Origin of the sequence: Vreelandella andesensis (assembly GCF_003989795.1) — a bacterium.
Lineage (GTDB): Bacteria > Pseudomonadota > Gammaproteobacteria > Pseudomonadales > Halomonadaceae > Vreelandella > Vreelandella andesensis.
Genome location: NZ_RZHG01000019.1, coordinates 56,736 through 448,995, shown reverse-complemented (window position 1 = coordinate 448,995; position 392,260 = coordinate 56,736). Strand labels below are relative to the sequence as shown.

The following is a 392,260-nucleotide window of genomic DNA, read 5'->3' as shown; positions in this document are numbered from 1 at the left end:
CCGGCGATAGGGCTATTGGGGTCTTCCTCGGCAGAAGGGTTCACAATGTCGTTGGAACCAATCACGATCACCACGTCAGTCTTGGGGAAATCGTCATTGATCTCGTCCATTTCCAGTACGATATCGTAGGGGACTTTCGCTTCCGCCAGCAGCACGTTCATGTGCCCGGGCAGACGCCCCGCCACTGGGTGAATACCAAAGCGAACATTTTTACCGGAGGCTCGCAGTTTGCGCACCAGATCACTTACTGCACTTTGCGCTTGCGCCACCGCCATGCCGTAACCCGGCACAATAATCACGCTATCCGCATCGTTTAAGGCACTGGCCACACCGCCGGCATCGATTGCGATTTGCTCGCCTTCAATCTCAGCCGCCGGCCCTTGGGTGCCGCCGAAGCCACCCAAAATCACGTTGATAAAGTTGCGGTTCATTGCCTTACACATAATGTAAGAAAGGATGGCCCCTGAAGAACCCACCAGCGCGCCGGTCACAATCAACAGGTCGTTGGAAAGCGTGAAGCCAATCGCCGCGGCGGCCCAGCCGGAGTAGCTATTGAGCATCGATACCACGACCGGCATATCCGCACCGCCGATGCCCATAATCAGGTGATAGCCGATAAATAACGACAGTGCCGCTAGCACGATCAATGTCCAGAAGCCTGCGCCATTGAGGTACATAATCGCGAGCAGCAGCGAAAGCACCGCCGCACCGGCGTTGAGCATATGCCCACCCGGCAGCTGGCGAGGTTTGCCATCCACTTTGCCTGCCAGCTTACCGAATGCTACCACCGAGCCGGTAAAGGTCACCGCACCAATGAAAATGGCGAACACGACTTCTATTTGTAAAAAAGTCAGCTCATCTGGGGCTTTTGTAGCGACCAACGCGGCAAACGCTGAAAACTCTTGCATCGCGCCGTCGGCGGCTTGTGCTGCCAGTACCCGGCGGCGCTCTAAATCGGCGCTCCAGGCAACCAATACCGCTGCTAAGCCCACAAAACTATGAAGCGCCGCTACCAACTGAGGCATTTCGGTCATTTCGACCTTGCCGGCGACATAGACGCCAATCCCAGCACCGATCAGCATCGCTGGAATCAGCCACCAGTAGCCACCGATACCAGGCCCGAGGGAGGTAAAGAACACCGCCACGGCCATACCGATAATGCCGTACCACACGGCTCGTTTGGCTTTTTCCTGATTACTCAGCCCGCCTAGCGATAAAATAAATAACACACTTGCCGCAATTGCCGCGGCAGATACGAATCCTTGTCCTAACATATCGTTTCTCCGCCGCTTAGGATTTTTGGAACATGGCGAGCATCCGGCGTGTCACCAGGAAGCCACCCACGATGTTAATCGACGCAATCAGTACCGAAATAGCAGCCAGCACGATAACGACGCTACTGCCTGAGCCGATTTGCAAAATGGCGCCTAAGATAATGATGCCCGAAATGGCATTGGTAACCGCCATTAGGGGCGTATGCAGCGAATGACTCACCTTCCAAATTACCTGGAAGCCAATGAAGCACGCCAACACAAATACGATGAAGTGCTGCATAAATGAGGCGGGCGCTATTTGGCCTAACAGCAGCATTAGCACGCCACCCACCGCGAGCAAGCCAGCTTGCCGTTTGGTTTGAGCTTTAAACGTGGCCAGTTCAGCGGCTTTTTTCTCTTCAGGCGTTGGTGCTTTCTCTTTTTTCTTCGGCTTCGCCGCGGCGATCGCTTTCACTTTCGGGGGCGGCGGTGGGAAGGTAATTTCGCCCTGGTGCGTGACCGTGGCACCGCGAATCACGTCGTCTTCCATATTGTGATGGATGACACCGTCTTTCTCTGGGGTGAGATCGGTCAGCATGTGGCGGATGTTGGTGGCGTACAGCAGCGACGCTTGGGTAGCCATGCGTGAGGGGAAGTCGGTGTAGCCAACCACCACCACGCCGTTATCACTGACAACACGTTCATCAGGCTTGGTTAAATCGCAGTTACCGCCTTTTTCAGCGGCTAAGTCGATAATCACTGAGCCCGGCTTCATGGCCGCGACCATATCTTCTAGCCACAGCTTCGGCGCGGGCCTGCCTGGAATGAGTGCCGTGGTGATGACGATGTCGACATCCGGCGCTTGTTCGCGGAAACATGCTAGCTGCTTCTCGCGAAACTCTGGGCTGGAAGGTGACGCATAGCCACCGCTTTCCGAACCGTCCTGACTGTCTTCAAAATCGAGGAACAGGAATTCAGCGCCCATGGATTCAATCTGCTCGGACACTTCGGGGCGCACATCAAACGCACGTACCACAGCGCCCAGGCTCGTCGCGGTACCAATCGCCGCCAAGCCCGCTACACCTGCGCCAATCACCAGCACCTTGGCTGGGGGGACTTTACCCGCGGCCGTGACCTGACCAGTAAAGAAGCGGCCAAAGTTATTGCCAGCCTCAATCACCGCACGGTAGCCCGCAATGTTAGCCATTGAGGAGAGCGCGTCCATTTTTTGCGCTCTGGAAATACGCGGCACCATGTCCATCGCAATAACCGACGCGCCCTGCGCTTTACAGGTTTCCAACAGCGCGTCGTTTTGTGCCGGCCAGAAGAATGCAATCAGCGTCTGGCCTTCCCGCAGGTAGTGAGCCTCTTTTTCCGAAGGTTCACGGACTTTAATCACCACGTCCGCATCACGCCACAACGCTTCCGCGCTTTCCACAACGCTGACACCCGCGTCGCGATACGTGTCGTCATTAAAGCCCGCGGCAACCCCCGCGCCGGCTTCCACCAGGCATTCATGGCCCAGCTTTTGGAGCTGTGTTGCGCTCTCAGGTGTCAGCGCTACACGCGCTTCTCCTTGAGCTGTCTCTTTCGGTGCGCCTATTTTCACACGCTTTCTCCCTTAATTAGCCCATTTCCAGCGCCAGTACCAAAACGCTTACGTTTTCACCCCTGGCTATTGAGCGCTGAACCTTACTGCTAGCGCAAATAGTTACGCCAAATAGCAGTCTAGGATCTAACGCAGCGACTGCCAGTTACTATTCAACCTTGGATTCAACTTCGTTGTTTAACTACAACATGAGCGGGCATGGGCCTCGCCCCTCACCAAAATGGCGAAAAAACTACTCTCAAAGTACCGCAGGCAGTTCGCCCTATCAGTGATTAACGACTATCAGTGATTAACGACTATCAGTGATTAACTGAAGAAGTGGGAAAAACAAACACGATCACAGGGGGTTCGGCTACCGCTAAGCGTCTTTCTGCTTAAAAGTACCCGCGAATTCGATCAGCGATTGCGTCAACCAAATAATGGCAGGATCGTTGGCATAAAGCCCGTGTTGAATCAGTGTCATATTAAGTGCAGGCAGTTCTTTAGGGGGTGCGACGATACGCACCGGCAGCATCGTGACAAATCGTTCAGCCATTTGGCGCGGCAACGTCATGATCGCATCCGTAAGCGCCACAACCCGCGCTGCCGCAATATAATTTAAGTTCTTTGAAATCACTCGGCGGGTTAGGCCGTGCTGCACTAAACAACTGTCGATGTTGCTTGGCTTTAAACCACTGATATCCGTCAGTGACACATGGAGCTCACGGGCAAACTGCTGAATATTCAGGGCATCGCCAACACCGTGATTATTAGTTGCCGCCAAACAGACCAACTCCTCATCCATCCATGGGTGCTGTATGACACCGCTGGGCAGCGCGGTTTGGCTATCCAACCCGACCACCATATCGACTTGCCGCTGTTCCAGCCCTTCACTCAACACATCAGGCGTGATGAGTTCAATGGAAAAACTGATATCCGGCGCATACGTCAGCAGTTGACTAAGAAATGCCGGATACATCACCTCTTCAAAATAATCCGTGGTGGCCAGAGTGAAATGCCGGGCGCTCGTGGATGGAAAGAAGCTGGCTGGCGGGGCGAGGCCTTCTTGCAGCATGGCCAGCGCCTGCTGCACGACTGGCAACAACGCCAACGCACGAGGCGTTGGCTGAAGGCCATTATTAGTACGCAGTAATAATGGATCGTCCAGCGCCTCTCGCAGCCGTTTTAAAGCATGGCTTAGTGCTGGCTGGCTTAGATGCAGCTTTTCCGCTGCTCGTGTGACGTGGCGCTCACGCATTAGCGCTTCAAATACCAGCAGCAGATTCAAATCAAAATGACGAAGCGAACGCATAGCGCCTCACTATTTATTTAGCGAATGATTTCATTCTAAACATTCATTTCATTGATCGCGAAAATTTCCTTATTGTCGCGTTTCTTAACGCCCAATACCCTCCGTTTTTTCTAATACACACCTTAGGAGTACACGCTAGGTGACCCCATCTCAGATCATGCCAAGCCTGTTTGGTGATGTTATCTCTACCTTTATGGGCGTGCCTAAGGCCACTGAACCCAAAGCGACCGATGCGGAGGTAGTGGTAAGCGGCGTGCCCTTTGATTTAGCGTGTTCAGGCCGGTCGGGTGCCCGTATGGGCCCAAATGCTATTCGCCAAAGCACCGCCAATTTGATCTGGGAAGGCAAGCGCTGGCCTTGGGACTTCGCATTGCAAGATCGCCTCAAGGTTTGCGATGCAGGCAACGTTGATTACGCTTATGGCGAGCCGGAGAGCTTGGTCGACAACCTGGAAACCCACGCCAACCGTTGGCTAAAAGCCGGTAAAAAAATGCTGACGCTGGGTGGCGACCATTACATCAGTCTGCCCCTGTTGCGCGCTCATGCTCGCGAGCATGGCCCACTGGCGCTAATCCATTTTGATGCGCATACCGACACCTACGAGCAGGGCACGCGCTTTGACCACGGCACTATTTTCTATCATGCCCTAAAAGAGGGCTTAGTAGTGCCGGAGCACTCGCTGCAAATTGGCATTCGCACCAGCTACGACCGCCATAACCATCCTTATGAAGTGCTGGATGCCAATTGGGTAAACGACCACGGCTCTGCCGCCGTGTTAGAGCGCATTCGTGCCCGAGTTGGTCATCATCCAGCCTACATCAGCCTAGACATTGACGGATTAGACCCAGCCTACGCGCCAGGTACCGGTACGCCGGTATGTGGCGGCATGTCTACCGACCTGATGCTGAAAGTGATACGCGGCATGGTCGGAATGGCGTTAGTAGGTATGGATGTTGTTGAGGTAAACCCTGCTTACGATCATGGCGATATCACGTCACTTGCTGCGGCCACCCTGGGGTTGGAGTTTCTATATACACTGGCAGCATCTAAAAATACGTAATGACCGAATATCCAAGCTGTTAGTGCTAACCCCCACCTATCAGATCGCAACACTGAGACGGCGGGGGAAGTCGGCGGTTATCGCCAATCAATACGCTTCACGCACCAGCGTCACATCAAACGACACGTCAACCTCCATGGTGTTGCTGCTGTCATAGTCTTCTGTCATGGACGCCAAATAGGCAAGTGACGTTGAAATGCGCCCTTTTGCTCGGCCAGTGTCACCGTCGATATCGAGCAGTTCTATCTCAATAGGCACCTCTGTTTCTGTGCCGTAGTGAGGCATCATTGCGCTTTCTGGAAAGTAGCTCACTGAAGCATCACCAGTGGTACCATTCATTACCATAAAGTTAATGCTAAGCGTGCCCTGGGTTTCAAATCGCTGTTCTCGGTGCCCTTGAATAGTGACATCCATCATGCCCGGCATCAGCTCGCCAAAACTAGCCGTTGAGCCTTCTGAGTGAGTAACAACATGCCATTCTTTAGGTTCTCCATCCAGCGTACCGCTGATCTCGTTAGCAACCGCGTGCCCGGCCCCCCACATAAGACCGCCCAGTAGCAGCGCACCGCTCATTAATTGTTGTTGATTTATCATTTATTTTCTCCTGTTTAACCACCACCGAGTTAGACGCAGACCCGGGACCAGGTTCGCTGCCATAGGCACAACCACCAAACGCAGCGCAGAAAACTAAGCAATGCCGCTTGGCATTTTTTGCTCTATCGCTCAGAACGGCGACGCTAGCGAGCGCTTTGCTCACGCACGGCAGCAAGATCCCAGTCACGCATTAGGTCGACGGCGACATCTTGTGACTCAAGGTTTTCACCTTTCACTTGCATCATGATCCGACCGTCAAGCAACAGCGTCACTTCTGCGCGGGAGCGCTCGGGTTCCCACTTCAACACTGCCGCTTCACGGCCTAAACGAATGCGTTCCATATTAGGTTGCATGGCAATCATCGCCGGATTGTTGAACATTGCCCCCATGCTTTGTATCAAGGGACTATCCAACATCATGCTCGCGGTTAGTTGACCATTACCGTTATCTTGTTGATAGGCGCGTTCGAGCGACGTACCGCCAGCGCCAAACATCGCAGCAGCTCCACCGCCTGCACTGCCGGAGGTGGCTTCATGTGCCGTCCAACCCTCCGGTGCATCAGGAAAGGTTTGGGCAATCAGGTTCGACATCATCTTGCGCATGTCTTCAATGGCAAATTCTAGTTCGGTAATCGCCGCACCATACTCTTGCTCCTGATAAAGCTCTAGGCCTAGCTCGATCTGTTCGACGACCTCATCTGCCAAAACACTTTGTGCCGCCGGAAAAAATAACACGCTAGCCAATACCGCAGCCTTGAAACGATGAGCGGGCAAGATAGTGGTCAATGTCATGACAATTCCCTCTTTATTAGTGTTGTTCGTTATTTTGATCCCAACCTGGGGTTAGCGCCTGTAGCGTTGCTATCTCTTATAGATCAGCTCTTATAGATCAGCTCTTATAGAATTCGCTTTTGGGGTTAACTCTAGTGTTGATAGCATTAGCCACATCGTCAAATTTAAAGTGATACTTGACGTTAAAGCATGCCTGGCCTCAACGCCTACTTCGTTTAAACAAGATCGAAGCGACTATCGCCATGCACTTGAGCGAAGGAAAGCGTAAAGAGGATAGCGATTGAAAGCTGAGCTACACAACGTAATAACGCTAGGCAACCAAGTAATTAATTACCTAGCACCTAGCGTTAGAGAAAACACGAACGGCATCTAAATCAGAGACGCGTTACCCTTGAGAAGCGGCCAGTGCTTGATCGATATCCGCCAGCAGGTCGTCAATATGCTCAATGCCTATCGATAAGCGCACCATATCCGGCGTGACACCAGCCGCCTTTAACTCTTGCTCATTTAGCTGGCGGTGCGTGGTGGATGCGGGAATAGAAGAGCAGCTCTTGGCATCGCCAATGTTCACTAAACGCAGAATGAGCGATAGCGCATCGTAGAAACGTTCTCCTGCGGCTTGCCCACCTTCAATACCAAAACTAAGAATCCCTGATGCATGGCCATTCATATAACGCTTGGCCAGGGCATGATCAGGATGGTTTTCCAAGCCCGCGTAGTGCACCCACTTCACCAATGGATGACTCTCCAGATGCTTGGCAACGGCTAGCGCATTGGCACAAATGCGCTCAATGCGCAGTGACAGCGTCTCCAGCCCCTGCAATAGGTTCCAGGCCGCCTGGGCAGAAAGCGCTGCGCCCATATTACGCAGCGGCACTACCCGGGCACGGGCGATAAACGCCGCTTCGCCTACATCACGGGTATAGCTCACCCCGTGATAGGAGATATCAGGCTCGTTAAGCAGCGCAAAACGTTTAGCATTTTCCGCCCAGGGGAATTTTCCTGAATCGATAATGACACCGCCAACAGTAGTGCCATGACCGCCGATATACTTAGTCGCTGAGTGAACGACAATGTCCGCCCCATGCTCAATGGGTCGACACAAAAACGGCGTGGCAGTCGTGTTATCAACAATCATTGGTACGCCATGGCGATGCGCCGCGTCAGCCAATTTTTGCAGATCGACCACGCCACCGGAGGGGTTGCCGATACTCTCGCAAAAAACCGCTTTAGTGCGCTCATCAATCAGCGCTTCAATGCCATCGATATCGTCTTTATCGGCAAACCGTACCTGGATGCCTTGGCGTGGCAAGGTGTGAGCAAACAAGTTGTAGGTGCCACCATACAACTCGCTGATCGAGACAATATTATCGCCCGTTTCAGCGATGGTCTGGATCGCGTAGGTAATGGCTGCCATGCCAGAGGCCACCGCCAACCCTGCAATGCCGCCTTCCAGCGCGGCCACACGCTGCTCTAACACAGCGCAGGTTGGGTTCATAATGCGCGAATAAATATTCCCTTCCACTTTCAGATCGAACAGATCCGCTGCGTGCTGGGCGCTATCAAAGGAAAACGACGTAGTCTGATGAATTGGTACAGCCACAGCGTTTTGTGAATCAGGCGCATAGCCATGGTGGAGGGCAATGGTTTCAGGCTTCATAAGAACAGCTCGCTTGTTATGGAAAGATCATCATTGATCCTAAACAAGCATCACTGTGAAGGCCAACGTTGTTTAGTCAGGGGAACAAAATCAGAGTCGTTAAATGTTGCTTTTTTTCACTGAGCGCCACCTTTCATAAACCTTGGGTAACGCACTAAAACAGCGGGTGGCCCTGTCGGCCTGCCCGCTGTTATTAAAGTTAAAGTCCCAATATTTCACGCGCCTGCTGCCAGGTGGCTACCGGGCGCTGATACTTTTCACACAGCGCAACCGCGCGTTCGACTAACGCCGCATTAGATGGCGCTAACGTGTCGCGATCCAAGCGCACATTATCTTCAAGGCCTGTGCGCGTGTGCCCACCGGCAGCAATGGCCCATTCATTAAGCACGTATTGGTTGGCTCCAATACCCGCGCCACACCACTGTGCGTCCGGCGCGATGCGTTTGAGAGTTTCAATATAAAAATCAAACGTCGGCTTATCGGCGGGCATAGAGTTCTTTACCCCCATCACAAACTGAACATAAAGCGGAGTCTTGAGTTTTCCTTGCTTTGAAAGTGCCACCGCCTGGTGAATATGCGACAAGTCGAACGCTTCAATTTCAGGCTTGATAGCGTATTTGAGCATCTCATCGGCTAGCCATTCCACCAGCTGCGGCTGGTTTTCATAAACGCGAGTGGGAAAGTTATTTGACCCTACCGAAAGACTCGCCATATCCGGTGCCAGCGGCAGCATCCCACCGCGCTCTTCGCCTGCACCGGAGCGCCCACCAGTAGAGAGTTGAATAATCATGCCGGGGCAATACGTCTTGAGGCCCTCCATCAAACGGCTGAATTTCTCCGGGTCTGATGAAGGCGTTTGATCGTCATTGCGCACATGGCAGTGGGCAATGCTCGCTCCAGCCTCGAAGGCCGCCTGAGTGCTTTCAATCTGCTCTGCGATGGTGATCGGAACGGCAGGGTTATCCTCTTTACGAGGCAGGCTGCCAGTGATAGCTACGCAAATAATACAAGGGTTAGACATGCTCCCCTCCTTGATTAATCGGTACCTGAGCGCTGACGCCACTCTATGACCGAACAGGTTAGTTAGAAACAGCGTGAGCGTGCTTGTGGCTCTTCGCTGATGATTGCCTTACCGAAGGCATTTTATTCGCATAACGAACATTGATTCTCTTTACGAACAAATTAGCCCTCAAACATCCACAAGTCAACTCCGTTTTACCACTCGGCTTTATTAACAGACGGTGTCAGATATTGTTCGCCATTCGAACAAAGTGTTATTTTCACGCCCTGTATCTGTATCCATATCAATATCGCCGAGATCATCATGAGCAATGCCCTACAGGAAGATCCTTTAAAACCGACAGATCGTGATTTTGTTGCAGCGTTAGCCAGCGGACTGGAAGTCGTGATGGCGTTTGATGAAGCGCATACGCGGATGACACTCAGCGAGGTCGCCGAGCGGACAGGAATGAATCGAGCGAAGGCACGGCGTTTTTTACTGACGCTGCATGCCCTTGGGTATGTGCGTAAACAGCAGCGCTACTTCGAGCTAACCCCCAAAGTACTGCAGCTGGGGTACTCTTATTTAGCATCTAATAATTACCGTGGCGTCATTCAGCAGTACCTAGAAGACATTACCCGCCAGTGTGGCGAATCCTCGTCGCTTGGGGTGCTTGATGGTGACGAGGTTATCTATCTGGCCCGCTCAGCGGCCCCGCACCGCTTGATGGCGATCACGCTCTCTGTGGGTACTCGTCTACCGGCGGCCTACACATCAATGGGCAGAGTACTGCTTGCTCAGCTGCCGGAGAGTGAGCTGGACAGCTACCTGAACCAGCTCTCCTTGACGCGCTATACCGACAAGACGATTACCGATCACGAATCACTAAGAGCGGCGATATATCAAGCGCGGGAGGAAGGTTACGCGATTACCGATCAAGAGCTTGATTCAGGCCTGCGCTCCATTGCGGTGCCAGTGTTTGATACCCATGAAAAGCTGATCGGCGCGATTAACATCAGCACCAATGCTGCCCGTGTGAATATGGCAACACTGCTTGAACATTATCGACCGTTATTGATGGAAAAAGCCCAGCTCATTCGCCAGTCGGTGAGCGTGTAACCACCCTTAACTCTTAAGATTTTTCGACGTTACGTGCTAACGGCAAGTGCCCTCCTCCTGGGTGTCGGAGGTTGGCTTACCTATTACCTATTAGCGACCTACCCGCCGCCGAAACGTCCAATCTGGTCATATTAGCAGCCGCCCAACCTGTCATTGCCCGTATGACCTGCCGAGAATATGCCAACACAAGGAAACAAAATCTGTCATTCGCAGCGCCGAGTAAACGACAGATGCCCTTGTTAACACAGACTCCCTACGCCTCTAACAACAAAGACTATTTATCGTGGTGGCGTGGAGCAGCCCACAACAAAACTTACAAGGTGACCTCATGGATAACACTCGACTCAAAGGTAAAAACTGCCTCATCACTGGCGCAGCACGCGGCATGGGTGCCGCCGTTGCCGAACATTATGCTGCTCAAGGTGCGAAGGTTTGCGTAGCAGATATCAATATTGAAGGGTGCGAAGAAGTCGTAGCGCGTATCAAAGCAAACGGCGGCGAGGCCATTGCGGTCAAACTTAACGTCACCGATCGTGCAGAAGTACAAGCTGCAGTGAAAGCCACTGCCGACGCATTTGGCAGCCTGAACGTCATGGTCAACAACGCAGGTATTAACAAGCCATTGATGTTCCTCGATATCACTGAGGAAAATTGGCACCAGATAATGGATGTTAACGCACTGGGTTGCTTGCTCGGCATGCAAGAAGCTGCTAAGCAAATGATCGCTCAGGGCAAAGAGAATGGGCCTTACAAAATCCTTAACGTTGGCTCGATTCTTTCGCGTCAGGCGTTTGATGACGTCGTCCCCTACTCATGCAGCAAGCACGCCGTGCTAGCCATGATTAACGGCGGTGCTAAAGCGCTGGTGGATCACAACATTACCGTCAACGGCTATGGCCCGGGTGTGGTGCGCACCGAACTTTGGGAACAGCTCGACAAAGACTTGGTCAGCATCGGTAAATTCGAGAAGCAAGGTCAGTCCATGGACGAGCTTGCTGCGAAGATGATTCTGATGAAGCGTTATTCCTACCCAGAAGATGTGGTCGGCACTGCGTCCTTCCTCGCCAGCGCAGAATCCGATTATATGACCGGTCAGTTGCTGATGATCGATGGCGGCATGATCATGCAGTAAGTCAGCCACCCGCCCCCATGCCTGCTAATCAGGCATGGGGCTACGCTGCGCTTACCAACAACACGTTTAGCAGCAGTGATGTTCTGGTTATTTACGCTAACTGCTTCCGTCCATGTTTTTTCCGTCCGTGTTTTTCGTGAGTGCCCGTGAGTGTCCATGGCAGATGCTCTCACTCCTCACTAATAATGCCCTTTTTCGCGCATCACTTTATCCGCCCGCTCTTGAGCAATAGAAAGCGCTTTTTTGATCGAGCGCCGTCCGTCCAACACGTCGAATATCTCGTTCCCCGCGATACTGATGAGCTCTGTGATTCCAGGCACAGGCGGACGCGGCCAGGCCTGTAAAACATCCTTTTTTGCCATATCATCGACAATCTTAATTAGCGGCGATAGTGCCGATACTTCAGGATCCTGGCTAACACTGAAACGAGGCGTCACCAGACTGCCGTTCAGAATGTAAAGTTTAGACATGTTAGCGGACGTCAAATGCCGAAGCGCCGTCCATACGGCCTCAACACGTTCGGGTGCTAGGTTAGCGGGAATGGCGAGCGCATAGCCACCGATGGGGGTGATGGCACGTCCATGGTTGCCCACCGGGTGGGAAAGGTAGCTTGTATTGCCATACGCGGGCGAATGTCGGTCCAGTTCGAACAACGGGGCCAGCAGCGTATAACAATAGGCCATACTGGTTTCACCCGACGCATACGACTGGGCACGTTCGTACCAGGACATACTGAGAATATTGGGCGGTGAATATTTGAGTATATCCAGCATATATTCGCAGGCTCTGTAAGCAGCATCGGACTGAAACATCGGGCGCAACTGCTCACCCGTGGCTTGCTGAAAGTCATAACCGCCCGGGCCGCTCGGTAGATTAAGCAGTGGCTGCCCGAACTTTGCCATCAGAAAACTGAAAGTATGCCCAAGCGGCGTGCCTCTTGCCGCATTCCAGGCGATACCGTAATGCCCTTTGGCCGGGTCATGTAACTGTCTGGCCACTTTCACCAGGGATTCCGTGGTGGTGGGCGGCGTTAACTGTGCCGCGTCGAAAACATCCTGACGATAGCAGAGTAATTCCGGTGTGGTTTGCACCGGGATACCGTACTGACTGCCCGCATAGCCTGAGCTTTGGATCGCCATCGGATGGAAATCAGAAAGGTCATAATTATCGCGCTGGATTAGCGCGTCGAGTGGCATAAGCACACCATCGGTGGCTAACTCACCAAACCAGGGCAGGTCACAGGCGACAATGTCATAGCGTGACTTTGCCAAACGGGCATTATCGAGAATGTCATCCAACAGGTTGTCAATGGACCGTGCCTTGTTGCGAATCTCTAGCCCAAAAATCGATTCCAACTGACGCTTCAGGTTGTGCATGGCCATAAACGTTGGATCAGCGTGGGCTAATACACGCAGCCCGCCCTTCAGTTCAAGCCGTGCAGACAGTACTGCCGGGGTCGATATACCCCGCGCCGACGAAGACGACCCCAAGAAGATCTTGCTGGCCGTTTCCGATGCCAGATCTATCCCGAACAGCGGCCCCAGGATCCCTTTTATTCGCTCGGCGTAGCATTCCCACTCCTCGATCATTTGCGGGGAAGGATGCAGCGAAACCGTTTTACCCGACTTGGTGCGCGGGCGCGATATAAGCAGTCCGCGTTGAATGATACTTTCAATACCGCGCTTTGCCGTCCCATAGGTGAGGCCAGACGCATCGGCCAGCGAGGTTGGGGTGGTTAATCGACCCGTGAGATGGTTACGCATCACGTGCAGCAGCATCCGCAGCTCACGATAGCCCAGCGACATGGAAAGCGTACCCTCGGTTTCATCTTCAAACTTTTCAATGAAATCGAGAAAGCGAGCAAGCTCTGAATTCGAGATTTTCGAGGCTGGCATGGACGATAACGTATCGTAAGGTCCTTCTGGGTTTACCTCATTGACCTCAGCATGACCGTCTCTCATAACGACTCCTAAGCATTATAAAACCACCAGACTAGCAAAGTAGTGATGAGCACTTTTAACCATCGGCCACGGCTTAAAGCGTGTAAGCGTCAGCCTATACCGTCCATGATCAGCCGAATACCCAGCAAGATCAGCAAGCAAAGAATAACCCGAAAAAACAGCTCACCATCAATGCGTTTCTGAATAACCAACCCCAATCTAACCCCCAGCCACGCAACGGGCATCAGTAATAGCGCTATCGTCAGGTTATCGATATTCACCAAGCCCAGCAGGGTATAGGGAACCAGCTTTACCAGATTAGTAATGGCCAGAAAGACGACGGCCGTTCCTAAAAATTGCTGCTTGGTTAGCTGGCATTGCAGCAGGTAAAAATTCAGCGGCGGGCCGCCCGCATGGGCAATAAAGCTGGTAAATCCTGCTATCCCACCACACAAACGCCCGACCCAGCTAGGCATCAACTTGCCACGTAGCGGTTTAAGCAGCCCCCACAGGCCAAACAATACGGAAAAAATACCCAGCAATAGTTTTAGCAGCGCTTCATCAAACCAGCCATAGGTAAAATAACCGACGGCAACACCCACTATCGCGGGCGGAAACATCAGCCACAATAAACGATCCACCCGCTGGCGCCACCATGCTTTCAGACTAAACACATCCATCACGATCAACAACGGCAGCATGACCGCCACGGCAAAGGTCGGGCTCGCCTTTAGTGAGATCAGCGGCACGGCCACCACCCCCACTCCACCAGCAAATCCCGACTTGGATATACCAGTAAGCAGCACCGCAATAATCATTAACGCCACGAACACCCAGTCAACAACCATTCGAAAGCCTCATTAATAGTGAGCCGTGGCTCCTCTAGTTAAGAGCAAAAAAAGGGGCCATGACAGTCACGGCCCCCTTTCATTAGCTAAGCATGCGTTAGCGATGCTTTTTTTACAGCCTTTTTTACAGAACTTTTTTACAGAACTTTTTTTAAAGTACTTTGCACACTTCGTCGAAGGAGAAGCGGTCGCCACGTGGGAACAAGGCACTGGCATCGCCGTAGCCTAAGTTACACAGGAAGTTGCTCTTCACTTTTCCATCTGGGAAAAACTCTTCGTCCACAGCCGCGTTATTGAAGCCAGACATCGGGCCTGCATCCAAGCCTAGCGCACGCGCCGCCAAAATTAGATAGCCACCCTGAATGGAGCTATTGCGGAATGCCGTGGAGTGGATGAAATCCGGCTTACCTTCGAACAACGACTTGGCATCCTTGTTATGGGCAAACATGCGCGGTAGGTGCTCATAGAATTCAGTATCGAAACCAAGTACGGCGACTACAGGCGCTTTCATGGTTTTTTCCTGGTTACCCGGCATCAGCGCGGGCTTCAGGCGCTCTTTTGCCTCATCGGTGGTGAGGAAGATAATCCGCGCTGGCTGGCAATTCATTGAGGTCGGGCCAAAATGCATCACGTTATACAATTCGCGCAGCGTTTCCTCGCTTACCTCGCGGTCCTGCCAAACGTTGTGGGTCCGCGCTTCGGTAAACAGTGTTGCGATAGCGGTTTGATCAATCGTTGTCATGTCATTTCCTCTTTCGGTTTAACCAGCTCAGTTCGAGCCAGACGTTCAGGGTGAGACGCTTAGGCCGTCTTTAAGCCGAAGTCGTAATGAAAATAGCGGTAAGGTGTTTCCATTTGTCGGCCATCCGGTGCCTGCCCCGCTGGTTGCTGAGCAAACTCCTTAACCAATGAGTCTTTCACGCCAAATACCGCATCAGAATCGAGATAGGGGTCATCTTCAGCGAATATTTGGGTAACCAAGGTTTCGTACCCTGGTGCCATCAACATAAAATGCACATGGGCAGGGCGATAAGGATGACGGCCAGTGATTTCAAGCATTTTGCCGACCGGCCCGTCAGTAGGAATCGGATAAGGTGAGGGCGTCACCGTCCAGAAGGCGTAATAGCCCTGGCTGTCAGTATGGAAGCGAGCGCGTAATGATGCGCTTTCAAGCTCAGGCTTTTGGACGTCATAAAAGCCTTCACTGTCGGACTGCCAAACGTCAATGGTAACATTCGCCAGAGGCTTACCCTGGGCATCGTGCACGTTGCCCTCAATGAATAGTGGCTCGCCTTCAACGCCCCAATTAATGGCGTCACCTTGGTTCGCTTGAGGAGGATCAGCGACGTAAAAAGGTCCCAAGACGGTGCTTTCGGTAATCTTAGGATCGCTGCTTGAGTGGTTAATGGCATCCACCAGCATCGTCACACCAAGGGTGTCAGACAACAGGATAAATTCCTGGCGTTCGTCATCGCACATTTGACCCGCGCGAGTCAGAAATTCAATCGCCTGAGTCCACTCTTTTTCGGTGGGCTCCACTTCGCGCAAATAGGCATGCAGGTGTTTTACCAGGCCGTTAAGCAGCTCTTTCAGCCGTTCATCATCACAGCTGGAAAACTCATCAATCACCGCCTGGGTGATATTATCGGTGGTTAGGTTACGCATTTTTTTGTCCTCCATGCTCTGCAGGCGTTGGTTCGCCCAGTCCGGAAAGACGCTCGGTATGATGCACGGTGGCGATATAGTCATCATCGCCATGCCCTGTGGCAATCAACGCGGTGTAGGCTTCGCGCATTTGCGCGGCCAGCGGCGTTGACACCCCTGAGCCATGAGCGCAGTCGAGGATGAGATCGAGATCTTTGGCCATCTGAGCGGCGGAAAACGTCGAGGTGAAATCGCGCTCTAACAGTGGCGGCACTTTGTACTTCACCATGGGCGAACCCACCGCACTGTCAGAAATCAGCTCCAGCATGGCGTCCCATTCAATGTTGCCTTTACGTGCCAGCGTCAGGGCCTCACTCATCATTCCGGCACTCACGGCAATCATCAGGTTGATCGCCAGCTTGGCCACTCGAGCCTGCTCTTCATCGCCCAACCAATACTGCGCCTTGGTGAAGGCGTCAAACACAGGTTTTGCCGTTGCCAGTGCTTCGCGGGGGCCAGACACCATTGCCGACAGCGTGCCGGCCTCTGCGGCTACCGGATTCCCCGATACGGGGCTGCGCAAATAAACAATGCCATAGGCCTTGGCCGCTTCGGCCACTCGCGCAGAGGCTTCCACGCTCACCGTACTTGTCTCAATCAAAATACTGCCGGGCATCATGTGGCGAACCAGCTCACCTGTCGTTAAGCACAGATTGATCAAGGCACGGTCATCGGGAATGGAGACAAACACCAGGTCACAATCCGCCACGGCGCTGGCAAGCGATTGATGAGGGGTAATGCCTATTTCTTCGGCGAGCGCCAGACGTTCAGCCGAAAGATCAAACCCCTGAACGGCAGTTCCTGCCTGAATAATCCTGGCGGCCATGGGTAAGCCCAACTTACCCAAGCCTACCCAAGCTACTTTAGAGTGTGAAGGGGACGTTGTGGAAACGGTTGTCATGAGGTTGCCTCCTGTGTCGATTGCGCTTCACGCGCCAGCAGTTCGGCGTGAATTCGATGGCCAGATTTGGCAAGCTCAGCAATTCCCTGCTCGGTCTCTATCAACAGACGCCCGCCGCGTTTTTTGAACTGCCCAGCCACCATGACGCTGTCGACGTTGGCAAGGCTTGTTTGCATAACCACCGTGGAAACGGGGTCGTTAACCGGCTGCATATTCAGCTGATTGCTATCCAACAGCACCAAATCGGCCTGCTTACCCGGGGTTAAGCTGCCAATGCGGTCATCCAGCCCCAGTGCTTTCGCGCCATCCAGGGTGATCCAGCCCAGCGCTTCGCGGGTGGTGATCGTCGAGGTGTCAGGAATCTTGCCCTGCTCACGGCGCGAGGCATCGTTATCCAGAGAACGCTGCATGCCAAGCGCGGCACGGGCGACGCTGAACATGTCACCGGACAGCACAGACTCAAGGTCCACCCCCAGCGAAACCACGCCACCGTGCTGGCGTACCAGCCCGGTCACTGGGAAGCCGTGCCCCTGAGTCATCTCGTTTTCCGGTGCCACCGAAAACGTCACGCCGCTGGCGCAGAAACGGGACATCTGGCCATCGTCCAGGCTTTGGCCATGCACAATGTTGATGTCCGGCCCAAGCAGGCCACGGGCTTCCACTTCGTCCCATGCGCCGGGGGCTACGGCTTCGCCGCCACCCTGGTGCATGGAGGCAACAAGACCAAACTCTTTGGCCAAGGCGAAGTCTTGCAGGGTCACATCCAGGGTCGAATAGTGAGGGCCAAGAATGGCCATGCCTAACGTGACAAGGCCTTCCGGGTTCGCTAGTTCACCGCCCAGCAGGCGTTCGATTTCATGACGCGGGTGGGGGATTTCACTAAAGTGCGGTTGGCCAGGCTTTGGGTCGGGTTTGGGCGAGCCGTGCATAAACAGCGCACGAATACCCGATTCCTTCAGCCCACGCACGGCAGCATCGGTATGTTCGGGCGTTGGGTTGTTGTGGCACCAGTCACCCAGGGTGGTGGTGCCACAGTTGAGCTGATTCATCGCGCCCATGCGGGTCGCTATGTAGATGTCATGTGGCGTAAATAGCGCCGCCAGCCCTCGGTGAACGTGACGAAAATACTCAAGCAGGGTCCAGTTGGCAGCAACGCCGCGCAGGCCAGTCTGCCAGGTATGCATATGAGCATTAACCAACCCAGGAATGAGAATACCGCCGCCACAGTCGATAACTTCGGCGTTTTTTGCTTTGGGGTCATCTGTCAGATCATGGCCCACGGCGGCAATACGATCATCTTCAACGAGTACCTGGCCATCACTTAGCTCACCCAACTGCGGGTCCATCGTGACAAGGGTGGCGTTGATAAACAGTGTGTTCATTGTTCACCCCCGCCATCCATCTTCGGTCGATGTCCCGACTGGGCATCACTTAACAAGCGACGGATCCCATTGGCTTCAACGTCTCGTGGGTTCCAATAAGGGTTGCGGGTAGCAATCTCAGTGGCCCGTTCAACATCTTCCACGCTGAACCCTAGCTCAGAGAGCGCGCTCGGCGCACCGACTGAACGCCCCAGGTCGTAAAGGCCAGTGGCGGCATCTTCGCAACCCAGCGCACGGCTGATACGTGCCATGGCATCAGGCGCGGCCGGGGCGTTGTAGGCCACGGCGTAGGGCAGCACGATGGTGTGCGTTTCTGCATGAGGAAGGTTGAAGGACCCCCCCAAGGTATGGCAAAGCTTGTGATGCAACGACATACCCACCGAACCAAGACAGGCACCGCATAACCAAGCGCCATAGAGGGCATCAGCCCGCGCCTCGATATTGGTAAGGTCGTTGGCAATCACCGGCAGACTTCTTCCCAAGGCGGCAATCCCTTCTTCTGCCATCAACGCAATAACCGGATTGCCATCACGGGCATAAAGCGCCTCGACAGCATGGGCAATGGCGTTGATGCCACTGGTTCCCGACATTCCTGCGGGCAAGGTCAGCGTAAGGTCGACATCATAAATCACTGTTTCGGGCAGAACATCCAGAGTACGTTGAGTGGTTTTCTCTCCGTCTCGGGTCTCGCCTAGGATCGGGGTCATTTCCGAGCCCGCATAGGTCGTTGGAATCACCACTTGGGGTAAGCCAGTGCGCAGCGCAATCGCCTTACCCAAGCCAATGGTTGAACCACCACCGATGGCAACGGTGCAATCCACGTCAAGCGACTTTACCCGCTCCAAAGCGTCTTCCGTAATATCCACCGGGGTATGCATGGCGGCTTTTGCATAGACATCAATGCCTTTGTCACCCAGCTGCTGTAATACTTCCTGAGCCTGCTGTTGCTGCTGTGGCGTCGACAGTACCAGGGCACGTGAACAACCAAGCAGTTCAAGTTCTTCACTTAGACGTGACAGGGTTCCCTGGCCAAAGACCACACGGGATGGCAGGCCATTATAAACAAAAGGTTGCATGGAACTTTCCTTATACGTTTGAAGTGGTATGTATGCGCTCCTGGTGGAGAGGAGCGGAGCGCATCAATCGCAACCGGCTAAGCTAACTTGCCTGTGCCTGCTTACCCATTCCGGTAATGGCCTGAACCAGCTCGTCTTCGCTGACGTTGTCACCATCAAACTCAGCGGTAACGCGGCCATCGTACATAGCGATAATACGGTTACTCAGGCCAAGGACTTCCGGCATTTCGGAAGAAATCACCAGCACCGCATAGCCGGATTTCGCCAGATCTTTTACCAGGGTGTGAATCTCCGACTTGGAGCCCACATCAATACCGCGCGTCGGCTCATCCAGAATCAACAGCTTGGGATGGGTATGCAGCCACTTGCCAATAACAATCTTCTGCTGGTTACCGCCGCTCAGGTTGCCAACTTTCTGGCGCCAGCTGGGGGTCTTGATCTTCATCGCCTGGTGATATTTGTCATAGACAACGCGCTCTTTCGCACCCTGCATAAACCCCATGGAAGATACGCTGGTGAGGCTTGCCATGGTCATGTTGTCGCGACAGTTCATACCCAGAATCAGCCCTTGATCCTTACGATCCTCAGGGACCAGAGCGACACCACTGGCAACCGCATCATGGGAATTACGGAACTTCACTACCTCGCCGTCCAGCACCACCTCGCCACCAGAAGGAGTGCGCAATCCGAAGATCGTTTCTGCCACTTCAGAGCGCCCCGCGCCTACCAGGCCATACATGCCGACAATCTCGCCTTTACGAACGTTGAAACTAACGTCTTCAAAGACCCGCTTGACTGAGAGGTTGCGCACTTCCAGCAGGTTGTCGCCGAAATCATTGGGTTTGCTGGCATGATCAAGCTCCAGACTGCGGCCGATCATCATCCGGGTGATTTCGTCTTCGTTGGTATCCGCTGTATTGACCGTCCCGGTGTATTGCCCATCGCGCAGCACCGAAATGCGATGTGACAGGTGGAAAATCTCGTCCATGCGGTGGGAGATATACACAATCCCCACCCCCTGCTCGCACAGCGAATTGATCACGTCATAGAGCACGGGCTTTTCATGGTCGGTTAATGATGCGGTTGGCTCGTCGAAGATTACCACCTGAGGGGTAAACGCCAGTGCACGACCAATCTCCACCATCTGCTTCTTAGCAATCGACAGCGATCCCACTAAGTCGTCGTGCTTAAAGCCGCACTTGAGCGTCTCGAGAATCTTGTTGGTGTCTTCGCGCAGCTTGCGCCAGTCAACGCGGTTGAACGGTTTTCTTGGCAAGCTGCCAAGAAAGATGTTCTCCGCCACCGTCATTTCAGGTACCAACGACTGCTCCTGATGGATCAGCACAACCCCTGCCCGCTTGGCGTGCTTGGGGTTTTCGAAGGCCATCTCCTCATCACCGAGAATAATCTTGCCTTCATTCGCTTGGTGCTTACCCGCCAATACCTTCATCAGGGTGGACTTACCGGCACCGTTTTCCCCTAGCAGGGCATGAACCTCACCGGGACGAACGTCGAAGTCCACATTGTTGAGGGCTACGACACCAGGGAAGCGCTTGGTGATGCCTTGCAGTTTCAATATCGGTGCGGCATCAACCGGCCGACGCGATTGAGTAGGCGCTTTCATATCCGCACCTCCTTGGACGAGGGTACATTGACCTTTTTGTCGATAATCAGTACTGAGATGAGGATAACGCCGAGCACCACCAGCACGTAGAAGGCGGGTACCTGCATCAGGTTCATGCCATTACGCAGGATGCCGATAGCCAGCACACCCCCTAAAGTACCGATGATGCTACCGCTGCCACCGGTCAGTTTGGTGCCACCCAGCACAACTGCCGTAATCACCCAGAGTTCGTAGTCACGCCCCAGGTTAGGCGTTGCCGCACCCATCTGGCTCGACAACAACACGCCCGCCAGTGCAGCAAAAAAACCAACGATAATGAAATTGATCATCATGTGGCGGCCAAGGCGAATCCCTGCATCAATCGAGGCTTCAGGATTGCCCCCCACTGCGAAAGTGTTGCGGCCATGGCTAGTACGCGTCAGCACAAGGTGCATGATCAAGACACAAACCAGAAAGATGATGGCGAGCACCGGCATTGGCCCGATCGAGCTCATGCCAAAATCTGAAAAGGCAAAGTTTGAGGCGTAGAACGACTGCTCATCGGTATACACGAAAAGTAGCCCGCGAATCCCCAACATGGCGCCAAGTGTCACGATGAAGGCGTTAACACCGGTTTTCCAGACAATCAGACCGTTGATTGCCCCAAGCAATATGCCAGCGCCAAGGGCAGCTGCAATCGCCAGCGTCATGCTTATTTCCTGCAACCCAACCGCCAGGGAAGCCGCAAGCCCCAGAATCGCGCCAACTGACAAGTCAATGTTGCCGTTGATCATCACCAGCGTCATGCCCAGCGCAATCAGGCCAATCGTCGAGGTCTGAACCAAGATATTGGTGATATTGCCCCATGACAGAAAGTACTCCGACATAAAGCTGAAAAAGATGAAGATGGCGATAACAAAGATCCAGATGGGCTGAATCTTCGCTCTGCCACGGAAGAACCCTTTAATTGATGTCATGTTTCATTCCTCCGCATTATGAGTGGGTCGTGAACAAGCTCTTACGCTTGTTAGCGAGATCCAGCCATACGGCCAGGATGATGATCACCCAGGTCACGATCCACTGGGTGTAATAGGGGTAACCCATTAGCAACAGACCGTTCTGAATGAAACCCAGCATCAGTACGCCAATCACCGTTTTCCAGATACTGCCCGCACCGCCCAGCAAGCTGGTTCCGCCGAGGATAATCCCGGCCAGAACAAGCAATTCGTAGCCTTGACCCACGTTGTTTTGAGAACCCATCACCCGTGAACCAAGTACCAAAGCCGCGCACGCTACACAAAAAGCAGAGATCAGGTAAGTACTGAATACACACCAGTTCTTGCGAATACCGGAATAGACAGCTGCCATTGGGTTGCCGCCAACCGCAAAGATGCGTCGGCCGTATCCGGTACGTGACATAACGATCTGTACCACAATGGCCAATAATCCGAATAACAGGATGGGCACTGCTATGCCGCCAAGATAACCACGCCCGAAGAAGGCGAACCAGGTCCCTTCCTGATCAGCGATATCGACGTTCTGGCCACCGCTGTAGATCAGCACAAGCCCTTGAATAGCCGATAGCATGGCCAGTGTCACAATCAGCGAGTTGAGGCGCAGAAAACCGATCAGAAATCCATTGACCGCCCCAATCATCAAGGTAAAGGCAAACATCAGTAAAATTGCATTGGTGGGACCGATCTTGTCATGCAAATCCACCACCAAAACGGTGGAAAACGACAGCATTGACCCGACAGAAAGGTCCAGATTACCGCCGATGATCACCACGGTGACGCCGATGGCGATAATGCCGATAATAGAAGCCTGCCGAATCACGGTCATAATGTTCGACTGGGAAAGAAACTGCTCAGAAAAAAGCGAAAACGCCAACATGCCGAGCAGGAAGAAAATAAGAATTCCCTGAGCTGACAGAAAGCTCATCACGCCCGCTTTGCTGAGCTTTACGCCAGGCAGGCCGGATTTAGGTTGATCTGCAGAAGCCATTTTATTCACCCGTATGGAGTTACCTTGGCAGGCAATGGGAACCGCTATGACAAAATCGATAGATCACAGCGGCTCACCGTGCCTTCCCGTGCAGGAATGTCTATTTCAGACAGCAGCTAACCTACCTAGCGCCAGCCTCATGTAGAGGCTGACGCTGAAAGGCAGCACGGTTTGCCATCAGAAAACCGGACGATCGAACTCTTCGAGGTTTTCCGCGGTAATTTTAGGTGTCTCGAAGAAGTTCATCTTCGGTAACTCTTTCCCTGCCAACACATCCAGGGCTGTTTGCAGCGCCGCTTCCGCATCATCTACCGGTGACTGGTAGATAGAGCCGTAATACTCGCCACGTTCAATCGCGTCGTAACCGACGGCAAAGTTGGTCGCGCCAATAAAGATGATTTCATCCGCTCGGCCAGCGCCCTTAGCAGCGTTCAGGGCACCCACACCCATGTTGTCGTCGCCTGAATAGACACCATCGATTTGATCATATTTGGTCAGGAAGTCTTCCATCACCCGCTGTGCCCGCTCACGGTTCCAGTTGCCAGGCTGGGTTTCCACTAACTCGACATCAGGGCACACTTCCGGAAGACGTTTTTCAAACCCCGTGGCACGTTCAAGAGCCGTGGTATAACCCGGTTGACCAGAGATCTGCACGACCTTACCTTCACCGCCCAAGGCATCACACATCATTTCGGCAGACGAAATCCCTTGCTGGACGTTATCAGGGCCAGAAAAGGCAGAAATGAATTCCAGACCCGCTTCAGCGATTTTTGAATTTGTCACTATGACTGGAATGCCTGCATTGTGCGCCTGACGAATGGCCGGAATGACCGCTTGGCCGTTGGTTGGCCAGATGATGATGGCATCCATCTGCTGCTGGATCAGGTTACGCACCTGACCGATCTGACGTGCAACGTCACCACCAGCATCTAGCACCACGATATCGACATTGCCTGCCTTTTCAGCGGCAGCTTCAAACGCGCTTTCATAGGTTGTTTGATAACTATCAACACCGACGTTATTTTGAGTGATGCCAATGCGATAAGTGTCTTGGGCCTGTGCTGTTGTGATTGACATCATAATGACAGACGCGGCAATAGCGGTTTTGTTGAACATTGCGTTTCTCCTAGCATTTTTTTAGTAATTGTTTTTTAGCCTGCAGGCTATGCAAGCCTAGCCTGAGAGCTTACTGGCGCGCCTTGTTTTGGCACAACGTGATCACAGCATAGAAATGACCAAACTGGTTATTTTGTTTTATTACATGGCCGCCAAGGACGGGATGTAAATTAAAGATAGTACAGATTACAAGGGCGGTTACTAACCAAAACAATAACGGCCTCTATAAAAAGAGACCGTTATTGTTTTACCTAATGTAGTGTTTCATTAAACGCGTTTTAAAATGGATTAGCGATTTTTGACCGTCAGTTCAGTAAGGCTGCTATGCCCATCAGCACTGCTTCGTTGCAGGGACGTCGACTCAGGATAGGCGATTTGATTATCTTCACCTGAACCGCGTTCCGCTAACGCAAAGCCAGAAGCCGGTTCAAGGACAATGGCAGCAACGATATTAAGTGTTTTCATTATTCATTCCCTCTCGTTTAATTGGATAACTAATAAATGAAGTTGCTAATAAAATGGGCTATTGATAAATGACGTCATTAATATATAAAGCATCGAAAAATGTATTTGCTAATAAACCGAACGACTAAGCAGTGCTGGTTCTTCGGCATTAATTACCGCGGTAAGTTGAATAGCCGTAGGGACAAAGCAACAGCGGTATGTGGTAATGCTGATCAGCATCTTCCACCTCGAAGGGCACCGGCACATTGGGGGAAAACGTCGCTGTGTCATGTGCTTCAGACCCTCACCGGTCTCAAACCCGCCGTAATATTCGCGGGGCATTTTGCGATACTAAAAGTGGGTAGTCATCCATAGAATAACTTTTTTATTTTCGCGCACTTGCATTCTATCACTGCTTTTACGGCGATTGAGCTCATGATAGCGCCTGTTGACTTCACCAACTAAAAAACCAACTTTGTCTAGTCAGTGTATTAGGCATTGAGTCGTCAGTTATGATCGAGTTGCTGGCAGCATTTCCCAACTGATGACTTTTATCGCCCCATGGCAACAAGCCTGTTATTGAACGAACTTAACCGGATTAGCCTATGCCCGTTGACCTGCAAGCGCTTTATCCTAAGCTAGTGCATCTGATGCTGGACACTGTCTTCGTTGTCGATAGAAACAATCAAATTCTCTTTGTGAGTGATGCCTGTGAATCACTGCTTGGCTATTGTGCAGATGAGCTGACCGGCACCTTAATTACCAATTACATGCATCCTGGCGACCTCTCGATAACAAAAGCCTCCATTGTTAGCGTTATGAACGGCCAGCCCCATGTCGATTTTCGCAACCGCTATCTCCGTAAGGATGGCAGTATCGTGCATATATTGTGGTCTGCCCGCTAGTATGACGACGAAGAAGTGCGCATCGGTGTTGCGCGGGACGTGACAAGCCAAATTCAAGCTGAAGATGCGTTACGTTTTCTCGCCCACCATGATCCACTGACAAAACTAACTAATAGGACGCTCTTTTACGATCGGCTAGTCTTAGGATTGAGCGCAGCCCATCGCCATCAAAACGGTCTCGCACTGCTCTTTCTGGATAGTAGCTAAGTCGAGAGTAGCGTTTAGGCACCAAACTGCAACGCCGCTAAATGGCGATAAAGCGGGCTAGTCGTGATTAATTCAGCATGTGTGCCCGACGCCACAAGCTGCCCATCTTTCAGCACCAACAAGCGGTCTGCGTTAATTACCGTCGCGAGCCGATGGGCAATCACAATACTAGTGCGTCCGCGCATCAGCCTATCTAACGCCTGCTGTACAAGGCGCTCGCTCTCGGCATCCAGCGCACTGGTCGCTTCATCAAGCAACAGCACCGCCGGATTTTTAAGCAGCGCGCGAGCAATCGCAAGCCGCTGGCGTTGCCCCCCAGAAAGTTGCACGCCACCAGGCCCTAGAGGTGTATCAAATCCCTGGGGAAGCGCGTCAATGAAGTCAATTGCGCTGGCGTCAGCTGCCGCAGCACGCAGTTTGCCACTACTCGCCCCAGGGCAGCCGTAGCGAAGGTTGTCAGCAACCGAACCACTAAATAACACAGGTTCTTGAGCAACGACTCCCATAACGTTGCGCAACGCAGCGATGTCCAACGTACGGATATCAAAGCCATCCAACGTAACACGGCCTTGATCGGGATCGTAAAAGCGTAGCAGTAGCCCTAATAAGGTGCTCTTTCCAGCGCCAGAAGGCCCAACAACGGCCACCCGCTCTCCGGCCTGAATACTCAGATCAAAGTGGCAAAGGGCTGGGATTTCTCGCCCAGGGTAAGTGAAGCAAATATTTTCTAAGGTAATGTGGCCACGCACAGGATGTGGCAATAGGGCAGCGCTAGAAGGAGGCCGTATAGTGGGCTGCGCATCAAGTAATTCAAATAGACGTTCTGCTGCTCCGGCGGCACGCTGCACATCACCCGCCACTTCCGCTAAGGTAGCCACCGCCCCGGCGGCAAGCACTGCGTAAAAAATAAATGCCGATAACTCTCCGGCGCTCATGGTACCGGCCAGCACCGCCTGACCGCCTTGCCAAAGCATTAAGCCAACACCACTGAAAACCACCAGCATTGCAACGCCGGTTAGCCAGGCACGCTGCTGAGTTCGCGCCACCGCACTGACAAACGCCTGCTCGACGCGCTGACCATAGTGGCGTTTATCAACCGTTTCATGGGTAAATGCTTGAAGCGTTCGAAGTCCGCTGAGCGCCTCTTCAGCATAGCGGCCAAGTTCCGCGACACGATCTTGGCTGGTGCGAGAAAGCCGACGCACGCGACGGCCGTACCATACAATCGGCAGCAACGTGGCAGGAATACCCACAAGCACCATTGCCGAAAGCCACGGCTGAGTCACCAGCATTAGTACGACCGCACCAATCAGCATGAACACATTGCGCAATGCTAGTGAGATTGAAGAACCAAACAGGCTTTGCAGCACGCTGGTATCGGCGGTCAGCCGTGAAGCAATTTCGCCCGCCGCGCGACCATCACTGGCACTTTCGAAAAAACTCGGTTCCAAGGTTAGCAAATGGTCAAAAACATGCCGACGCAAATCGGCAGCAAGTCGCTCCCCAATCCAGGTAACTTGGTAGTAGCGCAACGCAGATGCCGTCGCCAATAACGCTACTACGCCCAGCATCATCCCCAGCGTCTTGGCTAATGCCCGTGAGTCCCCCGCCAGAAAACCATTGTCGATCACCAACCGCAGCCCATTGCCTAGCAATAGCACGCTGCCGGAAGCCAATAGCAAAGCAAAGCCTGCCAAGGCAAGACGCAAACGGTAAGGCCGTAAAAAGCCTAATAACCGAAGCAGGACATGGCGATTAGGGCGCTGGTTCATAATAGTAGCGGGCTCAGTAACAGGAAACGATCGACGACCATAGCAGGCAAACTGATGGCACGCAGCCAACCGTTCGTTGATGCGCGCTTTCAACACAGCTGGGTTATGGACTCAATGGCTGCTACAGTGAACTACGGTGGCAAGGCCAGGGTAGGCGATGGCACCAACGATTGACCGTGCAACCGCCTTAAATACCCCAGCCCCACAAACAAAGACGAGATTAATATGACAGCGTCAACAAAAACGACATCTACACCACCCTCTACACCCCTTCGATTGCCCTGCCGCGGCTGCCTTACCAACTGCCCAAACTATGCTACTTGTGAAGGTAAACCCTGGCGGAAAATCGCTAACCAATCTTGATGTCACTAGAGCAGTCGGCCCCACTATTCATTAATCTCAACCGCACAGCGATTAAGAGGTATTGGATTCTTCAGCGGCAAGTTCAATCGGTTCGCCATTTTCGTCAAGCAACTGGTGGTCATACGCTGCCTGAAGACCCGTCTCTTCAGCGGGCGGCTGCTCTTCTTGAACTTGTTCCTCTTCTGCGTTCTCCTCCGCCCAGTCTGCCCAGTAATCAATGTGCCCTGGATACGCTGGCGATATAACCGCCATCACAATGCCAATAACCGAAAAGACTGAGAACGCATAGGCATATCCAAACCCATCTACCAGTAGGCCAACGACCGGCGAGCCTGCCGCTTGCCCCAACGCACATGCCATAAAAGGCAGCACTGGCCCCATCGAGAGTCGGCCAGGTAGTAGCCGAATACCGGTCATTAAATACAGGCCCGTCAAGCTCATATAAGCAAGACCGAAGACCAACGCCGAAAACATTGCCAATCCTAACTGGCTTGGGCTCGCAGCGAGCAATACTAAGCTCGCAGACAACATCATCAGCATTAACGCTTGCGTAATGGGCGGGTTGTTGCGGTCAGCCAAATCACTCACTACCGCTCCCCCAAGCCCCGCAAGCCCTACCGCAAACCAAAGCCAGCCGGTTTGATGAGGTGGCAACCCGCCAAGAGTAACGGCTAAGTCAGGGGCAAAAAGCCAGAACGGCGAAGACACAAAGCCCATGGCAAAAGCAAAGAGTGAAAGCCGGATAAGACGCGACCACTGTAACCGTGAGATCGGCGGTGGTGGCGCCGCATTCGCTGGCACAACCCGAGAAACCGAAGGAATGAAGTACCACGCGGCGATGACTCCAACGCCTGCCAACACAGCAAAGCTTAAATAGGTAAAGCGCCAGGCGTTTGCCAGAAATATAACGGTGGGCACTGCCACAATAATGCCGACACTGGTGCCTGCATTCATGATGGAGCTAACCCGACCATGCATCGTTCGGCTCACCAACGCCTGCATCGCAGCAGTCAGTGCGGGCATCATCAAGCCAGTGCAAATGCCACACACAAACACACCCACACCGAGCGATAAAGCACTTGACGACTGACTGATCAACACAAGGCCGGCAACACCAAACCCGCCGGAAAGCACTGCCAAGTTACGCGCACCGAGCCGATCCGCTGCAAGCGGAGCAACCAGCGTGAAAAGTACGAAACTAATAAATGGCAGTGCCCCGATAATACCAACCAAGTACGCTGTCAGTTCCAGCTCAGCACTAATGGAAGGCACAAACAAACCAAACGCAAAACGCGCAAGCCCATAACTAATCGCGACCAGGGCGGCTCCAAATAAGGCAAATCCCATGTTCGACAAGGTTTTCATACCGGATGCTCCACCGCCGTGTGTTGCTTACCTACGAATTCACTTGGCTTATTGTCGTAGCAACATCCGCAATGAGCAATGCACATGAGGTATTGTTCGAGAAAATAGCAGTGACTAAGCAACAGCGAAGAGAATAAAATTCATACATATCAGAATATTATTAAAAAAGCGAAGAACAACGGCGATGAAAAAAGCAGGCGATCGGCTACGTACTATTATTATCTACGTACCATTATTATCTACGTACCATTATTATCTACCTACTATTATCGAAGTAGGATATAGAGTAGCCATTAATAAAAAACAAAAAATATACGGAAACAAAAGCAAATAAACACAAAAAACCCCGCACTAGGCGGGGTTTTTAAGCTTACCGAACTAGTCGGTAACTAGCATCACAGTATGGTTTTTACGCCATTACCTTGATGTTAGAAGCTTGAAGGCCTTTTTGGCCCTGGGTGACGTCAAAAGAAACCTTTTGACCGTCTTGCAGGGATTTAAAGCCTTCTGCTTGAATTTCGGAGAAGTGTGCGAACAAGTCGTCGCCGCTGACTTCAGGAGAAATAAAGCCGAAGCCTTTAGTGTCGTTAAACCACTTTACAGTACCAGTTGCCATGATCGAAGATCCTCGATTTAGCGGAATTAATGCCGGGGAAATACCCGAGTTACAGAGGGTAGGACAAGAAACTTTCACCAGGCTCAACGCTAAAATGCTTCGATACTGCTGACAACGTTCGACTTGCTAACCAACTGAGACCAGTTTGCGCTTCTATAGCGCTCACGTCAACAGTAGTTAAAGAAAAAATATAAATAAGGCAGATAATTAAATTAAGTATGGCGTGTTTATTTTGTAAATAATGTTAAGGCAACGAGAGCTCGGTCATTTAATTGCAAACATTCACTCTCGAATAACCTTGCTCTAAACAACGGCACGGGGCTCGTCGAAACGAACCCCATGTTTCATACCTTTGTTCCATATCAGCAAGCGCTGGCATCAGCCGATTCGACGTTGGCTCATAATGCCGAGCACCCCTAGAGCAATGCCGATGAGCACCATGACAGCGATGACCCACAATGGGCTATAGAAGGTGGTGTAGACTTCCCATCCCATTAGGCTAAGCACCTGGGAAAAGGCGGTGGTGGAACCTGTGAGGTGGCCGCCTAGGGTTCCAGCCGATGCGAACATAAGGCTACCGGTCAAGGCTAAAATCACCAGCACCCAGCGGCGGGCACCATCGAACGCCGTATCACCGGCTTTCCATACTAATACGGTGATCGCGGAGTAGATGCCCAGCGACCAAAAGGCCATTAGGATATGGTTGCGCGCCAGCGGGCTGGCGAGGTTCGCGGCCATCGGCCAGACGATAAACCCGATAGCGATGGCCGCGAGTGCTCCTAATAGGCTAAGCACCAGCACCGGCAGCAGAGCAGCACGGCTGATATCCGCCAATCGACCGGTCATAAAGGAGCCGACCAGAATCATCAGGGTGGCAAGTGCCCAGAATCCTATCGGAAAGTGGGAGAGCATGGCATGGGTGCCGTTCATGAGCGATCTCCTTGGCGAGTGGAACGAAAGGTGGGCAACAGAGCCAGGGTCACGCCGAGCATGGCAATCAGGCCCGCTATCAGGGTCATCAACCAGCGCGAGGTGATGGCGTCATTGAATTCCATCTCTACCCCATACAGAGCAAGCTGCTTCTCGCTGTGGCGCGCACGCACCGGGGTACCTTCAGCGATGTCCTCGGCGCCAGCATGGGCGCTGCTGATCAGCAGCGGCCAGTTAACCTGCCCGGGATAAAACAGCGTCATGTCGAACCAGTCATTCGACCAGTCGGGCGAGTCCCCGTTGAAGGCCATGGCCTGAAAGTCGGCCTCGCGCCCTAGCCCCACCGTGTAAGGATGGGAGACGTAGTGCCAGCGACTACCGGTGGCATTGCGATAGACGCCAATGCCGATGTCGTAAACGCCCTGTTCGCGGAAGGCTTTATCGTCCAACGGAGCTTGGGTATCCATGTCACGCACCAGGGTCACGTCCCAGTAGCCATCTTCCCAACGTGCCTGGCCGTGCACAGCGATATCGCCGCGGGAGCCTACAGGCTGGCGCAGTAGACGCCGCGGGATGACGTCACCGTTCTGCCAATCGTGATCGGGGTCGAAATCGGTTCGGTTGTCTTCCGACAAGTAGTAGAAACCGTCGAAATCGACGTCGCCCGATGTCACGTCTTCCCAGCGCAAGGATCGCTGACCGGTCTGTTCAGGGTCGAGCATCCAGACCGGTTGTTGGCTATCGTCATCCCAGTTGGTGGTATAAGGCCCGGAGCCAGCGTCGCTGTTGCGATACTCGCCGATCCACTGGTCGTCAGATACATTGATGGGATTGGAGCGTCCCGCGCGCCAGTGCCAAAGGTCGAGAAAGTAGCCGGCCTCGCGCTGTGTCGCCAGTACATCGGCGTCCACGACGCTGCGCCAGTCTTTTTGGTCGGATCGCGTGGCCGGCAGGTACTTCCGCACATCGCTCTGGCCCAACTGTTCACCCAGGTGCGAATGTTCCGCAACCTCTGCTGGCGAAGCCGAGTCGGTGAAGAAGCGCATTTGATCGCCGACGGTGATGTAGCCACCGTAACGGCCGAACTGGGGAACGCCACCATCATCCACCAGCATGGCGACGCGGTCTTCATAGGTGCCGTCGGGGTCCGGCCCGGGTACCGAGCGGCCGTGACGAACCCACTCGCCATCTTCGTAGCGCAGCATGTCATGGTAGACATGGGGGCGCTCGGCTGGCCAGCGATAGCGGAAGAAGATCTGTTCCCCATTGTAGGCGGACTGCACTTGCAGCGGCATGGTCAGCTCTTCGGGAATGTAGATATTGCGCTCGAGGTCGTTCTCGATTACCCCGGTGCCTTGAGTTATCCAGGCCAACCCAAGGGCTATCGGCAGCCCAAGAACTAGCCAGGGGCCAACTCCCTTATTACGTGTTCCCATAAGAACTCCTGCCCTGAGGAAAAAATTTCTTCATTGTCCTCAGTCAGTATGGTTTCGTTTGAAAACTATGCCTTGATATTGATCAATATAAGTGCGACAAAAAACCGCCAATACTTAAGACTGTTACCCATTGACAAAATAACCTGTGTTGTCGGTGAATCTCACGACAGCGTGCGAGCTATGGAGGCTGGAGCTATCAGGAAAGCTTGATTGCTTCGAGCATTTTTGAGGGTTCTTCGTACCACGTCTGCAGCGCCTTTGCTGGCATAGGGCGGGCGATACCGAACCCTTGCAGCAAATGGCAGCCCATTTCCGTCAACCGTTTGATGTGGGCATTACTCTCAACCCCTTCAGCGACTACTTTTTTGTTGAATCGCCTAGCCAAGTAGATAACGCTCTCAACAATGGCCAAGTCATGTTCGCGCTCTAACATGCTGATGACGAAGCTGCGATCTATCTTGACCACGTCCACGGGTAGGTCACGCAGATAGGTCAGCGACGAATACCCCGTACCAAAGTCATCCAAGGCGATCTTCACACCCAGCGAACGACAGGCACGCATGACGTGTGTTGCGGCTTGAAGATCATCCAGGGCAGTGGATTCCAGCACTTCAAGGCATAGCCGTGCCGGCGATACATCAGGGTGTGCAGCTAACGCGTTCTGCAAAGTATCGAAGAAATCGGCCCGGGTGAGCGACTGGGGACTCAGGTTAATACATACCTCAAGCATGATGGCGCTGGAATGCCACACCTCCATCTGCTGCAGTGCCGTTTCGAGCACCCATGCATCGAAGCTCAGTTCTAGCTCGCTGCCGGCAATCGCGGGTAAAAACTGGTCAGGCGCCAGCAGCCCAAGCGTTGGATGCCGCCAGCGCACCAGCGCTTCCACACCGGTGACCCTTTGAATGACCGGGTCAAACTGCGGCTGGTAAAAGAGCACAAACTCACCCGCATCAAGTGCACGTGCAATTAGTCCGCGCTGAATTTGGAGATCTTTCAACGCTTGCTCACGTTCAGGATCAAACAGCACAAAACGGTTCCCGCCAGCCATTTTAGCGCGATACATCGCTTGATCAGCGTGACGTAGCAGGGTGTCAGCATCATTGTGATCAGCAGGAAAAAGCGTCACGCCCAGACTGCCGGTCAGAGTCAACGACGTCTCATCAGTGATACCTAACTCAGCGAGCCTCAATGGCTGCGCCACTTGTTCAAGTATGGACGCTAAACGCTCGGGGCTGCCCTCAAACCGGTGCAGCAAAAAGGCAAACTCATCTCCCCCGATGCGAGCGATAAGGTCACCTGATCCTAGCGCATTAACTAACTGTCCAGCCAACGCCACCAGGACTCGGTCAGCGCCAACCCGACCAAGCCTCGAATTGAGTTCCTGAAAGCCGTCCAAGTCGAGTACCGCTATTGCCATGGTTTCATCGGGCTTGTCGTTATCAAGCGCCTCATTCATGAGTTCAATCATGTGGCGGCGATTAGGCAACGCCGTTAGACGGTCCACATGCCCTGCTTGAAACAGTTCATTTGCATGTTGCTTGATGCGCGTCAGGTCTGAGAAAACGGCGACATAGTGGGTCGTTTCACCAGCGCCATTGCGAACCACCGAAATTGACAGCATCTCTGGCAGCGGCTCGCCATTTTTGCGACGGTTTAGCACTTCACCCTGCCAATACCCCGTCTCATTCAGCGACGCCCATAAAGAACGATAAAAAGCACGTGTTTGACGCCCTGACGATAAGAACCGAGGGTCCTTGCCAAGCACCTCGTCACGGTCGTAGCCAGTAATGCGCTCAAACGCCTCATTAACCTCGATAATACGGTTATCGCCATCCGAGATCATGATCGCCTCACGGCTGCTGGAAAACACCTTAGAAGATAGCTCTAGGCGCTTCCATGCTTCATCATTCTGACGGCGCAGTCCCAAACCGTGGATCAGTTGACCAAGCGGCCTGAGCAGTGGCTCAAGCAGCGTAAGCGTATTCTCACTATAGCCCCTAGCGCAGTTGGCGAACCCAAGCATAGCCACCATCTCGCCTTCCACCGAGACAGGCAGACACAACAATGCATCAAGGGAAGGATGCCCTTTAGGCAGCCCGCCACGCCGCGGGTCGTGGGAAGGCCGATTACTAATCAGTGGCTCGCCAGTGTGCAAAACATGGCCATAGAGTGAATTTAACTGAGAGAACACTAACCCGTCCTCTTGCGCCTTGCGGTAAAGCGCCCGCGAGGGGTCATCCCAACTGATATCAGTGATGGCATGGGTTTTAAAGTACGGCTCCCCCTTGTTATTCTTAAACACCTCACCAATGAACCCGTAATCACTTTCTGTTAACGAAAGCAGCGCTTCCAGCGCGTCTGAAAACGTCGCAGAGATAGGATCTCCTGCAATTATGCTCGCTTGTAGGCGATTGATCAGAGCATCGATACGGTGCCGCCACTCAAGCTCCTGCTTACTCTGTTGAAGAGGCGTAATGTCTTGCAGGGTACCCACAATATGACGAGCAGGTAGCACATCATCGATAGAGGCACCGGTTAACTGTACCCAGGTGACCGATGCCGCTCCTGGGGCTTTCAAACGTAGGCAGGCGTCAAATGAGGTGCCCTGCTGGATAATTTCACCCAGCCCACTTTCAAGTGTGTCGCGATCTTCACATAAATAGTGGTTTGCAAGCTCAAGCCGGTTACCGGGCGCCAACGATGCAGCACCATGAAGGCGTTGAAACTCGTCATTGCCCCACACTGCATTAGAGCTCACATCGAGCTCCCAAACACCTAGCCCTGCCTGATTAACAATCCGTTCAAGCCGTTGTAGCCGCAGCAACTCAAGGTGGCTGACGACCTGGTGAGCTAGGGCCTTTAAGTGCCGTTTATGCTCATCAGATATTGTCCTTGGGCGATAATCTATCAGGCACAGTGTGCCAATAGAAAACCCATCAGGCGTCACTAGTGGCGCTCCAAGGTAATAGCGAATATAGGGTGGGCCGGTGACTAACGGATTGTTCTGGAAACGGGCATCTACAGTGGCATCCACCACTTCCATAAGCTCATTGCCCAAAATGGCATAAGCGCAAAATGAGATATCCCGAGCAGTGTTAGCAATATCGAGACCCACCTGGCTCTTAAACCACTGATGGCTCTCTTCAACCAAGCTTACCAGCACAACGGGAACCTCAAAAAACTTGGCCGCCGAACGAGTGATAGCATCCAACGTTGCGTCGGGCGCCCGGTTGTGACGTGTATATCGCCACATCGCACGCAACCGATCTGTTTCATTTTGAGGTAATGGTGCAACCATTAGCATCTCTCAACGAGGCAGAACTGAAGGCATAACAAGTGACAAAAAAACAAACGGCTGAACTCACGACGCATGGAAAAGTTCCTTACATTATTTTCCTGGGCATCTTTTAGTATCGGCGGGAGCTGAGATAGCTTGAAAAATTTAATTTATAAATAAGGGCGTTACGTCGCATCAAGTTTAAACCGCTGTTCTGAACAACAGCGTACAAGCGTTACAGATCAACTGTCGTTATTTTTCGGGGTGACTTCAGGTGCGGTATTTTCTAATACGACGCCATTACGCCCTTGCCGCTTTGCTTGATAAAGCAGCCCATCAACAGTGCGCAACCTCTCTTCTAACTGACTGTTCGCGTTAAGGGGGCAAATGCCAATACTCACTGTGACATAGATAGGTGTTGTGGGCTCTGCTGCCATTGAGGTGTTGGCTAACTTATTCAGCAGACGTTTAGCCGCTTGCTGCGCCTTCTCAACAGAAGTGTTGGGCATTAGCAGCATAAACTCTTCTCCGCCCCATCGAGCAATTACGTCAGTCTCACGGAATACCGCTAGGCAAAGCGTGGTAAAGCGCTTCAATACGTCATCTCCGACGGGATGCCCAAACGCGTCATTGATACGCTTAAAATGGTCCAAATCCACCATCACTAATGCCGCGGTGGGGGCGCCACGTTTTACGAGCGCTAACGCTTCATGCAGCCGTTGTTCGAATGCACGACGGTTTAACAAGCCCGTCAACATATCCGTCGCGGCTAACCGCGCCATTTCTTCCCGGGTGGCCTCCAGCTCAAGAATTAACTGCTTTTGATAACGGTGCGAAAGCATCAGCTCCATATGCGCCATTACTTGATTTGCTAGAGCTTGCAACGCGAAGCGCTGCTTGTCCGTTAGCTCACGTGGCTGATAATCCAACACACATAAGGTGCCCAGCGGATACCCTGATTCGTTTTCTAGCAATGCCCCCGCATAAAAGCGTAGATGGGGGTCGCCGATGACTAACGGGTTACTGGAAAATCGCTCATCCAGCGTGGTATCTGGAATAATAAATAAACCTGATTGAAGGATCGCATGAGCACAAATCGAAACATCCAACGGGGTTTCACGTATTGGTAGCCCCTTGATGGCTTTAAACCACTGGCGGTCTCGGTCAATAAAATTAATTACCGCAATAGGTGCTTCGCAGATGATAGAGGCTACCTCAACTAATTCATCGAACGCGGCTTCGTTAGGGGTATCGAGAATCTCGTACTCTGCCAGCTCAGCTATCCGCAACTCTTCATAGGCTGAGGTACATCGTTCATCAATTTTTGACATAGCAGTTTAGACATCCATAGTACAAATAAGGCCATGGCACGGTGAAACAGCATGACCAAAAGACGCCCAAGGGCTGAGCTGCCAGGTACTGTCGATCGTGAGATTAGCACAAAAGACGAGCGCTTTTACGTTGCTATCCCTTATGCTTAATTACATGGTACATATTGAGTAGTACGTGTTGAATGGTACGTGTCGAACAGTACGTGTCGAACAGTCGCGCGACAGAATCAAACAAAGCACACAATCATCAGGCTCTAGAGCCTAATGCATGAAAGAGGCGCGTTATGTACCATGAATTTCCGCTATTAGAGGCCCAGCAGGAAATCCACGAGCTGACCGCTGCCGGAGCGCCACTCACCAAAACGTTGGTTGTACTTATTGAGTGGGCGGAACGAATGCTGCCAGACGCGCTGATTTCTATTATGCGCCTAGATCCTGAACAAAACACGCTGAGCCTCGTTCCTAGCCCGCGCTTCTCGGCTGACTACATCGCTCAAATGCAAAACATTGAGGTTGGCCCTGCGATTGGAACGTGCGGAAGAGCCGCCTTTAAAAAACAGCTGGTAGTCACTGGCGATATTGACACTGACCCTAATTGGGAGGACTTCCGCGAATTAGCACGAGCAGAAGGGCTACGCGCTTGCTGGTCAATGCCCATCCTTTCCGCTAATGACGAAGTGTTGGGCACCTTCGCTACCTATTACCGCCAACCAGCAACACCTTCACAAAGCGCTCAAAACTCCTTAGCCCGGAGTGCCAGCCTCGCAGCCCTGGTGCTTTTGCGGCACCGAGATAAAAAACATCATCGCACGCTATCCGAGTGGCACCGCTCTTTGTTTGTTAATCATCCTGACGGCGTTTACGAATTTGATCTTAACGGACACTTTCAACGCTGCAATAACGCACTTGAGAGCATTACCGGATATCGGGCGTCTCATTTAATAGGCTTACATTTTAACCAATTTATTGCTCCCGACTTACAGGAGCTTACCCAGCAAGCGTTTGATACTGCCTGTCGTGGCGACGCTATTACCTACGAAACCGTTGGCAAGCATGCTGACGGCCATTACTACCATTTGGAGATTACCAATTTCCCCGTGATAGTGGATGACGTGATTGAGGGGGTTTATGGAATATGCCGCGATATCACCGAGCGCAAACAACAAACCGAGGAAATGCGCTTGCTGAAACGGGGGATGGAAGCCAGCCCCAGCGGTATTATCATGGTGGATGCGCAACAGACTGGCATGCCGATTGTGTTCGCCAACCCTGCCTTTTCACGCATTACTGGCTACGAGCCCAATGAAATCATTGGTAATAACAGTCGCTTTCTACATGGCCCAGATACAGCCCCTGAGGCAATTAACGCCATTCGAACGGGCATGAACGAACAGCGTGACGTGAGTATTACGCTGCTTAATTACCGCAAAGACAGCGAACCCTTTTGGAATCACCTAGTGGTCAGCCCTGTGCTTGATCAACGTGGTACCTGCACCCACTTTATCGGTATTCATCAGGACATCACCCACGAGAAGGCCCAAGAGGCCAAACTGGCCTATCAAGCGACTCATGATCTGCTCACCGGCCTGCCCAACTACTCTGCTTTTACCGAACAGTTAGCCAGTCGCTTTCAGCTCCACGCCCTAAGGCCACACCTTGGCACGTTGGTGGTAATGCAGCTTGATCTGGACGGCTTTAAAGCCATTAACGATGGTCTGGGGCATCACGCTGCTAACCGCGTGTTGATCGCCGTGGCCCAACGCTTGGCCGGGCTGATTAGCTCTCCGGCCATGGTGGCCAGGCTAGTGGGAGATGAATTTGCGCTGTTGTTAAGTGTAAAAGATGACATCGCCGCTAAAATTAATCTGCTAGCTGAGCGCATTCTCACCATTCTTGCAGAACCTATTGAACTTGAGGGCCAATTAGTTCACCTCAGCGCCAGCATTGGTATTGCCTGCGACACCGCGACCGTTGAAGCGCCCTACAGCCTGCTACAACACGCAGACTTGGCATTGGAGCAAGCCAAGCGTCAAGGACGTAATACTTGGCAATGGTACCGAGGCCGAAAAGCGGAAAGTGTTAAACATAGCGTCGCCATGCGGCACGACTTACACACGGCGCTTATCGAAGGACATTTTGAACTGCACTATCAGCCGCTGGTCGATGCCATGAGCAGCCGCATGCGCAGCGTTGAAGCACTAGTGCGTTGGCGCCACCCTACGCTTGGTTTAATTGCTCCAGGTGACTTCATCCCACTTGCTGAGCAAACGGGGCAAATTATCCCCCTTGGGCGCTGGGTGCTTCTTCAAGCCTGTCGAGAGATTGCTACACTAAATGAACAAAGTGATCGGGTGCTGTCAGTGGCAGTGAATATTTCTTCGCTGCAATTCTGCCGAGACGGCTTTCTGGATGAGGTCAAATACGCATTAAAAGCAACCGGTTTACCACCGGAACGCCTTGAATTAGAAGTAACAGAAAGCGTCTTATTAGATGGCACAGACCCCATTATTGAGCTAATGCAAACGCTTGTAACCATGGGTGTGCGTGTCGCCCTAGACGATTTTGGCACCGGCTTTTCAAGCCTCAGCTACCTATGCGACTTACCCACCCATAAGGTCAAGCTAGACCGTCGATTTGTGCAAAAGGCGTTGAAAAATAGACGCATGGCTGCAATTGTCCAAGGCGTAATTACCATGGCACATCACATGGACATGCAAGTTGTCGCGGAAGGCATTGAAACCCGTGCGCAACAAGAAGACCTCACTCGCCGTCACTGCGACCTGCTTCAAGGGTACCTATTTGCACGCCCCATGCCACTAGAAGAACTAAAGCGCCTGCCCGACTATTTACCCGCCATCCTAGCAGCCAATAAGATAGAGTAATGATCAACGTTGAACAGATGGCCGCCGTTCTAGAAGCCTTACCGGATCCGGCGTTTATATTGTCCCGAAGCGGCAAATACGTCGCGGTGTTCGGTGGCAGTGATGCGCGTTATTACCACGATGGAACCGGCCTCATTGGTCTGTACATTCCAGACCTGATTCAACCGGAGAAGTCTGATTGGTTTCTTAAACAGATTGACCGAGCGCTAGAGTCACGGAAGCTAGTGGTTGAAGAGTACGAACTAAGCAATAGTGATGTGAAAGGTTTGCCCAATGAAGGCCCCGAGGCACCAATATGGTTTGAAGGGCGCATCCAGGCTCTGAATTTTTTAGTGGACGGTGAAGAGGTGGTGCTCTGGGTCGCGAGTAATATTTCAGAGCGACATGCGCTCGAAATTAAACTACGGGCACTGAGCGATACCGACCAGCTCACTGGCCTTTTCAATCGAAGGAAACTAGAGCGCGACCTTACACTTCACTATGATAAGTTCGTTCGATATTCCGTGCCAACATCCATTCTGATGTTTGATCTGGACAACCTTAAAAAAATTAACGACTCCAAGGGACATCACGTTGGGGATGAGATGATCCTTACCGTGGCAAACGCTTGCCGGTCAGCAATTAGAAAAACTGATACCGCCTGCCGCTTCGGTGGAGATGAGTTTGTGATCGCCCTCTCCAATACCGGTCATGACCATGCCCATCTTTTTGCCCAACGTTTAAACCAGTACTTTAGAAAAGAGCTAAGTCGTTTCAACGTAGGAGACACTTTTGCGACGGCCAGCATAGGTGTCACAACGATGATATCGGCAGACCGCTCATATGAAGACACTCTCAAGCGTGCCGATCAAGCCCTGTATAAAGCTAAAGGGCTTGGCAAAGATAGAATTGTTTCACTCTAAAACAATGTATCGACAATAACGGTGTAAACGCTGGGCAACTCAAACCCAGTGCGACCACATTATCCTTTAACTAATAAGCGTGATATCAGGCAAATCTTAAGCAGGCGTTCAACCTTTTAAACTTGCCAACACCCGCGTTTTAGATGCGTTTTCGCGCTCAGCATAGAGCGATAATTCATCGGTTACCGGGGCTCCCAGCGCTTCTTCAAAGGCATTGCGATTAGCATTTCCAGCATAGGCTTCACTTTCTGCGCCCCCCAGGTTCGACTGGAAAATACCTGCTGCACTGACCGGTAAAAAGTCTTCATAGGTAATCGGTTGCGCTTCCACCAGCCCCTGCGCAATCAACGTATCCATATCGGTGGTATCAACGCTTTTAGCAACCTGCCCTTTCTCGGTCAGGTGATAGTGAAAATACGCTAACGCCTCACGGCGCATGGTCTCATCGTTATCAGGGAACTTGGCAAAGACGTTATTCATGACCGTCTGATGGGCGTCATTATCCAACCCCGCGGTCTGCTTGCGCCCGTCATTAAGCAACTGATCGTAAAGCGCGCGGCCTTTCGGCGTCAATGCCACACCGCGCTGCTCAATTTCACCAAAACGCGCGGTATGCGTGCCCTGGGCATCCCCGGCAAAGCGAATTGATTCTTCTAACGCTTTAAAGCTGGTTTGGCGCAGCAAAATCGGACACTCACGACGCGGCGGACCTTCAATAACAGCTTTAGGGTTCATGCCCATTTCTGGCATGCGACGCTGGACTTCGTCGATATCCAAGGTGCGCGGCGTCAAGTGATTGATATGCGGCCCTCGGAAGCACACCACATCGGCAATCAGGCGGTGCTCATCATGCAGTGCCTGATAAGTCTCCAGATCGACCGTCGCCTCCTGGTGCCAACGGAACGTTTCCAGCGCCTCCTTGACGAACTGGTCGGCCTCTTCGCTGGTAAACCCACCTCGAGTTTCATGGCGTTCGATAAGCTCGCGCACCCCTGGGGTAAAGATATCGCGCCTGGCCAGAATCTCTTCTGAACGCTGGCGCAGCGCCTCACTTTCAACAAGCTCTAAGCGCAGTAGCGAGGTAAACACGCGGAAAGGGTTAATCGCCAGAGCGTCATCGTCGATGGGCCGAAAGGCGGTTGAGTGAACCGGCACGCCCGCTTCAGAAAGGTCGTAATACCCCACCGGATACATGCCCATAACAGCAAACAGACGGCGCAGCATGGAAAGCTCTGCAGCGGTTCCCACGCGAATGGCCCCGTGACGCTCTACGCTCAAACGTGCTAATTCACCCTGTGCTTCCAGGCGACGATGCAGTTCAGGCCGCTGACTAAGCGTTTCGTGGTTAACGCGTTCAACAAGTTCAAGCAGCGTGCCGTACTGCGGCACTTCAGCTTGATACATGGCCGACATCGCCTTTGAGAAACGGTCACGAACATCATTGGTTGAAAGAAGGTCTGTTTGAGTCATTTTATTGCTCTCTTACCTATTTGGGGTGATGGCCAGATACCGAGCCATTACATCAATGCATGTTTATAACGCACCTGTTAATAACGCACCTGTTTATAGCGCCCATCTTATAACGACCATCTTATAACGCTCATCATGGGGGAGTGCGTCTGAAAGGCGCGCATATTATTTTATCAAACAGGTTCATGCAGCAGATCGCAAACGAAAAAAAACGTTCATTGCATTCCAAAATGGAATATATAAATTGAATAATTCTTGGGCTTATTGTGCAATATGCGGTACTAAGGGGAATAGTATGACCTTAATTCTCTCGACTTGGGCGATTCCGTCTTCTCGACGCGCCTGGCACTGGATAAGGAGCGCCTGAGTTGGCATCTCGACATCTTCCTTCTACCGCGGCGATGCAATGCTTTGAAGCGGCGGCGCGCCATATGAGCTTTACTCGGGCAGCGGACGAGCTAAATCTCACGCAAAGTGCCGTCAGCAAACAGGTGGCACATCTTGAAACCACGCTGCAACATAAGTTATTTCGTCGCGTGCGGCGTAGCCTACTGCTTACCCCAGAAGGTGCTATCTTTTTAAGTGACGTGCGTAAAGTGCTCAGCCAGCTTGAGATGTCGACGCAAGCGATCATGACCTACAGCGGCAATAGCGAGGTGCTTAAAATCGCCACATTGCCTAGCTTTGGTAGCCGCTGGCTGGCCAATAAATTACCCTCCTTCTTAAGTGCTAATCCAGGCATTAGCCTGGAATTTCATGACCGCGTAAAAGATTTCGATCTTGAACAGCAGGGTATCGATATCGCGCTGTTTTACGGACATGGCAGTTGGCCGAGCCTTGCTTGTCATAAGCTAATTGATGAGGATATGGTCGCGGTTGCTTCCCCAGAATTACTCGCCCAGCACCCCATCAGCTCGGTGAATGATGTAACACGACTGCCGCTGCTTCACCTCTCGACACGTCCTGACGCGTGGCACCATTGGTTTGCAAACCAACAGATCATCACTGACCGTAGCTATCATGGTACTCGCTTTGAGACATTTCCCATGCTGGTACGAACAGCAATGGCAGGCGGAGGCGTCGCGCTGGTTCCTCACTTTACCGTGGACGAAGAGCTGGAAGGTGGCCGATTAACACTCGCCTGGCCATATAGATTGCTCAGCGAAAGTGCTTACTACCTTGTCTACCCTGAACATTTAGGAGAACTCGCCAAAGTGCGACGCTTTGTGGCGTATATTACTCAGTTCAGTAATTGATTTTTTAACGTGATGAATTTTCCCGACAATCATCGGGTATAACTATAGTAGAATAGTTCGATGACTTTTCAGCATTAGCCTTGAGTGAAAGTTCACAATTATTATAATAATGGCCATATTAAAGCTAAAACTACTTGAACAATAAACCCATCTGATAACTAACGAAAAACGATGATAAATCATGATAAAAGTTGCAATATTTATTGATATCCAAAACGTATATTACACCGCGCGTGAAGCGTATGGTAAAAACGTTAATTACAATAAGCTTTGGGCACAAATAACCGCCGATAGAGACGTTACAGCCGCTTTTTGCTATGCCATTGATCGGGGTGACCAAAAGCAACGGGAGTTTCAAAACATACTGAGAGCGATTGGTTTTAATGTGAAGCTGAAACCCTTTATCCAACGATCCGATGGTTCTGCAAAAGGCGACTGGGATGTGGGCATTGCTCTTGATGCTATGGAATACGCTGAACAGGCAGATGTTATAGTGTTAGTGTCTGGCGACGGAGACTTCGATCTTCTAGTCAACAAAATACGTGTTAAGCACGGTAAAAAAGTGGAGGTGTACGGCGTTCCCCAGTTCACAGCCGCGTCGTTAATCAATGAAGCCAGTGAATTTATAGCAATAGATCAATCACTTTTGCTACGTTAGATTTATGATAAAGCCATTTCCCCACAGAAACGGTTTACGTGACGCTTTGCTCCTTGTTTTCTTTGCCCTTGTTTTCTTTTTACTGTTTGTTTCTCCATGGATTACCGCTGTTTATTCGCGTTGTAACTGGTCAACTCGAGCGAGGATAAGCCGCCGCCCCTTATTCGGCGAGAAGTGAAACTGACCTTCCACCTCCACGCTTTCACCTAAATATGGCGCTATTTCCTGATGGGGGAATATCTCAACCCGATTAAGGTGCTCATCTTCTATCCAATAATGAAGGGGATCATTGAAATGCCGCACGACGCCTTGGGTAACGACATTCTTGTCGTCAAATGAAGCAGGATTGTTCACCAACAGGGGCAATGGCACCGTCACTGTCAGCTGCCCGCGACATCCGCTAATCAGCGTTACCGTCATCAGCATGGCTGCCGTTAGGCCGGTGCGCTTTTTGAGTAGCTCCATTGCGTTGCTCCTGCTAACTGTTGACTGCTTTTTGATCTCGTTGGATGACGATACAAGCAATTTCCCACGCGTTCCGTCCTCCCGCCAAACCAACTTATTATACAATCTTTATATATTCACAGACTCACGGTAAAGTAAATGTTCAACCCCTACCTTGGGATGCCCGATGCTTCATCCAGTTCGCTCCCATCACGATCAGGGTTGCTACACCACTCCAGCCACGCAACAAGACATTACGGGGCCAGCCCATGAAGAACAACGTTTCATTAAGAGCGACCGCGGCGCTTAAAAACCTGTTTATTGGCGATGCGCTGGCCATGCCTGCGCATTGGTTCTATAACGTTCACGATATCGACAGCGCTTTTCCTAATGGGATTAAAACGTTTGAAGCACCTCCCAAGTTTCATCCATCATCCATCATGTCGATGCACTCTACCAGTGGCGGTGGTCGCAAACGTGCAGCGAGTAATCAACAGCCCGAGATTGTTGGCGACGTCATTTTGAAAGGAAAGCAGTCGTACTGGAACCGCCCAAACGTACACTATCACCAAGGCATGGTAGCTGGAGATAACACGCTAAATGCACATTGCGCGTTAACGCTTATGCAAACCATGGCAGGACCAGACCAGCACTATACTAGCGACACCTTCCTACAGGCTTATATCCGCTTAATGACGGCAGAGACGCCGGCCCACCCAGATACCTATGCTGAATCTTACCATCGCGGTTTTTTTGCAAATCTTGAAAAGGGATTGCCGCCCACACAGTGTGGCGCGGTAACTCACGATACGCCTTCCATTGGAGGCTTGGTGACCATTGCCCCACTGGTCATCGGCGAACGTTTGAAGGGGCTTTCATTGTCGGATACCCGCAAACGTTGCCGCCAGCACCTTGCCCTAACCCACCCAGATAGCTTTCTTGCCGAGGTTTGCGACGCTTACGTCGAACTGATCGACGGTTTACTTTTTCGCGACCATGAAAGCTCGGTTCAGGAGCTTTTGCTGCAGGCCACACGAGGCCTCTCGAAACGTGACCTGACAAAACTGATTGCCAGCCAATACACCGAACGCGAGGTGGTAGGACGAGTTTTATCCACCGCCTGTTACATTACGGATGCCTGGCCTGCGGTGCTATATCTTGCCTGCAAACACCAACAGAATCCTATGAAGGCCTTACAGATAAATGCGGAAATCGGCGGTGACAATGTTCACAGAGGCGCCGTGTTAGGAGTATTGCTTGGGTTGATCAACGGAGAAGCCGACGAAAGTATGTTCGCCCAGTTAACCGAACATGCTTCAATTAACCAGGCGATTGAGTCTCTTTTTTAAGCCCTTGTTAAGCGCGACGCTCCCAAAGAGTAACTTCTGAGAGGCTATGCTGATATTTATGCATGGTCTCTCGGATCACAAAAGGCACTTTTTCTGGTGAGCTAATCATCTGGAAATGAGGCTCAAGCAGCGCTTTTAGACCCTCTAGGGTGGTGACGTTTTCGCCATCTTTCTTGAACCCACCAATCCACTCCTCCTTGGGCGTATATTCTTCCAGCCAAGTATAGGGTGAGGCGATCATCAATATACCGCCTGCGTTGATACGCTCATGAATGGTTTGCAAAAACTGTGCAGGCTTATAGAGACGATCGATCAGGTTAGCGGCCAACACGAGGTCATAATGGCTGAACTGCGGCTTGAGGTTGCAAGCATCGCCTTGATGAAAACTAACGCGGCTCGCCACCTCTTCCAGCCCCAGGCTCGCCAATGTACGCTCCTGATAACTAACCAGCTCGCCCTCTTCTACTCGGGTATAACGCAACACTTTCTGTTCGGCCATTTCCACGCCCTGGCGGATAAAATTGGCCGAGAAATCCACGCCGTCAACGTTTTCGAATTCACGGGCCAGCTCAAAGCTGGAGCGCCCACTAGCACACCCCAGATCCAGAGTGCGCTTCTTCGGCTTACCCGCTAGGCTGGCTAAGGCTCGATTGACCAATGCTTGCGGAAAGTTAGCAACGCCAAACCACTCATCGCCGTAATGGAATTCAGCGTACTCGGCCATGCGCGCATCGCTTTCATAATAGGCGCTGGGCATCTTAACTTCGGCATCCGACACCACATAGCGGAAGCCTGCATGTTGGAAGAAATGACGCCGAAACGCATAGCGGGCACTGAGACGGGTTTCATTACCACAGGAAATCCAAGAACCACCCTTAATCAGGTTATGCTGGTTGTCGAACGTCGGGGTGGTGAAATCATCGTATAGCGAATGCACATCAAACCCAGGGAACGGATAGGTGGGGGTTTCCACCCATTGCCAGACGTTGCCCACCACATCAAACCACTGACCGTGCTGGAAACGGGTCACCGGGCAAGAAGACGCACCATGATCTAGGTGAAGGTTGGCGTGAGCAGGCGTGTCACTCTCAAGTTCATTGACACCCGCCTCCTCCGCTAAACGATGCCATTCATCTTCTGTTGGCATGCGCACAGGCTGGCCAACCTGCTCGCTCTTCCAGTTACAGAAGGCTTTGGCTTCGTGGAAATTGACCTCTACCGGCCAATCCCAGGGCATTTCCACTTCTTCTGTCATCAAGCGCAGAAACCATTCGTTTTTCCACACCCAAAACGTCGGATGCGTCGCTTTGGCAAATTTGCGCCAGCCCAAACCCTCTTCAGACCAAAACACATCACTGAGATAGCCACCAGCTTCGACAAATTCAAGAAACTCACTATTACTCACCAGGAATTGACTGGCCTTAAACTCTTCGACATCGCCGTGATGATGACCGTACTCGTTGTCCCAGCCATACCAAGGGTCGTCAAAGGATTTACCTAGCGTCACCTCTCCTTTCGGAACGGTGATTAACGTGTTTTCCGGTGGCTCACCGGTAATTCGGATGGGTTCCCAATCATGTTGCGGTGTAACGAGATGAAGCGATTGCTGACGAATCAACACAGAAGACGTTTCAAGATGAATACGTTCGTGTTCTATGCCCATGACGATGGGCCAGAATGGGCTATCCCAACCAATCGGGAGCGAAAGCGGTAATTCACGGATCAAGGTAAGAACCGCTGCACGAACCCTGGCGCGATAATTCATCACCTCACTGACTGATGGCCACTCATAGTGATCCTCATTCAGGTCATCCCAGCTCATCTCATCAACGCCAACAGCGAAAATGGACTCCATATTGGGATCAATACGGGTAGGCAGGAGTTTAGCTAGCACCAGCTTATTGACGAAAAATGTCGCGGTATGGCCGAGATAGAAAATCAGTGGATGCCTAAGCGGGATAGACTTCCGAATGTACGCTTCTTCATTCACCAGCGTGGTGAAAAGTGACTCGTAACGGTCAAACGTCGCGGTAAAACAAGCTTCGATGTCCCGCCGTGTCGCGTCAGAATTGTTACCAGCCAGCATAACAGTGCGGGGAAAAAGTCCGGAAGATGTCGATGCCTGCAGCCCAGCGGGGGAATTGGTGGAAGTCATCTCTTAGAGCACCTTTTATCTTTAAAACATGAATTTTTCGCACCCCGCCCAAGCGTGGCGGCGTCTCTGTCACCACCGCTGACTTGCATTTGCACGAGGAAGACAGCTAGCACCATTAAAAACCATAAACTTATACAAAAGCTAGCCTAGTTATACAAAAAGTTAGCAATGCCATAATTGTTGTGGTTACGTATTAATAAAAAAAGGGATAAAAAGCGATTAAATTTATCGTCATACACAACGATGGCTGTCTCTGGCTATGCAAAAAACGGAGCAAAGTAATGCTGATAGGACTATAGGCAAAGGTAGGGTCAGAGGCGAAGGTAGGTGATGATACAGATGAAACGCGCTGCCAGTACTTGGCCCGTCTTAAAGATCAGGATGGTACGCGAATTTTACGAACGACTAGGCGTCAAGGCCTCGTGCACCTATTTGCCGCTCACGTGGAGTAACCAAGCGAACGGCGAATAGATAAATTAGGCGCGCTCTTCTACGATCCAGCTAACAACGTCTTCATTGCCAAATTCTGCTTTCCACTCTTTAATAACGTTATGGTTACCACCGCGCGTCTCGACCACTTCCCCCGTATGCGGATTTTTATACACTTTTAATGGGCGTTTTTTACGTCCATCAGTACTACTGATCTTGTTGCCTTTAACCGACGGAGAGTGGTACGACGGGTCAAGCATTTCGCATACGTCGCGGGCTAACTTGCCATGTGCGGTCATAAGCGTTTGTAACTTTTCCTTGAATTCCAGCTCTTTCTTCAGCTCACTGTTACTTTCTAGTGCTTGTAGCTCTTCCTGAAGCTGTTTTAACATTTGTTCTTTCTTGATGTAATCGCTCAGTACTGACGCCATCTTGCATCTCCATAATTTTTAGTTTCACCGCCGTATACTGACAGCAAAGAAAAACAAGTCAAACCACAACAGTCATATTTCAATAGCGCTAATTTAGCGCGGCGGGCATGCGCATGAATGGCACGACTGCGAAACAATTATATATCGTGCGATCTTGCAATGTAGTGAATATCAAAACTTTTTTAATATTGTTTACGTTTAGAAACAAACCACCATGTATTGACAACGCCGAACCGTATCATAATGCAGGAGCATCCAACCTGTAAAAACCACGCGAAAAAGCGTATAAACCACGACAGAATGCTATATTTCTTTTCCAGTGTCAGCATAAAAAAAGCTAAACCACAGAATAGACCATCCTGAATTCAAGTAATAAGTGCAGCACTTACGGTATTCAGGTTTTAAAACCGAAGTAGCATAGCAGTATGCTTTATAACCAATCATTAAAATTAGTGTTATACCCTAAAAAAAGAACGCAGCAGCATGTTGCCTCTAACTACTTTTAACAATACCGGATTATTCTTCGTCATTTATCTGACGCCATCAGTCATCCCGTCAAGCACCTAACCCACCCAATACAACAACGCCTAGTACAACACACAGCAACAATAAGGTTTCTAGGACCATTAAGATCACAGGTCGCCAACCCACAACGGCAAGCTTTTGGAAAGATGTCTTGATTCCTAGGGCAGCAATTGCCGTTACCAAACACCAACGCGATAACGTCGTCATGGCTTCATTAACTGGAACCGGGATAAGTCCGAGACTATTGACCAAAACCAGCACGATAAATCCAACTAAAAAACCAGGTAATAATGGCATTTTGGATGCCTCACCCGCTTCATGGCGCGACTTGCGAAACAACCACATGAATACCATTACCACAGGTACCAACATTGCCACCCTGACCAGCTTGACCAGCGTGGATACATCCCCGGTTTCGTCGGAGATCATGTAACCCGCTCCTACCACTTGCGCCACATCATGGATCGTCCCTCCTAGAAAGATCCCCGCCTGAAAATCCCCCAGTGATAACACGCCAACGATTAATGGATATATCACCATTGCCATAGTCGAAAGCGTCGTGACAGCGACTACTGTCAGTATGGTGTTACGTTCGTTATTTTCGTTGCGAGGCATAACAGCAGATAACGCCAGAGCTGCTGAAGCTCCACATATTGCCACTGCGCCCCCGGTCAATAAACCAAGTTCACGCGTCAAGCCAAGTGCTTTGGCGAGTAAACTCCCCATAATAATGACAAAAGCTACACAGCCAACCACCATCAAAACCGGCCCTACCCCCAAGCCACCCACTTGCTCCAGCGTCATTCGGGCACCGAGTAACGCCACACCCAGGCGCAATACGGTACGTGCTGCAAATTCAATCCCTGCCTTACAAGCACCTTCTTCACTTAAAAAGTGTAATGACATGCCGAATAACAATGCATAAAGCAAGGTTGGGCCACCGTAATGGTCGGCAATAAAAGTGGTCGCTAAAGCAATCGTCACACAAACCAGAAGGCCTCGACTGACGTTACGGTAGTGACCGAATGAGTCACTCGCAAGATTCCGAAAGTGTGAGAAAGAACGTGCTTTCATTAATGCGCCTCCGATTTATGATGGATGCATAAGCGAAGCGACGACCCGATTAAATCGGGTCGTGAAGATGTTCGCGTAAAGGGTTTAGTTTAAAAAATTAACAATAAATAATATCAGCAGCAGAAATAAAGAGATTTAAATTATTTTATATATCGCTTAGAACACCACCCAAGGCAAATATACTTTATATAATTTTTAAACATTTTATTTATCAAACATCATTTAATCCTGGTTTTATTTAACATGATGTGCGAAACAGAATTTGCAAGACTCAAGAGCTTGCTTTCTTCCTGCGATGCGCAGGTAAGCTGCAAACCCACCGGCATACTGCCTGGATCACCGGGTATTGGAATAGTCATTGCGCACATATCATATACGTTAGCAGCTCGGGTATAACTCAGACTGCGCGCAACAAAGTCTGAAGCTGTAGCAACGCTTTTGCTGACGTTTTTCACTGCCTGGGGCGTCAGGGGTGTAGTCGGACTGACAATACCATCCAGCCCCTGAATTCGATCACGAGCAAGTTCAGCCAGCCGTTTTTGCATACGCTGCAAACGAATGTACTCCGTAGCAGCTAACCCCACACCGCCTTCAAGACGCTGAACCGCAACAGGATCAATGGCATGTCGCTGACTCTGGAAACGCTCGTTTCCCAATGTGGTCAAAAGATCGGCTGGCACCATACCCGCATAAATAGCTTTAATATCCTGCTGCTCCTGCTCTGTTGGCCATGTTATTGGAACAAGCTCAACACCTGCGTTTTGCAGATGTTGGAGGGATAATTTAAACCTATCTGCAACGTCAGCATCCATAGTGTCCATGCATTCTGGCTCAGGTACGCCGAGTCTAATTCCAGTCAGTTTTACGCCAGAAGCCGCCTTATCATCTACCAGCGCTGCATACACGGTTGAAGCATCCTCCGTACTGGCAGTTAACAGCCCCACGGTATCCATTGAGGGACACAGAGGAAACACTCCTTCTGTCGACCAGATGCCATATGAAGTTTTCAATCCCACAATGCCGCACAAGGCCGCTGGTTGCCTAACTGACCCTCCGGTATCAGAGCCAATAGCAAACCCGCACAGCCCTGCGGCAACTGCCACAGCAGAACCATGGCTGGAACCTCCTGGCGTTCTGGGTGTGCTCATATCACAAGGGTTCCAAGGCGTTGGATGAATCAGATTCTGGGCACCCGCCGCAAATTCTATACTTCTTGTTTTACCAAGAAATACACAACCCGCCTGCCTAAGTGATTTGATAAAAGGTCCTTCAGGGCCAATACAATCAGTTAAATCCAGGTTAGAGCCTGCTTTTACCGGCATACCTGCAACTGCAAATAAATCCTTAACGGCGACTGGCACGCCCATTAATGGTCCTAGATCAACACCTGCTGAGAGTAAGTTATCCAAGGCAGTTGCCGTTTTAAGAGCCTGATCAGCATCCACATGGATATAGGCATCAAACGTTGGATTTAGGCTCTCGATACGTGAAAGATACGCTTCTGTCACGGCTCTAGCCGATGTATGACCCGAACGCAGCCGCCTGGCAAAATCAATCAGTCCTTTTTTTAACGGATCATCAGATACAGTTGTCATTTTACTAAACCTTTTATGTAAATATTGTGTTTACCGGCCCAGAAGAATCAGACTTAATTGCGGTACAAAGGCTAATACCAGCAGAGCCAAGATCAGTGCCCCCAGGAAAGGAAGAACGGCGATACTTAATCGTTCAATACTTATATTGGCAATATTACAACCAACAAAAAGATTCACACCAACGGGAGGTGTCAAAAAACCGATAGCAACACTGACAATCATGACAATCCCGAAATGTATCGGATCAAAGCCTGCTTGTTTGGCAACTGGTAAAAGCAATGGCGTTAATATAAGAATGTTAGCCAATGCATCCATAAAGGTTCCCAGTATCAGCATTAACAATATAATAAGCAGCATAAGAATATACTTATTTTCAGAAATTCCCGTTAAAAACGATACTATCTGGTTGGGTACATTATTGAACAGCAACAGCTGCCCCAAGGCGGAGGCCGTGGCGATGAGAAGAAAAATAGTCGCGGTGGTAAGGGCGGTGCCACGCAATACCTGCCAGAGATGGTTCAGCGTCAGCGAACGCAGTAGGAAAGCTTCCGCCAGAAGTGCATAAACCACAGCAACCACACCTGCTTCGGTGGGTGTCATAATGCCACCGTAGATACCACCGAGTACGATAACGGGCACCATTAGTGCGTGAATTGCTTGCTTAAAAGCCTGCATGGTTTGACGTATTGGGGGGCGGTTTTCTTTGACACCGTGTCCTTGATAACGCGCCATCACATAAGAAACGAACATGAGAACGCCAGCAACAAAAATACCAGGCAGAATACCTGCAATAAACAAATCACCCACAGAAACGCCAGCGGTTGTGCCATAAATAATCAAAGGAATACTAGGAGGAATCATCACACCGAGACACCCAGCAGACGTATTGACCGCTGCAGCATAAGAACTGCTATACCCTTCTTTTTTCATGGTTGGGATCATCACCCCACCAATAGCAGCCACTGTTGCAGGCGATGAACCGCTCAACGCGCCAAAAAACAAGCTAGTCAAGACCGAGACCTGCGCCAAGCCACCGGTAATATGTCCAACTAAACAGCGGGAAAATGTTAGCAGGCGCTTTGCCATGCTGCCCTTTTGCATGATTTCTCCCGCCATGATGAAAAAGGGCACTGCTAATAGCGGAAAAGAATCCAGTGATGTTATCAGTCGTTGGGCGAGAAAAGTGACCGGGATGTTACTTGCAAAAATGCCGACGATAACCGTCATTCCCAAGGCAACGCCAATAGGAACACTTAACACCAGAAGAACTAATAGTGTTATTGCGATCATAACAACTGTAAAGTCCATATGATTCCCCTAAGGTGTTTTATCTATGAGATTAGTGTCGGGCAATTGCCCCTTGATACCGACAAGCCATAATCTATGTAGTATACGTATTCCCATCAAAGCCATACCCACAGGCAATGAGAGATAAACCCAATAAATACTTACACCGAGTGTCTGTGTACGTTGACCAGTGCGCTCAAGGAAATTAAGCATTTCTATGCCCCAAATAACGCAAAAACCACAGAAAGCAAGGGTGACAATATAGGAAAGTGATATAACAAATCGCCTGGCACGTGGCCCCAGGAGTGACCGAATAAAGGTTACTTCTAAATGGCGGTCTTCTTTTGCTGCAAAGCTACAACCTATATAAACAGCCCAGATAAGAACATAACGGCTTAACTCTTCCGACCATCCAAGAGAACTACCCAGTACATAGCGAAAAAAAACCTGCATGCTGATTAGAATGACCATGAAAGCCAAGCCCAGTGACGCCAGAATTTCTTCAAATCGATTAATAAAGCGCAATAGTTTCATATTGCCCCCTCATGAGACTCGATACTGTAAAAATACGGCAGAGAGCCATGAGCCCCTGCCGTATTGCAGTTTTTCTTATTCGGTCATGGTGGCACGAGCACGCTCTATGAGGTCACTGCCCACTTCATCTTCAAACTGATCGTAAACACCTTGGGTGGCAGCAGCCCATTCAGCGCGTTCCTCTTCACTAAGTTCTACGATATTAACGCCTGCTTTTTCCATTTCTCCAATAATCATTTCTTCATTTTCACGAATCAATTTACGCTGATAAAGTTTCATTTCAGCAAATGCTTCCGAAATCATAATCTGATCATTTGGATCAAGCGAATCGTAAAAATTCTGGCTAATCATCACCAAGTGCGGGCTATATAGGCTTCTGACTAGCGTCAAATTTTTATTAACTTCATGGAAGTTATTAAACCAGGCAAGATTCAAATCGATATCAATGCCATCGACGGTTCCTTGTTGCAGAGCTGTGTAAACTTCATTCCATGAGATCGGTGTAGGGTTAATTCCTAACAACTCCAGCGTTGCTATATGTGCACTACTTGGCGTTGAGCGGATCTTAAGTCCTTCAAGATCCGATATGGTTTCAACCGAACGTTTATTATTGAAAATATGGCGAAAGCCTATATCAATATATCCCAAGCCGATAATGCCAGTTTCAGAAAGTGCCTGAGCGGCGGTTCGACCAATCGGCCCGTCCGTTATCATGTCTGCCGCTTCATAGCTGGGGAACAGGAAGGGCATATCAAAGATAAGGAAATCATTAGAAAACGGTGCCAGATTAGGGGTGGAAGCAGACCCCATTTGAAGCATGCCTGTTTGCAGACCTTGTACAACGCTATCAAAGTTACCAAATTGGCTGCTATGGTAGACATCAACCTCAAATTCACCATTACTCCGACTTTCAACAAGCTCTTCAAAATAGCTGAAAGCCTGACCCATTGGGTGATCCGGCACATTGGGGTGAGCAATTTTTATCGCTGTTTGGGCGGAAGCTGGCAGTGCCATCAAGCAAAGCAGACCCGCAATGGTTGTCGCAGAAAAACGGCTTGCTGTCTTGTGTAAATCTTTCATTTCAACACCTCTGTCTGTTTTTATTTACTTGGCATCCATTGCCAAAATTCCCTGAGAACTATAAAAACTATTACAGTTGATATAGTATTTCTTAGGTGGCGTGCTGATATTTTTATATTATTTTATCGATTTACTTATAGTTAAAAAATTAATTCAATTTATTGGATATTTAAAACCAAACTATATTCTTCATTTTATCCAGCCATATAGTCGGGAAAACCGAACGCTTCGGGATATCCAAACAGCGCCACGCTGCCACCAGTATGTAAAAAGACAATATTTTCGCCTTCTTTAAAATGCCCTTGGCGAATCAGATCAATCAAACCTGCCATACCTTTACCGGAGTAAACCGGGTCGAGCAGAATGCCTTCATGACGAGCGAGTAAGGTGACTGCTTCGACCATGCTTTCTGTAGGAATTCCATAGCCGTCACCAACATAATCACAGTTAGCAACAACGTCTTCCCGAGAGACAACGCCAGACAAACCAAGCTTCGCTTCTGTTTTCTGAGCCAGAGCGAAAACGTTGGCTTCCTGTTTATCTTTCGGCGCACGAACGCCAATCCCCAGAACGGGAATACCTGAATTACAGGCCGCTAATCCAGTCACAAGGCCCGCCTGAGTACCTGCACTACCTGTCGCATGCACCAGGTGATCCACTTGAAGGCCCATTTCATTCGCTTGAGCAAGAAGTTCAAGCGCGGCATTGACATAACCAAGCGCCCCGATTTCATTGGAACCACCGCCAGGAATGATGTACGGCGACTTACCTTTGGCTTTTAATTCACTTGCCAAAATTTCCATTTCCGCCGCCATATCAGCCCCACCTGGGCGCTTGCTGACAGTGGCGCCATGCAACTGATCCAGAAAAACGTTACCGTTGTAGTTATAGGCGGTGTCATCGCTTCCTGTTCTATCTTCTAGCAGAATGTGGCACTCAAGGCCCAGTTTGCAGGCAGCAGCAACCGTCTGGCGAGCATGGTTAGACTGCGTTGCCCCTTGCGTGATAATCGTATCAGCGCCTTTATCGATGGCATCCGCCATCAAAAACTCCAATTTACGTGTTTTATTACCGCCAGTGGACAAGCCTGTGCAATCATCACGTTTGATCCACAGCCGTGGGCCTCCTAATAAGCGGCTCAGGTTATCCATCGGTTCAAGGGGTGTCGACATGTGGCCCAACCGGACACGGGGAAAGCGGGAAAGATGCATATGAGCCTCCAGGCGATTAGTTGTTTGCATAAGCGTGCTCTCTAAATGACCGCTTCAATAGGACTGTGAACTCTTGTTCATCACCAGTCGGTCTTACTGAAGGTTATTAGTTGCCCGTAATGCAAACCAATGCCAAGATCATTAGTCTTGATTAGTTTTTTGCATACAAGGAAATAAATCCTGAAACTTATGACCATCCCAGAACTTACATATGAAAATTGAGTGGATAGAAGACTTTCTTGCTCTTATTGATGCTGGCACCTTTTCCCAAGCCGCCGAACTAAGGCATGTCACCCAGCCAGCATTTTCAAGGCGTATAAGGCAACTGGAAGAATGGTTAGGGGTTGAACTGATTGATCGCCACTCATCACGATTAACATTGACGGCTCATGCGAACGCCTATGAAGGGGCTATGCGAGACTGGTTGGCACATCTCTATGCCATGCGTAGTCGCATTCGAGCAGATGCCTTACATGGCCCTCGTGCGATTCTGACGACCCAACACACGCTTATGGTGAGTTACTTACCACGACTTTTGCGTTATTTCCGCCAAAATGCACCTGACACACGTTTACAAGTTCGATCTTCTGACCGCAGTGAGTGCATATGCAACTTCCAGCGAGGGGAAGCTGACCTATTGTTATGTAGCGAACTAGAAGGGGTCCCATTAAGCTTTGATGATGAGGAAATTGAGCGGATTCACCTCGGGACAGAGCAATTAATTCCTGTTTGCGCATCGAATCGTTTTGGCAAACCTTTATTTAACATTGAAAATCAATCACATCTACCACTGATCGGATACAGTGCGGATAGCTTTATGGGCAGTACTCTGGCAAGCCCATATCTTCTCAATCTTCAGCGACGCTACGATACCGAACTGGTATGCGAAACGTCCTTTACTATCGGGATGCGCGAACTTACGTTGGCGGGACTTGGGGTCAGTTGGTTGCCAAGTGGTCTGATTGAAGACGATCTGATATCAGGTAAACTTATATCATTAATTGACTTGCTCGGTGGCCCTAGACTCGTAGTGGCGTGTTATCGTCGAACTGGGGAAGATACATTACCTGTCGACACACTCTGGAACCTGATGCATCAAAGTCCCCCGGTGGTTTAAGGTTCTTGATATTTTAGCTGCTCAGTAAGTGATTACGCGTAATTAAACTTGTGCTTGAAGACCAACAGGGAAACGTATACACCGGCTAATCTGATATAAAATTAGGTTTCTTTACTTGCCTTAATCCCTTACTTTTCTTGACTGAAGAAACGGCTTTTCTGTCGTCGTTTAACACGCCTTCCCACTTTTTTAACAATCATCAAACATGGCCTACTCGCAATGGCTTCTGCCGTCGCCAGCACCGAATCGCTATGGCAGGAATAGGCACAAATCTGATCGTTGCCTATCATTTTGCTGGCCTGTGCGTCAGTCTATCTCTGAACAGTGTTGTCGCTGAACAATCAAACCGCCAAGGCACAGCATTGGCGCAAAAGGAGGATGGCAAGCGATGGGGCGCAACCAAACCGTACTTAATGCCTTACTTCTCCTGCTGCCTCGGCTGGCTCTATTCGCCTGGCGTGTACTGTGTCATTTCTTAAGGAACCGCGGCATCCTGCTAGCGGGTGGGGTGGGTTACAACATTTTGCTTTCCATCGTGCCGCTATTTGCGGTGCTGGTCGTGCTGCTGACACAAGTGGTAGACCAACAGCACTTACTGAACGTTCTTGCCGTGCAAGCACGCCACCTAGCACCCGCCCATGCCGAGGTATTGATGGACGCCGTTCGCGGCCTACTGGAGTCCCGCGACGTCATCGGCATTCTTAGCTTACCCATTCTACTGGTCTTCAGTTCCTTCGCCTTTCGCATGCTCGAAGATGCTTTAGCGATTATCTTCCATGCAACAGAGAGCACCCATATCAAGCGTAGTGCGTGGGTATCGGTGATGCTGCCTTACGCCTTCATGTTAGTGCTAGGCGCGGGATTAATGGCCTTAACACTGGTGGTCACATTAGCCAGCTCACTCAATACGCTGATGATAGCGCTGTTTGAGCGAGAATTACCGTTTGCAGGTTTATCCGAAACAGCACTTAACTTATTCAGTTTTGCTGGCGTTTTCTTGTTGTTCAGCGCTATCTATAAAGTGCTGCCGGTGGTGCGTATCGCGTTACGCCGAGCGATAATTGGTGGGTTCGTCGCGGCACTACTATGGGAAGGCGTGCGGCTGATACTGGTCTACTATTTTACCCACCTCTCGTTCGTCAACGCCGTTTACGGCTCCTTAGCAACGCTGGTGATTGTGCTGATCAGCCTGGAAGTCGGCGCCATCATTTTATTGCTGGGTGCCCAAGTGATTGCCGAGCTAGAGCGCAACACCCGCCTTGGCCTACCTTGGCATATTGATCCCGACCGCCAGCCCATTACCCACGTTGATTAAGACGCTCGGTTTTATTGGGTTGGTGAGGATTGATCAAAGCGGCCATCTTGCAGGTGCGATTCGCTCCCTTCGCGAAGGCGCTCGATGGAGGCGCTGCCCTGCCTGGACAAGGTCGCCAAACGATCGATCTGCTCATCCAGCTTAGGCAGTGCCTCCCGACGATACGTCGAGAGGTCATCAATGGCCCCCATAACATCACCGAACGCTTCTTCAAGCAGGTGCATGTCGAGCATGGCTGAGGACGCTCGCTTCTGGATATCCACACCCTGCTGGCGCAGCGCCTTGGCAGTGCCGCCAATCATCTGCGAGGTGGTGGTATTAAGCGCTTCAATGCGATCCAGCACCAGGCGCTGATTGGCCATTCCCATGGCCACGGTGACCGCCACAGTAAGGGCCGAAACGGTGACGTTAATGGCTCTGTCCACGCCACGCATTAGTTCTCGGTTGTTGCGAATGATCACTTCCAGCGCCAGCACGCCTTGCTGGCTAACGGCCAGTTGTTGCTGAAGGTCGACAATGCGCTGGCGAAGAGGAAAGAGCATCTCCTCCTCAAGGAAATGACGCCGAGGATCATCGGCAGCGCGTGCGGCGATGTCGTCTTGCAGGCGGCGATCAATCAGGCGGCCCAAAGCAATCTGGCGGTTCAATTGCGTCAGAATTTTCCTCAGTGCTTGCTGGTCGTCGTTCAGGGTGAGGTTGTCACGATGCAACATGTCGCGACCACCCTCCAGCTCGTCAATGATCGCATCCAGCGCCTGCTGCGCGTTCTCAAACTTGCGAAAGTAGCGCTGCAGGCGGCTATCAAGACCGGGAATAATCGCCATAACGCGATCTAGGACGGTGGGTGCCAAACGATGACGAGTAGGGTCGAGCCCTTCCATGCGCCCGCGCAGATCCGTCAGCGCCTTAGCGACAGGCCCGCCTTCATCACCTTGATGCGCCAGCTGGCGCAGCGGTGTCTGTAGCATGGCACTGCGATGTGCGGCCTGTTGCTGCAGTTCAAGCCCCATTTCGTCCACCGCACGACGCTGGTTAACCACCGACGCCTCGTCACCTTCAGCAAGAATCTCCGTGACAAAGCGGTCAGCCATGGCCTCAAGTTCAGGATCGGCACCAGTGCCCTCAGAGGTGATCGCGGCGGCGATCTCTTCGACCGGCGGCAAGGAAAGACGACCTGCGTCATCGGATGGCTGAGTCATGGGCATCTCCACTGTTCTTGAAAACTGTTCTTGAAAACTGTGCTTAAAAACCGCTCTTGAAAACCGGATGGCAGCATCCGCTGCCAACTTAATCCTTGCGCGCATAGCGGCCCGCACCCTCGACGAAATGGCGTAGATCTTCCAGCGCCTTCTCGGTGGTGACCGCTGCTTGGGGGCGAGCGGTCTCGATACGCGCCATGGAAACGGCGGTGTCGTCGAGCACGGTCAACGCCGATTCAACCTGAGCGGAGAGTTCCTGCAGCCGCTTCTCGGTCTCTCCGAGCAGATCCAGACGCCGCATCAGGGCGGCGCGCTCTTTATCGCTCAACCGCTGGCTTTCCCGGGTGAGGCGGTCGCGTACGTAATTGCCGTCCACACTCACCACGCTGCGCGCCTGAGACGCCATGGCCGTTAACGTATCCACCGAACCGAGACACACCTGCGTAACCAGACCTTGCGAACGTTCAAAGGCCAGCTCACTACTATGGAATCGGCCACTCAGCACCTCCATCACGTGGCGATAACGGCTATAAAGACGGTCAGCCAGGATCGCCAAATCAGGACGATGAACGTCGAGCAGATGCTGCTTGGCTCGGCACATGGCCACGACTAATTCATCAGCGCCTTCAGGCGGCCTGGCCGGGTCGAGCACCAATACTCCTGCTTCATGAGCCTTGCGCTCTTGTTGAGCACGGCGCTGATGAGCGTTGGCAATGCTTTCGGCCTCTTGGCGGCGGGCACGCCGGCGGGCCAGCCAGCCTCTCAGGGTTCGCTCAATCGGCAGTGCCACTGGAATGGCGACAATGCCTGCCAGCCAGCCCAGCAAGCTTGGGCTGAAACCACCCCACAGAGAGGTCAGCCACAGCAGCATGCTGATGAAAGGCACCGTCAGGCAATAGCGCAAGACAACGTTGAGCCGACCGGGTGCCGCACTCGGAATCGCTAGGCCAGGATTAAAAAGCCCCACCAACAGCCAGGGCAGGCAGGTCATAAAGAGGCCATAGGAAAATCCCTGCAGGAATCCTAACATTTCTTCGGCTACCTTTATTTGTGGAACGCAAAGGATAGTACCACTAAAAGCAGGGTAACCGAGATGAGAGGTGGACCGCTAGCGGCTGACAACGATAACCAGGCAACATGCCAGCAATCAGATTATCGCGCTGATTGACTGCGATACTAATAAGCGTAACGGTGCCTTTTAAGACACTAGGTAGAGCGGTGGCCGAGTTCGGCATCCTGTTTGACGGCTTCAATGTTGAACCCTACAGCATCACGGGATGGCTCATAAGTTCTCCTAGATGCGTTTAATGTAAGTCCTGAAGGTGTCCATGACATTTATGGCGACTTACCTTCCTCACCCCTGAAGATTAATGCATTTACCGAGCTATTGAGAGGACACCGCCAAGACAGATTGGAGTGCTATCACTAAACGATATAGCTCGTCAGCGTTGCGAGCCATAACACTATTGAGCCATAACACTATCGGGCCATAACACTATCGAGCCAACTAGATTGAAGGACGGCAATTGACGTAGCGCAACGAGAGATAAATTAGACTCCTATAGGATTAAATAGCTTTTAACACGCTATCTTATTTATATCGAGAGCGCTGCTACCCGTCATTGTCGGTCCCTCTGTTCTGTTCGATCTGTCTATAGGTGCCCATTATGTCGACACTACCTTTCAAACCTTGGTCGACCGCCATCGCTGTGGCTGTGACCCTTTTCATTTGGCTAGTGCTTCCTTTGCCCGAAGGGCTAACGCCAAATGCCTGGCTCATGCTGGCGATCTTCGTCGGCACTATTGTCGCGATCATTGGCAAGGCCATGCCCATTGGCGCGATCTCTGTGATTGCGATTTCTATTGTCGCAGCAAGCGGCGTTACTGGAGATACACCCGGCGAAGCCATCAATGTGGCGTTAAGCAGTTACGCCAATCCGCTTATCTGGTTAATTGCTATTGCGATTATGATTTCGCGTGGGTTGATCAAAACCGGTTTAGGCGCGCGCATCGGCTACTATTTCATCTCTATTTTTGGCAAACGCACGTTGGGGATTGGTTATGGGCTTGCCTTTTCAGAACTGTCGATTGCACCGGTCACGCCAAGTAATACAGCTCGCGGCGGGGGGATTATTCACCCCATTATGCGCTCTATTGCGCACAGCTTTGACTCACGCCCTGAGGACAATACCTCGGGCAAAATTGGCAAGTATTTAGCGCTGGTGAATTATCACAGCAACCCGATAACGTCAGCGATGTTTATAACAGCCACAGCCCCTAACCCTCTGACAGTACAACTTATTTCATCAGCTACCGGCGCTGAAATACAGCTAAGTTGGCTAACCTGGGCAGCTGCCATGTTACTGCCGGGCTTAGTCGCCATCCTGGCAATGCCGTATATTCTGTACTTGCTTTATCCGCCTGAAATTAAAGAAACGCCTAATGCCGCACAATTAGCAAAGGACAAGCTAGCCGAGCTAGGCAAACTAAGCCGAAACGAAGGCATCATGTTGTTCGTTTTCTTAGTTCTCCTATTACTTTGGGCGGATATCCCGGCGATTTTCTTGGGAGATGGCGTCACGCTCAACACCACAACATCTGCGTTTATTGGGCTTTCCATGCTGCTGCTGACTGGGGTATTAACCTGGGAAGATGTGCTTAAAGAGAAAAATGCTTGGGATACGCTGCTATGGTTTGGCGCACTTATCATGATGGCCGGCCAGCTCAACGAAACAGGCTTAATTACTTGGTTTTCTGCAAATATACGCGACTGGATTACCATGATGGGAATTGGTTGGGCAGGTGCCTCTGCACTTCTGGTGCTCACGTTTCTTTACACCCATTACTTTTTTGCCAGCACGACTGCGCATATCACCGCGATGATGGCGGCATTTCTGACCGTTGGCCTAAGCCTCGGCGCCCCTCCCATGCCCTTTGTGCTTATTATGGCGGCCACGTCTTCTATTATGATGACGTTAACCCATTACGCAACGGGCACTTCGCCAGTGATCTTTGGCTCAGGCTACCTAACGCTTGGAGAGTGGTGGAAAGCTGGTTTCATTATGAGCGTGGTCAATCTGCTCATTTGGGTGTTGGTTGGCGGTCTATGGTGGAAGCTGCTTGGCCACTACTGAGTGACTGATTACTGTTTTCCTTGTTCACGCTGGAACAACAATGACTTATAGAAGGTAGGAAGTGAACCGACAGCCTTCGGCGGCCATGTTTATCTGCTTAAATCCAGGAGTCAATGAATGTTGCAGAGACCGCCAACGCACGTGAAATGACCAGCCATCTTAAAGAAAGCCTGATGCTCAGATAGTGGGGATTTTTCACAACATCACCACCCGAGTACAGGCTTTATTGCCACTGATTAGTGCTACTGATTAGTATGCGTTGAGTGCTTCCCTTTGCTTACCCGCTGCGCGCCAAATCGGCTAGGAAATGAGACAGACGTTCCTCATCAGAAAGGTCGCCGTAGAGCACAGAGACCTCGCCGGTTTCGTTCGCCTTTACCAGAGAGGGCGTCGCAAACACGGAGTGCGTGATGCCCTGCCCTGGCTGTTCTAGTAGGTCTATCTCGTAAGGCTGAATGTCGCTGCGCCCGATACGGTTGAGCATCTGGGCTAGATTGACGCGTGCTCGTTGCGAGCGCGGTGCGGTGCCGGTCACAAAAAGCGTCAAAAGCGGCATTGACGATTCTCCTGCTTGATGAGGGAAGCTCATTGTGGGTCTCCTTTATCGTTGTGAGCATCGTCATCGCCATGCAGGGCCGAGCTTTCACCCAAGGGGGCACGTTGCTGTTTGATCTGCTCGCGGTAAACACCTTCCTGGTAATCTGTTTCCGTTGAGTCGACGATCTCCTGCTCCAGTTCACTTGTGAGGCGCTGGCGTTCCTGATCGACCTGCGCGAGGCGCTGTTCTATCTCCGTTCGACGCTGCTGGCGTTTCCGCTCCCGGCGGTGCTCCTCCTCCTGCTCTTCAATCTTCCTGGCTTTTCGTGCGGTTCCCATGAGCACCTCGGTGCCATGCTCGTACACATCGGCGAGGGTGACACCCGACGGCGACAGTACCAGTTCACGCTGCTGATTGGAGTGAGCCGTGCCACGCGACTTCACGATCGACAGCGAGCGATTTCGCTCGCCAGCCCGTACGTTGTAGTCGAGCACGATCCAACTGTCAGCAAGGGTCGAGACCTGGCCTTGCGTCGCTTCGCCTTCCGGGTCCTGCACACCACTAAGAGAAGTGAGTACGGTAGTGATACCACGCCGTCGTGCCAGGTCAATCAGGCGCTCGGTCGCCATATTCGCGCCTTCGACGGCACCGGCCTTTAGCAGTGCGGAAATTGGATCGATGACCAGACAATCAGGCGAAAACGCGTCTAGCGCACGGCGCAGCGCCAGAAAGTGTTCGCTCACCTGCGAGGCAAAAGCAGACAAGCTCAGGAAGTAAATAAGCCCGGCTTCAATGGGGGCGCGCAGATCAATGCCAACCGAGATCAGGTTGCGCACATACGAGCCCTCCAGCTCATCGAAGCTAACGTATAACGTGCGTTCGCCGCGCTGCGCCGCGGCCTGTGCGAAGCTGCCCGCGAGAGTACTCTTGGCGGTACCCGGTCGGCCAGAAATAAGTAAACTCGACCCTCGATAAATGCCGCCACCGAGCAGGCTGTCCAGCCGCTCAATACCAGTACTAAGGCGTTCGTTACGGGTTAACACCCCACCAGAGGGCAGCGCCTCATGATAGGGCAGCTGAATACCCTCGGCATCGATGACCATGGGCAGTTCACTCGTCACATGCCCTGAGCCCCGAAACTTGGCGATGCGCAAGGTGCGATTCAGCTGCTGGTTAACGATCCGTGCAGACAACACAAGCGTCGCCGAGAGCAGAAACTCAATACCTTCAAGGTGGGCCGGCGCCATGCTGTCGCCGGTGGCCTTGCCGGTCAACAGCATGGTCCATCCTCGATCCTCGCAATGCTCGTTGATCTGGCGTATTTGATCGATCGCAACTCTCGGGTTCGGTTGGTACTGCAGTAACTGATCAATGCCGTCGAAGACAACCCAGCTCGCATCGGTCTGCGCGATGGCCGCCGCCACAATACTCAGCAGGCCTTCGATATCGAACTCCCCGGCCACTTCAACGCCAAGGCGCGGGCGGGCGTCAATCAGTTGCCAGCGGTTCGACTCAAGCAGCGATGCCCCCCAGTCAAACGAAAGCGCGTCTCGCTTTACTTGTCCTGGTGACTCTTCGAAGGTCACGAACACACCACCCTCGCCACGCTCAATGGCACGCGCCAGCACCTGAAGACCCAGCACGGTCTTGCCCGCCGCGGCCTGGCCGAGAATGAGCGTGGCTTGGCCCGCTGGAAGGCCGCCCTGTGTGGCGTGATCCAATCCTGCGATACCGGTTTCATGCTTTTGCAGCGGTGTATTGGTCTCATTCATAGTGTGTTCCTTTTTTACCTACCGCTTTATCTATTGTTTTATCTACCGCTTTATCTACCGCGCCGGCATTGAGTGGGAGTCGGCTGCGCTGTTCCAGCAACCAGCGAAAGTCTTCTGCTTCTAGTGGCATGCTGTAGAAATACCCCTGCCCAGAGCAACAGCCCATTGCTATCAGTTCATTACTCACCGCAGCCGACTCGATGCCTTCCGCGATGACGTCCGCGTTCAGCAGCTGCGCAAGTGTGATCACCGTTTCGACCAGTTGGTGACTGAAAGCGTCATCGAGAAGATGAAAGACAAAGCCTTGATCGATCTTGATCTCATCAATGGGATACTGCTGGAGGTAAAGCAGCGATGAGTAGCCCGTACCAAAGTCGTCCAGCGAGAGCCGAACGCCTATATCACGTAAGGCAGACATTTGCGCGAGTAGCATGTCAGACGCGTCGCTGAACACGCTTTCAGTAATCTCAAGCGCCAGCTCCCCCGGCGACACGCCAGACTGATCGAGGACAGCCTGAACACGACTGGCAAAATCCCCCATCTGAAACTGTATCACCGACACATTGACCGCTACGCGTACCGGTGCGAGTCCAGCATCACGCCAGTCACGCAAATGCTGGCAAGCACGACGCAGTACCCAATCACCAATGGGGGCGATAAGTTGGCTCTGCTCGGCGATGGGAATGAACATCCCTGGCGGGATCATCCCCCGCTCAGGGTGATTCCACCGAATCAATGCCTCACAGGCAATAAGTGTTCCGGTGCCAAGGTCGACCTTGGGCTGGAAATGCAGCTCGAACTGATCTTCATCCAGCGCCTGACGCAGCTCACGTGTCAGCTGTATACGTAACTGAGTCGCTTCCTTAAGGCGATGGTCGTAAGCTATCCACGGTACGTTTAATGTCTTGCGATGCTGGGATAGGGCAAGCTCCGCTTCCCGCAAGAGCTCATGAGCCGAACGTTGAGGTTCATCAAGGCGTGTGTAGCCCAAGCGAACCGAAAGCTCAATGGAGGTTCCTTTCAATTTAAACGGTATCGCTAGCGAATTGAGCAGCTGATCAAGATTCGCCTCTAACGCCTTGTTAGCAACAGAAGGCAAGAAGAGCATAAATTCGTCACCGCCAATACGCCCGGCAAGTCCTTGCATTCCGGTGCATTCTACTAGCCTTTCGCCGAACTGGATGAGCAGGTCATCTCCCACATCGTAGCCGTAAGCGTCGTTGATATCGCGCTGACCAATAATGTCGACCATCACCACTAAACTTGACGATGGCCAGCCTGCTTTATCCAGCTGCCGCTGTAATGCCTGGGTAAAACCAATACGGGAATAGAGCCTGGTAAGTGGGTCCTCGAAGGCCATACGGCTGAGCTCCCACTCCGCTTTTTTGATGGCGGTGATATCCTGCTTGATTGCCACATAATGCGTTATTTGACCAAGATCGTCGGTCAGCGGTGAAATAATCTCATGCTCCCAGTAAGGAGAGCCGTCCTGGCGGCGGTTTTGCATTTCCCCTGACCAGGTTTGTCCAGCGCTAATCGTCTGCCAAAGATCGCGGTAGGTTGCCTCCGGTGTATGGCTGCTCTGAATAAGCGAGTGATTATTACCCAATAATGTTTCGCGCGAGCGCCCTGACAGTTGCTCGAACGCGGAATTCACGTACTCGATTTGACCCTTAATATCGGTCACTGAGATGGGGATCGGGCTTTGCTCGGTGATATGCGCTAATTTGCGTAGTTCTTGCTCCCGCTCACGGCGTTGCGTTACGTCCTGTAAGGACCCTCGTACGCCGATGATGCGCTTATTTCTATCACGTATAGGTTCACCTAATGTGCGTACCCAAACGCGACACCCATCGGCCGCTACAATCTGCAATTCCTCGTCGTAGGGTATACCCTGTTCGGCGCAGTCACTTAACCGCTTATGGATTCGCTCACGATGCTCAGGAATATAGAAGGCAATGGTTTGGCTAAAAGAAGGTGAATAATCATGTGGCATGCCATGAATATCGGCAACGACATTTGACCATTCGATGCGATGGGTTTCTAGATCCACCAGCCAGCCGCCAAACCGGGCCGTTTTCTCGGCCATTTTCAATAAGTGGGTTTGGCGCGTGAGTTCGTCGTAGGTGACATTGATATCCGTAATGCGGTTCTGCAAGGATATGTAATGAGTGATCTTACCCCGCTCATCACGCACGGGACGGATGCTCCAGCGCACGCGATAGGGTGTGCCGTCTTTACGGTAATTGATCGTTTGTCCATCGAAAAAACCACTCTCTCGGGTAAGAGCAGTACGCAGCCGATCCAGCACGGCACGGTCGGTTTCTGGCCCTTGGAACATCCTGGGTGTCTGGCCAAGTAGCTCCTCTTCTGTGTAACCGGTTTGTTCACAAAAGGCCACGTTGGCGTAGACGATTTCAGGGCCTGGCGCGTCCATCTCGGCGGTGGTAATAATAACAGCGCCGTATTGGTCAATCGCCTGGCGGAATATCTTATCGTGAAGTGCTAGCATAAGCCCTTCTTATTCATTGATGACTTTAGGCCGTTTTAAAAGAGAGCCAGGCGACGTTTGTGGGACAACATTCCTACATCCATCAATATACGAAACACCCACTGCCGGGTCACGGAACACACCAAAGCGAATGATAAAAGGTCGGTGTGGATATCAACCGGTTACAACACGGTTTCGTCCCAGGCGTTTGGCTTCGTAGAGGGCTCTGTCAATACGTTTGACAGTCTCGATGGCGGTCTCATCGCCTATCTCGACGACACCAAAGCTAGCGGTCATATGCCCTACAGAGGGGAAAGGCGTATCAGCGATAAGCTGGCGTAGCTTGTCCGCGAGCTGTAAAGCTTGATCTCGTGTCGTTTCAGGCGCCAACACCATGAACTCCTCGCCTCCCCAGCGGGCACAAAGATCCATCTCACGTAGATTGCTGGAAAGTAACCGGGCAAACTCGACCAGCACGTTGTCACCGACATGGTGGCCGTAAGTATCATTGATAAATTTGAAGTGGTCGATATCGAGCATGATCAATGATAAAGGACGCATATAACGATCACGACGGGTCATTTCCTTATCCAAGCGACGGTCGAAGCTCATTCGATTGGGTAAGCCTGTTAGGCTATCCGTATTGGCTATCCGTTTAAGCTTTTTCTCTCTATCAACGCGCTCCGTCACATCCTTGCCTACTGATACATAACGAATAATCTGGCCTTGTGCATTTTTAACCGGTGTGATGGTCTGTTCCAGATACAATATCTGCCCATCAGTAGTCCGATCAATAAACGTATCGCTGAAAGGTCGACCATGAGTGAGGGTATCCCACATATGGGCGTAGAACTGGGGGGTATGCTGACCAGACTTGAGAATACGCGTAGTTTTTCCCATCACAGCATCTCGATGGTGGCCCGTATGCTGCTCAAAGGCAGGGTTAACGTATTCAATACGGCCTTTAATGTCCGTCATAATGACAAGATCGGACGAGAGTTCAAGCGCACTCGACAGAATCTGTATGGTTTCCTGGTCATGAAAAGCGCGCGTGAGGTCACGCTGAACAGCAACAAAATGCGTAATGTCACCCGTGGCGCTATGGACCGGTGAAATATTCCATTCCACGGGGTAAGCGCGCCCATCTTTACAGTAATTGGTAGTAACAGCTTCAAAATATTTGCCTGCTTCCAGCGTCTGGCGTAGACATGTCAGCATCGTCCGGTCAGTTTTCTCTCCCTGTAGTAACCGGGGTGTTTTGCCAATGAGCTCTTCTTTGGTGTAGCCAGTCATCTGCGTCATGGCGTGATTGACATAGACAATCGTCGGCCCTGGCGAATCAAGCTGCGCAGTCGTAATCAAGATAGCATTGAAGGATTGTTCTACGGCTGACTCAAGCAGCTGCTGATAGATAACATCTTCCATGGATATGCCTTTCAATTAAGAGCGTGATGCAAGCAGATTTTATGATGGCGATAAGACGACTATTGAGACTGCAGATACTAGGTGCCGCTAACGCGCAGTAACTTCATATTGGTTCCATGCTTATCGTCATGCTGTCAGGGCGTCTCAAAATCACTTATTGACGTTAGACGGTTAGCAGGTGCCTGGTGAACAGCGTCAAATGCCTCATGAAGATCCCTGACAATATGCTCAAAGGCGGGACGCGCATAGAAAAAGCCCTGCTGTAAATAGATACCTGCGTCCATTAGCCAGCGCGCTTCTGTGACGGTTTCTACCCCTTCAGCTACCAGTTCCATATCAAGACAACGGCCCATGGTCACCAGCGCTGTTAACATCGACTGTCGTCGAAAATCTTGATCACAGTCCATGACCAGTTCGCGATCGATCTTGAGCTTGTTAGGCGATAACGTGGTCAGTAAGTCCAAATTAGCATAGCCACTACCAAAATCATCCAGCGCGACCGTAAAGCCCATTTCTTTATAAGCATCAACAATATCCTTGATGTGCTGACGATCGCGTACCTTCTCGGTTTCTGTAATCTCAAAGATCAGTTGGTCCACCGGCCAACCAACGCGCTCAGACACTTCCAGGGTTGCCTTGATACATGCCTCAGGCTCATAGACCGCATTGGGTAGGAAATTGATGGACAGAGGCCGGTCCATCCCCAACCGGCTGGCAAGTTCAACGGCTTTAACACGACAGGCTTGGTCAAAGCGATAAAGCAATTCGCCGGTGACTTGGTTAAGAATAAAAAAGGCGGACTCGCCGTTGATGCCCCTTACCAAGGCTTCATAAGCGTAAATATCTCGTTGGGCAACATTAACGATCGGTTGAAAGGCCATCGAGAATTCGAACGGTGTGCCACCGCTGCAATGTGCGCACTGTCCATCAGTGCCATCGCAATTCGTCATGCTTGGTTTCCTCTCCGGCAGGCTCATCGCTTAGTCTTGATGATGTCAATTAATGTTCGTTACACACTACGCGATAATGGAGGATACCTTGCAGGATGCGACGTTACTGGCTGCTTACGAAAGACAATTTAACATTGTATTTGTCCATTTTTATACAGCACAAAAAAGAGCTTAGCCACTAAAAGTTATACGACACCCATACGCCATACTTTTTTACGTTTTAACTGTATAAGCTTTGACACCGGCACGTGCGGCGGTTTTACGTGCGGCGTTTTCACGTGCAAGAAAGCCAGCGGCCAATCGCTCTGCTACTCGGCATCATTTATCAATATCGTTTTTTTTGACGATACCAATACGGCACTAAGCATCAAATCAGGTGTGTCATTTGAGGTAGGTTAGTGCCAACTCTACTAGCTTTGCCGAGCCAGACGTGGTGCGTTAGCAGGTGATTCTGTAAGCGCCATATTCTCACCGCTTATTTGCTTATTTAATGTGTCGGCCAAGCTCTCCAGATTGCCTGACATACCGGACAGTTGTTCTGCCAAGCGGGAAGAATTCTGTGCGACTTTCTGAAGCTCGTTGTTCGACATATTAATTTGCTCAATGCCGTCAGCTTGCTCCTTCGTGCTGACCGATATGTCCTGAATCAGTTTGGACATACTCTCAATTTCCGGGACAAGTGCCTGTATTCGCTGGCTGGCCTTGCTTGCGATAGCAACCGATTCATTGGATGTGTCGGATATGATCTCGGCTGCTCTGCGGCTTTCCTCAGCCAATTTTCGAACCTCTTTTGCCACAACGGCAAATCCTCGACCACTTTCTCCGGCTCGTGCCGCCTCAATCGAGGCGTTAAGTGCCAACAGATTGGTTTGAAACGCAATATCGTTGATCGCGCTGATGCTTTCGGCGACCTTTTGCATGGCTTGACTGGTTTTTTGAACGTCCTGGCTGCTTTCAGTGACCTTACCCACCAAGTGTTGGGCAGATGAACTCGTTCTTTCAGCGTTGTCTGCATTTTGAGCAACGGACGCCGTTAATTCCTCCAGCGAAGACGATGTCTGTTCAATAATGGACGCCTGCTGAGCCGTTGACGAAGACAGGTTCTCAGACGCGGATGAGACTTCCTGACTCAAATTGGCGACCTGACCTGTAACGCCTGACACCTCGTCAAGAATGTCCTGTTTTTGGCTTTGCAACTGCCCCTTCATGGCATCGCTATCATTCAGCGCTGACCGAGCATCGGCGAACTGGATCGCCATTGAATTGGCAATCAATATCAAGATGCCGGCCTCAATCAACAGGTAGGTCGCGTGCAAGAAGATGATTCCTAACTGCGCCTCGGGGAGCACCCAAACGCCAAGCCCCTGCGCCTGTAGGTACCAAAATGCCAGGTGGTGCAGTACGGCGGTTGCCGTCCCGGCGACAATGACACGCCAATCCCGAAAAACGGAGAGAAACGCAAGCAGCGCAAACAACCCAAAATGAAATTCGATCATGCCGTGCATCTGATGAATATGAAGCCCGGTAAACACCATGAAAGCGATGCCGAGGTACAGGCGTGTGATGAGCTGTTCACCATGGGAAATGACCAAATAGACGGCCAGCAGAGCTGTCGGCAAACTTACTAGCGCGGCCTCAAGCCAGGTGTTATTGAAATATGCCAACACAAAGCTAACGGCCGTCAGCATGACAACAACGCCGAGCATTTTTTTGCTCGAATTTCGCCACTCGCCGTTAAATACATCAGGGTTCAGAGTCTTGAACACGTTATCTGCCTCAGGTGTTTGATGATGTTCTATCAGTTTTTTATCGTGGCCAGTCGCAATAACACCCAAAGCTCGAAATGTTCAGCCAGGGCGATACTGATTCCTTCTCATTCATTTCGTCCAGCATAATTTCCACTGGACTGTCACCGTCGGCATTGCACAAAGCACCGTCACTAAATGGCCCTGAATACATGACGTTACCTGATTCGTCAATGATAACAGCGGATGGGCTGCTGATCCCGCTAATACCTTCAACGGCAATGGCATTAGTTACCTCGGGAAATGTGGATGTGGCAAGCGCCAACGCCTCTTCACTGGGAGTGGCAACAATGAACTCGATGCCCGACGGGCTGTAGATGTCGATTATGTCGTTGACATGACCCTCGCTGAATCGACTGCACGAACAGGCGGGGTCCCACATGATAACCAGCTGCGTGGATTCTCTCTTGGGCACATTCTGCACAGGGACTTGCTTTGATACCTGTTCAGCGACCGCCTGCGAAAATTTGGCAAGACTCTCCGGTTCGTCTGCGAACACCCTCAAATCCTTGAACATAAAAAGCCAAAAAACATACGCAATTCCGAGCGCCCATGTGCCCACAAGGGCGCCTAGCCATATCTGTTTTTTCCTGCCTGATAGGCCCATTACTTGGCGCTCCGGGGTGCTAGTTTTTCGCGTTGGTTGATAAAACTCGGGATTACCCATCTTGGCCGCAAAACTGAGTGCAACATCTTAAAATTTTAGTAAGGTATTGGATTTATGGCTTATACAGAACTCAGCCTCGAAGAGCGTTCCATTATTCAGGTTGGCCTTTGACAGGAGATGGGTCTCCGACAAATAGCGACTATATATCCACGACAAGTGGGATTGGCAAACCAAATATCTTGTGGTGCGCATCAGCTCCTTCAATGGTGTGGTCACCAGCCGCGAGGATCTGGACGCAAATATTCGCTATCAACTGCAGCAACAGCGCCACCATCTGGGGATCGATGTAACGCCACCCGAAAGGATTGCCGACGAATACAACAAGCCGATTCTGGATAACCAGCCCAAGGAACGCAGGGTCTTTACGCGCCGCACCCTGTTTATGGTATTGCGTCAGCATGATCTGGTGGGCTTGGAAGCGCACCTGAAAGCACTCTTCGCTGGCTTACCCCACGACTGGTATCGCAACAACCCAATTGCTTGTTATGAAGGCCACACTTTCACACAGGCCTATGCCAGCGTCTTTTACAGCCACTTTGCTGCCCCTGGGGTGGGTGTAACCGTGGAAGATGCCAGCTCCAGCGGCAAGCCGATTCATCTAGTCGGGGTGGAGTTTTCCCGTGTTGAACGGCAGATCGTCGCGTTTGAGGTGGAGACGCTGGCATCTTTATCGTAATGCGGTGAAGGCTAGCAAAGTATTAGCGCTTGAATATATCATTTAAGCAACTGACTGATAGCAATAAATTTTTAACATTATCAAATGGTTGGATGGAAAATAAAAGCAGACCGAAAAAACGTGATACGATAATTCACCATATAATTTATATTTTCTGTCGTTTTTAGCGACAACATCATCGCAAAGGGAATCAACATTCACTATGTCGTCAGCTAAAGACTGTGTTGCTACACTTATTGATGACTTTCAGAAGCGTCGGCCAATTCGTGCCGGTTCGCTGATTATCACCGTCTATGGCGACTCTATCGTTCCGCGGGGCGGTACGGTGTGGTTAGGTAGCCTGTCGAAACTGGTGGAGCCCATCGGCATCAATGAGCGACTGGTGCGTACCTCGGTCTACCGGCTAACCAATGAAACCTGGCTGCGGGGAGAGAAGGTGGGCCGTCGCAGCTACTATCGGTTAAGTGGCCCTGGGCGGCGGCGTTTTGAACAAGCCTTCAAGCGCGTCTATCACGGCGCTCAGCCTCCTTGGTCAGGCCAGTGGACATTGGCGTTGCTAACACAGCTGCCTCCAGACCGACGTCAGCAGATTCGCGACGAACTCGAATGGCTAGGTTTTGGTAGTTTTTCTCAGGGCGTATTGGCTCACCCTACGCTGTCACGCGCAGAGACCATGGCGGCCTTGCAAGAACTGGATGCGGCAGATGACACCATTGTAATGCAAACCGAGACCATGGACCCCATGACCAGCAAGCCACTGCGGCTTCAGGTCAGGGAAAGCTGGAATCTTGACGAACTAGCCGAGCTATACCAACGTTTTCTGGTTAAGTTTCGCCCGCTTTGGAATGCGCTCAACGCAGAGAACCATCTTGGGCAGGAAGCGTGCTTCATTGCGCGTACGTTGCTGATTCATGAGTATCGCAAGGTTCAATTGCGCGACCCCCTTTTGCCTGACGAACTACTCCCAACGGCGTGGGAAGGTCGTTACGCTCACCAACTCTGCCGCAACCTTTATCGCTTGCTCTACGAACGCGCAGAACGCTGGCTAGACCGACACTTGGAAACCGCCGAGGGTCCATTACCCGCCCCCGGCCCTAGCTTTTACCAGCGCTTCGGCGGGCTAGACTAGAAAAGTTACTTAACCAGTTCTATGCGTCGTCACATCGAACAGGCTAGCGCTTATAATTGTGGCGACTTATCCAAGGTCTATTTTTTATCTAAAGTCTGCTGCTTCGGTTGCGTATCACCGGCCTGCAAAGCTGGGCGGTCAGCATCGAGCTCTGTCAGCGGCTCACAAGGTTCCAAACTGTTGCGGCAACGGGTCACTAGGCGCTGATACTCTTGGGTGCCCTGCTGCTTCCAAGCAAACTCCTCATCACTCAGCGCGCGCTTAACCTTTGCAGGTGACCCCATTACCAGCGACTGGGGCTCACATTCGAAGCCCGCCTTAACAAAGGCTGCTGCCGCCACGATAGAACGCTCAGCAATCTTGGCGCCGTCCATCACCACGGCGTTCATGCCAACCATGGCATCACGCCCAATCACGCAGCCATGCAGTACCGCGCCATGGCCGATATGGCCATCTTTCTCAACCTTAGTGACGCACCCCGGAAAGCCGTGCATCACACAGGTATCCTGAAGGTTTGAACCTTCTTCCAGCACCAGACGGCCAAAATCGCCGCGCATCACCGCGCCAGGACCTACATAACAGTTGGGGCCCACGATCACATCCCCAATCAACACTGCTGTCGGGTGGACATACGCTGTCGGGTGCACCACTGGCGTCACCCCTTCAAGTCGATAGTAAGGCATCACGTTCTCCGTTAGTTTGATTGGCCGTGGCGACGGCTTTGAACCACCACGAAGCGGTTGGCAACAAAGGCTTGATTACATAGGGAAGCATTCGCCGCCGGATTACCGCCTGTGGCGTGAAAATCACTGAAAGCAGCCGACTGGTTAACGAATATTCCCCCATCCAAGTTCAGCGAGAGTGGCGCTGCCACCTCCATCGCTAGCTCTTCGAGCTGCTCGGCCACGGCCTCATCTGTGGTATAGCCTCCCAGGGTTATCGCGCCTTTTTTACCGATGACGTCTCGCGCCAGCGCAATACTGTGCGCAGTGTTATCGGTGGCGATAACAAAGCTAACGGGACCGAAGCGCTCCTCGCTATAGGCAGCCTGCTGCTCTGCATCTACCTTTAAGATCAGCGGCGTATGGATACGGGCATTAGGGAAATGAGCGTGCTCGCGTTGCTCGCTATCCAACACTATGTCACCTAAACCACGGCATTCATCAATGCGCGCTTGCGTCTCCAACGACTGTATAGCACCCAGCACTGTGCAGGCTCGATCGTTATCACTCAGAAAGGCTTGAACAGCTTTCGCAAGCGCTGCCGCTACGTCGTCAAAACTTACATGGCCCTCCGCTGTTTCGATACCGTTTCTAGGCACATAAACAGCTTGAGGGGTCGTGCACATCTGCCCTGAATAAAGGCTCAGCGAGAAAGCAAGGTTAGCCGTGACGGCTCTAAGGTTATCCACACTGTCGATAATGATCGAGTTAATACCAGCTTTCTCGGCGAATACCTGGGCCTGAGTGGCATTTTGTATCAACCAATCACCGAAAGCGTTCGAGCCGGTAAAATCGATCAGCTTGATCGCAGGATTAAGCGCCAACGTCTTGGTGAGCGGCGCATCGACACTGTCGGGCATTAAGCTGACTAGACAGGGGTCGAAGCCTGCTTCTTTTAGCACCTGTTGAGCAACCCGCACGCTCATCGCCAACGGCAGAATAGCGCCGGGGTGTGGCTTAACAATAACGGGGTTGCCCGTCGCTAAACTGGCAAACAAACCAGGATAAGTGTTCCACGTAGGAAACGTAGAACAAGCCACTACCAACGAGATACCACGGGGAACGATGTGAAAACGCTTATCCATCACAATAGGATCGTGCTTGCCCTGGGGCTTAACCCACTGCGCTGCGGCGGGAATCTGCGCCATTGCCTGCCAAGCATACGCCACGGCCTCAAGGCCACGATCCTGGGCATGCGGCCCACCCGCCTGAAATGCCATCAGCGGCCCCTGACCACTGGTATGCATCACCGCCTGGGCGATCTCCGGACTCATGGCATTAAGACGCGACAGGATTTCCAGACACACCCCAACACGCGCTTGCGCCCCAGCATTTCGCCAGTCACGCATGGCCACTTGCATGGATGCTATCAGCTCGTTGGGGTCTGGCTGGTCATAAGTAATGCCGAGTTCAAAGCCGTAAGGTGACACTTCGCCACCCACTTGCTCGGTACTGCTGCCAACACTGTTAATAAGCGTAAACGGCTGATTGAGCAGGGACTCGAGGTTAGACGGCGCCGCCTTAACAGCATCCTCAGGGTATTTGCGCATGCTTTCTGGGTAGGGCGTCCAGAAATTACGGCTAGAGATGGTGTCGACAGCTTGGTCAAGAATCTCACGATGAAGGTCAAACATCTGCTGCGCTGATTGCGACATGGGGCGCTCCTGCACTCACTTGTTTTTTTGATACGCTATATCAATTAAGACTATCTTTCCCGTAACAAAACATCAAACGCTTTCCCTACCATCGCTAACTTAAGCATAAACGCACCAGTATCGAAAAACGCTATGGAAACGGGCTTTAAGTCCCTTATTAAGTCACTTAACCGCCTTTTATACCATGGTCTAAGAACCTTCTTTTATTCGCAAAAAACACATGCAAGCTGTTGTTAAAAATACGTAAATTATAAAAAATGACAATAAGCGACACATTAATTACAACTAATTAGCATTGATGCGTATCAAAATAAACCTATACTCGACAGATATTCATCTTGTGCGCTACAGGCCGTACTGAGGTAAAAATGCTCACGACTCTAAAAATAACCACCCCCATGGAAGGCGTTTTATGCATCACACTGAATCGCCCGGAAGCCCTGAATGCGCTCAATACGCAGCTTCTCAGTGAGCTCGCCGACTCCTTGAACGATGCTGATCGAAACGACAAGGTGCGTGCCGTAGTGATTACCGGCAGTGCGAAAGCCTTCGCCGCGGGTGCAGATATTAACGAAATGGCCGAACGCGATCTGGTCGGCATGCTGGAAGACCCTCGGCAGCACCACTGGGCCACTATTATGCGCTTTCGCAAACCCATCATTGCCGCCGTCAATGGCTATGCCTTAGGCGGTGGATGCGAACTGGCCATGCATGCCGACATCATCATTGCCGGTGAAAATGCTCTGTTCGGCCAACCGGAAATCAACCTGGGCATTATGCCCGGCGCAGGCGGCACCCAACGCCTGCTTAGGGCAGTGGGCAAATCCCTCGCCACTCAGATGGTACTTACCGGTGAGCCGATTTCCGCGCACCGAGCCCTCAAAGCTGGCCTGATCAGCGAAATCACCCAACCCGAATTGACCCTTGAACGCGCCATAGACATTGCGACGCGCATCGCCTCAAAGGCACCGTTGGCAGTGCGCTTAGCGCGGGAATCGCTGCACAAAGCGATGGATACCGACCTGGCCACGGGGCTGCGCTTCGAGCGCCATGCCTTCACCTTGCTGGCGGGCACCGCCGACCGCAACGAGGGCATTCGGGCCTTCCAAGAAAAACGACTTGCCACTTTTAAAGGGCACTGACACAAGGATTTTACCCATGAGCCAAGCGCCCCTGCTTTACAGCGTAGAAGACGGCGTCGCCTGCATTACACTGAACCGGCCCGACAGCCTGAATAGCTTTAATACCGAGATGCACACTGAGATGCGCAAAGCACTCAAGGCTGTGCGCCAGGACGCAAGCGTCCGCGCTCTGCTGCTGACCGGTAACGGCCGCGGCTTTTGCGCCGGCCAAGACCTTTCCGACCGAAGCGTGGCGCCCGGTGAGCAAGCCCCCGACCTCGGTGAGTCGCTTGAGAAACGCTATAACCCCATGCTGCGTGCCCTTAAGGACATGCCGTTTCCGACCATTTGTGCGGTGAACGGTGTGGCTGCCGGTGCCGGCGCCAACATCGCCCTCGCCTGCGACATCGTGTTGGCCGCTCGCTCGGCAAGCTTCATCCAGGCCTTCTGCAAGATTGGGTTAATTCCTGACTCCGGCGGCACCTGGACGCTGCCTAACTTAGTCGGCATGGCCCGCGCCAAAGGCTTGGCAATGCTAGGCGACAAGCTTCCCGCTGAAACCGCCGAGCAGTGGGGCATGATCTGGCGCTGCGTCGACGACGAAGCGCTTCAAGAAGAAGCCATGGACATGGCTCGCCATCTGGCCACTCAACCCACCCGTGGTCTAGCGCTGATTAAACGCGCCTTGCACGCCAGCAGCGATAACAGCTTCAACGAACAGCTTGACCTGGAGCGCGACCTTCAGCGTCTAGCTGGGCGCAGCGAAGACTACCGCGAAGGTGTCAGTGCGTTTATCGAAAAACGCCGCCCCACCTTTAAGGGAGAGTGATATGCCAACCCTTCCCACAAACGCCGTTATTGGTGTGATCGGTGCCGGTGCCATGGGTGCCGGGATTGCTCAGGTTGCCGCCCAAGCAGGTCACGTGGTCATCCTGCATGATAATCAGCCGGGCGCCGCTAAAGCGGGCATCGACAACATTCGCCGCCAGTTGGAAAAGCGTGTTGCCAAGGGCAAGATGGCTCAAAGCGATGTGGATAACATCATCGATCGCCTGCAGCCTGCCGACGCTATTGATGCCTTAGCGGATAGCCGTTTGGTTATCGAAGCCATCGTTGAGAACCTTGACATCAAACGTCAGGTATTCGCTCAGCTCGAAGCGCTGTGCGCGCCGGACACTTTGCTCGCCAGTAATACCTCGTCACTGTCGATCACGTCCATTGCCGCCAACCTTGAACGCCCCGAGCGCATGGCGGGGCTGCACTTCTTCAATCCCGCGCCCGTCATGAAATTGGTGGAAGTGGTGTCGGGCCTAGCGACCACTACCGAGGTCGCCGAGACGCTTTTCGATACCGCCAGCGCCTGGGGCAAAGTCGCGGTGCATGCCAGCTCCACCCCTGGGTTCATCGTTAACCGCGTGGCACGGCCTTTCTATGCAGAAGGGCTACGCCTGCTCCAGGAAGGCGCCAGCGATGCCGCCACCCTGGATGCGCTGCTTCGTCAGGCAGGCGGGTTCCGCATGGGACCTTTCGAACTGATGGACCTGATCGGCCATGACGTTAACTACGCGGTAACCCGCTCGGTGTTTGACGCCTACTATGGCGACACCCGCTTTGAACCCTCTCTGGTTCAGCAGGCGCTGGTGGAAGCCGGTCGCCTGGGGCGTAAGTCTGGCCAAGGCTTCTTCGACTACTCTCTTGAAGGGCACGCCAAGCCGCAGCCCAACTTTTCAGCACCCGTCAACACGCAACTCCCAGCACTTGTCGTACAGGGCGCGAACAGCACCATCGCTCCGCTGCTGGAACGCGCTCAGGAAGCTGGAATGGAGGTGATACGTCGCGAATCACTGCAGCAAGACGGCACGCCTCGTCTGTATTTAGGCGATCTAGTGCTGGCTCTCAGTGACGGGCGGTGCGCCGCCGAGCGCGCCGTTAATGAAGGGCTGGAAGCCCTGGTGCTGTTCGACCTATGCCTGGATTACCAAAGCGCCAGTGCCATCGCACTTGCCGCCAGCCATACAGCCTCGCCCGAAGCGCGCCAGCTGGCCACCGCGTTCTTCCAACGCTTAGGTATGGACGTCGTTTGGCTAACCGACACGCCAGGGCTGGTGATATTGCGCACCGTCGCCATGCTCGCCAATGAAGCCGCCGACGCCGTATTCCAAGGCGTGTGCAGCGCCCAGGATGGCGATCTGGCCATGCAAGCCGGGGTCAACTATCCCTGCGGCCCCCTGGCTTGGGCGGACTCGCTAGGCCTACCCTTTATTCACCGCACCCTTACGCACCTGCAGCAGAGCTACGGCGAAGAGCGCTATCGCAGCTCGTTCCTACTGCGCCGCAACGCCTTGAGCGAGGAAAGCTTTCATGAATGATTCCCCACTGACTCCCCAACAGCTGGCGGAAGCCTGTGCTGAGGCGATGTTTTCCCGCGACCATGCTAGCCAAGGGCTGGGGATGCGTATTACGCGCATGGCCCCCGGGTTCGCCGAACTCACCATGACCGTGCGTCAGGATATGGTGCAGGGACACGGCAACTGCCATGGCGGCTTTCTGTTTACCCTGGCCGACTCTGCCTTTGCGTTTGCCTGCAACAGCTACGATGAAGCCACCGTGGCGGCTGGCTGCAGCATCGACTATCTCGGCCCCGGCCAGCTGGGTGATGAGCTCACCGCTACCGCCGAAGAGCGCAGCCGCCGCGGGCGCACCGGCATTTACGACATCACGTTACGCAATCAGCACGGCGATACCGTTGCTTTGTTCCGCGGACGTTCCTACAAAATTCGCGGCAGCGTACGCCGCCTAGAAGACACCGCTGCTGGAGATAACCAATGAAAGACGCCCTGATCATTGATGCCATTCGCACCCCGATAGGCCGCTATGGCGGTGCCCTCTCGCCGGTTCGCCCCGACGATCTTGGTGCCGTGCCAATGCGCGCCCTGATGGAGCGCAATCCCTCGGTGGACTGGGCTGAAATCGACGACATCTTCTACGGCTGCGCCAATCAAGCCGGTGAAGACAACCGCAACGTGGCGCGCATGTCGGCGCTGCTCGCCGGCCTGCCGGTGGAGGTGCCCGGCACCACCATCAACCGCCTGTGCGGTTCCGGCATGGACGCCGTGGGCAACGCTGCCCGCACCATCAAGGCCGGCGAGGCGGAGCTGATGATCGCCGGAGGCGTCGAGAGCATGTCACGCGCGCCCTTCGTCATGGCCAAGGCCGAGTCGGCCTTCTCACGCCAAGCCGCAATCTACGACACCACCATAGGTTGGCGCTTCCCCAACCCGCAGTTGAAGAAACTTTTCGATACGCACTCGATGCCGCAGACCGCGGACAACGTTGCCGCCGAGTTCAACATCTCCCGTGCAGACCAGGACGCCTTCGCGCTGCGCTCTCAACAGCGCTGGGGCTCAGCCAATGCTGCCGGGCGTTTCAAAGACGAGCTGGTGCCAGTGGAGATCCCACGCAGGAAGGGCGACCCGGTCGTGTTCGACACCGACGAACATCCGCGCCCCGACACCACGCTCGAGATGCTGGCCAAGCTGAAAGGCGTGAATGGTCCCGAGCTCAGCGTTACTGCGGGTAATGCCTCAGGCGTCAACGATGGCGCCTGCGCTCTTCTGCTCGCCTCCGAGGCGGCCGCCACCCGCCACGGCCTCGCCCCACTGGCGCGCGTGGTGGGTATGGCGACTGCCGGCGTGCCGCCGCGCATCATGGGCTTTGGCCCGGCACCCGCAGTTCGCAAGGTGCTTGCCCAGACCGGTCTGACGCTCGAGCAGATGGATGTCATCGAGCTCAACGAAGCCTTTGCCGCCCAAGGGCTGGCAGTGCTGCGCGACCTTGGCCTCGCCGATGACGAAGAACGCGTGAACCCCAACGGCGGGGCCATCGCACTCGGCCATCCGCTGGGCATGAGCGGTGCCCGGCTGGTCACCACTGCAGCATACGAGCTGAAGCGGCGCAATGGCCGCTATGCACTGTGCACGATGTGCATCGGCGTGGGTCAGGGTATCGCCCTGATTATCGAGCGCCAGTAAGCCTATTTCTTAACTATAAGCCCAATAACAACTTGCCAGACCGGAGGCCCCTGATGAATCAGCCCGCTACACGTATCGACACCGCGACTCTCGATCCCTTGGAAACCGCCAGCGTCGACGAACTGCGTGCCACTCAGGTCAAGCGCCTGAAGTGGAGCCTGAAGCACGCTTACGACAACGTGCCGTTCTACCGCCAGTCTTTCGATAAAGCCGGGATACATCCCGACGATATCCAGACACTGGCGGATCTCGCCAAGTTGCCTTTCACTACCAAGGCAGACCTACGCGACAACTACCCGTTTGGCATGTTGGCCACGCCGATGAGCGAGATCGTGCGTATCCACGCCTCTAGCGGTACCACTGGACAACCTACGGTGGTTGGCTACACCCAGAAAGATATTGATGTGTGGTCCGATGTGGTGGCGCGCTCAATCCGCGCCGCTGGTGGCAGCCGTAACGACAAAGTGCATGTCGCATATGGCTACGGCCTGTTTACTGGCGGGCTGGGCGCGCATTACGGCGCCGAGCGCCTGGGCTGCGCGGTGATTCCCATGTCGGGCGGCCAAACTGAGAAACAGGTTCAGCTGATCCGTGACTTCGCGCCAGACATCATCATGGTCACCCCTTCATATATGCTCAACATCGCCGACGAGATGGAACGCCAAGGCATCGACCCGCGCACGCTACCCCTGCGTACTGGTATTTTTGGCGCCGAGCCCTGGACCGACAGCATGCGCACCGCCTTAGAACAGCGCCTTGGCATCGATGCCCTCGATATTTACGGCCTATCTGAAGTAATGGGGCCAGGCGTGGGCATGGAGTGCCTGGAAACTAAAGACGGCCCGACCATCTGGGAAGATCATTTCTACCCTGAGATCATCGATCCGGTTAGCGGTGAAGTCCTCCCCGACGGCGAATACGGTGAGCTCGTGTTCACCACTTTGACCAAAGAAGGCCTGCCGGTGATTCGCTACCGCACCCGCGACCTGACACGCCTGCTACCCGGCACCGCGCGCCCCATGCGACGCATCGACAAGATCACTGGTCGCAGCGACGACATGCTGATCATTCGCGGCGTCAACGTATTTCCCACCCAGATCGAAGAGCAACTACTCAAGATCGCGTCGCTTTCACCTCATTATGAGATTGAAGTCAGCCGCCAAGGCAATATGGACATGGTGCGTGTTCGTGTGGAAGCGAATCATCATGACATCGCCCGCGATCCCGCAGCTTGTGAAGACGCCGCAAAACAGCTCCAGCATGCCATCAAGACGTACATTGGTATCAGCACCCAGGTTGAAGTGTGCCAAGTAGAGAGTGTTATGCGCTCGCTCGGTAAAGCCAGACGCGTTAAAGACCTGCGCTGATTCTCCGCTGGGGCCCCACACCCGGAATACACCCCAGAGGCATACGATAGAAGAAAGAAGCCCTTGTTGCTTGCCACAAGGGCTTCTTTATACCTAAGCAGCTCGTAGTCACCGGCAAGAACGCTATATTAAGAATCACTTATCCTTGGCAGATACGCCTTGGCAACAAACACATCCTGGCATTGCTTATTATCACAAAGTCTAAAAGCGATACAAAAAAATACTTGTTGATAAAATCTTTTGTGTCACTATACTTCAAATAAGTAAGTCACACTCCTTAATATACCGACGCCGCGGAGGTCTATATGTACGCGCAGCTCGTTGAAACCGGTACTAGCAAACTTAAGACACTTGACGAGATGAGCCCTGAGGAACGCCAGTTCCAAGAGCGCATCAATGACGAAATTAAAATCGAACCAAAGAATTGGATGCCGGACGCTTATCGCAAGACATTGATCCGTCAGATCTCCCAGCACGCACACTCCGAGATTGTCGGTATGCTGCCGGAAGGTAACTGGCTGACGCGTGCGCCTACCCTTAAGCGCAAGCTGCAGCTAATGGCTAAAATTCAGGATGAGGCGGGGCATGGCCTGTATCTCTACAGCGCCATGGAAACCCTGGGTGCCGACCGCGACGAAGAGATCGATAAGCTTCACGACGGCCGCGCTAAGTACTCCAGCATCTTTAATTATCCAACGCTTAACTGGGCTGATATGGGCACGGTTGGCTGGCTGGTTGATGGCGCGGCTATCGTCAATCAGGTGCCGCTACAGCGTACCTCTTACGGCCCTTACGCCCGCGCCATGATCCGCGTGTGCAAGGAAGAGAGCTTCCACCAGCGCCAGGGTTTTCAGATTCTGCTGACCATGATGCAAGAAGGCACCGACGACCAGAAAGCCATGGTGCAGGACTCCATTAACCGCTTCTGGTGGCCTGCGCTGATGATGTTCGGCCCGTCCGACGAACACTCACCTAACAGCGCCCAGTCGATGGCCTGGAAGATCAAGCGCCACAGCAACGATGAGTTGCGTCAGCGCTTCCTCGACCAAACCGTGCCGCAGTTAGAGCTGTTGGGTTGTACCGCCCCTGACCCGGACCTCAAATACAACGAAGAGACCGGCCATTACGAGTTCGGCGAGATCGACTGGAAAGAGTTCTTCGACGTGGTGAAAGGCAACGGCCCCTGCAACCGCGAGCGTATCGAAGCGCGCCGCAGCGCCATCGATAACGGTGCCTGGGTACGTGATGCCGCCGTGGCGTATGCCGCCAAACGTCAACGTCGAGCCGCCTAAACCAGCAGCACCTCACTGATCAGCACCTAACCTTCATCTTAAAACAACAGGGCGCCTCGCACGACGAGGCCCCAACAACCACTGAGGTTTCTCTCATGGCTGACTGGCCTTTATTCGAAGTGTTTATACGTAGCAAGCACGGCCTTAATCATAAGCATGTTGGCAGCGTACACGCCGCTGACCGCAGCATGGCCATTGAAAACGCCCGCGAGCTTTACACCCGCCGCAATGAAGGGGTAAGCATCTGGATTATTCCCGCCAGCGAAATCACCGCCTCTTCGCCGGATGAGAAAGAGCCGCTGTTCGATCCCTCTAACGACAAGGTGTATCGCCATGCATCCTTCTACAAACTACCGAAAGAAGTCGGCCACATGTAAGGGAGGCGGTGATGTCAAACACAGTAAGTAAGACCCTAGAGCATAAAACCCCAGAGCAAAAAAACGTCGCGCAGGTCACGCAAACACCGCTCGTTACTTATCTGCTACGTTTGGGCGACAGCGCATTGGTTCTTGGGCAGCGCAGCGCACAGTTGTGTGGCAAGGCCCCCGCGCTGGAAGAAGAAATGGCGTTAATGAACGTCGGTCTCGACCTATTTGGCCAAGCGCGTAATTGGCTAGAATACGCTGCTGAACTGATGGCTACTGAAAGTGAAGGCAATAACCAGGGCAACATTGATGCTGATCACCTGGCCTTCCGTCGTGATGCCCAGGACTTTCGCAACCTGCTGATTGTTGAGCAGCCCAATGGCGATTTCGCTGACACCATTGGCCGCCAGTTTTTGTTTGATGCCTGGCACGTTCACCTACTTGAAGGCCTTGCAGCAGCCAGTGACAAACGCATTGCGGAAGTCGCGGCTAAGTCGCTCAAGGAAGCTACTTACCACCTGCGCCGCTCGTCTGAATGGGTGATCCGCTTGGGCGATGGCACCGAAGAGAGCCACACCCGTATGCAGCGCGCTGTCAACAACCTCTGGCAGTTCACTGGCGAGTTGGTGCAGTTCGATGAGATCGACCAGGTCATGCTAGACGCCGGTATCGCGCCCGACCCAGATACCCTCGTCACCCGCTGGAAAGCGACGGTAGATGAAGTGCTAAACGAAGCGACACTGACACGCCCCCCTTACGACGCTTGGATGTATACCGGCGGCAAAGTTGGCCATCACACCGAGCACCTGGGCTTTCTACTGGCGGAAATGCAATATCTGCCGAGGACGTATCCTGATGCGACCGTCTGGTAATCCATCACAAGCGCCTACCGATGACTGGCCTTCCAACGACTTGATTGGCAGTGATCGCAGTGGGCTACCGCCAGCAGGCGAAGCGGGCGATGTCGATGCGGTGCTGGCGGTGCTGCAGGAAGTTCCCGACCCCGAAGTGCCGGTGGTCAGCGTGGTTGAGCTAGGTATTGTGCGCGATGTTACCTGGCAGGAGGGTCGGCTGGTGGTCAGCGTGACTCCCACCTACTCTGGCTGCCCCGCTACTGAAGCTATTGAACAGCATATTGTAGAGGCGCTGGTGGCATCGGGCTACCAAGACCCGCTGATCCATCGACGCCTTTCACCCGCCTGGACCACCGACTGGCTAACAGACATCGGGCGCGAAAAACTGCGTGCTTACGGCATCGCACCTCCGGTGGGAAGTGCCAGCAAGCGCAGCCTGATCGGCCAGCCTGACCCCGTTGTACCCTGCCCCTTGTGCGGCAGCGAAACAACCGAACGGGTGAGTGAATTCGGCTCTACGGCGTGCAAGGCGCTCTACCGCTGCCGCGATTGTCTGGAGCCATTCGATTACTTCAAGTGCCTATAACCTTAGACGCCTATAACAAGCACCACGATTGACGAGACTATTTCCCATGAGCCGATTTCACGCCTTGACCGTCAAGGATGTACGCAAGGAAACCCATGATGCCGTTTCCATTGCCTTTAACATTCCTGACGATCTGCTAGACGCCTTTCGCTTTACCCAAGGGCAGTACCTTACGCTCCGCCAAGAAATCGACGGGGAAGACGTGCGGCGCTCCTACTCAATTTGCACTGGCGTCTACGACCATGAGTTGAGAGTCGCCGTTAAACAGGTGCCAGGCGGCAGCTTTTCCACCTTTGCCAATCAGCAGTTAAAGCCAGGTGACCACCTCGAAGTGATGCCGCCTCAGGGCAAGTTCTTTGTACCTCTCGACCCTAGCCGTGAAGGGCATTATCTGGCGGTCACCGCCGGCAGCGGTGTGACGCCCATTATGTCGATTGTGTCCACCACCCTGGAAAGCGAGCCACAAAGCCGGTTTACCGTCATCTACGGCAACCGCTCCACCACGGGCACGCTGTTTCGCGAGCGCCTGCAGGATCTCAAAGATCGCTACCTGGAACGCCTTAACATCATTTACGTATTCAGCCGCGAGCAGCAGGAAATTGACCTGTATAACGGCCGGATAGATGCCGATAAGTGCAACGCCCTATTTGACCGCTGGGTAGACGTACCCAAGCTCGATGCCGCGTTCATCTGTGGCCCGCAAGAAATGACCGAGACCGTGCGTGATGTCTTGACTCAGCACGGGCTGCCGAAAGAGAAGGTACATTTTGAGCTGTTCACGGCCAGCACGCCCACCGCGGGTGCCAAGCGCCGTCAAGCAGCTAAGGCAGAGCAAACAGACGCTGCAACATCGCTAATTAAAGTCATTATTGATGGTCGCACTATCGAGTATAGCCTACCCCGCAACACCCAGAATATTCTCAACGCGGGCAATGAGCACGGCGCAGATCTTCCCTTCTCTTGCAAAGCGGGCGTGTGTTCTACCTGTAAAGCAAAAGTGCTTGAAGGTGAGGTGGAAATGGACGCCAATTTCGCCCTGGAAGATTACGAGATAGATGCCGGCTATGTGCTGTCCTGCCAGTGCTACCCGATCAGCGATAAGGTGGTGCTCGATTTTGACGAGGTGTAAGCCCCTAACCATTCACTTCCAAAGCCGGCGATAGCGTCGGCTTTGTTGATCCTGATACCAACAACTGATACCAACAACTGATCCCCAAAAGACGGGCGGGAGAACACGTAATGCCAGTTTTACAGAGTTATATCGCCGGCCAGTGGTTTGGAAAAACCGAGTCCAAAGCACTGATCAGCGCCATCAATGGCGAGACCGTTGCGCACACTCACCAAGAAAGCATTAACTTCGCCGAAGCAGTGGCGTATGCCCGCAACACCGGCGTAAAAAACCTGTTGGCGTTGGATTTCCAGCAGCGGGCCGCCATTCTTAAGGCACTGGCCGGTTATATCCAAGAGCGGAAACGTGAGCTCTATGCCATCTCCCATCACACCGGCTGCACCAAAGCAGACTCCTGGATCGACATTGACGGCGGCTTCGGCACCCTGTTTACCTACGCTTCCACAGGGCGCAAGGAACTGCCCTCCGGCAACGTGGCCCACGAAGGTCCGGTCACTCAATTAGGCAAGGACAACCACTTCAACGGCACCCACATCCTGGTCCCTCGCCGCGGTGTTTCTGTTCATATTAATGCGTTCAACTTCCCGATTTGGGGCATGCTGGAGAAGTTCGCCCCCGCCTTTCTGGCAGGCATGCCGTGTATTTTCAAACCAGCCACCGCCACTAGCTACCTGACCGAAGCTGCCATGCGCGTCATCAACGACTCGGGGCTGTTGCCGGAAGGCGCCTTGCAACTGGTGATTGGCGGAGCCGGTGACTTACTCGACCAATTGGAAGAGCAGGACGTTGTCACCTTCACTGGTTCAGCAAGCACAGCCTTAATGCTGAAAAGCCACCCAAACATCATGGCTAAGAGTATCCCGTTCAACGCCGAGGCGGACTCACTCAACAGTGCCATCATGGCCCCGGATGTTAGCCCGGAAGACGAAGAGTTCGAGATCTTTGCCAAAGAAGTGGTCAAAGAAATGACCGCCAAGGCAGGCCAAAAATGTACCGCCATCCGTCGGGTGTTGGTGCCCGCCGAGCATCTGGATGCATTGGCGGACTTGATCAAAGAGCGCCTTTCCAGCATCGTCGCTGGCGACCCTCATGAAGAAGGCGTTCGCATGGGCGCGCTGTCTTCCAGCGACCAACTACGCGACGTTAACGAAGCCATCGAGCGGCTGCTGGAAACCAGTGAGTGCGTGTTCGGCAAAGACGGCAGCTTCAAACCTGTCGGCCAGGGAGTTGAACACGGTGCCTTTATCGCTCCCCACTTGCTGATCAACCGAAACCCGCTGAACGACGGCGGCGCTCACGACATTGAAGCTTTTGGTCCCGTCGCGACCCTCATGCCCTACCGCGGCATCAAGGAAGCCTTGGCCATCGCTGCCAAAGGTAAGGGCAGCCTGGTCACCACACTGACCACCAAAGACCCTGTCATTGCTGCCGAGATGATCCCCGTTCTGGCCGCCCAGCATGGCCGTTTGCACATTCTGGATGCCCAGGCATCAAAGGAATCCACTGGCCACGGCTCTCCGTTACCGATGCTCAAACATGGTGGCCCCGGCCGCGCAGGCGGTGGCGAGGAGCTTGGTGGCATTCGTGCGGTTCATCACTACCTACAGCGCACCGCTATTCAGGGTTCGCCCACCATGATTGCAGCCGTTACAGGGGAGTATGTACGTGGCGCGAAGGTGATCGAGACTGACGTCCACCCGTTCCGCCGCCATTTTGACGACCTACAGGTAGGCGAGTCTTTGCTGACTCACCGCCGCACTGTCACTGAAGCCGACATCGTCAATTTCGGCTGCCTTTCCGGCGACCACTTCTATATGCACTTTGATGACATTGCCGCCAAAGAGACCCAGTTCGGCCAGCGTATCGCTCATGGCTATTTTGTGCTGTCGGCGGCTGCCGGCTTGTTTGTTTACCCAGGCGAAGGCCCCGTGTTGGCTAACTACGGCCTAGATACGCTGCGCTTTATTACGCCCGTGTTGGTCGGCGACACCATCCGCGCCCGTCTCACCTGTAAGCGCAAGATTGACCAAGGTCGGGCATCGCCTGACGGGCACCCACAAGGTGTGGTGATGTGGGATGTGGCAGTGACCAATCAACATGATGAGCTGGTCGCCAGTTACGATATTCTAACGCTGGTCGCGAAACGTCAGTAACGTTTTAGCCGATACTGACAGACGAAGTAAGACAAAAAAACGGATGACAGGGCATATGCTCTGTCATCCGTTTATTTAGCAAGCACGTTTTAATAGAACCGTACTAATAACACCGCTTTAGTACAGTAACTGCGGCAGGAAAAGCACAATAGCAGGGAAGACAAGCACGAGCAGTGCACGTATGGTACCCGCGACCCAGAAGGGAGTAACCCCACGGAAGATAGTGCCTGTGGATACATCCGGCAACACCGCTCGCAGTACGAACACGTTCATACCAACAGGGGGGGTTATCAAACTGATCTCGATAACAATGACCACCAGAATACCGAACCACACCAAATCGTACCCGAGCCCTGCCACTACGGGGAAGAATACTGGCACGGTGAGCAGCATCATTGACATGCTTTCAAACACACAGCCCAGCACCACATAGATCGCGATAATCACCAGGATAACCACAAAGGGGGCCACGTTTAGGCCGTTAACTAACGCCAGTAAGTCCCCAGGCAACCCTGCTCGGTTGATGAAATTAGCGAAGATCAGTGCTGTTAAGACCACTGCAAACAACATCGCCGTGGTGCGAACCGTATCCATTAGCACATTCATTAAAACGGTGGGCGTTAATGCCCGATGCAACAGCGCAATCAAGAAGGCGCCCATCGCCCCGATACCGGCAGCTTCTGTGGGTGTGAATACGCCAAGGTAAATACCGCCAATCACCAGCACAAACAACGCTAACGTACTGCCTACGCTTTTTAGTGCTTGAATCCGCTCCGGCCATGGCACTTTCTCTGCCGCAGGCCCAGCACTGGGGTCGCGCCAAAGAACCCACTTAATGGCACCAATATAAAGAAAAATGCCCAGGATGCCGGGAATAAAGCCAGCTGCAAACAGTTCACGGATACTGGTTTCGGTCAGAATGCCATAAATCACCAGCATAACGCTGGGCGGTATCAAGATCCCCAACGTGCCACCCGCAGCAATAGAAGCAGCGGCCAGCGAGTCCTTATAGCCGTATTTGCGCATTTGCGGCATGGCGACTCGACCCATGGTGGCACACGTCGCCAAGCTTGATCCGCATATCGCGCTAAAACCGCCGCAGGCAACAATCGTCGCCATCGCCTGGCCGCCCTTCCGGTGACCTAAAAAACCATTGGAGGCTCGAAACAAGGCATCGGAAAGCCCCGCATGGGAAACAAAGTTGCCCATGAGAATGAACAAGGGGATAACGGACAGGCCATAATCCATGGCGGTATCGACCACCCGGCGCGCCGCCATTGCTTCAGCAGCATTCCAGTTACCGGTTAGGTAATAGAACCCGGCAAAACCGACGATCCCCATCGCAAACGCCAGAGGCACACGCAGGAAGACGAGTATCAACAATACTGCGAAACCGTATAACGCTTCAGTCATGGGGCTCTCCTATGCTCAATGGGCCACCTTTTTCGATTACTTTAAACCCCTCAAGCAAATAGAAACCGGCTCTTATGAGGGTTAGCAGGGCTGAAAGCGCTAGCATAATGGCGATCAATCCGATCAGATAACCATGTTGTATGCGCAGAAATTCCGTCACATCCCCCCATGAGAAAGCGCGCTCTGCCAGAGCCCATACCCGCTGCGCCATCACCCAAAGAGCCGCCGTCACTATCAAGTTGACGATCACTTCACGTATCCAGATAAGTTTTGCAGGGAAAAATGCATCTAGTAGATCAACGCTGACATGCTCTTGGCGCCAACACACGACTGGCAGCGACAGGAATACCAACGCCGCCAACATCAGCTGGGTTAATTCAACAGCACCAAGAATAGGTGAATTAAAAAAGTAGCGTCCGCCTACGTCAGCAGTGGTCAACAGCATCATGCCAAAGAGGGTAGCACCTGCCACCCCCTCTAACGTCAGCTGCAGAACCCGACTAACGCGCGTAGCACGTGCCATTTGGGTTTGCATGGTCGCTCTCCGTCTAGCGCCAGTGGGAACTTATTCTGAGTCGTTTGGTATTAGTTCGCTTGGTACTAGGCTGCTAACGCTCTCTTCCTCTGCTGCAGCGATAAGCTGCTCGCGATAGAACTCGATAGCGGCCATTGCATCAACATTGCTGTTTTCTGAGGCAGACTCGGCCCACTCAGCAATCATGCTGTCACTCATGCTTTGCAGCGTACTGAGGTCATCGCTACCGAGTTCAGTAAAGGTATGACCTAGCTCTTCTGCGAAGTTGACACCACGCACATCCGAGACATCCATCATGTAGCCGAACAGACGAGACAAGCGCTCACCAGAGACGGACTCAACGGCTTCTCGATCTTCAGGCGACATTTCATCCCAGATCATTGGGTTGACGACAATGGTGAAACTGCCGCGATAGAAGCCGCCATCAACTTTGAGGGTGTAAGGGAAGATTTCAGCGACGCGGAAACTGCGAAGCCCTTCAGGAACAAGCATCGCGCCATCGATAACGCCCTGGGAGCCGGCTTCGTAAACCCCTGTCGGCGGTAAAGCAACGCCGGTCAGCTCCAGAGCATTGGAGAGATCGCCCATGACGCCACCGCCAACGCGAATGCGCTTACTCTTAAGGTCTTCTAAGGTTTCATACTTTTCACTGCTAAAGATCCAACCCGGGCCGTGGACACCCGCGGCAACAACATCAACACCGCGGTGTTCGCCAGCAGCGGCTAGGTATTCTTGGTGAGTGCGCCAGTAAGCACTAGAGGCATTTTCTGAGGAAAACTCTTGAAAGGTAGGGAATTCCGGCAGCTTGGTTAGCTGAAAGCGGCCTGTGTTATAGCCGTGGAAAACCCAGGTTGCATCGGCAATACCATCGGCAACCATTTCCATTTGGGAAACGGGCGGCCCCATATCATGTATCACGTCTACCGTGACGCGACCTTCTGTTGCCTCTTCAATCCACGCTTTCCACGTTGGCCATACGATGGTGTTAATGCCGTGATTAGGACCAGCCCAAGTGCTCACTGTGATGGTCGTTTGCGCTAAGGCGGTGGTGCTCAGCGTCGCAGCAGCGATAGCGCCAATCATCAGGTTTGTTGTTTTATTCATTTTTCTTTCCTCTGGTCGTCATGAACTGAGAGCGTAAAACATGATACTTTATTGTTGATATAATAAGATTAACTGAATCACGTTATTTGTCACAATGCCCGAAAATACGTGGATCGCGCAACGACCCATCGACTAATAGATGCTAATACTTAAGTAGCAATTTATATTATTTTTTATTAATTACATATAGTTATCGTAAATAAAATAGTTTATGAAAGTCACTTTTAGTGGTCGTGGAGAAACAATCTCCCGCCATTATTTTTGTTACATAAATCACATAATATTATTTTCTAATGACACGCCAGAAATTAAATACAGTCAAACATCTACCATCTAGGTTCGAATAACCTGTGGCAGGCCCTTTAACCAATTCTCTCCAGCTGACGCTCAAGCTTACGCATGGTATTGAGCAAATCACGATATTCACCAACGCTCAGGGTCGACACCAGATCGGCTTCCCACGCCTGAGCTTCGGGCACTAGCTTATTAAGTAACGCTTGTCCGGTTTCTGTCAGATGTAGGTCATGTAGCCGCTGATCTTGCTTTGATGGCATGCGGCTTATCAGCCCACGGTCTTCTAGCGACTGAATCGCGCGAGACACCCGCGCCTTATCCATATTGGTATAGGCACAGACCTTCTTTGCCGTTAAATCATCACAGTGGCTGAGCCATGCAAGCACACGCCACTGGGCGATGTTGAGCTCATAGGACTCGGCATAAAGCTTCTCTAACGCCTGACTGATACGGTCAGCTAAACGGTTAAGCTGGTAGGGTAAAAATTGGTTGAGATCTAGCTCTGCCCTCGCTGAGCACTCCAAAGATGCATCGCCGTCTGCTTTATCTATCGTCATTGTGTTTCTCCTAGCGCCGCCATTTATCAGGGGGTGTGATGAAAAAATCAGCACGATAGCGGGGAATGAGGACACCAGCAACGCACCCATCCTATCGACCACCTCAAGAAAGGGAGTCCTCTTAGCTCCATTCAGCAACGCTGTCAGTAACAACACTGTCAGTAACAACACTGCCAGTAACAACACTGCTCGCAATAACACGGCTCGCCGCTTAACAACCCTCACTACGCTAAGACACCCGTAGTGGGATGTCAGAACAGTGCCGCTAGTTACTTTCTCTTGCAACTAATTTACCAATTTTAATTATTATACTTAGGTAGTATATTGCAACAATAAGCTGATTTATCACGCTTTATTGTTTATATCATGCAAAAATTAGATTGATTCATCGATAGAGCACTGGACATTTAGTTTCATTAGAAACTATCCTCCAGGCATACAAAAATCTGAATCACCCTGATAGCACTGGAGATACTATGAGCAAGAAATTCGCATCCCATGCCGATACTGAAGAGAAGCAGATCAGCTTCACCAAGCTGGCAGAAGGGCTTTATGCTTACACAGCTGAAGGTGACCCCAATACGGGCATCGTGATTGGCGATGACAGCGTAATGGTCATCGACACTCAGGCAACGCCCATCATGGCGCAGGACGTTATTCGTCGTATCCGCGAGGTGACCGACTTACCAATTAAGCATGTGGTTATGACCCACTATCACGCCGTGCGTGTTCTCGGCGCTTCCGCGTACGATGCCGAGAATATTTACGCTAGCCAGAATACTTATGACTTGATTGTTGAACGTGGCCAACAGGACTATGAATCTGAGGTTGGTCGCTTCCCCCGTCTGTTTAAAGGGGTGGACTCTGTGCCTGGATTGACCTGGCCAACCATTGTCTTCCAGGAAAAACTGACCGTGTTTATGGGGAGGCGAGAGGTACAGATCATTCACCTGGGCCGCGGACATACCAAGGGCGATACCGTCGTTTGGTTACCAAAGGAAAAAATCATGTTTTCCGGTGACCTGGTCGAGTACGGCGCCACACCTTACACCGGTGACGCTTACCATGAAGACTGGCCATCCACGTTGGACCGCCTGCAGGCTATGCAGCCCCAAAAGCTGGTGCCTGGCCGCGGCGATGCACTGCAAACGGCCGAAAAATGCCAGGAAGCCATTCAGGGCACCCGCGACTTCTTGAATGATATGTATGGAAGTGTCAAAGCCGGCAAGGCAGCGGGTAAGTCTCTTTCCGAGTGCTACGCCGAAACCTACGCGCTACTTAAGCCCAAGTACGGCGACTGGGTCATTTTCGACCACTGCGTGCCCTTCGACATTACTCGCTGCTACGACGAGGCGGGTGGCGAACATCCGGATCCCCGCATCTGGACGGCCGAGCGTGATACCGCTATGTGGCACTCGCTGCAGGACGTCGTCGAAAATCAGTAACTGCTTTACCAGAGACGCCTACTGATCATGCCCAGCTGTCGGGTGTCATGCACCCGACGCTACAGGGGAGCAATACATGTCAACAACCTACAAAAATCCCGTCTACCCTTATCAACGCCCATCTGAACTTGATGCTCAAGACGTTCGCCATTATCCGGTGGTGATTGTCGGTGCCGGCCCTAGCGGCCTCGCCGCCGCCATCGATTTGGCTCAACAAGGCATTCATTCGATTGTCCTGGACGATAACAACACCGTTAGCGTGGGGTCGCGAGCGCTATGCTTTGCTAAGCGTTCACTGGAAATCGTTGACCGCCTTGGCTGTGTTGACCCGATGCTTGAAAAAGGCGTCACCTGGCAACACGGTCGCGTTTTCTTTCAGGATCGTGAGGTCTACGACTTCAATCTACTGCCTGAAGACGGCCATCGAATACCCGCCTTTATTAATTTGCAGCAATATTACTTTGAAGAGTTTCTGGTCAACCGCGCCCACGACTTTGCTGAGCAAATTGACCTTCGCTGGAAGCATAAGGTCATTGATGTCGATGCTCAGCCTGGCAACACCACCATCAAGGTCTCCACCCAGGATGGTGATTACCCGCTGACCTGTGATTATCTGCTCGTTTCGGACGGCGCTAACAGCCGAATCCGCGACATGCTGGGCCTTGAGTGCAAAGGCCAGGTATTTCAGGATCGCTTCCTGATTGCGGATGTGGTCATGAAAGCAGACTTCCCGACAGAGCGCTGGTTCTGGTTTGATCCGCCCTTCCATCCTAATCAGTCTGTGCTGCTGCACAAAGAGCCGGATAATGTATGGCGTATCGACTTCCAGCTAGGCTGGGACGCCGACCCGGAAGAAGAAAAGAAAGAAGAGAACATTCGCCCCCGCGTGCAGGCAATGCTGGGCAACGACGTAGAGTTTGAGCTTGAGTGGGCCAGCGTCTACACCTTCCGCTGCCGCAAGATGGATAACTTCATTCATCACAGCGTGATCTTTATGGGCGACGCGGCGCACCAAGTATCGCCCTTTGGTGCCAGGGGTGCCAACGGTGCCCTCCAAGGCGTCGACAATTTAGTCTGGAAACTGGCCCGCGTTCTCAAACAGCAAGCGCCGGAAACATTGTTGTCCACCTACAATACTGAGCGCCAACACGGCGCGGCTGAGAATCTCCTTAACTCGACCCGTGCCACTGATTTTATTACCCCGAAGAGCCATATTAGCCACGTATTTCGCGATGTGACGCTGGAGCTGGCTGAGAAACACGCCTTTGCACGTAGCTTGGTCAATAGTGGCCGCCTTTCCATGCCTTGCCGCTATGACAACTCACCACTAAATACGCCTGATGTTGATGGTGGCCCGAGCGAATTACGCCCCGGCAGCCCTGCCAAAGACGCCCCCATTCAATTGAACAGCGAGGGTGCTCGCAAGAGCGCTTGGTTACTTAACCTGTTTGGTGATGGTTTCGTGTTGCTGCTCGACGGGCGCACCGACGAAGCCCGCGCTAAAACACTTGCGGGGGAGCTAAGTGAGTTATTGAACCGACGCAAGGATCTGAGCTGCGTCATCATTGGCCCTGCAACCGATGCGTTAAGCACGCTACCGCGCACGACCGTTGTAGACGATGTTGAAGGGCTAGTAGCGCAACGATATGGCCTAAAAGCAGGGGCCGGGTACTTGATTCGGCCTGATCAGCACGTTGCTGCCCGCTGGCAAGCACTCACTGCTCGCAAGGTTGACGACGCATTAGATCGCGCACTGGGCGTGCATCTTGCGCATGCCGCTGACACCACTCTTGAGGAAAGTTGCCATGCCAAGGCTTGAGCTGAATTCCAACTTCACTGATCCGGACGCCTTTTATGCGGCGCTTACGGCACTGCATCGCGACCGCAGTGAAGCCGAGAGCGAGCGCATCAATGCCCGCCTGATCCTGTTACTTGCTAATCACATCGGCGATCAAACCGTGCTTGAAGAAGCGATTTCCCATGCGCTAGGTGATGGCGATCAATAGCCGCGCCATAAGTTTAAAAGCAACGTAGTTTTAAAAAGACTCAGGGTTAAAAAAACTTAGGCTTATCAAAATAACGTTCTAATAACGCAGGGCTTAACAATGACTGAACAATTGAAATATCAGCATGGCTTTCATAACCACTTTTCAACCGAAGCGCTGCCGGGTGCACTGCCGATTGGGCAAAACTCACCGCAACGCTGTGCTTACGGCTTATACGCAGAACAGCTCACTGGTTCCGCATTTACAGCGCCACGTCATCAAAATTTTCGTAGCTGGCTTTATCGTATTCGCCCTTCAGTCGTTCAGAGCGCGTATCAGCCGCTAGAAAATAACAACGTACACACGGCACCGTTAGACAAGCCTGCGGCAGACCCCAACCAAATGCGCTGGGACCCCGTTTCGCTACCGAGCGAACCGACTGATTTTATCGATGGTTTATTTACTATCGGCGTCAACGGCGATGCCGGCACCCAGGCTGGCGTAGGCGTACATGTCTACACCTTTAATAAAGATATGACCGAGCGGTTTTTCTACAACGCGGATGGCGAGCTGCTGTTTGTTCCTCAACTAGGCACTATTCGCTTGCGCACCGAATTTGGCGACCTGGAGATCGAGAACGGCGAAATTGCCGTTATTCCACGCGGTGTGAAATTCCAAGTGCGTAAAGCGCAGGGCGTTGATGCTGCTCGAGGGTATATTTGCGAGAACTATGGCAGTCCTTTAGAGCTACCTGGCCTCGGTCCTATCGGGGCTAACGGTTTAGCAAATCCGCGTGACTTCCAAAGCCCCGTAGCAGCCTATGAAGATCTAGAAGGCGACTACCGCTTAGTGGCTAAGTTCTCGGGCCGTTTCTGGGAGGCAAAACTTAACCATTCGCCATTAGATGTGGTGGCATGGCACGGCAACTGCACACCTTATAAGTATAATCTGGCGAACTTTAATACCATCAATACGGTTAGCTTCGATCATCCGGACCCGTCGATCTTTACCGTCTTGACGTCACCTTCCGATACGCCGGGAATGGCGAATCTAGATTTTGTGATCTTCCCGCCACGTTGGATGGTTGCCGAAAACACCTTTAGGCCGCCCTGGTTCCACCGCAACCTGATGAGCGAGTTTATGGGGCTTATCCATGGCGAGTACGACGCTAAAGCGGAAGGGTTCACTCCTGGTGGTGCTAGTCTACATAACTCCATGTCGCCCCACGGCCCGGATGCTGAGACCTTTGAGAAAGCCTCCAATGCGGAGCTGAAGCCCCAGTTCCTAGGCGATACACTGGCCTTTATGTTTGAAAGCCGCTACTGCTTCCACCCCACACCTGCGGCGCTGAATGCAGACTTCCGCCAGCGTGACTATGTGGATGTTTGGTCGACACTACGTTCGCACTTCGATCCAAACCAGCCCTGAACCCTATATCACCCTGACGACAAGGATTGAATCACCATGAAACTTGCAACACTTAACAAAGGCCGCGACGGAGAACTCATTATTGTCTCCCGTGACCTCGCCCGCGCAGTGAGCGCTGTTGATATTGCGCCCACCCTTCAGGCAGCTATCGAAAATTGGGAAACCGCTAGCCCGACGCTTGAAGCGCGCTATGCGCAACTCAATAGTGGCGATGCCGACGGTGCTTTTGCGCTTGACCAAAGCGCACTGCACTCGCCGTTACCGCGCGCTTATCAGTGGGCTGACGGCTCCGCCTACCTGAACCACGTCAAGCTGGTCCGCCAAGCGCGTAATGCCGAGATGCCTGAAACCTTCTGGACCGATCCGCTCATGTACCAAGGCGGTAGCGACCGATTCCTGGCACCGACCGAAGATATCGAGGCGGTAAGCGAAGAGCATGGCATCGACTTTGAAGGTGAGATCGCCGTTATCACCGATGACGTGCCGATGGCAGTCACCCCTGAGGAAGCCGCCAAACACATTAAACTAGTGATGCTGGTCAACGATGTGAGTCTGCGAGGCCTGATTCCCGGCGAACTTGCTAAGGGCTTCGGCTTTTTCCAAGCCAAACCTGCTTCTTCTTTCTCGCCCATTGCGGTCACACCAGATGAGCTGGGCGATGCCTGGCAGGACGGTAAGGTGCACCTGCCACTGACCGTGCACCTGAATGGCGAGAAGTTTGGTGAACCAGAAGCTGGGCCAGATATGATTTTCAGCTTCCCACAGCTGGTTGCCCATGCGGCTAAGACCCGCTATCTCGGCGCGGGGGCTGTGATTGGCTCCGGCACGGTTTCTAACCCAGACCCCGATGGCGGCCCCGGAAAGCCAGTCGCTGACGGCGGCGTAGGTTATAGCTGCTTGGCCGAAGTACGCATGGTCGAGCAGATAATTCACGGTCAGGTAAAAACGCCCTTTATGCGCTTTGGTGACCGAGTGCGCATCGAGATGTTCGACCGCGATGGCAACAACATCTTTGGTACGATCGATCAACACGTCGTGAAGTACCAGCCCAAATAAAGCAAAGCAACATGAGGAAAGCAACATGACGACGCTGTTCGGCTATTTCCGCTCGTCGGCTGCTTATCGGGTACGTATCGCCTTAAATTTGAAGGGCCTGGACTACGACCAGGTCCCGGTCAATCTGGTGAAAAGCGAGCAACGGGGTGGCGATCATCTGGCGCGCAACCCCCAAGGGTTAGTGCCTAGCCTGGTGTTGGACGACAGCACTGTGGTTAACCAATCGTTGGCGATCTGCGAGTATCTCGATGAGGTATACCCCATGCCCGCGCTGCTACCGGTTAACGCATTAGCGCGCGCCCGGGTTCGGGCGCTTGCACAGTTAGTTGCTTGCGACATTCACCCACTCAACAACTTACGGGTACTTAAGTATCTCGTCGGGGAGTTGGGAACGGATGAAACGGCTAAATTGGCGTGGTACCGCCACTGGGTTACCGAGGGTTTCGCAGCCCTGGAAACAACACTTGCAACCGACCCCAGCAGCGGCGACTTTTGCCACGGCAACACCCCAACGCTTGCGGATATCTGCCTGATTCCGCAGGTGTATAACGCCGAGCGCTTCGAGTGTGATTTAGCAGCCTACCCGACGATCCAGCGTATCGCTGCCCATTGTCGTTCGCTGCCAGCCTTTACAAAGGCCGCACCAGAAGTGCAGCCTGACGCCGGCTAATTCAAGCCAAACCAAAACAAACCAAACTAAATTAAGTTATACTAAGCAGGCTAACATATGCGGGCGTCTTTCCATTTGGGAAGGCGCCCGCCTCGCGTAACGCCTAACCGTAAGGAGTTAAGGGGTGCTAAAGCTGCCCTCTACTGCCACCGTTGTGGCCCTGGCCGCAGTGACTGCGCTCGGCCCGCTGGCAACGGATATGTACTTGCCTGCTATGCCCGCCATGGCAGAAGCGCTTAATACTGGCCCAGACCGAATACAGCTAACCCTCAGCCTTTATATGGCTGGATTCGCTCTGGCCCAACTGTTGTGCGGCCCCATTTCTGACCGCTTTGGCCGCCGCCCAGTCATGATCGCGGGCCTGATTCTGTTCCTTGTTGCAAGCTTGCTTTGCGCGTGGTCGCCTAGCGTCGAATGGTTACTGGCAGGCCGCTTTTTACAGGCCTTCGGTGGGGCGGCTGGCCCCGTGTTAGCACGGGCAGCGGTACGTGATATCCACGGCCCTATCGAGGCCGGCCGCATTCTCGCCTATATGGCCAGCACCATGGCGCTGGCCCCTGCACTGGCCCCTGTGGCAGGCGCGGGATTGCTGCTGTTTTTTGGCTGGGAATCGGTGTTCGTGGTGCTTGCGCTTTACGCGGCGGTGATGCTCGCCGTGCTAATACTGATGCTGCCTGAGCCGCTGGCAAAGGAGCGGCGTCAATCAATCCACCCAAGCACCATATTGGCCAACTTTCGCCTGCTGCTGAGCCAGCGTGCCTTTATTGGCTACACCTTGGTGAATGCTGCCGCGTTCTCCGGGCTGTTCGCGTACCTTTCCGGTTCATCCTTTGTGCTCATCGAGTACCTGGGCGTCGCACCGACCCTTTATGGCGTTCTGTTCACGCTGATTGTCGCGGGCTTCTTCGTCGGGACGTTGGTCAGCGGCCGATATAGCCACCGCCTGGGTCGTGATCACCTCATCACCCTGGGTACCTTAATCTGCGCGATTGGGGGCTTGGTTATGGCAGGTTTGGCTACCGTTGGCATCCATCACCCGTGGGCGGTGGTGGGGCCCCATATGGTATTCATGCTGGGGGTAGGTATTCTAATGCCGCAAACCATGGCTGGCGCACTGGCGCCCAACCCTCAATGTGCGGGCGCGGCGTCTTCGCTGTTTGGTTTCCTGCAAATGACCATTGCCGCTATTGTGGGCGGATTAGTCGGGCAATTCCACGACGGCAGCTCGCGCACCATGGCCTTGACGATTGGCTTAATGGGGCTACTCGCCCTGCTAAGCCACTGGCTATTGGTACGCCGCCGACAAGAGGCGTAGCTGAATCACTGTATCGCTACATAGCAAAGGCCACGCAATGCGTGGCCTTGTTTTAGTTATATGGATCGTCTCAAGCGGCTTCGACAGCGATGGTTTTCGAGCGACCTTCACGGAGCTCGGTCAGCAGCTTCTCCCGGCGCTCGTTGGCTTTCTCGGCGGCAGCTTCGCGGACGGGTCCGAAACCACGCACCTCTTCCGGCAACTTGGCAAGCGCCAACGCAGTAGCATGATTCGTGCCATCAAGACGCGCCACTAACTCATCGATCAACTGCTCGTAGTCCGCCAGTAAGGCACGGTCGAGCTTGCGGTCAGCGCTGAAGCGGAAAGGGTCAAGCGCTGTGTTGCGCAAACCGCGCAGCTTGGCCAACGCACCCATTGCCTTCAGCACCCAGGGGCCGAAGCGGCGCTTCACTGGCCGCCCTTGTGTATCCTTGCGGCCACTCAACAGCGGTGGAGCCAAGTGGAACTTTAGCTGGTAATCACCCGAGAACGTTGCTTTCACTTCCTCCAGGAAATCGCTCTGGGTGTAGAGCCGCGCCACTTCGTACTCATCTTTATAGGCCATCAAACGATAGAGCTGATGAGCGACGGCTTCACTCAATGATTGACCGCCGTTTAGCGCTGTTTCTGCTTCACGCACTTTCGTCACTTGGTTAACGTAACGTTCAGCCCAGGCACGGTTCTGATAGCGCTCCAGATGGCGGCGATTACGCGCGACCACGTCATCCAGGGTGGCATTGGTGTCCAGGGGCATTGTATCCAGGTGCCGCTGCAGATAGTCGGGCTCCACCGCTGCCAAACGGCCCCAGGCAAATGCCTGACGGTTCTTTTCCACAGCAACGCCGTTAAGCTCCAGAGCACGCTGCAGCGCTGGTTCAGAAAGCGGTACCAACCCTTGCTGCCAGGCAAACCCTAGCATCATCATATTGGAAAACACCGTATCCCCTAACAGCTGCTCAGCCAGGCGATTAGCATCTAGGGAAGCAAAGCGTTCATCGCCTACCGCATCACGCAATAGGTTGAGGCGTTTGCTGGGCTGCATATCCGCATCGCGATAAAGCACATAATCTGCGGTGGCTAGCTCCGCAAGATTGGCAACGATACGGGTGGTCGGCTGCAATACATTCAGCGCTTTCTGCGAACTGGCCACCACCATGTCGCAGGCAATGACAGCATCGGCCTGACCGGCTTCGATACGTACCTGATTCAGCTCGCTGGGTTGCGCTGCCAAACGAACATAGCTAAGTACCGCCCCGCCTTTTTGAGCAAACCCCATAAAGTCGAGCACGCTGGAACCCTTGCCTTCCAAATGTGCCGCCATGGTGATCAGCTGTCCAACGGTCACCACGCCTGTGCCACCAACGCCACCCACCAATAGGTCATACGGGGCCGTCAGAGGAGCGATCACAGGGATAGGCAAATGCGCTATACGTTTCCAAAAGGTATTATCCGCCGCCACACCTTGGCCTTTACGCAGCTGGCCACCTTCAACAGTGACAAAACTGGGGCAGAAACCACTAACGCAGGACATATCCTTGTTACAGGAGGACTGGTCGATCTTGCGCTTGCGGCCTAGCTCGGTTTCCCGGGGCACCACCGATAAACAGTTGGACTGTATCGAACAATCACCACAACCCTCACAGACATGATGGTTGATGAACACACGGCGGGCAGGATCTTCCATCAAACCACGCTTGCGCCGACGGCGCTTCTCTGCCGCACATGCTTGGTCATATATCAACACGGTGCAGCCAGGGATCTCGCGCAGCTCACGTTGCAACGTATCCATCTCTTCGCGGCCGTGGAAGGTCACCTCTTTGGGAAACTCTTTTTCATGCCCTCGGTATTTTTCCGGCTCATCGCTGACCACCATGACCCGGCGCACACCTTCATCCAACGACTGCCGAGCAATCATGGGAACATTGATTTGCCCGTCGACAGGTTGACCGCCCGTCATGGCCACCGCGTCGTTGAACAAAATTTTGTAGGTAATATTGACGTTGGCCGCCACGGCCTGGCGCACGGCCATGGAGCCCGAATGAAACCAGGTACCTTCGCCCAGGTTCTGGAAAATATGGCCGTTACCCGTAAAGCGGCTTTTACCTACCCAGTTAACCCCCTCGCCACCCATCTGAATTAACGATTCAGTGCTACGGTCCATCCAAGAGGCCATAAAGTGGCAACCAATACCCGCCAGGGCCTTGCTGCCTTCAGGCACCTTGGTTGAGCTGTTGTGCGGGCAACCCGAGCAGAAATAGGGCATGCGGCGCACACCGCCGAGTTCCTTAACGCCCGCTTGACAAGCATCAACCGTTGCCAGCTTGTCGCTAAAATCAATCTCGAAAAAGCGCGCTAGACGCTCTGCCACGAAGCCAGCCAAGAGGCGCGGGCTGAGTTCTCCAACATAGGGAATCAGCGGTTTACCGGTTTCATCCTGCTTACCGGTAATGATTACCTCGCCGGGGTGATCGGGTTCTGACATGTACTCCTTCAACTGGCTTTCGATAATCCCGCGTTTCTCTTCAATGACCAGCACCTCACGCTTGTCATGAATAAACTCAAGGATGCCGGGGCGATGGAGTGGCCACACCATGCCAATCTTATATATTTCTATCCCGAGATCACGCAGCTTCGCTTCATCCAGCCCTAGCAAACGCAGTGCCTCAAGCAAGTCCAAGTGCCCCTTGCCGGTAGTGACTAGCCCAAAAGACGCCTGCTCTTGGCGAAATAGATACTGATCAATCGGATTCGCCGTGGCAAACGCCTGCACGGCGGCCAGCTTGTGCTCAATGCGGGTCTCGAGCTGTGGCCCGGGCAAATCGGGCCAGCGGTAGTGCAGCCCGCCCTCGGGCATCTCGAAATCGGGCGTTACATAGTCTGGCAAGGGTGGCACCTCGACTGAAGCGCCACTTTCTACGGTTTCAGACACGGCTTTGAAGCCCACCCAGCAACCCGAGAAGCGAGAAAGGGCATAGCCCCACAACCCAAAGCGCTCATATTCCGCCAATGACGCAGGGCTTACCACTGGCATAAACCACGCCATAAAAGCGACATCAGACTGGTGCGGCATTGATGACGACACACAGCCATGGTCATCCCCCGCCACCACCAGCACGCCACCTGTCGGCGAGCTGCCGTAGGCATTACCGTGTTTCAAGGCGTCACCCGCGCGGTCAACGCCCGGCCCTTTGCCGTACCACATGCCGAAAACACCTTCGACCTGCCGCTCAGGGTCTGTCTCCACCTGCTGGCAACCCAGCATCATGGTGGCGGCCAGGTCTTCGTTGATGGCAGGGACAAAGTCGATGTGATGCTCTTCCATGGCGGCTTTCGCCCGCCAAATTTCTTGGTCTACACCGCCTAAGGGCGAGCCACGATAGCCGCTGATAAGCCCCGCCGTATGGCGGCCATTGCGACGATCGAGCTCGGCTTGGCGTAAGGCGATGCGCACCAATGCCTGGGTGCCAGTAAGAAAAATACGGCCTTCGCCACGGTGATAGCGGTCGGCCAGCTGATAGTCATCGAGGACAATATCGAGCGGCTGGGTAATTGAACCCGCCTGCTCAGCGATTGAGGGGGTGGTCATGAGCGCTCACCAGTACGGTTGAAGAGTTATGGTTGTAATACGCTTGAGTCTAGCCAAGAGCGCACTAAAGGTGCTTGCTAATTCACTCTTCAAAAGCCTGGTTATTAATAATTTCTTTTATTTTTTTCGATTTAACGCAATGATATTCAACAAACCACAAATAAATGAAATAGCCCTATGAAAGAAGCGACCAAAGAAGTCACCTTAGACAGGCATGATCAGCGCATCCTTACCCTGCTTCAGCAACAGGGGCGCATTACCAACAATGAGCTTGCCGAACAGATAGGCCTTTCCCCCGCCGCCTGCTGGCGACGCGTAAAGGCGCTGGAAGAGAGTGGCGTCATTCGCCGCTTTGCGGCACTGGTGGAACCTAGCCTAGTGGGCCAGCCACTATCAGCCCTGGTCATGGTGACGCTGGTTCGCCACCACATCGACAATACCGTCGAGTTCGAAAATCGCATCTTGCAATACCCAGAGGTGCTGCAGTGCTATGCCACCACTGGCAATGCTGACTTCGTCCTACGCGTGGTGATTGAAGACATGGCCGCTTACGACCGGTTCCTCAATGAAAAACTCTTCACCTTAGATGGCATCTCCCAGGTCAGCTCTAATTTCGTGTTACGTAATATCAAAGAAGAGACCGCCATCCCGATTCGCTAACTCCGCCTAATGGGTTTATTACCGCCAAGCCTACAGGGCGTTAGATGTAACCCCAGAACCTCAAAACATAAGACGTAAATTTATCACTGTGCCCTTGCAAATTAGTTGCTATTGAAACTATCTAAAGGCAAGGTAACCGGTGTGATTCGCGCAATGCCGAGCAGCCGCCACTTGCTCGGCGCTAGGCGTTACCAATAACAACACAGGCGCTAGGTTTTCATAAAAAGCCTAATAGCGCCGATCATGGAGCTTTACACATGAAACAACCAGCTCGCTTACTCGCAGGTGCCATTGCTGTTTCAAGCATGGCGTTCAGCATGTCTGCACTTGCACAAGCAACGATCACCGTCAGCACATGGGGCGGGCCTAACCATGGCGTTAATACCATTGTTTGGCCGACCTGGAAGGCGTGGATTGAAGAAGCCACAGATGACCGTGTCACGGTAGAAGTGGTTCATGATATGGGACCACCTCCAGCACAGATGGAGATGGTTGCCGATGGCATTGCGGATGCCAGCTGGATTTTTCACGCCCATATGGCGGGCCGCTTTCTAGCAACGCAGTTGCCTGAATTCCCTACTTTTGAGGAGTTTTCCTCAGAAGATGCTTCCGCTGCGTATTGGCATACCCATCAAGAATATTTACAACAAGCCAATGAGCACCGTGGTGTTGATGTGGTGGCGATGGGCGTGCATGGCCCAGGCCAGATATTTACCCGCGATCAAATAAGCTCCATCGATGAGCTTGCTGGCAAACGACTGCGCGTGGGCGGCGGGGTGATGAGTGGTTTAGCCGAGGCAATGTCCGTGACCGGCGTCGCCATTCCACCGACGGGCACCTATGAAGCAGCTTCACAGGGCGTAGTTGATGGTGCAATGCTTACACTTGAAAGCTTACGCAGCTTCCGTGTCGCTGAAGTGGCTCCGCACACTCTCACCGTTGACGGCGGTTTCTACCGCGGCAGCTTTGCAATTGTGATGAACCCCATGTTCTGGGACCAAGTATCCGACGAAGACCGTGCGGCGATTGAAAATGTATCGGGTGAACGGCTTTCACGCTTGTTTGGCTACATGATGGATGTTTCCGACCAGCGCGGCGTTGAGTTTGGTGAAGAAAATGGCGCGACCTTTACCCAAGCATCGGAAAAAGACATTGATCACCTGCGGGGCGTTTCCAGCAACTTGCTGGATGCCTGGAGCGAGTCAGTAAAAAGCCGTGATGTTGACGCGCCAGCAGCGCTTGCCTTCTTTCATGAACAGTTAGTCAATGAGGCGGCGGAAGAAAGTATCGCTGCGAGTGTTGTTAGCAACTAAGCCGGTAGATTGAGCGCTCTCGCCGCCACTTTAGCTGACGGCGAGAGCTCTGTTTTTCAATAAAGAGGCTTCTCTAACATTCCCCCCCGCACCTAGCTCCCTCCACTGTTAATCTGGCTAACCCCGATCCAAGCTATGTTTCATTTGAAACCAATTTGACCCGCGTCAAGATAGTTCATCTCTCACGGGTTAATACTGGCGTCATCATCAACACCTGAGGGAGAATGACCATGGATACTGCTCAGAAAACAGACACCACCTCTTGGTGGGGGCGCCTAACAGAGCGCTGCTATGCAACGTCAACCGCAACGTTAGCCCGCAACGTAAAACAAGAAGCAGGCGCTAGCTACGATGCGCTCATTAATGATCTGGAGAGACCGCTAGAACCACGCTTTGAGCGGGAAATAGCAAAGCAACTGGCGGCAGGCCAACCGGCCCACTTCAGCCCAGCCAAAACCTTGATGCCCGTTATGATGCAGCGCTTTGGTCTCCAGAAGAAAAGCCAGGAAGAAAGCGGCCTGATGAATCATGCCGACTATGTTGCACTGCGCGACACTTGCAACGCCTGTGCAGCCGTTGGCGATTGCTGGAAAGCGATGCGTGCCAATGCAGAGCTAGACGAGTGCCGTCATTTATGCCCCAACGCAAATGCCTTTGACGCCTTAGCGGCACGCTAGAGCGCGTTAATTGATGCACGACGCCCTGCTAACGCAAGGCGCTCCCATCGACTATCGATGAGAGCGCTTTGATGGCTTACGAAGCCTGATGACGCAGCCTCGGACTAGCGAGTTCTCCCACCACCGTGACAAGCACCAGCAGCGCCAGCAACCACGGCCACTGAGTGCCTACCTGGAGGGTGGCAAGACCCAGCGCATCGATGAAAATTAACACGATGCCTAAAGGGCTGACGTAACGCACCATAAACAGCCACAGCATATGCTGGGCACGGGAGAGTCCCAGTTCTTCCCTGAATATTTCATTACGCAGCAGGAAGCCCGCCATCAGTGCCATACCCAGGCCACCTAGCGGCATCATCCAGCGGGAAGTTAGGTAATCTAACCAGCCAAATAAGTTTCGCCCAGCCAGCGACCAATCAGCACCAATGTTGAACGACAGCATTGCCAAGGTGCTTACCAGCCACAGCACGATACCTACTCCCCAAGATGCCTGCTTACGCGTCATTCCCTTGCTACCGGTGAGCCAGGCCACGGTCGCCTCGATCATCGAAATCGACGACGTAAGCGCCGCCATCGATAACATCAAGAAGAACAGAATGCCAAACAACGTGCCGAAGGGCATCGCTTGGAACGCCAGTGGCAGGCTCATGAAAATCAACCCAGGGCCCTCGCCAGGGTTCATTCCGTTAGCAAAAATAATCGGGAAAATAGCCAAGCCAGCCATCAGGGCGACAACGGTATCAGCAATGGCCACGCTGAATGTCGTACGCGCAATGGAGTGTCCGTCTGGTAGGTAAGAGCCGTAGGTAAGAATCGCACCGGACGCGAGCGACAGGGTGAAGAAGGCGTGCCCCAGCGCCGCTAATAGCCCTTCACTGCTTAACCCTTCAGTATTGAAAGAAAACAGAAACGACCATGCGTCGGCGAAGCCACCGGAAAAAGCGCCGTAGCCAATCAGTATGCCCAGCATGATAACCATGCCTGGCATCATCCAACTGACACTCTTTTCAATGCCTGCTTGGACACCTTTGCCGACGATGAACATAGTCAACACTGTCACCAGCGTGCTCCAGGCGCCTAGCGTGAACGGGTTGGCGTTATTGGCAGCGAAAATTGCCGCCATGTCATCGACGCTATTACCTGCTAGTCCGCCGCTTAGCATTTTCCACAGATAGGAGAATGACCAGCCCGCGACCACCACATAGAAGGACAAAATCATAAAGCCACAAAGCATGGCCATCCAGCCGAAGATTGACCAGAAGCTGCCACGGCCCGATTCGTGTACCACTCGGCGAATAGCATCAATCGGGCTGCCCCTGCCACGGCGGCCAAAGCTGATTTCAACCATCATAATAGGAACACCTACCGCCAATATGCAGGCCAGATAGACCAGCACAAAAGCGCCACCACCGAACTCGCCAGTGATATATGGAAACTTCCAGATATTACCCAGGCCCACTGCAGAACCCGTCGCTGCTAGTACAAACCCCCAGCGGCCCAGCCATAGCGTTTTGGGAGGCGTATTTGTCGTTGTCATCGGGAAACCTTATAAATTTATATTGTTTTTTAGGCTATTTATTATGAGCAGCTAGAACAGCTACTTAAGAGCGATTAGCTGCCTATAAACGCCAACCAACTGCGGTCACCAGTCATAAAGAGCAATCTATAAAGAGTCTATGAGGATAGCGATAGGGCAGGAATGGGCTTAAACCGCATTCGGCGGGGCACTGCTCACCTAAGCGGGATAAAAGTGTAAACTAATCGTTACATTTGAAAGGAAATGCCAAAAGATGGGGGCCAGCCGTTGCATTTTTCTGACACCCCGTAAACAAATCGTGACAGTTAATTCCACCGCCACACGATTTTTTAAAAATTCTTTAAGAACTTTCTTAACCATTGCCTCAGGTTCTGTTTCAAGCGCCGTTTCAAAGACTGTTTCAAGGGCTGTTTCAAGGGCTGTTTCAAGGACCGTCTTGAGCACCAATGCCGTAACGTTTGAGTTTATTAGCAATGGTGGTGTGCGAAACGCCCAGTCGCTTCCCTAACTGGCGGCTAGAGGGGTACTGCTGATACAGCGTCGTTAAAATATTCCTTTCCACCTCGCCAAGCATATCGTTCAAGCTTCCCTCTAATGGAATACCGGCAAGCTCAGGTGACACCTCACTGTGGGGTAGACGCAAATGCACCGGCTGAATCACCTTCTCTTCACACAGCGACACCGCCTGAAACAGCACATTTTCCAACTGACGCACATTGCCTGGCCAGTCGTAGCGGGTGATTTTTTCAAGCGCAGCAGGCGAAAGCGCCGGTAAATGGCAGCCTATTTGACGCGCCGCACGGTCCAGCACATAGGCTGCCAACGCTTCGATGCCGTCCAGGCATTCGCGCAAAGGCGGCACCTGCAGCAAAAGGACATTGAGCCGGTGATAAAGATCAAGCCGAAACAGTCCTTCGCTACACAGCTGTGGCAAGTTCTGTTGAGTGGCACAAATCACTCGGACATCCAGGAAGGTTTCCTCGTCGCTACCCACGCGCCGGAAGCCGCCATCCTGTAGAAAACGCAACAGTTTGGTCTGCAGCCGTGGGCTCATTTCACCGACCTCATCCAGAAACACTGTACCGCCTTCATTAAGCTCCAGAAGGCCAAGCTTACCTTCTGGCCGAGCGCCCTCGAAGGCGCCGGGTGCATAGCCAAAAAGCTCCGTCTCAGCCATTGATTCGGGAAGCCCAGCACAATTCAGCACCACAAACGGCGCTTGCCCCCGGGGGCTTGCCAAATGGCACGCTCGTGCCACCAGCTCTTTCCCGGTGCCCGTTTCACCCACAATCAGCAGCGGTGCATCGAGTGGCGCCATGCGCCGTGCCTCGTTGATCACAGCTTCCAGTCGCGAACTCGACTGGAAGATGGCCTCAAAGCCACGCAGCTCCTGGCGCTGCACCTGATAAATGCGTGCACCGATGCGGTCGGCACGGTGTAACGTCACCACCGCCCCTGCTAATGAATCTACCGTCGTGTCTTCCGTATGCAGGGGGGCAATATCGGCAAGATAGGTATCGCCTTTCAGCTTGATACGCAGCCCATTAATGCGTGAGTTATTCCGTCGAATTAAATCGGGAAGGTCCACTTCGTCCAGGTAACGGTCCAGCGAGAGGTCTGGTACTTCTTGAACACGCACTCCCAACACCTGCACCGCGATGCGGTTGGCCGCCACAATTCGACCCTGCATATCTATTGACATCACTGGGTCAGAAAGCGAGGACAGCAGCGCATCCAACTCCAAATGGCGACGCTCGCTGGGCATCAAGCTGGCGCGTTTGACACCAAACACACCAGGGATAGATTCCAGCACCGGCTTCAGCGTACTCAGCTGAGCATTAAGCAATTTCGGGACATGTAAATAAATAGTATTGCCCTGATCGCCTCCTACTTCTCCCCGGGCGACATTAATTCGGTAGTCAGCAAACTGAGCCACAATATCGCGAAGAATACCGATTCGATTCTGACAGTAAAATTTAAGACGCATAGAACTCTCACGGCATAAAACAAACGCAGCTACTTAGGCATCGGCAGGCCCTGCTCCTCTTTCATACTACGCAGTATGATTTCAGAGCGGACCTGGGTGACATTGGGATGAGGTAATAAATGATGGTGAATAAAGTCCGAAAACTCGGTGAGGTCCTTAGCGATAACGTGTAAGACATAGTCCGCATCACCCGACACAGAGTAGGCCTCTCGAACCATGGCGTGTTTCGTCAGTAACGTCACAAAGTCATCATCCATGCTTTCCCCATGAGCTTTGAGATTAACGCGGGTGATAGCGCGCAGCCCAAACCCTAGGCTATTGGCATCTAGCCTTGCCGAATACCCCTTGATGACACCTTCAGCTTCTAACCGCGCTTTGCGGCGGGAGCACTGGGAGGGAGACAGGCTAACGCGCTCGCCCAACTCTGAATTAGTAAGGGCTGAGTTCTTTTGCAACACTGATAAAATTGCAAGATCATAACGATCTAAAGAAATTCCGTGCATATAAAACTCCAGTTGCGCACAAGCTGTGCGCTATTTGGCGTTATCTTAGGTTAGTTTGCAACCTAATTGCACCGCCTCTTCCCTATACTGACCTTGTTAACTTACAAGACAATAATAGGAGAAACAGCGATGGGACCTTTTCCTCATGACGCGCCAAAAGTAACCATAAGTGATGCAAACCCGGCGGGCACCGATGGTTTCGAGTTTGTTGAATTTGCCCATCCTGAACCGGAAAAACTAGATAGCCTATTTAGGCAAATGGGCTTTGTTCCCGTCGCAAAACATCGTGACAAATCAATCACCGTTTATCGCCAGGGCGATATCAATTATCTGCTAAACAGCGAACCCAGCTCACATGCCTCCGCATTTATTGAAGCCCACGGCCCATGTGCCCCAGCAATGGCTTGGCGCGTTGTTGATGCTCAACATGCGCTAAAACGTGCCGTTGATTTGGGTGCTGAAGAGTTCACCGGTAATAAATCCATCGATGCGCCTGCGGTTATTGGCATTGGCGGCTCGCTGCTTTACTTTATTGATACTTATGGCGAAAAAGGCAGCTGCTATTCAAACGAGTTTGAGTGGTTAGATGAGGTAGACCCTAGACCTAAAGGGTTTGGCTTTTACTATCTTGACCACCTCACTCATAACGTTATTCGCGGCAATATGGACACGTGGTATGCGTTTTATCACGACACCTTTAACTTCCGTGAAATACGCTACTTTGACATCACCGGTAAAATGACAGGCCTTACCAGCCGCGCATTGACGTCTCCCGATGGTAAAATCCGCATTCCTATTAACGAAAGTGCCGACGATCACAGCCAGATTGAAGAGTACTTGCGCGAATATAACGGCGAAGGCATTCAACATATCGCCATTGCAACGAACGATATCTACACCGGCACCGACTTAATTGCTGATGCAGGGCTCGAATTTATGCCTGGCCCGCCGAGCGTCTATTACGAGAAATCGCTAGAGCGGGTAAAAGACCACCAGGAGCCACTCGATAAACTGCGTAGCCGTGGCATTTTGATCGACGGCGAAGGTGTCGTAGGCGGCGGCGAAACCCGAATTTTGCTACAAATTTTCTCAAAAACGGTGATTGGTCCAATCTTCTTCGAGTTTATCCAACGTAAAGGCGATGACGGTTTTGGAGAGGGCAATTTTAAAGCCCTTTTCGAATCCATCGAAGAAGATCAAATCAACCGAGGCGTGCTGCAGAGTACTGCTGACGAATAAAAAAAGGACACCCTGTGCAAGACACTTGGCGTAACTATACAAATACCCCCCAAGAGGGGGCTATTGTTTGTCCTTCTAACGACCTACAAGAAGGCACTGCATACTGCAGGGAAGTTATCAATAACGACCGCGCTTTGCCGGTTATCCTAACGCGCATAAGCGGGGCAGTTTATTGCTACGTTAATGCCTGCCCCCACCAATATTTACCGTTAAATTACCGGTCGGACAGTATCATTTCGTCAGATGGGAACCGCTTGCTATGCAGTGCCCATGGGGCAACGTTTGATATTAAAACCGGCAACTGCTTAACCGGCGCCTTCGATAAACTTGATGCAATACCCGTGTTTGAAGACCAACAAGGAAACGTATGTATCAAGAACAGAAATTCTTAAGAAGGCTCTAAATAGGTCTCCGAAATCAGCGATAGTACGGCTATTGTCAACCGCACAGGGTTCATTGCTGCCATGGATCAGATCACCTTCTACAAAGCCGAGTAATAAAATAAGTCTTTGGCTATATCAAGGTCCACTATCGCAGCCTGGCCGAAAACACGCATCGTCAGCACTTGCTGGCTGCGTTCAGTAACTTGCTAATCGGTGAGAAATACCGACTGGTACAGAGCCAGTGCGCCCGTTTTACGCCTAAAAAGCGGGACAAAGCCCGGCAAATAATGGAATTACGATACTCCAAATTAAACGATGCTTTGGAGTTGATAGAGGCCCTGACCGACCTTAAGTAAGTAGGCTTCAAAATTCCATACTATCGACTCGTTACTTCGACGATAACGCCCATCGATTGTTTGAACAGTGTCAGTCGCTGGATTTTGAGCGGGTTCATGGTGAGTGGCTGCACCATCTGCCGGAGCAACCCGGATTGGCTCTTGATGTTGGCGCAGGCAGTGGGCGGGATGCCATGGCTCTGGCAGAGCGCGGTTGGCAGGTGATGGCGATAGAGCACGCAGGAAAAGGTTAAGAACGCTCGGGCAAACCTATACTCACGGAGGGGATCTCAGTTGGATTGACGATACGTTACCTGCCTTGAATCGTATTCGTGAGCTTTCACAGCGCTTTCAATTAATTCTGGTGTCAGCCGTTCGGATGCATTTATCCCCTGATGACAACAACGTGCTTTGCCGGTGCTTAGCTCGCTACTCGCTCCGGGTGGGCTTTTAATAATTACTTGCCGTGAAGGCTCAAATAGCGATGAGCGTCAGTTTTATTCTATCAACATGGGCGTGCTGGATAGCTGGGCTCGCGATTTATTGCCTGGATCGATGACTTTATTGATGGCGAGCACGCCAGGGTGCGCTGGGGATCGTCAACGGCGTGGCGAAGCTCATTTCCAGCACCATGGTGGGCGTGGTTTGGACAGCGGTGTCGCCCACTTTAGGTTTCGGTCTGGCTGCTCTGTTGATGAGCGCGTGGACGCTGGCGCTGCGGCGCGTCAAGGATCACTGAGGAGATAAGACTTATGGCAGTGTTCTTCTGTCGGGTTGAGGATTAACAGGCTGTCAGACATACAATGGCCGCAAAGGCGACCAGCATGATGGCGTCAACGGCGCCTAAAAGGGCCGGCGGTCAGAGGTCAGTGATGCCGGGGCAACCGAAGAATCATCATGGCTGCGAGAGCCAACAGCACGATTGCTCCAGCTTCGAACAGTATGTTCTGTGGGTCCATGTCCTTGCCCTGTAGTACGATCAGTCGCGCCAGTGCCGTAATCGCGATAAAAATCGGATAGACAAACACTGAGCCCTGTCCGGTGTAGGACACCACTACCATGGCAACTATCTCGGTGTAGAGAAACAGCAACAAAATATCGGCAAGTTCGATCGACCCTTTTTCGTAGACACCCAGAACTTCTACCCCGGCCGCGCCTAGAGTCAGAAGCCCCGTCACGATCAATAGCAGCTTCTGAATAAGGTTGAAGCCACCAACCACAAAAAACATTTCCTTGTTGCTGATCTGGGGACTTTCGGGCCTTTTCGCATCCGGATCGTCAATTTTACGCGCACGGCTATTAGAGTCTAAATCGCTCATGACTGAACCTTTTCCGGGAAGTGTTTTCATTGAAGTGCTTGGTGGATCAGGACAGCTTATATAACAATTCCCGGTAGAGCCAGAAAACCGGTGCCCGTTTTTCGTCGGGCACCCGACTCAACGCGCCTGAACTAAACGTATCTGCGACGCTTGAAACTCACCTTGGCATTATGGTCATCAATTTTGCCGATTCGGAGGATATCTGCCCAGGTTTCCTTGAAGTACGGGATATGGTTCCGGTCGGTCCAGGGGGTGGCCAGATCACCCATGAAGGAGTTGAAATACATGACCATCATGAACACTCAGCCCTGCTTTATGTCAGGCTTCAGATACGCTATTGCCGAAGTGGTGCTCGACATCGCCAGCATCAATCGTTCCAAGGCTTTCAGACAGAAGATAGCGAAGTGGATGTCGCATCGTACGCATCTAATCTACTTATCCACTTACTCACCCGAGCTGAACTTGATCGAGATCCTTTGGCGGCAGGTTAAATACTACTGGCTGCCACTCGGCGCCTATCTATCGTTTGGCCGACTCTGCGATGAAGTCCATCGATTGCTCAAAACTATGGAAAAGAGCACACGATTAATCATTAATAATCAATTATTTACATCTTTTTAAGCTATTTTTTGATAATACCAATACGGTATAAGGCACCCATTAGAGCGTATTGCTTGAGGTATACCTATCCCAGATTTCTGGCCCCGCAATCAGTGCCAGCATCACAAGTTCGACGAATAACAGAGTTCTCAGGCTGTAGAGTGCTGTGATTGATATTAAAATGTTCACGTAAGATCGTTTGCAGCTGCGGTAATAGCTCCTCCCATCGCCCTATCGACTCCACATCAACATGTGCTGCTAAAGCCCGGCTGTTTGATGAAATGCTCCAGATATGCAGGTCATGAACAGCGCAAACACCATCAACTTGAACTAGAGCACATCCAACTTCATGCGAATCAATTCCTTTTGGAACACCTTCCATCAAAACGTGCGTCACTTCACGTAATAGTCGAATGGCTGATACCAGAATCAATAAACTGACAAAAAGAGATAAGATTGGGTCTGCAATGAATGGGCCACCGAAATAGATAATCGCTCCGGCAACCAGCGCGGCAACTGAACCCAGTAAGTCTCCCATCACGTGCAGGAGTGCTCCACGAACGTTTATCGTCTGCTCTCCGCGCATCAGCACCCAAGCCACAACGATATTCACTAGTAAACCAAGCCCTCCAATTACCAAAACCGTGCTACCGGCAACGGCGGGTGTATCTGCCATGCGCCGAATCGCCTCATAGGCGATAAATATAATCACCCCAAACATAAATAACACGTTGAAAAGGGCACCAAGAACTTCAGCACGCTTGAGTCCAAAAGAGTGCTGACGCGACGCTGGCTTCTTAACTAGCCAAGCAGCGAAGGCACCAACCCCCAACGATAACGAATCAGTGAGCATGTGACCTGCGTCTGACAACAGAGCAAGCGAATTGGCTATGAGACCGCCGAACACTTCAACAGCTGCAAAACCTGTAGTGAAGACTAATGCGATCAACAAGGTCTTTCCGCCGCCATGACTATGGTTGTGGCCTGAGCCTGACATTTACATTTTCTCCTTTGTTAGCCCCTCAACTTCTTACAAGCAACTATAAAGTACTAGCCTATATTCTCAGATGTCTAAAACGCCCGAAATTCAGGATTATCCGTCTTATCTTTCTTGAGTTTTAGTTATCCGGATAGAATCGAACGTTAATTAACGAATTTTAAAATGCGCATAGATGAACTGTTGTGCCTTTCCTCCGGGCGCGTGGTGCTCTTCAAGGCTATAACTCAAAAGTTGAAAATTAGAGCCCAGGCGTTCACACAACAGCGCGATATCGTAGCGGGCTATTGGCAAGCCACTGCACCGCATTGGGCCTGCTGGCCCGAAAACAGCCATCACCAAATGCCCATCAGTCTTTAGACCGTGCAGCACTTGCTGGACGTACGCTGCTTGCTGTTCCTAGGCGCTGCTGTTTCTTTTGAATTGGCTCCTGTGAAATATCGAGCACACTGATATTTTGGTAGCCGAGCGTGAATAGATCATCTTGCTTCTCACTCAATAACAACGGTCGTTTTGTCAATACCGGTATTACCGTTCTTTGGATCATAAGCATGAACGATTATTTCGTATACACCGGGCTCTGTGACGGGCATTTCACCACCGAACATGCTGCTATCACCGGTATAAGACATTGCTTCTTCGCCGACTTTGTTTCCGTTTTTGGAGATGGTCATGCCAACCTCAAACTGATTTGCGTCCCAGAGTCCGCCTGAGGTGATTGGGCAACCGCACATCATCATGACATTGGCGCTTACTGAAAGGCTGTCGACTTGTGAGGCTGAAACTTTCCGGGCAGCAGCGGGCTCCATTACGTTGACCACAAGGCCCGGCAATTCAATGACCCAACCATCTCCAACCGAAAGATGACCGCCGGGAATAACCCATTGGGTCGCACTAGCAGCGTGTGCAGCTTGTGGCTGGGCAAGCGGTCCATAAATTTCTGCTTCGATTAATCGGGGGCGGTCGAGATCGAGTGTAGTTTTGAAGGATGCAGCCGATTCGTCGGCTAAATTAGCGCGGCGGCCACCATTTTCATGCATGATTTTTGCAGTGTCGCCGGTACCACCAGTGGTGACCCCCTCTGCCAGAACCTCACCCGTTTCTTGGTCGCGCAGAATTACCCGAACTCCCCCCATACTGGTGCCTATGAATTTGGCATCTTTACTCATTACTCGAACCGTAATGTCGGTGTCTTCAGCCACGGCAGTGCCCGACATCATAGCCAACGCAAAGCTGGCGACGAGAACGATTGCTTTTAATTTCATTAAGTACTAATCCTCCATTTAGCTACGAAAAACCCAGTTCTGTTTAAAATAATATTCCTATTCCAGTGGTAACTATCATCGCCATGGAACCCCAAAATGTAACGCGCAACGTACCTTTTACGATATTGACGCCGCCTGTATAGGCTGCCAGCCCGCCAAGAATCAACGCTGCAGTAGAAACAACGCCATCATTGGCTTCCATTACAGCTGCACGCAGCCAACCGACCTTCTGGCTTTTATGATGCTCTTTGTGTGCCCTGTACATAGTCAAACCTCGCAACTAATTTTTTAAACTTCATTGGTTCATAAATGCCGATGTAGAACACCAGAGGCTCAAGTGGCTGTTTGGCTTTCTCGGCATCCGTTTATCGCTAACCGGGTAGACGCTTTTTCACAACAGTGTCCAGAGCATTTTCCCGGAAAGGACCAACAGGATAATGGCAATGAGTTTTTTGACCTGAACAGCGTTCATGTGTAGCTGCATAATCCGCTGCCCCAGAAAGCCGCCCAAAATAGAGGCCACGGCGACAGTGGCTAATAAATGCCAGTCCATCTCAACAAAGCCAAGGTAGGTAAAGAACCCGCCCAGCGTTGAAAAAGGTATAACAAAGCTGACGGCGTAAGCGGCTTTTTTCGTGTTGAAGCCCAGCAACAGCAACACGGCAAGAATAGGAGTGCCACCACCCACACCAACCAGCCCGGATACCAGTCCAACCACGCCACCGAGCACCAGCATCACCCAGGCACGGTCGTAGGCGGCTTTGGCTTCCCGCCGGGAGAAAATCAACAATCCCGAACTGACCATCAAAAAGGCCGTCAGCACCCACTGGACGAGCACTTCGGAAACATACTGGCTAAGCCATGCACCAATGGGCGTTGCCACCAACACTGAAACCACCAAAGGTAAAGCGAAGCGGAAATCAACTAACCCTTTGCGCACGTTGATAGTCGAGGCAGCAATCGTAGAGGCTGAATTAATGAACAGACCGATGGTTTTGGCCAGGTTCAACGGTAATCCCATCATCGAAAATATGGGCACCAATGCCACTGCGGAACCGACGCCACCTGACGCAAATACCGTTGAGACAATGAAGGTCACAACGAAGTAAATGCCATATTCAAATACAGACATAAAATTCAGAAATCTTCTTTAATCGACTGGCAGGCGTTAGCTCATTACTGCTGATCGTTTAAACGCATGATGTAGTCGCGCGCCTTGTCTCCACGCAGTGCATCAGCAATGCCTAGCATGCCGTTGGTCAGATATCGCGCATTGAAACCTTCCAGGGTGAGATACAGGCGGGCTATCTCGGCACGGTCATAATGCGGACAAACCGTGACGATGGTCTTATCCCGATCAAGTTCATCAAGGCGGTCTGGCAACTCATTTAATGGAATATGCTGGCCGAAACCAATACGCCAGGCGGCGTATTCCTCGGTAAAGCGAATGTCGACGATCTGTGCTTTGTTGTCGGCATACAGCTCCAGCAGTTCGGGAATCTGAATCTTCATATCAAGGCGTTCCTGATAATCGAAACGGCGTAAATAATCGGAAAATTGGATGCTATCCACGTTTACAAAGCCTTGTACGCTAATCGTTTTAAAGTTGATGGTTCGTGCGAAAAGCGGGGCTTACTGCCCCGCGCTCTTTTATTCGTCAGCATCTGCCTGCTTTTTGGTCTCGTGCTCGGTTCCAGGAGCATGCTCTGGTGGGCAGTAAGTGGTATAAAGTTTGAGCATCGCGCTTCCAGTATTGCGAAAATTATGGAATGCGCCAGAGGGCACGATACTGACATCACCTGGTTGTACAGCCACGGTAGTATCGCCAATTTTGGCTTCGCCACTCCCTTCAACAAAATAGAGTAGTTGATCGTGGCCTTCGTGAACTTCGCCACCGATTTCACCACCTTCCGGAATCGCCATTAACACCAACTGTGTGTTGTCTCCCGTCCAGAGCACCTGACGAAACTCGTCATTGTCTTTTGCCATTTGCACAATAGGTAGTGTGGTTTTGTCGACTTCTTTCATGTTTATCTCCGAAACTAGTGATTTCTTGCAGATAAAAGCACTGATTTTCAGACTTTTATCCCATCTACATAATAGCCAATAACACTAAACATGGAAGTTATTGGAATAATGAATTTGCTACCGTAAAGAAGACGAATTCACTGTCAAAAAGATACTCTTGATTTAATGAGTGGGGTCTGAACAGCTGATTACACTTGATGGAGAGACCAGGATAACGAACGCCTTGCTTGGGTAATGATAAGCAGTCTTCCGCGCCCAGGACACCGCCGGGCTTCTGTACCTACAAGCGGATTTCAATGAGGATGAACGAGGCAACAAAAGGGACAGGGGCTGATGGCCAAAGTTTTGTGGAGCACTATGTTGGCCTGGATAATCCCCTGACTATCCAGGTTGCCGCTGTCATTGGCAGTGCCGGAGCCAGCTTGACCGAGCTGATCTTGTTGCGCTCTTTATTCTCATTATTCTCACTGAAATTTTTGGCAGCGTTTGTGGCCGTCATCTTTGCCATGGCGATGATTGCAGGCTACGCCGCTTTTCTGTTTTTTTAATGGGACAATACCATCACCGAATTCAGTGATTTGCACATCAGATCGCATCGGGGCCGATGCCCGACACCAGAAACTCCGGCAATTCGTCAGTGGGTTTGTGCGCCAGGTCAGCGTCGGTCAGGCGTGCATAGATTTCAATCAGCGTGACATCTGGGTCGGTCAGCCACAGCTCATGCAGGTACGTGCCTTTCCAGGTGGTACGCGGCGGCTTTTCAACGTGTGCGTCGAAGGTGATAGCTTGGTGATAGGCTGCAATCACCGCGCCTCGGCCGGCAACACCAACGCCCAGATGGTAGAGGGTGTCGTGGTGCAACGTCTTGCCGTCTGAAACCACCAGGACAAAATTGAGGTTCAGATCACTGTGAATAAAAGTCGCATAACGATGGGTCCATTCCTTCAGCCAGGTGTTCAGAAACCAAGCGTGAAAGCGCACGCTACGCGGCAGGTCCTGGACGCGAATGCTGTCATGGAACTCTTCCGCAGAAGGGCTTTGCGGTATGTCGAGCAAGCCTGACAACACTGTGGGACGCGATGAGCCGTTACGCCTGCTGGGTAGAGCCCGCTATCGTGCATGAGTGGGCTCAGTTAATGCAGCGATATGACACCTCTTACGATACAGGCACACTGCATAATGCTTTACAGTGGCAGGAAAGTCGCCGAGACACACAGCAGGTGCGCCAGCTCGTTTCCCAACGTTTACAAAGCCCTGCCCCATTGCCTTGTGTATGGTCACGTAGTGATCTGCACCGACAAAGGTACGCAATAGACCACTGCTTTCCCTGGTCACGTTGGAACAACAATGATTTATGGAACCTACTGCCGGCGACGGAAAAGGCCAATCAGGCGAAATCGGATCGGTTGCCTGCTGCTGACGTAATGCAAAGAGCTAAACAGGATATTTTACACTGGTGGCAATATCTGGATGATAACCCCGTACTTCATCAGCAATTCAGGAACGAAGCAGCCGTTGCTCTACCGCTTGCTTCGCCAACGTCACCTCTGGATGTGATTTTCAGTAGTGCGTTATTACAACGCCAGCGATTGAAGGCAAATCAGCAACTAGCAGAATGGGTGGGCATTACCTAATAATATTGGTGTGCCCAACGTTGTGCCTTGAAATAGCCGAACGTCATTTAGAAAGCGTCAGCCGCAGCGAAGGAGAAAACAAAAAAGTGGGCACCGTTTGGGCACACACAAAACGAAAAGGCTTACGCGTTAACGTAAGCCCTTGAAATAATTGGCGCGCCCGGTAGGAATTGAACCTACGACCTTCGGCTGCGGAGGCCATTTCTAATCAGCTGTGCAGCCCAAAAAAACTGGAAGACCGACGACGAAAAAACTTAAAAAACACAATATAACAAGTAGTTAAAACAAAAAGAATATAGATGATATGTTTTTTTGGCACACCGCTTAACACCGATACATCTACATTTTGATCCGCCAAGCTGGCACAAGCGTGATTTTCAAATGTCCCTTTTTTGGACATTTTTGATCCTCGGCCAGTGAGCGCAGCGCGATCTGGATTCTCCAGCAGATGAGTAAAAAGCCTTATCCATCCCCTCAGTTCAGCGGCATGTTAGACTGACATTATTAAAGTCGTTAGCCGTTTCTACCCTGAGTCCCAGGAAGCTAGTATGCCAGCCACGTACCGTCAGACATTACCCATTGGCATCCAGTCCTTCGAAGTTACGCAAGGGCCATTATTACTACGTTGATACCGCGTGCGTTGGGGGTCGTTAAAATTGCTGAGAACAATCCACTGACCACTCGCATAGTGCTCTACCATCGGCCACCGCAGCGGCGTCAACATCGCAACAAGCAAGGGCAGGTCTCTCAGGACAGCGGCTGTCGGGCGATCGCCCGGCGCCAGAAGGAACCCTAAGTGCTCGTCAGCAATTTGCCAGAGCGCTCAACACTGGCGGCCATCTACCGGCAGCGCATGCAGATTGAAGAGGACTTCCGTAACATCAAGAGTCCCTTGTTTAGACTGGGCTTCGGTATGCACTAATCTCGTCAGGGAAAGCGCATCACGATCTTACTGCTGATGGCGATGTTGGCTAATGTAGCCATCATGGTTGCCGATCTACATGTGCTTAGCAGAAACGCTAACAGCGCAACAGTATCCGGCACCGGAGCCTGCTGTCCGTGTGGCACCTGGGCTTGGAGTGGCTTCGGCATCCGCCACCACGCGCCCTGGCCCTGTTGGAAAGTGCTTCAAGCAAGCCTGCGCGAGTAAGTCAGAGCACAAGCATTATGCGACGGATAGGCGAAGTTAGTAGGGATCCCTCAGCTTTAAAGGCTTAAAGTAGATATTTACTTCTCACTTCATTTCAAAACCTTTATTAATAAGAAACTCTTGCATGTGTGATCGCAACTTTTGATTAAAAAGAGGTGCTAAACTCTGAGACCAGTCTGAAGTTTTATTCCCCTCTTTTCGGGTCTGGTAATAGTTATGCATCGTGAGATTAAAAGCATTCACATGCTCTGCATCATCGCTGTAACTATTCTTTTTAAACACTGCCTCAACGGGTAACCGCGGCTTAATATCAGGATCATGAGCGGGGTATCCAATACACATACCAAATACAGGATATACGTGTTCTGGCAGTTTTAGCAGCTCGCTCACAGCTTGAGGGTTATTGCGTATACCTCCTATATAACAGATCCCTAGCCCTTCTGACTCCGCCGCGATCGCAATATTTTGCGCTACTAGAGAGACGTCTACCGTAGCAACCAAAAGCTGTTCGGTCATGCCACTAACAACGTTTTCTCCTGTGCCTCTGGCCGCTTCAAGCGGTCGCTTCATATCGGCGCAAAAGACTAAAAAGTCACTGCTACTCGCCACGTACTTTTGCCCACCTGTAAGCTCAACCAGCTGACTGCGTAACTGCTTTTCGGTGACATGTATTATGCTATATGCCTGTATATGGCTGGAGGTTGCTGCTGCTTGCCCTGAACGAACCAGCTCTATCAATAGCTCCTGCGGAATTTCATGTTTTTCAAATTTTCTAATTGAGCGATGAGATTTTAATAATTTAATTGTATCGTTCATTATTCATGTCCGTGTAAGTAGTGTTTAATTGGCATTCAACATTACAGCTTGCTCTCAAGCTCTGGCAGGATCTCGAACAGATCACCGACTAGGCCGTAATCGGCCACCTGGAAGATCGGCGCTTCTTCGTCTTTGTTGATCGCGACGATCACCTTTGAGTCTTTCATGCCCGCCAGGTGCTGGATGGCGCCGGAGATGCCTACGGCAATATACAGATCCGGCGCGACGATTTTACCCGTTTGGCCGACCTGCATATCGTTAGGGACAAAGCCTGCATCAACGGCGGCACGCGAGGCACCAATGGCGGCGCCCAGCTTGTCAGCAATCCCGTCGAGCAGTTTGAAGTTGTCGCCGTTGCCCATACCGCGGCCGCCAGAGATAACCATCTTGGCGCCGCCCAGTTCGGGGCGGTCCGACTTCGCCAGCTCTTCTTTGACAAAGCTGGACTGGTTGTTTTCCACCACGGTGTCGACGACTTCAATCGGCGCGCTGTTACCGTCGCTGACGGCATCAAAGCCGGTGGTGCGCACGGTGATGACTTTCAGCGCTTCGTCGCTTTTTACCGTGGCAATGGCGTTACCGGCGTAGATCGGGCGCTTGAAAGTGTCGGCGCTCTCCACGGCGATCACGTCAGACAGTTGGCTGACGTCTTTTAGCGCCGCTAAGCGGGGCAGCACGTTTTTGCCCGTGGTGGAGGCGCTGGCCAGCACGTGGGTGTAGCCATCGGCCAGTTCGACCAACAGCGCGCCCATGGGCTCGGCAAGCTGGTGGGCATAAACGGCGTTATCAGCGACGCGCACTTTGCTGACGCCGTCGAGCTTGGCGGCCGCCTCGGCCGCGGCGTGCACGCCTTCACCCACAACGAGAACGTCAATATCACCACCGATGGCTTGGGCGGCAGCCACGACGCGGGCCGTGGCGCCCGCCAGTTGGCCTTCGTGGAGATCGGCAAGTGCCAGAATGCTCATAGAATCAGCTCCTTTCAAAGCGCTTGTTGCAAAGTTCGTGTCTTAAAGAACCGGCCTTAAAGAACTTTGGCTTCGTTTTTGAGTTTGTCGATCAGCTCGTCTACCGAGGCGACTTTGATACCGCCTTTGCGCTCGGCGGGGGATTCCACTTTCAGCAGACTGACCTTGGAGGCGATCTCGACGCCGTAATCAGCGGGTGTTTTAACATCCAGCGGTTTTTTCTTGGCCTTCATGATGTCCGGCAACTTGGCATAGCGCGGTTCATTGAGGCGTAAATCAGCGGTAACAATTGCCGGTAGAGTGAGGGCGATAGTTTGCAGGCCGCCGTCGATTTCCCGGGTGACGTTAACCTTGTCGCCGTCGACCACCACTTCTGAGGCGAAGGTGCCTTGAGGTAGATTGGTCAATGCCGCCAGCATTTGGCCGGTCTGGTTGTTGTCAGTGTCGATCGCCTGTTTACCCAAAATGACCAGGCCGGGCTGTTCTTCTTCAACCACTTTGGCCAACAGCTTGGCCACGGCCAGGGATTCGGCTCGCTCGTCAGTTTCGATATGAATAGCGCAGTCGGCACCCAGCGCCAACGCGGTACGCAGCTGCTCTTGGGCGGCTTTGGGGCCAATCGATACGGCGACCACTTCCGTGGCGATACCCTTCTCTTTCAGACGTACCGCTTCTTCGATGGCAATTTCGCAGAAGGGGTTCATGGCCATTTTGACGTTGGTCAGATCGACGTCAGACTGATCCGCTTTGACGCGTATTTTGACGTTGTAGTCTATGACGCGTTTCACCGCGACGAGAACTTTCATTAGGCTTCCTCAGTGATATGTATATCTATTAGCACATGGTTATTCCAGTACGCCGTCATTCTTCAGCTGCGACAACTGCTCCGGGGAGAGATCAAGGTATTCAGCGAGCACATCATTAGTATCCTGCCCCAGCAGTGGTGCAGGTCTTCTGTACTCTACTGGCGTATCAGAAAGATGAATTGGGCTGCCCACCATCTTGAAGTCAGGATTCATAGGATGGGGTATATTGACCAGCATGCCGCGGGCATCCACTTGTGGTTCCGCTAGTGCGTCGGCAATATCGTTAATTAGCCCTACAGGTACCCTGACTTTGCTAATCCTATTCACCCACGCTTCAGCTGTGTCGCGTCTGAAACGGTCTGAGAGAATTTGGGTGATCACATCTCTATTTCTGACCCGATTTTCATTCTTTGAAAATCGGGGGTCAGCAGAGAGCTCGGGCAATCCAATGGCCCTGGACAACGCTGCAAACTGAGAATCGTTGCCACAGGCAATAATGAAGTCCTTATCACTGGCACGAAAGGAGTTATAGGGCACGATGTTGGCATGCGCGTTACCATAACGCCCAGGTGAAACTCCAGTACTTAAATAATTCTGGCTCTGGTTGCCCAAGGCCGCTACCTGCACATCGAGGAGCGCCATGTCGCAATGCTGGCCGCGACCAGTTTTTTCTCGTGCCAATAGCGCGGCCTGAATAGCAATGACCGAGTACAGCCCCGTCATCACGTCGGTTACAGCCACTCCTACTTTCTGCGGACCACCACCTTGAACGCCATCGCGCTCCCCGGTGATGCTCATAAGCCCTCCCATTCCCTGAATAATGAAGTCATAGCCAGGCTCTTGCGCGCGCGGGCCCGTCTGACCGAATCCTGTGATGGAGCAATAGACCAACCCTGGGTTAAGACTGGAAAGTGACTCATAATCCAACCCATACTTCTTTAAAGAGCCTGCCTTGAAATTCTCGATCAACACGTCGCTCTCGGCAGCCAGAGCACGGACAATCTCCTGCCCTTTCTCGGTGGCGATGTCGACAGCCACTGAACGTTTGTTCCGGTTGGAGGACTGGTAGTATGAAGCTTCCTGGGTCTCATTACCCTGGGCATCTTTCATATAAGGAGGCCCCCAGGCACGAGTATCATCACCCAGCCCAACACGCTCCACTTTAACAACATCCGCTCCAAGATCAGCCAACACCTGGCTGCACCAAGGGCCAGCCAACACCCGGCTCAAATCCAGCACACGAATCCCTGTCAGCGCCCCCATAAAATCCACCTCGTTTCAATCAACATGATTAACATTCGGTATCACCGATCACTCGGTGCTTCGTGCAATAGCGATACGCCTAGCGTGGCCCGACGGCGTAGCCATGGGCTTGGACGGTAACGGGAATCCCCTGTCAACGCGTGGATACGATCGAGAATGTCAAATAACCGCCTCGGACCTAGCGCATCCCCCCATGCCAGCGGGCCATGAGGATAGTTGAGTCCCAGCCTGACGGCATTATCGATATCAGTAGGCTTGGCAATCTCGCGCTGGGCAATATCACAGGCTAGGTTAACCACTGCGGCTAATACACGCTGAGAAACAAACCCCACGCTGTCACGAATTACCGTCACCCTAACGCCATCTGATGCCAGCAGTGCATGAGCGGCGTCGCACACCTCCTGTCTCGTGACAGGCGTCCTCATCAGAGTGCGATGACGATCCAGTCCCAAAAATGCATCGAGGCAGAGTGTCCGTTCAGGGTCAACACCGAAGTGCGCACTCGCACTTACCGCATCATCACCAAAGGGCAGCAATAAGCAGAGGGCTTCTTCCGAGGGTGAAGCTGTCAGCTCTACTCGCCCACCAAGCGACTCCAGCAGTGACATGACCTGTGCATGCAGGGCGACATCCTCACACCCCACCCAGATCGGCGGTAGGTTGCTGACTTTGGGCACCGGCAGTGGAGCCAGTGCTTCGATTTTTTGCCCACTTTCATAGCGATAAAAACCAATACCCGTCTTGCGGCCCAAACGATTACCTTTCAACATCTGCCGGGATATATAAGAAGGCCTATAGCGCGGATCGTGATAGAACTGCGTGAAAATCGACTCCATCGCAGGATGCGACACATCTAGCCCAGTGAGATCAAAAAGCTCGAGTGGCCCCATCCGAAACCCAGCCTCTTCGCGAAGAATCCGGTCAATATCCTCAGGAGGTGCTATCCGCTCCTCAAGGATTTTCAAGCCTTCTGTACTGTAGGCACGTCCAGCGTGGTTGACGATAAAACCGGGGGTATCCTGAGCGCGCACGCCAGTGTGCCCAAGTCGGCTTGCCAACGTCAGTAACGTGTCAACGACAGCCTCGCTGGTATCGATTCCCCCTATCACCTCAATAACCTTCATCAACGGCACGGGGTTGAAAAAGTGGAAGCCGGCCATCCGGTCAGGACAAGCCAAGTTCGATGCAATCGACGTTACTGAGAGTGAAGAAGTATTAGTCGCCAAGATGCAACTCTTGGAAACTATCGCTTCCAGCTCGGCGAATAGGGCTTGTTTGATGCCCAGTTCTTCGACAATTGCCTCGATGACCACATCGCAATCTGCGAAAGCTGTCATCGATTCGACGACGGTGAGATGAGACAAAGCAACCTCAGCAACTTCCCGGGAGATCTTGCCCTTGCCTACTAGTTTATCGAACGTTGCTTGTAGACCATCTCGCGCAGCGCGGGCCGCCCCATCACGCTTGTCGAACAGCGTAACCTGCAGGCCTGCCTGGGCAGCAACCTGAGCGATCCCCGCCCCCATCACTCCAGTGCCGACAATGCCCAGCCGGTTCACTTCTCTTGCCATTATGTTTCTCCCTGATAGTTCGGTTTGCGCTTATCAATGAAGGCAGCAGCTCCTTCCTTTTGATCCACAGTGTCGAAAAGCATCTGGAAAGCTTTCCGTTCGAGAGCCAGCGCACTCTCAAGGGGTAAATCGGCACCCGCAAGCACCGTATCTTTAATATTTTCAAGCGCGAGTGTTGGCAAGCGCGCGATTTCTTGTGCCAATGCTTTTGCGCGCACCAGTGTCTGACCATCAGCCACAACCTCACTCACCAGCCCCATGCCCAATGCTTCAGAAGCAGGCACCATGCAGCCGGTCATCAGCAAGCGCATGGCCTGAAATTTCCCAACCGCTCGTACCAGGCGTTGCGTACCGCCTGCTCCGGGCATTAGGCCAAGCTTGACCTCTGGCTGCCCGAACTGAGCCGATTCTCCAGCGACGATGATGTCGCAGTGCATAGCAAGCTCGCAGCCGCCCCCCAGAGCAAACCCATTAACTGCAGCGATTACAGGCTTGGGACAGTGCGCAATCGGCTCCCAGAAGCGCTCATTGTGTCGTAGATGCATCTCGATCGGAGAGGCCGTGGCAAACTCCTTCACGTCAGCGCCTGCAACAAATACCTGCTCCCCCCCAGTCAGTACGACGACTCTAACCTCATCTTGCTGGGTTAAAGACGAAAACAGTTCGGCTAGCTGGCGCCTGACAGCTCCATTGAGAGCATTTCTGGCATCCGGTCGATCAATGCGAACCACCGCCACTCCATCATCAAGCGAAGCAAGATAAACTTCGGACGGCTGTTGTTTATTTGTCATACAAAGCCTCATTGCTATATTTGTCCACTGTGCGAACATACATTTCACTTATTGACTAAAATTACACAGATTGTCAAAGCTCTGTCAATCATCAAAAAATATTATCATAATAAAACCGTTATTTATCATTTATTTATATATAAAAAGATATTCTTTAGCGTCTCTATGATACTAATAACAAATGTCCGCCATAAGGACATTTAGATTGCTTGGTTGACATGCATCAATAAGTGATATCAAAATCAACCACCAGACAAACCGCGAGTGGAGAAGAAATCGGTGAAGACAACAGACAATCAGGGCGACGTCCAGATCGTAATAGACCCGATGAATGCGGCAGGCGAGCAAGAAAAGGATCGGCAGTTCGTTACCGCATTGGCGAGGGGGCTTGAGCTACTACGCTGCTTCACTCCGAGCGAAAGCACCCTAAGCAATCTCGATTTGGCTAGAAAATCGGGGTTGCCACGGCCTACCGTTAGCCGGCTTACCCACACCCTAGCCCGGCTGGGATACCTTCGCCCTCTGTTACGTGGGAAGTACCAACTTGATGTGGGGGTCATGGCCTTTGGTTATTCCATGATATCCAATCTGCCTATTCGCGCGATTGCCCAACCCTTGATGGTAAATCTTGCCAACGAAGTCGGTGCGACGGTGGCCATGTCCGCTCGAGATCGCCTGGACATGGTTTATCTAGATGTGGTTCAGAGTTCCTTACGATCCACCATTCGTCGCCAGACCGGCACGCGTCTTCCCATCCATCAGAGTTCTTCGGGTCGCGCCTGTCTAGCTGCCATGCCACCTCAAGAGGCAGAAATGCTGATGGATCACCTGCGGGAGTCTCACCCAACAGAGTGGCCTGTTATCCGCAAAGCATTGGAGCGTGCTTTCAGGGACTATGCCGATTATGGCTACTGCCTGTCGATTGGCGAATGGCAACGAAAGGTTAATGCCGTTGCGGTGCCTCTCCATCACCCGCAATTGGGAATCCTATCATTCAACTGCGGTGGCCCAGAGTTCCAGATATCACGCGAAAAACTGGAAGAGTCTATCGGGCCTCAACTGGTACAGCTGGTCAACGACATAAAGACCCAAATCTCATAAGTCACTCATCATTCCAACGATCAACCTTAAATTAAGAGGCGCACACATGATTCGTGATCAGGAAACCATGCAGCTCCTGCTCGACTCCATTCGTAACTTTGTCAAAGAAGAGCTGATTCCACGTGAGGAAGAAGTAGCCGAAAGCGATGAAATCCCCGAGGACATTGCCTCCCAGATGCGTGATATGGGACTCTTCGGCCTTACCATTCCCGAAGAATTTGGTGGCCTTGGTGTGACCATGGAGGAAGAAGTCAATATCGCCTTCGAGCTTGGCATGACGTCTCCCGCCTTCCGCTCCTACATCGGCACTAACAACGGCATCGGATCAATCGGCATCCTGCTCGACGGTACTGACGAGCAGAAGGCCAACTACCTGCCCCGACTGGCCAGCGGCGAGATCCTGAGTTCTTTCTGCCTAACCGAGCCTGACTCCGGTTCTGATGCTGCCTCGCTGCGCACTACCGCGGTGAAGGATGGTGATGATTACTTGATCAACGGCACCAAGCGTTACATCACCAATGCCCCGCATGCTGGCATCTTCACCGTGATGGCGCGTACGAATACGGAAATCAAAGGCGCCAAGAGCATTAGCGCCTTCATCGTAGAAGCTAATACTCCCGGTATCACAATTGGTAAGCGCGACAAGAAGATGGGCCAAAAGGGCGCTCACACAGCAGATGTCATCTTCGATAACGTGCGGGTACCAGTCAGCGCACTAATTGGCGAACAAGAAGGCACCGGGTTTAAGACCGCCATGAAGGTTCTGGATAAGGGGCGACTGCATATTGCCGCAATCGCAGTAGGAGCTGCTGAGCGTGTTCTGGATGACTCCCTACGCTTTGCTATGGAACGTCAGCAGTTTGGTAAGCCCATCGCTGAGTTCCAGCTTATCCAGGGCATGCTAGCCGACTCTAAGGCCGAGATTTATGCCGCGCGTTGCATGGTGCTCGATGCCGCTCGCAAACGTGATGAGGGCCAGAACGTCAGCACTGAGGCTTCCTGCGCAAAAATGTTTGCTACCGAAATGTGCTGTCGAGTGGCAGACCGAGGGGTGCAGATTCATGGCGGCGCTGGCTATATCAGCGAATATGCCGTTGAGCGTTTCTATCGCGATGTGCGCCTGTTCCGGCTCTATGAAGGCACCACCCAAATCCAGCAGGTAATCATCTCGCGCAACATGATTCGCGAAGCCCAGCAATAGGCATCTAGTGTAACCATCCCTTTGCTAAAGCCCTTGCCAGATATCGCCAAGTCATCTGGCAAGGGCTAGATCACACGCAGATTAAAGAGTCAGGAGAGATATCGTTCAACAACACCCCTCTTTAGTTATGTTCGTCAGTCATCAATGCCAGCAAGCCCTCAAGCAGCGCACGCTCCTGACGATCGTAGGTTTCTCCGTTATCATCAGGCCATTCATGAAACCCTCGTCCGCTCTTTCGCCCTAGGTGTCCCTGAGCAACCAGTTCCTCTAGCAACGATGACGGCGTAGCTCGATTATCCAGGTCCCGGTATAAGTAGCGAGAGATATTGAGATGGGTATCTAGGCCATTAAGATCACGCTGACGCAGTGGACCGTTAATGGCTAGTCGAATGCCAATTGAGTAACGCACGATTTCGTCTAACGCTTCAGCGCCCACAACACCCTGCTCTAGAAGGGCTAAGCATTCACGCATCAGTGCATGCTGGATGCGGTTTGCCACGAAACCCGGCACGCTTTGCTTAAGCACGGCGGGACGCTTTCCTAGCTGACGTAGCAAATCGATAGTCTGCTCGACACAGTTAGCCGAAGTTAACCTCCCGGGGATTACCTCGACCGCAGGAATGAGATCAGCAGGGTTGAAGAAGTGTGCACCCAAAAATCGCTCTGGGCGTACCAGCACTTCTGCAAGTTCATCGATGGGAAGACCCGAGGTATTGGTCAGGATAAGCGTAGCATCATCAACATAGTGTTCTGCCTCTTTCAGTACTCGCTGCTTGAGTGTCAGGTCTTCGGTGACACTTTCGACAACGACTTCGCACTCGCCTACCTCCGCCCAGTCGTTAACGAAGCGAACTTGTTGGTCATTAGATTCTGACTGTAGGGCCTGATGACATTGAGCTAAAACGTCAGGATTAATATCCAGCACCGTCACCGTCATACCATTGCGGAACATAAGCCTTGCCAAGTTCGTCCCCATTGTCCCGGCACCGATCACAATGCCCCGAATACTTGACCGCATGAAATTCTCCTTTGTGATTGGCGTCCGGCCCATAGCGACAGACGACAAAAGTCGCATTGCTGCAGGGAGCTAGACGCGGACAATAGTCGCCATACGAACCAGCGTTCTCATAGCGAACATTTTCAATACCTAATCTATTAAGCCCCTCCTGCGCGCCTCTAACCATAAGGATTTATCCATGCCTGAACTCTTTGCTATTGTCACCGGTGGTGCCCGAAACATCGGCCAAGCCATTGCACTGCGCTTGCAGCAAGATGGATATCGCACCATTGTTCTCGACATTGAGACGCCAGAAGCAGAATCATTAAAAGCTGATGCCCAACTGGTCGATCTCAGTGATATTGATGCCACCCGTCAGGTGCTCGAAAAGATCGCTGACGTTCACCCGGTGACGTGCCTTGTCAACAATGTTGGCGTTGTGCGTCCTGCACTACTCGACGACACCCGCATTGAAGACTTCGATCCATTGATGCACCTCAACGTTCGCTCCGCGTTAGTATGTACCCAGACTCTTCTTCCTTACATGCGTCGTCATGGCCAAGGACGAATCGTCATGAACGCCAGCCGTGTGGTGCTAGGCAAGGAGGCTCGTACCCTCTATAGCGCCACTAAGGGTGCACTACAGTCTATGGCCCGCACCTGGGCGCTGGAACTAGCCGCCGATAGAATTACTGTAAACTGTGTGGCACCGGGGCCCATCGCCACGACAGCGTTCTGGAAGAACAATCCACCCGACTCCGAACGTGCGCGCAGTATCACCGAGAACATCCCTGTACAGCGCATGGGACAACCTGAAGATGTGGCTCAAGCAGTCAGCTTCTTCTGTGACTCCCGCAGCAGCTTCATCACCGGGCAAACATTATTCGTTTGCGGTGGTGTCACTGTGGGGTGATGCACTGCCCCCAATCAACTTGCTAATCGAAAAAGTACGGCGGCCATCACCAACGATGCCGCCAGAAATCCTCCGTTCCAGCGCAGGCCGATTTGTCCTGCTGTCATGCCGGTGAAGCGTGACATGATCATCATCGCCGCCGTGAACGGCGACGAAACCATGGTCAATGACCACCCCGCAAGCATCGCCGCGGCTAATAGCGGCAACGATACACCTTCTAGCCCCACCTGGGAGACCATACTGGTCAAGAAGGTCACGCTGATAATTGGATTGACGCCTATCTGGGCAAGCACCACGATCAGCAGGAGCGCTAGTGCTGGCAACCAGCTGCCAAGAGCGACAAGAAGGAACGCCACCCCCTCCAACTGAGCAGGATCGAGCAATGCTACGCTGAGATAACCAAGATAGGCCCCCGACCCCAGCGCTACCACCTCATTACCAATTCCACCCAACACATCAGGTAGGCGACGGGCCAACAAGGCAGTGGCTGGACCCACGCCAGCATAGCCAACGCCACGACACTGCCAGGCCAGCCACACCCATGCTCCCAGAGGCACACCGATCACAACAGCCTGAGGCAACCGCAGCGAGAGCAAGGCGGCAAGCGCGAAAACCAGCATCACTAGAGCCAGCAGCAGCAGGCTAAAAGCTGCCAGTGGCATCAGCGAGGGCCGCTCAAGCATTGCTGCGCAGACTCCCGGACGAGGGCCTGCAACCTGATCGCAAGCCCAACCCAGCAGAAACAAAACGATTGCCGACACCAGAACGTAAGGAAAAAGCTCGACCCAGGTTAGCGTTTCAAAATTACCCAAAACTACTGCGACACCGATACCTAGCGGGGAAACCAGCGGGGCCAGGGTGAAGCCGCGCAATGTTGCCAACAGCATACGTCGGCGACGTACTTCTTGCAGCCAAGCTTGCCCCTGCGCCGAGCCGAGGGTATTGGCTTTGTCGATCATCGACATGAACAAATTCAACACGCCGAAGTTGAGCACGATGCCGAATAGAGTAGAACCCAGCGAGAGCATCGGATAACGCCAGGTGGGGGGCTGCAGCAATAGGCTCTGACCGCAGCGACGAATGAGTCTTGAACGGTAGGCCGGAATGCGCAGCACCGCAAGTGCCGTCATGAAAGCAGCAAGGAATACAAAGCCACCAGCGGCCTCATGAAGCACCGCCCAAGGTGAAGGTAGTCGCCACAGCGCAAAGAACGACACTCCGACACAGGCAAAAGCTAGCATGCGGGCCATCGAGCTGAAACGGGGCCAGCCAAGCATTAGAAAACCTGCTAGCAGCAGTTGAGCCAAGCCTGCAGCCCACACTGCGCCACTCAACAAATCCACTACAGCCAGAACAGCCACAACAGCGAGCAAACGGCTAGACCACTCGTTTACAACTATAACCTTTCTGCTGGGACTCATGGTTGACTCAACTTCTCCTAGTAAAAAACGAGCCGGCTCCACACAGTGGCCGGCTCGATTTCTCTGCGCCTTATACGGACTTAAGGCAGGTCACCACTTATAGCGAGGCCCGCAGTATTACGTTCCCGCCCCTGGCTTACCCGCACTCTGTTTTGCTTTGTGCCAAGAGGTAATAAATCGATAAGTGGCCAGCAATATGGAACCTACTGTTAGAGCAATGAAAAACCATGTAATCGGGCCACGCACGAAAATCGACAGGTCGTTGGAACCTATCAACAATGAACGGCGCAGATTGTCCTCAAACATCGGTCCCAAAATGAAACCAATTAGGAAGGGGGCAGCCGGAATGCCAGTACGATTGAACACATAACCCAGCACCCCAAAAGCCAACATCAACCATACATCGAAGGTGTCGTTATTTACCGCATAAGACCCATACACGCAGAACATCAACACGATCGGAAATAGAATCGATTTCGGGATATCCGCAATTAGGGAGAAGTAGCGGATTGCCGCGCTACCTACAAACAGCAGAATCACTGAACTGAGCATTATACCGAGAAAGATCGCATAGATTAGGGGCAAATTTTCCTGAAACAGGATTGGCCCCGGGGTCAATCCATGGACCATGAAGGCACCCAGAATGATGGCGGTGATTACATCGCCGGGAATCCCTAATGACAGGAGTGGGATCAGCGTGGCCCCAGCTACGCCGTTGTTGCCTGCTTCGGAAGCGGCTACACCCTCTAATTCACCCTTTCCAAAGCGTTCTGGGTGGGGCGAACGACGCTTGGCATCGCCGTAGGAGATAAAAGCAGCTGCCGTAGCCCCAGTACCCGGAATGGCGCCGATAATTACACCGATCAAGCTGCCTCGAACGATACTCTTGAGACTGCCTTTGAACTCGCTGAATGACACACCAGCACCACTAGCCTTAGCACGGAGGTGGGGAACCACTTTCTTGCGATAGAACTCGATAATCTCGGGTATCGCAAAAAGACCGATTAACAGAGGAATGAACGAGATGCTGTCCATCAGGTTGTAGTTGCCAAAGGTCAGCCGCTGCGAGCCAAATACTGAGTCCAGACCTACCAGCGAGAGTAGAATGCCCAAAAGAGCCGCAATCAGCCCCTTGACCATTGAGCCACTAGCAAGCGAGATAATGATGGTCAATGAAAAACAGATCAGCCAGAAGAACTCTGGAGCGCCAAAGTTAAGTGCTATCTTGGCTAAATATGCTGCGAAGAAGATCAGCGCAATATTAGAGATGAAATCCGCAACCACCGAGGAGTAAAGCGCCATCTTTAACGCCTTCTTCGCCTCTCCCTGCTGCGCCATCGGATAGCCATCCAGTAGCGTACAGGCCGAAGCTGGCGAGCCCGGCGTGCGAATCAAGATAGCAGTGATCGAACCGCCATACATACCGCCTTTATAGATACCTACTAATAGCAATATGGCCGCCACCGGCTGCATAGAAAAAGTAAACGGTAGCGCCAAAGCCACCGCCATGGTGGCAGTGAGGCCCGGGATAGAACCGACAGTAACGCCAACCACCACCCCCACAGCTATCGCCACGAAGTTCTCTGTGGCCAGAAACAGCTGTAACACTTCTGTAATGTTTTCCATAAATCACCAGATCTTGAGAATGGCCGTGGGGTCAGAACGGTAACATTGGTAACGGTACATTCATTACCCCAGTAAATAGCAACGTTACGCCTACTGGGAAAACAATGGCTAGGCCGTAGATCCACCAAGTACGTACTGGGTGGGCGATAAAAAGTATCAGGGTGGCGAGGATACCGCTGATTACCGCACCCAGCATCTCGAACAGACCAACATAAACAACAAGAGACAATGCCATCAGGGCAAATCGCAACCATGGGCCACGCTCAAAGCGACGACCACTATCCTCGGCATCATCAGCAACTAGCAAACCTTGGATAATCATCATTACTGAGAACATGAGCAGCAACCAGCCAACAATGGTTGGCAACCAACGGGGAGACATCATTGGGTTCTGCATAATGGGTGGCTGACCAATGTAATTGGGAACCAGATGGAAAAGCAGCAGCAGGGAGAAGCCAAGCAGCACAACCCCAGCGACTACGTCCCACGGATCCTTGATCAGCGCGCCACCGGTAGAGTGGAACTTCATCATCGGGGGGACTCTCTCGACGTAAAAAACTTTACAGAAATAACAAGAGGCGAGGGTCGTAACCCTCGCCTCAGGATACTATGTATTAGCCAATGACTTACTCCTGGCGAATACCTGCTTTGGCTGCCACTTCGTCCCAGCGAGCAACTTCATCTGTGATGAAGGCTTTAAACTCATCGCCAGCGATAGTGCCTTTCTCTGCACCCAGTTGCTCTACGAAGCTAGTGAACTCCTCGCGCTTCATCACTTCCTGTAACGCTTCCTGCATGGCAGCAGTCGCCTCTTCAGGGAATGAGTTATGGGCAATCAGGCCAAACCAGGCAGTAGTGATGAACTGATCGAGGTTGTACTCTCCACTCTCATTCATTGTCGGCACATCGGGCAGGTACTCAGAGCGTTCAGCCGAGGTTACCGCCAGCGCTTTTAGAGCGCCGGTCTGAATGTGGGAGAGCACAGTGGGTATGTTCTCAAAGGAGACATCGACATCGCCGCCCAGTAGGGCGGGTAAGGCTGCACCACTACCGGAAAAAGGCACAGCTGTCAGATTGGTTTCAGTCAGCGTTTTAAACAGCTCACCAGACATGTGGATAGAACTGCCCACACCACTGTGGCTAAAAGTCATGTTCTGCTCTTTAGCTGCTTCGACAAACTCCAGCACGCTGTTGTATGGGCTGTCAGCTGGCACCACCATTACGTTGGGAATATCGATCATATTCTGAATGAACACGAAGTCTTCGACCGGATCATAAGTGAGGTCGGGAAAGATAGCCGCTCCGATAGTATGTCCAGGAGAGGCCATTAAGATGGTGTGGTCGATGTCACGTCCACCGCGAGCCAGACGGCCAGTAGCAACAGTGGAGCCAGCCCCTGGGCGGTTTTCCACCACCACGTTGGTACCGAGCTCTTCCTGCAGTAAGTCAGCTACACGGCGCGACAACACGTCAGTAGTGCCGCCCGGTCCATAAGGGACAACCAGACGCACATCGTCGGTGGGCCATTCCTGTGCTTGAGCTGTAGAAATGGAGAGGGATAGTGAAACGGCACCACCGCAAACGGCAGCACAAAGGACGTTTAGAATTTTTTTCATAGTGATCTCTTCGTGGTTTAGAGTACTTATAATATTCGCTCGCCTAGCGAACATATGTTCGCATGCAATACATGTAGGTTACTGCGATCAAGCTCATACCAGAAACCCCGACTTTAGTTTATACCATGCCAAAAACGTAACTCACCGATGAAGCAATAAGATCGACGTCTACTCTTACTCAAATGGCACTACGCGTTAGGTTTTGTACGAAAATCATATCCGCTAACTTTGCCTATGCAATAGTTGCATGGGGGAACGGTAATGGTCGGACGTTATGAAATGATCTGGCAACAATTTTCTTGGCATGTTTCTAAGCAGATGCTCGTAGCGCTGATTCATAGTCTGTTGGACACATATAGTCACTGTTTTAGTCCAGCCTTAAAACACATCGATATATTCCAAAATGGCCTGCCTAGCTTTTCATCGTGTTCTGAAGTCCTTGTGATAAATCGACTCGGCTTTTAGCGTGTGTAAGAAGCCTACTGTCGGAGCGTTGACCATATACCAGCCCTGGCCGGCACCATCGGTCATCATGGTCGCAGTACCATGGCTGCCCGCACCAACCTGACGGTGACGATTCACGGCTCCATGCCCACTCAAGCGGTGAACCCGGTGGTGATTACTGTCCATGTGATTACTCGACTACAGAGCATTGTCTCTCGCGAGGCACTACCGGAAGAAACGGTGGTGATTACAGCGGGCAAGCTGCACGCCGCTACCTAGGCCAATATCACTCCTCATTTCGCCGAGCATGATATCAACATCCGAAGCTTCGACAACGCCCTGCATCGCCAAGTGGTGGCGTCCATTGAGCGCATCATCCCCGCCGAATGTGAGACCGGTCGCTTGCCAAAGCCGCCGGATTTCCTAGTGCTCAACGAAGCCATATCCCTGCACATCAACTCCAATGCGCGTGCTCCAGACCGATCGCCTAGACCATACACAGGGCTAGGCAAGATACCAGCGTCGTGCACAACCCAAAACGCAGCCGTTCGATGTCAAATCCCCTACGGAAAAGCCAGCGCGCTGAGTGCTGAATGTGAGTCATTAGAATTGACGTTTTACACCTCTTTGAGCCTTAGAATCTCGCGCGCTTGGTACCAGGTATCGGTCGCTCATACTTTTCGCACAGCGCCACAGTGCGTTCCACCAGCACGGCGTTGGAAAGCGCGAGGGTGTCATTATCCAGGCGGACGTTATCTTCAAACCCTGTGCCGGTGGCCACACCCGCATCAATCGACCATTCATTGAGCCCGTATTGGTTGGCACCGATGCTCGCGCCGCACCACTGGGCATCGGGGGCGAGGCGCTTGAGGGTCTCGATATAAAATCGAACGTCGGCTTGCCAGACGGCATGGCATTATTCACGCCCATCACGAACTGGACACACAGCGGCGCTTCCAACTTGCCTTGCTCGGAAAGCGCGACCGCCTAGCGGATGTGCAAGAGGTCGAACGCCTCGATTTCGGGCTTAATGGCGTACTTGAGCTTCTCGTCAGCCAGCCACTCCACCAGCTGCGGCGGGTTCTCGTAGACGCGGTTGGGAAAATTGCTGGAGCCCTCCGAGAGACTCGCCATATCAGGTTTGAGCGGCAGCATGCCGCCACACTCGTCGCCTGCGACGGAGCGCCCGCTGGTGGAAAGCTGGATGATCATCCCCGGGCAGTGTTTTTTGAGTCTTTCCATCAGGCAGGCGAACTTATCCGGATCTAAAGAGGGCGTCTGATCAGCATTTCACACGTGGCAATGTGCGACGCTCGCCTCGGCTTCAAACGCCGCCCATAAAGGCGGCGTTTGACGCTTAGCACTGGTTAACGGCGTGCTTACCAGCAGGCGCCGCTTAGAAATCAAAAAATACCCTTTGACATTCGCCCTGTACACGAATGTCAAAACGGTAGCGAACCTTGCCGCCTACTTCTTCGCGCTTGGCGATCAGCGTCCACCCGCGTAAGCTTGCCGCATCTCCACCAGCATGACGGCAGCCACCTCTAGAAGAACCTCGCTGAACCCCTTCAGGGCCAGCGAGAGTTCAAGGCTGGTGTGGTGCATAGCGGACGCGCCAGCACCACCAGCGGGTTACTTGCTACGCCCAACACGGTAAGCCACGCTGCGGCTGTTGATCGTTGCGAGTGCCATATATTGATCTCCTCAAGCCCGTTCAATCAGGGTGGCGATGCCCTGGCCTACCCCAATGCACATGGTACACAGTGCATAACGCTTGCCACTGTTTTGCAGCTCATAGGCAGCAGTCAGCAGCAGGCGAGCACCGGACATGCCCAGCGGATGCCCCAGGGCGATACCGCCGCCGTTAGGGTTCACGCGTGGGTCGTCATCGGCAATCCCCAGGTCGCGCAGGCAGGCCAGGGCCTGGGCGGCGAAGGCTTCATTGAGTTCGATCACGTCGATCTCGTCCAGCGACACCCCGCTGCGTTCGAGCAGTCTTTTGACCGCGGGCACCGGCCCATAGCCCATGATGCGCGGCTCAACGCCGGCGGTGGCCATGCCAATAATCTTGGCCATCGGTGTCAAGCCATGCTGTTTGACCGCTGCTTCACTGGCTACCAGCATCGCCGCGGCACCATCGTTAACCCCGGAGGCGTTCCCCGCAGTGACGCTGCCACCCTCACGAAACGGCGCGGGCAAAGCGGCAAGTTTTTCCAGGGTGGTTTCGCGCAGGTGCTCGTCGGCATCGAAGATTAGCGGTGCTTTCTTGCGCTGGGGTATCTCGATGGCAGTGATTTCCTCGGCAAAGCGCCCGGCCTTCTGGGCCGCAGCGGCTTTCTGCTGAGAACGTAGCGCAAAGGCATCCTGGTCTTCCCGGGAAATAGTGAACTGCTCGGCGACGTTTTCAGCGGTTTCCGGCATGGAATCGACGCCGTAGACCTTCTTCATCAGCGGGTTGATGAAACGCCAACCGATGGTGGTATCTTCGATTTTCTGGCTACGCGAGAAAGCGCTCTCGGCCTTGCCCATGACAAAGGGCGCCCGGGACATAGATTCCACGCCACCAGCCAGGGCCAGTTCCATCTCTCCTGCCTTGATGGCGCGAAACGCCGTGCCCACGGCGTCCATGCCGGAACCGCACAGGCGATTGAGCGTGGTGCCGGGAATAGACGTCGGCAACCCCGCCAGCAGTGTCGACATGCGTGCCACGTTGCGGTTGTCTTCACCGGCCTGGTTGGCGCAGCCCATGAAAACTTCCTCGATCGCGGCCGGGTCAAGTTCCGGGGCTTCGGCGAGCACCGCCTTGAAGATAGTTGCAGCGAAATCGTCGGGGCGCACGCTTGCTAGGGAGCCACCGAAACGACCCACGGCGGTTCGCCGGGGGTGACAGATATAAACGTTGCTCATGCAGTTCTCCTTTACGCGCCAGCGTGTTTACGATCAGTGCGCGCCTTGAGTTCACGCAGGATATCAAGCTCGTGGGCCTCGGGCATCGCCGTACTTTCAAGCTGTTTGGCAAAGCGTATGTCCCAGCCGGTGGCCTCGATTACGTCGTCGCGGCTTACGCCAGGGTGCAGCGACACCACGGTAAGTTCCTTGGTCTCGGGGTCGGGCTTCATTACACAGAGATCGGTAATTACCCGAGTCGGGCCCTTGCCGATATTGGGCACACCGTCGCGGCCCTTGCCGTCGCGACCGAAGCCCAGGGTAGTGACGAAGTCGACGTCCTTGACGAAGGCACGTTTGGAGTGCTTAAGGGTGATGAAGACCTCGCCCGCATTGGTGGCAATCTCCGGCGCCCCGCCGCCGCCCGGCAGGCGCACCTTGGGATCATGGTAGTCGCCGATCAGGGTAGTGTTGAGGTTAGCGAAGCGATCGATCTGGGCGGTACCCAGAAAGCCGACGTTGACCTTGCCGCCCTGCAGCCAGTAACGGAACATTTCCGGTACCGCCACCGTGGTCAGCGCCGATTCGCAAAGCTCGCCGTCACCGATGGAGAGCGGCAGTACCTCCGGCTTGGTCTGGAGGGTGCCGGATTCGTAGATCAACACCACATCCGGGGCATGGGTAAGGCGTGCCAGGTTGGCCGCCTCGGAAGGCAGTCCGATGCCGACGAAACAGGTCATGCCGTTTTCCAACGCGCGGGCGGCGGTAACCGTCATCATTTCACCAGAGGTATAATCAGTCATCAGGCGTCTCCTTCTGCGCTGGATGAAGCGTTGTAAACGTTAGCGTCGAGCCAGGCGGTGAAGGTATCGCGGTCACGCGCGATGACATCCCATTCCTTGTAGAAACGGTTGTCACGATCGTAATAACCATGGGTATAAGAAGGATAAGCGCCCTTCACAGCCACCACCACGGCGCTGATTGCCCAGCCCGGAATGATGCAAGTGTTGGGGTGATAATCCGGTTGAGTGGTAAGGTCGTCGACAATTTCCTCAACGGTGACGATACTGTGCCTGGCCGCCAAAACGGCTTCTTTCTGTACACCGACAATTCCTTCCACCAGCACATTGCCTTTGCGATCTGCTTTCTGGGCGTGAACGATGGACACATCCGGACGCACCGACGGGACCGCTGCCAGACGCTCGCCGGTAAAGGGGCATTCGATGAACTTGATCTGGTCGTTAACGTTGGGCAACTCGCTGCCCACGTAACCACGCAGCACGGCAAGCGGCAGACCGGCGGCACCGGCCTCAAAGGCACAAGCCATGGCGGCGTGACTGTGTTCGAGAATTTCGATCTTGTGTGGCCAGCCTTTCTCGACGGCATCGCGCAACCGGTGTAACGAACCCACGCCGGGGTTGCCTCCCCAGGAGAAAATCACCTTCTTGGCGCAGCCCGCCCCGATCAACTGATCGTAGATAAGGTCGGGCGTCATGCGAATCAGCGTCAGGTCGCGCTTTTTCTGTCGGACCACCTCGTGACCCGCGGCAAAGGGAATCAGGTGGGTAAAGCCTTCCATAGCGACGGTGGCGCCGTCATCGACGTAGCGCGCCACCGCGTCATGTAAGCTGAGGAACTCGGCCATCTGGATTTTTCTCCTGGTAATTCGAACCGATCTCGATGGTCACGCCAGGTTGGCACCAAAGAGCTTGCAAATAATTCGGCTAGTGAACATAGGTTTGTTATACGAACAAATTAATCATCCAAGTCTCCAGCGTCAAATCCCGTCGATTCACACAAAAAGTTTGGTCATTTCAGGAATTCAAAATAAAAACATTAAAAACAATATTTTAAACACTAATTAACCAAGAAACGGCACGCTACACCTGGGCCTCACCACTACCAAGGTATAAATCCGAATCACTGGCACGCTCAAGCTCGGCCAGCGATGAATGCCCACCTCACCTCTGAATGTTCGGCCAGCACAGCGGCATAGTTCCGACCACTCTGACGAGCGGCTTCCGCCGCCTCGGCACTGATTCGCTTGGCATCGTCCTGCCCCAGGGCGGGAGCCAGCATGCGTGATACGGGCTCGACCATGATGCCGCCACCGGTGATCACCAGCATGCGCCTGCATCAGGATGATGGCAGCGGTTTGACATCAGCACATCGATGCGGCTTGAACAGCAACATCAGAGGGCTGACGGGCTCATGAAGGGGTGCTGGGTCAAGGCAGCGGGCATGACACTTCCTTATAATACGTACTTTAATAGGGCATACAGTTAAAATGTTCGGCCGAGCTAGACGAGCCTTCGGCATGAAACGGGATAGATACAACCAGAGCTAAACTCGCTTAAGTGTTCGCAAAGCGAACGCCATGTTAAATTGTAAACTAGATGTCTTATCATACGACTTGGGGAAACAAACGGATGGATTTGGTAACGCGAGAAGAAACGCTAGCGACCGATAGCCGTGATTTTATTACGGCCTTGGCTAGTGGGCTTGAAGTAATCTTAGCGTTTGACGAAACCCACCCGCGCATGACCTTGAGCGAAGTGGCCAGCCGTACCGGCATGAACCGTGCGCGGGCTCGGCGATTTCTACTGACGCTGCATGCCTTGGGTTACGTCAGCAAGCACCAGCGCCACTTCGAGTTGTCGCCCAAGGTGCTGCAACTCGGCTATGCATTTCTCTCAGCCAACAATTACCGCAGCGTGGTTCAGCATATTCTCGAAGACATCACCGCCAAATGCGGTGAGTCCTCTTCCTTAGGGGTGTTAGAAGGCAACGATGTCGTCTATGTTGCCCGCTCCGCCTCGCGTCAGCGGCTGATGGCGATCAGCCTGTCGCTGGGTACTCGGCTCCCCGCAGCCCATACTTCCATGGGGCGAGTGTTGTTGGCCCAACTGCCGGAAGCCGAGCTCGATGCCTACCTGAAGAATCTAGTCCTCGAGCCGCATACCGACAAGAGCATTACTGACAAGGCCGAGCTAAAGAAATGCATTCTCCAGATACGTAGGCAAAGATATGCGATTGCCGATCAGGAACTTGATTCCGGGCTGCGCTCTTTAGCAGTTCCCGCCTTCGATGCTCAAGGCAAACTACTTGGTGCTATCAACATTAGCACCAACGCCGCCAGAATCGACCTCGACACACTCGTGAATCAGTACTTGCCACTGCTCCAAGAAAAAGCTCACCAGATTCGCGATACAGTCAGCTGAACGAACCCCACCGTGCCGACAATCAGCATAGTGAGCACGACGGGCACGCGCAGTATTATCCGCACATTGACTTGGCTTTGCCGGAAAACGGTCAGTAGAAGCGGTGCTACGCCGCCGTTATCGTGAGGCAAAGGGCAGATCTCTTTATGCCGGGCGAGCGAAGATCTCCAGGCCTTGCCGGATTCTCGTTTTGGGCGCGATTTGCGTCAGGTCGGCGGTCGGGCGAGATACAGCAACTCGGTTACCCGGTACAGCAGGACCTTCATTGGGCAACAGCTGGGTAGCTGCAACTTGATCCGGTCCTTGTATTACACCACCAGCACGGCAAGCTTGAACTACTTCAGAATGAGGGTCTTCAGCTAATGGAGCATGACGCACTCGGTGCGCATGCTCGTGATGAAATCGGTATTTCTGCGGATGGTGATGCGCAGCCTATGCAGGCTGCATTTTCGTCAGCAGCCTCTTTTTTAGTAGGGGCATCACTACCGCTAGCACTAGCGTAGTTTGTACCCTTTCAATTGATCATTGTTTTGGTTGCTCTTTCATTGTTGGTGTTTCTGGCACTCTTGGGAGGCTTGGCAGCCCGGACTGGTGGAGCCTCTATTATCACCGGCGCAATAAGAGTCACCTTTTGGGGAGCATTGGCCATGGCGCTGACCGCAGGTGTCGGACGAATATTTGGTGTCATGGCGTAAAATAAAAAGTAACTGTTCAGCTCATGCTGCCTGATTTGCATCATTTAACCGCATAAACCTCGGCACCCTCCCTCAAGCGGAAACAACCCGATATCTTCTGCTGAACCCTGGTCATCCGCAGGTTACATTCGCCCTGGTTATTGATCAAAGGGGCAGCGGGATCCTCAAGAAAGCGCAACACATCGTGCTCATAAGTCTGGAGGCGTTCGAGCAGATTTTATGCCTTGGTGCGTCCACGAGTGCCTAGCGGCAGCTTTACCGGGGACGGACACTCGATAGCATCGGGAAATCCACCACGCTTTAGGGAGCTGAGTCATCATTGTCGGGCTGCATCGGATTGATCGAGACACTAGCCGTTAGCATCGGCTGGCCGAGTTGCTTGCCCCGAGCAGCTAAACACCATGAGCCAGTCTATCAGCCTGGATGGGGGCATTGGCGCTTCTGAGAATCTGTTAGCTGGAACCATCCGTAGAAAGGTAGTGTAAATACAGGGTAACGCAGCCCCACCCCTCTTACTGGCTCAGTAACCCCTTGCTGTACGGACAGCTACTGAGCCAATGTTGTTCTGCGACACGGCGGTAACCTTCCCTCTTGGCTTGCAGACGCTAACGGCACTAGTTAGATACTGGCAGCGACTCGTCGCTACCCCAGTCCGCCCAAGAGCCGTCGTACAGCGACAGCTGATCATACCCCGCCAGCTCAGCTGCCAGCAGAATAATGCAGGCGGTGATACCGGAACCACAGGAAAACACCACCGGGTTCCCATTACCGGATTGCAAGGCCGGAGCCAGCGATGTAAGTGTTGCCACCAATTCGCTGGCAGGCTTGAAACGGTATCCTTCCAACACCTCGGTAAATGGCAGGTTGCAAGAACCGGGAATATGACCGCCGCGCACACCTGGGCGAGGTTCTGGCATCTGTGCCAGAAAACGCGCACGCGACCGGGCATCAATGATGGTTACCCGATCATTTTCCAGATGGTGTAAAACGTATGCCGAGTCTTGAACTCGGTTATGGTCAAGATTGGCGATGAAGTTGCCAGGGGTTGCCGCATTGGCAACCGGCGCAAAAACGACCTCCCGCCTTTCGGCCAGCCACTGCGGCAGGCCACCATCCAGAACAAAAACGTGTTTGATCCCCATCGCCCGAAAAATCCACCAGGCCCTGGGCGCTGAATAAATGCCCTGGTTGTCATAGACCACTACTAGGCTTTCAGCCGTAATTCCCAACCTGCGAGCTTCCTCAGTGACCTGTTTCTCAGTTGGGAAGGCGTGAATCTGAGAAGATTCGGTGTCGCAGAGCCCTCCCTCCAGATCAACCTGATAGCTACCCGGTATCCACATCGGTCGATCATAGACAATTGGCTCTTTACCAATAACAGTCGCCATGCTCGCGTCAATCAGCACCAACCGCTTATTATCCAGGTTTTCCTGCAGCCATTGAGTAGTCACAAGGGGTGAAAACATAGTGCTCTCCAGTCTAAGATATAAATCCGTACGGTTTTAGAATAAGTATCGAGAAACAACGGTAAGCATCCGCCGACGGCGGACAGTCAGTTGCGAGACCCCAGTGCCTAGGGTCGGATCAGATTTTCTATCCAGTTATTATCGATAGGCAATTGAACGTCATCCAGGTAGCGCGTCAGGGCCGCCCAGTGTTTCAAGCTATAGTCTATTGCTTTTGCCGTTGCTGAACCCTCCGGCACTTTCTCGCGATGAGCCAGCATCCAGCGGCGTAGCGTGTCGGAAACAGGTCTCGCCCTTTTATCGCGTCGCTGTTGGCATTCTTTTCGCCGATTCGCCGCAGCTGGCAACCGCACCGACAGTGTTCGCTTTCTGGATCATGATGGATCTCGGTACGCGGCAACTCAGGGGGCAAGAGAGCGCGCCTGGGCGCCTTCTTTGTTGCTGGCGGCATGTTGGGGATGGCCAGATCTTCCAACTCGGTCTCGATAGCCGCGATGTCGGCATCTACCACCTCGTCCAGCAGGCTGATTGGCAGGACATCATACTTTCCCAATATTTACAATGTTTTGAGAAGTTACGATCAGGTAATGTGGTTATCAGGAATGGGGCGTGGTTTTGGCGTGTTGAAGGTGGGAAAGATGACAAAGTTGATGATGATGATTCGAACAGTTAAGCCTAAGAAATTAAAGGATTAAAATGAGCACCAATAAGACAACTATAGATCGTGCAAATACGTAAGACACCACAATGCCGCTATTGAACTCAATGCATGCTGAATTCAAAGAATTAGCAAAAAAGAAACCTGAGGCAGCCGTTAGTAAAAATGAGATTAAGATCGTCAATAGGCTGCTTGAAAAGGTTCGTGAAGTTTTAATTGAAGAGGATTCAATTGGATTCTTAGATATTCTAGATGAAGATGACGTCCCGCAGACAAGTGATGTAACATTAATTCTTTTGCAATATGTAGCTGCTATGAAAGGCTTTTATTATAAGTACTATGGCTATGTATCGGAGGAAGGGCATATATAGCATGTCTAATATCAACATCAGCTTAGTGTTTAACACGTCTATCAAGGCGCTGCTGTCGGACAAATTTCCGCTGCTCTCCAAATTTGCCACAGAGCGCGGCGTTATATCAGTATCATTTGAACATCCGCACTTGGCCGGATGAGGAAAGCTAGTCTATGCTAATGTTTAGCTCTCGACCAAAACGGTCATTCAAGCAAAGGCAGCAGGCGTGAGTGTTCTGGATATGCATCCTAATTTAAGTCAATTTTAATAATATCATATGGTTATGTGAGACTTGGAAAGCAGTTCTTGCGGGTTAAGCCTACTGGCACGCTAACCCCATCATAAAACTACCGTCTAATACCTGTTAAACAAATACTGTACAGTTATGCGAGAACGACGATGTTCAAAAAAAAGGATAGAATTAAAAATCAAACAGAATGCCCAGCGATACTAAAGAATGGCGACCCATGCCCATACAGAGGAAAGCCAGAATATCAAGGCTATTGTGGTCATCACAAACAATTTATAATTCTGAAACCTCACGATACTGGCAACCAGAAAGATAAGAAAATAGTTTTACTTCTAAGCGCAGGGGTTGCGCTTATCGAGCTTACAATTAAAGCTGTTGAGTATTTACCTACAATGATAGAAATCATTGATCGAAGTAAATTTATGTGTTTTATAGAAAAAAATCAAGGAGAAATTAATTCAAAACAAGAAGAAGTATCATCAATGGATGACCAAATTAAGTTTTTAATATCACCAAAAAATATATCAAAAGATATTTCAAGAATGCTTGAGGAACAGGAGTTTGGAAGATTAGCAAATATGCTAGCATACGATTTTGATGTAACAATGACATCCGGTAAAGTTCCAAGTAATTTGCTAATAGCTATAATCTCAAAGAAGCAGGAGCTACAATCTTTACTCGCAACCAATGGTTATAGTCCCGGAGATCACACAGTCCCACGTCCTCTGTTCTCTCAGGTTATAGAGAATTAACGATCATATAATCAAGTGCGTCACACGGATGGCTTTTCTCTACTTCTCTCCAAAAAGTCCTGCGGCACGCCCAGCGTTATATCAGTATCGTTTGAATGCCCCCTCCTGGCCGATAGCTGAAGATCGCAGATTCTCTCATCACTTACATCCACGAAACTGGTAAGTTATTGGTATTAGCCGATTACCAAGGATTTATCATGGCGCACTCTCAAAATTCTATATCTACGACGCGCTACTACGAAGATAACGCCCATCGATTGTTTGACCAGTATCAGTCGCTGAGTTTTGAGCGTATTCATGGTGAATGGCTGCACCACCTCCCTACTCAGCCCGGTTTAGCCTTAGACATTGGCGCGGGTAGCGGGCGCGACGCTAAAGCCCTTGCAGATCGCGGTTGGCAAGTAATGGCTGTAGAGCCTGCAGCAAAGTTAAGGGTTCTGGGGCAAGCTTATACGCACGAACGGGACGTAAGCTGGGTTGACGACACTTTGCCAGCATTAAAGCGAGTTCGTCAGCTTTCACAGCGCTTTCAATTAATTCTTGTGTCAGCGGTTTGGATGCATTTAACCCCTGATGAACAACAACGAGCGTTGCGGGTTCTTGGCTCACTGCTCGCACCGGGCGGGCTATTGGTGATTACGTATCGTGAAGGCTCAGATAACGATGAACGTCAGTTTCATTCAGTCAACATGGACGTGTTAGATAATTGGGCAAGAGATCAAGCAATGTTGCCCGTGCAGGCAAGCCGTGACGACGACCAGCTTGGGCGACAGGATGTTACTTGGCATCTGCGTGTGTTTAGGCTGCCTGATGATGGCACTGGGGCGTTACCCTTGCTTAGGCATATCATTGTTAATGACGACAAGGCATCTTCGTACAAGCTTGGTTTGCTGCGCACACTGACACGTTTGGCCGATAGCGCACCCGGCATCGTGATGTCACGAACAGAAGAGTGGGTGACGATACCTTTAGGGGCGGTGGGGCTCTTTTGGATAAAGCTGTACCGCCCGCTACTGATAGAACGTTATTTACGTCAGGCACCAGGCCAAAAAGGGTATGGCTTTGCTAAGGGTGATTTCTATCGCCTCCAGCAACTGTCACCTCATGATCTGCGTATCGGTGCAGCTTTCTTTGACCCTCAATGTGCAGCTTCCGTCATGCGGGCAATTCGCGATGCCTGCCAGACCATTCTTAAGATGCCTGCCCACTTCACTACCTGGCCCGGCAGCCAGCGCCCTATCTTTGACGGTGGTTATCAAGGGCTACGCATTCGTGAGCAGGCCGTTCGACTTGATAGCGCTACGCTGGCCTCGTTCGGAATATTTCGTATTCCTACCTCACTATGGGACTCGATGAGCCGCTATGCCTGCTGGGTAGAGCCCGCTATCGTGCATGAGTGGGCTCAGTTAATGCAGCGATATGATGCCTCCTACGATATCGGTACATTACACCTCGCCTTGCAGTGGCAAGAAAGTCGCCGCGATACACAACAGGTACGCCGGCTAGTTACCCAACGTTTACAAGACCCTGCCCCATTGCCTTGTGTATGGACACGTAGTGATCTGCACCGACAAACGTACGTTATAGACCACTGCTTTCCTTGGTCACGTTGGAACAACAATGATTTCTGGAACCTACTGCCAACAACGGAAAAAGCCAATCAAGCGAAATCGGACCGGTTGCCTGCTGCTGACGTAATGCAGAGAGCTAAGCTGGATATTTTACACTGGTGGCAATATCTCGATGACAACGAAACGATCTGCCAGCAGTTTCGTGATGAAGCAGCCGTTGCGCTACCGCTTGCTTCGCCAACAGCTTCTCTAGATATGATTTTCAATAGCGCGTTATTACAACGACAACGATTGAAGGCGAATCAGCAACTAGCGGAGTGGATGGGTATCGCCCAAAAATAGCGTGACCAAGCGTGTGACCCATAGCGGCCAATGGTCATCGAGAAGCAAGCCAGAGAAGAAGGTAGTCTTAAAAGTGTGGCCACGATTTGGTCACAGGGTGGTCACAGACAAAAAATAAGGGCCTACGCGTTAACGTAAGCCCTTGATTTGTCTGGCGCGCCCGGTAGGAATTGAACCTACGACCTTCGGCTTCGGAGGCCGACACTCTATCCAACTGAGCTACGGGCGCTTTGGGTGCGTATCGTACCCGTGTGGGCGCGCTGTGTCCAGTTGCCTAGCTGTTTTACAGCCGCTTTGATTGACCATTTTCCTCGGTGTGGTGCATGCTTTGGGAGCACTTCCGAACCTTCGTAACACTGGGAACTCACTATAATGAAAACATTTGCACGTAACACGCTGGCACTGGGCATTTCACTGGCGCTAGTTAGCGCCGCGAACGCCGCTGATTTTGCTGATATGGACCCCGTTACTCTGCGTTTGGCCCACGTGGTCAACGAGCAGGATGGTTTCCATATTGCTGCCACCAAATTTGAAGAATTGGTGGAAGCGCGTACCGATGGCAAGGTGAACATCGAGATCTACCCCAACGCCTCGCTGGGCGATGAGCGCACGCTACTGGAAGGGATGCAGATCGGCACTGTGGATATGGGGGTGATTACTAACGGGCCGGTGGCCAACTTTGTGGAAGAGATGGCGGTGTTTGAATTGCCGTTCTTATTCCCTTCACCGGAAGCCGCTTACGCGGTACTGGATGGCCCAATCGGCCAGGAGCTGCTGGATAAGTTGGCGGAGGTAAATCTGAAAGGCTTGGCCTACGCAGAGCGCGGCTTCCGCAACCTGACCAACAGCGAACGGGCGGTGAATTCGCCGGAAGATCTGGATGGCCTGCGTATTCGTGTGATGGAAAACCCCGTTTACACCGACACTTTCCGCGAGCTAGGAGCCAATGCCATCCCCATGGCGTGGACAGAAGCGCTGACCGCCATGCAACAAGGCACTATCGACGGCCAGGAAAACCCGGTGAACGTCATCCATTCGTTCAAGCTGGATGAAACCCAGAACTACATGACCCTTTCCCGCCATACCTACGCACCGGCCATTTTTGTAATGGGCATGCCCGTTTGGAGCCAACTGCCAGAACAGGCACAAACCGTGTTGAAAGAAGCCGCCCAAGAAGCTGCCGAGCATGAGCGCCAGATGAACGCGGACATGGAAGCCGACCAGTTAGCAGCGCTGCGCGAAGCCGGTATGGAAATCAATGAAACCCCAGATATGGAAGCCTTCCAAGCGGCCGTCGCACCCGTATATGAGAAATACGGCGAGCAGTTTGGTGATTACCTGCCACGCATTCGGGAGGCGCTGAATCAGTGATGGCCTTTGCACAGCCTCTTTTGACGCTGCTGCAACGTATTGAACGCGGGCTGGATGCCATCATCCAGCCCGTGGTCTTTGCGGGCATGGCAGCATTGATTGGCGTGATTACTCTACAGATTGTGTCGCGGGTGCTGTTCAGCGCCGTTGGCTGGACGGAAGAAGTCGCCCGCTTTCTGCTGGTGTGGATTACCTTTTTAGCCAGCACACTGGCCTTCCAGCGCGGGCGGCATATCGCCGTGACCTTCGCCGTGGATGCCCTTCCTCTGCCCTTGCGCAAGCTTGCGCGCTTGGCAGCACTGGCGGTGGTGCTGGCGTTTATGGTGGCGCTGATCGTGATTGGTTATCGCTATATGCAGGTGCAGAGTTTTCAGAAATCCGCCTCACTGCGGCTTTCGATGACCTACGTTTATGCGGTTATGCCGATTTCTGCCGCCATCATGGCGTGGTACGCCCTGGTGGATATGATCGACGTGTTGGTGAACGGTGAGCCAACGGTCTCTGCCCCGGAGGAGCCGTTATGACGCTGGTGCTGTTCGGACTGTTCTTTCTGTTTATGCTACTGGGCGTGCCGATTGCCTTTGCGATTGGGGCAAGCACCCTGTATGCGCTGTACCAGTCGGGTGTGCCGCTGATGGTGGTCACTCAGCAGATGTTTCAGGGCATTAACTCGTTTGCCTTGGTCGCTATTCCGATGTTTATTCTCGCCGGTGATTTAATGGCCCAGGGCAAGGTCAGCGAGCGACTGGTGAGCTTTGCCGATTCATTAGTTGGCTTTATGCGCGGCGGGCTTTCGGTGGTCTCGGTGATGGCGGGCATGTTTTTCGCCGCCATTTCTGGTTCTGGTGCGGCAACAACCGCAGCGGTGGGCTCAAGCTTAGTGCCGGAACTGAAACGTAAGGGTTACGACCCCGCCTCGGCGGCCAGCTTAATTGCTGCCAGCGGTACGATTGGCGTAGTGATTCCCCCTTCGGTGCCGATGATTATCTACGCGGTGATTGCTCAGCAGTCGGTCTCGAAGCTGTTTTTGAACGGTTTTTTGCCGGGGCTGGCAATGGGGCTGGGGCTGATGGCTATTGCGATCACTCAGGCGTATAAACGCCAGTACCCCAAAGGCACGCCGCTGTCGCTGCCGACCATTTGGCGCACATTGAAAGCGGCTAGCTGGGGGCTGATGACACCGGTGATTATTTTGGGCGGTATCTTCTCGGGCATTTTCACGCCGTCGGAGGCGGCGGTGGTGGCGGTCAACTACGCGCTGCTGGTCTCGCTGTTTGTCTACCGGGATTTGACCCTGCCCCAGGTGTATAAGCTGCTCATTCGCTCGGCGATGACCACGGCGGTAATTATGCTGGTGATTGCTATGTCAGCGGTGCTGAGCTGGACGCTCTCTAGCTGGCAGATACCCGGCGCAATTGCCCAGGCGGTGCTGTCGCTTTCCACCAGCCCGTTCGTGATTATGTTGCTGGTGGTGGCGGTGATTCTACTCACCGGGGTGTTTATCGAAACCGCCAGCGCATTGATTATTCTTACGCCGGTATTACTGCCGCTGGTACTGCAGTTGGGCATCGACCCGATCCACTTCGGGCTGATTATCGTAGTGGGGCTCTCGATTGGCATGATTACCCCGCCAGTGGCGATCAACCTTTACGTGGCATCGTCTGTTACCCAACTGCCGCTTGAGCGCATCACCCGGGCGATCATCCCGTATCTTTTAGGGCTAATTGGGGTGCTGCTGCTGGTGGTTTATGTACCCATGCTGATGGGCTGGTCGGGCTAATGTGCGCGGCGTCGAGGTGCTAACTGCTTAGCACCTCGTTGCCTATCTAAGTTACGCGAATCCAGCCTTGTCTTGTGACGGACTCGTGGGTGACGTCGTCTATTAGTTAGCCTTCCTCTGCCAGGTTGCGTCCTGGCGTGCCTGCTTCAAACGCCAGGACGTTTTCAAAAGCGTCGCCAAAGTAGCGCTCGAAGCTGTCTTTTTCCACATAGCCCACGTGCGGCGTGGCCAGAAAGTTGGGCAACGCCAGCAGTGGATGTTCACGCACCGGCTCCTCATCAAAGACATCGACCGCTGCCATGCCGGGCCGCCCGGCTCTCAGCGCAGTTTCTAACGCGCCTGTCTCAACTAACGGTGCACGGCTGGTATTCACCAGCAACGCCGTAGGCTTCATGCTGGCAAGATTCGCCGCGCTAACGATGCCGCGAGTATCGGGATTTAAGCGCAGATGTAGGCTCACCACGTCGCTACGTTTAAAGAACGTCTCTTGCGACGCCGCGACCTCAAACCCCGCCGATGCTGACCGCTGGCAGGTGGTCTCGCGGCCCCATACCAGCACGTTCATTTCAAACGCTTGGCCGTAACGCGCCACCAGTTGGCCAATTTTGCCGTAGCCAAACACACCCAGCGTGCGCCCTTTCAGGCCGGTGCCTAGGGTGCGCTGCCAGCGGCCTGCTTTGAGATTTTCGACTTCTTCAGGAATCCGCCGCATCGCCGAGAGCACCAGCCCCCAGGTCAGTTCAGCCGCGGCGTAGGGCGAACCGGTGCCCGCCAGCACCATCACTCCCTGCTCGCGGCAGGCGGCCATGTCCACATGGGCAGCACCACCGCCGGTTTGGCTGATCAGTTTGAGCTTGGGTAGCCGTGCCAACAAAGACGCGGTGATCGGCGTGCGCTCACGAATTAGCACCAGCGCATCGGCGTCTTTAAAACGGGCTACCAATTCGTCTTCATCGGTCACAGTGTCGTTATAAATCGTGACTTGGTGACCAGCCAACTTGGCGAAAGCGTCTAGTTCGCGGACGCAGTCCTGGTAATCATCGGGAATAACAATGTGCATTAAAGTGACTCCTTAAGCGGCCGCGCCAGTCCACCCCATTACCTAATACATCAAAGGTAAACGCTTTTATCTCGCTGGCAATGCCGGTTGTCACGGGGAATCTCCTGAGGGAGATAGCAAGTGATCGACCAAATGACGAGCCACCACGGGAAGCTCAGCGTAATGGCGCATGCCAACCACCAGCTCGCGGGTAGCCCACTCGTCAGCGAGCGGGATCATGCACAGCTTCAGGTCGTTAAGGTCGCGGTATAGGGTGCGCTGAGGCAGCACGCCGATTCCCAGACCGTAGTGAATCATGCGACAAATAGCGTCAAAGCTGCGCACTTGAATGCGTATGCGCAGAGCTCTTCCTGCCTGGTTTGCATGCTCGTGGAGCAGCGATTGCAGCGAGGTGTCCTGCTGCAAGCCTACAAAGTCGTACTCTGCGGCCTGGTGCAAATAGAGCGTCTCATGTATCGCAAGCGGATGATCTTGCGGCGTTACTAAAACCAGTTGATCGCGCCGGTAGGGGCGTACCTCCAACTCACCGGCGGCTACGTGGCTGGCGAAAATACCGATATCTGCCACGCCATCACGCACGGCGCTAATGGCTTCGCTGCTGGTGCGCTCTTGCAAATCGATCTTGATCTGCGGATATTCCCGCGCAAAGACGCTGAGATCCTGGGGCAAAAAGGCAATAATGGCTGAGGTATTAGAGTGAATCCGCACATGCCCTCGCACGCCTTCACCGTATTCGCTCAGTTCTGCCTGAAGCCGGGCCACGTCTTCCAAAATGCGCCGGGCATGGTGCAAGAACGCCCGCCCCGCTGGGGTAAGTTCTACGCCCCTGGGCCGCCGATATAAAAGCTCGGTACCCACCAGCGTTTCTAAATCACTCACCCGTTTACTCACCGCTGCCAGCGCTAGGTGCTCGCGCTCGGCAGCCGCCGTTAAACGCCCTTCATCGGCAATCGCTACAAATAGTCTCAGCGTTACAAAATCAAATCGCAGCATCACGTTTACCACGTTGTTATTAAATGAGCCGCATCATTGGCTACCCGGTAAAAGTGAGATAACGCTACACCATGGGCTCAGCCCCCGCCAGCGGGAGCTGATATGTGATCAACCACCTGCGCCAACGCTAGGCTTAGAACGCTTCCCAGTCGTCTTCTCCACTTTTAACAGGCGCTGGCTTAGCGGAGAGCGCGGGGCGCTTGAGTTCCTGACTAGTTGGCGCGCCAGAAGGCAGTGCCTGGCGTGACTGGTTTGCTGACTGCCGTATCGACGAGGTTTGTGGTTCATCATCGCCGAGTATGAAGGTGTTGATCAGCCCATTGAGGTGCTCTGCATGACGGCGCATATTGGCGGCAGCCGTGGTGGACTCCTGCACCATGGCAGCGTTTTGCTGAGTCATGGTATCCATTTCTGCAACGGCGGTATTAATCTGACCAATACCGCTGCTTTGCTCTTTGGCGCCAGCGGTAATCTCGCCGATCACATCGGTCACCTTGGAGACACTTTCAACAATGTCGTGCATCGTTGCACCCGCCTTGCGTACCAGCTCGGCACCCGCGTGAGTATGTTGCACTGAATTGTCAATCAGCCCGCGAATCTCTTTAGAGGCATCGCTGGAGCGACTAGCGAGCACTCGTACTTCTTGGGCAACTACCGCAAAGCCGCGACCATGCTCACCCGCGCGCGCCGCTTCCACTGAGGCGTTAAGTGCCAGAATATTGGTTTGGAAAGCGATGGCATCAATCATGGTGATAATTTCGCTGATGCGCGTCGCCGAGTCGTTAATATCGTGCATCGTCCGCTCGACCTGCCCCATGGCTTCTTCACCATGATGAGCTACTTCTGCGGTGGACTGCACCAGCTGATTAGCCTGCTGGGCGTTATCCGCACTGTGATTCACGGTTGAGGTGATTTCTTCCATGGAGGCCGAGGTTTCTTGCAAATTGGCAGCGGCCTGTTCGGTGCGGGTGGCCAGTTCCTCGGAGCTATGGGACATCTCCCCCGCCGAGTGATAAACACTCATGGTGCTACGGCGCACATCACGCAAGGTTTCCTGCATACGCTCGACAAAAGCGTTGAACTGAACCGCTAGATTACCCACTTCGTCATTGCTCTCTACCGCTAGGCGGCGGGTAAGGTCGCCACGGCCTTGTGCGATATCGTGCATCGCGCTGGCGGTGCGTTTAATCGGCCCTACGGTGCGGCGCACAAAGCCAAATGCGAGCAGTGCCACTACCAAAAATAAGGCAGCTCCTAACAAAATAGCGAACAGGATGGACCGGCGCAGATCCGCATTAGCAGTCGCCTCAAGCTCGGCAACAACCGCGTCCACATCCGTGACGTAAACGCCCGCACCAATCATCCAGCCCCATTTTTCAAGGCTATCTACGTAAGAGTGTTTGGGCACGATTTCACGGGTGCTTGGGTACTCCCATAAGTAGCTATGAAACCCACCGCCATTTTGGGCAACTTGAAGGATGTCGCGGATAAGGTAGTTTCCGTCAGGAGTCCTTACATCCATCATGTTGGTACCCTCACGCTCTGGCGCGGGGGCAGTAACGATATTGTTACCATCGAAGTCGTAGATAAAAACGTAGTTATTACCTTCAAAGCGCATGGCGCGCACCAGCTCTGCTACCTGCTGCTTGGCGTCTTCGTCGTTGGCATCCGCTTGTTCATAAATGGGAGAAATAGCGGTCGTCGCCACTTGAACAATATCGCGCACCGCATTGCGGCGCTCTTCAATCAGCACCTCGCGCTGATTTGCCAGCGTATCGCGGGTATTTTGAATGCGCTCATAGGCGTTAAACGCGACTAACCCGGCGGTCACGATAAACAGCGGCAGCAGCACAAGCGTTAGCACTTTAGCTTGTAGACTAAGGCGTCGTTTTTGCGGGGTCGTAGTCGAAGAAAGAGGTGGAGTGGCCATTACGCATTTCTCAGTAGGTCATTGAAAGGATTTTTAAAAAATCTATGCATCCCCTATCGACCTAACCTGTGCCAACTTTAGCCGTCCTTCGTGTTTTTTGTTTAGAAACAAAAAATTAACGCCGTAAATAGGCCGTTCATTTTAGGAGCGTGGTGGCCAAGGTTGGCTCGTTTTAGCAAGCCGCTAGCCACGTCTTTTGACTGCTCTGCCCCCATTTGGGGCAGAGCAGTTTTTTATTGGGACCGATTTTCGCAACGCCTATGCCGTTGCCGCCTGAGGCCGGCGCTCATCCAGCATGCCTTTATCAAGAATAAAGCGGATGATCTCTTCAAGCCCAACGCCATCGTAGAGATTAGTAAACACAAAGGGCCGCTCACCGCGCATCTTCTTGGAATCGCGCTCCATTACCTCAAGCGAAGCGTGTACCTGCTCGGCAATATCAATCTTGTTGATAATCAGCAAGTCTGACTTGGTAATGCCCGGCCCACCTTTACGGGGAATCTTGTCGCCGGCAGACACGTCGATCACGTAAAGCGTGAGATCAGAAAGCTCTGGGCTGAAGGTTGCAGAAAGGTTGTCGCCACCGGATTCCACCAGCACCAGCTCTAGCTTTGGATGACGGGCATGTAGCTCGTCAATAGCCGCCAAATTCATCGAAGCATCTTCACGGATAGCCGTATGTGGGCAGCCGCCGGTTTCTACACCAAGGATGCGGTCGGCGGCCAGCGCATTATGCTTGAGCAGAAAATCAGCGTCTTCGCGGGTATAAATGTCATTGGTCACAACGGCGATATCGTAGTAATCCCGTAGCGACGAACAAAGCTGCTTAAGCAGCGCGGTTTTACCGGACCCCACCGGGCCACCGACCCCAACGCGTAAACAGTGCGTCATATCTCTCTCCTAAAACGTTGTTTGTTGATTAAGAAACATCCGATTAACTTATTCGATTAACTCGTTCGATTAACTTCTAAACAAACGCGAATATTGGGTTTCGTGCAGCGCGCTTGCCAGCGCCACGCCTGGCAGTACGGGGCCAAGTTCATCATCGTCGAGCAATAGTGCCTGATCGACGGCGCTCACCAGCTCTTTGCGCAGTTGTTCAATCACCCGCTGGGCAGCGGTGTGCCCCAAGGGCAGCGCTTTGCATGCCACCGCCAGCTGGTTTTCCAGCCACGCCCAGCCAAACCCTAAAAGCGCCTGACGTTTGGACACGCCACGCCGATGGGCGGCATAGCTAAACAGCGTGACGTAGCCTGCCTGAGCCGGTAATAAATCCTCATCGGGTAATAAGTCCAGGCTGCCTAGCAGGCGCTTGAGTGAAGCGCCCAAGCGACTATCCTCGGCGGCCAATTCAGCGGTTTCCCGGGTGGCGGCCAGCCATTCATCCCACTGGGCTATCGCATTGCTGTCGGAGAGTTCAAAAGCGCTATATAAGCGGGCAATCAGCGGCAGTTCACAACGGGTCAGGCCGTCTTCCAGTACGCCGGAAAGCCACTTAGCCAGGCTTTGCTCATCGCTTACCCAGCCGAGTTCAAAGGCGCTTTCCAGCCCCTGGGAAAATGCAAAGGCACCAATGGGCAACGCCGGGCTGACCAGCTGCATTAGCCCTAACAGGGCTAAGTCATTGCTTTGGCTTTCCCGCGCGGCCAAATCAGTGGGCATGGTGATGGTGATGCTCATGTTCATGCTCTTGTGAATGTTCTTGTGAATGTTCTTGTGAATGCTCGTGATTATGAGTGTGGTCGTGGTCGTCCCCGTGACCATGAGAATGAGAATGGCCGTGTGAATGCCCACCGCCTACCTGGTTATAGGCCCCTGGTTCTGGGTCGAAGGTGGCGTTGTGGTGCTCAAGCTCAGCCCCCAGCAATGCCGCCAGCTCCTCTAGCACATGATCCGGCGGGAAACGCACCCAACTACCTTTTTCATCTTCACCCAAGGCCAGCTGCACATGGCGGTTGCCAAGATGGTACGCCAGCCGCGCCAGAGGCAAACCTGCGCTAACCCGTGCCGTCACCACCGGCTCGATGGCAGCACGTATGCGTACCACCTCGCCGCTTTCCGCTTTCAGGCCTTCACCATCGCGCAGCACTGGGCCTCGGTCGAGAAACAGGCCCAACGCTTGGCCGCTGTCGCTGTCCGCTTTTAGGCGTCCACGAATGCGCAGCTCAAAGGGCAATGTTAGCGTGTCGCTGGCGGCGTTTTCCGCTATCGGCCCCAGGCGTTCTATCAGTTTCAACATACCGGCTCCTCGAACAAAATGGGCTTAAAAAAGGTGATAGCGCTGCGCCAGCGGCAGTTCGGTGGCAGGTTCGCAGGTGAGCAGCTCACCATCGCAGCGCACTTCATAGGTTTGCGGGTCAACGGTGAGTTCCGGGCAGGCGTCGTTAAGTTTCATGTCTGTTTTGCGCACGCCACGGACGTTTTTACACGCCGACAAAGGGCTTTGCAGACCAAGACGCTCTTTAATACCCGCATCAATCGCCGCCTGGCTGACAAAGCTGAGCCGGGTCTGGCTAGCCGCGCGCCCAAAGGCACCAAACATATAGCGGTAATGCACCGGCTGGGGGGTAGGAATAGACGCGTTGGGGTCACCCATCGGCGCTGCTGCAATCATGCCACCTTTAATAATCATCGCTGGCTTCACGCCGAAAAACGCCGGCTTCCAGAGCACCAGATCAGCCATTTTACCCACTTCTACCGAGCCGACTTCGTGGGCAATGCCGTGGGTCAACGCCTGATTGATGGTGTACTTGGCGATATAGCGTTTGGCACGGAAGTTATCGGCGCCCAGCGCCTCATCTTCCGGCAACAGGCCACGCTGTACCTTCATCTTGTGGGCGGTTTGCCAGGTTCTACAGATCGACTCCCCCACCCGACCCATGGCCTGTGAGTCCGAGGCAATCATCGAGATCACCCCAAGATCGTGAAGAATGTCTTCAGCGGCGATGGTTTCCCGGCGAATGCGTGAGTCAGCAAAGGCCACGTCTTCAGGAATGTTGGGGTCCAAGTGGTGGCAGACCATCAACATATCCAGGTGCTCGTCGATGGTGTTAACCGTATAAGGCCGCGTTGGGTTAGTGGAAGACGGCAGCACGTACGCTTTTGAGCAGGCGGTGATGATATCCGGCGCGTGGCCGCCGCCTGCCCCCTCGGTGTGGTAGGTGTGAATCCCGCGCTCTTTAAACGCCGCCAGGGTATCTTCCACAAACCCCGATTCATTGAGCGTGTCGGTGTGAATGGCGATCTGGACGTCATAACGCTCGGCCACGCTCAAGCAGTTATCAATCGCAGCCGGCGTCGTTCCCCAGTCTTCATGCAGCTTCAGGCCCATGGCACCTGCTTCCAACTGCGCTTCCAACGCTTCTGGAAGGCTGGCGTTACCCTTGCCCAAAAAACCGATATTCATTGGCATATCATCAACGGCCTGCAACATCTTACCGATATGCCATTCGCCAGGGGTGCAGGTGGTGGCATTGGTGCCGGTGGCAGGCCCGGTGCCACCCCCCAGCATGGTGGTAATGCCGCTCATCAGCGCTTCTTCAACCAACTGAGGACAGACAAAGTGGATATGCGCATCCAGAGCACCGGCGGTGAGAATCTTGCCTTCTCCCGCAATGATTTCCGTGCCAGGGCCAATCACAATCTCCACATCAGGCTGGGTATCCGGATTACCTGCCTTGCCAATCGCCGCAATGCGCCCGTTTTTCAGGCCTACATCGGCTTTAACAATGCCCCACCAGTCCAAAATCAGCGCATTGGTAATCACCGTATCCATCACCGTGGCATCCAGGCGCTGACTTTGGCCCATGCCATCGCGGATCACCTTTCCCCCGCCGAATTTCACCTCGTCGCCATAATGGGTCGCGTCTTGCTCAACCTCAATCCACAGTTCGGTATCGCCCAGGCGCACGCGGTCGCCCACTGTCGGGCCATACATATCGGCGTAGGCTTGCCGACTGATTTTGTTAACCGGTTTCATTGTTTACCTCCATCGAGCGCGCCCATCACTTCGCCACGAAAACCATAGATGTGGCGCTTGCCAACAAACGGAATCAGCGTGACGTCGCGGGTCTGGCCAGGCTCAAAGCGAATCGCGGTGCCCGCTGCCACGTCCAGGCGAAAGCCACGGGCTTTGCTGCGATCAAACACCAAGGCGGGGTTGGCTTCTGCAAAGTGATAGTGAGAGCCGATCTGAATGGGACGGTCGCCGGTATTGGCCACTTCAACGCTAATCCGTTCGCGGCCCACGCAAAGTTCAATATCACCGTCTTTTAACTGATACTCACCGGGAATCATCTGTTTGCTCCTTCGTCGCTGTGCTGTGAGGGGTTACCCTTCACACAATGGGCGTGTGAACGGTCACGAGCTTCGTTCCGTCTGGGAACGTGGCCTCTACCTGCACTTCATCCACCATTTCCGCTACGCCCTCCATCACGTCATCACGGCTGAGGATTTCACGGCCGTAGCTCATTAAATCAGCGACGCTTCTGCCATCCCGGGCACCTTCAATGATTTCAAAGCTGATCAGCGCAATGGCTTCGGGATAGTTGAGCTTCAGACCGCGTGCTTTGCGGCGTTCGGCAAGCTGGGCAGCAGAAAACAGCAGCAGCTTGTCTTTGTCTCGTGGGGTCAGTTCCATGGGGCATGTCTCCAGCTAAGCATCGAATTAGGTAAACCATATGCGCGGTGTGTGGGCCTCGCGCTCAATCCAGCGCGGGCGCAGCAGGTGCCAGGCCTGTTCACACAGCGCCCAGGCTTCATTACGGGAGTTTCCAAGGTAGCGAAACAGCAGTACGCCGTGGCGAACGGTCACCGCCCAACGTGGGTTGTCTGGCAGCGCCTCGCGTAATTCATCAATCGCCGCAGCGGCATCTTCCAGGCCGACCGCCCATAACGTCGCCTGCACGGTGGCGCCGCCCTGCCCCCAGCGGCCAATAAAACGCGGGTGAGCAGGGTCTAACGGTTGGCGCTCCAGCCACAGCGGTTTGCCATCCAGCGTCAAGCGAAAATGCTGTTCAATGCGGCCTGACACGTAGGGCAGTTCACTGGCCGGGCGACCCAGCGCCATGATTTCCCAGCCCAGGCAGCGGGCGCTGCCATGCAGCGCAATATGGGTGCGTTGGCTGCCTTTAGAGCCATCGAAGGCGATGGTTTCCTGAGGCAGCCATTCGAGGGTGCCGCCATCGTCTACGTTAAGCTCGGTATGTTGGCTCCAGGCCACGCCCTGGCTGTCGGCTTTATAGAGCTTGTTAGCCGCAGGCGTAGTGAGCAGTGCATGGGCATCGCGCTCAATGTGAGCGCGTATGGTCAGCGCATCGCCGCTGACTAACCCGCCGGGCGGATGCAGCACGTACACATGGCAGGCTTCAGTGCTGCCTTCTGGGTAAAACGGACGCTGCACCCGTAGCGGCCCCTGATGGCGCGCCTGCACCAACCGCGTAGTACCTTTGCGGTTAGCAAAGCGAAGTGCCAGCGATGCCGCCCAGTGGCGCTCGTCATCAAAGCGGTGACCTGAGCCAGCGGCAGATGTCGCAAGTTCACACAGAATCATGGGCGTATTCGCTTCTGTTAATAAATCTTTCATATTTAGGTGCAAGGAATGCGCCAAAATGGAAAAAAAGGCTGAAAGCGCTGGTGCGCAAGGAAACACACATCACCGCTACCCTTTTTTTGCACCAAAAATGAAAACTAAGAGGCTTACTGCACCAAAATTGCACACCTGTGTATTTTTTCACGCTTTGCGATCATATCCGCCCACTCAGACTGCTGGCCGTGGAGAGCTTAGACGGTACGTCGGATTTCTTGACATTCAACACACAACGCCAGAAACTTAGCCAAGGCTATACTTCTTGCTTAATGCAAATAAATTTCGTTTCGTCACATTGTTCATCACTCATCGACCTTAACTTCAATCTATCTCAACCTATCGTTTAAGCTAGTACTCCAACTGGAGGAAATCATGGCAACAAGATACGCAATCGCGCTAGCAAGCCTACTTCCACTAGGCAATTTCGCCTCCGCTGACGAGGCGCCGCTTAACGTGGTCGCGACCATTGGGATGATTGCCGATATTGCCCAAGAGGTCGGCGGTGAGTGCGTTAACGTTGACGCGTTGATGGGGCCGGGGGTCGACCCCCACCTTTACCAGGCCAGCGCCAACGATGTGGCGATGCTGCGAAACGCCGAGCAAATTTTTTACTCAGGTTATTCGCTGGAAGGCCAGCTGGGTGACGTACTGGAAAAGTTCTCCGAGCGCACACCAACGCTTGCCGTTGCCCCTGCCTCGATTGACCCCGCGTCGCTGATTACCGCGCAGGATGTCTACGGCATTGACCCCCATCTGTGGATGGACGTTTCTTTATGGGCGCAAACACTGCCCACGCTCAACGCAGCGCTGAGTGAAGCGCGCCCCGACTGCGCCGCGACGTTTGACGCCAATACCGAACGTTATCAGGCTCAGCTGCTTGCCCTGCATGAATGGGCGAAAGACAGTATTGCCAGCATTCCCGATGAGCAGCGCATTCTGATCACCGCTCACGATGCGTTTAGCTACTTTGGCCGTGCTTATGATATTGAGGTGGCCGGTATTCAAGGCATTAGCACAGAAACCGAAACGGGTATTGCTGATATTCGCAACATGACAGATATTGTCGTGAACCGTGCAGTTCCGGCGCTTTTCATCGAGAGCACCATCAACCCGCGCACGGTTCAGGCAGTGATTGATGCCGCCAAACAGCGTGGCCAGTCTGTCGAAATTGGCGGTGAACTTTACTCAGATGCCATGGGTGACCCGGATACGGTCGATGGCACTTACATGGGCATGATCTACCGCAACACCCAGCATATTGTCGAAGCGCTTGGCGGTACACTGGCACCGCTCCCCGATGAAATGAACGATTGGGCTAACGAGTGGAAACTCGCTCACTAATCATTCAATAAGGCACCGCAACAATGACGACACCTGTGACGACCGACACGGCGCTCAGTATTCAAAACCTGACCGTCAGCTATCATAACCAGCCCGTGCTTTGGGATATCAATCTAGATATTCCTACTGGCGTGATGGCAGGCATTGTCGGTCCGAATGGGGCGGGTAAGAGTACGCTAATCAAAAGCCTGCTGGGACTAGTACCGTCGCTTTCCGGCGAGGTCTTGGTGCATGGACGCGCCTACGCCTCGCAGCGCAAGCGCGTTGGCTATGTACCGCAGCGCTCAAGCGTTGACTGGGACTTCCCAACGACCGCGCTGGATGTCGTCACCATGGGGCTCTACGGTCGCTTGGGGTGGTTCCGACGGCCCGGGCGCAAAGAACGCTTGGAGTCGCTGGAAGCCTTGGAGATGGTGGGAATGAGCGCCTATGCTGACCGCCAGATCAGCCAGCTTTCCGGCGGCCAGCAGCAGCGGGTGTTTCTGGCCCGCGCGCTGGTGCAACAGGCCGATGTGTACTTTCTCGACGAGCCCATGGCCGGGGTCGATGCCACCACGGAGCGGGTCATTATTGACATTCTGCGCCGCCTGCGCGATGCAGGTAAAACGCTGATTGTTGTCCACCATGACCTGCAAACGGTACGCAACTACTTCGACTGGCTGCTGCTGCTTAACGTTCGCGTGATTGCCAGCGGCAAGGCCGAAGACGTGTTTAATATTGATCACCTTCGTCAGGCGTACGGTGGCCAGATTGCCTTGTTGAACGATAGCGACTCTCTGATGTTCGCTACCTCGCAGGTGAAATAACCGATGCAGTGGCTTGACCTTCTGTCTGACTACACCTTTCAAAACGTGGTGATCGGTGCCTCTCTGCTAGGGCTGATCAGCGGCCCGTTGGGCTGCTTTGCAGTGTTACGCCGCCAGAGTCTGCTCGGCGACGCCATCTCCCACGCGGCACTGCCCGGCGTGTGTTTGAGTTTCATCATCACCGGCAGCCGCGATATCAGCGGAGTGATCATTGGCTCACTGGTCACCGGCTCGTTAGCCGCGCTAACGATGCTATTACTGACCCGTAAAAGCCGCCTGAAAACCGATGCGGCGCTGGGGATCTGCTTAAGCATTTTCTTTGCTATCGGCATCGTGCTACTGACCTATATCCAGAGCACTAACAACGCCTCTCAAGGGGGGCTTGAAGCGTTTCTGTTCGGCCAGGCCGCCGCGACGCTGCGTTCGGATCTGTGGATAATGGGCGGTATCACCTTGGTCACACTCACCCTGCTCGCTGTCTTCTGGAAACAGGCCAAGCTGGTCACTTTCGATACGCAGTACGCACGCACGCTCGGCATGCCCACCACCGCCATCGAAGCCGTGCTTACCTGCATGGTGGCGCTGGCCGTGGTGGTCGGCCTGCAAATGGTCGGTGTGATATTAATGGCCGCTATGATCGTGGCACCAGCAGCGGCGGCCCGACAATGGAGCCGTCATCTAGGCGGGATGCTGGTGATTGCTGCTGGCATCGGTATTGTCAGTGGTGTTTCGGGAGCCACCATCAGTACTTTATCCCGCGGTCTGGCGACTGGCCCGCTGGTGGTTCTCAGTGCAACGACCATTGTACTTATCTCGCTGGCACTGGCGCCCGGCCGTGGCCTGCTGTGGGGCACCATCAAGCATTACCGCCAAAAAGAAGCGCTGCAAAAGCAGCAACTGCTCTACGCGCTTTACAAACATCCCCTTGCTTCTAAACACTATCGTGCAACCTTCGGCGCGCGCTGGGTGTTGGGCAAACTTAAACGCCAGGGCTACCTTGTACGCTCAACTGACGGTGGCAGCGGATGGAGGTTAACGTCGCGGGGAGAAAAGGCGGCGAAACAGGTGGTCGCCACCTTTGAGGAGGTCGCGACATGATCGCTGAATTACTGACCAACACGGCCCTGCCCATTATCCTGGTCGGTGCCATGGTGGGCATCGCCTCCTCGGCGGTGGGTACTTTCCTTGTTCTGCGTGGCAACAGCATGCTGACTGATGCGATTAGCCACTCGATTGTCTTTGGCATTGTGATTGTCTGGCTGCTAACGAAACAGCAGAGCGGGCTCGTACAGCTGGTAGGCGCCGCATTAGCCGGGCTATTAACCGTGTTCCTCACCGAGGCACTGGCCAACACCAAGCGGGTAAAACAGGATGCCGCCATCGGTCTGGTGTTCCCTGCGCTGTTCTCCATCGGCGTGCTGTTGCTTAACGTCTACGCCCACGATATCCATATCGACACCCACACCGTATTGCTTGGCGAGATCGGTTTTGTCTGGCTGGATACCATCGATCTGTTTGGCCTGCCCATTCCCCAGGCGCTCGTCTCGATGAGCATTATGACGCTGCTTAACTACGCGTTTATCGGCCTGTTCTACAAAGAGCTGAAACTTGCCACCTTCGACCCGGCGCTGGCAAAAACCTTCGGTTTTATGCCAACCATTCTCTTCTATGTGATGCTGATGCTCACCAGTTCGACCGCCGTCGCCGCCTTTGATGCAGTGGGTGCGGTGCTGTTTATCGCCTTTGCCATTGTGCCTGCTTCCGCCGCCTACCTGCTCACCGACCGGCTGTGGATGATGTTTATCATCGGCGCCCTCATCTCGATTGCTGCCAGCCTTTCCGGCTACTATCTCGCCGTTTACCTGAACGTTTCGATCGGCGGCATGATGGCGGTAATGACCGGCGTATTCCTGATACTCGCCTTCCTCGCCGGCCCCCGCTACGGCGTGATCACTCAGTACATGAAACGCCGCCGCGCCCGCGAAGCCCCCGTAGAGCCGCCTTTTTAACGCTCCCGGCGGCAGCGCGTGGCTCGCACAGAAGTAGAATCTATCATCCACGTGTCCAGTTCCATAAGTCCATCCTCACCTAACTTGCGCAGTAGGCAAGTATAGGAAGCAACGAATGCACTAACATGACTTTAGCCGCAAGGAAGATCTTGGCACCAAAAGTGCAAGAAGATTCAAAGCATTTTAAAAATCAAAAAAGTAACTTTTTGTTATACCAAAGATTATACTATTGACAACCTTAACTCCAAAGATATAAGTTCAAGATAGCTGCAAGATGGCATACGTAAAAGATCGAGAAGCGCTTTATAAAAATGAAAAGAATACAACTTAAAAAAACAATTAAGAAGATATTGCTAGATACATTACTTTGGCTCTCACTGCTTTTGCCGATTTTCCTTTTTGAAGAGATTTTTAGAAGTCAGTTTGATGCACAAGAGCTCACCGGTGGCGTTTATCGAGATGCGCCTATGGTTTATGTTACATTGAGTCTATTATTATCTGGTGTGTATCTTTGGCCAGCAAAACGTTATTTTTCACACTGGTGGTACAAAGTATTGGTTGTAGTGTTTTTTTGTATTTACTTTAAAGAAATGTGCACGCTAGTTAGCTGGGATTATCGATCCAATTTTGGCGCAACATGGCGGTACCAGGAAGTTTTTTATTCGCTAGTTGCTACACGCTGGTATTTTTATTTCATTGGGATAATAGCCGTTGGTATTCACGTTTTTTGCCACTATTTGTTAAGAAAAAACCAGGAAAAATAATTATAAAAAGAAGGGAGCGATTCTGAAAATTTCCAGCTCTAGTCTTCCTGGCGAATGAAACCCTTTTATTTAGTGAAAAATCCACTATTTCAATCGGCAAATCTATAAACACTATTTTTTATGCTCTTTTTGCAAAGACTCTATCGGAAATAGAATAATTCCTTGATCTGTTTTTTCGCCTCAGCAATGAAAACCAAGTCAAAATCTGTATAAATGGCTTTACGACCAACAATTCCAAGAAAGCCAGTCTCGGCAACAATATCAAAACAAAGCAAACCCGCGCCGTCACCGTGTCCTTCAAAAAGCTCAGGCTCTCTCTCCCATGGATAATTATCGATTATTTCGCACGCCTCAAAACGACGGTTGATAAATTTCTCATGGTTAATAAGCTCAGCGCCACCATTACGATATATTTAAAACGCCTTAATTAAACTCATCAACCATCTACTTTAAGCTAACACAAAGTATATCGCGGATAATTAATAACAAACTTGATAGCACGCTACTACCGAACAGTTTACATACCTCTCGATCAGATTTAGAAAAATAGTTAAAACCAGCCATATCCTTCTACCTTCTTATCTAAAATTTATTATTTAAGCTTGATAATAGTTAGGCGGATGCAGGCTTTGAGTGTGCTGCACTCAGAGTCTGCATTCGCCCTCATCAAAATCATTTCCTAATAAAAAAATGCTGATTTTTTGTACGAAAGTCTTATCTGCTAACTTTACTCAGACGGTTAGATATGCACAGATATCGTCTGCGAAATGCGATAAAGCGCTGCTTTGGCTAGCTTAAAGAATGACGGCAAAGGCGCTACCCTTCCAGCCCGACCCACGACTTTGAACCGGGTGTGGATAACTTAAACCGTCAGGTGCTGCTTGATCAGCTCGTTGGATAGCTCGGCGATCTCGCCTTTGGCGACCGGGCGACCGCGATCCATAATCACAAAGCGGTCAGCGTATTTGCGGGCAAAGGGCAGCTTCTGCTCGACCAACAGGACCGTCAGGCCATCTTCTTTGATCAGCTGGCGAATCACCTGGCCAATCTGCGCGACGATATTGGGCTGAATGCCCTCACCTGGTTCATCCAAAATCAGCAGCTTGGGCTCAATCACCAGCGCACGACCGATGGCGAGCTGCTGCTGTTGCCCGCCGGATAAATCACCGCCACGGCGATGCTTCATCTCTTTAAGCACGGGAAACAGCTCATAAACGCGCTCGGGAATTTTTTTCATACCATCGCCACGCGCCGCCAAGCCGGTACGCAGGTTTTCTTCCACGGTGAGCAGTGGAAAAATCTGCCGCCCCTGGGGCACAAAGCCAATCCCTAACCGCGAACGTGCTTCAACGGCTTTTTTGGTCAGCTCGATCTCGCCGTCTTTGCCGCTTTGATAGCGTAGCTGGCCGCTTTTTACGGCCACTTCCCCCATAACGGCCTTCATCAAGGTGGTTTTACCCACGCCGTTGCGGCCCATCACGCAGGTGCACTGGCCTTCCGGCACATCGAGATCTAAGTCCCAGAGCGTATGGCTTTCGCCGTAGAACTGGTTGAGCTTTTCAATCGCCAGCATTAGGCCGCCTCCTCGTCATCCGCACCTAAATACACCTCAACAACGCTGGGGTCGCTTGACACCTGATCCATACTGCCTTCCGCCAGCACGCTGCCTTGGTGCAAGACCGTCACTTTACGGGCAATGGAACGTACAAAGCCCATGTCGTGCTCGACCACCACCACCGACTGTTTACCCGCCAGGCCCGTTAAAAGCTCGGCAGTGCGTTCCATTTCCTGCTCGGTCATCCCGGCCACCGGTTCATCCACCAGCAGTAAACGCGGACGCTGCATTAACAGCATGCCAATTTCCAGCCACTGTTTTTGGCCGTGGGAGAGAATTCCCGCTGGCTGGAAACGCAGCTCGGTCAGGCCGATGGTTTCCAGCACATCATCAATGCGATCTTTGATCTCACCGGTCATCCGGGCGGTCAGCGTTGGCAGAATTCGCTTGTCAGCAGCCATCGCCAGCTCCAGGTTTTCAAACACGCTTAGCGCTTCAAATACCGTGGGCTTTTGGAATTTACGCCCAATCCCCAGGCTGGCGATATCCGGTTCATTCATCTGCAGAAGATTATGGCGGCTGCCAAACCACACGCTGCCTTCGTTAGGCCGTGTCTTGCCGGTGATGATGTCCATCATGGTGGTTTTACCGGCCCCGTTGGGGCCAATAATGCAGCGCAATTCGCCGTCATCAATGGTCAGGTTCAGGTTATTGATCGCCTTGAAGCCATCGAAGCTTACCGAGACATCTTCCATATACAGAATCGGGCCATGGCGCACATCGACCGGCGATGCCTGGGGGGCCATAAAATCAAACACCCGATCCCGCGTGGTTAGCGATTGCAACAAGCTCATGCGGTAGCCTCCTTGGGCGGGGTAACGGGTTTTTTGCGACGTTTAAGGTGAAGCAATAACCCCGCCACGCCCTTGGGTAGAAACACAGTGACCAGAACAAACATCGCCCCCAAGGCAAACAGCCAGGCATCGGGCATCACGCCAGTGAAAATGGTTTTGGCATAGTTGACTAAAATCGCTCCGATGACCGCCCCATAGAGGGTGGCACGGCCACCCAGCGCTACCCAAAGGACAATTTCAATCGAGAAAATCGGCGAGAACTCGCTGGGGTTGATAATCCCCACCTGGGGCACATAAAGCGCGCCAGCCAGGCCCGCCAGCATGGCGGAAACCACAAACACAAACAGCTGGAAGCGCTCGACCCGGTAACCAATAAAACGTGTCCGGGCCTCGGCATCGCGGGTTGCCACACACACCCGGCCCAGTTTGCTGGTAACAATCGCCCGACACAGGATATAGCCCAGCGCCAACGCCACGCCGGTGGCAATAAACAGCCCCAGGCGGGTGTCGTTAGTGCGCAGGTTGAAGCCCAGTAGCTCGCGAAAATCTGTCAGCCCGTTGTTGCCACCAAAGCCCATCTCATTGCGGAAGAACGCCAGCATCAAGGCAAAGGTCAGCGCCTGGGTAATAATCGACAGATACACCCCCGTCACCCGCGAGCGAAACGCCAAAAAGCCGAACACCAATGCCAATAACCCTGGCGCCAGCAGCACCATGGCAAAGGCAAACCAGGCCATATCAAACCCGAGCCAATACCACGGCAGGCTATCCCAGCTGAGGAACACCATAAAATCCGGCAGTATGGGGTCGCCGTAAGTGCCGCGGTCACCGATTTGGCGCATCAGGTACATGCCCATGGCATAGCCGCCAATGGCAAAAAATGCCCCGTGGCCCAGGCTCAGAATGCCCAAATAGCCCCATACCAGATCCACCGCCACGGCCAGCAGCGCATAGCTTAAGTATTTACCGAACAGGTTAACGGTATAGGCGTTCACATGCAGCGGATGACCTTGCGGCACCGCCAGGTGAAGCACTGTCACCAGCAACAGAGCGGCAAACAGCACGCCAAGGAAAATTTGCGTAGCCCGTTCGCCAAACGGGCGGGTTAGCCAAAACTGGCTTGAAGATGATTGCGTCATCATGGGTTAGCCCTCCGCAGCCCGGCCCTTCTGCGGGAAGAGTCCACGCGGGCGCTTTTGAATAAACAGAATGATGAATACCAGGACGATAATCTTGGCCAGCACGGCACCGGCCCAGGGTTCCAGCACCTGGTTGATAATGCCCAGGGAAAGCCCCGCCACCAGGGTGCCCCACAGGTTACCCACGCCGCCGAAAACAACGACCATAAAGGAATCAATGATGTAGTTCTGGCCCAGATTAGGGCCAACGTTGGTAAGCTGCGATAACGCAACGCCTGCCAGGCCTGCCACGCCGGAACCTAACGCGAAGGTCATAATATCGACCCGCGTGGCGCGAATGCCCATGGAGCGTGCCATGGCGCGGTTTTGGGTCACTGCGCGCACTTCAAGCCCCAAGCGCGTGCGGCGCATGATCAGCATCAGTGCGGCAAACACCACGAGCGCAAAACCGAGTACAAACATACGGTTGAGGGTCAGTGACAAAGCGTCGTTAATGACTAACGAGCCGCTCATCCATTCTGGTGTTATTACCGTGCGGTTCAGCGGTGAAATTAGCGTTCGCACCAACTGCTGCAGAATCAGGCTGATACCGAAGGTTGCCAACAGGGTTTCCAGCGGGCGGCCTTTGAGGAACTGAATAACACCGCGCTCAATCGCCACACCGGCTAACGCGGCCACCATAAAGCCTGCGGGAATCGATAGAATCAGTGCCAGCCCCGGCTGGCCGGGCAACAGCTGCTGCATCATCCAGGTGGTATAAGCGCCTAGCATGATCAGCTCACCGTGAGCCATATTGATCACACCCATCACACCAAAGGTGATAGCAAGGCCAATCGCCGCCAGCACCAACACCGAGCCAAGCGAAAGCCCGAAGTAGAGCGTTTCCAGGCCACGGTTTATTTTGATATTTTGCTCAATACTGACCAGCGCTTCATTAGCGGCATCGGCAATGATGGGGTCATCATCATTCGCTGCTCGGCTAAGTGCGACTCGAACACGCGGATGCAAACTGCCTTTCAGCGTTTCAACGCCTTCCAGTTCGCCGTTTTCAACCTGGTAGATGGCCAACGCCTGGGTAAGCCGACGCTTTACCTGGGTATCGTCTTCCGCAGCGATCAGCTCACCAAGCGGTTCGGCCAGCTCTTCGTCGACCTCTCCCAAAAGCCTGGTGGCCGAGGTACGGCGACGTTCAACATCTGGCGAATACAGATCCACCACGGCAATCGCACTGCGTAGCTGGTTGCGCAGATTGTTATTAATGCCAATACGATCCAGGTCTCGGCGGGACATCTCGCCCAGCGGTTCACCGGTCAACGCATCCGCAACAGGCCAGTCGCGCCCCTGGTTGTCGAGCACAACCACGAAACGGCCATCATCAGCGCGCTGCAAGCGACCATCCAATAATGACTGAAGCCAATCACGGGCGCGCTCGTCATCGCTTTGCAAAATAGCAATGATCGCTTCGCCTTTGGCAGGATAGGAACGCACGTCCAGCGCTTCTAGTAGCTCAAGTGCCGCTGCATCATCAGCATCGACAGTGGCGCTTGTTTGTGCCTGGGCGGTGACTGTGACGCTTAACAACAGCAGACACAGTAGCCCTAAGGAAAGAAAACGCCTCATGGGGTTCTTCCTTTAGTTAACAAAAAGGGGAGAGGTCGCATGCTCCTTACCGCGCCGCGCTTGAGTAAAGTGCGCGACGCGGCAAGGAAAGTGTTACTCAGAAAAAACGATTACTCAGCGAGGGCCGCTTCGGCTTCTTCTGCTGCGGTGCTACCACCACACGAGCCGTTCACCACGTTAAAGTTGCCGCACTCCATGGGCTTGCGCCAATCGGCAATCAAATCACGTGAACCAGGCAAGTAATCAGACCAAGCATCCCCTGCCACCGTAGAAGGCGTTTGCCAGACGATATCGAACTGGCCATTGTCCTGAATTTCACCGATCAACACGGGCTTGGTGATGTGATGGTTGGGCATCATGGCCGCGTAGCCGCCAGAAAGATTAGGCACGGCGACACCAATGATCGCGTCCTTCACCGCATCTACGTCGGTAGTACCCGCTTTACGCACGGCTTCAGCCCACATATTAAAGCCAATATAGTGTGCTTCCATGGGGTCGTTGGTGACCGCCATCTCATCGCCGGTATAGTCGATCCATGCGTCGATAAAGTCGTAGTTTTCATCAGTATCGACACTCATGAAGTAGTTCCAGGCCGCCAGGTGGCCGACTAGCGGGCCGGTATCGATACCGGTGAGTTCCTGCTCGCCTACGGAGAAGGCGATGACCGGGATATCAGCAGCGTCAATGCCCTGGTTAGAGAGTTCGGTATAAAACGGCACATTGGCATCGCCGTTCACCGTTGAGATAACGGCGGTGGGCTTGCCCTCTTCACCAAAGCGGCGTATTTCAGCCACAATGTTTTGCCAATCTGAATGACCAAACGGCGTGTAGTTGATCATGATGTCTTCATCCGCGATGCCATGCTCATCCTTGAGAAAGGCTTCGAGAATGCGGTTGGTGGTACGCGGATACACGTAATCGGTACCCACCAAGGCAAAACGCTCGATACCCACCTGGTTGATCAAGTATTCAACCGCTGGGATCGCCTGCTGGTTAGGCGCAGCACCGGTATAGAAGACATTTTCTGAAGACTCTTCACCTTCGTATTGCACCGGGTAGAACAGTAGGCCATTAAGCTCTTCGACCACCGGCAGGACTGCCTTACGTGAAACGGAGGTCCAGTTACCGAAGATCACATCGACTTCTTCCTGCGCCAGCAGCTCCCGAGCGCGCTCGGCAAATAACGGCCAGTTAGAAGCGGGGTCGACCACCACGGCTTCAAGCTGGCGGCCAAGCAAGCCACCGGCGTCGTTCTGCTGTTCAATCAGCATCTCAACGGTGTCTTTAAGCACCGTTTCACTGATCGCCATGGTGCCGGAGAGAGAATGCAGGATACCGACCTTGATGGGGTCGTCATCCTGGGCAACGGCCTGTGCACTGGCCCCCATGACGGCGGCGGTGATTAAGGCAGTAGCGAAACGGGCAACGGTACGAGGGTGTGTCTTGCGCTGTAATGTGGTCACTTGAATCTCCTTGCGCCCCTTTTACGGGGCTCGTTATTTGAGCTTCGCGGCCAAGCCTACCCGTTATGTAACGTGGGGACGGGCATTACTGGGCTTGGTGCGTCCACTAGCTATTAACTTTTGCAAGGTTTGCGCCACACTATAAATAGAAAGATTAAAAATATTAAAATCAAAAGGTTAGATTAGAAAAAAGTAACCACCTCCTCACATGTCGCACTATTGTGACGCGTTGACGCTTAAAAAATGCACGCTGTTTATGCACCATAACGGCACCTCGCACCAATAGTGGGTTTTCTGTTTCCCATATCTGTTTATCTCGTCTACTTTCATCGTCTATTTTTATTACCTGTTGCTATTTTCTTTTTTTCTTTCGCAAAAAAAGCGCCCTAGAAAACTAGGGCGCTTTGTGCTTATACACGTATTCTATTTAGCGGAAACCACACGCTCATTGCGGCGCGTTTTCAGTAGCGGTAAACCAAGTGACAGCAAAGCAATTACCAGCAGCGACAGTGAAATCGGCTTGTCGATAAAGGTCGTCCAATCACCGCCAGAAATCTGTAGCGCGCGGCGCATGGACTCTTCCAAGATATTGCCAAGAATCAGCGCCAGAATAAGCGGCGCAGCGGGGAAGCCGAACAAGCGCATCCCTAGGCCAACCAAGCCAAAGCCAAGCAACAACAACAGGTCAAACACACTGAAACTCATGCCGTAGACGCCGATCATGCAGAAGATCAAAATGAGCGACAAAAGCAGCGGCTTGGGCAGATCCAGAATCTTGGCGATTAACGGAATCAGCGGCAGGTTAAGTACCAACAGAAAGATATTGCCGATATACATACTCGCGACCACACCCCAGAACACATCCGGACGCTGTTCAAGCATCATCGGGCCGGGATTAACCCCCATCACCAACAGCGCGCCAAGCAGTACAGCAGTGGTGCCAGACCCCGGCACGCCCAAGGTTAACAGTGGTACAAACGAGCCGGTACATGCTGCATTATTCGCCGCTTCCGGCGCGGCCACGCCTTTGATGTTGCCTTTACCAAAGGTATCGCCGTCTTTGGCAATGCGTTTTTCCATGCTGTAGCCAAGAAACGAACCAATGGTCGCACCTGCGCCCGGCAGCACGCCGGTAAAGAAGCCCAATACGGAACTGCGGCCAACGGGTCCTGCTATCTGTTTAACTTCGCTGCGGGTCAGCTTCAACGAGCCAATGGCATTACGCGGCGCTTCTTTTCCACCGCCACCGCGCAGTAACATGTAAAACACCTCGGCTAAGGCGAAGATACCCAGTGCGACAACCAGAAAATCAATACCATCGAGCAGGTGAATCGAGCCAAAGGTAAAGCGCTCGGTTCCGGTTTGCATATCAATCCCGATAATCGAGATCATTACCCCGATAACGGCAGCAATTAAGCCTTTGACGAGCGACTTATCGGATAGCGATACAACGGCTGTTAGGCCCAGCACCATCAGCGCAAAGTATTCAGCAGGACCAAAGCTCACCGCAACTTTGGAAAGCAGTGGCGCAATCAGCATCAGAAAGACAACGGATACCGTGCCGCCAACAAAGGAGGAATAAGCAGCAATGGCCAGCGCTTTACCTGCCAACCCTTGCTTGGCCATCGGGTAGCCGTCAAACGAGGTCGCTACCGTTCCCGCTACGCCAGGGGCATTAAGCAAAATAGAGGAAGTGGAGCCGCCAAAAATAGCACCGTAGTACACCCCAGCCATCAAAATCAGCCCTGAAGAGGGCTCCATAGCGAATGTAATCGGGATCATCAGCGCCAGCGCGCTGATCGGCCCAAGGCCGGGCAACATGCCAATAATGGTGCCAGCAAAGACGCCAGCAAAGACGTAAGCGATATTGATAGGCTCAAGCGCGATGCCAAAGCCGTACATTAGATTGTTAAAGGCATCCATGGGTGTGTCTCTCTTTTAAACCCGCTAACAGTGGGCAAGCGCGGCCTAGTTAAAACGGCAGCACGCCAGTGGGTAGGTAAACATCCATTACCCGCGTCATGGTCAGATACAGCGCCAGCACGACCCCAAGCGATGTTGCCAGGTTGACCCCATGGCGGCGGTAGCCGTAGTAAGCGGTTAAGCCAACACACAGTAGCGTCGAAGCCAGCACGAAGCCTAGCGGCACGAGTAGGAATGCATAAGCAGCAATGGCGATGGCCGTCACAATCACCCGCGCCCAAGGCGTTAGCAGCACCGGTCCTTGGGTTTCGACTTGATCAATCTGGTCGGCGCCCGCAATAGGACCGGGGCGCTCAAAAAACAAACACGCCGACAGCAACAGCAAGGAGACACCTAACACTTTTGGAAACAGATCAGAATCTACCGGGCGAGGCAAAGGAAAATTTGGAATTTGCCAAGCCATTGCCAGATAGGCAGCTGCTACTAACGCCAACACAAGCGCTAGCCATTGGTTGGTATTGAATCGAGTCATGGGGAAGCTCTCCGAAGGCGTCGTTGCTGTTCAGCATTGATCCTTGCGGTATCAGACGGAAGATCCCGGCGGCATGCTGCCACCGGGGTGCCTCTAGGACGTGCGCTTACTGGCGCATCAGGCCCAGGTCGGTCAAAACGCTGCTGAACTGCTCTTGCTGCTCATCCAGGAAAGTTGCGAAGGCATCGCTATCCTGGTAGGCATCAATCCAGCCCAGTTGGTCACTAGCTTCGCGCCATGCGTCAGTTTCGAGCATCTCAGCGAAGAGCGTTTCGTAGTATTCAACCGCCTCTTCAGGCATTTCTGGCGCACCCATTACGCCACGCCAAATATCGAAGGTGTAGTCGTAACCCTGCTCTTGATAAGTGGGTACTTCGGCCAGTCCGCCGCCCAGACGCTCTTCAGACGAAACGCCTAGCGCGCGCAGCTGGCTGCCTTCGCCTAACTGGCCTACCGCTTCACCAGCACCACCAATCACTGCCTCGATGTGGCCGCCCATCAGGTTGGTCATGGCGTCACCACCACCCGAGAAGGGAATATAGTTAACCGATGAGGCTTTCATACCTGCTGCAGAAGCAAGACCAGCGACAGAAATGTGATCCATGGAGCCCGGTGCACTACCCCCGCCCACGCTTAGGCTGGGGTTGTCTTTCAGCGCCGCGAACAGGTCATCCAGGTTTTGATACTCGGAATCGGCTGACACCAAAATAATCGAGTAGTCGGTATTGATGCGCGCAATCGGGGTGAAATCAGTGTGGTCGTAACGCGAGGCACCTGCCAGGGGCACTAAAATCATCGGCGGGCTGGTAGCGAAAAGTTTATGCGGATTGCCGCTATCACGAGCTACCTGAGCCCAAGCAACTGCACCGCCGCCACCAGGCACGTTAATAGCAGCAAAGCTTTCGTCGGCCAGCTCCTCTTGCTGAATAACGCGGGACATAGTACGTACTAGCGTGTCCCAACCGCCGCCTGGGTTGGCTGGGGCAACAAATTCAATTGAACGGCTCGGCGTCCACTCTTGAGCGTTGACAGACGTCGTCATGGCAAGGGCAGCCATGGGTAAGGCAAGCACGGCAAAGTGCTTAAGGGAAAGCGTGGTCATGGGCGTTCTCCACATTCGCTATATTGTTGTATTAGCAATGTTGTTATAGGGGGTTGTTGACGTATCTTAGTGTGGGTACACACGCCACATTAGAAGACCGCTACCCATAGCGACAAGCTTATGAACATTAATGGCAAAACGTGCTTTTTGTGCGTTTTGTTCATTTTGTTCACACCCCAATTTACAGCGCCTCTAGCCGAGTCTGGGAGACGTCCAGCAGCCGATAGCGTCGCTCTGGCCGACCAACATCACCATAACCAATTTCTGCGTTAACCGCTTGTTCAGCAACTAAAAACTCTAAATAACGCCGCGCTGTTGAACGACTTGCTCCCATTGATTGCGCCACCTGCATCGCCGTTTGGGAATCACGCTCGGCTGCAAGTGAATCCACCACACAACGCAGGGTCAGGCGGTCGATGCCTTTGGGCAACGTCTTCGCGGCTAACCGCTGAGGTTCACCTGGCCGCAAACGAGCCAGCACCTGATCCAGCTCGTCTTGACTCATTTCCGCCCGATTCGCTAACGCCTCTCGCTCGCGGCGAAAACGCGTCAGCATCTGCGTCATACGTGTTGCTTCAATCGGTTTAATTAAATAATCAAAGACGCCGCCGCGTAACGCTTCGCTGATGGTTTCTACTTCGCGGGCGGCGGTCACCATAACGATATCCACATGGACATAGTCGCGACGGATAGCCCATAACAGCTCCAGACCTTCCACATCAGGCAAGTAAGCATCCAATAAAATCAGCTGGATAGCGTCAGCATGCTGGGCCATTAGCACCTTTGCTTCGCTGCCATTGCGTGCCAACCCCACCACGTAAAAGCCGTCGCTCTGCTCAATAAAGGCCTTGTGGATATCAGCAATGCGAAAATCGTCTTCGACGACCAAAATACCGTATTGCGTCGTAGACATAGTCATTCCTCTTACTGTCGTCGTTATTATGATTTAGGACATCGTGGCTAGTTGATCGCAAAGTGAGCGATCCAGCACAGCAATAAAGCACGCACCACCTAATTCGCTCTCTTCCAGTGTTACCTCGCCACCGTGCTGACGGCACAGCCGCGCGACCAGCGCTAAACCAATGCCGCGGTGCTTACCGGTTTTGGTAGAAAAACCGTCTAGAAAGATCGATTCCGCATGCTCACTAGGTACGCCGGGGCCGTTATCTTCTACTTCAACCAACAACTGCTCTCCCAGGTCCGTAAAGAACAGGCGAACTTTCGGGGTATCGCTGTTTGGTCCATTAAGCGCTGCATGGCAGGCATTATCTAATAAGTTGCCCACAACGCTCATCATTACTTCTTGCCCAGTTACCGTGAGCGGGCAGGAAAGCGAGCTCTGTTCATCAATTTCCAACGCCACGCCCAGCTCTCGGGCTCGCGTTAATTTACCCAACAAGGTACCGCTGAGTACCGCGTCGGCGACATGGCGCATCAAAAAACTCATTTGCGCCTGAGCACGTTCGGGTTCGTGATGGATCAGCGCTAGCGCCTCGTCAACACGGTTAAGCTGCAAGAGTCCGGAAATCGTATAAAGCTTGTTGGAAAACTCGTGAGCCTGGGCACGCAGCATATCGACATCACGGCTTGCCCGATTAAGTGCTTGTGAAAGATCAATAATTTCACGGCGACTACGAAACGTCGCAACAGCACCTTCTATCTCGCCTTCGTGCAGAATAGGCACGCGATTCGCCACGACAGGATGGTCGCCCAACCACATTTCCTGATCAAACTCCTGCTCACCGTGCTTTAACACCTCATTTAAACGTGAGTTGGGCACCACCTCAAATATCGGCTGCCCCAGCAATACCTGTTCATCCGATAACCCCAGAAAGCGTCGTGCCTGCTGATTTACTAAGGTGATCTGGCCCTCGCGGTTAACCGCCAGAATACCTTCATGAATAGATTGCAAGATGGCCTCTTTTTCCATGGCCAAGCGCGCTATTTCATAAGGCTCCAATCCAAGGATGACTTTTTTAAGATGCTGCGACAGCCAATACGCGCCAGCAAATCCCAGCAAAATCATCAGTGCTACCAGGGCCCAACCCAAACTGGTGTAGCGGGCCACATCCATATCCACCCGTTCAAGCATGAAGCCCACCGACACCACGCCGATGATGTTGCCTTCTTCATCCCAAATGGGCGCTTTACCCCGCATGGCACTCCCTAACGTTCCGGTAGCTTCCGATACGTATGACTGACCAAAAATCAGCGCTTGGTCATTATCCCCACCCACCATTGGCTGGCCGATACGCTCAGGAACTGGATGCGAGTAGCGAATCGATTGGGCATTACCGACCACCACATAGCGGGCACCGGTCTCGTGGCGAACTCGTTCAGCAAGCGGTTGAATAATTAGCGAAGGGTTAGGTGTCGAGAAAGCATTCACAATTTGCGGCATACCCGCCACGGTCTTAGCCACGGCCAGCGCTCGCTCGCCTATTTGGTGAGTGATAATTTCAGCTTTACGGTGGTTCAGGTAAGTGCCTTGTGCCAATAACATACCCGCCAACAGCAGGCCAACCAGCAGCATGACCTGTAGGCGAAAGCTTCGCTTGTACCAGCGGCGTTTGGAACGAGTGCGTCGCCAGCGCTGTAATTCAGCTAGCATGCGGGGGCGGGGGACGGTCATAAAGGAACTCACTTAGCGCGACAGCGTTATTATGGCATGCAGCGCCAAGCGGCGTTAGCCGTTGCGCTTTTTCGATTACATGCTTAACCAGCTGACTAGCAATCGTTTCAGATAGTTACGATAGCCTTCATGCTAATCACAATGGTGCATCGCCAAGACACCGCGCACCATTTTCATGCAATTTTTCTTTCATTATTAGACCTTGGTCTATACTTGCGATATAGTATTGCCAGTTTCCTGTCCTTGCGCCATTCAATGAATGGCGCTTTTTTTTGTTTCGAAAATCGAGTGTATGTGACCGTTAAGCTTACACACGCACGATTTTGTTAGGCTCAATACCCTGTTTACTCAATCCCCATCAAACATAGGTGTTCTTAATGAACCAACCTGCACCCGCTAGCGAGGGTTCTTCGCGGTTTTCCCTCGGCGACCCCATTGTACTGGTGCTGAGCATCGGTTTTATCGTGGCGTTTCTTGCGCTCTCCTTTTACGACATTGATCTTGTCGCCAGCTCAATTAGCACAGGCTTTGCCTGGACGGCGTTAGTGCTAGGCAGCTACTTTCAGTTGCTACTGTTACTGACCTTTTTTATTGCCATTGGGCTGGCCGTTACGCCAGCAGCGAAAGCCAAGATTGGCAATCTCGATGCACCAGAAATGAGCACATTTAAGTGGCTATCGATCATTCTGTGCACATTGCTAGCCGGCGGTGGCGTCTTTTTCGCCGCCGGAGAGCCGATATATCACTTCGTGGTAACACCACCGGCCTTTGATACCGAAGCAGGTACAGCCGACGCTGTATCAAGCGCCCTTGCCCAATCGTTTATGCACTGGGGCTTTTTAGCCTGGGCAGTACTTGGCTCGCTAACCGCCGTGGTACTCGCCCACGCCCATTACGTAAAGGGCCAACCGCTGCAACCACGCACGCTGCTTTATCCTGTTTTTGGCGAGCGCCTTATGCGTGGCCCGCTAGGCGGCGTAGTGGATGCCTGCTGCGTTATTGCATTAGTAGCGGGCACCGTCGGCCCGATTGGGTTTCTGGCCACTCAGGTCAGCTTTGGTTTGCATGAGCTATTCGGTCTCCCCGAAGGCTACACAGGGCAGCTCATTATCCTTGCAGTACTTGGCTGCATTTACGTGCTCTCTTCCATGAGCGGTATCCATAGAGGCATCCAGCTGCTCAGCCGCTTTAATGTACTGCTAGCGCTTGCCATTGGCGCGATCATTATTGTGTTTGGACCTACACTGTTTTTGGTTAACACCTACGTATCGAGTATGGGCGCTTACGTGAGTGAGTTCTTCACCATGGCAACCATGACCGCAGACACCGCCCCCGCCTGGTGGATGAAGTGGTGGACCGTCTTTTTCTTTGCGTGGTTTATTGGCTATGCACCGCTAATGGCGATTTTCGTGGCACGTATTTCCCGGGGGCGTAGTATTCGCGAGATGATTCTTGCCGTGGCGATACTTGCTCCCATTGCGACCACCGTGTGGTTTACCCTGCTTGGTGGTTCGGGTATTTATTACCAGCTCACCGGTGTGATCGATCTGACAGAAGCGCTGAATAACTTCCAGTTTGATGTAGCGACACTTACCGTCGCCCAAGCGCTTCCCGGCGGGACCTGGATGGCACTGGCCATTCTGCTACTGACCACGATTTTTGTGGCCACTACAGGTGATTCAATGAGTTACGCCATTGCGGTAGTGGGTGCTGGTCATGATGACCCAAGCCCTTACATGCGTGCTTTTTGGGGGATTGCCATGGCGCTAATGGCGGCAGTGCTACTGTATATGGGCGCTGGTCAGATTGGTGCTTTGCAGCAATTTATCGTGATTACCGCGATTCCCGTTTCATTGATTTTGCTACCATCGCTGTGGAACGGCCCGCAAGCTGCCTACGCGATGGCGCGTGAACAAGGCATTATTGAGTAACAGCTTACTGTCATAACTTTTTTGTCATAACCCTTTTGTCATAAACCTTTCGGCAGCCGCAGAGTTATCTGTGGCTGCTGGCTGACTGCCACGCAGATTATTCTGCATAAAAGGCATCAGATTTGTGTTTAAGCTTAGCAACGCGCCCCTCCGAGGAAGGTTAGGCCCTCTAGCCATGGGAGGCCACACTGCTATTATCGGCCACTAAACACACATCAACTAAGTACACATCCACTTGGTACACATCAACTAAGCACACATCATGAATGCTCTCGCTGCTTAAGCGTTCGGCTACTGGCGGCGAGCACCTCATCTACCGGGCGACGCACGTAGCTGTGTTGGTAGTACCCTTCATCAACGATGTCACCGTTCCACGCCACAATATCCAAATCCATGGTTCTTGGTCCTGATTTAATCGGACCACGCACACGTCCAAGGCGATTTTCTACCTCTTTCAAGTAAGCACGAAAATCATCGTGTTCAAGGGGTGTGCGCACGAGCAGCGCCGCGTTCAGAAAGTCTGGCTGTTGTTGATAGCCAACCGGGGCTGTGCGAATTGCCTCAGAGCTTGCTATCAGCTCACATTCGCTGCGCAAAATAGTGAGTGCTTCGTGAAAGTGATGCTCCGGCTCAATATTGGTACCAAGAGAGATTAAGCATTCATGGTAAGCGGTATCGGGCGTAGTGTTCGACGACGAGAGTGGCATAGCTGCATCCTTGTCTTAGAGGCTCTATTCTTGGAGACGTAACCCGAGAGCAGTAGTCGTGTCACATTGATCACCAGTAAGATTAGCTTGCCTGTTATTTTGTTCAAGCTCTGTACAAGATATTGACAAACGCTACGCTCACGCAGAAAGTCATGCTTCACACTGCATACGCTGAAACGTTAATCCACTGTGGGGAACCTTGCATGAGCTCATCAGCTGCACTTGTCACCGGCGGCGCGACACGCTTGGGGCGCTATTTCGCCGAAGCCCTGGCAGATAAGGGCTATGATATTGCTTTACACGTGAATAGCTCACGTGGCGAAGCCGAAGACGTAGCTAAAACGATTCGCGCCAAAGGCCAGCGCTGCGAAATAGTGCCGTGCAATTTCTTGAGCGACTCTCTTGAAGAGCTCGTGACCACTGCTAAACAGCACTTCCCCGGCCTTAATGTGCTGCTTAATAGCGCCTCTGCCTATGAACCTGCCCCCATTGCAAGCACCGACTTGGCCATGCTGGAAACGCAGTTTAGGGTTAATATGTTTACACCGTTGCTGCTCACACGGCACTTTGCAGACGCCGTTGATAAGGGTCAGGTCATTAACATCATTGACAATAAAGTGGCCTACCACCAGTACCCGTATGCAGCGTATTTACTGTCGAAAAAGAGCCTTGCCGATATGACGCGTATGGCAGCGCTAGAGTTCTCGCCACGCTTGCGCATTAACGGCATTGCCCCTGGCGTGGTGCTGCCTGCCTCCCAGCGTACCAGCGACTATATCCAATGGCGTATTGAAGGTATTCCCGTTAATCACCAGGGCGACCCAGCTCACCTTGTACAAGCTTTGCACTACTTATTAGACAATAACTTCGTTGCAGGTCAAATTCTATTTGTCGACGGCGGCGAGTCGATTAATCTGGAAGGGCGTCATTCCGAAAACTATCTAGACTAAATTATCCCACTCCTTCAAAAAACTGGGGCCGCCCGAAGGCAGCCCCAGTGTCAACGCTCTAGCCGCTAAGCGTCTCACACCCTTTCGGATTACACTTCGTCAACATCACCTTGGTCAGGCTTTAGGTGGTCAGGCTCAATTGGAGATCGAGCTGACTGGTCTGATGGATGTTCGCTTTCCTGACGAAGTGGCGACGTCTCCACTTTTTTGCGTTCAGCAGTGGAATCCAGCACACGTACATTAGCAGGTGGCGTTTTACCGCCTTTTGTTTCACCGAAGTAGAGCGTGGTATGCGGGAATGGTATCTCGATACCGGCTGCATCAAAGCGCAACTTCACTAACCGGTTATAGGCACGCCCAACAGCCCACTGATCACCCGGCGTTGTCTTGATTACCACACGAATATTCACCGAACTATCCGCCAGCGCGGTAACACCTGCAACGGTCAGGTCAGCCAGCAGTTTATGGCCTTCTTCTTCGCTCTTTTTCAGGTCTTCGAACGCCAGCTGCAGCTGCTCAATCGCCTCATCAATGCTTTCGTTATAGCCGATACCGTATTCACCGACGTGATTACCATACTCACGCATATAGTTAGATACCGTATCAACACTGGAAAACGGAACGATGTGATAGGTGCCAGACAAATCACGGATGCCTACAGAACGAATACTAAGCCGCTCGGCAGTTCCTGTGACGCCGCCTACAGTGACCACGTCACCGGTATTCATGGCGTTTTCTACCTGAATAAACACACCGGTAATAACATCCTGCACCAGCTTTTGGGCACCAAAACCAATCGCTAAGCCCAGCACACCAGCACCGGCAATAAGCGGGCCGATATTAATGCCTATTTCCGACAATACGATCATGCCGGTGATCGTCACCATGGCAATAACTAAGGCGTTACGAAACAGACTGAGCAACGTTTTAGCACGTGCAGAGGGTTCGCCATGGCCCGTTTCCGGATTGAGCTTGTGTTCGATAAGGCTAGCCAGCCCCAGCCAAACACCGAATGCAACGATCAAGATAATGGCCACACTGGTCAGATTACCGACTAAGTTAGCGCCACGTTCAGAGGCGTACCAAGCCGCTAAATTAAACACTCCCCAGGCATCCAGCACGACCATCAGGACCGCTACTAATAGTACGGTACGCAAAACACGTAAGGCATTGGGCACATAGCTATTTAAGCGCACTTCCAGCATCGGCAACCTACGACGCAGATCATCGGATAGCTTAATACGACGGCCAATCGTTTGAGTAAGGAACGCCGATACCAAAAGACCGACAACCATTGCAGCCAATGTTTTCAATGTGGCAAACAACACAAATGGCAATGCATCCCCAGGGCGTATCAGCGTCAGCACGAACACCATCAAGAAATAGAGTAATGCAAACAAGTGCCAGGTTCGCGCAAATAAGTGCAGCGATACGCGGCTGGCGGTCATCGTTGCACCTGCCGCCATCTGGTTAAGGTTATCGCGCAGGCGTACACGGTTTTTAAGCACAACCGCTACCGCGTAAATGAAGGCCAACAGCATGATAAAGGTGCCTACTGCTTGGCCTAGGGTTGCCGCGATATAGAAGTTGACCAGCGGTACAACCACCATCAAACCATAACCCACCATGCCAATTAAACGCGCCAACCAGCGATTCCAGTAAGATGCTTCTTTCGCCGAGATAGGTAACAGGCGCAGTCCTTCATAGCGCGAAGAAAACAACATGCGCACACCGACTTTCAATAACTCAATCATAAAGAAAGCATTTAGAAATAACGATGCACGGGTAGAAAGCTCGCCAGTTTCACCCACTGCGAACGTTGCTAACAAGTTCCCGCTCACGTAGGCAAAAGCAACAAGCAACACGTCTACCACAGCAGCAATGGCAACACATAGCACTAAGCGCAGCACGGGTGTTAAGCCGCTGCCCTGCTGAGACCAACCGCTAATCTTAGTAAATAACGGCTTCGCTAAACGCCGGGAAATCATAAATATCGCGAACGTCGCGACAATCACAATCCCAAGGTTAATTGCGGCACTGACAAACGCAGCCATGTCGAAGGTGCTAGTCCCTTGGCCAGCAAACAGCCCGGCCACAACGGCAACTGCCTGCTCTATCTGCCCGCTAACATCACTGACCACGCGGCTGGTTAGCTCTGCAAGCTGACGAGGCAGCGACACATCTTCAGGAGCAAGATTGCCGCCCTGGGCAGCAGCCTCCGGCGATAACTCGCTGGTCAGCTCATTAGGTAACACTGACGCTTGGTTTCGCAGTAGCTCAATGAGCTCTTGGCGGGCTTGCTCGTCTTCCAGCAGATCAGCAAGCGCCGAATAAGAGGGCTGTTCTTCCACGTTAGCAGTGTCTGCGCCGCCTGCACCTGCACTTAACGTGGTTTGTGCCAGCGCCGGCGTTGCCAGAAAGGCGAATAGCATCAATAACCAGACGCCTAGCCAGGGGAATAAACGTAATGGCGTCACACCTAAACCTCCCTTTGAGTGAGTCCTTTGAGTGAGTCTTTTACTCAGTGTCATTACTAACTCGCTTTCTGTACATCGTTTTTAGACATATCGTTTTGAGGCATATCGTTCTTAGGCATAACAAGGTGCACGCTGTTCATAATGCACTTTGTGTAGGGGGCATGCTTTGTATAAAAGATAAATAGAGTAACATGAGAGAAAGAGCGTGGCTCGCCACCAGCCTCATCACTATTTACGCATCAACGCCGCTTAGGTTAACCATTATTTCTGTTTTTACCCGCAAAGCGGCACCAGCCATTGCTGGGCCAACACCAACAACAGCGCATAGCGAGTGCCTTTTGCCACCACAATCCACAGCAGTGCACGCCACCAGGGCAGCCTAAAGATTCCTGCGAGTACTGTGAGGGGATCACCCAGGACGGGTGCCCAGGAAAGCAGCAAGCTAACCTCGCCAAAACGTTTGTACCAACGCTCTGCGCGCGCTAAGCCAGCCGGCGAGGCGGGAAACCAGCGGCGATGCTGAAACTGGCGAGCATAACGCCCTAGCGCCACATTGATCATACTACCCAGCGTGTTACCCGTGGTTGCGACAAGCCAAAGCTCAAACACGGGCTCGCCTAAACACCACTGACGTGCCAGCCACACCTCTGAACCGCCAGGCAGCAGGGTGGCACTCGCTAGTGCCACCCAAAACAGGCTAAACATAAGGAGGGATGCCCTTGTCAGTCACTTCAGGTGAGCGAAGCACTGTTCATCGGGGCAGTTGACCACCCAGCTGAAGGGTGATTTCGTCGGCGATAGTGCGCACTAATGCACCCAGCGCTAACAAGCGCTCTTCGGGGATGCGTGCCATTGGCCCAGAGACGGAAATGGCCGCCAGCGGCGTACCGTGCTCATCGTGAATGCAGGCGGCAACACAGTGTAAGCCCACCGCGTGTTCCTCGCGGTCGCAGGCAAACCCCTGAGTACGAATAGTGGCCATTTCGGTCAACAGCTCACCGGTTTGATGCAGCGTGTTTTCAGTCACTCGAGCAAGATCGTAGCCTTTAAGCAATTCGGTACGTTCGTCTTCGCTCATCCAGGCCAATAAGGCTTTTCCCACCCCGGAGGCATGCAGCGGCGCCCGTGAGCCTAGGCGGGTAATCATACGCATCATCTGCGGCGACTCATGCTGGGCAAGAAATACCGCGGTCGCACCCTCCCGAATGCCCAGGTTCGCGGTTTCGCCTGTCTCTGCCGTTAAGCGGCGTAGAAAGGGCCGACTGAGAGCGACGACATCACGCGCTTCTAAAAAGCTGTTACCAATGCGAAAAGTTTTTACATCAATGCGCCAAAGCCCTTGCTCGCTTTCTTGAGTCACGAACCCCTGGCTCTGAAGTGCCTGCAACAAACGGTGAGTAGTGGATGGCGCGAGATCAGCCATGTCCGCCAACTCCGACAATGCTAACCCTAACGGACTCGCCGATAAATACTCTAATAGCGTGAGACCACGTACTAATGATTGGCTGTGTCCACCACTCGCTTTGGTGGCCCCCGCCGGACGTCCAACTGACCTGCGCTTAACGTCACTCACCTTACTTTCTCCTGAAGACGCCTCTCCTGAAGGCATAAAGTGAGGGAGGATAACGCGCCGGCGGGGCGATTGTCGCGTTTACGGAAACAAATTCCACCAATGATATCTTGCGTCTTACTAGCGATGACGCCACTGGGGCTGACGCTTGGCAATAAAGGCATCAATGCCCTCGGCCACATCGTCTGCCAGCATGTTGCACGCCATGGTCTCACCAGCAAAGGCATAGGCGTCTTCCAGCGGCATGGCTAGCTGGCGGGCAAACATTGCTTTCCCAGTGCGCACCGCCACCGCACTCTTGGCGCAAATGCTCGCGGTAAGCGCTTCCACAGCACTATCGAGCTCGCCCTCTTCGGCGACCCGGTTAATGAGCCCCCAATCGGCTGCTTGGGAAGCGCTAATAAACTCCCCCGTCAGCAACATTTCCATCGCCCGCTTTCGCGACACGTTGCGCGAAAGCGCTACCGCCGGAGTCGAACAGAACAGTCCCACATTGATTCCTGACACGGCAAACCGGGCACTGCTAGCCGCCACAGCCAAATCACAGCTAGCGACAAGCTGGCAGCCGGCGGCAGTCGCAATACCTTGGACTTTAGCAATTACTGGCACAGGCAAGTTAACAATGGCCTGCATTACCGCGCCACAGCGAGTGAACAGCGCTTGGTAGTAGGCTTTATCAGGGGTAGCACGCATCTGCTTTAAATCATGCCCTGCGCAAAAGGCTTTGCCATTGGCGGCGAATACCACGCAACGCACCTGATCATCCTGGGCAATGTCATCAAGCGCGCTCTGCAGCGCCGTCAACATATCTTCAGAGAGCGTATTAAAGCGTTCAGGCTGGTTTAACGTAAGCGTGGTTACGCCTTGGTAATCCGTGCGTTGTAACAGGTTCGAAGACGCCAGCGGCGCATTAGAAGAGACAGACATAAAAAACTCCTAGACAGGTGAATGTCACTCAGTCTAGCGCGCACTTCGGTCTATCGCATACTTAGACAATAGCGGCGGGGTTACAACCACGTGGCCTCTCTGCTGGCAGGAGGCCACGCGCGCTACGCGTTTGCGCGGTCGTCTTTGCGGTGGTTATAGCCCAGCGGATGGGGTTCGCCGCGAGCCTTGGCCAGTTCGATTTGACGTTGGCGCTCTCGGGCGGCAGCGCGGGTTTTTTCAGGGAGAGAGTCGATGCAGTGGGGGCAGCTGATGCCCGGCTCGTAAGTCGACGACTGCATATCGTCAAGAGAGATGGGCATACGACAGGCGTGACACTGTTCATGTTCGCCTTCGCTTAGGTCATGTCGCACCGTTACGCGGTTATCAAACACAAAACACTCACCGCGCCATAAAGACTGCTCTTCCGGCACTTTTTCGAGGTAGTTCAACACGCCACCTTTTAGGTGATAGACCTCTTCAAAGCCCTCTTTCAGCATAAAACTGGAGGCCTTTTCACAGCGGATACCGCCGGTGCAGAACATCGCAACTTTTTTGTGCTTTTCTGGGTTGTAGTGCTCGCGCACGTACTCAGGAAACTGGCGGAAGGTGGTCGTTTTCGGGTCAATTGCCCGTTCAAAGCTGCCAATCGCCACTTCGTAATCATTACGGGTATCGATAACCAGTACTTCCGGATCGGAGATCACATCATTCCAATTTTCCGGTTCAACGTAGGTTCCGACGGTGTCGTTGGGATCAATATCCGGCACACCTAGGGTCACAATCTCTTTTTTGAGTTTGACCTTGGTGCGATAGAACGGCGTTTCGTCGCAGTAAGACTCTTTATGGTCAACATCGCTTAAGCGGGGGTCGGCGGTCAGCCAAGCCAACAGGGCATCTATGCCTTCGCGGGTGCCTGCCACGGTGCCGTTAATACCTTCTTTGGCCAGCAGCAGCGTGCCTTTGACGTCGTTATCGATCATCGTCTGACGCAGTGGCTCACGCAGCGCCTCAAAGTCGTTCAACGTAACAAATTTATATAGCGCCGCGACCACGATGGGCAGCGTTCGGGTGGTTTCCGACTGGATGGTTTCTGACTGGATGGTTTCTGACATACAAAACTCCTGGTAGTCGCCCTCGCAAAGGGCGGACCGGGTAAATAAGCGCGCACAGTTTAACAAACAATTCATGCAAAGTGCTGCTCTATCTGCCGCTAGCTAGGGGCCCGCTGGCCAATCATCGATTTATTCGATCTAACCATCTAAAAAGCTTCACCCCACTATTTAGGCTAGCGGGCGTATATTAATAGGTATTCTTAATGACGTTTTCGGAGTACACCATGCAAATCCGTCGTTCTAACGAGCGAGGCTACGCCGACCATGGCTGGCTACGCTCTTACCACACGTTCTCGTTCGCCAACTATGTAGACCCCAATCATATGGGGTTCCGAGCGCTGCGGGTCATCAACGAAGACCGAGTAACGCCCGGTAATGGTTTTGGCGCTCACCCCCATCGGGATATGGAGATTCTCTCTTATGTATTAGAGGGAGAAATTGAGCATCGCGATAATATGGGTAACGGTAAAGTCGCGCGCCCAGGCGACTTACAGCGCATGTCTGCAGGCACTGGCGTGGTGCACAGCGAGTTCAACCCCTCAAAAGAGAACGGGCTGCATTTCCTACAGATTTGGATCGAACCTGCCAAGCGGGGGATTGCCCCTGGCTATGAGCAGAAAGCCTTTCCTACTGCTGAACGCCAAGGCCAGTGGCGTTTGGTCGCGTCTCAAGAAGGTCGCGAGGGGTCAGTAAGCATCAATCAGGACGTCAATCTTTACGCCGGCTTGTTCGATGCTGGCGAACAGGCGACCTTGCCGCCTTCACGCTATACCTGGCTACATGTCGTGAAAGGCTCGGTCGACGTTAACGGTGAAACTCTTAGCGCAGGAGATGCTGCGGCATTTCAATCGGGCGAGACATTCGACGTTACCGGTGGCCAAGCGGCTGAAGTACTGCTGTTTGACTTGGCTTAAACCAGTCATTGAATCGCAAAACGGCCCCAAAAAGGGGCCGTTTTAATGGATCACGCTGACAACAGTGATTAGCTGTTATGCGCCGAGTAAAGCACGCGAATTTTCAGTGTGTGCTCCACTTGCTTTAATGCTTCTAGTGCCTGCGGGCCGTAGGCTTTATCGACATCAATCACCACGTAGCCCACTTCTTCATTGGTTTGTAGATACTGGCCTGAAATATTGATGCCGTTTTCAGACAGTACGCGGTTAATCTGCGATAGCACGCCGGGCACGTTGTCATGAATATGCAGCAAACGATGCTTATCCGGGTGGGCAGGCAGCGCTACTTCTGGGAAGTTAACCGAGGTAACCGTGGTACCATTATCCGAATAGGTGATCAGTTTTTCCGTCACTTCAATACCGATATTCTCCTGAGCTTCCAGGGTAGAACCGCCGATATGTGGCGTAAGAATCACGTTTTCCAGGCCACGTAGCGGGCTTTGGAACTCTTCATTGTTACCTTTCGGCTCTACCGGGAAGACGTCAATGGCGGCACCGTTAAGCTTGCCAGCCTTAATCGCTTCTGCCAATGGTTCAAGCTCAACAACGCTGCCGCGGGCGGCATTAATCAAGATGGCACCCTGCTTCATAACCGCGATCTCTTTCTCGCCTATCATCCAGCGAGTAGCAGGTAAGTCAGGAACGTGTAGGCTGACTACATCAGCGCGCGCCAACAGCTGCTCAAGACTCGCTACCTGACTCGCGTTACCCATGCCTAGCTTAGTAATCACATCGTAATAAATGACGTTAAAGCCAAGTGACTCAGCCAAAACCGAGAGCTGCGCGCCGATGCTACCGTAACCAACGATGCCTAGGGTTTTGCCCCGCGCCTCGTGGGAGTTTTTCGCCGATTTCAGCCAGCCGCCTTGGTGGGCGCGAGCGTTCTTCTCGGGAATACCGCGTAGCAGCATGATGGCTTCCGCCAGCACCAACTCTGCGACCGAGCGGGTATTAGAGTAAGGCGCGTTAAATACCGCGATGCCACGCTTAAGAGCCGCCGTTAAATCAACTTGATTCGTTCCGATACAGAAACAGCCAACGCCCACCAGCTTTTCTGCCGCGTCAAATACGCGCTCATTGAGCTGCGTACGCGAACGAATGCCAATGAAGTGAACATCACGAATCTTTTCGATCAGCGACGCTTCATCTAGCGATGTCGGCAGGTGCTCGATGTTCTCGTAACCTGCATTGTGAAAGTTGTCCACCGCGCTTTGGTGGACGCCCTCAAGCAGCAGGATCTTGATTTTGCTCTTGTCCAGAGACGTTTTGGCCATGACTGAATCAACCTCTATGGTCGGCGACATGCGCCGTGTATCGGTTCACGGAAGGGCCATATGGTAGCACAATCATTATCGCTCTCGGCGCCTTGAGATGATAAAAGTGGACGTTTACAAGATGAACCAGACGCAAGTAGCAGAATTGACCAGGGATGAGGGCAGACGCCACCCCCTTAGCTCGGTGTATACTGGGCGTCTATTTCTGATAACTCGGCTATAGCCACATTCGCTGCCCTTAAACAGCGTCAAGGCGCCAGCAAAACGGTAGGCATTACCCAATGAGCGACAACATTCCTCCCACGCAAGATTTTGCCGCAACGGTTTTACAGCTTGAAACCATTGTGGAACGCCTTGAGTCTGGCGAACTCTCATTGGAGGACGCGCTGACCGCGTTTGAACAAGGCGTACGACTTACCCGCGACGCCCAGCAACGTCTTGATAGTGCTGAGTTGAAAGTCCGTGCCTTAAGCGAGGATCAAGACGGCAAGTTGAAAGTCACCTCGTTTGCGAGTAATTCAGGCATGACAAACACTCTCGACAACAGCAGCGACAGCGAAGACAGCAGCGACAACGAGGAAACGCCGCCGTGGTAACGACTACTGATGCTTCTCAGTTGGCGACGCTGCGTCACGCGAGCAACACGCGGGTAGATGCCACGCTGTCAGCTTTATTTGATACCCAGCCAGCCGCTGCACCGCGACTTGAAGCCGCCATGCGCCACGGCTTGTTGGTAGGCGGTAAACGTCTGCGGCCGCTGCTGGTATATCTCGCAGGCAAAGCGTTAGGTGCGAAGGAAGACGCCTTAGACGCTCCCGCAGCAGCGATTGAGCTAATCCATGCGTACTCGTTGATTCACGACGATCTACCTGCCATGGATGATGACGACCTACGTCGCGGCCAACCTACGGTGCACAAAGCCTTCGATGAAGCCACCGCGATTTTAGCAGGAGACGCGCTACAAGCACTGGCCTTTGAAGTACTCGCCAGCCAACCGCATCCACGGCTTGGCAGCATGATCACTACGCTGGCGGTGGCCGCTGGTCGTTCGGGAATGGTCGCCGGCCAGGCACTAGACTTAGCTGCCGTGGGTGGCCACCCCGATGTAGACGCCCTGGCTCACATGCATGCCCATAAAACCGGTGCGCTGATTGTAGCCGCCGTGCGTTTAGGCGGGTTAGTCGCAGCAGATGAAAACGACCCTCGGCTTGCCGCGCTGATTCGCTACGCCCGCGCCATTGGTCTAGCCTTTCAGATTCACGATGATGTCCTTGATGTAACGGGCGATACCGTCACGCTAGGCAAAATCTCCGGCGCTGATGCCGCTCGTGCCAAGCCGACTTATCCCAGCTTGCTGGGGCTTTCCGGCGCGCAGCTTAAAGCAAACACGCTGATGGAAGAGGCCATTGCCGCCCTCGCCCCGCTTGGCGAGCAAGCCGCACCGCTGGCCGATCTTGCCCACTACATGATCGAGCGCGACCACTAAACGATGTCGATGAACGACGACCATGAAAACATGCCTATGAAAACATGCCTATGAAGCTGTTCGACGAGATTCCCCGCGAGCGCCCGGTAACGCCGCTGCTCGACTCTTTTGATCATCCCGCTGCGCTACGGGCCATGAATGCTAGTCAGCTTGCCCAGTTGGCTGACGAACTGCGTGCCTACTTGTTATATAGCGTAGGTGTGACGGGCGGCCACTTCGGCGCAGGTTTGGGCGTGGTGGAGCTTACCGTAGCCTTGCATCACGCGTTCCATACGCCCAAAGACCGTTTGGTCTGGGATGTAGGCCACCAAGCTTACCCGCATAAAATATTAACTGGGCGTCGCGAAGCGATACTCAGCATTCGCCAGCATGGCGGCTTAGCGGCGTTTCCCCGTCGTGCTGAATCCGAATACGACACCTTCGGGGTAGGTCACTCCAGTACATCAATTTCAGCAGCCCTGGGGATGGCGCTAGCCGCCCAGGCGCAAAACGACCCTCGTCACGTGTGTGCCATTATTGGTGACGGCGCACTCACGGCGGGAATGGCGTTTGAAGCGCTGGCCCATGCGGGCCACGTAAACGCCAACCTGCTGGTGGTGCTAAACGACAATGAAATGTCGATTTCGGAAAACGTGGGTGGTATCGCCACCTATCTCGCCCGAGTGCTGTCCAGCAAGCCTTTCCTGAAGATGCGTGAGGAGGGCAAAAAAGTACTGTCCCATCTACCGGGCGCACTTGAACTTGCCAAGCGTACCGAAGAGCACATGAAAGGCATGGTGAGCCCTGCCACGCTGTTTGAAGAAATGGGATTTAACTATATCGGCCCCATTGATGGCCACGACTTGGAAGCGTTGACTACAACGCTGCGCAATCTGCGCGATCAAGATGGCCCGCAGTTTTTACATATCAAAACGGTCAAGGGGAAAGGCTTTCTGCCCGCCGAGGCTGACCAGATTGGCTATCACGCGATTACCAAACTGGAAAAGCCCAACACCACTGCCAATGCGCCACTGGTGAAACCACCGATAGCAGCTAAGGTGGCGGCTAAGAAAAAGTACTGCAACGTGTTTGGCGACTGGCTGTGCGATATGGCGGCCACCGACTCAAGGCTAATGGGAATTACCCCGGCCATGGGTGAAGGCTCGGATTTGATTCGCTTCTCCCAACAGTACCCCGAGCGTTATTTTGATGTCGCGATCGCCGAGCAGCATGCCGTGACGCTTGCCGCAGGCATGGCCTGCGAACACATGAAGCCTGTCGTGGCGATTTATTCCACGTTCTTGCAACGCGGTTACGACCAGCTCATTCACGATGTGTCCGTCCAGAATCTAGACGTGACGTTTGCGATTGATCGCGCAGGCCTGGTGGGTGAAGACGGCCCAACGCACCACGGCAGCATGGATTTATCGTTTTTACGCTGCATTCCTGGCATGGTGATTTTAGCCCCTGCTGACGAAGCAGAATGCCGCGCCATGCTAAGCGCTGCCTACCATCACCCAGGCCCTGCAGCGGTTCGCTACCCGCGAGGCACAGGCCCCGGCGTAGACATCCCTGAGCACCTAGAGCCACTACCGATTGGCCAGGCACAGGTACGCCGCGATGCTGGCAGTGAAGGTGTACGCATTGCATTGCTAGCGTTTGGTAGCGTTAACAGCGCCGCCGCAGTGGTCGCAGAAAAGCTCAATGCGACGCATATCAACATGCGTTCTATTAAGCCGCTGGACAGAGACACCGTGTTGCATGCCGCTGATGAACACGAGCTGCTGGTCACTCTAGAAGAGAATGTGATTGCTGGTGGCGCAGGCAGTGCGGTGAACGAGCTACTGCACGCTGAAGGCGTACAAATCGAAGTGCTCAATTTAGGCCTACCTGATACTTTTGTTGAACACGGCTCTCCCGCGGAGTTGCTACGCGACTGCGGCCTGGATGCCGACGGTATCGAGCGCGCTATTCGCGCACGCCTCCCGTAACTTTTAATTTTTAAACGGTTGAGAACACCATGCTATTTTTGATTATTCTGTTTGGCCTGATTGGCCTTGCTTTCGGCGGCCCCATTGGCCTGCTGGTGGGCGGCGGGTTGGGCTGGTGGCTGGCACGGCGGATTAGCCGCCGCTTAAACGCTGCCCGCACACAAATCCAAGAAGGCTTTCTAGAATCGATCTTCTCGGTAATGGGCTGCTTGTGCCAAGCCGACGGTAAAGTCACCGATGGCGAGCTTGGCGTAGCCGAAAAGCTGTTTGACCAAATGCGCCTTCAAGGCGAACAGCGTGCCAAAGCGCGAGCTGCCTTTGAGCGCGGTCGCGCCGACGACTTCAACCTAGATGCAGAGCTGGCCAACGTTAATCGGCTGACTCAACGCCAGCCGATTTTACGCCAGGTGTTTTTGCAGGTTCAGTTAACCGCCATTGCTGCCGACGGCGTGCTTCACCCTGAAGAGCACGAGATGATTCTGCGCGTAGCGCGCGGGGTTGGCTGTAGCGATGCCGAAGTGCAGCAGATCGAAGCCATGCTTCACGGTGCTGCCGCGAATTCACAAGGTTCCAGCGAAGAAGCGCTAAAAGATGCTTATCGCGTACTTGGGGTGAGCGAAGATGCCAATGATGCAGACATCAAGAAAGCGTACCGCCGCCTGATGAGCCAAAATCACCCAGATAAACTGGCGGGTAAAGGGCTGCCAGAAAGTATGCGTGAAGTGGCCCAGGCGCGCACCAGCGAAATCGGCAACGCTTACGAACGCATACGCAGCGCTCGGGGCCAGTAGCCAGTGACAGGCTTCTAAGCACTCGCTAAAGTAACGTCTCACCGCGCTACTTAGGAGCCGCCTCATGATTACGCACTACAGCTATCCCAACTCCCGCTCACTGCGAGTCGCTTGGACCCTTGAAGAGCTTGGCCTAGAATACCGCTGCCAGCATGTAGCGCTGGATAAGTGCGAAGGACAAACTGCTGAGCACCTAGCCCGCCATCCAGACGGCAAGGTGCCCGTGATGGAAGATGGCGAGCTAACGTTGTTTGAATCGGCGCCTATCTGCCGCTATCTGGCCGAACAGTACGGTGATGGCAGCCTGCTGCCTGAAAGCGCCGCTGAGCGAGCGCGGGTCGACCAATGGCTGAGCTTTATTGTCACCGAAGTCGAGCAACCACTGTGGCTTCAGGCCAAACATAAATTCGCGCTCCCCCAAGATAAGCGCGTGCCTGCAGTACTACCTACCGCTGCGTGGGAATTCCAGCGTGCGTTGCAAGCGCTTGAGCGCCGCTACCAGGGTCAGGAAACATTAGTCGGCGATACCTTCACGCTGGCGGATATATTTCTTACCCATACCTTAACGTGGGCAGCCAGCATGAAGCACCGCCTGCCAGAATCACTTAAAACCTACAGCAAACACCATATGCAGCGCCCCGCAATAGCCCGCGCCATGGAAAAAGAGCAAGCGGCAGCTGATGCTAAGTGACTGCCCCATGGGGCAGAACAGCGCTGTAGACGGCAAAGTAGTGACAGACACTTCCGGCAATCACAAACAAATGCCATATAGCGTGGTTGTAGGGGATGGCACGCACGGCGTAGAAGACAACGCCTAGCGTGTAGATGATTCCACCAGCAGCAAGCAGGGTGATGCCGGTCACCGATAGGCTGGCCGCCATCTCTCTAGAGGCCAGCACGATCATCCAGCCCATGAGTAGATAGATAACTACGCGTAGTAACTCAAAGCGCTGTGGCCAAAGCAGTTTGCAGCCAATCCCCACCAGCGCTAGCGACCACACAGCGGTAAATAAAGCCCAGCCCGTGGTGCCGCGCATATTAACGAGCAGAAAAGGCGTGTAAGTGCCCGCGATAAGTAAGTAAATCGCGCAGTGGTCAAGCATTTGAAAGCGTTGTTTCCAGCGCCGATGAGAAATGCCGTGATAGAAGGTCGAGGCGGTATAAAGCAGGACTAGCGTGGTCCCGTACAGGCTTAGGCTGACAATTTTCCAAGGGTCAATATGGGCAGCTAAGCTCGCAACGACCAGCAGCACGACCATGCCGATCAGGCTGAGCACAGCACCAACCCCGTGGGTAATACTGTGTAACCACTCTTCGATAATGCTGAACTCGCTTTGTTCTTGAGTCAGCACGTCACGCTGTTTTTCATCTTCGCCTTTCATCTTGGGGCACTCCTGGCAACTTCCCCGCTCGCCATCATACTTGACGTTCACCATCATGCTTTACGTTTACCATCATGCTTTACGTTTACCATCATGCTTTACGTTAATTATCATCCTTTGCGTTCAATATCGACATCGCTGGCTTGGGTAAAGTCATCCAGCGCCATCATATGACCAAGTTTGCCCGCTTTGGTTGAAAGGTAGTGTTCGTTGTGCGGGTTCAAGCCCGTTGTAATGGGCAAGCGCTCAACCACTTTCACCCCATCGCGGGTTAAGGCATCCACCTTACGCGGGTTATTGGTCATCAGCTTTAACGCCGTGATACCCAAGTGGTTGAGCATTGGCACGCACAGGTCATAACGACGCATGTCTGCGCCAAAACCAAGCTGCTCATTGGCTTCAACCGTATCGGCGCCTTGATCTTGCAAATGGTACGCGCGAATTTTATTGAGCAGCCCGATACCTCGCCCTTCCTGACGCAGATAAAACAGCACACCACGCCCTTCTTCCGCAATCCGCTTGAGCGCTTCCTGCAACTGATAGCCGCAGTCGCAACGCATTGAGAACAAGGCATCACCAGTTAAACATTCGGAATGCACGCGCCCCAATACCGGCTCGCCGCCGCTCACATCGCCCAGCGTTAAGGCGATATGATCTTTACCCGTGGCTTCGTCTTCGAAACCGTGCATGGTGAATGTGGCCCAAGGTGTGGGCAGCCGGGAAGCGGCAATGAAACGAATGGTCACAGGTTACCTCGTTGATTAACCAAACCAGCTAACCCCACCGGTGTTGGCAAAATAAGAAGATAGTTTACCAGGAAGCGACGCCAGCCTCACGGTATCAACTGGGAGAGACGTTTTTAAGCACAGTTATCTTCAAGTACCGTTATCTTCAAGTACAATGACCCCCTACAATGCGGGCAAATTTCTTAAGAGCAAGTGTCTATGACCACCACACCTTTGCAAAACGACCGTTTTCTTCGCGCGCTGGCTCGCCAGCCCGTTGACCGCACTCCGGTGTGGATGATGCGCCAAGCAGGCCGTTACCTGCCCGAATACCGTGCCAGCCGCGCCGATGCTGGCAGCTTTATGGACCTGTGTCGCAACCATGACCTAGCCTGCGAAGTCACGCTACAGCCCCTTGAGCGCTACCCGCTCGACGCCGCGATTCTGTTTTCGGATATTCTTACGATCCCTGACGCGATGGGCTTGGGGCTCTATTTCGAAACCGGCGAAGGCCCTAAATTCAGAAAAACAGTGCGCACACCCGAAGAAGTGGCGGCGTTAACGGTGCCCAACGCCGAGCGCGATCTTGATTATGTGATGCGTGCGGTATCGACCATTCGCCGTGAGCTGAACGGCCGCATGCCGCTGATTGGCTTTTCAGGGAGCCCCTGGACGTTGGCCACCTACATGGTGGAAGGCGGCTCTAGCAAAGATTTTCGTCACCTGAAAACCATGCTTTACGATACGCCAGACACCATGCACCAATTGCTGGATACCCTGGCACAGTCGGTAACCGACTACTTAAACGCGCAAATTCGCGCGGGCGCTCAAGCAGTACAGATTTTTGATACCTGGGGGGGTGCGCTCTCAACCCCCGCCTACCTGGAGTTTTCGCTGCGCTACATGGAGCAAATTGTTTCTGGCCTGATTCGTGAACACGATGGGCGTCGCGTGCCGGTCATTCTGTTCACCAAGAACGGCGGCCAGTGGCTGGAACATATCGCTTGCGCAGGTGCCGATGCACTAGGCATCGACTGGTCTACCGAGCTTTCTGATGCCCGCGCACGGGTAGGGCATAAAGTGGCGCTGCAAGGCAATCTCGATCCGAACGTGCTGTTCGCCCGGCCTTCTGCCATTCGCGCAGAAGTCGCACGCGTGCTGGAAAGCTACGGACACGGCCCTGGCCACGTATTTAACCTGGGCCATGGTATCAGCCAGTTTACCAACCCTGATCACGTCACCGCCTTTATGGAAGCGCTGCACGATTTAAGCCCCCAGTATCATCAAGGCATTCCGGCCCAAACGAACGACTCGCGCCCAGGAGTAAAGTCATGAGCGATTTACGCGACGATCAGTGGTTTACCGAAGTATTTGATAGCCACGGCAGCGCTTTCTCGCTGAAAATCTCTGAAAAGCTGCTGGACGTACAAAGCCCCTACCAGCACCTTGAAGTGTATACCACAGAGACCTACGGCAACCTGTTGGTGCTAGATGGCTGCGTGATGTTGACCGATCGCGACAACTTTCTCTATCACGAAATGATAGCCCACCCAGCACTGTTCACCCATCAAGACCCCAAACGAGTAGTGATCATTGGTGGTGGTGACTGCGGCACGTTAAAAGAAGTGCTGCGTCACCCCGGCGTTGAAAAAGTGACCCAAATCGATATCGATGAAGAAGTCACCAAGGCCGCCGAGCACTTCTTCCCAGCGCTTGTGGAAGCTAACGGCGACCCCCGTGCCGAGCTGCTGTTTGCTGATGGCGTAAAGTGGGTAGACGATGCTGCCGATGAGAGCATCGACGTGTTGATTATCGACTCCACCGACCCGGTTGGCCCCGCCGAAGGGCTGTTTAAAACCGACTTCCTGAAGCGTTGCCACCGTATTCTAAAAAATGGCGGCGTCATGGTGCAGCAAAGCGAATCACCGCTTTATCATAGCGGTTCTATTATCCGCGAACTGCGTAACGACATGCGTGAAGCGGGCTTTGATAGCGTGGCCACGCTGCCCTTCCCACAGCCGGTTTATCCGTCTGGTTGGTGGAGCGTCACGTTGGCCGGTAAAGCGACAAACGTTGAAAGCTTCCGCGAGCAGGCTGCCGCTGAGCATGAAATGCCGCTACAGTACTACACAGGTGATGCTCACCGGGGTGCGCTATCGCTGCCGCCTTTTATGCGTAAAGCCTTCGCATAACGCTGCGTCTGCGTATAGCCAAGGCCGAGCATTGCTCGGCCTTTTTTATGTGCTTACGTTTCAAGTACTGGCGTTTTAAGTGCTGGCGTTGTTTTGCTCTTTCACGTTAAGGAATAACAAATGAAAACCGTTCGTTGGTTAGGAGTAGGAATTGGTATTTTAGTGCCTGCGATGGCCGTGGCCAGCACGCTAGAAACCGTTCAAGAACGCGATAGCCTGCGCTGTGGCGTTAACGCTGCCCAGCCAGGCTTTTCGTCATTAGATGATAATGACCAATACCGGGGCCTGGACACCGATGTATGCCGTGCCATTGCGGCTGCAGCCCTTGGCGACGCGACAAAAGTAGATTTCGTGCCACTCGACTCGGTAGAACGCTTCACCGCTCTGCAGTCTGGCGAAGTCGACGTCCTATCACGCACCACGACCTGGACATCAAGCCGTGACACAACGCTGGGAATGAATTTTACCGGCGTGAGTTACTACGACGGCCAAGCCTTTATGGTGGCCAGTGATTTAGGCATACAAAGTGCCAAAGAACTTGATGGCGCGGCAGTTTGCACCCAGTCCGGCACCACCAGCGAGCTTAACCTTTCTGATTACTTCCGCATCAATGGCATGACCTATGATGCGGTGGTATTTGATGCCCCAGAGCAGTCTATTGCAGGCTTTGAAGCAGGTCGTTGCGACGTTTTAAGCTCCGATGCTTCCCAGCTTTATGCCCAGCGGATGCAACTTGCTGATCCCGACATGGCGGTAGTGCTCCCTGAAATTATCTCAAAAGAACCACTTGGCCCCGCCGTTCGGCAAGGTGATGACCAGTGGTTCAACCTTGTTAAGTGGTCGCTGTTTGCCATGATCAATGCCGAAGAGCTGGGTATCACCCAAGCTAACGTGGATGAACAGCTTAATTCGGAAAACCCTGATGTCATGCGCCTGCTTGGCCAAGATGGTGACTTTGGCGAGCCCATGGGCATCAACACTGATTGGGCATACCAAATCATCAAGCAAGTGGGTAATTACGCCGATATTTTCGATAGCAACGTCGGTGCTAACTCTGACTTCAAGATCGCCAGAGGCTTAAACGCGCTGTGGAAAGATGGTGGCATTCAATACGCACCGCCTATTCGTTAACCTTATTCATCTCAAAACCTGTTCATCTTTCAAACCTATTGACTGGTAAAGCTTAACCGCACGATTTTAAGCTGACAGAACATTAGCGGCCGTGCACCAAAAAAGAGCAATCACTAGCCGCTAATGTTTCTTTTTGCACCAATACTTTCGTATAAATCGCGCATTTTGCGTTGAAAAGCGCTGAATATGTAGACATATCCTTTCTGGCATCTTCCTTGCTAGTTTTTACTGTCATGCATCTGCATGCATAACGACATTAAATCGAGTAAGGGGAACGACCATGATGAATAAGAAACACTTAGTACTGCTGGCTTCCGCGGGTGCTATCACGTTGGCCGGTGTCGCCACTGCTCAAGCTGATACGTTAGAAGATACACTGGAACGCGGTGCCGTACAGTGTGGCGTTAGCGACGGTCTGCCAGGTTTTTCCTCCCCAGACGATGAAGGTAACTGGCAAGGACTCGACGTTGACGTATGCCGTGCCGTGGCAGCTGCCGTTCTAGGTGACGCGGAGGCGGTGAACTACATTTCACTAAACGCTGTTGAGCGTTTCACTGCCCTACAATCTGGCGAAGTAGACGTACTATCGCGCAACACCACCTGGACCACTACCCGGGACACAACGCTGGGTCTCAACTTCACTGGCGTTAACTTCTACGACGGCCAAGGCTTCATGGTCTCCCGCGATTTAGGTATCTCCAGCGCATCTGAACTGGACGGTGCCGCTATTTGTATCCAGTCTGGCACCACGACCGAGCTGAACCTCGCGGACTACTTCCGTGCCAACGGCATGGAGTTTGACCCCATCGTTTTCGACACCTCTGAACAAACCGTCGGTGGCTTCCAGGCTGGCCGCTGTGACGTTCTGACCTCTGATACTTCCCAGCTAGCCGCACTGCGTATTCAGCTAGACGACCCGTCTAGCGCGATGATTTTGCCTGATGTTATCTCTAAAGAGCCGCTAGGCCCCGTGGTTCGTCAAGGCGACGACGTATGGTTAAACATTGTGAAGTGGTCGCTATTCGCCATGATTAACGGTGAAGAATATGGCGTTACCAGCGAAAATGCCGAAGAGATGCTCAACTCTGACAACCCTGATGTTGCCCGCCTGCTTGGCCAAGATGGCAACTACGGTGAAGGCATGGGTCTGGAAGCCGACTGGGCTTACAACATCCTGAGCCAAGTGGGTAACTATGGTGAAAGCTTTGAGCGCAACGTGGGCATGGGCTCTCCGCTTGAAATTGAACGTGGTGTTAACGCCCTGTGGAATCAAGGTGGCTTCCAGTACGCACCGCCGATTCGCTAAGCGTCTCGTTTGACCCCGGCCCGCCACCCTACTTAATTCTCTATTTCAAGGGTTGGCGGGCCGTTTGATTGATCGTCCGTATCCCGGAGACGCTTCCCATGTCCGCAAGTCCTAACACTCGCCCCGCTGGCCACAAGCCGCCGTTTTGGCGAGACCGCGCCAAACGTGCGCTTATCTTCCAGCTGCTGCTTGTCGCTGCTGTGGCCGCTTTTTTGCTCTACATTGTCGGTAATGTCCAAGACAACTTATCCTCACGTGGTATCACCACCGGGTTTGGTTTCTTAAGCAACACCGCAGGCTTTGGGATTGTGCAGAGTCTGATCGACTACTCCTCGCAAAGCACCTATGGCCGTACCTTTTTCGTTGGCTTACTAAACACGCTGCTGGTGGGTGGCCTAGGGGTATTGGCCGCGACCATCATCGGATTTACTGTTGGTATCGCCCGCCTTTCGCCTAACTGGCTATTGGCGCGACTAGCCACTGCGTACATCGAAACCTTCCGCAATATTCCACTGCTGCTGCAAATTTTCTTCTGGTACTTTGCCGTGCTTCGCACGTTGCCAAGCGCCCGAGAGAGCATGGCATTTGGTGAAGCGATTTTTCTTAACGTGCGCGGGCTGTATTTACCTCAGCCACTGTTTGAGTCTGGCTTTGGCTTAATTCCGGTTACTTTTCTCATTGCTATTATTGCCAGCATTGCGCTGGTTATCTGGAATAAGCGTCGCCATGAAGCCACAGGGAAACGCCTGCCGGCTTACTGGATTTCGTTTGTGGTGATTTTTGGCTTACCACTTTTAGTGCTGGTTGCCACCGGCGTGCCGGTTACCTGGGAGATGCCCGAACTGCGCGGCTTTAATTTCCGTGGCGGTATTACGGTGATTCCCGAGTTCCTTGCCCTCTGGCTTGCCCTGTCGATTTATACCGCCTCATTTATCGCTGAAATTGTCCGCTCAGGCATCCAGGCAATTTCCCACGGGCAAACGGAAGCCGCCCAGGCACTGAGCCTGCCTCGTAACCTGGTACTTCGTCTGGTGGTGATTCCTCAGGCGCTGCGCGTCATTATCCCGCCACTCACTAGCCAATACCTAAACTTGATCAAGAACTCGTCGCTGGCCACTGCCATCGGCTATCCCGACCTTGTCTCGGTGTTTGCAGGCACCACGCTGAACCAGACCGGCCAAGCCATAGAGGTCATAGCCATGACCATGGCGGTCTACTTAACCATCAGCCTGCTGGTGTCCATGTTTATGAACTGGTTCAACGCCCGAGTGGCACTGGTTGAACGCTAGGCCGACGGCGAGGATAACGACATGATCCATAATCAAACAATCATTAAAGAGCGGCCAGCCCCCAGCAGTTCTGTTGGGGCGGTTGCTTGGTTACGTGCCAATCTGTTCAACGGGCCGATCAATACCATTTTCACCTTGATCGGGCTCTACGTGCTTTATTTTCTGGTGGTACCCACCGTTCAATGGGCATTTCTGAATGCCGATTGGATAGGCACCACACGCGATGACTGCTCTCGGGAAGGGGCCTGCTGGGTCTTCATCAACGCACGCTTTACCCAGTTCATCTACGGCTTGTATCCCCGTGAAGAGATCTGGCGAGCCAACATTGTGTTTGCCGGTTTCTTTACGTTGATCGCATGGCTGGCAATTCCCCGCCTGCCCTTCAAGCGTTGGGTAGCGGTGTTTGCTTTAGTTGGCTTCCCTATCGTTGCCTATGTGCTGCTGCATGGCGGTTACTTCGATCTTCCCCGCGTATCGACACATCGCTGGGGCGGTTTGATGCTAACCCTACTACTGGCCACCGTCGGCATGGTTGGCGCACTGCCAATCGGGATCGTGCTGGCGTTGGGGCGGCGATCCGATATGCCCATCGTGAAAAGCTTCTGCGTGGTATTTATCGAGTTTTGGCGCGGTGTACCGCTGATCACCGTTCTGTTCATGGCCTCGGTAATGCTGCCACTTTTTCTACCTTCTGAAATGAATGTGGATCGCTTAGTGCGGGCGCTGATTGGCTTAACACTGTTTCAAAGCGCCTACATGGCAGAGGTTATCCGTGGTGGGCTGCAGGCCATCCCGAAGGGCCAAGAAGAGGCTGCCGCAGCGCTAGGCATGACCTACTGGAAACGCATGGGACTGATTGTGCTCCCCCAGGCGCTAAAGATGATGATTCCCGGCATTGTGAATACCTTCATTTCGCTGTTTAAAGACACCACCCTGGTCATGATCATCGGACTATTTGACCTATTGGGGATCGTGCAAGCAGCGCTGGCCGACTCCCGCTGGCTGGGCTTCTCACTGGAGGGCTATGTCTTTGCCGCCTTCATGTTCTGGATCTTTTGTTTCAGCATGTCGCGCTACAGCCAGTATTTAGAGCGCAAGCTGCACACCGGCCATAAGCGCTAACGCCGCTTTTATTAACGATTTTCAGCAGGATAACGACATGACTCAAGCAGCCACCAACATCTCTGACACCAGTACTTCTGACACCAGTACTTCTGACCTGATGGTTGAAATGCGCGGCGTTAACAAATGGTACGGCGATTTCCACGTGCTGCGCGATATCGACCTGGAAGTAAAGCGCGGCGAGCGTATCGTTGTTTGCGGGCCGTCAGGCTCGGGCAAATCAACCTTGATTCGCTGTATCAACCATCTAGAAGAGCATCAGCAAGGCGACATCGTGGTGGGCGGCGTACCGCTTACTCAAGATGTTAAGCGTATCGAACAGATACGCCGCAGCGTGGGCATGGTGTTCCAGCACTTCAACCTCTTCCCTCACTTAACGGTGCTAGAAAACTGCTGTGTCGCACCGATGTGGGTGCAAAAAAAGTCGCGCCGCGAAGCGGAAGAAATGGCCATGCAATACTTAGAGCGGGTACGCATTGCCGAGCAAGCACTTAAGTACCCAGGCCAACTTTCCGGCGGCCAGCAGCAGCGGGTAGCCATCGCCCGCTCTCTGTGCATGCACCCTGATGTGATGTTGTTCGACGAACCCACGTCCGCACTCGATCCGGAAATGATCAAAGAAGTACTGGACGTCATGGTTGAGCTAGCCAATGAAGGCATGACCATGCTATGCGTAACCCACGAAATGGGCTTTGCCAAAACCGTCGCCGACCGGGTGATTTTTATGGACCAGGGGCAGATTATCGAAGAAAACGCCCCCGAGCCCTTCTTCAATAACCCGCAGTCAGAACGTACCCAGCTCTTCTTAAGCCAGATTCTGGGGCACTAAGTAAAACGCTTGGTAAGGACAATGGGCCTCATCGTAGGCCCATTTTTCTATTGAGCTTATAGCCAGCGACACTGACTCATCAACGCTGACTCATCAACGCCGACTCATCGAAACAAGAGAGACAACTGATAATGGAAAAGCTATTTATCGACCGCGCCCCACAGCCAATTGCGCCTTTTTCGCATGCTTGCCGAGTGGGCGATTTAGTGTTTATTACCGGCCAGATGCCCACTGTACCCGAAACCAACGAAATGCTGCTGGGCACGTTTACCGAACAAACCCACCGAGTGATGCAAAACTTGGCAATTGTGTTGGAAGAGGTAGGCAGCAGTTTTGAATACGTGGTTCAGTCCCGAGTGTTTATTACCAACATGGGCCACTTTGACGAAGTGAACGGCGTCTACGCCAGCTACTTCGAGCAGCCGCTGCCAACCCGCACGTGTATTGGCGTCACCGGCCTAGCCGGTGGTGCCGACGTAGAAGTGGATATGATTGCCTGGATTCCTCCCGCGCAAGAAGCCGACTAACTCCCCAGCAAGGTAATACTGGCAGGCTGCAGGGAAGGCTGCTCACGGTGTTGCGTCAGCGGTTCATTGGCGAGCGCTGTGAGCAGAATTTGTAACGGGTCGCCATGACTCACCACTAGCACCGTCTCGCCGTCACAGCGTCGCTCTAGCCCCTCGATCACTGCGCACATACGCTTGGCGACGCGACTTACCGCCTCCACCTGATGTTGTTGATGGTCAGCATCTTGGGCGTCTAACGCCCATACATCGGGGTAGTAACGATCCGTTTGACCATCGAGCTCACCAAAGTAACGCTCACGAAGTCGTTCCTCTTTCTCCAACGTTAAGCCAAAGGCATTAGCGACTCGTTCAGCGGTTTGTGTGGTGCGCAGAAAGTCCGAGTGCACCACTTTCGTGGGAGTCGGCCACCGCCACTGATCAACAACCGTTGATAACTGCGCTTCACCCAGGGGTGACAAGCCAAAGCCGCAAAGCCCGCGCCCAGGCGAACTAATAATTAACCCTTGTTCGTTCGCTTGGCTGTGGCCATGGCGCATCAAGAGATAGCGATTTCGCCAAGGGTAAAAAGAGGTAGTAAAAGTGTTTGACATATCTTTGTAATAAATCCTAGATTGAAAGAGATCATTTTCGAAAAATAAACATCTAGCGCTACAAATGTCCACTTACGAAATGCACGCCAAGCAAAAGAAAGAGACTAAACTCGTTAGTGGATAGCACACACAAAAATAACGCACATAAGAGGCTAACTATGGAAACACCACGTTTCTGCAAGCGCCCGCTTGCTATGCTTGCGGCTGCATCACTGCTCCCCTTCGTACTACTCTCTACCCATGCCTTCGCAGAATGCGAACGCGGCGACCTTGACACTATTTTCTGTGACGAAAATGGCGACATGGTCGCCGACCGGCCAAGCGATGAATCCGAGTGGGCCAACCCAGACACGCTTATTTTTGCTTACACACCCGTAGAAGATCCTGCCATTTATTCGGATATCTGGCAGCCCTTTATTGATCACTTATCTAACGTTACCGAACGCGATGTGCGCTTCTTTGCGGTTCAATCTAACGCTGCACAAGTCGAAGCTATGCGTAGCGGGCGCTTACACATTGCAGGCTTCTCAACCGGCCCTACCCCTTTTGCCGTTAACTTGGCTGGTGCAGTACCTTTCGCACTAATGGGGTCAGACGATGGCCAGTTCGGCTACACCCTGCAGCTATTTACCCACGTCGATTCAGACATCGAGCGCCTGGAAGATCTCAAAGGCAAGCGTGTTGCCCACACCTCACCAACGTCCAATTCCGGTAACCTAGCGCCGCGCGCCTTACTGCCAGAGCTTGGCATTACCCCCGAAGAAGATTATGACGTGGTGTACTCAGGCAGCCACGACCAATCCATGCTGGGTGTGGTGGCGCGTGACTACGATGCCGCTCCGGTGGCTTCTGAAGTGGTAGAGCGTATGGCAGCACGCAGCCTTTACGATGAAGAAGATGTGCGACTGATCTACGAATCTGACCGATTCCCAACTACCTCCTATAACTACGCCCATAACTTGCACCCGGATCTCGTGGAAAAAATCGAAGAAGCCTTCTTTACGTTCGATTTCATCGGCACTGAGTTGGGTGGAGAATTTGAAGGTGTCGAGAAGTTTATTCCGATAAATTACAAAGACAACTGGCAAGTGATTCGTACCATCCAAGCGGCTAATAACGTGAGCTACACGCCGGAAAACCTGGAGTAACAGCGATTGCGCCGCCTCAGGCGGCGCAATTATTCGCCTTTCGACGGAAGCCATCACATGCTGGAAATTACGAATCTGGTCAAGCGTTATGGCCACAATGAGGCAGTACTGAAAGGCCTCGATCTGAAGGTAGAGGACAACAGCGTTGTTTCTATCGTCGGCGCGTCCGGTGCGGGTAAAAGCACCATGCTCCGCTGCATCAATCGTTTGGTCGAACCCACATCGGGCTCTATCAAACTCAATGGCGCCGAGCTGGTTAATGTGAAAGGCGCTGAGTTACGCCGTGCCCGGCGCAAAATTGGCATGGTGTTCCAAGGCTTTAATTTACTTGACCGGCTCACCGTTATGGAGAACGTACTCGCTGGGCGGCTTGGCTACGTTAATCTCTACCAAGCCATCTCGCGTCGCTTCCCCCAAGCCGATATAGAGCGTGCGTTTACCCTCATGGAGCGCGTTGGCATTGCGCATTACGCCAATAAGCGTGCCGATGAGCTTTCCGGCGGTGAGCGTCAGCGCGTCGGGGTAGTGCGCGCATTAATGCAAGAACCTGAGCTATTGCTGGCCGACGAGCCTACGGCGTCGTTAGACCCGCGCACGTCCGAGCAGATTATGATACTTCTGCAGAGCCTTGCCAGTGAACTGTCGCTACCGGTATTGATCAACATTCACAACGTTGCTCAAGCAAAAACCTACACGGAGCGCATTGTCGGTTTACGCCACGGTAAAATGATTTTTGATGGGCTTCCTGCGGACTTTAACAAAGACGCCCTTGATGCCATTTATGGGGGTATTGAAGCGCCTGACGATGCCATTACCGAGCAGCCCGGTGCCCAGGCAGAGGAGCCACGACATGACCCCGTCTGACTCCCCTTCTTCTCCGCGCACCTGGAAAAAGCCGCCCTTTATTGCTAATCCCGTCATTCGCTATGGCATCTTCATTGTCGCGGCGGTTTATTTGGTGTGGGCTTTCGGTTCTTTACCGTTTAACTGGGCGCGCATTTCGGAGGGCCTACCCCGGGCGGCGCGCATCTTCAGCGGAGGTTTTCCACCCAGCTTAGAACGTTACGAGCTGCTGATAACAGGCTTTAAAGAAAGCTTCCAAATTGCCATTCTCGCCACCTTACTGGGCGTTTTCTTATCGATTCCTTTTGCGGTGATGGCCGCGCGTAACATTGCGCCAATCCCCATTTACGTGATTGGGCGCGCCGTCATTATTATCTCGCGCAGCTTTCACCCCGTTATTGTGGCCATCTTATTCGTGGCGGCCGTTGGGTTTGGCCCATTGGCAGGTATTTTAACGCTGACCCTCTACTCCATCGGTTTTGTTGGAAAGTTGCTAGCCGAAGAGATCGAAGAAATAGATTGGGGGCAAGTAGAAGCGATGCGCGCAGCGGGGGCAGGCTACATAGCCACGCTCTATTACGCCGTCTTCCCACAAATACTGCCCCGCCAGGTGGGCTTGTCTATGTACCAGCTGGATAGCAATCTACGCGCTTCTGCCGTGGTGGGGATCGTCGGCGCAGGCGGTATCGGTGGCACGCTAATGAACGCCTTTGGCCGCTACGATTATGACTTCGCCTTTGCGATCCTGCTGGTCATTATTGCGGTTATTTTGCTCAGTGAAGGCATCAGCGGCTGGGTGAGGAAAAAAATATGGTAGATCACGCACAGCAACTCGCCGACCGCGTTTGGCACCGCTACGACCGTAAAGAACGGCTTATACGCTACGCAGTGCTGCTGGGCACGTTAATGCTGGTGTTTTGGGCAGTACGCGATATTGATATTTTCTGGCCTTGGGTATGGGACGCCCCCAATCAAATGTCGAATTTGGGTGCCCGTATGTGGCCCCCCAGCGCTGCCGGGCTAAGCAATATTTTGAACGCGCTGCTCGAAACCGTGCATATTGCAACGCTCGCCACGTTTCTGACTATTTTTCTCGCCTTGCCAGTGGCCTATATCGCCGCACAGAACACCACGCCTAATCGTGCGTGCCTGTGGTTGGGGCGCTTTATTCTGGTCTCCAGCCGCTCGGTGAATACGATTATATGGGCGCTATTATTCGTGGCCATTTTTGGCCCCGGCGTATTAGCAGGGATTCTAGCCATTGTGTTTCGGTCGATAGGCTTTATCGGCAAGCTAATGGGTGAAGCCATTGAAGAAATCGACCGCCGACCGGTCGAAGCGATGGAAGCGACCGGTGCTTCCAAGGCAAAAGTGGTTGCCTACGCCATTGTGCCCCAGGTAATGCCAGCCTTTTTTGCGATCGTGATTTTGCGCTGGGATATCAACATTCGTGAATCGACGGTGTTGGGGCTCGTTGGCGCAGGCGGCATTGGCGTGATTCTTCAGGGCGCTATCGACACGTTTGCTTGGCCGACGGTCGCGACCATTCTGATCGCGATTATCATCTTAGTACTGATTGGTGAAGCCATTACTAGCCTGCTACGCAGCAAAGTCCTTTAAGTTTCGCACAGCGCTTTAACTTTCACACAGTACTTTAGCTTTCACACAGTACTTTAGCTCTCGCAAAGAGACTCTAACGCTTCGCAAGTGTTTGACCAAACGGCAAACGCTTGCCATGGTTAGAGGGTAATTAACGACAAGGAGGACGTACGACGATGACCACCTATATCGTGGTAGCTGACGCCGCCCGCGCACGTATCTTTACCCGCGATGCGTTGAATCTCATTGAGCATGATAGCCTTGTACATGCAGCAGGTAGGCTGCACGAAGGAGATTTAATCACCGACCGCCGCGGGGCTGATGTTCATGAGTCCTCGTCCACGTCATCGCGCTCCTCTGGAGAAGAGGGCGCTGCCTCACAGCATGAAAACGAATTGTTCGCCAAAGAAGTCGCCAAACGCTTATATGGCGCACGGGTCGATAACAGCATGGAAAAGCTCATTATGGTCGCGCCGCCTAAATTCCTTGGCTTACTGCGCGAAAAACTCGATAACACCACCCTCAAGCTGGTCATTCACACGCTTTCAAAAGATTTGAGTAAAGCGTCGCTTGCCGATATTCAAAACGCTGTTAGTGATTTACGCTAACGTTCTCAACGTTACCTTCTCTTTTCCACCAAGCATGCTTTTCTAATAAGCAACATATTCTACTGAGCGTAATATTCTACTAAAGAAGTGGTCGTTCTTGCCGATAGTCGTCTGACCCCTGACGATTTAGAGAGCGACCATGTTTTCCTCCCTTCGCGCACGAATCTTACTTACTGCCTTAACGACCCTTATTTTGGCCTTAATTATTAATGGCACCTCTCTGATACACAACGCGGGGACTATCCGTAGTTTTAAGTTGCCCTACACCGCCATACCTGCTTTGCAAGTCTCCTATCAAGCACCTGGCAGCCAACGCTATCCTTTCGCCTAGGGATTACATTATGCACTTTCGCTCGTTACGCTCTTTTGTTGTGGCGCTAGCAGGCCCTTGCCTGTTAGCTATTGTGGCCGCCATGGTGGTGTATAACCTGATCGCCGCCGCTCACACCCAACAAACCGTGGATGACCACACCAGTGAGCTCATGGAAAGCGCGCTAGATGCTCGCTTAAACGCTATTGCCGATGCAGAAGGCCAGCGCATTCAGCGCGAGTTGGACAAAGCGATGACCTTAGCGTCACAACTGGCGTCTACCAACGCCTTGATGGGCACAGAAGACGAAGAAGGATTTCGCGCGTTACACCTAAGCCGTCGGCAGCTATCCAACCTAGTCCGCCAAACCGTTGCCGACAATCCCGATCTATTGGATGCCTATATTGGCTGGGAGCCCAATGCCTTTGGAGATGACGCCCGCTACGCGGGTGACGAGCGCTACGGCCATGACGACAGTGGCCGCTTTATGCCCTGGTGGTACCGTGCGGATGATGGCGAGCTGGCGCTACTACCGCTCGGTGAGGACATGGAAAGCGAAACGCCCCTAGCAAGCGGCGTGCGCGAGGGTGAGTATTACCTGTGCCCGCGCGAAACCTTGTCCCCCTGTATTATCGACCCGGCAGCGTACGACTTCGGCGGCGAAAGCCAGATAGTCACCTCGTTTAATGCACCAATAGTGGTGGATGGCGAATTTCGCGGGGTAGCAGGCGTTGATCTGGCGCTTAACTTTATCCAAACTTTATTAAGCGATGCTAACCAGATGCTTTATAACGGCGCAGGCCGGATGACGCTGGTGGCAGGACGCGGCGGTTTGGTGGCCGACACGGCTGGCGAAGAAGCCCTTGGGATGCCCGCCAGCGATTCGCTAAGTGACACGCTATTGGCAGGCATTGAACAAGCGGCAACGCAGGGCAGTCTCCATAGCAGCATGGCTGACGGTATGCTCCAGCGCTATCAACCCATTGCCCTGGGCAATCATGGTCAGCCCTGGGTGCTGGTACTTCAGCTCCCTGAGTCTGTGGTACTGGCTGAACTGAATGCGTTGCAAGACGTGCTTAGTAACCAGCGCCAACAAAACACGCTAGGCATGACACTGATGGGCTTACTGCTGGCTGCCATTGGTGTCGGCGCACTGTGGTGGATTGGTGGGCGAATCGCACGTCCTCTTAAACGCTTGGCCAGCCGTATGGAAGAGATCGCGACAGGGCATGGCGACCTCACCCAACGCTTGCCGGTTCATGGCCGCGATGAAAGTGCCGCCGTAGCAGAACAATTCAATGCCTTCGCGGAGAAGATCCAAATCATCTTGCTGGATGTACGGCGCAGCAGCGAAGCAGTCAACCATGCGGCCAACGAGATTACCCAAGGAGGGCACGATCTTTCACGGCGTACCGAGCAGGCTGCCGCCAGCCTGCAACAAACCTCGTCGGCCATGGAAGAGATCAGCAGCACCGTGGAACACACCACCCACGCCTCTCAGGAAGCCAGCGGACTTTCCCAAACCGCCTCTGAGCTAGCGTCTCGCACTGACAGTGCGTTTGAGCAAGTGGTCGCCACGATGATGGATATTCGCAGCAATTCTGATGAAATTCAGACCATTGTCAGCGTTATTGATGGTATCGCCTTCCAAACCAACCTGCTCGCGCTAAATGCATCCGTAGAAGCTGCACGTGCGGGCGAACATGGCCGAGGTTTTGCCGTTGTGGCCGATGAAGTACGTAAACTCGCCTCGCGCAGCAGCGACGCCGCCAAAGATATTCGCCAACGTATCAATGCCTCGGCAGGTAAGGTGGAAAGTGGCACCCAAATGGTGCGTGATGCCGAAGCGGCCATGCATGAACTCGCTCAAAGCGTGACGCGAGTCACCCAAATGCTGGGCGATATCAGCACGGCGGCAAGAGAGCAAAACGACGGTATCAGTCAGGTAAGCATTGCCGTCACCGACCTAGATCAGATGACCCAACAAAATGCAGCCCTGGTGCAAGAGTCCACCACCGCCGCCGAACAGCTTAAAGATCAGGCGGACCGGCTTGATGCACTGGTGGGTGGCTTCACGCTTGAAACACATGACGGCCGCCACACACAGAGCCAGCACACACTGCCTGCGCCAGCGCTGGCACAGCACTAAGTGGTGGGTAGTTGTGGAAACACAAGGGGCTACAACGCTAAGCCGCTAGGGAATCGGCGGCAGCGGAATATCATCACTGCGCTTGGCGCCCGCCGTCATCTCTCGGCACAGTCGTAGGAACTCTCGCACCCCCGTAGTGAGGTACTTGTGGCGGTGCCAAATGAAAGTGAACTGACGTTTTAAATCTAATTCCGGTGTTGGCAGTGGCACTAAACTGCCACGCCGGAAAGCATCACGCAGTGCTAACCTGGAAATGCAGCCAATGCCCAAGCCCGACTCCACCGCCCGCTTGATGCCTTCGGTATGTTCAAGCTCCAGCAGGGTATTAAACCGACTACGCCGATGTCGCGCAGCGTGCTCAAGCGTCATACGAGTGCCGGAGCCCTCTTCGCGCATAATCCAGTCTTCACGTAACAGCTGTTCCAACTCAAGATGCTCGCGACCCGCCAATGGGTGGCGCGGCGAGCAGAATACGCATAGCTCGTCTTCTACCCAAGGCTGGCTAATAATCATATCGTCGTCACACAGACCTTCAATCAGCCCTAAATCAAGCGAGTGCTGGCGCACACTCTCAATAATATGACGCGTATTACGCACCGCAAGGCGCACCCGACTACCAGGGTAGCGTTGCATAAAATCGCTAATCAATAAGGTCGCTAAATAGTTGCCAATAGTTAGCGTTGCGCCCACATCCAACGCGCCCACGCCCGGCTGGCCCCGCAACAGCTCTTCTACCTCTTCCGCCCTGTCTAACAAGGCAACTGCCTTAGGCAGCAGCTGAAAGCCCAGCGCATTAAGCTTCAACCGCTTTCCCATGCGATCGAGAAGCTGACAGTCAAATTGACGTTCAAGCTCTGCTAACGACGTGCTGGTCGCAGATTGGGACATAGCGAGGGCACGCGCCGCCTGGGAAACACTTTCATGCTGAGCGACTGCCACAAAGACTTCTAACTGACGCAGGGTGTAATGCATAGCAACGGCCTATCTTGTTTCGGCAACCTATTTTGTTTCGGCAACCTATCTATTTTTTAGATAAGCGTTATCAGTATAATTTACTTAACAGATAACACTCTCTTTATTTAGAATTAGCGGTAACATATTTACCCATTTTTTATGCTTTTTTAGAATATGGCAGACACGGCTTAGGCCACTCTGCCCACCAGAGGAGTTAGCATGAGCAAGTTTGCCCTAGAAGAAGTCCTCAGCGTTCACCACTGGAACGACACGCTGTTCAGCTTTCGCACCACTCGCGAACGCAGCTTACGTTTCAAAAATGGCCAATTTGTGATGATCGGTCTGGAAGTAAACGGCAAACCGTTGATGCGTGCTTACTCAATTGCCAGCCCCAACTACGAAGACCATCTGGAATTTTTCAGCATTAAAGTTCCCGATGGCCCGCTCACCTCGCGCTTACAGCACCTTCAGGTCGGTGACCAAATTATGGTCAGCCGCAAGCCAACGGGCACGTTGGTATGCGATGACCTGCTACCAGGCCGTAACCTTTACATGCTTTCCACCGGCACAGGCCTGGCGCCGTTTATGAGCCTGATCCAAGACCCTGAGGTGTACGAGCGGTTTGAAAAAATCGTGCTGGTGCATGGCGTGCGCGAGGTGTCCGAACTGGCCTACGCCGACTTCATCACCAAAGAACTGCCTGCTCATGAATACCTAGGTGAAGAAATTGCTGAGAAACTAGTGTACTACCCCACAGTCACCCGTGAAGAGTTCCACACCATGGGTCGCCTGACTGACCATATTCGCAGCGGCAAGCTGTTCGAAGATACCGGTCTTCCAACGATTGATCCGCGCCAAGACCGTGCGATGATCTGCGGCAGCCCCGCCATGCTCGACGACACTAGCGCGCTGCTAGATGAACTGGGCCTGAATATTTCCCCCCGGATGGGCGAGCCGGGCGATTACGTGATTGAGCGCGCTTTTGTTGAAAAGTAACGCGTCAACGGTAAAGAATCGCAAGTAGCAAGTTAAAAAGCGGTCGCCAACGAACAACGATAACAAAGCCCCGCTAAACCGTCGGTTTAGCGGGGCTTTTGGTAACTTTAAGCCGCTGTGCGCCTGTCGCGATTAAACCGCGTCTTTACCAGTTTCACCGGTACGAATACGGATCACCTGTTCTAGCGGCATCACAAAAATTTTGCCGTCGCCGATTTTGCCCGTATTGGCAACCTGAGTGATGGCATCGATGACCTGTTCTGCCATGTCGTCATCTACCGCGACTTCCAGTTTTACTTTGGGCAGAAAATCTACCACGTATTCTGCACCCCGATATAGCTCTGTGTGGCCTTTCTGACGGCCAAAGCCCTTCACTTCCGTTACCGTAATGCCCTGCACGCCGATATCAGAGAGTGATTCGCGTACGTCATCAAGCTTAAACGGCTTAATAATGGCTGAGATCAATTTCATTGCGACATCCTCTAGCTTGGTGGCCTATTGTCGAAGGTTGGCGGACCACTGCTGTTAGCCAAGCCCGTTAGCGTTAAGCATACACCGCTACCGGCAGAGAATAAAAAATCAACGCTAATGGATAGTGAGAATGCACTAAACCAAAAAGGCCTCCCGGTTAGGGAGGCCAAAAGAGCACGCCAACTCATTTCATTAACGCAAGCTTATTTCTTAACGCTAAATTCCGGGTAGGCTTCAAGACCGCACTCAGCGATGTCGACACCTTCATACTCCTCTTCTTCGCTAACGCGGACACCCATGATAGCTTTTATTATCAGCCATACCACCAGGCTCGCCAGGAATACCCAGCCAAAGATACCCACAATACCGATTAACTGTGCGCCGAAAGAAGCATCGCCATTAGTCAGCGGCACCGCCAGCACGCCCCAGATACCCACAACACCGTGTACCGAAATCGCACCGACCGGGTCATCAAGCTTGAGTTTATCTAGCGAAATGATAGCGAATACAACGATCAAACCACCCACCGCACCAATCACCGCAGCACCTAGCGCTGAAGGTGATAGCGGATCGGCAGTAATCGCGACAAGACCCGCCAGCGCACCGTTAAGCGCCATAGTAAGGTCCGCTTTACGGAACCACAGCTTGGCAAGAATCAGTGCGGCAAGCACGCCACCAGCAGCCGCCGCATTGGTGTTAACAAATACCTGAGCAACATTGTTGGCAGAACTGATATCGGACATCTTCAGCTCAGACCCCCCGTTGAAACCGAACCAGCCCATCCACAAGATGAAGGTACCCAACGTGGCCAGCGGCATATTGGCGCCAGGAATCGCATGAATAGAGCCATCTTTACCGTACTTACCCCTACGTGGACCCAGTACCAATACACCGGCTAAGGCAGCAGCAGCACCCGCCATGTGCACAATGCCGGAACCCGCGTAGTCGGAATAACCAACCTCAGACAACCAGCCGCCGCCCCAGGTCCAGTAGCCAGATACCGGATAGATAAAGGCCGTCATCACCACCGCGAAGGCCAGGAACGCCCATAGTTTCATACGCTCAGCAACCGCACCCGACACAATCGACATGGCGGTGGCAACAAACACTACTTGGAAGAAAAAGTCAGAGCGCATTGAATAGTAAGGCGCATCATCACCACCGGCGGTCACTGCATCTACGCTGTTTTCAGCGCCGATCAAGAAACCAAGGTTGGGTAAGAAGCCACCCGCGCTGCTGGAATACATAATGTAGTAGCCCACCAGCAAATACATGGTGCAAGCGATCGCAAACAGCGCGATATTTTTGGTCAAAATTTCGGCGGTGTTTTTCGAACGTACCAAGCCGGCCTCAAGCATTGAGAAGCCAGCGGCCATCCACATTACGAGCACGCCGCAAATCAAGAAGTAAAACGTATCGAGCGCATAGCTCAAATCAGCTAACTCATTCATGAGGTGTTCCCCGTTGTATTATGAGAAGTTATACGTAAAAAGCAGCCCGGAAAGCATTACTTACACGGCGTCAGCGCCGCGCTCACCGGTACGAATACGGATCACATCTTCTAATGGCGTCACAAACACCTTGCCATCGCCGATCTTGCCGCTGTTAGCGGCGCTGCAAATAGCATCAAGAACGCTTTCCAGACGCGCATCGTCGACAGCAACTTCTACTTTTACTTTGGGTAGAAAATCGACAACATACTCTGCGCCACGGTACAACTCGGTATGCCCCTTTTGACGACCAAAGCCTTTAACTTCAGTTACCGTGATGCCCTGAACGCCGTTGTCGGCGAGCGCTTCACGAACGTCGTCAAGCTTGAATGGCTTGATGATAGCGGTGATGAGTTTCATCCCGGATCTCCCCTGCTGGATTAGGTAGCGGCAGTGCCGCCCGGATTAACTACTTACTCCGGGTAATGCGCATACCGTGCCACCCAACTTTTTTTTCTTATAAGTCAGCAGTTTGTTTCATAAAATTTAAGATTATTCGATGACAAAGAAGGCTTAGCAGAACTCACTATTGTCCGCTTGCACCATAAATGAACATCAATAAAAGCGATGTGCTTTATTTTGATGCAGCCCGTCGTTACAGCAATGCCAGACGCTAATTTGCAAACGAAACATGCGTAACGACGACGGGTTGCGTATCCTTGTTAATAAGCAGTGCACATTTATGCGTGGTCATTTAAGGAGAGAGCGATGATGCCTCAAGATCGCATTAGCCGTTTAGCCCAGCAAATTGGGGATCGTTTACAGAACGCGTCCCAAGCCCCGGAAGATATTCAGAAAGGCGTGCAGCAGGTAGTACGCGGTGCCTTTGATAGGCTGGAACTGGTGTCACGGGAAGACTTTGATATTTTGATGGATGTACTACAACGCACGCGTTCCCGCGTTGAAGCACTGGAGCGCCAAGTGGCCAGCCTTGAAGCAGCAGTGGAAGCCTCTATGGCAAACACCACCACGCCGCTTGAAGCCGAGGTGCCCCCTACTCCTGAGCACACCGACGCCACAACCCCCAGCCAGCCAAAGAAGCCAAACACCACTGAAGAGTGAGCGTTAGCCCTTCTCCCAGGCGGCAGGTCATTGATATGCTTGCCGCCGCCCCTTAGTACAAATAATAATCACAATCATTGACAACTGCGTTTCTCCTGCTACTGTAACGAACGGCAAATCTTTGCCTAGGTTACTCAAGGACCGCAGATGTCGGCACTACAGCGGCTCTATCAAGACGCCCTCAGCGCGTTTATCGCCCCCTCTTACGGGCCACTCCCCGCAGAACCGCTACTGCCAGGCGAAGCGCTGTCGGACGCCTCACAGCTACGCCAACACGTGCTGCATTTTGGTGCGGCTGATTTAAAAAGCGACGACCTAAAAGCCAGCGCCTCGCTGTGGTCGCGGTGGCATTTCAGCGCCGTGGTTGCACCAGCGCTGGCCGCTCACCTTCTGCTAAGCCGCCAGCTTCCTTTAGCACTCAACCAAGTGGCTTTGCATCTTTCTGATAACAGCCGAACCGAGCGCCTTCACTTGGCCCACGAAGGCAATGCGCAACAAACAAGCGATCCTTTTTCAGCCTTTTCTCCACTGATAGACGCACACCTTGCACCGGTAATTGAAACGCTAGCGGCGATCTCCGGCGTAGCCCCACGGGTGTTTTGGAGTAACGCTGGCACCTATTTTGATTACTTCACCCACTTGCTCTCCGCTCATCCCAGCGCCGAGCCGCAGCGTGTGAATGAAGCCCATACAATTTTGACAAAACGCCTACGCCCAGATGGACAACTTAACCATCTTTATCAACCAGTTAACGAGGGCGTCGATGGAAAACGCCAACGGCGCCTCTGCTGCCTATGCTATCGCGTTCCGACGCTTAGCTATTGCGATAACTGCCCGATTGCTTGCAAGCGTCGAAGCTAAAAACCGAAACTAAAAAGTCGAAACTAAAAAAGCCCGCGCAGTGCACGGGCTTGAAGGTAACGATACAACCACTTGGATTTAATAACGCCACGTGATATTTGCCATCACATGACGCGGTGCGCCATAAAAGCTTTGATCCCACTTGAGGCTGGTGTGGTATTTCTCATCAGTAACATTATTAATGTTTAGCGAGCCGGTTAACTGGTCGCTAAAGTCGTAGCTAGCCATTAAATCGACCAGCGCATAGGCATCTTGGCGCGTCTCACCTTCGGCTAAGTTCTGCTCACGTTCAATCGCATCCTGCCAACGTAGCCGAGCGCCCACTTTAAGCTGATCCATTGTTGCCGGGCGGTAACTGGTGGAAGCCCTCACCATGTTGCGTGGAATATAGGTGTTGGCTGCGTTGCCGTCGGCATCTTCCACGTCAAGGTAGGTATAGCCGACGCTTGCTTGCCAGCCGGGGGCTAGCTCACCGGCGAGCGTCGCTTCAAAGCCTTCGCTGGTGATGCCATCACCGCCAATATAAACGGATGTGCCATCAGGAAGCGTTCCATCTAGCTGAGCCACGTTATCTTGTTCGATACGGAATACGGCGAGCGACGCATCGGCACTGCCATTGAACATGTCCGCTTTAATGCCGACTTCTTGAGCTTTGCCATCAATAGGATCGAGATACTGACCGCTGCGGTCCATTTCGGTTTGCGGGGAGAAAATCTCGGTATAGCTGGCGTAGAGCGATGCGTTATCGGTCACATCATAAATCAGCCCCAGGTAAGGCGTGATAACCCCATTCGATTCGGTCGCTTGAGAGGCACCGTACTGCTCTCCCGTTGTATCAAACCAGCTTACTCGGGTACCGGCAACGCCCGTCCAGCGGTCGGCGAGATCCAGCTGGGCAGCTCCATAAATACTGCGCTCTTTAATGGTCGCATCGCCAACCGTTGTAGGGTAAGTCACCCAACTGGTGGGTTCAGGATAACGACCATCCCACTCATCAAGCCAAGGCAGTGATGTCGCGGCTGGCGAAGTGGGATAACGCGACTCCTGCTGATTGCGACTCTGACTCCAGTCGATACCCGCCATTAGCTGATGCGTGCGTCCAAAAGCCTCCATATTGCCCTTGGCATGCAGATCAGCTACCCACTGTTCCAGATGGCGCTCGTACTGGCTTAAGGTCAACTGGCTACTGTCGATTTGCCCGCTTGCTGCATCCGGCGCGCCATAAATATAGAACAGCTGCGTATCAGAGAGCATATCCAGATGCGTCACGGTACCTTTCAGCGACCACGTATCGGTGAGCTGCTGAGTGAGTTCGACAAAGCTGCGATGGGTTTCGACGTCCCAGTAAGACCATTCAGGCGCTGAGGACGTACTGCGTGCATAGTTGGTCGGGTTGCCCGCTGAATCGTAGCTAGGCAGTGACCCCCACATATTGCCGTCGGTATTGTTCTGCTGCCAGGTATGCCCCACGGTCAGTTGAGTGCTATCCGTCACATCGGCTTCTACCACGCCATAGAGCAGCCCTCGCTCTCGGCTGAGGCGATCCAGGTACGAGTCACTCTGCATTCCCGACGCAACAAGCCGCCCACGAATACGACCGGCATCATCCAGCGGCCCAGAAACATCCACGTCCAAACGACGATGATCCCATGACCCCAGCGTGCCCGAGATAGAGGCTTGCGGCATAGCGGTGGGGCGCTTGCGCACAAAATTAACCGTCGCGGCCGGGTTGCCTGAGCCAGACATCAACCCAGTGGCACCGCGCACCACTTCGATGCGGTCGTAAATCGCGGTGTCCATATCCCCATGAACATTGTTATAGGGCATCGGCACACGCAGGCCGTCAACTTGAAAGTTAGAGACCTCAAAGCCACGCGCAGAATAGTAAGTACGATCGGTTTCCAAGCGCTCCACCGTCACACCGGGAACGCTTTCGAGCGCATCGTTGATGGTATCTAGCTGAAAGTCATCTATCTGGGCACGCGTTACCGTCGACACGGACTGGGGCGTTTCACGGGGCGTCAGATCAAGGCGAGTGGCGGTGCTGGTAAGGGGCGTACGGTAGCTTTCTGTGCCCTCAGTAACGACCGAAAGGGCTTCAGCCTGAACGGTCACCGTGTCTAACGCGGCGGTGCTCTCTTGGGCTAACAATGGCGAAGCACCGAAGGCAAAGAAACCGGCCGCAGACATCCACAGGGCATGCTGAATAGCGCTAACCAGCGGTTTACGGGGTGTTACATTAGGGGCTGATGGGGAAGCTTTGAGCAAAGGGTCAAGCATGAGACTTAGGCCTCTATCGGTATCGTTATATGATGTTTCTCCAGAAGCAAATGGTAATCACTATCATAATCACCTGCAACGATAATAATTCACAAATAATAATGAGTTTGATAAATATTTTTATTCGTCTAGAATCTTCCCCCGCTGATGTATCTATCTATCGCTGAGTCCCCGGGCAGGAGAGGCACCATGTTTGAAGTGAACGCGGCTGGCTTTCAGGTTGCCGACAAAGTACTGCTACACGCCACCACCACGACCTTCCTCCCTGGCCAAGTATGCGGTTTGATTGGCCACAACGGCTCGGGGAAATCCACATTACTAAAATTGCTGGCGCGCCAACGGCATGCCTCTCAAGGCGATATTTGTTTTGCCAAACGGCCTATTAGCGACTGGGGGCAACGTGAATTCGCCCGCCAGGTAGCGTATCTCCCTCAGCACCTGCCCCCAACCGAGCACTTAACCGGCCGTGAACTGGTCGCTATGGGGCGCTACCCATGGCACGGGTTGTTAGGCCGACACACCGCTAAAGACCGCGAGGCCGTCGAACGGGCGCTGGCACTCACGCACACCGAGGCACTGGCTGACCGGCTGGTGGATACGCTCTCCGGAGGTGAGCGGCAGCGCATTTGGCTCGCCATGCTACTCGCCCAGGGCAGCCAATTTTTGCTACTCGATGAGCCGCTCGCCGCGCTTGATATTGCCCATCAGGTCGACGTGCTAGCCCTTATCCAGCGGCTATCCTACGAGCTTGATTTAGGCGTCATCATCGTGTTGCACGATATTAATATGGCCGCCCGCTACTGCGACCGACTGGTCGCACTGCATAGCGGACGCCTCCTGGCCGATGACACCCCCGCACAATTAATGCAGCGCGAGACCTTACACGCTATTTACGGCCTCGATATGCGTATCGTGCCTCACCCCACATCTGAACATCCCATTGCCGTGGTGGCTTGATGCGCACGCTAGAGCCACGTCACTTCGCGGTTTTATTAATGGGTTGGGTTCTTACACTCGTCAGCCCCCTTGGCAATGCCGCATCGCCCCAGTGGGTAACGTTGGATTGGACGCTCGCAGAAACGTTGATTGCGCTGGAGGCGCCGTTAAGCGGCGTGGCACAAATCGATGCCTACCATGCCTGGGTCGGTGAACCGCGTATCCCAGAAACAGTCGTCGACTTGGGGTTGCGCACCCAACCCAACCTAGAGCTACTCGCCGACTTAGCGCCTGATGCCATTTTTATCTCTCCCATGTTCAGCAATTTGACCGCGCGACTATCACGCATAGCTCCCGTTGAGCCGCTGCCGCTTTACCAGACAGACAGCGATACATGGCAAGAGATGCAGGAGCTAACACGAAAGCTTGGTGAGCGGGTTGACCGCGAGAGGCAAGCCGAAACGCTGATTGCGGCAACAAAGGCGCTCTTTGACCGTCTGAAAGACCGCACTCCGACCACAGCCCCTCTCTTGATGGTGCAATTTATGGATGAGCGTCACGTACGAGTATTTGGCAAAAATGGTCTCTATCATGCTGTTTTAGAGCAGTTGGGTATTGCCAATGCTTGGCAAGCTCCCACCAACGCCTGGGGCTTTTCTCTGGCCGGCATCGACGCCTTAGCCGCCTACCCGGACGCCCAACTGGTGGTGATCGAGCCACTTCCCATTGGCGTCGAGGCAGCGCTTGCCAACAGCGGCCTGTGGCAGCACTTACCCAGCGTTCGCGAGGGGCGAGTGATCACCTTACCGCCGGTATGGAGTTTTGGTGCGCTGCCTTCCGCACAGCGCTTTGCACGCACGCTGGTGTCCGCACTGGAGGCACCGCATGACGACTAACGTGCTGACGTTTAACGTCCGCTATCACCCCAGGGTTTTGACGCTGCTGTTAGCCGCGCTTACAACGTTTCTCACCCTTTCCGCACTCTCCCCTGTTCCGCTTGGCGAGGCGGTTCGCCAGCTTTGGACGCTAGACGCGCCGTTAACGCCAACGCTTGCGGTGATTCACTTTAGCTTCTGGCCAAGGCTTGCAATGGCCCTGCTGGCAGGCGCTGGCCTCGGGTTAGCCGGGGTATTGATGCAGCAGGTGCTGCGCAACCCGCTGGCCTCACCGACAACGCTTGGGGTAGCCAGCGGCGCCAACCTCGGTTTAATGATGGCCACGCTATTCGCCCCTGGGCTGTTGGACTGGGGGCGTGAATGGGTGGCCCTTGCTGGCGGTGCCGCTGCCATGGGTGGCGTGTTTCTCCTCGCTTGGCGCAGCGAACTCTCTCCCCCCGTCGTGGTGTTAGCGGGGCTGGTGATGAACCTCTACGCTGGCGCGCTGGGTATGGTGCTGCTGCTGTTTCACCAAGAAGCGCTTAAGGGACTTTTGATATGGGGAGCCGGGTCGCTTGCGCAAAATGGCTGGAATGACCTTAATTTCTTATGGCCTCGCTTACTGCTCGGAATCTTTGCGGCTCTATTACTGCTGCGACCGCTGCAGCTACTCACGCTAGATGATGCTTCAGCGCGCAGTCTTGGCGCTTCACTTAAAGTGCTTCGCGTTGGTGGGCTGGGTGTGGCGGTTTTTATTACTGCCTGCGTGGTGAGCGTGGTGGGTATCATCGGATTTATAGGCTTAGCCGCCCCAAACTTGGCCCGATTAGCGGGCGCCCGGCGCCTAGGCGAACGTGTCGTGTACGCGATGCTGTTAGGCGCCTTGCTCTTAGCGAGCACAGACTTAGCCTTGCAACAGATTCCCAACATGCTGCCGACGTTAATCCCCACGGGGGCAGCCACGGCAGCGCTGGGAGCGCCGCTGTTGCTGTGGTTAATTACGCGGTTATCACTGACTACCCCTAGCGCTTCGCAGGGTTTACCGGTGCACGCCGCTCCCCACTTAGGTCGGCGTAGCGGCATTCTCATGGGGCTAACGCTACTCAGCGTATTGATTGCGCTGCTGTTAGGCCAAGGAGCGAATGGCTGGTTTTGGGTCGATTCTGGCAGCGTTGACGTGCTTCAATGGCGCTGGCCACGCCTTTTGGCCGCCGCGAGCAGCGGTGTGTTGCTCGCTCTCGCCGGTACGCTTTTGCAGCGCGTGACCTCCAACCCGATGGCAAGCCCCGAGGTGCTGGGTGTTAGCGGTGGCAGTGCCATCGCACTGATCGTCGCCATCTACACCGTATCCTCACCGAGTCCCGTCATGCTGTTAGGCGTTGGTACACTCGGCGCACTGGTCACGCTCGGGGTTTTAATCCTGTTTAACTACCGCAGTGGGTTTACCCCTGTCCGTCTGCTGCTCACCGGCGTAGCCATCACCGCGCTTTTTGATGCCGTTCGCGCGTACATCCTTGCCGGTGGTGATCCCCGCGGCCAGCAGGTACTCGCTTGGCTTTCCGGCTCGACATATTATGCCACACCGACAGGCGCCATCAGTATCGCCATGATCGCAGCTATCGGTATCGCGTCTACCTTGCTCTTTTGCCGCTGGCTGGCGGTTCTTCCGCTTGGCGACGAGACGTCGACCGCCATCGGCTTGCCCCTGCGCCGCGCCCGTCTCTCGCTACTCGCACTGGTGGGGTTACTCACCGCTAGTGCCACGCTGGTTGTCGGCCCACTGACGTTTGTGGGGCTACTCGCGCCGCACCTTGCCAAAATGCTAGGGTTTCAACATGCCCGCGCGCATTTATTAAGCGCCGCGTTAATCGGGGCGCTCATCATGACAAGTGCTGACTGGCTTGGACGTCAGTGGCTATTTCCACAAGAAATCCCCGCAGGGCTGATCGCTTCACTGATCGGTGGTGCTTACTTTATGTGGCGGCTCGCGCGCATTTAAGGTGTCACTCTACCCAGCGTTGCCTAAATACGCTAAGTTGGCTGGATAATTGGAGTTAGCAAACTTAGCGAGGGAGCGCGATGACATTAGCCATTGTGGCCACACGTGCAGGCGTTGGCTTAGAGGCACCGGCGGTTCACGTAGAGGTTCATTTAGCCAACGGGTTACCGGGGCTTACGCTGGTGGGGCTGCCGGAAACCGCTGTCAAAGAGAGCCGCGAGCGGGTGCGTAGCGCGCTCATCAATGCAGGGTTTGACTTTCCCAACACCAAACGAATTACCCTCAACCTTGCTCCCGCCGACCTACCCAAAGAGGGCGGTCGTTTTGATTTACCGATTGCGCTCGGCATTCTCGCCGCCTCCGGCCAGATTCCCGTGGATGCGCTAGAGGGCATGGAGTGCGCCGGTGAGCTGGCGCTAGATGGCAAACTACGCGCCGTGCCCGGCGTGCTCCCCTTTGCATTAGCTACACGGCGTGCCAATAAGGCGCTGATTATTCCTCGCGCCTGCGCCGATGAAGCGGCGCTGGCAGGCGATTTACCGGTGTTACCCGCCGACACCCTGTGGCAGGTCGTCGCTCATTTGCTGGGGCAAGAGAAAATACCGCCTCATCAACTGTCTGCCTCGGTGAGATCCACAGCACCCGTTGCCGATTTAGCTGATGTGCGCGGCCAGCAGCAGGCTCGCCGCGCGCTGGAAGTGGCGGCCGCAGGTGGCCATAATTTGCTGCTATTATAGCCGTTTAAACCCCATGAGAAATTGAGCATGACAAAGGCGTACAGCTACATACGATTCAGCAGCAAAGCTCAGGCCAGCGGTGACAGCCTCAGAAGGCAGACCGTTGGCGCTCAAGAGTTCGCCAAGAAACACGGCCTAGAGCTTGTTGAGACTGGCTACTCTGACTTGGGTGTCTCAGGCTACAGAGGGGAAAATGCTTCCGAAGGGGCATTAGGTGAATTCATAAAGGCAATTGACGCGGGAAAAATTGAAAAAGGGTCTTACCTGATTGTAGAGTCGCTTGACCGCCTAAGTAGAGAAAAACCTAATCTAGCATTAACTCATTTTCTAGGAATAATTAACAAAGGCGTTAATATAGCAACACTTACCGATGGCCAGATTTATCGAGAAAATTCAGAAACTATAGCAATGGAACTTTTTGGCTCTTTGATGGTTATGAGTCGTGCTCACGAAGAATCAAAGACAAAAGCTGAAAGGATAAAACAAGTTTGGAAAAACAAAAGAGATGAAGCACAGAAAAGCAAGAAGCCTTACACAGCAATGTGTCCTGCTTGGATCAAGAAAACATACGATAAATATGAACTTATTGAAGAAAGAGCAAGAGTAATACAAGAAATATTCGAAATGTCTGAAAAAGGATCAGGCGCATCAAGCATAACAAGACACTTAAACAATACAGAAACTCCAACTTTTGGCAGAAGCGATTTTTGGCATACAAGTTACATCAAAAAAATACTTAACAACAAATCAACCTATGGAGCCATGCAGCCAAAAAAAGGTGTCTGGAATGAGAATAACAACAAGTACATTTATGAAGAAGATGGCGATCCTATAGAAGAATTCTATCCAGCAGCTATAACGAAAGAAAAATTCTATTCAGCAAAATCAAAAAAATTAAGGCCAAAAACAAGAGGGCGAAGTGGAGAGCGCTTTAGTAATCTGTTTAAAGGTATAATAAAATGTGGCTACTGCGGTTCACCAGTACACTATATAAACAAAGGTTCTAAACCAAAAGGAGGCACTTACCTTAGATGCTCAATGTCTCGATCGGGCGGTAAATGCGATGCTATATCTATGCCTTACTTAGCCGCTGAAGAATCACTATTAGGCTTGCTGTCTAATCTTAACTATATGGAGCTAGTTCCAGAGCAAAGCAATATTCAAAAAAAAAGAGCCTCAACGCAAGCACGCATTGAGACTCTAAGGGGAACTTTAGAAGAAATTGAGATCAGCTTAACTAGGTTTACGAACATTATAGCAAGCACCGACAACCCGCCTAGTACAATCCTGGCCTCCATAACTCAAAAAGAAGGAGAAAGGGAAGCAACTCTAAAATCAATAGATAATGAAGAAGAGTCATTACTACAAATTGAAGATCTACAAGAGACTGCACTAAAAGCAAATGAAGTAGCTGTAGGCATTATTACTGAAGTATTGTGCTATGATGCTGCTGACACAATCGAAGCTAAAATTAAGAGTAAAGAGCTAAGGGAACAACTAAACTTTTTCTTCAAAAAATACATATCAGAAATTGAAATGTACGACCATTTACTAACCATTCACTTTCATCATAACGAAGACTATGAATCAATTGACTTCCATATAATAAAACATGGTCAACATCGTATCTGGCAAGGCTCATCTGAAGGTCAGTTAATTGGAGTTTCAATTTTAAGAATTAAAGAAAGCATTGAAAATATTTTGTCAGGAAGCCCAAGAGATAAAGAATCCGAAGAAGTCTATAAAAGGCTTATTTCACTAGGAATGATTAAAGACTTTTCTGGTTCTGAAATCGATGATTAGAAAGAAGGCTTTTATTTTCAATGGGGTATCTTGATGAGGCTAAGGCTTTTACGCTGCTTGGTCTCCTACATGAGAATCTAACTGGCTTTCAAATGCTGCATCAATGTGCTCGATAAGATTCTTCCTAGCTTCAGCTAATGACAACGGAACTACATCTGCTTGTCGATCATTTGTTCGATACTGACTAATTGTTGATTCTCGAATATCGAATACTAATGCAATCATCCTGGGTGGAAGCCCGGATTCAACCAATGTTTTCACCGTTGATACTAACTTAGCGTCTTTTCGTGCATTGGTTTTCTTACCATCTGAACGCTTTTTCATCTGAATAACTCCTGAGATTTGAATACATAAAAAAACCAGAGAAAATCATTAGTATACTAAAATACAAACCAATTATGTTATTTCTATATTGATTTATATCTAAAGCTACTAAGGATAAACTAAAGTTGTTATTAAGAGGTGTCTAATTTGATGCTTTAGGAAACTCAAGTGTTATGCCCCCCTACCCCCCACAACATATTTTTTATGTAGGAGAGTAGGAATAACACTTGGTCACTTAAGCACTTGATGCTTTGAGGTTCCCAGCGTTTGGATTGACTTATTTTAATTGGCTCAATCCATAGCGTTGTAGCTACTGCCCCACCAATTCATAATGAATGTTAATCACAATCATATGGGGGCTGCAAGCTTTTTTGAGAATAAATATCATTCGCTATGAGATTACTATTGGTTCTTATTGCATTGACTTATAGTTCTTATGGTTAGTGTTAAATTTACAATAGCTTAACCTAAACCAGCCTATAGCGAGAGAGGTGTTTATCCCAATGTAAGCCTTGTAATGCAACGGTTGATGGATTTAGGAAAAATACCCCCCAGGGTTTTGTAGGGGGCTAGTGTTTAACACTTTTTTTGAGGCCACTTAGAAAGCTATCTAAAAGACCTTCTAATGCCGTCATAGAGGCCGTGTAATCAATTTTAATGGGGCACCCTATACCTACCTAGAGGGTATCCAACAAAAGCTCTTAAACCCTCTTAAGTAGCGACACTATTTTGATCTTCCTTGATCTTCTTTGAGACTTTTGCAACCAAAGCACGACTACATGAGACAGATTCTATAATTTCGTTATACGAATGACCGCTTTTAAGCATTGCCTTAACTGCATTCTGTTTTTTGGTATCTTCTTGGCGACCTTTGAACTTGCCTAACTGCTTTGCTTTCTCGATACCTTGAACTTGTCTACGTCGTCTATCTTCGTAGTCTTTTCTTGCTGTAGCTGCTAATAGATCCAAAAGCATACCATTTACCGCCTGCATAACGGCACTGGTGAAACCTTGAGACTCATTCAGTAGAGCATGAGAAGTTGGAAGCTCAGGAGAAACGATTTTTAAGCCTTTCGCGTTAATTAGCTGCTTAAGCTGTTGCCAATCATCTTGGTTCAAGCGTGCTAATCGGTCTATTTGCTCAACAAGTAGAATATCGCCAGCGCCAGCTTCCGATAGTAGTCGCATAAGCTCAGGGCGCTCCAACGTAGAGCCTGAAGCGTTCTCGCTGTAATAGGTCGCTATAGCAAAACCATGTTGTTCAGCAAAATCTTGAAGCTGGCGCTTTGCTCTATTAGCGTCTTGGTCAGTAGTGCTGGCGCGTAGGTAAGCTCTAACGATAGTCATCACGAGTAGCCTTAGTCTGTTTTAAGTGGTTTCGTTATTAAAGTCTGTTATGGGTGGTCTGTCAATAGAATTAAAGTGGCTTCTAGGCATCTTTAACTGGTCTTCTTGAGGTATACCTTCATCAGCTTCAGTATTCCCCTAGCGCCAGCACGTAAAAATGAAAAGCAGAGACTACCCAGTAGGGTACATAGGGCTAGAGTCGTTTAGTTTGATTCCCTTGGTTGTACGCTGTTAAATAAGGCCGTGTAAGCCACGTTTATAGGGTACCTCTCTCAGTACCTTTCAGCTCAATATATAGCGACTCAGATAGGTACTCATAGATGGCAACCGCCCGCCTCTCAAAAGAAAGGTTTCATCTGAGGATTCTACAACCGCATCACCAGAAGACTTTCACTTGGCTAAGCAAATTTTTTCTCTATAGGATGATTTAGATATAACTGTTGATAACTTGATGTCAGGTTAATTTCACTGCCATTCTTTAAAAATGTAGCCTTAATGCTTTCATTCCGTTGGAGTACTTCTCATGAGTAGATATAAATATGAATTAGATAGATTTTTTCTTGGTGACGAGCCTGACATAGGCCTCCTATTTGGTTCAACCGGCGGCAATTATCGGAACTTAATTATTGACTTTTATGCTAACTACAAACCACCTATCGAGGTAATAACTCCGCTTATAGCCTTGCTCAAAGGAATGACCTCTATTAAGACAGACGACCTTCTTTTAGAAAAACTTCAGCCATTTGAATACTTTAAGAATGGAGGAAATCTCTCTGAAGCAGGTGCTTCAAAAACATTAAGCTTTTTCCCGCTAGAAGAACAGTGTAATCGGATTGGCATACCGATTAAAACTATCGATTGTAATTTCAATAGCGGTAGCTCAGATCTTTTTTTTATTGAACGACTAAGAAAAGAAGGTAAGATTGCCGTTAAAGAAGAGGGCAACTTTAGTTCAAATATAATAGGTGCATATATATTAGCTATGGAAGATAAATTTCTATCTAGTGATTTGATAAGCCAAATTACAAATATAGAAAAAATGTGCGGTAACCAATCGTACAAGTTATATCTTTTTGGCGACATATATCATTCAGTTATATCAAGATCGCTATTGCCTTCAAACATGAACCAAGAAGAGTACACTATACAAAAACAAAAAAAAGCTAAAGATATATTTTATGAAGGAATCAGCACAGTAAGCCATAAAGATTTTATGTATAATCTCAACTACCTTCTAGAGAGCAACTCACTAAAATATGACAACAAAGAGAAACATAATACAAAAACACTAATAAATTCGATTGGGGCACAAACGACTAAAGACTTAGCGATTTATCTCTCGAACTTAAATGGTGGCTTACCTGACGTGCTGTACCTCAGCGACAACGATATAGTTTTATCAGAAGTAAAAGCAAAGAAAGATAAATTACGTTACAGTCAAATTGTTTTTTTTAAAGACGCTAAGGCTCAAGACAAAGCTCCTCTAAAGAATATAAGATTCGAAACTATATATTTAAAGTGACATCCAATTTTCCCAACATCATTAAAAATCAATGAAATTTCTCAAAAAAATTAATTATTCATTGGCATTTATCTATAAATAACCCTTTATAAGACTTCATCTTCATCATCAAATTGCTGCCAAAACTCAAATCCAGGATTAGCTCTATAATATATGGGGTTTAAATAGCCACAATTTGCTGTTAGCTGGACCTCCTGGCACCGGTAAAACCATGCTCGCTAGCCGCTTGCCTGGCATTTTGCCGCCGCTTTCCGAAGAGGATGCACTGCAAGTGGCCGCTGTACGCTCGGTATGTGGGCTACCCCTAGAAGCAGACTGGGGCCAGCGGCCGTTTCGTCAGCCCCACCATAGCGCCAGCGCCGCCGCACTGGTGGGCGGGGGCTCAAAACCCAAACCAGGGGAAATCTCGCTGGCTCACCACGGCGCACTGTTTCTAGATGAGCTGCCAGAGTTTTCCCGCAACGTATTAGAAGTTTTACGGCAGCCACTGGAAACGGGGGAGATTCACCTCTCACGCGCTAACCATGAGCGCCGCTACCCAGCGCAGTTCCAGCTCGTTGCTGCCATGAACCCCTGCCCCTGTGGTCACCTGGGCGACCCGCGCCAGCGCTGCCAATGCAGTGCCAGCCAAATCCAGCGCTATCAAGCACGGCTTTCTGGCCCGCTGCTAGACCGCATTGACCTACAGGTAGAAGTGCCCGCCTTGCCGCCTGAACAGCTCACCGCCCAAACCCAGGGTGAACCTTCCAGTGCAGTACGCGAGCGGGTGATGGCCGCCCGAGAGCGGCAGATGTCGCGGGGCGCACTCAACAGTCAACTCAGCGGCAAGGCCCTGGAAGCCGCCTGCGCGCTGAATGATGATGAACGCGCTTGGTTAGCAGGCGTATTAGAAAAGCTTAAACTCTCTGCCCGCGCCTACCACCGCGTCCTGCGAGTCGCGCTCACCCTGGCCGACCTGCAAGGCGAACCCAAGCCCACCCAACCGCACTTTATCGAAGCCATCGGCTACCGACAGTTGGATAGGTTGCTGAGGGGAGCCTAGTGAACATTTTCAACAAAGTTATCTAACGCATCGAAGAGCACTTGGCGTATCGGCTCGGCTTCATTAACTAAGTGGTGGCGGGCTTCTGGGTGGCGGAGGATCTCGGCATTGGGGAACTTCTCTTTTAATACCATCAGGTTCCACTCCCAATCGACGGTTAAGTCCTGTTCGCCCTGCAAAATAAGCGTAGGCAACGGGTTGGGGGCCAGCGCCAGTAAACGCGGCATCCAGCGTCGCATGGCGGTAATCCACATAACACTTAACCGTTCCGGTTGAAGTGGGTCTTGGTCGCGCAGAAACATCGTAAACTGCTCATCGGTGGAGTTGGGGCGATACTTTCTTGGCAGGTCTTTTAGAAACGGGCTGGCAATAAGGTGCAGCCAACTGGATTGACTCCAGCGCCAGGGGCGCACCAACGGCGCCAGTAGCACAATAGCGGCCCAGCCTGCCGCTTCACGGCGGGTCAGTGCGTCGGTCGCTAATATGGCGGCCCCGGTGCTCTGCCCCACGCCTAGCCACGGCTTTGGTGCCATCCTCTTAATTTGCAATGTCGCCTGCAAGTGCGCAAGGCAGTGCTGGTAGTCGTCAAAATCTTCAATTTCAGCCCGCGGGCCGCTGGAAAGACCGTGGCCAGGAAGGTCCCACAATACCACTCGCCACCCTTTGGCCAGCAGGCAACCGAGCAAATGACGGTAAAGGCCTAGATGATCAAAGTAGCCGTGAATCACAAACGCGGTACCAGTAGGGACAGGTGGGCTCCATACTTGGCACCAAAGGGCAAAGCGTCCAGTATCAATAAATCCCGCGTGCACCTCGCTGGTGTCGTTTAATAGCGTTTCTAAACCATAGTGGCGAAAATAGTCATGCACGGCGTCCGTTAGCGCATCGCCCGGCCTAAGTCGGGAGAGCGAGGATTCGCCTGCTGCTTGCCGAAACAAGCCTTCCAGGTGTTGGAAATTATGCATTAACGTCTCTCCATGAACGCCACCTATTCGTTGGCTGAATGGCAGCGAAGACCACTGTCGCTCTCATCATTTGGTCGAGCATTATGCTGCTTTACGGCATCGGCTGTTTACATGCCCGCGCAGTTGTGGAAGTATTTTCCATAAATATACCTTTACCCTGACCGTGGCACGATAATATCCCACGGGCACCTTGACAGGAGAACCCCATGAGCGAGCGTATCACGCGTCACCGTTTACAAGTGTCAGCAGACCTGGACCGCTTCATCAATGAACAGGCTCTGCCGGGCACTGGTGTCAACGAAAGCACCTTTTGGGCCGGCGTTGACGCCTTGTTCCATGAGCTGACACCAAAGAACCGTCAGTTGCTTGAAGAACGCGACGCGCTTCAAGAAAAGCTGGATACCTGGCACCGCGAAAACCCAGGTCCGGTTAGCGATATGCCGGCTTATCGCAGCTTCTTAAAAGAAGCAGGCTACCTGGTTGATGCACCCAACAGTGTTAAAACCACGACGGCCAATGTGGATCGCGAAGTGGCTGTTCAAGCAGGCCCACAGCTGGTCGTACCCGTCAGCAACGCCCGCTATGCACTGAATGCCGCTAATGCTCGCTGGGGCAGCTTGTATGATGCCCTGTACGGCACCGATGCGATTTCTGAGGAAGACGGCGCTGAGAAAGGCACTAGCTTCAACCCAAAGCGTGGCCAAAAAGTTATCGCTTATGCTCGCGGCGTTCTTGATCGTGCAGCCCCATTGGCCACGGGCTCTCACCGTGATGCAGTGAAATACGTGATTCGTGACGAGCACTTGGTCGTTACGCTGGAAGGCGGACGTGAAACCGGCCTGAAAGATTCGGGCAAGCTGATCGGCTTTAACGGCGACGCATCCGCACCGGAAGCAATCCTGCTCGCCAACAACGGTCTGCATCTGGAAATCCAGATCGACGACAGCCATCCGATCGGCAAAACAGACCCCGCACACGTGAAAGATGTGGTCGTGGAAGCGGCGCTGACCGCGATTATGGATTGCGAAGACTCCATCGCTGCGGTCGACTCTGAAGATAAAGTCGGTGTTTACAGCAACTGGCTTGGCCTGATGAAGGGCGACCTGGAAGAGAATATCGACAAGGGGGGCAAGACCTTCAAGCGGACGCTGCACGCTGATCGTACTTGGCAAACTACCGATGGCAACACCGTTAAACTGCCCGGCCGTTCGCTGATGTTCGTGCGCAACGTAGGCCATCTGATGACCACGCCTGCTATCCTGGACGAAAACGGCAACGAACTGCCGGAAGGTATTTTAGACGCGGTAGTGACCTCGCTGCTGGCGCTGCACGACCTGAAAAAAGACGCCGACCAACCGCGCAACTCGCGCACCGGCTCCGTTTACATCGTGAAGCCGAAGATGCACGGCCCGAAGGAAGTCGCGTTTGCCAACGAGCTGTTTGGTCGCGTTGAAGACATTCTGGGCATGAGCCGTGACACCCTGAAAATGGGCATCATGGATGAAGAACGCCGCACCACCGTCAACTTGAAGGCGTGTATTGCTGAAGCAGCTTCTCGCGTTGTGTTCATCAACACTGGCTTCCTTGACCGCACCGGTGACGAAATGCACACCGCCATGGAAGCAGGCCCGATGGTTCGCAAAGGCGATATGAAGAGCGCTGCGTGGATCATTGCCTACGAGAAGAACAACGTGCAAGTAGGCTTAGCCTGTGGCCTACGTGGCCGTGCTCAAATCGGTAAAGGCATGTGGGCGATGCCCGACCTGATGCATAACATGCTAGAGCAGAAAATTGGTCATCCAAAGGCCGGTGCCAACACCGCCTGGGTACCCTCCCCAACGGCCGCTACGCTGCATGCGCTTCACTACCACCAAGTCAACGTAACGGACGTTCAGCGCGAGCTGGAAGCTCAGGGCGAGCCCGACTTTTTAGATGACCTGCTCACTGTGCCTGTGGCGGAAAACACGAACTGGTCTGATGAAGAAATTCAGCAAGAACTAGATAACAACTGCCAAGGCATTCTGGGCTATGTAGTGCGCTGGGTTGAGCATGGCGTAGGCTGTTCGAAAGTGCCGGACATCCATAACGTAGGCCTGATGGAAGACCGTGCTACATTGCGTATTTCCAGCCAGCATATTGCCAACTGGCTACACCACGGCATTGTCGACGCGCCGCGGGTAGAAGAAACCCTTAAGCGGATGGCTAAAGTGGTTGATAAGCAGAATGCTGACGACCCCACGTATACCGCGATGAGCGCCGACTTCGAAGACTCTACCGCCTTTAAAGCCGCCTCCGACTTGGTGTTCAAGGGCCGCGTACAGCCTTCGGGTTACACCGAACCGCTACTTCACGCATGGCGTCAGGTGCACAAAGCGAAGTAAACTCGCTTTACCGCGCAATCAGCCTCGAGGCGTATGCCTCGGGGCTTTTTTAATCGAGGATAACAATAATGACCGTAATGACCGCCGAACAAATTGAACACTTTTTAGATGAGGTGTTTCCCCAGCGGATGGGCAGAATTGAAAGCGTGGGCGAAATGCGTGCCACAATGCGTTTAACGGTGGGTTATGAGCATCTGCGCCCTGGCCCGCGTGTTTCTGGACCCACGATGATGGGCTTTGCCGACGTGGCGCTGTATGTCGCCATACTGGCTCAGATCGGCCCCGAAGCCATGGCAGTCACTAGTGATTTAAACTGCCACTTCCTGCGCGCTGCTTCTGGCGAGCACGATATTGTTGCTCACGCCAAACTCATAAAGTTAGGCCGCCGTTTAGCCGTAGGCGAAGTACAGATTTTTTCTGCTAGCGATGACACTAAGCCGGTTGCGCATATTACGGCAAGCTACGCGTTGCCAGACAATCCAACTGGTCAGCCTCCGCGCTAACGGCTAAGCAGCGCAGTGACGGCTAAGCCTAACCAGCCTGCTATCAACAGCAAACCACCGATGGGCGTCACAATACCAACGCTAAGCCCCACTAAGGCCATCAGGTAAAGCGAGCCGGAAAACGCAATGATGCCCAACGTCCATAGCGCTAGCACAATGGGCTGCCCTGGCTGCGGACACTGGCTTCGCCAAGCCAGCACCGCTAGCATAGCCAACGTATGCCACGCTTGGTAACGCACGCCGGTTTCAACGATGTCGACCATGGCAGCACTGGTACGCGATGCCAACCCGTGAGCCGCATAGGCCCCCAATATCACCATTAATGCCCCTGAGAGGGCTACTAAACACCACCAAAGCCTGTCTGCTCGCTGCATGCGTTACTCCTGTTTATAAGCACTCATTATAAGTACTCGTCATAAGTACTCGTCATAAGTACTCGTCATAAGTACTGATTATAAATACCCATTACAAATACTGGTTATGAGCACTTGATATTTCACTGAGATGATTAACGTTGTCACATACCTTGAACAGTGCGAAACCGCTACAATAGGCAATATTTTGCTTCACCGAATGGGACACCTACCGTTATGTCTACTCCTAATGAGTCGATACAACTGACGCTCAATGGCGAATCGCATACGTTGGCAGCCGGACTTAGCGCCGCCGATTTGATCGAGCAATTAGGCCTGGCCGGGCGCCGTATTGCCGTGGAAATTAACGAACAGATCGTGCCCAAAAGCCAGCTTGCGCAAACACATTTAGCCAATGGCGACCAAATAGAAGTCGTTCATGCCATCGGCGGCGGCTAGCGTAGTCCGTCACCCGTTTTTGTTTTCACAAGGAACCGCTATGACGCCACTGACTGATACACCGTTTACCGTTGCTGGACGTGAGTTCAGCTCCCGCCTACTGGTGGGTACTGGCAAGTACAAAGACTTTACCGAGACCGGCGCGGCCATTGCCCAAAGCGGCGCGGAAATTGTTACCTTTGCCGTACGCCGCACCAACCTAGGTCAGGATGCCGATGCGCCTAATCTCCTCGATGTGGTTTCCCCTCAGCGCTACACATTGCTGCCCAACACCGCCGGCTGCTACAACGCCAAAGACGCTGTGCGCACCTGCCGCTTGGCACGTGAGTTGTTAGATGGCCATAACTTAGTCAAGTTGGAAGTACTCGGCGACGATCACACGCTCTACCCCAATGTGGTCGAGACGTTAAAAGCCGCCGAAACACTGTTGGCTGACGGTTTCGACGTGATGGTGTACACCAGCGACGACCCCATTGTGGCACGTGAATTAGAAGCGATGGGCTGCTGCGCTATCATGCCGCTAGGGTCACTGATTGGCTCGGGGCACGGCATTCAAAACCCGCACAATGTACGTCTAATTGTTGAACAAAGCAGCGTGCCCGTATTGGTCGATGCGGGTATTGGCACCGCGTCTGATGCCGCCATGGCAATGGAGCTAGGGTGTGATGGCGTGCTGCTCAACACCGCGATTGCTCACGCCCGCGACCCAATACGTATGGCTAACGCCATGAAGCTGGCCGTAGAAGCTGGCCGCGATGCCTTCTTAGCGGGCCGTATGCCACGCCGCCAGAACGCTGACCCTTCTTCGCCTTTTGCAGGCCGAATTAACGGCTGATACAGAGACACCATGACCGATACGAACGACACCACGCCCGAAGAAAGCACCCCTGGCCTTGAAAGCGCTGCCACTGGCCCTGAAAGCGTTGATGCCCCGCTGCATCGGCGGGGAATTAAAAGCTACGTCATTCGCGCAGGACGCATGACCCCAGCGCAAAACCGTGGTTTAGAAGATGTTTGGCCACGCTTAGGGCTAACCATTGCCGATGGACGTCAGGATTTAGACACCCTATTTGGCCGCCAGGCACCGCGCGTGGTAGAAATTGGCTTTGGTATGGGCAACTCACTTATCGAGCAGGCTGAACGCCACCCAGAGACAGACTTTATTGGTATCGAGGTACACGCGCCTGGCGTGGGCAAGCTGCTGGATGAAGTGGACAAGCGCGGCCTGACCAATCTCCGCGTTTACCGCGAAGATGCTTTGGCGGTACTTGAACAGTGCCTACCAGAAGATTCGTTGACCACGCTACAACTGTTTTTTCCGGATCCATGGCCGAAAAAGAAGCATCACAAACGACGTATTGTGCAGCCCGCGTTTGTTGAACTTATTCGCACACGCTTGAAGCTTGGCGGCAACTTCCACATGGCGACGGACTGGGAAGCCTACGCCGAGTGGATGGCGGAGGTGATGGACGCCGCGCCTGGCTACGCGAATTCCGCCAGCGCAGACACAGCACCTTACGTACCGCGGCCAGACTTTCGCCCTCTCACCAAGTTTGAAGCCCGCGGTGAAAAGCTTGGCCACGGCGTGTGGGATCTAATCTACCGCCGTGACGTTTAAAAAAGCACTAAAAGGCAACTAAGCGTCGTTTACGTTTGCTTATCGTAAACGACGCGATGCAACGTACCGGTACCACTTTCAAAAGCATCAATATTTGCCAACGTGGTCTCGGCGATGTTGGTCAACGCCTCGGCGGTAAAAAATGCCTGATGCCCAGTGATCAACACGTTGTGAAAAGTCGTCAAGCGCATGAACTGATCGTCATCGATCACCTTATAGGACAGGTCTTCGAAAAACAGCTGCTCCTCTTCTTCGTAGACATCCAGCCCCAGGCGGCCAATATGGCCGCTTTTTAACCCAGCAATCACCGCCTGAGTGTCCACCACTCGCCCGCGCCCAGTATTAATCAGCATCACGCCTTGTTTCATCTGGGCAATAGCATCGGCGTTAATCAAGTGATCGGTATCCGGTGTTAGCGGGCAGTGCAACGAGATTATATCCGCCTGAGCGTAGAGTGACGCCAGCGGTACGTATTCCACAAACGGCTCAGCATTCGGGTTCGGAAAAGGGTCACTGGCAACCACTCGGCAGCCAAAGCCATGCATGATATTGGCGAAAATAAGCCCAATATTTCCAGTACCAATCACACCTACGGTTTTACCAAACAAATCAAACCCCAATAGGCCATCCAGAGCGAAGTTACCCTCGCGTACCCGATTGTAGGCGCGATATGTCATCCTATTAAGACTCATCACCAGCGCTACCGCGTGCTCCGCCACCGCGTGGGGCGAATAAGCAGGCACCCGCACTACGGTAATTCCCAGCCGCTCGGCGGCTGCCAAGTCAACATGGTTAAACCCAGCCGAGCGCAGCGCCACCAACCGTGTACCGCTCGCATGTAGCTGCTCCAGTACATCTGCGTACAAGTGATCATTTACAAAAGCGCATACGGCTTCAAACCTTTTCGCGAGGGGGGCCGTATCGACACTCAGTCGCACGTCAAAGAAGCTTAATTCGTGTCGATTCGCGGAATTGGCACGGGTAAGGAAAGTTTGGTCATAAGGCTTAGCGCTAAAAACGGCAACGCGCATGGCAGTGCTCCTGGCTTTGAATGAAAAGTCAGCATAGGCAATCTACCTATTGTCTGCCTTAACAGCACAAAAGTACTCACAGAGATCAAGGAAAGGTATTACTAAAAAAAGAAAGCCGCTCCAACGGAGCGGCAAAAGACCGTGACTAGCAATGAGAGGGAGAAACCATGACAGAAAACTGGGCGATCTTAGCCAAAGCAGCTGTCGTGGTTGCCAGCGTCTCATCAAACGCTGACAATCACAATATAATCATTCTCATTTACCCCGTCAACCCAAATGCGAATACTTTTTATTTATTTTTATGCTCGCTTTTTACACTAGCCTACCAACTGCAACCAAAAGGGCAGCGTCAGCATAGCTAACAACGTTTGACCAGTAATGATGCCCGCCATAAGCTCTGCATCCCCGCCCAACTGCCGAGCAAGAATGTAGGCAGAGGTGGCGGTAGGCAGCGCTGCAAACAGTAGCGCTACATCACGGCTAACAGAATCTAATCCCACCAGCCACGCTAATAACAGCACCACTGCTGGCATTAACAGCAGCTTGATACTATTCGTCGCTATCACGCCACGATCAAGCCGTAGCAGCGCTGCCGGGCGCAACGCCACGCCCACAGCAATTAGCCCCAGTGGCAGCGCCGCACCACCCAATAGCCCTACCGTATCCTGGCTCCAACCGGGTAAGCCAACACCGGAAAGATTGAGACCAATACCCGCCAAACAAGCTAAGATTAGTGGATTTTTAGCCAGTGCGAGGGCACTTTGGCTAAGGCTTCCACTGCCCAGCGTACCTGCCGCTACGAAGCTTGCGACACACATGACATTCGCTACCGGTACCATGAGTGCTACCGCCACCGCAGCGGTAGTTGCACCCATACTGCCATGCAGTGCCGCTGCACCCGCGACCCCCACGTAGGTGTTAAAACGCACAGCGCCTTGAAACACCGAGGTAAACGCCGCAGGCGTTAGCCCTAGACAACCACGAAAGCGCCATAGCAACAAACCAAAAATCCCCATAGTGCCGAGCAATACCAACGCTATACGACCAACCGGCACTTGGCTGACATCGGCAGTGGCCAGCGTACCTATCAGCATCGCAGGAAACAGCACAAAGTAGATCAGCCGCTCCATTTGCGGCCAAAAAGTGTCACTTGGCCAGCGGTAATAACCAATGGCAGCGCCCAGTAAAATTAATAAAAACAGTGGCCCAAGTGCGCCAGTAATGCTCTCCATTATTATTCCTTGTTAACTGCGACATCCAAGCACAGCGACATCCGTGCGATTACTGTTACCATGAAACTGACTTCCACCTTACGGCCTGCGTAGTGACCATTCTGCCATGAAGAATTTGTCCAAACCTGTCTACTTTACGGGTTTTCCAGCACTGAAAGTGCTTATCCTCATCACGGGCATCTCCCTAGCCGCCTGCACGTGGTACGTGTTCGCCAATTGGCTTCGCGATGATGGTGATATCACATGGTTTACGCCAAATGCCGACTGCAATCTTCACACCAGCACGTGCTCGGCAGTCCTGGGAAATAAAGGCCGCTTAACCCTGACGGTTGATGCCGATGGCCGTATCGACGCGCTGGATATCCTGCCACTGGATGTAGAAGTAGAGGGGCTCAACCCAAGCCATGTAACGGTCGACTTTATTGGTCGCGATATGGATATGGGCTTACACCGCTTTGGATTAACCGCCACTGCGCCCGGACACTTTCATGGCCAAGGGCAAGTGGGTATCTGCACGCAAGACGTAATGCCCTGGCGGGCGCGGGTTATCCTGGAAACACCAGAAGGCAAGTTCGGCAGCTGGTTCGACTTTGACGTAATTAGGAGTTAATACGCATGGCCGCAAAACCTTTCAATCGTAAATCACTCTGGCTGGGCTTAGTACTCATTCTCACCCTGCTGGTCGTTGCCGCTATCGGCCTTTACCAGTATGCCTTTCAGCCCGACAGTGACAACGTAACGGGTGGACCTATAGAGATGCCGTCTACTCAGGGAGATTTCTCGCTCTCCCAGCTAAATGAAGGTGACATTGCCATTGTTTCATTTGGCTATACCTACTGCCCAGACGTTTGCCCAATGAACCAAGCCGTAAAGCGACAAGCGCTGGCCCAGCTAAGCGATGCTCAGCGTGAACGCGTGGTGCCGCTAATGGTAACAGTTGATCCTGAACGCGATACGCTGCCACGCATGGAAGAGTATATGCAGTTCTTCGGCGATGAGTTTATCGGCTTGGTGGGCAGTCAAGAGCAGCTTGCAGAGGTAGCGGCTCGCTATGGCGTTATTTGGCGGCGAGTAGAGGCACCTAATTCAGCCATGGCCTACACCATTGACCATAGCGCATCGCTTTTCTTGGTTGACCGCAACGGCAAGATTTTACAAAGAGTGCTCTACTCTCCAACGCCGCATGGTTTGATGTCAGCGTTGGAGAATGAGTTAGGCAGTTGACAGGAAATACTGCAAAGCAGCACCAGTGAAGCACCTGCGCTTAAGGTGCGCTTTGTAGGTGATCAAGCATTGCCAATAACGCTCTGGTTTGTGTGCCATCACGGGTGTCATGTAGCGGATTGAGCTGCCAAGTGCTTTCGGCAAAACCCCACCAATCCCAACACCCCTGCGGGTTAGCCATGCTACTTTCCGCCTGCGGATATAACACCACTTGACCGTGGTCTGCTGCCCAACGGTTCAAACCGCTATGGCGTATAAACGTGTCACCGATGGCGTCAACGTTCATTTGACAACCATGCAACGCAATCGTAACGGGGCAGCCCCCGGCCTCACACACCTCAGGAATAAATAAATACCCCACGTCGGCCAGACCTTTAACAGCAAACTCTGACTGATCAAAGGCAATTACTTCGCCCTCGCTGGCATTAACATCACGCTCTGGATAAAGCCATGAAAGCATATCGCCAGCCACGTTTTCATCGCAGGCAAGCACATGGCTGCCTCCGCCTTGGCGACAGCCACCAAGTGCCTCGGGGCTAACGTTAGCTTGCTTTGGCAGTTTTATAGGCCAGCCATGGCCGGTGTTCTCACTGCGTACGAAACGCAGCTGCTCTGGAGATGCCAGCCAGCGCTGCCACTGCTCTGCTAACAAGTTGCCCAGCGCTGGAGAAACCGTGTCATCTTCATCACCGTGCCATACATAGGCGCGTAGTTTCGCGAGTGCGTCGCGCTTACCCACTTGCTCAAGCGACTCATAACGCTCACGCCGGCGATCTAGCTCATCCAGAGAAGGCAACCCACGGCGGGTGCTCATACACTGGCTAAGGGCCAAACTGAGCGCGCCTTGGGCACAGCTCCAAGGACCCGCCGCTAATACGCCTACGCCACTAAAGCGCTCAGGCCAAGCAACCGCCAACTGCGTCGCCATATAGCCGCCTGAAGAGACACCTACCACGCTAGCGCGGTCACTCGCTGCACTCAGCGCAGGTAAATCCCCAGGCACGACATCCTCTTCAGCATAAACAGCCGTGCCGCCTAACAGTAAAAGTGCGCCCAAAAAGCAAGACGTAGAAGCGGCGGATCGAATCATTTACTCAACGCCTAACAGTTCAACGCGGAACGTCAGCATTTCATTCGGACCAATAGGACCTTGGCCGCCTTCACCGTAAGCCAGCTCAGCAGGGATATATAGCATCCAGCTATCGCCGACGCTCATCAGCTGAAGTGCCTCCTGCCAACCTTCAATGACTTGATTTACTTGGAAACTTACTGGCTGGCCACGTTCGAAAGAGCTGTCAAATACCGTGCCGTCCAGCAGCATGCCTTCATAATTCACTTCAACGGTATCTTCCGCACCAGGTGTTGCGCCTTCACCGGACTCAAGCACTTCATACTGTAAGCCAGATTCAGTGACTTCGACTTCTTCACGCTCAGCGTTTTCCGCTAGGTAAGCTTGGCCTTCCTTTAGGTTAAGTTGAGCAATTTCAGCGGCTTCTTGCGCGCGCTCTTCCATGGAGCGCTCTTGGAAAGCGACCAGCGCTTCCATCATTTCTTCCTCGCTTAGCGCTAACTCATTGCCATCGAAGACATCGCGCATACCGTCCGTAAATGCATCAAGGTCGAGGTCTTCAATATCGGCCTGCATGCTCTCGCCTAACGTTACGCCTAAGCTATAGGCAAGACGCTGTTCGTCAGTTTCAGGGGCCGCTGCCGCAAAAGGAGCGACCAGTAACAAACTTGCCAAAGCGGTGGAAGAAAATAATGCCTTCATGAAAAAAACCTTATCCAACGGCGCAACGCGCCAAATGTTTGAGTGCTATAAAGACTAACACCCGTTACCCCAGGCTGCATTACCTGAGACAACGGGTGTTAGTAAGACCACAATTAAGTGCAGTAGTTTAGTGTCTTAAACAACCAATGTGGGACAGTGTGCCGCACCCGCCACACGCTGGGAGACACTGCCCAACAACAGATTTTTCTCGCCGTTGGTTCCCTGAGCGCCAATCACAATTAAGTCGCACTCCCGCTTACGGGCAAAGCGCACAATCGTTCGGGAAGGGCGCCCACCTTTCACAAATGCCCTCACTCGCGCACTGTCTGCTCCCATCTCTACGGCATAGGACTTTGCGTGTACAGCAATTTCCGTGGCGTACTCTTTAAGCGCATCATCAGGCAGATCCAGTTTATTCGGCCGCACCATGGAAAGCGATGCTTCCAGTAAGCTGTGGTGCTTGAATACACACAGCAAATACAGTTCTGCACCGGTGAGCATATGCAGGCCCACCGCTTTCTCCAGCGCCTTAATCGCCCCTTTCGAGCCATCCACGGGGATTAAAATGCGATTAAACATCCGCGATCTCCTTGTGACTGCTTAGCGGAAAGCAACATCACGCAAGAACAGCGCAATTTGCGGGAACATGATCAGCAGCGCCGCCGCTAGGATCAGCATAAAGATGAAGGGCGGCGTGCCCTTAATGACTTCCCAGTAAGGCCGCTTGAAGATCGCAATTGCGGTGAAAATATCGCAGCCAAAGGGCGGGGTCGCGGAGCCGATGGCCACCTGCAGCGTGATCAAAATACCTACCAGAACAGGGTCAAGTCCGGTCGCCGCAATCGCAGGCGCGAAAATGGGCGTAAGCACCAGAATGACTACAATCGGGTCAACAAACATACACGCGACAAAGAAAGAGATACAGATCGCGATCAGTACGCCTGTAGGCCCGGCTTCATTGACGCCTACCGCTTCCAAAATCATTTGGGGAATCTGCGCGAACGAGATTATCCAGGAGAACCCATTGCCCACGGCGACCAATATAAACACCACCGCGGTAATTAAGCCGGTAGATTTAGCAATCGCATAAATATCGTTCATCTTCAGCGAGCGGAATACCACAAACTCAAGCAGTACTGCATATAGCACACAGGCTGCGGCTGCTTCCGTTGGGCTAAAGATACCCCCATAAATGCCACCAACGATAATAACGGGAAAACCTAGCGGCCATAGCGCTTTTTGCACTGCAACAGCGCGCTCTTTCCAGCTAGCACGGGGCTCAGTAGGCACACCTTTTACCGTGGCATAAATAATGCAATAGATTGAGAACATAAGCAGGATTAAAAGCCCTGGCCCAATACCGGCGATAAATAGCTCACCAATCGATGTGCCCGAAATAACCCCATAGATGATCATGCCAATACTGGGGGGAATCAAAAAGGCGATGTCGCTCGCGTTAATGATCAACGCCAATGTAAACGGGTCAGAATAGCCCGCTTTCAGCATTTTAGGCCGCAATGGTGAGCCTACGGCCACCACGGTTGCCTGGGTAGAGCCAGAAACCGCACCAAATAACGTACAAGAAGCTGCCGTACTAACCGCAAGACCACCTTTGATATGACCAATAAATGACATCACCATTTCGATCAGGCGATTTGCAGACTGGCCGCGCGTCATAACATCAGCCGCCAAAATAAACATCGGCACCGCAATCAGTGAAGCAGGCCGGATCCCCGCCATCATCTGTTGAATTAGCGTATCCATCTGGCCGAAGCCGTTGAACATCATATAAAAACCGATCACCGCTGCTGTAATCAGCGGAATCATCATAGGAAAGCCCAATAGCAGCAGGGCAATCATGGTGACTACCATTATCGTCGTCATAGCATTCCCCTAGGGTGCAAGCCCTGCTTTACACTTCTGTTTCGGTGTCTTTATAACCGTCAACTACCCCTGTAGAGAGATATACATCCCGAGAGGTAAGGTTTTTAATTGCCGTTAACAGGTACTGAATACCCGTAATTAGGAAGCCCATAGGCACCCAAATATAGATAATCCAAATAGGTATCCCGAGTGACGGCAATACGCGACCTTTGCTTTGAAGGTCAAGGATGTAGATAACGGAGTAGTACAGCAGGAAAAACATGACGAGGGAGGTAAAAAACGAAATACCTATCATCAACACCTTGCGCCCACCGACGGGCAGCGCATCGTAGATGGCTGACATGCGTATATGACGACCGTGGCGAGCAGCGTAACCGATGCCCGCAAAGGTAATCATGATGATCAAAATACGGTTTAATTCACCCGAAAACATAATGCTATTGTTAAATATAAAGCGGGCAATAACATTGGTAACCGTATTCAGCGCCATTAGCAAAACCCCCAGCGCCAGTATGACTGACTCGATTTTGCTAATTGCAGTGTCGATCACGCCTAGTATGCCGGGCAAACCAGAGCTGTAATTCTTTTCGGATTCTTCTTCGGTCATGGCCGATCTCCTCTTAAGCAGCGTGGCAGCTAACTATTTAAGACAACCTAGCGCCTCATCCCTCACTGACCACCGAACGGAGCATGTCCGGCCTTGTTCATTTTGCAGCGTAACGGTTAATAACTCTTTTCGCTTCAACGCTAGATGTACGAAAGTTTTTCTGTGTTGTGCGAAAAGTAGTGCGCTTTTTTTGTTAAGAGGCCGTCAGTGTCGTGAACATATAAAAATAAAAAGGGGCAGCGCTGGCTGCCCCCTAGGTGACTCTACGTTAGAGCGAATATGCTAAACGATTAATCACTCGTTAGTTACGGCTTCAAGATCGGCTTTAAACTGCTCAAGCAGCTCAGCACCGCGCTCCCCCGTCATGCCTAGGAAAGCTTCCTCTACCTGTGGAGCGCGCTCGCGGAAAGCCTGGATTTGCTCTTCGTTCAATCGCGTAACCGTCACTTCATCAGAAGCTTCTTGAATTTTAGCTAATGACTCACCAGCCAAGCCTTTAATATGCTCAATTGTGTGATCATAAGCAGCATCAGACGCTTCTTGCACCAGCTCTTTGTCTTCATCAGACAAATCTTCATAGAAGTCTTGGTTAGCCATCATTGCGGTGGTGAACCAGCCATGACCTGTGAAGGTAAGGTGCGGAGACACTTCGTACAAGCCGCCAGATTCGATCCAGAAAATTGGGTTTTCCTGTCCATCGATAATGCCGGTTTGCAGACCACCATACACTTCACCCCAAGGTAGCGGCGTCGGTGTCGCACCAAAAGCATCATAAGTTTCTGAGAGCAATGGATTCGTCATGGTACGAATTTTCTTGTTACTCATATCTTCCGGCGAGCTAATTGGCTCGTCGGTGGTAACAACCATTTCACCTTCAGGGTACATCTTCAGTAGCTCAAGACCTTGCTCGGCGTAGAGCGCTGGGAACATCTCGTTGATAGCCTTACTCTCGTCGAAGAACGTGAGAACCGTTTCTTCGTCAGTAGGCAGTAGATAAGGGATAAAGAAGATTTGCGCTTCTGGGATAAGAGATCCCGTGAAACCAGGTGACTGGTTTACGAACTGTAGAATGCCGTTTTGGGTCTGCTCCATGATGTCGTCAGACTCACCTAACTCACCAAAACGATAGACTTGAACAGTGTGATCGGAATTTTCTTCAATATATTCTTTGAATGCGTAAGCGAACACGTCTTGGACATCGCCTTCGTACTCTTCGTGGGCGTAACGCCAGTTATCTGCTTGAGCGGCTGCGCTGAGACCAAATAATAGTGCACCAATGCTTGCCGTCGTCATTAACTTGGTCGTTACTGAACGAGTCGAAATTAACTTGCTTGCCTTCATACAGAGTTCCCCTAGCAATGGTAGGCGCGCTGTACAAGTGCGCCAATACTTAATTTTTGTATAATGCGTGCTGCTAATAAGATGCTCTGGCAATTAAGTCAGAGCAAACTATTGGAGCGTTCTGGCCTCGATGTCCGTAAAACATTATTCGTAGAATATGTCTTTTTGAACACGATTAAGGCAACGCCTGGAAGCAGCTTTTTGAAACCATAGCAAAAGCGTTAACAGCCTTATCAGCACGCGTTATTCAAAAATAGCTTAACTTCAGGCTAGCGCGGTCGCTCGTAACGGTCAAGCTGTGTCGCAAGCATATTAATTGCTTCCCTAACGTTCTCGCGCCTGGGTTGCACGACCTCTTGATCAAACGCAAGCGCATCCGAAAACAGCTTACTTTGCAGCCATTGTGCAACATCTTGCTTGCTTATAGCGCAATTTGTTATCCGGCGGTTATATTTAGACGCTTGCAGTATCCATTGCTGCCAGCGTTGAAGGTTCTCACGCTCAGCTTGAAGTTCGGCCTGCTGAAGTGTCTTTCGAAGCTGGGCAATGCCCTCACTTTCTGCCGCTTGCGGCTTGAGATCACGACGCAGCTGCCGCAAAACAGCCGTGACCGAAAGCTGCCAATGCTCGCGCGCTTTGCGCTCCACTGTCAGCGCACTTGGCGTTGCCTGAAGGCCGTACTGATAAAGCCAGCTATGCATGAGCAACTCACACACATCAACCCCAGCACTGTCCTGTAGCACAAGGCAAGCCTGCTCGACCCCAGGCTGGGCATAGAACGTCAGTGCAAAATCCCACAGCGGAGCCTGCTGTAAGCGCTGGAATCGGTTAGAATCGAACATTGATTTACCCACTTTTTCGGGAGAATGCATGATCGCACTGCGCCAAGTCGCCCTGCAACGGGGTACACAAACGCTACTCGATAACGCTGACCTTACGCTCCACAGCGGCATAAAGGCTGGCATTATCGGGGCAAACGGCGCCGGTAAGTCGAGCTTATTCAAACTCTTGCTAGGTGAGCTCGGCCCCGACCAAGGCGACGTTGAGATGAGCGGTGGCCAACGAATCGCCCACATGGCCCAAGAAGTTGACGCACTAGATCGCCCTATTGTGGAGTATGTGCTGGATGGCGATCATGCGCTGCGGCAAGCGGAAGCAGATCTTCTGGCCGCTCGCAAAACAGATAATCCGCATCGGGAAGCCGAATTACATGGCCTTATCGAAACGCTGGATGGCTATACAGCCGAATCACGGGCGGCGCAGCTATTAGTGGGACTCGGCTTCGTGCAAGCGGACCTTGAGCGGCCCCTGTCGGACTTTTCCGGTGGCTGGCGTATGCGGGTGAATTTGGCCCGCACACTATTTATGCCGTCTGACCTGCTGTTGCTTGATGAGCCAACCAACCACTTAGATCTTGACGCCCTGCTTTGGCTAGAACAGTGGCTGACCCGCTACCCAGGCACGCTGCTGCTGATTTCGCATGACCGTGACTTTTTGGACGCTGTGTGCGATCACATTGTGCATATGCACCACCAAACGCTCGAGCTTTATCGCGGCAACTACTCCCGCTTTGAGCGAACGCGAGCAGAGAAGCTCGCTCTACAGCAAGCCGAAGCGGCTAAACAGCAGGCCCGGCGCGAAGAGATTGAGCGTTTTATTACGCGCTTTCGCGCCCAGGCAACAAAAGCAAAGCAAGCGCAAAGCCGTGTAAAAATGCTGGAGCGTATGGGTGATATCGCCATCGCTCACACGGACTCACCCTTTCACTTCACTTTTCCCGCTGCCGATAAGACCTCACACCCGCTGCTCGTGCTAGACCAAGCCACCCTTGGCTATCGCAGCAAAGCGGGCGATGTTGCTCAGCTAGAGAAGGTCAACGTTACCCTGTTACCCGGCAGCCGTATCGGCCTGTTAGGCCCCAACGGCGCGGGCAAATCAACGCTGATCAAATCATTGACTGGCGAGCTTGCGCTGCTAGAGGGCAAACGCGTACCAGGTGAACATTTAGCGATTGGCTATTTTGCTCAGCATCAATTAGAAAGCCTGGACGTAACCACAACGCCCTTTATGCATGTACAACGGCTCTCTCCAACGGTAAGTGACCAGGAAATCCGCAACTTCTTAGGTGGCTTTGGTTTTAAAGGTGATGACGCCTTTGGCGAAGTTGCCACCTATTCTGGCGGTGAAAAAGCGCGCTTGGCACTGGCGCTGGTCGCTTGGCAAAAACCAAACCTGCTGCTGCTTGATGAGCCAACCAACCACTTGGACTTGGAAATGCGCGAGGCGCTAACCGAAGCGCTAGCAAGTTTTGAGGGTACGGTCATTCTGGTATCCCACGACCGTCATTTACTGCGTGCCACGGTTGATGAGTTCTGGCGGGTTGCCGATCACCGTGTGGAACCCTTCGATGGCGATCTCGATGACTATCGGGTATGGCTAAAAGCGCGTCTGGAAGAGAGTCGCCGCGACGCCCGTAGCGAAAAGAATGAACGCCAAAGCCTACCGCCCAGCGGTGACCGCAAAGCTGCTCGCAAGGCAGCGGCGGAACTACGCGAGAAACTGCGACCGCTGAAAAAAGAGCGCGATCACGCTGAAAAAACCATGGAGAAAGCCCAGCAAGCACTTGAAGAAGTAGAGGCTGTTCTCGCTGACCCGACGCTTTATACCGACAGTGCTCGCAAGGCAGAGCTAACCGATGCGCTTGCTCAACAAGCAACCATTAAAAGCCGTCTGAACGATGCCGAACAGCAGTGGCTGGCAGCAGAGGAAGCACTGGAAACGATGGAAGCGGCGCTGCTGGCCAGTGAGGACGCCTAGCCCTATGTGATCAGCCTGCACATTATTCCGCGTTAATTAGGGAGTTAGCTTTCAAGCAGGAACGTTACTGGCCCATCGTTAACCAACGCCACCTGCATATCAGCACCAAATTGCCCGGTTGCAACGTTAGACCAGCGAGCGTTTGCATTAACGACTAAATAGTCAAACAGACGCTCGCCCTCGTCGGGCGGTGCCGCGCTAGAAAAGCTGGGGCGCAATCCTTTGCGGGTATCGGCGGCCAACGTAAATTGTGATACCAACAGTAAACCTCCGCCGGCCTGCTGCAGGTTATTATTCATTTTACCTTCATGATCGCTAAATACTCGGTAGTGCAGCAGCTTATGCAATAGCTTTTCAGCATCGGCTTCGCTATCGCCTTTTTCAACACCCACTAACGCCAACAGCCCATGCTCGATGGCCCCTACGGTGTTACCCTGAACCGTCACGCTGGCGTTTTTTACCCGCTGTATCAATGCCTTCACGCTTGCCCCTTACGATGTAAATCCAAAAGGACAGTGTAATCGCTGAGATAGCGTTCAGACACTTACGTTTAGGTCAGTTTTTGCCCAACAGTGCATCACGGAAATCGTCGCCTAACGGACGCTCGCCCAACCAAATACCAAACATGGCGCTGGCGAACTCAGCGCTGTCATCCTCAAATACCACCTCACCGTTAAGGGCAAGACGCAGCCATTCCCCGTCCCAACTGAGCAGATAGCGGTCGCCAGGCGCTACATCGCGATAGCGCTGATTTAGCCGCTCAAGGTCCTCTTCAATCTGGTTAAACTCATAAAGTGTCAGCGACTTTTTCAGCGTTTCCTCAGTCGCTTCAGCAAAGTCGGCAGCTTCAATGCTATGAAAGTAAGCGAGCTCAAGGCGACGGGGGACGTTACTTAACGGCTGTGGTGCCGTTTCTCCTTCAAGCTGATAGTAGGCTCCTGCATAAGCAGTCCAGATCATGTAGCGAAAGACCCCACTACCTATCAATGTATAGCGCTGACCATCATCCTCCACAACGCGCTCGAAGCGCTCGCCCTGCTCATTCACACTGGCAGCCAGCGCGTTAGGGGCCGACAGAAGCATAACGACTGACAGCAGTAGGCCTAAGGTTAAATAATGTCTAAGGACAGATGGCATAGCGAAAATCTCCACGTTTCACAAAACACCGGTTATACATACTTAAAACATAGATAAAGGTTCCGTACAGTAACTACCAAGAGCGGCACAGCATGAGATCACAGTGGGGCTCACCCAACAGCATTTCGGCCACTTGGCTAGTGTGTTGAGGCTGGCCCCGGCTACCAATGATCACCAAATCAGGAGAGTGCCGCTTCATATAATCGTGAAGCACATCACAAGGTTGCCCCGGTTCGAGAACTAGCTCGACATCAGGAACGCCATCAAGATCACGCATTAAACTCTCAATCTCGTTATCCAATGTTCCGCGTAAGCGTTCTACCTCATGATCTCGCCACTGCGCAAAATTAGCTTGGGAGCCAAGCTCACGCTCACCGGGCAAGCTCCATGCATGCAATAGCGTCAACGTTGCTTCTGGAAAGCGTATAAGTGCCTCTCTTAGGGTTTGCCGGGCGGTAAGCGAAAAATCGATCGGCACTAGGATATGTCGCCAGGGCTGCGTCGGCAGATAAGAAGCTACCACCACGGGGCACGGGGCACTTCTAAGCACACGCATCACGGTGGTTCCCAACAGGAGGTCTTTCTGACCGCGCTTACGGTGCATGCCCAAAATAATTAACGAGGCATTGCGTTCGTGAGCTTCTCGAACAATTTCAACATGAGGCTCACCCACAACGGTTTGAATAAGCAGCGAAGGCGCTTCCAGTGCGTAATCTTCGCGCAGGTCAGTCAATGTGGTACTGATGTCTTCATTAACCGCGCTTTCAACGTCGTGAAGAACACGGTGAGGCAAGTAAGGGTCAAGGACATGAAGAATGTCGAGCTGCGCCCCTTGGGCATAAGCCAGCCGTAGCGCGCGAGCAAACGCAGCGCGGTTATCCTGAGATAGGTCCGTGGCGAACAGCAGCGTGCGAGACATGGCACAACTCCTTGGCCGATCGAATCGGCATCATCAGTAGGCACATTAAATAGCTAAACAAGCATTGTTCAGCATGGTGTTCGTTTGTGCATACCGCAAGGTGTCTCTTACCTTTTCCACAACCACTTTACACACTTATTGCGCTGGGTCATTTACATCACCACCACGCATGAAAGTGGTGCACCGGCCCACGCCCATGACCGACATTAAGTCTAGTGCTCGCTTCTAATGCGGCATGCAACCACAGCTTCGCTTCGCCAATCGCTTGCTTAGGTGCACTAGGCTCGGCATCGGCAGGTAGTTTTGCCAGACACGCAGTGATTGCCGAAGAAAGTGCGCAGCCCGTGCCGTGTAGGTTATCAGTGGCAATACGCGAGGCAGGAAGCCATGCGTGCCCGTTTGGAGTGGCCAATAAGTCAGGGCAGGTATCACCACGCAGGTGACCACCTTTAAGAACTACGTAAGGTGCTCCCAGCTCAACCAGCGCTGGCAGCATCGCCTCCATGTCATCCAGTGAAGCCGGTGGTTCGGCGTCTAAGAGCACAGCCGCTTCAGGCAAATTTGGGGTAATGACATCCGCTAATGGCACCAATATATCGCGCACGGCACGAATGCCAGCATCATCGACCAAAATATCACCGCTTTTGGCTACCATCACTGGGTCTAGTACGATCCAGCGAGGGCGATTTTTCCGCAATACATCAGCGATTACTTCGGCAACTTCGCGGTTCGCAACCATGCCAATTTTAACCGCATCTAATGCCACATCATCTAGCAGATGCGCTAGCTGCTCGCGAATAGCCTGAGGAGAAACCGGGTATACGGAAGCGACACCACAGGTATTTTGGGCGATGACCGCAGTGATCACATTGGTGCCGTAGACACCTAGCGCCGAAAAGGTTTTCAGATCACCCTGCAAGCCAGCACCACCTGAGGGGTCAGAACCAGCAATGGTGAGTACATTGCGAAGGCGGGAATTGTTGGACATGGGGCTCCTTACTTAACGGTTCAGTAGCTCTCTAGAATACCCAAATGCAGCGCTAAATAGAGGCATTTTAACTAAACAATGGCCGCCTAGGAGGCGGCCATTGCGTGTTCAACAAGCGCAGAATGCTTACAGCATAGTTACTGCGTTATTGAGTCGCTACTGCGTTGTGTCACCATCTGGATTACGGGCGTTGTAATATGCCTGCTCAGAAATCGCATGGTAATCTACGACTTTATCCTGGAATGCTTTGTACGATTCATAGATGCGCGTTGCCAGCTCACTGGATTCTGCCAACTCGGCTACAACATCGGCGGAATGCTCGCGGGCCTGAGCTAAAACATCGTCGGGGATACGACGCAGTTCAACCTCGTGCTCATTGACCAGCGTTTCAAGAGCATCATTATTACGCGCTGTGTACTCGTCCAATACGCTTTGGTTAATATCGCTAATAGCGGAGCGTAGAATTGCCTGAAGGTCTGCCGGCAGTTCTGCTAGAGCCTCTTCATTGACAATTGCTTCGAACATCACCGTCGGCTCATGCCAACCTGGGTAATAGTAATAGTCTGCTGCCTGGTGTAGACCAAATGCTAAGTCATTGTACGGACCAATCCATTCGGTAGCGTCAATTGCTCCCGACTGCAACGAGGTGAAAATCTCACCACCTGGCATGTTGACAATGGCGACGCCCATGCGACTCATCACTTCGCCGCCTAGACCTGGCATGCGCATTTTTAAGCCATTAAGGTCATCAACCGAGTTGATCTCCTTGTTGTACCAGCCGCCCATTTGAACACCAGATGCCCCAGCTACTAGCACGTCCACACCGAAATCATCGTAAAGCTCATTCCACAGCTCAATGCCTCCGCCATAGCTTAACCATGCATTCATTTCTTGAGCATTCATGCCAAACGGCACGGCCGCGAAGAACTGAGCAGCAGGCGCTTTACCCTTCCAGTAGTAAGAAGCGGAGTGGCCAAGTTCAGCGGTGCCATCAGACACGGCGTCAAACACTTCAAACCCAGGCACTAACTGGCCAGCACCGAACACTTCGATGGTCAGGCGGCCATCGGACATTTCTTCCACCAGTTGTGAGAGCCGCTCTGGCCCCTGCCCTACGCCTGGGAAGTTTTTAGGCCAGGAAGTAACCATTTTCCAGCGAAAGTTTTCTTGTGCTTGAGCCTGATTATCGAAACTTGAAACCACCAGCAAGCTAGCGGATAAAGCGGTCGTCATCGCAATGGCGACAGGGAGTGCTTTAATTTTCATACATAAACCCTCTTGCTTCTATTATTGCTGTTATAGGTAGGAGGAAGACCGCCTAGCCTTTTTGGCTTGGCGGTTTGTTGCAAGCCATTAGTAAGATCAGCTTGTCTGCTTTTAAGTAAGGTTGCCACTTAGTTGCGTTGATAGTAACGATAGCTTTCAACTCGGCGCTCATCGAAATTCCCATCAAAACGACGCAGGCTAAAATTAAGCCATTTAAAATTGAGTCGTTCAAAATTGACTAGGTAGCCATGTCGCCAGTTGAGGGTAAAACGCTAGCATCAGTAGCATCCCAAGCTGCATCAGAATAAATGGTATGACCCCACGGTAAATTGCCGACGTCGGCACCGAGGGCGGCGCTACGCCACGCAAGTAAAATAACGCAAAGCCAAACGGTGGGGTTAAGAACGAAGTTTGCAGGTTAATAGCGATCATGATGCCCAACCATATCGGATCAAGCCCCATGGCCAGCAGAATCGGCCCCACGATAGGCACCACCACAAAGGTGATTTCGATAAAGTCGAGAATAAAGCCGAGCAGGAAAATAACCAGCATCACGATAATAGTCGCACCTACCACACCGCCGGGCATACCTTCGAACAGGTCAGTGACCATATGCTCGCCACCGTAGGCCCGGAAGACCAACGAAAACAGCGCCGCACCAATCAGAATCATAAACACCATGGTGGTCACGTGGGTGGTTGAACGCAGCACATCTTTCAGCGTTGCCCAATCTAACTGGCGATAAGCCAAGGCCAGCACCAGGGCACCAAAGGCGCCAACCGCCGACGCTTCCGTGGGCGTTGCAAACCCGCCCAATATCGAGCCAAGCACTGCGACAATCAGCACCACAGGTGGCACGAGGCCCTTCAGCAGCAGCCACCCAAGACCCGACGTATGACCAAGCTCTGCCATTAGCTCTTCACGGTTGGCTGCAGGCGCCATTTGCGGGCGCAACCACGCGACCATGGCAACGTAAATCATATACATAACCACCAGCAACAGCCCTGGCACTAACGCGCCCATAAACAAATCACCCACAGAGACCGTTTTAGGACTGAAAATGCCCATCGAGAGCTGCGCCTGCTGGTAAGCGGACGACAGCACATCGCCAAGCAGTACTAGCGCAATGGAGGGTGGAATAATCTGGCCTAGTGTACCGGTTGCACAAATAGTGCCGGTCGCAAGCGAGGTGCTGTAGCCGCGCTTTAGCATGGTAGGTAGCGACATGAGACCCATGGTGACCACGGTGGCCCCTACAATACCGGTAGATGCCGCCATCATCATACCTACCAAGGTCACTGAAATACCTAAACCACCGCGCATAGCACCAAACAATAGCGCCATCGCATCGAGCAGTGTTTCGGCTACTTTAGACTTCTCGAGTAAAACACCCATCAAAACAAAAAGAGGCACCGCCAATAACGTTTGATTGGTCATAATGCCGTAAAGCCGATTGGGCAGCGCGGCAAGATAACCACTGTCGAAATTGGCGTCTATACCGATAGCTTCAAGACCCAGGCCCATCCCTGCAAACAACAGCGCGGTGCCCGCTAATGAAAACGCCACAGGGAAACCGAACATCAGTACGACACAGATGACGGCAAATAAAATAAGCGGCATAAATTCCAACATTAAACGCGCTCCTCAAGGTGGCTATCGTCAGCAACAGATGGGGATATCCGGCCAGTAAATACATAGCCGTTGCGCACCACTTCAATAACGCCTTGCACAATCATTAGCGCGGCAAAAAGCGGTATTAACGTTTTTAGTGCAAAAACGGCAGGAATGCCGCCGTAGTCTGGGGAGGTCTCCATAACACGCCAGGAGTTAGCAACGTAGCCCAAGCTGGAAGCAATAATAAAGACCATCACGGGAATCAAGAGCATGATAATACCCGCGATATTAACGACCGCTTGGCGGCGGGGTGTCATTCCACGATAGAAAATATCGACCCGCACATGGCCATCATGACGAAAGGTATAGGCCGCAGCGAGCATAAAGACACTGGCATGCATGTACATCACCAGCTCTTGCATAAAAATGCTGTTGACGCTAAGAGCATAACGAAGCAGTACAATCGCGAACTGAATCAGCATCATGATGATGATCAGCCACGCAAGGCTACGCCCAAACCACTCCGAAGCGCGGTCCAGCGCAGCGATAAACGCAGGTAGTTGTGTTGTGTCCGACATTGTGGTGTCTCGCGTAAAAACGGCTAGGGGGAGTCAGCGCAACAGACAATAGCGCATATACGCAGACAATGCAGCGCCCGTAAACCGCTAGGCAAACTTATTGTTAAACGCTTTGGCAAATCGATGCCAAGCAGGCTGGTGGTAGTGGCAAATCCACAGCGATTGGCAAGTGATCAGAAAATAAGTGATCCAACACACGCACATCCGCGGCTTCAAGCGTTTTAGACAGTAAGATGTGATCCAGAGCGCGACGAGGTTGCCAGGAAGGATAGCTAAGCAGCGGCTTAACTGGATGAAGCGGCAGCGACATACTAAAGCGCTCATGGGCATGAAGCTGATCAGGCGTGCAGTTCAGGTCACCCATGACCACCACATGGCGCAGTGGCTCGATAATATTACTCAAATAATTCAGCTGGCGCACACGCCCACGGTGGCTTAGCGCCAAGTGAGCGATAAAGATGTGCAACGCATCCGGGCCTTCACCATAGCGTGCGTGTATTGCACCACGCCCTGGCAGCATACCTGGCAAACGATGCTCTTCGATGTGACTAGGCACAATGCGCGACAATAGCCCATTACTGTGCTGAGCAAACTGCCCTAAATTACGATTTAGTTGTTGAAAATAGTGGGGGAATCGCGCTTGAGAGGCAAGATATTCCACTTGGTTAACACGGCCAGAACGAAAACTACCGCCGTCAACCTCTTGCAAGCCCACCACATCAAATGGCTCTAGCACGTTACCCATTTTCGCCAAGCGCTTAAGCCGCTGAGGATGGGGTAACACGTGCTGCCAACTACGGGTGAGGTAGTGATGGTATGCCGACGTTTGGATACCCACCTGCAAATTGAACGTCAGTAAGCGGATATGACCACGTTCAGCCAAAGACAGCGCAGGCGAGCTTGTTGTTTGCCCCCCTGCGTGACCGTGTTCTAACACCGTTATTGTGCGCGCTCGTTACGTACGCGCTCGACCAGCGCATTCGCAATTTGCGGCATGTTTTCCAAGCTACCGGCCGTGCTTGGCGATACGACGTAGCGACCATCAATAATCAATGCGGGCACGCCCATCAGGCGCATTTCACGCATGCGGCTGTTGGCTTTGTTGACTTCACTGCGAACACTAAACGCCGTTAGTGCCTGCTTAGCTTTTTCTTCGCTTACACCGTAATTAGCGAAAAACTCAGCGATTTCGTCCGCATCTGTCAGTGAGCGACCATCTTCATGAATGGCCTCAAAGAAACCGGCGTGAAGTTCGTCTTCAATACCCAGGGATTCTGCTGCATAAAATGCTGTTGCGTGGGTGTTCCAGTCACCGCCCATCGTGGCGGGCATGTGGACAACGCTAACGTCGTCTTCAAGCGTTTCGTACCATTCGCTTGCTGGGGTTTGCAGACGGTAGCAGTGCGGGCAGCCAAACCAGAACGCTTCGGTCACTTCGATCTGCCCCTCTTCTACCTGGGTCGCCACCGGCGACTCGAGCAGCGTGTAGTGCTGACCTTCAACCAGCTCCTGGGCACTCACTGCCGCAGATAAGCCTAAGCCGGCCATCGCGACCATTAACGTTTTCAACATAGCGAAAATTCTCCAAAAATAAGCAAAACTACGACCGCTGCGCATGCATAGAGGTTCCCCATCTCTTTAATTACCAGTGAGATAGGGCACCTTTATTTATAGCGGCTAGTTCAAGCCTAGTAGGTAATTCGCTACCGCCTGCATGTCGCTATCGCTCATTTTGGAAGCGATGTCGCTCATAATATTATTTGGGCTGTTGGCACGCTCACCAGAAGCATAGTCTTGCAACGTAGACACCGTATACTCCGCATGCTGGCCTGAGAGCGCAGGATAGACAGCGCTACCGATCCCGGCCCCTGTAGGTGTATGGCAAGCACTGCACGAGGGAATACCTTTGGACATATCACCCGCCCGATACAACTCTTCACCGCGCGCTAAAAGCTCGGCGTCTTCATCGTCAGTCTGGCCAAGATTTGCGTCTTGCCCAGCAAAGTGAGCCGCAACATCCCAAGCGTCTTGATCAGAATAATTATCAACCAGCCCCGCCATCTGGGCAACCACGCGATTGCCATCACGGATATCCATAATCTGCTTAGCCAGATAGGACATCTGCTGTCCGGCCAAATTTGGAAAGGCACCCACTGCGCTAATGCCTTGCTGGCCATGACAGGCTGCGCAGGTTTGAGCGAGTTCACGACCCGCTGCCGCATCCGCGTCAGCTTGAAGGTCGGTTTGGGCGTGCACGGTGCCAACGGCACCCATGGTAATTGCCAGGCTTGCCAGTAACTTTCTCATTGCTATTCCACTATGCCGTTTGATTATTGACTGGTACGCACCCTGGGCGCTGCCCAGGTTCAGCACTTTACCAGGGTCAGCTCCGCCAAAACGAACAACATACCGTGTTGGTCGCTGCTGGCTAGAGCGCGATGGTACACTAGCGCCCCAGGTCGCAGTTATAAACCACTTGCATTATAACGAATCACCCTAGCGGCGGGAATGCAAGTCCAGGTCTGCTTTTGGGGTAATTCGTCGCGGTACCGTCATTTACTCACGTTAACGTGGTGAAACGGGCCGTCTTATACGTCTGTTTTTCAGGATTAACACCATGTCTACCGCTAATGATAACCCAGTCGCTCGACTTAACTACCCTACTGCCCGCTTTATGATCAGCGCACCCACGCTTGCTCTTTGTCCAGACGATACTGGTGCAGAAGTCGCGTTTGCGGGGCGCTCTAATGCGGGTAAATCAAGCGCGATTAATGCACTTACTCGACAAAATGCGCTGGCCCGCACCTCACGTACGCCAGGACGCACTCAGTTGATTAACTTTTTTACCATTATGAACGACGAATCGCGTCGTTTAGTCGACTTACCCGGCTACGGCTACGCCAAAGTGCCTGAAGCGGTGAAGCTCGAGTGGCAGCAACATCTGTCTGACTATCTGCGTGGTCGCTTCAGTTTACGCGGCCTTGTATTGCTAATGGACGTGCGCCACCCGCTCACTGAATTCGACCAAATGATGCTCAACTATGCGGATAAGCGCGAAATGCCCGTGCACATACTGCTAACCAAGTCCGACAAGTTAAAAAAAGGCCCTGCTAGCGCCACGCTGCAAAAAGTTCGTTCTCGCCTAAAAGAGTGGGAAGATTTAGTCTCGGTTCAGCTTTTCTCATCCCTAAAGCGCGAAGGTGTCGATACACTTTCTCAAAAACTAGACCAATGGCTACATACCGCTGAGTAAACCAAGGATTACCGAACAAGCCAAGTTTTAACCAACAAACTAAATCTTACTCAAAACAGACAACCTTGCCAGGCAAGCTCAGGTTCCTTAAATAAACCGCTGTGTCAGGAGCGTCGTTCCAACCACTCGATTAGCTCGGGCAACTCTTTTACGTGGGCAATTCGGTGAATACGTGCCGGCAAGGCTTGATCGCCTTGCGCGGCGACCCATACGGCATGCATGCCCAACCGCTGTGCAGGTAACACGTCCTCTTGCCAAGAGTCACCTACATGCATAGCGCGATGCGGCACAACATTGAGGCGCTCTAGGGCGGTGAGAAACGGCTTGGGATCCGGTTTAGGTGCCAGCAGTTCGCCGGCAGCAATCGCCACTGGAAAGTACGCAGCTAACGGCTGGCGTTTAAGATGAATATTGCCATTGGTAATGGCAGCTAGCTGATAACGCTTACTCAACGCAGATAACAGCCCGGCAGCTTCGGGGTGCGGCGTTACCTGCACCCGCAGGCGATGGAACTCATTCATCGCCGCGGCAGCCCATAGCAGGGCGCTACTGCGTGTTAATCCTTGGGCTTCTAGCTGTGCTTCTAACGCCCGTAAACGTAGCCAGGTGAAGTCGCCGCACCGTTCCGGCGCCTGCTTGGCCCACTGCTGGCGGCGCTGTAGGTAATCGGTTAGACCCTGCTCGTAATTCAGCGCTAATGGCGCTTCATGTCGGGCTTTGCGCCATGCCGCCAGCGCTTCAATTAGCCAACGATAATGACCCTCTTCGGTTTTTAACATCACGCCTTGGTTGTCCCACAGCGTATCGTCAAGATCAAACGTAATCGCTTGTAGAGAAGTCATGGTTAACTCCGTGTAGGGCGGCGTTTAGCGCGTGGGTGGGCGGCATCATAGCTTTCAGCCAAATGCTGCCAATCCAGGCGGGTGTAGACTTGGGTAGTTGACAAATTAGCGTGACCCAGCAACTCCTGAACCGCTCGCAGGTCCTGACTGGACTCCAATAAGTGACTTGCAAACGAGTGACGCAATCGATGGGGGTGGAGGTGTTCAGGCAAACCACGCACAACGGAAAGTTGCGCTAAGCGCTTTTGAATACCGCGATGCCCCAGACGCCGCCCCCGCTGGCCAACAAATAATGCCATTTCACCGGCTGCTGCCAATTCAGGCCGACACGTTAACCACGTCTTAAGCGCCTGATCTGCTCGTTTACCAACGGGCACTTGCCGCGGCTTACTACCCTTACCCATCACCCGCACATGGTGGGCATTTAAATGACCTAAATCCAACGCCGCAAGTTCCGCTAATCGTAGGCCGCTGGAATAAAACAACTCAAGCATGGCTTGGTCACGTATTGCCAGCGACGTGCCGTCGTGAGGCGTATCTAAAAAACGTGATAGCGCATCGACATCAAGTGGTCTTGGTAAGTGGCTTGGCTGCTTTGGCGTGCGCAGCAACCCCACGGGGTTATCGGCAAGCACGTGATGCTGCACAAGATAGTCAGCAAAACGTGATAGCGCAGCGCGGCGACGGGCTAAACTTCTCGGCGCGAGACCACGGCTACGCTCTGACCCTAAAAAGGTGCGCAGAAATGCCGTATCTAACGCCGCGGCATCGGTGACACCTCGTTGCTCAGAAAAACGCTGCAGGGCGGTTAAATCCTGACGATACGCTGTCACCGTGGCAGGGCTTGCATGAGTAGCAAGCTTACCTAAATACGCCTCGACCTGCGTCGATAATCCGCTTGGGCTATCCATGGTGTTCCAAGCGAAGCAGTAGCCGTGCCACGATATCGCTCAGATACTCTGTAAACAATGTGTCCATGCTGGCGCGGTAACAATTGGAGTCGGGACTTGCGAGAAGCAAATACCCCAGCTGCTCGCCTGCCGAAAGCCGCGAAATGGCACAGGAACCCGCTCGTCGAGGTGCTTTGGTATGCGGCAACAGACACTTCCAGTCGCTAACGCTGAGTTTGGCACAACGGCTGGTGCGCCCATCTAACAGCGCGGCCAGGCGCGCACTGGCATGCTGATTCAACACGTGGCGCGGCGGTTGCGGCGGCGTTGGCTCTTCATCGCTTAATGAAGATGGGCACCATAGCGCCATGGCAGGCGTCTGAAAGTGCTCGCTTAATTGAACAGCAAGCGCTTGGGCCAACGTATCGCGATCTTCTGCTTCAACCAGACTAAGTAACGTCTCACGCAGTCGACGGTATTGGGCTTCATTATGCCGTGCGGTTTCCAGAAGATGCTCAAGCCGCCCCTCTGCAGTTTCAGCACGCTGGCGTAAGTCGATCACCAGGCGCTCTAGCAACGATATCGCTCCATCGATATGGGGGTGCGGCACCTTAAGCTGCTGCAGCAAGCCTTCTCGACCCACAAAAAAATCAGGGTGACGGGCCAGCCAAAACGCCACTTGATCAGGGTCGAGCGTTTTGCGCGGCTCGGGGGCTTGAGACATCACCGTTCTCCTCGAATTAGTTGAGTGTGACGCGACCATCAAAGACGCGTGTGGCTGGACCCACCATCACCAACGGCGCTTCGGGGTCGGGCCACTCAATGCTTAACTGACCACCAGGCAAGTGAACGGTGACCGGGCTTTTCAACAGCCCCTGGCGAATACCGCTAGCCACCGCAGCACAGGCACCCGTGCCACAGGCAAGCGTCTCGCCGCTGCCGCGCTCGTATACTCTCAGGCGAATTTCGCTAGGCGACACGACCTGCATAAAGCCCACATTCACCCGTTTGGGGAAGCGAGGGTGCGACTCAAGTAGCGGCCCAAGACGCTCAACCGGTGCGCTATCAACACTTTCAACCTGCAGCACGGCATGAGGATTCCCCATAGAGACAACCCCTAGCGCCAGCGTGTCACCATCGACGTCAACCGCGTGCAGTGGTTGATCACCAGGGGCCTCAAACGGCAGCGTAGCTGGGTTAAAACGCGGTCTACCCATATCAACACGCACCATACCATCGTGCTGAACATTGAGCACCAGCGGGCCACCGGCGGTTTCTACATGAATTTCATGCTTGTGTGTCAGTCGCTGATCGCGAACAAAACGAGCAAAACAGCGCGCGCCATTGCCGCAATTTTCAACTTCGCTGCCATCCGCATTAAAAATACGGTAGCGAAAGTCCATTTCTGGATCGCGGGGCGGCTCGACCACCAATAATTGGTCAAAGCCAATGCCAAAGCGCCGGTCTGCTAGCTGGCGAATCTGTTCATCACGCAGGCGCGCTCGCTGAGTGACCAGATCCACCACCATAAAATCATTGCCCAGACCATGCATTTTGGTGAAGTGCAACAGCATCAGCGCCCCCCTTCCGGCAGCAGTGTTTCACCCGCCCACAGGCTTTCCAGGCTTTCCCGAGCGCGGACTACATGATAGCTACTGCCATCGACCATCACTTCTGGTGGGCGAGGACGGCTGTTGTAATTCGATGCCATTACAAAGCCATAAGCACCCGCAGAACGAACTGCCAGCAAATCGCCCTCTGCAACCTCCAGTTCGCGCTCTTTACCGAGGAAGTCGCCGGTTTCACAGACAGGGCCCACGACATCATAGACCGCACGCTCGCGCTGTTGACGGGTATCCACCGGTACAATTGCCTGCCATGCCTGATACAACGCGGGGCGGATCAGATCATTCATGGCAGCATCTACAATGGCGAAATTTTTAGTCTCACCTAGCTTTAAGAACTCTACGCGGGTCAGCATTAGGCCTGCGTTAGCCGCAATTGAACGCCCAGGCTCAAATAGCAACATCAATGTTTCACCGCCTTCCCAGCGAGAAAGACGCGTCAGCAACTGGCTGGCGTAATCAAACGGTTGAGGTGGTTTTTCATCACGGTAGGGGACGCCAAGCCCACCACCTAGGTCTAGATGATCGATCTCGATACCACGCTCACGCAGCCGCTCCATCAGCATTAATAGCCGCTCAAGAGCATCTAAAAAAGGGGCTGTTTCAGTGAGCTGAGAGCCGATATGACAGTCTAGCCCGGTGACGCGCAGGTTGGGTAAGCTGGCGGCCAGCGTATAAACATCCAGCGCTTCATCAACAGGAATACCGAACTTATTGTCTTTCAGCCCAGTTGAAATATAGGGGTGAGTGCCTGCATCCACATCAGGATTTACCCGCAGCGATACCGGAGCAATCTCCCCCAGCTCACCAGCAACTTTATTCAGCCGCTCAAGCTCTGGCCGTGACTCGACGTTAAAACATTTTATGCCCACGTCGAGGGCGCGAGCCATTTCATGGGGCTGCTTCGCCACTCCTGAAAACACCACTTTGGCAGGGTTGCCGCCCGCTTTTAGCACGCGCTCAAGCTCACCAATCGAAACAATATCAAACCCAGCCCCTAACCGAGCAAGCAGGCCCAGTACCGCCAAGTTGGAATTGGCTTTTACCGCATAACAAATCAGGTGAGGATGACCACCCAGGGCTTCAGTGTAGGCTCGAAAATGACGCTCTAGCGTCGCTTTTGAGTAGACATAACAAGGCGTCCCTAGGTCGGCAGCAATCTGAGTAAGTGGGACGTCTTCAGCATAAAGCACGCCGTCACGGTAGTTAAAGTGATCCATTACCCCTCCTGCTCGGCAGCCGAATCGTTGGTATCGTCAGGCAGATAAAGCGGCCCTTTTTGGCCACAACCGACGAGCAGCAGTGCGGTCAATAGCAACGTGCTAAGCGTAATTGCGCTGCGTTTCATGCATCACCTTTTAACACTGCCAACGCCTCACGGGCACGGCTGGCAGCGGCGCGAACCTGATCGGGCGCGGTGCCGCCAATGTGGTTGCGGGCCGCGACTGAGCCTTCCAGGGTCAACACTTCAAACACATCCTGCTCGATAATATCGGAGAACTGCTTAAGCTCTTCCAAGGTCATTTCTGACAGGTCTTTCTTGCTCTTCAGGCCATACGCCACCGACAGCCCAACAATTTCATGGGCATCGCGAAAGGCCACGCCTTTGCGTACCAAGTAATCAGCAAGGTCCGTGGCGGTCGAGAACCCGCGTCGAGCGGCGTCATACATACTGTCTTTTTTCGGCTCAATAGCCGGCACCATGTCGGCAAAGGCTTTTAAGCAGTCGCGCACGGTATCGACGGCGTCAAACAGCGGTTCTTTGTCTTCCTGGTTGTCCTTGTTGTAGGCCAGGGGCTGCGACTTCATCAGCGTTAATAGCGCCATTAAGTGGCCATACACCCGACCCGTTTTACCACGAACCAGTTCGGGTACATCGGGATTTTTCTTCTGCGGCATGATAGAAGAGCCAGTGCAGAAGCGATCAGGCAGGTCGATAAAATCAAACTGGGCGCTGGTCCACAGCACGAGTTCTTCGCTCATACGTGACAGGTGCATCAACAGAATACTGGCGAAACTGGTGAATTCGATAGCGAAGTCACGATCAGAGACAGCATCCAGTGAGTTTTCCGCCGGGCGATCAAAGCCTAGTAATTCCGCTGTTACATGGCGGTCGATAGGATACGTAGTGCCGGCTAGCGCCGCTGCGCCAAGAGGCATCACATTCACACGTTTGCGACAGTCCAGTAAGCGCTCGTGGTCACGGGTTAGCATCTCTTGCCATGCTAATAGATGATGACCAAAAGTCACCGGCTGCGCTGTTTGCAAATGGGTAAAGCCGGGCATGATGGTGTCGGCTTCACGATCGGCAAGCTCAATCATGCCTTCACGTAGACGAATTAACTCCACTTCAATCACGTCGATCTCATCGCGCATAAAAAGGCGGATATCGGTCGCTACCTGATCGTTACGTGAACGGCCAGTGTGTAGTTTTTTACCCGTGATACCGATTTTATCCGTTAAGCGTGCCTCGATATTCATGTGCACGTCTTCAAGCGGAATCGACCAGTTAAACTCGCCTCGCTCAATTTCGCCCTGAATCTCGGTGAGGCCGTTGATAATGGTGTCACGCTCTTCATCGGTCAGCACACCGACCCGAGCCAGCATGGTGGCATGGGCAATAGAGCCCTGAATATCCTGGCGCGCTAGGCGCTGGTCGAAATTCACAGACGCGGTGAAGCGTGCGACAAAAGCATCGGTGGGCTCGCTAAAGCGACCGCCCCAAGACTGGTTCGTAGCTTGGCTCATCGGAGGCATATCCTGCTGACAAAACTAAAGGAGTCGTTAAAAACAAAGCGTCGTAAAAAAACTAAGGTAATCATTATCAGAAAGTGTACCAGAGTCGCCGCACTCAGCGGCATGCCGTTTTATGGTCGTTTTTCAAGTCGACGGTGGTTCAGGACCACTAAACGGGTGAGGAGATTCGTCTAAGAAGCTACGAAGTGCTGAAAATGACATCGGGCGAGCAAAGTAGAAGCCTTGGAAATACGTGCTATGGCGGGCATTGAGATACTCGTACTGCTCTGCCGTCTCCACGCCTTCGATTAACACCTCCAGGCCAAGCTTGGCGACCATAGTGACCACACCGTCTACAATCGCCGCGTCCCGAGGGTCTGTGACCACGTCACGAACAAATGACCGATCAATCTTAAGCTTGTTGATTGGTAGGTGCTTAAGGTAGCTAAGGCTTGAAAAACCGGTTCCAAAATCATCCAGCGCAATATGCACGCCCAGCGAGCGCAGATCCTGCAATGTTTGTATGGCATGCTCTGTACTTTCCATTAGCACGCCTTCAGTAAGCTCTAACTCCAATAGTTCTGGCGCTAGCCCACTTTGCTTGAGTACCCGCTGAATAGACGCTAGAAAACCTGAACGCTGAAACTGCATGGGCGAAATATTAACCGCCATGGTAACGGGCATAGTGGCACTCGCATTCAACCTGACAGCATCACGGCACGCCCTTTCCAACACCCACTCACTGATTGGCATAATCTGCCCAGTGTCTTCTGCCAGACTAATAAACTGGCCAGGAGAAATGTTGCCACGCTCTGGGTGATACCAGCGAATCAGTGCTTCTACACCAGATACTTGGCCAGTGGGGCCATATATTTGCGGTTGGTAATGCAACTCAAATTGCGACTGCTCTATGGCTTGTTGCAACGCATGACGTAAATTAACTCGCTCGAAAACTTTGCGATTTAGCTCATCGGTATACCACTGATAGGTATTACGCCCTTGTCGCTTGGCTTTATACATCGCCAGATCTGCCTGCTGTATAAGCTGACGCGGCTCGTTGATTGTTCCATCATCGGTGGCAATCCCCATACTGGCAGTAATACGCAGCTCACCCCCTCGATACCAGTAGGGCGCAGAGAGACAAGCGAGAAGTCGCTCAACCACCTGCATGACATCTTTTTCGTAGGCCAAGTCAGGCAACAAAACGATAAATTCATCGCCACCAAAACGCGCCACGGTATCCCAAGGGCGCAGCTCTTCTTCTAGGCGCTTGGCAACCTCAATAAGAATATGGTCGCCTACCTCATGGCCAAGCGTGTCATTAATCGGTTTAAAATCGTCCAAATCAACAAACAACACAGCGATATAACGGTGATATCGCTTTGCCATCAAGCAGCCCTGTTCCAGGCGCTGGTCAAGCAGTAACCGATTGGGCAAGCCTGTTAATGCATCATGGTTGGCATTATGCCGAAGCTGAGCCTGGTATTCGCGCTGGGCCGTGATGTCATTTTGTACACCCACGAAGTGCGTGACAGCGCCGATTGCATCACGCACGGGGGAAATGTATAGGTCATTCCAAAACGGAGCCCCATTGCGGCGGTAATTGCGTATAACGACATGGACTTCTTGTTGAGAGTGAATCCCTTTACGCAACTTCGCCAAGGTAGCAGGGTCCGATTCTTTACCCTGTAGAAAACGACAGTTTTGGCCCAGCACCATATCCCGGGAGTACCCAGTAATGCGCTCGAAAGCTGCATTGATATAGACGATTGGTAAATCGTGACGCTGAGCATCAACAATAACTACACCATTAGTGCTTGATTCAACGCTTCGTTCAAGCAGCGTGAGCTGTCGTTCCGTCGCTTTACGCTCAGTGATATCTTGGGTTGATCCCTGAACTTGAATAATTTGCCCCAATTCGTCTCTTACAGCTCTGCCGATCACTCTTACCCACAGCCTTACCTCTTGCCGAGTGATAATTTCTAGCTCTTCATCAAAGCTGATTCCATGTTTGCAGCAGTCCTCAAAAACCTCACGAATACGCGGCTCGGAACTTGGCGCATAGAAGTCAATCGCTTCTTTAACCGTAGGCTGAAACCCGGGCAAAACACCGTGCAGACGACACACTTCGTTAGACCAAATGGGCAGCATTTCGGACATATCAACATACCAGCCACCAATCAGCGCCGTCTCGCCGGCAATTTGGAAAAGTCGCTGGTTACGAATAAGTTGTTTCTCAACGGCTTTTCGTCGCGAAAAATCACGAGCGATTACATAAATGACTTGCTCTCCCACTGCGGCGGTCACTTCCAGCCACACTATTTTCCCCTCTGCCGTTATTGCTCGAACGTCAAACGGGGGTACTTTCTTTTGGGATTGAAGGCGCGCTAACGCCTCTACAATAACCGCAATATCGCGGTGATCTACTACTTTGCCACATGACTTACCTATCCACTCACTAGCGGAATAGCCCAGCAGGGTTTCGAACATTGGATTGACGTTAAGGAAAATACCCGTGAAATCAATGCAGAAAAATAAATCTTGCGATAATAAAAAAAACTGGTCTAATTTTCCTTGGGATTTAACAAAGGGCATGGCATTACCTAAACATGTGGATTGCCTTACAGCGCTGGTCATAAATTCGATCGGTTATTTTTACTGTGTGGCCGTGTGCTTTATGATGAGACTCATCACAGCTCGTCGCGACCTATCAGCGACAAAGGGAGAATCACGTGTCATCCATCACTAAATTGCGCATTGCCACGCGTAAGAGCCAGCTTGCTATGTGGCAGGCTGAGCACGTCCGCGACCGCTTGATGGCGGCAAACAGCGGCCTAGAAGTCGAGCTTATTGCGCTCTCCACCAAGGGAGATAAAATTCTCGACACCCCGCTTTCCAAGATTGGCGGTAAAGGGCTCTTTGTGAAAGAACTAGAAGACGCCATGCTCGATGGACGTGCAGATATTGCCGTTCACTCAATGAAAGATGTTCCTATGCACTTTCCTGAAGGGCTCGGTCTTTCTGTCATTTTAGAAGGTGCCGACCCGACAGATGCGTTTGTTTCCAACCACTATACTAGCATCGACGAGCTACCAGAGGGTGCTCGTATTGGTACCGCTAGCCTACGTCGTGGTTTGCAAATGCGTGAAGCGCGCCCTGACCTGCAGATCCTTAATCTACGCGGGAATGTTCAGACCCGCCTAGCAAAATTAGATGCCGGCGAATTTGATGCCATTATTCTCGCCACTTCAGGCTTAAAACGCTTAGGTCTTGATGCGCGCATTGCCCAAGCACTGCCGCCTGAAATATGCCTTCCCGCCTGCGGCCAAGGAGCACTAGGCATCGAGTGTCGTCTGCATGATCCAGAGTTAATTGGGATATTAGCCCCACTGGATGATCAAGACACCGCTACCCGTGTGCGTGCTGAACGCGCCATGAACACACGCCTGGAAGGCGGTTGCCAAGTGCCTATCGCGGGTCATGCCGTGCTTGATAAGGCAAGTGACACTATTTGGCTGCGCGGCTTGGTTGGCAATCCAGAAGGCACTGAGGTGCTACGTGCAGAAGGCAGCGGCTCTATTCATGAGCCCGAAGCCCTGGGTATCCGAATCGCTGAAAACCTGCTAGATCAAGGGGCAGGTGACATTTTAGCCGAGGTGTATGGCCGCAACGTATGAGTCAACCGGTACTGATCTGTCGCCCTGGTGACCGGGGAGAAGCCTTAGCGGATTCGCTGCGTGCTCAGGGAGCTTTCGTCGAGCAACTCGATGTTATGCGCTTAGCGCCGCTACCCGAGGACCATGTTCAGCGCAGCATATGGTTAGATATTGATCAGTACCATAAAATAGTGGTGGTCAGCCCTTTTGCCGCTTACTGTTTAAGTAACGCGCTTGATCGCTATTGGCCACAGCTTCCTGTTGGCATTAACTATTATAGTGTAGGCCGTGCGACGGCAAGCGTACTATTTGAACAGCTGGGGGTGCGTGTCCATATTCCTTCGCCTGACCACGGAGAAGACACGAGTGAGGCGCTGTTGTCACTTGCCTCACTCAAAACGCTTACGCATCAGCGCGTATTGATAGTGGCTGGTGAAGGTGGTCGCTCATTATTAGCCGAGACATTGAGCGCACGCGGTGCCAATGTTACCCGCATCGCGGTGTATCAACGTGTATATCAAGCGCCAACACCTGCCATGCAGCAGCGGCTATTAACCGGCGATTATCAAGCGTTAATCGCTACCAGCAGCGAACTGCTTGAACATCTGGCAAGATGGTGTGAACAAGCAGCGTTGAACCAACCGCTAATCGTTTCCAGTCACCGTTTAGCTAAACTGGCCGGTAAACTGGGTTTTCGTGACCTCAAGGTGGCGTCGGGAGCAACGCCAGCTGCACTGGCAGCAGCGTTGGGTCGGTCCTGCAACCTAAAGGGTGCCGATGTCGATCAAGGAACTTAATAAGGGCTAGCGACAGATGAGCAAACAACCAAACGATCAGGAAGGCGTACACAACGCGTCTGCCGATGCAACTCAAGACGGCGCCAAACCGAGCGACACCTCGGCTTCCGCGTCGTCAAGCAGCGAAGCGTCAACAACAGGCAATTCGGCAGCGTCTTCTTACGCCGCTAAAAACAGCCGCTCGCGTCGCCGCAACAAAGGGGGCAATAATGCGCCCAATGCCAACACCGTGTCAGCGAACGTCAATCATGACCAAGCCTCGACCAAACCCGGCGTTGAACCCCAGCAAACAGCGGATACTAAGTCCTCTGTAGACTCTCAGTCCTCTGTAAACCCTAAGCCCTCTGTAGAACCAACATCTTCTGCAGAGACTAAGACGACGGCAAGCGCCAAGCCAACCAGCAGTGGTGGTAAGGCGTCTGGAAATGCTTCACACGTCCCCCCCTCTTCCACGAATAGCGCCACGAACAGTAGTAGTGGTAAAGATAGTGGCAAAGGTAGTGGTAGTGCTGGTGGCAAAGATAGTGGTAGTGGTGGCAAAGGCAGTGGTATCGCCATTGCGTTGGTGATTATCCTGGCACTCGCCGTCGCGTTTGTCGCTTGGCAGGGCTGGCAGCGCTTGGATAACCAGCAGCAGCGTATAGACGAGCTCGCTCAGCAAACGCAAAGCAACGCCTCGCAGCAGGAGGTTAGCGACCTAGCATCACGTATTGAAAGCAGCGAAGCCGAGCGCAACCAAGCGTTGGATAGCACAATGAGCGAACTGCGCAGTGAGCTGGATAGCTACCGTGGCGAGGTCAATAACACGTTAGACAACGTGCTAGCGCAGCTTTCCCAAGAGCAGGAAACCGACGAGCGCGACTGGCTACACGCCGAAGCCGCTTACCTGCTACGGTTAGCCAATCAGCGCCTGCAATTAGAAGGTGACGTTGAAGGAGCTGCTGCACTGCTACGCACTGCCGATGCTCGTTTGGTTGATGCCGACAACCCGGCACTAACGCCAGTACGCCGTGAAATTGCGAGTGAACTTGCTGCCCTGGACGCCGTACCGCAGGTTGATCGCACCGGTATTTATCTTGCGTTGAACGCTCAGCAAGAGCGAATTGCTGGCCTACGCCTGTCTCAAGAGATCGAAGAGCGCGCCGTTACCTCAAGCATTGAGCAGCCGCCTACTGGCACCTTCCAACGTCAGCTGGCCCGCTTCGGTGAAGAGTTAAAAGATCTTGTGGTGATTCGTCAGCACGACGAAGCATTAGAAACACTGATCACGCCAGAGCAAGAGTCCTACTTGCGTCAAAGCCTACGCCTGATTCTTGAACAGTCTCAGCTGGCACTGCTTAAAGAAGAGCAAGACCTTTTTGAGGCAAGCATCGATAAATCGCTGACGCTGCTCAACGGCTACTACGACACCGAACGCGAAGAGACCCAAAGCGTTATTGCTCGCCTGGAAGAGCTAAAGCAAACCCAGGTGCAGCCTGAGTTACCGGACATCAGCGCTTCACAACAGGCGCTAGCAGGCTTCATTGAGAATCGCTTTGAGTCGCGTCGCCAAGGTGGAGGTGATGCATGAGAAAACTAATCTTATTAATTGTTGCCGGCCTAGCGGTTGGTGCACTGTTCGGGCACCTGATGATGTCAGTGCCTGGCTATTGGTTAATACGCGTTGGTGACACCTCGGTACAAACGTCATTCTGGTTCGGCTTGGTGCTACTACTGGGTGCTTTTATCGTCGTGCACTTTGCATTGCGTCTGCTCAGCGGCATTATTCGGCCGGTAGGGCGCTTTCGCACCTGGAACAGTCGTGCCCGCAACCGTCGTGCAATGAAACGCACCGTGCGCGGTTTGGTTGCCTTAACCGAAGGCCGCTGGAAAAAAGCCGAGAAAACGCTAATACATGCGGCTGACGATTCCAGCACACCTCTTGTGAACTATCTTTCTGCGGCACTGGCGGCGCATTACCAGGGCCACCACGAAAAAGCTCAAGAGCATTTAAACCAGGCTCAGCTCACTACCGACGGGGCTGATTCAGCCATTGGCTTGATGCAGGCGCAACTGATGATTGATCGCCAGCAGCCTGAAGAAGCACTGGCCATTCTGAACCGTCTAGATAAGAAGCTGCCCAACCACCCGCAAGTGCTCAAGCTTCTTAAACAAGTGCACCTAAGCGTTAACGACTGGGATGGCGTGCGCCAGTTGATACCACGTTTGGCTGCACAAAAGCTGATTACCCAACAAGAGCGTGAGCAGCTGGAATTCAAAGCGTACCGTGAATTAATTATTTTTGAGGCCAAAAACCCCACGAATATCGAGCGTGTACGCGGACTATGGGCCGATATGCCGGACTATCTACGCGGCAATACCGAGCTAATCGTGCTCTATACAGAAGCGCTTTTACAGGCCAACGAAGAGCCTATCGCCGAACGCCTGCTTAACCACTCGCTGGACAACCACTGGGATGCGCGCTTAGTGAAACGCTACGGCTTACTTAACGTAGACGCCGGGCGTCAATTGGCAAAAGCGGAAAAGTGGCTGCAAGAACGCCCCAACGACCCTGAACTGTTGCTGACCTGTGGCCGCCTTTCGCTGCGTACTGGCAAGTGGGAGAAAGCGTTGGAGTACTTTGAAGCCAGTCAACGTCAACGCCCCAGCGGTGAAGTATGCGCCGAGCTTGCTCGTCTCTATGCAAGCCTTGGCGAACACAATAAAAGCCAGCTCTACTACCGTCACAGTGTGGATATGCTCGCTAAATCACTGCCCTCGCTTCCGCAACCAAGCGATGCCGATGACAGCAAACAAAGCGAGTCCCAAAAAGCCGTTAAGAAAAGCGCTTAATGTCGCTAGAAAGCGGCCAGTGAAAAAGGGTGCCTATGAATGGGCACCCTTTTTCTTTACACCTATTACCGCTTTATTTTGCCAAACCTGCCGAGGTTTCAATTGTATTCTCTGCAGTTAATTCAGACGTACAATGGCCGCAGCGCACTGCATTAATCGGCACCACCATAAAACAGTATGGACAAGGTCTTTCAGTGGGGTCAGCAGGTGCAACCGCTTCTTCCCGCTTCATTCGATTAATCGTGCGAACCAACAGAAAAACCACAAAAGCGACAATTGCAAAGCTCACCACCGCGTTAATAAATAACCCAACATTAAGCGTGACTGCACCAGCCGCCTGAGCGTCAGCAAGTGTGGCATAAGGCCCTCCCACACTTCCTTCGCTTAGCACCACAAAGAGGTTAGAAAAATCGACCCCACCCACCAATAGACCAAGCAGTGGGTTCATGATGTCCGCGACCAGGCTTTTCACAATCAGCGTAAAGGCACCGCCAATAATGATGCCTACGGCCATATCAACCACGCTTCCCTTCACCGCAAATTCGCGGAATTCCCTAAAAAATTTCGCCATTGTCGCTACTTCCTAGCCAGCCCTTGTAAACACCGCTATTCCGCCAACGCTGCCAGCACCGCATCCAGCGCTGCGCGATAGCCCTGTATACCTAACCCTGCTATCACGCCGTCTGCGCGAAGTGAGACATAGGAGTGATGCCGGAACGTTTCGCGCTTATGCACATTCGATAAATGCACTTCAATCACTTGGCCATCAAACGCATTCAGCGCATCAAGAATAGCGACAGACGTATGCGTATACGCGGCTGGATTAATAATTATCGCCTGGGTTCCATCCAGACGGGCAGCGTGAATAGCATCAATCAGTTCGCCTTCATGATTACTTTGCAAACAGGTAATATCGCAGCCCGCCATCACTGCCTTTTCACGCAAAAGGTTATTCACATCCTCTAGGGTGTCATCGCCGTATATCTCTGGCTGACGACTTCCCAACAAGTTGAGATTGGGACCATGTAGAACCAAAACCTTTCCCTGACGCATAATGCCCTCCTGAAACATAAACCGGCTGAAATAGCGGCATGGCCCCGTTCTATCACCTTACTCCCAACACTGCCAGCGCCTGTACGGGGGAAACTAACTGACGCTACTGCACGCTGGAAGATACTGGTAGCAAGCAAACCGCCATTTCTTATTTATTTCATTGCTTCGACGACATCTTAGGAAAGCCCCAGCATGACGCGTCCTCTTTATTTAGGCCTGCCCATGTGGGCCAATCAGGATTGGCTTGGCACTCTCTATCCCCAGCATGCCAAAACAGATCTGTTAAGCGATTATGCGGTTGTCTTTTCAAGCGTTGAGGGCAACACGACGTTCTATAGTGGCGCGCCAAAACCAGAAACGGTGGCCGCGTGGGCGCGCCAAGCCCCGCCCCATTTCCGCTTCTGCTTTAAACTGCCCGCCACGGTTACCCATGACCAGCGTTTGACGCAGCCAGAAAATGCCTGGGCATTTCTAGACGCACTTACGCCCCTGCATGACCGTCTTGGGCCAACCATGATTCAGCTACCGCGCGACTTCGGCCCTGCTGAGCTCCCACAGCTAGAGCGACTACTCGCGCAATGGCCTGGCCACTTGCCTTGTGCAGTGGAGGTACGCCACCCTGATTTTTTCCTCAAAGGAGACGCTGAAAAAGCGCTTAACCGATTGTTAATAACTTATTCAGCTAACCGCGTGATGCTCGATGTGCGTCCTGTGTTTTCAACACCCGCCAATGGCCATCCTGGCCTAGCGCATGCCCAGCAAGAAAAGCCGAAACTCCCACTACACGTGCTTTCCACAGCGAATTATCCGGTCATTCGATTCATTGGCCATATTGACAAAACAATTAATACAGACTACTTCACGCCATGGATAGACCGCCTTTCCCTGTGGATAAGTCAGGGGAAAACCCCTTTCTTATTTGTGCATACTGCAGATAATCAAGCGTCACCAGAACTGGCGCGCTGTCTGTACCAGAAACTACAGCGCCGTATCACTTTGCCAGCACTTGCATCGTTCGCCGGTGAAAAGCAGAGCCAACTGTTTTAACCGATCTTTTTAGACTAACTAACTGGCAACCCCCACCATGATCGGATAAATTGCCCCTACTTTCGGAAAATAGCGCTGGAACCTCTGTATTTTCCGAAAATTGACACATTAGGCTAATAACGCCTTATTACAATTAACCAAACAGGTGATTTCATGGCAAAACTTGCACATGCACAGTGGTCATCGCGCATGGGATTTGTGCTGGCGGCCGCTGGTTCAGCCGTTGGCCTTGGCAATATTTGGCGCTTTTCTTACATGGTGGGTGACAGCGGTGGTGCAGCGTTCGTGCTTGTCTACCTTGCTTGCGTGGCGTTGGTCGGCCTGCCCATTTTGGTGTCTGAATGGATGATTGGTCGTCGTGGCCAGAAAAATCCTATTAACACCATGGCTGACCTAGCAGCCGATCATGGTAAATCTAAGGCGTGGGCGTTAGTCGGTGTTAGCGGCGTCTTAGCAGCGTTTCTGATCCTTTCATTTTACAGCGTCATTGGGGGCTGGTCGCTGAATTACACCCTCAGCTCAGTCATCGGTACATTCAACGGCCAAGATGCTGACGCAATTAGTGGTCTTTTTGGCGGCATGCTGGCTAGCCCAGTTACCCTGCTACTTTGGCATACGGCCTTTATGGCGCTCGTCATTGGTATCGTTGCACGGGGCGTCACCAAGGGTCTTGAGAGCGCAGCACGGTTGCTAATGCCTGCCCTGGTCGTATTAATGCTGATACTGGTAGGTTACGGCGTGGCCAGCGGCTATTTCGGCGAAGCGCTCGCCTTTATGTTCCGCCCTGACTGGAGTGCGCTGAATGGTGGTGTCGTTCTAGCGGCCATGGGCCAAGCGTTCTTTACGCTTTCGTTGGGCATGGGCATCATGATGGCTTACGGCTCTTACCTGGGCGAAGACGTTAACCTCATTAGCACGGCACGCACGGTGATCATCCTGGATACGGTGATTGCACTACTGGCAGGGCTTGCGATCTTCCCCATTGTGTTTGCTAATGGTCTCAGTGCGGGAGAGGGTCCCGGCTTGATTTTTGTCACGTTGCCATTGGCTTTCGGTAATATGGCAGGCGGTACCATTCTGGGTTTGATGTTCTTCTTGCTGCTAACCTTTGCTGCCTTGACGTCAGCAATTTCACTGCTGGAACCGACGGTAGAAATGCTTGAAGAACGCACTGCCATGTCTCGCGTCACCGCCACCTTAGCAAGCGGCATTGGCGTATGGTTGCTTGGCGTCGCCGCGCTATTGTCATTTAACGTGTGGTCTGACGTGCTGTTCTTCGGCCTCAATATTTTCGATCTACTCGATACGTTTACCAGCAAGATTTTGCTGCCACTAACAGGCCTAGGGGCAATTGTATTTGTCACGTGGTGCTTGAAGCGTGACAGCGTAGAGGCCGAACTGGGACTCTCGTCCACTGGCGTTAGCGTGTGGAACGTCATCGCGCGGTTTGTAGCGCCCGCAGGCGTTATTGTGGTGTTTGTCACAGGACTACTTTAAGCCCTCGTCGACATCTTCTAGCACTATTGAGCAATGACACCGCCCTGCACATAAACGGGGCGGTTCTGCTCTACCGCCCTGCTAGTCATAATTGTGCTTTTTTTAGGTACACTCTTCAGGGCGCTTTTTAATGCAATTCGCTCTCTTGCTGCCCGTCATCGTCTGGCAAGGGGGCAATATCCCGCGATAATTTCTGAAACTCCCGATGCAGCTCGATTCCCCTGCGTGCCCTAAGGCTACGCTGGGCGGCACTGCGCCGGCGCTGAGCATGCTCATCCACTTCCATACTCATAAAAATGTCGAGCAACTCGCTTTTTACCGAGGTAATTCGTTCGACGTTTCTCATAATCGACGTTCCTCCAGGTGAATATGCCTACGTCCACCTGCATCCGTGACGACTGTTTTTTAAATGATGCAGTGCGGCACTTCACTTCTTACTATAACCTACTTGACAAAATGATGACGAATCCTGCTGAAATGTCTTAACGGCATTTAAACGCATGAGTAAATCGCTTTTATACTGTTTCTACATCGTGCTCTCTGCAACATACGTTGCACAAAGCATTCAGGCATACTGTAGTGAGTATGCCTGCATAAGCACTAAAGAGAATTTAAGGAGCTGAACGTGAGCCGCGCCCTGTTCGATGAAATGAGACGCCGCATGGAGCATTTTCGTCGCTCCGAGCAAAAGGTTGCGCGGTTCGTACTGCGCAACCCAGACGAGGTCATCCATATGCGGATTGTTGACCTCGCAACAGAGGCTAAGGTCAGCGAGCCTACCGTCGTGCGCTTCTGCCGCGCACTGGGCTGTAACGGGTTCCAGGACTTTAAACTGCAGCTTGCCCAGATGCTGGCCAGTGGCAGTCAGTTTGCCCAGTTCTCTATGAACGATAGCGACTCGGTTGCCGAATTTTCCCACAGCATTTTCGACTCGACCGTGGGCACGCTTTTATCGGTGCGCGACCGGCTTGATAACGATGCCCTAGGGCGTGCGGTCAATGCGCTAGCCATGGCAAACCGAGTCGAGTTCTATGGTTTTGGGGCTTCAGGTGCGGTGGCTTTCGATGCCCAACATAAGTTCTTCCGCCTGCAGATATCGACCTCCGCTTATGCTGACCCTCATATGCAAAATATGTCGGCGGTTACGTTAAATGAAGGCGATGTGGTAGTGGCCATTTCACAAACAGGCCGTACCAAAGCGCTGGTCGCTAGCGTGCGCCTAGCCCGCGAGGCAGGCGCTACCGTTATTGGCCTTTGCCCGAGTGACTCACCCTTGGCCAGTGAAGTGAGCCTGCCGTTGTATATCGATGTCCATGAAGATACCGAAATCTACACGCCGCTTAGCTCACGTATCGCCCATTTGGTGCTTATCGACGTTCTCGCCGTTGGCGTTGCCAAAACTCGCGGCCCGAAGCTTGCCGAGCAGCTAAAAGCGGTCAAGAAAAGCCTCAATACCCTGCGTTACCCAGAAGGGTCGTAACTGCCTTTTCGACTGTATGCACAGCCAGTTCACTGGCTGTGCTAAACTGATCGCCCATTTTCGAACCGGCAGCGGCTTATATGGATGACGTCACGGCGATACTTGATCAGCTAAACCCTGCCCAGCGTGAGGCAGTGAGCGCGCCCCAGGGTAACTTACTGGTACTGGCGGGTGCCGGGTCCGGTAAAACCCGCGTGCTGGTTCATCGCATTGCTTGGCTAATGCAGGCGGAAGGGCTTTCGCCCTATGCCTTGCTGGCCGTTACGTTTACTAACAAGGCCGCGCGGGAAATGCGTACCCGCCTGGAAGCGCTGCTGAGCATCTCCATGCGCCATGTATGGGTTGGCACATTTCACTCCATTGCTCACCGCTTGCTGCGTACCCATTGGCAAGATGCCCGGCTACCCCAGCACTTCCAAATTATTGACTCCGATGACCAGTTGCGGCTGGTAAAGCGGATGCTTAAAGATTACTCCATCGATGATGAACGCTTCCCGCCCCGCCAGGTACAAGGCTTCATCTCTGGCTGTAAAGAGGAAGGACTTCGCCCCCATCAAGTAAATGTGGACGGTGATGGTTATCTTGGCCAAATGGTAGAGCTTTATGAGCGTTACCAATTTATCTGCGAACGCGGCGGGCTGGTGGACTTCGGCGAACTACTGCTGCGCAGCCTAGAGCTGTTGCGTGATAACCCGCCTCTGCTAACTCATTATCGCGAGCGCTTTGGTCACGTATTAGTCGATGAGTTTCAGGACACCAATACGCTGCAATATGCGTGGCTAAAACTTCTCACTGGGCAACAAACACCCATGACTGCCGTCGGTGACGATGACCAGTCAATTTACGGCTGGCGCGGTGCTAAAGTGGAAAATATTCGCCGCTTTGAGGAAGAATTTCCCAACACTCACACCGTACGCCTGGAACAGAACTATCGTTCCACTAGCGCGATTCTGGAGGCCGCCAACACGCTGATTAGCCACAACAGCGAGCGGCTGGGTAAAAATCTGTGGACTGACGGTGTCGAAGGCGACCCTATTTCTGTTTACGCCGGGTTTAACGACTTAGAAGAAGCCCGCTATATCGTCGATACCATCAAAGAAAAAGTTGATGAAGGGTTCAATCGCCGTGATATGGCCATTCTCTACCGCTCCAATGCTCAATCGCGTTTATTGGAAGAGACGCTGATCCGCCAAGGGATGCCCTACCGTATTTACGGAGGACACCGCTTCTATGAGCGCTTAGAGATCAAAAATGCTCTCGCCTACCTGCGCCTACTGCTCAATCGTGATGACGATGCCTCCTTGGAGCGTGTCATCAACGTACCCACCCGCGGGATTGGCACCCGCACGGTCGAAATTGTCCGCCACCGTGCCCGAGAGCAAAGCGTTTCACTATGGCAAGCGCTACACGATGCCATTCAAGATGGCACGCTTAAAGGCCGTGCCGCCAACGCCGTGCAGGCCTTTGCCAATCTCATTGAGCAATTAGACAACGAGGCGTCTGGGCTGCCGTTGCATGAAATTATCGATCATGTCACCGCTCACACTGGCCTTATCGAACACCATAAGAGCGAGCGCGGCGAGAAAGGCCAAGCGCGAGTCGAGAACCTGGAAGAACTAGTGACCGCTGCCCGCGCCTTTACCCATGGCGATGCCTTCGAAACGCCAGAGGCAGGCGAAGGTATGGCAGCGTTGGAAGCGTTTCTTTCCGAAGCGGCGCTTAATGCAGGCGACCATGAAGCCGATGAGTTTGAAGACAGCGTGCAGTTGATGACCCTGCACTCTGCCAAAGGCCTAGAGTTTCCCGTGGTGTTTATTGCCGGGGTTGAGGAAGGCTTGTTTCCCCATAAAATGTCGATCGAAGAGCCAGGCCGTCTCGAAGAAGAGCGGCGTCTTTGCTATGTCGGTGTTACCCGCGCGATGCAGAAACTCTATCTGACTCATGCCGAAACTCGCCGTCTGCACGGCAAAGAGGTATTCCCCCGGCCATCGCGCTTCCTACGCGAGCTTCCTCCCCACCTGCTGGAAGAGGTGCGCCTACGTGGCCATATTTCCCGCCCTGTCACAGCCTCGCGTTCAAGCTTTGCGCAACAGCGTGTCGAAAGCGACGGCGACCTGCCTGCCCTGCATGTTGGCCAGCGGGTTATGCACCCCGTGTTTGGCGAAGGCATCATTCTTAATGCGGAGGGGGAAGGCGCGCGCGCGCGCGTACAAGTCAGCTTTGAAGGTGAAGGAGTGAAATGGCTAGTTCTAGGATTTGCTAAGCTCGCCCCACTTTGAGCATTGTTAACGTAAACGTAAAGCATTAGGCAAGCACTTGCCCATTAAAACCTGCTTAGCGCATACTGGCTAGTGGACACAGTGCTAAGAAGCTTCTACTTAACTATTGCGCTGATAATAACATTCTATAATTTCGGAGTTTTGCCCGCCATGCAACGCCGCCAATTTCTAAAAACCGCCGGCTTCGGTGCCGCCGGTGTCGCTGCTGCGCCTTTTGTTTCTACCGCCAGCGCCAATGAAACCTACACCTGGGATATGGTGACCTCCTGGCCGAAAAACTTTCCGGCTTTAGGCACCGGTGCCAATGACTTCGCACGTCGGGTCGAACAACTCTCCAATGGCCGCATGCGCATTCGCGTACATGGCGCTGGTGAGCTTGTTCCAGCACTGGAAGTGTTCGATGCGGTCGCTGCAGGTACCGCTGAGATGGGGCATTCCGCGTCCTACTATTGGCGCGGCAAGGTTGCAGCCTCACAGTTTTTCACCGCCGTACCATTCGGTATGAACACCACAGAAATGAATGCGTGGTTGTATAATGGCGGTGGCCAGGAACTGTGGGATGAAATCTACGCCAACCACAACCTGAAGCCTTTCGCTGTTGGCAACACCGGCACGCAAATGGCAGGCTGGTTCAAAAAAGAGATTAATTCCCTAGACGATATGCAAGGCCTGAAGCTTCGCTTACCAGGCCTTGCCGGTGAAGCCATGAATGGCATCGGGGTGAGTACCGTTAACATGGCGGGCTCAGAAATTTTTACGTCGCTGCAAACCGGTGCACTCGATGCTGCCGACTGGGTCGGGCCTTACAATGACATGGCATTTGGCCTTCACCAAGTAGCGGATTACTATTACACCTCCGCGTGGAACGAGCCAACCGCCGTACTGGAAGGCACTGTTAATTTAGACGCCTGGAATGCCTTGCCAGAAGATCTGCAAGACGTTATCAGAGAAGCCGCCCGAGCCTCTAACCTCGCCATGATTAGCGAGTTTGCGTACCGCAATGCCCAGGCACTGGAAATGCTGGTCGATGAACACGGTGTTCAACTGCGCACGTTCCCAGAAGACGTGATGGCAGCGCTTTATAAGTCTTCAAAAGAGGCAATCCAACGCCAAGTAGACAATGACGACGAGTCTCGCCGCGTCTATGAATCTTACTCAGCCTTCCAGAAATTGCTGCGTCCGTTCAGCGATGTCGGCGAATACGCCTACCTGAAAAATCGCGACAATGTCGGTGTCTAGGCCTTCTACCTTATTGTAGTTGCGACACAAAAAGGGCGCCTAGGCGCCCTTTTTAAATGCAGCTAATCGGCAAATCTCTCAGCTATATACCGCGCGGATACGCCCATTATCATCTAACGCCACCATGACAAAGCGTGCTTCAGTGACTTTCTGCCGCTCTTCCAAATGGTGGCCATGCGGCGCTCGCACCCATACCTCAACATCAATTTTAATCGAACTATGGCCTATTTCCCGCACGCTGGTATAAACGCTCACCATAGAACCCACACGTACCGGGCTTAGAAAATCCATCGCTTCAATAGCCACTGTCGCGGTGCGACCGGCTGCCTCACGGCCCGCAGCCAGTTCAGCGGCTTGGTCCATCTGGTTAACGAGCCAGCCACCCGGAATATCACCATAGAGATTGGTATCTTGCCGAGAAGCCAGTAACTTTAAAGTGAGCTGCCCCTGCGGAGCAGGCACATCGTCTAAATCGGTTTCCAGCAGTGTCATAAGATGGTCGCTTCAAAAGGTTATTGTTGTGGTGTTGCTGCATCGCAATAAACAGTTAACAGTTAATCACAAGAGAGGTGCCGTTTGAAGCGTTACCCTATACGTCGTTTAAAGAAACATCGACGGGTACTGTCCATAACTGGCTGGCTTATGGCTGGCTGGCTTCTGATGGCAGGCAATCTTGCCTGGGGCCAGCCAGCGTCGGTGAGTGGGACGTTAGGTGCCGTTGGGTCTGACACCATGGCTGGCCTGGTGCTGCGCTGGGGAGAGGCCTTAAAGGCCCGCTTTCCAGATATTAACCTGCAATTTCAGGCCAGCGGCTCAGCCAGTGCGCCGACCGCCTTAGTGGCTGGCACAACCCGCCTAGGGCCGATGTCACGCCCAATGACCGAGACAGAACGCCAACAGTTTATTGTTCGCTATGGCTATCCACCGCTCGAACTTCGTGTTGCTCGAGATGCCTTAGTGGTGGTGGTGCATCGCCACAACCCTATTGACACGTTAACGCTCCAGCAAGTCGATGCAATTTTTTCAACCAGCCTTGCTTGCGGCGCTCCCCAGGCCATCCGGCGCTGGAGTACGCTTACTTCAACAACTGACTGGCCTTATGGTCGTATAGCTCTTCATGGTCGTAATTTGGCGTCGGGTACTCATGGCCTCTTTCAAGCGAGAGCCCTTTGCGATGGCGGGTTCCGCCTTGATATTAGCGAGCATCCAGGTTCGTCGGCGGTTGTTGCTGCGGTAGGCGAGTCTTTCAATGCAATGGGCTATGCCGGGTATAACCATTTAACGCCGATGGTGCGCGCACTGCGCTTGGTGGACGAACACGGAGATGCCGTTGCGCCCGATGAGCGCTCGATTCAACAAGGCAATTATCCCTTATCACGCGATCTCTATCTTTACGTTAATTTGCCACCCAACGAGTCACTGCCATCTGTAGAGCAAGCCTTTCTGGCACTTATTTTTTCCGAAGAGGGACAGCAAATTGTCAGAGCAGCGGGGTTTGTACCGCTTCCCAAGCACTTACGTGATGCCCAGCGCCAACACCCGTAAACTGTCACTTAACTGTCATAAATTAACGCTAGAGTAAGGAGACTCGACCATGCATGCTCATTTTTGTGATGGCTTTCGCTTTTCTATGATGTCGACATGACTCCTCCTCGGCTACCCTTTTCGCGTCAGCCGCTGCGCCACGTGCAAGACCGACTAGCCACGGGGCTTATCACTGCCGGTGGCATCGGTGTTTTGTTAGCAATTTTAGCGATCAGCGTTTTTCTTATATGGGAAACGCTACCGCTGCTCGCGATTGGCGACACATTCTCACTCGCCAAGCTCTCGCCGCTTGCCTGGGGCACCTTAAAAGCCGCGCTGGCTGCAATGCTTTTCGCGACACCCATCGCACTGGGTGCGGCAATGTATTCCGCGCTATTTATGTCAGCACGACTCCGCAGCCGTTTGAAGCCAACGCTTGAGTTGATGGAAGCAGTGCCTGGCGTTGTCATCGGTTTTATTGCCGGTTTATTACTCGCCCCCTGGGTGGAGCGACATCTGGCCAGTACGTTGATGATGATTATTTGGCTACCACTTAGCGCAGCACTTGCAGGCTATTTGTGGTATCGAACAGCCGCCAGCGTTCGCCAGCGACTGCCGCTTTCCTGGGCAGGCTTATGGTTCGTTCCGTGGCTGGCAGGCATGGCTGTATTAGCAATGTGGCTTGCTCCGATTATCGAACAACACTGGCTTGGCGGCGACCTGCGTCGTTTGCTGGATCAGCGCTACGGCCTTGATTACGCCACACGAAATGCATTGATAGTGGGTATTGCCATGGGGTTTGCAGTGATCCCCAGTATTTATTCACTCGCAGAAGATGCACTTGCCGATGTGCCGCCTACATTAATGGAAGGCGCTCAAGCGCTGGGGGCTAGTCGCTGGCAAGCACTTTGGAAAGTTGCTTTACCCACGGCAGGCCCCGGTGTCTTTTCAGCGGTGATGATCGGTGCTGGCCGCGCCGTTGGAGAAACCATGATTGTCTTAATGGCCAGCGGCAACACCGCGCTCTTTAGCGCCAGTCCTTTCGAGGGGCTTCGCTCGCTATCAGCCTCTATCGCCATTGAGCTTCCCGAAGCCTCACCGGGCGGGATGACTTATCACTTACTGATTCTGGCAGCACTGGCCTTGTTTATTTTTACCTTTATGGTGAACACGCTAGCTGAAATTGTCCGGCAGCACCTGCGCCGACGCTATCAACGCTTAGGGAGCACTCTCTAATGCATTGGCAGCGCGCTGGTTTTTCAAACGTTGGTTTTTCTAAAATAAGGCTTTCAAAAACCGGCAGCAGCGGGCTCTGGCCATGGCTCTGTGCTGCCTGTGTGGCGCTTTCATTATTAATGCTAGTTTCCTTATTAACGCTACTGGCAATCCGTGGGTTAGGGCATTTTTGGCCAGCATCGTTAGAGGAAGTTACCTTGAATTCAGGTGACATCGTGATTGGACAGCCTGTTCGTGAAACAGCGCTGCCCAACGGCGCAGGTACAGAACGGCTCTATTTCACAGGAAATCAAGAGGTTACGGGGAATAACTGGCAGTGGATCGCCATCGATGAGATCAGCCAGCAGAGCGAGCCAGCAGACCTTATCCGCGTAGCGCGCACCCCATGGGGCGATTTTATTGGCCGTTTAGTGGCTGTGGAGAGTGGCGAACTCCGGCTCACCCAACACGCTGCCTGGGCGTTTATTCACGAGGCGCTTACCTTACCTGTCAGCCAGCGCCCTCCCGGAATTTTATTGTTAGCTACCGCCGATGGCCGAACCCTTCGTCAGCCGCTGGCGAGTGTTACCCACTTTCAGTCACCGAATGCTATGTCCTGGGGGCAAAAAACCATCGCCTGGGGGCAGCGCATCTGGCAATTTCTGAGCGAGGGGCCGCGCGCCGCGAATACAGGCGGAGGCGTGTGGCCAGCCATTTTTGGCACCGTGTTAATGGTTATTTTGATGTCAGTGATCGTTACCCCGTTTGGGGTTCTCGCTGCTATTTACCTGAACGAAATCGCTCATCAAAATCGCTTAACCCGCTTAGTTCGCATTAGCGTACGCAACCTTGCGGGCGTGCCCTCAATTGTTTACGGCGTTTTTGGCCTCGGGGTATTTGTATACGGAATAGGCGGCTCTATCGACAGCTGGTTTTTTAGCGATAAGTTGCCCTCACCCACGTTTGGCACCGGTGGCCTCCTATGGGCATCGCTAACGCTCGCCTTACTCACCTTACCCGTGGTGATTGTCGCTACCGAAGAAGGGCTAGCACGCATACCCGATGCCCAGCGGGAAGGCGCCGTTGCACTGGGTGCCACACGCTTAGAAATGTTGACACGGGTGGTACTGCCCATGGCAACCCCCGCCATGCTAACGGGCGTGATTTTAGCCGTCGCCAGAGCCGCCGGCGAAGTGGCGCCGCTAATGCTGGTGGGAGTCGCCAAGCTAGCGCCGCAAATGCCTGTAGATGGTGAGTTTCCCTACCTTCATCTAGAGCGCAAGTTTATGCACCTCGGCTATCATTTATTTGATACAGCCTTTCACGGTGAAGATGTACAGGCCGCAATTCCGTTAGTTTTCGCAACCGCACTGCTGCTGGTGTTAATCGTACTTCTGCTTAACCTAACTGCCATATTTCTACGTCATTATCTAAGGCGTCAGCGAGGAAACGAATGTTAGCGTCTTTATCGTCCGAAAATGTGGCTCCAGCACCCGTGATGCGTTTTTCTGCCGAACAGTGCTGTCTGAGCATTGCACAATTTTACCTCGCTTATGCGGGAAAAACGGCGTTACACGACCTAACGCTAGATCTGCCGCGTCATCATGTAACAGCCTTTATTGGTCCTTCAGGCTGTGGAAAGTCGACGCTGCTACGCGCGATTAATCGACTGCATGACCTTAATGAATCAGTAACACACAGTGGCCATATTCAGCTTGAAGGCCAGGACATTCACGCCCCGGACATGAATGTTACCGAGTTGCGACGCCGCGTTGGGATGGTGTTTCAAACGCCCAACCCCTTCCCCATGTCGATTTATGAAAACGTAGCCTTTGGCCTGCGTTTACAGCAACGCTTACCTAAGCGCAAACGGGACGACATTATCGAGTGGGCGCTTACATCGGCAGCGCTATGGGATGAGGTTAAAGACCAGCTACACCGCTCGGCATGGCAACTTTCCGGAGGACAGCAGCAGCGCTTAGTGATTGCACGAACACTGGCAATTAAGCCGGATGTACTGCTGCTCGATGAGCCTGCTTCAGCGTTGGATCCAATTTCTACGCTCAAAATAGAAGAGTTAATCCGTAACCTAAAATCACAGCTAACGCTTGTGCTGGTTACCCACAATATGCAGCAAGCCGCGCGGGTTTCCGACTACACGGCTTTTTTGCAGCAGGGTGAACTCGTTGAGTACGGGCCAACGGATCAAGTGTTCACCAACCCGCGTTTACAACGCACCGAAAACTACATCACCGGCCGCATCACCTAGGCCCCAAAGACATCACGTCAGGAGTGCTCAATGGATATTACGAGCGATACCCACAGCCAGCATATCTCTCGCCAGTTCAATCAAGAGCTGGAAGAGCTCAAAACCCACCTGATGGCCATGGGTGGCCTGGTGGAAAAGCAGGTACAAGACGCCGTTTTTGCGTTACTAGAAGGCGATAGCCATCTTGCCGAAAAAGTCCGCGACAACGACCGTCAAGTGAATGACCTGCAGTTGCAAATTGACGACGAATGCACCCGCGTCTTGGCACGCCGCCAGCCAGCAGCGTCCGATTTACGCTTGGTTCTGGCGGTGATTCGCGCCACCTCCGACCTTGAGCGTATTGGCGATGAAGCTAGCAAGATTGCCCGTAACGCAATGCTATTAAGTGAAAGCAACGGTAATGTTCGTGGCCTAATAGAAGTGCGCCATATCAGCGAGCATGTACGTAAAATGCTGCGCGATGCCCTTACGGCCTTCGCTCGCTTCGATACGGAACTAGCGATGCAGGTCGTTCGCGAAGATGAGCTCGTTGACGACGAGTATGGTAGCGCAATGCGCTCGCTGATGACGTTTATGATGGAAGACTCGCGCTCGATTAGCTCCGTGCTTAGCATCATGTGGGTGCTGCGTGCACTGGAACGCGTGGGCGATCATGCCGATAACCTGGCAGAGTACGTCGTCTACTTGGTAAAAGGGCTAGATATTCGCCATAGCGATCCCGACACCATCGACCCGCAGGTACTTAAAAAATCTTGACCTAGCACGCGATTCCTCCTGCAATACGCCCAGATATCCCATCTGGGCGTTTTTATAAGGAGTAAGCATGTTGGATGCAATGACAGCGCTGAGTCGAGGCACTCGCTTGGTCTACCAGAAAGGCCTGCGGCGCTATATTTTCTTACCCATTCTGGTCAATATAATTGTTTATGTCAGCATGCTTAGTATCGTGGTCAACCGCTTTTCTGGCTGGTTGGACAGCGCCATGGCGATGGTGCCAAGCTGGCTAGAGTGGCTTTCATGGCTAATCTGGCCTCTGTTCTTTATCAGCCTGCTGCTGGTAATCTTTTTTACCTTCACTCTAGTCACCCATTTAATCGCCGCACCTTTCTATGGCTTTTTAGCGGCGAAGGTAGAACGTCAAGCGACAGGGCGTGAGCCATTAGATGACCGTGGGCTAGCCAAAACCGCCGTCGATGCCTTAGGCCGCGAGCTCGTCAAACTTGGCTATATTCTGCCCCGCATGGTGATACTGTTTATCATTAGCTGGATACCCGGCCTCAACCTGATAGCCCCCATTTTGTGGATCCTCTTTTCCGCGTGGATCATGGCCATTACCTACCTAGATTACCCAATGGATAACAACAAAGTAACGTTTAAGGATATGCGTACACGACTATCGCAACGGTGGTGGCCAAGTCTCACCTATGGCGGGTTGATTATGCTAGTGACCTGGATACCTCTGGCCAACCTGTTCTTGATTCCCGGTGCAGTGGCAGGCGCTGTATTAATGTGGGATGACCATTACCGTGGCACGCGCGATATCACGCCTCATCGCTAATGGCTTAATCGCTATAACGCTGACCCAACCTAGTTGTTACCTTGAGGTTGTTTGGCTTTCCCTATTACTATCAAGATTAAAAATACGCCTTGTTATAAAAATAAGGCTTCTACAAGGAATACGACTATGCTGGCCCGCGCACTCTGGTTGACGGCTCTCCTCACTGGTTCAATCTCTTTTGCGTCAGCCCACGACGTTCAAAGCGACCAGTTAAGGGTCGCTCATCCTTTTGCTACGCCCACCCCTCCTGGCGTGGTAAATGGTGCTGCCTACCTTGATATTACGGCCTATGCAGCGTCCGCTATCCTAGTTGGCGCACAGACACCTGTGAGCAAAAGTGTTGAGCTACATTATATGCAGATGGAAGGCGATATGATGAAAATGCGCCACGTCAGTGCCATCGAAATCGCTAAAGATGAAACGCTGACGATGCGCCCGGGTGGCGGCTATCACTTAATGCTAATGGGCTTGCACCAACCACTGGTAGAGGGTGACCGCTTTCCAATTACGCTCGAATTTGCCCAGCAAGACGACATTGAAATAGAGATTTGGGTACAAAGTGCCCTAGAAGGCAGTGCAGATGCCGATCGCCATCACCAGCATTAACTGAATCAACCAAGAATAGCCCTTAAACGCAAAAGCCCCGCTTAAGCGAGGCTTTTTACCAAACAAACTTTTTCATCACACACATTTAGCCCTAGCGCCGTTTACCAGCGTGTACTGCTACCCTCTTCACGGTTTAGTTCTTCGGCACGATAACCTTGACTATCTTTAGAGCTCTCATCGGCGTTACTGGCACGGCTTGAAGGGGAATATGTCAGAGTATTGTCATTATCATTGATCAAATCCTTAGCAGAATATGTCGCAGGACCCGATGTGTTACGAGACTGGGGCTGAATAATGTCTTGATTATCGGCACGCTCTTGGTTTAGCTCGATGGACGTTTGCGCAAACGCTAATGGACTTGCAAAAAACCCCAACGACAGCGCCACAGCTGCTGTATTTTTAACGAACAATTTCAATAACATAAAAACTCCCTGCTACATGGGGCGACTGACAATGCAATAGTAAAAGTATCTTTTTATCAGTCGCTAAACGTGTCATCTGATTAATTACATTTGACCCATTAACCGAAGGGCCGACTGTCTAATCTATTTAGTGACACTGATTACCTAGCACCTATTAAGAAACGTCAGGCGGCGTAACAATAACTATACTACATACAAAAAATTAGACCCCACCGAAGTGGGGTCTTGAGCACTCTTAATATCGCGGTACGTAACGCTAGCTTCCTATCCATTTGAGGGGCTCCAACCTTGGAATTAACCCTGACTAGCGTGTTGACCGTCGAAAGATTCAATCCTTGAATCTATCAGCATCCCTGCGGTTAGACATCCGTGCCTCTGAATAGCTCGTCCCTAAGCGTAAGGGCTCTAGTGCCTTTTGAAAAGATATGTAACCAAAGTTAATCTTACATGCCTTTATTTTCTTCAGGCAGCTCATCTGTGCTGTCGTAACCAGGCTCTGAATCATCAGAATTCGTTGAGTTAGGGTTCATGTCGCTGGCATTATCGCCTGCGTCATGGGTCAAATCTTGGCTGTCGTAGTTACCTGAACCCGTTGTACTTTCAGTTTGAGAATCGACGGGCTGCTCATCTGGGGAAATGTTGTTTGCTGGGTCTGCTGGCTCTTGAGCGAATACCGCAGGGCTAGCAACTAGACCGAACGCTACACTTAAAATACCAGCTTTCTTGAGTAGTTCCTTGGATATCATATTCCGTCTCCTAGATCGCTGTTAAATACTGCTTGAATGATAAGAAAGATTACCTTTCGGCTTACCACTTCCTATGTCTTCTCTCTTACCTATACTTTTGCAGATGCTGTGCCAGAAAAGCAAAAAAAAATTAAAATTATTAAAAAACAAGGATTTAACCAACAAAAGTAAATCAACAGAACGATTTTAAGTCTTTCAAATTAAGAGAAAAAAATGGTTAGAAATGGCACATGAGCATTATTTGACCATACTTGTATGACAGCATGACACACTTGTACAGCATCTGTATTCAAACAGCATTAAGCGAGGTGGGGCTCGCTTTCGACAACGCGGGATGACGGAAACACACAGCGAAAGAGAGCCCCTTCGCCAGGATGGGATTCAATTTGTAAAAAAGCATCATGTCTAAGCAACACATGTTTCACAATCGCCAACCCAAGGCCTGTACCACCGGTTGCCGTACTACGTCCTTTATCAACACGATAAAAGCGCTCAGTTAAGCGTGGAATATGTACAGGATCTATCCCCTCGCCGTCATCATCGACTTCAATGCAAGCACTGCCATTGGGTAGCGTTTTCCAGCGAAGCGTTATATGACTGCCTTGCGGGGTATACCGCACGGCATTAAAAGCAAGATTAGAAATAGCGCTATGCAGTTCCTGCTCGCTGGCAATTAACTGCGCATCACTCTCAAGCACGACTTGAACATTGTGCTGTTGATTAGAGAGGGCTAATGCATCGCGACGGACACTGTCGAGCATTGGCCCTAACGCCAGCGGATGATGATCCCCTCCTCCTTGATCAATTTCTAATCGCGAAAGCAAGAGCAAGTCGTTGACGAGGTTTTGCATGCGCTTAGTCTGCTCTTCCATCTGAGCAATACCTCGGCCCAATCGTGGTGGAAGTTGCTCTTTCAAATCACCGTAGGTTTCTAAATAACCTGTCAGTACTGTTAGCGGTGTGCGCAGTTCATGGGAAACATTGGCGACAAAGTCACGCCGCATCTGCTCTAAACGATGTAAGCGGGTAATATCTCGCGCCATTACCAAGCGTTCATCATCGCCATAAAGGGTAATTTGATATTGAAGGATACGCCGTTCATCGATAGGTGACGTTAAGGTCAGCGGCTCACCGTATTTACGCGCGTTGAAATAGCTGATAAATCGAGGATCACGAAGTAGGTTGGTGATGTGCTGGCCACGGTCGTGAGCCGTTTGCAGGCCCAGCATTTCTGTGGCGGCGCTGTTCCACCACTCCAGATCGCCGTGTCGGTCTAGCATGACAACACTGTCACGCATTGCCTCTGATGATTCCTGAATACGCGCTAAGGTGGCACGTAAGCGGTTCTGGGTAATTCGCTGGCTCTTTTGGTAGCGATACAGCCGATCAAAAAGCTCGCCCCACATGCCGCTAGCGGCAGGGGGTTCATCATGGGGATGAAGCGTTAGCCACTTGAATAGCGCGCGCAGTTGGCGCAGTTGATAAACTAAACAAATGGCAAGACCCGCAGCGAATCCAAGTCCTGGCAGACCCAGCAACCCCCCCAGACAAGCGCCTAGGGCAGCTAACCATGCAATCCGCCATAGTTCCCTGCTCCACAAGCGCACCGTTACACCCGCGCAGAAAAACGGTACCCAGTGCCTCTCACCGTTTGAATGAGACTCTGGTGAGCTTCACCTAAGGCTTTGCGTAAACGTCGGATATGAACATCTACCGTCCGCTCTTCAACATATACGTTACCGCCCCACACTTGGTCGAGCAGTTGACTACGGGTATAGGCACGTTCTTGATGGGTCATAAAAAACTGCAGTAAACGATACTCCGTCGGCCCCATTTCCAACGCCTTACCGTAAGCGCTTACGCGGTGGCTCACCGGGTCTAATAGCAAGCCATTAATTTCGATAGGGTCTTCCACACCACGAGGCGTTGTACGTCGCAATACCGCTTTTAGGCGCGCCACCAGTTCGCGGGGGGAGAAAGGCTTGGTAATGTAGTCATCCGCCCCGGCCTCAAGCCCCTGAATCTTATTATCTTCTTCACCTTTAGCGGTCAGCATAATAATCGGTACTTCGGCAGTGGCTTCTTCACGCTTTAAGCGCCTTGCAAGCTCAATACCACTCGTCCCCGGCATCATCCAGTCCAATAAGAGTAGATCTGGCTGGTGGTCAACCATCATCGTGTGGGCATCCTGGGCGTTATCCGCTTCAAGCACGCGATAGTCAGCCATTTCCAGCGCCACTGCGATCATCTCGCGGATAGACGCCTCATCATCGACAATCAAAACGGTCTTGGCGGTCATTCCAGGGCCTCACGGTGTTCAATGAAAACTAGTTCAAAAAATAGTTCAAAGACATGTCTATGACGATAACACCATGACTTGATGACAATTCTATGACATAGCGGGTATTTAGCCAGTTATTGGCCACCAACTGAGCGCAATACCTGCAAAAATTAGCAAGCCCGACCAGTGATTATTAAGAAATGCCTGGAAACAGCGGTCGCGCTCACAATCAACAATTAACCGCTGTTGATGGACAAACGTAGCGGCCATAGCGGCTAACCCAAGCCAGAAAAAGCTGCCTAAACCAACGCGCCATCCTACCCAGGCAAGCAGCCCAAGTGTTGCCACTTGTAGCACACCGATTATCAGACGGTCAGCGCTACCAAACAGGACCGCAGTAGATTTAATGCCAATTTTAAGATCATCGTCGCGGTCGACCATGGCGTATTGAGTATCGTAGGCAACCGTCCAAAGCACGTTCGCGCTAAACAACAACCACGCTTCAAACGGCACGTGGCCCAATACTGCACCAAATGCCATAGGGATCGCCCAAGAAAATGCAGCCCCCAACACCACTTGGGGAAAGTGGGTATAACGCTTCATGAACGGGTAGATAAACGCTAATACCACACCACCTATCGATAGCAGCACCGTAAACCAATTGGTCAACAACACTAAAATGAAAGCGGTAGCTACCAGCGCGATAAATAGCAGCTGTGCTTCGGTTTCACTAATGCGTCCGGTGGCTAACGGACGATGCTTAGTACGCTTCACATGACCATCGAAATGGCGATCCGCATAATCGTTGACCACACAACCCGCGGCACGCATAACGTATACGCCAGCAATAAAGATCAGCAGCACATTCCGCCCGGGCACGCCCTCTGACGCTATCCACAGTGCCCATAAGGTGGGCCACATCAATAGCCAAGTACCAATCGGGCGGTCCAACCGCATTAAATGTAAGAAATCTGCCACTCGGGCCCATCCCGTTGGCCGCAACACAGAACGGTCCATGCTTACCTCTCAAAAAGAAAACGCTAGCGATAGCCTAGCGCGAAGGCAGGCCAAGATCATCTGCCATGCTCGATAAAAAGTATTCCTGAACCAATAGCGACAGCCCACTGTGCTGAAACACTGAACGCCGCCCCCATACGCTACCTAAAAGAGAAGCGCATTGCTCGGCGACAAAGCGTGGCTGATGGCGGGTGGCATAGAGCGGCCCGCGCACCAAGTCAGGCTGACGAAACAACCAACTGCCTAATGAACGCTCGCCAAGCCCCTCTAACCCCTTGCCTTGTAATTGGCTGAGTGGCGCTACTGAGCGCGCAACCACCCAGGGCGTATCATCCAGACACAGCGCCACCTCTCTCAGCCACGCATAGCGGCGCGGCTCAATTCCCAGCGCTAGCGCCTCATCACGCCGGGGTAAGCCAATCGTTTGACGTAACAAGTGCACCCGAAACGCTTTTGCACCGCCCGCAACAGTTAGCCGCGTCGTCAAAGAATCCGTCGACGCCACCCACTGCCACCACGAAGCGCTCATCCCAGGACGAGCTGCAGCAACAGGGAGCCAGTGAGGAAATAGCTGGTAAGAACATGGTTGGTAAGAACATAACTGGTCAGAAAATAGGGAGGCTTGCCGAAAAGTAGGGGCGATCACCGGGGTCTCCAAGGCGGTCAATATTCAGAAAGCTAGTGTAACATGGTGCCCTTACAGGCTTTTGTTCTACCGACTTTTGGTGACTACATGCCCGCACACGAGACACCGCTCTCCTCCTCTTCGCGTTCAGCGCTGATTATTATTGGCACCGGCATGGCGGGGATTGGCCTTGCACGCGCCCTACGCCGACAAGGCGATACACGTGCCATTACCCTAATCAGTGCTGATAGTGGTGATGATTACAGTAAACCGCTGCTCTCTACGGGCTTTGCGAAACGCTTAACGCCAAGCCAACTCGCCCAACATGACGCCCGCGACGTCGCAGAAGCGCTAAATGCAGAGCTACTTACCCACACTCAGGTTGTCCAACTGCATGTGGATAAACAATGCGTAGAACTCAGTAATGGCCAGCAACTGCACTATGACGATCTCGTGCTAGCCACTGGCGCGGCGCCCCGTACGCCCTTCAGCGTGCCCGAAAGCGTCGCCAAGCGATGTTTTACAGTAAATGACTTAGACGAGTACCGCCGCTTTTATGCCGCGTTAGGGCCAACGCCTACACGTGTCGCCATTGTCGGCGCCGGTCTGGTGGGCTGTGAGTTCGCCAATGATCTTCATGCTGGTGGCCATTACGTCACCCTCATTGCCCCAGAAAGCACACCGCTGCAACGCCTGCTCCCCGAACCGCTGGGCCAGGCGCTGGCTAATGCATTCCAAGAAGCAGGCATCCAACTTGCGCTAGGGCATAACCTGCAAACGCTGGCGCTTGACGCAGATAACGCCCTCTCACTCTGCCTTGATAATGGCGACCGTTATGCCGCCGATATCGCGTTACTCGCCACCGGCTTAGCCCCGCGTACGCAGCTTGCAGAATCCGCCGGACTGGCGGTTACCCAACGCGGTATTGTGGTGGATCGCCAATTACGCACCTCTCAACCAAACATATTTGCCTTAGGGGATGTAGCTTGCGTTGAGGGAGTTAACGCTATGTACGTACAGCCCTTGCAAGCGAGCGTAAAAGCGTTGGCCTCAACACTCGCAGGAAACCCCACCAGCGTCAGCTTTGGCGCGTGGCCAGTCATTGTAAAAACGCCATTACTACCGTTGGTTGCCTACCCACCGGCAACGACCCCGGCGCAGTGGCGAATCGAGGGAGAAGGGAGTGAATTGACAGCAATTGCTGAAAATAAAGACGGACGTTTGATTGGATTTGCGTTGACAGGCAGCTGCGTGAGAAGGAAAGTGGAGCTTTCCAGAGTAGCACCCGCGCTGCTAGGCTGATTCTCGCCGTCTTCACGGCTAGGCTAAAAAGCTAACCAGCTAGGCAGTGCTTCTAACAACACTGATGAGCTTACGCTTGATTTTCACATAGGGAGATACCTTTATGCGCAAACCTGAACTCGCCGCCGCAATTGCTGAGAGCGCAGATCTATCCAAAGACAAAGCAGGCCAAGTCCTGAACGTTATTTTGGATGAAATTACTAACAGCGTTGCCAAAGGCGAAGATGTTGCTCTCATTGGTTTTGGAACGTTTACCGTGCGCCAGCGTGCCGCACGCACCGGCAAAAACCCACAAACTGGCGCGCCTCTTCAGATTCCTGCCAGCAAAAACGTTGCGTTCAAACCAGGCAAAGCCCTTAAGGACGCCGTTTCCTAATGAAACTCAAGCTGACGCTGTGGCTACTGAGCTTACTGCTCAAAAGAGCCCTGCGCCGCAAGCCGCGTTTTCGTGAACAACTTGAGCGAATGCGCGGCCTAGACTGGGGTGTAGCCACGGAAGACCTAAGCATTGCCCGGTATTATCGAATGTCGCCGAAAGGCATTGTTACCGGCAAAGGGCTACCCGTTGACCTAGACCTTGAGCTTCGTTTCCGCGATCAGGATGCTGCGTTGAAAATCCTTAAAAAGCCGACGCAACAAGCATTTCTGGACGGTATGGTCGCTGGAGAAGTTCGCCTAGTGGGCGACTCCGCCGATATGAATAAGCTGCAAAAGCTACTGAAAAATATGTAATAACTAACCCGCCACCTCAGGGTGGCGGGTTTCTTCGTGATTCCTCTTACTGCCACTCTTGTCTCCCGCTGTCTGGCTCTTGCTGACCAGCCCTTCGCAGACACAGCCCTTCGCAGACAAACCTCACGCTTGTTAGGCCTGCATTCAAATCAGCCATCAATGGAAACACGTTGAGCTATTGTTAAAAGACAAACGCACACACTTCCCTCTATACTACGCATTAAACTAAAGTCTAAAAAAGCGAGCCATTAGAGACTCTATGCCTATTTCATTGCCCCTGCGGCGTCTATGGACCCTAGATAAGTTTGCTTATAGCTTGCGCGTATTTATCGCGTTCAGCGGGGCACTGCTATTTAGCGGTTTTTCAGGTGATGTCGCGTTGGTGATTCCGCTGTTTTTGGGCATTATTGCAAGTGCGCTTTCTGAAACCGATGACAGCTGGCAGGGCCGATTACAGGCGCTGGTGGTCACACTTGCCTGTTTTGCATCAGCATCCTTTGTCGTGCAGTGGCTTTTTCCCTGGCCATGGCTATTTGCGGTTGGGCTAGCGGTGTCTACTTTCACCTTAATCATGCTGGGGGCTATTGGTCAGCGGTACGCGACCATTGCCTCGGGTACCTTAATCTTATCGATCTATTCAATGATCAACATTGAACAGCACGGTGGCGTGGATGAAGACGTGGCTGCTCGGCAGTTGCTATTGCTTGCTGGTGCCGCATGGTACGGGGTTATCTCGATTCTATGGTGCGGCTTTTTTTCGCGCCAGCCGGTTAAACAAAGCATGGCGCGGGTATATAAAGCGCTGGGTGAGTTTTTAATATTGAAGTCTGCACTGTTTGAGCCTGTCCGCGGGGTAGATCTAGAGGCGCGGCGCGTCGCTCTCGCCAGGCAAAACGGCAAGGTCGTCGATGCCCTTAACCAAGCGAAAGAGATGATTTTCCGCCGTTTGGAAGGGCAGCGTGGCAGCCGCAAGCTGAACCGCTACCTACAGATTTACTTTATCGCTCAAGATATTCACGAACGCGCAAGCTCAACTCACTACCCTTATAGCGCGCTCACCGAAGCGTTTTTTCACCATGACGTCCTGTTTCGTTGCCAGCGACTCCTAGACCAGCAAGGCCGCGCCTGCCGTCAGCTAGCCAAATCGCTGCTGCTTAACCGCCCCTTTGGTCATGAACAGAGCGAACAGGCGCTCGCCGATCTGCGCGCGTCTATCGACAACCTAAGCGAACGCGGTAAGCCGGAGTGGCGTCCGCTCATGCACCCGCTCAACGCGTTGGCCGATAATCTCACTACCTTGGAAGCGCAGATTGCCAGTGCCCACAATCCTGACACCGACGACGGCCATCATGATAGCTCACTTTACGACCGTTCCCCCTCTAGCGTGTTAGAAGCGTGGAAACGCATTCGGCTAAATTTGACGCTGGGTTCTCCTACGTTTCGTCATGCAGTGCGTTTGTCTACTGCGCTGTTAGTAGGCTATGGGCTGCTCCAGTGGCTCGACCCTGAGCAGGGTTTTTGGATTTTGCTGACCACACTATTCGTCTGCCGTCCAAACTTTGCCACCACACGACGTTTTCTCTCGCAACGCATCCTAGGCACAGTGCTTGGCCTCATTGCCGGCTGGGCATCCATTAGCCTGTTTCCCCAAGCCAGCATTCAAAGCATGATTGCGGTGGCAGCAGGCGTCTGCTTTTTTGCCAACCGCGAACGTCACTACATAATCGCCACCGCCTCGATCACACTGCTAGTACTGTGCAGCTTTAATCAGGTCGGCGATGGCTTTAATCTAATTTGGCCGCGCCTATTCGATACGCTGATTGGCTCGCTGATAGCAGGGCTCGCGGTATTTTTTATTCTGCCCGACTGGCAGGGGCGGAAACTATACCGAGAAGCCGCTAATGTGCTCACCAATCACCGCCGCTATTTGGATGAAATTGTTCACCAGTACGAAGAGGGAAAGCAGGACGATTTGGCTTACCGGTTAGCCCGCCGTAACGCTCATAATGCTGATGCAGCGCTCTCAACGCTGATCACCAACATGCTCCACGAGCCAGGTCACTACCGCAAACAAGACGCAGACAGCAGCCTACGTTTTCTAGTGCTGTCTAACACGCTGTTAAGCCATTTATCTGCCCTTGGTGCTCACCGCCATCGGTTAGCAGACGATGAAGACGACGCTGCCTTAGTGCCTCTTGCCAAGCGCATTAGCGAGCTGCTGGAACAACTGGCCGAACAGCTCAAAAAGCGCCAGCCCGTCACGCCTTTAGCTGATCAAGTTAACGACCTTCTCGCGCAGCTGGAGCAGAATGCCTCAGATTCTCTCGATAAAAAGAGCTCAAATGAAAACGAAAAAGCCATGTCCCTTTACCGCCCCATTCAAAGCCAACTACGCCTAATCGCCGCACAGCTAGGCCCCCTTGGTGACGCCGCCAACCGTTTAACTAACGCCCCGGTAGAGCATCACCGCGAAGCGAGCACCGCTGCTTAAACGTTGACTAACGCTTACACCTGCCCGTAGCGTCCGGCGGCTTCGCCTAGCCAACGCCGCACTAATACAGCCGTGACGTCCGCATTGCCTTGAAGGGCCTGGGCAAGGTCGGTAACCCGCTCTAGCTGGTCGGCGTCGCGCTCAAGATCAGCAATTTTCATTTGGGCAAGGCCGGTTTGGCGAGTGCCGAGGACTTCCCCTGGACCACGAATTTCCAGGTCTTTCTCGGCAATGCGGAAGCCGTCGGTGGTTTCGCGCATCACGCCCAGCCGTTCGCGCGAACTTTTCGATAACGGTGGGTGGTAAAGCAACACGCAGAAGCTTTCGGTGCTGCCGCGCCCTACCCGGCCGCGCAGCTGGTGCAGTTGTGAAAGCCCCAGGCGTTCCGGGTTTTCGATAATCATCAGGCTGGCATTCGGTACGTCCACACCCACTTCAATCACGGTGGTGGCCACGAGAAGGTCAAGCTCGCCCGTTTTGAAGGCCTCCATGATCTCAACTTTTTCGCTGGCCTTCATACGCCCATGAATCAGCCCAATGGCGAGCTCAGGCAGCGCCTGAGTCAGTTCATCGCGAGTGACTTCGGCGGCCTGGCACTGCAACACCTCAGACTCTTCAATCAGCGTGCACACCCAGTAAGCTTGGCGCCCATCGCTGCAGGCATTACGAATACGTTCAACCACTTCAGGCCGTCGTTCATCCGACACCACCACGGTTTTGACTGGCGTACGCCCTGGCGGCAGCTCATCAATCACCGAGACATCTAAATCGGCGTAAGCGCTCATGGCCAGCGTGCGGGGAATCGGCGTCGCGGTCATGATCAGTTGGTGTGGTGTTAGCCCACCGGCTTCGCCTTTCTCGCGCAGCGCCAAGCGCTGATGAACGCCAAAGCGGTGCTGCTCATCAATAATCGCCAGCCCTAAACACTGGAAGTGCACATCGTTCTGAAACAGCGCGTGAGTACCCACCACCATGCGAGCACGCCCATCGGCAATGGCGGCTTTAGCATCTAACCGCGTTTTACCTTTTAGCTTGCCCGCCAACCAAGCCACTTCGATGCCCAGCGGCTCAAACCAAGCCTTAAACGAGCGATAGTGCTGCTCAGCAAGGATTTCCGTTGGGGCCATCATGGCTGCCTGGCAATTACCCGCCAGCGCTGAAAGCGCTGCCATCGCCGCCACCACGGTCTTCCCCGAGCCAACGTCACCCTGCACGAGCCGTAGCATCGGCGCGGGGCGCGCAAGGTCGAGTGTAACCTCTTCCAGCACGCGACGCTGTGCGCCTGTCAGGGCAAACGGCAACTGGGCTAAAAAGCGGGTTTGCAGGCTACGGCCAGACGGCAGCGAGGGTGCTCCGTCTGCCTGAATACGTAACCGCACTTCGCGCAGGCTGAGCTGGTGAGCCAGCAACTCTTCTAGCGCTAGCCTGCGCGTGGCGGGATGATAGCCATGGGCAAGCTGCTCTATGTCTACATCCGGTGGCGGTTGATGCAGCAGTTGCAGGCTAGCGTGCAACCCAGGCAGGTTGAACCGCTGGCATAGTGCCTCTGGAATCACGTCCGGCAGCAACTCAGGAGAGCGTTTTAATAGCGCAAGTGCTTGCTGAGTTAGTGCGCGTAAACGGGTCTGATGCAGCCCTTCAGTGGTGGGGTAAATCGGCGTGAAATACTCCTCAACCGGTGTGTCGCTACCGCCGCTTAGCCGATACTCCGGGTGATAAATTTCCAGCCCTGTTGCCCCCGCGCGAGCTTCCCCGAACGCGCGGACCGTGACCCCTGGGCGCATTTGTTGCTGCTGGGCAGGCGAAAAATGGAAAAATCGCAGGCTTAAAATACCGCTGCCGTCACGCACTCGGACTAACAAACTACGCCTGCGTCCCTTCACAACGTCACACGCAGTGACTTCTCCCTCTATCACCGCCTCACTTCCCGCGCGCAGCAGGCCAATAGGCGTTACCCGTGTACGGTCTTGGTAGCGCAGCGGCAGATGAAATAGCAGGTCGCTGACACACGCGATGCCCAATCGCGCTAGCTTTAACGCAAGCGCCTCGCCAACTCCTTTTAGCGACGAAACCGGTGCAGAAAGGTCACTCATGAGGATGGGCTAGCATTATGCACAGGTTGTTGGCATTGGCTGATCGCCTTAGCGAGCGCATCAATCGCTTTTGGCCGAGGAAAGCTTGCCCGCCACGCAATGGCCACGGTACGCGAAGGCGCAGGCTCAACAAATGGGCGACTCACCAGCATGGCGTTTTCATACTGATCCGTTCCCAGCGCTGACTGTGGCAGTACCGTAATACCCAGTTTTGAAGCAACCATGTGACGAATGGTTTCTAACGAGCCACCTTCGGCAATCAGCGTATTATTGGGGCTGTTAAGCTTTTGCGTGATTGCCGGACAGGCTTCTAAAATTTGATCGCGAAAGCAGTGCCCTTCGCCAAGCAGCAACAACCGCTCTTCCAACAAATCTTCTTTACGAATCGCGTCACGGCTTACCCAGCGATGGCTAGCGGGCATCAATACTTCAAAATGCTCATCGTAAATCGGTTTGGTGACCACGTCGGTCTCTGTGAAAGGAAGGGCCACGATAATGACGTCCAGCTCGCCACTGCGCAGCTTCCCCCGCAACGAGCCGGTCATACCTTCTTCGATATATAGCGACATTTGCGGCGCGGCGCTTGCCAGTGCCGGCACCAAATGGGGAAATAAATACGGCCCTATCGTATAAATAGCGCCAATGCGCAGCGGATTAGCCAACTGATCTTTTCCAGCATTCGCCATTTCGTAGATAAGCCGGCTCTGTTCCAGCACCCGCTGGGCCTGGGCAACAATTTTCTCCCCCAACGGGGTTACTTGGACGGTTGATTTGGAACGCTCAAACAACGGCGTATCAAGCTCATCCTCAAGCTTTTTCACCGCCACCGAGAGTGTTGGCTGTGAAACATGGCAACGTTCAGCGGCGCGTCCGAAGTGGCGCTCTTGAGCAAGGGTTACGATATAGCGTAGTTCTGTTAAAGTCATAGTGGTGCCAGTGGCATCCTCTCGTTGCAGATCGTTACAGCTCGTTACATGTTATCGTGATAGCGAGATGGAAAGGGACAAACAAACCCTATTGAAGATGGCACATCTCATAGGGACTTTGTATCTGATAAGGAATATTAATCAAGAGGAGTGACCAAGGTGAAGCTAACGGTACTGATTATTGGCTGCGGCGATATCGGCATCACGCTCGGACGTGAGTTACTTAGTGAAGGACATCACGTTATCGGCGTACGCCGTCAGGTCGACGCATTAAAGGACACCGGCATTGAGCCGTTGGCGCTTGATCTTAACGATCTTGAAGGCGCTGATGCTAGCGCATTGCCTCACGCTGACTATGTTATTTATACCGTCAGTGCTGACCGTTTCGAGGAAAGTGCTTACCAAAGCGCCTATCCGGATGGCCTAAAGCGCGTACTTGGTGTGCTAGAACAGCATAAAACGCCACCGAAACGCGTCTTTTTTGTGTCGTCGACCAGCGTCTACGGCCAGCAGGAAGGCGAAGTCGTTAGCGAAGATAGCCCAACCGGATCAACCAGCTTTTCTGGAAAGCTGATGTGCGATGCCGAACAAGCGCTAATTAACCATTCAATTCCCGGCACAGTCGTGCGCTTTTCCGGTATTTATGGCCCTGGCCGCGATCGTTTGATTCATCAGGTGGCGGAAGGTCGTATTGCCGCTGTCACGCCGGTCAGCTATTCCAACCGTATTCACCGTGATGACTGCACCGGCATTTTAGCGCATTTAATTCGCTGCCAGGAAAAGGGCGACTCACTCGCCGACCTTTATCTAGGCAGCGACTGCGAGCCAGTCACCCTGCATAACGTGATGGCGTGGTTAGCTAAACAGCTCAAGGTTGAATCTACCGAGACCATGCAGTCGCCTCTGCGCCGTCGAACTAGCAAACGCTGCGATAATAGCCGTATCCGTGAAACGGGCTATGAGTTTCGCTACCCGACCTACAAAGAAGGCTACGCACAGGTATTAAAAGAAGGCGGTTTCTTAGCACCACAAAAAGCCTAACCGATTTGATACTAACGACCTTGGCGCTCTTTTTTTCGCACTAACTTAAAAGAGAGCGAGCACTTGAATAATAGAGTGCTCGCTTTTTTTATTGGAGACGTCAGGCACAGAGGCTTAGTCGCCGATAATCATCACGGCTTCCGCTTCTACTTGGCTGCCTTTAGGCAACGCCTTAACACCAACCGCCGCGCGGGCAGGGAAAGGTGATGAAAAGAACTCTTCCATCACCTTGTTCACGATCGCAAAGTTATCCAGATCAACAAGGTATAAGTTGAGCTTGACGATATCACCAAGCGTACCGGCCGCTTCTTCACAAACCGCCTGCAGATTGGTAAATACTTGGCGCGCTTGGGCCTCAAAGTCATCAGAGATAATTTCCATTGTCTCTGGGTTCAGCGGGATCTGCCCCGAAAGATACACTGTGTTGCCAGCCTTAATCGCTTGGGAATAAGGGCCGATTGCAGCGGGGGCTTTTTCAGTATTAATAACCGCTTTGTTGCTCATGAGATAGCACTCTCCTGTCGTAATTAACGTATTTTTAGACGTAAGTTATCGATATGGTGATAGCGTTAAACATTAATGCTTATGGCCCGCCATAGCAGTTGGTGCCAGCGCATGGCTAGCAGCAAACTAACGGGTGATTAATTGGTCATTCTGGTTATTTTGCCGACATTATGAAGGTTGCGAATGCGTTTAATAATGCTCGCAAGATGCACTCGGCCTTTTACTGATAAGGTTAAATTTACGATGGAAAGCCGAGCATCACGCTCTTCAATGCCAATACGCTCGATATTTGCATCAGCATCGGTCACCACGCCAGCCAGCTCAGCCACAAGCCCACGACGACTTTCAATTTCAATGCGCAGCGCGACCGGAAAATCTTCATTGATGTTATCCGACCACTCAAGTGCAAATAGCTTCTCTGGGTCGTTTTTACGATCGCCAAGGTTTTTGCATTCACTGCGATGTACTACCAGCCCTTTGCCAACTGACAAGTGGCCGACGATCGGGTCGCCCGGCAATGGATGACAACAACGGGCAAAATTAATCACCATGCCTTCACTGCCGCTGATAACGACTGCTTTTTCGCTATCCGCACTGAGCACACAGTCAGTATTTTCGCCATGGGCGACATCCACTAAGCGACGCGCCGCTACATGAGCCAAACGATTGCCCAAGCCAAGTGATTCTAGCAACGCATCTAGCGAACTAACGTCCAGCTCTTTAAATGCTCTAGCAAAAACGCTTTCATCCAGCTCTTCCAGGCTGGTTTCAAACGGCGCCAGCGCTTTATTCAACAGCCGCCGCCCAAAAATAACCGCTTCTGCCTGCTGCTGGTGCTTCAATGCATGACGTATCGCGGAGCGCGCTTTTGCCGTTGTTACGAAGTTGAGCCATGCCAAATTAGGCCGTGCCCCAGGGGCAGTAATGATTTCCAGCGTTTGACCACTCTCAAGGCGAGTCGAAAGCGGCGCTAGATGACGATCGATGCGGCAAGCGATGCAATTATTGCCGATATCGGTGTGTACGCTATAAGCAAAGTCGATCACCGTCGCGCCCTGAGGCAGCTCCATGATGTCGCCTTTGGGAGTAAAAACGTAAATATCGTCTGGAAAAAGATCGTTTTTGACGTGTTCAATAAATTCTAGCGAATCACCCGCATGGCGCTGCATTTCCAGCAACCCTTTTACCCAAGCTCGGGCGCGGGCATGGCTACCTTCCGCAATAGGATGCGTGGTTTGTCCTGCTTTATAGAGCCAGTGGGCAGCAATGCCGTTATTGGCCATCGCTTCCATCTCACGGGTACGAATCTGCACTTCAATCGGCATCCCGCCCCGGCCAAACAGGGTGGTGTGAAGACTTTGATAGCCGTTGGCTTTCGGGATAGCGATGTAGTCTTTAAACCGCCCTGGTACGGGCTTATAGAGATTATGCACTACGCCTAAGATGCGATAGCAGCTAGCGACATCTTCGGTAATGATGCGAAAACCGAAAACATCCATTATGTCTGCAAACGGCTTACGCTGGTCGCGCATCTTTTTATAAATCGACAGCAAGTGTTTCTGCCGACCGATCACGGTACCTTTAAGCCCTTCGTCATCCAGGCTCTGCTGTAGCGATGATTGAATTTCTCGCATCGCACTACGACGGTTACCCCTGGCGCTGGCTACCGCGCGCTTAATGCGTTCTGCCCGCATGGGATGAAGGGCTTGGAAAGAGAGGTCCTCCAGCTCAACGCGAATCGTATTGATGCCTAAACGCCCGGCAATGCGGGCATAGATTTCCAGTGTTTCTCGGGCAATACGACGTTTTTTATCTGGTCGTAGAGCACCCAGCGTGCGCATGTTATGCAGGCGGTCAGCCAACTTAACGATGATGACGCGGATATCCCGCGACATCGCCAACACCATTTTCTGGAAATTTTCTGCCTGGGCAACGGCTTTGTCTTCGAAGGTGATCTGGGTCAGTTTGGAAACACCATCAACCAATTCGGCGACAGGCTTACCAAACTGCGCCAACAACGCCTTTTTCGAAACACCTGTGTCTTCAAGGACATCATGCAGCATAGCGGCCATCAAACTTTGATGATCCATGTGCATATTAGCCAAGATATTAGCAACCGCTAACGGATGAGTCACATAGGGCTCGCCAGAACGACGGCGCTGGCCGTCGTGGGCTTGCTCAGCGTAATAAAAAGCGCGTTTGACCTGCTGGATCTCGTCTGGAGGTAAATAGCCGCCGAGTCGATCGGCCAGGTCATCAATGGTGAACATTTACCGCGCCCCTAGTCGCTACTAAGTCCAGTCTCTATCAAACCCTAGTCGTCGATATGCGTGGTAGGTGTCATCGCAGGACGCGCACGAACCGCAGCTTCAACCGGCTCATCTAACACGGTGTGGTTCACAAGGCCGGCGGCAATTTCACGCAGTGCCATAACGGTAGGTTTATCATTCTCCCAGGGCAGTTGCGCTTCACGGGAGCCGCGGGCAAGTTGGCGCGCACGATGAGTAGAAATCATTACCAGCTTGAAGCGGTTCTCAACATGTTCCAGACAATCTTCAACGGTTACGCGAGCCATGGGGGCCTTCCTATAATGACGACGCTGGGCCAGCGTTGTGGTTAAACGCGACTGGCCCAGCAAAAAAAGTGGTAATGGAACCTGCTAGATTACTCGACGCTAGGCGCCTGTGACAAGAGCGCATCGAGCAGCGGCGCATGACGCACCTGCATCGACTCGCGTGTTAAGCGGCGACTGATCACTAACGACTGCAACGCTTGCAGTGCGGTGGTGAAATCATCATTGATGACTAAATAGTCATACTCATCAAAATGAGACATCTCGCTGACCGCATCGCGCATACGCCGAGCAATCACGGCGTGCTCATCTGTTCCTCGGCTAGAAAGACGACGCTCTAACTCGCTGCGCGAGGGCGGCAGGATAAAAATCGACACCGCCGAAGGCATTTGTTCGCGTACTTGCTGAGCACCTTGCCAGTCGATCTCTAAAATGACGTCCTGCCCTGCGTCCAGCACGGTTTGCGCTGCACAGCGAGACGTACCGTAGTAATTATCAAAGACCTTGGCATGCTCAAAGAACTCACCGTGCTCTATCATCGCTTCAAAGTCGGCTATGTTCGTAAAATGGTAGTTCACGCCATTCACTTCTCCCTCGCGCCTAGCTCGCGTGGTGTGCGATACCGATACTTGAATGCCATCCAGGTTCTCGATCAGCTCACGAACCAAACTGGTTTTACCAGCACCCGACGGGGCAGAAATAATAAAAAGCGTACCCTGGGACATGAAGCGCTTCCCTAATTAGCAAAAGATAAATAGCGAAATAATAGTCAACGAAAGATCGTAAGCGAGGATAAACAAAGCAACGGCAATGCATTGTAATGTTCATCAAGTATGGTGCAAAAATATGCGCGCAGTATCGCACACCTGTGCTATGGACTGTAGCGTTTCGGGACGGTAGCGTTTCAGCGCGCTCACAAGGAGGTCGTTATGCGCAGTACGATCATTATTTTGTGCTTAATTGCCCTGGGAGTAGCGTTCCAAAAAGGGCTGATTGAGATTCCCCGTCATTGGGCGCCCTGGGCGCCGCTTTATATCGATGACCCACTAACGCCCATCACCCACCTCAAGCTCAAACGTCTAAACAATGACCGGGAAGCCTGCTTAGCTGCACTAGACACCGTGCCAGACAACGAGCTTCACTACACGCCGTTGGCCGATTATTCCCCAGCCGCTAGCTGCCCTCTTACTAATATTGTGCGTATGCAGTCTAGTAGCGTTCGTTTTAATCAAAGCTTTGTGGCGACCTGCCCGATGGCGCTGGCCTGGGTAATGTATGAACGCCACGCCCTGCAGCCTGCCGCCCAGGAGATCATGGGTAGCCGTGTGGCCCAGGTTAATCATGTTGGTAGCTTTGCCTGCCGTAATGTCTATGGCCGCGAAACAGGTAGGCGCAGTGAACATGCCACCGCTGAAGCACTGGATGTGGTGGGGTTTCAGTTTGAAAATGGCCAGCGTATTACACTGATCAATCACTGGGATAACGAAGGCGAAACGGGTGAGTTTCTAAGAGCGGCTAGGGATGGTGCCTGCGGCACCTTTGGCAACGTGTTGGGGCCAGACTACAACGCCGCGCATGCTGATCATTTTCACTTAGGTATGCGCGGTTTTAGGCTTTGTCGCTAAATCTAGTGTCAGTGGTAACCCTCGGCAGGCCGGAAAGTACGCTTTTCAAGCCAGCGCCCCCAAGCAAAAATTACCAGCCCGCAAAGAGCTAAACCGGTACCGACTAACCCCGTGCTCGACCAGCTGAAGCCTGCGCTAATCACCAGCCCCGCTAGCCACGCCCCCAATCCATTGGCGCCATTAAAGGCCGCATGGTTAAGCGAAGCGGCCATGGTTTGAGCATCGTCTGCCACATCCATTAAACGGGTTTGCAGCGCAGGTGCTAGCGCCATACTCGTCCCGACTAACCCGACAAATAGCAGTCCCGTCCAAACGTTGTTGGCAGCAAAATAAAATAACCCCTGAATCACCGCGCACCACACCAAGATAGCGGGAATCGCACGCATTAGATTGTTGTCCGCTGCTCGGCCGCCAATTAAATTGCCAGCGATAGAACCAAGCCCAAAGATCACCAGCACTAGCGGCCCCAGTGCTTCACTCATACCCGCCTGCTGAGTAAGCGTGGGCATCACATAACTAAAAATTGAGAACATCCCGCCACAGCCAATGCAGGCAATGGCCACCGTCACTAGCACACGCTGCTTTATCAATGCCGACAACTCACGCAACGGGCTTGCTAAGGCATCAAACGGCTGCACAGGTACCCAAAGACGAATCAGTAACGCCGTCAACAACGCAATAATGCCTACCGCTGCAAAGGCAACTTGCCAGCCAAACAAATTGCCTGTCCACGTGCCTAACGGCGCGCCAACCAAGATTGCCAACGTTAAGCCCATCATTACTCGTGAAATAGCCCGTGCCCGCTGATCGACCGGCACGGCTCCCGCAGCCACCAAAGCGGCGATGCCAAAATAAGCCCCATGAGGCAAACCAGCGAGAAAACGCAGCCCTACAAATGACCAGAACCCCGGTGCCATCGCACTGGCAATATTACCAACGGCAAACACCAGCATCAGTACAATGAGCAACGCCCGCTTAGGCGCCCGCGCCGCAAAGGCTGAAATCAACGGCGCACCGACCACCACACCAAGGGCATAGCTGCTGATGGCATAGCCTACCTGAGGCACCGTGACGGCAAGATCCTCCGCAACACGGTTCATTAACCCCATGATGACGAATTCACTGGTGCCAATACCAAACCCACCTAACGCCAACGCGACTTCTGCCAACCGCGGGTTACGTGCCAATCCCGATGACGCCGCCTGCATATACGTTGCTCCCTGGGCGCACTCAACGCCTATTATCAAAACGGTCTTGTATAGCGGCAAATGATCGCAGGATTAGACAAAAGTAGAAATATTCACCAGCAAAAAAGTTAGCGGGCGAAAGAGATGACGCCTAGAAGCGACACCGCTAATGTCCTAACTTTGTTAATGTGTTTTTAAATTGTTAAACAGGCGAGACGTTCATGACACCAGAGACTATCGAGCACGCCATGGAGGCACTCGCTAAGGCCGACCCGGATATTGCCCGTGCCTACCCACTCGTGGGTGCCCCTGCACCACGCCAACGCGACCAAGGCTTCGCAACGTTTTTTAGTACGATTGTGAGCCAGCAGATTTCAACCGAAGCAGCCCGCGCTATTATGCGCCGTGTGAAAGCAGTGCTACCTGAATTGCATGCGGAAGCAGTGATAGGCGTTGAAGGCCAAGCGCTGCGTGATGCAGGGCTTTCCTGGCGTAAAGTTGAGTATGCCAAAGGGCTAGCGGAAGCAGAGCTTGCAGGCACATTCAGCGCCGATGGACTGGCCATGCTAAGTGATGACGAGGCCATTACCGCCATCACTCAACTGCGCGGCTTTGGCCGCTGGAGCGCCGAAATTTACCTAATGTTTTCACTCCAACGACCCGATATATTCCCCGCCGATGACCTTGCCTTACGTGTGGCGCTTGGCCGCTTAAAAAAGCGGGAAGACAAACCCACGCCTAAACAGGCTCGCCAGCTAGTCGAACACTGGGCGCCCTGGCGCAGCGTGGGATCGCTATTTTTATGGCACTACTACCGTGGTGAACCGCTTTAAGGAGCGACCTTACCCGCCAGATCATCGTCATGATCAGAAGGCGATGGCGGTGCTATAAGCGCCTCAGGCTGAGCGATAAAGCGGTAAGCCAATGCCCCTAACGCCGCGCCAATCATTGGCGCCACCCAAAACAGCCACAGCTGCGCCGTCGCCCAATCGCCCACATACAAAGCAACGCCCGTACTGCGCGCGGGGTTTACCGAAGTATTGGTAACCGGAATGCTAATTAGGTGAATAAGCGTTAGACCCAAACCAATGGCCAACGGCGCAAAGCCCGCCGGCGCACGACCATCGGTTGCCCCCATAATGATAAAAATAAACATCATGGTCATCACGACTTCAACCAGTAGCGCCGCCGTCAAGCTGTAACCGCCGGGCGAATGCTCGCCATACCCATTAGAAGCAAACCCAGCCGACACCTCAAACCCTGCCTGGCCACTTGCAATGAGATACAACACGCCACCAGCAATAATCGCCCCCAGCACTTGCGCGCCAATGTAATAAGGCAACTCTTTAGCAGGAAAGCGCCCACCCACCCAAAGCCCCACGGATACCGCTGGGTTTAAATGGCAGCCCGAAATATGCCCAATCGCATACGCCATGGTAACAACCGTTAAACCAAAGGCCAGCGACACCCCTAATAGGCCAATGCCTACGTCCGGAAAAGCCGCTGCCAATACCGCACTGCCACAGCCACCCAGCACTAACCAAAACGTACCAATCAACTCCGCTGCGTACTTTTTCACTTTTTTCTCCTTAGTGCCCGCACACCACTGGGAACACTGCGCGAACCAAACTAATTATGATTAACAGCACTTATTAATCATGCGTGTTACTCATGCCGGTTAACCACACTGATTAATCGCACTAATCAATCGTTACGCAGTAATGAGTGCACTCAAATGCACCTTATATTTTTCATTAAGTAGCAATTATAAATGGCCACCACCACTGCATTGTTAAATCTCGTTACAAACAATCAGCGTAAAAAACGATGCCTAATTATCTACAACAAGTTTCGCGACCTTATATATAAAATTAAACAACCGAGCAACTAAACATTACCGAAAACTTTAAATTAAACATTAATAAACAATCTGACAATCGCATCGATAATAAATCGGTGCAAAAGGTAAAAAATTGAAAAATAGATATTTAAACAAGGGGGTTTTTAAAAGAGGAAATTGCAACGAGCAAATAATCGTCTAGTTAGTAAAAAACAACTAGCTTGAAAGAACCAAGATCTGCTTTTAAGGAAGCAGCCCAATAATCCGCCGGCTAACGGCTCAATCTGCCGACTATCTGAAACGAATTGCCTGTTGGGCGCACGACGATCATTTCGCCAGAACTGACTCCTCCGCCTGTTAGCGCTGTAATATTGACCTGATGGGACACCAGCAATAAATTGCCTGGGCCCTGCCAAGCAGCAATCAGCTCACGCGCCGTTCGCGTCTGTGCATCCCGCTCACTGCGCTGGCGAAAAAACGAATCTAACCATGGGGCCGGTTCCACATGGCCCAAGTCCATTAGCTCAGCGGTATCCAACGCCCGACACCAGCGAGACGAGTACACGTCAGCAACGGGCACATTCCGCTCACGAAACAACCGGCCAATCGCCTCTGCTTGAGCACGCCCCTGAGCTGAAAGATTGCGCTGAGTGCCGCACAGAGAGAGCTCAAACCCCGCCGGATCGCCGATGCCAGGTGCCAACGCATGGCGCATCAAAATCACCAAGCCACCCTCCTGCAGCGCCTGCCAGGTTGATTCATCTGCCTGGGCACTGGTGGGTAGCATGCCAAGAATGCCGACGAAAAGCGTGAAAGTGAGAGTGCGTAAGGTGGGCATGAAGACATCCTTTTTCATCAGCGAGCATGTAAAGCAGTCAATTTATCAATTCGAGACACGCTGCGCCTTAAATTGAAAGGGTCACCCAGTGATTGAACCAAGCATGGCGAGAGAACAAAGGGGCTGTTGCTGGCAACATAAAGTTATTCGTTAACGCCAACCCCTCACAAGTAGACTTAGCAAAACACGCTCTATTTAATTAGTATGGGCCTTTATGTAGCAGCAGCGACAAAGCCAAATTGCCAAGACGTGGAGAGTAAATGTAATGACATCACCCAATCCTCCCAGCAACTTTGGCTTTTTGGCAGAGCATGATGCGCTATTTGTCGAGCTGACCGCAGCCGCCGAGCGTGCCTTTTTCAGCGACCCCAACATCACTCTGATCAAACTGCGCCAGCTAGGCGAAGCCTTGGCCCAGCATCTGGCGGCCCTTGCCGGTATCGCGTTTGACGACCAGACCACCCAGTCCGAGCTGCTCTACCGCCTGAACCGTGAATTACGTCTGGAACCGCAGATCAAGGAGCTGTTTCATATTCTGCGTATTGAGGGCAACAAGGCCACTCACCAGTTCCGCACCCAGCATAAAGAGGCCATGAGTGGCCTCAGGGTCGCCCGCGCCCTGGCCATCTGGTTTCATGCCTCCTTCGGTAAAGCCGGTAACGACTTCAAATCCGGCCCGTTTATCCCGCCCACTGACCCCAGCGCCGGGTTAATTCAGCTGCAAAGCGATATCGAAAAGCTTCGTCACGATCTGCAGCAGGCCAACAAGGAACTGGACAGTAGCCAGCAGCTCAGCCAGCTGATCGAAAAAGAAAAAGCGGAATACGAAGCCCTGGCCGTCGCCATGGATGAGGAATCCCGCACCCTGGCCGAACAGGCCCGCCAGCACGAACAGACACTCACACAGCAGCAACAGGCCTACGAGCAGAAAATCAACACCCTGCAACAAAAGCTCGCCGAGCAGGGCGAACAAAACGTTAGCCAACAGCGCCAGCAGGTGGCCAGAAAAACCCAGGCCGCCACGGAGACCCTGGTACTGAGCGAAGAAGTCACGCGTATCCTGATTGACCAGCAGTTGCAGAAAGCCGGTTGGGAAGCCGATAGCCAGGACATCACCTTCCAGAAAGGCGCCCGCCCGGAAAAAGGCAGCAACCGGGCAATTGCCGAATGGCCAACAAACCATAATGGCGGCTCTTCACAAAAGAAAGAAAAGGGCCGGGCCGATTACGTGCTATTTGCAGGATTAACGCCGATTGCCGTGGTAGAAGCCAAGAAAGAAAACACCAACGTGGCGGGCAAAATCCGCCAGGCCGAACGCTACAGCAAAGGCTTCAAGGTGGAAGTACCGCTTGTCGGCGCTTGGGAATTGATGGGCCGCACCATCGCCTGGCCTGCCGATGACGACAGCCACTACATGGTGCCTTTTGTGTACTCCTGCAACGGGCGCCCCCACATTCCCCAGCTGGCGGAAACCTCCGGCACCTGGTTCCGGGATGTGCGCGACCCAAGCCACCTGAGCCGAGACTTGCAGACGTTCCACAGCCCCAGTGGCCTGCTGGACATGCTCCAGCGCGACAGGGAAAGCGCCGAGCAGCGCCTAAAGGCGGAGCCCTTCGGCTACCTGAAACTGCGCGACTATCAGCAGAAAGCCATTATCGCCACCGAAGAGGCGATGGCCCGTAACGTGCGCACGGCGCTTTTAGCCATGGCTACCGGCACCGGCAAGACCCGCACCATCATCGGCCTGATGTACCGTTTTCTGAAAGCCGAACGCTTCCAGCGCATTCTGTTTCTGGTCGACCGCACCGCCCTCGGCCAGCAAGCCATTGATGCTTTTGATGAAGCCCCGCTGGAACAGAACCACAGCCTGAGCAAAATTTACAACGTGGCGGAGTTGGGCGACATGGCCGCCGAAGCGGAAACCCGCGTGCAGGTTGCCACGGTGCAGGCCATGGTCAAACGCATCTTCATGAGCGAAGACCCGCCACCGATCGACCAGTTCGACTGCATTATCATTGACGAGGCTCACCGGGGTTACACCCTCGACCAGGAAATGACCGAAGGCGAACTGGCCACCCGCGACGCCCGCCAGTACCTTTCCAGTTACCGCCGGGTGCTGGATTACTTCGACGCGGTAAAAATCGGCCTCACCGCCACCCCAGCCAGACACACCAGCGAGATTTTCGGCAAACCGGTGTACACCTACGCCTACCGCGAAGCCGTCGCGGACGACTGGTTGATCGACCACGAGCCGCCCATCCGCTATGAAACCCTGCTTACCCAGAACGGCATCACCTTTGAGAAAGGCAAGCCGGTAGACGTCATCAACACCCGCACCGGCGAAGTGGACACCACTGAGCTTGAAGACGAGCTCAACTTCGAAGTAGATGCCTTTAACCGCCGGGTGATCAACGAAAACTTCAACCGGGTGATCTGCGAGCAGCTGGTTCAGGAACTCGACCCCTTTGGCGATGAAAAGACCCTGATCTTCTGCGCCACCGACCTTCACGCGGATATGGTCAAACGCCTGCTGGATACCGCCTTCAAGGCGCTCTACAACGGCCAATACAACGAGGCCGCCGTGGCCAAGATCACCGGCCAGAGCGACAAGGTGAGCCAGCTGATCCGGCGCTACAAGAACGAGCGCTACCCCAACATTGCCATCACCGTGGACCTGCTCACCACCGGCATCGACGTACCGAGTATCTGCCATCTGGTGTTCATGCGCCGAGTACGTTCACGCATCCTGTACGAACAGATGATCGGCCGCGCCACCCGCCGCTGTGATGACATCGGCAAGACGGTGTTCCGCATCTACGACCCGGTGGATATCTACGCCGCCCTGCAGGATGTCAACACCATGAAGCCCCTGGTGAGAGACCCCAACATCACCCTAGAACAACTGGCCGGTGAGCTGACCGACGACGAACAGTTGGAAAAAGCGCTGGCCAGCCCCGGCGAACAGGCCGATGAAAGCCAAGCCGATGTGGTACTCAGCCAGCTCAGCCAGAAAATCATGCGGGTATTGCGCAAGGCAGATAGCAAAGCCGAAAGCCGCCCGAAGCTGAAACAGAAACTCGATGAACTAGAGCAGAGCTGGGGCGTGGCGCCGAAAACCCTGCACAGCCACCTGCACCAGCTTGGCCCGCGCCAGGCCTCAGCTTTCATCAAGCAGCACAGCGGCCTGTTGAACCAGCTGGCCGAGGTGAAATCCCTGGTGGGCAGCGACCACCTGCCGATCATTTCCGAGCATGAAGACGAAATCCGCGAGCGCACCCAGAGCTATGGCAAGCATGCCAAACCGGAAGACTACCTGGACGCGTTCAACCGCTTTATCAAGGAACAGCTCAACCAGTCTGCCGCGCTGGCGGTGGTGGTCAACAAACCCCGCAACCTCACCCGGGAACAGCTGCGGGAAATAAAACTGCTGCTGGATAACCACGGATATTCCGAAGCCCGCCTGCAAAGCGCCCTGCGCAACCAGACTAACCAGGACATCGCCGCCAGCATCATCGGCTATATCCGCCGCGCCGCCCTGGGTGAAGCGCTGATCCCCTTCGAACAACGCGTGGCCAACGCCATGGACCGCATTCTCAACCAGCACAACTGGACCCCCAACCAGCGCAAATGGCTGGAGCGCCTGGCCAAGCAACTGGTGCATGAAGTGATCATCGACCGGGAATTCGTCAACCAGCGCTTTGCCGATGACGGCGGCGCCAAACAGATGGACAAGGTGCTCGGTGAGCAACTGGATACCGTGCTGGAGGAATTGAACGAGGCAATGTGGCCTAACGCTGGTTAACTCATGCTTGATGGAAGAGGCGTAAAAGCGCACAATCAACAAAATTACGTTGATTTGGCATCCATATGATAAAAAATCTGAGTTTCAGCAATTTTTACAGCTTTGCCGATGAAACTATTATTGATTTCAGCTTAGGCAAGAAACCTACGCCTTCAGGTTATGACATCACCATTGATGGCGAGCGCTTTAATAAAGCCATTGCTATCGTAGGCGCAAACGGTTCGGGCAAAACCCAATTTTTAAAACCGCTGGCTTTTCTGAGCTGGTTTGTCGGCCAATCCTTCCTCAAAGGCGACCCGGAAGAGGACATTCCCTTTGCAGCACATCTTCTCCATGCCGACTCCCCAAGCCATTTTGAGCTTGAGTTTATGCTGGGTGGCGTCGACTATCGTTACCAATTGGAACTGATGCCTCAAGCGGTCATTTCCGAAGCGCTCTATAAAAAAACGAGTGCCCAATACAGCTATATGTTCAAGCGCGAAAAAACCCAGCAAGGGTATCGCTTTAAACAAAAAGGCTTTCCTTTCCCCAAAGCCCAGGCCGAGAAGCTCCGTGGCAATACGTCACTGATCAGCGCTGCACACAGCTACGATATCGCTGAAGCAAAGCCGTTTATCGATTTTTTTGACCGTATTGAGACCAATGTTGTAAGTACTGGACGCCGCCATTTTCAGCACGGAGAGGTGGTGGGGGCCGCAGCAAAGTTTCAGAAAGCACCCGATTTGCTAAAGCGCATGTCAGACGCCATGAGTACGTTTGATCTCGGGTTAAGCAGTGTTGAAATACGCAAGCTAACAGTGCGAGATGAAGCAGGTAAGGAAGAGGATGTGTTTGTTCCTTTTGGTTTGCATATAACGAATGATGGCCAAACGTTTGAACTACCCTTCTTTGAGGAGTCCAGCGGCACTCAGTCTGCGTTCGTGCTGCTTCAGCCTATTTTGAACGCCCTACAAAAAGGCGGCGTGGCGGTAATTGATGAAATCGACAACGACCTGCACCCACACCTGATCCCGCATCTACTGGAATGGTTTGAATTTGACCATACCAACCCGCATCAGGCGCAGCTGATCTTCACCTGTCATACCCCTGAGGTACTGAACCTGCTGCAGAAACATCAGATATACCTGATCGAAAAGCGCAACCAACAGAGTGAAGCCTGGCGCCTGGACGATATGGCAGGCCTTCGAGCCGATGATAACCTTTACGCCAAATATATGGCGGGAGCGCTTGGCGCCACGCCGGAGCTGTGACGCCTATGGCCAGAAAACGCCCTCAACGCAGCCACAAACGCCAAGCCAAAAAAACCACCCTCTTGATTGTGGGAGAAGGCGCCGACGATCAAGCCTTTATCAAGCATATGCAGCAGCAGCTTCTGCAAAGACACAGCGGCATCAAACCGACGATTGAGAAACAGTCGGGTGGGTCACCAGGCAATATCATCGATAACGCGACACGAAAGTACGCCCACCAGGGGTTTGATCAGCGCTTTATCGTGCTGGATGCTGATATACCACCTTCACAGCAGGAGCGGGATAAAGCGCGCAAAAATGGCTACAGCCTTATTTTCTGGGCCCCGACCTGCCTTGAAGGTGCGTTACTAGACGTTCTTGGAGAAGGCGTGAACGCCCATGAAACCGCTCAGCAGCTAAAAAGTCGTTTACACCCTCGATTAAACGGCACCCACACTTGCCCGGTAGCCTACGCAGCGCTGTTTCCCAAAACGGTTATCGAAGAAACCACCAATGAATCAGTGGTCGCTGTAAAAAGAGCACTGGTTCAGGAAAATGCATGAAACGGACATGCGCTATGTCGATTTTTTGGGCCTTTTCGACATAGGTCAGCTGACATGTATAGAAAATCGGCTTTTCTATACATGTTGCCCACAACGTGCAAATATTTTGCCATTTTTATACATGTAGCGCCGCTCCTTGAACGCGCTTAAAAAAACACCGGAATCTCATGACCCACAACGATATTGTCCAGAAACTCTGGAACCTGTGCGACGTGCTGCGCGACGACGGCATCAACTACTCGGATTACGTCACCGAGCTTGTCATGCTGCTGTTTATCAAGATGGTGCATGAGAACACCGAAGCCGGCACCCTGAAAAAGCACCCGTTGCCAGAGGGCTGCCGCTGGAGCGACCTGAACGGTAAATCCGGCATCAACCTGCTGGATGACTACAAGCGCATCCTGCTGAGCCTTTCCAGTGGCCGCGACGGCACGGGCCGCCTGATTCACAGCGACCCGCTGATCAGCGCCATCTACGCCGATGCCCAGACCCGCTTGCGCGAACCGCGCCACCTGGAACAGATGATCAAGACGCTGGATCAGATCGACTGGTTCAGCGCCCAGCAGGATGGCCTGGGGGATCTCTACGAAGGCCTGCTGGAAAAAAACGCCAACGAAACCAAATCCGGCGCGGGGCAATATTTCACCCCACGCGCCTTGATCAACACCATGGTCAACTGCCTGAAGCCGCAACCCGGCGAGCGCATTCAGGACCCATCAGCGGGCACGGCAGGCTTTCTGATTGCCGCCCACGAGTACATTAAGGCCCACACCGATGACTTGTACGACCTGACCAGCGAGCAGAAAACCTTTCAGGCCACCCGCGCCTACGTGGGCATTGAACTGGTGCCCGGCACCCGCCGCCTGGCGCTGATGAACTGCCTGCTGCATGGCATGGAAGGCGACGACGAAGGCGTGGTGCACCTGGGCAACGCTTTGGGCCAGGCCGGTGCCGGGCTGGAAAAGGCCGATATGATTCTCGCCAACCCACCCTTCGGCACCAGCAAGGGCGGCGATGCCAGCATCACCCGCGACGACCTGACCTATAGAACCAGCAACAAGCAGCTGGCCTTTCTGCAGCATATTTACCGCAACCTGAAACCCGGTGGCCGCGCCGCCGTGGTGCTGCCGGATAACGTGCTGTTTGAAGCGGGTGTAGGCACCGAGGTACGCCGCGACCTGATGGACAAGTGCAACCTGCACACTATCCTGCGCCTGCCCACCGGCATTTTTTACGCCCAGGGCGTGAAAACCAATGTGTTGTTTTTTAACAAGGGCAGCGCGGCAGATAACTATCAGGAAGAGCACTGCACGGAAAATGTCTGGGTGTATGACCTGCGCACCAATATGCCAAGCTTCGGCAAACGCACGCCCTTTGGCGAGACGCACCTGAAGCCGTTTGAAGCAGTGTTTGGCGAAAGCCCCCATGGCGACAGCCCGCGCCAGGAAGGCGAGTACAGTTTCGCCGTGCAGGACGCACAAGTGTCGCGAGAGCCAGGGACGGCGGAAGCGACCCACTCCGACAAGATCGAACTGCCGGAAGCCACCAAAGCCACGGATGAAAACCAGGGCGTGGACGAACGCTGCTCGACCGCCAGGGATGGCGGAAGTGCCGAGAATGCAGGAGCAATTCTCGGCCACAGCCGCTGGCGCTGTTTTAGCCGAGAATGGATTCGCGACACCAAGGGCGATTCGCTGGATATCAGCTGGCTAAAAGACAGCAACAGCGTGGATGCCGCCAACCTGCCCGCGCCAGATATTCTGGCAGGCGAAGCCATGGGCGAACTGGTACAGGCGCTGGGCGAACTGGATGCCCTGATGCGGGAATTGGGTGCTGAAGAAGAAGCTGATGGGGCCAAGGTGCTTTTGCGGGAAGTGATGGGTGGGGAAGAGTAATGGATACCAAACTTCCCCATGCATGGCTTCCCGCTCTACTGAATGATGTAAGCGAGATTGTCACAGGAAAAACGCCTAGCACCAAAAACCCTCACAACTTCGGTGGCGGAGTTCCGTTTATCAAACCAGCTGATTTGGACAAGGGCCAATACATCACCCAGACTGTCGAAACACTAACTGACTTGGGAGCGACTTCAGTTCCAACCGTTCCCGCAAACTCGATTCCTGTTACATGTATTGGGAATTTAGGAAAGGTCGGAATTACCAAACAAATTAGTGCAACAAACCAGCAAATAAACACAGTAGTGCCCTCTTCTCTGGTCGACTACCGTTTTTTTTATTACCAACTGAAAACTTTGAAGCCATGGATGCAGGAGAACGCATCTGCTACGACAGTGACCATCATCAATAAAGCCAAGTTTTCGAAAGCGCCAGTTCTACTTCCCCCCTTCGCCGAACAAAAAGTCATCGTCGATAAACTCGATACCCTGTTGGCTCAGGTGGAAACCACCCAAGCCCGCCTTGAGCGCATCCCGCAAATCCTTAAACGCTTCCGCCAATCCGTGCTGGCAGCGGCGGTGAGTGGCAAGTTGATGGAGGACTTTCAAGCATTCAAAAGCAATTCATTTACTGAATCATATTTACCCAATCGCTGGCAAAGCTTTCAGCTGAGTGAACTATCTGACTTTATAACCAGCGGATCTAGAGGATGGGCAAAGTATTATTCTGATTCAGGGTCATTATTCATCCGATCCCAAGATATCAATACTGATGAGCTAGAGCTTAACTCTCCCTGCTTTGTCACACCTCCAGAGAACAAGGAAGGAAAACGCACCAAAGTTCAAAAAAACGACTTACTTCTGACAATTACAGGAGCCAATGTCACAAAGTGCGCGCGTGTAAAAGTAGATCTCAGCGACGCATATGTTAGTCAACATGTTGGACTTATCCGCCTTTCTGATGCATCAATGGCCCCTTTCATTGAACTTATACTCAAAGCACCAAACTCTGGAAGATATCAGCTTCAAAAAGCAGCCTACGGTGGAGGAAAACCAGGCCTTAATCTTCAAAATATTAAAGACGTTCACTGGGCTCTCCCTGAACCATCGGAAGCTGAAGCTATCGTCCGCCGCGTAAACGAGCTCTTCGCCCACGCTGACCATATCGAGCAGCAGGTCAATAACGCCCTCGCCCGCGTTAACAACCTCACCCAATCGATACTGGCCAAGGCCTTCCACGGCGAGCTGACCGAGCAATGGCGCAAGGACAACCCCGAACTGATCAGCGGCGAAAATTCTGCCGAGGCCCTGCTGGAACGCATCAAGGCTGAACGGGCGGCGAAAGCGCCTGTAAAACGTACAAGGAAGAAGGCAACGGCATGACGCAGGCAGAGACCATCACCCCTTCGGCTCAGCAGTGGCTTCGTTATTGGCGTAACTCGTTGGCGGATGCTGAAAGCGGCCGCGGGGCGCTGACCGTTTTACGTTGGCTGACGTTGCGGAACAGGATCGCTTCTTGAGTAAGGCTAAACCGAAGACCTGGTCAGAGAGCGAAGCGCAAACGCTGCTCGAGAAAAGCGAACAAGAAGAACACCAGTCACGATGGAAGACGTATTACGACATATCGCGTCAATTGTTTGACGAGTTGTGCCCAAAAGAGTTGCTCAAAACGGCGTTCGTGAATGCGGATGAAGCACGAATCGTCAAGGTTGATGATACAGGCGAAGAAACGTATTCACCCATAAAGAGCTTCCCAGTGGATATCCAGCTCAGGCACCACATCAAGCGCTAATGCACTTTCGATATGCGCTAGGTGGTGAAGCATAAGATGAATAGCCGCTTCTTGATCCTGCCGTGCGATGGCCTCAACGATCTGATTATGTTCATCATCTGGGCAGGCTGGGGTGTGGGGCGAATCGTAGAGCGCAATGATCAAGCAGGTCAGCGGACACAGTTCGGCCATCAGTTTTTCAATAAATTTATTGCCACTGACCTCTGCTAACAGCATATGAAACTGCCCAGAAAGGCGGATTATTCTGCGTCGGTCTCCTTCCTTGCGGGCATCCGCCTCGGCAACTAAATGTTGACGCAACCGCGCCAGGTCATGTTCACAGGCGCGGGCGATAACATTACGTACAATTTCAGGTTCAACAAGCCTCCGAGTAGCGAATAAATCCCGTGCTTGAGCAGCACTTGGGCGGGTCACAAAGGCGCCTCGATTCGCATGCAGAGTTACCAGCCCTTCTTTAGCGAGCAGGGTAAGGGCTTGACGAATCTTGGTACGACTTACACCAAAAGCGCTTGCCAACTTCTCCTCAACCAACTTAATTCCGGGTGGCAACCGATGCTCCATCACTGCATCAGTAATTCGCTCGGCTATCTGCTCTATAGCTAGTTTGGTAGTGGGGGCGGCGTCCATGGGTTCCTTTTCCTGTCGAAAGCTATGTTCAGTATGCCGTAAAGGCAAGGTCGTCTGTAGTGCTGTGCTTAAAACGGCATGAAATTGCAGTTTGGCACTATAACTGTGCGTTTTTCGCGTATTTGGCATTATTTTAGTGCGCAAATATGTTTTATAAATTGTATGCAATTTATAAAACAATATCACTATGCTCTTTTTTAGACTTTTTAAACTCCATTTAAAATCATTTAGTTAAGTGATTATTTTAACAATTTATTGCTTGACGACTACGGCGATGGCACGGGGATTGCTCTTTCATCTTTAGGTAATCGCATGCGTGAGCAGACGATAACGATGTTACGAAACTGATGGAGCCTCTCATGATCTCTAAAGCTAACGTTGTAAAGCTGGCGTCTCTGCTGACAGCCGCCACCCTCTTTTCCTCATCGTTACAGGCGGCTGAACGACTGCGTGTCGCGGGTAACTTCCCAACCGATCACTCTGTTTCTCGCGCAATGGAGATATTCAAACAGCAGGTAGAAAGCGAGTCTAACGGCGAGATTCAAATTGACCTGTTTCCCGCCATGCAGCTAGGGGGAGCCACAGAGAACGTTGACCAAGTGCGCTCTGGCACTATTTTCGCTGTGTTCACCTCGATTGCTTATTTCACCCGCTCAATACCTGAATATGAAGCGGTGAGCTTGCCTTTCTTGTTTGATAACCGTGAACAGGCCTTTGCCGTTATGGATGGCCCTGTTGGCGAGCAGTTGGACGAAAAAATGGAAGCGCTTGGGTTCGTTAACCTCGGTTATGGCGAGCTTGGCTTCCGACATGTAACAAACAGCTTGCGCCCAATTACCTCCGTTGAAGATTTTTCAGGCATGCGAATTCGCTTGCAGCCCAATGAAGTTCATCTGCAGACCTTCCGCGCATTGGGTGCCAATCCTGTATCTATGGATGTGTCCGAACTCTATTCAGCACTGCAGCAGAATGTACTCGACGGCCAGGAAAACCCTTACAACATCATCGCCAGCCGTCGCTTCAATGAAGTGCAGGAGTACTTATCTGACAGCGGCCACTTCTATGACTTTATCAATGCCGTTGCAAACCAGCGCAGCTATGAACGTCTTTCAGAAGAGCACCGCACCATCATTGACGCTGCCATGGCAGACGCGATGATGTGGCAGCGTGAAGCCGCCGCCGCTGAAGAAGAACAGTGGCGTGATCAATTAATTGCTGACGGCATGGAGTTCACTCCGATTTCTTCCGAATTACGGGCCGAATTACGTGAAGCTACGCTGGAAGTCTCTGAAAGCCTCAAAGAGCGTATAGACCCTGCGTTCATTGAGTTGGTTGCCCAGGAAGCTGAAGCAGCACTGTGAGACCAGCCATGACACCTACCTCTACATCACCTCAAGATGACACTAAGCGGGGGCCTGAGCCCCCGCATTTTGGCGCTGTTTTTCAACGTGTTAAATGGGTCATTGAACGCTTAGATGTCGTGACCTACTGGGGCATTGTTGTTGTTATGGCGCTAATGGTCATCATCGTCGCGCTTCAAGTGTTCTGGCGCTATGTGCTTGGCTCCTCCATTGACGCTGCTGATGAGCTGTCGCGCTTGTGCTTCGTGTGGGCGATTTTTTTGGCTATTCCCCATGGCGTGAAACACGGGGTGCATGTGGGTATTGATCTGTTCGTGATGATGGTGCCTGACTGGTTGAAGGAGGTTCTCTTTCGCCTTATGGCCGGCGTTTCCACGCTTCTCATGCTGATGGTAATGGTCGGCGCGTGGGTCGCGACAGTAGACCGCTGGCCAGAACTCATGCCGACACTGCCTGTGACCTCCGCCATCTATTACATCGCTGTTCTAATTTGCGGCGCCCACGCTTTTTTACATTTGGCGCTATTGGCATGGGGTGGTTCGCGCACGTGGGAGGGTCTGTCATGACATGGGTGGCGATTGGCTTATTTCTAGCGCTGGCTTTCTTCGGTATGCCCTTGGCCTTCGCACTTGGGTTTGGTTCATTAGCGGGCCTGTGGATGCTCGATTTTGAACTGGTGGTCATGCCACAGCGCATGATGCATGCAGTTAATAGTTTTCCCTTAATGGCCATTCCACTGTTTATGTTGGCCGGAGAGCTGATGGTTCGCGCTGGCATTATGGATCGCTTAATTGCTTTTGCGAACAGCTTGGTAGGGCGAATGCACGGCGGTTTAGCCCATGTAACGATCACCTCCGGGACTATTTTTGCCTCTGTCAGTGGTGCCGCGGTAGCCAGCGCTAGTGCCATGGGCAGCACGCTTGTGCCATCGCTACGCAAGTATTACCCAGATGCCTATTCAGGGGCATTGATTGCCTCGGCGGCCAATTTGGGGCCTGTGATTCCTCCTAGCAACGCGATGATCGTCTATGCCCTGATGGCCGGCTCTTCGGTATCGGTGGGCGGGCTGTTTATGGCGGGCATTCTGCCCGGAATTCTTCTGGCTGTGGGCTTTATGGCCATTGCCAGCTGGATTTCCTGGAAACGTGGATACCCGCTGACCGGTGAGCGCTTCAACCTCTGCAACGTCGCCCACCAAGCGCGACGTGCCATTGTCATTATCATGATGCCCGTGATTGTCGTGGGGGGCATTGTCGGCGGTATTTTTACCGCCACTGAGGGCGCGGCCATCGCCGTAGTGTATTCAGCGCTAATTGGTTTTGTCGTTACACGGCGGCTAAAAATCGCCGACCTCCCTGGTTGTCTCTACCGTGCCGCAGTGACGTCAGCCATGGTAGGTGCGCTGATTGCGTTTGCTTCAGTTCTAACGTTCGTCTTCACCATCGAGATGGTGCCGATGATGCTATCTAATTTTATTCAGGAACTGACCAGCGACCCAATGATGTTCATTTTGTTGACCATGGCGCTACTGGTTGTCGTTGGCATGCTGATTGAATCGAATGCTGCCTACATCATGCTGGTGCCGCTGTTTGCCCCTGTTGCACTTACCTATGGCATTGACCCGCTCTACTTCGGCTTTCTGTTTATGTACAACCTAGTCGTCGGCATGATGACACCGCCTGTAGGTGTGCTCTATTTCGTCATGAGCGGCATCACCAAAGTACCCATGATGGAGCTTGTTAGAGAATCTTTGCCCTTCGTGGCCTTCCAGTTTGCAGTGCTTGCCCTATGCATCTTTGCCCCTCAACTCGTCACCGCGCTACCCCGCGCGCTTGGCTATTAAATCTCACCGGAGCAGATAATGACGCAACCATTCGATGCTCAGCAGCCTGCTGATTTGGTTATTTATGGCGCTCGTGTGCTGACGGTTGATCCACAGCTGGGTGAAATTCCGAATGCTCGCCTAGTGATACATGAAGGTCGCCTAGTGGAGGTCGGGCCAAACGATCCGGCACAGCCATTACCGCCCGCGCGCCGCACCTTGAGCTTAACCGGCCGCGTCATTACCCCAGGCTTCGTCAATGTGCATACCCATACCATTTTGAGCATGGTGCGGGGTGTCGCTGAAGATATGGGCTTCGCGCCGGCCTATACCCCAGGTGTGCCCCATGGTCATGAAGTGAGCGAAGAGGAAGCCGTTGCCTTAGCGCGGTTAGGAGCCGCCGAAGCGCTGCTATTTGGCTCCACGCTAATTAACGACAGTTATGTCCATGCGGACTTGACGCTGCCCGCCATGGGCGAGCTAGGCATGCGGGTGATCACCTGCGGGCGCATTCACGATGTGGATTTCAGCCGAGTCCACGAGGGAGTCTGGGAGCATCGCGATGAGATTGGCGAACGCACGCTCAATGATGCCATTGCGCTGCACGAGCGCTGGCAAGGCAAGTTGGATGGGCGATTAGGTGTAGAGCTTGCAGCCCATGCCCCTGACACCTGCTCCCGCGCCTTATTGGCCAACGTCGCCACTACCCGCGATGCGCTGGGTATTCACGTTAATGGCCACCTCTCCCAAAGCGTTAAAGAGAACCGTCGGGTGATAGAGCGTGACGGTATGACGCCAAGTGAACTGCTGGACGATGTGGGGTTGCTAGGACCGCGCTTTACCGCCGCCCACTGTATGTACGTGACCGACAGCGATATTGAGCGCATTGGGCGCACTGGTACCAACATTGCCCATATCCCCCGGGGTAATGCCACGGGTGGGCGGATTGCCCCCACCACCCGATTGCGCGCAGCGGGCGCGAACCTTGCTTTAGGCACCGACAACATGCACGGCGATATGGTGGAAGTCATGCGTTGGGCGCTAATCATGGGCCGGGTGCAAGAGAGTGAGATTAACGACACGTGGCAGCCTCACCATGTGCTGAAGATGGCCACCATTAACGGCGCCAAGGCGCTTGGCCTGGAGCAAGAACTGGGGTCGCTAACTCCCGGCAAACGCGCTGATTTAGTGGTGTTTGATTTTCGCCGCCCACACTTAGTGCCGCTGATTAATGCCCTGGGCAACTTGGTCCACACCGCTCAAGGGAGAGATGTCGAGATGGTGGTGTGCAATGGTCAGGTAGTCGTAGAAGGCGGGGAGCTGTGCCTGGCCGATACGCCTACGTTGCTGGCCGATGCACAGCAGGCGGCTGAAGCGCTCTGGGCACGCGCTCGGGCCCAGGTGTAATGAGGTGGAGAACCCTACATGAAGTTACTGATTGTTAATCCGAATATCTCTCAAAGTGTCACCGATTTGATTGCTGCCGAGGCAAAGCGCTCGGCAAGCAGTAATACACAACTGACCCTGCGCACGGCTGCTTTTGGAGTGGCCTATATCGAAACCCGGGCTGAAGCCGCGATCGGTGCCTACGCGACATTGAATGAGCTTGCGGATCACTATGCCGGGCATAACGCTGCGGTTATTGCAGCGTTCGGCGACCCCGGCTTAGAAGCTGCCCGTGAAATGCTGCCAATTCCGGTGGTAGGGCTTACAGAGAGCGCCCTGATGAGTGCAGCCATGCTGGGTGGGCGTATCGGCATCGTGGCGATTTCACGACGTATTCGAGCCTGGTACAGCGAAACCGTTGACCGTTACGGGATGACGTCTCGGCTAGCGGGTATTCGCTGTTTAGACGAACCACTGCCCAACATTGGCAGCGTTCAGCAGGATAAAGGTGAACAACTAGTGGCACTGTGCGAAGCCGCCGTGCGCGAAGACGGAGCAGATGTGTTGATTATTGCCGGTGCACCGCTAGCAGGGTTGGCGCGCAGTGTAGCAAAGCAGATTCCTGTGCCCGTTGTGGATGGCGTTAGCTGTGCCGTGCATCAGGCTGAGCTGCTGGCACGGCTGAGTCCTTATAAAGCGACAGCAGGCAGCTATGCTGCGCCGCCGACGAAAAGCGCCGCAGGTTTATCGCCAGCACTGGCTCAGCTGATTGGCAGGGAGGTCGTGCAATGAGTCGACCTGAGACAGCCGCGCAAGGCGTGCGCCTACGCCTAATCTCCCACGACCTCGAATTCGTGGCCGAGACCCGCCCCGATGCGCCTCACAGTTCAGCGGCTTTTCTGGCACTCCTGCCCTGGGAGACACAGCTGGTGCACGTGCGCTGGAGCGGTGAGGGGGTATGGATTCCCTTGGGCGAAAGAGACTTCGCTTTGCCCTGGGAAAACCCGACACGCTATCCCTCTCCCGGCGACGTGTTGTTCTATCCCGGCGGATACAGCGAAACAGAGATTCTGCTGGCTTATGGGCCGTGCAGCTTCGCCAGCAAGTTAGGTCCCATCGCCGGCAATCACTTTATGAGCCTGACCGAGGGGCTAGAGCAACTGCCAGAACTAGGGCGACGCTGCCTATGGCAAGGAGCCCAGCCGTTGACCATCACCACCCACCCAATGACAGGAGTCTCCCTGTGACCGTCACCCGCCGTCGATTTGGCGTTCTCACGCCCTCTTCTAATACAGCCCTTGAGCCGCTCACTTCGGCCATGGTGGCGATGGTTCCCGGTGTAAGCGCGCACTTTTCCCGCTTTACCGTGACAGAGATCGCGCTCAGCGCCAGAGCGCTAGGTCAGTTCGATGATAGCCATGTGCTGGCGGCAGCCCGATTGTTGGCCGACGCTCGGGTCGATGTGATCGGTTGGAGCGGCACATCGGCTGGCTGGCTAGGATTTGAGCATGACGTCACTTTGTGCCAAAGGATTAGCGAAGAGACCGGCATTTCGGCCACCACATCGATGCTGGCGCTGAATGAGATCCTCACCAATTACGGTCTTCGCGAATTCGGACTGGTGACGCCTTATACCGACGACGTGCAAAAGCGAATTCTCGATAACTATCGCGATGCAGGGTTTGCCGTGGTTGCCGAGGATCATCTGGGTATCAGCGAAAACTTCGCCTATGCCGAGGTCACGGCGGAAACGCTCACTGCTCAGGTGCGCCGTGTGGCTAAGGCTGGGGCGCCAGCCATTGTGGTGGCTTGCACAAATCTTTGTTCGGCCAACTTGGTGCCTGCCTGGGAAGCAGAGCTGGGAGTGCCGGTGCTGGATACTACGGCCACCGTGGTATGGAAGATGCTACGCATGACCGGCCACACCGACACGCCCGTGCCCGGTTGGGGCCAACTAATGGAAGGAGTGATGGCGCATGGCTGAATTCGACTTAGTGATTCGGCGGGCGCGCTGCGCCACCGCTGCCGATGTGTTCGACGCAGACATTGGTATTCGCAACGGTACCATCGCATCGCTGGGTAGCAACCTTGCCGATGGTGTTGAGGAGATTGATGCTGCCGGCCGCTGGGTACTGCCGGGCGGCATCGATGGACACTGCCACCTGGATCAGCCCACCTCTGACGGTTCAAAGATGGCCGATGACTTTCTCAGCGGCACACGTTCGGCAGCCTGCGGTGGGACCACCACTGTGTTTCCGTTCGCCTGCCAACAAAAAGGCCAGAGCTTACGCGCTGCAGTCGACGACTATCATCAGCGAGCAGAAGGCAAGGCGTGTATCGACTACGCCTTCCACCTAATCGTGACTGACGCGACCCCTGAGGTGTTGGCAAATGAGCTGCCAGCGTTGATCCGCGAGGGCTACACCTCGTTCAAGATCTACATGACCTATGACGACCTGAAGCTGTCAGACCGCGAGATCATCGACGTGCTGGCGGTGGCACGTGAGCATGGTGCCATGGTCATGGTGCACGCCGAGAACGCCGACTGCATCGCCTGGCTTACCGAGCGACTGCTCGCTCATGGTCATACAGCGCCCCGCTACCACGCCGAGGCGCGGCCAATGCTGGTAGAGCGCGAAGCCACCCACCGCGCCATCGCCTACGCCGAACTTGTCGATGTACCCATTCTGATTGTGCATGTCTCGGGCCGCGAGGCGATAGAGCAACTGCGCTGGGCCCACAGTCACGGCCTGCGTATCTACGCCGAAACCTGCCCTCAGTATCTGTTTTTGACCGCTGACGACCTCGGTATCGATGACAATGATCATCGCGGCGCCAAGTGCATCTGCAGTCCGCCGCCTCGCGACAAGGCCAATCAACAGGTGGTCTGGGATGGCCTGGAGAGCGGCGCCTTCCAGATCTTCTCTTCAGATCATGCCCCTTTCACCTTTGCCGGCCCCCAAGGCAAGTTCACGGCCGGCAGTGAGGCCAGCTTTGATCGCATTCCCAACGGCATTCCAGGGCTTGAAACGCGGCTCGCCCTCTTATTCAGCCACGGGGTGGAAACAGGCCGCTTGACCATGCAGCAGTTCGTGGCGCTCACCGCTACCAATGTTGCGCGCATGTATGGCCTCTATCCGCGCAAGGGCTCCATCGCCGTAGGCGCAGACGCGGACCTAGTGATCTGGGACACCGGTCTGGATCGACGCATTCGAAACAGCGACCTCCATCACAATGTGGATTACACCCCCTACGAAAACATCTCGGTGACGGCCTGGCCAGCTCTGACGCTGTCACGTGGCGAAGTAGTGTGGCGCGATGGCAACTATCTGGGCAGCGCCGGGCGCGGCGAGTTTCTACCCTGCGCGCTCCCCGAACCGGCACGACCTAAGCCACAGCCTTCGGGAGGTAATACATGGTAAGCCATTCGACTATTACCGAGCTTACCGAAGCACTCGCGACCGTGTGGCGAGGTGGCCCCTTAATAACACCTGAGACGGCACACCGGCTGACGCCGCAAAGCGATGCAGATGCCTATGCCGTACAGGCTGCTCTGGGGGCAACAATGGGCTGGTGGGCCGAAGGTCGTCCACGTGCTTGGAAGCTTGGTGTAGCGCCGGTAACAGCGGCACCGATTCCTGACCATTGCTTAATGGCTTCTCCGGCACGGTTAAATGAGAGCGACTGCTTCAGTCTGTTCGGCATTGAGGTAGAGCTTGCCGTCCGTCTCAAACGGCCGCTTTACTCCGGATGTCGGCGCAGCGAGGCCGCCTTGGCAATAGGAGAAACACTGGCGGCCATCGAACTCTTTGATGTACGGGCCGCCAACTGGCAACAGCTACCCCGGACCTTTCTCTTAGCAGACTTGCAGATGCATGGACGATTGATCACTGGGGAAGGGGTAGCAGGGCCTTGGCAATCGCATTTTGCAAATAGCGCATTGTCGGTCCGAGTCAATGATCAGGTTTTACCAGGCTTGGCGCTGCGACACCCGATGGGCGACCCCGTATCGCTGCTTCCCTGGTTGGCAATGCATGCTGAGCACGCCGGGTGGGGGTTAGTCGAGGGTGATGTGATCAGTATGGGGTCTTGGACGGGTATGTTCGAAGCGCACCCAGGTCAACGTATTGAAGCTAGCTTTGAGAACATCGGTAGCGTATCGCTTGAAATCGACGCTGTCGTGACAGGCGGGGTGCCCACATGAGTATGCGCGCTGGCTTGCGCTCGCCAGGTAGTCGGCTGATCGAATCGCTGTTGGCATTTGCGGTAATCGCCGTAGGGGTGGTTTTTCTACGCATCGTGCATGGCACACCACCTCCATTTGGAGACCCACGCGATATCGGCTCGGCGGCCTTTTTTCCCGGCATGATCGCGTTACTGGTCACGGGGCTTGGCGTGGTGCTAATGATGTCAGCCTGGCGACCACGCTTCTCAGTAACGTTCGAAAGCGGCAATACCGCCCGGGCGCTGGTGGCCTATGCGCTGATGGTGGCCATGGTGGTGTCGATTCGTTTTCTGGGCATCTGGCTGGTGACCATGCTAGCCGTGCCCTTGCTGGCGCTATGCTTTGGTGAACGCCGCTGGTATGTGCTCCTGGCACTGGCAGTGGTGCCACCGGCGCTGGTGATCCATATTTTCGAGGGCGCCATGGGGGTTTACTTCCCCAGGGGGATGCTGCTGTGATGGATCTAGCCGTAGTGCAGCAGGGGCTTGCCATGCTGGCCAGCCCCTGGACTTTCCTGGCGCTGTCGGCGGGTCTGGCCAGCGGCATTCTGATCGGCGCCTTGCCGGGGCTCACTGCCACCATGGCCGTAGCGGTACTAGCGCCCTTCACCTTCTTTATGGAGGCCACCATTGGTATTCCCTTTCTACTAGGGATCTACAAAGGGGCTATCTATGGGGGGTCGATACCGGCCATTCTGGTCAATACCCCAGGTACGGCGGCGGCAGCGGCCACCGCCCGCGACGGCTATGCACTGACCCAGCAGGGCAAGTCGCGCAAGGCCCTAGAGCTGAGCCTTTACAGCTCAGTAGTGGCAGACTTCATGGCCACCCTGGTGTTGATTGTGGTGGCCATTCCGCTGGCAAGTATTGCCATTCGCTTCGGCTCACCTGAGTTTGCGCTGCTCTACTTAATTGCCTTGACCATGATCGCCACCGTCAGCGGCGAGAGCTTTCTAAAGGGCATGATTGCCGCCGGACTCGGTTTGCTAGTGGCGTCTATCGGGCTCGACCCGATGTCGGGCTACCAACGTTTCACTTTCGGCGTTACCGACCTGCTAGGCGGCGTTTCACTCATTCCACTGCTGATCGGCATGTTCGCGCTGAGCGAGATTCTCATGCAACTGACCCATCCACCCACGCAAGCGAGCGGTGACCCAGGGGGGGTGGAGCACGGCGGAGAGCGGCTCAAGTGGTCGGAGTTCTGGGCACTTCGCCCGACCATTCTACGCTCGACCTCACTGGGCACCTTTTTAGGCGCACTGCCAGGTCTCGGTGCTGAAATTTCCTGCTGGATTGCCTATGGCGTGGCCCGCGAGCGCTCCCGTGAACCCGAAAAATTCGGCAAGGGGTCTCTTGAAGGCTTAGCAGCAGCGGAGTCTGGTAACAATGCTGTCGTGCCCGCAGCGCTGATCCCCATGACCGTGTTCGGCATTCCCGGCGACACCATCACAGCGGTATTGATCGGTGCGCTGATGGCGCAAGGGATGATGCCAGGACCACTGCTGATTCAACAAAACCCCGGCTTTCTGTTCGGACTGTTTCTGGTTCTGCTGGTCACCAACGTTCTGCTACTGATCTTTGGGTTAGCGGCGATTCGCTGGCTAAAGCACGTTACGCGCATCCCTGCCACAGTGCTCTATCCCTGCGTGCTGCTGCTCTGCGTATGCGGCGCCTATGCCGTTAATTCCAGTGTCTTCGACCTACTGATTCTGGTGGTAGGTGGTGGCCTGGGTTACTTGATGCGGCGTACCCACTTTCCTGTCGCCCCTCTGATTATCGGCCTGCTGCTGGGGCCGGGTTTCGAGAGCGCCGTGCGGCAGTCGCTGGTGTTCTCCAACGGTAGCCTGGCGATCTTCTGGTCGCGGCCAGGCAGCCTTATTCTGCTGATCCTGCTGGCGCTGGTCATTCTCACGATGGCATGGCGCGGTCTGGTGAAAGCAGGTGTCGTCCGTAAGTGCTCCAAGTCCCACCCACCCGAGTCCAACAACACCTGAGGCACACAACCATGTTACATCCCATTCTGTCCCGTACCGTGCTAGCCGCGTCACTCGCAGCTGCTGCCACCCTTACCACCGGCCAGGTTTTCGCTGAAGAGAGCTACCTGCCTGACGGACCGATCCGATTCGTTACTCCCTATCCTGCTGGCGGATCCCACTCCCTACATGCCAGTATTGTTACTGCGGTTGGCGAAGAATTTCTAGGCCGCCCGCTGATCTCAGTAATCCGTGGTGGCGGCGGCGGTGCAGTTGCCGCTGCTGAGGTCGCCGGCAGCCCTGCCGATGGCAGCATGCTGTTGTTCGGCGACCCGACCATCAATTCGCTGCGTCCGCAGGTGGAAGACCTGCCCTATGAAATGGATGACTTCGTACCAGTTGCCCGCATCAACTACAGCCCAGCCATCTTTGTCACTACGCCCGATCAGCCGTTTAAGAGCATCACGGAACTGGTTGAATACGCTGAGGAAAACCCTGACGAGGTAGTCTACAGTTCCGACAACCGTAACGGTTGGACATATACGGTGTTCGAAATGCTTAAGGCCACTGCCAATATTGACATGCGAGGGGTAGAGCTAGGCGGTGGCGGCCCAGCAGTAACACAACTGTTGGGGGGCAATACCATGGCCTATGCTGGTGGCCCCAGCGTCGTTGGTGAACATCTAGAATCGGGTAGCCTCGTAGGATTGTGTGTCACCGATACCGAACGCTACGAGGCCTATGGGGACATCCCCACCTGCCAGGAAGAGGGCTACGATGTGGTCTTCCAGTTCTGGCGCGGGGTAATGGCACCGGCAGGCACGCCGGACGACGTTATCGCTGAACTGAGCGACGGCTTCCAGCGTTTGACCGAGGATGAAGGCTTCCTTCGCCTAATCGGCCAGATTGGCTCCAGCATACAATTCCTTGACCATGAGGCCTTCGCTGAAGCGCTGTCGGCAGAGCAAGCAGCACTGCGCGAAGCCTACCTCGGCGAATAGACCTTTCACAACACAGGAGAGTGTCGGCGGCCCCATGCATGGGGCCGTTGGCCGTTTGTGATGACTAAGAACGCTGACAATACCACGACGCTGGTGGGTACCCGGCCACTCAGTGAGGACGGCACCCATGTCGTCAAGTCGCCAATGGATATCGTTATTCGTGAGGGCATCATTCAAGCAATTCGCCCGACAGGGACGGCTTCACCTGAAGGAGACGTCGTAGATGTCGCTGGCACGCTGGCCATGCCCGGCTTTATCAATGGCCACCATCACTCCCACGAAAATTTCCACAAGGGGCGCTATGACCGCTTGCCCCTTGAGCTGTGGATGAACTACGTGCGGCCCGCAAAGCCTTTGCCGTTAACCGCCGACGACGTTTACCTGCGAACGCTTGTGGGCGCCTGCCAGGCGCTGCTATCAGGCACCACTTGTATTGTTGACGACTTCAATGCCTCGCCGCTGCTCAATCAGGAGCACATTGAAGCAGCGCTTGCCGCTTATGAAGATATCGGCATCCGCGCATTGCTAGGCCCAACGCTATTTGACGTTCCGTTCCACAAGAGCGTGCCGTTTATTGACGAAGAGTGTAGTCCCGAGACGCTAGCAAGCCTAGCGCCTAGCGAGGCGACCCCAGTGACAGACTACCTGCGCTTAGTTGAATCGCTCTCGGTGACGCATCATCCGCGCAATAATCGTGTCGGCGTTCTGCTGGCCCCCTCCGCGCCACAGCGCTGCAGCGATAGCCTGCTTTTAGAGGTAAGGGCGATAGCCGACCGAATGGATTTGCCGGTGATTATTCACGTCCAGGAAACTCGTCTACAAGCAGCCTCCGCATGGCACGAGCGGGGCAAAACGCTGTTCCAGCATCTCGATGACCTTGGATTTCTAGCGCCGGGGACTTCGCTGATTCACGCGGTGTGGCTCACACCAGACGATATCTCGCGGATTGCTGCCAGCGGTGCAAGCGTGCAGCACAACCCCAATAGCAATCTCAAGCTGGGTTCTGGGCTAATGCCCATGCGCGCGCTACTGGATGCCGGGGTTAATGTGAGCCTGGGAACCGACGGCTGTGGCTCACTGGAGTCCACCGATATGCTCAGGGTAGTGGCCAACACAGCGCTGGTTCACAAACTGCGCGGCGATGACTATCGGCAATGGGTTGGCGCCGAGGAAGCGCTGGAAGCCGCCACCACTGGCGGTGCCCGAGCACTAGGCCTCGAGGATCAACTGGGGCGAATTGCACCTGGTCAACGCGCCGACTTAGCACTCTATCGGCTGGATGCGCCGGCCTTCACGCCACTCAATGATCCTCTTCGCCAACTGGTGTTTGGAGAGAGCGGTGGCGGTATCCACTCGGTATGGGTGGAGGGCGAACAAGTCGTCGCCGATGGCCAACTGACCCGGCTAGATCAGCGCGAGATATCACAGCGTATAGAGCAGGCCATGCAGCGGCTGAGACCGGCCATCGATACTGCCGAGAGCATGACCGAAACGTTAAGGCCAGCTTATGAACGCATCTGGTCGCGCTGTCAGGCGCTCCCCTTGGCACCGGGTACTATCCCAGCACGGTTCGACGAATGAGCCTTGAGTGGCTGGGTATACAGCTGCTCGGCGGTGTGGCGGCGTTGCTCGGCGTGCTGGCCTTTCAGTGCCGCCACGATGTGCGCATGTTAGTGATGCTATCGGGCTCTTGCCTGGTGTGGAGCCTGCATTTTGTACTCCTGGCACAGCCGACGGCGGCCCTGCTCAACCTGATCACGGCGGTGCGCAACCTCGTCGGCATGCGCTTTCGCGGCGCCTGGTTCGCCTCAGGCTTCATTGGCCTGTACCTCGTCACTGGCGGGGTCAGTTGGCAGAGTAGCTGGGATATTTTGCCGGTAATTGCGGTGATTTCGGGAAGCATCGGGGTATTCTTTTTTGCTGGCTTGCCACGGCGTGGAGCCCTGCTAGTCGGCAGCCTGCTTTGGTTAGTATTCAACTGGCAGGCGGGCTCATTACCGGGAGTCGTCATGATGGGTGCAGATGTATTGTCTAATGTGTACCGGATTTTGCGCTGGAAAAAGTCATCTTAGCTAGTAAACCAGGGTACAGCGTCAAGCGGGCTCGGCGATCTCTTAATGATCGGCGTAACGAAACAGACGTTCGTAATACCCACGGCCTGTTGACCGAGCTTCAGCACTGAGAAGATCAAGGCAAGCTGATTTACCATTCGACAACGGATACAGCACCACCGAGGTCGTTATCGAAGCTTTTGATCACTTTATTACCCACAAATCGCCGGATACCTTTGCCATCGTGGTGATGGGCAACGCCAGTATTCAGCGCTCGGCCCTGTTTCAGCGCAAGCGACGGGAGTGGCTGAATCAGCGGGTTTATGTGATCACCCTTCCCTTCTATTCACCAGAATTGAACCTAATCGAGATTCTCTCGCGCAGGGTAAAGCAAGAGTGATTGCTACTGGCAGCTTATGAAAGCTTCCATTCCCTAAGACATCATGTGCAGAAGGTGTTGTCAGGTTAAAAGCCACGGGTCGTTAAATATTAATCGCTGATTAAATACTCGGGCCGTTTCGGTTTAAATGCCTCAGTAGTCCAGAAACGAATTGATCAGCGTTTCCTTAGTTTTGCACATTGTAGGAAGGACAAATTCTAACCGTTGATAAGCCCATTTGATCTATTCTAAAAATCCATAGAAATCCTGATACAAAACTTATACAGTTGTTTGATTAGATTAGTGTATTAAAAATTTTTAAGGAAGCGTGGCATGGACACACTTGAAAAAATTATGTACGTCGAAGACGATCCCGATATTCGCGAGATTGCTTCTATGGCTCTTGAGGATGTGGGTGGCCTAACGGTTAAAATTTGCGAATCCGGCGAACAAGCCTTAAGAGAAGTTGCGGAATTTGCGCCGCAAATGTTTTTGCTTGATGTGATGATGCCAGGTATGGACGGGCCTAGCACGTTACTGGAATTAAAGCGCCAAGGGTACATTAACGAATCCACAGTCGTCGCTTTTATGACCGCTAAGGTTCAGCCTGAAGAAGTGGCGCGGTATAAGGAAATTGGGGCAGCAAACGTTATTGCAAAGCCTTTTGACCCAATGACGCTTGCTGACGACGTTCGCGCTATCTGGGAAACGTTCCATGGTTGATTCAACCTCCTCTCAGGCTTTCGCCCAGCGATTAGAAACGCTTTCGGCAGCTTATTCAAAACGTCTTACTTCTGATTTCGAGCGGCTAACAGGGCTTGCTAACCAGCTTGCAACAGACGCCTCGTGCACCGACTCCCTCCAACAATTAAATTCACTCTTGCACTCGCTGGCAGGCTCTGCAGGAACCTTTGGCTTTGAAAACCTTGGTCGTCAAGCGCGAGAGCACGAGCTGCAGGTGGCAAAGGTGCTGAAGCAGGATGCCAAGCAATCACTACCTGTTTTGGATTGGATTTCGCAATTACAAAGCGCACTTGAGGTGGACAAAAACCGGAAAGCGGTTGTGGGCATGGAGACTACTCGCCTGGAAAGTGATGGCGATGCACCTTCCATTTGGTTGGTAGAGCGTGATGTCATGTTAGCGGAATACGTGGCTCAACAGCTGCACAGTTTTGGCTTTCAGGTACGACATTTCAGTGATGCCCAGGAACTCAATAATGATAAAGATTTATCTCCTGACTTACTGCTAATCGACCATCGCGCCACGCAAAACAAGGCGATTAGAGAAAACCCGGTGGCCTTTTGGCAGACGCACTTGAAAGACTATATCTGCCCAATTCTGTTTACGGGTACTGAAGAAAGTCTCACAGCACGACTTCACGCCTTGCGTAGCGGAGGGCAAAATTATTTTGTTAAACCTCTAGACATAATAAAGCTTACTTCTCACATAGCGCAGCTAATTAAAACAAAAGATAGCCAGCCAGAGCGTGTGATGATTGTCGAAGATGACACCGAATTAGCGCAGCATCTTCAATGCGTGCTGGAAGATGCTGGTATGCATGTCAGTGTGTTTGACCGTCCCGAGCCTCTGTTCGAAGCTATCAATGATCTTAATCCTGAGCTAATTCTGATGGACCTCTGGCTGCCAGATATCACCGGTTCAGAAATAGCCGCTCTGCTGGGTCAGATGGAGCGCTGGTCACAAATACCCATTGTTTACATTTCTGCTGAGTCCAATGCAGCGCTGCGCGGGCAAGCACTATTACGGGGAGGCGATGCATTCCTTGAAAAGCCTATCGACACAGATCTTCTCATCAACCTGTGCCGATCCCGTGTCATGCGGTTACGTAAGCTGGAGGATACTAAAAATAGAGACGCGCTAACCGGGCTTCTTAAGCACGCCAGCATCAAAGAAGCCCTGCAAGATCAGTGGCTACTGGCACAACGGAAACCACAGGTTTTTTCTGTGGTAATGCTGGATATTGATCATTTCAAGGCGGTTAACGACACGCACGGGCATGCCGTAGGTGACTTAGTGATTGCCGCCGTGGGTACTCTGTTACGCCAACGTTTCCGGAGTACCGACAAATTGGGCCGCTACGGTGGAGAAGAGTTTACGTTGGTACTGATCGACTGTACTGCCGACAATGCTGCCAGCATGGTAAATAGCCTTCGCGGAGATTTTGCGGCTATCCAGTTTACGGGGGGGAATGAATCGTTTTCCTGCACCTTGTCAGCAGGCGTGGTGGACAACCAGCACTTTCCTGATGATACCGCTGAGTCCCTGCTTAACCGGGCTGATCAAGCGCTGTACCAAGCCAAAAACAGCGGGCGTAACCGTGTGTGTTTAGCGGCAGATTAACATCGTGATGGATGTGACAGCTGAGGTTGAAAATGAAGCCCCCACCGATTCCGGAAAATGAAACCAAGCGCCAGCGTGCATTGAATGAAACGGGTTTGCTTAATAGCGATCATGAAGCACGCTTTGACCGTATCACCCGCATTGCTCGTCAACTGTTTTCAGTGCCCATTGCGCTGGTATCGTTAATTGACCAGGGTCGGCAGTTGTTCACGTCATGCCAAGGGCTTGATGCTAGTGAAATACCGCGCAACCTTTCCTTTTGTGGTCACGCGATCCTGACCTCCTCGCCATTAGTTGTCGAAAATGCGCTAGAAGACGCCCGTTTTGCTGACAATCCTCTGGTCGTTGGCCCTCCTGATATACGTTTTTATGCTGGCGTTCCTTTGCACACTAGCAGCGGTTACCGCATTGGAACTTTTTGCCTAATCGATACGCAGCCAAGAACACTGTCTTCCGAGCAAATCGATATGCTTGAGGATCTTGCCACGACGGTGGAGGCGCTAATACACGCTGATGAAACCAGTCAGACGTCATGTTCAGCACTAGAATCTGAGCTGGTTGCCAGCCGCGATCAAATGGCATCTATCATTGATAATATGCCGGGTGTGACTTATCGCTGTTTGCCCGATAAACATTGGACAATGCTGTACATTAGCGGGCAGGTCGACCGGGTAAGCGGCTACCCAGCTGACGAGTTAATTGGCAATAAAAGCATCTGTTACGCAGACTTGATCCATTCAGACGATGCGCCTGTACTGGAGAAAGCTGTCGCCAAGGCAATGGCTGACAATACAGAATGGCATCTTGAGTATCGTATTCAGCACCGGGACGGTACTTGGCGCTGGGTCGAGGAGCGAGGAAAATGTGTTCACGATGATGCTCGCTATCCCGCTATTCTAGAAGGCTTTATTGTTGATGTTACCCGCGAACGAAATACAGTAAGTCAACTTAACAAACATCACGATGCACTGGTGCTGCTTAACGACATCGCTTTTTCATCACACGTTACGCTAGACGAAAAAATCAACCATGCCCTAACAATAGCCAGGCACTATCTAAAGATGGATGTGGCGATTCTTAGTCAAATCGAGGGCGATGTTTACACGGTGCGCTGGATAGAGGCAGTGGTAGGCACCTCAATAAATGCGCATCAGACCTTTGCGTTGGGCCATACTTGGTGCCAGCATATTTTTTCTGGCAACGCGTCGCAGCAACGCGAATTGTTCATCGCTAATGCCGAACGTGGCGAATTCAAAAGCCATCCCTGCTATCAGAAAAATCCACTAGGCGCTTATGCAGGCATCGTCATTGAGATAGAGGGTGATGCGTTTGGGACGCTAAATTTTGCCGCCAGCAAAGCGCGAGTGGAGTATTACGATGACAGCGAGAAGCTTTTCATACGCTTATTAGCGCGCTGGTTATCCGATATCTTAGCAAGTAGTCTCCATAATGAACGTCTCAGCAAGTTGACTGCTCAACTACCTGGCGTTACCTATCAATTTCGCCGCTTTTTAGATGGCCGTATCACCTTCCCGTTTAGCTCACCTCAAATCGAAGCGTTATACGGACTCACTCCGCTGGAAGCCGCTGACGATGCCACACCTGCCTTTGCACGTGTTCATCCCGATGATCTGGAAGCGCTCAGTGCGTCTATAGAGCATTCAGCTAACACGCTGGCGTACTGGCAAGCGACGTATCGTGTGCGGTCACAGGATAAAGGGTATCGCTGGATAATGGGCCAGGCAAAACCTGAACGCCTTATCGATGGTAGCACCTTGTGGCACGGTTTCTTGCACGATATTCATGAGCAAGAACAAGCACGCTTGGCCCTAGAAAACAATGAAGCACGGCTAAGAGGGCTATTCGAGTTTTCACCCATAGGTATTGCGCTGAATGATTTTACAACCGGGCAGTTTATCGATTTAAACGACGCGCTCATTGCACCAACGGGCTACACCCGTGATGAGTTCGTGTCACTTAGTTACTGGGACCTCATTCCAAAAGAGTATCAGCCGGAAGAAGAGCAGGCGCTTTTAAATTTAAAAGCGATGGGTCGCTACGGCCCTATTGAGAAAGAGTATATTCGCAAGGATGGCAGTCGCTACCCGGTGCGTCTGCAAGGCATGCTCAGCCAAGAGCGAGACGGTCAGCAAGTGATTTGGTCACTGATTGAAGACATCACCGAACGCCGTAAGCTGGATAAAATGAAAGATCAGTTTATTTCTACCGTTAGCCATGAGTTGCGTACCCCTCTTACGTCTATTAAAGGCTCGCTAGGTCTTCTTAAGGGTGGTGCAGTAGGCACGTTACCCGAAAAAGCTCAGACACTCATCAATACCGCTGAACGCAATGCTGAGCGCTTAGCGTTGTTAATTAACGATTTGCTGGATATAGAAAAGCTGGTCGCTGGCAAAATGCCCATGAACCTAAGCGTACAACGGCTAGCCCCTTTGTTGAATGAGGCTGTCGAGGCCATGCACGGCTACAGCGAGCAGCATCAGGTACCTATTCAGATGTCTGATGCGTTGCCTACGGTGTTGAGTAACGTTGATGGTCCTCGCTTAATACAAGCACTCAACAACCTCTTATCCAACGCAATCAAATTCTCCCCGATTGGAAGGGCGGTTGAACTATGCGTCACGCCGTATGACAGCACTATCGAGATTTCAGTGCGTGACCACGGCCCCGGCATCGATCCTGAGTTTCGTGATCATCTGTTCCAGCGTTTCTCTCAAGCGGATGGCAGCGATACCCGAAAGCTACCTGGAACCGGCCTTGGTTTAGCCATTAGCCAAGAAATTTGCCAGCAGATGGGGGGAGAGGTTGGCTACCGTGATGCCGCGGGAGGCGGCGCTAACTTTTATATCTTATTACCAAGGAACTATCAGTGATAAAAATTCCATTGAGTGTGCGAGTTGTTCTACTCGTATTGGTCACGAGTGGTGTTCTCGTTGGTGGAATGCTGATGACTGTCCACCAGTTAATGGTGGCCGATTATGAATCTATCGTAGCAGAGCGCGAAACAGCTGAAATAAAGCGCTTAGCCTCTGAGCTTGAACTCTCACAGCAACAGCGAATGCTTGGGTTAGAAGCGTTTGCAACACGCTTGCTCAACAATGAGGGGGTGTTGCGCAGTGAACAAGAACTTATGTCGCTCTTACAACAAACGTCCGTCGCTAAACGTCTTTTCCCAGACGGGCTATTGGTGTTGGATGCGAATGCAACTGCCATCGCAGAGAGCCTTTATGTACCAGGCCGCTTAGGGACTAATTACGCCGACCGGCCGCACTTCCAGCGTGCCCGGCAAACCAAAGAGGCCGTGATTTCCGCGCCGATCATTGGGCGCACAACCGGGCTGCCGCTAATTTCATACGTGTACCCCATGCTATCTTCTGATGGGGCTATTGTCGGATACGCAGGTGGACTACTGAATCTCGCAAACACGCCGCTTATCGACGCCAGTCGCACAGCTGAGGCCGAGACTAGCGCTAGCGCTAGCGCAATAACGTTAGTTATCGACCCGCAACACCGCTTGTTCGTCTCTATGCAGGAACGGTTCGAGACGTTGGAGCCGCTGCCTGATGATGGGGCTGATCCTTTAGTAGACGCCGCACTGTCTCTTAGTCCGGCGGGCACCCTGGTTAGCTATCAGCAACAGCGCTATCTGGTTGCCAGCCAGCAATTGGAGCCACTCGGTTGGATTGTGCTGCGAGCGATCTCCTACGACCAGGCCATTGCTCCAGCAACCGCGTCTTTCCGTCAATTTTTGTTTATTGCCCTGGTGGCGATGGTGCTCATTGGTTTAGCAGGGGCTTGGGTGGCGCGAAGCCTCACGCATCCAATAGAGCGAATCACCCGGCGTATTGACCACATGGCCGATAATGCGCGTTTTGACAGTGACTTTCTTGAACAGGGAGGGCCGGAAGTATGCGCGCTTTCTCGCGCGATGAACCGCTTAGCGAATGAGCGTAAAGCCGCAGATAACGCAATTCACAACGCTGAACGTTTTTTATCTAATATTCTTGAAGCTGCGTCTGAAGTGGCCATTACGGCGACTGATACGACTGGCGTGATTACCGCCTTCAACAAAGGCGCTGAGAATATGCTGGGTTACAGCAAAGCAGACGTACTGGGCATACAGACACCCGCAATATTGCACCTGAGAGAGGAGGTAGAACGGCGCTCGGTACAGCTCAGTGCTGAGCAAGGCCAGCCTGTTGAAGGCTTTAGGGTGTTTGTAGAAAAAGCTGAGCAAAATGGTTCCGAGACACGCGAGTGGACTTATGTTCATAAAGATGGTCACCACGTGCCAGTATCGCTGGTGGTTACCCCTATGCGTGATAGTGCTGGTGATATTAGCGGTTATCTGGGTATTGCAGAAGATATTACTAAGCGAAAACACGCGGAAAAGATAAAAAATGAATTTATTTCTACCGTTAGCCATGAGCTGCGTACGCCGTTAACGTCTATTTCTGGTGCGCTGGGTTTAATGGTGGGCGGAGCCTTTGGTGAGTTGCCAGAAAAAGCGCAAAAGTTACTAACGACAGCCCATCGTAACAGTAAGCGTTTAGCTCACTTAATCAATGATTTATTAGATATCGAAAAAATCGCTGCGGGCAAATTGCGTTTTGATATGCAAGTGCAAGCGTTGATACCGTTGGTCGAACAGGCCCTAGATGCTAACCGTCACTACGGCAGTGTTAGAGGGGTGTCGCTGATATTGGCTGATAATGCGCCGGATGTGTTTGTTAATGTTGATCATCAGCGGTTGATGCAAGTGCTAGCCAACTTATTATCCAACGCCATTAAGTTTTCACCGGACGGTGGCAACGTAGGGCTTGTTGTAGAAACGTCAGATAATAAAGTAATTGTTAGTGTAATTGATGAAGGCTCTGGCATTGCAGATTCCTTTCGTAAACAGGTATTTCAGCGTTTTGCTCAAGCAGATTCTTCTGATACCCGTGTCAAAGAAGGGACGGGCCTTGGTCTGGCCATAACGCGAGAACTGCTAGAGCATATGGGCGGGCGCATTGACTTTGAGTCTACTGAGGGTAAAGGCTCACGCTTTTTCTTTGAATTGCCATTAGCTCAAGCGGCAATAGTAACCACCCTGAAGTCGGGGCAAGACGCTGATCATAACGACGCTGCCCGTATTTTGGTTGTTGAAGATGATAAAGATGTCGCCAATCTATTAAGCATTATGTTGAGTGGCGCTGGATACCACGTCGATATTGCCTTTAATGGTACCGAGGCGCTGAACAGCCTACAAAATAAGCATTACGACCTTGTTAGCCTGGACTTAACGCTACCAGATACCAGTGGATTAGATGTTATCCGTCGGCTGCGCGAACACCCCAACACCGCTGACCTACCGATAATTGTGGTTTCAGCTAAGGTAGAGCAAGGGCGTTTAGCGATCAACGGCGATGCTACCAACATTGATTGGCTGGCAAAACCGATCGATCAACATCAGTTGATCGGAATGGTTCAGCGGCAGTTATCAGCTAAGCGGGAGCATCATCCCCGAATATTGCATGTTGAAGACGACCCCGACTTACACGAAGTGGTCTCTGCTATGGCCGGTGAGTCTTTTACGTTTGAGGCAGCACATACCTTGGAAAAGGCTCGCACGCGCCTGAAAGAGCAGTCGTTTGACGTTATATTGCTCGATATAGGGCTGCCGGATGGCTCAGGTTGGGAGCTTGTCCCCGACATTCGTGCTTGCCAACCTGACGCAAAAGTGGTCATTTTATCTGGGGTCGATATGACTCACCAACAATACGAGCAAGTTGAGGCCGTTTTGCTGAAATCTCAGTTATCGGCAGATACATTACTGAGTGGTATTAATGCACGCATACAGTCATCTCGACTGTCGAGCAGCACAGCAAAAAAACTTTTTGTCAGTTATCAGACCGCGCGGAAAACGTTGTAACTTATAGTGCGAGAATAGAATGGCGCAATCGCGTTGGCTAAATGCAACTAACCGCTGGCTATTTGGTGTAGCCACGATCTGGTTTGTCCGCCCAGTAAGTAGCCGAACATACATTTTCCACTATGCTTGTAATCCTGACGGTTGCCCCAGGATTAAGCGGGCTCGGCGATCTCTTAAAGATCAGCGTGACGAAACAGACGTTCGTAATACCCAAGGCTTATTAGCCGAGCTTCAGCGCTGAGAAGATCAAGGCGAAGCTGACCTTTACTACTTCGATGAGTCTGGCTTTTCCCAGTCGTCTGTCTCGTCTTACGCGTGGAGCCTTATCGGCTATCCTCAAACAATGCCCGCATTTGACGGCATGAAAGTGGCGAGAAGATTAGCCTTCAGATGACCTTTTGGAAGCGGCTACTAGTGCTTGATGGATTGACTAGATTATTGAAATCATAACGCTTTTAGCCAACTTTTATGCCTCGTGAGAAGGTCGGGCTAGCAATCAGAATTAAGCTGTAGGTTTAACACTTACCGCCAAAGGAATTACTGCTTGTTACAAAACTTTGGCCTAGCTAAAGATCTGGTGCACTATACTTAGTAAATGTACGCCTAATATAATTGATTCCGCTAGGAATATTCAGAGATATTATAAATTTTTCAACGAGTTATTAAAATTATGGGTCGTTTTTTATCGTTTAGCATACGAAAATATACATGGTGGTTACTGGCAGTCTCACTGAATTTATTTGCTACAACGTTGCAGGCGAATGAGGTTGAGCCCGTCCCAAGCACTTTTGTTCCTTCACAAGATACGTCTCCCATATTGATAGTGGATACTCAGGAAGAGCGTCGTTTTATTAGCCGTGCTGAAATTGAATCATTACCACTTTACGCCACAACTTTGCAGCACTTTAAAGGTCCGCAAGGTAGTTTTGCAGGCGTATGGCTTAAGGATCTACTGTCTGCACAAGATATTGATGAAACGGCAACGCTACGTTTCATCGCTCATGACGATTACAGCGCTTTTATAAATTCAGAAGAGCGGGATTACCTTCTCGTTACCCGGCTCAACGGAGAGCCCCTAACGCTGACCGATTTTGGTCCTACTATGCTGATTGTTCCGGCTGAGGCAGAGGCCGTTGAAGCGGGAACCGCCAACATGACCCATTGGGTCTGGTCGATTCGAGATATCATCGTCCAATGAAGTTGGGTACCGTCAAGTCAATAGGCTGGCAGCTAGGATTAGGTTTTACTCTGTTAGCGGGCATTTGTGCCATGGCCGTTGCATTATATAATTTCCATGCTCGCCAGTATATGGGCTCCGATTATACCTCGCTGGTAGCCGTCGTCGTACGCTCGCAGTCGCACGCCGTTATGTTTCGAAACGCCCTGGAAGATTTGCGCAAACGCCCTGGAGATCCTGACGTTTTCAGTCGCCTGGAGAATTTTTTATGGCGGATACCCCAGCATATTGATGGAATCAGCTTTAGTCTGCAGGCCAATCAGCTTTCCAAATCAGATTATCATGCCTCTCTGGCTCGGCTACAGGATGTTAAAGAGCGTATGTCTGAGATGCGTCAGCAGCTTGATGGAATTATCTTAGGCGCCTCACCTGAAAAGTTTCTGCATCAGGGGCAAGTAATCGAAAACGACTTGGCGCTGACTTACAGCATGCTTGAAGAACTGGTGCATTCAGAAGCAGCCAAGCAGCGTATTGTCATGGAGCGCCTAGGGCGCACCATATCGGTGTTGATATTTATGATCCTGCTATTAATAGTGGGACTTCTGATATCGTTGTTTAAGCTCAAGCGTAAGCACCATAAGGTGATGCAACTCAGTCAGTTTGATGAATTAACAAAATTAGGCAATCGTCGCTATTTACTGAGCTTTGCAGAAAGCTTTTGTAAACAAAGCCAGCGCAGTGGTTGTTCGCTGGGATTGATTCTTATGGATATTGACCATTTCAAATATGTGAATGACACCTTTGGCCATCCTGCCGGTGATCAAATACTTCGGGTATTTGCGGGAGCGCTTAAAGATGAAGTTCGCGAAATAGATGTGTTAGCTCGGATCGGAGGTGAAGAGTTCTGCGTGCTCATGCCGGATACAGATGTGGATGGTGCCGTAAAGCTAGCAGAACGGCTGCGTCAAAAAGTAAGCGATCTGACACAACAACAATTAGGCGTTGCCACCTCAGTTACGATGAGTTTAGGAGTAGCTACAGGGCACGAAGCTATCTTTAAGCATCTTTATGCGCGTGCAGACAAAGCCCTTTATCAAGCTAAAACAAACGGTCGCAACCGGGTCGAAATCGGTTAAGGAAACGCATAGGTCATACTGCTGTTATAAACTCCTGCTGTTATAGGCTCAAAAAGCAGCTTAAATTTTCTGGCTATGCCCAAAACGGCACATAAAATATCCTCTTAGAGCGTATCGATATTCCCCTCAGCCCTAGCTTGATGGCGTGATTAAACAGCTGTTTCAAATACATCAAGGCATCATTAGCAATAGTTGGCTGAACGCTGCTAACGCTTCAGTGTTTTTTCCATGTTCCACAGTAGGTTTAATTACTTGCGCCCAAAATGGGTAGTATTTTCACGAAATGCTGCCTCGCCAGTAGGTAGCATGGCATTTTACTACCCACTTGGCCGTGGCTTAAGCTGGATTTTGGTGGACAAGCGTAGACAACAACTGATATTAAATAATTACAAAACAATACCTTATCTATCACCGTAGACAACTATAGAAATTACTCAATATTCTGAATCTGCTCACGCATCTGCTCGATAAGCACCTTTAACTCTACCGCGCAGCGGGTGGTGTCGGCGACTACCGATTTTGACGATAGCGTGTTGGCTTCGCGGTTGAGTTCTTGCATTAGGAAATCCAGGCGGCGGCCTTTGGGGCCTTTTTGGGCCAGCTGGCGGCTGACCTCTTGCACGTGCGCGGTTAGCCGGTCTAGCTCTTCATCCACATCGGCTTTCTGCGCCACCAGTACCAGTTCGGCTTCCAAGCGTTGCGGGTCGAGTTCGGTTTTGGCGACTTCCAGGCGTTCCAGCAGTTGGGCGCGCTGACGCTCTAAAATTTGCGGCAGCAGGCTGCGCACGGTGGCTACCTGCTCACTCACGGCCGTCAGGCGGGTGGTGATCATCTCAGCGAGTTTTTCGCCTTCTCTTGCGCGGGCATCAATCAGCTCGTCTAACGCTTGGTCAAATAGCGTTTTAGCAGCAACTTTTATGGCCTCTTGGTCAAGGTGCTGGGTTTCCATCACACCAGGTTGGTTTAGCAGTGCAAGCGTAGTGGGCGGCACGGCACTGGGCACCTGTTGCTGAATAAAGGCTAAGGCATCGGCAATTTCGTTTAAGCGTTGTGCGTTAACTGCCGGAGCTTGGTTGGTTTCGGCGGCTTCAAAACGCAGGCTACACTCCACTTTGCCTCGCGCTAAACGCGTGCGCAGGGCGTCGCGCAGCACCGGTTCTAGCTCGCGCAGGGCATCGGGTAGGCGAAAGTGCGGTTCTAGATAGCGCTGGTTCACCGAGCGAATTTCTACCTGCAGGGTGCCAAATGGGGCGGCCTGCTCGGTGCGGGCAAAGGCGGTCATGCTGTGTACGTGGCGTGGGTTGGCCATTCAAGAGTCCTGTTTATCGTGCATTTAGCTCAGTCTAACCGATCTTGTGCTGGTGGATACGCCTGCAGTGAATAGGCCCATCAGTGGCGGCGTTGACGTGTACAATGGTGGGCTTTTCCACTTTTAAACGAATGTGAGGTGCTATGCGTCCTGATGTTGTTCGCCCCAGCGGTCGTGAAGCCGACCAACTGCGTGAGATTCGGATAACCCGCGATTACACTCGCCATGCAGAAGGGTCGGTACTGGTAGAGTTTGGCGATACCAAGGTGTTGTGTAATGCGAGCGTGGAAGCGGGCGTGCCGCGCTGGCTGCGTGGTAAAAATCAGGGGTGGATTACTGCAGAGTACGGCATGTTGCCCCGCGCCACTCATACCCGCAGCGGCCGTGAAGCGACCCGTGGCAAACAGGGTGGGCGCACGCTGGAAATTCAGCGCTTGATTGGCCGTAGTTTACGCGCGGCAGTAAATTTGAAGAAATTAGGCGAATTCACCATTACGGTGGATTGTGATGTGATTCAGGCCGACGGCGGCACACGTACTGCGTCGATTACTGGCGGCTGCGTGGCGTTAGTGGATGCTATTCGCTATCTGCAGCGTGAGAAGAAGATCAAAGGCGACCCCTTCAAACAACTGGTTAGCGCGATTTCGGTGGGTATCTATAAAGGTGTGCCGGTTCTGGACCTGGACTACCCAGAAGACAGCAAAGCCGACACCGACCTGAACGTGGTGATGACCGAAAGCGGCGAGCTGATTGAAGTACAGGGCACAGCGGAAGCAAGTGCGTTTAACCGTAGCGAGCTGAATGCGATGCTTGATCTGGCGGAGAAAGCGGGCACCGAGCTACGTGAAAAACAGCGTGAAGCACTGGGTATTCGCGGCTAAAGCGTTACTTAGTAAGTACCTTCGGGCGCTTACGCAAACAGGCCAGCTTAAAAAGCTGGCCTGTTGCTGAGACGGGTAACACGACGCGGGAAGCAGCTAGAGTGCTAAATCATACTCAACGATCAACGGTGCGAACTCAGAGAAGGTCGCATCGTAATCAATCCACGCGTCTACCACATGGCGACGGAAGTTGGGGCCGACCAGTTGATAATCAATCCGCCAGCCTTCTTGGCGCTCACGGGGCACGTCTTGGTCGAGTTTTGGCCACCAGGTGTATTCACCAGCGTCGCGGTTAATTTCGCGAAAAGTGTCAATAAAGCCGGTTGGACCAAGCACCTGATCCATCCAGGCGCGTTCTTCTGGACGGAAGCCAGAAGTAAGCTGATTGTCTGACCAGTTAGCCAAATCGATGGTTTTATGGGCAACGTGCCAAGTCCCACAGATGATGTATTCGCGGCGTTTGCGCGACATCTTCGTCAGGTACTCTTGGTATTGTTCCATAAACGCCTGTTTGGCTTTTTGATCGCTTCCATCAGGCATCAAGAAAGTGGCAATACTGAAGCGGTCATAATCCGCCTGCAGAAAACGCCCTTCTTGGTCACACTGAGGGAACCCAAGGCCGTACATAATCGCCTTGGGAATTTTGCGGCAATAGAGCGCCACACCAGAGAAACCATCTTCCTCCGCATCCAGAAAGTAGCCTTCGTAACCTTCCGGATAAAGAATGTGGTCGTCCAGTTCAAAACTTTTTGCCTTGATGTTCTGCACGCAGATCACATCGGCATCCTGCTGAGCCAACCAGTCCAGGAAGCCACGGTCGACGGCATCACGTATACCATTGACATTGATGCTGGCAATTTTCATAAATCGTCCCTTTTGCGTCGCTGCTGTATGATACCCGACGTTTAGACGTTTGGGTAAATAGACAAACCAAATCTTGCTATTTAACCCCGTTTTATTGTTGCGTTTACTTAGATTCCTATTAATTACATTCCTATCGACAAGAGAACACCGCCGTGGCTACCACTCTACAACCCTATCAGCGCGATTTCATTGCCTTCGCTATTGAGCAGGGCGTGCTCAAGTTTGGCGAGTTCACGCTTAAGTCGGGGCGAGTAAGCCCTTACTTTTTCAATGCAGGCTTATTTCAAACTGGCCGGGCCTTGGCCAAACTGGGCCGATTTTACGCCCAGGCAATTGTCGATAGCGGGCTGCAAGCAGATGTGCTGTTTGGCCCCGCCTATAAAGGTATTCCCCTGGCGGCGGTTACTGCAGCGGCCTTAGCCGATCATCACGACCGTGATATGCCCTACGCATTTAATCGTAAAGAAGCCAAAACCCATGGCGAAGGCGGCAATATTGTTGGCGCGCCACTCACCGGCGATATTTTGATCATTGATGACGTGATTACTGCCGGTACGGCTATCCGTGAGGTGATGAGCCTGATTGAGCAAAACGGCGCCCGCGCGGGCGGTGTGATTATTGCCCTAGACCGCCAAGAGCGCGGCCAGGGCGAGCAAAGCGCTATTCAGGAAGTACAGGCTCAGTACCACATGCCGGTTGTCAGTATTGTCACCTTAGAGCAAGTACTTACTTACCTAGAAAAACATGCGGGAGGCGAAATGCTGGCTTACGCCGAAGCCGTACGCGCTTACCGAGACCGCTACGGCATTTCGGGCTAGTCGCTGCTGTCACTGGCAACCTGCTGCGCCAGCATAGCCTTGCTGGCGCCACGCTTCATAGCTGACGATAGCGACAGCGTTAGAAAGGTTCAAGCTGCGGTTATTGGGTTGCATGGGGATGCGTAGCTTCTGCTCTGCCGGAAGCTGAGCGTGTACTTGGGGTGAAAGCCCTGCGGTTTCCGAACCAAACAGCAATACATCGCCAGGCGCAAACGCTGCGTCACTGTGAGCGCGGGTGCCTTTAGTGGTAATCGCCCATACCGTGCGCCCCTGCATTGCCACTTGAAACGCCGTAAAATCGGCATGGCGGGTAACATTGGCTAGGTCGCGGTAATCTAGCCCAGCGCGGCGCAGCTTTTTCTCTTCGAGATCAAAGCCCAGCGGTTCAATTAGATGTAATCGGCAGCCATTGTTAGCCACCAGGCGCATAATGTTACCCGTGTTGGGTGCCATACGCGGTTCAAATAGCGCTACTTCAAACATGACCACCTGCCTATTATTGACTCATTGTGCGTTCGCCCAGCGCCGCTGATTGTAATGGAATTTGCCGAGGAAGCCTTTGATTAATGTGATGAGCGCAGGCCAGACAAGGCAAAAATCAACGAAAAAGCGAAGTTTACGGGTTGTAAATGAGCATTTTGATCGGACTCGCGCACGAGGCGATTTTTAACGCAGTATGGCAAAGCGCAATAGTTAATCAGAGGTTTCCCAGAAACACTTGTAGAGGTCACCCTTCACCATGACGCCCCAATCGCCAAAGAGCATTCTTAGCCGTATTAAAGGGCTCAACCTTCGCCAACAGGAAGCGGTGCGTTATATCGATGGCCCCTGTTTAGTCCTGGCGGGCGCGGGTTCCGGTAAAACCAGTGTCATTACCACTAAAATCGCCTACTTGGTGCAAGAGTGCGGCATGAGCGCGCGAAAAATTGCCGCGGTGACCTTTACCAATAAAGCCGCTCGAGAAATGAAAGAGCGCGTTGGGCAAATGCTGAAAGGTAAAGAGGGTCATGGGCTAACGGTGTCGACGTTTCACAACCTGGGCCTGAATATTATTCGCGGCGAATTAAAAACCCTCGGCTACAAACCGGGCTTTTCATTGTTTGACCCGGAAGATGCCAAGGCACTGCTGCGCGATCTGATGAACAAAGACGCTCAGGTAGACGCCGAGCAGATCAACGCCGTACAGAGTAAAATTTCCACGTGGAAGAACGACTTAGTACTGCCCAGCGACGCGCTTTCTTTTGCTGCGGATGATGACGAGCACTTTGCCGCACGGGTTTATGAAGCGTACGTGCGCCACTTAAAAGCTTATAACGCAGTGGATTTTGACGACCTGATTCTGCTGCCGGTGGTACTGCTCCAGCGTGACCCAGACGCACTGGCCCGCTGGCGGAACAAAATCCACTACATGCTGGTGGATGAGTATCAGGACACTAACGTTTCCCAGTACTTGCTGGTGAAACTGCTGATGGCTGAACGGGCTACCTTTACCGTGGTCGGCGACGACGACCAGTCGATCTATGCGTGGCGCGGTGCGCGGCCTGAAAATTTGGTCACCCTTGGCGAAGACTTTCCACGCCTGAACGTGATCAAGCTGGAACAGAACTACCGATCAACCGGCATTATTTTGCGCGCAGCCAACACGTTAATTGCCAACAACCCCCATGTTTACGATAAAACCTTATGGTCGGATATGGGCGACGGCGCGCCCATTCGGGTCATCGTCAACCGTCATGAAGAAGCGGAGTCAGAGCGGGTAGCCAGCGAGATGCTGACTCGGCGCATCAAAGAAAAAGCTGAATGGCGAGACTTTGCGGTGCTTTATCGGGGGAACTTCCAGGCACGCTTGTTGGAACTCAAGCTGCAGCACTACCAAATTCCTTACAAACTGTCTGGCGGCACGTCATTTTTCTCGCGCAACGAGATTAAAGACACCATGGCCTACCTGCGGCTATTGATTAATCCTGCCGATGACAATGCCTTTTTGCGCATTGTAAACGTGCCCCGCCGAGAAATAGGCCCTGGCACGTTGGAAAAGCTGGCCAACTATGCAACTGAACGTTCCATTTCGCTGTTCGCTGCTTGCCACGAACTAGGGTTAGAGCAAACGCTGCCGACTCGGGCTGTGGAACGGCTATCGCGCTTTACCCACTTTATTGATGGCGTGCGCAAGCGCATGGACCAGGACGATGCCATTGCGGCTATTCGCGATATGTTACGCGATATGGATTACGAGGCATGGTTGTATCAAAACGCCAGCGCGCCGCCTGTGGCCGAACGGCGCATGGCCAACGTATGGATTTTGATTGATCAGTTAGAAAAGTCGCTAAACCGCGACCCAGAAGATGCCGATGATTCCACCACGACAGAAACTGATGGCGTAGAAGCCGCGATTTCTCGTTTGGTGCTTCGGGATATTCTTGAGCAGCAAGCGGAAGAGGATGATTCCGACCGTGTGCAGCTACTCACGATGCACGCCTCGAAAGGGTTGGAATTTCCCCATGTGTATTTAATGGGTTTAGAAGAAGATCTGCTGCCCCACCGCAACGCCATTGAAATGGGCACGGTAGAAGAAGAACGCCGCTTGGCTTACGTAGGCATCACCCGCGCAAGGCGAACACTAACGCTGACGCTAGCCCGCCAACGTAAAGCCTATGGTGAGCTAATGGACTGCCAGCCCAGTCGTTTTTTAGACGAACTGCCCACTGATGATTTGGAGTGGGAAGGCCGCGCCGATAAAGAAGACCCCGAGAAAAAGCAGGCACGGGGGAAAGACGCGATTGCCGGGCTGCGATCTTTGTTGGGTTAACGACAGTAAGAATAAAATAAAACACAAAAAAATATCCACAGGGGGTTTCAAAACCCACCTGTGGATAGATTACACGTCGATTATCGCAAGAACTGCTTACTGCACTTCTTTATTGCACTTCTGACACCATGTAATCGACAACGGCCATGATCTCTTCATCAGATGCGCTGCTACCACCACGTGGTGGCATCACACCTTTACCGTTAAACACGCTCTGATAAAGTGCATCGACGCCCTGATCAATACGCGGGCCCCAAGCGTCAGCATCGCCAATCAATGGGGCGCCAGCAACGCCTGCCGCATGGCAAGCCACACAGCCAACACTGGCATACAATGCCTCACCATCTAAACCACTGCCGCCGCTAGATGCTTCTTCTTCGCTGGCGACCATTTCTTCGCTAGCTGCAGCGTCTGCGGTGGCTTCATCAGCACTGGCATCTTCTGCCGCGGCCATATCGTCGCTGGTACTTTCTACCGTTGCTTCCTCAGCCGCTTCCTTTCCGCCGCCCAGTTCCGGCACATCCATCACTGGTTCAACTAAATACGCTGTCGCCGCTTCCATTTCTTCATCAGACAGGTTGGGGTTGCCGCCACGGGCAGGCATCGCACGAATACCGTTAATTGAATGGTCCAACAGTGTTGCAAAGCCCTGCCCTGTACGTTCGGCCCACGCAGCTTCATCACCCCGAATCGGGGCACCAGCAGCACCCGTTTCGTGGCACGCCATACAAATATTGTTATAAATGCCCGCACCATCAATCTCACCACCGCCACCGCTACTAGCGACTACCGGTGCGGCTGCGGTACCGCAGTCTTGGCCTTGCAAACAGAGTTGACCTACCGGCGCTAGGCGCTCAGCGATTGCGTCACGTGCTGCGTCTTGGGCGTAAGCACCGGATGTGCCTGCCATGACACCTAGGGCCGCCAGCCCGCTCATGATCAGCTTAGATTTCACTCTCACCACCTCTTGAGTTTTGTCATAAAACGTTTTGTGCTTAACCCCTGCGCGCGGCAGCGACATCACCAACCTTCGGCAGCCGAGACGCCAAGACATGCATATGGCGTTAGTATACCGAGAACGCCAAGCGTAAGAAAATGCTACTAAGCGCGGCAATTCAACCTAGGCCGTACTCAGCACTTAATTTAGCGGTTTAAAAATGGTGTCGACGATCACTCGATTAACACCAAGCCAGTAAACGCTGCTGAGCATAACGCGTAAACCCTGCCTGAGCATATACACGCTTTGCAGGGATATTCCGCGCATCAACGGTGAGTGTCACATCACGGGCTCCCGCCTTGCTAGCCAATGCCTGCGCTTGTTGGATAATTGCCTTACCTATACCTTGGCTGCGCCATTCAGGCAGCAGCCCCATTAGTTGCAATGACCAGCGCTGGTTAACACTGTTGGGAGCAAATAATAGAACACCAATTGTTTTCGCCCGGTAGCGTACCTGATACCAATGGTCTGGCGCATCTGGCGCTTGGTTATAAAATCCAGCCAATAACGCGTCAGTGGTGAGCACTTCACGAAGCTCAGGGCAGTCTAGAGAGCCTTCGCTTACGTTCGCCACCAGCGCCAGCTGTTGGGTGGGGGCCAGCTCAGCAAAGGGGCGAAGCGTTAGCGGGTTGGCGTGTGATTGTACAGCTTGGCACGGCCACACAAGATGCTCAAGGGAGGCAAGTGCTCGCATACTGTGGGCCACTAACGTCGTTTCCCAGATGCCCGCATCGTTGGATAACGCCGCATGACATAGCACAATCGGCTGCTCTTTAACCCAGTTCTGCAAAACGTTTAACAACGCATTGGCTGCCGAATTATGCTGCCTGGGTAGCCAAAGCTGCGCCATTTGGTTAGCCAATGGCTGCACCCAGGCGGCAGCTTCAATACGGCCCGCTCGGGTGGCTATCCAAAGCCCCTGCCAAACGACCTCAGGCTCTGTTTTTACCGTTGATAAGGCATGCTGCAATGCAGGCTGTTGTGCAGGGTCATACACAGCAGCTAAATGCAGTAATGCTTCACGCCGTTGTTCTGGTGGGCACTGCAGCACGGTATTGGCTAAGGAGCGGTGGCCGAAAGGAGAATGACGTGTCATGTTACGTTCCTGAATAACCCGCCGTGAATGAAAGGAGTCATCCATCAATATGCGCATTTTACTGGTTGAGGACGACCCAAGCTTGGCGTCGGGGATTCGGATGGCGCTGAAACCCGAACACTATACGGTTGATCATTTAGCCGACGGCGATAACGCGCTTCATGCGCTTAAAAATGAACCCTTTGATGCGGTCATCCTAGACCTTGGTTTACCAACGATCGATGGAATGGAAGTACTTCGCGCTATTCGGCGCCATGGCAGCCAACTGCCTATCTTGGTTCTGACCGCACGCGATGCAGTGGATAACCGTATTGAAGGATTGGATGCAGGTGCCGACGATTACCTCACCAAACCCTTCGAAGTCGCAGAATTAAAAGCGCGTCTGCGTGCTTTGTTGCGCCGCAGCCAAGGACAAACCAGCAGTTTGCTCACCTGTCGGGGGATTAGCCTAGACCCTCAGACCTTGCAGGTTAGTTACCAACATCATGTGATCACACTGTCGCGTCGTGAACTAACGCTGCTGCAGGAGTTTATGAGCCACCCAGGCCGTGTGTTTACTCGCGATACTTTAGCGCGATTAGTGTATGGCTGGGAGGAAGATGTCGAGAGTAACGCTATCGAAGTGCATATCCATCACTTGCGGCGAAAGCTGTTTCCTGAGGTTGTTCGCACGGTGAGAGGCATTGGCTATGTTATGGATAAAGCGTAATGGATAAATCACACAAGGCAAGCCCATGAGCTCTATTCGCCAGCGCACCTTGGGGCTTGCGCTGCTGGTGTTTGGCGCAAGCATGCTAGTGATTGGCTTTATTAGCTACCGCTATGCCGCCCATGAAATTGAAGAGCTTCATGATGCTAGCCTGGCACAAAATGCCCGCTTACTAGAAGGGCTACTGCAGGCACCGCTGCCCGATAGCGACCGTTCTCTTTTATTAAACAGTGTGGAGGAGGCGCTGCTACGTGCCGAGCAATCCGACAACCGCTTTGCAGGCCATCGCTATGAAAGCAAACTGGCGTTTCAGCTTTGGGAAGGTGACCATCTTTTACTGCGCTCCGCTAGCGCCCCGAAAACACCGCTTACCCAGCAACCGCAAGGCTATTCAACGCTCACAGTGGATCAACATGACTGGCGCGTTTATGTCTTAGACATCACAGGCACAGACAAACGTGTGGTCGTAGGCGAACGAGAAGATGTCCGAGATGAACTGATCAGCGCAGTGGCACTGCGCACCTTACTCCCCGACCTGATTGGCTTACCGTTACTGACTTTACTCCTGTGGTGGTCGATTGGCTGGGGTCTCGCCCCCTTATCGCGTATGGCAGAGCAAATCCGTGCTCGCGACCCACACCACTTAAAGCCCCTAACACTTCATCCGCTTCCCCAAGAGCTGGGGACGATTTCTGGCGCCATAAACCGGCTATTGGAACGGCTCCGCCAATTGCGTATACGCGAAAAGCGCTTTATTGCCGATGCGGCTCATGAGCTTCGCACCCCCTTGGCAGTACTTGATTTGCATGCGCAAAATGCACTCACTGCTGATAACGCCGATGACCGAGAGGAAGCCCTGCACCACTTACGTAGCGGAGTGGCCCGCTCAACGCGGCTAGTCTCTCAGCTATTAACCCTGGCGCGCATAGACCCCGAAGAAGAACCGTTACCAGAGTATCGGCGCTCCAATTTATTGCAGGAAACCCGCGAAACCTTAGCAAAGCTTACGCCACTAGCCGCAGAACAACGCCAGCAGTTGTTATTAGAAGCAGACGACTCGGCTAATTGGGAAATAGAAGAAGAACCCGGTGCGATTGAGACACTGGTGCAAAATCTAGTGGGTAACGCCATTCAACACTCGCCGGCACAAAGCGCCATCACAGTGACGCTTCAGGTATCGTCGAAAAGTTTTATCGTCACTGTTGATGATCAAGGGCCAGGTATCCCGACAGTTCAGCGCAGTCAGGTGATAGAGCGCTTCCAACGTGCTGGGCCGAGTGCTGGCGCGGGGTTGGGACTGTCTATCGTCGAACGCTTGGTCAAACGCCATCAAGGCACCTTACAGCTCGATGATGCGCCCAATGGCGGCCTTCGCGTACGAGCAACGTTTACCAGGAACACCCTATCCAAACGTCAATCAAAAAATAGTCGGCCATAAGGGCCTTGTTTAAGGGCTCTGTTAAGGTTTCCATAAGAATTCCGTGCAAGTGTGAAAGTACAAAGCAGGCAAGAAGTTAACGACCTGCCTATTCACATAACGGAGATTCCCTGAATGAATATGCTAGCCAACTCTCTCAAGCCACTTATCCAGTTTGGTGAAACGCCGCTGCTGCTGACACCGACAGCGAAACAATTAACGCCTGAAAGCCCCGCAACATCGGTATTAACAGATTTTACCCAAGTAATCCCGCAGTCGGTGTCCGCTGATACGCCAATCGACGAAGCCCATTTAAAAATGCGTCACGGTGGTGTTCGACTGCTATTTGTTATCGACAAAGCGAATCGCTGTATTGGTGTGCTTACTGCCAAAGAAGTCATTGGCACACGGCGCATTAATTTAGCAATGCAACAAAGAAACCTAGATCGTAAAGAAATTACGGCTGACATGATTATGACGCCTTGGCAAAAGCTTAGTGCAATGCCAATCGAGCAACTTAACTCATTAACAATTGAAGACCTTGTGCTTTCCATGGAACGCTTTACAGAACAACACTTGTTAATTACTGAACATAACCTAAATCAACCTTTAAGCGTACGCGGCATTATTTCTGCAACCGACATACAACATGCTGTAGGCAATAAAGACCCGATGAAGCTCTCCTCTTCGGCAGTACCCACAGCCAATAGCTTTTCAGATATTTGCAAAGTCGTTACCGGACACGATTTATAGTTTTGAAGACGCATGGTTTCGAAGACTTACAGTTTTGAAGACTCACATTTTAAAAGCTCATAGTTTTAAAAGCTCATAGTTTTAAAAAAATATAGTTTCGAAATTTCTATTCAAAACAGTCTAGTAGAAACTTCTGATCACATTTACCAAAGCGCCCCTTATCAATTGATAAAGGGCGTTATTTAATTCACTTAAATTAGCAATTACGTTAAAACAGCGCGGCGTTAATCCACAGATGAGCCATAATACTGGCGGCATAGCCCAGTAAAATAGCCGGTGCCCAGCGTAAGTGGCCTGCAAAGGTATAAATACCCCGCGCTTGGCCCATTAACGCCACACCCGCTGCTGATCCCATCGAGAGCAGGCTACCACCGACACCGGCGGTTAAGGTAATCAACAGCCAGTTGCCTTGCGTCATATCCGGGGCCATAGAAAGCACAGCAAACATGACCGGAATGTTATCAACCACCGCCGAAATCAACCCCAAGACGACGTTTGCCCATACGGGGTTCCAACTGCCATAAAGGGTTTCTGACAACAGGCTTAAATAGCCCATAAAACCCAGGCCACCAACACACATCACCACGCCGTAGAAAAATAACAGCGTGTCCCACTCTGAGCGGGCAATACGGCTGAAGATATCGAAAGGAACAACGCTGCCTAACTGCTCAAGCTTTTGCCAATCGCCACGACGAGAGTAGCGCTCACGCTTGCGCTCCAAGGAGCGCGGCAGGCTACGACGCAGGTAATAGCCAAAGAACTGCAACAGGCCAAGGCCAAACATCATGCCCATCGCAGGCGGCAGATAAAGAACTGAGTGGCACAGTACAGAGATAGCAACGGTCACCAAAAACAGCGCAATGATGCGGCGCGAACCACGCTTTAACCAGACATTTTCAGTCAGCGCTGCAGGTTGCCGATTAACGATAAAGAAATTCATAATTACCGCTGGCACGATAAAGTTGACAATGGCGGGCACCAATAACGCAAAGAAACCACCAAATGGAATTTGACCCGCCTGCCACACCATCAACGTGGTGATATCGCCAAACGGGCTGAACGCGCCGCCAGCGTTTGATGCGACCACCACGTTGACACAGCACAGACTTATAAACTTTTTATCACCTTCGGCTACTTTCAGCACAACCGCGCACATTAGCATCGCGGTCGTCATGTTGTTGGCAATGGCAGAAATACCAAAGGCGAGACAGCCGGTGATCCAAAACAGGCTGCGATAACTGAAACCTTTGCGAACAAGCCATGCCCGCAGGGCATCAAAGATACGGCGCTCTTCCATGGCGTTGATGTACGTCATCGCCACCAGCAGGAAAAGCAACAACTCGGTGTATTCAAGCAGCGTTTCTTTAAACGCCGTTTCCGCTTCGTGGGGCATACCCGCCTGCACATACACCCACGCCACCAGCGCCCAGATAAGACCGGCGGCTACCAGTACCGGTTTGGACTTACGCATATGGATAATTTCTTCACTCATTACCAAGGCATAGGCAAGAACGAAGATGGCAACAGAGGCAATACCAGCAAACGAAGAAGTGAGGTCTAGAGGGCCTGAAGCGGCATAAGAAAGAACAGGAAATGCAAATAAGCAGAGTGCAGTCAACAACCAAGCAAGTCGGCAAGTAGTCTGCCGCGTTGCTAGGACGTTAGGTGGTTTCATGATGGTGTGATCCTGGCAGGGTTAGAAGAGACCACTACGATAATAAGCACACTAACTAAGTGCTGCAACGCAGCGGTCTCGCTAAAGATGCGGCTATTTGGCGCATCTTGTAAAGCCGTTTTCCCACGCCAGAAAATTTATTTTATTAGCCGATTTTTTGCGAACATGACATGCCTGGCCAAGTGATGTGGTTGATCTACAACAGCGCCTCTTTAGAGCGCCACTGGGCAGTGCAACGCCGCACTAGTTACTGTTACTCGATTTGTCGGCTGGGCTGATACCCAGTTGCTTAATCAGGTCATCAGCACTCTCTTCCAGGCCGGACTCGTCGGCTCGCCACCAACGTCTGGAGATCCGCATGGTGTATCGACGACGATACTCTGACGGTGTGACGCCCGTAGCACGACGGAACAGCCGGCGAAATGCGCTGGCATCCTGATAACCGCAATATTCCATTATTTCCGTTAGTGCAATATTGGTCACTTCTAATAACTGTTTAGCCCGCTCAACGCGCAGTCGATGCAGATAGTCGAGTGGTGTCATTCCTTCTACCTCTTTAAAATGGCGTAGGAGAGTGCGCGGGCTGGCTGCCACCTCGTCGGCGACCCGGTCCAGGCTGTAAGGCGACTGAATATGCTGCAGAAGCCAATGTTTCGCTCGGAATACCACGCTGTCCCTGGTTTTCATTGAAATTCCAGAAGCATGCAGGCTGGAATGCTCAAAACGCAATGAGTGGTAAAGCAATCCATTGGTGGCGATTTGTGCCAGTTCTTCTCCAGCGAAATGACGAATTAACTCCACCACCAGATCGAACACTGCTGCTGGCGCACCGGCAGTTAATATCGGCCCGTCGACGACAACCGGCCCTTCCATCGCCAACTGCACCTGAGGAAAGTGAGAAGCAAACCAATTAGCGATCATCCAGGTTACGGTGGCACGTCGCCCTTCCAGCACACCGGCCCGTGCCAGCATCACGGCACCGTTGAAACTCGCGGCTATTAAACGCCCCTGCGAGTGATAACGCGCAATGCAGTCTATTTCATCAGTGCATTGATCAAGAACACGGTTCAGGTCAGGCACGCTTTTCATCTGTACTCCAGGAACAAAAAGCGCGGTTTGAGAAGGCGGCAACGCTTTACGCCCACGGGTGGGTGATTCCATATTCGATAGCCACTCGGGAAGTGGCAGCTCATTCCCCCTTGCATCAATCAACCGCCAGTGAAAAAAAGCACCTCGTTTATCCGGATTGCGTAACTGCCAAAGATTGTTAAAAGCACGCAAAATATCGATGACGCTAAACAGAGTACCCGACAAGTTATGCGGGCCATGTAATAAATCAATGCGGACTGTCATAGGCTCTCCTGGCGATATTGGCTTTTTTATTGGCGGCTTTAACCTTTCTCTAAACTACCTCCCTTACTCTTTGATATCTCTACCTATCATATTAACTATCTGGCCTGAAAAAGCCATGAACTGAGTAAATCATCGTTAATTAAAATTTTTATCGTACTTTACGTGCTGCTTATTCCTATCTATATACCCTTTTTCTTGGCGATATTAACTTTGTTGCTGTCGGCATCCGCTTTATAGCTATTCCAACTTCAGCGCTAGACTAAAAATCACCTTAAATAAACACTAGAAAGGTAATAATCAGTGAAAACGAAAACAACTAATAAGTGGGGAATAGCAGGTAAACCCGTTCTCTCTGGGTTAGCGTCATCCTTACTTACTGCTGGCATGGCGGCGCCGGCAATTGCCGGAGAACTGGTGTTCGGCGATCTTACTTCTGGTCTTGGCGACGGCATCGAATGGCAGCAAGACGATACACGTCTGAACGTGAAGGGAGCCCTGTCCATAGGCACCATTCGGCGTGCGGAAAACCCGAGTCACCACCTGACAAGCCCAGAAAATGGCATGAGTATCATCAATGACGGTAACCTCAATTACGGTCGTGGCGATGCGGTATCAACTTCAGCAGATGCTTATCTGCAAGCCGACCTTAGCCACGGTAATGTCGGCGTTCGGGTCAGTGCAAAAGGCTGGTACGATTATACGCAGAAGCATCAGGGGGTCCCCCATGGTAGCGTCAATAATGGCTATCGTGCCGGAGAGCCTCTAAGCGACGATGGGTTCGTCTCTCTGGGGCGGTTTTCCAATGCGGTCATCGATGATGCTTATGTCTATGGTGACTTTCAGCCGGCAGGCCATGATCTTCATGTTCGCATTGGTAACCAGTCGATCCCTTGGGTAACGCCCACCACCATCGCGGGTGGCCTGCATACCGTCAACGCCTTTGATATCGCGTCCGTACGCCGGTCAAGCGCCATTGCTGAAGCCCGTACCATCGCGATGCCATCGCTATATGCCAAATTGGCGCTGACCGACAACCTGAAAGTTGATGCTTTCACTCAGTTTGATTTTCGTCCTGATGTCCTACCTGGCTGCGGCACCTTCCTCTCAACCAGTGATTACGCCCAACCCGGCTGCGATAAATTAACGCTTAACGGAAGCGTATTAAGCGCGATCGCAGGTCAGCGAATTCGTACCACTGACGGCCAGGCCATTACCAATCCTCTGGATCATGTGACCCGTGGCCCGGACCGTTACCCGGATGACAATCAGTTCGGTATTGGCCTGCATTATTTATGGGAAGACGTTGGACTTTTCGGCCTGTATTACACCAACTACACCAGCCGAAACCCACTCACCCACGTTGTTCGCACAGGACCTGGTGTACTGACACCCGCCGCTGCCAACCTTGGGCAGGCTGTCCCCACCGGAATCTCAGCCGTTTACGAGCGCGCCTACCCGACCGACATCGATATGGTTGCCGTTAACTTTAAAACGCGGCTTCCGGCGGGTACCGGTATTTATGCGGAATATAGCGTTCGCCCGAACCAACCGATTGCCTGGAATGGGTCAGATTTCGTCACCGGCCTGCTAAGTGGCACCGGCCCTCTAGGTGAACTCGCCAGTACACCGACGGGCTATGTCGCCCCCGGTTATGATCGTTTCCGCGTCAGCCAGCTTAACCTCGGCGCCAGCCATCCATTGGGTAATGTATTAGGTGGCGAAATGAAACTGTCGGCAGAAGTAGGCATGAAATACGTGCACAACCTGCCCAGCACCAACGAACGCCGTTATGGGCGCCCTGGCTTCGGTACCGCGGCTCATGAAAGCTATGCGCCGTGCACTGGCTCCGCAACAAAGTGTGCCGTCGAAGGGTTTGACACGCCGCTTTCCTGGGGAACCCGTTTCAAACTGGCCAGCGAATACACCCATGTATTGCCAGATCTTAACCTGACGCCGTCGCTGTCACTCGGTTATGACGTCAAAGGGTATTCCTATGACAGGGTCTTTTCCGAAGGACGCCACGGCGCCATCTTCGGATTGGAGGGAGTCTTTCAGGATCAATACCTGTTCGATATTAGCTATCTGAGGACCGGCGGTGGAGATTATAACCTCGTCGCAGATCGAAGCATGTTCCAAGCCAGTGTTGGTGTTCGCTTTTAACCAACACTACTCACAAAAACACAACCAAGGCGATAATCATGCACTCTTCATTTGACCGACGACGTTTACTGATTGTGGTGATGTTGATGGCGGTTGTCACCATCACTGTCCTGGAAAAAACCATTTTTGCTTTTGCCGGACCACAGATTATTGATGAGCTTCAGCTCACGCCAGAACAGTTCGGCTTTATCGGTAGTGCTTTTTTCTTTCTTTATTCCATTTCCGGTGTGTTAGTGGGTTTTCTAGCCAATCGGATGTCAAGTCGCTGGTTACTGACGGCATTGCAGGCCATCACCATGGTGGCTCAATTACTTGCTGCTTTATCTACCAGTTTATATACCTTGCTCGCTAGCCGTATGCTGTTAGGGATCGGCGCCGGGCCAAGTACGGCAGTGACTCAGCATGCCTGCTTCAAATGGTACGCCCCACGTGAACGCGTGTTGCCGGCAGCCTTGATTCAGGTGGCCATCATGCTCGGCGCTATCATCGGTGCCATTGCCTTACCAAGGCTCCTAGAACAACACGGTTGGCGAACAGGCTATTTTATCATCGCAGGTATCGGCTTGATCTGGTTGATACTGTGGTTACTTTACAGCCGCGAAGGACAGCATGACGATACGCAAACTGCTGACGGCAGTATCATGCCGACCTTGCCCTACCGCCAACTGCTACTCAATCGTACCTTTGTGTGCATCACCATGGTGGCGTTCTGCAGCTACCTCCCCAATGCGCTGATCTATAGCTGGTTACCCACTTACCTGCAACGCGGGTTAGGGCTAACCCCCATGCAATCCGGTTATCTGGTGCTGGCGACAACAGTTGGCATTATTGTGATCAATCTGGTGGTTTCCAGCCTGTCGCAACGTGCCTTAAAGCGTGGCGCCAACGTGCGTAATGCCATGGTCATCCCCCCCTTACTGGCCTGCCTGGTGGCTGCTGCTTCCTATCTCACCATGGGTTTCACAGCGACCAGTCTCGCCATGACACTCGGGCTCTTCGTTACTGGAAGCATCCTGCTCAATCTACTCTCAGCGTTTGGATTCAGCATTGTCGCCTTTATCTCTCCCGCCAGGCAACGTGGCAGTATGCTGGCCATCCATATTTCTCTGTTAACCACATCGGGAATGCTTGCTCCGCTTGTGGTTGCCCGCGCAATTCGCTGGCAAAACGACAATCTGGCAGCTGGTTTCGAAATGGCTATTGGTTTCTTCGGCATTCTCCTTCTGGCCTTCACCTTGATCGGTCTCGCGTTGATCGACCCGGAACGTAGCCGCCGTGAGCTTAATAACAACACGCCTTCTCCCATCGAATCACCGTCTGCCCGCCAGGCTTAATCAAGTGATTTCAACTTGCCACCATTTATTAACAGGAACCCTTTGATGGACGTATCCAGCTTCTCACAAAGCTACACGGCGGCGCGGCAAAAATTTCTCAGTGCTTGCGCGGAGGCAGGCCTGGAGGTTGAATCTCATCCTCATCCATTAACTGGCAGCGAGGGGGAGCAACTGGCCCTTGATGTGGCGCTATTAGGGTCACCGACAGCCGCTAACCTGCTGGTACTGAGCAGTGGTGTTCATGGGGTAGAAGGCTTCTGCGGCTCGGCCATTCAGGTAGACCATCTGCGCAACAGCGATTGGATGGAGCGCTGTCGTCATCAGGATCTGGCGGTACTTTTCCTGCATGCCATTAACCCCTACGGCTTTTCCTGGCTGCGCCGAGTCAATGAAGATAATGTCGATCTCAACCGTAATTTTATTGACTTCAGCCAACCGCTTCCCGACAACCCCGATTACCGCTCCATTGCTTCATTACTCCTTCCGCAGCAGCAACCTCCTACCCTGTTAAGCACCCTTGGCCTGTTGGGCTATGCACTGCGTCACGGCACTAAAGCCCTGCAAACCGCCATCTCGCGTGGCCAGCACAGCCATCCTGATGGGCTGTTTTTCGCCGGTACCGAACCCACCTGGAGCAACCAGCAATTACGCCAAATTCTTCGCCGCCTGGGAAGGCAATGCCAACGTATCGGCTGGATAGATGTGCATACCGGGCTTGGGCCCTGCGGAGTGGGGGAACGCATCTATAAAGGGCGCAACACCCCGGAAGATATCGCGCGGGCACGGCGCTGGTGGGGGGAAGAAGTCACCACCAACGTCGATGGTACTTCTTCATCCGCTGTACTCAACGGCACCCTTGATCTGGCGGTAATGGAAGAGTGTCCCCAGGCGGAATACAACGGTATGACGCTGGAATATGGCACCAAACCTAGTCCAGCGGTGCTCAAAGCACTTCGCGCAGACCAATGGTTGCAGAATCACCACGGCGTTGACGATGCACAGCGCACTCAGATCAAGCGCCAGCTACGCGATGCGTTCTACATCGACACTAACGAATGGAAGCAACAGGTACTGGAGCAGGCCAGGGAAGTGTCGGAACTGACTCGGCGTGGCCTTCTCACGCAATAGCCCGTCAGATAAGTGCATCCATGTGCATGTAAATCAAATGTTCACCTGTGAAACAAACTCTCAAATAAAAAGGATATTATAATGAATATACAAGAAATATATAAAAAATATAAAGAAAATGAAGAAAGTATTAAAAAAATTATCAAGTTACTTAAAAATTACATTGAAGATAATAAAGAAGAGGTAACAGCAACGCTGCAAAGCGTGGCAAGTGGTGAACTGGAGATGCCCGAAACCATTAGCCCTGAGGAAGAGAAACATTTTCGGGCGCTGTGCGGCTGGATTGTTTCAATTGGACTGACACAGGCCTTAGCGGCGCTTCAGACAATGCTGGTTGACCCTACAGTTTTAGATAGAGGTCTTAGGGGTGATGATATTCCTGAGATGGATATAATTAAACGACTCGACTTAGTTAATCGTCTTAAAAAATTAAATGGACGAACTCTAACCCGACAAGCAGTTCTACTGACAAGCTATATCTTCTACGATGAGTTTCATTATCCACAGCCCGAAACCGGTGTGTACGATATCTCGGACAATTCCTTCCAGAAACTCAAGTGGCTTTACCGCTACTGGTTCAATCAGCTTGAAGTGGCTGAAGAAGGTTCAAAGTTAGAAGACTTTTTTGCGTCTCAGGTACTTGATTTCCGGATTGTCGATCACCCCAATAATGATCCTGTTTCAAAAACTTCTATCTCATGCGCGGGAGATTTGCTTGCCGTCGATATTCTAACGCCTGAAAATACAACGCATTTATTCGATGGGATAACAGACTTCTACAGCACCGCCGACATCGTTAGCGCTAACTTGGAGTCCACCGTCGATGAGCGTCGACCAATAGGACGCTACAATGGAGACGATGGAGAGAATGCAGGCCAGCCAGCCCAAATGAATACGTCAAAGGCGATGTTTGATAAATTCCGCCATGAAGCAGGCATTAACTACTTCAGCACTGCCACTAACCACGCCATGGATTGGGGTTTCAGAGGCGTCGATGCAACACTGGAGGTACTTAAAAATTCTGGTGCTTACTATTCCGGCACAACCAAAAGTGATGCTAAAGAAGGGGAAGAACGGGACGGGTTCGTCATTATAGATAAAAATGGCATCAAGATTGCCATGTTGGCGTACACCTTCGACCTCAATGGCTACGAAAGAGATATTCCCGCCGACATGCCCTATCTGGTGAATGTCGTTCGCTTCAACGATGCTGATCCAAAGCCCGATTACTCGCTTATCAAGAAGCAGGTAGCGGCGGCGAAAGCGAAGGGTGCAGACTGGATCATCGCCTACTGCCACTGGGGGTGGGAATTTGAGATGTACCCCCATGAAAATATCAGGGAAGCCGCCCTTAAGGTGATTGACTGTGGTGTTGACACCATTCTTGGTAATCACGCACATGTCAGCCAACCGGCGGAAGCTATCCCGCGCCCAGGCAAGCAGGATGCGTTGGTGGTCTATGCGTTCGGTGACTTCGTCAGTTATCACCCGGAAAGCCGCAATTCAAAGCTTGCCTATATTGTTAAATTCGACATTGTGAAGGTCTACGATGCTATAGAATTGGCAAACCTTAAAGCCTTACCTATCTATATAGTCAATGCAAAACGTGATGATGGCAGCTACGATTGCCGTATCGTCAAGTTCGATGACGTTCTGAAAGACCCGGATGGTTACGGCCTGACCGAACTGGAAAAAAGCCAACTGCCGCATCTGGAAGAAAAGGTGTGGAACGACATTCTCTCGCCGCTTTCTGGGCTCGGTACGCGTTAATAAGTAGGCAAATTTAACGGCAATACTGATCGGTATGCTCGCTTATTGCCCTGACGGTCGGACATCTATCCAACCGCCAGGGCATTTTTATGTCGATAACTAACGATACCAGTTGCCGATTTACTTAGCTTTTTTAACGGGGCGCGGCCAATCCAACTTTTCTAACTGACGGCTGCGGGTAACCGCTAGCGCGTGCTCTGCTACGTCTTTCGCAATGGTGGAACCTGCACCAATCGTGGCGCCTTTACCCACTGTCACCGGTGCTACCAAGGCACTATTCGAACCAATAAACGCATTATCTCCAATCTCTGTGCGGTGTTTATTCGCACCGTCATAGTTACAGGTAATGGTACCCGCGCCCACGTTCACATCACGCCCTAAGTGAGCATCGCCAACGTAGCTTAGGTGATTGATTTTACTACCTTCACCCACATCTGCGTTTTTGGTTTCCACGAAGTTGCCGACCTTGGCTTTGACGGCTAGGCGTGTGCCGGGACGAAGGCGTGCGTAGGGGCCAATTTGATTCAAGCCTGCGGCTACCGTTGTGTCGATCACACTATGGCTGTCGATAATGCTTTCAGCGCCTATTGTGCTGTTTTTAATCACACAATAAGGGGCGACCTGTACACCTTCACCCAGCTCAACGTCGCCTTCAAACACGCAGCCCACGTCAATAAACACATCGTGGCCACAGGTGAGCTTGCCGCGAATATCAATTCTAGCGGGGTCGGCCAGAGCAACACCTTGGGCCATTAAAGCCTCGGCTTGCTGCAACTGATAAGCACGCTCTAAGCGGGCCATTTGTGAACGGTTATTGACGCCTTCCACTTCAACCGCACTGACTGGCTGGGCCGTACACACTTTGATGCCTTCGTTTGCAGCCATGGCGATCACGTCAGTTAAATAGTATTCGCCCTGGGCATTTTCAGCAGATAATTGTGGCAACCAGCGTTTAAGCTGCGCACTGGTCATCGCCATGATGCCAGTGTTGCACTCGGTAATGGCCAGTTGATCGGCGCTGGCGTCTTTTTGTTCAATGATGGCGACAGCTTCGCCTTCATCGTTACGAACAATACGCCCATAGCCAGAAGGGTCCTCCAGCGTAACGGTCAGCAGCCCCATGTGTTGCTCATCAACGTGGTTAAGAAGCGCTGTTAGTGACTCGCGGCGAATCATAGGGACATCGCCATACAGCACCAATACGTTACCGTTACCTAACTGAGACTGCGCTTGAGCAACCGCATGGCCGGTTCCCTTTTGCTCTTCCTGAACAGCAAACGATACAGCGCTATCTGCCAGCGCTTCGCGCAGTTGGTCTGCACCATGGCCAATCACCACATGCATGCGAGTAGGCGTAAGCCCACTGGCGGTATCTAGCACATGTTGCACCATGGATTTGCCTGCCAACGTATGCAGCACTTTTGGTGTTTGTGAACGCATACGCGTGCCTTTGCCAGCGGCAAGGATAACGATATCAAGCTCTTGCATGTTATTTACCTGTAACGGTTTAGCGGTTCGCGGCTGAAGCTTCCCACGCTTCAATACCCAGCTCATCAATGAGCGCTTCATCGAAGAATTCCACGAAGGCAGGACTGGCTAGGCTTCGCCAATGATCGTTCTCTTTCACTAACATCAACACATTGAGGTTATTCTCAATGGCCATCTGCATTCCTTCTTCGCTACCCGCTACCGAGATAGCCGTAGACCAAGCGTCTGCCCATGCGTTAGAGGGGTGAAAAACGGACACGGATGCTAACTGATGCTTAACCGGTCGGCCAGTGCGAGGGTCGATCGTATGGGAGTAGCGCTCGCCCTCTATTTCAAAGTAGTTGCGATAATCTCCTGACGTCGCGACCGACATATTCCCAAGAGGAATAACGTGCTGCGCCTCCGGCACACCGCTCTGTGGCACCTCAATCCCAACACGCCACAAGGTTTGCTCTTCCAGGTCACGGTATCCTCGAGCAATTAATTCGCCACCAATATTGACGAGGTAGTTTTCAATCCCCTGCAGATCAAGGTATGCCCCAACACGATCCGTACCATGCCCCTTAGCCACACCAGACAAATCTGCAAACACATCGCGCAAGCGCCTCGCCTGCATAAGCTGAGTATCGACTTCAATCGCATCATAGCCAATCGTCGCCATGCGTTCGCTAAGCTCAGCGTCAGAAGGCACCTCTTCGGGACGCGCCTCAGGCCCAAAACTCCATAAATTAACCACGTCGCCGACGGTAATATCAAACGCCCCATCGCTTGCTTCTGATACCGAATGGCTAATCGCAAGCACTTCAATTAACGCATTAGAAAGTGGCTGCCATTCATTAAGAGGCGCATCATTAAAGGCCACGAGCTCAGCGTCATCGCGGTAAGTCGACATCGCTTTATCAACGTCGTTTAATTCCTCAAGAAAACCTTCTTCTAGCGCCTTTGCCTCGCCTTGGGTTAGCGGGTCTGCAATAGTGACCTGATAGAATGTCCCAAAAATTGCGCCTTCAAAGCGAACAGGGGAATCTAATGGCCGATCATTTTCTGAACACCCGACTAATGCCCCAGCCGCCATGAGCAATAATCCTGACCATGTTAACAACCGAGAAATAACCTTCATTTTATTTTTCCTTGAATAAAATGCGCTGGGTTAAAAATGGTCTTCCTCTAGGACTCAACTGAAAAAATCAGACTAGAAATGGAAAAACCAGAGTAACCAAGCCCCGAATAACACTCGATACACCACGAAGGGCTGCATGCCTAACTTTTTAATCACGACCAAGAAATAGTGGATACACACATAGGCGCTAATGCCAGAGAGCAAGGTGCCTACCAGCATGGCCGGTATATCGATGAGCTGGGGTTCTTTTAGTAAGCTGATTGTCTCAAGGCCACCCGCTAGCACAATCACCGGGATCGACAGTAAAAATGAAAACCGTGCCGCACCCTCTCGGCTCATTCCTACCATTAAAGCCGCCGTAATAGTAATGCCTGAGCGAGATGTGCCAGGAATGAGTGCCAATACTTGAGCACCACCAATGATGAGCACTTCTTTTAACGTCATCTGGTATTCGCTGCGAGTGCCGCGTTTTTTCCAGTCTGCGTAGCCAAGTAGCAGACCAAAAACAATCAAACTGGCACCAATGATCAGCGTAGAACGCATGTAACCTGAGATCACATCGTGAAGCAAAAACCCGACGAGACACACTGGCAACGTGGCAATAACAACCCAAAACGCCAACATAGCATCATCGTTGACCCCTTGGCCGCGAAGTGCGGTCAAGCTACTCGTGATCATTTTGCCTATCTCATAACGGAAATAGATCACAACAGCGCTTAAACTGCCTAGGTGCAGTGCTACATCAAACGCAAGGCCTTGATCTTCCCAGGCAGTAAGAACAGGTACCAATATGAGATGGGCGGAACTCGATATAGGTAAAAATTCTGTAAGCCCTTGAACTACCGCTAACACAACCACCTGTAACCAATCCATGGAGCATCCTGTGATTAACTATTATTAACGACATTCATCCGGTGGATGACATTCAAACACCCGCAATGGCGATAAGGATACACACCCCTTTATTCATTGTCCGCATCCAACGTACGAACAAATTCACAGGAAGGTATATAGCCAGTGGCACGGTAAGCTACAATAGGCATCTATTGACGTTGGTGTCCCCGCAAGGTTCCTCATGACTCAGACCGTAGAATCACCCGTGGTTTCCAAGCATCAATTAGATAGCCAAGAGGCCAAGCGTGTTACCTATATTGGCGCTTGGCTGGATGGCATATTAAGCATTGTAAAAGTCGTGGTTGGCTTTTGGGTGGGCTCGGCGGCGCTAATTGCTGATGGTATTCATTCACTTTCAGATCTTGTGACCGATGGTTTTGTGTTAGCTGCTATTCATTACGGCCGCCAAGAACCAGATGATGATCATCATTACGGCCATGGCCGTATCGAAACCTTAACGACGCTACTACTGGGCAGCGTACTGATCTTTGTGGCGGGTGGTATTGCCTGGTCTAGTATTGACCGTTTGTTTAGTGGCACTGAAGTCAATGCTCCTGGCCTGGTCGCTATTGTCATAACAATTATTGCTCTGTTCAGCAAAGAGTGGATTTTTCGTTATACCATGCGCGTTGCCAAACGCGTTAAATCTAAGCTATTGGAAGCAAACGCTTGGCATTCTCGCAGCGATGCACTGTCTACTGCGGTGGTACTGGTCGCGTTAATTGGCGCGCAGTTTGGGTTAGGCTGGCTCGACGCCGTTGCCGCTATCATTGTTGGCTTATTGGTTGGCAAAGTAGGTTGGGATTTACTTTGGGAGTCAGCGCGAGAACTAGTGGATACCGCGCTGCCTGAAAGCGTTCAACAACAGATGCATGATGTTGCTCTTAGCGTCCCAGGCGTAGACAGTGTCCATGACTTACGCACCCGCCAGTCTGCAGGCTGGGTCATGGTCGACTTACATGTCGTCGTCGGATCAAAAATAACCGTGTCGGAAGCTCATGAAATAGGCAACGAAGTGAGCCGGCGTTTGCGACATAAGTTTCCGTTGCTCACTGATGTCATTTTTCACGTTGATCCTGAAGATGATGCCGGAGAAGGCGATCCCAGCCGCCTTCCCGGCCTTCCACTGCGCCCCGAAGTGGAAGCCGCACTGAATGAGCGCTGGTACATGCATCCTGTTTGGCGCACGTTAACCGAGCTTCAACTGCACTATTTAGACGATAAGGTATCGGTTTCGCTGATTATTGGCGATTCGGTCCACCAGCCACCGCAGTGCCTAGCCAGCCAGTTAAAGGGGCTGGCCAGAGATATCGAGTGGCTAGGCAATGTGGAAGTTATGTTTATTACCCGCGCGGCCAGCAGTGCGATGCGCTAACCATTGGCTAAAATAGCAGTCGCAATGGTGAAGTAAATCAATACCCCCGAAGCATCAATTAGGGTTGTTACCAATGGGGCCGAGGCGGTGGCGGGATCGACCTTAAAGCGCTCTAGTACGAACGGCAGACACATACCAATCATGCTGCCAAATAGAACAATGGTCACCATACTTAACGCCACAATGATGGCCACTGCTTCACCACCACGAAAAACCCCAATGGGTGCCACTGCGATCGCCATGGTAATTCCCAGCGAACCAGCCACCAGCAGCTCACGACCGAGCATTTTGCTCCAATCTTTTACGCCAATGTCGCCAGTTGCCATACCGCGTACCATCAATGTAGCTGCCTGAGCACCTGCGTTGCCGCCACTACCAATCAGTAGCGGCAAGAAAAATACCAGTGCGACCTGGGCGGCAATTGTGTCCTCGAAATACGCAATGCCTGCGCCAGAAAACAAGTTGGCGAATACCAGTAGTACAAGCCAAGTCACTCGCTTGCGGTAAAGATTCCACAGCGAAACACGGCTAACCCCATCTTCTAGCTGACCGATAGACATCCCCTTGTGAATATCCTCGGTGGCTTCCGATTCGGCAACGTCCATGGCATCGTCGTGGGTGACGATGCCTACCATCCGACCATCAGCGTCTAATACGGGCAACGCCAGCAGGTCATAGCGGGCAACCGTGCGGGCCACGTCTTCCTGCTCTTCATCTACCGGTGCACTGATCACATCTTTAATCATGATGTCGTCAACCAACGCCCTTGGACGAGCCACCATCAGTTGGCGCAGCGACATGGTGCCAATTAACTGTCCGTCACCATCAAGCACATAGAGCTGATACACCGTTTCCGCATCTGGGGCGGTTTGGCGTACCCGCATCATGGCTTGTGACACCGTCATGCCACTGGGTATGGCGACATAGTCAGAGGTCATGATGGCGCCAGCGGTGCCTTCTTCGTAGCTTGCTAAACGTTTAAGATCTTCGCGCTCTTGATGGGCCATGCGTCGCAACAACGCTTCTCGGCGATCCTCGCCAAGCAGGTTAAACAAATCTGCACGCTCATCAGACCCCATCTCTTCAAGAAGTTTAAGCACCTGGGTATCAGACAGCTCGCCAACGACTTCAAGCTGACTTTCTCTTGGTAAATAGCCCAGCACATTGGCAGCGCGCTCAGTAGAGAGAATATCAAGTATGGCAAGCGCTGCTGGCAACTCTTCGTCGTCTTCAATTAGCTCTTCAACCACCTCACCAATATCTGCTGAGCGGATGTCGGCTAAACGCTCCGCGATGAGAGCCTTGTTGGGTTTCTCTTTGTTCAGCTCACCCAGCAGCTCAGATTTTAGTTCCTCCAAGGTTTCATCGTTCAATGACATCGCTATCTCCCTTTGTGCAGACGCATATTATGCAGATGAGGTGTTACAGACGAGCGTCGCTACGCTGAATACGTTTTCCCATAGTACCAAACAAAAAAAACGCCCCTTAAACCCTATCGGGTTCAAGGAGCGCTTCACTCACGCTAAGGCGTGATTTTAGCCTTTACCCGCCTTTTTGCGCAGCTGCTGAATCGTTCGTAGCTGTGCAACGGCTTCGGCAAGTTCAGCGGCAGCGCGGGTATAATCCAGCTCTGCCGATTTCTCATTAAATGCTTTCAGCGCTTGCTGACGTGCTTCTTCGGCAGCGGCCTCATCAAGGTCGCTAGCCCGCGCCGCAGCGTCAGCCAGAATTGTCACGACATCCGGCTGGACTTCCATGAAGCCGCCCGAAACAAAGAAGTTCTCTTCCTGGCCATCGTGGATAACGCGAACCGGGCCCGGCTGAAGCTCGGTCAGCAGCGGGGCGTGCCCCGGCAGAATGCCGAGGTCACCCATAATCCCGGAAGCCACTACCTGCTCAACACTGCCTGAGAAGATAGATGTTTCAGCGCTGACGATATTGCAAATAAAGCTATTCGCCATAGCGAATCCCCCTAATGGACGGGATTACTTCTTCATCTGGTTGGCTTTTTCGACAGCTTCGTCGATGGAGCCGACCATATAGAAGGCCTGTTCCGGCAGGTTATCGTACTCGCCCGCGAGAATACCCTGGAAGCCACGAATAGTATCTTTCAAAGACACATACTTACCGGGCGAACCAGTAAACACCTCTGCAACGAAGAACGGTTGCGACAAGAAGCGCTGGATTTTACGCGCACGCGATACTGCCAGCTTATCTTCATCAGACAGCTCATCCATACCCAAAATCGCGATAATATCCTTCAGTTCTTTGTAACGCTGCAGAACGTTCTGTACACCACGAGCGATATTATAGTGCTCTTCACCGACGACCAGCGGATCTAGCTGACGCGACGTAGAATCCAGCGGATCAATCGCAGGATAAATACCAAGCTCTGCGATAGAACGTGCCAGTACAACGGTGGCGTCCAAGTGCGAGAAGGTCGTTGCCGGAGACGGGTCAGTCAAGTCATCCGCAGGTACGTAAACGGCCTGCACCGATGTGATGGAGCCCGTTTTGGTAGAGGTGATACGTTCCTGTAGAACGCCCATCTCTTCAGCCAGCGTTGGCTGATAACCTACCGCAGACGGCATACGACCCAACAGAGCAGATACTTCGGTACCCGCCAGGGTGTAGCGATAAATATTATCGACGAACAACAACACGTCGCGGCCTTCATCACGGAATTTCTCAGCGATGGTTAGGCCAGTCAGCGCAACACGCAGACGGTTGCCAGGTGGCTCATTCATCTGACCATAAACCAGCGATACCTTATCGATAACGTTGGATTCAGTCATTTCGTGATAGAAGTCGTTACCCTCACGCGTACGCTCGCCAACACCAGCAAATACAGAGTAGCCGCTGTGTTCGGTAGCGATGTTGCGGATAAGCTCCATCATGTTAACGGTTTTACCAACACCCGCACCGCCGAATAGACCAACTTTACCGCCCTTAGCGAACGGGCAAACGAGGTCAATAACCTTAATGCCGGTTTCCAACAGCTCATTTGAAGCTGCTTGGTCAGCGTAGCTTGGTGCTTTGCGGTGGATTGGCATGCGCTCTTGCTCACCAATCGGGCCTGCTTCATCAATCGGCTCACCGAGCACGTTCATGATGCGACCTAGCGTTTCCTTACCGACCGGTACGGAAATTGCGGTACCTGTGTTGGTCACGTCCAAGCCACGTTTCAAGCCCTCAGTAGAGCCCATGGCAATGGTGCGCACCACGCCGTCGCCCAGCTGTTGCTGGACTTCGAGGATGGTCTCAGCATTAGAGACCTTCAGCGCGTCGTAGACCTTGGGCACAGAGTCCCGCGGAAACTCTACGTCAATCACCGCGCCGATGATTTGTACGATACGTCCGCTCATCTTGGTTCCTCTCAAAAACCTGCAAATGAAACCTGTCTGCCGGGAGCTATCTTTGCGATAGCTAGCTCCCTCGGCGTTATACGGCAGAAGCGCCGCCGACGATCTCGGAAATTTCCTGGGTGATGGCGGCCTGACGGGCCTTGTTGTATACCATCTCCAGATCGTCGATCAGGTTGCCCGCGTTATCAGTGGCACTCTTCATAGCGATCATTCGGGCGGCCTGTTCGCACGCACCGTTTTCGACTACCGCCTGATACACCTGTGATTCGATGAATCGAACCAACAGGCTGTCTAGCAACGCCTTGGCATCCGGTTCATACAGGTAGTCCCAGCTTCCGGGACGGGCGTTTTCTTCGTCATGCGTTGCGTCTTCGCCCATATCGGACGACAACGGAAGAAGCTGACGGACGACTGGCCGTTGCGTCATGGTGTTAACAAATTCGTTATACACCACAAATAAACGGTCAAGGCGTCCTTCGTCGTACGCTTCTAACATGACCTTGACACTTCCGATCAGTCCCTCAACAGACGGCGATTCTCCCAATCCGCTCTTGGCAGCAACTAAGTTGCCTCCATAATTGCGGAAAAAGGCGCCGGCTTTAGAGCCAAGGGCACAGAAGTCTAGCTCGGCGTCTTGCTGTTTCCAGACAACGGCATCTTTCACCACTGCCTTAAACAGGTTGACGTTTAAGCCACCACACAGACCGCGGTCGGTAGATACCACAATATAACCAACGCGCTTCACCTCATCACGCTCGACCATGTAGTCGTGCTTGTATTCGGGGTTTGCGTCAGCAATGTGGCCTACCACATTACGAATCTGCTTGGCATACGGCTGGCCAGCCTTCATCAGATCTTGTGCTTTACGCATTTTGGATGCAGCTACCATTTCCATGGCACTGGTAATCTTCTGCGTATTTTTAATGCTCCCGATCTGGGTGCGTATCTCTTTTGCAGCTGCCATAGCGATCTACCCTTCGTTCGTGGCTCTCAGAAAGCATGCAAGCCCACCCGCAGGCGGGCCGGACATTACCAGCTCTGAGTCGCCTTGAACTTCTCGAGACCTGACTTCAAGCCGTCCTGAATCTCGCCGTTGTAGTCGCCGGTCTGGTTGATCTTATCGAGCAGGTCGTTGTGTTCAGACTTCATGTAATCGTGCAGAGCACGTTCGAAGTCCAACACTTTATCGACGCTCACATCATCCAAGTGACCTTCGTTAGCGGCGTACAGAGACAGCGCCATTTCCGCCACTGACATCGGCGAATACTGCTTTTGCTTCATCAGTTCGGTAACGCGTTGACCATGCTCAAGCTGCTTACGGGTCGCTTCATCAAGGTCAGAAGCAAACTGCGAGAATGCCGCCAGTTCACGGTACTGAGCCAAGGCCAGACGAACACCGCCACCCAATTTCTTGATGATCTTGGTCTGCGCTGCACCACCAACACGAGAAACCGAGAGACCTGCGTTAATTGCCGGACGAATACCGGAGTTAAACAGGTTGGTTTCCAAGAAGATCTGACCATCGGTAATCGAGATAACGTTGGTCGGAACGAACGCGGAAACGTCGCCACCTTGGGTTTCAATAATCGGCAGTGCGGTCAAAGAACCGGTTTTGCCTTTTACTTCACCGTTGGTGAACTTCTCGACGTAATCGGGATTAACGCGCGCAGCGCGCTCCAGCAAACGTGAGTGGAGATAGAAAACGTCACCAGGATAGGCTTCACGACCAGGCGGACGACGCAGTAGTAGCGATACCTGACGGTATGCCACAGCTTGTTTGGAAAGATCGTCGTAAACGATCAATGCGTCTTCACCACGGTCACGGAAGTACTCACCCATGGTGCAGCCAGAGTAAGCGGCTAGAAACTGCATCGGTGCCGGGTCGGCAGCGCCAGCAGCCACGACGATCGTATGTTCCATCGCACCGTGTTCTTCTAACTTACGCACCACGTTAGCAATGGTTGACTGCTTCTGACCAATCGCTACGTAAACACAAGTAACGCCTTTGCCTTTCTGGTTGATGATCGCATCGATAGCAATGGCAGACTTACCAATCTGACGGTCACCGATGATCAGTTCACGCTGACCACGGCCAATTGGCACCATGGCATCGATAGACTTCAAACCTGTCTGGATCGGCTCATCAACGGACTGACGGGTAATAACGCCAGGCGCTACTTTTTCTACCGCATCGGTCATTTTAGCGTTGATATCGCCTTTACCGTCGATAGCATTACCTAGCGCATCGACAACGCGACCTATCAGCTCAGGACCTACCGGCACTTCTAAGATACGACCTGTACACTGAGCGGTCATACCTTCTTGAAGTTGCAGATAGTCACCCAGGACAACGGCACCAACGGAGTCGCGCTCCAGGTTCAGTACCATGCCAAAGATGCTGTTAGGGAATTCGATCATTTCACCAAACATCGCGTCTTCGAGGCCGTGAATTTTCACGATACCGTCGGATACGCTGACGATGGTGCCCTGATTACGGGCTTCAGATGCGACGTCAAGCTTCTCAATTCGCTGCTTGATGATGTCGCTGATCTCGGAAGGATTCAGTTGCTGCATACCATGTCCCTCAGACTCAAGCGGTTAGCGCTTCGGAAAGGCGATTCAATCGACCACGTACCGAGCCGTCAATGACGGTATCGCCGGCACGCAGGATGACACCGCCAATAAGCGTCTTGTCCACCTGAGTAGTAATGGAGATTTCGCGATTCAAACGTTTCTTGAGTGCGTTCGCTAGCTTGGTCTGCTGTGCGGCAGTCAGCTTATAGGCTGATGTGACTGTCACTTCAACGCGCTGTTCATGTTCGGCACGCAGGTACTCGAACTGTTCAGCAATGAAGGGCAGTGCCAACAAGCGACCTTGGTCAGCTAAGGTATCCAAAAACCGCGTCAGGCCTTCTTGCTTTTCCGACAACATATCAGAAAGCAACGCTACCTTTTTGTCGTTCTCAAGTTTTGGACTACCTAGCAAACGGCGAACGTCGCTGTTGGCAACCGCAGCGCTTAAAAAACCAAGCGCTTGGGACCAGCTATCAAACGCCTCATGATCACGCGCGTATTCAAACGCCGCCTTAGCGTAAGGACGAGCGACGGTAAGTAATTCCGCCATGGGTCACCTCCTTACAGTTCAGCAGCAAGCTCATCAAGTAACTTGCGATGTGCTTTCTCGTCGACCGAAGCTTCTAATACACGCTCAGCACCAATGATGGCGAGGTGAGAAACCTGGGCTCGAAGATCGTCTTTTGCTCGGTTCACTTCTTGCTCGATTTCTGAACGTGCACTGGCTATTAGGCGTTCGCCTTCAGCGCGGGCCTGATCACGTGCTTCTTCAATCATCTGAGCAGAGCGCTTGTTGGCTTGCTCGAGAATTTGAGAAGCCTGCTCCTTGCTTTCGCGCAGCGTCTGCTCTGCACGCTCTTGAGCTAGCTCAAGGTCGCGACTAGCGCGACTAGCTGCGTCTAAGCCATCAGCAATTTTTTTCTGACGCTCGTGAAGCGCGTTGCTGATCGGAGGCCACACATACTTTGTGCAAAACCAGACAAAGATCGCGAAGGCGATCGTCTGCCCGATAAGCGTCATGTTGATATTCACAGGGATGTACCTCTGACAAGTTCGTGGCGACCGGAGTGAAACAAAACCGAGCGGAGTGTCCGCTCGGCTAAGCTGTCATTAACCGGCGACAACGAAGATCAGGTACATCGCGATACCAACACCGATCATCGGAACGGCGTCAAGCAGACCGGCCATGATGAAGGTTTTGGTTTGCAGCTGGTCGCCCAGTTCAGGTTGACGCGCCGTAGATTCAAGCAACTTGCCGCCCAACAAGGCAAAGCCAATGCCAGTAGCTAGTGCGCCCAAACCGATGATGATGGCAGCTGAGAGATAAACCATTTCCATGATATTGCTCCTGATTTTAAGTTTTGGTTAAGGGTTGAGGGTTAATAAAAGCGTTGTTGCTTGGTTTAGTGGTGTTCGTGCGCCGCGCTCAGGTACACGACCGAGAGCGTGGTGAAAATAAAGGCCTGCAGCGTTACCACAAGAATGTGGAAAATGGCCCATGGCACGTCCAACAGCCAGATAGCCCAGAACGGCAATAGGGCTATCAGGATAAAGATGACCTCACCGGCAAACATGTTGCCGAATAGACGCAGGCCAAGGCCTAGCGGCTTTACGAGCAAACCAATCACTTCAAGCACTAAATTGAAAGGAATGAGTGCCCAGTGATTGAATGGCGTCAATGAAAGTTCTTTAGCAAAGCCACCTGCTCCTTTAACCTTGATGCTGTAATAAATAATTAAGCAGAAGACGCCTATCGCCATACCTAGAGTGGCATTGGGGTCAGTTGTCGGTACGATTTTCATGTACTCAACGCCTAACTTATTAAACAACACAGGGAAGTAATCCACTGGGATAATTTTCAACGTATTCATGAGTAGAATCCACACGAACAGCGTCAGCGCCAGGGGCGCAATAACAGGATTACGTCCATGGAAAGTGGCGCGAGTCAGGTTTTCAATGAACTCAACCACCATTTCTACGGCGTTTTGCAAGCCACCGGGCACACCGGTGGTCGCTAGCTTACCGGCCTTGCGGAAGATCCAAATGAACAGCAAGCCCATGGCAATAGACCAACCCATGGTGTCCAGGTGGATAGCCCAAAACCCCATTTCACGCGCTTCTTCAGCGGAATGAGCCAGTGACCAACCGTTTTCTGGGTGATTACCAAAGGTTAGGTTCTGCAAGTGGTGCTGGATATAGTAAGTCGATGAGACTTCGTTTCCTGCGGCCATAGACATGTCACCTCAATAAGTTGTGCGATTTCCTGGGCATTAACCAAGGTGCTAGCCAATGCGTCAAAATAACCGCGACATAAGCACAAAAAAAGAAAGCGGGGTTTGAGGGGGGCGCTACAACAAACACCAATGTAAAAAGTGCCACCGTCAAACCAAACTTGCCTGCTTCGGCGCGAAATAAATCCATCGCATCAGATGAGCGACGCTTCGCGCGGAAAATGCCCATTCGCTGTATGAAAAAAGCGTGTGGTAGCAGCGCTACCAGCGCTCCCTTCAACACCGATAACACGCCTGCCAGATGTGCTATCGAAAAAGCAAACAACATACCTAAGAGCGTAACGATAAGTTGCGCCAGCATTAGTCGAACAAAATATGTTTTTTGTCGCTGGGTTTCCAAACGTCGCATAATTTCCCAGCTCGTTAGGTTGACGCGTTTTTCGTAACCTGCTGCTTATCATTATTACTAACGACCGACACAAATCTTGCGCGATTATAGGGAAGCGCTATCACACCTTCAACCGAAGTTGCGCGAATTTAGCGCGTTTCGGTACTTACTTGCGACCAAAGGGCTAAAAATGTGTCGTAAATTTCATGAGCCTGCTATTTAATATGTTCTAAAATCCCGTCGAGCTCTTCAAGGCTGGTGTAGCGAATTGTTACCTTTCCCTTCCCTTTTTGTCCATGATCAATAGAGACGGAAGCACCCAGCAATCCTCCCAGGTGTGTTTCAAGTCTTGCAACATCCGGTGTTTTTACAGCACGCGGCGACGTTTGGACAGATGTTTGGTTAGCTTGCACTTTTTTAACCAGCGATTCAGTGTCACGAACGGTCAAATCGTTATTGACCACTTCATGGGCAATTTGGCGTTGCTGGGTACTATTAAGCGACAGCAAAGCTCGTGCATGTCCCATATCTAGATCGCCGCGTTCCAGTAGCGTTTGTACTTCAGGGTCTAACGCTAACAAGCGCAGTAAATTGGCGACTTGCGTGCGTGATTTACCGACTGCATCAGCAATTTGCTGCTGGGTAAGCTCAAACTCATCCCCTAGACGTTTTAGAGCCATCGCTTCTTCGATGGCATTTAAATTTTCGCGCTGAATGTTTTCAATCAACGCCAGTGCAAGTGCCACCTCATCGCTGACATCGCGAATAACAGCAGGAATAACGTCTAATTCGGCCAGCTGTGCAGCGCGCCAACGGCGTTCACCTGCAATGATTTCGTAGCGGTTTTCACCTACAGGGCGAACTACAATCGGCTGCATCACCCCTTGCGCACGAATCGAATCGGCAAGCTCTTCCAACGCTTCTGGCTGAATATCCCGACGTGGCTGATACTTGCCGCGGGTAAGTTGGCCAAGCGGTAATCGTTCTAGCCGTTCAGCCGCCGCTTCTGTTGGTGCAGCAGGCAACTGTAATGTGTTAGCACTGTCAAGCGCCATGCCACCCGTAATATCTAAGCTGTCACGACGACGGGCACCCGCACCAATCAGGGCGTCCAGGCCACGTCCTAGCGCGCGTTTACGCGTCATTCGCTTTCCCTCGTACGTTTTACGTTACAGCGATAGCCGCCGAATCATTTCTTTTGCAAGCACACGGTAAGCCTGACTACCTCGTGAAAAACGCGCGTATTGAGTAACGGGTAAGCCATGGCTAGGTGCTTCAGCAACCTTCACATTGCGTGGAATGGTTGTTTTTAACAGTGCATCACCAAAAAAATCCCTCAGCTGTTTGTCGACTTCGCGAGTCAGACTCGTGCGCTTATCGTACATAGTCCTCAGGATGCCTGAAACGGCTAAATCAGGATTGATGCTTTGTTTGATCTGCTCAACGGTATCCAGTAGCGCCGATAATCCTTCCAATGCGTAGAATTCACACTGCAATGGTATAAGCACGCCATTAGCAGCTGTTAGCGCATTTACGGTCAGCATATTGAGCGACGGCGGGCAATCAATGAGCACAACATCGTAGTCATCTGCCACGGTCTGCAGTGCTAACGACAAACGACTTTGCCGTTGGTCGCTATCAAGCAGCTCTACTTCAGCAGCCGTTAAATCACCATTACCTGGAAGGACGTCATAATTAACTGGAAGCCCACGAACAATCGCATCGCTTGCGCTTGTTTCGCCCAGCAATACATCAAGTACGCTTTTTTCAAGCGCGTACTTATCGATGCCACTGCCCATGCTGGCATGGCCTTGTGGGTCTAAATCTACCAACAGGATCCGACGATCTAAGGCTGCCAAACTAGCGGCAAGGTTAACGGCTGAAGTGGATTTGCCCACACCGCCTTTTTGGTTGGTTAGGGCAATGATCTGGCTCACTACTCAACTCCTTTTGGGGTCAGAATCAATAACTGCCGCTCGGCCGTCTCGAAGGGAACACTCAGTAGGTGACGCGCCCGTAGCTCAACATCGGCGGGTAACTCACGCAATTCATCATCTGCGCCAGGGCCTTTCATAGCAAGCCACTGTCCGTGAGCTGCCGGTAGCGAACGGGTTAGCGAGATAAAGTCTACCAAGCTAGCAAAGGCTCGGGAAATAACTTGGTCAAACGCCTGACCAGTAAATTGCTCGACACGTGCCTGAGTTGGGGTGACGTTCGTCAACGCTAATTCCATCACTGCTTGGCGCTGAAAGCGAACTTTTTTGCCATTGCTATCGAGCAGCGTTACTTGTAACTCAGGCTTCATAATAGCTAGCACGAGGCCGGGCAGGCCGGGGCCAGCGCCTACATCAAGTACCTGTGTACCATGGACATACGGGGCAACAGCAGCACTATCCAGCACATGTCGTGACACCATTTCTTCAACATCTCGCACAGCGGTGAGGTTATAAGCTTGGTTCCACTTGTGCAACAGAGCAAGCAAACCAAGTAACTGCTCGCGCTGATAAGGAGTAATAACGGCACCTAGCTCGGCCAATCCTTCCTCTAATCGAGGTGCAACGGTTTCGGGCAAACTGTTGATCAACGGCGTTAATTGACTCATCCGTTAACGACCTCGGTAGTACTGACTAAGCGACGCTTTTTCAAATGTATTAGCAAAATAGAGACCGCAGCGGGGGTCACGCCTGAAATTCTGGCCGCGTGTGCCAGAGTCTCCGGCCGCGTTTCGCTAAGCTTTTGACGGATCTCATTGGATAATCCTTCAACGCGTTGATAATCCAACTCGGCAGGCAGCGGCATCGCTTCATGGCGCTTGAGTTTATCAATCTCATTCTGCTGACGGTCAATATACCCTTGATATTTCGCTTGAATTTGCACCTGCTCAGCAACCGTTTCGTCGTTTACATCGCCGCTTTCGATACCAGGAAGCGATGTAATATCGGCATAAGTAAGCTCTGGGCGCTTGAGCAACTCACTTAAGCAGTACTCACGGGGAAGCGGCCGACCGGTTTTTTCAGCAACCTTGGCAGCAGCAGGGGTATTGGGTTGCACCCAAAGTGTGGCCAAACGCGTTGTTTCACGTTCGATGGCTTCACGTTTTAGGCTAAACGCCGCCCAACGCTTGTCGTCGACTAAACCAAGCTCGCGACCTTTTTCGGTTAAACGCAGATCAGCATTATCTTCACGTAGCAAAAGGCGATATTCCGCGCGTGAGGTAAACATGCGGTAAGGCTCTTTGGTCCCCATGGTGATCAGATCATCCACCAGCACACCAAGATACGCTTCATCTCGACGCGGATGCCACGCCGCTAGCTGTTTGGCACGACGAGCCGCATTTAAGCCAGCCAGCAACCCTTGAGCTCCTGCTTCTTCGTAGCCGGTGGTACCGTTGATTTGTCCGGCAAAAAATAGGTTGTGGATAAATTTAGTTTCCAACGAATGTTTCAAATCTCGCGGATCAAAAAAGTCATATTCGATTGCGTACCCAGGCCGGGTGATATGGGCGTTTTCCAGACCGTTAATTGAACGAACCACTTGCAGCTGAACATCGAAAGGCAACGACGTTGAGATTCCGTTGGGATACAGCTCATGGGTATCCAGCCCTTCAGGTTCAATAAACACCTGGTGGCTCGATTTGTCGGCAAAGCGGTGAACTTTGTCCTCAATCGATGGGCAGTATCGTGGACCAACGCCTTCGATAACACCGGAATACATCGGTGAACGGTCAAGGTTTGCCATGATGATTTCATGGGTGCGCTCGTTGGTATGCGCAATGTGACAGCTTACCTGCTGAGGATGCATGTCCCGTGAGCCCAGGTATGACATCACCGGTGTTGGCGTATCACCTGGCTGCTCTTCTAACACTGAGAAATCAACGGTTTTAGCATCAATCCGCGGGGGGGTGCCGGTTTTTAACCGGTCGACACGAAACGGTAATGCACGTAAGCGTTCGGCTAAGGCGTTGGAAGGTGGATCGCCTGCGCGTCCGCCGCGGCTTTGATCTAATCCGATGTGGATAACGCCACCCAAAAACGTACCGGTTGATAGCACAACGGATTCCGCATGGAAGCGTATGCCTGTTTCGGTCACGACGCCTCGAACGGTGTTGTTATCCACAATCAGGTCGCCAGCCGCTTGCTGAAATATCGTCAAGTTCGGCTGGTTTTCTAACATGCTACGAATAGCCGATTTGTAACGAATTCTATCTGCTTGAGCACGTGTTGCTCGAACGGCTGGGCCCTTACGAGCGTTCAAAACTCGAAACTGAATGCCGCCTAGGTCCGTGGCTAGCCCCATTGCACCACCGAGTGCATCAATTTCTTTTACCAAGTGGCTTTTGCCAATCCCACCAATTGCTGGATTGCACGACATTTGGCCGAGCGTTTCAAAATTGTGGGTTAGCAACAGGGTTTGACAACCCATACGAGCAGAGGCCAATGCGGCTTCAGTTCCCGCATGGCCACCGCCGATGACAATCACGTCAAAGCGGTCGGGATAGTTCAAGAGGCACCTCGTCTTGCGCCGTTTGGCACGGATGAAAATGGGTCAGCGTGACTTCACTGATTGAGTAAGCCGGCCAGTATAAACCTCCTGTGGGTAACCGTCAGGTTTTTCCACACCCCAAACTTATTACTCATGCATTATTAATAAAAAAATAAAAATATATAAGAGAAGTTCTATTGATGTTGTAATTATTAGTGTGGACAAAAACTGTTGATAACCCTATTAATACTAATTTTATCAATGATTTAAATTGTTAGCTTTTACATGATTAAACGGCGGAGTACCTGCGTAGAAGCGGTGTTGCTCCTGTGGATGAAAGTACGACTTACACACAGGCACGATAAACACCGGGTTATCCACCGACCCATACCGAGTTTGTTACCGCACCTGTGAACAAGTGAGATTGGAATCTCAAAAAGTCCTTATTAGCGCTTATGGCAGGTGTCTTAGAACGATAGTGTGCTGCGTGTAAAAAATAGTATCCACAGGCAAAAAAAATGGCCAGTCGCGATGACAGGCCATTTAATGAGGTAAAAATTGGCAAAAAAGCCAGATTTAAAACCAGATTTACGCAGACATTAGTGTTTCAAAACGCGTGCAAGGAAGGATTGTGTACGCTCATGTTGAGGTGTATCGAACAGTTGTTCAGGAGGTCCTTGTTCAGCAATTTCGCCTTGATGAATGAAAATAACGCGATCTGCCACTTCACGGGCAAAGCCCATTTCATGCGTCACAATCACCATGGTCATGCCTTCTTTAGCAAGCTCACGCATGGCGTCCAGCACTTCACCAATCATTTCAGGGTCAAGCGCCGAGGTAGGCTCGTCAAACAGCATAAGGCGGGGTTCCATAGCCAACGCCCGTGCTAACGCTACTCGTTGCTGCTGCCCGCCCGAGAGCTGACTCGGATACTTGTCTGCTTGGTCGGAAATACCAACACGCTCTAGCAGTTTGTCAGCCGTTTCCTCGGCATCCTGGCGGCTCCATCCCCGTACTTTCATAGGCGCGAGAGTGACGTTGTCGCGCACGCTTAAATGGGGAAAAAGGTTGAACTGCTGAAACACCATACCAACTTCCGTACGGATGGTTTGCAGCGCTTTACTGCTTTTACCGTTAGGCAATAATTCGTTGCCATCAACGTCAAGGGAACCTGATTGAAACTCTTCTAAGCCATTGATACAGCGTATAAGGGTTGATTTACCAGAGCCGCTGGCACCGATGACGACGACGACTTCACCGGGGATAATCTCAAGATCAATATTATTGAGCACGTGCAGGCTGCCAAAATGCTTATTGAGCTGCTGCATACGCACAATTGGCGATTGTGTAGAGGTCATTGCACGTTCCTTATTGTCCTGCGAGGCCTCTGCGCTCGATTTGGCGCAGAATCAAAGAGAGGGTCCAGGTAATGACAAGATACATAAGTGCCACCATGAAATAGACCTCTAGTGCGGTGAAGGTGGTCGCAATATAAATTTGCCCTTGGCGAACCAATTCACCGACCCCGATAACTGAAAATAGCGAGGTATCCTTGATACTGATAATGCCTTGGTTACCCAGCGGAGGAATCATGCGGCGAAGTGCCTGGGGCCAAATGACATAGCGAAACGCTTGAGTTCTAGACAGGCCTAATGAGAGTGATGCTTCTCGCTGGCCACGCTCGATGGACTGTACGCCGCCTCGCACGATTTCTGATATATATGCCCCTGAATTAATGGCGATAGCGGCGATACCGGCGACTAATGCGTTGATGGGACTACCCAGTAGCTGGGGTAAGCCGTAAAAAATAAATAGAACCTGTACTAAAATGGGCGTACCGCGGAAAACTTCGACGTAAAAAATCGCTGGCCAGCGCAACCAACGTAGTGGGCTAATACGCAATAAACCAAAGAAAATGCCAATAAAGAAGCCGATGGCTAGGCCGCCAAACGATATAAGCAGTGTCCAAGGAATACCTGGTAACAGGTAAGGGATCGACCCAAATGCGGCCGACCAATCAAACTGAAAGTTAACGTCCACGCGTTATCTCCAGAAAAATAAACAACGACACAGGGCCGGGGGAATAGCCGCCCGGCCCTGAGATGAAAAGCATTCGTTAGTGAAAGCGAACAGCGGTATTACTCAGCGCTGGGAGCTTCACCAAACCACTTCGTGTAGATTTCATCGTAGGCGCCGTCTTCACGCATGGCGGCAAGCGCTTTGTTGGTTGGCTCTACCCACTCGCTGCCTTTGTGGAAAACAATGCCGTACTGCTGACCTTCATATAGCGGGCCAACCACCTTGGTACGACCTTCACCGCGGGTTTGCGAGAAGTAGGCGACATTAGGAGCATCGTATAGCACTGCGTCGACGTTGCGTCCTAAGAGCGCCATGTACATGTCGGCAGTGCCTGGATAAGGAGTGATGTTGGCATCATCGCCGAGTTCCTGCTGAAGATAATCGTAGCTAGTAGAGCCGATTTTGGTGGCAACGGTGAGGCCTGCTAGGTCTTCGATCGAAGCGACATCTTCGTTGTCGGCGCGCACGATAATCCGCAGGCCTGAGTCGTAATAGGGGTCAGAGAAGTCGACAACCTGGGCTCGCGCTTCTGTAATGGTGGTGCCCGCAATGGCGATTTCCTGGCTGCCGGTTTGGACAGCGGGAATGATGCCAGAGAATTCCATCGTGGTGAGGTTAACTTCAAAGCCAGCCCGTTCGGCAACGGCGTTGATGATATCCATGTCAAAACCAATCATTTCGCCGGTTTCAGGATCCATCATTTCGAACGGCACGAAGCTTGGGTCAGTGGCCACATTGACGGAAGGTGTTTGTGCAAATGCAACACTGGTACTGCTTAAACCCAGTGCAAGTGCGGTAGCAACGACAGATTTTTTTAGTAGGTAGTTCATTAGCTTTCCCGTGTTTTATTTGGTTTGCGACGTCATATAAAGAAAATTTTCTCTTACAAATTACGTCTGCAACCGTTATTGACCTTTTAACCTTGGCGAGAAACCACCAAGGCGTCAAGTCACGGGGAGGGGGTTGTTACCAACGTTGGTTAGACCATGAAGGAAGCCCCGCAGCCGCAAGTGGTTGTGGCGTTGGGGTTTTGAACACGAAAACGAGCACCTGCTAAGCCTTCTTCATAGTCGATGGTTGAACCCACCAAGTACTGATAGGAAAGAGGGTCAACCACGAGAATCGCATCGCCAAATTCAATCAGCGTGTCGTCCTCGGCCACGTTTTCAGCAAAATCAAACCCATACTGGAACCCCGAGCAGCCACCTCCGGTGACGTAAACGCGTAGTTTCAGCGCTGTGTTGGCCTCTTCTGCCATTAACGCTTGGATGCGTTTCTGGGCACTATTAGATAATAGTAGAGGCGTTGGAACAAAAGCTTCTGCACCGCTCATGGGTACCTCCCGCGAGCTTAAAGAACGAATAATCGACATTGGAGTGTGATTATGGGTAATTCCCAGCAAAATGGTCAACTATTGCTGGGAATTAGTAGAGGCTTAAGGCATCAAGGCTGGGGCGTTGAGGCCCATGTTTTCTTCAAAGCCAAACATGAGATTCAGGTTTTGAATCGCTTGGCCTGAGGCGCCTTTAACCAAGTTATCAATCACTGAGAGCACCACCACGGTATTGCCGTTGCCAGGACGGTGAACAGCGATACGGCAGGTGTTGTTGCCTTTTACGCTGCGTGTTTCTGGATGGCTGCCTGCGGGCATAACGTCAACAAATGGCTCGTTGACGTAACGCTGTTCAAAAAGTGCCTGTAAATCGCCCGGTTCTGCAGTGAGTGTGCCGTATAGCGTGGCGTGAATACCGCGGATCATTGGCGTTAAGTGGGGCACGAAAGTAAGCCCTACGCTGTTTGGCTGCATATCGCTCAAGCCTTGACGGATTTCAGGCAAATGGCGATGGCCAGACGCACCGTAGGCTTTCATCGATTCGCTGGCTTCGGCCAGTAATGAGGCGACTTTGGCACCACGGCCTGCTCCGGTCACGCCTGATTTACAGTCGGCAATTAACTGGCCTGTGTCGATCAAACCGGCTTCTAAAAGCGGCAGGTAGCCCAGTTGAACAGCCGTTGGATAGCAGCCTGGTACAGCAATTAAGCGAGCCTTTTTGATTTGCTCGCGATGCATTTCTGGCAGGCCATAAACGGCTTCATTGAGTAATTCCGGTGCGCCGTGGGGCTGGTCGTACCACTGGCTCCATTCGTTGGCATCGCGCAGCCGAAAATCGGCAGATAAGTCGATTACCCGAGTGCCATTGTCGAGCAGCTCGCCTGCTAGCGCGTGAGCGACGCCATGGGGCGTTGCAAAGAACACAGCGTCCATTGCACCGAGTACCTTGGCGTCTGGCTCGCTAAACGTGAGCGCGTCGTAGTGGCCGCGCAGGTTGGGATACATGTCGCTTACCTTCACACCTGCTTCCGAGCGCGAGGTAATGGCTTCTACGCTTACCTGAGGATGCTGGGCAAGTAACCGTAACAGCTCAACGCCGGTATAGCCGGTACCGCCTACAATGCCAACCTTAATCACAAACCACTCCTTGCGCATTACGCACAGTCAGACTCAACAATAATTAACAGCCGAGTGAAATACCTCAAACTGTTGAACTGTAGCTAGCTATGATACACAAGAGAGCAGGCGCATAAGAGCGCTATGGGTAAACAGGCCTACGTTCACTGAAGTAAACATGGTGCGTAGAAATGAATAATAAGCGCAAGGACGGACGTTGTGGCACGTTTTTCCCGGTCAGATTTTACCTTGGAAAGTTTTCGTCGCCAGCTGGCGAATGTTGATGCCCTGCCTCAGCTGTGTGTGCTGGGCTTAGTCTCGGGGGTGATTACAGGCGCGGTGATGGTGGCTTTTCGACTGCTGCTGGAGGGTGGCGCTGCACTTTACATGCCTGACGGCAATCCTGAAGCCTTTGAGGGGTTAGCGCCATGGCTGCGTGCACTGCTGCCAATGATTGCCGTGACGCTGATTGGCACGCTGCTCTATCGCCAAAAGGCGACTGCCCGTAGGTTAGGTGTCGGCCATGTTATTGAGCGTCTTACTTATCACCAGGGACGCTTTCCTATGCGCAACTGGTTGAATCAGTGGTGGGTTGGCGTTGTGTCGGTGTTGGGCGGTCTCTCTGCGGGACGTGAAGGGCCTGCCATTCATTTGGGGGCGGCGGCTTCCAGTGGTTTGGGGCTTCAGCTTCGTTTGCCTAACAACAGTTTGCGGGTGTTGGTTGCCTGCGGTACGGCAGCAGGTATATCGGCATCGTTTAATACGCCAATCGCAGGGGTGATTTTTGCCATGGAAGTGGTGATGATGGAATACACCCTGATGAGCTTTATGCCAGTGATACTTGCCTCTACCATGGGGGCATTAGTCGCCCAACTGGTATACGGCAACGAACCGGCGTTCCGCATTCCTGAAGTTGCCCTTGGCTCATTAATGAATGTGCCCTGGGTGGTTATTATTGGTTTGGTGATTGGGCTGTTAGCAGGCTTATTCATTCATATTTCCCGCAGTCAGTACTTGCAGCAGTGGCCGCTATGGCTAAGGTTAGGCGTAGTTGGTGTGGCAACAGGTACCGTTGCATGGTGGTTTCCCGACGTACAAGGCATTGGTTACGACAGCGTTGCTGCCATTTTGAATAATCAACTGGCTATCACGGTGCTGTTGGCGCTAATGATTGCTAAGTTATTGATTACTGCCATCACCGTGGCAGGTGGTGTGCCAATCGGTATTGTCGGCCCCGTATTAGTAGTAGGCGCCGCCACCGGTGCCCTAGGGGGAATACTGGGTGGCTGGGTATGGCCGGATAAAGCGGCAGACCCCGGTATTTATGCCATGCTGGGCATGGCAGCAATGATGGGCGCTGTATTGCAAGCTCCACTTGCCGCTTTAATGGCGTTG

General features: G+C 52.7%; 359 protein-coding genes, 1 tRNA gene and 8 pseudogenes (1 of these 368 running past the window's edge). 167 read left to right on the top strand and 201 right to left on the bottom strand.

Annotation, left to right across the window (positions count from 1 at the left end; translation table 11 throughout):
- The 3 genes from ELY33_RS11675 to ELY33_RS11665 all read right to left on the bottom strand — a co-directional run.
- Positions 1-1,274, bottom strand: a 1,274-nt coding sequence (locus ELY33_RS11675; RefSeq protein ID WP_136624668.1) for an NAD(P)(+) transhydrogenase (Re/Si-specific) subunit beta, incomplete at its 3' end; no start/stop codon positions are given.
- Positions 1,275-1,290: 16 nt separating this feature from the next.
- On the bottom strand, positions 1,291-2,862 hold the full coding sequence (locus ELY33_RS11670; protein ID WP_126948071.1) for a Re/Si-specific NAD(P)(+) transhydrogenase subunit alpha: 1,572 nt from the start codon (positions 2,860-2,862) through the stop codon (positions 1,291-1,293).
- A gap of 358 nt (positions 2,863-3,220) precedes the next feature.
- Positions 3,221-4,153, bottom strand: a complete 933-nt coding sequence (locus ELY33_RS11665) for a LysR family transcriptional regulator (RefSeq protein ID WP_126948070.1) — start codon at positions 4,151-4,153, stop codon at positions 3,221-3,223.
- 157 nt (positions 4,154-4,310) lie between these two features.
- Between ELY33_RS11665 and speB the strand changes: the two genes are divergently transcribed.
- The gene (gene speB / locus ELY33_RS11660) at positions 4,311-5,213 is read left to right on the top strand and encodes an agmatinase (RefSeq protein ID WP_126948092.1); all 903 of its coding nucleotides are present in this window, start codon (positions 4,311-4,313) and stop codon (positions 5,211-5,213) included.
- A gap of 87 nt (positions 5,214-5,300) precedes the next feature.
- Here the strand turns inward: speB and ELY33_RS11655 are convergent, their stop codons facing one another.
- From ELY33_RS11655 to ELY33_RS11640, 4 genes are all read right to left on the bottom strand, one after another.
- Entirely contained in the window at positions 5,301-5,807 is a 507-nt protein-coding gene (locus ELY33_RS11655; RefSeq protein ID WP_126948069.1) for a hypothetical protein, read from the bottom strand.
- A gap of 143 nt (positions 5,808-5,950) precedes the next feature.
- Entirely contained in the window at positions 5,951-6,598 is a 648-nt protein-coding gene (locus tag ELY33_RS11650; protein ID WP_126948068.1) for a hypothetical protein, read from the bottom strand.
- Positions 6,599-6,983: 385 nt separating this feature from the next.
- Positions 6,984-8,258: an O-acetylhomoserine aminocarboxypropyltransferase/cysteine synthase family protein gene (locus ELY33_RS11645; RefSeq protein ID WP_126948067.1), complete on the bottom strand. Its 1,275-nt coding sequence runs from the start codon at positions 8,256-8,258 to the stop codon at positions 6,984-6,986.
- Positions 8,259-8,457: 199 nt separating this feature from the next.
- On the bottom strand, positions 8,458-9,279 hold the full coding sequence (locus tag ELY33_RS11640) for a 3-oxoadipate:acetyl-CoA acetyltransferase (protein ID WP_126948066.1): 822 nt from the start codon (positions 9,277-9,279) through the stop codon (positions 8,458-8,460).
- 303 nt (positions 9,280-9,582) lie between these two features.
- Here ELY33_RS11640 and ELY33_RS11635 point away from each other — a divergent pair, with 303 nt between their 5' ends.
- Both ELY33_RS11635 and ELY33_RS11630 read left to right on the top strand, forming a co-directional pair.
- Positions 9,583-10,377 carry an IclR family transcriptional regulator domain-containing protein gene (locus ELY33_RS11635; protein WP_126948065.1) on the top strand — a complete coding sequence of 265 codons (795 nt, stop codon included), beginning with the start codon at positions 9,583-9,585 and terminating at the stop codon, positions 10,375-10,377.
- A gap of 328 nt (positions 10,378-10,705) precedes the next feature.
- Entirely contained in the window at positions 10,706-11,509 is an 804-nt protein-coding gene (locus ELY33_RS11630) for an SDR family NAD(P)-dependent oxidoreductase (RefSeq protein WP_126948064.1), read from the top strand.
- 179 nt (positions 11,510-11,688) lie between these two features.
- On the opposite strand, the gene ELY33_RS11625 is transcribed toward ELY33_RS11630, so the two are convergent.
- The 13 genes and pseudogenes from ELY33_RS11625 to ELY33_RS11570 all read right to left on the bottom strand — a co-directional run.
- The gene (locus ELY33_RS11625; RefSeq protein ID WP_126948063.1) at positions 11,689-13,470 is read right to left on the bottom strand and encodes an ABC transporter substrate-binding protein; all 1,782 of its coding nucleotides are present in this window, start codon (positions 13,468-13,470) and stop codon (positions 11,689-11,691) included.
- An 89-nt stretch (positions 13,471-13,559) separates the two neighbouring features.
- The gene (locus ELY33_RS11620) at positions 13,560-14,297 is read right to left on the bottom strand and encodes a sulfite exporter TauE/SafE family protein (protein WP_126948062.1); all 738 of its coding nucleotides are present in this window, start codon (positions 14,295-14,297) and stop codon (positions 13,560-13,562) included.
- 151 nt (positions 14,298-14,448) lie between these two features.
- Positions 14,449-15,039, bottom strand: coding sequence for a malonic semialdehyde reductase (locus ELY33_RS11615; protein WP_126948061.1), 591 nt, complete (start codon positions 15,037-15,039; stop codon positions 14,449-14,451).
- Positions 15,040-15,098: 59 nt separating this feature from the next.
- Positions 15,099-15,962, bottom strand: a complete 864-nt coding sequence (locus ELY33_RS11610; RefSeq protein WP_126948060.1) for an intradiol ring-cleavage dioxygenase — start codon at positions 15,960-15,962, stop codon at positions 15,099-15,101.
- Positions 15,955-16,902 (bottom strand): NAD(P)-dependent oxidoreductase, encoded by a 948-nt coding sequence (locus ELY33_RS11605; RefSeq protein WP_126948059.1) that lies wholly within the window; start codon positions 16,900-16,902, stop codon positions 15,955-15,957. The genes ELY33_RS11610 and ELY33_RS11605 overlap by 8 nt, the downstream gene beginning before the upstream one ends.
- Positions 16,899-18,284 (bottom strand): amidohydrolase family protein, encoded by a 1,386-nt coding sequence (locus ELY33_RS11600; protein ID WP_126948058.1) that lies wholly within the window; start codon positions 18,282-18,284, stop codon positions 16,899-16,901. Before ELY33_RS11600 ends, ELY33_RS11605 begins: the two co-directional genes overlap by 4 nt.
- Entirely contained in the window at positions 18,281-19,360 is a 1,080-nt protein-coding gene (locus ELY33_RS11595; RefSeq protein WP_126948057.1) for a maleylacetate reductase, read from the bottom strand. The genes ELY33_RS11600 and ELY33_RS11595 overlap by 4 nt, the downstream gene beginning before the upstream one ends.
- An 82-nt stretch (positions 19,361-19,442) precedes the next feature.
- On the bottom strand, positions 19,443-20,984 hold the full coding sequence (locus ELY33_RS11590) for a sugar ABC transporter ATP-binding protein (RefSeq protein ID WP_126948056.1): 1,542 nt from the start codon (positions 20,982-20,984) through the stop codon (positions 19,443-19,445).
- On the bottom strand, positions 20,981-21,940 hold the full coding sequence (locus ELY33_RS11585) for an ABC transporter permease (RefSeq protein ID WP_126948055.1): 960 nt from the start codon (positions 21,938-21,940) through the stop codon (positions 20,981-20,983). Before ELY33_RS11585 ends, ELY33_RS11590 begins: the two co-directional genes overlap by 4 nt.
- A gap of 16 nt (positions 21,941-21,956) precedes the next feature.
- Positions 21,957-22,967 carry an ABC transporter permease gene (locus ELY33_RS11580; protein WP_126948054.1) on the bottom strand — a complete coding sequence of 337 codons (1,011 nt, stop codon included), beginning with the start codon at positions 22,965-22,967 and terminating at the stop codon, positions 21,957-21,959.
- Between the two features lie 177 nt (positions 22,968-23,144).
- Entirely contained in the window at positions 23,145-24,083 is a 939-nt protein-coding gene (locus tag ELY33_RS11575) for a sugar ABC transporter substrate-binding protein (protein ID WP_126948053.1), read from the bottom strand.
- 288 nt (positions 24,084-24,371) lie between these two features.
- Positions 24,372-24,548, bottom strand: a complete 177-nt coding sequence (locus ELY33_RS17880) for a hypothetical protein (protein ID WP_167470080.1) — start codon at positions 24,546-24,548, stop codon at positions 24,372-24,374.
- Between the two features lie 148 nt (positions 24,549-24,696).
- Positions 24,697-24,792: pseudogene (locus tag ELY33_RS11570) on the bottom strand (hydroxyisourate hydrolase); the annotation flags it as partial.
- 340 nt (positions 24,793-25,132) lie between these two features.
- Between ELY33_RS11570 and ELY33_RS18120 the strand changes: the two are divergent.
- Both ELY33_RS18120 and ELY33_RS18250 read left to right on the top strand, forming a co-directional pair.
- Complete coding sequence (locus ELY33_RS18120; RefSeq protein ID WP_244208601.1) at positions 25,133-25,432, top strand: PAS domain-containing protein; 300 nt, start codon at positions 25,133-25,135, stop codon at positions 25,430-25,432.
- 15 nt (positions 25,433-25,447) lie between these two features.
- A complete protein-coding gene (locus ELY33_RS18250; RefSeq protein ID WP_340148119.1) occupies positions 25,448-25,639 on the top strand; it encodes a diguanylate cyclase domain-containing protein in 192 nt (63 codons plus the stop codon).
- 14 nt (positions 25,640-25,653) lie between these two features.
- On the opposite strand, the gene ELY33_RS11560 is transcribed toward ELY33_RS18250, so the two are convergent.
- From ELY33_RS11560 to ELY33_RS11530, 7 genes are all read right to left on the bottom strand, one after another.
- On the bottom strand, positions 25,654-27,411 hold the full coding sequence (locus ELY33_RS11560) for an ABC transporter transmembrane domain-containing protein (protein ID WP_126948052.1): 1,758 nt from the start codon (positions 27,409-27,411) through the stop codon (positions 25,654-25,656).
- Positions 27,412-27,825: 414 nt separating this feature from the next.
- Positions 27,826-29,139 carry an MFS transporter gene (locus ELY33_RS11555; protein WP_126948051.1) on the bottom strand — a complete coding sequence of 438 codons (1,314 nt, stop codon included), beginning with the start codon at positions 29,137-29,139 and terminating at the stop codon, positions 27,826-27,828.
- A 409-nt stretch (positions 29,140-29,548) separates the two neighbouring features.
- Positions 29,549-29,755 carry a cold-shock protein gene (locus tag ELY33_RS11550; protein WP_126948050.1) on the bottom strand — a complete coding sequence of 69 codons (207 nt, stop codon included), beginning with the start codon at positions 29,753-29,755 and terminating at the stop codon, positions 29,549-29,551.
- Positions 29,756-30,133: 378 nt separating this feature from the next.
- Entirely contained in the window at positions 30,134-30,685 is a 552-nt protein-coding gene (locus tag ELY33_RS11545) for a DUF2231 domain-containing protein (protein ID WP_126948049.1), read from the bottom strand.
- Positions 30,682-32,121, bottom strand: a complete 1,440-nt coding sequence (locus ELY33_RS11540) for an ethylbenzene dehydrogenase-related protein (RefSeq protein ID WP_126948048.1) — start codon at positions 32,119-32,121, stop codon at positions 30,682-30,684. Before ELY33_RS11540 ends, ELY33_RS11545 begins: the two co-directional genes overlap by 4 nt.
- A 196-nt stretch (positions 32,122-32,317) precedes the next feature.
- On the bottom strand, positions 32,318-35,422 hold the full coding sequence (locus ELY33_RS11535; protein ID WP_126948047.1) for a bifunctional diguanylate cyclase/phosphodiesterase: 3,105 nt from the start codon (positions 35,420-35,422) through the stop codon (positions 32,318-32,320).
- A gap of 221 nt (positions 35,423-35,643) precedes the next feature.
- A complete protein-coding gene (locus tag ELY33_RS11530; RefSeq protein WP_126948046.1) occupies positions 35,644-36,732 on the bottom strand; it encodes a GGDEF domain-containing protein in 1,089 nt (362 codons plus the stop codon).
- 284 nt (positions 36,733-37,016) lie between these two features.
- On the opposite strand from ELY33_RS11530, the gene ELY33_RS11525 reads away from it, so the two are divergent.
- Both ELY33_RS11525 and ELY33_RS11520 read left to right on the top strand, forming a co-directional pair.
- Positions 37,017-39,614 (top strand): bifunctional diguanylate cyclase/phosphodiesterase, encoded by a 2,598-nt coding sequence (locus tag ELY33_RS11525; RefSeq protein ID WP_126948045.1) that lies wholly within the window; start codon positions 37,017-37,019, stop codon positions 39,612-39,614.
- Positions 39,614-40,516: a GGDEF domain-containing protein gene (locus ELY33_RS11520; protein ID WP_126948044.1), complete on the top strand. Its 903-nt coding sequence runs from the start codon at positions 39,614-39,616 to the stop codon at positions 40,514-40,516. The genes ELY33_RS11525 and ELY33_RS11520 overlap by 1 nt, the downstream gene beginning before the upstream one ends.
- Positions 40,517-40,624: 108 nt before the next feature.
- Here the strand turns inward: ELY33_RS11520 and hglS are convergent, their stop codons facing one another.
- On the bottom strand, positions 40,625-41,986 hold the full coding sequence (hglS, locus tag ELY33_RS11515) for a 2-oxoadipate dioxygenase/decarboxylase HglS (RefSeq protein WP_126948043.1): 1,362 nt from the start codon (positions 41,984-41,986) through the stop codon (positions 40,625-40,627).
- 368 nt (positions 41,987-42,354) lie between these two features.
- Between hglS and ELY33_RS11510 the strand changes: the two genes are divergently transcribed.
- On the top strand, positions 42,355-43,242 hold the full coding sequence (locus ELY33_RS11510) for a LysR substrate-binding domain-containing protein (protein WP_126948042.1): 888 nt from the start codon (positions 42,355-42,357) through the stop codon (positions 43,240-43,242).
- A 181-nt stretch (positions 43,243-43,423) separates the two neighbouring features.
- The gene (locus ELY33_RS11505; RefSeq protein WP_126948041.1) at positions 43,424-43,900 is read left to right on the top strand and encodes a LabA-like NYN domain-containing protein; all 477 of its coding nucleotides are present in this window, start codon (positions 43,424-43,426) and stop codon (positions 43,898-43,900) included.
- Between the two features lie 111 nt (positions 43,901-44,011).
- Here ELY33_RS11505 and ELY33_RS11500 read toward each other — a convergent pair whose 3' ends face one another.
- Positions 44,012-44,365, bottom strand: a complete 354-nt coding sequence (locus tag ELY33_RS11500; RefSeq protein ID WP_126948040.1) for a hypothetical protein — start codon at positions 44,363-44,365, stop codon at positions 44,012-44,014.
- Positions 44,366-44,613: 248 nt separating this feature from the next.
- On the opposite strand from ELY33_RS11500, the gene ELY33_RS11495 reads away from it, so the two are divergent.
- A complete protein-coding gene (locus ELY33_RS11495) occupies positions 44,614-45,693 on the top strand; it encodes an ADP-ribosylglycohydrolase family protein (protein ID WP_126948039.1) in 1,080 nt (359 codons plus the stop codon).
- A 7-nt stretch (positions 45,694-45,700) separates the two neighbouring features.
- On the opposite strand, the gene ovoA is transcribed toward ELY33_RS11495, so the two are convergent.
- From ovoA to cuyA, 8 genes are all read right to left on the bottom strand, one after another.
- Positions 45,701-47,848, bottom strand: a complete 2,148-nt coding sequence (gene ovoA, locus ELY33_RS11490; protein WP_126948038.1) for a 5-histidylcysteine sulfoxide synthase — start codon at positions 47,846-47,848, stop codon at positions 45,701-45,703.
- A gap of 476 nt (positions 47,849-48,324) precedes the next feature.
- Positions 48,325-48,708, bottom strand: a complete 384-nt coding sequence (locus tag ELY33_RS11485; RefSeq protein WP_126948037.1) for a histone-like nucleoid-structuring protein, MvaT/MvaU family — start codon at positions 48,706-48,708, stop codon at positions 48,325-48,327.
- A 555-nt stretch (positions 48,709-49,263) separates the two neighbouring features.
- On the bottom strand, positions 49,264-50,307 hold the full coding sequence (locus tag ELY33_RS11480; protein WP_126948036.1) for a YeiH family protein: 1,044 nt from the start codon (positions 50,305-50,307) through the stop codon (positions 49,264-49,266).
- Positions 50,308-50,525: 218 nt separating this feature from the next.
- Complete coding sequence (locus tag ELY33_RS11475) at positions 50,526-51,902, bottom strand: amidase (RefSeq protein ID WP_126948035.1); 1,377 nt, start codon at positions 51,900-51,902, stop codon at positions 50,526-50,528.
- 30 nt (positions 51,903-51,932) lie between these two features.
- Positions 51,933-53,210, bottom strand: coding sequence for a TRAP transporter large permease (locus ELY33_RS11470; protein ID WP_126948034.1), 1,278 nt, complete (start codon positions 53,208-53,210; stop codon positions 51,933-51,935).
- A gap of 9 nt (positions 53,211-53,219) precedes the next feature.
- Positions 53,220-53,723, bottom strand: a complete 504-nt coding sequence (locus tag ELY33_RS11465; protein WP_126948033.1) for a TRAP transporter small permease — start codon at positions 53,721-53,723, stop codon at positions 53,220-53,222.
- 75 nt (positions 53,724-53,798) lie between these two features.
- Positions 53,799-54,803 (bottom strand): TRAP transporter substrate-binding protein, encoded by a 1,005-nt coding sequence (locus ELY33_RS11460; RefSeq protein ID WP_208644234.1) that lies wholly within the window; start codon positions 54,801-54,803, stop codon positions 53,799-53,801.
- Between the two features lie 194 nt (positions 54,804-54,997).
- Positions 54,998-56,044, bottom strand: a complete 1,047-nt coding sequence (cuyA, locus tag ELY33_RS11455; protein WP_244208600.1) for a D-cysteate sulfo-lyase — start codon at positions 56,042-56,044, stop codon at positions 54,998-55,000.
- Positions 56,045-56,225: 181 nt separating this feature from the next.
- Here cuyA and ELY33_RS11450 point away from each other — a divergent pair, with 181 nt between their 5' ends.
- Positions 56,226-57,131 carry a LysR substrate-binding domain-containing protein gene (locus tag ELY33_RS11450; protein ID WP_126948032.1) on the top strand — a complete coding sequence of 302 codons (906 nt, stop codon included), beginning with the start codon at positions 56,226-56,228 and terminating at the stop codon, positions 57,129-57,131.
- A 388-nt stretch (positions 57,132-57,519) separates the two neighbouring features.
- A complete protein-coding gene (locus ELY33_RS11445; RefSeq protein ID WP_126948031.1) occupies positions 57,520-58,446 on the top strand; it encodes a YihY/virulence factor BrkB family protein in 927 nt (308 codons plus the stop codon).
- Positions 58,447-58,457: 11 nt separating this feature from the next.
- Here ELY33_RS11445 and ELY33_RS11440 read toward each other — a convergent pair whose 3' ends face one another.
- Complete coding sequence (locus ELY33_RS11440) at positions 58,458-59,645, bottom strand: toxic anion resistance protein (protein WP_126948030.1); 1,188 nt, start codon at positions 59,643-59,645, stop codon at positions 58,458-58,460.
- Positions 59,646-59,733: 88 nt separating this feature from the next.
- Entirely contained in the window at positions 59,734-60,675 is a 942-nt protein-coding gene (locus ELY33_RS11435) for a cobyrinic acid a,c-diamide synthase (RefSeq protein WP_126948029.1), read from the bottom strand.
- 637 nt (positions 60,676-61,312) lie between these two features.
- Here ELY33_RS11435 and ELY33_RS11430 point away from each other — a divergent pair.
- Positions 61,313-62,779: a DASS family sodium-coupled anion symporter gene (locus ELY33_RS11430; protein ID WP_126948028.1), complete on the top strand. Its 1,467-nt coding sequence runs from the start codon at positions 61,313-61,315 to the stop codon at positions 62,777-62,779.
- Positions 62,780-63,056: 277 nt separating this feature from the next.
- On the opposite strand, the gene ELY33_RS11425 is transcribed toward ELY33_RS11430, so the two are convergent.
- From ELY33_RS11425 to ELY33_RS11395, 7 genes are all read right to left on the bottom strand, one after another.
- Positions 63,057-63,368, bottom strand: coding sequence for a circadian clock KaiB family protein (locus ELY33_RS11425; protein WP_208644233.1), 312 nt, complete (start codon positions 63,366-63,368; stop codon positions 63,057-63,059).
- Positions 63,365-65,089: a circadian clock protein KaiC gene (gene kaiC / locus ELY33_RS11420; RefSeq protein WP_126948027.1), complete on the bottom strand. Its 1,725-nt coding sequence runs from the start codon at positions 65,087-65,089 to the stop codon at positions 63,365-63,367. Before kaiC ends, ELY33_RS11425 begins: the two co-directional genes overlap by 4 nt.
- Positions 65,082-67,601 carry a sensor domain-containing protein gene (locus ELY33_RS11415; RefSeq protein ID WP_126948026.1) on the bottom strand — a complete coding sequence of 840 codons (2,520 nt, stop codon included), beginning with the start codon at positions 67,599-67,601 and terminating at the stop codon, positions 65,082-65,084. The genes kaiC and ELY33_RS11415 overlap by 8 nt, the downstream gene beginning before the upstream one ends.
- Positions 67,602-67,754: 153 nt before the next feature.
- Positions 67,755-69,005 carry a sensor domain-containing diguanylate cyclase gene (locus ELY33_RS11410; RefSeq protein WP_126948025.1) on the bottom strand — a complete coding sequence of 417 codons (1,251 nt, stop codon included), beginning with the start codon at positions 69,003-69,005 and terminating at the stop codon, positions 67,755-67,757.
- Positions 69,006-69,139: 134 nt separating this feature from the next.
- A complete protein-coding gene (locus ELY33_RS11405) occupies positions 69,140-69,955 on the bottom strand; it encodes an EAL domain-containing protein (RefSeq protein WP_126948024.1) in 816 nt (271 codons plus the stop codon).
- A 410-nt stretch (positions 69,956-70,365) separates the two neighbouring features.
- Positions 70,366-71,721, bottom strand: coding sequence for a methyl-accepting chemotaxis protein (locus tag ELY33_RS11400; RefSeq protein WP_126948023.1), 1,356 nt, complete (start codon positions 71,719-71,721; stop codon positions 70,366-70,368).
- Between the two features lie 40 nt (positions 71,722-71,761).
- Positions 71,762-72,367, bottom strand: coding sequence for a DUF6436 domain-containing protein (locus tag ELY33_RS11395; RefSeq protein ID WP_126948022.1), 606 nt, complete (start codon positions 72,365-72,367; stop codon positions 71,762-71,764).
- A 241-nt stretch (positions 72,368-72,608) separates the two neighbouring features.
- Here ELY33_RS11395 and ELY33_RS11390 point away from each other — a divergent pair, with 241 nt between their 5' ends.
- Together ELY33_RS11390 and paaX are read left to right on the top strand one after the other, a co-directional pair.
- Positions 72,609-73,103: a hypothetical protein gene (locus tag ELY33_RS11390; RefSeq protein ID WP_244208599.1), complete on the top strand. Its 495-nt coding sequence runs from the start codon at positions 72,609-72,611 to the stop codon at positions 73,101-73,103.
- Between the two features lie 202 nt (positions 73,104-73,305).
- Positions 73,306-74,232, top strand: a complete 927-nt coding sequence (gene paaX, locus ELY33_RS11385) for a phenylacetic acid degradation operon negative regulatory protein PaaX (protein ID WP_126948020.1) — start codon at positions 73,306-73,308, stop codon at positions 74,230-74,232.
- 77 nt (positions 74,233-74,309) lie between these two features.
- Here paaX and paaY read toward each other — a convergent pair whose 3' ends face one another.
- Both paaY and paaN read right to left on the bottom strand, forming a co-directional pair.
- A complete protein-coding gene (paaY, locus tag ELY33_RS11380; RefSeq protein WP_126948019.1) occupies positions 74,310-74,915 on the bottom strand; it encodes a phenylacetic acid degradation protein PaaY in 606 nt (201 codons plus the stop codon).
- Between the two features lie 11 nt (positions 74,916-74,926).
- Positions 74,927-76,609: a phenylacetic acid degradation protein PaaN gene (paaN, locus tag ELY33_RS11375; RefSeq protein WP_126948018.1), complete on the bottom strand. Its 1,683-nt coding sequence runs from the start codon at positions 76,607-76,609 to the stop codon at positions 74,927-74,929.
- 368 nt (positions 76,610-76,977) lie between these two features.
- On the opposite strand from paaN, the gene paaF reads away from it, so the two are divergent.
- From paaF to paaZ, 12 genes are all read left to right on the top strand, one after another.
- Positions 76,978-77,751 (top strand): 2,3-dehydroadipyl-CoA hydratase PaaF, encoded by a 774-nt coding sequence (gene paaF, locus ELY33_RS11370; RefSeq protein ID WP_126948017.1) that lies wholly within the window; start codon positions 76,978-76,980, stop codon positions 77,749-77,751.
- A 16-nt stretch (positions 77,752-77,767) separates the two neighbouring features.
- Complete coding sequence (gene paaG / locus ELY33_RS11365; protein WP_126948016.1) at positions 77,768-78,559, top strand: 2-(1,2-epoxy-1,2-dihydrophenyl)acetyl-CoA isomerase PaaG; 792 nt, start codon at positions 77,768-77,770, stop codon at positions 78,557-78,559.
- Position 78,560: 1 nt separating this feature from the next.
- Entirely contained in the window at positions 78,561-80,099 is a 1,539-nt protein-coding gene (paaH, locus tag ELY33_RS11360; protein ID WP_126948015.1) for a 3-hydroxyacyl-CoA dehydrogenase PaaH, read from the top strand.
- The gene (gene paaI, locus ELY33_RS11355) at positions 80,092-80,559 is read left to right on the top strand and encodes a hydroxyphenylacetyl-CoA thioesterase PaaI (protein ID WP_126948014.1); all 468 of its coding nucleotides are present in this window, start codon (positions 80,092-80,094) and stop codon (positions 80,557-80,559) included. Before paaH ends, paaI begins: the two co-directional genes overlap by 8 nt.
- Entirely contained in the window at positions 80,556-81,761 is a 1,206-nt protein-coding gene (gene pcaF, locus ELY33_RS11350; protein WP_126948013.1) for a 3-oxoadipyl-CoA thiolase, read from the top strand. The genes paaI and pcaF (ELY33_RS11350) overlap by 4 nt, the downstream gene beginning before the upstream one ends.
- A gap of 53 nt (positions 81,762-81,814) precedes the next feature.
- Positions 81,815-83,128 (top strand): phenylacetate--CoA ligase PaaK, encoded by a 1,314-nt coding sequence (gene paaK, locus ELY33_RS11345; RefSeq protein WP_126948012.1) that lies wholly within the window; start codon positions 81,815-81,817, stop codon positions 83,126-83,128.
- Between the two features lie 305 nt (positions 83,129-83,433).
- Complete coding sequence (paaA, locus tag ELY33_RS11340) at positions 83,434-84,420, top strand: 1,2-phenylacetyl-CoA epoxidase subunit PaaA (RefSeq protein ID WP_126948011.1); 987 nt, start codon at positions 83,434-83,436, stop codon at positions 84,418-84,420.
- 95 nt (positions 84,421-84,515) lie between these two features.
- Positions 84,516-84,797 (top strand): 1,2-phenylacetyl-CoA epoxidase subunit PaaB, encoded by a 282-nt coding sequence (paaB, locus tag ELY33_RS11335; protein WP_089675267.1) that lies wholly within the window; start codon positions 84,516-84,518, stop codon positions 84,795-84,797.
- An 11-nt stretch (positions 84,798-84,808) separates the two neighbouring features.
- Complete coding sequence (gene paaC / locus ELY33_RS11330) at positions 84,809-85,657, top strand: 1,2-phenylacetyl-CoA epoxidase subunit PaaC (RefSeq protein ID WP_126948010.1); 849 nt, start codon at positions 84,809-84,811, stop codon at positions 85,655-85,657.
- Positions 85,641-86,225, top strand: coding sequence for a 1,2-phenylacetyl-CoA epoxidase subunit PaaD (gene paaD, locus ELY33_RS11325; protein ID WP_126948009.1), 585 nt, complete (start codon positions 85,641-85,643; stop codon positions 86,223-86,225). The genes paaC and paaD overlap by 17 nt, the downstream gene beginning before the upstream one ends.
- A gap of 46 nt (positions 86,226-86,271) precedes the next feature.
- The gene (paaE, locus tag ELY33_RS11320; protein ID WP_126948008.1) at positions 86,272-87,354 is read left to right on the top strand and encodes a 1,2-phenylacetyl-CoA epoxidase subunit PaaE; all 1,083 of its coding nucleotides are present in this window, start codon (positions 86,272-86,274) and stop codon (positions 87,352-87,354) included.
- A 110-nt stretch (positions 87,355-87,464) separates the two neighbouring features.
- Positions 87,465-89,507 carry a phenylacetic acid degradation bifunctional protein PaaZ gene (paaZ, locus tag ELY33_RS11315; protein WP_126948007.1) on the top strand — a complete coding sequence of 681 codons (2,043 nt, stop codon included), beginning with the start codon at positions 87,465-87,467 and terminating at the stop codon, positions 89,505-89,507.
- Positions 89,508-89,624: 117 nt separating this feature from the next.
- Here the strand turns inward: paaZ and ELY33_RS11310 are convergent, their stop codons facing one another.
- From ELY33_RS11310 to ELY33_RS11295, 4 genes are all read right to left on the bottom strand, one after another.
- The gene (locus ELY33_RS11310; protein WP_126948006.1) at positions 89,625-90,920 is read right to left on the bottom strand and encodes a TRAP transporter large permease; all 1,296 of its coding nucleotides are present in this window, start codon (positions 90,918-90,920) and stop codon (positions 89,625-89,627) included.
- A complete protein-coding gene (locus ELY33_RS11305; RefSeq protein WP_126948005.1) occupies positions 90,913-91,455 on the bottom strand; it encodes a TRAP transporter small permease in 543 nt (180 codons plus the stop codon). Before ELY33_RS11305 ends, ELY33_RS11310 begins: the two co-directional genes overlap by 8 nt.
- Positions 91,456-91,485: 30 nt before the next feature.
- Positions 91,486-92,559, bottom strand: coding sequence for a TRAP transporter substrate-binding protein (locus ELY33_RS11300; RefSeq protein ID WP_126948004.1), 1,074 nt, complete (start codon positions 92,557-92,559; stop codon positions 91,486-91,488).
- A 362-nt stretch (positions 92,560-92,921) separates the two neighbouring features.
- Positions 92,922-93,410: a MarR family winged helix-turn-helix transcriptional regulator gene (locus ELY33_RS11295; protein WP_126948003.1), complete on the bottom strand. Its 489-nt coding sequence runs from the start codon at positions 93,408-93,410 to the stop codon at positions 92,922-92,924.
- Positions 93,411-93,886: 476 nt separating this feature from the next.
- Between ELY33_RS11295 and ELY33_RS11290 the strand changes: the two genes are divergently transcribed.
- The 7 genes from ELY33_RS11290 (at position 93,887) to ELY33_RS11260 (ending at position 101,309) form a co-directional block, all read left to right on the top strand.
- A complete protein-coding gene (locus tag ELY33_RS11290; protein ID WP_126948002.1) occupies positions 93,887-94,855 on the top strand; it encodes an MBL fold metallo-hydrolase in 969 nt (322 codons plus the stop codon).
- Between the two features lie 76 nt (positions 94,856-94,931).
- Positions 94,932-96,674 carry an FAD-dependent oxidoreductase gene (locus ELY33_RS11285; RefSeq protein ID WP_126948001.1) on the top strand — a complete coding sequence of 581 codons (1,743 nt, stop codon included), beginning with the start codon at positions 94,932-94,934 and terminating at the stop codon, positions 96,672-96,674.
- The gene (locus ELY33_RS11280; protein WP_126948000.1) at positions 96,661-96,861 is read left to right on the top strand and encodes a DUF2783 domain-containing protein; all 201 of its coding nucleotides are present in this window, start codon (positions 96,661-96,663) and stop codon (positions 96,859-96,861) included. The genes ELY33_RS11285 and ELY33_RS11280 overlap by 14 nt, the downstream gene beginning before the upstream one ends.
- Before the next feature lie 99 nt (positions 96,862-96,960).
- Positions 96,961-98,268, top strand: a complete 1,308-nt coding sequence (hmgA, locus tag ELY33_RS11275; RefSeq protein ID WP_126947999.1) for a homogentisate 1,2-dioxygenase — start codon at positions 96,961-96,963, stop codon at positions 98,266-98,268.
- Between the two features lie 36 nt (positions 98,269-98,304).
- Complete coding sequence (locus tag ELY33_RS11270; RefSeq protein ID WP_126947998.1) at positions 98,305-99,324, top strand: fumarylacetoacetate hydrolase family protein; 1,020 nt, start codon at positions 98,305-98,307, stop codon at positions 99,322-99,324.
- A gap of 25 nt (positions 99,325-99,349) precedes the next feature.
- Positions 99,350-99,994, top strand: a complete 645-nt coding sequence (maiA, locus tag ELY33_RS11265; protein ID WP_126947997.1) for a maleylacetoacetate isomerase — start codon at positions 99,350-99,352, stop codon at positions 99,992-99,994.
- 124 nt (positions 99,995-100,118) lie between these two features.
- Positions 100,119-101,309, top strand: a complete 1,191-nt coding sequence (locus ELY33_RS11260; protein ID WP_126947996.1) for a multidrug effflux MFS transporter — start codon at positions 100,119-100,121, stop codon at positions 101,307-101,309.
- Positions 101,310-101,379: 70 nt separating this feature from the next.
- On the opposite strand, the gene ELY33_RS11255 is transcribed toward ELY33_RS11260, so the two are convergent.
- Complete coding sequence (locus ELY33_RS11255) at positions 101,380-104,895, bottom strand: indolepyruvate ferredoxin oxidoreductase family protein (RefSeq protein WP_126947995.1); 3,516 nt, start codon at positions 104,893-104,895, stop codon at positions 101,380-101,382.
- 177 nt (positions 104,896-105,072) lie between these two features.
- On the opposite strand from ELY33_RS11255, the gene ELY33_RS11250 reads away from it, so the two are divergent.
- The 3 genes from ELY33_RS11250 (at position 105,073) to ELY33_RS11240 (ending at position 107,545) form a co-directional block, all read left to right on the top strand.
- Complete coding sequence (locus ELY33_RS11250; RefSeq protein ID WP_126947994.1) at positions 105,073-105,555, top strand: Lrp/AsnC family transcriptional regulator; 483 nt, start codon at positions 105,073-105,075, stop codon at positions 105,553-105,555.
- A 257-nt stretch (positions 105,556-105,812) separates the two neighbouring features.
- Positions 105,813-106,868, top strand: coding sequence for a TRAP transporter substrate-binding protein (locus tag ELY33_RS11245; RefSeq protein ID WP_126947993.1), 1,056 nt, complete (start codon positions 105,813-105,815; stop codon positions 106,866-106,868).
- Between the two features lie 230 nt (positions 106,869-107,098).
- Positions 107,099-107,545: a DUF6455 family protein gene (locus ELY33_RS11240; RefSeq protein WP_126947992.1), complete on the top strand. Its 447-nt coding sequence runs from the start codon at positions 107,099-107,101 to the stop codon at positions 107,543-107,545.
- Between the two features lie 76 nt (positions 107,546-107,621).
- Here the strand turns inward: ELY33_RS11240 and ELY33_RS11235 are convergent, their stop codons facing one another.
- From ELY33_RS11235 to ELY33_RS11220, 4 genes are all read right to left on the bottom strand, one after another.
- Positions 107,622-109,082: a sodium-dependent transporter gene (locus ELY33_RS11235; protein ID WP_126947991.1), complete on the bottom strand. Its 1,461-nt coding sequence runs from the start codon at positions 109,080-109,082 to the stop codon at positions 107,622-107,624.
- A gap of 198 nt (positions 109,083-109,280) precedes the next feature.
- On the bottom strand, positions 109,281-109,526 hold the full coding sequence (locus tag ELY33_RS11230; protein ID WP_126947990.1) for a hypothetical protein: 246 nt from the start codon (positions 109,524-109,526) through the stop codon (positions 109,281-109,283).
- The gene (locus ELY33_RS11225) at positions 109,507-111,069 is read right to left on the bottom strand and encodes a sigma-54-dependent transcriptional regulator (RefSeq protein ID WP_126947989.1); all 1,563 of its coding nucleotides are present in this window, start codon (positions 111,067-111,069) and stop codon (positions 109,507-109,509) included. The genes ELY33_RS11230 and ELY33_RS11225 overlap by 20 nt, the downstream gene beginning before the upstream one ends.
- Before the next feature lie 29 nt (positions 111,070-111,098).
- Complete coding sequence (locus ELY33_RS11220; RefSeq protein WP_126947988.1) at positions 111,099-111,572, bottom strand: Lrp/AsnC family transcriptional regulator; 474 nt, start codon at positions 111,570-111,572, stop codon at positions 111,099-111,101.
- Positions 111,573-111,701: 129 nt separating this feature from the next.
- On the opposite strand from ELY33_RS11220, the gene hppD reads away from it, so the two are divergent.
- From hppD to ELY33_RS17875, 3 genes are all read left to right on the top strand, one after another.
- Positions 111,702-112,811 carry a 4-hydroxyphenylpyruvate dioxygenase gene (hppD, locus tag ELY33_RS11215; protein ID WP_126947987.1) on the top strand — a complete coding sequence of 370 codons (1,110 nt, stop codon included), beginning with the start codon at positions 111,702-111,704 and terminating at the stop codon, positions 112,809-112,811.
- A gap of 14 nt (positions 112,812-112,825) precedes the next feature.
- The gene (locus ELY33_RS11210; protein WP_126947986.1) at positions 112,826-113,203 is read left to right on the top strand and encodes a Rieske (2Fe-2S) protein; all 378 of its coding nucleotides are present in this window, start codon (positions 112,826-112,828) and stop codon (positions 113,201-113,203) included.
- 403 nt (positions 113,204-113,606) lie between these two features.
- Positions 113,607-113,783 carry a class I SAM-dependent methyltransferase gene (locus ELY33_RS17875; protein WP_167470079.1) on the top strand — a complete coding sequence of 59 codons (177 nt, stop codon included), beginning with the start codon at positions 113,607-113,609 and terminating at the stop codon, positions 113,781-113,783.
- 612 nt (positions 113,784-114,395) lie between these two features.
- Here the strand turns inward: ELY33_RS17875 and ELY33_RS11195 are convergent.
- A complete protein-coding gene (locus tag ELY33_RS11195) occupies positions 114,396-114,848 on the bottom strand; it encodes a phosphate-starvation-inducible protein PsiE (RefSeq protein WP_208644232.1) in 453 nt (150 codons plus the stop codon).
- Between the two features lie 339 nt (positions 114,849-115,187).
- On the opposite strand from ELY33_RS11195, the pseudogene ELY33_RS11190 reads away from it, so the two are divergent.
- A pseudogene (locus tag ELY33_RS11190) lies at positions 115,188-115,469 on the top strand (transposase); the annotation flags it as partial.
- A 64-nt stretch (positions 115,470-115,533) separates the two neighbouring features.
- On the opposite strand, the gene ELY33_RS11185 reads toward ELY33_RS11190, so the two are convergent.
- From ELY33_RS11185 to ELY33_RS11155, 6 genes are all read right to left on the bottom strand, one after another.
- Positions 115,534-116,445 (bottom strand): cation diffusion facilitator family transporter, encoded by a 912-nt coding sequence (locus ELY33_RS11185; RefSeq protein WP_126947985.1) that lies wholly within the window; start codon positions 116,443-116,445, stop codon positions 115,534-115,536.
- Between the two features lie 491 nt (positions 116,446-116,936).
- The gene (locus ELY33_RS11175; RefSeq protein ID WP_208644231.1) at positions 116,937-117,710 is read right to left on the bottom strand and encodes a hypothetical protein; all 774 of its coding nucleotides are present in this window, start codon (positions 117,708-117,710) and stop codon (positions 116,937-116,939) included.
- 43 nt (positions 117,711-117,753) lie between these two features.
- Positions 117,754-117,975, bottom strand: a complete 222-nt coding sequence (locus ELY33_RS18380; protein WP_126947984.1) for a VIT1/CCC1 transporter family protein — start codon at positions 117,973-117,975, stop codon at positions 117,754-117,756.
- 126 nt (positions 117,976-118,101) lie between these two features.
- Entirely contained in the window at positions 118,102-118,842 is a 741-nt protein-coding gene (locus ELY33_RS11165; protein ID WP_126947983.1) for a sulfite exporter TauE/SafE family protein, read from the bottom strand.
- Positions 118,843-118,886: 44 nt separating this feature from the next.
- Positions 118,887-119,282, bottom strand: a complete 396-nt coding sequence (locus tag ELY33_RS11160) for a rhodanese-like domain-containing protein (protein WP_208644230.1) — start codon at positions 119,280-119,282, stop codon at positions 118,887-118,889.
- 78 nt (positions 119,283-119,360) lie between these two features.
- Positions 119,361-119,738 (bottom strand): cupin domain-containing protein, encoded by a 378-nt coding sequence (locus ELY33_RS11155; protein WP_126947982.1) that lies wholly within the window; start codon positions 119,736-119,738, stop codon positions 119,361-119,363.
- Between the two features lie 302 nt (positions 119,739-120,040).
- On the opposite strand from ELY33_RS11155, the gene ELY33_RS11150 reads away from it, so the two are divergent.
- On the top strand, positions 120,041-120,286 hold the full coding sequence (locus ELY33_RS11150; protein ID WP_244208598.1) for a hypothetical protein: 246 nt from the start codon (positions 120,041-120,043) through the stop codon (positions 120,284-120,286).
- A 37-nt stretch (positions 120,287-120,323) separates the two neighbouring features.
- On the opposite strand, the gene ELY33_RS11145 is transcribed toward ELY33_RS11150, so the two are convergent.
- Entirely contained in the window at positions 120,324-120,794 is a 471-nt protein-coding gene (locus tag ELY33_RS11145) for a VOC family protein (protein WP_126947981.1), read from the bottom strand.
- 23 nt (positions 120,795-120,817) lie between these two features.
- On the opposite strand from ELY33_RS11145, the gene ELY33_RS11140 reads away from it, so the two are divergent.
- Positions 120,818-121,372: an HNH endonuclease domain-containing protein gene (locus ELY33_RS11140; RefSeq protein WP_244208597.1), complete on the top strand. Its 555-nt coding sequence runs from the start codon at positions 120,818-120,820 to the stop codon at positions 121,370-121,372.
- Between the two features lie 796 nt (positions 121,373-122,168).
- Positions 122,169-122,294 (top strand): transposase, encoded by a 126-nt coding sequence (locus ELY33_RS18375; RefSeq protein ID WP_126947980.1) that lies wholly within the window; start codon positions 122,169-122,171, stop codon positions 122,292-122,294.
- A gap of 312 nt (positions 122,295-122,606) precedes the next feature.
- Here the strand turns inward: ELY33_RS18375 and nfsA are convergent, their stop codons facing one another.
- From nfsA to ELY33_RS11105, 6 genes are read right to left on the bottom strand one after another with little or no spacing between them, the layout of a single operon-like run.
- A complete protein-coding gene (nfsA, locus tag ELY33_RS11130) occupies positions 122,607-123,338 on the bottom strand; it encodes an oxygen-insensitive NADPH nitroreductase (protein ID WP_126947978.1) in 732 nt (243 codons plus the stop codon).
- A 41-nt stretch (positions 123,339-123,379) separates the two neighbouring features.
- On the bottom strand, positions 123,380-124,306 hold the full coding sequence (locus ELY33_RS11125; protein WP_126947976.1) for an electron transfer flavoprotein subunit alpha/FixB family protein: 927 nt from the start codon (positions 124,304-124,306) through the stop codon (positions 123,380-123,382).
- A 56-nt stretch (positions 124,307-124,362) separates the two neighbouring features.
- The gene (locus tag ELY33_RS11120) at positions 124,363-125,112 is read right to left on the bottom strand and encodes an electron transfer flavoprotein subunit beta/FixA family protein (protein WP_126947974.1); all 750 of its coding nucleotides are present in this window, start codon (positions 125,110-125,112) and stop codon (positions 124,363-124,365) included.
- A 39-nt stretch (positions 125,113-125,151) separates the two neighbouring features.
- Positions 125,152-126,375: a CaiB/BaiF CoA transferase family protein gene (locus ELY33_RS11115; RefSeq protein WP_126947972.1), complete on the bottom strand. Its 1,224-nt coding sequence runs from the start codon at positions 126,373-126,375 to the stop codon at positions 125,152-125,154.
- A gap of 41 nt (positions 126,376-126,416) precedes the next feature.
- Positions 126,417-127,946: a 3-hydroxyacyl-CoA dehydrogenase gene (locus ELY33_RS11110; protein WP_126947970.1), complete on the bottom strand. Its 1,530-nt coding sequence runs from the start codon at positions 127,944-127,946 to the stop codon at positions 126,417-126,419.
- A complete protein-coding gene (locus tag ELY33_RS11105) occupies positions 127,946-128,737 on the bottom strand; it encodes an enoyl-CoA hydratase (protein ID WP_126947968.1) in 792 nt (263 codons plus the stop codon). The genes ELY33_RS11110 and ELY33_RS11105 overlap by 1 nt, the downstream gene beginning before the upstream one ends.
- Positions 128,738-129,016: 279 nt before the next feature.
- On the opposite strand from ELY33_RS11105, the gene ELY33_RS11100 reads away from it, so the two are divergent.
- Together ELY33_RS11100 and ELY33_RS11095 are read left to right on the top strand one after the other, a co-directional pair.
- Positions 129,017-129,838, top strand: coding sequence for an IclR family transcriptional regulator (locus tag ELY33_RS11100; RefSeq protein ID WP_208644229.1), 822 nt, complete (start codon positions 129,017-129,019; stop codon positions 129,836-129,838).
- Between the two features lie 46 nt (positions 129,839-129,884).
- Complete coding sequence (locus ELY33_RS11095) at positions 129,885-131,039, top strand: acyl-CoA dehydrogenase family protein (RefSeq protein ID WP_126947966.1); 1,155 nt, start codon at positions 129,885-129,887, stop codon at positions 131,037-131,039.
- Between the two features lie 121 nt (positions 131,040-131,160).
- Here the strand turns inward: ELY33_RS11095 and ELY33_RS11090 are convergent, their stop codons facing one another.
- Entirely contained in the window at positions 131,161-132,057 is an 897-nt protein-coding gene (locus ELY33_RS11090) for a 3-hydroxyacyl-CoA dehydrogenase NAD-binding domain-containing protein (protein WP_167470078.1), read from the bottom strand.
- 178 nt (positions 132,058-132,235) lie between these two features.
- Here ELY33_RS11090 and ELY33_RS11085 point away from each other — a divergent pair, with 178 nt between their 5' ends.
- Positions 132,236-132,949, top strand: coding sequence for an SDR family NAD(P)-dependent oxidoreductase (locus ELY33_RS11085; protein ID WP_126947962.1), 714 nt, complete (start codon positions 132,236-132,238; stop codon positions 132,947-132,949).
- A 14-nt stretch (positions 132,950-132,963) separates the two neighbouring features.
- Here ELY33_RS11085 and ELY33_RS11080 read toward each other — a convergent pair whose 3' ends face one another.
- The 4 genes from ELY33_RS11080 to ELY33_RS11065 all read right to left on the bottom strand — a co-directional run bounded on the left by ELY33_RS11080 (position 132,964) and on the right by ELY33_RS11065 (position 137,612).
- A complete protein-coding gene (locus ELY33_RS11080; RefSeq protein ID WP_126947960.1) occupies positions 132,964-134,370 on the bottom strand; it encodes a hypothetical protein in 1,407 nt (468 codons plus the stop codon).
- Between the two features lie 117 nt (positions 134,371-134,487).
- Positions 134,488-135,996 carry a tripartite tricarboxylate transporter permease gene (locus ELY33_RS11075; RefSeq protein ID WP_126947958.1) on the bottom strand — a complete coding sequence of 503 codons (1,509 nt, stop codon included), beginning with the start codon at positions 135,994-135,996 and terminating at the stop codon, positions 134,488-134,490.
- A 31-nt stretch (positions 135,997-136,027) separates the two neighbouring features.
- Entirely contained in the window at positions 136,028-136,528 is a 501-nt protein-coding gene (locus ELY33_RS11070) for a tripartite tricarboxylate transporter TctB family protein (RefSeq protein WP_126947956.1), read from the bottom strand.
- A 94-nt stretch (positions 136,529-136,622) separates the two neighbouring features.
- Positions 136,623-137,612, bottom strand: coding sequence for a Bug family tripartite tricarboxylate transporter substrate binding protein (locus ELY33_RS11065; RefSeq protein ID WP_126947954.1), 990 nt, complete (start codon positions 137,610-137,612; stop codon positions 136,623-136,625).
- A 546-nt stretch (positions 137,613-138,158) separates the two neighbouring features.
- Between ELY33_RS11065 and ELY33_RS17745 the strand changes: the two genes are divergently transcribed.
- Complete coding sequence (locus ELY33_RS17745; RefSeq protein ID WP_136624667.1) at positions 138,159-138,335, top strand: amidohydrolase; 177 nt, start codon at positions 138,159-138,161, stop codon at positions 138,333-138,335.
- A gap of 355 nt (positions 138,336-138,690) precedes the next feature.
- Here ELY33_RS17745 and ELY33_RS18245 read toward each other — a convergent pair whose 3' ends face one another.
- From ELY33_RS18245 to ELY33_RS11035, 6 genes are all read right to left on the bottom strand, one after another.
- Complete coding sequence (locus tag ELY33_RS18245; RefSeq protein WP_279629879.1) at positions 138,691-138,936, bottom strand: 3-keto-5-aminohexanoate cleavage protein; 246 nt, start codon at positions 138,934-138,936, stop codon at positions 138,691-138,693.
- A gap of 107 nt (positions 138,937-139,043) precedes the next feature.
- Complete coding sequence (locus ELY33_RS18240) at positions 139,044-139,298, bottom strand: 3-keto-5-aminohexanoate cleavage protein (protein WP_279629878.1); 255 nt, start codon at positions 139,296-139,298, stop codon at positions 139,044-139,046.
- A 462-nt stretch (positions 139,299-139,760) separates the two neighbouring features.
- Entirely contained in the window at positions 139,761-140,963 is a 1,203-nt protein-coding gene (pcaF, locus tag ELY33_RS11050) for a 3-oxoadipyl-CoA thiolase (protein ID WP_126947952.1), read from the bottom strand.
- A gap of 11 nt (positions 140,964-140,974) precedes the next feature.
- Entirely contained in the window at positions 140,975-141,748 is a 774-nt protein-coding gene (locus ELY33_RS11045) for a CoA-transferase subunit beta (protein ID WP_126947950.1), read from the bottom strand.
- Positions 141,745-142,587, bottom strand: a complete 843-nt coding sequence (locus tag ELY33_RS11040; RefSeq protein ID WP_126947948.1) for a CoA transferase subunit A — start codon at positions 142,585-142,587, stop codon at positions 141,745-141,747. Before ELY33_RS11040 ends, ELY33_RS11045 begins: the two co-directional genes overlap by 4 nt.
- 287 nt (positions 142,588-142,874) lie before the next feature.
- On the bottom strand, positions 142,875-143,069 hold the full coding sequence (locus tag ELY33_RS11035) for a hypothetical protein (protein ID WP_126947946.1): 195 nt from the start codon (positions 143,067-143,069) through the stop codon (positions 142,875-142,877).
- 302 nt (positions 143,070-143,371) lie between these two features.
- Here ELY33_RS11035 and ELY33_RS11030 point away from each other — a divergent pair, with 302 nt between their 5' ends.
- Together ELY33_RS11030 and ELY33_RS18315 are read left to right on the top strand one after the other, a co-directional pair.
- Complete coding sequence (locus ELY33_RS11030) at positions 143,372-144,163, top strand: IclR family transcriptional regulator domain-containing protein (RefSeq protein ID WP_126947944.1); 792 nt, start codon at positions 143,372-143,374, stop codon at positions 144,161-144,163.
- Between the two features lie 362 nt (positions 144,164-144,525).
- Positions 144,526-144,858 (top strand): annotated as a pseudogene (locus ELY33_RS18315) (VIT1/CCC1 transporter family protein).
- A gap of 52 nt (positions 144,859-144,910) precedes the next feature.
- On the opposite strand, the pseudogene ELY33_RS11015 reads toward ELY33_RS18315, so the two are convergent.
- The 3 genes and pseudogenes from ELY33_RS11015 to ELY33_RS18105 form a co-directional block, all read right to left on the bottom strand.
- Positions 144,911-145,132, bottom strand: a pseudogene (locus tag ELY33_RS11015) (IS66 family transposase); the annotation flags it as partial.
- 340 nt (positions 145,133-145,472) lie between these two features.
- A complete protein-coding gene (locus ELY33_RS11010) occupies positions 145,473-146,324 on the bottom strand; it encodes a sulfurtransferase (RefSeq protein ID WP_126947942.1) in 852 nt (283 codons plus the stop codon).
- A gap of 110 nt (positions 146,325-146,434) precedes the next feature.
- Positions 146,435-146,596, bottom strand: a pseudogene (locus ELY33_RS18105) (IS66 family transposase); the annotation flags it as partial.
- Between ELY33_RS18105 and ELY33_RS18100 the strand changes: the two are divergent.
- The 4 genes from ELY33_RS18100 to ELY33_RS10990 all read left to right on the top strand — a co-directional run bounded on the left by ELY33_RS18100 (position 146,545) and on the right by ELY33_RS10990 (position 150,250).
- Positions 146,545-146,997, top strand: a complete 453-nt coding sequence (locus tag ELY33_RS18100; protein ID WP_244208603.1) for a hypothetical protein — start codon at positions 146,545-146,547, stop codon at positions 146,995-146,997. The pseudogene ELY33_RS18105 and the gene ELY33_RS18100 sit on opposite strands and share 52 nt — an antisense overlap.
- Positions 146,998-147,071: 74 nt before the next feature.
- Entirely contained in the window at positions 147,072-147,353 is a 282-nt protein-coding gene (locus ELY33_RS11000; RefSeq protein WP_126947940.1) for a hypothetical protein, read from the top strand.
- Between the two features lie 381 nt (positions 147,354-147,734).
- Positions 147,735-148,337, top strand: a complete 603-nt coding sequence (locus tag ELY33_RS10995; RefSeq protein ID WP_126947938.1) for a hypothetical protein — start codon at positions 147,735-147,737, stop codon at positions 148,335-148,337.
- A 197-nt stretch (positions 148,338-148,534) separates the two neighbouring features.
- Positions 148,535-150,250, top strand: a complete 1,716-nt coding sequence (locus tag ELY33_RS10990; protein WP_126947936.1) for a class I SAM-dependent methyltransferase — start codon at positions 148,535-148,537, stop codon at positions 150,248-150,250.
- Between the two features lie 152 nt (positions 150,251-150,402).
- On the opposite strand, the gene ELY33_RS10985 is transcribed toward ELY33_RS10990, so the two are convergent.
- Positions 150,403-150,479, bottom strand: a tRNA-Arg gene (locus ELY33_RS10985).
- A gap of 143 nt (positions 150,480-150,622) precedes the next feature.
- Here ELY33_RS10985 and ELY33_RS10980 point away from each other — a divergent pair.
- Genes ELY33_RS10980 through ELY33_RS10970 form a run of 3 tightly spaced genes read left to right on the top strand, consistent with a single transcriptional unit; the run spans position 150,623 to position 153,401 of the window.
- A complete protein-coding gene (locus ELY33_RS10980) occupies positions 150,623-151,621 on the top strand; it encodes a TRAP transporter substrate-binding protein (protein ID WP_126947934.1) in 999 nt (332 codons plus the stop codon).
- Positions 151,621-152,145, top strand: coding sequence for a TRAP transporter small permease (locus ELY33_RS10975; protein ID WP_126947932.1), 525 nt, complete (start codon positions 151,621-151,623; stop codon positions 152,143-152,145). The genes ELY33_RS10980 and ELY33_RS10975 overlap by 1 nt, the downstream gene beginning before the upstream one ends.
- A complete protein-coding gene (locus ELY33_RS10970; protein ID WP_126947930.1) occupies positions 152,142-153,401 on the top strand; it encodes a TRAP transporter large permease in 1,260 nt (419 codons plus the stop codon). The genes ELY33_RS10975 and ELY33_RS10970 overlap by 4 nt, the downstream gene beginning before the upstream one ends.
- Positions 153,402-153,507: 106 nt before the next feature.
- Here the strand turns inward: ELY33_RS10970 and ELY33_RS10965 are convergent, their stop codons facing one another.
- From ELY33_RS10965 to ELY33_RS10920, 10 genes are all read right to left on the bottom strand, one after another.
- Positions 153,508-154,461, bottom strand: coding sequence for a D-2-hydroxyacid dehydrogenase family protein (locus ELY33_RS10965; protein WP_126947928.1), 954 nt, complete (start codon positions 154,459-154,461; stop codon positions 153,508-153,510).
- Positions 154,462-154,551: 90 nt separating this feature from the next.
- Complete coding sequence (locus ELY33_RS10960) at positions 154,552-155,454, bottom strand: LysR substrate-binding domain-containing protein (protein WP_126947926.1); 903 nt, start codon at positions 155,452-155,454, stop codon at positions 154,552-154,554.
- A gap of 133 nt (positions 155,455-155,587) precedes the next feature.
- On the bottom strand, positions 155,588-157,384 hold the full coding sequence (locus tag ELY33_RS10955; RefSeq protein WP_167470077.1) for a methyl-accepting chemotaxis protein: 1,797 nt from the start codon (positions 157,382-157,384) through the stop codon (positions 155,588-155,590).
- Positions 157,385-157,642: 258 nt separating this feature from the next.
- Positions 157,643-158,275, bottom strand: a complete 633-nt coding sequence (gene ureG, locus ELY33_RS10950) for an urease accessory protein UreG (RefSeq protein WP_126947924.1) — start codon at positions 158,273-158,275, stop codon at positions 157,643-157,645.
- 69 nt (positions 158,276-158,344) lie between these two features.
- Positions 158,345-159,046, bottom strand: coding sequence for an urease accessory protein UreF (locus tag ELY33_RS10945; protein WP_126948083.1), 702 nt, complete (start codon positions 159,044-159,046; stop codon positions 158,345-158,347).
- Positions 159,036-159,623, bottom strand: a complete 588-nt coding sequence (locus ELY33_RS10940) for an urease accessory protein UreE (protein WP_126947922.1) — start codon at positions 159,621-159,623, stop codon at positions 159,036-159,038. Before ELY33_RS10940 ends, ELY33_RS10945 begins: the two co-directional genes overlap by 11 nt.
- A gap of 24 nt (positions 159,624-159,647) precedes the next feature.
- Positions 159,648-161,363 carry an urease subunit alpha gene (gene ureC, locus ELY33_RS10935; protein ID WP_126947920.1) on the bottom strand — a complete coding sequence of 572 codons (1,716 nt, stop codon included), beginning with the start codon at positions 161,361-161,363 and terminating at the stop codon, positions 159,648-159,650.
- Positions 161,360-161,680 carry an urease subunit beta gene (locus tag ELY33_RS10930; protein ID WP_126947918.1) on the bottom strand — a complete coding sequence of 107 codons (321 nt, stop codon included), beginning with the start codon at positions 161,678-161,680 and terminating at the stop codon, positions 161,360-161,362. The genes ureC and ELY33_RS10930 overlap by 4 nt, the downstream gene beginning before the upstream one ends.
- 40 nt (positions 161,681-161,720) lie before the next feature.
- Positions 161,721-162,023 carry an urease subunit gamma gene (locus ELY33_RS10925; RefSeq protein WP_126947916.1) on the bottom strand — a complete coding sequence of 101 codons (303 nt, stop codon included), beginning with the start codon at positions 162,021-162,023 and terminating at the stop codon, positions 161,721-161,723.
- Positions 162,024-162,050: 27 nt separating this feature from the next.
- Positions 162,051-162,935 carry an urease accessory protein UreD gene (locus ELY33_RS10920; protein WP_126948082.1) on the bottom strand — a complete coding sequence of 295 codons (885 nt, stop codon included), beginning with the start codon at positions 162,933-162,935 and terminating at the stop codon, positions 162,051-162,053.
- A gap of 408 nt (positions 162,936-163,343) precedes the next feature.
- Between ELY33_RS10920 and ELY33_RS10915 the strand changes: the two genes are divergently transcribed.
- From ELY33_RS10915 to ELY33_RS10895, 5 genes are all read left to right on the top strand, one after another.
- Positions 163,344-164,312 (top strand): metal ABC transporter solute-binding protein, Zn/Mn family, encoded by a 969-nt coding sequence (locus ELY33_RS10915; protein WP_126947914.1) that lies wholly within the window; start codon positions 163,344-163,346, stop codon positions 164,310-164,312.
- A 23-nt stretch (positions 164,313-164,335) separates the two neighbouring features.
- The gene (locus tag ELY33_RS10910) at positions 164,336-165,118 is read left to right on the top strand and encodes a metal ABC transporter ATP-binding protein (protein ID WP_126947912.1); all 783 of its coding nucleotides are present in this window, start codon (positions 164,336-164,338) and stop codon (positions 165,116-165,118) included.
- Between the two features lie 3 nt (positions 165,119-165,121).
- Entirely contained in the window at positions 165,122-166,216 is a 1,095-nt protein-coding gene (locus tag ELY33_RS10905; RefSeq protein WP_126947910.1) for a metal ABC transporter permease, read from the top strand.
- On the top strand, positions 166,213-167,127 hold the full coding sequence (locus tag ELY33_RS10900) for a metal ABC transporter permease (RefSeq protein ID WP_126947908.1): 915 nt from the start codon (positions 166,213-166,215) through the stop codon (positions 167,125-167,127). The genes ELY33_RS10905 and ELY33_RS10900 overlap by 4 nt, the downstream gene beginning before the upstream one ends.
- A 311-nt stretch (positions 167,128-167,438) precedes the next feature.
- Positions 167,439-167,891, top strand: a complete 453-nt coding sequence (locus tag ELY33_RS10895) for a hypothetical protein (protein WP_126947906.1) — start codon at positions 167,439-167,441, stop codon at positions 167,889-167,891.
- 862 nt (positions 167,892-168,753) lie between these two features.
- On the opposite strand, the gene urtE is transcribed toward ELY33_RS10895, so the two are convergent.
- From urtE to ELY33_RS10845, 10 genes are all read right to left on the bottom strand, one after another.
- Positions 168,754-169,464 (bottom strand): urea ABC transporter ATP-binding subunit UrtE, encoded by a 711-nt coding sequence (gene urtE / locus ELY33_RS10890; RefSeq protein WP_126947904.1) that lies wholly within the window; start codon positions 169,462-169,464, stop codon positions 168,754-168,756.
- Positions 169,464-170,300 carry an urea ABC transporter ATP-binding protein UrtD gene (gene urtD / locus ELY33_RS10885; RefSeq protein ID WP_126947902.1) on the bottom strand — a complete coding sequence of 279 codons (837 nt, stop codon included), beginning with the start codon at positions 170,298-170,300 and terminating at the stop codon, positions 169,464-169,466. The genes urtE and urtD overlap by 1 nt, the downstream gene beginning before the upstream one ends.
- Positions 170,297-171,442, bottom strand: a complete 1,146-nt coding sequence (gene urtC, locus ELY33_RS10880; protein ID WP_126947901.1) for an urea ABC transporter permease subunit UrtC — start codon at positions 171,440-171,442, stop codon at positions 170,297-170,299. The genes urtD and urtC overlap by 4 nt, the downstream gene beginning before the upstream one ends.
- A 3-nt stretch (positions 171,443-171,445) precedes the next feature.
- A complete protein-coding gene (urtB, locus tag ELY33_RS10875; RefSeq protein WP_126947899.1) occupies positions 171,446-173,059 on the bottom strand; it encodes an urea ABC transporter permease subunit UrtB in 1,614 nt (537 codons plus the stop codon).
- Positions 173,060-173,169: 110 nt separating this feature from the next.
- Complete coding sequence (urtA, locus tag ELY33_RS10870) at positions 173,170-174,522, bottom strand: urea ABC transporter substrate-binding protein (protein WP_126947897.1); 1,353 nt, start codon at positions 174,520-174,522, stop codon at positions 173,170-173,172.
- Between the two features lie 423 nt (positions 174,523-174,945).
- Positions 174,946-176,445 carry a tripartite tricarboxylate transporter permease gene (locus ELY33_RS10865; protein WP_126947895.1) on the bottom strand — a complete coding sequence of 500 codons (1,500 nt, stop codon included), beginning with the start codon at positions 176,443-176,445 and terminating at the stop codon, positions 174,946-174,948.
- 49 nt (positions 176,446-176,494) lie between these two features.
- Positions 176,495-176,977, bottom strand: a complete 483-nt coding sequence (locus ELY33_RS10860; protein WP_126947893.1) for a tripartite tricarboxylate transporter TctB family protein — start codon at positions 176,975-176,977, stop codon at positions 176,495-176,497.
- Positions 176,978-177,083: 106 nt separating this feature from the next.
- Positions 177,084-178,079 carry a Bug family tripartite tricarboxylate transporter substrate binding protein gene (locus ELY33_RS10855; protein ID WP_126947891.1) on the bottom strand — a complete coding sequence of 332 codons (996 nt, stop codon included), beginning with the start codon at positions 178,077-178,079 and terminating at the stop codon, positions 177,084-177,086.
- A 181-nt stretch (positions 178,080-178,260) separates the two neighbouring features.
- Positions 178,261-178,992, bottom strand: a complete 732-nt coding sequence (locus ELY33_RS10850) for a response regulator (RefSeq protein WP_126947889.1) — start codon at positions 178,990-178,992, stop codon at positions 178,261-178,263.
- 33 nt (positions 178,993-179,025) lie between these two features.
- Entirely contained in the window at positions 179,026-180,711 is a 1,686-nt protein-coding gene (locus ELY33_RS10845) for an ATP-binding protein (protein WP_126947887.1), read from the bottom strand.
- Positions 180,712-181,088: 377 nt separating this feature from the next.
- Here ELY33_RS10845 and ELY33_RS10840 point away from each other — a divergent pair, with 377 nt between their 5' ends.
- Positions 181,089-182,642 carry a BCCT family transporter gene (locus ELY33_RS10840; protein ID WP_126947885.1) on the top strand — a complete coding sequence of 518 codons (1,554 nt, stop codon included), beginning with the start codon at positions 181,089-181,091 and terminating at the stop codon, positions 182,640-182,642.
- 260 nt (positions 182,643-182,902) lie between these two features.
- On the opposite strand, the gene folK is transcribed toward ELY33_RS10840, so the two are convergent.
- A complete protein-coding gene (gene folK, locus ELY33_RS10835) occupies positions 182,903-183,349 on the bottom strand; it encodes a 2-amino-4-hydroxy-6-hydroxymethyldihydropteridine diphosphokinase (RefSeq protein WP_126947883.1) in 447 nt (148 codons plus the stop codon).
- Between the two features lie 203 nt (positions 183,350-183,552).
- Between folK and ELY33_RS10830 the strand changes: the two genes are divergently transcribed.
- Positions 183,553-184,299, top strand: coding sequence for an SDR family NAD(P)-dependent oxidoreductase (locus ELY33_RS10830; RefSeq protein WP_126947881.1), 747 nt, complete (start codon positions 183,553-183,555; stop codon positions 184,297-184,299).
- 89 nt (positions 184,300-184,388) lie between these two features.
- Here the strand turns inward: ELY33_RS10830 and ybiO are convergent, their stop codons facing one another.
- From ybiO to trhO, 5 genes are all read right to left on the bottom strand, one after another.
- Complete coding sequence (ybiO, locus tag ELY33_RS10825; protein WP_126947879.1) at positions 184,389-186,776, bottom strand: mechanosensitive channel protein; 2,388 nt, start codon at positions 186,774-186,776, stop codon at positions 184,389-184,391.
- A 273-nt stretch (positions 186,777-187,049) separates the two neighbouring features.
- On the bottom strand, positions 187,050-187,481 hold the full coding sequence (locus tag ELY33_RS10820) for a YqaA family protein (protein ID WP_126947877.1): 432 nt from the start codon (positions 187,479-187,481) through the stop codon (positions 187,050-187,052).
- 46 nt (positions 187,482-187,527) lie between these two features.
- Positions 187,528-188,349 (bottom strand): IclR family transcriptional regulator, encoded by an 822-nt coding sequence (locus ELY33_RS10815; RefSeq protein ID WP_126947875.1) that lies wholly within the window; start codon positions 188,347-188,349, stop codon positions 187,528-187,530.
- A 117-nt stretch (positions 188,350-188,466) separates the two neighbouring features.
- Positions 188,467-189,273 carry an enoyl-CoA hydratase gene (locus tag ELY33_RS10810; RefSeq protein WP_126947874.1) on the bottom strand — a complete coding sequence of 269 codons (807 nt, stop codon included), beginning with the start codon at positions 189,271-189,273 and terminating at the stop codon, positions 188,467-188,469.
- A 122-nt stretch (positions 189,274-189,395) separates the two neighbouring features.
- Entirely contained in the window at positions 189,396-190,385 is a 990-nt protein-coding gene (gene trhO, locus ELY33_RS10805) for an oxygen-dependent tRNA uridine(34) hydroxylase TrhO (protein WP_126947872.1), read from the bottom strand.
- A gap of 224 nt (positions 190,386-190,609) precedes the next feature.
- Between trhO and ELY33_RS10800 the strand changes: the two genes are divergently transcribed.
- Entirely contained in the window at positions 190,610-191,299 is a 690-nt protein-coding gene (locus tag ELY33_RS10800) for a pirin family protein (RefSeq protein ID WP_126948081.1), read from the top strand.
- A 68-nt stretch (positions 191,300-191,367) separates the two neighbouring features.
- On the opposite strand, the gene serA is transcribed toward ELY33_RS10800, so the two are convergent.
- Positions 191,368-192,612 carry a phosphoglycerate dehydrogenase gene (gene serA / locus ELY33_RS10795; RefSeq protein ID WP_126947870.1) on the bottom strand — a complete coding sequence of 415 codons (1,245 nt, stop codon included), beginning with the start codon at positions 192,610-192,612 and terminating at the stop codon, positions 191,368-191,370.
- Positions 192,613-192,893: 281 nt separating this feature from the next.
- Here serA and ELY33_RS10790 point away from each other — a divergent pair, with 281 nt between their 5' ends.
- From ELY33_RS10790 to ELY33_RS10770, 5 genes are all read left to right on the top strand, one after another.
- On the top strand, positions 192,894-193,208 hold the full coding sequence (locus ELY33_RS10790; protein WP_126947868.1) for an exodeoxyribonuclease VII small subunit: 315 nt from the start codon (positions 192,894-192,896) through the stop codon (positions 193,206-193,208).
- Positions 193,202-194,098 carry a (2E,6E)-farnesyl diphosphate synthase gene (gene ispA / locus ELY33_RS10785; RefSeq protein WP_126947866.1) on the top strand — a complete coding sequence of 299 codons (897 nt, stop codon included), beginning with the start codon at positions 193,202-193,204 and terminating at the stop codon, positions 194,096-194,098. Before ELY33_RS10790 ends, ispA begins: the two co-directional genes overlap by 7 nt.
- Positions 194,099-194,142: 44 nt before the next feature.
- The gene (dxs, locus tag ELY33_RS10780; protein ID WP_126947864.1) at positions 194,143-196,068 is read left to right on the top strand and encodes a 1-deoxy-D-xylulose-5-phosphate synthase; all 1,926 of its coding nucleotides are present in this window, start codon (positions 194,143-194,145) and stop codon (positions 196,066-196,068) included.
- Between the two features lie 29 nt (positions 196,069-196,097).
- A complete protein-coding gene (gene djlA / locus ELY33_RS10775; RefSeq protein ID WP_126947862.1) occupies positions 196,098-196,859 on the top strand; it encodes a co-chaperone DjlA in 762 nt (253 codons plus the stop codon).
- Positions 196,860-196,923: 64 nt separating this feature from the next.
- Positions 196,924-197,550 (top strand): glutathione S-transferase family protein, encoded by a 627-nt coding sequence (locus tag ELY33_RS10770; protein ID WP_126947860.1) that lies wholly within the window; start codon positions 196,924-196,926, stop codon positions 197,548-197,550.
- Here the strand turns inward: ELY33_RS10770 and trhA are convergent.
- Entirely contained in the window at positions 197,543-198,241 is a 699-nt protein-coding gene (gene trhA / locus ELY33_RS10765; protein ID WP_126947858.1) for a PAQR family membrane homeostasis protein TrhA, read from the bottom strand. The two genes, ELY33_RS10770 and trhA, sit on opposite strands and share 8 nt — an antisense overlap.
- A 110-nt stretch (positions 198,242-198,351) precedes the next feature.
- Complete coding sequence (gene ribA / locus ELY33_RS10760; RefSeq protein ID WP_126947856.1) at positions 198,352-198,987, bottom strand: GTP cyclohydrolase II; 636 nt, start codon at positions 198,985-198,987, stop codon at positions 198,352-198,354.
- 198 nt (positions 198,988-199,185) lie between these two features.
- Between ribA and hemE the strand changes: the two genes are divergently transcribed.
- The 8 genes from hemE (at position 199,186) to ELY33_RS10720 (ending at position 207,362) form a co-directional block, all read left to right on the top strand.
- Complete coding sequence (hemE, locus tag ELY33_RS10755; protein ID WP_126947854.1) at positions 199,186-200,301, top strand: uroporphyrinogen decarboxylase; 1,116 nt, start codon at positions 199,186-199,188, stop codon at positions 200,299-200,301.
- Positions 200,298-201,158 (top strand): polyamine aminopropyltransferase, encoded by an 861-nt coding sequence (speE, locus tag ELY33_RS10750; protein ID WP_126947852.1) that lies wholly within the window; start codon positions 200,298-200,300, stop codon positions 201,156-201,158. The genes hemE and speE overlap by 4 nt, the downstream gene beginning before the upstream one ends.
- 120 nt (positions 201,159-201,278) lie before the next feature.
- Positions 201,279-202,289, top strand: coding sequence for an amino acid ABC transporter substrate-binding protein (locus ELY33_RS10745; protein ID WP_126947850.1), 1,011 nt, complete (start codon positions 201,279-201,281; stop codon positions 202,287-202,289).
- Between the two features lie 280 nt (positions 202,290-202,569).
- A complete protein-coding gene (locus ELY33_RS10740; RefSeq protein WP_126947848.1) occupies positions 202,570-203,595 on the top strand; it encodes an amino acid ABC transporter substrate-binding protein in 1,026 nt (341 codons plus the stop codon).
- A gap of 98 nt (positions 203,596-203,693) precedes the next feature.
- Positions 203,694-204,884, top strand: a complete 1,191-nt coding sequence (locus ELY33_RS10735; protein WP_126947846.1) for an amino acid ABC transporter permease — start codon at positions 203,694-203,696, stop codon at positions 204,882-204,884.
- Positions 204,885-204,905: 21 nt separating this feature from the next.
- On the top strand, positions 204,906-206,006 hold the full coding sequence (locus ELY33_RS10730; RefSeq protein WP_126947844.1) for an amino acid ABC transporter permease: 1,101 nt from the start codon (positions 204,906-204,908) through the stop codon (positions 206,004-206,006).
- A 100-nt stretch (positions 206,007-206,106) separates the two neighbouring features.
- Positions 206,107-206,835 (top strand): amino acid ABC transporter ATP-binding protein, encoded by a 729-nt coding sequence (locus ELY33_RS10725; protein ID WP_126948080.1) that lies wholly within the window; start codon positions 206,107-206,109, stop codon positions 206,833-206,835.
- Between the two features lie 131 nt (positions 206,836-206,966).
- Entirely contained in the window at positions 206,967-207,362 is a 396-nt protein-coding gene (locus tag ELY33_RS10720) for a RidA family protein (protein ID WP_126947842.1), read from the top strand.
- Here the strand turns inward: ELY33_RS10720 and ELY33_RS10715 are convergent.
- Positions 207,359-207,952 (bottom strand): histidine phosphatase family protein, encoded by a 594-nt coding sequence (locus ELY33_RS10715; protein WP_126947840.1) that lies wholly within the window; start codon positions 207,950-207,952, stop codon positions 207,359-207,361. The genes ELY33_RS10720 and ELY33_RS10715 overlap by 4 nt on opposite strands.
- Before the next feature lie 158 nt (positions 207,953-208,110).
- Here ELY33_RS10715 and phnD point away from each other — a divergent pair, with 158 nt between their 5' ends.
- From phnD to ELY33_RS10685, 6 genes are all read left to right on the top strand, one after another.
- Positions 208,111-209,100 (top strand): phosphate/phosphite/phosphonate ABC transporter substrate-binding protein, encoded by a 990-nt coding sequence (gene phnD, locus ELY33_RS10710; RefSeq protein WP_126947838.1) that lies wholly within the window; start codon positions 208,111-208,113, stop codon positions 209,098-209,100.
- Between the two features lie 57 nt (positions 209,101-209,157).
- Complete coding sequence (gene phnC / locus ELY33_RS10705) at positions 209,158-209,964, top strand: phosphonate ABC transporter ATP-binding protein (protein WP_126947836.1); 807 nt, start codon at positions 209,158-209,160, stop codon at positions 209,962-209,964.
- Positions 209,951-210,760, top strand: a complete 810-nt coding sequence (phnE, locus tag ELY33_RS10700; protein ID WP_126947834.1) for a phosphonate ABC transporter, permease protein PhnE — start codon at positions 209,951-209,953, stop codon at positions 210,758-210,760. The genes phnC and phnE (ELY33_RS10700) overlap by 14 nt, the downstream gene beginning before the upstream one ends.
- Positions 210,754-211,563: a phosphonate ABC transporter, permease protein PhnE gene (gene phnE, locus ELY33_RS10695; RefSeq protein ID WP_038479462.1), complete on the top strand. Its 810-nt coding sequence runs from the start codon at positions 210,754-210,756 to the stop codon at positions 211,561-211,563. Before phnE (ELY33_RS10700) ends, phnE (ELY33_RS10695) begins: the two co-directional genes overlap by 7 nt.
- Before the next feature lie 155 nt (positions 211,564-211,718).
- Positions 211,719-212,150: a host attachment protein gene (locus tag ELY33_RS10690; RefSeq protein WP_126947832.1), complete on the top strand. Its 432-nt coding sequence runs from the start codon at positions 211,719-211,721 to the stop codon at positions 212,148-212,150.
- Positions 212,151-212,491: 341 nt separating this feature from the next.
- Entirely contained in the window at positions 212,492-214,609 is a 2,118-nt protein-coding gene (locus tag ELY33_RS10685; RefSeq protein ID WP_126947830.1) for a methyl-accepting chemotaxis protein, read from the top strand.
- A 45-nt stretch (positions 214,610-214,654) separates the two neighbouring features.
- On the opposite strand, the gene ELY33_RS10680 is transcribed toward ELY33_RS10685, so the two are convergent.
- The gene (locus ELY33_RS10680) at positions 214,655-215,581 is read right to left on the bottom strand and encodes a LysR family transcriptional regulator (RefSeq protein ID WP_126947828.1); all 927 of its coding nucleotides are present in this window, start codon (positions 215,579-215,581) and stop codon (positions 214,655-214,657) included.
- 201 nt (positions 215,582-215,782) lie between these two features.
- Here ELY33_RS10680 and ELY33_RS10675 point away from each other — a divergent pair, with 201 nt between their 5' ends.
- A complete protein-coding gene (locus ELY33_RS10675) occupies positions 215,783-216,559 on the top strand; it encodes a ferredoxin--NADP reductase (protein ID WP_126947826.1) in 777 nt (258 codons plus the stop codon).
- A gap of 132 nt (positions 216,560-216,691) precedes the next feature.
- Here the strand turns inward: ELY33_RS10675 and glnK are convergent, their stop codons facing one another.
- The 3 genes from glnK to ELY33_RS10660 all read right to left on the bottom strand — a co-directional run bounded on the left by glnK (position 216,692) and on the right by ELY33_RS10660 (position 218,880).
- Entirely contained in the window at positions 216,692-217,030 is a 339-nt protein-coding gene (glnK, locus tag ELY33_RS10670) for a P-II family nitrogen regulator (RefSeq protein WP_009098335.1), read from the bottom strand.
- Between the two features lie 203 nt (positions 217,031-217,233).
- The gene (locus ELY33_RS10665) at positions 217,234-218,481 is read right to left on the bottom strand and encodes an ammonium transporter (protein WP_126947824.1); all 1,248 of its coding nucleotides are present in this window, start codon (positions 218,479-218,481) and stop codon (positions 217,234-217,236) included.
- 60 nt (positions 218,482-218,541) lie between these two features.
- Positions 218,542-218,880: a P-II family nitrogen regulator gene (locus ELY33_RS10660; protein WP_007112359.1), complete on the bottom strand. Its 339-nt coding sequence runs from the start codon at positions 218,878-218,880 to the stop codon at positions 218,542-218,544.
- Positions 218,881-219,228: 348 nt separating this feature from the next.
- On the opposite strand from ELY33_RS10660, the gene ELY33_RS10655 reads away from it, so the two are divergent.
- The gene (locus tag ELY33_RS10655) at positions 219,229-219,582 is read left to right on the top strand and encodes an accessory factor UbiK family protein (RefSeq protein ID WP_126947823.1); all 354 of its coding nucleotides are present in this window, start codon (positions 219,229-219,231) and stop codon (positions 219,580-219,582) included.
- 147 nt (positions 219,583-219,729) lie between these two features.
- Positions 219,730-220,443: a siderophore-iron reductase FhuF gene (gene fhuF, locus ELY33_RS10650; protein WP_126947821.1), complete on the top strand. Its 714-nt coding sequence runs from the start codon at positions 219,730-219,732 to the stop codon at positions 220,441-220,443.
- 78 nt (positions 220,444-220,521) lie between these two features.
- Here fhuF and ELY33_RS10645 read toward each other — a convergent pair whose 3' ends face one another.
- Complete coding sequence (locus tag ELY33_RS10645; protein ID WP_126947818.1) at positions 220,522-222,723, bottom strand: TonB-dependent siderophore receptor; 2,202 nt, start codon at positions 222,721-222,723, stop codon at positions 220,522-220,524.
- A gap of 189 nt (positions 222,724-222,912) precedes the next feature.
- Between ELY33_RS10645 and ELY33_RS10640 the strand changes: the two genes are divergently transcribed.
- From ELY33_RS10640 to ELY33_RS10620, 5 genes and pseudogenes are all read left to right on the top strand, one after another.
- Entirely contained in the window at positions 222,913-223,680 is a 768-nt protein-coding gene (locus tag ELY33_RS10640; protein ID WP_126947816.1) for an ATP-binding cassette domain-containing protein, read from the top strand.
- On the top strand, positions 223,680-224,555 hold the full coding sequence (locus ELY33_RS10635) for an ABC transporter substrate-binding protein (RefSeq protein WP_479694255.1): 876 nt from the start codon (positions 223,680-223,682) through the stop codon (positions 224,553-224,555). Before ELY33_RS10640 ends, ELY33_RS10635 begins: the two co-directional genes overlap by 1 nt.
- Entirely contained in the window at positions 224,545-226,533 is a 1,989-nt protein-coding gene (gene fhuB / locus ELY33_RS10630) for a Fe(3+)-hydroxamate ABC transporter permease FhuB (protein ID WP_126947814.1), read from the top strand. Before ELY33_RS10635 ends, fhuB begins: the two co-directional genes overlap by 11 nt.
- Positions 226,534-226,613: 80 nt before the next feature.
- Positions 226,614-227,261, top strand: a pseudogene (locus ELY33_RS10625) (magnesium chelatase domain-containing protein); the annotation flags it as partial.
- A 36-nt stretch (positions 227,262-227,297) separates the two neighbouring features.
- Positions 227,298-229,073: a recombinase family protein gene (locus ELY33_RS10620; RefSeq protein WP_126947812.1), complete on the top strand. Its 1,776-nt coding sequence runs from the start codon at positions 227,298-227,300 to the stop codon at positions 229,071-229,073.
- A 48-nt stretch (positions 229,074-229,121) separates the two neighbouring features.
- Here ELY33_RS10620 and ELY33_RS10615 read toward each other — a convergent pair whose 3' ends face one another.
- Positions 229,122-229,397, bottom strand: coding sequence for a hypothetical protein (locus tag ELY33_RS10615; RefSeq protein ID WP_126947810.1), 276 nt, complete (start codon positions 229,395-229,397; stop codon positions 229,122-229,124).
- 711 nt (positions 229,398-230,108) lie between these two features.
- On the bottom strand, positions 230,109-230,744 hold the full coding sequence (locus ELY33_RS10610; protein WP_126947808.1) for a recombinase family protein: 636 nt from the start codon (positions 230,742-230,744) through the stop codon (positions 230,109-230,111).
- Positions 230,745-231,267: 523 nt separating this feature from the next.
- Between ELY33_RS10610 and ELY33_RS10605 the strand changes: the two genes are divergently transcribed.
- A complete protein-coding gene (locus tag ELY33_RS10605) occupies positions 231,268-232,266 on the top strand; it encodes a VRR-NUC domain-containing protein (protein WP_126947806.1) in 999 nt (332 codons plus the stop codon).
- Positions 232,267-232,435: 169 nt separating this feature from the next.
- A pseudogene (locus ELY33_RS10600) lies at positions 232,436-233,308 on the top strand (YifB family Mg chelatase-like AAA ATPase); the annotation flags it as partial.
- On the opposite strand, the gene ELY33_RS10595 reads toward ELY33_RS10600, so the two are convergent.
- Positions 233,305-234,273: an alpha/beta hydrolase gene (locus ELY33_RS10595; RefSeq protein ID WP_126947804.1), complete on the bottom strand. Its 969-nt coding sequence runs from the start codon at positions 234,271-234,273 to the stop codon at positions 233,305-233,307. The pseudogene ELY33_RS10600 and the gene ELY33_RS10595 overlap by 4 nt on opposite strands.
- Positions 234,274-234,479: 206 nt before the next feature.
- Here ELY33_RS10595 and ELY33_RS10590 point away from each other — a divergent pair, with 206 nt between their 5' ends.
- Together ELY33_RS10590 and ELY33_RS10585 are read left to right on the top strand one after the other, a co-directional pair.
- Complete coding sequence (locus ELY33_RS10590; RefSeq protein ID WP_126947802.1) at positions 234,480-236,654, top strand: malate synthase G; 2,175 nt, start codon at positions 234,480-234,482, stop codon at positions 236,652-236,654.
- A 68-nt stretch (positions 236,655-236,722) separates the two neighbouring features.
- On the top strand, positions 236,723-237,157 hold the full coding sequence (locus ELY33_RS10585; protein WP_126947800.1) for a PaaI family thioesterase: 435 nt from the start codon (positions 236,723-236,725) through the stop codon (positions 237,155-237,157).
- On the opposite strand, the gene ELY33_RS10580 is transcribed toward ELY33_RS10585, so the two are convergent.
- Positions 237,154-237,531, bottom strand: a complete 378-nt coding sequence (locus tag ELY33_RS10580) for a DUF423 domain-containing protein (protein ID WP_126947798.1) — start codon at positions 237,529-237,531, stop codon at positions 237,154-237,156. The two genes, ELY33_RS10585 and ELY33_RS10580, sit on opposite strands and share 4 nt — an antisense overlap.
- A 216-nt stretch (positions 237,532-237,747) precedes the next feature.
- On the opposite strand from ELY33_RS10580, the gene thiS reads away from it, so the two are divergent.
- From thiS to trmB, 3 genes are read left to right on the top strand one after another with little or no spacing between them, the layout of a single operon-like run.
- Positions 237,748-237,969, top strand: coding sequence for a sulfur carrier protein ThiS (gene thiS, locus ELY33_RS10575; RefSeq protein WP_126947796.1), 222 nt, complete (start codon positions 237,748-237,750; stop codon positions 237,967-237,969).
- Between the two features lie 40 nt (positions 237,970-238,009).
- A complete protein-coding gene (locus ELY33_RS10570; protein WP_126947794.1) occupies positions 238,010-238,804 on the top strand; it encodes a thiazole synthase in 795 nt (264 codons plus the stop codon).
- Positions 238,805-238,816: 12 nt separating this feature from the next.
- Positions 238,817-239,587, top strand: coding sequence for a tRNA (guanosine(46)-N7)-methyltransferase TrmB (trmB, locus tag ELY33_RS10565; protein WP_126947792.1), 771 nt, complete (start codon positions 238,817-238,819; stop codon positions 239,585-239,587).
- 29 nt (positions 239,588-239,616) lie between these two features.
- Here trmB and ELY33_RS10560 read toward each other — a convergent pair whose 3' ends face one another.
- Both ELY33_RS10560 and ELY33_RS10555 read right to left on the bottom strand, forming a co-directional pair.
- Positions 239,617-240,618 carry a 2-hydroxyacid dehydrogenase gene (locus tag ELY33_RS10560; RefSeq protein WP_126947790.1) on the bottom strand — a complete coding sequence of 334 codons (1,002 nt, stop codon included), beginning with the start codon at positions 240,616-240,618 and terminating at the stop codon, positions 239,617-239,619.
- A 317-nt stretch (positions 240,619-240,935) separates the two neighbouring features.
- Entirely contained in the window at positions 240,936-241,850 is a 915-nt protein-coding gene (locus ELY33_RS10555) for an AEC family transporter (RefSeq protein WP_126947788.1), read from the bottom strand.
- A gap of 106 nt (positions 241,851-241,956) precedes the next feature.
- On the opposite strand from ELY33_RS10555, the gene ELY33_RS10550 reads away from it, so the two are divergent.
- Together ELY33_RS10550 and ELY33_RS10545 are read left to right on the top strand one after the other, a co-directional pair.
- Positions 241,957-242,460 (top strand): hypothetical protein, encoded by a 504-nt coding sequence (locus ELY33_RS10550; protein WP_126947786.1) that lies wholly within the window; start codon positions 241,957-241,959, stop codon positions 242,458-242,460.
- 5 nt (positions 242,461-242,465) lie between these two features.
- Positions 242,466-243,074 (top strand): SCO family protein, encoded by a 609-nt coding sequence (locus tag ELY33_RS10545; protein ID WP_126947784.1) that lies wholly within the window; start codon positions 242,466-242,468, stop codon positions 243,072-243,074.
- 40 nt (positions 243,075-243,114) lie between these two features.
- Here ELY33_RS10545 and ELY33_RS10540 read toward each other — a convergent pair whose 3' ends face one another.
- The 7 genes from ELY33_RS10540 to ELY33_RS10510 form a co-directional block, all read right to left on the bottom strand.
- Positions 243,115-244,164: an alpha/beta hydrolase family protein gene (locus ELY33_RS10540; protein ID WP_126947782.1), complete on the bottom strand. Its 1,050-nt coding sequence runs from the start codon at positions 244,162-244,164 to the stop codon at positions 243,115-243,117.
- Complete coding sequence (locus tag ELY33_RS10535) at positions 244,165-244,845, bottom strand: BamJ family beta-barrel-assembly machinery protein (RefSeq protein ID WP_126947780.1); 681 nt, start codon at positions 244,843-244,845, stop codon at positions 244,165-244,167.
- A 135-nt stretch (positions 244,846-244,980) separates the two neighbouring features.
- The gene (locus tag ELY33_RS10530) at positions 244,981-245,424 is read right to left on the bottom strand and encodes a universal stress protein (protein ID WP_126947778.1); all 444 of its coding nucleotides are present in this window, start codon (positions 245,422-245,424) and stop codon (positions 244,981-244,983) included.
- A gap of 21 nt (positions 245,425-245,445) precedes the next feature.
- On the bottom strand, positions 245,446-246,729 hold the full coding sequence (locus ELY33_RS10525; protein WP_126947776.1) for a TRAP transporter large permease: 1,284 nt from the start codon (positions 246,727-246,729) through the stop codon (positions 245,446-245,448).
- Positions 246,730-246,757: 28 nt separating this feature from the next.
- Positions 246,758-247,336, bottom strand: a complete 579-nt coding sequence (locus tag ELY33_RS10520; protein ID WP_126947774.1) for a TRAP transporter small permease — start codon at positions 247,334-247,336, stop codon at positions 246,758-246,760.
- A 294-nt stretch (positions 247,337-247,630) separates the two neighbouring features.
- Entirely contained in the window at positions 247,631-248,677 is a 1,047-nt protein-coding gene (locus ELY33_RS10515) for a TRAP transporter substrate-binding protein (RefSeq protein ID WP_126947772.1), read from the bottom strand.
- A gap of 269 nt (positions 248,678-248,946) precedes the next feature.
- Complete coding sequence (locus tag ELY33_RS10510) at positions 248,947-249,519, bottom strand: TIGR02444 family protein (RefSeq protein ID WP_126947770.1); 573 nt, start codon at positions 249,517-249,519, stop codon at positions 248,947-248,949.
- A gap of 28 nt (positions 249,520-249,547) precedes the next feature.
- On the opposite strand from ELY33_RS10510, the gene ELY33_RS10505 reads away from it, so the two are divergent.
- Complete coding sequence (locus ELY33_RS10505; RefSeq protein ID WP_126947767.1) at positions 249,548-251,494, top strand: ATP-binding cassette domain-containing protein; 1,947 nt, start codon at positions 249,548-249,550, stop codon at positions 251,492-251,494.
- 44 nt (positions 251,495-251,538) lie between these two features.
- Here the strand turns inward: ELY33_RS10505 and dtd are convergent, their stop codons facing one another.
- The 10 genes from dtd to ELY33_RS10455 all read right to left on the bottom strand — a co-directional run bounded on the left by dtd (position 251,539) and on the right by ELY33_RS10455 (position 260,303).
- Positions 251,539-251,976, bottom strand: coding sequence for a D-aminoacyl-tRNA deacylase (dtd, locus tag ELY33_RS10500; RefSeq protein ID WP_126947765.1), 438 nt, complete (start codon positions 251,974-251,976; stop codon positions 251,539-251,541).
- 73 nt (positions 251,977-252,049) lie between these two features.
- The gene (locus ELY33_RS10495; protein ID WP_126947763.1) at positions 252,050-252,631 is read right to left on the bottom strand and encodes a chalcone isomerase family protein; all 582 of its coding nucleotides are present in this window, start codon (positions 252,629-252,631) and stop codon (positions 252,050-252,052) included.
- Between the two features lie 73 nt (positions 252,632-252,704).
- Complete coding sequence (locus ELY33_RS10490) at positions 252,705-253,550, bottom strand: universal stress protein (protein ID WP_126947761.1); 846 nt, start codon at positions 253,548-253,550, stop codon at positions 252,705-252,707.
- Positions 253,551-253,707: 157 nt separating this feature from the next.
- A complete protein-coding gene (thiD, locus tag ELY33_RS10485) occupies positions 253,708-254,538 on the bottom strand; it encodes a bifunctional hydroxymethylpyrimidine kinase/phosphomethylpyrimidine kinase (RefSeq protein WP_126947759.1) in 831 nt (276 codons plus the stop codon).
- Between the two features lie 156 nt (positions 254,539-254,694).
- Complete coding sequence (locus tag ELY33_RS10480) at positions 254,695-255,804, bottom strand: TRAP transporter substrate-binding protein (RefSeq protein ID WP_126947757.1); 1,110 nt, start codon at positions 255,802-255,804, stop codon at positions 254,695-254,697.
- A 228-nt stretch (positions 255,805-256,032) separates the two neighbouring features.
- Positions 256,033-257,436 (bottom strand): TRAP transporter large permease, encoded by a 1,404-nt coding sequence (locus tag ELY33_RS10475; protein ID WP_126947755.1) that lies wholly within the window; start codon positions 257,434-257,436, stop codon positions 256,033-256,035.
- On the bottom strand, positions 257,436-257,996 hold the full coding sequence (locus ELY33_RS10470) for a TRAP transporter small permease subunit (protein WP_126947753.1): 561 nt from the start codon (positions 257,994-257,996) through the stop codon (positions 257,436-257,438). Before ELY33_RS10470 ends, ELY33_RS10475 begins: the two co-directional genes overlap by 1 nt.
- 103 nt (positions 257,997-258,099) lie before the next feature.
- On the bottom strand, positions 258,100-258,933 hold the full coding sequence (locus ELY33_RS10465) for an endonuclease/exonuclease/phosphatase family protein (RefSeq protein WP_126947751.1): 834 nt from the start codon (positions 258,931-258,933) through the stop codon (positions 258,100-258,102).
- A 2-nt stretch (positions 258,934-258,935) separates the two neighbouring features.
- The gene (locus tag ELY33_RS10460) at positions 258,936-259,568 is read right to left on the bottom strand and encodes a thiol:disulfide interchange protein DsbA/DsbL (RefSeq protein ID WP_126947749.1); all 633 of its coding nucleotides are present in this window, start codon (positions 259,566-259,568) and stop codon (positions 258,936-258,938) included.
- A 105-nt stretch (positions 259,569-259,673) separates the two neighbouring features.
- Positions 259,674-260,303 (bottom strand): c-type cytochrome, encoded by a 630-nt coding sequence (locus tag ELY33_RS10455; RefSeq protein WP_126947747.1) that lies wholly within the window; start codon positions 260,301-260,303, stop codon positions 259,674-259,676.
- A gap of 310 nt (positions 260,304-260,613) precedes the next feature.
- Between ELY33_RS10455 and yihA the strand changes: the two genes are divergently transcribed.
- The gene (gene yihA, locus ELY33_RS10450) at positions 260,614-261,249 is read left to right on the top strand and encodes a ribosome biogenesis GTP-binding protein YihA/YsxC (RefSeq protein WP_126947745.1); all 636 of its coding nucleotides are present in this window, start codon (positions 260,614-260,616) and stop codon (positions 261,247-261,249) included.
- Between the two features lie 104 nt (positions 261,250-261,353).
- Here the strand turns inward: yihA and ELY33_RS10445 are convergent, their stop codons facing one another.
- The 8 genes from ELY33_RS10445 to ELY33_RS10410 form a co-directional block, all read right to left on the bottom strand.
- Entirely contained in the window at positions 261,354-262,091 is a 738-nt protein-coding gene (locus ELY33_RS10445; RefSeq protein ID WP_126947743.1) for an HAD family hydrolase, read from the bottom strand.
- A gap of 2 nt (positions 262,092-262,093) precedes the next feature.
- Complete coding sequence (locus ELY33_RS10440; protein WP_126947741.1) at positions 262,094-263,002, bottom strand: tyrosine recombinase XerC; 909 nt, start codon at positions 263,000-263,002, stop codon at positions 262,094-262,096.
- Complete coding sequence (locus tag ELY33_RS10435; RefSeq protein WP_126947739.1) at positions 262,995-263,705, bottom strand: DUF484 family protein; 711 nt, start codon at positions 263,703-263,705, stop codon at positions 262,995-262,997. The genes ELY33_RS10440 and ELY33_RS10435 overlap by 8 nt, the downstream gene beginning before the upstream one ends.
- 16 nt (positions 263,706-263,721) lie before the next feature.
- Entirely contained in the window at positions 263,722-264,555 is an 834-nt protein-coding gene (gene dapF / locus ELY33_RS10430; protein ID WP_126947737.1) for a diaminopimelate epimerase, read from the bottom strand.
- Positions 264,555-265,826 (bottom strand): diaminopimelate decarboxylase, encoded by a 1,272-nt coding sequence (gene lysA, locus ELY33_RS10425; protein ID WP_126947735.1) that lies wholly within the window; start codon positions 265,824-265,826, stop codon positions 264,555-264,557. The genes dapF and lysA overlap by 1 nt, the downstream gene beginning before the upstream one ends.
- Positions 265,826-265,954: an LPS translocon maturation chaperone LptM gene (lptM, locus tag ELY33_RS10420; protein WP_126947733.1), complete on the bottom strand. Its 129-nt coding sequence runs from the start codon at positions 265,952-265,954 to the stop codon at positions 265,826-265,828. Before lptM ends, lysA begins: the two co-directional genes overlap by 1 nt.
- On the bottom strand, positions 265,951-267,354 hold the full coding sequence (gene argH / locus ELY33_RS10415; protein WP_126947731.1) for an argininosuccinate lyase: 1,404 nt from the start codon (positions 267,352-267,354) through the stop codon (positions 265,951-265,953). Before argH ends, lptM begins: the two co-directional genes overlap by 4 nt.
- 132 nt (positions 267,355-267,486) lie before the next feature.
- The gene (locus ELY33_RS10410; protein WP_126947729.1) at positions 267,487-269,937 is read right to left on the bottom strand and encodes a sensor domain-containing protein; all 2,451 of its coding nucleotides are present in this window, start codon (positions 269,935-269,937) and stop codon (positions 267,487-267,489) included.
- 137 nt (positions 269,938-270,074) lie between these two features.
- On the opposite strand from ELY33_RS10410, the gene hemC reads away from it, so the two are divergent.
- From hemC to ELY33_RS10390, 4 genes are read left to right on the top strand one after another with little or no spacing between them, the layout of a single operon-like run.
- Positions 270,075-271,019, top strand: a complete 945-nt coding sequence (gene hemC, locus ELY33_RS10405) for a hydroxymethylbilane synthase (RefSeq protein WP_126947727.1) — start codon at positions 270,075-270,077, stop codon at positions 271,017-271,019.
- Positions 271,016-271,795: a uroporphyrinogen-III synthase gene (locus ELY33_RS10400; RefSeq protein ID WP_126947725.1), complete on the top strand. Its 780-nt coding sequence runs from the start codon at positions 271,016-271,018 to the stop codon at positions 271,793-271,795. Before hemC ends, ELY33_RS10400 begins: the two co-directional genes overlap by 4 nt.
- 16 nt (positions 271,796-271,811) lie before the next feature.
- Complete coding sequence (locus ELY33_RS10395) at positions 271,812-273,365, top strand: uroporphyrinogen-III C-methyltransferase (RefSeq protein WP_167470076.1); 1,554 nt, start codon at positions 271,812-271,814, stop codon at positions 273,363-273,365.
- Positions 273,362-274,627, top strand: a complete 1,266-nt coding sequence (locus tag ELY33_RS10390) for a heme biosynthesis HemY N-terminal domain-containing protein (protein WP_126947723.1) — start codon at positions 273,362-273,364, stop codon at positions 274,625-274,627. The genes ELY33_RS10395 and ELY33_RS10390 overlap by 4 nt, the downstream gene beginning before the upstream one ends.
- A 73-nt stretch (positions 274,628-274,700) precedes the next feature.
- On the opposite strand, the gene mscL is transcribed toward ELY33_RS10390, so the two are convergent.
- Both mscL and aroQ read right to left on the bottom strand, forming a co-directional pair.
- Positions 274,701-275,198 (bottom strand): large conductance mechanosensitive channel protein MscL, encoded by a 498-nt coding sequence (gene mscL / locus ELY33_RS10385; RefSeq protein WP_126947721.1) that lies wholly within the window; start codon positions 275,196-275,198, stop codon positions 274,701-274,703.
- Positions 275,199-275,233: 35 nt separating this feature from the next.
- A complete protein-coding gene (gene aroQ / locus ELY33_RS10380; protein ID WP_126947719.1) occupies positions 275,234-275,680 on the bottom strand; it encodes a type II 3-dehydroquinate dehydratase in 447 nt (148 codons plus the stop codon).
- A gap of 192 nt (positions 275,681-275,872) precedes the next feature.
- On the opposite strand from aroQ, the gene ELY33_RS10375 reads away from it, so the two are divergent.
- Together ELY33_RS10375 and ELY33_RS10370 are read left to right on the top strand one after the other, a co-directional pair.
- On the top strand, positions 275,873-276,727 hold the full coding sequence (locus ELY33_RS10375) for a DUF72 domain-containing protein (protein WP_126947717.1): 855 nt from the start codon (positions 275,873-275,875) through the stop codon (positions 276,725-276,727).
- Positions 276,728-276,880: 153 nt separating this feature from the next.
- Entirely contained in the window at positions 276,881-278,224 is a 1,344-nt protein-coding gene (locus ELY33_RS10370) for a sodium-dependent transporter (protein WP_126947715.1), read from the top strand.
- A gap of 127 nt (positions 278,225-278,351) precedes the next feature.
- Here ELY33_RS10370 and ELY33_RS10365 read toward each other — a convergent pair whose 3' ends face one another.
- A complete protein-coding gene (locus ELY33_RS10365) occupies positions 278,352-278,570 on the bottom strand; it encodes a PA3496 family putative envelope integrity protein (RefSeq protein ID WP_126947713.1) in 219 nt (72 codons plus the stop codon).
- 279 nt (positions 278,571-278,849) lie between these two features.
- On the opposite strand from ELY33_RS10365, the gene hexR reads away from it, so the two are divergent.
- The 3 genes from hexR to ELY33_RS10350 all read left to right on the top strand — a co-directional run bounded on the left by hexR (position 278,850) and on the right by ELY33_RS10350 (position 283,222).
- Positions 278,850-279,704: a transcriptional regulator HexR gene (hexR, locus tag ELY33_RS10360; RefSeq protein WP_126947711.1), complete on the top strand. Its 855-nt coding sequence runs from the start codon at positions 278,850-278,852 to the stop codon at positions 279,702-279,704.
- Between the two features lie 80 nt (positions 279,705-279,784).
- Positions 279,785-281,983, top strand: a complete 2,199-nt coding sequence (uvrD, locus tag ELY33_RS10355; protein ID WP_126947709.1) for a DNA helicase II — start codon at positions 279,785-279,787, stop codon at positions 281,981-281,983.
- A gap of 150 nt (positions 281,984-282,133) precedes the next feature.
- Positions 282,134-283,222, top strand: coding sequence for a TRAP transporter substrate-binding protein (locus tag ELY33_RS10350; RefSeq protein WP_126947707.1), 1,089 nt, complete (start codon positions 282,134-282,136; stop codon positions 283,220-283,222).
- A gap of 78 nt (positions 283,223-283,300) precedes the next feature.
- Here ELY33_RS10350 and ELY33_RS10345 read toward each other — a convergent pair whose 3' ends face one another.
- Complete coding sequence (locus ELY33_RS10345; RefSeq protein WP_126947705.1) at positions 283,301-283,714, bottom strand: acyl-CoA thioesterase; 414 nt, start codon at positions 283,712-283,714, stop codon at positions 283,301-283,303.
- A 150-nt stretch (positions 283,715-283,864) separates the two neighbouring features.
- Between ELY33_RS10345 and ELY33_RS10340 the strand changes: the two genes are divergently transcribed.
- The 7 genes from ELY33_RS10340 (at position 283,865) to ELY33_RS10310 (ending at position 290,394) form a co-directional block, all read left to right on the top strand.
- Positions 283,865-284,767 (top strand): PstS family phosphate ABC transporter substrate-binding protein, encoded by a 903-nt coding sequence (locus tag ELY33_RS10340; RefSeq protein ID WP_126947703.1) that lies wholly within the window; start codon positions 283,865-283,867, stop codon positions 284,765-284,767.
- 96 nt (positions 284,768-284,863) lie between these two features.
- A complete protein-coding gene (locus ELY33_RS10335) occupies positions 284,864-285,982 on the top strand; it encodes an ABC transporter permease subunit (RefSeq protein ID WP_126947700.1) in 1,119 nt (372 codons plus the stop codon).
- Entirely contained in the window at positions 285,982-287,421 is a 1,440-nt protein-coding gene (gene pstA, locus ELY33_RS10330; protein WP_244208595.1) for a phosphate ABC transporter permease PstA, read from the top strand. The genes ELY33_RS10335 and pstA overlap by 1 nt, the downstream gene beginning before the upstream one ends.
- The gene (gene pstB, locus ELY33_RS10325; RefSeq protein ID WP_126947697.1) at positions 287,415-288,230 is read left to right on the top strand and encodes a phosphate ABC transporter ATP-binding protein PstB; all 816 of its coding nucleotides are present in this window, start codon (positions 287,415-287,417) and stop codon (positions 288,228-288,230) included. Before pstA ends, pstB begins: the two co-directional genes overlap by 7 nt.
- 30 nt (positions 288,231-288,260) lie before the next feature.
- Positions 288,261-288,986: a phosphate signaling complex protein PhoU gene (phoU, locus tag ELY33_RS10320; protein ID WP_126947694.1), complete on the top strand. Its 726-nt coding sequence runs from the start codon at positions 288,261-288,263 to the stop codon at positions 288,984-288,986.
- 67 nt (positions 288,987-289,053) lie between these two features.
- On the top strand, positions 289,054-289,788 hold the full coding sequence (cysZ, locus tag ELY33_RS10315; protein WP_126947691.1) for a sulfate transporter CysZ: 735 nt from the start codon (positions 289,054-289,056) through the stop codon (positions 289,786-289,788).
- Positions 289,789-289,914: 126 nt separating this feature from the next.
- On the top strand, positions 289,915-290,394 hold the full coding sequence (locus ELY33_RS10310) for a copper chaperone PCu(A)C (protein WP_126947688.1): 480 nt from the start codon (positions 289,915-289,917) through the stop codon (positions 290,392-290,394).
- Positions 290,395-290,495: 101 nt separating this feature from the next.
- Here the strand turns inward: ELY33_RS10310 and ELY33_RS10305 are convergent, their stop codons facing one another.
- The 6 genes from ELY33_RS10305 to ELY33_RS10280 all read right to left on the bottom strand — a co-directional run bounded on the left by ELY33_RS10305 (position 290,496) and on the right by ELY33_RS10280 (position 295,506).
- Complete coding sequence (locus ELY33_RS10305) at positions 290,496-290,816, bottom strand: hypothetical protein (RefSeq protein ID WP_126947685.1); 321 nt, start codon at positions 290,814-290,816, stop codon at positions 290,496-290,498.
- 443 nt (positions 290,817-291,259) lie between these two features.
- The gene (locus ELY33_RS10300) at positions 291,260-291,562 is read right to left on the bottom strand and encodes a hypothetical protein (protein ID WP_126947682.1); all 303 of its coding nucleotides are present in this window, start codon (positions 291,560-291,562) and stop codon (positions 291,260-291,262) included.
- A 299-nt stretch (positions 291,563-291,861) separates the two neighbouring features.
- Complete coding sequence (phoR, locus tag ELY33_RS10295) at positions 291,862-293,169, bottom strand: phosphate regulon sensor histidine kinase PhoR (RefSeq protein WP_126947679.1); 1,308 nt, start codon at positions 293,167-293,169, stop codon at positions 291,862-291,864.
- 2 nt (positions 293,170-293,171) lie between these two features.
- On the bottom strand, positions 293,172-293,861 hold the full coding sequence (phoB, locus tag ELY33_RS10290; RefSeq protein ID WP_126947676.1) for a phosphate regulon transcriptional regulator PhoB: 690 nt from the start codon (positions 293,859-293,861) through the stop codon (positions 293,172-293,174).
- A gap of 108 nt (positions 293,862-293,969) precedes the next feature.
- The gene (gene ubiA / locus ELY33_RS10285; RefSeq protein ID WP_126947673.1) at positions 293,970-294,860 is read right to left on the bottom strand and encodes a 4-hydroxybenzoate octaprenyltransferase; all 891 of its coding nucleotides are present in this window, start codon (positions 294,858-294,860) and stop codon (positions 293,970-293,972) included.
- A gap of 34 nt (positions 294,861-294,894) precedes the next feature.
- Complete coding sequence (locus tag ELY33_RS10280; RefSeq protein ID WP_340148113.1) at positions 294,895-295,506, bottom strand: chorismate--pyruvate lyase family protein; 612 nt, start codon at positions 295,504-295,506, stop codon at positions 294,895-294,897.
- 87 nt (positions 295,507-295,593) lie between these two features.
- On the opposite strand from ELY33_RS10280, the gene ELY33_RS10275 reads away from it, so the two are divergent.
- The 4 genes from ELY33_RS10275 (at position 295,594) to yccS (ending at position 300,010) form a co-directional block, all read left to right on the top strand.
- Positions 295,594-296,787, top strand: coding sequence for an NAD(P)/FAD-dependent oxidoreductase (locus tag ELY33_RS10275; RefSeq protein ID WP_126947667.1), 1,194 nt, complete (start codon positions 295,594-295,596; stop codon positions 296,785-296,787).
- Between the two features lie 103 nt (positions 296,788-296,890).
- Positions 296,891-297,163: an HU family DNA-binding protein gene (locus tag ELY33_RS10270; protein ID WP_009723279.1), complete on the top strand. Its 273-nt coding sequence runs from the start codon at positions 296,891-296,893 to the stop codon at positions 297,161-297,163.
- A complete protein-coding gene (locus tag ELY33_RS10265) occupies positions 297,163-297,519 on the top strand; it encodes a hypothetical protein (RefSeq protein WP_126947664.1) in 357 nt (118 codons plus the stop codon). The genes ELY33_RS10270 and ELY33_RS10265 overlap by 1 nt, the downstream gene beginning before the upstream one ends.
- 259 nt (positions 297,520-297,778) lie before the next feature.
- On the top strand, positions 297,779-300,010 hold the full coding sequence (gene yccS / locus ELY33_RS10260) for a YccS family putative transporter (RefSeq protein WP_126947661.1): 2,232 nt from the start codon (positions 297,779-297,781) through the stop codon (positions 300,008-300,010).
- 14 nt (positions 300,011-300,024) lie between these two features.
- On the opposite strand, the gene recG is transcribed toward yccS, so the two are convergent.
- Positions 300,025-302,103, bottom strand: coding sequence for an ATP-dependent DNA helicase RecG (gene recG / locus ELY33_RS10255; RefSeq protein ID WP_126947658.1), 2,079 nt, complete (start codon positions 302,101-302,103; stop codon positions 300,025-300,027).
- The gene (locus ELY33_RS10250; RefSeq protein WP_126947655.1) at positions 302,100-303,029 is read right to left on the bottom strand and encodes a hydrogen peroxide-inducible genes activator; all 930 of its coding nucleotides are present in this window, start codon (positions 303,027-303,029) and stop codon (positions 302,100-302,102) included. Before ELY33_RS10250 ends, recG begins: the two co-directional genes overlap by 4 nt.
- A 159-nt stretch (positions 303,030-303,188) precedes the next feature.
- On the opposite strand from ELY33_RS10250, the gene ELY33_RS10245 reads away from it, so the two are divergent.
- A complete protein-coding gene (locus ELY33_RS10245; protein WP_126947652.1) occupies positions 303,189-304,070 on the top strand; it encodes an SDR family oxidoreductase in 882 nt (293 codons plus the stop codon).
- A 114-nt stretch (positions 304,071-304,184) separates the two neighbouring features.
- On the opposite strand, the gene ELY33_RS10240 is transcribed toward ELY33_RS10245, so the two are convergent.
- The 4 genes from ELY33_RS10240 to gmk all read right to left on the bottom strand — a co-directional run bounded on the left by ELY33_RS10240 (position 304,185) and on the right by gmk (position 307,871).
- Positions 304,185-304,574 (bottom strand): RidA family protein, encoded by a 390-nt coding sequence (locus tag ELY33_RS10240; RefSeq protein ID WP_126947649.1) that lies wholly within the window; start codon positions 304,572-304,574, stop codon positions 304,185-304,187.
- Positions 304,575-304,711: 137 nt separating this feature from the next.
- Positions 304,712-306,844, bottom strand: coding sequence for a RelA/SpoT family protein (locus ELY33_RS10235; RefSeq protein ID WP_126947646.1), 2,133 nt, complete (start codon positions 306,842-306,844; stop codon positions 304,712-304,714).
- 44 nt (positions 306,845-306,888) lie between these two features.
- Positions 306,889-307,149: a DNA-directed RNA polymerase subunit omega gene (gene rpoZ / locus ELY33_RS10230; protein WP_126947642.1), complete on the bottom strand. Its 261-nt coding sequence runs from the start codon at positions 307,147-307,149 to the stop codon at positions 306,889-306,891.
- Between the two features lie 89 nt (positions 307,150-307,238).
- Positions 307,239-307,871 carry a guanylate kinase gene (gene gmk / locus ELY33_RS10225; RefSeq protein WP_126947639.1) on the bottom strand — a complete coding sequence of 211 codons (633 nt, stop codon included), beginning with the start codon at positions 307,869-307,871 and terminating at the stop codon, positions 307,239-307,241.
- A 204-nt stretch (positions 307,872-308,075) separates the two neighbouring features.
- Here gmk and ELY33_RS10220 point away from each other — a divergent pair, with 204 nt between their 5' ends.
- Complete coding sequence (locus tag ELY33_RS10220; RefSeq protein ID WP_126947636.1) at positions 308,076-308,771, top strand: extensin-like domain-containing protein; 696 nt, start codon at positions 308,076-308,078, stop codon at positions 308,769-308,771.
- Between the two features lie 8 nt (positions 308,772-308,779).
- Here the strand turns inward: ELY33_RS10220 and ELY33_RS10215 are convergent, their stop codons facing one another.
- A complete protein-coding gene (locus tag ELY33_RS10215) occupies positions 308,780-309,979 on the bottom strand; it encodes an MFS transporter (RefSeq protein WP_126947633.1) in 1,200 nt (399 codons plus the stop codon).
- A 200-nt stretch (positions 309,980-310,179) separates the two neighbouring features.
- Between ELY33_RS10215 and ELY33_RS10210 the strand changes: the two genes are divergently transcribed.
- A complete protein-coding gene (locus ELY33_RS10210; RefSeq protein ID WP_126947631.1) occupies positions 310,180-310,791 on the top strand; it encodes a DNA-3-methyladenine glycosylase family protein in 612 nt (203 codons plus the stop codon).
- Here the strand turns inward: ELY33_RS10210 and aqpZ are convergent.
- Both aqpZ and ELY33_RS10200 read right to left on the bottom strand, forming a co-directional pair.
- Positions 310,788-311,537, bottom strand: coding sequence for an aquaporin Z (aqpZ, locus tag ELY33_RS10205; protein ID WP_126947628.1), 750 nt, complete (start codon positions 311,535-311,537; stop codon positions 310,788-310,790). The two genes, ELY33_RS10210 and aqpZ, sit on opposite strands and share 4 nt — an antisense overlap.
- A gap of 532 nt (positions 311,538-312,069) precedes the next feature.
- Positions 312,070-312,636 carry a histidine phosphatase family protein gene (locus ELY33_RS10200; RefSeq protein WP_126947625.1) on the bottom strand — a complete coding sequence of 189 codons (567 nt, stop codon included), beginning with the start codon at positions 312,634-312,636 and terminating at the stop codon, positions 312,070-312,072.
- 265 nt (positions 312,637-312,901) lie between these two features.
- On the opposite strand from ELY33_RS10200, the gene hsdR reads away from it, so the two are divergent.
- The 7 genes from hsdR to ELY33_RS10170 all read left to right on the top strand — a co-directional run bounded on the left by hsdR (position 312,902) and on the right by ELY33_RS10170 (position 321,916).
- Complete coding sequence (gene hsdR / locus ELY33_RS10195; protein WP_126947623.1) at positions 312,902-316,438, top strand: type I restriction-modification system endonuclease; 3,537 nt, start codon at positions 312,902-312,904, stop codon at positions 316,436-316,438.
- Between the two features lie 65 nt (positions 316,439-316,503).
- On the top strand, positions 316,504-317,688 hold the full coding sequence (locus ELY33_RS10190) for an AAA family ATPase (protein WP_126947621.1): 1,185 nt from the start codon (positions 316,504-316,506) through the stop codon (positions 317,686-317,688).
- Between the two features lie 5 nt (positions 317,689-317,693).
- The gene (locus ELY33_RS10185) at positions 317,694-318,230 is read left to right on the top strand and encodes a hypothetical protein (RefSeq protein ID WP_126947619.1); all 537 of its coding nucleotides are present in this window, start codon (positions 317,694-317,696) and stop codon (positions 318,228-318,230) included.
- A gap of 167 nt (positions 318,231-318,397) precedes the next feature.
- A complete protein-coding gene (locus ELY33_RS10180; protein WP_126947617.1) occupies positions 318,398-320,125 on the top strand; it encodes a class I SAM-dependent DNA methyltransferase in 1,728 nt (575 codons plus the stop codon).
- The gene (locus ELY33_RS10175) at positions 320,125-321,507 is read left to right on the top strand and encodes a restriction endonuclease subunit S (protein WP_126947615.1); all 1,383 of its coding nucleotides are present in this window, start codon (positions 320,125-320,127) and stop codon (positions 321,505-321,507) included. Before ELY33_RS10180 ends, ELY33_RS10175 begins: the two co-directional genes overlap by 1 nt.
- Entirely contained in the window at positions 321,504-321,644 is a 141-nt protein-coding gene (locus ELY33_RS17870; protein WP_167470075.1) for a hypothetical protein, read from the top strand. The genes ELY33_RS10175 and ELY33_RS17870 overlap by 4 nt, the downstream gene beginning before the upstream one ends.
- Positions 321,641-321,916 (top strand): hypothetical protein, encoded by a 276-nt coding sequence (locus tag ELY33_RS10170; RefSeq protein WP_126947613.1) that lies wholly within the window; start codon positions 321,641-321,643, stop codon positions 321,914-321,916. Before ELY33_RS17870 ends, ELY33_RS10170 begins: the two co-directional genes overlap by 4 nt.
- Here the strand turns inward: ELY33_RS10170 and ELY33_RS10165 are convergent.
- The gene (locus tag ELY33_RS10165) at positions 321,860-322,543 is read right to left on the bottom strand and encodes a GntR family transcriptional regulator (protein WP_126947611.1); all 684 of its coding nucleotides are present in this window, start codon (positions 322,541-322,543) and stop codon (positions 321,860-321,862) included. The genes ELY33_RS10170 and ELY33_RS10165 overlap by 57 nt on opposite strands.
- Positions 322,544-322,902: 359 nt before the next feature.
- Here ELY33_RS10165 and ELY33_RS10160 point away from each other — a divergent pair, with 359 nt between their 5' ends.
- The 22 genes and pseudogenes from ELY33_RS10160 to ELY33_RS10060 all read left to right on the top strand — a co-directional run bounded on the left by ELY33_RS10160 (position 322,903) and on the right by ELY33_RS10060 (position 347,347).
- On the top strand, positions 322,903-323,904 hold the full coding sequence (locus tag ELY33_RS10160; protein ID WP_208644227.1) for a TRAP transporter substrate-binding protein: 1,002 nt from the start codon (positions 322,903-322,905) through the stop codon (positions 323,902-323,904).
- Between the two features lie 8 nt (positions 323,905-323,912).
- Entirely contained in the window at positions 323,913-324,470 is a 558-nt protein-coding gene (locus tag ELY33_RS10155; protein ID WP_126947606.1) for a TRAP transporter small permease, read from the top strand.
- Positions 324,467-325,747, top strand: coding sequence for a TRAP transporter large permease (locus ELY33_RS10150; protein ID WP_126947603.1), 1,281 nt, complete (start codon positions 324,467-324,469; stop codon positions 325,745-325,747). The genes ELY33_RS10155 and ELY33_RS10150 overlap by 4 nt, the downstream gene beginning before the upstream one ends.
- 18 nt (positions 325,748-325,765) lie before the next feature.
- Positions 325,766-327,133 carry an amidohydrolase family protein gene (locus tag ELY33_RS10145; RefSeq protein WP_126947600.1) on the top strand — a complete coding sequence of 456 codons (1,368 nt, stop codon included), beginning with the start codon at positions 325,766-325,768 and terminating at the stop codon, positions 327,131-327,133.
- Positions 327,134-327,151: 18 nt separating this feature from the next.
- The gene (locus tag ELY33_RS10140) at positions 327,152-327,904 is read left to right on the top strand and encodes an aspartate/glutamate racemase family protein (RefSeq protein ID WP_126947597.1); all 753 of its coding nucleotides are present in this window, start codon (positions 327,152-327,154) and stop codon (positions 327,902-327,904) included.
- Positions 327,901-328,359 (top strand): DUF3830 family protein, encoded by a 459-nt coding sequence (locus ELY33_RS10135; protein WP_126947594.1) that lies wholly within the window; start codon positions 327,901-327,903, stop codon positions 328,357-328,359. Before ELY33_RS10140 ends, ELY33_RS10135 begins: the two co-directional genes overlap by 4 nt.
- Complete coding sequence (locus ELY33_RS10130; RefSeq protein ID WP_126947591.1) at positions 328,356-329,096, top strand: maleate cis-trans isomerase family protein; 741 nt, start codon at positions 328,356-328,358, stop codon at positions 329,094-329,096. Before ELY33_RS10135 ends, ELY33_RS10130 begins: the two co-directional genes overlap by 4 nt.
- Positions 329,089-330,534: a dihydropyrimidinase gene (gene hydA, locus ELY33_RS10125; protein ID WP_126947588.1), complete on the top strand. Its 1,446-nt coding sequence runs from the start codon at positions 329,089-329,091 to the stop codon at positions 330,532-330,534. The genes ELY33_RS10130 and hydA overlap by 8 nt, the downstream gene beginning before the upstream one ends.
- Complete coding sequence (locus ELY33_RS10120) at positions 330,528-331,316, top strand: fumarylacetoacetate hydrolase family protein (protein WP_126947585.1); 789 nt, start codon at positions 330,528-330,530, stop codon at positions 331,314-331,316. The genes hydA and ELY33_RS10120 overlap by 7 nt, the downstream gene beginning before the upstream one ends.
- Positions 331,313-331,795 carry a tripartite tricarboxylate transporter TctB family protein gene (locus tag ELY33_RS10115; RefSeq protein WP_126947583.1) on the top strand — a complete coding sequence of 161 codons (483 nt, stop codon included), beginning with the start codon at positions 331,313-331,315 and terminating at the stop codon, positions 331,793-331,795. The genes ELY33_RS10120 and ELY33_RS10115 overlap by 4 nt, the downstream gene beginning before the upstream one ends.
- The gene (locus ELY33_RS10110; RefSeq protein WP_208644226.1) at positions 331,795-333,330 is read left to right on the top strand and encodes a tripartite tricarboxylate transporter permease; all 1,536 of its coding nucleotides are present in this window, start codon (positions 331,795-331,797) and stop codon (positions 333,328-333,330) included. Before ELY33_RS10115 ends, ELY33_RS10110 begins: the two co-directional genes overlap by 1 nt.
- A gap of 11 nt (positions 333,331-333,341) precedes the next feature.
- Positions 333,342-334,310, top strand: a complete 969-nt coding sequence (locus ELY33_RS10105; RefSeq protein WP_126947578.1) for a tripartite tricarboxylate transporter substrate binding protein — start codon at positions 333,342-333,344, stop codon at positions 334,308-334,310.
- A gap of 60 nt (positions 334,311-334,370) precedes the next feature.
- On the top strand, positions 334,371-335,891 hold the full coding sequence (locus ELY33_RS10100) for an amidohydrolase family protein (RefSeq protein WP_126947576.1): 1,521 nt from the start codon (positions 334,371-334,373) through the stop codon (positions 335,889-335,891).
- Complete coding sequence (locus ELY33_RS10095) at positions 335,888-336,382, top strand: YgjV family protein (RefSeq protein WP_126947573.1); 495 nt, start codon at positions 335,888-335,890, stop codon at positions 336,380-336,382. Before ELY33_RS10100 ends, ELY33_RS10095 begins: the two co-directional genes overlap by 4 nt.
- 106 nt (positions 336,383-336,488) lie before the next feature.
- The gene (locus ELY33_RS18370; protein ID WP_126948076.1) at positions 336,489-336,761 is read left to right on the top strand and encodes a transposase; all 273 of its coding nucleotides are present in this window, start codon (positions 336,489-336,491) and stop codon (positions 336,759-336,761) included.
- A 312-nt stretch (positions 336,762-337,073) separates the two neighbouring features.
- Positions 337,074-337,463: a response regulator gene (locus tag ELY33_RS10085; RefSeq protein WP_126947570.1), complete on the top strand. Its 390-nt coding sequence runs from the start codon at positions 337,074-337,076 to the stop codon at positions 337,461-337,463.
- Positions 337,456-339,102, top strand: coding sequence for a diguanylate cyclase (locus tag ELY33_RS10080; protein ID WP_126947567.1), 1,647 nt, complete (start codon positions 337,456-337,458; stop codon positions 339,100-339,102). The genes ELY33_RS10085 and ELY33_RS10080 overlap by 8 nt, the downstream gene beginning before the upstream one ends.
- A gap of 32 nt (positions 339,103-339,134) precedes the next feature.
- Positions 339,135-341,993 carry a PAS domain-containing protein gene (locus ELY33_RS10075; RefSeq protein WP_126947564.1) on the top strand — a complete coding sequence of 953 codons (2,859 nt, stop codon included), beginning with the start codon at positions 339,135-339,137 and terminating at the stop codon, positions 341,991-341,993.
- Complete coding sequence (locus ELY33_RS10070; protein ID WP_126947560.1) at positions 341,990-345,034, top strand: response regulator; 3,045 nt, start codon at positions 341,990-341,992, stop codon at positions 345,032-345,034. Before ELY33_RS10075 ends, ELY33_RS10070 begins: the two co-directional genes overlap by 4 nt.
- Before the next feature lie 154 nt (positions 345,035-345,188).
- Positions 345,189-345,422 (top strand): annotated as a pseudogene (locus ELY33_RS18095) (IS630-like element ISHsp2 family transposase); the annotation flags it as partial.
- Between the two features lie 282 nt (positions 345,423-345,704).
- Positions 345,705-346,232 carry a hypothetical protein gene (locus tag ELY33_RS10065; RefSeq protein ID WP_126947557.1) on the top strand — a complete coding sequence of 176 codons (528 nt, stop codon included), beginning with the start codon at positions 345,705-345,707 and terminating at the stop codon, positions 346,230-346,232.
- 71 nt (positions 346,233-346,303) lie between these two features.
- Positions 346,304-347,347 carry a GGDEF domain-containing protein gene (locus ELY33_RS10060; RefSeq protein ID WP_167470073.1) on the top strand — a complete coding sequence of 348 codons (1,044 nt, stop codon included), beginning with the start codon at positions 346,304-346,306 and terminating at the stop codon, positions 347,345-347,347.
- 430 nt (positions 347,348-347,777) lie between these two features.
- Here ELY33_RS10060 and ELY33_RS10055 read toward each other — a convergent pair whose 3' ends face one another.
- Positions 347,778-348,656, bottom strand: coding sequence for a YicC/YloC family endoribonuclease (locus ELY33_RS10055; RefSeq protein WP_126947551.1), 879 nt, complete (start codon positions 348,654-348,656; stop codon positions 347,778-347,780).
- Positions 348,657-348,799: 143 nt separating this feature from the next.
- On the opposite strand from ELY33_RS10055, the gene rph reads away from it, so the two are divergent.
- Positions 348,800-349,537, top strand: coding sequence for a ribonuclease PH (rph, locus tag ELY33_RS10050; RefSeq protein ID WP_126947548.1), 738 nt, complete (start codon positions 348,800-348,802; stop codon positions 349,535-349,537).
- 96 nt (positions 349,538-349,633) lie between these two features.
- Here rph and ELY33_RS10045 read toward each other — a convergent pair whose 3' ends face one another.
- Complete coding sequence (locus ELY33_RS10045; protein WP_126947546.1) at positions 349,634-350,401, bottom strand: exodeoxyribonuclease III; 768 nt, start codon at positions 350,399-350,401, stop codon at positions 349,634-349,636.
- Between the two features lie 152 nt (positions 350,402-350,553).
- On the opposite strand from ELY33_RS10045, the gene pyrE reads away from it, so the two are divergent.
- Complete coding sequence (gene pyrE, locus ELY33_RS10040) at positions 350,554-351,219, top strand: orotate phosphoribosyltransferase (protein ID WP_126947543.1); 666 nt, start codon at positions 350,554-350,556, stop codon at positions 351,217-351,219.
- Positions 351,220-351,228: 9 nt separating this feature from the next.
- On the opposite strand, the gene ELY33_RS10035 is transcribed toward pyrE, so the two are convergent.
- Entirely contained in the window at positions 351,229-351,702 is a 474-nt protein-coding gene (locus ELY33_RS10035) for a tRNA (cytidine(34)-2'-O)-methyltransferase (RefSeq protein WP_126947540.1), read from the bottom strand.
- 256 nt (positions 351,703-351,958) lie between these two features.
- Between ELY33_RS10035 and rep the strand changes: the two genes are divergently transcribed.
- Positions 351,959-354,028, top strand: a complete 2,070-nt coding sequence (rep, locus tag ELY33_RS10030; protein ID WP_126947537.1) for a DNA helicase Rep — start codon at positions 351,959-351,961, stop codon at positions 354,026-354,028.
- A gap of 109 nt (positions 354,029-354,137) precedes the next feature.
- Here the strand turns inward: rep and ELY33_RS10025 are convergent, their stop codons facing one another.
- Together ELY33_RS10025 and ELY33_RS10020 are read right to left on the bottom strand one after the other, a co-directional pair.
- The gene (locus ELY33_RS10025) at positions 354,138-354,983 is read right to left on the bottom strand and encodes a c-type cytochrome (RefSeq protein ID WP_167470072.1); all 846 of its coding nucleotides are present in this window, start codon (positions 354,981-354,983) and stop codon (positions 354,138-354,140) included.
- A 223-nt stretch (positions 354,984-355,206) separates the two neighbouring features.
- Positions 355,207-356,121 (bottom strand): GNAT family N-acetyltransferase, encoded by a 915-nt coding sequence (locus ELY33_RS10020; protein ID WP_126947534.1) that lies wholly within the window; start codon positions 356,119-356,121, stop codon positions 355,207-355,209.
- A gap of 49 nt (positions 356,122-356,170) precedes the next feature.
- On the opposite strand from ELY33_RS10020, the gene ELY33_RS10015 reads away from it, so the two are divergent.
- The 3 genes from ELY33_RS10015 (at position 356,171) to ELY33_RS10005 (ending at position 359,000) form a co-directional block, all read left to right on the top strand.
- Positions 356,171-356,830 (top strand): response regulator transcription factor, encoded by a 660-nt coding sequence (locus ELY33_RS10015; protein WP_126947531.1) that lies wholly within the window; start codon positions 356,171-356,173, stop codon positions 356,828-356,830.
- Between the two features lie 25 nt (positions 356,831-356,855).
- Positions 356,856-358,268, top strand: a complete 1,413-nt coding sequence (locus ELY33_RS10010; protein ID WP_126947528.1) for an ATP-binding protein — start codon at positions 356,856-356,858, stop codon at positions 358,266-358,268.
- Positions 358,269-358,382: 114 nt separating this feature from the next.
- Positions 358,383-359,000: a CBS domain-containing protein gene (locus ELY33_RS10005; RefSeq protein WP_126947525.1), complete on the top strand. Its 618-nt coding sequence runs from the start codon at positions 358,383-358,385 to the stop codon at positions 358,998-359,000.
- A 208-nt stretch (positions 359,001-359,208) separates the two neighbouring features.
- On the opposite strand, the gene nhaD is transcribed toward ELY33_RS10005, so the two are convergent.
- Entirely contained in the window at positions 359,209-360,498 is a 1,290-nt protein-coding gene (nhaD, locus tag ELY33_RS10000; RefSeq protein ID WP_422822292.1) for a sodium:proton antiporter NhaD, read from the bottom strand.
- A 420-nt stretch (positions 360,499-360,918) separates the two neighbouring features.
- Complete coding sequence (locus ELY33_RS09995; protein ID WP_208644225.1) at positions 360,919-362,028, bottom strand: GlxA family transcriptional regulator; 1,110 nt, start codon at positions 362,026-362,028, stop codon at positions 360,919-360,921.
- A 300-nt stretch (positions 362,029-362,328) separates the two neighbouring features.
- Between ELY33_RS09995 and ELY33_RS09990 the strand changes: the two genes are divergently transcribed.
- The 4 genes from ELY33_RS09990 (at position 362,329) to ELY33_RS09975 (ending at position 368,420) form a co-directional block, all read left to right on the top strand.
- The gene (locus tag ELY33_RS09990) at positions 362,329-364,188 is read left to right on the top strand and encodes a DUF1302 domain-containing protein (protein ID WP_208644224.1); all 1,860 of its coding nucleotides are present in this window, start codon (positions 362,329-362,331) and stop codon (positions 364,186-364,188) included.
- Between the two features lie 38 nt (positions 364,189-364,226).
- A complete protein-coding gene (locus tag ELY33_RS09985; RefSeq protein WP_126947519.1) occupies positions 364,227-365,522 on the top strand; it encodes an MFS transporter in 1,296 nt (431 codons plus the stop codon).
- Between the two features lie 45 nt (positions 365,523-365,567).
- Positions 365,568-366,650 carry a M14 family metallopeptidase gene (locus ELY33_RS09980; RefSeq protein ID WP_126947516.1) on the top strand — a complete coding sequence of 361 codons (1,083 nt, stop codon included), beginning with the start codon at positions 365,568-365,570 and terminating at the stop codon, positions 366,648-366,650.
- Positions 366,651-366,731: 81 nt separating this feature from the next.
- Positions 366,732-368,420, top strand: coding sequence for a CapA family protein (locus ELY33_RS09975; protein ID WP_126947513.1), 1,689 nt, complete (start codon positions 366,732-366,734; stop codon positions 368,418-368,420).
- A gap of 120 nt (positions 368,421-368,540) precedes the next feature.
- On the opposite strand, the gene glmU is transcribed toward ELY33_RS09975, so the two are convergent.
- The 3 genes from glmU to ELY33_RS09960 all read right to left on the bottom strand — a co-directional run bounded on the left by glmU (position 368,541) and on the right by ELY33_RS09960 (position 371,901).
- Positions 368,541-369,908: a bifunctional UDP-N-acetylglucosamine diphosphorylase/glucosamine-1-phosphate N-acetyltransferase GlmU gene (gene glmU / locus ELY33_RS09970; protein WP_126947510.1), complete on the bottom strand. Its 1,368-nt coding sequence runs from the start codon at positions 369,906-369,908 to the stop codon at positions 368,541-368,543.
- A gap of 19 nt (positions 369,909-369,927) precedes the next feature.
- The gene (locus ELY33_RS09965) at positions 369,928-371,028 is read right to left on the bottom strand and encodes an FAD:protein FMN transferase (protein ID WP_126947507.1); all 1,101 of its coding nucleotides are present in this window, start codon (positions 371,026-371,028) and stop codon (positions 369,928-369,930) included.
- 72 nt (positions 371,029-371,100) lie between these two features.
- Positions 371,101-371,901, bottom strand: coding sequence for an undecaprenyl-diphosphate phosphatase (locus ELY33_RS09960; RefSeq protein ID WP_126947504.1), 801 nt, complete (start codon positions 371,899-371,901; stop codon positions 371,101-371,103).
- A gap of 202 nt (positions 371,902-372,103) precedes the next feature.
- On the opposite strand from ELY33_RS09960, the gene ELY33_RS09955 reads away from it, so the two are divergent.
- Positions 372,104-373,297 (top strand): cation diffusion facilitator family transporter, encoded by a 1,194-nt coding sequence (locus ELY33_RS09955; protein ID WP_126947501.1) that lies wholly within the window; start codon positions 372,104-372,106, stop codon positions 373,295-373,297.
- Here the strand turns inward: ELY33_RS09955 and mgtE are convergent.
- From mgtE to argC, 19 genes are all read right to left on the bottom strand, one after another.
- Positions 373,294-374,676 (bottom strand): magnesium transporter, encoded by a 1,383-nt coding sequence (gene mgtE, locus ELY33_RS09950; RefSeq protein ID WP_126947498.1) that lies wholly within the window; start codon positions 374,674-374,676, stop codon positions 373,294-373,296. The genes ELY33_RS09955 and mgtE overlap by 4 nt on opposite strands.
- A gap of 156 nt (positions 374,677-374,832) precedes the next feature.
- Positions 374,833-375,258: a F0F1 ATP synthase subunit epsilon gene (locus ELY33_RS09945; protein WP_126947495.1), complete on the bottom strand. Its 426-nt coding sequence runs from the start codon at positions 375,256-375,258 to the stop codon at positions 374,833-374,835.
- Between the two features lie 24 nt (positions 375,259-375,282).
- Positions 375,283-376,662 carry a F0F1 ATP synthase subunit beta gene (gene atpD / locus ELY33_RS09940; RefSeq protein ID WP_126947492.1) on the bottom strand — a complete coding sequence of 460 codons (1,380 nt, stop codon included), beginning with the start codon at positions 376,660-376,662 and terminating at the stop codon, positions 375,283-375,285.
- A gap of 76 nt (positions 376,663-376,738) precedes the next feature.
- On the bottom strand, positions 376,739-377,626 hold the full coding sequence (gene atpG / locus ELY33_RS09935) for a F0F1 ATP synthase subunit gamma (RefSeq protein ID WP_126947489.1): 888 nt from the start codon (positions 377,624-377,626) through the stop codon (positions 376,739-376,741).
- Positions 377,627-377,691: 65 nt separating this feature from the next.
- Positions 377,692-379,236: a F0F1 ATP synthase subunit alpha gene (gene atpA / locus ELY33_RS09930; protein ID WP_126947486.1), complete on the bottom strand. Its 1,545-nt coding sequence runs from the start codon at positions 379,234-379,236 to the stop codon at positions 377,692-377,694.
- 16 nt (positions 379,237-379,252) lie between these two features.
- The gene (locus ELY33_RS09925; RefSeq protein WP_126947483.1) at positions 379,253-379,786 is read right to left on the bottom strand and encodes a F0F1 ATP synthase subunit delta; all 534 of its coding nucleotides are present in this window, start codon (positions 379,784-379,786) and stop codon (positions 379,253-379,255) included.
- Positions 379,787-379,797: 11 nt separating this feature from the next.
- On the bottom strand, positions 379,798-380,268 hold the full coding sequence (locus tag ELY33_RS09920) for a F0F1 ATP synthase subunit B (RefSeq protein ID WP_126947480.1): 471 nt from the start codon (positions 380,266-380,268) through the stop codon (positions 379,798-379,800).
- 78 nt (positions 380,269-380,346) lie between these two features.
- Complete coding sequence (gene atpE, locus ELY33_RS09915; protein ID WP_007112217.1) at positions 380,347-380,574, bottom strand: F0F1 ATP synthase subunit C; 228 nt, start codon at positions 380,572-380,574, stop codon at positions 380,347-380,349.
- A 65-nt stretch (positions 380,575-380,639) separates the two neighbouring features.
- The gene (atpB, locus tag ELY33_RS09910; RefSeq protein ID WP_126947477.1) at positions 380,640-381,467 is read right to left on the bottom strand and encodes a F0F1 ATP synthase subunit A; all 828 of its coding nucleotides are present in this window, start codon (positions 381,465-381,467) and stop codon (positions 380,640-380,642) included.
- A gap of 7 nt (positions 381,468-381,474) precedes the next feature.
- A complete protein-coding gene (locus tag ELY33_RS09905; RefSeq protein ID WP_126947474.1) occupies positions 381,475-381,876 on the bottom strand; it encodes an ATP synthase subunit I in 402 nt (133 codons plus the stop codon).
- Positions 381,877-382,070: 194 nt separating this feature from the next.
- Positions 382,071-383,000: a ParB/RepB/Spo0J family partition protein gene (locus ELY33_RS09900; protein WP_126947471.1), complete on the bottom strand. Its 930-nt coding sequence runs from the start codon at positions 382,998-383,000 to the stop codon at positions 382,071-382,073.
- Positions 383,001-383,024: 24 nt separating this feature from the next.
- On the bottom strand, positions 383,025-383,792 hold the full coding sequence (locus tag ELY33_RS09895) for a ParA family protein (protein WP_126947468.1): 768 nt from the start codon (positions 383,790-383,792) through the stop codon (positions 383,025-383,027).
- Positions 383,792-384,457, bottom strand: a complete 666-nt coding sequence (gene rsmG, locus ELY33_RS09890; protein ID WP_126947465.1) for a 16S rRNA (guanine(527)-N(7))-methyltransferase RsmG — start codon at positions 384,455-384,457, stop codon at positions 383,792-383,794. The genes ELY33_RS09895 and rsmG overlap by 1 nt, the downstream gene beginning before the upstream one ends.
- On the bottom strand, positions 384,454-386,358 hold the full coding sequence (gene mnmG / locus ELY33_RS09885; protein WP_126947462.1) for a tRNA uridine-5-carboxymethylaminomethyl(34) synthesis enzyme MnmG: 1,905 nt from the start codon (positions 386,356-386,358) through the stop codon (positions 384,454-384,456). The genes rsmG and mnmG overlap by 4 nt, the downstream gene beginning before the upstream one ends.
- 578 nt (positions 386,359-386,936) lie before the next feature.
- Complete coding sequence (locus ELY33_RS09880) at positions 386,937-387,695, bottom strand: amino acid ABC transporter ATP-binding protein (RefSeq protein WP_126947459.1); 759 nt, start codon at positions 387,693-387,695, stop codon at positions 386,937-386,939.
- 10 nt (positions 387,696-387,705) lie between these two features.
- Entirely contained in the window at positions 387,706-388,377 is a 672-nt protein-coding gene (locus ELY33_RS09875; protein WP_126947456.1) for an amino acid ABC transporter permease, read from the bottom strand.
- 98 nt (positions 388,378-388,475) lie between these two features.
- Positions 388,476-389,246, bottom strand: a complete 771-nt coding sequence (locus ELY33_RS09870; protein ID WP_126947453.1) for a transporter substrate-binding domain-containing protein — start codon at positions 389,244-389,246, stop codon at positions 388,476-388,478.
- A 149-nt stretch (positions 389,247-389,395) separates the two neighbouring features.
- Positions 389,396-389,749, bottom strand: a complete 354-nt coding sequence (erpA, locus tag ELY33_RS09865; protein WP_126947450.1) for an iron-sulfur cluster insertion protein ErpA — start codon at positions 389,747-389,749, stop codon at positions 389,396-389,398.
- Between the two features lie 102 nt (positions 389,750-389,851).
- Positions 389,852-390,886 carry an N-acetyl-gamma-glutamyl-phosphate reductase gene (gene argC / locus ELY33_RS09860; protein ID WP_126947447.1) on the bottom strand — a complete coding sequence of 345 codons (1,035 nt, stop codon included), beginning with the start codon at positions 390,884-390,886 and terminating at the stop codon, positions 389,852-389,854.
- A gap of 198 nt (positions 390,887-391,084) precedes the next feature.
- Between argC and ELY33_RS09855 the strand changes: the two genes are divergently transcribed.
- On the top strand, positions 391,085-392,260 hold the 5' portion of the coding sequence (locus tag ELY33_RS09855) for a chloride channel protein (protein ID WP_126947444.1). It continues 615 nt past the right edge of the window; only the first 1,176 of its 1,791 coding nucleotides appear in the window; the start codon lies at positions 391,085-391,087; its stop codon lies beyond the right edge, outside the window.

What these genes read in the sequence shown, in the direction of transcription:
- rsmG (WP_126947465.1), bottom strand. Translation starts at nt 384,457, where the DNA reads ATGAGTCAATTAACGCCGTTGATCAACAGTTTGCCCGAAACCGTTGCA.
- ELY33_RS11530 (WP_126948046.1), bottom strand. Translation starts at nt 36,732, where the DNA reads ATGTCAAAAATTGATGAACGATGTACCTCAGCCTATGAAGAGTTGCGG.
- ELY33_RS10715 (WP_126947840.1), bottom strand. Translation starts at nt 207,952, where the DNA reads ATGTCAAACACTTTTACTACCTCTTTTTACCCTTGGCGAAATCGCTAT.
- paaE (WP_126948008.1), top strand. Translation starts at nt 86,272, where the DNA reads ATGAGCCGATTTCACGCCTTGACCGTCAAGGATGTACGCAAGGAAACC.
- ELY33_RS09975 (WP_126947513.1), top strand. Translation starts at nt 366,732, where the DNA reads ATGAATATACAAGAAATATATAAAAAATATAAAGAAAATGAAGAAAGT.
- ELY33_RS10115 (WP_126947583.1), top strand. Translation starts at nt 331,313, where the DNA reads ATGAGTATGCGCGCTGGCTTGCGCTCGCCAGGTAGTCGGCTGATCGAA.
- ELY33_RS09880 (WP_126947459.1), bottom strand. Translation starts at nt 387,695, where the DNA reads ATGACCTCTACACAATCGCCAATTGTGCGTATGCAGCAGCTCAATAAG.
- argH (WP_126947731.1), bottom strand. Translation starts at nt 267,354, where the DNA reads ATGAGCCAAGCTACGAACCAGTCTTGGGGCGGTCGCTTTAGCGAGCCC.
- ELY33_RS11640 (WP_126948066.1), bottom strand. Translation starts at nt 9,279, where the DNA reads ATGTCTAACCCTTGTATTATTTGCGTAGCTATCACTGGCAGCCTGCCT.
- cuyA (WP_244208600.1), bottom strand. Translation starts at nt 56,044, where the DNA reads ATGCAAACAACTAATCGCCTGGAGGCTCATATGCATCTTTCCCGCTTT.
- ELY33_RS11590 (WP_126948056.1), bottom strand. Translation starts at nt 20,984, where the DNA reads ATGAAAGCGCCTACTCAATCGCGTCGGCCGGTTGATGCCGCACCGATA.
- ELY33_RS10510 (WP_126947770.1), bottom strand. Translation starts at nt 249,519, where the DNA reads ATGTTCGATTCTAACCGATTCCAGCGCTTACAGCAGGCTCCGCTGTGG.
- ELY33_RS10370 (WP_126947715.1), top strand. Translation starts at nt 276,881, where the DNA reads ATGGCAAAACTTGCACATGCACAGTGGTCATCGCGCATGGGATTTGTG.
- ureC (WP_126947920.1), bottom strand. Translation starts at nt 161,363, where the DNA reads ATGAAACCGGTTAACAAAATCAGTCGGCAAGCCTACGCCGATATGTAT.
- ELY33_RS11610 (WP_126948060.1), bottom strand. Translation starts at nt 15,962, where the DNA reads ATGCGTAACCTAACCACCGATAATATCACCCAGGCGGTGATTGATGAG.
- ELY33_RS10690 (WP_126947832.1), top strand. Translation starts at nt 211,719, where the DNA reads ATGACCACCTATATCGTGGTAGCTGACGCCGCCCGCGCACGTATCTTT.
- ELY33_RS11540 (WP_126948048.1), bottom strand. Translation starts at nt 32,121, where the DNA reads ATGGGAACACGTAATAAGGGAGTTGGCCCCTGGCTAGTTCTTGGGCTG.
- ELY33_RS11300 (WP_126948004.1), bottom strand. Translation starts at nt 92,559, where the DNA reads ATGAATAAAACAACAAACCTGATGATTGGCGCTATCGCTGCTGCGACG.
- ELY33_RS10530 (WP_126947778.1), bottom strand. Translation starts at nt 245,424, where the DNA reads ATGTTTAATCGCATTTTAATCCCCGTGGATGGCTCGAAAGGGGCGATT.
- ELY33_RS10275 (WP_126947667.1), top strand. Translation starts at nt 295,594, where the DNA reads ATGCCCGCACACGAGACACCGCTCTCCTCCTCTTCGCGTTCAGCGCTG.
- ELY33_RS10445 (WP_126947743.1), bottom strand. Translation starts at nt 262,091, where the DNA reads ATGACTTCTCTACAAGCGATTACGTTTGATCTTGACGATACGCTGTGG.
- ELY33_RS10665 (WP_126947824.1), bottom strand. Translation starts at nt 218,481, where the DNA reads ATGAATGAGTTAGCTGATTTGAGCTATGCGCTCGATACGTTTTACTTC.
- atpA (WP_126947486.1), bottom strand. Translation starts at nt 379,236, where the DNA reads ATGCAGCAACTGAATCCTTCCGAGATCAGCGACATCATCAAGCAGCGA.
- ELY33_RS10505 (WP_126947767.1), top strand. Translation starts at nt 249,548, where the DNA reads ATGATCGCACTGCGCCAAGTCGCCCTGCAACGGGGTACACAAACGCTA.
- ELY33_RS10220 (WP_126947636.1), top strand. Translation starts at nt 308,076, where the DNA reads ATGCGCAGTACGATCATTATTTTGTGCTTAATTGCCCTGGGAGTAGCG.
- ELY33_RS10075 (WP_126947564.1), top strand. Translation starts at nt 339,135, where the DNA reads ATGAAGCCCCCACCGATTCCGGAAAATGAAACCAAGCGCCAGCGTGCA.
- ELY33_RS11555 (WP_126948051.1), bottom strand. Translation starts at nt 29,139, where the DNA reads ATGAAAACCTTGTCGAACATGGGATTTGCCTTATTTGGAGCCGCCCTG.
- ELY33_RS11635 (WP_126948065.1), top strand. Translation starts at nt 9,583, where the DNA reads ATGAGCAATGCCCTACAGGAAGATCCTTTAAAACCGACAGATCGTGAT.
- pcaF (WP_126947952.1), bottom strand. Translation starts at nt 140,963, where the DNA reads ATGAGCAACGTTTATATCTGTCACCCCCGGCGAACCGCCGTGGGTCGT.
- ELY33_RS10545 (WP_126947784.1), top strand. Translation starts at nt 242,466, where the DNA reads ATGGCCGCAAAACCTTTCAATCGTAAATCACTCTGGCTGGGCTTAGTA.
- hppD (WP_126947987.1), top strand. Translation starts at nt 111,702, where the DNA reads ATGGGACCTTTTCCTCATGACGCGCCAAAAGTAACCATAAGTGATGCA.
- ELY33_RS11285 (WP_126948001.1), top strand. Translation starts at nt 94,932, where the DNA reads ATGTCAACAACCTACAAAAATCCCGTCTACCCTTATCAACGCCCATCT.
- ELY33_RS11105 (WP_126947968.1), bottom strand. Translation starts at nt 128,737, where the DNA reads ATGACAAATAAACAACAGCCGTCCGAAGTTTATCTTGCTTCGCTTGAT.
- ELY33_RS10720 (WP_126947842.1), top strand. Translation starts at nt 206,967, where the DNA reads ATGGAAAAGCTATTTATCGACCGCGCCCCACAGCCAATTGCGCCTTTT.
- ELY33_RS11485 (WP_126948037.1), bottom strand. Translation starts at nt 48,708, where the DNA reads ATGGCGTCAGTACTGAGCGATTACATCAAGAAAGAACAAATGTTAAAA.
- ELY33_RS11175 (WP_208644231.1), bottom strand. Translation starts at nt 117,710, where the DNA reads ATGAAATTAAAAGCAATCGTTCTCGTCGCCAGCTTTGCGTTGGCTATG.
- ELY33_RS11040 (WP_126947948.1), bottom strand. Translation starts at nt 142,587, where the DNA reads ATGGCCGAGTTCCTCAGCTTACATGACGCGGTGGCGCGCTACGTCGAT.
- ELY33_RS10595 (WP_126947804.1), bottom strand. Translation starts at nt 234,273, where the DNA reads ATGCATAATTTCCAACACCTGGAAGGCTTGTTTCGGCAAGCAGCAGGC.
- phnC (WP_126947836.1), top strand. Translation starts at nt 209,158, where the DNA reads ATGCTGGAAATTACGAATCTGGTCAAGCGTTATGGCCACAATGAGGCA.
- ELY33_RS10015 (WP_126947531.1), top strand. Translation starts at nt 356,171, where the DNA reads ATGCGCATTTTACTGGTTGAGGACGACCCAAGCTTGGCGTCGGGGATT.
- ELY33_RS11425 (WP_208644233.1), bottom strand. Translation starts at nt 63,368, where the DNA reads ATGAGCTTCCCTCATCAAGCAGGAGAATCGTCAATGCCGCTTTTGACG.
- ELY33_RS09985 (WP_126947519.1), top strand. Translation starts at nt 364,227, where the DNA reads ATGCACTCTTCATTTGACCGACGACGTTTACTGATTGTGGTGATGTTG.
- ELY33_RS09905 (WP_126947474.1), bottom strand. Translation starts at nt 381,876, where the DNA reads ATGCGACGTTTGGAAACCCAGCGACAAAAAACATATTTTGTTCGACTA.
- ELY33_RS11245 (WP_126947993.1), top strand. Translation starts at nt 105,813, where the DNA reads ATGAAACAACCAGCTCGCTTACTCGCAGGTGCCATTGCTGTTTCAAGC.
- ELY33_RS11010 (WP_126947942.1), bottom strand. Translation starts at nt 146,324, where the DNA reads ATGTTTTCACCCCTTGTGACTACTCAATGGCTGCAGGAAAACCTGGAT.
- ELY33_RS10065 (WP_126947557.1), top strand. Translation starts at nt 345,705, where the DNA reads ATGGGTCGTTTTTTATCGTTTAGCATACGAAAATATACATGGTGGTTA.
- atpB (WP_126947477.1), bottom strand. Translation starts at nt 381,467, where the DNA reads ATGGCCGCAGGAAACGAAGTCTCATCGACTTACTATATCCAGCACCAC.
- ELY33_RS11070 (WP_126947956.1), bottom strand. Translation starts at nt 136,528, where the DNA reads ATGATGAAGTTCCACTCTACCGGTGGCGCGCTGATCAAGGATCCGTGG.
- ELY33_RS11165 (WP_126947983.1), bottom strand. Translation starts at nt 118,842, where the DNA reads ATGTCTGTATTTGAATATGGCATTTACTTCGTTGTGACCTTCATTGTC.
- maiA (WP_126947997.1), top strand. Translation starts at nt 99,350, where the DNA reads ATGACGACGCTGTTCGGCTATTTCCGCTCGTCGGCTGCTTATCGGGTA.
- ELY33_RS10790 (WP_126947868.1), top strand. Translation starts at nt 192,894, where the DNA reads ATGAGCGACAACATTCCTCCCACGCAAGATTTTGCCGCAACGGTTTTA.
- glmU (WP_126947510.1), bottom strand. Translation starts at nt 369,908, where the DNA reads ATGCAAGAGCTTGATATCGTTATCCTTGCCGCTGGCAAAGGCACGCGT.
- ELY33_RS10300 (WP_126947682.1), bottom strand. Translation starts at nt 291,562, where the DNA reads ATGATATCCAAGGAACTACTCAAGAAAGCTGGTATTTTAAGTGTAGCG.
- ELY33_RS10610 (WP_126947808.1), bottom strand. Translation starts at nt 230,744, where the DNA reads ATGACTATCGTTAGAGCTTACCTACGCGCCAGCACTACTGACCAAGAC.
- ELY33_RS10615 (WP_126947810.1), bottom strand. Translation starts at nt 229,397, where the DNA reads ATGAAAAAGCGTTCAGATGGTAAGAAAACCAATGCACGAAAAGACGCT.
- ELY33_RS11560 (WP_126948052.1), bottom strand. Translation starts at nt 27,411, where the DNA reads ATGAACCAGCGCCCTAATCGCCATGTCCTGCTTCGGTTATTAGGCTTT.
- paaN (WP_126948018.1), bottom strand. Translation starts at nt 76,609, where the DNA reads ATGTCGCAATCAGCGCAGCAGATGTTTGACCTTCATCGTGAGATTCTT.
- ELY33_RS11080 (WP_126947960.1), bottom strand. Translation starts at nt 134,370, where the DNA reads ATGAGTCCCAGCAGAAAGGTTATAGTTGTAAACGAGTGGTCTAGCCGT.
- ELY33_RS11595 (WP_126948057.1), bottom strand. Translation starts at nt 19,360, where the DNA reads ATGCAACCTTTTGTTTATAATGGCCTGCCATCCCGTGTGGTCTTTGGC.
- ELY33_RS10800 (WP_126948081.1), top strand. Translation starts at nt 190,610, where the DNA reads ATGCAAATCCGTCGTTCTAACGAGCGAGGCTACGCCGACCATGGCTGG.
- ELY33_RS10085 (WP_126947570.1), top strand. Translation starts at nt 337,074, where the DNA reads ATGGACACACTTGAAAAAATTATGTACGTCGAAGACGATCCCGATATT.
- rpoZ (WP_126947642.1), bottom strand. Translation starts at nt 307,149, where the DNA reads ATGGCTCGCGTAACCGTTGAAGATTGTCTGGAACATGTTGAGAACCGC.
- ELY33_RS10770 (WP_126947860.1), top strand. Translation starts at nt 196,924, where the DNA reads ATGATTACGCACTACAGCTATCCCAACTCCCGCTCACTGCGAGTCGCT.
- paaB (WP_089675267.1), top strand. Translation starts at nt 84,516, where the DNA reads ATGGCTGACTGGCCTTTATTCGAAGTGTTTATACGTAGCAAGCACGGC.
- ELY33_RS10900 (WP_126947908.1), top strand. Translation starts at nt 166,213, where the DNA reads ATGATCGCTGAATTACTGACCAACACGGCCCTGCCCATTATCCTGGTC.
- yccS (WP_126947661.1), top strand. Translation starts at nt 297,779, where the DNA reads ATGCCTATTTCATTGCCCCTGCGGCGTCTATGGACCCTAGATAAGTTT.
- urtC (WP_126947901.1), bottom strand. Translation starts at nt 171,442, where the DNA reads ATGATGACGCAATCATCTTCAAGCCAGTTTTGGCTAACCCGCCCGTTT.
- ELY33_RS11185 (WP_126947985.1), bottom strand. Translation starts at nt 116,445, where the DNA reads ATGTCAGGCTCAGGCCACAACCATAGTCATGGCGGCGGAAAGACCTTG.
- ELY33_RS11225 (WP_126947989.1), bottom strand. Translation starts at nt 111,069, where the DNA reads ATGCGTCTTAAATTTTACTGTCAGAATCGAATCGGTATTCTTCGCGAT.
- ELY33_RS11605 (WP_126948059.1), bottom strand. Translation starts at nt 16,902, where the DNA reads ATGACAACCGTTTCCACAACGTCCCCTTCACACTCTAAAGTAGCTTGG.
- ELY33_RS10810 (WP_126947874.1), bottom strand. Translation starts at nt 189,273, where the DNA reads ATGTCTGTCTCTTCTAATGCGCCGCTGGCGTCTTCGAACCTGTTACAA.
- ELY33_RS10940 (WP_126947922.1), bottom strand. Translation starts at nt 159,623, where the DNA reads ATGTTGAAACTGATAGAACGCCTGGGGCCGATAGCGGAAAACGCCGCC.
- ELY33_RS11650 (WP_126948068.1), bottom strand. Translation starts at nt 6,598, where the DNA reads ATGACATTGACCACTATCTTGCCCGCTCATCGTTTCAAGGCTGCGGTA.
- ELY33_RS10135 (WP_126947594.1), top strand. Translation starts at nt 327,901, where the DNA reads ATGAGTCGACCTGAGACAGCCGCGCAAGGCGTGCGCCTACGCCTAATC.
- thiS (WP_126947796.1), top strand. Translation starts at nt 237,748, where the DNA reads ATGTCTACTCCTAATGAGTCGATACAACTGACGCTCAATGGCGAATCG.
- ELY33_RS10535 (WP_126947780.1), bottom strand. Translation starts at nt 244,845, where the DNA reads ATGAAGGCATTATTTTCTTCCACCGCTTTGGCAAGTTTGTTACTGGTC.
- paaX (WP_126948020.1), top strand. Translation starts at nt 73,306, where the DNA reads ATGTCGTCAGCTAAAGACTGTGTTGCTACACTTATTGATGACTTTCAG.
- ELY33_RS10490 (WP_126947761.1), bottom strand. Translation starts at nt 253,550, where the DNA reads ATGTCTCGCACGCTGCTGTTCGCCACGGACCTATCTCAGGATAACCGC.
- ELY33_RS11505 (WP_126948041.1), top strand. Translation starts at nt 43,424, where the DNA reads ATGATAAAAGTTGCAATATTTATTGATATCCAAAACGTATATTACACC.
- ELY33_RS11295 (WP_126948003.1), bottom strand. Translation starts at nt 93,410, where the DNA reads ATGACGATAGATAAAGCAGACGGCGATGCATCTTTGGAGTGCTCAGCG.
- ELY33_RS10190 (WP_126947621.1), top strand. Translation starts at nt 316,504, where the DNA reads ATGATAAAAAATCTGAGTTTCAGCAATTTTTACAGCTTTGCCGATGAA.
- ELY33_RS11495 (WP_126948039.1), top strand. Translation starts at nt 44,614, where the DNA reads ATGAAGAACAACGTTTCATTAAGAGCGACCGCGGCGCTTAAAAACCTG.
- ELY33_RS17745 (WP_136624667.1), top strand. Translation starts at nt 138,159, where the DNA reads ATGGCTGCCCGCACCAACCTGACGGTGACGATTCACGGCTCCATGCCC.
- ELY33_RS11240 (WP_126947992.1), top strand. Translation starts at nt 107,099, where the DNA reads ATGGATACTGCTCAGAAAACAGACACCACCTCTTGGTGGGGGCGCCTA.
- ELY33_RS10865 (WP_126947895.1), bottom strand. Translation starts at nt 176,445, where the DNA reads ATGGATGCCTTTAACAATCTAATGTACGGCTTTGGCATCGCGCTTGAG.
- ELY33_RS10035 (WP_126947540.1), bottom strand. Translation starts at nt 351,702, where the DNA reads ATGTTTGAAGTAGCGCTATTTGAACCGCGTATGGCACCCAACACGGGT.
- ELY33_RS10585 (WP_126947800.1), top strand. Translation starts at nt 236,723, where the DNA reads ATGACCGTAATGACCGCCGAACAAATTGAACACTTTTTAGATGAGGTG.
- paaZ (WP_126948007.1), top strand. Translation starts at nt 87,465, where the DNA reads ATGCCAGTTTTACAGAGTTATATCGCCGGCCAGTGGTTTGGAAAAACC.
- ELY33_RS10965 (WP_126947928.1), bottom strand. Translation starts at nt 154,461, where the DNA reads ATGCACATTGTTATTCCCGATGATTACCAGGACTGCGTCCGCGAACTA.
- ELY33_RS10820 (WP_126947877.1), bottom strand. Translation starts at nt 187,481, where the DNA reads ATGTTTAGCCTGTTTTGGGTGGCACTAGCGAGTGCCACCCTGCTGCCT.
- ELY33_RS11115 (WP_126947972.1), bottom strand. Translation starts at nt 126,375, where the DNA reads ATGGGGGCGCTGACAGGGATTCGTGTGCTGGATTTGAGCCGGGTGTTG.
- ELY33_RS10995 (WP_126947938.1), top strand. Translation starts at nt 147,735, where the DNA reads ATGTTCAAAAAAAAGGATAGAATTAAAAATCAAACAGAATGCCCAGCG.
- recG (WP_126947658.1), bottom strand. Translation starts at nt 302,103, where the DNA reads ATGAGTGACCTTTCTGCACCGGTTTCGTCGCTAAAAGGAGTTGGCGAG.
- ELY33_RS10350 (WP_126947707.1), top strand. Translation starts at nt 282,134, where the DNA reads ATGCAACGCCGCCAATTTCTAAAAACCGCCGGCTTCGGTGCCGCCGGT.
- atpG (WP_126947489.1), bottom strand. Translation starts at nt 377,626, where the DNA reads ATGGCAGCTGCAAAAGAGATACGCACCCAGATCGGGAGCATTAAAAAT.
- ELY33_RS10540 (WP_126947782.1), bottom strand. Translation starts at nt 244,164, where the DNA reads ATGATTCGATCCGCCGCTTCTACGTCTTGCTTTTTGGGCGCACTTTTA.
- ELY33_RS10570 (WP_126947794.1), top strand. Translation starts at nt 238,010, where the DNA reads ATGACGCCACTGACTGATACACCGTTTACCGTTGCTGGACGTGAGTTC.
- ELY33_RS10105 (WP_126947578.1), top strand. Translation starts at nt 333,342, where the DNA reads ATGTTACATCCCATTCTGTCCCGTACCGTGCTAGCCGCGTCACTCGCA.
- paaY (WP_126948019.1), bottom strand. Translation starts at nt 74,915, where the DNA reads ATGCCTTACTATCGACTTGAAGGGGTGACGCCAGTGGTGCACCCGACA.
- ELY33_RS10160 (WP_208644227.1), top strand. Translation starts at nt 322,903, where the DNA reads ATGATCTCTAAAGCTAACGTTGTAAAGCTGGCGTCTCTGCTGACAGCC.
- ELY33_RS09925 (WP_126947483.1), bottom strand. Translation starts at nt 379,786, where the DNA reads ATGGCGGAATTACTTACCGTCGCTCGTCCTTACGCTAAGGCGGCGTTT.
- ELY33_RS10960 (WP_126947926.1), bottom strand. Translation starts at nt 155,454, where the DNA reads ATGCTGCGATTTGATTTTGTAACGCTGAGACTATTTGTAGCGATTGCC.
- ELY33_RS10455 (WP_126947747.1), bottom strand. Translation starts at nt 260,303, where the DNA reads ATGAGAAAGTTACTGGCAAGCCTGGCAATTACCATGGGTGCCGTTGGC.
- ELY33_RS10925 (WP_126947916.1), bottom strand. Translation starts at nt 162,023, where the DNA reads ATGGAACTGACCCCACGAGACAAAGACAAGCTGCTGCTGTTTTCTGCT.
- ELY33_RS11000 (WP_126947940.1), top strand. Translation starts at nt 147,072, where the DNA reads ATGCCGCTATTGAACTCAATGCATGCTGAATTCAAAGAATTAGCAAAA.
- ELY33_RS10045 (WP_126947546.1), bottom strand. Translation starts at nt 350,401, where the DNA reads ATGAAAATTGCCAGCATCAATGTCAATGGTATACGTGATGCCGTCGAC.
- ELY33_RS10685 (WP_126947830.1), top strand. Translation starts at nt 212,492, where the DNA reads ATGCACTTTCGCTCGTTACGCTCTTTTGTTGTGGCGCTAGCAGGCCCT.
- ELY33_RS11035 (WP_126947946.1), bottom strand. Translation starts at nt 143,069, where the DNA reads ATGCTGGTGATCACCGGTGGCGGCATCATGGTCGAGCCCGTATCACGC.
- ELY33_RS11665 (WP_126948070.1), bottom strand. Translation starts at nt 4,153, where the DNA reads ATGCGTTCGCTTCGTCATTTTGATTTGAATCTGCTGCTGGTATTTGAA.
- ELY33_RS10580 (WP_126947798.1), bottom strand. Translation starts at nt 237,531, where the DNA reads ATGCAGCGAGCAGACAGGCTTTGGTGGTGTTTAGTAGCCCTCTCAGGG.
- ELY33_RS11460 (WP_208644234.1), bottom strand. Translation starts at nt 54,803, where the DNA reads ATGAAAGATTTACACAAGACAGCAAGCCGTTTTTCTGCGACAACCATT.
- ELY33_RS10840 (WP_126947885.1), top strand. Translation starts at nt 181,089, where the DNA reads ATGAACCAACCTGCACCCGCTAGCGAGGGTTCTTCGCGGTTTTCCCTC.
- ELY33_RS10735 (WP_126947846.1), top strand. Translation starts at nt 203,694, where the DNA reads ATGTCCGCAAGTCCTAACACTCGCCCCGCTGGCCACAAGCCGCCGTTT.
- ELY33_RS10980 (WP_126947934.1), top strand. Translation starts at nt 150,623, where the DNA reads ATGAAAACATTTGCACGTAACACGCTGGCACTGGGCATTTCACTGGCG.
- ELY33_RS11090 (WP_167470078.1), bottom strand. Translation starts at nt 132,057, where the DNA reads ATGCGGTCAAGTATTCGGGGCATTGTGATCGGTGCCGGGACAATGGGG.
- ELY33_RS10235 (WP_126947646.1), bottom strand. Translation starts at nt 306,844, where the DNA reads ATGTTCACCATTGATGACCTGGCCGATCGACTCGGCGGCTATTTACCT.
- ELY33_RS10165 (WP_126947611.1), bottom strand. Translation starts at nt 322,543, where the DNA reads ATGGACGCCGCCCCCACTACCAAACTAGCTATAGAGCAGATAGCCGAG.
- ELY33_RS10400 (WP_126947725.1), top strand. Translation starts at nt 271,016, where the DNA reads ATGAGTCAACCGGTACTGATCTGTCGCCCTGGTGACCGGGGAGAAGCC.
- ELY33_RS11435 (WP_126948029.1), bottom strand. Translation starts at nt 60,675, where the DNA reads ATGTTAGGATTCCTGCAGGGATTTTCCTATGGCCTCTTTATGACCTGC.
- ELY33_RS10460 (WP_126947749.1), bottom strand. Translation starts at nt 259,568, where the DNA reads ATGTTGAAAACGTTAATGGTCGCGATGGCCGGCTTAGGCTTATCTGCG.
- ELY33_RS11625 (WP_126948063.1), bottom strand. Translation starts at nt 13,470, where the DNA reads ATGAGAGACGGTCATGCTGAGGTCAATGAGGTAAACCCAGAAGGACCT.
- ELY33_RS11415 (WP_126948026.1), bottom strand. Translation starts at nt 67,601, where the DNA reads ATGCTAGCACTTCACGATAAGATATTCCGCCAGGCGATTGACCAATAC.
- ELY33_RS10475 (WP_126947755.1), bottom strand. Translation starts at nt 257,436, where the DNA reads ATGTTGGAATTTATGCCGCTTATTTTATTTGCCGTCATCTGTGTCGTA.
- ELY33_RS10675 (WP_126947826.1), top strand. Translation starts at nt 215,783, where the DNA reads ATGAGCAAGTTTGCCCTAGAAGAAGTCCTCAGCGTTCACCACTGGAAC.
- ELY33_RS10335 (WP_126947700.1), top strand. Translation starts at nt 284,864, where the DNA reads ATGACTCCTCCTCGGCTACCCTTTTCGCGTCAGCCGCTGCGCCACGTG.
- ELY33_RS11065 (WP_126947954.1), bottom strand. Translation starts at nt 137,612, where the DNA reads ATGAAAAAAATTCTAAACGTCCTTTGTGCTGCCGTTTGCGGTGGTGCC.
- ELY33_RS10340 (WP_126947703.1), top strand. Translation starts at nt 283,865, where the DNA reads ATGGCTGGCTGGCTTCTGATGGCAGGCAATCTTGCCTGGGGCCAGCCA.
- phnE (WP_038479462.1), top strand. Translation starts at nt 210,754, where the DNA reads ATGGTAGATCACGCACAGCAACTCGCCGACCGCGTTTGGCACCGCTAC.
- atpD (WP_126947492.1), bottom strand. Translation starts at nt 376,662, where the DNA reads ATGAGCGGACGTATCGTACAAATCATCGGCGCGGTGATTGACGTAGAG.
- ELY33_RS11220 (WP_126947988.1), bottom strand. Translation starts at nt 111,572, where the DNA reads ATGCACGGAATTTCTTTAGATCGTTATGATCTTGCAATTTTATCAGTG.
- ELY33_RS11500 (WP_126948040.1), bottom strand. Translation starts at nt 44,365, where the DNA reads ATGGAGCTACTCAAAAAGCGCACCGGCCTAACGGCAGCCATGCTGATG.
- lysA (WP_126947735.1), bottom strand. Translation starts at nt 265,826, where the DNA reads ATGGATCACTTTAACTACCGTGACGGCGTGCTTTATGCTGAAGACGTC.
- phnD (WP_126947838.1), top strand. Translation starts at nt 208,111, where the DNA reads ATGGAAACACCACGTTTCTGCAAGCGCCCGCTTGCTATGCTTGCGGCT.
- paaK (WP_126948012.1), top strand. Translation starts at nt 81,815, where the DNA reads ATGAATCAGCCCGCTACACGTATCGACACCGCGACTCTCGATCCCTTG.
- ureG (WP_126947924.1), bottom strand. Translation starts at nt 158,275, where the DNA reads ATGACGCACTGTTTACGCGTTGGGGTCGGTGGCCCGGTGGGGTCCGGT.
- ELY33_RS10495 (WP_126947763.1), bottom strand. Translation starts at nt 252,631, where the DNA reads ATGCCATCTGTCCTTAGACATTATTTAACCTTAGGCCTACTGCTGTCA.
- ELY33_RS11655 (WP_126948069.1), bottom strand. Translation starts at nt 5,807, where the DNA reads ATGATAAATCAACAACAATTAATGAGCGGTGCGCTGCTACTGGGCGGT.
- hemE (WP_126947854.1), top strand. Translation starts at nt 199,186, where the DNA reads ATGACCACCACACCTTTGCAAAACGACCGTTTTCTTCGCGCGCTGGCT.
- ELY33_RS09995 (WP_208644225.1), bottom strand. Translation starts at nt 362,028, where the DNA reads ATGACAGTCCGCATTGATTTATTACATGGCCCGCATAACTTGTCGGGT.
- ELY33_RS11475 (WP_126948035.1), bottom strand. Translation starts at nt 51,902, where the DNA reads ATGACAACTGTATCTGATGATCCGTTAAAAAAAGGACTGATTGATTTT.
- ELY33_RS10365 (WP_126947713.1), bottom strand. Translation starts at nt 278,570, where the DNA reads ATGAGAAACGTCGAACGAATTACCTCGGTAAAAAGCGAGTTGCTCGAC.
- ELY33_RS10210 (WP_126947631.1), top strand. Translation starts at nt 310,180, where the DNA reads ATGACACCAGAGACTATCGAGCACGCCATGGAGGCACTCGCTAAGGCC.
- ELY33_RS11545 (WP_126948049.1), bottom strand. Translation starts at nt 30,685, where the DNA reads ATGAACGGCACCCATGCCATGCTCTCCCACTTTCCGATAGGATTCTGG.
- fhuB (WP_126947814.1), top strand. Translation starts at nt 224,545, where the DNA reads ATGACGACTAACGTGCTGACGTTTAACGTCCGCTATCACCCCAGGGTT.
- ELY33_RS10375 (WP_126947717.1), top strand. Translation starts at nt 275,873, where the DNA reads ATGACGCGTCCTCTTTATTTAGGCCTGCCCATGTGGGCCAATCAGGAT.
- glnK (WP_009098335.1), bottom strand. Translation starts at nt 217,030, where the DNA reads ATGAAATTGATCTCAGCCATTATTAAGCCGTTTAAGCTTGATGACGTA.
- trhO (WP_126947872.1), bottom strand. Translation starts at nt 190,385, where the DNA reads ATGTCAGAAACCATCCAGTCAGAAACCATCCAGTCGGAAACCACCCGA.
- ELY33_RS11290 (WP_126948002.1), top strand. Translation starts at nt 93,887, where the DNA reads ATGAGCAAGAAATTCGCATCCCATGCCGATACTGAAGAGAAGCAGATC.
- urtE (WP_126947904.1), bottom strand. Translation starts at nt 169,464, where the DNA reads ATGCTGGCGATTGAAAAGCTCAACCAGTTCTACGGCGAAAGCCATACG.
- ELY33_RS11430 (WP_126948028.1), top strand. Translation starts at nt 61,313, where the DNA reads ATGTCGACACTACCTTTCAAACCTTGGTCGACCGCCATCGCTGTGGCT.
- ELY33_RS09900 (WP_126947471.1), bottom strand. Translation starts at nt 383,000, where the DNA reads ATGACGCGTAAACGCGCGCTAGGACGTGGCCTGGACGCCCTGATTGGT.
- ELY33_RS18380 (WP_126947984.1), bottom strand. Translation starts at nt 117,975, where the DNA reads ATGTACAGGGCACACAAAGAGCATCATAAAAGCCAGAAGGTCGGTTGG.
- ELY33_RS10970 (WP_126947930.1), top strand. Translation starts at nt 152,142, where the DNA reads ATGACGCTGGTGCTGTTCGGACTGTTCTTTCTGTTTATGCTACTGGGC.
- aroQ (WP_126947719.1), bottom strand. Translation starts at nt 275,680, where the DNA reads ATGCGTCAGGGAAAGGTTTTGGTTCTACATGGTCCCAATCTCAACTTG.
- paaD (WP_126948009.1), top strand. Translation starts at nt 85,641, where the DNA reads ATGCGACCGTCTGGTAATCCATCACAAGCGCCTACCGATGACTGGCCT.
- ELY33_RS10855 (WP_126947891.1), bottom strand. Translation starts at nt 178,079, where the DNA reads ATGACCACGCTTTCCCTTAAGCACTTTGCCGTGCTTGCCTTACCCATG.
- erpA (WP_126947450.1), bottom strand. Translation starts at nt 389,749, where the DNA reads ATGAGCGGTGCAGAAGCTTTTGTTCCAACGCCTCTACTATTATCTAAT.
- djlA (WP_126947862.1), top strand. Translation starts at nt 196,098, where the DNA reads ATGCTATTTTTGATTATTCTGTTTGGCCTGATTGGCCTTGCTTTCGGC.
- ELY33_RS10120 (WP_126947585.1), top strand. Translation starts at nt 330,528, where the DNA reads ATGGTAAGCCATTCGACTATTACCGAGCTTACCGAAGCACTCGCGACC.
- ELY33_RS09960 (WP_126947504.1), bottom strand. Translation starts at nt 371,901, where the DNA reads ATGGATTGGTTACAGGTGGTTGTGTTAGCGGTAGTTCAAGGGCTTACA.
- pstB (WP_126947697.1), top strand. Translation starts at nt 287,415, where the DNA reads ATGTTAGCGTCTTTATCGTCCGAAAATGTGGCTCCAGCACCCGTGATG.
- ELY33_RS11280 (WP_126948000.1), top strand. Translation starts at nt 96,661, where the DNA reads ATGCCAAGGCTTGAGCTGAATTCCAACTTCACTGATCCGGACGCCTTT.
- ELY33_RS11465 (WP_126948033.1), bottom strand. Translation starts at nt 53,723, where the DNA reads ATGAAACTATTGCGCTTTATTAATCGATTTGAAGAAATTCTGGCGTCA.
- ELY33_RS10345 (WP_126947705.1), bottom strand. Translation starts at nt 283,714, where the DNA reads ATGACACTGCTGGAAACCGATTTAGACGATGTGCCTGCTCCGCAGGGG.
- ELY33_RS10150 (WP_126947603.1), top strand. Translation starts at nt 324,467, where the DNA reads ATGACATGGGTGGCGATTGGCTTATTTCTAGCGCTGGCTTTCTTCGGT.
- ELY33_RS09980 (WP_126947516.1), top strand. Translation starts at nt 365,568, where the DNA reads ATGGACGTATCCAGCTTCTCACAAAGCTACACGGCGGCGCGGCAAAAA.
- ELY33_RS10240 (WP_126947649.1), bottom strand. Translation starts at nt 304,574, where the DNA reads ATGAGCAACAAAGCGGTTATTAATACTGAAAAAGCCCCCGCTGCAATC.
- ELY33_RS10110 (WP_208644226.1), top strand. Translation starts at nt 331,795, where the DNA reads ATGGATCTAGCCGTAGTGCAGCAGGGGCTTGCCATGCTGGCCAGCCCC.
- ELY33_RS10060 (WP_167470073.1), top strand. Translation starts at nt 346,304, where the DNA reads ATGGCCGTTGCATTATATAATTTCCATGCTCGCCAGTATATGGGCTCC.
- ELY33_RS10410 (WP_126947729.1), bottom strand. Translation starts at nt 269,937, where the DNA reads ATGCCCTTTGTTAAATCCCAAGGAAAATTAGACCAGTTTTTTTTATTA.
- ELY33_RS10095 (WP_126947573.1), top strand. Translation starts at nt 335,888, where the DNA reads ATGAGCCTTGAGTGGCTGGGTATACAGCTGCTCGGCGGTGTGGCGGCG.
- ubiA (WP_126947673.1), bottom strand. Translation starts at nt 294,860, where the DNA reads ATGGACCGTTCTGTGTTGCGGCCAACGGGATGGGCCCGAGTGGCAGAT.
- ELY33_RS10605 (WP_126947806.1), top strand. Translation starts at nt 231,268, where the DNA reads ATGAGTAGATATAAATATGAATTAGATAGATTTTTTCTTGGTGACGAG.
- hydA (WP_126947588.1), top strand. Translation starts at nt 329,089, where the DNA reads ATGGCTGAATTCGACTTAGTGATTCGGCGGGCGCGCTGCGCCACCGCT.
- ELY33_RS09965 (WP_126947507.1), bottom strand. Translation starts at nt 371,028, where the DNA reads ATGAAGGTTATTTCTCGGTTGTTAACATGGTCAGGATTATTGCTCATG.
- phnE (WP_126947834.1), top strand. Translation starts at nt 209,951, where the DNA reads ATGACCCCGTCTGACTCCCCTTCTTCTCCGCGCACCTGGAAAAAGCCG.
- ELY33_RS11120 (WP_126947974.1), bottom strand. Translation starts at nt 125,112, where the DNA reads ATGAAAGTTCTCGTCGCGGTGAAACGCGTCATAGACTACAACGTCAAA.
- ELY33_RS11150 (WP_244208598.1), top strand. Translation starts at nt 120,041, where the DNA reads ATGAACGAGGCAACAAAAGGGACAGGGGCTGATGGCCAAAGTTTTGTG.
- ELY33_RS11155 (WP_126947982.1), bottom strand. Translation starts at nt 119,738, where the DNA reads ATGAAAGAAGTCGACAAAACCACACTACCTATTGTGCAAATGGCAAAA.
- ELY33_RS10730 (WP_126947844.1), top strand. Translation starts at nt 204,906, where the DNA reads ATGATCCATAATCAAACAATCATTAAAGAGCGGCCAGCCCCCAGCAGT.
- phoU (WP_126947694.1), top strand. Translation starts at nt 288,261, where the DNA reads ATGGATATTACGAGCGATACCCACAGCCAGCATATCTCTCGCCAGTTC.
- paaC (WP_126948010.1), top strand. Translation starts at nt 84,809, where the DNA reads ATGTCAAACACAGTAAGTAAGACCCTAGAGCATAAAACCCCAGAGCAA.
- ELY33_RS11620 (WP_126948062.1), bottom strand. Translation starts at nt 14,297, where the DNA reads ATGGTTGTTGACTGGGTGTTCGTGGCGTTAATGATTATTGCGGTGCTG.
- ELY33_RS18120 (WP_244208601.1), top strand. Translation starts at nt 25,133, where the DNA reads ATGCCCGTTGACCTGCAAGCGCTTTATCCTAAGCTAGTGCATCTGATG.
- ELY33_RS10200 (WP_126947625.1), bottom strand. Translation starts at nt 312,636, where the DNA reads ATGCCCACCTTACGCACTCTCACTTTCACGCTTTTCGTCGGCATTCTT.
- ELY33_RS10480 (WP_126947757.1), bottom strand. Translation starts at nt 255,804, where the DNA reads ATGAAAATTAAAGCACTCCCTGTCGCCATTGCGATGACGACCGCTTTA.
- yihA (WP_126947745.1), top strand. Translation starts at nt 260,614, where the DNA reads ATGTCTACCGCTAATGATAACCCAGTCGCTCGACTTAACTACCCTACT.
- ELY33_RS10905 (WP_126947910.1), top strand. Translation starts at nt 165,122, where the DNA reads ATGCAGTGGCTTGACCTTCTGTCTGACTACACCTTTCAAAACGTGGTG.
- ELY33_RS10520 (WP_126947774.1), bottom strand. Translation starts at nt 247,336, where the DNA reads ATGACCGAAGAAGAATCCGAAAAGAATTACAGCTCTGGTTTGCCCGGC.
- ELY33_RS10525 (WP_126947776.1), bottom strand. Translation starts at nt 246,729, where the DNA reads ATGACGACGATAATGGTAGTCACCATGATTGCCCTGCTGCTATTGGGC.
- ELY33_RS10745 (WP_126947850.1), top strand. Translation starts at nt 201,279, where the DNA reads ATGAAAACCGTTCGTTGGTTAGGAGTAGGAATTGGTATTTTAGTGCCT.
- ELY33_RS10080 (WP_126947567.1), top strand. Translation starts at nt 337,456, where the DNA reads ATGGTTGATTCAACCTCCTCTCAGGCTTTCGCCCAGCGATTAGAAACG.
- ELY33_RS09945 (WP_126947495.1), bottom strand. Translation starts at nt 375,258, where the DNA reads ATGGCGAATAGCTTTATTTGCAATATCGTCAGCGCTGAAACATCTATC.
- ELY33_RS10100 (WP_126947576.1), top strand. Translation starts at nt 334,371, where the DNA reads ATGACTAAGAACGCTGACAATACCACGACGCTGGTGGGTACCCGGCCA.
- hsdR (WP_126947623.1), top strand. Translation starts at nt 312,902, where the DNA reads ATGACATCACCCAATCCTCCCAGCAACTTTGGCTTTTTGGCAGAGCAT.
- ELY33_RS10725 (WP_126948080.1), top strand. Translation starts at nt 206,107, where the DNA reads ATGGTTGAAATGCGCGGCGTTAACAAATGGTACGGCGATTTCCACGTG.
- rep (WP_126947537.1), top strand. Translation starts at nt 351,959, where the DNA reads ATGACGCCCCAATCGCCAAAGAGCATTCTTAGCCGTATTAAAGGGCTC.
- speE (WP_126947852.1), top strand. Translation starts at nt 200,298, where the DNA reads ATGAGCGATTTACGCGACGATCAGTGGTTTACCGAAGTATTTGATAGC.
- ELY33_RS11235 (WP_126947991.1), bottom strand. Translation starts at nt 109,082, where the DNA reads ATGACAACGACAAATACGCCTCCCAAAACGCTATGGCTGGGCCGCTGG.
- ELY33_RS10310 (WP_126947688.1), top strand. Translation starts at nt 289,915, where the DNA reads ATGCTGGCCCGCGCACTCTGGTTGACGGCTCTCCTCACTGGTTCAATC.
- ELY33_RS10175 (WP_126947615.1), top strand. Translation starts at nt 320,125, where the DNA reads ATGGATACCAAACTTCCCCATGCATGGCTTCCCGCTCTACTGAATGAT.
- ELY33_RS11445 (WP_126948031.1), top strand. Translation starts at nt 57,520, where the DNA reads ATGGGGCGCAACCAAACCGTACTTAATGCCTTACTTCTCCTGCTGCCT.
- paaI (WP_126948014.1), top strand. Translation starts at nt 80,092, where the DNA reads ATGAATGATTCCCCACTGACTCCCCAACAGCTGGCGGAAGCCTGTGCT.
- ELY33_RS11255 (WP_126947995.1), bottom strand. Translation starts at nt 104,895, where the DNA reads ATGACCACCCCCTCAATCGCTGAGCAGGCGGGTTCAATTACCCAGCCG.
- cysZ (WP_126947691.1), top strand. Translation starts at nt 289,054, where the DNA reads ATGTTGGATGCAATGACAGCGCTGAGTCGAGGCACTCGCTTGGTCTAC.
- fhuF (WP_126947821.1), top strand. Translation starts at nt 219,730, where the DNA reads ATGTCGGCACTACAGCGGCTCTATCAAGACGCCCTCAGCGCGTTTATC.
- ELY33_RS17870 (WP_167470075.1), top strand. Translation starts at nt 321,504, where the DNA reads ATGACGCAGGCAGAGACCATCACCCCTTCGGCTCAGCAGTGGCTTCGT.
- ELY33_RS10640 (WP_126947816.1), top strand. Translation starts at nt 222,913, where the DNA reads ATGTTTGAAGTGAACGCGGCTGGCTTTCAGGTTGCCGACAAAGTACTG.
- uvrD (WP_126947709.1), top strand. Translation starts at nt 279,785, where the DNA reads ATGGATGACGTCACGGCGATACTTGATCAGCTAAACCCTGCCCAGCGT.
- ELY33_RS10955 (WP_167470077.1), bottom strand. Translation starts at nt 157,384, where the DNA reads ATGGCCACTCCACCTCTTTCTTCGACTACGACCCCGCAAAAACGACGC.
- ELY33_RS11085 (WP_126947962.1), top strand. Translation starts at nt 132,236, where the DNA reads ATGCCTGAACTCTTTGCTATTGTCACCGGTGGTGCCCGAAACATCGGC.
- ELY33_RS10250 (WP_126947655.1), bottom strand. Translation starts at nt 303,029, where the DNA reads ATGACTTTAACAGAACTACGCTATATCGTAACCCTTGCTCAAGAGCGC.
- mgtE (WP_126947498.1), bottom strand. Translation starts at nt 374,676, where the DNA reads ATGTCATTGAACGATGAAACCTTGGAGGAACTAAAATCTGAGCTGCTG.
- ELY33_RS11410 (WP_126948025.1), bottom strand. Translation starts at nt 69,005, where the DNA reads ATGGAAGATGTTATCTATCAGCAGCTGCTTGAGTCAGCCGTAGAACAA.
- ELY33_RS17880 (WP_167470080.1), bottom strand. Translation starts at nt 24,548, where the DNA reads ATGAAAACACTTAATATCGTTGCTGCCATTGTCCTTGAACCGGCTTCT.
- ELY33_RS10930 (WP_126947918.1), bottom strand. Translation starts at nt 161,680, where the DNA reads ATGATTCCCGGTGAGTATCAGTTAAAAGACGGTGATATTGAACTTTGC.
- ELY33_RS10845 (WP_126947887.1), bottom strand. Translation starts at nt 180,711, where the DNA reads ATGACCGTCCCCCGCCCCCGCATGCTAGCTGAATTACAGCGCTGGCGA.
- gmk (WP_126947639.1), bottom strand. Translation starts at nt 307,871, where the DNA reads ATGTCCCAGGGTACGCTTTTTATTATTTCTGCCCCGTCGGGTGCTGGT.
- ELY33_RS11450 (WP_126948032.1), top strand. Translation starts at nt 56,226, where the DNA reads ATGAAAATTGAGTGGATAGAAGACTTTCTTGCTCTTATTGATGCTGGC.
- ELY33_RS11520 (WP_126948044.1), top strand. Translation starts at nt 39,614, where the DNA reads ATGATCAACGTTGAACAGATGGCCGCCGTTCTAGAAGCCTTACCGGAT.
- ELY33_RS10395 (WP_167470076.1), top strand. Translation starts at nt 271,812, where the DNA reads ATGAGCAAACAACCAAACGATCAGGAAGGCGTACACAACGCGTCTGCC.
- ELY33_RS10860 (WP_126947893.1), bottom strand. Translation starts at nt 176,977, where the DNA reads ATGACTCGATTCAATACCAACCAATGGCTAGCGCTTGTGTTGGCGTTA.
- hglS (WP_126948043.1), bottom strand. Translation starts at nt 41,986, where the DNA reads ATGACTCAAACAGACCTTCTTTCAACCAATGATGTTCGTGACCGTTTC.
- paaG (WP_126948016.1), top strand. Translation starts at nt 77,768, where the DNA reads ATGAGCCAAGCGCCCCTGCTTTACAGCGTAGAAGACGGCGTCGCCTGC.
- ELY33_RS11310 (WP_126948006.1), bottom strand. Translation starts at nt 90,920, where the DNA reads ATGACTGAAGCGTTATACGGTTTCGCAGTATTGTTGATACTCGTCTTC.
- ELY33_RS09955 (WP_126947501.1), top strand. Translation starts at nt 372,104, where the DNA reads ATGACTCAGACCGTAGAATCACCCGTGGTTTCCAAGCATCAATTAGAT.
- ELY33_RS10645 (WP_126947818.1), bottom strand. Translation starts at nt 222,723, where the DNA reads ATGCTTGACCCTTTGCTCAAAGCTTCCCCATCAGCCCCTAATGTAACA.
- ELY33_RS10560 (WP_126947790.1), bottom strand. Translation starts at nt 240,618, where the DNA reads ATGCGCGTTGCCGTTTTTAGCGCTAAGCCTTATGACCAAACTTTCCTT.
- mscL (WP_126947721.1), bottom strand. Translation starts at nt 275,198, where the DNA reads ATGGCGAAATTTTTTAGGGAATTCCGCGAATTTGCGGTGAAGGGAAGC.
- hmgA (WP_126947999.1), top strand. Translation starts at nt 96,961, where the DNA reads ATGACTGAACAATTGAAATATCAGCATGGCTTTCATAACCACTTTTCA.
- ELY33_RS09870 (WP_126947453.1), bottom strand. Translation starts at nt 389,246, where the DNA reads ATGAACTACCTACTAAAAAAATCTGTCGTTGCTACCGCACTTGCACTG.
- ELY33_RS10550 (WP_126947786.1), top strand. Translation starts at nt 241,957, where the DNA reads ATGAAGAATTTGTCCAAACCTGTCTACTTTACGGGTTTTCCAGCACTG.
- ELY33_RS10185 (WP_126947619.1), top strand. Translation starts at nt 317,694, where the DNA reads ATGGCCAGAAAACGCCCTCAACGCAGCCACAAACGCCAAGCCAAAAAA.
- ELY33_RS10910 (WP_126947912.1), top strand. Translation starts at nt 164,336, where the DNA reads ATGACGACACCTGTGACGACCGACACGGCGCTCAGTATTCAAAACCTG.
- ELY33_RS10140 (WP_126947597.1), top strand. Translation starts at nt 327,152, where the DNA reads ATGAAGTTACTGATTGTTAATCCGAATATCTCTCAAAGTGTCACCGAT.
- kaiC (WP_126948027.1), bottom strand. Translation starts at nt 65,089, where the DNA reads ATGAATGAGACCAATACACCGCTGCAAAAGCATGAAACCGGTATCGCA.
- ELY33_RS10830 (WP_126947881.1), top strand. Translation starts at nt 183,553, where the DNA reads ATGAGCTCATCAGCTGCACTTGTCACCGGCGGCGCGACACGCTTGGGG.
- ELY33_RS11140 (WP_244208597.1), top strand. Translation starts at nt 120,818, where the DNA reads ATGAGCCGTTACGCCTGCTGGGTAGAGCCCGCTATCGTGCATGAGTGG.
- ELY33_RS11250 (WP_126947994.1), top strand. Translation starts at nt 105,073, where the DNA reads ATGAAAGAAGCGACCAAAGAAGTCACCTTAGACAGGCATGATCAGCGC.
- ELY33_RS11440 (WP_126948030.1), bottom strand. Translation starts at nt 59,645, where the DNA reads ATGACTCAGCCATCCGATGACGCAGGTCGTCTTTCCTTGCCGCCGGTC.
- paaH (WP_126948015.1), top strand. Translation starts at nt 78,561, where the DNA reads ATGCCAACCCTTCCCACAAACGCCGTTATTGGTGTGATCGGTGCCGGT.
- ELY33_RS10005 (WP_126947525.1), top strand. Translation starts at nt 358,383, where the DNA reads ATGAATATGCTAGCCAACTCTCTCAAGCCACTTATCCAGTTTGGTGAA.
- nfsA (WP_126947978.1), bottom strand. Translation starts at nt 123,338, where the DNA reads ATGAACGATACAATTAAATTATTAAAATCTCATCGCTCAATTAGAAAA.
- ELY33_RS11630 (WP_126948064.1), top strand. Translation starts at nt 10,706, where the DNA reads ATGGATAACACTCGACTCAAAGGTAAAAACTGCCTCATCACTGGCGCA.
- ELY33_RS10155 (WP_126947606.1), top strand. Translation starts at nt 323,913, where the DNA reads ATGACACCTACCTCTACATCACCTCAAGATGACACTAAGCGGGGGCCT.
- ELY33_RS11470 (WP_126948034.1), bottom strand. Translation starts at nt 53,210, where the DNA reads ATGGACTTTACAGTTGTTATGATCGCAATAACACTATTAGTTCTTCTG.
- ELY33_RS11405 (WP_126948024.1), bottom strand. Translation starts at nt 69,955, where the DNA reads ATGACGAATTGCGATGGCACTGATGGACAGTGCGCACATTGCAGCGGT.
- ELY33_RS10055 (WP_126947551.1), bottom strand. Translation starts at nt 348,656, where the DNA reads ATGGCCAACCCACGCCACGTACACAGCATGACCGCCTTTGCCCGCACC.
- ELY33_RS11525 (WP_126948045.1), top strand. Translation starts at nt 37,017, where the DNA reads ATGTACCATGAATTTCCGCTATTAGAGGCCCAGCAGGAAATCCACGAG.
- rph (WP_126947548.1), top strand. Translation starts at nt 348,800, where the DNA reads ATGCGTCCTGATGTTGTTCGCCCCAGCGGTCGTGAAGCCGACCAACTG.
- ELY33_RS11535 (WP_126948047.1), bottom strand. Translation starts at nt 35,422, where the DNA reads ATGGTTGCACCATTACCTCAAAATGAAACAGATCGGTTGCGTGCGATG.
- lptM (WP_126947733.1), bottom strand. Translation starts at nt 265,954, where the DNA reads ATGAAACGCAGCGCAATTACGCTTAGCACGTTGCTATTGACCGCACTG.
- trmB (WP_126947792.1), top strand. Translation starts at nt 238,817, where the DNA reads ATGACCGATACGAACGACACCACGCCCGAAGAAAGCACCCCTGGCCTT.
- ELY33_RS10635 (WP_479694255.1), top strand. Translation starts at nt 223,680, where the DNA reads ATGCGCACGCTAGAGCCACGTCACTTCGCGGTTTTATTAATGGGTTGG.
- ELY33_RS10620 (WP_126947812.1), top strand. Translation starts at nt 227,298, where the DNA reads ATGACAAAGGCGTACAGCTACATACGATTCAGCAGCAAAGCTCAGGCC.
- ELY33_RS10555 (WP_126947788.1), bottom strand. Translation starts at nt 241,850, where the DNA reads ATGGAGAGCATTACTGGCGCACTTGGGCCACTGTTTTTATTAATTTTA.
- folK (WP_126947883.1), bottom strand. Translation starts at nt 183,349, where the DNA reads ATGCCACTCTCGTCGTCGAACACTACGCCCGATACCGCTTACCATGAA.
- ELY33_RS10270 (WP_009723279.1), top strand. Translation starts at nt 296,891, where the DNA reads ATGCGCAAACCTGAACTCGCCGCCGCAATTGCTGAGAGCGCAGATCTA.
- ELY33_RS10265 (WP_126947664.1), top strand. Translation starts at nt 297,163, where the DNA reads ATGAAACTCAAGCTGACGCTGTGGCTACTGAGCTTACTGCTCAAAAGA.
- ELY33_RS11095 (WP_126947966.1), top strand. Translation starts at nt 129,885, where the DNA reads ATGATTCGTGATCAGGAAACCATGCAGCTCCTGCTCGACTCCATTCGT.
- dxs (WP_126947864.1), top strand. Translation starts at nt 194,143, where the DNA reads ATGCCTATGAAGCTGTTCGACGAGATTCCCCGCGAGCGCCCGGTAACG.
- ELY33_RS10470 (WP_126947753.1), bottom strand. Translation starts at nt 257,996, where the DNA reads ATGTCGGACACAACACAACTACCTGCGTTTATCGCTGCGCTGGACCGC.
- serA (WP_126947870.1), bottom strand. Translation starts at nt 192,612, where the DNA reads ATGGCCAAAACGTCTCTGGACAAGAGCAAAATCAAGATCCTGCTGCTT.
- ELY33_RS11395 (WP_126948022.1), bottom strand. Translation starts at nt 72,367, where the DNA reads ATGGGCCTATCAGGCAGGAAAAAACAGATATGGCTAGGCGCCCTTGTG.
- paaA (WP_126948011.1), top strand. Translation starts at nt 83,434, where the DNA reads ATGTACGCGCAGCTCGTTGAAACCGGTACTAGCAAACTTAAGACACTT.
- ELY33_RS10680 (WP_126947828.1), bottom strand. Translation starts at nt 215,581, where the DNA reads ATGCATTACACCCTGCGTCAGTTAGAAGTCTTTGTGGCAGTCGCTCAG.
- ELY33_RS10180 (WP_126947617.1), top strand. Translation starts at nt 318,398, where the DNA reads ATGACCCACAACGATATTGTCCAGAAACTCTGGAACCTGTGCGACGTG.
- ELY33_RS10990 (WP_126947936.1), top strand. Translation starts at nt 148,535, where the DNA reads ATGGCGCACTCTCAAAATTCTATATCTACGACGCGCTACTACGAAGAT.
- ELY33_RS10915 (WP_126947914.1), top strand. Translation starts at nt 163,344, where the DNA reads ATGGCAACAAGATACGCAATCGCGCTAGCAAGCCTACTTCCACTAGGC.
- ELY33_RS10440 (WP_126947741.1), bottom strand. Translation starts at nt 263,002, where the DNA reads ATGGATAGCCCAAGCGGATTATCGACGCAGGTCGAGGCGTATTTAGGT.
- ELY33_RS11585 (WP_126948055.1), bottom strand. Translation starts at nt 21,940, where the DNA reads ATGACATCAATTAAAGGGTTCTTCCGTGGCAGAGCGAAGATTCAGCCC.
- ELY33_RS11075 (WP_126947958.1), bottom strand. Translation starts at nt 135,996, where the DNA reads ATGGAAAACATTACAGAAGTGTTACAGCTGTTTCTGGCCACAGAGAAC.
- ELY33_RS11195 (WP_208644232.1), bottom strand. Translation starts at nt 114,848, where the DNA reads ATGAGCGATTTAGACTCTAATAGCCGTGCGCGTAAAATTGACGATCCG.
- paaF (WP_126948017.1), top strand. Translation starts at nt 76,978, where the DNA reads ATGCTCACGACTCTAAAAATAACCACCCCCATGGAAGGCGTTTTATGC.
- dapF (WP_126947737.1), bottom strand. Translation starts at nt 264,555, where the DNA reads ATGCTGTTGCACTTCACCAAAATGCATGGTCTGGGCAATGATTTTATG.
- ELY33_RS10010 (WP_126947528.1), top strand. Translation starts at nt 356,856, where the DNA reads ATGAGCTCTATTCGCCAGCGCACCTTGGGGCTTGCGCTGCTGGTGTTT.
- ELY33_RS10305 (WP_126947685.1), bottom strand. Translation starts at nt 290,816, where the DNA reads ATGTTATTGAAATTGTTCGTTAAAAATACAGCAGCTGTGGCGCTGTCG.
- ELY33_RS10975 (WP_126947932.1), top strand. Translation starts at nt 151,621, where the DNA reads ATGGCCTTTGCACAGCCTCTTTTGACGCTGCTGCAACGTATTGAACGC.
- ELY33_RS11480 (WP_126948036.1), bottom strand. Translation starts at nt 50,307, where the DNA reads ATGAAAGCACGTTCTTTCTCACACTTTCGGAATCTTGCGAGTGACTCA.
- ELY33_RS10850 (WP_126947889.1), bottom strand. Translation starts at nt 178,992, where the DNA reads ATGTCTACGACGCAATACGGTATTTTGGTCGTCGAAGACGATTTTCGC.
- ovoA (WP_126948038.1), bottom strand. Translation starts at nt 47,848, where the DNA reads ATGACTTCCACCAATTCCCCCGCTGGGCTGCAGGCATCGACATCTTCC.
- pcaF (WP_126948013.1), top strand. Translation starts at nt 80,556, where the DNA reads ATGAAAGACGCCCTGATCATTGATGCCATTCGCACCCCGATAGGCCGC.
- ELY33_RS10020 (WP_126947534.1), bottom strand. Translation starts at nt 356,121, where the DNA reads ATGACACGTCATTCTCCTTTCGGCCACCGCTCCTTAGCCAATACCGTG.
- ELY33_RS10660 (WP_007112359.1), bottom strand. Translation starts at nt 218,880, where the DNA reads ATGAAACTCATCACCGCTATCATCAAGCCATTCAAGCTTGACGACGTT.
- ELY33_RS10945 (WP_126948083.1), bottom strand. Translation starts at nt 159,046, where the DNA reads ATGCCCACTGATTTGGCCGCGCGGGAAAGCCAAAGCAATGACTTAGCC.
- ELY33_RS11580 (WP_126948054.1), bottom strand. Translation starts at nt 22,967, where the DNA reads ATGGCTTCTGCAGATCAACCTAAATCCGGCCTGCCTGGCGTAAAGCTC.
- ELY33_RS11110 (WP_126947970.1), bottom strand. Translation starts at nt 127,946, where the DNA reads ATGGCAAGAGAAGTGAACCGGCTGGGCATTGTCGGCACTGGAGTGATG.
- speB (WP_126948092.1), top strand. Translation starts at nt 4,311, where the DNA reads ATGCCAAGCCTGTTTGGTGATGTTATCTCTACCTTTATGGGCGTGCCT.
- ELY33_RS10895 (WP_126947906.1), top strand. Translation starts at nt 167,439, where the DNA reads ATGAAAAGAATACAACTTAAAAAAACAATTAAGAAGATATTGCTAGAT.
- ELY33_RS11125 (WP_126947976.1), bottom strand. Translation starts at nt 124,306, where the DNA reads ATGAGCATTCTGGCACTTGCCGATCTCCACGAAGGCCAACTGGCGGGC.
- ELY33_RS11550 (WP_126948050.1), bottom strand. Translation starts at nt 29,755, where the DNA reads ATGGCAACTGGTACTGTAAAGTGGTTTAACGACACTAAAGGCTTCGGC.
- ELY33_RS10435 (WP_126947739.1), bottom strand. Translation starts at nt 263,705, where the DNA reads ATGTCTCAAGCCCCCGAGCCGCGCAAAACGCTCGACCCTGATCAAGTG.
- ELY33_RS11030 (WP_126947944.1), top strand. Translation starts at nt 143,372, where the DNA reads ATGGATTTGGTAACGCGAGAAGAAACGCTAGCGACCGATAGCCGTGAT.
- ELY33_RS11305 (WP_126948005.1), bottom strand. Translation starts at nt 91,455, where the DNA reads ATGCAAACCCAAATGGCACGTGCTACGCGCGTTAGTCGGGTTCTGCAG.
- ELY33_RS10740 (WP_126947848.1), top strand. Translation starts at nt 202,570, where the DNA reads ATGATGAATAAGAAACACTTAGTACTGCTGGCTTCCGCGGGTGCTATC.
- phoB (WP_126947676.1), bottom strand. Translation starts at nt 293,861, where the DNA reads ATGACCGCCAAGACCGTTTTGATTGTCGATGATGAGGCGTCTATCCGC.
- ELY33_RS10145 (WP_126947600.1), top strand. Translation starts at nt 325,766, where the DNA reads ATGACGCAACCATTCGATGCTCAGCAGCCTGCTGATTTGGTTATTTAT.
- pstA (WP_244208595.1), top strand. Translation starts at nt 285,982, where the DNA reads ATGCATTGGCAGCGCGCTGGTTTTTCAAACGTTGGTTTTTCTAAAATA.
- trhA (WP_126947858.1), bottom strand. Translation starts at nt 198,241, where the DNA reads ATGAAAGGCGAAGATGAAAAACAGCGTGACGTGCTGACTCAAGAACAA.
- ELY33_RS11645 (WP_126948067.1), bottom strand. Translation starts at nt 8,258, where the DNA reads ATGAAGCCTGAAACCATTGCCCTCCACCATGGCTATGCGCCTGATTCA.
- ELY33_RS11270 (WP_126947998.1), top strand. Translation starts at nt 98,305, where the DNA reads ATGAAACTTGCAACACTTAACAAAGGCCGCGACGGAGAACTCATTATT.
- ELY33_RS10655 (WP_126947823.1), top strand. Translation starts at nt 219,229, where the DNA reads ATGATGCCTCAAGATCGCATTAGCCGTTTAGCCCAGCAAATTGGGGAT.
- ELY33_RS10390 (WP_126947723.1), top strand. Translation starts at nt 273,362, where the DNA reads ATGAGAAAACTAATCTTATTAATTGTTGCCGGCCTAGCGGTTGGTGCA.
- ELY33_RS11575 (WP_126948053.1), bottom strand. Translation starts at nt 24,083, where the DNA reads ATGTTCAACAAAACCGCTATTGCCGCGTCTGTCATTATGATGTCAATC.
- ELY33_RS10590 (WP_126947802.1), top strand. Translation starts at nt 234,480, where the DNA reads ATGAGCGAGCGTATCACGCGTCACCGTTTACAAGTGTCAGCAGACCTG.
- urtD (WP_126947902.1), bottom strand. Translation starts at nt 170,300, where the DNA reads ATGAGCTTGTTGCAATCGCTAACCACGCGGGATCGGGTGTTTGATTTT.
- ELY33_RS10215 (WP_126947633.1), bottom strand. Translation starts at nt 309,979, where the DNA reads ATGCAGGCGGCGTCATCGGGATTGGCACGTAACCCGCGGTTGGCAGAA.
- ELY33_RS10515 (WP_126947772.1), bottom strand. Translation starts at nt 248,677, where the DNA reads ATGAAGGCAAGCAAGTTAATTTCGACTCGTTCAGTAACGACCAAGTTA.
- urtB (WP_126947899.1), bottom strand. Translation starts at nt 173,059, where the DNA reads ATGAGGCGTTTTCTTTCCTTAGGGCTACTGTGTCTGCTGTTGTTAAGC.
- thiD (WP_126947759.1), bottom strand. Translation starts at nt 254,538, where the DNA reads ATGTCCAACAATTCCCGCCTTCGCAATGTACTCACCATTGCTGGTTCT.
- ELY33_RS11615 (WP_126948061.1), bottom strand. Translation starts at nt 15,039, where the DNA reads ATGACAACGATTGATCAAACCGCTATCGCAACACTGTTTACCGAAGCG.
- ELY33_RS18240 (WP_279629878.1), bottom strand. Translation starts at nt 139,298, where the DNA reads ATGGAAAGACTCAAAAAACACTGCCCGGGGATGATCATCCAGCTTTCC.
- atpE (WP_007112217.1), bottom strand. Translation starts at nt 380,574, where the DNA reads ATGGAAATGGTTTATCTCTCAGCTGCCATCATCATCGGTTTGGGCGCA.
- ELY33_RS10920 (WP_126948082.1), bottom strand. Translation starts at nt 162,935, where the DNA reads ATGATTCTGTGTGAACTTGCGACATCTGCCGCTGGCTCAGGTCACCGC.
- ELY33_RS11600 (WP_126948058.1), bottom strand. Translation starts at nt 18,284, where the DNA reads ATGAACACACTGTTTATCAACGCCACCCTTGTCACGATGGACCCGCAG.